At 54.5% G+C, this 461373-nt stretch carries 420 protein-coding genes, 3 tRNA genes, 1 other RNA gene, 5 pseudogenes and 1 other annotated feature (1 of these 430 cut by a window edge); of the genes and pseudogenes, 241 read left to right on the top strand and 188 right to left on the bottom strand.

The annotated features are described in order from the left end of the window. Positions 1–96 precede the first annotated feature (96 nt). The 9 genes from pyk to LJN55_RS09260 form a co-directional block, all read right to left on the bottom strand. On the bottom strand, positions 97–1539 hold the full coding sequence (gene pyk, locus LJN55_RS09220) for a pyruvate kinase (RefSeq protein ID WP_227536089.1): 1443 nt from the start codon (positions 1537–1539) through the stop codon (positions 97–99). Positions 1540–1604: 65 nt separating this feature from the next. After that, a complete protein-coding gene (locus tag LJN55_RS09225) occupies positions 1605–2759 on the bottom strand; it encodes a glycerate kinase family protein (RefSeq protein WP_227536090.1) in 1155 nt (384 codons plus the stop codon). A gap of 115 nt (positions 2760–2874) precedes the next feature. Continuing rightward, the gene (locus LJN55_RS09230) at positions 2875–3576 is read right to left on the bottom strand and encodes an ArsR/SmtB family transcription factor (protein WP_227536091.1); all 702 of its coding nucleotides are present in this window, start codon (positions 3574–3576) and stop codon (positions 2875–2877) included. A 2-nt stretch (positions 3577–3578) separates the two neighbouring features. After that, the gene (locus tag LJN55_RS09235; protein ID WP_159336992.1) at positions 3579–3971 is read right to left on the bottom strand and encodes an amino acid-binding protein; all 393 of its coding nucleotides are present in this window, start codon (positions 3969–3971) and stop codon (positions 3579–3581) included. Next, a complete protein-coding gene (locus tag LJN55_RS09240; protein ID WP_227536092.1) occupies positions 3964–4287 on the bottom strand; it encodes an antibiotic biosynthesis monooxygenase family protein in 324 nt (107 codons plus the stop codon). The genes LJN55_RS09235 and LJN55_RS09240 overlap by 8 nt, the downstream gene beginning before the upstream one ends. A 131-nt stretch (positions 4288–4418) precedes the next feature. Next, on the bottom strand, positions 4419–5207 hold the full coding sequence (locus LJN55_RS09245) for an inositol monophosphatase family protein (RefSeq protein ID WP_159336990.1): 789 nt from the start codon (positions 5205–5207) through the stop codon (positions 4419–4421). A gap of 22 nt (positions 5208–5229) precedes the next feature. Next, a complete protein-coding gene (locus LJN55_RS09250) occupies positions 5230–6291 on the bottom strand; it encodes an ABC transporter ATP-binding protein (RefSeq protein WP_159336989.1) in 1062 nt (353 codons plus the stop codon). Further along, positions 6288–8519 (bottom strand): ABC transporter permease, encoded by a 2232-nt coding sequence (locus tag LJN55_RS09255; RefSeq protein WP_159337144.1) that lies wholly within the window; start codon positions 8517–8519, stop codon positions 6288–6290. Before LJN55_RS09255 ends, LJN55_RS09250 begins: the two co-directional genes overlap by 4 nt. Positions 8520–8580: 61 nt before the next feature. Continuing rightward, positions 8581–9609, bottom strand: a complete 1029-nt coding sequence (locus tag LJN55_RS09260; protein ID WP_159336988.1) for an ABC transporter substrate-binding protein — start codon at positions 9607–9609, stop codon at positions 8581–8583. 232 nt (positions 9610–9841) lie between these two features. Between LJN55_RS09260 and LJN55_RS09265 the strand changes: the two genes are divergently transcribed. The 10 genes from LJN55_RS09265 to LJN55_RS09310 all read left to right on the top strand — a co-directional run bounded on the left by LJN55_RS09265 (position 9842) and on the right by LJN55_RS09310 (position 21669). Further along, on the top strand, positions 9842–10882 hold the full coding sequence (locus LJN55_RS09265) for a LacI family DNA-binding transcriptional regulator (RefSeq protein ID WP_227536093.1): 1041 nt from the start codon (positions 9842–9844) through the stop codon (positions 10880–10882). Between the two features lie 282 nt (positions 10883–11164). After that, positions 11165–11773: a TetR/AcrR family transcriptional regulator gene (locus LJN55_RS09270; protein ID WP_227536094.1), complete on the top strand. Its 609-nt coding sequence runs from the start codon at positions 11165–11167 to the stop codon at positions 11771–11773. 204 nt (positions 11774–11977) lie between these two features. Beyond that, positions 11978–12199, top strand: coding sequence for a hypothetical protein (locus tag LJN55_RS09275; protein ID WP_133843153.1), 222 nt, complete (start codon positions 11978–11980; stop codon positions 12197–12199). Positions 12200–12498: 299 nt separating this feature from the next. After that, the gene (locus tag LJN55_RS09280; RefSeq protein ID WP_159336985.1) at positions 12499–14106 is read left to right on the top strand and encodes an AMP-binding protein; all 1608 of its coding nucleotides are present in this window, start codon (positions 12499–12501) and stop codon (positions 14104–14106) included. 36 nt (positions 14107–14142) lie between these two features. Beyond that, positions 14143–14865, top strand: a complete 723-nt coding sequence (locus LJN55_RS09285) for a thioesterase II family protein (protein WP_227536095.1) — start codon at positions 14143–14145, stop codon at positions 14863–14865. Positions 14866–14886: 21 nt separating this feature from the next. Beyond that, complete coding sequence (locus tag LJN55_RS09290; protein WP_133843159.1) at positions 14887–15915, top strand: pyridoxal-phosphate dependent enzyme; 1029 nt, start codon at positions 14887–14889, stop codon at positions 15913–15915. Between the two features lie 28 nt (positions 15916–15943). Beyond that, entirely contained in the window at positions 15944–16498 is a 555-nt protein-coding gene (locus LJN55_RS09295) for an allene oxide cyclase barrel-like domain-containing protein (RefSeq protein WP_227536096.1), read from the top strand. Positions 16499–16539: 41 nt separating this feature from the next. Beyond that, on the top strand, positions 16540–17715 hold the full coding sequence (locus LJN55_RS09300) for an NAD(P)/FAD-dependent oxidoreductase (RefSeq protein ID WP_227536097.1): 1176 nt from the start codon (positions 16540–16542) through the stop codon (positions 17713–17715). A 14-nt stretch (positions 17716–17729) separates the two neighbouring features. Beyond that, the gene (locus tag LJN55_RS09305) at positions 17730–20621 is read left to right on the top strand and encodes a type I polyketide synthase (protein ID WP_227536098.1); all 2892 of its coding nucleotides are present in this window, start codon (positions 17730–17732) and stop codon (positions 20619–20621) included. Between the two features lie 13 nt (positions 20622–20634). Continuing rightward, a complete protein-coding gene (locus LJN55_RS09310; protein WP_133843167.1) occupies positions 20635–21669 on the top strand; it encodes a Glu/Leu/Phe/Val dehydrogenase dimerization domain-containing protein in 1035 nt (344 codons plus the stop codon). Between the two features lie 34 nt (positions 21670–21703). On the opposite strand, the gene LJN55_RS09315 is transcribed toward LJN55_RS09310, so the two are convergent. Next, a complete protein-coding gene (locus LJN55_RS09315) occupies positions 21704–23947 on the bottom strand; it encodes a TonB-dependent siderophore receptor (RefSeq protein WP_227536099.1) in 2244 nt (747 codons plus the stop codon). A gap of 208 nt (positions 23948–24155) precedes the next feature. Here LJN55_RS09315 and LJN55_RS09320 point away from each other — a divergent pair, with 208 nt between their 5' ends. The 4 genes from LJN55_RS09320 to LJN55_RS09335 all read left to right on the top strand — a co-directional run bounded on the left by LJN55_RS09320 (position 24156) and on the right by LJN55_RS09335 (position 29398). Further along, the gene (locus tag LJN55_RS09320; RefSeq protein ID WP_227536100.1) at positions 24156–25358 is read left to right on the top strand and encodes an ABC transporter substrate-binding protein; all 1203 of its coding nucleotides are present in this window, start codon (positions 24156–24158) and stop codon (positions 25356–25358) included. Continuing rightward, positions 25355–26677, top strand: a complete 1323-nt coding sequence (locus LJN55_RS09325; protein ID WP_227536101.1) for an LLM class flavin-dependent oxidoreductase — start codon at positions 25355–25357, stop codon at positions 26675–26677. The genes LJN55_RS09320 and LJN55_RS09325 overlap by 4 nt, the downstream gene beginning before the upstream one ends. Before the next feature lie 112 nt (positions 26678–26789). After that, positions 26790–28286 carry an MFS transporter gene (locus tag LJN55_RS09330; RefSeq protein WP_227536102.1) on the top strand — a complete coding sequence of 499 codons (1497 nt, stop codon included), beginning with the start codon at positions 26790–26792 and terminating at the stop codon, positions 28284–28286. 98 nt (positions 28287–28384) lie between these two features. Then, positions 28385–29398: a zinc-dependent alcohol dehydrogenase family protein gene (locus tag LJN55_RS09335; protein WP_227536103.1), complete on the top strand. Its 1014-nt coding sequence runs from the start codon at positions 28385–28387 to the stop codon at positions 29396–29398. 96 nt (positions 29399–29494) lie between these two features. Here LJN55_RS09335 and LJN55_RS09340 read toward each other — a convergent pair whose 3' ends face one another. Then, positions 29495–29986 (bottom strand): hypothetical protein, encoded by a 492-nt coding sequence (locus LJN55_RS09340; protein WP_227536104.1) that lies wholly within the window; start codon positions 29984–29986, stop codon positions 29495–29497. 375 nt (positions 29987–30361) lie between these two features. Between LJN55_RS09340 and LJN55_RS09345 the strand changes: the two are divergent. Further along, a pseudogene (locus LJN55_RS09345) lies at positions 30362–30889 on the top strand (nitrilase-related carbon-nitrogen hydrolase); the annotation flags it as partial. A 22-nt stretch (positions 30890–30911) separates the two neighbouring features. Here the strand turns inward: LJN55_RS09345 and LJN55_RS09350 are convergent. Then, positions 30912–31787: a LysR family transcriptional regulator gene (locus tag LJN55_RS09350; RefSeq protein ID WP_227536105.1), complete on the bottom strand. Its 876-nt coding sequence runs from the start codon at positions 31785–31787 to the stop codon at positions 30912–30914. Between the two features lie 102 nt (positions 31788–31889). Here LJN55_RS09350 and LJN55_RS09355 point away from each other — a divergent pair, with 102 nt between their 5' ends. Both LJN55_RS09355 and LJN55_RS09360 read left to right on the top strand, forming a co-directional pair. Beyond that, on the top strand, positions 31890–32825 hold the full coding sequence (locus tag LJN55_RS09355; protein WP_227536106.1) for an NADP-dependent oxidoreductase: 936 nt from the start codon (positions 31890–31892) through the stop codon (positions 32823–32825). 32 nt (positions 32826–32857) lie between these two features. Then, positions 32858–33727: an SDR family oxidoreductase gene (locus tag LJN55_RS09360; protein WP_227536107.1), complete on the top strand. Its 870-nt coding sequence runs from the start codon at positions 32858–32860 to the stop codon at positions 33725–33727. A 70-nt stretch (positions 33728–33797) separates the two neighbouring features. Here the strand turns inward: LJN55_RS09360 and pdxR are convergent, their stop codons facing one another. Beyond that, positions 33798–35285, bottom strand: coding sequence for a MocR-like pyridoxine biosynthesis transcription factor PdxR (gene pdxR, locus LJN55_RS09365; RefSeq protein WP_227536108.1), 1488 nt, complete (start codon positions 35283–35285; stop codon positions 33798–33800). A gap of 107 nt (positions 35286–35392) precedes the next feature. On the opposite strand from pdxR, the gene LJN55_RS09370 reads away from it, so the two are divergent. After that, positions 35393–35851 carry a GNAT family N-acetyltransferase gene (locus LJN55_RS09370; protein WP_200640212.1) on the top strand — a complete coding sequence of 153 codons (459 nt, stop codon included), beginning with the start codon at positions 35393–35395 and terminating at the stop codon, positions 35849–35851. A gap of 369 nt (positions 35852–36220) precedes the next feature. Further along, positions 36221–37009 carry an alpha/beta hydrolase gene (locus LJN55_RS09375; protein ID WP_159336972.1) on the top strand — a complete coding sequence of 263 codons (789 nt, stop codon included), beginning with the start codon at positions 36221–36223 and terminating at the stop codon, positions 37007–37009. A 43-nt stretch (positions 37010–37052) separates the two neighbouring features. Here LJN55_RS09375 and LJN55_RS09380 read toward each other — a convergent pair whose 3' ends face one another. After that, entirely contained in the window at positions 37053–38045 is a 993-nt protein-coding gene (locus LJN55_RS09380; protein ID WP_227536109.1) for a threonine ammonia-lyase, read from the bottom strand. A 51-nt stretch (positions 38046–38096) separates the two neighbouring features. Here LJN55_RS09380 and LJN55_RS09385 point away from each other — a divergent pair, with 51 nt between their 5' ends. Together LJN55_RS09385 and LJN55_RS09390 are read left to right on the top strand one after the other, a co-directional pair. Further along, positions 38097–38438, top strand: a complete 342-nt coding sequence (locus tag LJN55_RS09385; protein WP_133843191.1) for an ArsR/SmtB family transcription factor — start codon at positions 38097–38099, stop codon at positions 38436–38438. Between the two features lie 87 nt (positions 38439–38525). Further along, positions 38526–39182, top strand: a complete 657-nt coding sequence (locus LJN55_RS09390) for a dTMP kinase (RefSeq protein ID WP_200640202.1) — start codon at positions 38526–38528, stop codon at positions 39180–39182. A gap of 8 nt (positions 39183–39190) precedes the next feature. Here LJN55_RS09390 and LJN55_RS09395 read toward each other — a convergent pair whose 3' ends face one another. Further along, complete coding sequence (locus LJN55_RS09395; RefSeq protein ID WP_227536110.1) at positions 39191–40567, bottom strand: MFS transporter; 1377 nt, start codon at positions 40565–40567, stop codon at positions 39191–39193. Between the two features lie 126 nt (positions 40568–40693). On the opposite strand from LJN55_RS09395, the gene LJN55_RS09400 reads away from it, so the two are divergent. Beyond that, positions 40694–41395 carry an ArsR/SmtB family transcription factor gene (locus LJN55_RS09400; protein ID WP_227536111.1) on the top strand — a complete coding sequence of 234 codons (702 nt, stop codon included), beginning with the start codon at positions 40694–40696 and terminating at the stop codon, positions 41393–41395. On the opposite strand, the gene LJN55_RS09405 is transcribed toward LJN55_RS09400, so the two are convergent. From LJN55_RS09405 to LJN55_RS09420, 4 genes are all read right to left on the bottom strand, one after another. Continuing rightward, positions 41381–42277 (bottom strand): SMP-30/gluconolactonase/LRE family protein, encoded by an 897-nt coding sequence (locus LJN55_RS09405; protein ID WP_227536112.1) that lies wholly within the window; start codon positions 42275–42277, stop codon positions 41381–41383. The genes LJN55_RS09400 and LJN55_RS09405 overlap by 15 nt on opposite strands. Continuing rightward, positions 42270–43151, bottom strand: coding sequence for an SDR family NAD(P)-dependent oxidoreductase (locus LJN55_RS09410; protein WP_227536113.1), 882 nt, complete (start codon positions 43149–43151; stop codon positions 42270–42272). Before LJN55_RS09410 ends, LJN55_RS09405 begins: the two co-directional genes overlap by 8 nt. Positions 43152–43245: 94 nt before the next feature. Then, on the bottom strand, positions 43246–44157 hold the full coding sequence (locus tag LJN55_RS09415) for a LysR substrate-binding domain-containing protein (protein ID WP_227536114.1): 912 nt from the start codon (positions 44155–44157) through the stop codon (positions 43246–43248). 268 nt (positions 44158–44425) lie between these two features. Further along, the gene (locus tag LJN55_RS09420) at positions 44426–45421 is read right to left on the bottom strand and encodes a LacI family DNA-binding transcriptional regulator (RefSeq protein WP_133843201.1); all 996 of its coding nucleotides are present in this window, start codon (positions 45419–45421) and stop codon (positions 44426–44428) included. Positions 45422–45664: 243 nt separating this feature from the next. On the opposite strand from LJN55_RS09420, the gene LJN55_RS09425 reads away from it, so the two are divergent. The 4 genes from LJN55_RS09425 to LJN55_RS09440 all read left to right on the top strand — a co-directional run bounded on the left by LJN55_RS09425 (position 45665) and on the right by LJN55_RS09440 (position 50852). Next, positions 45665–46906 carry an MFS transporter gene (locus tag LJN55_RS09425; RefSeq protein WP_133843203.1) on the top strand — a complete coding sequence of 414 codons (1242 nt, stop codon included), beginning with the start codon at positions 45665–45667 and terminating at the stop codon, positions 46904–46906. Between the two features lie 18 nt (positions 46907–46924). Beyond that, positions 46925–48358 carry a glycoside hydrolase family 32 protein gene (locus LJN55_RS09430; RefSeq protein WP_227536115.1) on the top strand — a complete coding sequence of 478 codons (1434 nt, stop codon included), beginning with the start codon at positions 46925–46927 and terminating at the stop codon, positions 48356–48358. Between the two features lie 121 nt (positions 48359–48479). Further along, on the top strand, positions 48480–49823 hold the full coding sequence (locus tag LJN55_RS09435; RefSeq protein WP_227536116.1) for a carbohydrate porin: 1344 nt from the start codon (positions 48480–48482) through the stop codon (positions 49821–49823). A 27-nt stretch (positions 49824–49850) separates the two neighbouring features. Beyond that, on the top strand, positions 49851–50852 hold the full coding sequence (locus LJN55_RS09440) for an aminoimidazole riboside kinase (protein WP_227536117.1): 1002 nt from the start codon (positions 49851–49853) through the stop codon (positions 50850–50852). 169 nt (positions 50853–51021) lie between these two features. Here LJN55_RS09440 and LJN55_RS09445 read toward each other — a convergent pair whose 3' ends face one another. Both LJN55_RS09445 and LJN55_RS09450 read right to left on the bottom strand, forming a co-directional pair. Next, a complete protein-coding gene (locus LJN55_RS09445) occupies positions 51022–51696 on the bottom strand; it encodes a hypothetical protein (RefSeq protein WP_407647792.1) in 675 nt (224 codons plus the stop codon). Between the two features lie 1140 nt (positions 51697–52836). Then, positions 52837–52912: transfer RNA gene (locus LJN55_RS09450), tRNA-Asn, on the bottom strand. 511 nt (positions 52913–53423) lie between these two features. On the opposite strand from LJN55_RS09450, the gene LJN55_RS09455 reads away from it, so the two are divergent. From LJN55_RS09455 to LJN55_RS09465, 3 genes are read left to right on the top strand one after another with little or no spacing between them, the layout of a single operon-like run. After that, positions 53424–54347: a sugar ABC transporter substrate-binding protein gene (locus LJN55_RS09455; RefSeq protein WP_159336954.1), complete on the top strand. Its 924-nt coding sequence runs from the start codon at positions 53424–53426 to the stop codon at positions 54345–54347. 33 nt (positions 54348–54380) lie between these two features. Then, positions 54381–55865 (top strand): sugar ABC transporter ATP-binding protein, encoded by a 1485-nt coding sequence (locus tag LJN55_RS09460; RefSeq protein ID WP_133843232.1) that lies wholly within the window; start codon positions 54381–54383, stop codon positions 55863–55865. A gap of 19 nt (positions 55866–55884) precedes the next feature. After that, positions 55885–56916 (top strand): ABC transporter permease, encoded by a 1032-nt coding sequence (locus LJN55_RS09465; RefSeq protein WP_167864487.1) that lies wholly within the window; start codon positions 55885–55887, stop codon positions 56914–56916. A 57-nt stretch (positions 56917–56973) separates the two neighbouring features. Here the strand turns inward: LJN55_RS09465 and LJN55_RS09470 are convergent, their stop codons facing one another. The 4 genes from LJN55_RS09470 to LJN55_RS09485 form a co-directional block, all read right to left on the bottom strand. Next, positions 56974–59451, bottom strand: a complete 2478-nt coding sequence (locus LJN55_RS09470) for a T6SS phospholipase effector Tle1-like catalytic domain-containing protein (RefSeq protein WP_227536118.1) — start codon at positions 59449–59451, stop codon at positions 56974–56976. After that, positions 59439–59975: a DUF3304 domain-containing protein gene (locus LJN55_RS09475; RefSeq protein ID WP_227536119.1), complete on the bottom strand. Its 537-nt coding sequence runs from the start codon at positions 59973–59975 to the stop codon at positions 59439–59441. Before LJN55_RS09475 ends, LJN55_RS09470 begins: the two co-directional genes overlap by 13 nt. Before the next feature lie 111 nt (positions 59976–60086). Continuing rightward, positions 60087–60683 (bottom strand): DUF3304 domain-containing protein, encoded by a 597-nt coding sequence (locus LJN55_RS09480; RefSeq protein ID WP_227536120.1) that lies wholly within the window; start codon positions 60681–60683, stop codon positions 60087–60089. Further along, positions 60680–61447 (bottom strand): DUF4123 domain-containing protein, encoded by a 768-nt coding sequence (locus LJN55_RS09485; protein ID WP_227536121.1) that lies wholly within the window; start codon positions 61445–61447, stop codon positions 60680–60682. The genes LJN55_RS09480 and LJN55_RS09485 overlap by 4 nt, the downstream gene beginning before the upstream one ends. A gap of 578 nt (positions 61448–62025) precedes the next feature. Between LJN55_RS09485 and nac the strand changes: the two genes are divergently transcribed. The 26 genes from nac (at position 62026) to LJN55_RS09615 (ending at position 91400) form a co-directional block, all read left to right on the top strand. Then, a complete protein-coding gene (gene nac / locus LJN55_RS09490; RefSeq protein ID WP_159336953.1) occupies positions 62026–62943 on the top strand; it encodes a nitrogen assimilation transcriptional regulator NAC in 918 nt (305 codons plus the stop codon). 158 nt (positions 62944–63101) lie between these two features. Continuing rightward, positions 63102–64058, top strand: coding sequence for an HTH-type transcriptional regulator Cbl (gene cbl, locus LJN55_RS09495; protein ID WP_133843238.1), 957 nt, complete (start codon positions 63102–63104; stop codon positions 64056–64058). Between the two features lie 105 nt (positions 64059–64163). Further along, complete coding sequence (locus LJN55_RS09500; RefSeq protein WP_227536122.1) at positions 64164–65390, top strand: MFS transporter; 1227 nt, start codon at positions 64164–64166, stop codon at positions 65388–65390. A gap of 124 nt (positions 65391–65514) precedes the next feature. Continuing rightward, entirely contained in the window at positions 65515–66342 is an 828-nt protein-coding gene (locus tag LJN55_RS09505) for a YPO3983 family protein (protein WP_227536123.1), read from the top strand. Between the two features lie 30 nt (positions 66343–66372). Beyond that, positions 66373–66867, top strand: a complete 495-nt coding sequence (locus tag LJN55_RS09510) for a DUF943 family protein (RefSeq protein ID WP_227536124.1) — start codon at positions 66373–66375, stop codon at positions 66865–66867. Positions 66868–66937: 70 nt separating this feature from the next. Next, positions 66938–67396 (top strand): DUF943 family protein, encoded by a 459-nt coding sequence (locus tag LJN55_RS09515; RefSeq protein ID WP_227536125.1) that lies wholly within the window; start codon positions 66938–66940, stop codon positions 67394–67396. 114 nt (positions 67397–67510) lie between these two features. Continuing rightward, positions 67511–68005 (top strand): DUF943 family protein, encoded by a 495-nt coding sequence (locus LJN55_RS09520; RefSeq protein ID WP_227536126.1) that lies wholly within the window; start codon positions 67511–67513, stop codon positions 68003–68005. 799 nt (positions 68006–68804) lie between these two features. Next, positions 68805–70262: an NAD-dependent succinate-semialdehyde dehydrogenase gene (locus LJN55_RS09525; RefSeq protein ID WP_227536127.1), complete on the top strand. Its 1458-nt coding sequence runs from the start codon at positions 68805–68807 to the stop codon at positions 70260–70262. Between the two features lie 416 nt (positions 70263–70678). Continuing rightward, complete coding sequence (locus tag LJN55_RS09530) at positions 70679–72148, top strand: aldehyde dehydrogenase family protein (RefSeq protein ID WP_133843256.1); 1470 nt, start codon at positions 70679–70681, stop codon at positions 72146–72148. Between the two features lie 43 nt (positions 72149–72191). Next, on the top strand, positions 72192–72860 hold the full coding sequence (locus tag LJN55_RS09535; RefSeq protein WP_227536128.1) for a haloacid dehalogenase type II: 669 nt from the start codon (positions 72192–72194) through the stop codon (positions 72858–72860). Positions 72861–72879: 19 nt separating this feature from the next. After that, positions 72880–74157: an NAD(P)/FAD-dependent oxidoreductase gene (locus tag LJN55_RS09540; RefSeq protein ID WP_227536129.1), complete on the top strand. Its 1278-nt coding sequence runs from the start codon at positions 72880–72882 to the stop codon at positions 74155–74157. A gap of 57 nt (positions 74158–74214) precedes the next feature. Further along, on the top strand, positions 74215–75819 hold the full coding sequence (locus tag LJN55_RS09545) for an ABC transporter substrate-binding protein (RefSeq protein ID WP_159337291.1): 1605 nt from the start codon (positions 74215–74217) through the stop codon (positions 75817–75819). Positions 75820–75848: 29 nt separating this feature from the next. Further along, positions 75849–76802, top strand: coding sequence for an ABC transporter permease (locus tag LJN55_RS09550; protein ID WP_133843264.1), 954 nt, complete (start codon positions 75849–75851; stop codon positions 76800–76802). Continuing rightward, a complete protein-coding gene (locus tag LJN55_RS09555) occupies positions 76802–77656 on the top strand; it encodes an ABC transporter permease (protein ID WP_133843266.1) in 855 nt (284 codons plus the stop codon). Before LJN55_RS09550 ends, LJN55_RS09555 begins: the two co-directional genes overlap by 1 nt. Further along, positions 77653–79317 carry an ABC transporter ATP-binding protein gene (locus tag LJN55_RS09560; RefSeq protein WP_133843268.1) on the top strand — a complete coding sequence of 555 codons (1665 nt, stop codon included), beginning with the start codon at positions 77653–77655 and terminating at the stop codon, positions 79315–79317. The genes LJN55_RS09555 and LJN55_RS09560 overlap by 4 nt, the downstream gene beginning before the upstream one ends. Before the next feature lie 128 nt (positions 79318–79445). Continuing rightward, complete coding sequence (locus LJN55_RS09565; protein WP_159337290.1) at positions 79446–80777, top strand: NAD(P)/FAD-dependent oxidoreductase; 1332 nt, start codon at positions 79446–79448, stop codon at positions 80775–80777. A 9-nt stretch (positions 80778–80786) separates the two neighbouring features. Continuing rightward, complete coding sequence (locus LJN55_RS09570; RefSeq protein ID WP_227536130.1) at positions 80787–81635, top strand: GNAT family N-acetyltransferase; 849 nt, start codon at positions 80787–80789, stop codon at positions 81633–81635. After that, positions 81635–82561, top strand: a complete 927-nt coding sequence (locus LJN55_RS09575) for a 2-hydroxyacid dehydrogenase (protein ID WP_133843273.1) — start codon at positions 81635–81637, stop codon at positions 82559–82561. Before LJN55_RS09570 ends, LJN55_RS09575 begins: the two co-directional genes overlap by 1 nt. A 1-nt stretch (position 82562) precedes the next feature. Continuing rightward, positions 82563–83696 (top strand): M20 aminoacylase family protein, encoded by a 1134-nt coding sequence (locus LJN55_RS09580; protein ID WP_133843275.1) that lies wholly within the window; start codon positions 82563–82565, stop codon positions 83694–83696. A 138-nt stretch (positions 83697–83834) separates the two neighbouring features. Beyond that, on the top strand, positions 83835–85151 hold the full coding sequence (gabT, locus tag LJN55_RS09585) for a 4-aminobutyrate--2-oxoglutarate transaminase (protein WP_227536131.1): 1317 nt from the start codon (positions 83835–83837) through the stop codon (positions 85149–85151). A gap of 138 nt (positions 85152–85289) precedes the next feature. Continuing rightward, positions 85290–85796, top strand: coding sequence for an Lrp/AsnC family transcriptional regulator (locus LJN55_RS09590; RefSeq protein WP_105594848.1), 507 nt, complete (start codon positions 85290–85292; stop codon positions 85794–85796). A 425-nt stretch (positions 85797–86221) separates the two neighbouring features. Further along, positions 86222–86692 (top strand): GNAT family N-acetyltransferase, encoded by a 471-nt coding sequence (locus tag LJN55_RS09595; RefSeq protein ID WP_171149686.1) that lies wholly within the window; start codon positions 86222–86224, stop codon positions 86690–86692. Further along, complete coding sequence (locus tag LJN55_RS09600) at positions 86689–88749, top strand: hydantoinase/oxoprolinase family protein (protein ID WP_227536132.1); 2061 nt, start codon at positions 86689–86691, stop codon at positions 88747–88749. Before LJN55_RS09595 ends, LJN55_RS09600 begins: the two co-directional genes overlap by 4 nt. Beyond that, positions 88739–90718 (top strand): hydantoinase B/oxoprolinase family protein, encoded by a 1980-nt coding sequence (locus LJN55_RS09605; protein WP_227536133.1) that lies wholly within the window; start codon positions 88739–88741, stop codon positions 90716–90718. Before LJN55_RS09600 ends, LJN55_RS09605 begins: the two co-directional genes overlap by 11 nt. A gap of 158 nt (positions 90719–90876) precedes the next feature. Continuing rightward, positions 90877–91068, top strand: coding sequence for a hypothetical protein (locus LJN55_RS09610; protein WP_227536134.1), 192 nt, complete (start codon positions 90877–90879; stop codon positions 91066–91068). Then, complete coding sequence (locus LJN55_RS09615) at positions 91068–91400, top strand: hypothetical protein (RefSeq protein ID WP_227536135.1); 333 nt, start codon at positions 91068–91070, stop codon at positions 91398–91400. Before LJN55_RS09610 ends, LJN55_RS09615 begins: the two co-directional genes overlap by 1 nt. Before the next feature lie 2 nt (positions 91401–91402). On the opposite strand, the gene LJN55_RS09620 is transcribed toward LJN55_RS09615, so the two are convergent. From LJN55_RS09620 to rluE, 9 genes are all read right to left on the bottom strand, one after another. After that, entirely contained in the window at positions 91403–92062 is a 660-nt protein-coding gene (locus LJN55_RS09620; RefSeq protein WP_227536136.1) for an O-methyltransferase, read from the bottom strand. A 106-nt stretch (positions 92063–92168) separates the two neighbouring features. Then, positions 92169–93296 carry a ribosomal protein uL16 3-hydroxylase gene (locus LJN55_RS09625; protein ID WP_159337285.1) on the bottom strand — a complete coding sequence of 376 codons (1128 nt, stop codon included), beginning with the start codon at positions 93294–93296 and terminating at the stop codon, positions 92169–92171. A 78-nt stretch (positions 93297–93374) separates the two neighbouring features. After that, positions 93375–94835 carry a two-component system sensor histidine kinase PhoQ gene (gene phoQ, locus LJN55_RS09630; protein WP_133843289.1) on the bottom strand — a complete coding sequence of 487 codons (1461 nt, stop codon included), beginning with the start codon at positions 94833–94835 and terminating at the stop codon, positions 93375–93377. Between the two features lie 2 nt (positions 94836–94837). Next, positions 94838–95506, bottom strand: coding sequence for a two-component system response regulator PhoP (phoP, locus tag LJN55_RS09635; RefSeq protein ID WP_133843291.1), 669 nt, complete (start codon positions 95504–95506; stop codon positions 94838–94840). 181 nt (positions 95507–95687) lie between these two features. Next, positions 95688–97058: an adenylosuccinate lyase gene (gene purB / locus LJN55_RS09640; RefSeq protein ID WP_133843292.1), complete on the bottom strand. Its 1371-nt coding sequence runs from the start codon at positions 97056–97058 to the stop codon at positions 95688–95690. A 28-nt stretch (positions 97059–97086) separates the two neighbouring features. Continuing rightward, on the bottom strand, positions 97087–97731 hold the full coding sequence (gene hflD / locus LJN55_RS09645; RefSeq protein ID WP_133843293.1) for a high frequency lysogenization protein HflD: 645 nt from the start codon (positions 97729–97731) through the stop codon (positions 97087–97089). A gap of 83 nt (positions 97732–97814) precedes the next feature. Next, complete coding sequence (gene mnmA, locus LJN55_RS09650) at positions 97815–98933, bottom strand: tRNA 2-thiouridine(34) synthase MnmA (protein WP_133843294.1); 1119 nt, start codon at positions 98931–98933, stop codon at positions 97815–97817. 60 nt (positions 98934–98993) lie between these two features. After that, positions 98994–99467, bottom strand: a complete 474-nt coding sequence (locus LJN55_RS09655; RefSeq protein ID WP_227536137.1) for an NUDIX domain-containing protein — start codon at positions 99465–99467, stop codon at positions 98994–98996. Between the two features lie 48 nt (positions 99468–99515). Then, positions 99516–100172: a 23S rRNA pseudouridine(2457) synthase RluE gene (gene rluE / locus LJN55_RS09660; protein WP_227536138.1), complete on the bottom strand. Its 657-nt coding sequence runs from the start codon at positions 100170–100172 to the stop codon at positions 99516–99518. 103 nt (positions 100173–100275) lie between these two features. Between rluE and icd the strand changes: the two genes are divergently transcribed. Beyond that, positions 100276–101526, top strand: coding sequence for an NADP-dependent isocitrate dehydrogenase (gene icd, locus LJN55_RS09665; protein WP_133843297.1), 1251 nt, complete (start codon positions 100276–100278; stop codon positions 101524–101526). A gap of 65 nt (positions 101527–101591) precedes the next feature. On the opposite strand, the gene LJN55_RS09670 is transcribed toward icd, so the two are convergent. Both LJN55_RS09670 and LJN55_RS09675 read right to left on the bottom strand, forming a co-directional pair. Next, entirely contained in the window at positions 101592–101918 is a 327-nt protein-coding gene (locus LJN55_RS09670; RefSeq protein WP_227536139.1) for a hypothetical protein, read from the bottom strand. A 100-nt stretch (positions 101919–102018) separates the two neighbouring features. Further along, entirely contained in the window at positions 102019–102165 is a 147-nt protein-coding gene (locus LJN55_RS09675) for a hypothetical protein (protein ID WP_227536140.1), read from the bottom strand. Between the two features lie 173 nt (positions 102166–102338). On the opposite strand from LJN55_RS09675, the pseudogene LJN55_RS09680 reads away from it, so the two are divergent. Next, positions 102339–102551 (top strand): annotated as a pseudogene (locus LJN55_RS09680) (hypothetical protein); the annotation flags it as partial. 54 nt (positions 102552–102605) lie between these two features. On the opposite strand, the gene LJN55_RS09685 reads toward LJN55_RS09680, so the two are convergent. Beyond that, positions 102606–102932: a contact-dependent growth inhibition system immunity protein gene (locus LJN55_RS09685; RefSeq protein WP_227536141.1), complete on the bottom strand. Its 327-nt coding sequence runs from the start codon at positions 102930–102932 to the stop codon at positions 102606–102608. Between the two features lie 2 nt (positions 102933–102934). Beyond that, on the bottom strand, positions 102935–103756 hold the full coding sequence (locus tag LJN55_RS09690; RefSeq protein ID WP_227536142.1) for an RNase A-like domain-containing protein: 822 nt from the start codon (positions 103754–103756) through the stop codon (positions 102935–102937). A gap of 177 nt (positions 103757–103933) precedes the next feature. Here LJN55_RS09690 and LJN55_RS09695 point away from each other — a divergent pair, with 177 nt between their 5' ends. Then, the gene (locus LJN55_RS09695) at positions 103934–104245 is read left to right on the top strand and encodes a hypothetical protein (protein WP_227536143.1); all 312 of its coding nucleotides are present in this window, start codon (positions 103934–103936) and stop codon (positions 104243–104245) included. 68 nt (positions 104246–104313) lie between these two features. Here LJN55_RS09695 and LJN55_RS09700 read toward each other — a convergent pair whose 3' ends face one another. Then, positions 104314–104523, bottom strand: coding sequence for a hypothetical protein (locus tag LJN55_RS09700; protein ID WP_227536144.1), 210 nt, complete (start codon positions 104521–104523; stop codon positions 104314–104316). Positions 104524–104699: 176 nt separating this feature from the next. Between LJN55_RS09700 and LJN55_RS24035 the strand changes: the two genes are divergently transcribed. The 7 genes from LJN55_RS24035 (at position 104700) to LJN55_RS09735 (ending at position 109380) form a co-directional block, all read left to right on the top strand. Then, entirely contained in the window at positions 104700–104840 is a 141-nt protein-coding gene (locus tag LJN55_RS24035) for a hypothetical protein (RefSeq protein ID WP_407647807.1), read from the top strand. A 292-nt stretch (positions 104841–105132) separates the two neighbouring features. Then, positions 105133–106671: a cryptochrome/photolyase family protein gene (locus LJN55_RS09710; protein WP_227536146.1), complete on the top strand. Its 1539-nt coding sequence runs from the start codon at positions 105133–105135 to the stop codon at positions 106669–106671. Next, complete coding sequence (locus tag LJN55_RS09715; RefSeq protein ID WP_227536147.1) at positions 106668–106808, top strand: DUF2256 domain-containing protein; 141 nt, start codon at positions 106668–106670, stop codon at positions 106806–106808. The genes LJN55_RS09710 and LJN55_RS09715 overlap by 4 nt, the downstream gene beginning before the upstream one ends. 143 nt (positions 106809–106951) lie before the next feature. Further along, the gene (gene umuD / locus LJN55_RS09720) at positions 106952–107371 is read left to right on the top strand and encodes a translesion error-prone DNA polymerase V autoproteolytic subunit (RefSeq protein ID WP_133843318.1); all 420 of its coding nucleotides are present in this window, start codon (positions 106952–106954) and stop codon (positions 107369–107371) included. A gap of 2 nt (positions 107372–107373) precedes the next feature. After that, positions 107374–108636, top strand: a complete 1263-nt coding sequence (gene umuC, locus LJN55_RS09725; protein WP_227536148.1) for a translesion error-prone DNA polymerase V subunit UmuC — start codon at positions 107374–107376, stop codon at positions 108634–108636. 181 nt (positions 108637–108817) lie between these two features. Next, positions 108818–109096: a type II toxin-antitoxin system RelE/ParE family toxin gene (locus tag LJN55_RS09730; RefSeq protein WP_133843348.1), complete on the top strand. Its 279-nt coding sequence runs from the start codon at positions 108818–108820 to the stop codon at positions 109094–109096. Continuing rightward, on the top strand, positions 109096–109380 hold the full coding sequence (locus LJN55_RS09735; protein WP_159337278.1) for a HigA family addiction module antitoxin: 285 nt from the start codon (positions 109096–109098) through the stop codon (positions 109378–109380). Before LJN55_RS09730 ends, LJN55_RS09735 begins: the two co-directional genes overlap by 1 nt. Before the next feature lie 34 nt (positions 109381–109414). Here LJN55_RS09735 and LJN55_RS09740 read toward each other — a convergent pair whose 3' ends face one another. Further along, positions 109415–109561: a hypothetical protein gene (locus LJN55_RS09740; protein WP_159337277.1), complete on the bottom strand. Its 147-nt coding sequence runs from the start codon at positions 109559–109561 to the stop codon at positions 109415–109417. A gap of 273 nt (positions 109562–109834) precedes the next feature. On the opposite strand from LJN55_RS09740, the gene LJN55_RS09745 reads away from it, so the two are divergent. The 4 genes from LJN55_RS09745 (at position 109835) to LJN55_RS09760 (ending at position 112921) form a co-directional block, all read left to right on the top strand. Continuing rightward, a complete protein-coding gene (locus tag LJN55_RS09745; RefSeq protein ID WP_133843352.1) occupies positions 109835–110215 on the top strand; it encodes a putative holin in 381 nt (126 codons plus the stop codon). Further along, positions 110202–110489, top strand: a complete 288-nt coding sequence (locus LJN55_RS09750; RefSeq protein ID WP_227536149.1) for a phage holin family protein — start codon at positions 110202–110204, stop codon at positions 110487–110489. Before LJN55_RS09745 ends, LJN55_RS09750 begins: the two co-directional genes overlap by 14 nt. Positions 110490–110668: 179 nt before the next feature. Further along, positions 110669–112420, top strand: a complete 1752-nt coding sequence (locus LJN55_RS09755; RefSeq protein WP_227536150.1) for a glycosyl hydrolase family 28-related protein — start codon at positions 110669–110671, stop codon at positions 112418–112420. 300 nt (positions 112421–112720) lie between these two features. Further along, positions 112721–112921: a hypothetical protein gene (locus tag LJN55_RS09760; protein WP_133843358.1), complete on the top strand. Its 201-nt coding sequence runs from the start codon at positions 112721–112723 to the stop codon at positions 112919–112921. A gap of 11 nt (positions 112922–112932) precedes the next feature. Here the strand turns inward: LJN55_RS09760 and LJN55_RS09765 are convergent, their stop codons facing one another. Both LJN55_RS09765 and LJN55_RS09770 read right to left on the bottom strand, forming a co-directional pair. After that, on the bottom strand, positions 112933–113181 hold the full coding sequence (locus LJN55_RS09765; protein WP_133843360.1) for a hypothetical protein: 249 nt from the start codon (positions 113179–113181) through the stop codon (positions 112933–112935). A gap of 266 nt (positions 113182–113447) precedes the next feature. Continuing rightward, the gene (locus LJN55_RS09770) at positions 113448–113693 is read right to left on the bottom strand and encodes a DinI-like family protein (RefSeq protein ID WP_133843362.1); all 246 of its coding nucleotides are present in this window, start codon (positions 113691–113693) and stop codon (positions 113448–113450) included. Between the two features lie 154 nt (positions 113694–113847). Here LJN55_RS09770 and LJN55_RS09775 point away from each other — a divergent pair, with 154 nt between their 5' ends. Beyond that, positions 113848–114072 (top strand): YgdI/YgdR family lipoprotein, encoded by a 225-nt coding sequence (locus LJN55_RS09775; RefSeq protein WP_227536151.1) that lies wholly within the window; start codon positions 113848–113850, stop codon positions 114070–114072. 54 nt (positions 114073–114126) lie between these two features. Here the strand turns inward: LJN55_RS09775 and LJN55_RS09780 are convergent, their stop codons facing one another. Beyond that, positions 114127–114801: an MBL fold metallo-hydrolase gene (locus tag LJN55_RS09780; RefSeq protein ID WP_133843366.1), complete on the bottom strand. Its 675-nt coding sequence runs from the start codon at positions 114799–114801 to the stop codon at positions 114127–114129. 20 nt (positions 114802–114821) lie between these two features. Next, the gene (gene ldcA, locus LJN55_RS09785) at positions 114822–115745 is read right to left on the bottom strand and encodes a muramoyltetrapeptide carboxypeptidase (RefSeq protein WP_227536152.1); all 924 of its coding nucleotides are present in this window, start codon (positions 115743–115745) and stop codon (positions 114822–114824) included. A 196-nt stretch (positions 115746–115941) separates the two neighbouring features. On the opposite strand from ldcA, the gene emtA reads away from it, so the two are divergent. Further along, complete coding sequence (gene emtA, locus LJN55_RS09790; RefSeq protein ID WP_159337275.1) at positions 115942–116577, top strand: membrane-bound lytic murein transglycosylase EmtA; 636 nt, start codon at positions 115942–115944, stop codon at positions 116575–116577. 1 nt (position 116578) lies between these two features. Here emtA and LJN55_RS09795 read toward each other — a convergent pair whose 3' ends face one another. Next, on the bottom strand, positions 116579–117319 hold the full coding sequence (locus LJN55_RS09795) for a flagellar brake protein (RefSeq protein ID WP_133843371.1): 741 nt from the start codon (positions 117317–117319) through the stop codon (positions 116579–116581). Positions 117320–117519: 200 nt separating this feature from the next. Between LJN55_RS09795 and LJN55_RS09800 the strand changes: the two genes are divergently transcribed. Further along, a complete protein-coding gene (locus LJN55_RS09800) occupies positions 117520–117768 on the top strand; it encodes a GlsB/YeaQ/YmgE family stress response membrane protein (RefSeq protein ID WP_133843372.1) in 249 nt (82 codons plus the stop codon). A 54-nt stretch (positions 117769–117822) separates the two neighbouring features. On the opposite strand, the gene LJN55_RS09805 is transcribed toward LJN55_RS09800, so the two are convergent. From LJN55_RS09805 to LJN55_RS09825, 5 genes are all read right to left on the bottom strand, one after another. Beyond that, the gene (locus tag LJN55_RS09805; RefSeq protein WP_227536153.1) at positions 117823–119952 is read right to left on the bottom strand and encodes a TonB-dependent siderophore receptor; all 2130 of its coding nucleotides are present in this window, start codon (positions 119950–119952) and stop codon (positions 117823–117825) included. Between the two features lie 260 nt (positions 119953–120212). Then, entirely contained in the window at positions 120213–121895 is a 1683-nt protein-coding gene (gene treA, locus LJN55_RS09810; protein ID WP_227536154.1) for an alpha,alpha-trehalase TreA, read from the bottom strand. Positions 121896–122104: 209 nt separating this feature from the next. Further along, complete coding sequence (gene argC / locus LJN55_RS09815; protein ID WP_227536155.1) at positions 122105–123034, bottom strand: N-acetyl-gamma-glutamyl-phosphate reductase; 930 nt, start codon at positions 123032–123034, stop codon at positions 122105–122107. An 828-nt stretch (positions 123035–123862) separates the two neighbouring features. Continuing rightward, on the bottom strand, positions 123863–124582 hold the full coding sequence (locus tag LJN55_RS09820) for a DUF3142 domain-containing protein (protein ID WP_227536156.1): 720 nt from the start codon (positions 124580–124582) through the stop codon (positions 123863–123865). Continuing rightward, positions 124552–126705 carry a tetratricopeptide repeat protein gene (locus tag LJN55_RS09825; RefSeq protein WP_407647793.1) on the bottom strand — a complete coding sequence of 718 codons (2154 nt, stop codon included), beginning with the start codon at positions 126703–126705 and terminating at the stop codon, positions 124552–124554. The genes LJN55_RS09820 and LJN55_RS09825 overlap by 31 nt, the downstream gene beginning before the upstream one ends. 312 nt (positions 126706–127017) lie before the next feature. On the opposite strand from LJN55_RS09825, the gene LJN55_RS09830 reads away from it, so the two are divergent. The 6 genes from LJN55_RS09830 to LJN55_RS09855 are packed head-to-tail and all read left to right on the top strand — an operon-like array spanning position 127018 to position 139082. Continuing rightward, positions 127018–132624 (top strand): Ig-like domain-containing protein, encoded by a 5607-nt coding sequence (locus tag LJN55_RS09830; protein ID WP_227536157.1) that lies wholly within the window; start codon positions 127018–127020, stop codon positions 132622–132624. 32 nt (positions 132625–132656) lie between these two features. Continuing rightward, positions 132657–134153, top strand: coding sequence for a TolC family protein (locus LJN55_RS09835; RefSeq protein WP_320443527.1), 1497 nt, complete (start codon positions 132657–132659; stop codon positions 134151–134153). 16 nt (positions 134154–134169) lie between these two features. After that, positions 134170–134961, top strand: a complete 792-nt coding sequence (locus tag LJN55_RS09840) for an efflux RND transporter periplasmic adaptor subunit (RefSeq protein ID WP_227536159.1) — start codon at positions 134170–134172, stop codon at positions 134959–134961. Beyond that, the gene (locus tag LJN55_RS09845) at positions 134958–136277 is read left to right on the top strand and encodes an efflux RND transporter periplasmic adaptor subunit (RefSeq protein WP_227536160.1); all 1320 of its coding nucleotides are present in this window, start codon (positions 134958–134960) and stop codon (positions 136275–136277) included. Before LJN55_RS09840 ends, LJN55_RS09845 begins: the two co-directional genes overlap by 4 nt. Before the next feature lie 3 nt (positions 136278–136280). Further along, positions 136281–138383 carry an HlyD family efflux transporter periplasmic adaptor subunit gene (locus tag LJN55_RS09850; RefSeq protein ID WP_320443521.1) on the top strand — a complete coding sequence of 701 codons (2103 nt, stop codon included), beginning with the start codon at positions 136281–136283 and terminating at the stop codon, positions 138381–138383. A 33-nt stretch (positions 138384–138416) separates the two neighbouring features. Beyond that, complete coding sequence (locus LJN55_RS09855; RefSeq protein WP_227536161.1) at positions 138417–139082, top strand: phage tail protein; 666 nt, start codon at positions 138417–138419, stop codon at positions 139080–139082. Positions 139083–139239: 157 nt separating this feature from the next. On the opposite strand, the gene LJN55_RS09860 is transcribed toward LJN55_RS09855, so the two are convergent. From LJN55_RS09860 to LJN55_RS09870, 3 genes are all read right to left on the bottom strand, one after another. Further along, entirely contained in the window at positions 139240–140817 is a 1578-nt protein-coding gene (locus LJN55_RS09860; protein WP_171148670.1) for a methyl-accepting chemotaxis protein, read from the bottom strand. 212 nt (positions 140818–141029) lie between these two features. After that, positions 141030–142676, bottom strand: coding sequence for a class I fumarate hydratase FumA (gene fumA, locus LJN55_RS09865; protein ID WP_133843392.1), 1647 nt, complete (start codon positions 142674–142676; stop codon positions 141030–141032). Between the two features lie 180 nt (positions 142677–142856). Beyond that, positions 142857–144368 carry a DASS family sodium-coupled anion symporter gene (locus LJN55_RS09870; protein ID WP_227536162.1) on the bottom strand — a complete coding sequence of 504 codons (1512 nt, stop codon included), beginning with the start codon at positions 144366–144368 and terminating at the stop codon, positions 142857–142859. Between the two features lie 593 nt (positions 144369–144961). On the opposite strand from LJN55_RS09870, the gene LJN55_RS09875 reads away from it, so the two are divergent. Together LJN55_RS09875 and LJN55_RS09880 are read left to right on the top strand one after the other, a co-directional pair. Beyond that, complete coding sequence (locus tag LJN55_RS09875; protein WP_227536163.1) at positions 144962–147739, top strand: flavocytochrome c; 2778 nt, start codon at positions 144962–144964, stop codon at positions 147737–147739. A gap of 501 nt (positions 147740–148240) precedes the next feature. Further along, positions 148241–149203 (top strand): FAD:protein FMN transferase, encoded by a 963-nt coding sequence (locus LJN55_RS09880; RefSeq protein ID WP_227536164.1) that lies wholly within the window; start codon positions 148241–148243, stop codon positions 149201–149203. Here the strand turns inward: LJN55_RS09880 and dcuR are convergent. The 4 genes from dcuR to LJN55_RS09900 all read right to left on the bottom strand — a co-directional run bounded on the left by dcuR (position 149184) and on the right by LJN55_RS09900 (position 152200). After that, complete coding sequence (gene dcuR, locus LJN55_RS09885) at positions 149184–149903, bottom strand: two-component system response regulator DcuR (RefSeq protein ID WP_133843399.1); 720 nt, start codon at positions 149901–149903, stop codon at positions 149184–149186. The genes LJN55_RS09880 and dcuR overlap by 20 nt on opposite strands. Continuing rightward, positions 149900–151540, bottom strand: coding sequence for a sensor histidine kinase (locus LJN55_RS09890; protein ID WP_227536165.1), 1641 nt, complete (start codon positions 151538–151540; stop codon positions 149900–149902). The genes dcuR and LJN55_RS09890 overlap by 4 nt, the downstream gene beginning before the upstream one ends. A 183-nt stretch (positions 151541–151723) precedes the next feature. Continuing rightward, entirely contained in the window at positions 151724–151954 is a 231-nt protein-coding gene (locus LJN55_RS09895) for a YgdI/YgdR family lipoprotein (RefSeq protein ID WP_133843402.1), read from the bottom strand. Positions 151955–151969: 15 nt separating this feature from the next. After that, entirely contained in the window at positions 151970–152200 is a 231-nt protein-coding gene (locus LJN55_RS09900) for a YgdI/YgdR family lipoprotein (protein ID WP_133843404.1), read from the bottom strand. 341 nt (positions 152201–152541) lie between these two features. Between LJN55_RS09900 and LJN55_RS09905 the strand changes: the two genes are divergently transcribed. Further along, positions 152542–152745 (top strand): hypothetical protein, encoded by a 204-nt coding sequence (locus LJN55_RS09905; protein WP_212816041.1) that lies wholly within the window; start codon positions 152542–152544, stop codon positions 152743–152745. A 24-nt stretch (positions 152746–152769) separates the two neighbouring features. Here LJN55_RS09905 and LJN55_RS09910 read toward each other — a convergent pair whose 3' ends face one another. The 4 genes from LJN55_RS09910 to LJN55_RS09925 all read right to left on the bottom strand — a co-directional run bounded on the left by LJN55_RS09910 (position 152770) and on the right by LJN55_RS09925 (position 154768). After that, positions 152770–153018: a biofilm/acid-resistance regulator YmgB/AriR gene (locus LJN55_RS09910; RefSeq protein ID WP_167864566.1), complete on the bottom strand. Its 249-nt coding sequence runs from the start codon at positions 153016–153018 to the stop codon at positions 152770–152772. A gap of 46 nt (positions 153019–153064) precedes the next feature. Then, entirely contained in the window at positions 153065–153364 is a 300-nt protein-coding gene (locus LJN55_RS09915; protein ID WP_133843409.1) for a hypothetical protein, read from the bottom strand. 174 nt (positions 153365–153538) lie between these two features. Further along, the gene (ycgZ, locus tag LJN55_RS09920; protein WP_133843411.1) at positions 153539–153784 is read right to left on the bottom strand and encodes a regulatory protein YcgZ; all 246 of its coding nucleotides are present in this window, start codon (positions 153782–153784) and stop codon (positions 153539–153541) included. Positions 153785–154066: 282 nt separating this feature from the next. Further along, a complete protein-coding gene (locus tag LJN55_RS09925; RefSeq protein WP_227536166.1) occupies positions 154067–154768 on the bottom strand; it encodes a dTMP kinase in 702 nt (233 codons plus the stop codon). 182 nt (positions 154769–154950) lie between these two features. Here LJN55_RS09925 and LJN55_RS09930 point away from each other — a divergent pair, with 182 nt between their 5' ends. The 7 genes from LJN55_RS09930 (at position 154951) to lptG (ending at position 161530) form a co-directional block, all read left to right on the top strand. After that, positions 154951–155688: a nucleoside/nucleotide kinase family protein gene (locus tag LJN55_RS09930; protein WP_227536167.1), complete on the top strand. Its 738-nt coding sequence runs from the start codon at positions 154951–154953 to the stop codon at positions 155686–155688. Positions 155689–155699: 11 nt separating this feature from the next. Then, entirely contained in the window at positions 155700–156458 is a 759-nt protein-coding gene (locus LJN55_RS09935) for a nucleoside/nucleotide kinase family protein (protein WP_407647808.1), read from the top strand. Between the two features lie 47 nt (positions 156459–156505). Then, positions 156506–157843 carry a lipopolysaccharide biosynthesis protein gene (locus LJN55_RS09940; protein ID WP_227536169.1) on the top strand — a complete coding sequence of 446 codons (1338 nt, stop codon included), beginning with the start codon at positions 156506–156508 and terminating at the stop codon, positions 157841–157843. Next, positions 157840–158676 (top strand): hypothetical protein, encoded by an 837-nt coding sequence (locus tag LJN55_RS09945; RefSeq protein ID WP_227536170.1) that lies wholly within the window; start codon positions 157840–157842, stop codon positions 158674–158676. Before LJN55_RS09940 ends, LJN55_RS09945 begins: the two co-directional genes overlap by 4 nt. Before the next feature lie 54 nt (positions 158677–158730). Beyond that, on the top strand, positions 158731–159315 hold the full coding sequence (locus tag LJN55_RS09950) for a YtfJ family protein (protein WP_227536171.1): 585 nt from the start codon (positions 158731–158733) through the stop codon (positions 159313–159315). A gap of 68 nt (positions 159316–159383) precedes the next feature. Continuing rightward, the gene (gene lptF / locus LJN55_RS09955) at positions 159384–160454 is read left to right on the top strand and encodes an LPS export ABC transporter permease LptF (RefSeq protein ID WP_133843440.1); all 1071 of its coding nucleotides are present in this window, start codon (positions 159384–159386) and stop codon (positions 160452–160454) included. Continuing rightward, a complete protein-coding gene (lptG, locus tag LJN55_RS09960) occupies positions 160451–161530 on the top strand; it encodes an LPS export ABC transporter permease LptG (RefSeq protein ID WP_212814445.1) in 1080 nt (359 codons plus the stop codon). Before lptF ends, lptG begins: the two co-directional genes overlap by 4 nt. An 18-nt stretch (positions 161531–161548) precedes the next feature. On the opposite strand, the gene spt is transcribed toward lptG, so the two are convergent. Genes spt through LJN55_RS09980 form a run of 4 tightly spaced genes read right to left on the bottom strand, consistent with a single transcriptional unit; the run spans position 161549 to position 165663 of the window. Then, positions 161549–162721, bottom strand: coding sequence for a serine palmitoyltransferase (gene spt / locus LJN55_RS09965; RefSeq protein WP_227536172.1), 1173 nt, complete (start codon positions 162719–162721; stop codon positions 161549–161551). Continuing rightward, positions 162708–162968 (bottom strand): acyl carrier protein, encoded by a 261-nt coding sequence (locus LJN55_RS09970; protein WP_133843445.1) that lies wholly within the window; start codon positions 162966–162968, stop codon positions 162708–162710. Before LJN55_RS09970 ends, spt begins: the two co-directional genes overlap by 14 nt. A 29-nt stretch (positions 162969–162997) precedes the next feature. Beyond that, a complete protein-coding gene (locus LJN55_RS09975) occupies positions 162998–163909 on the bottom strand; it encodes an NAD-dependent epimerase/dehydratase family protein (RefSeq protein ID WP_212816050.1) in 912 nt (303 codons plus the stop codon). 5 nt (positions 163910–163914) lie between these two features. Further along, positions 163915–165663, bottom strand: a complete 1749-nt coding sequence (locus LJN55_RS09980; protein WP_227536173.1) for a fatty acyl-AMP ligase — start codon at positions 165661–165663, stop codon at positions 163915–163917. A gap of 454 nt (positions 165664–166117) precedes the next feature. Between LJN55_RS09980 and LJN55_RS09985 the strand changes: the two genes are divergently transcribed. Together LJN55_RS09985 and LJN55_RS09990 are read left to right on the top strand one after the other, a co-directional pair. Beyond that, positions 166118–167251: a GNAT family N-acetyltransferase gene (locus LJN55_RS09985; RefSeq protein ID WP_227536174.1), complete on the top strand. Its 1134-nt coding sequence runs from the start codon at positions 166118–166120 to the stop codon at positions 167249–167251. Between the two features lie 480 nt (positions 167252–167731). After that, positions 167732–168961 (top strand): sensor domain-containing diguanylate cyclase, encoded by a 1230-nt coding sequence (locus LJN55_RS09990; RefSeq protein WP_227536175.1) that lies wholly within the window; start codon positions 167732–167734, stop codon positions 168959–168961. Positions 168962–169072: 111 nt separating this feature from the next. On the opposite strand, the gene ychF is transcribed toward LJN55_RS09990, so the two are convergent. Continuing rightward, a complete protein-coding gene (ychF, locus tag LJN55_RS09995) occupies positions 169073–170164 on the bottom strand; it encodes a redox-regulated ATPase YchF (RefSeq protein WP_227536176.1) in 1092 nt (363 codons plus the stop codon). Between the two features lie 351 nt (positions 170165–170515). On the opposite strand from ychF, the gene LJN55_RS10000 reads away from it, so the two are divergent. Beyond that, on the top strand, positions 170516–171997 hold the full coding sequence (locus tag LJN55_RS10000) for a SulP family inorganic anion transporter (RefSeq protein ID WP_159337253.1): 1482 nt from the start codon (positions 170516–170518) through the stop codon (positions 171995–171997). Positions 171998–172134: 137 nt separating this feature from the next. Continuing rightward, complete coding sequence (locus LJN55_RS10005; protein WP_227536177.1) at positions 172135–172815, top strand: EAL domain-containing protein; 681 nt, start codon at positions 172135–172137, stop codon at positions 172813–172815. A gap of 48 nt (positions 172816–172863) precedes the next feature. On the opposite strand, the gene pth is transcribed toward LJN55_RS10005, so the two are convergent. Next, entirely contained in the window at positions 172864–173451 is a 588-nt protein-coding gene (gene pth / locus LJN55_RS10010; protein ID WP_200642999.1) for an aminoacyl-tRNA hydrolase, read from the bottom strand. 273 nt (positions 173452–173724) lie between these two features. Here pth and ychH point away from each other — a divergent pair, with 273 nt between their 5' ends. Beyond that, the gene (ychH, locus tag LJN55_RS10015; RefSeq protein WP_159337251.1) at positions 173725–174009 is read left to right on the top strand and encodes a stress-induced protein YchH; all 285 of its coding nucleotides are present in this window, start codon (positions 173725–173727) and stop codon (positions 174007–174009) included. A gap of 36 nt (positions 174010–174045) precedes the next feature. Here ychH and LJN55_RS10020 read toward each other — a convergent pair whose 3' ends face one another. Beyond that, positions 174046–175218, bottom strand: coding sequence for a GGDEF domain-containing protein (locus LJN55_RS10020; protein ID WP_227536178.1), 1173 nt, complete (start codon positions 175216–175218; stop codon positions 174046–174048). Positions 175219–175318: 100 nt separating this feature from the next. Further along, the gene (locus tag LJN55_RS10025) at positions 175319–176776 is read right to left on the bottom strand and encodes an MFS transporter (RefSeq protein ID WP_227536179.1); all 1458 of its coding nucleotides are present in this window, start codon (positions 176774–176776) and stop codon (positions 175319–175321) included. A 110-nt stretch (positions 176777–176886) separates the two neighbouring features. Here LJN55_RS10025 and LJN55_RS10030 point away from each other — a divergent pair, with 110 nt between their 5' ends. Then, entirely contained in the window at positions 176887–177777 is an 891-nt protein-coding gene (locus tag LJN55_RS10030) for a LysR family transcriptional regulator (RefSeq protein WP_133845483.1), read from the top strand. 121 nt (positions 177778–177898) lie between these two features. Here LJN55_RS10030 and prs read toward each other — a convergent pair whose 3' ends face one another. The 3 genes from prs to lolB form a co-directional block, all read right to left on the bottom strand. Next, positions 177899–178846: a ribose-phosphate diphosphokinase gene (gene prs, locus LJN55_RS10035; RefSeq protein ID WP_085939527.1), complete on the bottom strand. Its 948-nt coding sequence runs from the start codon at positions 178844–178846 to the stop codon at positions 177899–177901. 263 nt (positions 178847–179109) lie between these two features. Continuing rightward, the gene (ispE, locus tag LJN55_RS10040; RefSeq protein ID WP_227536180.1) at positions 179110–179967 is read right to left on the bottom strand and encodes a 4-(cytidine 5'-diphospho)-2-C-methyl-D-erythritol kinase; all 858 of its coding nucleotides are present in this window, start codon (positions 179965–179967) and stop codon (positions 179110–179112) included. Continuing rightward, a complete protein-coding gene (gene lolB / locus LJN55_RS10045) occupies positions 179964–180590 on the bottom strand; it encodes a lipoprotein insertase outer membrane protein LolB (RefSeq protein ID WP_133845422.1) in 627 nt (208 codons plus the stop codon). The genes ispE and lolB overlap by 4 nt, the downstream gene beginning before the upstream one ends. Before the next feature lie 212 nt (positions 180591–180802). Here lolB and hemA point away from each other — a divergent pair, with 212 nt between their 5' ends. The 7 genes from hemA to LJN55_RS10080 all read left to right on the top strand — a co-directional run bounded on the left by hemA (position 180803) and on the right by LJN55_RS10080 (position 186644). Beyond that, the gene (hemA, locus tag LJN55_RS10050; protein ID WP_227536371.1) at positions 180803–182059 is read left to right on the top strand and encodes a glutamyl-tRNA reductase; all 1257 of its coding nucleotides are present in this window, start codon (positions 180803–180805) and stop codon (positions 182057–182059) included. Positions 182060–182098: 39 nt separating this feature from the next. Continuing rightward, a complete protein-coding gene (gene prfA / locus LJN55_RS10055) occupies positions 182099–183181 on the top strand; it encodes a peptide chain release factor 1 (RefSeq protein ID WP_227536181.1) in 1083 nt (360 codons plus the stop codon). Next, on the top strand, positions 183181–184014 hold the full coding sequence (gene prmC, locus LJN55_RS10060; RefSeq protein ID WP_227536182.1) for a peptide chain release factor N(5)-glutamine methyltransferase: 834 nt from the start codon (positions 183181–183183) through the stop codon (positions 184012–184014). The genes prfA and prmC overlap by 1 nt, the downstream gene beginning before the upstream one ends. 12 nt (positions 184015–184026) lie before the next feature. Continuing rightward, positions 184027–184425: a SirB2 family protein gene (locus LJN55_RS10065; RefSeq protein ID WP_227536183.1), complete on the top strand. Its 399-nt coding sequence runs from the start codon at positions 184027–184029 to the stop codon at positions 184423–184425. Beyond that, positions 184422–185231, top strand: coding sequence for an invasion regulator SirB1 (gene sirB1, locus LJN55_RS10070; RefSeq protein ID WP_227536184.1), 810 nt, complete (start codon positions 184422–184424; stop codon positions 185229–185231). Before LJN55_RS10065 ends, sirB1 begins: the two co-directional genes overlap by 4 nt. A 28-nt stretch (positions 185232–185259) precedes the next feature. After that, positions 185260–186114, top strand: a complete 855-nt coding sequence (kdsA, locus tag LJN55_RS10075; RefSeq protein ID WP_133845412.1) for a 3-deoxy-8-phosphooctulonate synthase — start codon at positions 185260–185262, stop codon at positions 186112–186114. A gap of 122 nt (positions 186115–186236) precedes the next feature. Further along, positions 186237–186644, top strand: a complete 408-nt coding sequence (locus tag LJN55_RS10080; protein ID WP_159337244.1) for an META domain-containing protein — start codon at positions 186237–186239, stop codon at positions 186642–186644. Positions 186645–186785: 141 nt separating this feature from the next. Here the strand turns inward: LJN55_RS10080 and chaA are convergent, their stop codons facing one another. Continuing rightward, on the bottom strand, positions 186786–187877 hold the full coding sequence (chaA, locus tag LJN55_RS10085) for a sodium-potassium/proton antiporter ChaA (RefSeq protein ID WP_133845408.1): 1092 nt from the start codon (positions 187875–187877) through the stop codon (positions 186786–186788). A gap of 393 nt (positions 187878–188270) precedes the next feature. Here chaA and chaB point away from each other — a divergent pair, with 393 nt between their 5' ends. Next, a complete protein-coding gene (gene chaB / locus LJN55_RS10090) occupies positions 188271–188498 on the top strand; it encodes a putative cation transport regulator ChaB (protein ID WP_159337243.1) in 228 nt (75 codons plus the stop codon). A gap of 42 nt (positions 188499–188540) precedes the next feature. Here the strand turns inward: chaB and LJN55_RS10095 are convergent, their stop codons facing one another. The 5 genes from LJN55_RS10095 to LJN55_RS10115 form a co-directional block, all read right to left on the bottom strand. Continuing rightward, positions 188541–189560, bottom strand: a complete 1020-nt coding sequence (locus LJN55_RS10095; protein ID WP_227536185.1) for a substrate-binding domain-containing protein — start codon at positions 189558–189560, stop codon at positions 188541–188543. 28 nt (positions 189561–189588) lie between these two features. Then, on the bottom strand, positions 189589–190998 hold the full coding sequence (locus LJN55_RS10100) for a sucrose-6-phosphate hydrolase (RefSeq protein WP_227536186.1): 1410 nt from the start codon (positions 190996–190998) through the stop codon (positions 189589–189591). Beyond that, positions 190995–192368 (bottom strand): sucrose-specific PTS transporter subunit IIBC, encoded by a 1374-nt coding sequence (locus LJN55_RS10105; RefSeq protein WP_133845479.1) that lies wholly within the window; start codon positions 192366–192368, stop codon positions 190995–190997. Before LJN55_RS10105 ends, LJN55_RS10100 begins: the two co-directional genes overlap by 4 nt. Positions 192369–192400: 32 nt before the next feature. Then, on the bottom strand, positions 192401–193930 hold the full coding sequence (locus tag LJN55_RS10110; protein WP_167864582.1) for a carbohydrate porin: 1530 nt from the start codon (positions 193928–193930) through the stop codon (positions 192401–192403). 734 nt (positions 193931–194664) lie between these two features. Continuing rightward, positions 194665–195585, bottom strand: a complete 921-nt coding sequence (locus LJN55_RS10115) for an aminoimidazole riboside kinase (protein ID WP_227536187.1) — start codon at positions 195583–195585, stop codon at positions 194665–194667. A 289-nt stretch (positions 195586–195874) separates the two neighbouring features. Here LJN55_RS10115 and LJN55_RS10120 point away from each other — a divergent pair, with 289 nt between their 5' ends. Next, the gene (locus tag LJN55_RS10120; protein ID WP_133845397.1) at positions 195875–196552 is read left to right on the top strand and encodes a gamma-glutamylcyclotransferase; all 678 of its coding nucleotides are present in this window, start codon (positions 195875–195877) and stop codon (positions 196550–196552) included. A 68-nt stretch (positions 196553–196620) separates the two neighbouring features. Here LJN55_RS10120 and LJN55_RS10125 read toward each other — a convergent pair whose 3' ends face one another. The 8 genes from LJN55_RS10125 to LJN55_RS10160 form a co-directional block, all read right to left on the bottom strand. Next, entirely contained in the window at positions 196621–198042 is a 1422-nt protein-coding gene (locus LJN55_RS10125) for a serine/threonine protein kinase (protein ID WP_212816066.1), read from the bottom strand. Between the two features lie 34 nt (positions 198043–198076). Further along, positions 198077–199027: a hypothetical protein gene (locus LJN55_RS10130; RefSeq protein ID WP_159337239.1), complete on the bottom strand. Its 951-nt coding sequence runs from the start codon at positions 199025–199027 to the stop codon at positions 198077–198079. Between the two features lie 14 nt (positions 199028–199041). Next, complete coding sequence (locus LJN55_RS10135; RefSeq protein WP_227536188.1) at positions 199042–199818, bottom strand: PP2C family protein-serine/threonine phosphatase; 777 nt, start codon at positions 199816–199818, stop codon at positions 199042–199044. Next, on the bottom strand, positions 199815–200987 hold the full coding sequence (gene tagH, locus LJN55_RS10140) for a type VI secretion system-associated FHA domain protein TagH (protein WP_227536189.1): 1173 nt from the start codon (positions 200985–200987) through the stop codon (positions 199815–199817). Before tagH ends, LJN55_RS10135 begins: the two co-directional genes overlap by 4 nt. 38 nt (positions 200988–201025) lie before the next feature. Next, a complete protein-coding gene (gene tagF, locus LJN55_RS10145) occupies positions 201026–201724 on the bottom strand; it encodes a type VI secretion system-associated protein TagF (RefSeq protein ID WP_159337236.1) in 699 nt (232 codons plus the stop codon). Between the two features lie 13 nt (positions 201725–201737). Next, positions 201738–203762 (bottom strand): type VI secretion system membrane subunit TssM, encoded by a 2025-nt coding sequence (gene tssM / locus LJN55_RS10150; RefSeq protein ID WP_227536190.1) that lies wholly within the window; start codon positions 203760–203762, stop codon positions 201738–201740. After that, positions 203762–204982 carry a type IVB secretion system protein IcmH/DotU gene (icmH, locus tag LJN55_RS10155; protein ID WP_227536191.1) on the bottom strand — a complete coding sequence of 407 codons (1221 nt, stop codon included), beginning with the start codon at positions 204980–204982 and terminating at the stop codon, positions 203762–203764. The genes tssM and icmH overlap by 1 nt, the downstream gene beginning before the upstream one ends. 116 nt (positions 204983–205098) lie before the next feature. Next, complete coding sequence (locus LJN55_RS10160) at positions 205099–205611, bottom strand: SH3 domain-containing protein (RefSeq protein WP_133845380.1); 513 nt, start codon at positions 205609–205611, stop codon at positions 205099–205101. A gap of 473 nt (positions 205612–206084) precedes the next feature. Here LJN55_RS10160 and LJN55_RS10165 point away from each other — a divergent pair, with 473 nt between their 5' ends. The 3 genes and pseudogenes from LJN55_RS10165 (at position 206085) to cobA (ending at position 211395) form a co-directional block, all read left to right on the top strand. Then, the gene (locus tag LJN55_RS10165; protein ID WP_227536192.1) at positions 206085–207374 is read left to right on the top strand and encodes a nitrate- and nitrite sensing domain-containing protein; all 1290 of its coding nucleotides are present in this window, start codon (positions 206085–206087) and stop codon (positions 207372–207374) included. Between the two features lie 359 nt (positions 207375–207733). Then, positions 207734–210544, top strand: a pseudogene (nirB, locus tag LJN55_RS10170) (nitrite reductase large subunit NirB); the annotation flags it as partial. 8 nt (positions 210545–210552) lie between these two features. Then, complete coding sequence (gene cobA, locus LJN55_RS10175; RefSeq protein ID WP_159337234.1) at positions 210553–211395, top strand: uroporphyrinogen-III C-methyltransferase; 843 nt, start codon at positions 210553–210555, stop codon at positions 211393–211395. Here cobA and LJN55_RS10180 read toward each other — a convergent pair. Further along, the gene (locus LJN55_RS10180; protein ID WP_159337233.1) at positions 211338–212129 is read right to left on the bottom strand and encodes a DeoR/GlpR family DNA-binding transcription regulator; all 792 of its coding nucleotides are present in this window, start codon (positions 212127–212129) and stop codon (positions 211338–211340) included. The genes cobA and LJN55_RS10180 overlap by 58 nt on opposite strands. Positions 212130–212508: 379 nt before the next feature. Here LJN55_RS10180 and LJN55_RS10185 point away from each other — a divergent pair, with 379 nt between their 5' ends. From LJN55_RS10185 to LJN55_RS10240, 12 genes are all read left to right on the top strand, one after another. After that, on the top strand, positions 212509–213312 hold the full coding sequence (locus tag LJN55_RS10185) for a transketolase (protein WP_133845475.1): 804 nt from the start codon (positions 212509–212511) through the stop codon (positions 213310–213312). A 2-nt stretch (positions 213313–213314) separates the two neighbouring features. After that, positions 213315–214229, top strand: coding sequence for a transketolase family protein (locus LJN55_RS10190; RefSeq protein WP_133845372.1), 915 nt, complete (start codon positions 213315–213317; stop codon positions 214227–214229). A 13-nt stretch (positions 214230–214242) separates the two neighbouring features. Continuing rightward, on the top strand, positions 214243–215040 hold the full coding sequence (locus LJN55_RS10195) for a GolD/DthD family dehydrogenase (protein ID WP_227536193.1): 798 nt from the start codon (positions 214243–214245) through the stop codon (positions 215038–215040). Between the two features lie 148 nt (positions 215041–215188). Then, positions 215189–216124 carry a D-ribose ABC transporter substrate-binding protein gene (locus LJN55_RS10200; RefSeq protein WP_133845369.1) on the top strand — a complete coding sequence of 312 codons (936 nt, stop codon included), beginning with the start codon at positions 215189–215191 and terminating at the stop codon, positions 216122–216124. A 56-nt stretch (positions 216125–216180) separates the two neighbouring features. Further along, on the top strand, positions 216181–216792 hold the full coding sequence (locus tag LJN55_RS10205) for a DUF2291 family protein (RefSeq protein ID WP_227536194.1): 612 nt from the start codon (positions 216181–216183) through the stop codon (positions 216790–216792). Positions 216793–216802: 10 nt separating this feature from the next. Next, positions 216803–218353, top strand: coding sequence for a sugar ABC transporter ATP-binding protein (locus LJN55_RS10210; protein WP_374760127.1), 1551 nt, complete (start codon positions 216803–216805; stop codon positions 218351–218353). 20 nt (positions 218354–218373) lie between these two features. After that, on the top strand, positions 218374–219441 hold the full coding sequence (locus LJN55_RS10215) for an ABC transporter permease (RefSeq protein WP_133845363.1): 1068 nt from the start codon (positions 218374–218376) through the stop codon (positions 219439–219441). Further along, entirely contained in the window at positions 219434–220939 is a 1506-nt protein-coding gene (locus LJN55_RS10220; RefSeq protein ID WP_159337230.1) for an FGGY family carbohydrate kinase, read from the top strand. The genes LJN55_RS10215 and LJN55_RS10220 overlap by 8 nt, the downstream gene beginning before the upstream one ends. A 394-nt stretch (positions 220940–221333) precedes the next feature. After that, positions 221334–222131, top strand: a complete 798-nt coding sequence (locus LJN55_RS10225; RefSeq protein ID WP_133845358.1) for an SDR family oxidoreductase — start codon at positions 221334–221336, stop codon at positions 222129–222131. 181 nt (positions 222132–222312) lie between these two features. Beyond that, positions 222313–223215: a lipid A hydroxylase LpxO gene (lpxO, locus tag LJN55_RS10230; protein ID WP_167864586.1), complete on the top strand. Its 903-nt coding sequence runs from the start codon at positions 222313–222315 to the stop codon at positions 223213–223215. Between the two features lie 128 nt (positions 223216–223343). Further along, positions 223344–224786, top strand: a complete 1443-nt coding sequence (locus LJN55_RS10235; protein ID WP_227536195.1) for a YchO/YchP family invasin — start codon at positions 223344–223346, stop codon at positions 224784–224786. Positions 224787–224932: 146 nt separating this feature from the next. Next, entirely contained in the window at positions 224933–225838 is a 906-nt protein-coding gene (locus LJN55_RS10240; RefSeq protein WP_133845352.1) for a bestrophin family protein, read from the top strand. A 202-nt stretch (positions 225839–226040) separates the two neighbouring features. On the opposite strand, the gene LJN55_RS10245 is transcribed toward LJN55_RS10240, so the two are convergent. Beyond that, positions 226041–227108 (bottom strand): porin, encoded by a 1068-nt coding sequence (locus LJN55_RS10245; protein WP_320443522.1) that lies wholly within the window; start codon positions 227106–227108, stop codon positions 226041–226043. A gap of 869 nt (positions 227109–227977) precedes the next feature. On the opposite strand from LJN55_RS10245, the gene LJN55_RS10250 reads away from it, so the two are divergent. The 6 genes from LJN55_RS10250 (at position 227978) to spy (ending at position 234927) form a co-directional block, all read left to right on the top strand. After that, positions 227978–229198, top strand: coding sequence for an aspartate aminotransferase family protein (locus tag LJN55_RS10250; protein WP_133845473.1), 1221 nt, complete (start codon positions 227978–227980; stop codon positions 229196–229198). Then, entirely contained in the window at positions 229195–230229 is a 1035-nt protein-coding gene (gene astA / locus LJN55_RS10255; RefSeq protein ID WP_133845348.1) for an arginine N-succinyltransferase, read from the top strand. The genes LJN55_RS10250 and astA overlap by 4 nt, the downstream gene beginning before the upstream one ends. Continuing rightward, positions 230226–231695 (top strand): succinylglutamate-semialdehyde dehydrogenase, encoded by a 1470-nt coding sequence (gene astD / locus LJN55_RS10260; protein ID WP_227536196.1) that lies wholly within the window; start codon positions 230226–230228, stop codon positions 231693–231695. The genes astA and astD overlap by 4 nt, the downstream gene beginning before the upstream one ends. Beyond that, on the top strand, positions 231692–233020 hold the full coding sequence (astB, locus tag LJN55_RS10265) for an N-succinylarginine dihydrolase (protein WP_227536197.1): 1329 nt from the start codon (positions 231692–231694) through the stop codon (positions 233018–233020). The genes astD and astB overlap by 4 nt, the downstream gene beginning before the upstream one ends. 72 nt (positions 233021–233092) lie before the next feature. Then, positions 233093–234097, top strand: coding sequence for a succinylglutamate desuccinylase (astE, locus tag LJN55_RS10270; protein ID WP_227536198.1), 1005 nt, complete (start codon positions 233093–233095; stop codon positions 234095–234097). Positions 234098–234438: 341 nt separating this feature from the next. Then, positions 234439–234927, top strand: coding sequence for an ATP-independent periplasmic protein-refolding chaperone Spy (spy, locus tag LJN55_RS10275; RefSeq protein ID WP_227536199.1), 489 nt, complete (start codon positions 234439–234441; stop codon positions 234925–234927). Positions 234928–235005: 78 nt separating this feature from the next. On the opposite strand, the gene cho is transcribed toward spy, so the two are convergent. The 4 genes from cho to LJN55_RS10295 form a co-directional block, all read right to left on the bottom strand. Further along, the gene (gene cho, locus LJN55_RS10280) at positions 235006–235872 is read right to left on the bottom strand and encodes an excinuclease Cho (RefSeq protein WP_133845338.1); all 867 of its coding nucleotides are present in this window, start codon (positions 235870–235872) and stop codon (positions 235006–235008) included. A 92-nt stretch (positions 235873–235964) separates the two neighbouring features. After that, entirely contained in the window at positions 235965–236792 is an 828-nt protein-coding gene (nadE, locus tag LJN55_RS10285) for an ammonia-dependent NAD(+) synthetase (protein ID WP_200643044.1), read from the bottom strand. Positions 236793–236907: 115 nt separating this feature from the next. Then, positions 236908–238098, bottom strand: a complete 1191-nt coding sequence (locus LJN55_RS10290) for a multidrug effflux MFS transporter (protein WP_227536200.1) — start codon at positions 238096–238098, stop codon at positions 236908–236910. Then, positions 238095–238679: a TetR/AcrR family transcriptional regulator gene (locus LJN55_RS10295; protein ID WP_227536201.1), complete on the bottom strand. Its 585-nt coding sequence runs from the start codon at positions 238677–238679 to the stop codon at positions 238095–238097. Before LJN55_RS10295 ends, LJN55_RS10290 begins: the two co-directional genes overlap by 4 nt. Before the next feature lie 201 nt (positions 238680–238880). Here LJN55_RS10295 and osmE point away from each other — a divergent pair, with 201 nt between their 5' ends. Then, positions 238881–239216 carry an osmotically-inducible lipoprotein OsmE gene (gene osmE, locus LJN55_RS10300; protein ID WP_133845331.1) on the top strand — a complete coding sequence of 112 codons (336 nt, stop codon included), beginning with the start codon at positions 238881–238883 and terminating at the stop codon, positions 239214–239216. Positions 239217–239282: 66 nt separating this feature from the next. Here osmE and katE read toward each other — a convergent pair. The 5 genes and pseudogenes from katE to hxpB all read right to left on the bottom strand — a co-directional run. Then, positions 239283–241364, bottom strand: a pseudogene (gene katE, locus LJN55_RS10305) (catalase HPII); the annotation flags it as partial. Between the two features lie 193 nt (positions 241365–241557). Then, positions 241558–242955: an L-cystine transporter gene (locus LJN55_RS10310; protein ID WP_133845327.1), complete on the bottom strand. Its 1398-nt coding sequence runs from the start codon at positions 242953–242955 to the stop codon at positions 241558–241560. A gap of 165 nt (positions 242956–243120) precedes the next feature. Continuing rightward, on the bottom strand, positions 243121–243711 hold the full coding sequence (locus tag LJN55_RS10315) for a metal-dependent hydrolase (RefSeq protein WP_227536202.1): 591 nt from the start codon (positions 243709–243711) through the stop codon (positions 243121–243123). Positions 243712–243860: 149 nt separating this feature from the next. Beyond that, the gene (gene kduD / locus LJN55_RS10320; RefSeq protein ID WP_133845323.1) at positions 243861–244622 is read right to left on the bottom strand and encodes a 2-dehydro-3-deoxy-D-gluconate 5-dehydrogenase KduD; all 762 of its coding nucleotides are present in this window, start codon (positions 244620–244622) and stop codon (positions 243861–243863) included. Between the two features lie 189 nt (positions 244623–244811). Beyond that, a complete protein-coding gene (hxpB, locus tag LJN55_RS10325) occupies positions 244812–245483 on the bottom strand; it encodes a hexitol phosphatase HxpB (protein WP_227536203.1) in 672 nt (223 codons plus the stop codon). A gap of 170 nt (positions 245484–245653) precedes the next feature. Between hxpB and LJN55_RS10330 the strand changes: the two genes are divergently transcribed. Beyond that, positions 245654–246193 carry a YniB family protein gene (locus LJN55_RS10330; protein WP_133845319.1) on the top strand — a complete coding sequence of 180 codons (540 nt, stop codon included), beginning with the start codon at positions 245654–245656 and terminating at the stop codon, positions 246191–246193. 33 nt (positions 246194–246226) lie between these two features. On the opposite strand, the gene LJN55_RS10335 is transcribed toward LJN55_RS10330, so the two are convergent. Beyond that, positions 246227–247120 (bottom strand): fructosamine kinase family protein, encoded by an 894-nt coding sequence (locus LJN55_RS10335; RefSeq protein WP_133845317.1) that lies wholly within the window; start codon positions 247118–247120, stop codon positions 246227–246229. Positions 247121–247219: 99 nt separating this feature from the next. Further along, positions 247220–247510 (bottom strand): type V toxin-antitoxin system endoribonuclease antitoxin GhoS, encoded by a 291-nt coding sequence (gene ghoS / locus LJN55_RS10340; RefSeq protein ID WP_133845471.1) that lies wholly within the window; start codon positions 247508–247510, stop codon positions 247220–247222. A 451-nt stretch (positions 247511–247961) separates the two neighbouring features. Between ghoS and LJN55_RS10345 the strand changes: the two genes are divergently transcribed. From LJN55_RS10345 to LJN55_RS10415, 15 genes are all read left to right on the top strand, one after another. Then, entirely contained in the window at positions 247962–248717 is a 756-nt protein-coding gene (locus LJN55_RS10345) for a DUF481 domain-containing protein (RefSeq protein ID WP_133845315.1), read from the top strand. A 334-nt stretch (positions 248718–249051) separates the two neighbouring features. Next, complete coding sequence (gene thrS / locus LJN55_RS10350; protein WP_133845313.1) at positions 249052–250980, top strand: threonine--tRNA ligase; 1929 nt, start codon at positions 249052–249054, stop codon at positions 250978–250980. Positions 250981–250983: 3 nt separating this feature from the next. Beyond that, positions 250984–251535: a translation initiation factor IF-3 gene (gene infC, locus LJN55_RS10355; protein WP_072277407.1), complete on the top strand. Its 552-nt coding sequence runs from the start codon at positions 250984–250986 to the stop codon at positions 251533–251535. A gap of 92 nt (positions 251536–251627) precedes the next feature. Beyond that, the gene (gene rpmI, locus LJN55_RS10360; protein ID WP_005968897.1) at positions 251628–251825 is read left to right on the top strand and encodes a 50S ribosomal protein L35; all 198 of its coding nucleotides are present in this window, start codon (positions 251628–251630) and stop codon (positions 251823–251825) included. Between the two features lie 41 nt (positions 251826–251866). Then, positions 251867–252223 (top strand): 50S ribosomal protein L20, encoded by a 357-nt coding sequence (gene rplT, locus LJN55_RS10365; RefSeq protein ID WP_004157375.1) that lies wholly within the window; start codon positions 251867–251869, stop codon positions 252221–252223. A gap of 109 nt (positions 252224–252332) precedes the next feature. Continuing rightward, positions 252333–252458: a sequence feature (Phe leader region), on the top strand. Continuing rightward, positions 252339–252383, top strand: a complete 45-nt coding sequence (pheM, locus tag LJN55_RS10370) for a pheST operon leader peptide PheM (RefSeq protein ID WP_133845469.1) — start codon at positions 252339–252341, stop codon at positions 252381–252383. (Overlaps the previous feature by 45 nt.) Positions 252459–252542: 84 nt before the next feature. Further along, entirely contained in the window at positions 252543–253526 is a 984-nt protein-coding gene (gene pheS, locus LJN55_RS10375) for a phenylalanine--tRNA ligase subunit alpha (RefSeq protein WP_133845311.1), read from the top strand. Positions 253527–253541: 15 nt separating this feature from the next. Beyond that, positions 253542–255929, top strand: coding sequence for a phenylalanine--tRNA ligase subunit beta (pheT, locus tag LJN55_RS10380; protein WP_133845309.1), 2388 nt, complete (start codon positions 253542–253544; stop codon positions 255927–255929). 4 nt (positions 255930–255933) lie between these two features. Next, the gene (ihfA, locus tag LJN55_RS10385) at positions 255934–256233 is read left to right on the top strand and encodes an integration host factor subunit alpha (RefSeq protein WP_017802142.1); all 300 of its coding nucleotides are present in this window, start codon (positions 255934–255936) and stop codon (positions 256231–256233) included. A gap of 196 nt (positions 256234–256429) precedes the next feature. After that, positions 256430–257410, top strand: coding sequence for a vitamin B12 ABC transporter permease BtuC (btuC, locus tag LJN55_RS10390; protein WP_133845307.1), 981 nt, complete (start codon positions 256430–256432; stop codon positions 257408–257410). Between the two features lie 45 nt (positions 257411–257455). After that, positions 257456–257998 carry a glutathione peroxidase gene (locus LJN55_RS10395; protein ID WP_227536204.1) on the top strand — a complete coding sequence of 181 codons (543 nt, stop codon included), beginning with the start codon at positions 257456–257458 and terminating at the stop codon, positions 257996–257998. Between the two features lie 3 nt (positions 257999–258001). Then, entirely contained in the window at positions 258002–258742 is a 741-nt protein-coding gene (btuD, locus tag LJN55_RS10400) for a vitamin B12 ABC transporter ATP-binding protein BtuD (protein ID WP_171148623.1), read from the top strand. A gap of 72 nt (positions 258743–258814) precedes the next feature. Then, on the top strand, positions 258815–259273 hold the full coding sequence (locus LJN55_RS10405; protein ID WP_133845302.1) for an NlpC/P60 family protein: 459 nt from the start codon (positions 258815–258817) through the stop codon (positions 259271–259273). Positions 259274–259638: 365 nt separating this feature from the next. Beyond that, positions 259639–260382 carry an EAL domain-containing protein gene (locus LJN55_RS10410; RefSeq protein ID WP_133845301.1) on the top strand — a complete coding sequence of 248 codons (744 nt, stop codon included), beginning with the start codon at positions 259639–259641 and terminating at the stop codon, positions 260380–260382. Between the two features lie 90 nt (positions 260383–260472). Further along, entirely contained in the window at positions 260473–261912 is a 1440-nt protein-coding gene (locus LJN55_RS10415; protein WP_227536205.1) for a protein adenylyltransferase SelO, read from the top strand. Here LJN55_RS10415 and LJN55_RS10420 read toward each other — a convergent pair. From LJN55_RS10420 to ppsR, 6 genes are all read right to left on the bottom strand, one after another. Then, on the bottom strand, positions 261909–262685 hold the full coding sequence (locus tag LJN55_RS10420) for a heme ABC transporter ATP-binding protein (RefSeq protein WP_227536206.1): 777 nt from the start codon (positions 262683–262685) through the stop codon (positions 261909–261911). The two genes, LJN55_RS10415 and LJN55_RS10420, sit on opposite strands and share 4 nt — an antisense overlap. Beyond that, complete coding sequence (locus LJN55_RS10425) at positions 262678–263679, bottom strand: FecCD family ABC transporter permease (protein ID WP_200643064.1); 1002 nt, start codon at positions 263677–263679, stop codon at positions 262678–262680. Before LJN55_RS10425 ends, LJN55_RS10420 begins: the two co-directional genes overlap by 8 nt. Next, on the bottom strand, positions 263676–264497 hold the full coding sequence (locus tag LJN55_RS10430) for a heme/hemin ABC transporter substrate-binding protein (RefSeq protein ID WP_227536207.1): 822 nt from the start codon (positions 264495–264497) through the stop codon (positions 263676–263678). Before LJN55_RS10430 ends, LJN55_RS10425 begins: the two co-directional genes overlap by 4 nt. Continuing rightward, entirely contained in the window at positions 264494–265525 is a 1032-nt protein-coding gene (locus LJN55_RS10435) for a hemin-degrading factor (RefSeq protein WP_133845296.1), read from the bottom strand. The genes LJN55_RS10430 and LJN55_RS10435 overlap by 4 nt, the downstream gene beginning before the upstream one ends. Before the next feature lie 248 nt (positions 265526–265773). After that, positions 265774–266820, bottom strand: a complete 1047-nt coding sequence (locus LJN55_RS10440) for a 3-deoxy-7-phosphoheptulonate synthase (protein WP_227536208.1) — start codon at positions 266818–266820, stop codon at positions 265774–265776. 147 nt (positions 266821–266967) lie between these two features. Further along, the gene (gene ppsR, locus LJN55_RS10445) at positions 266968–267801 is read right to left on the bottom strand and encodes a posphoenolpyruvate synthetase regulatory kinase/phosphorylase PpsR (RefSeq protein ID WP_167864599.1); all 834 of its coding nucleotides are present in this window, start codon (positions 267799–267801) and stop codon (positions 266968–266970) included. 473 nt (positions 267802–268274) lie between these two features. Between ppsR and ppsA the strand changes: the two genes are divergently transcribed. Beyond that, positions 268275–270653: a phosphoenolpyruvate synthase gene (gene ppsA, locus LJN55_RS10450; RefSeq protein WP_133845291.1), complete on the top strand. Its 2379-nt coding sequence runs from the start codon at positions 268275–268277 to the stop codon at positions 270651–270653. A gap of 136 nt (positions 270654–270789) precedes the next feature. Here ppsA and rprA read toward each other — a convergent pair. Together rprA and ydiK are read right to left on the bottom strand one after the other, a co-directional pair. Next, an RNA gene (rprA, locus tag LJN55_RS10455) (antisense sRNA RprA) lies at positions 270790–270893 on the bottom strand. Between the two features lie 264 nt (positions 270894–271157). Next, positions 271158–272282 (bottom strand): AI-2E family transporter YdiK, encoded by a 1125-nt coding sequence (ydiK, locus tag LJN55_RS10460; protein WP_133845288.1) that lies wholly within the window; start codon positions 272280–272282, stop codon positions 271158–271160. A 241-nt stretch (positions 272283–272523) separates the two neighbouring features. Here ydiK and ydiJ point away from each other — a divergent pair, with 241 nt between their 5' ends. Next, on the top strand, positions 272524–275580 hold the full coding sequence (ydiJ, locus tag LJN55_RS10465; protein ID WP_227536209.1) for a D-2-hydroxyglutarate dehydrogenase YdiJ: 3057 nt from the start codon (positions 272524–272526) through the stop codon (positions 275578–275580). Further along, the gene (locus LJN55_RS10470; RefSeq protein WP_133845285.1) at positions 275580–275993 is read left to right on the top strand and encodes a hotdog fold thioesterase; all 414 of its coding nucleotides are present in this window, start codon (positions 275580–275582) and stop codon (positions 275991–275993) included. Before ydiJ ends, LJN55_RS10470 begins: the two co-directional genes overlap by 1 nt. Before the next feature lie 63 nt (positions 275994–276056). On the opposite strand, the gene LJN55_RS10475 is transcribed toward LJN55_RS10470, so the two are convergent. Then, the gene (locus LJN55_RS10475) at positions 276057–276461 is read right to left on the bottom strand and encodes a hypothetical protein (protein WP_133845283.1); all 405 of its coding nucleotides are present in this window, start codon (positions 276459–276461) and stop codon (positions 276057–276059) included. A gap of 391 nt (positions 276462–276852) precedes the next feature. On the opposite strand from LJN55_RS10475, the gene sufA reads away from it, so the two are divergent. From sufA to LJN55_RS10510, 7 genes are all read left to right on the top strand, one after another. Continuing rightward, complete coding sequence (gene sufA / locus LJN55_RS10480; protein ID WP_133845281.1) at positions 276853–277227, top strand: Fe-S cluster assembly scaffold SufA; 375 nt, start codon at positions 276853–276855, stop codon at positions 277225–277227. Between the two features lie 5 nt (positions 277228–277232). After that, positions 277233–278726 carry a Fe-S cluster assembly protein SufB gene (sufB, locus tag LJN55_RS10485; RefSeq protein ID WP_133845279.1) on the top strand — a complete coding sequence of 498 codons (1494 nt, stop codon included), beginning with the start codon at positions 277233–277235 and terminating at the stop codon, positions 278724–278726. Between the two features lie 50 nt (positions 278727–278776). Next, on the top strand, positions 278777–279523 hold the full coding sequence (gene sufC / locus LJN55_RS10490; RefSeq protein WP_133845278.1) for a Fe-S cluster assembly ATPase SufC: 747 nt from the start codon (positions 278777–278779) through the stop codon (positions 279521–279523). Continuing rightward, the gene (gene sufD / locus LJN55_RS10495) at positions 279498–280778 is read left to right on the top strand and encodes a Fe-S cluster assembly protein SufD (protein WP_133845276.1); all 1281 of its coding nucleotides are present in this window, start codon (positions 279498–279500) and stop codon (positions 280776–280778) included. Before sufC ends, sufD begins: the two co-directional genes overlap by 26 nt. Further along, positions 280775–281995 (top strand): cysteine desulfurase SufS, encoded by a 1221-nt coding sequence (gene sufS / locus LJN55_RS10500; protein WP_133845274.1) that lies wholly within the window; start codon positions 280775–280777, stop codon positions 281993–281995. The genes sufD and sufS overlap by 4 nt, the downstream gene beginning before the upstream one ends. Positions 281996–282062: 67 nt before the next feature. Further along, positions 282063–282485 (top strand): cysteine desulfuration protein SufE, encoded by a 423-nt coding sequence (gene sufE / locus LJN55_RS10505; protein WP_133845272.1) that lies wholly within the window; start codon positions 282063–282065, stop codon positions 282483–282485. 139 nt (positions 282486–282624) lie between these two features. After that, the gene (locus LJN55_RS10510; protein ID WP_320443523.1) at positions 282625–283656 is read left to right on the top strand and encodes a L,D-transpeptidase family protein; all 1032 of its coding nucleotides are present in this window, start codon (positions 282625–282627) and stop codon (positions 283654–283656) included. Positions 283657–283762: 106 nt separating this feature from the next. Here LJN55_RS10510 and LJN55_RS10515 read toward each other — a convergent pair whose 3' ends face one another. The 5 genes from LJN55_RS10515 to LJN55_RS10535 form a co-directional block, all read right to left on the bottom strand. Beyond that, entirely contained in the window at positions 283763–283999 is a 237-nt protein-coding gene (locus LJN55_RS10515; RefSeq protein WP_034895178.1) for a major outer membrane lipoprotein, read from the bottom strand. Positions 284000–284303: 304 nt separating this feature from the next. After that, complete coding sequence (gene pykF / locus LJN55_RS10520; protein ID WP_159337214.1) at positions 284304–285716, bottom strand: pyruvate kinase PykF; 1413 nt, start codon at positions 285714–285716, stop codon at positions 284304–284306. A 461-nt stretch (positions 285717–286177) separates the two neighbouring features. After that, positions 286178–286254: transfer RNA gene (locus LJN55_RS10525), tRNA-Val, on the bottom strand. A 159-nt stretch (positions 286255–286413) separates the two neighbouring features. After that, a tRNA-Val gene (locus tag LJN55_RS10530) sits at positions 286414–286490 on the bottom strand. A 146-nt stretch (positions 286491–286636) separates the two neighbouring features. Next, positions 286637–288010: an MATE family efflux transporter gene (locus LJN55_RS10535; RefSeq protein WP_133845266.1), complete on the bottom strand. Its 1374-nt coding sequence runs from the start codon at positions 288008–288010 to the stop codon at positions 286637–286639. Between the two features lie 284 nt (positions 288011–288294). Between LJN55_RS10535 and LJN55_RS10540 the strand changes: the two genes are divergently transcribed. Then, complete coding sequence (locus tag LJN55_RS10540) at positions 288295–288960, top strand: riboflavin synthase subunit alpha (RefSeq protein WP_133845265.1); 666 nt, start codon at positions 288295–288297, stop codon at positions 288958–288960. Positions 288961–289010: 50 nt separating this feature from the next. Here the strand turns inward: LJN55_RS10540 and cfa are convergent, their stop codons facing one another. Continuing rightward, positions 289011–290159, bottom strand: coding sequence for a cyclopropane fatty acyl phospholipid synthase (cfa, locus tag LJN55_RS10545; RefSeq protein WP_227536210.1), 1149 nt, complete (start codon positions 290157–290159; stop codon positions 289011–289013). 312 nt (positions 290160–290471) lie between these two features. Continuing rightward, positions 290472–291683 (bottom strand): purine nucleoside transporter PunC, encoded by a 1212-nt coding sequence (gene punC / locus LJN55_RS10550; protein ID WP_133845261.1) that lies wholly within the window; start codon positions 291681–291683, stop codon positions 290472–290474. A 113-nt stretch (positions 291684–291796) separates the two neighbouring features. On the opposite strand from punC, the gene punR reads away from it, so the two are divergent. Further along, entirely contained in the window at positions 291797–292729 is a 933-nt protein-coding gene (punR, locus tag LJN55_RS10555) for a DNA-binding transcriptional activator PunR (protein ID WP_133845259.1), read from the top strand. Here the strand turns inward: punR and purR are convergent. Continuing rightward, the gene (gene purR / locus LJN55_RS10560) at positions 292726–293751 is read right to left on the bottom strand and encodes an HTH-type transcriptional repressor PurR (RefSeq protein ID WP_133845257.1); all 1026 of its coding nucleotides are present in this window, start codon (positions 293749–293751) and stop codon (positions 292726–292728) included. The genes punR and purR overlap by 4 nt on opposite strands. A gap of 294 nt (positions 293752–294045) precedes the next feature. Here purR and cydH point away from each other — a divergent pair, with 294 nt between their 5' ends. Beyond that, the gene (gene cydH, locus LJN55_RS10565; RefSeq protein WP_133845256.1) at positions 294046–294135 is read left to right on the top strand and encodes a cytochrome bd-I oxidase subunit CydH; all 90 of its coding nucleotides are present in this window, start codon (positions 294046–294048) and stop codon (positions 294133–294135) included. Positions 294136–294177: 42 nt separating this feature from the next. On the opposite strand, the gene LJN55_RS10570 is transcribed toward cydH, so the two are convergent. Continuing rightward, positions 294178–295050: a C40 family peptidase gene (locus tag LJN55_RS10570; RefSeq protein WP_133845254.1), complete on the bottom strand. Its 873-nt coding sequence runs from the start codon at positions 295048–295050 to the stop codon at positions 294178–294180. A 385-nt stretch (positions 295051–295435) separates the two neighbouring features. On the opposite strand from LJN55_RS10570, the gene LJN55_RS10575 reads away from it, so the two are divergent. After that, positions 295436–295774: a Grx4 family monothiol glutaredoxin gene (locus tag LJN55_RS10575; protein ID WP_133845252.1), complete on the top strand. Its 339-nt coding sequence runs from the start codon at positions 295436–295438 to the stop codon at positions 295772–295774. A 76-nt stretch (positions 295775–295850) separates the two neighbouring features. Here LJN55_RS10575 and rnt read toward each other — a convergent pair whose 3' ends face one another. From rnt to LJN55_RS10605, 6 genes are all read right to left on the bottom strand, one after another. Then, complete coding sequence (gene rnt, locus LJN55_RS10580) at positions 295851–296519, bottom strand: ribonuclease T (protein ID WP_133845250.1); 669 nt, start codon at positions 296517–296519, stop codon at positions 295851–295853. Between the two features lie 96 nt (positions 296520–296615). Next, positions 296616–297023, bottom strand: coding sequence for a lactoylglutathione lyase (gene gloA, locus LJN55_RS10585; RefSeq protein ID WP_133845248.1), 408 nt, complete (start codon positions 297021–297023; stop codon positions 296616–296618). Positions 297024–297110: 87 nt separating this feature from the next. Beyond that, positions 297111–298211, bottom strand: a complete 1101-nt coding sequence (nemA, locus tag LJN55_RS10590) for an alkene reductase (RefSeq protein ID WP_133845246.1) — start codon at positions 298209–298211, stop codon at positions 297111–297113. 44 nt (positions 298212–298255) lie between these two features. After that, the gene (locus LJN55_RS10595; protein WP_227536211.1) at positions 298256–298846 is read right to left on the bottom strand and encodes a TetR/AcrR family transcriptional regulator; all 591 of its coding nucleotides are present in this window, start codon (positions 298844–298846) and stop codon (positions 298256–298258) included. A gap of 38 nt (positions 298847–298884) precedes the next feature. Further along, positions 298885–300522, bottom strand: coding sequence for a phosphoethanolamine transferase EptA (gene eptA / locus LJN55_RS10600; RefSeq protein WP_227536212.1), 1638 nt, complete (start codon positions 300520–300522; stop codon positions 298885–298887). Between the two features lie 107 nt (positions 300523–300629). Then, the gene (locus LJN55_RS10605) at positions 300630–301274 is read right to left on the bottom strand and encodes an NAD(P)-dependent oxidoreductase (RefSeq protein ID WP_133845240.1); all 645 of its coding nucleotides are present in this window, start codon (positions 301272–301274) and stop codon (positions 300630–300632) included. A gap of 101 nt (positions 301275–301375) precedes the next feature. Between LJN55_RS10605 and LJN55_RS10610 the strand changes: the two genes are divergently transcribed. From LJN55_RS10610 to LJN55_RS10620, 3 genes are all read left to right on the top strand, one after another. After that, a complete protein-coding gene (locus LJN55_RS10610) occupies positions 301376–302290 on the top strand; it encodes a LysR substrate-binding domain-containing protein (RefSeq protein WP_227536213.1) in 915 nt (304 codons plus the stop codon). A gap of 42 nt (positions 302291–302332) precedes the next feature. Then, on the top strand, positions 302333–302572 hold the full coding sequence (locus LJN55_RS10615) for a DUF1289 domain-containing protein (protein ID WP_227536214.1): 240 nt from the start codon (positions 302333–302335) through the stop codon (positions 302570–302572). An 87-nt stretch (positions 302573–302659) separates the two neighbouring features. Further along, positions 302660–303556, top strand: coding sequence for an aldo/keto reductase (locus LJN55_RS10620; RefSeq protein ID WP_227536215.1), 897 nt, complete (start codon positions 302660–302662; stop codon positions 303554–303556). Positions 303557–303594: 38 nt separating this feature from the next. Here LJN55_RS10620 and LJN55_RS10625 read toward each other — a convergent pair whose 3' ends face one another. Genes LJN55_RS10625 through LJN55_RS10635 form a run of 3 tightly spaced genes read right to left on the bottom strand, consistent with a single transcriptional unit; the run spans position 303595 to position 306693 of the window. After that, positions 303595–305601, bottom strand: a complete 2007-nt coding sequence (locus tag LJN55_RS10625) for an FUSC family protein (protein WP_227536216.1) — start codon at positions 305599–305601, stop codon at positions 303595–303597. Next, positions 305598–306455, bottom strand: a complete 858-nt coding sequence (locus LJN55_RS10630; protein WP_227536217.1) for an efflux RND transporter periplasmic adaptor subunit — start codon at positions 306453–306455, stop codon at positions 305598–305600. Before LJN55_RS10630 ends, LJN55_RS10625 begins: the two co-directional genes overlap by 4 nt. A gap of 4 nt (positions 306456–306459) precedes the next feature. After that, entirely contained in the window at positions 306460–306693 is a 234-nt protein-coding gene (locus LJN55_RS10635) for a DUF1656 domain-containing protein (protein ID WP_133845465.1), read from the bottom strand. Positions 306694–306845: 152 nt separating this feature from the next. Between LJN55_RS10635 and slyA the strand changes: the two genes are divergently transcribed. Next, positions 306846–307283, top strand: a complete 438-nt coding sequence (slyA, locus tag LJN55_RS10640; protein WP_133845230.1) for a transcriptional regulator SlyA — start codon at positions 306846–306848, stop codon at positions 307281–307283. Between the two features lie 46 nt (positions 307284–307329). On the opposite strand, the gene slyB is transcribed toward slyA, so the two are convergent. Beyond that, positions 307330–307797 carry an outer membrane lipoprotein SlyB gene (gene slyB / locus LJN55_RS10645; protein ID WP_133845463.1) on the bottom strand — a complete coding sequence of 156 codons (468 nt, stop codon included), beginning with the start codon at positions 307795–307797 and terminating at the stop codon, positions 307330–307332. Positions 307798–308071: 274 nt separating this feature from the next. On the opposite strand from slyB, the gene anmK reads away from it, so the two are divergent. From anmK to pdxY, 5 genes are all read left to right on the top strand, one after another. Continuing rightward, a complete protein-coding gene (anmK, locus tag LJN55_RS10650) occupies positions 308072–309190 on the top strand; it encodes an anhydro-N-acetylmuramic acid kinase (protein ID WP_171148577.1) in 1119 nt (372 codons plus the stop codon). A gap of 63 nt (positions 309191–309253) precedes the next feature. Further along, entirely contained in the window at positions 309254–309580 is a 327-nt protein-coding gene (locus LJN55_RS10655; protein ID WP_133845226.1) for an MliC family protein, read from the top strand. 64 nt (positions 309581–309644) lie between these two features. Next, complete coding sequence (gene pdxH / locus LJN55_RS10660; protein ID WP_212814258.1) at positions 309645–310301, top strand: pyridoxamine 5'-phosphate oxidase; 657 nt, start codon at positions 309645–309647, stop codon at positions 310299–310301. Positions 310302–310435: 134 nt separating this feature from the next. After that, on the top strand, positions 310436–311710 hold the full coding sequence (gene tyrS, locus LJN55_RS10665) for a tyrosine--tRNA ligase (RefSeq protein ID WP_227536218.1): 1275 nt from the start codon (positions 310436–310438) through the stop codon (positions 311708–311710). Between the two features lie 71 nt (positions 311711–311781). Further along, the gene (gene pdxY / locus LJN55_RS10670; RefSeq protein ID WP_133845220.1) at positions 311782–312642 is read left to right on the top strand and encodes a pyridoxal kinase PdxY; all 861 of its coding nucleotides are present in this window, start codon (positions 311782–311784) and stop codon (positions 312640–312642) included. A gap of 46 nt (positions 312643–312688) precedes the next feature. On the opposite strand, the gene gstA is transcribed toward pdxY, so the two are convergent. Next, positions 312689–313294, bottom strand: a complete 606-nt coding sequence (gene gstA, locus LJN55_RS10675) for a glutathione transferase GstA (RefSeq protein WP_133845218.1) — start codon at positions 313292–313294, stop codon at positions 312689–312691. Between the two features lie 100 nt (positions 313295–313394). Then, the gene (locus tag LJN55_RS10680; RefSeq protein ID WP_133845216.1) at positions 313395–314312 is read right to left on the bottom strand and encodes a LysR family transcriptional regulator; all 918 of its coding nucleotides are present in this window, start codon (positions 314310–314312) and stop codon (positions 313395–313397) included. A gap of 93 nt (positions 314313–314405) precedes the next feature. Between LJN55_RS10680 and LJN55_RS10685 the strand changes: the two genes are divergently transcribed. After that, the gene (locus LJN55_RS10685) at positions 314406–315023 is read left to right on the top strand and encodes a glutathione S-transferase family protein (RefSeq protein ID WP_227536219.1); all 618 of its coding nucleotides are present in this window, start codon (positions 314406–314408) and stop codon (positions 315021–315023) included. 2 nt (positions 315024–315025) lie between these two features. After that, a complete protein-coding gene (locus LJN55_RS10690; RefSeq protein WP_227536220.1) occupies positions 315026–315913 on the top strand; it encodes a pyridoxamine 5'-phosphate oxidase family protein in 888 nt (295 codons plus the stop codon). Positions 315914–315959: 46 nt separating this feature from the next. Here the strand turns inward: LJN55_RS10690 and dtpA are convergent, their stop codons facing one another. Next, a complete protein-coding gene (dtpA, locus tag LJN55_RS10695; RefSeq protein WP_227536221.1) occupies positions 315960–317453 on the bottom strand; it encodes a dipeptide/tripeptide permease DtpA in 1494 nt (497 codons plus the stop codon). A gap of 554 nt (positions 317454–318007) precedes the next feature. Here dtpA and betI point away from each other — a divergent pair. Genes betI through betA form a run of 3 tightly spaced genes read left to right on the top strand, consistent with a single transcriptional unit; the run spans position 318008 to position 321778 of the window. Next, entirely contained in the window at positions 318008–318607 is a 600-nt protein-coding gene (gene betI / locus LJN55_RS10700; RefSeq protein WP_133845208.1) for a transcriptional regulator BetI, read from the top strand. Positions 318608–318627: 20 nt separating this feature from the next. Then, positions 318628–320085, top strand: coding sequence for a betaine-aldehyde dehydrogenase (gene betB / locus LJN55_RS10705; protein WP_133845461.1), 1458 nt, complete (start codon positions 318628–318630; stop codon positions 320083–320085). Between the two features lie 46 nt (positions 320086–320131). Beyond that, the gene (betA, locus tag LJN55_RS10710) at positions 320132–321778 is read left to right on the top strand and encodes a choline dehydrogenase (protein WP_133845206.1); all 1647 of its coding nucleotides are present in this window, start codon (positions 320132–320134) and stop codon (positions 321776–321778) included. A gap of 88 nt (positions 321779–321866) precedes the next feature. On the opposite strand, the gene LJN55_RS10715 is transcribed toward betA, so the two are convergent. The 10 genes from LJN55_RS10715 to ydgT form a co-directional block, all read right to left on the bottom strand. Continuing rightward, positions 321867–322502 (bottom strand): carbonic anhydrase, encoded by a 636-nt coding sequence (locus LJN55_RS10715; protein ID WP_133845205.1) that lies wholly within the window; start codon positions 322500–322502, stop codon positions 321867–321869. Positions 322503–322613: 111 nt separating this feature from the next. Beyond that, entirely contained in the window at positions 322614–323246 is a 633-nt protein-coding gene (gene nth, locus LJN55_RS10720; protein ID WP_133845203.1) for an endonuclease III, read from the bottom strand. Continuing rightward, entirely contained in the window at positions 323243–323947 is a 705-nt protein-coding gene (locus LJN55_RS10725; RefSeq protein WP_227536222.1) for an electron transport complex subunit E, read from the bottom strand. Before LJN55_RS10725 ends, nth begins: the two co-directional genes overlap by 4 nt. Next, a complete protein-coding gene (gene rsxG, locus LJN55_RS10730; RefSeq protein ID WP_133845199.1) occupies positions 323940–324572 on the bottom strand; it encodes an electron transport complex subunit RsxG in 633 nt (210 codons plus the stop codon). Before rsxG ends, LJN55_RS10725 begins: the two co-directional genes overlap by 8 nt. Beyond that, on the bottom strand, positions 324572–325633 hold the full coding sequence (gene rsxD, locus LJN55_RS10735; protein WP_133845197.1) for an electron transport complex subunit RsxD: 1062 nt from the start codon (positions 325631–325633) through the stop codon (positions 324572–324574). Before rsxD ends, rsxG begins: the two co-directional genes overlap by 1 nt. Continuing rightward, on the bottom strand, positions 325634–327847 hold the full coding sequence (gene rsxC / locus LJN55_RS10740; protein WP_227536223.1) for an electron transport complex subunit RsxC: 2214 nt from the start codon (positions 327845–327847) through the stop codon (positions 325634–325636). Next, on the bottom strand, positions 327840–328415 hold the full coding sequence (gene rsxB, locus LJN55_RS10745) for an electron transport complex subunit RsxB (RefSeq protein ID WP_133845193.1): 576 nt from the start codon (positions 328413–328415) through the stop codon (positions 327840–327842). Before rsxB ends, rsxC begins: the two co-directional genes overlap by 8 nt. Next, on the bottom strand, positions 328415–328996 hold the full coding sequence (gene rsxA, locus LJN55_RS10750) for an electron transport complex subunit RsxA (RefSeq protein WP_227536224.1): 582 nt from the start codon (positions 328994–328996) through the stop codon (positions 328415–328417). Before rsxA ends, rsxB begins: the two co-directional genes overlap by 1 nt. A gap of 126 nt (positions 328997–329122) precedes the next feature. Next, positions 329123–329563, bottom strand: a complete 441-nt coding sequence (locus LJN55_RS10755) for a DUF2569 domain-containing protein (RefSeq protein WP_227536225.1) — start codon at positions 329561–329563, stop codon at positions 329123–329125. 120 nt (positions 329564–329683) lie between these two features. After that, positions 329684–329899, bottom strand: a complete 216-nt coding sequence (gene ydgT / locus LJN55_RS10760) for a transcription modulator YdgT (RefSeq protein ID WP_133845187.1) — start codon at positions 329897–329899, stop codon at positions 329684–329686. A gap of 490 nt (positions 329900–330389) precedes the next feature. On the opposite strand from ydgT, the gene ytfQ reads away from it, so the two are divergent. The 6 genes from ytfQ to LJN55_RS10790 all read left to right on the top strand — a co-directional run bounded on the left by ytfQ (position 330390) and on the right by LJN55_RS10790 (position 336247). Next, entirely contained in the window at positions 330390–331346 is a 957-nt protein-coding gene (gene ytfQ, locus LJN55_RS10765) for a galactofuranose ABC transporter, galactofuranose-binding protein YtfQ (protein WP_133845185.1), read from the top strand. Between the two features lie 50 nt (positions 331347–331396). Then, the gene (gene ytfR / locus LJN55_RS10770; protein ID WP_133845183.1) at positions 331397–332920 is read left to right on the top strand and encodes a galactofuranose ABC transporter, ATP-binding protein YtfR; all 1524 of its coding nucleotides are present in this window, start codon (positions 331397–331399) and stop codon (positions 332918–332920) included. Beyond that, positions 332913–333932, top strand: a complete 1020-nt coding sequence (ytfT, locus tag LJN55_RS10775) for a galactofuranose ABC transporter, ATP-binding protein YtfT (protein ID WP_133845181.1) — start codon at positions 332913–332915, stop codon at positions 333930–333932. Before ytfR ends, ytfT begins: the two co-directional genes overlap by 8 nt. After that, positions 333925–334908, top strand: a complete 984-nt coding sequence (yjfF, locus tag LJN55_RS10780; protein WP_227536226.1) for a galactofuranose ABC transporter, permease protein YjfF — start codon at positions 333925–333927, stop codon at positions 334906–334908. The genes ytfT and yjfF overlap by 8 nt, the downstream gene beginning before the upstream one ends. 308 nt (positions 334909–335216) lie before the next feature. Beyond that, a complete protein-coding gene (locus tag LJN55_RS10785; protein ID WP_227536227.1) occupies positions 335217–335837 on the top strand; it encodes a peptidoglycan recognition protein family protein in 621 nt (206 codons plus the stop codon). Beyond that, positions 335831–336247, top strand: coding sequence for a hypothetical protein (locus tag LJN55_RS10790; RefSeq protein WP_227536228.1), 417 nt, complete (start codon positions 335831–335833; stop codon positions 336245–336247). Before LJN55_RS10785 ends, LJN55_RS10790 begins: the two co-directional genes overlap by 7 nt. Before the next feature lie 152 nt (positions 336248–336399). Here the strand turns inward: LJN55_RS10790 and LJN55_RS10795 are convergent, their stop codons facing one another. The 4 genes from LJN55_RS10795 to LJN55_RS10810 all read right to left on the bottom strand — a co-directional run bounded on the left by LJN55_RS10795 (position 336400) and on the right by LJN55_RS10810 (position 342268). Then, positions 336400–337584: an amidohydrolase gene (locus tag LJN55_RS10795; protein WP_374760118.1), complete on the bottom strand. Its 1185-nt coding sequence runs from the start codon at positions 337582–337584 to the stop codon at positions 336400–336402. Positions 337585–337607: 23 nt separating this feature from the next. Next, entirely contained in the window at positions 337608–338819 is a 1212-nt protein-coding gene (locus tag LJN55_RS10800; protein ID WP_227536375.1) for a hypothetical protein, read from the bottom strand. 246 nt (positions 338820–339065) lie between these two features. Beyond that, positions 339066–340571, bottom strand: a complete 1506-nt coding sequence (gene araA / locus LJN55_RS10805; protein ID WP_227536229.1) for an L-arabinose isomerase — start codon at positions 340569–340571, stop codon at positions 339066–339068. Positions 340572–340582: 11 nt separating this feature from the next. Further along, on the bottom strand, positions 340583–342268 hold the full coding sequence (locus LJN55_RS10810) for a ribulokinase (RefSeq protein ID WP_227536230.1): 1686 nt from the start codon (positions 342266–342268) through the stop codon (positions 340583–340585). A 372-nt stretch (positions 342269–342640) separates the two neighbouring features. On the opposite strand from LJN55_RS10810, the gene LJN55_RS10815 reads away from it, so the two are divergent. The 5 genes from LJN55_RS10815 (at position 342641) to LJN55_RS10835 (ending at position 348455) form a co-directional block, all read left to right on the top strand. Beyond that, positions 342641–343624 (top strand): arabinose ABC transporter substrate-binding protein, encoded by a 984-nt coding sequence (locus LJN55_RS10815; protein ID WP_133845170.1) that lies wholly within the window; start codon positions 342641–342643, stop codon positions 343622–343624. 264 nt (positions 343625–343888) lie between these two features. Next, a complete protein-coding gene (gene araG, locus LJN55_RS10820; RefSeq protein ID WP_227536231.1) occupies positions 343889–345412 on the top strand; it encodes an L-arabinose ABC transporter ATP-binding protein AraG in 1524 nt (507 codons plus the stop codon). Positions 345413–345429: 17 nt separating this feature from the next. Further along, positions 345430–346410 (top strand): L-arabinose ABC transporter permease AraH, encoded by a 981-nt coding sequence (araH, locus tag LJN55_RS10825; protein ID WP_133845166.1) that lies wholly within the window; start codon positions 345430–345432, stop codon positions 346408–346410. Positions 346411–346421: 11 nt separating this feature from the next. Next, on the top strand, positions 346422–347342 hold the full coding sequence (gene araC / locus LJN55_RS10830) for an arabinose operon transcriptional regulator AraC (protein WP_133845164.1): 921 nt from the start codon (positions 346422–346424) through the stop codon (positions 347340–347342). A gap of 72 nt (positions 347343–347414) precedes the next feature. Then, positions 347415–348455: an oxidoreductase gene (locus LJN55_RS10835; protein ID WP_212814266.1), complete on the top strand. Its 1041-nt coding sequence runs from the start codon at positions 347415–347417 to the stop codon at positions 348453–348455. A 52-nt stretch (positions 348456–348507) separates the two neighbouring features. Here LJN55_RS10835 and add read toward each other — a convergent pair whose 3' ends face one another. Then, positions 348508–349506, bottom strand: a complete 999-nt coding sequence (add, locus tag LJN55_RS10840; protein WP_200642144.1) for an adenosine deaminase — start codon at positions 349504–349506, stop codon at positions 348508–348510. Between the two features lie 172 nt (positions 349507–349678). Here add and LJN55_RS10845 point away from each other — a divergent pair, with 172 nt between their 5' ends. After that, complete coding sequence (locus tag LJN55_RS10845; protein WP_227536232.1) at positions 349679–351019, top strand: hypothetical protein; 1341 nt, start codon at positions 349679–349681, stop codon at positions 351017–351019. A 40-nt stretch (positions 351020–351059) separates the two neighbouring features. Here LJN55_RS10845 and LJN55_RS10850 read toward each other — a convergent pair whose 3' ends face one another. Both LJN55_RS10850 and manA read right to left on the bottom strand, forming a co-directional pair. After that, on the bottom strand, positions 351060–352562 hold the full coding sequence (locus LJN55_RS10850) for a YdgA family protein (protein ID WP_227536233.1): 1503 nt from the start codon (positions 352560–352562) through the stop codon (positions 351060–351062). A gap of 137 nt (positions 352563–352699) precedes the next feature. Further along, the gene (gene manA / locus LJN55_RS10855) at positions 352700–353884 is read right to left on the bottom strand and encodes a mannose-6-phosphate isomerase (RefSeq protein ID WP_227536376.1); all 1185 of its coding nucleotides are present in this window, start codon (positions 353882–353884) and stop codon (positions 352700–352702) included. A 199-nt stretch (positions 353885–354083) separates the two neighbouring features. Between manA and fumC the strand changes: the two genes are divergently transcribed. After that, complete coding sequence (gene fumC, locus LJN55_RS10860; RefSeq protein WP_159337192.1) at positions 354084–355481, top strand: class II fumarate hydratase; 1398 nt, start codon at positions 354084–354086, stop codon at positions 355479–355481. A 39-nt stretch (positions 355482–355520) separates the two neighbouring features. Here the strand turns inward: fumC and tus are convergent, their stop codons facing one another. Then, on the bottom strand, positions 355521–356456 hold the full coding sequence (tus, locus tag LJN55_RS10865) for a DNA replication terminus site-binding protein (RefSeq protein WP_227536234.1): 936 nt from the start codon (positions 356454–356456) through the stop codon (positions 355521–355523). Between the two features lie 181 nt (positions 356457–356637). Next, a complete protein-coding gene (locus LJN55_RS10870) occupies positions 356638–357846 on the bottom strand; it encodes an MFS transporter (RefSeq protein ID WP_227536377.1) in 1209 nt (402 codons plus the stop codon). A 162-nt stretch (positions 357847–358008) separates the two neighbouring features. On the opposite strand from LJN55_RS10870, the gene LJN55_RS10875 reads away from it, so the two are divergent. The 3 genes from LJN55_RS10875 to bioD all read left to right on the top strand — a co-directional run bounded on the left by LJN55_RS10875 (position 358009) and on the right by bioD (position 361082). Next, positions 358009–358896, top strand: coding sequence for a LysR family transcriptional regulator (locus tag LJN55_RS10875; RefSeq protein ID WP_227536235.1), 888 nt, complete (start codon positions 358009–358011; stop codon positions 358894–358896). A 180-nt stretch (positions 358897–359076) separates the two neighbouring features. After that, positions 359077–360294 carry a sugar metabolism global transcriptional regulator Mlc gene (mlc, locus tag LJN55_RS10880; protein WP_227536236.1) on the top strand — a complete coding sequence of 406 codons (1218 nt, stop codon included), beginning with the start codon at positions 359077–359079 and terminating at the stop codon, positions 360292–360294. 122 nt (positions 360295–360416) lie between these two features. After that, positions 360417–361082 (top strand): dethiobiotin synthase, encoded by a 666-nt coding sequence (gene bioD / locus LJN55_RS10885; protein WP_200642135.1) that lies wholly within the window; start codon positions 360417–360419, stop codon positions 361080–361082. 61 nt (positions 361083–361143) lie between these two features. Here the strand turns inward: bioD and osmV are convergent, their stop codons facing one another. From osmV to LJN55_RS10905, 4 genes are read right to left on the bottom strand one after another with little or no spacing between them, the layout of a single operon-like run. After that, positions 361144–362283 (bottom strand): osmoprotectant ABC transporter ATP-binding protein OsmV, encoded by a 1140-nt coding sequence (osmV, locus tag LJN55_RS10890; RefSeq protein ID WP_200642134.1) that lies wholly within the window; start codon positions 362281–362283, stop codon positions 361144–361146. Then, positions 362283–362930 carry an osmoprotectant ABC transporter permease OsmW gene (gene osmW, locus LJN55_RS10895; RefSeq protein WP_227536237.1) on the bottom strand — a complete coding sequence of 216 codons (648 nt, stop codon included), beginning with the start codon at positions 362928–362930 and terminating at the stop codon, positions 362283–362285. Before osmW ends, osmV begins: the two co-directional genes overlap by 1 nt. Before the next feature lie 9 nt (positions 362931–362939). Beyond that, the gene (locus LJN55_RS10900; RefSeq protein ID WP_167864623.1) at positions 362940–363863 is read right to left on the bottom strand and encodes a glycine betaine ABC transporter substrate-binding protein; all 924 of its coding nucleotides are present in this window, start codon (positions 363861–363863) and stop codon (positions 362940–362942) included. A 17-nt stretch (positions 363864–363880) separates the two neighbouring features. Continuing rightward, positions 363881–364594 (bottom strand): ABC transporter permease, encoded by a 714-nt coding sequence (locus tag LJN55_RS10905; protein WP_133845130.1) that lies wholly within the window; start codon positions 364592–364594, stop codon positions 363881–363883. Positions 364595–364906: 312 nt separating this feature from the next. Between LJN55_RS10905 and LJN55_RS10910 the strand changes: the two genes are divergently transcribed. Further along, positions 364907–366364, top strand: coding sequence for an MDR family MFS transporter (locus tag LJN55_RS10910; protein ID WP_227536238.1), 1458 nt, complete (start codon positions 364907–364909; stop codon positions 366362–366364). Between the two features lie 41 nt (positions 366365–366405). Here LJN55_RS10910 and LJN55_RS10915 read toward each other — a convergent pair whose 3' ends face one another. Both LJN55_RS10915 and LJN55_RS10920 read right to left on the bottom strand, forming a co-directional pair. Continuing rightward, positions 366406–366705 (bottom strand): DUF1161 domain-containing protein, encoded by a 300-nt coding sequence (locus LJN55_RS10915; protein ID WP_407647794.1) that lies wholly within the window; start codon positions 366703–366705, stop codon positions 366406–366408. A 50-nt stretch (positions 366706–366755) separates the two neighbouring features. Then, positions 366756–367103, bottom strand: coding sequence for a DUF1283 family protein (locus LJN55_RS10920; RefSeq protein ID WP_133845451.1), 348 nt, complete (start codon positions 367101–367103; stop codon positions 366756–366758). A 132-nt stretch (positions 367104–367235) separates the two neighbouring features. On the opposite strand from LJN55_RS10920, the gene LJN55_RS10925 reads away from it, so the two are divergent. After that, positions 367236–367562 (top strand): YnfA family protein, encoded by a 327-nt coding sequence (locus tag LJN55_RS10925; protein ID WP_171148566.1) that lies wholly within the window; start codon positions 367236–367238, stop codon positions 367560–367562. 22 nt (positions 367563–367584) lie between these two features. On the opposite strand, the gene ydfG is transcribed toward LJN55_RS10925, so the two are convergent. The 3 genes and pseudogenes from ydfG to LJN55_RS10940 all read right to left on the bottom strand — a co-directional run. Continuing rightward, complete coding sequence (ydfG, locus tag LJN55_RS10930; protein WP_133845124.1) at positions 367585–368331, bottom strand: bifunctional NADP-dependent 3-hydroxy acid dehydrogenase/3-hydroxypropionate dehydrogenase YdfG; 747 nt, start codon at positions 368329–368331, stop codon at positions 367585–367587. Between the two features lie 161 nt (positions 368332–368492). Next, positions 368493–368921: a hypothetical protein gene (locus tag LJN55_RS10935; RefSeq protein ID WP_227536239.1), complete on the bottom strand. Its 429-nt coding sequence runs from the start codon at positions 368919–368921 to the stop codon at positions 368493–368495. Between the two features lie 103 nt (positions 368922–369024). Then, positions 369025–369141, bottom strand: a pseudogene (locus tag LJN55_RS10940) (type VI secretion system tube protein Hcp); the annotation flags it as partial. A gap of 593 nt (positions 369142–369734) precedes the next feature. Between LJN55_RS10940 and guaD the strand changes: the two are divergent. The 5 genes from guaD (at position 369735) to dcp (ending at position 377833) form a co-directional block, all read left to right on the top strand. Beyond that, the gene (guaD, locus tag LJN55_RS10945; protein WP_227536240.1) at positions 369735–371066 is read left to right on the top strand and encodes a guanine deaminase; all 1332 of its coding nucleotides are present in this window, start codon (positions 369735–369737) and stop codon (positions 371064–371066) included. Then, positions 371063–372505 (top strand): xanthine dehydrogenase small subunit, encoded by a 1443-nt coding sequence (gene xdhA / locus LJN55_RS10950; RefSeq protein WP_227536241.1) that lies wholly within the window; start codon positions 371063–371065, stop codon positions 372503–372505. The genes guaD and xdhA overlap by 4 nt, the downstream gene beginning before the upstream one ends. Next, a complete protein-coding gene (xdhB, locus tag LJN55_RS10955) occupies positions 372495–374858 on the top strand; it encodes a xanthine dehydrogenase molybdopterin binding subunit (RefSeq protein WP_227536242.1) in 2364 nt (787 codons plus the stop codon). Before xdhA ends, xdhB begins: the two co-directional genes overlap by 11 nt. Further along, on the top strand, positions 374851–375624 hold the full coding sequence (gene xdhC, locus LJN55_RS10960; protein ID WP_133845111.1) for a xanthine dehydrogenase accessory protein XdhC: 774 nt from the start codon (positions 374851–374853) through the stop codon (positions 375622–375624). The genes xdhB and xdhC overlap by 8 nt, the downstream gene beginning before the upstream one ends. A 64-nt stretch (positions 375625–375688) precedes the next feature. After that, on the top strand, positions 375689–377833 hold the full coding sequence (dcp, locus tag LJN55_RS10965) for a peptidyl-dipeptidase Dcp (protein WP_227536243.1): 2145 nt from the start codon (positions 375689–375691) through the stop codon (positions 377831–377833). 44 nt (positions 377834–377877) lie between these two features. On the opposite strand, the gene LJN55_RS10970 is transcribed toward dcp, so the two are convergent. The 3 genes from LJN55_RS10970 to bglF form a co-directional block, all read right to left on the bottom strand. Next, the gene (locus LJN55_RS10970) at positions 377878–378861 is read right to left on the bottom strand and encodes a nucleoside hydrolase (protein ID WP_227536244.1); all 984 of its coding nucleotides are present in this window, start codon (positions 378859–378861) and stop codon (positions 377878–377880) included. Positions 378862–378959: 98 nt separating this feature from the next. After that, complete coding sequence (locus LJN55_RS10975) at positions 378960–380354, bottom strand: glycoside hydrolase family 1 protein (RefSeq protein WP_133845105.1); 1395 nt, start codon at positions 380352–380354, stop codon at positions 378960–378962. A 20-nt stretch (positions 380355–380374) separates the two neighbouring features. Continuing rightward, positions 380375–382261 carry a PTS beta-glucoside transporter subunit IIABC gene (gene bglF / locus LJN55_RS10980; protein WP_159337179.1) on the bottom strand — a complete coding sequence of 629 codons (1887 nt, stop codon included), beginning with the start codon at positions 382259–382261 and terminating at the stop codon, positions 380375–380377. 416 nt (positions 382262–382677) lie between these two features. Here bglF and zntB point away from each other — a divergent pair, with 416 nt between their 5' ends. The 5 genes from zntB to dbpA all read left to right on the top strand — a co-directional run bounded on the left by zntB (position 382678) and on the right by dbpA (position 387247). Then, positions 382678–383661: a zinc transporter ZntB gene (zntB, locus tag LJN55_RS10985; RefSeq protein WP_133845101.1), complete on the top strand. Its 984-nt coding sequence runs from the start codon at positions 382678–382680 to the stop codon at positions 383659–383661. 261 nt (positions 383662–383922) lie between these two features. After that, entirely contained in the window at positions 383923–384099 is a 177-nt protein-coding gene (locus LJN55_RS10990) for a hypothetical protein (RefSeq protein ID WP_159337177.1), read from the top strand. A gap of 116 nt (positions 384100–384215) precedes the next feature. Then, positions 384216–385109 carry a tRNA 2-thiocytidine(32) synthetase TtcA gene (gene ttcA / locus LJN55_RS10995; protein WP_133845099.1) on the top strand — a complete coding sequence of 298 codons (894 nt, stop codon included), beginning with the start codon at positions 384216–384218 and terminating at the stop codon, positions 385107–385109. Positions 385110–385221: 112 nt separating this feature from the next. Then, on the top strand, positions 385222–385347 hold the full coding sequence (locus tag LJN55_RS23910; RefSeq protein ID WP_259149943.1) for a hypothetical protein: 126 nt from the start codon (positions 385222–385224) through the stop codon (positions 385345–385347). Between the two features lie 520 nt (positions 385348–385867). Further along, positions 385868–387247, top strand: coding sequence for an ATP-dependent RNA helicase DbpA (gene dbpA, locus LJN55_RS11000; RefSeq protein WP_133845097.1), 1380 nt, complete (start codon positions 385868–385870; stop codon positions 387245–387247). A gap of 61 nt (positions 387248–387308) precedes the next feature. On the opposite strand, the gene LJN55_RS11005 is transcribed toward dbpA, so the two are convergent. Beyond that, entirely contained in the window at positions 387309–387596 is a 288-nt protein-coding gene (locus LJN55_RS11005) for a putative quinol monooxygenase (protein ID WP_133845095.1), read from the bottom strand. A 280-nt stretch (positions 387597–387876) separates the two neighbouring features. Between LJN55_RS11005 and LJN55_RS11010 the strand changes: the two genes are divergently transcribed. The 3 genes from LJN55_RS11010 to yciH all read left to right on the top strand — a co-directional run bounded on the left by LJN55_RS11010 (position 387877) and on the right by yciH (position 389471). After that, positions 387877–388149, top strand: coding sequence for a putative hemolysin (locus tag LJN55_RS11010; protein WP_133845093.1), 273 nt, complete (start codon positions 387877–387879; stop codon positions 388147–388149). A 276-nt stretch (positions 388150–388425) separates the two neighbouring features. Further along, complete coding sequence (gene pyrF / locus LJN55_RS11015; protein ID WP_133845091.1) at positions 388426–389142, top strand: orotidine-5'-phosphate decarboxylase; 717 nt, start codon at positions 388426–388428, stop codon at positions 389140–389142. Between the two features lie 2 nt (positions 389143–389144). Further along, positions 389145–389471, top strand: a complete 327-nt coding sequence (gene yciH / locus LJN55_RS11020; protein WP_133845089.1) for a stress response translation initiation inhibitor YciH — start codon at positions 389145–389147, stop codon at positions 389469–389471. Between the two features lie 47 nt (positions 389472–389518). Here yciH and osmB read toward each other — a convergent pair whose 3' ends face one another. Next, positions 389519–389737 (bottom strand): osmotically-inducible lipoprotein OsmB, encoded by a 219-nt coding sequence (osmB, locus tag LJN55_RS11025; RefSeq protein ID WP_133845087.1) that lies wholly within the window; start codon positions 389735–389737, stop codon positions 389519–389521. A gap of 408 nt (positions 389738–390145) precedes the next feature. On the opposite strand from osmB, the gene araD reads away from it, so the two are divergent. Both araD and LJN55_RS11035 read left to right on the top strand, forming a co-directional pair. After that, positions 390146–390844, top strand: coding sequence for an L-ribulose-5-phosphate 4-epimerase (gene araD, locus LJN55_RS11030; RefSeq protein WP_159337175.1), 699 nt, complete (start codon positions 390146–390148; stop codon positions 390842–390844). A 276-nt stretch (positions 390845–391120) separates the two neighbouring features. Then, positions 391121–391990 (top strand): crotonase/enoyl-CoA hydratase family protein, encoded by an 870-nt coding sequence (locus LJN55_RS11035; RefSeq protein ID WP_133845083.1) that lies wholly within the window; start codon positions 391121–391123, stop codon positions 391988–391990. Between the two features lie 10 nt (positions 391991–392000). Here LJN55_RS11035 and pdeR read toward each other — a convergent pair whose 3' ends face one another. The 4 genes from pdeR to LJN55_RS11055 form a co-directional block, all read right to left on the bottom strand. After that, positions 392001–393992, bottom strand: coding sequence for a cyclic di-GMP phosphodiesterase (gene pdeR / locus LJN55_RS11040; protein ID WP_227536245.1), 1992 nt, complete (start codon positions 393990–393992; stop codon positions 392001–392003). Positions 393993–394245: 253 nt separating this feature from the next. After that, positions 394246–396312 carry a carbon starvation CstA family protein gene (locus LJN55_RS11045; protein WP_227536246.1) on the bottom strand — a complete coding sequence of 689 codons (2067 nt, stop codon included), beginning with the start codon at positions 396310–396312 and terminating at the stop codon, positions 394246–394248. 181 nt (positions 396313–396493) lie between these two features. After that, entirely contained in the window at positions 396494–398437 is a 1944-nt protein-coding gene (locus LJN55_RS11050) for an exoribonuclease II (RefSeq protein WP_227536247.1), read from the bottom strand. 123 nt (positions 398438–398560) lie between these two features. Beyond that, positions 398561–400867: an FdhF/YdeP family oxidoreductase gene (locus tag LJN55_RS11055; RefSeq protein WP_227536248.1), complete on the bottom strand. Its 2307-nt coding sequence runs from the start codon at positions 400865–400867 to the stop codon at positions 398561–398563. A gap of 240 nt (positions 400868–401107) precedes the next feature. Here LJN55_RS11055 and LJN55_RS11060 point away from each other — a divergent pair, with 240 nt between their 5' ends. The 3 genes from LJN55_RS11060 to LJN55_RS11070 all read left to right on the top strand — a co-directional run bounded on the left by LJN55_RS11060 (position 401108) and on the right by LJN55_RS11070 (position 404513). After that, the gene (locus LJN55_RS11060; RefSeq protein ID WP_227536249.1) at positions 401108–402697 is read left to right on the top strand and encodes a PTS transporter subunit EIIC; all 1590 of its coding nucleotides are present in this window, start codon (positions 401108–401110) and stop codon (positions 402695–402697) included. A gap of 184 nt (positions 402698–402881) precedes the next feature. After that, on the top strand, positions 402882–403604 hold the full coding sequence (locus tag LJN55_RS11065) for a YnfC family lipoprotein (RefSeq protein WP_227536250.1): 723 nt from the start codon (positions 402882–402884) through the stop codon (positions 403602–403604). Positions 403605–403616: 12 nt separating this feature from the next. Beyond that, positions 403617–404513: a LysR family transcriptional regulator gene (locus LJN55_RS11070; RefSeq protein ID WP_133845068.1), complete on the top strand. Its 897-nt coding sequence runs from the start codon at positions 403617–403619 to the stop codon at positions 404511–404513. Between the two features lie 2 nt (positions 404514–404515). On the opposite strand, the gene LJN55_RS11075 is transcribed toward LJN55_RS11070, so the two are convergent. The 9 genes from LJN55_RS11075 to pspF all read right to left on the bottom strand — a co-directional run bounded on the left by LJN55_RS11075 (position 404516) and on the right by pspF (position 414199). Further along, positions 404516–405664 (bottom strand): CMD domain-containing protein, encoded by a 1149-nt coding sequence (locus tag LJN55_RS11075; RefSeq protein ID WP_133845066.1) that lies wholly within the window; start codon positions 405662–405664, stop codon positions 404516–404518. Between the two features lie 284 nt (positions 405665–405948). Then, entirely contained in the window at positions 405949–406755 is an 807-nt protein-coding gene (sapF, locus tag LJN55_RS11080) for a putrescine export ABC transporter ATP-binding protein SapF (RefSeq protein WP_133845064.1), read from the bottom strand. Beyond that, entirely contained in the window at positions 406755–407747 is a 993-nt protein-coding gene (gene sapD, locus LJN55_RS11085; protein WP_133845062.1) for a putrescine export ABC transporter ATP-binding protein SapD, read from the bottom strand. Before sapD ends, sapF begins: the two co-directional genes overlap by 1 nt. After that, complete coding sequence (sapC, locus tag LJN55_RS11090) at positions 407747–408637, bottom strand: putrescine export ABC transporter permease SapC (RefSeq protein ID WP_133845060.1); 891 nt, start codon at positions 408635–408637, stop codon at positions 407747–407749. Before sapC ends, sapD begins: the two co-directional genes overlap by 1 nt. Positions 408638–409052: 415 nt before the next feature. Further along, positions 409053–409511, bottom strand: coding sequence for a putative T6SS immunity periplasmic lipoprotein (locus LJN55_RS11095; protein WP_227536251.1), 459 nt, complete (start codon positions 409509–409511; stop codon positions 409053–409055). Then, positions 409508–410032 (bottom strand): type IV secretion protein Rhs, encoded by a 525-nt coding sequence (locus LJN55_RS11100; protein WP_227536252.1) that lies wholly within the window; start codon positions 410030–410032, stop codon positions 409508–409510. Before LJN55_RS11100 ends, LJN55_RS11095 begins: the two co-directional genes overlap by 4 nt. A 274-nt stretch (positions 410033–410306) precedes the next feature. Continuing rightward, positions 410307–411272, bottom strand: coding sequence for a putrescine export ABC transporter permease SapB (sapB, locus tag LJN55_RS11105; protein ID WP_159337165.1), 966 nt, complete (start codon positions 411270–411272; stop codon positions 410307–410309). Next, positions 411269–412897: an ABC transporter substrate-binding protein SapA gene (sapA, locus tag LJN55_RS11110; protein WP_227536253.1), complete on the bottom strand. Its 1629-nt coding sequence runs from the start codon at positions 412895–412897 to the stop codon at positions 411269–411271. Before sapA ends, sapB begins: the two co-directional genes overlap by 4 nt. Positions 412898–413203: 306 nt before the next feature. Beyond that, a complete protein-coding gene (pspF, locus tag LJN55_RS11115; RefSeq protein ID WP_133845038.1) occupies positions 413204–414199 on the bottom strand; it encodes a phage shock protein operon transcriptional activator in 996 nt (331 codons plus the stop codon). Positions 414200–414359: 160 nt separating this feature from the next. Here pspF and pspA point away from each other — a divergent pair, with 160 nt between their 5' ends. The 7 genes from pspA to tyrR all read left to right on the top strand — a co-directional run bounded on the left by pspA (position 414360) and on the right by tyrR (position 420195). Next, positions 414360–415025 carry a phage shock protein PspA gene (pspA, locus tag LJN55_RS11120; RefSeq protein ID WP_227536254.1) on the top strand — a complete coding sequence of 222 codons (666 nt, stop codon included), beginning with the start codon at positions 414360–414362 and terminating at the stop codon, positions 415023–415025. A gap of 56 nt (positions 415026–415081) precedes the next feature. After that, positions 415082–415309 (top strand): envelope stress response membrane protein PspB, encoded by a 228-nt coding sequence (pspB, locus tag LJN55_RS11125; RefSeq protein WP_133845034.1) that lies wholly within the window; start codon positions 415082–415084, stop codon positions 415307–415309. Further along, the gene (gene pspC, locus LJN55_RS11130) at positions 415306–415653 is read left to right on the top strand and encodes an envelope stress response membrane protein PspC (RefSeq protein WP_227536255.1); all 348 of its coding nucleotides are present in this window, start codon (positions 415306–415308) and stop codon (positions 415651–415653) included. The genes pspB and pspC overlap by 4 nt, the downstream gene beginning before the upstream one ends. Positions 415654–415682: 29 nt before the next feature. Next, positions 415683–415895: a phage shock protein PspD gene (pspD, locus tag LJN55_RS11135; protein ID WP_227536256.1), complete on the top strand. Its 213-nt coding sequence runs from the start codon at positions 415683–415685 to the stop codon at positions 415893–415895. Positions 415896–416078: 183 nt separating this feature from the next. Then, entirely contained in the window at positions 416079–417476 is a 1398-nt protein-coding gene (locus LJN55_RS11140; RefSeq protein ID WP_133845028.1) for a YcjX family GTP-binding protein, read from the top strand. After that, positions 417473–418528 carry a YcjF family protein gene (locus LJN55_RS11145; protein WP_227536257.1) on the top strand — a complete coding sequence of 352 codons (1056 nt, stop codon included), beginning with the start codon at positions 417473–417475 and terminating at the stop codon, positions 418526–418528. The genes LJN55_RS11140 and LJN55_RS11145 overlap by 4 nt, the downstream gene beginning before the upstream one ends. 101 nt (positions 418529–418629) lie before the next feature. After that, positions 418630–420195, top strand: a complete 1566-nt coding sequence (gene tyrR / locus LJN55_RS11150; protein ID WP_133845024.1) for a transcriptional regulator TyrR — start codon at positions 418630–418632, stop codon at positions 420193–420195. A 3-nt stretch (positions 420196–420198) separates the two neighbouring features. Here the strand turns inward: tyrR and LJN55_RS11155 are convergent, their stop codons facing one another. Then, entirely contained in the window at positions 420199–421026 is an 828-nt protein-coding gene (locus tag LJN55_RS11155) for a LysR substrate-binding domain-containing protein (protein WP_227536258.1), read from the bottom strand. Between the two features lie 97 nt (positions 421027–421123). On the opposite strand from LJN55_RS11155, the gene LJN55_RS11160 reads away from it, so the two are divergent. Then, on the top strand, positions 421124–421861 hold the full coding sequence (locus tag LJN55_RS11160) for an SDR family NAD(P)-dependent oxidoreductase (RefSeq protein ID WP_227536259.1): 738 nt from the start codon (positions 421124–421126) through the stop codon (positions 421859–421861). Positions 421862–421983: 122 nt separating this feature from the next. On the opposite strand, the gene tpx is transcribed toward LJN55_RS11160, so the two are convergent. Then, positions 421984–422487, bottom strand: coding sequence for a thiol peroxidase (gene tpx, locus LJN55_RS11165; protein WP_227536260.1), 504 nt, complete (start codon positions 422485–422487; stop codon positions 421984–421986). Positions 422488–422606: 119 nt separating this feature from the next. On the opposite strand from tpx, the gene ycjG reads away from it, so the two are divergent. Continuing rightward, entirely contained in the window at positions 422607–423590 is a 984-nt protein-coding gene (ycjG, locus tag LJN55_RS11170) for an L-Ala-D/L-Glu epimerase (RefSeq protein ID WP_227536261.1), read from the top strand. On the opposite strand, the gene mpaA is transcribed toward ycjG, so the two are convergent. Continuing rightward, a complete protein-coding gene (gene mpaA, locus LJN55_RS11175; protein WP_133845014.1) occupies positions 423570–424277 on the bottom strand; it encodes a murein tripeptide amidase MpaA in 708 nt (235 codons plus the stop codon). The genes ycjG and mpaA overlap by 21 nt on opposite strands. Before the next feature lie 152 nt (positions 424278–424429). Between mpaA and LJN55_RS11180 the strand changes: the two genes are divergently transcribed. The 3 genes from LJN55_RS11180 (at position 424430) to licT (ending at position 428027) form a co-directional block, all read left to right on the top strand. Beyond that, on the top strand, positions 424430–426046 hold the full coding sequence (locus tag LJN55_RS11180) for an ABC transporter substrate-binding protein (RefSeq protein ID WP_227536262.1): 1617 nt from the start codon (positions 424430–424432) through the stop codon (positions 426044–426046). 621 nt (positions 426047–426667) lie between these two features. Continuing rightward, positions 426668–426991, top strand: a complete 324-nt coding sequence (locus LJN55_RS11185) for a hypothetical protein (RefSeq protein ID WP_227536379.1) — start codon at positions 426668–426670, stop codon at positions 426989–426991. A gap of 172 nt (positions 426992–427163) precedes the next feature. Next, on the top strand, positions 427164–428027 hold the full coding sequence (gene licT, locus LJN55_RS11190; RefSeq protein ID WP_133845010.1) for a BglG family transcription antiterminator LicT: 864 nt from the start codon (positions 427164–427166) through the stop codon (positions 428025–428027). 64 nt (positions 428028–428091) lie between these two features. Here licT and LJN55_RS11195 read toward each other — a convergent pair whose 3' ends face one another. Then, positions 428092–429276, bottom strand: a complete 1185-nt coding sequence (locus LJN55_RS11195; protein WP_133845009.1) for a sugar transporter — start codon at positions 429274–429276, stop codon at positions 428092–428094. Between the two features lie 276 nt (positions 429277–429552). Here LJN55_RS11195 and glsB point away from each other — a divergent pair, with 276 nt between their 5' ends. After that, positions 429553–430476 (top strand): glutaminase B, encoded by a 924-nt coding sequence (glsB, locus tag LJN55_RS11200; RefSeq protein WP_227536263.1) that lies wholly within the window; start codon positions 429553–429555, stop codon positions 430474–430476. Positions 430477–430630: 154 nt separating this feature from the next. Further along, positions 430631–430807, top strand: coding sequence for a hypothetical protein (locus LJN55_RS11205; protein WP_159337159.1), 177 nt, complete (start codon positions 430631–430633; stop codon positions 430805–430807). A 94-nt stretch (positions 430808–430901) separates the two neighbouring features. Here the strand turns inward: LJN55_RS11205 and LJN55_RS11210 are convergent, their stop codons facing one another. Further along, on the bottom strand, positions 430902–432320 hold the full coding sequence (locus LJN55_RS11210; RefSeq protein WP_227536264.1) for an MFS transporter: 1419 nt from the start codon (positions 432318–432320) through the stop codon (positions 430902–430904). Between the two features lie 116 nt (positions 432321–432436). On the opposite strand from LJN55_RS11210, the gene LJN55_RS11215 reads away from it, so the two are divergent. From LJN55_RS11215 to LJN55_RS11265, 11 genes are all read left to right on the top strand, one after another. After that, complete coding sequence (locus LJN55_RS11215; protein WP_227536265.1) at positions 432437–433291, top strand: helix-turn-helix transcriptional regulator; 855 nt, start codon at positions 432437–432439, stop codon at positions 433289–433291. A gap of 62 nt (positions 433292–433353) precedes the next feature. Then, positions 433354–434229 (top strand): NAD(P)-dependent oxidoreductase, encoded by an 876-nt coding sequence (locus tag LJN55_RS11220; protein ID WP_227536266.1) that lies wholly within the window; start codon positions 433354–433356, stop codon positions 434227–434229. Positions 434230–434435: 206 nt separating this feature from the next. Further along, positions 434436–434891 carry an RrF2 family transcriptional regulator gene (locus LJN55_RS11225; RefSeq protein WP_133845000.1) on the top strand — a complete coding sequence of 152 codons (456 nt, stop codon included), beginning with the start codon at positions 434436–434438 and terminating at the stop codon, positions 434889–434891. Positions 434892–435131: 240 nt separating this feature from the next. After that, positions 435132–435476, top strand: coding sequence for a helix-turn-helix domain-containing protein (locus LJN55_RS11230; protein WP_133844997.1), 345 nt, complete (start codon positions 435132–435134; stop codon positions 435474–435476). Between the two features lie 336 nt (positions 435477–435812). After that, entirely contained in the window at positions 435813–436844 is a 1032-nt protein-coding gene (locus LJN55_RS11235; RefSeq protein WP_227536267.1) for an isopenicillin N synthase family dioxygenase, read from the top strand. A 14-nt stretch (positions 436845–436858) separates the two neighbouring features. Further along, entirely contained in the window at positions 436859–437665 is an 807-nt protein-coding gene (locus tag LJN55_RS11240) for a MetQ/NlpA family ABC transporter substrate-binding protein (RefSeq protein WP_133844993.1), read from the top strand. A gap of 1 nt (position 437666) precedes the next feature. Then, entirely contained in the window at positions 437667–438464 is a 798-nt protein-coding gene (locus LJN55_RS11245; RefSeq protein ID WP_227536268.1) for a methionine ABC transporter ATP-binding protein, read from the top strand. 17 nt (positions 438465–438481) lie between these two features. Further along, on the top strand, positions 438482–439114 hold the full coding sequence (locus LJN55_RS11250; protein ID WP_167864770.1) for a methionine ABC transporter permease: 633 nt from the start codon (positions 438482–438484) through the stop codon (positions 439112–439114). A gap of 74 nt (positions 439115–439188) precedes the next feature. Then, positions 439189–440208, top strand: coding sequence for an AI-2E family transporter (locus LJN55_RS11255; protein WP_133844989.1), 1020 nt, complete (start codon positions 439189–439191; stop codon positions 440206–440208). A 71-nt stretch (positions 440209–440279) separates the two neighbouring features. Next, positions 440280–441236, top strand: coding sequence for an AEC family transporter (locus LJN55_RS11260; protein ID WP_212814306.1), 957 nt, complete (start codon positions 440280–440282; stop codon positions 441234–441236). 569 nt (positions 441237–441805) lie between these two features. Then, positions 441806–442267 (top strand): fimbrial protein, encoded by a 462-nt coding sequence (locus LJN55_RS11265; RefSeq protein ID WP_227536269.1) that lies wholly within the window; start codon positions 441806–441808, stop codon positions 442265–442267. Between the two features lie 873 nt (positions 442268–443140). Here LJN55_RS11265 and LJN55_RS11270 read toward each other — a convergent pair. Next, positions 443141–443299: a hypothetical protein gene (locus LJN55_RS11270; protein ID WP_227536270.1), complete on the bottom strand. Its 159-nt coding sequence runs from the start codon at positions 443297–443299 to the stop codon at positions 443141–443143. 208 nt (positions 443300–443507) lie between these two features. Between LJN55_RS11270 and LJN55_RS11275 the strand changes: the two genes are divergently transcribed. The 3 genes from LJN55_RS11275 (at position 443508) to LJN55_RS11285 (ending at position 445265) form a co-directional block, all read left to right on the top strand. Further along, positions 443508–444425: a sugar ABC transporter substrate-binding protein gene (locus LJN55_RS11275; RefSeq protein WP_133846497.1), complete on the top strand. Its 918-nt coding sequence runs from the start codon at positions 443508–443510 to the stop codon at positions 444423–444425. Positions 444426–444508: 83 nt separating this feature from the next. Next, a complete protein-coding gene (locus tag LJN55_RS11280) occupies positions 444509–444979 on the top strand; it encodes a ribonuclease domain-containing protein (protein WP_159338176.1) in 471 nt (156 codons plus the stop codon). Position 444980: 1 nt separating this feature from the next. Next, positions 444981–445265: a barstar family protein gene (locus LJN55_RS11285; protein WP_133846499.1), complete on the top strand. Its 285-nt coding sequence runs from the start codon at positions 444981–444983 to the stop codon at positions 445263–445265. Here the strand turns inward: LJN55_RS11285 and LJN55_RS11290 are convergent. The 3 genes from LJN55_RS11290 to LJN55_RS11300 are packed head-to-tail and all read right to left on the bottom strand — an operon-like array spanning position 445262 to position 452084. Further along, positions 445262–447652, bottom strand: coding sequence for a virulence factor SrfC family protein (locus LJN55_RS11290; protein WP_227536271.1), 2391 nt, complete (start codon positions 447650–447652; stop codon positions 445262–445264). The genes LJN55_RS11285 and LJN55_RS11290 overlap by 4 nt on opposite strands. After that, complete coding sequence (locus LJN55_RS11295) at positions 447649–450633, bottom strand: virulence factor SrfB (RefSeq protein ID WP_227536272.1); 2985 nt, start codon at positions 450631–450633, stop codon at positions 447649–447651. Before LJN55_RS11295 ends, LJN55_RS11290 begins: the two co-directional genes overlap by 4 nt. Then, a complete protein-coding gene (locus tag LJN55_RS11300; RefSeq protein ID WP_227536273.1) occupies positions 450633–452084 on the bottom strand; it encodes an SrfA family protein in 1452 nt (483 codons plus the stop codon). The genes LJN55_RS11295 and LJN55_RS11300 overlap by 1 nt, the downstream gene beginning before the upstream one ends. A gap of 295 nt (positions 452085–452379) precedes the next feature. On the opposite strand from LJN55_RS11300, the gene LJN55_RS11305 reads away from it, so the two are divergent. Both LJN55_RS11305 and LJN55_RS11310 read left to right on the top strand, forming a co-directional pair. Next, the gene (locus LJN55_RS11305; RefSeq protein WP_227536274.1) at positions 452380–453129 is read left to right on the top strand and encodes a hypothetical protein; all 750 of its coding nucleotides are present in this window, start codon (positions 452380–452382) and stop codon (positions 453127–453129) included. Between the two features lie 85 nt (positions 453130–453214). Beyond that, positions 453215–453664 carry a hypothetical protein gene (locus tag LJN55_RS11310; RefSeq protein WP_320443524.1) on the top strand — a complete coding sequence of 150 codons (450 nt, stop codon included), beginning with the start codon at positions 453215–453217 and terminating at the stop codon, positions 453662–453664. Between the two features lie 89 nt (positions 453665–453753). Here the strand turns inward: LJN55_RS11310 and LJN55_RS11315 are convergent, their stop codons facing one another. Next, positions 453754–454380: a Vat family streptogramin A O-acetyltransferase gene (locus LJN55_RS11315; protein ID WP_227536275.1), complete on the bottom strand. Its 627-nt coding sequence runs from the start codon at positions 454378–454380 to the stop codon at positions 453754–453756. 105 nt (positions 454381–454485) lie between these two features. Here LJN55_RS11315 and LJN55_RS11320 point away from each other — a divergent pair, with 105 nt between their 5' ends. The 3 genes from LJN55_RS11320 (at position 454486) to LJN55_RS11330 (ending at position 456162) form a co-directional block, all read left to right on the top strand. Next, the gene (locus tag LJN55_RS11320) at positions 454486–455100 is read left to right on the top strand and encodes a class I SAM-dependent methyltransferase (protein ID WP_227536276.1); all 615 of its coding nucleotides are present in this window, start codon (positions 454486–454488) and stop codon (positions 455098–455100) included. A gap of 102 nt (positions 455101–455202) precedes the next feature. Then, the gene (locus LJN55_RS11325; RefSeq protein WP_227536277.1) at positions 455203–455637 is read left to right on the top strand and encodes a hypothetical protein; all 435 of its coding nucleotides are present in this window, start codon (positions 455203–455205) and stop codon (positions 455635–455637) included. Positions 455638–455772: 135 nt separating this feature from the next. Then, complete coding sequence (locus LJN55_RS11330) at positions 455773–456162, top strand: hypothetical protein (RefSeq protein WP_227536278.1); 390 nt, start codon at positions 455773–455775, stop codon at positions 456160–456162. A 103-nt stretch (positions 456163–456265) separates the two neighbouring features. Here LJN55_RS11330 and mqo read toward each other — a convergent pair whose 3' ends face one another. Continuing rightward, positions 456266–457921, bottom strand: a complete 1656-nt coding sequence (gene mqo, locus LJN55_RS11335) for a malate dehydrogenase (quinone) (RefSeq protein ID WP_133846508.1) — start codon at positions 457919–457921, stop codon at positions 456266–456268. Between the two features lie 347 nt (positions 457922–458268). Further along, positions 458269–459129 carry an aldo/keto reductase family oxidoreductase gene (locus LJN55_RS11340; protein ID WP_227536279.1) on the bottom strand — a complete coding sequence of 287 codons (861 nt, stop codon included), beginning with the start codon at positions 459127–459129 and terminating at the stop codon, positions 458269–458271. A gap of 85 nt (positions 459130–459214) precedes the next feature. Here LJN55_RS11340 and LJN55_RS11345 point away from each other — a divergent pair, with 85 nt between their 5' ends. From LJN55_RS11345 to LJN55_RS11355, 3 genes are all read left to right on the top strand, one after another. Further along, positions 459215–459850 carry a TetR/AcrR family transcriptional regulator gene (locus tag LJN55_RS11345; RefSeq protein WP_227536280.1) on the top strand — a complete coding sequence of 212 codons (636 nt, stop codon included), beginning with the start codon at positions 459215–459217 and terminating at the stop codon, positions 459848–459850. Positions 459851–460099: 249 nt separating this feature from the next. Next, positions 460100–460660: a hypothetical protein gene (locus tag LJN55_RS11350; RefSeq protein WP_227536281.1), complete on the top strand. Its 561-nt coding sequence runs from the start codon at positions 460100–460102 to the stop codon at positions 460658–460660. 49 nt (positions 460661–460709) lie between these two features. After that, positions 460710–461373, top strand: a protein-coding gene (locus tag LJN55_RS11355) for an IS3-like element ISRaq1 family transposase (protein ID WP_227536282.1) whose coding sequence is annotated in 2 segments (ribosomal slippage) — positions 460710–460968 and positions 460968–461373 — 1122 coding nt in all (it continues 457 nt past the right edge of the window). Because the reading frame shifts where the segments join, the coding sequence is not laid out codon by codon here.

Here is a 461373-nt window from a genome sequence, read left to right on the forward strand (position 1 = left end):
CTGCCGTTCCCCGTCAGTCATTATCAAGCTGGTCGGCCACCTTCGGCAGCGTGCCTGCGCGGCGCTGCGGCACAGAGGCCGCAGAGAGAAGGGGACTTAGTCGACGATCGAAATACGGCAGGTGTTGGCGCTGCCAATCTGGCCAACGCTGTCTCCCTGTGTGACGATCACCAGATCCCCCGAGGCCAGGTAACCCTGTTCACGCAGAATAGCGATAGCATCCTGCGCCGACTGCACGCCTTCGGCATGACCGTTAAACAGCACCGGCGTGACACCACGATACAACGTTGTCAGATTGAGCGTGGACTGATGGCGGGAGAGGGCGAAGATCGGCAGACGCGAGGTGATGCGCGACATCATACGTGCCGTGCGCCCGGATTCGGTCATGGCAATAACGGCTTTCACCCCGGTCAGATGGTTTGCCGCGTACATGGCAGACATCGCCGTCATCTCTTCAATATTACTGAACTCAACGTCCAGGCGGTGTTTAGAGGTGTTCGTGCCCGGCACCCGTTCCGCACCCAGGCAGATATTATGCATGGCAGTGATGGCTTCTACCGGGAAGCTGCCCGCGGCGGTTTCAGCCGACAGCATGACGGCATCGGTGCCGTCGAGCACGGCGTTGGCGACGTCCATCACCTCTGCGCGGGTTGGCATCGGGTTGGTGATCATCGATTCCATCATCTGGGTGGCGGTAATCACCACACGGTTGAGCTGTCGTGAACGTGCAATCAGGCGTTTTTGCACCCCGACCAGCGCCGCATCACCGATCTCGACGCCAAGATCGCCGCGCGCCACCATAATCACATCGGAGGCGAGGATCATATCGTCCATGCTTTCCTGTGTTGCCACCACTTCGGCACGCTCTACTTTTGCCACAATCAGCGCCTTACAGCCGGCTTCACGCGCCAGACGGCGGGTGAAACGCAGGTCTTCACCACTGCGCGGGAAGGAGACGGCAAGGTAGTCGACGTTCATTTTGGCGGCGGTGAGAATATCGGCTTTGTCTTTCTCGGTCAGTGCATCGGCGGAGAGGCCGCCTCCCAGCTTATTCACCCCTTTATTGTTTGACAGTACGCCGCCCACGGTGATCACGGTATAAATCGTCGCGCCCGCTACGCGCAGCACGCGCAGTTGAATGCGGCCATCGTCCAGCAGCAAAATATCGCCGGGCACCACATCATCGGGCAGGGATTTATAGTCGATACCCACGCGCTGGTTGTCGCCCTGGCCTTTGTCCAGCAGGGCATCGAGGATAAATTCATCGCCGACCGTCAGCAGGGCTTTACCTTCTTTAAACGTCGAAACACGGATTTTTGGCCCCTGCAGATCGCCTAAAATCGCCACCTGGCGGCCGAGACGGCTGGCGACATCACGCACGCGCTGGGCGCGGGCAATATGGTCTTCGGCGGTACCATGAGAAAAGTTCAGCCTGACGACGTTAGCGCCCGCTTTGATGATTTTTTCGAGGTTATTATCCCGGTCTGTTGCCGGGCCTAACGTGGCAACAATCTTGGTGCGTCTCAATACTTCAGACATGATCACGTCCTTGGTTAAATGTCACCCGTTGTTCTCCTGACGCGTTAACGCCAGTGAATCGGGTATTAATGAGAAACTGCCGCTGTTTTTTTAATCAGTCGGCCAATGTTTTCGCAGGTGCGCTCCATATTGGTGGTCCCTTCCTGCAACAGCGATTCTATTGCCGCTGCGTGCGGGATAATGCCAAAAATAGCATCAATGCCAGCGTCATACAGCGCGCCGACATCATCGCCAATACTGCCAGCAACTGCAATGACCGGAACCTGATGTTGTCTGGCGGTCTGTGCTACGCCGAAAGGCGTTTTACCAAAACGTGTCTGGAAGTCGATGCGGCCTTCCCCGGTAAAGCAGTAATCGGCCCCGGCCAACTTCGCGCTCAGACCACTGTACTCAACCACGATTTCAATACCTTTACGCAGCGTGCTGTGGGTGAAGGCCATCAGCCCGGCACCCAGCCCTCCTGCGGCTCCGGCTCCTGGCGTTGCTGCCACTTCGTGGCCGAGTTGCTGCGAGATAACGTCAGCATAATGAGCGAGGTGATGGTCGAGGGTGGCGACCATTTCCGGGGTTGCCCCCTTTTGCGGACCAAATACCTCCGATGCGCCCTGCGGACCGCATAGCGGGTTGGTGACATCACAGGCCACCTGAATATCTACCTCTGCCAGTCGGCTGTCCAGCCCGGAAATATCAATGCGGTGCAAATCACCCAGCGCGCCGCCACCGGGGGCTAAACGTTTGCCCTGTTTATCAAAGAAGCGCACGCCCAGCGCTTCGGCCATTCCGGCCCCGCCGTCATTGGTGGCACTGCCGCCGATACCCAGGATGATCTTCCTGATGCCTTTATCCAGGCAGGCGCGGATCAGTTCCCCGGTGCCCCGGGTGGTGGTCAGCAAAGGATTTTTAGTGTGCGGGTTAACGTAATGGATGCCGCTGGCCGAGGCCATTTCAATCACCGCCATGTCGCCACTGCCCATAATGCCGTAGCAGCCCTCTACTGGGGTACCCAGCGGGCCGGTCACCTGTAGCGTGAATAACTCCCCCCCCGTGGCATCAATCAGTGACTGCGTCGTGCCTTCGCCGCCGTCCGCCATCGGAACGTGAATATAGTTGGCGTCGGGAAATACACGCTTGAGCCCGGCCTCCATCGCGAGGCAAACCTGCTTCGCCGTCATACTCTCTTTGAAGGAGTCGGGTGCTAATACAAACGTCTTGTTCATCATGGGTTGCCTTATGTCATGGTGGCCAGGGTCATCCTGGTGGGGGCATTTCTTATAATAGACAAAAGGGTTCAGCTACAGGAGCAAGAGAGGGTTATCACAGGTCAGGGTGGAGGAATTACAGGGCCAGCTTGAAATGTCTGTTCAGCATCATCCTGCCTTTTGGGGTAATCGTGACCATCCGGTAACCCGGAGTCCGTACCAGCCAGTCCTCCGCTTCGCCGTGCTGCAATAAAGCGGCACCGATATAGCCACCAAGATGAAATCGTCGTTCACTCCAGTCCAGGCAGGCGCAGCAGTGTTTCCGCCGGGTACCGGCATCGGGTTCAATGCCGAGTTCAATCAGGTGCTGTCTGCCGGTATCGGTCAGCGCAGCGCCATCAGTCGTTATCCACTGTGCATCGCGCATTGCGTCATAGATCTGTACCGCGACTTCCCCCGCCAGATGGTCGTAGCAGGTGCGGGCATAACGCATATCGGCGGGCGTGCTCGGTTCTGGTGCCGCAACACGCCGCCATGAGACCCCCATCATGGTTTCGATCAGCTGCGCAATATCGCCACCGGCCAGCCGATAGTAACGGTGCCGCCCCTGGGACAGGCAGGAAATCAGACGGCTTTGCACCAGACGTGCCAGATGGGCACTGGCGGTGGAACAGGCGACATCCGCCACGGCACTCAGCTCTGTCGCCGTCCAGGCGCGCCCGTCCATTAAGGCGCAGAGTATTTTAACCCGTGAGGTATCCGCCAGGGCCGCCGCGACGGCGACCATGGAAATCTCCAGCACATCCTCATTGTCGGCGGCTATCATCTGTTTTTGCATGGTTACTCAGGCACCACGGCCCATTGTTGGGTGACGCGTTCGGCGGCAGCGGGGTTATCCGTCACCAGAATTAACTGATTAGCATGATCGCTGTACTGCGTCAGGATAGAAATTCCGGCGTCTGCCAGTGCGGTTGCTATCTCGCCCAGTTCGCCCGGGCGCGCCTGCTTCAGCTTGCGGATCAGCGGCTGGCAGACATTCTGAACCTGAAACCCTTCAGCCTCAAGTACAGCCCGCGCCCGCTGGCCTTCCACCACCAGAAAGTGTGCATGACTGTGTTCGCCTGCGCTAAAGACACCACCGCCTTCCAGGCCGATACCCTGGCGGCCTAACAGGCTCGCCAGCGCGGCCAGCGCACCGGGAACATTGGGTAACAGGATATGGATATCAAACATGGTGTTGTCCTTTATTTTCTGATGAGTAATCCCGCAGTACCCCGGCAATGCGGATGCGGTAGAAGGAAAACAGGTGGCGGCGTCCTTCAGCCTGGGCGGCCTGGTGGTGGGCGTTCTGTTTCCAGGCCAGCACGGCGTCTTCGTCGCGCCACCATGAAAGCGATAAAATCTTGCCGTCGTCGGCCAGGCTACGAAAACGTTCAATGGCAATAAAGCCATCAATATCGGCCAGCAGGGGGTTCAGTTCAGCGGCAAGTTGCAGGTAACGCGCTTGCCCGTCAGGGGTAATCTCAGCTTCAAAAAGAACGGCGATCATCAGTACACTCTCATTGCAGGGGGAGAGGCCACTTTACTGATCTAAAAAAAGAACACTTCGCTGGAGAACGAAATATCGAGGGGAACTTGCGCAGTGCTATCCGGCGTCATGAAAGCACTGCGCAGAAGGGGCTACAGTTGGGCAATCCTCAGCAAATCGTCTTTGGCGCCTGGTGCCACGGCCAGCACCGGGGCACCGCGCAGCAGGTGCTCACCCGCGGTGTTAAACGTGTGCGTCCAGCCGCCGGCCTCATTGACCAGGCAGTAACCCGCCAGGCAATCCCACGCGTGCATATGAGGTTCGTAATAGCCCACCAGACGCCCGGCGGCAACGTATGCCAGCATCATGGCCCCCGACCCGTTGCGGAAGAAGTTGCCGCCTGCGGCGGTGATCCCGGCGGCAATCTCACCCACGCGTTCCGGGGTGACATAGCTGTTGGCACCGAAGCCGGTGACGTGGTTCTGCATGGTGCGTGCCGGATCAACCTGCAACGGTTTGCCATTCAGCGTTGCGCCCTGGCCGCGTGCAGACACAAAGCACTCCTGCTGGCACGGTGCCATGATCACGCCAATGACCGGCTGCCCTTCGTGGATCACGGCAATCGATACGCACCAGTTCGGCATACCGTTAACAAACGGACTGGTGCCGTCAATCGGGTCCACCACCCAGGTGAAACCTGAGCTGCCCGCCTGTAAACCGAACTCTTCACCGAGAAAACCGTCATCGGGGAATGCCTGAGCAATCTGCCCGTTAATCAGCATTTCCACTTCGCGGTCGGCGATCGAGACCACGTCCTGCGCATCTCGCTTGGTTTCAATCACCAGCGTTTCACGGCGATGAAAATAATCGAGCGCTTTGGCACCGGCTTCTCGTGCTACCTGTTCCGCCAGTCTCAGCCGGCGGGAAATGTCTTCACTCATGTTCAGTCCTTATTAATGGGGATCACTGGGCAATCAGCGCCAGCCCCTGAGGTTTGAAATCCACGAATACGCGGCTGCCCGGTGCCAGCTGGGTTTCCATCTGCACATCGACAATAAACAGCGCACCCAGCGCCGTCTGCACTTCATATTCGATGTGGTCCCCCAGCCAGGTGCTGTGGGTGACTTCACCGTTCAGTGCGCCTGCCGGTTCAGTGCGCAGCGTAATAAACTGCGGTCGCACCGAGAGCTGCGCGGCACCGGGGCGGGCGTAAGCGCCGGGTACGCGATACTCGCGATTGCCCAGTGCGATCACCGCCTGGCTGTCTTCCACCCGGCGGATATCGCAGGGCAGGATATTGGCCTCGCCCATAAAGTCGGCGATAAATACCGACGCCGGTGACTGATACAGCTCCTGCGGTGCACCCTGTTGGGCAATATGCCCTTCTTTCATGACAATAATCTTATCGGAGACGGCAAGCGCCTCTTCCTGATCGTGTGTCACGTATACGGCCGTAAAGCCCAGCCGCTGTTGCAGATCGCGGATTTCAGTGCGCACGCGGCGGCGCAGGCGTTCATCGAGGTTGGAGAGCGGTTCATCCAGCAGCAACACCTGCGGTTCCAGCACCAGCGCACGTGCTACGGCAATACGCTGCTGCTGGCCGCCGGACAGCTCCGCAGGAAGGCGCTGGCCCATACTCTCCAGGCCGACCAGCTTCATCCCTTCACGCGCGCGGTCCTGGGCTTCTTTTTTCGACATTCCGCCGGAGAGCAGGCCGTACATCACGTTATCCAGTGCGCTCATATGCGGGAACAGCGCGTAGGACTGAAACACCATCGCCACATCACGCTCGTTAGCGGGCAGATGCGTCACATCGTTACCGCCAATCAGAATACGCCCGGAGGTCGGGTGTTCCAGTCCCGCCAGCAGGCGCAGGGTGGTGGTTTTGCCACAGCCGCTGGGGCCGAGCAGGGTTACCAGCGTGCCCGGTTCAACCGTCAGCGATAAGTTGGGCAGGGCGTTGAAATCGGCAAACTGTTTGGTGACGTTCTCAAACACCACCGAGCCGGAACGAATGGTCGTCATACGGCACTCTCCTGATGTAATGCCGGTGGTGGAGCCACCGGTGCTGTGGCAATGCGGGTAGCGCGGCGCAGGCGGCGTTCACCGACCAGCAGCTGGAAGGTGAGGATCACCGCCAGCATCACCACAATAAGGACGGAGGAGTAAGCGATAGCGACGCCGTATTCCCCGTTTTCGACCAGTCCGACGATATAAGAGGTGGCCATGTTGTACTGGGCGCTGACAAGGAAAATGACGGCGCTGATGGAGGTGATCGCCCGCACAAAGGCGTAGACCAGTGCGGCACTGATCGCCGGTTTCAGCAGTGGCAGGATCACTTTGCGCAGCGTGCGGAAACTGCTGGCCCCTAATGTTAACGAGGCTTCATCCAGGCTGCGGTCGAGCTGGCTCATGGCGGCAATCCCCCCGCGAACGCCGACCGGCATATTGCGGAAAACAAAGCAGGCGACAAGGATCAGCGCTGTACCCGTGATCTCCAGCGGTGGCAGGTTGTACGCCATAATATAGCTGACACCAATGACGGTGCCGGGAATGGCAAAACTGAGCATCAGCATAAATTCAAAGGTCGAACGCCCGGCAAACTTCTGCCGTACGATCAGCCAGGCGGTCAGCAGGCCGACAATGGCCGTCAGCGGAGCCGCAATCAGCGCAATTTCCATGGTGGTCCAGAACGAATTCCAGGCCACGCCGGTCCACACCATCTGCCCCTCGTTCCAGTGGAAGCCGAACGCACGGGCGTAGTGCGCCAGCGTCAGGCTGCTGTCCAGGCCCCACGACTGTACAAATCCGCCAATCAGGATCATGCCGTAGATCACCAGCGTGAACAGGCCCCACGGGATCACCAGTGCGTAAACGCCATAACGCAGGCCACGAGGCAGACCGCAGTGCTGACCGGAGTCGCCTTTGCCGGTGACGGTGGCGAAGTTTTTACCCGACAGCCACAGTCGCTGGAGAATAAAGGCGCTGAGGGTAAAGCACAGCAGGATGATCGCCAGCACCGCTGCCCGGCTCGGGTCGTTTTGCGCCCCGACCACCGAGAAGAAGATCTCGGTCGAGAGCACGCCGTGGCTGCCACCCAGCACCATCGGGTTGCCGAAGTCCGCCATACTTTCGATAAAGCTGATCAGGAACGCATTCGCCAGGCCCGGTGCCATCAGCGGCAGCGAGACGTAGCGGAAGGTGCGCCAGCGGTTAGCGCGCAGCGTTTGCGAGGCTTCTTCCAGTGACGGACTGACGCCTTCAACCACACCAATCAGCACCAGGAAGGCAATCGGCGTGAAAGAGAGAACCTGGGCTATCCAGATCCCGGTCAGACCATACAGCCAGCGGCCTGGCTCAATACCAAACACCGTTGCGAGCAGTTCTGTCACGACGCCTGCCCGGCCAAACAGCAGCATCAGCGCCAGGCCAATAACAAACGGCGGCGTGATGATCGGCAGCACGGTCAGCATGCGCAGCGCTTTCTTAAACGGCAGCGGCGTGCGGGTCGCCGCCAGCGCAAAGGCCAGACCCAGCAGGGTAGAGCCGGAGGCGGTCATCAGCGCCAGCCACAGGGTACGCCATGCCGTGCCGCAGCCCCCGCTGCCGTTCAGGCAGCCGAGGCTCCAGATGGCCGGGTCCTGAATATTGGCGATCATGCCATCCGGCTTAAAGGAACCGTCCACATCCTGTACGGAGGCGACAAACATGCTGAGCACCGGATACAGCACGAAGGTGGTCACCAGGGCTACCAGCAGCACAATTGCCGCCACCACAAAGGCATCACCGCGCAGCACGCCGCGTTCTGCCAGCGCAAAGGAGAACAGCAGCAGGAAGGTGGTGAGTAGCAGGATCGCCCCTGCGCCAAAAGCAGGCTGGCCGTCGCTGAGTGCGCCGAACAGCTGTTCACTCCACTGCCAGTTCCAGCCTGTGTAACCAATCGCATGGCCTTCAAACAGCAAAAACAGGACGCCAAAGGTACTGGCCCCCATCAGGAGCCAGGAGCGGCGGTTGCCCACGGGCAGTAAGCGCGCCAGAGCGCAGATCAGGAGCATCAGCACGGCAATCGTCAGCCAGGGACGCTGGAACTGGGCAATCTGCCAAAGGGCCGGGGCCGTCTCGCGATCCTGCCAGAGTGTTGTCAGCCAGCCGAAGTCGAAAAATCCGGCTTCCAGGCTGTACCAGGGCAGCAGCAGGATGGCAAGTGCGCCCAGCACGAAAGCCCCGTCCAGGCGGCGGTTTTGAGCATTCATCATAACCTCGATCGTTTATGATCCGGCCTCCCGCGTGGGCGGGAGGGGAAGGGAGGAAGAATTACTGGGCGCTGGCGCCGATCTCTTTATCCCAACGGCTGAGCAACGCTTTGCGTTTGGCCGAGTCACCGTAGGTTTTGAAGTCGTAGTCGATCAGTTTGATATTCTCGAAGCGCGGCGCGTATTCCGATATCGCCGCATTTTTATTTGACGGGAGCTGGAAGGATTTGGCGTCTTTCATGTGGGACTGTGCATCTGCACTGAGCGCCCAGTCGTACCACACTTTGGCGGCGGCAAGGTTACGCGCCCCTTTCACAATCGACATTGAGCCGATTTCATAGCCGGTGCCTTCGCAGGGGGCGACGGCTTTCACCGGGAAACCATCCACCTGCATGGCCACCGCATCATGCATAAAGACAATACCGATGGTGGTTTCACCGCGTGCTGCTGCTTTTACCGGGGCAGAGCCGGATTTGGTGTACTGGGAGATATTGGCGTTGAGCTTTTTCAGGTAATCGAAGGCTTTCTCTTCCCCCATGATCTGCACCAGGGTGGCAAGGGTATTGTAGGCAGTGCCGGAGGAGTTCGGGTTTGCCATCTGGATCTCTCCTTTCCATGACGGGTCCAGCAGATCGGCCCAGCAGGCTGGCGCTTTCAGTTTTTTCTCTTCCACCAGCTTGGTGTTGTAACCCCAGCCCAGCGCACCGGCATAGACGCCGACGGTGCGGAACTGCGCGCTCTCCGCCTGCTTACGTGCCCAGTCCTGCTGCTGGTCGAGTAGCGGTGACTTGTAGGCCTGGGTCAGGCCTTCGTCGGCGGCCTGCATATGCGGATCGCCCGTCCCGGCCCACCAGATATCGGTGCGTGGGTTGCGGGCCTCGGTGCGGATGCGTGCATAGGCTTCGCCCGCAGAGAGGCGCACCATGCTGACCTTGATATCCGGGTGTTGTTTCTCAAACAGGTTGGTCATTTGCTCACAAACAACCACATCGGCGGAGCAGATCATATTCAGCTTTTCAGCGGCCTGAGCCGGAAGGGCTGAGAGCGCAGAGCCAGCGGCGATGACCGCCATCAGAGTAATACGATGCATGGTGTTCTCCTTCAGTGTGTAGGGTAGGCGATACGTTGTCGCCAGGTTTTTTGTGCATACGTTTTGCACGTGTGTGCAATTAATTAATGCACAAAATTTATGCTGTCAATTGCGCTGGTACGCATTTCAGTTGCCATGTCACAAAAATGAAACAATTACGCTACAAAAATAATTGCACAGCCGTGCAAAGTGCGACAGACTCATTCGCAACACAAAGCGGGCGGGTGTGATAATGGCGATGGAAAAGGCAGTGGTCAGTGCGAAAGATGTGGCAGAGAGGGCGGGCGTGTCGCGTTCAGCGGTGTCGCGCACCTTCACGACGGGGGCCAGTGTCTCCGCTGCCACGCGGAAAAGGGTCATGCAGGCCGCAGAAGAACTGGGCTATCACGTTAATCACCTGGCACGCGGGCTGGTGCGTAACCGCAGCGGCCTCGTCTGCCTGATTGTTTCTGAACTGGCCACACCGTACCGTGCCAGCCTCGTGCGGCTGGTGACGCAGCATCTGCAGGAAGCCGGGAAAATTGCCATGCTGATCAATACCGACCGCTCGGATGACAGTGTGTCGCAGGCGCTGCAACAGGCGATCAACTACCGTGCTGATGCTTCTTTTGTGCTCTCGGGGATGCCGGAAAGCGCCATTGCGCGTCAGTGTCATAAACACGGTCAGCGGCTGGTACTGATTAACCGCAACGATGTGCTGCCGGGATCATTGAGTATTAATCTGGATAACGAAGATGCCGCCAGCCGTGTGGTGATGGCGTTTGCGCGGGCGGGTTGCCAGCATGTGGCATTTGCTAACTCCCTTGCCGGAACGCCGAGCCTGATGGCGCGTGAACGTGGGTTTCTTCAGGCGGCGGAAGCGGCCGGGCTAAAAGCCAGCGTGGAGCGTTTCGGCACCACCTCTTATGAGAGCGGGCAGATCCTGGCACACCGACTGCTGACCCGCCGCGATCGCCCCGACGCGGTATTCTGTGTGACTGACCTGCTGGCCTGCGGCTTTATGGATGAAGCGCGGCACCGTTTTTCCTTGCGCATCCCGCAGGACCTCTGCGTCGCGGGTTACGATGATATTCCCCAGGCGGCGTGGTCGTCTTATCATCTCACCACCTTCACCCAACCCGTTGATCGCTTTGCCCGTGACGCGGTCGAGTGGCTGGTGAATGAGGAGCAACGTGAAGATAACCAGCCTGCGGCGCTGGACGAGGAGATGCCTGGCGAAACACGGATGTACCATGCTGATTTTATCTGGCGCGGGACGATCCGCGGGGGATGAAAATAGCGCTGTGCTTTATTTTAATGTATTAATTATTGACCCGTATTAATGATATTCAATATTTTATTTATCTATGATATTAAACTTTGTGCTTTCTCTGGCTAATTCAATTCTCCAGGCGGAATTATAATTTTGTGCAGAGGGTTATTGTTTTATTAATACCCTTGTCAGCACTTTTGTGAGTAAAATGAAAAGGTTTCTTTATAACCCAACAACCCCTCGCCAATCAGGTCAATATTGTCTACTATCTTACTCAAGTCCTGACTTGATAAAATGGTTAAAATGGAAATAAAGAAAACAGATCCTAAGCCACGTACGAAACCGGCGGAAGTCCGTCTTGATGAACTGATGGATGCTGCACAGCAGTTGTTCATCACTAAAGGGTTTGAAGCCACCACCATCAGCGACATCGTGCGCGATGCGCAAGTGGCAAAAGGGACCTTCTACCACTACTTCCCGTCAAAAAATGAGATGCTTTCCGCACTGCGTGAGCGCTTTACCCGGCATTTTATCGAAGAGATCCAGCTGGCCGTGGATGCCTGTCCCGCTGAAGACAGTGTTGCGCGTCTGCGTGCCTGGTGTGATGCCGGTATCACCGCCTATTTTGACGGCATGGCGCTGCATGATGCGTTGTATCACGATCATCATTATCACACGCGCGGTAATCAGGATCGTGATGCGGTACTGGATCAAATCCTGACAATCCTCAATCACGGCAGCACTTTTGGTGCCTGGCAGCTTGAGAACCCACGTCTGACCGCTATCCTGATGTACCACGGCATGCATGGTGCGGTGGATGATGCGGTAGTCACTGATGAAAACGATAAAACGCAGTTGGGCCATCAACTTGCCTGCGAGTTTCTGCGCTTACTCGGCTACCACCAGCCATAATTCTCTGAAGGGGGCGTCGCGACTACGTCTCCTTCCGGCCTCTGTTCTCCCTTCCTCGTTCTTCTTCTGAATACCCTCATAAACATAAGTTTTATTAATTGTTTGTTTTACATCCATACAAACTTCTGTGGTAAAAAAGCTGTTGACCGACTGGCGGTCAATGCTAATAATAATCACTTTCATTAATCATTAGGTGAAACTGTTATGGATTTTAACAACATAATCTCCCTGCTCAATGAGATTGGCATTCCGGCAGATGTGCTGGATGAGGCAGACGGAAGCTGGCAATTAAGGCGCGATCTGGCGCTATCTTCTGCCGAAACGGTGGCTCTGCAGGCACGATTACAGCAGCAAACCGGCAGGCAGTTTTCGTTATGGGGAAGCAATGACTACACCCTTGATGAAATTATTGCACTGGGTAACTAAAGCGAGAGGGGCAGTAGGGATTTATCTGATTCGTTATCGCAACAGAAGCGAAGGTGCTTAGGTTGCGAGAAAAATACATATAAAATTAATCTATTTTTAATTGACTGACGGTCAGTCGTGGTGTGTGGTGTGGCCCATAACTAATAAATACCAGTAAGTAAATTTTTCTCTTCCATGTGAGTAAGCACGAGTAACAGCATCTTCGTTAAGCCAGGTCCGAAGAAGGGGGTAACCCTGCATGATTGCGGTTGACCGTATTTTCAAAGCAGACAAATAGTGTGCGCATGATGGAGTTAAACATGGTTAAGTCTGGTGGTTCATTGAATCAAAACCTGCTGGCGGCGCTGCACGAAAACCGCCGACGCCGGGCATTGTTCGAGCAGGACATGATAATCACTCACGGTGAGTTAGCCGACCGCGTGGCCTCTTGTAGCTATCGCCTGCAGCAACGGGGTGTGCAGAAGGGAGATCGCGTGGCGATGCAACTGCGTAATACGCATCAGGCCGTGATATTAATGCTCGCTACGCTGATGATCGGCGCGATCCCCGTTCCTGTCCTTCCCTCTTATCGTGAAAAAGAGTTGCGTCATATTTTGCAAATGACCACGCCTAAAGTGCTGGCTGTGCAACGCAGTACTCGTCGTTATAACCCTCTGGCAGTATTACAAAATCTGCAGCAGGAGGGGCTTAATGTCGATCTGGTGCTGGTGGAGGAGGGCGCTAACTGCCACCAGGACTCACGTTATCTTAATTTGCAGGATTTCTGCGCGTTGCTGGCGCCCGTTCCCGTGCAAAAGCTGGCGACGATGGCCGATGACGATATCGCCATGATGTTGCTCTCCAGCGGCACGACCGGTCTTCCGAAGGCTATCGCCCGTAAAAACGCCGGCTATAGCTATATGATTGCCTGCGGGTGCGACGTTTTTGGCCTGACTGAGCGCTCCGTTTATTTCGCGGTAATGCCGGTTTCTCACGGATTCGTGATCAATTGCCCGGGGATGCTGGGCACGCTGTTGCGGGGTGGCGCCGTCGCACTGGCCGATGTGCCCTCTGCGGCGCAGGCACTGGATTTCATCGCCTACTGTGGCGTCACACATACCACGCTGGTTCCGGCGCTGCTCTCGCAGTGGGCGGAGGTTCAGCGCGAAAGTCCCCGCTTTATCGACTCGCTGTGGCATGTGCAGGTCGGCGGCGCACGCGTGACACCGGAGCTGGCCGCATCCGCCTCTGACACCCTCGGCATTACCCTCCAGCAATGCTATGGCATGAGCGAAGGGCTGCTCTGTTTTAACGCTCTCGATGATGATGACAGCCTTCGTTTCCACTCGCAGGGACGCCCGCTGTGTCCTGAAGATGAGGTGCGCATCGTTGATGAACAGGGGGAAGACGTTCCGCCGGGACATTCGGGCGAATTAATTACCCGCGGCCCTTACACCATCACCCGTTATTACCAGAATCCGCTGGCCGACAGCCTGGCGTTTACCGCTGACGGGTTTTATCGCACCGGCGACCTCGCACACGTTGATCGACAGGGCAATGTCTTTATCGATGGAAGGGTTAACGACGCGATTAACCGTGGCGGGGAGAAGTTCTCACCGAATGAAATTGAAGAGCTGGCGCTTCATCATCCGGCGATCCGGCAGGCCGCCTGTGTGGGCATGGCGGATGCGTTGTATGGCGAAGTTCCCTGCCTGTTTGTCACCACCGACGATAGCGAATTGACCCTGGGGGCGGTGCGCCGTTTTTTTGAACAGCAGGGGCTCGCCACCTTCAAGGCCCCGGAAAGACTGATCCTGATTGATTCCATCCCGATGAAAGGCATTGGCAAAATTGACCGCCTGGCCTTGAGGGCGTTACTGGCGCAGCAAGAGGCGCCTCTTCCTGGCACGATGACAGAGCGAACGTAGACGATGAAAACCACCCTCAGTCATAACAGAACAGTCATGCGCTTCAGCACCGGTAACGTTGCACCCGTACAGCAGCAACTTGTGGTCTTTCCTCATGCTGGCGGCAGTGCCGCGTTTTACCAGCAGTGGCGTGAGCGACTCCCGGCAGAATGTGACCTGCTGGTGGTGCAATATCCGGGGCGGGAAGAGCGCCAGGCAGACCTTCCCTGGTCGGGTGCACAGCAGGCGATCGCGGCCTGTAGCCACGGGCTGCGGGAATTACTGGGCGTGGCACCGGTGATATTTTTTGGTCACAGCATGGGCGCGTTGCTGGCATTGCAGGTGGCCACCGCGCTATGGGATTCACGCTTTGCCTGCCAGCGGGTGGTGCTCTCCGCACAGCGTGTGCCGTCGGAACTGGTGATGCTGCAACAGCCGGGCGCGCGCGAGCGACTGCTCGACACCATCCTCACCTACAGCGAACAGAGCGGCATCATGCGTCTTGACGAACTGACGCGCCCGAGGGTCGCCGCTTTAATTTTGCAGGATCTGATGTTGCTCGGGCAGTTGGCCGACCTGCCGGTCGCCGATATCCCGTTACTGATTGCCGGTGGGGAAGAGGATCCGCTGGTGGAACGGTCGGCGCTGGAAGCCTGGTCGACAACGGTGACGGAAAGTCAGCTTAAGCGCTGGCCGGGCGGACACTTTTACTTCCAGGACAATCTGGATGCCTTTTTACACCAGCTGTTGCCGTCATGCGCAGCGGCTCAACTCAACTGATAGTCAGATAAGGAAGATGTGATGAACTTTGAGCTGTTTAATCCTCAACACGCTGCGCCAGACACAGAAAAGGCTTTTACGCTGTTCCCGGCATTGAAAAAGTTTTATGCCTCGCTCGGCAAAACGCCGCTGATCCCGGTGCCAGGCCCTCAGGGGCACGCGACGATTCTGGCGAAATATGAATTCAACAACCCTTTTGGTTCGGTAAAAGACCGGACCGCCTTCGGGCTGTTTTGTGATGCCATCAATCAACATGACTTTGCGCGTGGCGAACTGAAACTGCTGGATTCGTCCGGCGGCAATATGGCGAAGGCGCTGGCAAAACTGGGCAACATGTGTGGCATTGCCGTGCAGGTAGTGATCCCCGACTCCTCACCCGAGCAGCTGGTGGCAACGCTGAAGGGCGATAATGCGCAGGTGACGCTGGTGGATCGCAGTCAGTTTTTACTCGGCGTGATTGCCCGTAGCCAGCAAATTGCCCGCGATGATCCCAGCTGGACGCTACTCTCACAGCACCTCAATCTGGTGAATACCGCCGTGCATCAGCATCAGACCGGGGCTGAGATCCTCCATCAGTTGAACGGCACACGTGCCGATGGCTGGGTATCGGCAGTGGGAACCGGTGGCACCTTATCCGGCGTATATGCAGCACTGAGCCGCGATAATCCCCAGATTATTGCCTGGGGATCCACGCCTGCAGAGTTACCTTATGGCACGCTGAATGCCCCTAACGGTGAGGCAAAGTTTGCCGGGGCAGGCGGCCTGGGGTTTGGCTTCCGCCAGCCGTTTATTACCCAGCTGATGCCAAAAAATCTGCCGTTTAATGAAGTGACCTATCGCGAAGCACTGACGGCTATGTATGAATTCTGGCAGTTGACCGGCGTGAAAATTGGCGCATCCTCCGCCGCCAACTGGAAGACCGCGTGGAAACTGGCGCAGACGCTTGACCGCGGTCAGCAGGTGGTGACCCTGTTCGCTGACGCCGGAAGTGATGTGGAAAGAGAGAAAGGAGAAGCCTGGTTTAAACAGTCAGATATCGTGGTGGCATAACCTCATTTTTAATTAAAGGGTCAAAAACATGGAAATTATTCAGGGCAATAATAATGTATTGTCAGAGCTGATTGCGCTCGCAAACTGGGTTCGCGCTGAAATTGAACAGGGTTCTTCGGTAACCGAAGTTGAGCATTCTCTGGCAGTAAATAAAGGCTACGCGAATGCTACGGTTATTTCCGTCGTGGAAATGGCAAATATTCATTTTAATTCAAAAACCAACAGTGGGCCGACGGTGGGTGACGCGAATTCGCACGTCGACCATTTTATTGATGAGCGAGGTGAACCCGCAGGAACCATGACCGGCAGCGGGTGGAAAATTGCGGCGCTGGCCGATAACAGCGTGGTCTCTTATTATCATGAGACCGCCGAAACCCCTCAGGGACGTATTGAAACTTCAGGTATCTGGAACTCCAGTGCCATCTGGGCATCGCAGTGGCAGTCATTGCTGGCCGTAGGCGTAAGTGGCGATGTGATGGGGAAAGTGGGGGTACGTCAGCTTTATCAGGAAGTGCCCAGAGAGAAATATCGTACGTTACTGGTGCTGGTGCCACTCGATCAAATTAAAACACTGACCCAATAATTTTATATTCAAGAACAGATAAACACTCTTAAGGGGTAGGTATGCACACGTCTGAAGAATGGGATGTTGTTATTATCGGTGCGGGTCCGATTGGTTTATCCACGGCCTGGAATTACGCCAGAGAAAATAAACAGCATAAGGTGTTAGTGTTAGATAAATATGGTCTGATGACGCAACTTGCCGGCACAAGTGGTGAAGAACGCCACTGGCGTTTGCAATATTCAGAAATTGATATTTTCCGCTTAACGCTGGAAGCCGATAAATTATGGCAGGCGCTGGAAAAAAACGCTGACCGGAAACTGATCCATCGTACCGGCAGTCTGTGGTTTGGCGATGCGGATGTCTGGACCAATGAAGGACAGATCACCCAGACAATGAAATCGATGGATGAGATGGGGTTGCCCTATGAGCGTCTGAGCATCCGCGCCATTGAGCAGCGTTTCGGCTTCACCCATTTTGACGCTAACTATGAAGGTTTTTTACAGCGCGACGGCGGCGTTATTGATGTTAAGGGCACGCTCTCCACGCTGTATGCGTTGGCCAGCGAACTGAATGTCAGCTTTGCTTTCGGCCAGGAAGTGGTGGCACTCGAGCCGGACAGCACGGGCGTCACTGTGATTGGCGCAGAACAGCGTTTCCGGGCGCGTAAGGTGCTGGTGGCCAGTGGTCCGGGAAGTAAAAAACTGGTGGGGCAACTGGATATCGATCTGGCACTGTCGACCTATGAGATGGCCTGTATCAGTATGCTGCGCAGCGAGCGCACCACGGCGAATGACCCATTCTGGTTCGCTTTTCAGCAGCCGGTTGCCAGTGACAGTAATCTGTTTTACGGCTTTCCCCCCAATCCCTGGTCGGTTAACGGTTTTGACCGCCTCGGCACCGATTTTGAAGTCGACCCGCTCAGTGACACGCATGGCCCGAGCTATCGTGCCAACCCGCTGCACGTCGAACGTGCACTGGAGTTCGCCCAGCGGCACATGCCGTTCCTCGCCCCCGACCGTGAACATTACGCCAGCAGTTGCCTGGCCGTGCTACCCACCGATCCCCAGCGGCAGTTCTACCTGGATAGCGCCCGTGGTCGCTGCCACGGCGGCGAGAACGTGGTGGTGTCTGCGGGGGGATGGGCATTCAAATTTACGCCACTGATGGGGCAGATCTGCGCGGACTTGTTAAGTGATAAATCGCCCCGCTGGGATATCAGCGCATTACGTTTTTGACTGAGGAGAGCAGTATGCAACAGCAACACTGCACGCATCAGAAGATTGCGCTGGTGGGGATGGCCTGCCGTTTTCCCGGCGCCAGTGATATCGAAACATGGTGGCACCACCTGGTCAACGGCGTTGAATCTCTGGTCACGCTGGAGGACGGGCCGCAAGACGATCCGACCTGGGTGGGGGTTGCTGCGCCGCTGGCGCAGGATATCGCGCGCTTTGATGCCGGATTTTTTGGTCTCAGTGCGCGTGAAGCCGCGCTGATGGATCCGCAGCACCGTCTGTTCCTTGAGTGTGCCTGGCACGCACTGGAAGATGCCGGCATTGTGCCTGGCGCACTGCCTGATGCTGCTCTGTTTGCGGGCTGCAGCAGTTCAGACTATTTACGGCAGAACAGCGGCGCGCAGCGTTTTGCCAGCCTGGCACCCTCGGCATTCGAGCAGCAGATCACCAACGATAAAGATTATCTCAGCACGCGTGTGGCCTGGCACCTGGGCATAGGGGGGCCTGTCGTGAATGTTCAGGCCGCCTGTGCCACGTCTCTGGTCGCTGTCTGTGAGGCGGTCTATGCCCTGCGCAGCGGGCGTTGCAATCTGGCGCTGGCCGGAGCCTGCACGTTGCGCATTCCTCAACTCGAAGGCTATTTCAGCCAGCAGGGCATGATCTTCGCCACGGATGGGCATTGTCGGCCATTTTCGGCGGATGCCAGCGGGACAGTGTTTGGCAGCGGTGTGGGCGTGGTGGTGATGAAACGTCTGGAGGACGCGCTGGCCGCCGGGGACGAGGTGATCGCCGTGATAGACGGCGTGGCGATGAACAATGACGGGGCTGAAAAAGTCAGTTTTACCACCACCAGCCTTGCGGGGCAGCAACGCCTGTTGCGCCTGGCCTTGCAGGATGCGCAGCGGCACCCGGAGGATTTTCGTGCGATAGAAGCCCACGGCACGGGCACGCTGGCGGGTGACCCGATCGAGTTTTCCGCGCTTAACAGCGTGTTCAGGGAATTTACCGGGCGTGAAGGTTTCTGCGCGCTGGGGGCGGTAAAGGCCAATGTCGGGCATCTGGAAACGGCGGCTGGGATGGCGGGACTGATCAAAGCTGCTTTGCAAATCAAACACGGCTGGTTAACACCGCAAATCAATTTCACCCGTGCCAATCCGGCCTTCGACCTGCGCCACAGTCCATTTCGCGTGCTGACACGTGCAGAACGCTGGCAGGCTGACGATCCCCGCCGTGCAATTGGTGTCAGTGCCTTTGGTATCGGTGGCAGCAACGCGCACGTGGTGTTAAGCCGACCTGAGGTTGCCGCAGCCGCATCTGACACCCGGTCTTCTTCGCTGGCTGACAGCGTGGTGCCGATCTCTGCCCGTTCTGAACAGGCCTGGCATCAGCTGGCAAAGCAGTATCGTCAGCGTGCGACGGGTGAGCCGTTATCCGCGCTGGCCTGGAGTGCGCAGACCCGCAGGCAGGCCATGCGCTTTCGCGGCACGCTGGGGCCAGATGAAGAGGGAAAACTGGTGGTGAAAGAGGGCGTGACCGACAGCGGTAAGGGGCGACTGAGCGTGATATTCCAGTTTCCAGGGCAGGGCAGCCAGTTTATCGGTATGGCGCGAGAGCTGATGGCCAATGACAGCACCTTTCAGCGTCTGATGGAGGAGAAGATCGCTCTGCTGCGTGATCAACTGGCGCTGGATATTGCTCTGCTGTTTAGCCCGCAGGGCAACAGCGCGATGCTGAACAATACGGCACTGACCCAGCCGACACTGGTGGCCGTGGAAATATCTCTCGCCGAACTGCTGATGCATTACGGCGTGGTCCCCGACCGGGTGATCGGCCACAGCGTCGGGGAGATCGCTGCGGCCTGGGCTGCGGGCGCCTTCTCCGTTGAGCAGGCGCTGAACTTTGCTGCACAGCGCGGCAGATTGATGGCCTCACTGGAAGGGGGGGCGATGCTGGCGGTGGAACTCAGCGACAGTGGCTGCCAGCCCTGGCTGGGACGCGGTGTTGCGCTGGCGGCGGTCAATGGCGAAAACAGCTGTGTACTGTCGGGCAATGTGGCCGCGTTGGCCGACTGCGAGCAACGCCTGCGAAGGGAAGGCATTCGCTGTAAAGCCCTCAGTGTTTCCCACGCTTTCCATTCGGCGATGATGGAACCGATCCTCAACGACTTGCGTCACGTTGTGCCCCCCGTCACTGTGCCGCACCAGGGCGTGCGCTACTACTCCGCGCTGCTGGCGCAGGAGGTCGGTGACTTGCGTCAGTTGGATGCCGACTACTGGTGTCGCCATGCCCGCGAGGCGGTGCGTTATCACCAGGCGCTGCAACAGATCCCCGAACGTGGGCGAACGCTGTTTATCGAAGTGGGGCCAGGATCGACGCTGACCGCCCTGGTCGCGCAGTTACGACAGCAGGGTGGGAAAACCTCCACGGTGCGCACACTGCGTCGCCGCGATGATGCACTCAGCGAATGTGCTCTGTGGGTACAGGCGCTGCAAAAAATCTGGCGTGCCGGGGTGGATATCTGCTGGTCACGACTGTGGACGTCATCGCCCGGCCACGTGGCATTGCCGCTGTATCCTTTTGAGCCGCATTTTTGGTGGATGGGTGACCGCGAGTTGCCCGCCAGTCCGCAGCCCGCTGGCGCCGGTGAGGAGGCAGAAGAACATGATGCGCTAATGGCTCGTATCCGCCTGCTGTGGCTGGAAATTACCGGGGCGCTACCCGCGTCGGGATATCAGGATTTTTATGATTCCGGTGGGCAATCACTGATGGCACTGCGCCTGATGGCGCGGCTGGAACAGGAATTTAGCGTGGCCATCAGTATGGCCGATTTTTTACAGCAGCCAACCCCGTTGGGGATTCGCCACTGTTTGCTGAAGTCTGGCGTTGTTGAGCAAAATCTCACTCATTAACAGGATGAAAATCATGTGCGCATTGAATGCAACACTGAACGATAAACAGTATCAGATTGAAACCGTGCAGTTTGACAGCGAGACGTCCTTTACTCTGGCCTGCTCACCACAAATCAAACTCCTTCCCGCCAACGGCGGCATTCGCTGGCGTCAATATGGCTCGCGTCAGCAGCAGGAGAGTGAGGCTGTGATGCTGGCACAAAGTATGTCACTCAAGCATGGTTTGTATAACACCGGTTTCAGCGGCGGCAAAATTGTGGTCAACAGCCCGCATCTGCCCGCCCAGCAGCCGGAGGTGATGGCGGCGATTGGCGAGCTGCTGAATCGCTATAATGGCACCATGTTTACCGGCTGTGACATTAACACCAGTAACCAGGATATGGATTATCTGCGGCGTTTTACCCCCTGGATCCTCAATGCGATGGACAGCCCACAGATAGATACGTCGATTGCCACCGGCTACGGCGTCTGGAGCTCGATTCATAAAGTGATCATGCTGCGTCTGTCTCATGTTGCGCATCCGCTGGTGGCGATCCACGGTATGGGTAAAGTGGGTTCTGAAGTGGCCAGGCAGTGCCTGCAACAGGGGTGCGAGGTGGTGGGGTATGACATTAATCCACGCGCCGTTTTCCCTGAAGGCGTGCGCCGGGTTAACGAAGCGCAGCTATTCGAGTTGCGCAGTCATATCCTGTGTATCGCGTCACTGTCCGGCATTTTAACCCAGGATAACGTCACGCAGTTAGCCTGCGGATGGGTGGTCAGCAGCGCCAATTCACCGTTTAACAGCCAACTGGCGGAAGATGTGCTGATTGCACGCGGGATTCATTATCTGCCCGACTATGTCAGCAATGCGGGGGCGGTGATTTGTGACAGTATCGAAATGGCCTTTACCGAGCGCTACAACCAGATGAGCCAGGATCAGGTGAATGCCTATGTTTATTCGGTGATTGGGGCGAAAACGGAAGAGTTATTACGGCGTGCAACGCTGCTGGATTGTGAAGTGGGCAGGTTATTGCAGCCGGTAAAATCCGCGCTGATGGTGGCCTGATACACGGGGGATGGCACATGCCATCCCCTTTTTTTTACCAGCGATAATCCACGCTGGCCGTGACGCTGCGATCCTGACCGACGAAGCAATACATCGCCGAGGTGCAGCTGGCCACATACTGCTGGTTTGTCAGATTGCTGACATTCACGGCCAGCGTGGTGCCTTTTAGCTGTGGCGTTAACTGCCCTAAATCATAGCTTACCGCCATATCCACCAGCGTGGTGGCCGGGACTTTGAAGGTATTGGCGGGGTCGCCGTAGCTGGTGCCGAGATAACGCACGCCGCTGCCCAGCTGTAAGCCCGCCAGCTCTCCCGCATCAAATCGATAGTCAAGCCAGGCGGCCGCGCTGTTGGCCGGCACCTGCGTCAGGGTGTTCCCCTGATTTTTCGTATCCCTGGTCAACGTATTATCCAGCCAGGTGTAGCTGGCGATCAGGTTCAGGTTGTGCACAATTTCAGTGGTCGCCTGTAAATCAAGCCCGCGCGTGCGCGCCTCACCGGCCTGGGTATTGAAACCCAGATGCTCGGCATCGCTGGTTTTCACATTGGACTGGGTCAGCTGGAAGAGGGCGGCACTGAGTAATGTTTTCGACCCTGGCGGGTGGTACTTAATGCCGATTTCGCTCTGCTTCGTTTCCACGGGCAGGAAGGTTTTGCCATCATAGCCGCTGCCCAGCAGCGGGTCGAATGAGGTCGCGTAGCTGATGTAAGGTGCCAGCCCGATATCGAACTGATAGCTCAACCCGGCGCGCCCACTCCACTGGGTATCTTCCTGGCGGCTTTTCACCGTTACCGGAGAGTAGCTGTTGGTTTCATGGTCAGTATTCGACCAGTCATGGCGGCCACTCAGCGTCAGGCGCCAGCGGTTCCAGGCCATCTGATCCTGCACATAGACGCCGGTACGGTTAAATGTCTGTTTCTCTTTCCAGGGGGCGGCCCGGCTGGCGGTGAAATCAGGATTGAGATCCGGTCGGTAGTCAGAACTGTACGGGTCAATCAGCACCGGACCGACACTGTACAGCTCATTCTTCAGACTACCGGTGGAAAAATCGATGCCGGCCAGCAGCGTATGACGGGTGGGGCCAGCGTCCACATCGCCACTGATATGGTTATCCATCGAGAACGTGCTGACTCTGGCCGGGGTCAGCTCATCGTAAGCTTTGAGCCAGGGGCGATCGTTGACGAGCTGATACCCATAAACCACGCCGCGCTGAATATCTGAATGGACATTCATATAACGCGCATTGCTGTTGAAGCTCCAGCCATTATCAAACTGATATTCAAATAGCGAGGTCAGTGAATCCTGACGGCGGGTGGAGTGGGAAAAATGGCCATCAGTGTAGTTTTTATGCCGGTCAATTTGCTGATAAGGGCTGTTATTCAGCCCCAGGACGGCCGCAGGCAAACTGTTGTAGTCGGGAAGATCCGGTTCCCAGGAATACGTTGCCAGCACGGTCCAGCTGGCATTATCACTCGGGCGCCAGGTCAGGGAAGGGGCGAGATAGAGGCGGCGGTGGCGGCTATCTTCAATTTGCCCCTGGCTGTCCAGGCCACTGGCGGTAAAACGATACAACAGGCTGTTATCGTCATTGACGGCGCCGGTAGAATCAATGCCGAACTGCTTACGGTTGAAGCTGCCGTATTGCAGGCTGACCTCGTGTGAAGCGATATCCTGGGGCTTGCGGCTGACCTGATTGACAATGCCGCCGCCCGTCCCCTGGCCGTAGAGGGTCGATGCGGGGCCGCGCAGCACTTCGATCCGCTCCAGGGACCAGGGATCGACCTGCGGCAGCCAGCTGCCCGGGTTGCTGATGATGCGTAAACCATCCAGATAGTAATCGGCATCGACGCCGCGAATCCGGGTCATATCCAGATAATCACCAAAGCCACCATATCGTTCACTGGTGGCGCCAGCCGTGTAGCGCAATGCGGCACTGCTGGATGACGGGCGCGTCACGTCCATCTGCGAACGGGTGATCACCGAGACGGACTGGGGCGTTTCCAGGATAGAGGTGCGGGTTTTGCTGGCAACGGCCGATTCTTCCGCCACATAGCCGTTTTCCTCTCCCTCAGTTTGCACCGGCACACTGGCACTTACCGTCATCGGGGATTGTTCTGTGGTCGCATCCTCTTTTTTCTCACCCGACGGACTTTCTGCGGCGTTAGCGGGCGCAGTGAGGCAAAGAGAAAGCATCAATAACAGGGAAAAGCCGCTTAACACCAACGGCGGACAGGGTAGAGAGCGAATGTGCGCAGCAGCAGATTGTTTCGTCAGCATGTACGTCCTTATGATCCTGGTAGAAGTTCAGAGTGGAGTGGTCTGTGCACACAGAGCTCATTTCAAGTTATTGAAATAAAATGTTTTAAGCGTATTTTTCACAATTCATAAATGCGAATGATAATTATAATGACTGCATATTATACATTGACCGTCAGTCGGTCAATGTTATGATTCTTTCTCTCTCCGCCAACAGAATAATGTCCTCATGATGCAAAAACCGTCCTCCACTCATCGCCGTGAACGTGTCAGTGATGCCGCCTCTGGCGGCACCTCGCGACGTTCACTGCTCACTGGCCTGCTGGCCGCGGGGGTTCTGATGACCACGCGGGCACTGGCAGCAAAACCCGCCACGCAGTCTGTGACTGATATCGCCGGGCGCTCAGTGCGGATTCACACGCCGGTCAGCCGTATTCTGCTGGGTGACGGCACCCTGGCGTATGCACTGGCGCTGCTGCGCCCCGACGATCCCTTTCAGGGCGTGGTGGCCTGGGGAGATAACTTCCGCGCCGCCGACCTCGATAGTTATCGGGCGTATCAGCGGCAGTTTCCCCATATCGACCAGATCCCGCGCTTTTCCGGTAAGACGGTTGATGCGATTGGCGGAGAGCAGGCGATTGCGCTGAAGCCCGATATTGTGGTGCTGAACCTGAGCTCGGCAGGTGCAGCAACTGCCTCCGGTTTACTGCGCCTGCTGGAGCAGGCGGGGATCCCGGTGGTGTTCGTCGATTTTCGGACCAGGATGTTCGCCAACACCGGGCGCAGCATGCAGATTTTGGGGGAGTTGTTCGGCAGAGTGGCAAGGGCAGCCGACTTTTTACGCTTTCGTCAGCAGCAGATCGACCGGGTGATACAGCCGCTGAAACTGTTAACCACACGCCCCCTGGTGATGGTTGAACGCGCAGCAGGACTCTATGACGACTGTTGCCTGACCTACGGTGACGGTAACTTTGGTGAACTGGTGGCAGTGGCCGGGGGGCGTAACCTGGGCACGCAATTACTGCCTGGCACCTTTGGTGCTCTCAGCCCGGAGAAGGTGATCCACGCCGACCCCGATGTGGTGCTGGTCACCGGCGCGAACTGGTCACTGTATTCCCCCGGCGGTGACTGGGTGAATCTGGGGCCAGGGGCCGATGCGCAGGAAGGGCATGCGCGCCTGCAACGCCTGATGCAGCGTCCGGCGTACCGCACGCTGCGTGCCGTCAGGGAACAGCAGGTGTATGCCATCTGGCACCCGTTTTATGACAATCCTTACTATTTTATCGCCCTGCAGCGCGTGGCGAAGTGGCTACATCCTGAGCTGTTTGCCTCGCTTGACCCGGAAGCTACTTTCCGTGAGTTACATGAACGTTTTCTTCCCGTGCCTTATCAATCCGGTTACTGGTTAAGCCTCAAGGAGACCGTCGTATGACCCGAACACCTCAACTTATTCTGCTGGCGATGCCCAGCATTCATGCCGGTGCATGGCGTTATCCCGGCGCCATCCCCGAGTTTCACAGCAGCTTTAAACATATGAAACGGTTTGCCCGGACGCTGGAGCAGGGGCGGTTTGACGGCCTGTTTTTGCCCGACACGCTGGCGCTGCGCCAGGTATCGACCGAGGCCCTGGCGCGGGGGCACAGTACGGTGACGTTGGATCCGCTGACGCTGCTCCCTGCGCTGGCGGCGGTTACACAGCATATCGGGCTGATTGCCACCGCCAGCACCACCTACAATGAGCCTTATATGCTCGCCCGGCGGCTGGCCACACTGGATCACATCAGCGAAGGCCGGGCCGGATGGAATCTGGTGACCTCCAGTAATCCCAACGAGGCCGGTAATTTTGGTGTCGCTGAACATATGGAGCACGGCCTGCGTTATGCGCGCGCGCGCGAGTTTTCGGCGGTGATGAACGGGCTGTGGGACAGCTGGGAGCAGGATGCATTTTGCCGTGATGCCGCCAGCGGCGTGTTTTTTGATGCGGCAAAGATGCATACGCTCAATCACGAGGGGGAGTATTTTTCCGTACGTGGGCCGTTAAATGTTGATCGTCCTCCGCAGGGGCGACCGGTGATTGTGCAGGCCGGGGCGTCTGAAGCCGGCAGGCAGGTGGCAGCGGAAACGGCAGAAGTCATCTTCACCTACCAGACGGATCTCGTCTCTGCCCGTCAGTTTTACCAGGATATGCAGTCCCGGGCGCAGGCTGCTGGCCGTCGTGATGCACTGAAAATCATCCCGGCGGCGTTCGTGGTGCTGGGGGAAACGCCACAAGAGGCGCAGGCGAAAAGAGCACTGCTCGACAGTCTGGTCGACGAGCAGAGCAGCCTTGCCACCTTATCCGTGGCGCTTGGGCATGATATTTCGCCGTACGATAAACATGGCCCGCTGCCCGCGATGCCGGAAAGTAATGCCAGCAAAAGCGGGCGCGAGCGTGTGGTTCAACTGGCGCGGCGTGAGGGTCTCAGCATCCTGGCGCTGGCGCGTCGCATTTGTGGTTATCAGGGGCTGGAAATGGTGGGAACGGCAACCCAGGTGGCCGATACCCTGCAACACTGGCTGGAGAGCGGGGCGGCCGATGGATTTAACGTGATGTTCTCTCATTTTCCCGGCGGGGTAGAGGAGTTTGTCACCCAGGTGATTCCGGTGTTACAGCGCCGGGGGCTGTTGAGAGAGCAGTACACCGCGACCACCTTCCGGGGACATTTGGGGCTGAAAACACCGGAACGGGAGGATGCACAGCCGGGGGGATGAAGGGCGGAATAATGATGGCTGGCAGATTGTCCATTGTGTTGAATTTTGATTGACCGTCGGTCAGTCAATTGCTAGGGTTGGGTAAAATCAGCCAATCACGTTAGGGATTATCATGCGTCTTAGCCGTCATCATGCCGCGCTTGCTGCGGCTTACCTTGGCACTTTTCTTGCCTCGCTGGATATCAGCATTGTGAATGTCGCTTTGCCCACTATGCAGAGTGCGCTGGATACGGACATTGCCGGGTTGCAGTGGGTGGTCAATGCCTACGCCGTTTGCCTGTCTGCTTTTATGCTTTCTGCCGGTCCGCTGGCCGATCGTTACGGTCATAAACGTGCCTGGGTGAGCGGCGTCGTGCTGTTTACCGGCGGGTCTCTGCTGTGTGGTGTGGCACCCAGCCTCGGCATGCTGCTGACGGGGCGGGCCATTCAGGGCGTGTCCGCCGCGCTGCTGATTTCAGGGGCGATGCCCATCCTGACCCACGCGTTTCCTGATGCCCGCCAGCGCGCGCATGCCATCGGCGGGTGGTCGGCGTTTAGCGCGCTGGCGCTGATCCTCGGGCCGCTGCTGGGGGGCGTTCTGCTCCAGTGGCTGGGCTGGCAAAGTATCTTTCTGGTCAATATCCCACTGTGCCTGGTGGCGATTGCAGCAGGGCTGTGGGGGATACCGGAGCGTAAATATCCTGACCACGCGGCGCTGGATACGGCGGGCCAGTTACTGGGGATTGTCGCGTTAGGAACGCTGGCCTGGGGAATGATTGAGGCAGGGCAATACGGCTTTACCGGCAGACTTCCACTGGCGATTCTGGCCTGTGCCCTGGTGAGTTTTATGCTTTTCGCGCTGGTGGAAAAACGGACGTTGCGCCCGCTGCTGCCGCTGGCACTGCTGCGCGAGCAGGGATTTGTCAGCGTGAATCTGGCGTCGTTTATTCTCGGTTTTTCTTACTACAGCTGTCTGTTCTTTTTCTCGATTTTCCTACAACAAATTCAGGGCTGGGCACCCGCAGAAGCAGGCTGGCGCATGATGCCGTTATTTGTCGTCACCGGCCTGGTGTCACTGTTGTTTGGCCGCATGAGTGCGCGGCTGCCGATGCGTGGATTAATGGTCACGGGTTACGGGCTGGCGGGCCTGTCGATGATCGCTATGGTGCTGCTGGATGCGAACTCCGCTTACTGGCAGGTGGGGGCGTTGTTTACGCTGCTGGGGGCCGGGGCCGGGCTGGCGGTTCCGGGCACGGGCATGCTGGTGATGGCGATGGCGCCGCCTGAGCAGGCCGGGTCAGTTTCCGCCATGATGAATGCGCTGCGCCAGGCGGGGATGACCATCGGCATTGCGTTACTGGGAACGTTAATGAGCGCACAGGCAATACGCACGCTGACGGCCTCCCTCGATGTCAGCGGTATTAGCGATGCTGCGCAGATTGCCCACCTGGCGGTGACGCGGCATCTGCCCACCTCGGTCGTCGCTGATTTTAGCGCACGCTACACAGCAGCGATGGAAAGTGGTTTTCATCTCGCCATGCTGTGCGCCGGAGGTGCCTGCTTTGTCGCCGTGGCATTGCTGCTACGCTTACAGTGGGTAAAAGAGGCGCAGGGCATTAACGCCGCGTAACAGCGCGAAGTGCTTATCTGGCGAATCCGCATCGGGTGTATACCTGACGGCACTGAGTCGATGGCATGTGCCAGAAATGTACAAACCAGGAGAAGATCATGAAAGCAGTCACGGTTACCAGCCCATTTAATCTGGACAGTGTTCAGCTCACCGAGGTGAAGGACCCCGGCCAACCCGCTAAAGGGGAAATCAGGGTCGCCATCAAAGCCAGCTCGCTTAACTTCCATGACCTGATGGTGGCCACCGGCGCTATGCCGGTGGAAGATAGCCGTATTCTGCTGTCGGACGGTGCCGGAATTGTTGAGGCGGTAGGCGAAGGCGTAACGGAGTTCCGCGCGGGTGATGCCGTGGTTTCCACCTTCTTTCCGCAGTGGGCAGCAGGGAAAGCCACCCCGGCGGTGGGCGGTTTTGCGCATACGCCAGGCGATGGCGTTGATGGCCTGGCCAGCGAAGTGGTGGTGCGTCCGGTCAATGCCTTTACTCCCGCTCCTGCGGGCTGGTCGCACACCGAGGCGGCCACCATCACGACCTCCGGCCTGACCGCGTGGCGAGCGCTGGTGGTCAACGGTCGCTTAAAGGCGGGTGAGACCGTGCTGGTACAAGGCACCGGCGGTGTGTCGATTGCTGCGTTACAGCTGGCCAAAGCTATGGGGGCCAGAGTGATTGCCACTTCGTCCTCTGATGAAAAACTGGCGATGGTGCGCAAACTGGGCGCCGATGACACCATTAACTACCGCACCACCCCGGAGTGGGGGGATAAAGTGTTGGAACTCACTCACGGCCTGGGCGTTGACCATATTGTTGAGGTCGGCGGCCCTGCCACGATTAATGAGTCCCTTAAGGCGGTGAAAGTCGGTGGGCATATTGCCGTCATCGGTGTGTTGTCCGGTACGGATGCGTCATTGTCGATTTTCAGCATCCTGGCGAAACAGGTGCGTATTGAGGGGCTGATTGTCGGCAGCCGTCAGGACCAGATTGATTATGTGAAGGCGCTGGAACTGATGGCGCAGAAACCGGTGATCGACAAGGTCTTCAGCTATGAGCGTTTGGGTGAGGCATTTGCCCACCTGCAAAGCGGTCAACACGTTGGCAAGGTGTGCGTGAGCTGGTAGGGAAATAGCTTTGCGCTGTTAAAGCCCGCTCAGAAGAAACGGAGCGGGCTGAGTCTCAGGCTTTACATTACAGGCATAACGCCATTGTAACGGATGTTATGGCACCTCTGGCGGTGTTGTTTCATCAGGCTGTGGTGTGACGGATGAGGTAGCCTCAATAATCTCTTTATTGAACGCGCGGTCGTAAAACTCTCCGATACTCAGCTGATAGCAGGTGATGGAGATAAATACACCCAGTCCAAACGCCACCCCTGTTTTTGCGCCTTCCCAGCCGATAAACCAGGTTCCCAACCCAAGAAAAATCAGAAAAGGGCACAGCAGTAAGGCATCCAGAGGCGTGATCTTTTTATAACGATAGTTCAACCACAGATAGCGTGCCGCGGTTCTTCCCCCCATGGCGTAGGCGCCGAAGAACATTCCCGCCACAAAGCGATAGGGAAGACTTCCGGCGGCAAAGACTTTTGCCGTCAGCAGCGCCACCAGAAAAAAGCCCAAAATATACATCGCGATAAAACACACCGATCCACGACGGCTGTTCACTGCGTCAACTTTTTGAACCAGCCACCGGCGGTCCTCTACATTTGCCATATCTGTTCCCTGTCATCCTGTTGAACTGATAAGATTGCTTTATGATACAGGGCGAATGCAAGGGAAAAAGCACGGTCGTTCTCCCGCATAATTATCCCCTTTACGGCTGGAATCATCATTCATAAGCACAACCTGATACCCTTCGCTCTGAACGGATTTAGAGATGACTAAACTCTTTATGTTAATAATAATGGTGGCCACGGTGACAGGGTGCGTACACTTAGAGCCAAAAGACTGCCAGAAAAATAGCGCCCTGAACGCTTGTACCTACAACCGCTCAGGGAAGCTATCTGATAAAGACATATTTGGTGTACAGGCTTCGGGGATTAAAAAAGCCCTGGATGCTGCCCTGGCGGAGCCCCATGCCTGGGAGAGGAAAAGATGCAATGCATACCTTCTCTGGCATTGATCCGTTCGCTGGCCGTCAAGAATCAGATGCTGATTGGTGCCGGGCTGATCGAACGTGCCGACGATGACCGCCTGTATAACGCCTACGTTGCCTGTCTGCCCGACGGTTCACTGCATACACATCGCAAACTTCATGCTTTTAGAGGCCCGAATGGTCGCGGCTGGCTGATGCGCTGGCTGCCTGCGCGCGCTCATGACAACGGGGTGTTTATCTTATTCAGTAACGGCGTTGGTGCGGATGAAGACGAAGTCCGTACCGGCAATGCCATGATGATTGACCCTTACGGCAGCATTATTGAGGAAACCTGGGCGGCGGGCGATGCCATGGTCAGCGCCGAACTCGATTTAACCCTGCTGGCGATGAGCACGGGCCGCCGCTGGATCCACGGTCGCCGTCCTGAGCTATACCAGATACTGACGGAACTGCAGGGGTATGAACGTGATGCAAGAACGGCCAGGTTTTCGGTCGATGTGCCGCAGAGAAATAACCGGTGAGGTGAGCGCATCCGGTGCGGTGTTATCCCGTCATCACCAGCGCAATTTTAGGGTAGCGTTCGCAGATAAAATCGACGAATGCCCTGACCTTTGGCGCCGTTAAACGCCGCGAGGTATGCAGCACCCACAGCGCCACCTTGACATCTGACACCGTTCCCCACTGCACCAGGTCGCCGCGGGCAAGGGCGTTGCCGACAATAGACTGAGGAATAATCGCGGCACCGCCACCGGCGATGGCGGCGTCGCGGATCATCAGAAAAGAGGAAAACCTCAGGCGGGGGAGAGGTTCAATCACCAGGCGGCCATCGTCCAGTTTCCACAGCGATGGCTGTGCGTTGCCAAATACGATGGCGGGAACCTGAGTGACCAGGCCCGGCTGGGGCAGGGTAACGAAGGGCGCGGCAACCACAATCTGGCGGTCTTCAGCAAAGCATCGCCCCGTCAGGCTGCTGTCGGGGCGCGGGTTAATACGAATGGCCACATCATAATGTTCCTCCACCAGATCCACCATGCGGTCTTCTGCCACCACTTCAAGGGTGATTTCCGGATACGCGGCGCAAAACTCGGCAGCTATTCTCCCCATGGTGAGCTGCGAGAACAACACGGGCGATGCCACGCGCAGGTGCCCGCGTGGAACAGAGATCCCTTCCCGCACCGACGTCATGGCCTCCACCACCTCGTTCATTGACCCCGATGTTCTGGCCATCAGCATATCGCCCGCCTCAGTGAGTCTCAGCCCTCTGGGGCTGCGCTCGATAAGGCGTACGCCAAGCTGTTGTTCAAGATCCGCGATATGACGCGATAACGTGGCTTTAGACCTGCCGCTGGCCCGGCTGGCCTTCCCCAGCCCGCCGTGGGTGGCGACAAGCGCAAAATCAACCAAAGCATTGAGGTCCATACTGTTCCATTTTTGAAACGACATGTCTCTAATTTAGAGTCTGCTCTCTGTCTGCGCAACGGTTTATCGTTCATTCATCCTAACAGACCAGAGGAACAGAACATGAGCATGACGCAACGAGCCGTTGTCATCGGAGAGTACGGCGGGGCTGATGCCGCCAAAGTGGCTGAGATAGCGCTGCCCGACGTGGGAGAGCGTCAGGTACGGGTGCGGGTTCATGCCGCCGGTATTAATGGCCTCGACTGGAAGGTGAGAGAAGGGTACGTCCGCGATGCGTTTCCCTTATCGCTGCCCGCCGTTCTCGGCATTGAGCTGGCAGGTATTGTTGAGGCCGTGGGCCCGGGCTGTACGCGTTTTCGTATCGGTGACCGTGTGATGGGGTCGCTGGGGCGAATCGGGGCGTATGCGGATTTCGTCGTCATCAGTGAGGCAAATCTGGCCCATACACCGGCAGGACTGGACGATATCCACGCAGCTGCCATCCCCGTTGCCGCCGTCGCTGCATGGCAAAGCCTTAACTATGCTGGCCCGATCTCCGCCGGGCAACGCATTCTGATCCACGGCGCTGCCGGAGGGCTGGGGGGCTACGCCGTGCAGTTTGCTAAACAGGCCGGGGCAGAGGTGTTTGCCACCGTGGCGGCGGCAGGCATGGAATACGTGCGCAGCCTCGGGGCCGACCACATTATCGACTATCAGTCGCAACCGTTTGAATCGCTTGCCCGCAATATTGACCTTGTCCTCGACTATGTTGGTGGCGGCGTGCTGGATCGCTCATGGCCGGTGCTGTCGGGGCAGGGCGTTATCATCAGCACGGCTTCGCCCGACATTGTTGCCCGCACACCTGCCGGGCGCCGTGGGCTGTGGTTTATGAACACGCCGGACGGCACGCAGCTGGAAACGCTGGCCGCCAGCATTGCCAGCGGAGCATTGAAGTCACACGTCAGCGAGATCGTCGGCTTTAACGACATCCCGCAGGCCATTGAACGTCACCGCACGGCGCCGCGTATCGGCAAAGTGGTGGCCGATTTTCTGCGCTAACCGGCGCTATCTGACGCATTCTGGAGATAAATATGACCATTCTTGTTATTGGTGCCACGGGCACGCTGGGTTCGTTGATTTGTCAGCGTCTTGCTGATGCGGGCGCAGACACCAAGGCGCTGGTGCGCCAGCCGGGTAAGCACGTTTTTCCGGCCGGTGTGACTGAAGTCGCGGGTGACATGACCGATGTCGCGGCAATGCGCGCCGCTTTAGCCTCGGTGCGTACCCTGTTCCTGCTGAATGCGGTGACACCCGATGAAGTTACCCAGGCCCTTATCACCCTGAATCTTGCCCGTGAGGCGGGTATCGAACGCGTGGTGTATCTGTCGGTGATCCATGCGGAAAAGTACACCAACGTACCGCACTTTACCGGTAAATATACGGTTGAACGTATGATCGAAAGCCTGAATATCCCGGCGACTATTCTGCGTCCGGCCTATTTCATGCAGAACGAAGCCTCGGTGCAAAAGGTCATTGAAGAGTATGGGGTGTATCCGATGCCGATCGGTTCGACGGGTGTTTCCATGATCGATGTGCGGGATATTGCCGATATCGCGGTAGTGGAACTGTTGCGGCGTGACAGGGCACCCGAAGCACTGGAGAGCAACACCCTGGCGCTGGTGGGCCCGGACGTTCTGACCGGTGAGCGTGTCGCCGCCGTCTGGAGCGCAGCGCTGGGGCGTGAAGTTGGCTACGGCGGTGATGACGTGGTCGCTTTTGAGCAGCAGATGACCGCCTGGAGCCCCGGTTGGCTGGCCTATGATATGAGCCTGATGATGGCGGGCATTCAGCAGTACGGGATGCAGGCGGCAGAAGGAACGGTGGAGCGTTTGCAGACGCTGCTGGGACGTCCGCTACGGACCTACGAGCATTTGGTTAATGAGTCTACCGGCACGCGCTGAACGGGATATGCAGGGAGATAACGGGGAGACTCGTTATCTCTGCACAGAGGCAACAGGCTGTTTATCAGTTTCAATCTCTTTTATTTTCAGCAAGTTGTTGAGCCAGTTTCTTGATGCCTTCAACGATCTCTGACGGTGGATGCGCGGCAAAACCGAACAAAATCGCCTGCTTCGCTGGCCTGGTCTGGCAGTAGCGTGAAAGCGGCTGTGCGCCTAAACCCGCTTGACGGCAGTGCTCAATGATGACGGATTCTTCAAGGTTATCCGCTAACCAGCAGACAAGATGAATACCTGAATCCGACGGTTCCACACAGACGACTTCCGGCAGATATAATTTGATGGCCTCAATCATCACCTGCTGGCGTTCATGACAGGCTTTTCTCACCCGCCTGACGTGACGGGCGTAATGGCCTTCAGAAATGAAAGCGGCAAGGATCGTTTGTTCTAAATACGAGGTGCGTGTATCGGCGTAATATTTGGCAATGTTAAAAGACGCCACTAAATGTTCTGGAACCACCAGGAAACCTAAATGAAATCCCGGGAACATCATTTTGGAGAAGGTTCCTGCATAGATCACGCGCTGATGTTTATCTAACCCCTGAAGGGCTTGTATTGGCTGGCCGGTGTACCTGAACTCACTGTTATAATCATCTTCGAATATCCACATGTTATTTTCAGCGGCCCACTCCAGTAGCGCCAGCCTGCGGGATAAACTTAATGTTCCGCCCAGCGGAAACTGGTGAGAGGGAGAGGTAAAAATCAATTTGGCCTGGGGCCAGTGCCTGATGCCATACGCAACGTCCATGCCATTGTTATCACTGATGACAGGACGGAGGGTGGCCCCCATGGCGGTAAACGCCCCTAACGCACCATCATAGCCCGGCTCATCCAGCCAGACTTCATCCCCTTTTTGCAATAGTACCTGTGCGGCCAGATTCATGGTTTGCTGTGTACCATTAACAATCAGTATCTGCTGCTCGGTGCAATGCAGGCCGCGCGTGGTGCAGACATATTTACTGATAGCCTGCCGTAAGGGTTTAAACCCATGGAGTTCATTCAGTTTTCCATCCTGGTGGCGGAACTGACGCCAGGTGCGCCCTAACAGGCGACCCCAAAGTTCATAAGGGAATAAATCTCTGCAGCCGACGCCAATATTAAACGTCAGATTTTGCCCCGAGCAGGGCTGCGTTTCATCCCATATGTTTCTCATGACCTGCATATGCGGATTAATGTCGGGGCTCCCCTTATCAAGGCTCGCCGGTAAATAAGAGGCTTGCGGCTGACTGTGCATCACCTCATCAGGAATGATCGATGCCACATAGGTTCCCGATCCTTGTTTAGCGATCAGGTAGCCCTCATCAGTCAGGCGTTCTAAGCCTGCGAGAACAGAGTTTCTTGATATGGACATCATTTCAGAAAATGTCCGGCTGGAGGGGAGTTTTTTCCCTGTTTGAAGCTGACCATTCAGGATCAGTTCTTTGATCACCGAATAGAACTGTTCTTTAATTTTCCCGTTTTTTAACAATATGCTGGGAAAGCTGGCCGCGTTCTTTTTCATCGCCAAAGTGGACCCATAAAAAATCAACAAAGTGTGCCTTATACAATACCACTGTCAGCGTTACTCTTTCATCACCTGATACGTTTCATTTTAAAAAAGTGATTGATATGAATGATGAAAATTTAGAAATTTCCGTGGTACCCGTTCAAGAGGCCGATTACTCAGCATGGCTACCTTACTGGTTGAGCTATCAGCAATTCTATGGCGTGGAGCTGCCAGAAGAGACGACATTAGCAACATGGGGGCGCTTTTTTGATGCTGATGAACCGATGTATTGCGCTGTCGCAAAAGAGGGGGAGACCCTCCTCGGATTTGTTCACTATGTTTTTCACCGCTCAACATGGTCGGTCAGTGATTTCTGTTATTTAGAAGATCTGTTTGTGGCCCCCACTAGTCGGGGTAAACAGACAGGAAAACATCTGATTGACTATGTGCAAGGGCAGGCCCGCGAGCGCCAGTGTGGGCGCTTATACTGGCATACCCAGGAAAAGAACGTAACGGCACAGAGGCTTTATGACTGGGTGGCCGAGAAACCGGGGGTTATCGAGTACAGAATGCCTCTCTAAACATGCGTGAGTAAGGAGCTAATGGCTGCCAGCTCTCCCTGCCTGGCAGCCTGCTCCAGCCTGACTCAGGGGCTGCGTCATAGGAAGTCGTTGCGCGGCGCGGTTGGAGTGCCATTCTTCTGCGACGGCAATCACGGGAAAAGAAAGCGAGGTTTCGATCATAAGACCTCATGCAGACGTCCGAAATTATGTTAAATGCAGTGTTGGACTGTGCTTCGCCATTTGCACCCTGCGGTGATATGTCGGATGGTAACGCTCTCAATGATGTGACGAGTATTCTTCTGGTTTACGCAGTGCAGGGGCACCCATGTTCCTGACACTGATACCGCTGTGAGTGGTGTTCCTTCACTTTACGACAGGATGTTATGCATGCCTATTTTACATACAAAACATGGCGATATCGATTATCAGGATGTTGGCAGCGGCGATACGACGCTGTTTCTGATGCCGGGTTGGTGCCAGCCGAAGACCGTCTTCAATGAATTCTCAGCGCTGGCCGCCGCTTCTTTTCGGGTTGTTACTCCAGACTGGCGGGGCCATGGGAAATCTTCCACTGATGGTCAGGATTTTGACGGGGCAGCGTTATTCTCTGACGCCCTGGCACTCATTGAACATCTCGGGTTGAAGCGCGTTGTCCCGGTTTCCGTCGCCCACGCCAGTTGGATCGCCGTGGACTTAGCGGAAAGTTTAACTGAACGCGTGCCTGCTATGATATTCCTGGACTGGATCATGAATCAGCCGTCGACGGAGTTTTTCAGTGCCATCACAGAGATGCAGCAAGAAAATCGCTGGGAATATGCACGGGATCAGCTGTTTGAATTTTGGTTAGCAGGGAGCGACTCACCCACCATGATCCATCATCTCAACACCGAGATGGCGGAGTCCAGCTATCAGCTCTGGCGCCTGGCAGGGCAGGTGATTGCCGATGCCTATCATCAATACGGCTCGCCGCTCCAACGCCTGGAAACGCTCAAAAACCCACCGAAGTGTACACACCTCTATTCCCTTGACCGGGACGACGAGTACCTTGCCTTTCAACAGCGTTTCGCTGAAGAGCATGATTTTTTTGAAGTGAAACGACTGGAGAATGCCAGAACACACCTGGCCGTGCTTGAAAGGCCGGGAGATGTACTGGCGTGGATTTTAAAATCACTCTGAACCGCTCATCGTTCAATCGACTACGGCTGAGGATGTCGTTTCTTCAGCGTGTGGCCTCATTCACTAATCCGAGATAGCGGGAGCCAGATATGTTTCTACCGCTGACCACGCAGACAGCGTTACGCCCGCTCAGTTCTTTTGCATAACGAAGGACTGCCGCAACTGCGGGCACTCCTGAAGGCTCCACAACATGGCGATGCAGATTAAGCATTAACGCCATCGCTGCTTTAATTTCGGCTTCTGAGACGAGAAGAACACGGTCGACACGGTCGCGTATCAGTGGCCAGGTCATCGTTTCGGGCTCTATGTAGCCACTGATGCCTTCGGCGATTGATGACGTTATTTCCACAGGAATCGTCTCGCCAGCGTCTTTCCAGCGCGCAAATGTCGGGCTCGCTTCGCTTTGTATTGCCCACACTTCGGCAGCAGGGTTAATGGCTTTGATGGCCGTCGCAATACCTGAGGCCAGCCCGCCGCCGCCAATGTTCACGAGAATAACGTCAGCATCTGCCCTGTCTTCCATAATTTCCAGACCGACGGTGCCGCCCCCGGCAATCATCTGCTCATTATTGTAGGCGGAGACGAACGTCGCGCCGGACTGTTGCGCTGCGGCAATAGCGGCTTGCCTTGCGTCTTCAATACTGTCAAAAAAGGTCACCTGAGCACCATAATTTTTCATCGCCGAGACCTTCATCGGGTCTGCTGAATGCGGTAAGTATATGGATACGGGTATGCCTGTTACATGCCCCGCACAGGCAAGTCCTAAGCCATGGTTCCCCGCCGTCGGGGCGATGACGCCGGTGCTTCGCTGTTCTGCATCAAGACTGGCAAGAACGTTTGCGGCGCCTCTCAGCTTAAAGCTACCGGTATGCTGGAGATTTTCCATTTTGAGTCTGACCTCCGCCCCGACAAGGGCAGACAGTTCCTGCGAAGGCTCCAGCGGTGTCCTGCATACTGTTGCCTTAATTCGCCGGGAAGCGGCATAAATATCTTTCAGCGTGACACTGCCCATTGGCCTTTGTGCGGGGTTTGTCATAGTATTCTCCTGAAGTTATATAAGAAAATGACTATATAGGTAATTGGCTATATGAACAACTCAAAGACGTTAATGGCCGATATTTTTCGCGCCCTGGGTAATGAGCACCGGCTCGTGATTGTTGAATGGCTGTCCGATCCAAGGTCACATTTTCCCGAGCAGCAGGACGGCGACCTGGTTGAGGACGGTGTGTGTGTCGGGTTTATCACCGAAAAAATTGGTCTGAGTCAGCCCACAGTGACAGGCCATCTACAAAATCTGGCTAAAGCCGGAATTGTGACCTCGAAACGTATCAAGAACTGGGTATTCTATAAACTTGATCGTCAACGGATGGATGAAGCAACGGCAATGTTGTCGGAATATGGAAAACGGGCAACGCGTCCACATGAGTAGCGCGCAGATCAAAACATACGAAGGACGTAAGATGCTTTTGCCTGATTTGAGCTTTACAAAAACTGTCTATCAAGCGTCATTTGAACAATGAGTCGTCCTCTGTTTGTCACGCTGGATGGGCCCAAGGGCGCCGGTAAAACCACACTGTTGGAGGCCATCACCAAAGTCCTCAGGGCTGACAACAAGAAGGTGATCCGACTTTGCGAGAAAAAAAGCGATCCCTACAGGCGGGAAACCATGGTTCTCGTTAACAGGCTCGCCAGACAACCCACCCTGGCGTTGGAATGGGAGGTGTGTGAGCGCCTGGCCGCCAGCCGCGCCTGGATTTCCCGGCACGTGCTGGCTAAACAGCCACCGGACAGCATTATCTTGATGGACCGCTGGTACCCGTCGGATGCCGCGTTTCGCCGCATGATTCCCTTCGCAGAGATTTTACAGCTTAACCTTGAACGAAATGTGCGAACGCCAGACCTGCATGTCGGTGTGGTGACTACGCCTGAGATTTCATGGGCAAGGGCTGCGGCCCGATCGCGTGGGCTAAGCAGTACGGTGATTCATAAGCTGGAAGAACATGTTGCCTGTAGCCAGGCGTTCGAGCGAGAAATTGCCGATAACGGCTGGGTTTTATGCCGTAATGAAGGAACAATCGAAGACGCCACGATGCAGGTGATTTCTGAGATCTACCGCGTGCCTGGGTGCGCCACAGGGATTCAGATCACATCGCCGGGGAAGGTCGTTCCCTGAGCCCGTTTTCACAGCGTGTTTTTTTTACAGGCTGAATTCCTGCTCAGCAGGGTGGAGCATAACAGGCCGGCGAGCAGTGAGAAGGCGATGCCGACGCAGAGGGCGATGTCAATATCCTCTGCGAGCGGTTTGACCGCGTTAAGCAATCCCCCAAAGATTGCGACTCCCAGCGCGGAACCCGTTTGTCGGCTTGCGTTGAGCACGCCGGCGGCAATTCCAGCGTGCTCTTTGCCTGTCGAGCCCATGACAACTGCCGTGGCGACCGGTGTAATGATGCCAGCGGCAAGGCCGAGTGCAGGAAAGCAAAGTGCGATCTGCCAATAGGGTGTATTTTCTCTTACTATCATTAACCCTGCGAATCCGGCGGCGTAGAGCCCGCAGCATCCTGTTATCAGCCAGAATGGGCCAAGCAGGCGGTTAAGTTTTCCGGCGCTAAAACTGCCCAACGTGACCAGCAAGGTCAAGGGAAGGAAGGCGAGACCCACGTCTAGCGATGACCAGCCGCGCACGGCCCCGAAGTACAGGCTGAGCAGGAAGAACACCCCGTAAAACACTAATCCTGAAATCAGCGAGACGCTAACCGAGGCAGAAAAATCAGCAAGGCGAAAGAGTGTCATCGGCAGCATCGGCTGGTTGATTGTGCACTCGGTAAAGATGAAAACCCCCCAGGCAATGACCGCCACCAGTATTCCTCCGCAAATCCACGGGTCACGCCATCCACGATGGACACCTTCAATCAGCACGGCAATAGACGATCCCAGTGCGATAATCGCCAGTAACTGCCCTGCAAAATCCATCTGCCTCTCGCGAACAGTGATTTTTATCGCAGGAATACGCGTTGCCAGTACAGCCCCGAGTACGGCAATGGGGACATTGACCAGGAAGAGACTTCGCCAGCCTGATAAATGGATCAGCAAACCGCCCAATAACGGACCGGCCGCCATGGCAATTCCACCGCATCCGGCCCAGATACCGATGGCTCTGGCACGATCCCGAGACTGAGGGAACGCACTGTTGATCAACGCCAGAGAGGAGGGGACCAGCAAGGCCGCACCGACCCCCTGCAATATCCTCGAGAAGATCAGGGTGGGCAGTGTGGATGAAAAACCACATCCCGCTGAAGCCAGTGCAAAGAGCAGCAGACCGGTGAGATAAACGTTTTTTGCCCCCAGTTTGTCGCCTAAAGCACCACCGCTGACCAGCAGACTGGCGAAAGTCACGGTATAGGCACTGACGACCCATTGCAGGCCGGTAATGGTCGAGTGCAGCGTGGCGGCCAGCGGTGCAAGTGCAACGTTCACAATCGAGGTATCAAGTATCACGATGATATAGCTGATACTGGTCGCCGCTAACAACCATTTTTGAGCCGAAGGGGTGTTGTTCATGAGTCGAGGTGATTGTCCATAAATGAGATTTATTGACTATACCCCGCACGCGCTAAATAATGATTCGAGCTGTATCGAAGTGTTAATCATCTGAGGAACACTGACTTCACTTTTACGGGCGCAACAATGAACCAATTTCACATCTCTGTCGTGGCCCATCTCATCGCCGAGCCGGTGCGTTCGATAATGCTCATTAACCTCTCTGGAGGCGAAGCACTTTCTGCCAGCGCTCTGGCAGAAGCCGCCAACATCACAGCACAAACCGCCAGTTTTCATCTCGCAAAACTGCGTGATGGCGGGCTTGTCACCGTCGAGTCTGTTGGGCGCTATCGTTATTACCGCCTGGCCGGGCCACATATTTCCCAGCTCTTAGAAAGTCTGGCCTCGGTCGGGCCTGTCACTTCGCAGTGGCAAACTACGCCCAATAGTGCAGCGAAAGCGCTGCGTTTTGCGCGTTGTTGTTACGATCATTTAGCCGGGCAAATCGGCGTGCTGATTACGCAAAGGATGCTCATCCAGGGGCTGATTACCATGCAAGAAGGCCAACACGCGGTGCTCACTGTTCAGGGGCATCGCTGGTTTGAACAGCAAGGCGTGGAAATCAGTGCGGAACGCGCAGGTAATAACCGTTTGTGCCTTGACTGGACCGAGCGGAAATATCACCTCGCAGGCCCTCTTGGCTCCGCGATGCTGGAGGCATTTACTGCGTGGGAATGGCTGAGCCGCTCGAATCAATCAAGAGCGTTGAACGTCACCGCGTCGGGATGGGAAGCCTTAGCGCAACACTTTGGTATTCGCCATCAGCAAGGATTGCTACGGCATGAATAGTGGTCTTTCTTTGAACAGATGCCTTCGGCTGCCCGATATTCTGGGATGAATCGTATACACATCCCCGGCACTTGGGGACGTCAGTAACTCCGAAGGCGTCATAGCAAAGCGTGCGGTGGTAATGAATAATGTTTTGAGATCCTCTCCACCAAAGCAGCAACTGGTAGGACGCGGAACGGGCATGATGACACGATCGCTCAGACACCCGTTGCTGTCGTAGCGCAGCAGGCATCCCCCGTTGAACTGACATACCCACAGCCCTCCCTCCTTATCCAGAGCGATACCGTCAGGACGGCCGAGTTCGGCGGGTGTCTCAACAAATAACCTGATATCGCCTGGCAAGCCCTCTGCCGAACAGGTGGCCTGAAAAATTGCACATGCTACCGAATCAACGAAAAACAGAGTACGGCCATCTTCCGACCAGGCCACCCCGTTGGGCAGCGTTACCCCCGGCAGGATTAACCGGGCATTCAGTGCACTGTCGAAGCGGTACAGCGCACCGCTATTGCCATCCGGGCGCTCGTTCATCAGTCCGGTAATAAAACGTCCCTGTGGATCGCAGGCACCATCGTTGAAACGATAGCTCGTGCCTTCATGGATAATGGGAGAGCCGTGGCGCACTGCACCGGTCTCCAGATTGAGCATGGCAACGCGGGCATCTTCAGTGAAAATCAGATTCCCTCTGTCAGTGAGCGCCAGGGCGCCAATGCGTGCAGCGGACTCATAAACACGGTCGACCTTTCCTTCTGGCCGCAGCACGTTGATCCGCCCTTCAACGATATCCACGAAGTACAAAAGCCCCTTCTGAGCATCCCAGACCGGACTTTCGCCTAACGTGGCGCCGACATGAGCAATGTTGCACAGATCATAATCGTTATGCATATTCACACTCTTTGATCTGCTGCCACTGGCGGGCGACGTCAGCCACATTCTCACATTCGACACGCGCCAGGTCAGTGGGATAAACAACGCCGGGGTTCTCACAAAAGCGGGTTGCGGTGAAATGACCGTTGCTTGCGCGAAGGATGTAGCCTGTGTCATGGCACAGCGGACTGGCCAGATACACGACGCCCGGTGCGACCCACTCCGGTTTGAGGTTCTCGGGTGACGGCATGCTTCCCCACATGCGTGTTTTGGCAACAGGGGAGATAGCATTGACAAGAATCCCATGCTGCTCGCCTTCCAGGCTCAGTGCATTCATGATGCCCACCTGAGCCATCTTACCGGCAGCGTAAGCCACGAGGCCGGGCTGCGCATATTGCTGGAACAGGGCGCGATCAGAGGTGTTGAGCACGATCCGTGGTGATGAAGAGTGCTTAAGGTATGGCCAGGCATATTTGCTCAGCCAAATCGGCGCACGAACGTTGATGCCGATGGCACGTTCAAGGAAATCATCACTCTGGTCTTCGATACGTTGATAGTCCACCCAGCCTGCGTTGTGAATCAGGATGTCCAGCTTACCGAAGTGGGTGATAGCCAGCTCCACGAGCTCCCTGCAGCCATCCTCATTATCCAGGCGTCCGTTGTGTGTGATCAATTGTCCGTTGTCAGCGCGCAGGGTACGGCCAGCTTCCGCAATCACATCCATACTGGCGCCTTCACCGGCCCGGTTGGTGCCGAGGTCGCTGATAACAACGCGCGCACCATGGTCTAACAGTGACTGCGCGTAGGCACGTCCCAGGCCCTGTCCTGCGCCGGTGATGATGGCTACCGCATCCTTTAACAGCGCATCGGTAAGCGGGTTCTTCTGTCCCATGTTGAATCTCCGTGAATTTGAGTGTCACGATGATGGGACGCCACGCGTAGCCAGTAAAATATATTATTTGTAGTCTAATAAGACCTAAATAGTCTTAATCAAAGCCTGGCGGCATTGCATTGCGTATTTCTTCGATGAGTTTGTCCCGGATGAGAGAAGGTGAGTGCTCATTCCATCCCATTAACAGTTCAACGTGCTGGAGTTCGGCCGGCGCATCGACCTCAAGTGGCCGGAATATCACGTCCTTCCGTGGCTCCTGCGCCAGTGAGGCGGGTAACAGCGCGACGCCGAAGCCGCTGGCAACCAGTGCAACGAGTGTCTGCAATTGCCGGGCCTGCTGTGCAATGTGAGGTGTGAATCCAGCCGCTTCGCAAAGCTGCACAAGCTGGTCATGAAAACCCTGGCCCAGGTGGCGGGGGGCTGAAACGAAGTGGTCACATTGAAGTGCTGTCAGTGGGATGCTCTCGCAGCCTGCAAGGCGGTGTTCAGCAGGCAAAGCGATCATGACAGGTTCGCGCAATATGGCGTTGAAACGCAGGCCAGGTGAGGTTCTGCCTGGCGGCCGCATAAATCCCAGGTCGGCGCGTCCTTGCTCAAGGGCATCAACCTGTTCTTGCGTCGTGGCCTCATTCATCGTGAAAGAGACGGCAGGGAAGGCAGTACGAAAGTTCCTGAGGGCGTGTAGCAGGGGGCCATAATGTGTAATGTTGATAAAGGTGAGGGTGAGATGGCCTTCAATCCCCTGTGACACACGGCGGCTTTTATCAACGCCTTCGTCAAGAATACGCAATACCTCTCTGGCAGATTCGAGAAAGTCTTCTCCTGCAGGCGTCAGCGACACGCTGCGATTGGTGCGTTCAAACAGCGAAACGCCCATTTCCTGCTCCAGCCTGCGGATCGCCTGGCTCAGGGGGGGCTGCGCCATATGGAGTCGCTGCGCGGCGCGGTTGAAGTGTAATTCTTCTGCAACGGCAATGAACTGGACAAGAAGCCGGGTTTCGATCATGAGACCTCATGAATACGTCTGAAGTTATATTAAATACAGTGTTGGACTGTGCTTCATCATTTGCACCCTGCAGTAATATGTCGGATGGTAGCTCTCAATCGTGTGACGAATATTCTTCTGATTGACGCAGCACAGACGCTTCAATCTTCCTGACACTGATACCGATGTTATTTATGTTCCTTCACTTTACGAATGGGTGGCATGTGAGGAAGTATCGGTGAGCTAAGCCGATTGCGTTGGACGAGCAAGGCAGATTTACGTTGTTTTTTTACACCGATTCACGAAGTAGCAACGGGCTTTCAACGGCCACCGTTTTCTGATGAGACTCACCGTTAATAATATGCAGCGCACTAAGACGACCGATCTCGTAATGGGGTAATTGCACCGTTGACAGTGATGGTAAGAATAGATCGCCAATACCGACCATATTATCGTAGCCAAGCACCGCGACATCTTGGGGTATTCTTAACCCCTGTGACAGCAGAGTCTGATAGACCATAAATGCGATACGATCATTTCCACACACAATTGAATCAAATTGAGGTATGCCTTGATGGATATGCGCTAAAACCCTGTTGGGAATATCGCGATAATGTTCATCCCCATATCCCATGTAATAGTGGTCGAGTGTATCAGGCGCTATACCTGCTTCCCTGCATGCCTGTTCCAGACCTTTGCGACGTCTGATGGTAGCGACTTGATTTTCAGGTAAATGTAAGCAGAGCGGGCGACGATAGCCTGCAGAAAAAAGTGCACGCACCGCAGCATACTGCCCACGTTCATCATCCGGAATATAACTCGCAACCTGTTGATGCAGGCTTTCGCAGTTGGCCAGTACGCAGGGGAGGTTTAACAACTTCCCGGGTAGCGGCACCTGCCGTAATCCCATTGTTGTATAGATAATGCCATCCGGCCGATGTGAGAGAAGCAGATCGACGATATTTTCCGGGCTGTCATCGGAAAACATGTTCACCACAAAGCTGTTCCAGCCATGTGCGCGTGCCGTTTCTTCAATAGAGAGTGTGATTTCCACTGAAAAGGGGGTGGTGACGGTATCCAGTGCTAACACCCCGATGGTTTTTGGAATCGCGTGAGCACCGCGTATTTTTTTTGCCGATAAATCGGGCACGTAATTCATCGCATCGATAGCGGACTGTACGCGAGACAATGTCTCCGGCTTCAGGCGTTCCGGGGAGTTTAATGCCCTGGAAACAGTCATCAGCGAGACGTTTGCCAGTTTTGCCACATCTTTCAGGGATGCCATTGTTTTGCTCCAGCCTTATCACTCTGCCACAGGTTATATAACTAACTTACTGATGTAAAAGGATCATACGTGATTATGGACTGCGGGTATCGATTGCAGCGAATAAGAAAAGTTGATCATGATCTCATATTCTCAATGTTAACGTTAACTTTTGTGATTAACATCTAGAATTGCCGTAAAACGGCATGCATTTGATTTTATGTTAACGTTATCATTTGTGCTCCAACTCCGCATGAGATTGCCATGATGAAAACCCATCATTCTCAAAGTTATCTGATACTCAGCGCTTTATTATTCTTTTTCTTTGTGACCTGGTCCTCTACTGGCTCACTGCTCTCTATCTGGCTGCATCAGGAAGTCGGTCTGAAAGCAGGGGACACCGGAATCATCTTTTCAGTGATGTCGTTTTCCACCCTGTTTGTGCAAATTTGTTATGGTTTTATTCAGGATAAGCTCGGTTTGCGCAAGAACCTGCTCTGGTTTATCACGGCATTGTTGATCTTTTCCGGCCCGGCTTATCTGCTTTTTGGTCATCTTCTGAAAGTGAATGTCTTTCTTGGCAGTTTTTTTGGTGGTGTCTATATCGGTCTGACATTCAATGGCGGTATTGGTGTTCTGGAATCCTACACCGAGCGTGTCGCACGCCAGAGCCAGTTTGAATTCGGAAAAGCAAGAATGTGGGGGTCGCTGGGCTGGGCGGTGGCAACGTTTTTCGCCGGGCTGCTGTTTAATATAAACCCGAAGTTAAACTTCGTGGTCGCCAGCTGTTCTGGTCTGATCTTCTTTATGCTTTTGATGCGGTTGCGCGTCTCTTCGGCACCACATGCGATGCAGGAGGCCGTATCAGGCGGAAAAGTTACGCTGGAAGATGCGGTTCGTCTGCTGACCCTGCCGCGCTTCTGGGCTCTGGTGTTCTTTGTGGTCGGGACCTGTATTTACGGCGTCTACGATCAGCAGTTCCCGGTCTATTTTTCCTCACAGTTCCCGACGCAACATGAAGGAAATGCCATGTACGGATATCTGAATTCATTTCAGGTGTTCCTTGAGGCTGCTGGCATGTTCTGTGCTCCATGGCTGGTCAATCGTATCGGCGCCAAAAATGGTCTGATTTTCGCCGGAATAGTGATGGCGATGCGCATGATCGCTTCCGGGTTAGTGGAAGGTCCACTGCTTATCTCCATCACTAAGCTGTTACATGCCGTTGAGCTACCGGTACTGTTAATCTCAATCTTCAAGTACAACAGTCTTAACTTCGATAAACGACTCTCCTCCACGCTCTATCTGGTGGGCTTTGCTTGTACGAGTTCAGTGATCGCCACCGTGCTGTCACCCCTCGCAGGCTACAGCTACGAAAAATATGGATTTGCCCAGTCCTATCTGGTTATGGGGCTGATGGTGTTCTGTATCACCTTTATTTCCATCTTCTTGTTGCGCTCCGGTAAACCCACCCGGGATCCGCAAATACCGCAACTTTCTACTATTTGAATGAAAAGAGTGAAGACTATGACGTACTCAATTGCTAACGCTGAACATGAACTTGAGGCTAAACGCGAGAGGCTAAACCTGCGCTGGTACCCGCGTTATCACCTGGCCGCAAGGGCTGGCTGGATTAATGATCCTAATGGCCTGGTGTGGTTTGATGGTTGGTATCACGCTTTTTACCAGCACCATCCGTATTCCACTCAGTGGGGGCCGATGCACTGGGGACATGCGCGGAGCAAAGATTTGCTTCACTGGGAGCATTTACCTGTTGCGCTGTCCCCGGAAGGGCCGGAAGACAAAGACGGGTGTTTTTCGGGTTCGGCGGTGGTTGATGGCGATACCCTGTCGCTGATTTACACCGGACACAAATTTCACGGCGATGTCGGCAATGAAGAGAACCTTTATCAGGTGCAGTGCATGGCCACCAGCACCGATGGTATTCACTTTAAGCGTGAGGGGATCATTATCGATACCCCGCCGGACTTGCATCATTTCCGCGACCCTAAGGTATGGCGCGAAGGGGATAGCTGGTACATGGTCGTCGGTGCGCGCGTTGGCGATACCGGGCAAGTCCGGTTGTATCGCTCAGCCGATCTGCGTCAGTGGCAGGATGAAGGGATCCTGGATGAGGCAGAAAACGGAATGGGCTTTATGTGGGAGTGCCCTGATTTCTTTACCCTTAATGGCAAACGTGTCCTGATGTTTTCCCCGCAGGGGATCGCCGCGCAGGCTTTTGAGAACCGCAACCTGTTCCAGAGCGGCTATCTGGTGGGTGACTGGCAGCCTGGAGAGCCGTTTGTCCGCGCAGGAGAGTTTGCCGAAATGGACAACGGACATGACTTCTATGCCCCACAGAGCTTCCTGACGCCGGATGGCCGCCGCATCATCATTGGCTGGCTGGATATGTGGGAGTCGCCGCTGCCGGAGCAACAGGACGGCTGGGCCGGGATGCTGTCTCTGCCGCGTGAGCTGAGCCTTGATGACAACAATCGCCTGCAAATGCGGCCCGCGAAAGAGGTCGACGCGCTGCGTCAGGCCTGGTTCCCCTGGCCTGTCAGTACCTTGAAAAATCAGCAGATCATTATGGCGGAAAAAGGGGAAGCCATGGAAGTTGTGCTTCACTGGGATTGCGCAAACAGTGACGCGGAACAGTATGGACTGAGTCTGGGTGAAGGCCTGCGTGTTTATGTTGATACACAGATGCAGCGTCTGGTGCTTGAGCGCCGCTATCCGCAGTACGGATTATGTGGCACGCGTAGTGTACCGTTGGTGCCCGGCGCTCCTCTGGCTTTACGTATGTTTATTGATAGTTCTTCGGTCGAGGTATTCGTTAATGACGGTGAGGCGTGCCTCAGCAGCCGAATATATCCTGATGCCGATCGCCGCGAATTAAGTTTATTTGCCTGGCATGGAACGGCGACATTATCAGATGCCGGAGCCTGGCAGCTGGGATAACCCATAGTGAGTGTCGAAAATAACCTGTCCTGGAGGATGGGCGGGTTATTACTGTATTTATCTCTGGGCTGTATTTACACCAAAATGATGCATTACTATAAATAATAAGAAGGTCTTTCCGATGAATAAAATCTGGCTCGGATGTATTTTGACGTCTGTACTCTCCTCAGCAGCGAATGCACAGGATGCGCTTTCACTCGAACAACGGCTGGAACAAATGGAGCAGCGACTGAAAGTCACGGAACAACGCGCTGCGACTGCGGAGGCAGAAATTCGCGTCCTTAAGCAGGAGAAGCAAGTATCCCCTGTGGTCAATAATGTTCCCGCCACTCCTGCTCTTCAGCTCACTGGCAATAGTGATATAAAATTTTATGGTGATGTTGAATTTAATATGGATGGTGCCAGCCGTACCGGTAGCCTGACGTCGGTAAAAACCAGTAGTAATAAAAACTGGGCCCCCGGAGATAAAGAACGCTGGGATATTAATGGTCGCATTCTCCTTGGGTTTGATGGTCTGCGAAATGGAATTAATGGAAAATATGCTGGATTTAGTGTTCAGCCACTGGCTGATATCAACGGAAAAATGAATCTCGATGATGCGGCATTTTTCTTTGGTCAGCAGAATGACTGGAAAATTAAAATAGGTCGCTTCGAGGCCTGGGATATGTTCCCGCTAAACCAGGATACGTTCATTGAGTATTCCGGTAACACCGCTAACGATCTCTACAGTGACGGCTACGGTTATATCTACATGATGAAAGAGGGGCGCGGGCGTAGCAGCAGCGGTGGCAATTTCCTGCTCAGTAAAACCCTCGACAACTGGTATTTCGAACTCAACACGCTAATAGAAGATGGCAGTTCGCTATTTGTCGACAATAACTATCACGGCAACACGTTAGATAACCGAAAAAATGTGGTTTATGCCCGCCCGGTCGTGGCCTGGCAATCCGGCGAGTGGTCGGTCGCCGCCGCTGTCGAAAGCAACCTGGTGAACAATGCTTATGGATATCAAAATACGCAGGGTGTTTGGGTCGATCAGTCAAGCCGGACAGGATATGGCATGACCATGAGCTGGAACACACTCAAAACTGATGCAGAAAACGGCGCAGTCGTTAACCTGAGCACCGCATATCTCGATGCCGCTGACGAAAAAGATTTTAGCGCAGGAATTAATGCCTTTTGGCATCGCGTGGAACTTGGTTACATCTATGCGCACAACAATATCGACAAGTTCAATATGGCCGGCCTGGCCAGTGACTGTGACAGCGACTGCGCGATCCTTGCACCGGGAAAATATGACATTCATACCATCCATTCTTCATGGCAGCTGCCTGACATCATGGATATGCCTAACTTCAATATTTATCTCGGGGCCTATGCCTCATGGCTTGAATCACCGGCTGTTAAAACCGGCAATACCGATAACCGCTATGGCGCACGGGTGCGTTTTAAATATCTTTTCTAACTCTATTCATTGCGCTAAGGAGGTCAAATGAAAATCTGGACATTGGGTGACGCGGTAGTCGATTTGATGCCTGAGGGGATGATGCAGTATACGGCGTGTGCGGGCGGCGCTCCGGTCAATGTAGCCGTTGGTGCTGCACAGTTGGGATGTGATTGTGGATTTATTGGCAGGGTAGGTGATGACCCTTTCGGTCATTTTCTTCAGGACACGCTTGCTGAGAAGAATGTTGATACACAGCATATGCAATTTGATGCCGAACATCGTACCAGCACAGTGGTGGTTTCCCTCGGTGAAAACAGCGATCGCAGTTTTACTTTTTTGGTCAATCCCTCGGCAGATCAGTTTTTGTCTTCCACGAATCTGCCGGATTTCGGCAACGACATTTTGCATTTTTGTTCGCTGGCGTTGGTGGCTGTGGATTGTCGCGAAACCCTGGTGCGGGCAGTGGATCAGATTAAACAGCGCGGAGGGATGTTAAGTTTTGATCTTAATCTACGTGAACAAATGTGGCCGGACCCCATGATCATGTCTGATACCGTGCGTCATTTTGCACGCGAGGCGGATATTCTCAAGCTTTCAGAAGAGGAGTTGTACTGGCTGGCTGGGACAAACCATCATGAGAACGCGCTGAGTTTATTAATGGAATACCCTTCATGCCTGAAAGTGGTTACCAGGGGGGTAAACGGTGCAGACGTATTGTGGCAGGGCAAGTTTGTTCGCGTAAGTGCATTCGAGGTGGAAAGCCTGGACACAACGGGAGCGGGGGATGCCTTCATGGCAGGGTTGCTGGCAAGCATCGCACAGGGAAATCCACTGGATGATTTAATACAACTCGAGAAAGCTATCACACAAGCCAGCGCCTGCGGAGCGCTGGCGACGACGCAAAAGGGCGCATTGACAGCATTACCCGATAAACAGGGTGTTAAGCAGTTTATTGATACTGAAAATATGCTCTCATTTCATGTGCATACACCCCAACTCCAGGGATTAAAAACAGCTAACTCTGACGGATTACGTGCTGTGCGGTAAACGAGATTTTCTTTTCACTTATCGCATCATCGCTTTACGAGCACTGATGCGATATTTGAGATACCAGAAACGTTAACTGCCGGGATTAACTAACGGGTACAGGCGGTGTTGATTGAAAATTATTTGTGGCCGTGCACAAACAAGTAATCGTAGTAAACGGTATTTTTTGCTACTTGGGTATATACCCCTCATCCAGCATTTTATCAACTTCACTAACTTCACTAACTTCATTTAATTTCACACGTCCAATTTTTTCATCTCTTTGATTGTTAATCTCATAATCTTTCCGGCGGTTTTCTGTGATGAGATTTGTTCTTTCACATTTAGCCAGCGTGATTTGTTGAGACTTTATTATTTCCAGCGGAGGAGTCGTAACAACTCTCTTATCTGATTCCAGATACAATGCGAAATCGGCATACCATAATATCTCTCTCGCAAGTACCCATCGGTAATGGTTGTAGATAGAACTGCTTTTTATTAAGTCATAATCTGTGTATTCGTTTTGTTTCTGTGCCCCTATACGCTTTCTTTCAGAAAAATTTAACACTTCTGATTTGGTTGAAAGGAGTCTTATTTTTGGGTTACCACCCAGAGGGGGGAGCACGCCTGTTCTGGGTGAGGGGTTAAAGGCCCATGCCTCGGTGACATCAGCAGCAGTGTCTTTATGATTCGTTACATGAGCGGCCAGTGCCCCACCAAGGGAATTCCCAACAACAACAACAACAACTTTTGGACCAAACTTACTGCGGTTTTTATCCCTGTACTTCACAGCGTACTTAATGTATTCCCGAGCAGATTTATTCTGGACCTGATAAACTCCAAAATTCTGGAATAGATAATCCATAAATAATTGATCTGACCCTCGAAAGGCGATTATAAGCTCATTCTCTCCCGTAAATGGGTTGCTATATGTAAAAGAGTCCGCAGCAAAACCATTGAATTTTTTCTTAGAGAGTTCATCTATCTTCGTAAGGTAGATAGGTGTTTTGAAATTAAACTGCGCATCCGCATTTTTTTTTGCAAACTCAGTGTAGCGGCCAGCGCATAGACATATCCCTCTTTGGATAATTCTAGTAGTTTTTTTGTATCCTTACTAATAGTCTGATATTCATCAACCATGTCAAGGTATCGCCGATCGCACCAAACAACACCTTGTATTTTTCCTCCATATTTAGGAAATATTTGCAATGATGGGTTACTGCAACCTGATAATAATCCAATGCAAAGTGTAATACCTAGGCCGCTAATAATTATATTTCGCATCTCTACCCCCATTGGCTTCATAGTCATCATACGAAGACATTAGCTACCAAGGTAATTATTAATCTAGCAATGTGATTTTTGTTCTGATAAATCATAATGACTCACTGATAGAACTTAGAAAAGCCACATAAGAAAATTTAGTGATTAATTTAACGTCGGGCTACATCTCTTATAAGACAAATTTATAATTATTAGGAGTATCCTTACTACTCATTCACCTTTCTGAAATTTCGCAGTGACTATTCATTCGCTATCAAACCTGATTGAGTACCAAAACCACTTATAGCCAGTGTCTTGATCTCCACTGATTAACTCACGGCAATGCTAGTAATATTCGTGGCGACTCAGTTGCGAACTTCCACTTCCCACTCATAGCAGAAAGTCAGACTTAAGTGTGTTCTACCTCAGAACACTGCCATATCAGGTCTGAACTGATACAGTTAGATTCAGGTTCTTAACGCCATCCCAAACCCATTTCACCGCCGCGAACCAAGGTGCGCTAGCCCGGTTATGCCGGTCAGATGTTTTATCCTGCGTGTCTTCCGTTCCGAATCAACTTCCGGTTAATCGTTTCCCAACACAATCCGTCCCGCAAGAGTAAATGACACGTATCCAAAGCACATCGTTATTTGATGGATAAAATCTGAGCCTGTCAGAGATTCAACAATCACACAAACAGCAAAAAGCCCGCTCAGGTTTCCCTGAGCGGGCTTCTCTAATTTGGCTCCTCTGACTGGACTCGAACCAGTGACATACGGATTAACAGTCCGCCGTTCTACCGACTGAACTACAGAGGAATCGTGTGAACGGGGCGCATGTTAACGGCGTGTCCGGGAAATGTCAAAGGCCTATTCCACTCTGTCGGTGCGTTTGCTGGCAAAAGCAGCAGCGTGAGGGTTTTTTATCTTGATTGGACAATCTTCAATCTCTGCGCCAGATCTCACTTTGTAGCGTTTAGCTGGCCGATGTTAGAGGTGTGTCAAATTTTTGTTATTTGCTGATTTTAAAACATGCGTTTCGATGCTTTCATAGTGAAAGTTTCAATTAGAGTTATTATGAAACAAAAAAACTGCTCTGCGGTAACGTAGACGGGGATGAAAGAAAAAGAAACAGTGGGTTGTACATAACGTGTTGTTGTAAAGAGTAAAAGTAGGTCCCGATACGCAGTAATAAGAAAGATAGTTTTACCCGAGATAGTCACCCCCTACACTTTAATAAAGCCGTCGGTGAGGGTGTGTGAATGTAAAAGAAATTTTTCATTCGCAGAATCCGTAACCTTCGCAAGCTAACGATAATAAGGGCCTGGACATGAACGTGAAAAAAACAATTTTAGCGTCACTGTTAGTCTGCATGTTACCTGTTACCAGCTTTGCCAAAGACCTGCAAGTTGGCGTCTCTATGGCATTGTTTGATGACAACTTTTTAACGATTGTCCGTAACTCAATCACTAATGAAATGAAAACGGAAGGCGTGAAAGGCCAGATCGAAGACGCCAAAGGTGACGTCGCACAGCAGCTGCAACAGGTTCAAAACTTTATCGGTCAGGGCGTTGACGCGATTATCGTTAACCCGGTGGATACCAACGCCGTTAAACCTATCGTTGATCTGACCACCAAAGCCGGCATCCCGCTGGTGTTTGTCAACCGTAAACCGGCTACCACGCTGACAGGCAAAATGGCGTTCGTGGGTTCTGACTCCGAGCTGGCGGGTCGCTTGCAGATGGAAGCACTGGCAAAACGTATGGATTATAAAGGCAACGTCGCCATCCTGCTGGGTGACCTGGCAAACGAAGCAACGCGTGAGCGCACCAAAGGTGTGAAAGCGGTGGTGGCGAAATACCCTGGCCTGAAAGTGGTTCAGGAACAAACTGCGAAATTTACCCGTAACGATGCCGTTGACGTCACCAGTAACTGGCTGACCGCCGGTGATGATATCCAGGCCATCGCCTCTAACAACGACGAAATGGCTATCGGTGCCCTTCAGGCATTAGGTAAAAACGAGCAGAAAATCCTGGTGGCTGGCGTGGATGGTACCCCGGATGCATTGCAGATGATTAAGAACGGCAAGATGGTTGCCACCGTATTCCAGGATGCCAAAGGGCAGGGTTCCGGCGCAGTTCAGACCGCAGTGAAACTGGTGAAAGGTGAGCAGGTTCAGAAGATCGTGGATATCCCGTTCCAGCTGATCACCAAAGATAACTATGAAAGCTTCACCAGCAAGAATCTGAAATAACTTTCGCTGAACTCGTAGTACGGAGGTAGTTAAATGACCGCATATGCGCTTGAAGCCGAAGGCATCAGCAAATTCTTCCCGGGTGTGAAGGCGTTAAGCAACGTCTCATTCCGTATCAAGCCGGGAACGGTGCATGCTCTGATGGGTGAGAATGGCGCAGGTAAATCCACTTTAATGAAGTGCCTCATCGGGATTTATCGTCCCGATGAGGGGCAGATTCGTATTAAAGGGCAACCTGTGCAGTTTACCGACACGCTGGATGCACTGCGTTCGGGAATTTCCATGATTCACCAGGAGCTTAATCTGGTACCGCATATGACGGTCGCCGAAAATATCTGGCTGGGTCGCGAGCCGATGAAATTCGGCTTCGTTGACCACGGTAAGCTCAACCGTTTAACCAAAGATCTGCTGGTTAAGCTGAATATTCGTCTGCGTCCCGATCAGATGGTGGGCGATCTCAGTATCGCCTCCCAGCAGATGGTGGAGATCGCCAAAGCGGTTTCCTGGAACTCAGACATCGTGATTATGGATGAACCGACCTCAGCCCTGACGGAAACCGAAGTGGCGCATCTGTTTACCATCATTCGCGACCTGCGTGAGCAGGGCAAAGCCATCATCTATATCAGCCATAAAATGGATGAGATCTTTGCGATTACCGATGAAGTCAGCGTATTCCGTGACGGCACCTGGGTGGCGAGCAATGAGACATCGAGCTATACGCGACAGTCGCTGATCACCCAGATGGTGGGGCGTGAACTGACCCAGTTGTTCCCAAAAACAGACAGCAATATTGGCGAAGATGTTCTGACGGTACGCAGCCTGACGCGTAAGGATGTGTTCCACGATGTGAGCTTTAGCGTACGTCGCGGGGAGATCCTTGGGGTGGCGGGTCTGGTGGGTGCCGGACGCAGTGAAGTGATGGAAAGTCTGTTTGGTATGACATCAATAGACAGTGGAGAGATCCTGATTGATGGTGTGCCGACCAAAATTGATTCACCGGCCAGTGCGATTGATAAAGGGCTGGCGTTCCTGACCGAAGACCGTAAAAAGTCAGGCCTGTTCCTGGTGCTGTCGGTGATGGAAAACATGAGTATCGTCAAAATGACTGACTACAGCGCCAAAGGCGGCTTCGTCAATCATGCCAATATGGCGAAAGACTGTCTGGAACAGATCAAACGTCTGAATATCAAGACGCCAACCATGGACCAGATCATAAACAACCTCAGTGGCGGTAATCAGCAAAAGGTATTAATTGCCCGCTGGCTGCTGGCACAACCGAAGATCCTGATTCTTGACGAACCTACCCGTGGTATCGACGTCGGCGCAAAAGCGGAAATCTACCGTTTGATCAGCGAACTGGCGAGCCGTGGCGTTGCCATCATCATGGTGTCCTCTGAACTGCCGGAAATTATTGGCATGAGTGACCGCGTGATGGTGATGCACGGAGGACGTATTACCGGCATCCTCAATAAAGAAGAAGCCGACCAGGAAACCATATTGTCGTTGGCGTCCGAGTAAGGGCGTGAGGTAAACAAACATGAGTGATGTGAAAATGACAACGCAACAGTCAGCTGAGACACCGTCGTTCTTTAGTAATCTGAAAGGCAAACTGCCTAAAGATACCGGTATTTTTGTGGTGATGGTCGGCATCGCGCTGATATTTGAGGCCTTCGGCTGGTATGTTCGCGATCAGTCATTCCTGATGAACCCGAACCGCCTGGTGCTGATTGTTCTTCAGGTCGCGATTATCGGTATCATTGCGGTCGGGGTGACTCAGGTCATTATTACCACGGGGATTGACCTGTCGTCCGGTTCGGTGATTGCATTGACGGCGGTGGTTGCCGCCAGTCTGGCGCAAACCTCTGAAAGCCTGTCACCGATGTTCCCCTCGCTGGTGGATATGCCTGCCGCGCTGCCGATTAGCGCCGGGATCGGGGTCGGTTTGCTGTGCGGTATCGTCAACGGCGTGCTGATCACTAAAACTGGTATTCCGCCGTTTATCGCCACGCTGGGGATGATGGTATCGGCGCGTGGTCTGGCACAGTATTACACTCAGGGTAACCCCATCAGCTTCCTGTCCGATGGCTTTACGTCGATTGGTCAGGGTGCAATGCCGGTGATTATCTTCCTGGTGGTGGCGGTGATCTTCCATATCGCGCTGAAACATACCCGCTACGGTAAGTATGTTTACGCCATCGGCGGCAACATGGTGTCGGCGAAAGTCTCCGGTATCAACGTTAATAAATACCTGATCATCGTTTACACCATCGCAGGCGGCCTGTCTGGCCTGGCGGGTGTGGTGCTGGCGGCGCGTGTGAGTAGCGGCCAGTCAAGTATGGGCCTGGGCTACGAGCTGGATGCCATTGCCGCGGCGGTGATCGGCGGTTCCAGCCTGATGGGTGGGGTAGGGCGTATTACCGGCACGCTGATTGGTGCGGTGATCCTCGGCCTGATCAAGAGCGGCTTCACCTTCGTGGGTGTTGATGCCTACATTCAGGACATCATCAAAGGGATGATTATTGTCGCTGCGGTATCGATTGATATGTACCGCAACCGTAGTAAGCGTTAATTTTTATCTGATAACGCCCTGATTTAATACGTGCCTGCACCGCAGGCACGTATTCATTTACTCTCCTGTGATTGCAGCGACTTCCGTCACGCCTGTTTTTATCTTCCCGGCCCAGCCGGAGAGGATCGCTGCTTTTATCCGCGCCATCTCTTTCTCCGCTGCCTCTTCTTTTAGCTGCGCAACGATGTCCCCTGGTTCGGTCGTAAAGGCCCGCAGCTGCTCGCCTCCCGGCAGTTCGGGCAGTGGAAGCCGGGTGATCGGGTCCAGCACCTCGACCTGTAGCGAATGCACTGCGCCCGTGGCCGCCAGCCCGGCCAGTTTTCCCGCCAGGCTTTTTTGTCTGAAGCTCAGTATTACGCCCGTGGCCAGCGTGGCAAATCCCACCAGGTTTCCGGCGATCACCAGCGGCGAGAGGGATTTATTACAGACGTCGGCAAAATAGATCATGCGATAGCGAAAATAGCCCGCCCACATTTCACGCGTACCCAGCGTCGAGTGCATAAACCAGGCACGCGAGTCGTGGACCTGGTCGTCAAACAACGCTCTCACCCGCCCGGATGGCTGGTCCGCGTTACTTGCTTCCCCGGCATCGGGGAAGAGGTTTTTTTCCAGCGCTTCACCCTCGTTTTTTATCCGGCGAAACTCCTGCGGTTCGTCGTCGGTATTCAGGATAAAAATCATCGGTTGCAGCACGGTATCCAGCACCACCTCGACGAGGTTATCCGGGATGCGGTAACCGTCGTGGTAATCCTTACCAAACTCCTTCGCGGCTTCGAACAGCTGGGTGCGGGCCATATCCGGGTCAAAATCTTTTATGCCCGGCGCCAGCATCAGCTCATCCATCATGTCGGCGGGCTGGTTCACACGCTGATCCTGGCGATCCCTCAGTACCTTTTCCTGCTTTTCATCGCGTTTCATTTCAGCCGCTTTACGTGCGGCAGGCAGGGCTTCGCTATCCGTGGCGCGCTGGTAGAACGGTGTTTTCAGCATCGTTCCTCTGGCATAGCGGTTAATACGCCAGGCGGTAATCCATGCAATCTGATGATCAATAACGCTTTCCAGACTGCTGCCGGCGCGGGGCGGGTCGTATTTTGCAGCGTCTTCAGCGGTAATATTTGCCGGGGTGGGCAGGTTGAGGGTGAGTTCGCGCCAGGCGTTAAAGCGGGTGACAAGTGGAGCATCTATTACAAACTCACTTTGCAAATCTGGAGACATTGCTCGCCAAAATTGCCGGTGTTTGGTCTGCGGTAACATTTTAGGCGGTATTTTTAACGGAGCTCCAATTTCAAAAGCCGAAGCATACATATCATGCAAAGCTATTTGCGACATTAATAAGCTGTCATCCTCAGCATTTGCCTTTCCCTGGTCTCCCGGCGGATAGCCGCCACCAATATCGGAGTGCATCCCCGGATAAACCACCTCGGTGGCATAAGGGGGATACGTGCCGTCAGCCCGGCGTACCGAGTCCAGCGGGAAGCACAGCCGCTGCTCATGGCCGGAAACCAGATGGATGCATTTTTTAATCAACCCGCCGTAGATTTTATCATCCGGCAACTCCATGGTGCCGCCGGCCCAGGCCATATGGCCTGAGGCAAGCGGTGCCACGTGTGCCACTCCGACCGAGGCCACGGTATCCAGCAGCCCGAGAAACTCGATGCTGAGTGGCAGTTGCAATGCGCCAATTTGCAGGCACTGCGGCGGTTTTTCGCCTTCCTTCACCGGCGGTGGCAGCAGCTCACTCAGCCAGCGCACAAAGGTGCGCGCCTCCGCCGCGCCGCGAGAGAACCCATAGATATACAGTTTGATGTCCAGCACTTTGGGCTTGCCTGGCTCCGGCTGGGTGATCAACGGTTTCAGCTGAGGAGAGAGTTCTTGCAGCAGGCGGTTAAATTCTTCATAGCGGTTATGGCTGCCGCCCACCCACAGCCGGCTCCAGCGGGTGCCCATTTTGCCAATCGACTTGCGGCTGGCACCTTCTGAAAGTTTTATGCTGTTATTGACCCGGTCTTTGCTCACGCGCATCAGCACATCAATAATGCGCAGCAGCGCCCAGTTAATACGCTCCTCGCCCATCGCCGCCCCCACCAGCCCATCGAGGGAGTACTCAAGGTCGTTCACTTCCGGGAACGGGGTGCCGACGCCGGGGATGTAAAACTTAAAATACTGACCGCCGCTGTCACTGGCCGCATCCAGCGGCACCTGACGGGTATCAGGCACACCGCCGGCCGTGCCGTCGCCGATAGCGGCGCGAAACAGGCGGGCAATACTGGTCGGGTGTTTTGGGTCGGACAGGACAAAATCATTGTTGAGGTTATTGCCGGTGCCGTCGAAAAACAGGCTGATATGCAGCGTTTTACAGCAGGGCGGTTCCACGCGCCGCCCTGCGGCCAGGCACAGCGCCTGGTGGTAATTTCGCTCGCTGCTTTTCTGCTGGTGGTAGTGTTTCCCGACCAGCAGTGACTCAGTGGGCAAGCGCCCCTGCGCCGGGAACGGCGGCGGGTTCCATGCCAAATCGGCTTTGTTTATCTCGGACATACAGTGGGCTCCTTCATCCTGATGGGCTCTTTAATCGGGTAGGCCGGGCTGCCGTAGGTGTAGCAGCTGGTGGTCACCTTAACGTCATCGCAGGGCAGAAAATGCACCGTGATACCGCAGGTGTCCTGGTCGTTGTAGTCAGGGACGGGCACGGTTTTGCTGTGCTGCCTTTTTTGCGCATCAATACCTTTCTTCCAGGCAAGATATTTTTTTCTGTCCTGATATCCAGGAAAATCCATTGAATATCCCACCCCGGTTTCCCAGTCAATGCGCACGGTCATCCCCGGCTTCCACTGCGCCGGTACGCCGTAGCAGCAGCCCCCGCCGCCGCCCTGGAACGGGCCAATAATGTCGATGCCCGACTGACCGTTCACGCTGAAGTGGTTAATCGCCCATTTGGTGTGGTTGATGGCGTCAATGGTGCCACCACCCCCGCTGCGGCCCTGGGCTTCCGCGGCAGGCTGCGTGCAGCCGGATAACAGCAGCAGCCCCGCCAGCAGCGGGCTTAATAACGAGAGTGTCATCTGACGTTCCTTGTTGGAAAGTAAACTAACGGTGTTGTCTGGCCCGCGTTACAGGCACAGGCAAGCGCCCCTGCGCCGGGAACGGCGGCGGATTCCATGCTTCGGCTTTGTTTATCTCGGACATACAGTGGGCTCCTTCATTCTGATGGGCTCTTTAATCGGGTAGGCCGGGCTGCCGTAGGTGTAACAGCTGGTGGTCACCTTAACGTCATCGCAGGGCAGAAAATGCACCGTGATACCGCAGGTGTCCTGGTCGTTGTAGTCGGGGAGAGGTACGGTCTTGCTGTGCTGGCGCTTTAATTCATTGATTTTTTTGTTCCAAACTTTTCTTAGTTGGTTATATTTTGATACTTCCGTAGTCCATTCTTTATTATTCTGTTTTCGCTGGATTGGTCGCACTGGCGCAGGTATTTCAGGGACATCACTTGCATAGGCTACCCCGGTTTCCCAGTCGATGCGCGCCGTCATCCCCGGCTTCCACTGCGCTGGTACGCCGTAGCAGCAGCCTCCGCCGCCGCCCTGGAACGGGCCGATAATGTCGATGCCCGACTGACCGTTCACGCTGAAGTGGTTAATCGCCCATTTGGTGTGGTTGATGGCGTCAATGGTGCCACCACCGCCGCTGCGGCCCTGGGCTTCCGCGACAGGCTGCGAACAGCCGGTTAAGCACCAGATTATGCCCAACAAAGCACAGTATCTGAGGGTCATAATATTGACTCATCTGCTGCACTCCACTTCATCATCACCCAGGCTTCACGTTGATCATCCATCAGCAAACCCTTCTTTGTCGCCTCCAGCATTCCCTCATAGCAGGTTAAAAAAAGCGTCTGTTGTGATGAAAAAATGCCCGCTGGCGGGGCCTGATGCTCCAGTAACGCAACGACATCGCAGATGGACATCAGAGATTCACACTGACTATCGCTGAGATTGATCTTCAGGCTTGGCTCTTTCTGTTCCGGTGGAACGCCGTCACCATTCAGGATCTGTGGCTCGCCGTCCCGATCCTGCCAGCTCCAGAACAGCGCCGGGCGCAGCAACGTTTGTTGCTGTTCTTCGCTGAGGATATGGGAAAAAAGCAGAGGAAAAATGCGTGTGTCGTAAAAACGTAAAATACCGGCGCGGCCTTCCTGCTGTGCATCAATACATTGTGTCAGCCAGCCTGCCAGTGTGGCAAAAGGCCAGTGGGAGCAGAGGATAAGCAACGGTGCCTGCGCGGCGGCATGCTGGCTAAAATCATGCAGAAAAAGCATATGCTGAGCATCATTAAGATTAATGCGTGCCATCAGCGGGGCAACATCAACGAGCGATGCTTCAGGCAGACCAGTGAAGAGTGATTGCCACTCGATTGACAGCGATTTCAGCGCCGGTATCACGCTGAAATCAAACCCCGACTGGTCTATAAGAATATCAACATAGTCTGTCGCAGCTTCACGGCAGGTGAGGGCAACACGCTCGATCCAATGTTGAGTCATGGCTGCACCCCCAGCGGAAATCCGCAAGGAGAATGGCGATTGACGGGGGGATTAGGGAGGGAAAGATCATCAGTAACACTCATATTGACTCCTGTTAAAACGAGTGCAGAAAGCAGGCATTACGCACACTTTCCTTGTGTGTACCAGGCGTGACTATATAGTAGCCAGTCAATAATGAGCAACCGCGGGGTTTCAGTATTGTGATCTGATTTATAGGGGGATTTTTCTTAGAATTTGCGTTAACGCGTTGAAAGGCGCGGGATATCTGAGGCACGGAGCTGGTGTAAAACTTTATCAAAGATAAGATGATTCACTGTCTGCACATCCTCAACGCATTTCCTGCACCATCCGCGTGCAACCCCGCAAAGGGACCTGACCTGCCAGACATCCCACCTACGCATCATCCCAGTACCCGTAATCAGATTCTCTTATTTTACCGCCTGTTAGCCCATATCCCGGACGCCTTGTCACTATTAGGAAAATTCTGGCACGCCCCTTGCAATTACCCTCGGGTCAGAATGAAAACTTATTACAGACGCCAGCATTACTGGCACTCGGGGAACCGTGACGGAGGCAAAATGAACTTAAGACGACTGAAGTATTTCGTAAAAATCGTCGACATCGGCAGCCTGACTCAGGCGGCAGAAGTCCTGCATATTGCACAGCCAGCTCTCAGCCAGCAGGTGGCAACACTGGAAAACGAACTTGACCAGCAGTTGCTGATCCGCACCAAACGCGGCGTTACGCCGACCGACGCGGGTAAGATCCTCTATGCCCACGCCCGCACTATTCTGCGTCAGTGTGAACAGGCACAGACGGCGGTGATCAACGCCGGGCAGGCACTGGCAGGGCAGGTTTCCATCGGCCTGGCGCCGGGGACCGCCGCCTCTTCGCTGACCATGCCTTTGCTGCAAACCGTACGCGAACAATTTCCGGATGTGCTGGTATATCTGCATGAGAACAGCGGCGCGTCATTAAACGAAAAAGTGATGAGTGGGCAACTGGATATGGCGGTGTTGTATGACCGTTCACCGGCCGCGGGCATCACCAGCATTCCCCTGATGAAAGAAGAACTGTATCTGGTGGGTGCCAGCGCCTGTCCTGGGCAGACTATCGACCTGACCGATGTGGCAGAGATGAATCTGTTCCTGCCGCGTGATTACAGCGCCGTACGTAAACGTGTGGACGAAGCATTCTCTCTGCGTCGCCTCAGCGCACGCATCATCGGTGAAATTGAATCGATTGCTACGCTGACCGCCGCCGTGTCCAGCGGCATGGGAGCGACCGTGCTGCCAGAGTCTGCCGCGCGGGCGTTGGTGAGTTCAACCAATGCCTGGATGGCGCGCATAACCAGCCCTGCGCTGAACCTGCCGCTGTCCTTAAACGTCTCTGCTACGTTGCCAATGTCACCGTCCGCGCTGGCGGTCAAAAACATTCTGTTGTCGCTGCTGAATAATCCAGTGACAGAAGATCGCGAACTGATGCTGGTCAGTTAAATGCCTTTGTGCCGGGCGCGCCATCGCGCGCCTCACTTCCTGCCGCTTCGCCTCCCTTATCGCTAAAAAGCATATAAAACCTCTTTTTATTATTTGTTGCTATCAATGTGCATCCTTAACATGAAGGAAACCAACAGATAACAGAGGGAGGAGCGCGCGTGAATTTTCAGCAACTTAAAATCATTAAGGAAGCAGCACGCTGCGAGTTTAATCTTACCGAAGTGGCGAATGCGCTGTTTACCTCCCAGTCTGGGGTCAGCCGCCATATACGGGATTTGGAAGATGAACTTGGGGTCGAGATTTTTATCCGCCGGGGTAAACGCCTGCTGGGGATGACCGAACCGGGCAAAGCGCTGCTGACCATTGCAGAACGTATTCTTGATGAAGCGGGTAAAGTGCGTCGCCTGGCCGATGTGTTCACCAACGAATCCAGCGGCGTGCTGACGATAGCCACCACCCATACTCAGGCGCGCTACAGCCTGCCGAAAGTGATTAAAGCGTTCCGTTCGCTCTATCCCAATGTGCGTCTGGAACTCAATCAGGGATCACCGCAGGAGATTGTCTCCATGCTGGTGGCGGGCGAGGCCGATATCGGCATCGCCAGTGAGCAGGTGGTTAACAATCCGGCGCTGGCTGCCTTCCCGTGGTTCAGCTGGCACCATGCGCTGCTGGTGCCCAAAGGGCACGAGCTGGAGCAGCAGCAACCGCTGACGCTGGCGGCGCTGAGCCGTTATCCGCTGATCACCTATCGCCAGGGGATTACCGGGCGTTCGAAAGTCGACCGTGCGTTCCACGCCGCCAGTCTGAAGCCCGATATCGTACTGAGTGCGCAGGACTCGGACGTGGTAAAAACCTACGTTGAGCTGGGCCTCGGTGTGGGTGTACTGGCCGATCAGGCCTGCCAGCTGGATGAGCATTCGCCGTTGACGCGGCTCGAAGCGCGCCATTTGTTCGAGTCTAATACCGTCTGGCTGGGGCTGAAACGCGGGCAGTTGCAGCGTAATTTTGTCTGGCAGTTCCTGGAGCTCTGTAATGCGAACCTGTCGCTGGAAGAGATCAAACGCCAGGCATTGTCGCTGAACGAAGAAGAACCGGTGATCGACTTCCAGATCTGATTCTGACATGGCGTTGGGTGCAGCTATATACTGACACCCCTGCGTCTTCCGCCTTATCGGCTGACGGCCTAAGCTCCGGGTACATTCTATCCGCGAGCTTAAGCCATGACCTCATCTCTTCCCCGTTCTTCCTCCGGCCCGCTTTATGCGCTGGCCTTCAGTATGTTGATCTCCTCGATGGGCAGCAGTATTGCGAACGTCGGTCTGCCCACGCTGGCGGCGGCGTTTGCTGCCTCTTTTTCACAAATACAGTGGGTGGTGCTGGCGTATCTGCTGGCGGTGACGGCTTCCGTGCTGGCGATGGGGTGGCTGGGCGATCGTTTTGGTCGCCAGCGGCTGCTGGGCTACGGCGTGCTGCTGTTCAGTGTGGCATCGCTGGGCTGTGGGTTGGCAACGCATATCGGCTGGCTGATTGCTGCCCGCATTCTGCAAGGCCTGGGCGGCGCGATGATGATGGCGAATACGCTGGCGCTGGCGATCCAGGTGTTGCCCGCTGAACGCACCGGGCGGGCAATGGGGCTGCTGGGGACCGTCTCTGCCATCGGCACGGCGCTGGGGCCGGCGCTGGGTGGCCTGCTGATTGCGGGTTTCGGCTGGCAGGCGCTGTTTGTGATTAACCTGCCGCTTGGGCTGATCGCATGGGGAATGGTGCAGCATTTCCTGCCGTCTTCTGGCGCGCCGGATGCCGCCATGCCCCGTGGATCGCTGCTGTCGCTGCTGCGTCAGGCGGCGCTGGTACGCGGCCTGCTGCTGAGTATGGCGGTTGCCATGGTGATGATGACGACCTTTGTCGTCGGGCCCTTCTATCTGAGCCATGGATTGCAGCTTTCCCCGCGCCAGACCGGGCTGGTGATGGCGGTGGGGCCGCTGGTGGCCGCTCTCAGCGGTGTACCGGCCGGGCGTCTGGTGGATCGTCTTGGGGCGCAGTCCACGACGTTAATCGGTTTAGCCGCGGTGGCGGGGGGCTGCCTGTTACTGGCTTTGTTGCCGCCCGGCGCCGGTATTGCGGGTTATGTGGCGGGCCTGATGCTGCTGACGGCGGGTTATGCGCTGTTTCAGGCGGCGAATAATACGGCCTTACTGAAAGGGGCCGACCCGGCACGGCGCGGTCTGGTTTCCGGGTTGATGAATCTGGGCCGGAACCTGGGGTTTATTGCCGGTGCGGCATTAATGGCGGCGGTGTATGCCGCAGCCACACGGTACGGTGATTTTGCTCCTCATCTTGCATCATCCCACGGGATGCGACTGACGTTCGGGCTGGCGGGCGGAATGGTGTTGATCGCCCAGCTTGTCTTGTACGGGCACGGCCTGCGCCATCCTCAACGGCAGTAAGAATTCCGACTGGTGTAAAATCTGATTTATTGCGCAGCATGAAAATTCAGGGAAAAACCAGGCTATATTAGGCGCTTCTCTATTCCCCTACATGATGAAGGGGTAAAGCAAAAGGAGTTGCTCTGTGTCAGAACAATCGTTTGATCCCAATACGCTGTTTAAGCAGCCTGCCATTTCTCTTCCCTGTCGTCTGTTTACATCCGCAAACCGCATGGATGAATACAGTGCCGATGATATGCGCTATGGCGACGTGTCAGAATCTCGTCTGAAAACCGATTTCAAGCTAAGGGACGTTTCCGCAAGGGTAAATCCTTACACGGGTGAGAGGATTACCGCATCGCGTTTCACTCTCTTTAATCAGTGGGCATCACAACCGCTTTCAGTGAAAGAACGATCGGATATTTTATTTGATGAGTTTCGCGAGTTATCGAGGGTGTTTTCATTTATTGGTCCTTATCGCGGCCTGATCGAGAAGTTAATTACTCATATGCAGACAGGTAATGGCAAGGTATTTAGTAGCCACTTGTTAGATAGTGCGTATAAGGAGCAGATAGTAAGCGACTCATCGAGAGAGAGCTCACTTTTGATTATTAAGGACACTTTGTCGAATTATATCAACTGGGAGGTTGGGCGTTATGATAGTAAAAATAAATCCTGGTTTTCCACAAAGATGGCTAAGATGGTTTTACCAAAATTCAATAAGTGGGTGGATAGAATCAACTCACTCACTATCAGTGTTCATGATGTGTGGGCAACCAGTATTACGTTAAAGTCTCTTGTGATCGAAGGTGATAACTACTCTGCTACAATACATTATCGGTCTCAGGACCATTTTGGACTGGATTCCAAAGATGTTTTAAATCCGGTTTACAGGCAGTTTAGAATTTTTCGTATCTGGTTTTTACTGCAACATTATGATAAGTATTCATTTAAGCCTTTATTACAGAGATGAACGCTACCATCACTATTACAGGTAATCGCTATGATTAATTCAAAAATAAAGACGAGCCGGCAACGTTTTGAAAAAATAGTGCCGGCTACTGTCATTTTGGTTGCCGCTCTTATCATACTGTATTTTTTCCTCAGGCCAGTAAAAATTGTCAGTACTGTCCGCGAATGGAATGAGGGTTATTTTTTTGTGGATAACTTTCCCATGACGGCTAAAGCGAGAATTGCATGGTGGGAAGAGAATAAAGAAGTATTAAAGAAAAAATATAACATGCCGTTTATTGGCAGTGATAAGCGGTGGATGGTGTTAATTGGTGAGGCAGGCGAGGGTTTTCAATTTCGGCCGAAAACAGACAAAGCCGATGATTATCTTTGTTTTGACAGTCTGAAGCCTGGCGCCAATTGTGCCGAAAAAAAGTGGCTATTATGGATATCACACTATAACCAAACCGATACCAGCTTCCTTACGGGTGATAGCAAATATATTCAGCGTGGCGATAACGCTAAAATTAAGCGTGTTGCTGATTAAATTTATCGCTGTTAACCGATCGATAGCAAGTATATGTCGATCGGTCGATTACTGTTATCTATGGTCTGGGATGATGAAAAAATATTATCTATTGCTGGTTTTAATCGCGGGTGTATATGTGTTTTCCTGGTTTCAACGCCCGGTCAATATTGTCAGTTTTGTACGGGAAGGAAATCGTATTTACCTTTTTGTGGAGCATTTCCCCATGATGGATAAAGGGAGAGTTGCATGGTGGCAGGATAATAAAGCGTTTTTGATAGAAAAGTATAATGTGCCTTTTATTGGCAGTAAATACCCGTGGTCGGTATTAATTGGTGAGGTTGGCGATGGTTTTCAATTTCTGCAGCACAGGGCCAGTGATAACGATCTTATTTGTTTTGACAGCCTGAAACCTGCTGCTAATTGTATCGAGAAAAAATGGCTGTTATGGATATCACACTATAACGAAACCGATACCAGCTACCATACGGATGACGAAAGATATATCCAGCGTGGCGTTAATGCTGAAATTAGACGTGTTAAGAGATAAAGCGGTCTTGTCTGGATAGCAGAAAGCAGCTATTCGGTTGATATTATAACTGGCCTGATATGACGATTTTCATCGTTGGGCCATTTTCGTGCATCCTGTCAGAAGGAAACAGATATGGGCATAGTAGAGAAAATGGGGAAAAATCAGCGAGTAATAAAATCGGTTTTAGTGATCTCGTTGCTTATCATTTTCTTTCTCCTGTTGTTCCTGTTTCTCAGGCCAGTGAAAATTGTCAGTTTCGTACGGGAAGGAAATCGTATTTACCTTTTTGTGGAGCATTTCCCCATGATGGATAAAGGGAGAGTTGCATGGTGGTTGGATAATAAAGCGTTGTTGATAGAAAAGTATAACGTGCCATTTATTGGCGGTAAATACTACTGGTCGGTATTGATTGGTGAGGCAGGCGATGGTTTTCAGTTTCTGCAGCACAGGGCCAGCGATAACGACCTTATTTGTTTTGACAGTCTGAAGCCTGGCGCCAATTGTGCCGAAAAAAAATGGCTGTTATGGATATCACACTACAACCAAACCGATACCAGTTACACGACGGATGATAGTGAATATATTCAGCGTGGCGAGAATGCTGAAATTAAGCGTGTTGCTGATTAATCGATAATGCTGAGATTAATCCGTAGTGGCGGACTCTCTTTTTCGGTCGTCCTGTAAGGGGCTTAACGACCAGGTCAACGTCAAGGGCGTTTCGCTTTCCCGCTGCGCGGGCTGAGCGACCCAGGGTGGGCAGTCGCCCCCACCCTGGGGACCCGGGCTTTGCGGCAGGCGCTGCGTCCACTGCGTGGATGCCTTCGCAAGCGTCGTTCACCGACGCACCGGTCGTGACGGCACATCCCTGTGCCGGCTCTCCCTCTCACCGCCGTCCTGGCGGTTCGTCCTGGTTCTCTGCGCTTCCTCAGCGCTGCTGAATGCCGCCTCAACGTCAAAATCCAGGTCAAAACCTAAAAATTCTGATTCGAATCAATCCGCATAGATTGTCACGTGGTGGTGGTTTTAAAACCGACAGCGAGCAGACGTTCTGCGGGGATGGGGCCAGTTTGAGGTAAGCCGGACGTCACGCGACAGGACGTCGCGTGCCGAGGCCCGCAGGGATGCGGTCGTTGCCGATCCGGCGTGCTCAAACTGGCCCCGGACCTGAAGCCAGACTGCCAGCTATTCATTTTTGTGGGGATCCTTCAGTGATCGCCTCCTGGATCAGACCTGGACGCCGTTGAGGTTTTAAAACCGAGCGCATCAGCAGTGACGGAAGATCATAAAATCAGCCCCCAATACCTCAACGGCATAAAATTTCGTTTCCCGCAGCAAAACACGCGCCACCACGCATCGGCCCAAACGATAACGCAGCATTGCCTGCGCCTCCTCCGCTAAAGTGAAATGAACTTATTAAGGAGACGCTATGCTCGCACAACGTTTACAGGATGCCACTCTGCTGCGCCAGCAGGCTTATTTCAACGGACAGTGGCAGGACGCATTTAATGGTGAAACCCTGCCGGTGATCAATCCCTCCACTGGCGATGTGCTCTGTACCATTCCGTCACTGGGTGCTGAGGAAACCGAACAGGCGATTGCCTTTGCCGATGCGGCCCGCAAAAGCTGGGCGAAAACACCGAATGCGCAGCGTGCACTGTTGCTGGAAAAGTGGCATCAGCTGATCCTCGACAACGCCGACGACCTGGCGATTATCATGACTGCCGAGCAGGGCAAACCGCTGGCGGAAGCCAGAGGGGAAGTGCTGTACGGTGCAGGGTTCGTTAAATGGTTTGCCGAAGAAGCCCGCCGCATCTACGGCGACACCATCCCGGCACCGAGCGATGACCGCCGTATCCTCGTGCTGAAACAACCCGTCGGCGTGGCGGCGGCGATTACGCCATGGAATTTCCCTATTGCCATGATCACCCGCAAAGTGGCCCCGGCGCTGGCCGCAGGCTGCCCGATCATTGTTAAACCCTCAGAGCTGACGCCGCTCTCTGCGCTCGCCCTGGTGGAACTGGCCCAGCGAGCAGGCATTCCCGCAGGCGTATTGCAGATTGTCACCGGGCTGCCGAAAGCCATCGGTGAAACCCTGACGGGCAGCCGCACGGTACGTAAGATCTCCTTCACCGGCTCAACCCGTATTGGTCAGTTGCTGATGCAGCAGAGCGCCGACAGCATTAAACGTCTCAGCCTGGAGCTGGGGGGCAATGCCCCGCTGATCGTCTTTGATGATGCGGATCTGGATATCGCCATCAGCGGCGTAATGATGAGTAAATTCCGCAATGCCGGGCAGACCTGCGTCTGCGCCAACCGTATCCTGGTGCAGCGCAATATCTACCCGCGTTTTGCCGAGCGTCTGCTGGCCGAGGTGGCGAAACTGAAAGTCGCCGACGGATTCACAGAAGGCAGCACCATCGGGCCGCTGATCAACCAGGCTGCGGTGACTAAGGTGAACAGCCATATTGAAGATGCCCTCAGCCACGGTGCAGAACTGCTGGCGGGTGGCATCAGCAACGGGAACGGCACGTTTGTGATGCCAACGGTACTGGGTGACGTCACCAGCGCCATGCGTATTGCCCATGAAGAGACCTTTGGCCCGGTCGCACCGCTGTTTATCTTCGATACTGAAGAGGAAGCGATTGCGATGGCGAATGACACCCCCTTCGGTCTGGGGGCTTATTTCTTCACCGAAGATATTCGCCGTGCCTGGCGCGTAGGAGAGGCGCTGGAGTTTGGCATGGTTGGATTTAATACCGGATCGGTTTCGCTGGAAGTGGCGCCGTTTGGTGGGATTAAATTATCGGGTGTTGGCCGCGAAGGTTCACGCTACGGCATCGAAGAATATTTGGAATCTAAAGCCTTCCATTTCGGCAGCCTGTAACTTACCCGTCATACTTCAAGCCGCAGATGCGTTGGCTGCATTCATTCACCCCAGTCACTTAGTTATCTAAGCGCCTGGGGATTCATCTTTAAAAAGTCCCGCTACCCATAAAGGTGCGGGCCTTTTTTTATCTGTAATACCTGCACTTAACGGAAAACTGACACATTCACCGCTCTTATTTGGTGCAAGTTTAGTACCGAATTCACCGCAGTGGTGCATCTTTTTTGTGATGAAAATCATCTATTTAATTACTCGGTTTATCTGGAAAAAAACACCCTTCATTACGGCAGAAAATTTTTTTGCACCCGCTTTTACGCATTATTATTTTTTTGCGTGAGTGGCATACTTTCTGCATTGCTTAATACAAATGAAATAACTAAGACCAAAAAATTCTGGTCTCCATTAAGGGTCTATTCATGCTCAGTTTCGATCCCGACAAAATAGCGTTACCGGCAGGACACTTCATTAATGGTCAGCATCTGACCGGTAAAGGTGAGGCATTAACCGTTAACCGTCCTTCTGATGGTCTACGTGCCGCAGAACTGTTTGAGGCCGATGCCGCGCTGGTCGATGACGCCGTGAGCAACGCTGATCGTGCGGTGCGCGACAGTGGCTGGGCATCCTGCCCACCACGCCAGCGCGGCGCGGTGCTGAAGCGCTGGGCCGATCTGATTGCCGCTGACCCGTTGCTGGCACAGTTAGAGTCTCTCGGCTCCACCCGCCCGATTCATGACGTGGTGAACCACGAAATTCCCTTTACTGCTGAAGCGATCCGCTTTTATGCCGAGTGCGCCGACAAATACAGCGGCGATGTGCTGCCGACCCGTGATGCCAGCCTGGGCATGCTGGTGCCGGAACCTTACGGCGTGATCGGTGCGATTACCCCCTGGAACTTCCCGCTGTCGATGGCCTCCTGGAAATGTGGCCCGGCGCTGGCAGCAGGAAATGCCGTGGTGCTGAAGCCTTCAGAACTGACCCCGTTTTCAACCGTACGTATGGCCGAACTGGCCATCAAGGCGGGTCTGCCTGCGGGCGTACTGAACATCATCCAGGGCGGCGGGGCGGTGACGGGCAGTTCGCTGGTGGCTCATCCGCTGGTGCGTAAAGTCTCCTTCACCGGGTCAACCGCTACCGGGGCACGCATTATGAGCGATGCCGCGTTTAACGGTATGAAACCGGTCACGCTGGAACTGGGTGGCAAAAGCCCGCAGCTGGTGTTTGACGACTGTGGGGATATTGATGAAGTGGCCGGACGTATCCTGCGCGGCTTCACCGCCAACGGTGGGCAGGCCTGCGTGGCGGGCACCCGTCTGATTGTCCAGCGCGGCATCCACGATGCGCTGATTAGCAAACTGATTGAGCTGTGCCAGGGCTTCCGCGCTGGTGTGACCTGGAACGACACCAGCCGCTATGCGCCGATGATTGACCGCCGTCAGGCGGAAAAAGTGGCCTCTGTGGTGAGCAGCGCTCGTCAGCAGGGGGCTGAAGTGCTGGTCGGCGGCGAGCGCTTTGCGGATACCGGTGAAGGCTACTTCTGGCAGCCCACGCTGCTGGCCGTCAGCGGCAACGATAACCCGGCGGTACAGGAAGAGATCTTTGGCCCGGTACTGACGGTGCAGATCTTCGACGACGAAGCCGAAGGCCTGGCACTTGCCTCCCATCCGACCTACGGCCTGTGCGCCGGGGTGCATACCAAAAATATCGACCGCGCCCTGCGCGCGATGCGCGGTATTGCCGCCGGTACCGTATGGATCAACCGTTATGGCCGCTCCGGCGACTTCATTATTCCTACCGGGGGCTTCCATGGCTCCGGCATCGGCAAGGATCTGGGCCGTCAGGCTTTTGAGGCCTGCCAGCGCTATAAAAGCGTGCTGATCGATTTCTGAAACCTGTTTTCATCCCTAAACCGAACTCTGTAGAGGTAGCATAATGGCCGTGTTTAAACCGAAATACATCACCTTCGATTGCTATGGCACGCTGATCAACTTCGATATGGCCGGTGCCGCCGCTGCCATCTTCGCCGACCGCATCAGCCCAGAGCGCATGCAGGCTTTCACCGATGACTTCTCCTGTTACCGCATGGATGAAGTGCTGGGTGCCTTTAAGCTTTACCCGCTGGTGGTGGCCAATGCGCTGTACCGCACCTGTAACAAATGGGGCGTGGAGTGTACGGATCAGGACTGCGCCGACGTGATGACCGCCTGTGCCACCTGGAGCCCGCATCCAGATGTGCCTGCCGGGCTGGCCATTGTAGCGAAAGAGTTCCCGCTGGTGCTGCTGACTAACTCCACCGACGCGCTGATCAAGAACCATATTCCGCGCCTGGGCGCGCCGATCCATATGACCATCACCGCCGAAGAAGTCGGTGCCTATAAGCCGCAGATGAAAGGCTTTGAGTACATGCTCAACAAGCTGAACTGTGGGCCGGAAGAGATCCTGCACGTTTCCAGCAGCCTGCGTTATGACCTGATGACCGCCTACGACCTCGGCATCAAAAACAAAGTGTTTGTTAATCGCGGTCACGGCCCGGGCAACCCGGCCTATGAGTACAGCGAAATCACAGATATTGGTGGTCTTCCGGGCGTCGTCGGGCTGTAAGCCTCAGAGGAGCAGGGCAATGAAACTGGAATCATTCTGGCAGGCAACGGCACCCGCTTTCACCGGTGCGGCAACGGGCGACCTGCCAGCCACTGCCGATGTGGTGGTGATTGGCGGCGGCTTTACCGGCATCTCAGCAGCACTCAACCTCGCCCGCAGTGGCGTGAAAGTGGTGGTACTGGAAGCGGGTGAAGTAATGAGCCAGGCCTCCGGCCGTAACGGCGGCCACTGTAATACCGGCGTCGCGCAGAACTTCTCAGCCCTGGTGGAGAGCCAGGGCGTGGAGCAGGCCACCCGCTATTACCGCGCTTTTGCCGATGCGGTGGACTATGTACAAAGCGTGGTGGCGAGTGAGCAGATCGATTGTGATTTCCGCCGTTGCGGCAAGCTGAAGCTGGCAAGCAAAGCGTCGCACCTGCCGTCACTGGTCGCCGCGTGCGAAATGATGAAACGCCACGTTGACCCGGATGTGGAAATCCTGAGTGCTGACGAGGTGAAGCGCGAAATCGATTCGCCGCAATTCCATGGTGCGCTGTTACAGCGCCACGGCGGCCAGATGCATATGGGCAAGTTTGGCGTCGGCCTGGCGGAAGCTGCCGCCCGTGCCGGAGCAGCGATTTACCCGCACAGTGCGGTCACCGGCCTGACGCGTCTGAGCGGCTACAGCCACCGCGTGAGTACCGCTAAGGGCGATATTATCGCGGACAAAGTGCTGATGGCGACCGGTTGTTCGAACATTGGCCCGTTTGACTGGTTCCAGCGCCGCATTATCCCCGTGGGCAGCTTTGTCGTGGTCACCGAGCCTCTGGAGGAAAGCCTGCTTAACCGTTTACTGCCGGGTGATCGCACCTACGTCACCTCGCTTAACCTGGGCAATTACATGCGTACCACCGCCGACCGTCGTCTGGTGTTTGGTGGACGCGCCCGCTTTGCCATCAGCAGCCCGACATCGGATGCAAAAAGTGGCGACGTGCTGAAAGCCGGAATGCAGAAGATGTTCCCGGCGCTGGGCAATGTGGCGATTGATTACTGCTGGGGGGGGCTGGTGGATATGACCGCCGACCGTCTGCCGCATGCGGGCGAACAGGACGGGGTGTTTTACTCGCTGGGCTACAGCGGGCACGGCACTCAGATGTCAGTGTGGATGGGCCGCGTGATGGCCGATCTGATAGCAGAGAAAAGCAACGAAAATCCGTGGCAGCGCAACAGCTGGCCAGCGGTACCCGGTTACTTCGGCAAGCCCTGGTTCCTGCCGGTAGCAGGACTGTATTACAAAGTTAAAGACAAAATGTCCTAAATAAAAACATATCCGTTCAGGGTAAACGTTATTAACAACGATTTTGAGGGTGTGCAAATGAGTAAATTTCGCAAAGAATTTAGCCGTGTTAACCCGAATTTGACCCAGGCGATTACGGATGTCGCAATATCCCGACGCGGCATGATGAAGCTGCTGTCAGCAGGCGCGGTGATGAGCACCGGTCTGATTGGTTTTCCGGAATTCAGCTTTGCCGCTGAAGCCCCGGTGAAGGGCGGTAAACTGCGTGCGGCTGTCGCCAACGCCTCCGCCAGCGATACGCTTGACCCGGCGAAAGGCAGCAACAGCGGCGACTACTGCCGTCAGTTTATGTTTTATAGCGGTCTGACCGAACTGGATAAAGAACTGAAAGCGCAGCCTGCGCTGGCGGAATCCATTACCAGCAGTGATGGCCTGAACTGGAACGTGAAGCTGCGTACGGGTGTCACCTTCCATGACGGTAAAACGCTGACTGCCACCGACGTGGTTTACTCCCTCAGCCGCCATAAAGATCCGGCGGTGGCATCAACGGTGATCACCCTCGCCAGCCAGATGAAAGAGATTAAGGCCGTCAGCCCGTCTGAAGTGCAGATCACGCTTGAGCAGCCAAACTTCGACCTGCCGTCGATTCTGGCGACCAGCTCCTTCCTGATTGTGCAGGACGGCACCAAAGACTTCAGCAAAGGAATGGGGACCGGGCCGTTTGTTCTCACCTCGTTCCAGCCGGGTGTACGTACCGTCGGCACAAAAAACAAAAACTACTACAAACCGGGCCTGCCTCACCTCGACGAAGTGGAGCTGATGGGAGTGACCGATCCGGCAGCACGTGTCAACGCACTGATGTCGGGCGACCTGCATATCGTCTCTACGCTGGGCGCAAATGATGTGAAACGCCTGCGTCAGAACGGTAAGTTCAACATTCTGGAAAGTAAGTCAGGTATGTACAGTGACCTGATTATCCGTACTGACCGTACCCCGGGCAGCAATCCTGACTTCGTGCTGGCAATGAAGTATCTGCAACCGCGTGAAATGATTGTGAAAACCGTGCTGCAGGGCTTTGGCGATGTGGGTAACGACACCCCGGTTCCGCCCTGGCATCCGATGTTCAACAAGGATCTGCCGCAGCGTCCGCTGGATCTCGACAAAGCCAAATTCCACCTCAAAAAGGCCAATATGGTCGGTGCGAAAATCGAGATCATCACTACCCCGAATATCGAAGGGGCAGTGGAAGGCGGCCAGCTGTTACAGCAGATCGCGCGTTCAGCCGGACTGAATGTGGCCGTACGCCGTGTGCCGTATGACGGTTACTGGTCAGCCCACTGGATGAAAGATCCTATCGGTTACGGCTCGGTCAACCCGCGCCCAACGCTGGATATGCTGTTCTCCCAGTTCTACTTCTCCTCCGCCCCGTGGAACGAGTCTGGCTGGAAAAATGCACAGTTCGACCAGTTGGTTACCGCCGCTCGTGGCGAAAGCGACCAGGGCAAACGCAAGCAGATGTATGGCGACATGCAGAAACTGGTGTACGACAACTGCGGCACGCTGATCCCGGCCTTCATCAGTTCGATGGACGGCTGTAGCAACAAAGTGAAAGGGGTTGAAGCGATGCCGTCAGGCATGATGATGGGCTATCGCTTCCACGAGTATGCCTGGCTGACGTCGTAAATCTTTCATCTTTCACCAGGAGAATGGCGATGAACAGGTACATTTTCACACTGATATTCCGGCGCATAGGGTCGGGTTTACTTACGCTTCTCATTGTTTCGGCGCTGGTGTTCTTTATCACCAGCATGCTGCCGGGCGATGCGGCGCAGATGATCCTTGGCCAGTCCGCGACGCCTGAAACGGTCGCGGCACTGCGCCAGCAGCTTGGACTGGATCAACCGCTGATCATGCGTTACTTCAGCTGGCTGGCCGGCATGTTTCAGGGCGACTTTGGCACCTCCTTCGCCAGTAATCTTCCGGTGACGCAACTGGTGGCGCAACGTATTCCGGCCACCTTCCAGCTCGCCGTCACCACGACCCTGGTGTCGGTGCCGCTGGCGCTGTTTATCGGTATCACCGCCGCCATGAAGCGCGGGTCGTTCCTTGACCGCGCGCTGGTGGTCAGCACCATGGCCGTGGTGGCCGTACCCGAGTTTCTGGTGGCTACCGTGGCGGTGATTATCTTTGCCGTCAAACTGCACTGGGTGCCCGCCATGTCGCTGGGTTCCACCCATCAGGATTTCCTCGGTTTCCTGCGCACCTTCGCTCTGCCTGTGATGACACTGTGCTGCGTGGTGGTGGCGCAGATGGCAAGGATGACGCGTGCCGCTATCGTCAACCAGATGGACAGCCCGTATCTGGAAATGACGCTGCTGAAAGGTGTTTCACCGCTGCGCGCCATGCTACGCCATGCGCTGCCGAATGCGGTGGGGCCGATTGCTAATGCCATCTCACTCAGCCTCTCTTACCTGTTTGGCGGGGTGATTATTATCGAAAGTATCTTCAGCTATCCGGGGCTGGCCAGCCAGATGGTGGATGCGGTCAGTAACCGCGACCTGCCGGTGGTGCAGCTCTGCGTGATGTTCTTCGCCGTCTGCTATCTGGTGCTGTTACTGGCCGCTGACATTCTGACTATTGCGTTCAATCCTAAGTGGAGGGGCTGATGAACACATTGACGCTGCCGTGGCGCTTCTTTCAATCTCTCACTATCAGCGGCCGAATCGGCCTGCTGATCACCCTGTTCTGGATCTTTATGGCGGTGTTTGGCACCGCGCTGGCGCCGCACAATCTGGAAGATATCGGCGGCGGTCCGCTGTTCGGTGACTTCAGCCGTGAGTTCTGGTTCGGCACCGATTATCTGGGCCGTGACATCTTCAGCCGTATTCTGTTTGGTGCCCGCTATTCGATTGGCCTGGCGCTGACCGCCGCACTGCTGGCCAGCCTGGTCGGTACGCTGCTGGCGCTGCTGGCGGCCGTGGCCGGGCGCTGGCTGGAGGAGGTGCTGGGGCGCATCAACGATGCCATGCTGGTGCTGCCGGGGAAAATCCTTGCGCTGATGATTGTCGCCGTATTTGGCTCATCGCTGCCGATGTTGATTATTACCGCGGTGTTTACCTACTGGCCGGGGGCATATCGCATCGCCTATGCGATGGCATCGAGCCTGCGTTCGATGGACTATGTTCAGGCATCCCGTCTGCGCGGTGAAAGCCGTCTGTATGTGGCTATCCATGACATTCTGCCGAATATGCTGCACCCGATGCTGACTGACTTCGGTCTGCGTTTTGTCTACATCGTTCTGCTGCTTAGCGGCCTGAGTTTCCTCGGTTTGGGCGTACAACCGCCGTATGCCGACTGGGGCACGCTGGTGCGCGAAAACCTGCAAGGGCTGTTTGATGGTTCGCCTGCGGTCCTGATGCCGGCGGTGGCGATCGCCAGTCTGACCATCGGCGCCAACCTGTTTATCGACAGCCTGCAATCGATGCGCTCATTAACTGTTGTTGCTAAGGGGACCGCATGAATATTACACCACATGCCTCAACGCCCATGGTGTCTGTCGACAATCTGCGTGTGACCGCCCAGGCCGATGATGGCCACGAGATTTCCCTGGTAGCGGATATCCATTTCACCGTGCAGAAAGGCGAAGTGCTGGCCCTGATTGGTGAATCAGGCTCGGGTAAAACCACGATTGCACTGGCGCTGATGGGCTATGCCCGACACGGCTGTAAGATCGCCGGAGGTACCGTGCACGTGGCGGGCACCGACGTGACCTCGCTAACGCCCGGCCAGCTGTGTCAGTTCCGTGGCAACAAAGTCGCGTACATCGCACAAAGTGCTGCTGCCTCGTTTAACCCGGCGATGAAAATCATGGACCAGGTGGTGGAGCCGGTGGTCATCCACGGGGTGATGAGCCGCGCTGATGCCGAAACCAAAGCTATCGAACTGTTCCGTGAGCTGGCACTGCCGAACCCGGAAACCATCGGTGACCGCTATCCGCATCAGGTCTCCGGCGGCCAGTTACAGCGCCTGATGACGGCGATGGCGCTGATCAGCGACCCGGAAGTGGTGATCCTTGATGAACCGACCACGGCACTGGATGTGACCACGCAAGTGGAAGTGCTGAAAGCCTTCCGCCGCGTGGTGCGCCAGCGTGGTACTACCGCTATCTACGTCAGCCACGATCTGGCGGTGGTAGCGCAGATGGCCGACAAAATTCTGGTGCTGTTGAAAGGGGCCATTGCCGAATACGGCACCACTGAGCAGTTGCTGCGCGCACCTCAGGCGGAATACAGCCATTTGCTGCTGGAAGCCGCGAAGCAGAAGCCGCGTCCCAGCCCGTGGGAAGCGCAGGATGAGAGCGTGCAACCGCTGTTGCAGGTGCGCGATCTCTCTGCCGGTTATGGCCCACTGGACAGCAACGGCCAGCCGAAGATTAAGATCCTCGAAGACATTAATTTCAAACTGTACCGCGGCCAGGCAATCGGCATTATCGGTGAGTCCGGGTCGGGTAAAACCACCCTGGCACACGCTATCGCCGGGATGAACAAACCCAGCGGCGGCCATATTCTGTTTAACGGCCACTACATCGCCGGAGATATGCATAAGCGCCCGGAGAACGAGCTGCGCCGCATTCAGTATGTGTTCCAGATGGCGGACACCGCGCTTAACCCGGCGCACAGCATTGAAACGATCCTCAAGCGCCCGCTGAAGCTGTTCCACGGGCTGCGCGGTGCGGCGCTGGAAAGACGGATGCTGCAGCTGCTCGACCTGGTGCGCCTGCCGCGCAGCGTGCTGTGGCGTAAACCCTGGTCGCTCTCGGGCGGGCAGAAGCAGCGTGTGAACCTGGCACGTGCGCTGGCAGCAGAGCCGGATCTGATTCTCTGTGATGAGGTGACCTCGGCGCTGGATACCGTGGTGGCCGCTGCGGTGCTGGATTTGATCACCGAGTTACGGCGTGAGCTGGGCCTGTCGGTGCTGTTTATCAGCCATGATCTGCACGCGGTACGTTCGGTGTGTGATGAGATTATCGTGGTGAAAAATGGCCGTATGGTCACCCAGGTGGCGCGTGCCGACTACGACAAACCGTCGACCGAGCTGTACTATGAGCGCCTGAAACGCGCGGTGCCAGAGCTGCGTCAGGGCTGGCTTGACGAGCACGAAGAGAGTGATATCGCCTTGTGATGTTATACCGTGTCAGGCATGCCTGACCCCTACGTTCACCGGGGATGCCCGGCGACAATATCAATGCCCGTAGGGGTGAGGCACGCCTCACCCACAGATGAAGACACTATTTTCAGGTAAGGAATAACATGCCCGCACCGATTCGATACGTACAGGACAGCCCTCATTTTCCGCCCGCAGCGGATGTGGTGGTGATCGGCGCCGGCATTGCCGGAGCGGCCGCCGCCTATGAGCTGGCCAAAAAAGGCGTCAGCGTAGTGCTGATTGAAAAGGGTCTGGTCGGCGGCGAACAGTCGAGCCGTAACTGGGGCTGGTGCCGCCAGCAGAACCGCGACGAGCGCGAACTGCCCTTAATTCAGTATGCGCTGCAACGCTGGGAAGAACTGGGTGTGGAAACCGGTGAAGAGCTGGGCTTTCGTCGCAGCGGGCTGGTGTACGCCACCAAAAATCAGGAGGACATTAATGCCTGGGAAGCCTGGAACACCATGGCGAAAGGGTATGGCTTCCACAGCGAAATTCTGACCGCTGAACGCGCCAGAGCGATGACGCCGGGCAGTTCCAGCGCCTGGCTGGGTGGTGTTTCTTCACCGACTGACGGCCACGCTGAACCTTCACTTGCGGCACCCGGTCTGGCGATTGCGGCTCAGCGCCTGGGCGCAATGGTCTTTCAGCAGTGCGCGGTGCGCGGGCTGGATATCTCGGCGGGACGCGTCAGCGGTGTGCTGACTGAACGCGGCTTAATTAAAACCAGCAGCGTGATCTGCGCCGGTGGGGCCTGGACATCGATGTTCTGCCGCCGCCACGGCATCGATCTGCCGCTGGGTAATGTGATTGGTACGGCATTCCGTACCGCACCTATCGAACAGAAAATTGCTTTGCCGCTGTATACCCCGGGCTTCGCCTGCCGTCCGCAGCTTGATGGCAGCTATACCGTTTCCGTCTCAGGCCGCGGGCGTCTTGAACCCGGTTTTCAGGGGCTGCGCTATGCACGCCAGTTCTACCCGACCTTTAAAGCGCGGCGCAAAAACCTGACCATTAATCTTGGCCTTGGCCCGTTCCTCAACGGCCCGGAATCGCTGGCACGCTGGCAGATGGATGGCATCTCGCCGTTCGAAAAAGTGCGCATTCTTGACCCGGCACCGGATATGGCGATGGTGCAGGAAGGGCTGAGTGCGATGCGCAAAGAGTTCCCGTCTATGGAAAACGTGCGTCTGGAGCAGGCCTGGGGCGGGATGATCGACAGCACCGCCGATGCGGTACCGGTGATCTCCCCGGTGGGTAAACTGCCGGGTCTGATTCTCTCGGCGGGTTACAGCGCCCACGGTTTCGGCATTGGCCCCGGTGCCGGTCGCCTGGCGGCCGATCTCGCCACCAAAGATACCCCGATTGTTGACCCGACGCCGTTCCGCTATGAGCGTCTGATCGACGGTTCCGGCCTTGATGCGCCGGGCATGATGTAAGGAGCTGAAATGACTATTGAATTCGTTGCGATGAATGAAAATCATCTGGATGCGGCATTTGCCCTGACGCAGCAGATGAAGTGGCCACACCGCCGCGCTGACTGGCAGCAGGCTCTTCTGCTGGGGGAAGGCCTGGTGGCGCAGGAAAATGGTGAGGTGATTGGCACCGCGCTGCGCTGGCGCTGGGGGCGTGACTACGCCACCCTCGGACTGGTGATTGTCGATGGCGCACAGCAGGGGCGCGGCATTGGTAAACAGCTGATGCAGCAGACGCTGGTGGCGCTTGAGGGCAGCAATGTGCGTCTGCACGCCACGGAGGCGGGGCAGCCGCTGTATGAAAAACTGGGCTTTGTCGCCACCGGACATGTCGAGCAGCATCAGTGCCGCGAACTGCCTGCCATCAAGGCAATTGCCTGTGGCCCGCAGCAGCGCTTACGTGTTGCCGGGGGACAGGATGCAGCGCTGCTGACGGCGCTGGATCGTCAGGCGCTGGGACAGCATCGCCCCCTGTTGATCGCCAACCTGATCGACAGCGCGGAGCGTTTCCTGGTGCTGGAAGAGAATGGCACGGCGGCGGGTTTTGCCTGCCTGCGTCGTTTTGGTCATGGCTATGCTATCGGCCCGGTGATCGCACGCACGCTGTCGAATGCGAAGTTACTGGTCAGCCAGCTGTTAAGCGGTGTCAGTGGGGAGTTTGTGCGTATTGATACCGACCGTTCAGCGGGGCTGGGCCCGTGGCTGAATGACATGGGGATGGTGGAAGTGGATGCACCGACCACCATGTACAAAGGCGTGCCGTGGCAGCCAGAAGCGGGCGGGATGCAGGCGTATGGGCTGATGAGCCAGGCGCTGGCCTGATGAACATTGTCTATAAGTCAGAACCCGAACGCGGGAATAAATGGGCCGCCCTGGTAGCAAAACTGGCCCCCGCCGCCAGCTTCCGCCTGTGGCCGGATATCGGTAACCCGGAAGACGTTGAATACCTGGTCGCCTGGGTGCCGCCGGACAATATTATGCAGCAGTTTCCGAATCTGAAAGTGCTGTTTTCCGTGGGAGCAGGGGCCGATCAGTTCGACTATGCCAGTCTGCCGCCTGAGTTGCCGGTGGTGCGGATGATTGAACCCGGCCTCACCAGCGGGATGGTGGAATACGTGACTTTTGCCGTGCTGGGCCTGCATCGTGATATGCCGCGCTACCTGCAACAGCAGCGCGATGGCCTCTGGCAGGTGCACAGTGTGCATACCGCAGCCAGCCGGCGTATTGGCGTGATGGGCCTGGGCACGCTGGGCGAGGCGGTACTGAAGCCGCTGGTGGCGATGGGCTTTGACTGTGGTGGCTGGAGCCGTACGCCGCGCGATCTGCCGGGTGTACGCTGCTGGGCCGGTAACGAACAGTTGACTGAATTCCTGGCGCGCACGGACATTCTGATCTGCCTGCTGCCGCTGACGGCCAGCACGGAAGGGATGCTGAATGCCGATCTGTTCAGCCAGCTGCCCGCTGGTGCCGCGCTGGTGCAGGTTGGGCGCGGTGCGCAGCTTAATCACGAGGATTTAGTCAGTGCGCTCGACAGCCAGCAGATGAGTGCCGCCGTGGTGGATGTCACCGCGCCGGAGCCGCTGCCCGCCGGGCATGCCTTCTGGCAGCATCCGGCGATCTGGCTGACGCCCCATATTGCCAGCCAGACGCAGCCAGAAAGTGCAGTGAAGGCACTGCTGGAGAATATTCGCCGCTATGAACGCGGAGAATCCATGATCGGCGTGGTCGATCGCGACAAAGGATATTGATATGGATAGGGCGCATTTAGTCGCACTGCGGCGAGATCTGCATCAGCATCCCGAACTGGGTTATCACGAGCACCGTACCAGCGGCCTGGTGGCTGACTTTCTCACTGCGTTGGGATTGGAAGTCCATCGCGGTATCGGGAAAACCGGCGTGGTGGGGGTGCTGAAACGCGGCACCAGCACGCGGGCAATCGGTCTGCGTGCTGACATGGATGCGCTGCCGATGGAAGATAACGGAAGCCAGCCGTGGAAAAGCCAGCAGCCCGGCAGATGCCATGCCTGTGGCCATGACGGACATACCGTGATGCTGCTGGGGGCCGCCGAACAGCTGGCTGCCGACCCGGATTTTGACGGGACGGTGAATTTTATCTTCCAGCCTGCGGAAGAGGGGCTGGCCGGGGCGCAGGCGATGATCGACGACGGCCTGTTTACCCGCTTCCCCTGTGATGCAGTTTACGCCATTCACAACTGGCCACAGCTCCCGCTGGGCACCGTGCAGACGCGGCCGGGGCCGATTATGGCGGCGGGCGATGCGTTCAGCATCACGGTCGAAGGTGGCGGCGGCCATGCCGCACAGCCACAGCTGACGCCGGATACCCTGCTGGCGACCAGTGAGCTGGTGGTGGCGCTGCACACTATCATCAGCCGCGATCTTGACCCCTGCGATCCGGCGGTGTTGACGGTGACGCGTATTAACGGCGGCTTCTCACACAATATGATCCCGGCACAGGCAACCCTGACCGGTACTGTACGCACCTTCGACAGCGCGGTGCAGGACCGCATTGAACAGCGAATGCGCGAACTGGCGCAGCATGTGACGGCAGCGCACGGGCTGACGGCCAGCGTAACCTATGACCGTTACTATCCGGCCACCCTCAATAGCGAATATGAAGCAGGTGTTGCACTGAATGCCGCACGCCGTGCCGGGCTTGAGCACGGCACCGCACCGAAACCGGCGATGACCTCGGAAGATTTCTCCTTCATGTTGCAGGCAAAACCGGGCGCTTATGTCTGGCTGGGCTCTGCGGAAAGCCGCCCGCTGCATCACTCTGAATACGACTTTAACGATGCGCTGATCCCGTACGGCATCCGCTGGTTTTGTGCGGTGGTGCAGGAAACGCTGGCGGTAAAAATTTAATCCAACGTTTAGGACGAATTACGAAAGTTAATGCTGCCGCCGCCCGTTGAACGGCAGCTTTCCCTTACGGCTTATTGCGATACTTGACCCATGCCCGCTAAGGGCAACTATTCATCTTCACGTCAATGAGGCAAATAAATGCACAATTTACTGGCTGAACAGCAGACATTCTCTGATAACGCCCTGTTTCTGGACGCTCGTGCAGAAAATGTTCCCCGTGGCGTAGTGACCGCACACCCGATCGTTATTGCCAAAGGCAAAGGTTCTGAAGTCTGGGATGTGGAAGGGAATCGTTATTTAGATTTCGTCGGCGGGATTGGCGTATTAAACGTTGGCCACAGTCATCCGGCGGTGATCAATGCCGTGACCGAGCAGCTGCAGCTGGTGACCCACGCCTGTTTCCAGGTGGCGGCCTACCCGGGCTATATCGAGCTGGCAAAACGCCTGAATAAGCTGGTGGGAGCGGGCGAAGAATTTAAAAGTGTCTTTTTCACCAGCGGCGCGGAAGCCGTAGAAAATGCGGTGAAGATTGCGCGCGCACATACTAACCGTCCTGGTATTATTGCTTTCGATGGTGCGTTCCACGGACGTACCTTATTAGGTGTGACCTTAACCGGCATGAGCCAGCCTTATAAGCAGAACTTCGGCCCGTTCCCGGGGGATATTTACCGTGTGCCCTTCCCGAATGCGTTCCACGATATTTCTGAAGAAGATTGCTTAAAAGCGCTGGATACCCTGTTTGCGGTGCAGATCCTGCCTGAGCGTGTGGCGGCGATCATTATCGAGCCGGTGCAGGGCGATGGTGGCTTCCTGACGGCGTCTCCGGCGTTTATGCAGGCACTGCGCGACATCACTGAACGTCACGGCATTCTGCTGATCTGCGATGAAGTGCAGACCGGCTTTGGCCGTACCGGCAAGATGTTTGGCTTCCAGCACACCGGCATTGTGCCGGACCTGGTCACCGTGGCGAAAAGCCTCGGCGGCGGCCTGCCGATATCTGGCGTGGTGGGGAAAGCGGCCATTATGGATGCACCAACCCCGGGCGGGCTGGGCGGCACCTATGGCGGTAACGCGCTGGGCTGCGCGGCTGCGCTGGCGGTGCTCGATCTGTTTGAGCAGGGTAATCTGCTGGAGCGTTCTAACCAGCTCGGTGTGCAGTTGAATGCACGTCTGCAACAGCTGGCCGACAAATACGCCTGTATTGGTGAAGTGCGCGGCATTGGTTTTATGCAGGCGGTGGAGATTATCGACTTCGAAACCAAACAGCCGGATGCGGCATTGACGCAGAAAATCCTCGATTGCGCCTGCCAGGAAGGATTGTTACTGATTAAATGTGGTCTGCATCGCAATACCGTGCGTTTCCTGGCACCGCTGGTCACCAGTGATTCCCAGCTGGAAGAGGCGCTGCATATTTTTGATATCGCACTGGCGCGTGCAACGGGGCGTTTAGGCTAATCATAAAGATGCTTCCTCATTGATATTATTGCAGTTATTGATGATAACGCTCGAAGGGTATAGCGCGGTAAAACACTGGCGTAAGTTGTTGAAAGCGTGTTATACCATTTGAGTGATGTAAAACAATGAAGGGGTTCTATGAACGGCTTAATGAAACTGGACCGTATCGATATTAATATTCTGGTGCAGCTACAGAAAGATGGCCGTATCAGCAATGTGAACCTTGCCGATGCCGTTGGGCTTTCGCCCAGCCCCTGCCTCCAACGCGTAAAGCGCCTTGAAACCGCGGGTTTTATTACCGGTTACGAGGCGCACATCAATCTGACGAAAATCACCGACTCGGTCACTGTTTTCACTGAAGTGACGCTTTCCGGCCATCGCCGCGAAGATTTTATGAAGTTTGAGAACGCCATCCGCGAGGTGGATGAACTGATGGAATGCCACCTGATTACCGGTGGTTATGACTATCTGCTGCGCTTTATTACCCGCAGTATTGAGCATTATCAGGAAGTGATTGAGGGACTGCTGGATGCCAAAGTGGGCATCGACAAATACTTCAGTTATATCGTGATTAAATCGCCGATTATGAAAAGCAGTGTGCCTCTGCGCTCGCTGATTACGCGCCATACCCAGGTTGAGTTTTAACCACGGGGCGGGCATGCCCGCCCCCTACAGCGACTTACTCCCATAGGGGCATCGCATGCCCATCCGCCTTAAGCGACTCACTCCCACAGGGGCGGGCATGCCCGCCCCCTACAGCGACTTACTCCCATAGGGGCATCGCATGCCCATCCGCCTTAAGCGACTCACTCCCACAGGGGCGAGCATGTCCGTCTCCTACAGCGACTGACACCCACAGTGACATCGCATGCCCGCCTCCTACAGCGACTTACTCCCGTAGGGGCGTGGCATGCCGCGCCCGGGGGAAGTTGACCTCACCCGGCAGAATATTTCCCCACTTCCCATCAATTCCCCACAAAACGCCGTCTTACCCGCTATGAACCAAAAAACTCCTGCCGCTAAAGGCCTTACACTCTTTTTATCCGCTAAAAAAAGAGTCAGGAATTCTTATGCTGAAGCCGCTTGTGCCCGCCATTGCCGAATGGCAGCGCGATGACTATCTGTTAAGCAGTGACCCGCAAAAACTCGATATTGACTGGGTTCATCGTCAGATCGCCGAAAAGAGTTACTGGGCGCAGGGGCAGACGCGGGAGATGACCGAACGCTCTCTCGCGGCTTCCCTGGCATTCGGTATTTATCATCAGCAGCAGCAGGTGGGCTTTGGGAGGTTGATCACCGACTACAGCCGCTTTGCCTACCTCAGCGATGTGATGATTGATGATGCGCATCGCGGCAAAGGCCTTGGCGGCTGGTTTGCCGCGACCATCCTGACCCACCCGGAATTACACACGATAAAACGCTGGATGCTGGCCACCGACGATGCCCACGAGGTCTATCGCCGTGCAGGATGGCAGTCAGTAGAAAAGCCACAACGATTGATGGAATTTGTTCCCACCCCACCAGAGGAAAACACCCCATGAGTTACCGCGTTGGCGTCGATATTGGCGGATCGTTTACGGATTTTGCGCTGCTGGACGAGCGTGATAATAGCATCCGTACCCTGAAAGTGCTGTCCCGCCCTGACAGTCCGGGCTGCGAAATCACGACCGGGCTGGCGGCGTTTACGCAGCGCGACGGCATTGATCCGACAGAGATTACCTATTTTACTCACGGCACCACCGTTGGCGTGAACGCGGTGATCCAGCGTAAAGGGGTCAAGCTGGCGCTGTTCGCCACGGAGGGGTTCTGCGATGTTCTGGAACTGGCCCGGCTTAAAATTCCCCATATTCACGATCTGTTCTCGCGCCGGCCGACGCCGTTAATCTCCCGTGACCGGGTCTTTGCGATTACCGAACGTACTGACCGTGATGGCAAAGTGCTACAGCCTGTTGACCGCCAGAGCGTGGTCAATGCGGTTGACGCTGCCCGCGCCGCAGGCTGTGAGGGTATCGTGGTTTCGCTGCTGCACAGCTATCGCAACGGCAGCAATGAAGCATTGGTGCGTGAGATGGTTGCCGAACTGGCTCCCGAACTGCTGACCTCCTGTTCGGCAGAGATCTGGCCGATTATCCGCGAATATGAACGCACCATTACCGCCGTGATTAACGCCTATGTGCAGCCGAAAGTGATCCACTATCTGGACTCTTTCGAGCGGGCGTTAAAAGAGATGGGGGTACCGGTGCCGCCGCGTATTACCAAATCCAACGGTGGGGTAATGGGGCTGGCGCAGGCCAAAGCCGAATGCGTACAGATGGTGCTGTCCGGCACTGCCTCCGGGGTGATGGGGGCCAGCTATATTGCGGAAAGCTGCGGCTTCGACCGACTGTTGAGCCTGGATATCGGCGGTACCAGCGCCGATGTGGCGGTGATTATCAATGGCCGCCCGGAATACGGCAGTGGTGAAATCATCGGGGACTTCCCCATCTATATTCCCTCTGTTTCTGTCACCTCGGTCGGTCAAGGCGGGGGATCCATTGCCTGGATTGACAGCCTCGGCGTGTTGCAGGTTGGCCCTGACAGCGCCGGTTCCCTGCCTGGCCCGGTGTGCTTCCGTCGTGGCGGCACGGAAGCCACCGCCACGGATGCCTTTGCTGCCTGTGGTCTGATTGGTCACGGCGATCTGGGTTATAACGCGGTGCAGGTGGATGTGGCCGGGGCGCGTGCAGCGGTCGGTAAACTGGCAGAACCGCTGGGGATCAGCATTGAAGAGACGGCAGAAAATATTATTGCGCTGGCGATCTCCAGTATGTACAGCGACACCAGCGGACTGATCTCACGCTTTGGCCTCGACCCGCGCGAGTTCTATTTCCTCGCCTTCGGCGGTGCCGGGCCGATGATGGGCTGCTTCCTGGCGCGTGAGCTGAAACTAAAAGGCGTGGTGGTGCCGCCAACGCCGGGCGTATTGTCTGCGCTCGGTGGGCTGGTCGCCGACATCAAAAACGACTTTATCCGCACGCTGTACTGCGATCTGACGGCGGCGGTCAGCGACCGCCTGCAACAGAATGCCCAACAGCTTCGCACCGAAGCCGAAGGCTGGCTGGCGCGTGAATATGGTGCAGATTTGCCATACGAACTCAGCTTCTCGGCCGATATGCGTTACCGCGGCCAGTCTTTTGAGATCGATGTGGTGCTGCAACCGTCATGGTTGCTGGAGGGCGATCTGGCGGCGATCCGCAGTGCCTTCGATGCGCATCATACCCGGTTGTTTGGTCATCATGATGCAGAGGCCGCGGTGCAGTTGATCAACCTGCGGCTGGTGCTGTCATCGCCCACCCCGAAACCACGGCTGACAACGCTGGCGGCGGCTGAGGGGCCGGTGCCGGTCGTGCGCCAGGTTGAAGCCTGGATTGACGGACGCTGGTGGCAGGTGGATGTGGTGTCACGCGGTGCGCTGTTCGCCGGGCACCAGCTCACCGGCCCGGTGATCATTGCACAGGATGACTGCACCACCTGTGTTCCCCCGCAAATGCAGGTCGATGTTGACCACTATGGCAACCTGATTATTACCCCGCAAACCGGAGCGCATCATGGCAATTGATGGTCGTAACCTGCAAATTCTCGCCAACTACTGCGCGGCGGCGGCCGATGCGATGGCGTTTACCCTGATGCGCACCGCGCATTCGACGTTTGTTAAAGAGACGGAAGATTTCTCCTGTCAGATTGTCAGCCGTGACGGCCTGGCATTTGCATCACCGCGCAGCTTTGGCGCCCCCTGGTACAGCGGTATTGATTATGGCCCGGTGCTGGAGCTGATTGATGGCTACCAGGAAGGGGATATCTGCATCACCAATGATTCCTACGCGGGCAATGTCGCCACGCATTCGCCGGATATTCATATCTGGAAGCCGGTATTTCATGAAGGAGAAATTACCTGTTTTGTGGTGGGGCATATTCACAACACTGACGTGGGCGGTGCGGTACCGGCTTCCCTGTCGCGTTCGCTGACGGAAATCGTGCAGGAAGGCATCCGCATCCCGCCGCTGAAAATCATCAACGGTGGCGTGCTGAACCATGAAGTGGCACGCATTATGCGGCTTAACGTGCGTGCGCCGGATCAGAACTGGGGCGACTTTAATGCCCAGATCGCGTCCGTGAATATTGGTGAACGTAAGGTACAGGAGATCATTGCCCGCTTTGGTATTGATGATTTCCTCACCGGGATTGACGGTATTCTTGATTATGCCGAACAACAGGCACGCGGCATTATCAGCACTATTCCGGACGGTGACTACTTCTATGCCGATTACGCGGATGAAGATGGCGAAGGCGGCTATCCGTGCCGCATTGCCGTGACACTGCGTGTTAAAGGCGACAGCCTGGAGCTGGATTATACCGGCAGCGATCCGCAATTGATGTCCTCGCTGAATATGCCAACCGGCGGGCGCGAACGTCACCCGCTGGCTCTGGTTGGCGTGACCTATGTCCTCTCGACGCTGGATCGTTCGCTACTGCTCAATGCCGGTACGCTGCGGCCAACGCGGGCAATCCTGCCGCCGGGCACTATCATGAACTGTGAAGCCCCGGCCGCTGTCGGCATGCGCTCTCTGACCTGCGCCATGTCTCAGATTGCCACCGTCGGTGCTTTCTCGCTGGCGATGCCGGAGCGCCTGCCGGCGAACTCACCGGGCGGTAACTCGATTATCAATATTCGTACCGTGGATGGGCTGAATCGCAGTGTGGTTGCCTCGCTCGGCCCGGTCGGCGGCGGTGCGGGCGGTACACCGAAACATGATGGCCCGGACGGTTCCGGTGGTCTGTCAGCCTTCCTGAAAAACACACCGATTGAGATCAATGAAGCCGAGGTCCCGGTGCGTTTTCTGCGTTATGGTCTGGCGGCAGACAGCGCAGGGGCCGGAGAGTATCGCGGTGGGCTGGCGACGGAAATGGCCTTTGAGGTATTTGCACCGAACACCACCATTACGGCGCGTAACCGCAACCGCTCCGTCTTCTCTTCTGCGGGGGCGGCCGGTGGGCGGGCCGGAAGTACCTCATGGTTCCGTACTGAACATGCGGATGGCCGGGTGACGGAACACGGAAATACCGATGTGATCCACTGTGGTCCTGGCGATGTGGTGGCCATCAAAGGCCCGGGCGCGGGTGGCTACGGACTGGCGAAACACCGCCGGGTGCAGGCTGTTCTGCAGGATGTGCAGTGTGGTTTCCTGACGGAGCAGGCGGCGCGTGAGCAGTACGGTGTGGCGTTGCAGTGCGGTGAGATCGACGAGATCGGTACAGCCCGTCTGCGTGCCGTTATGCCGGAGGGGAACGGCGAACACTTTGATGTGGGCGAAGCCCGGCGCACCTTTGAAGCGGTCTGGACCCCGGAACGTTATCAACTGCTGACCGCATTTCTGGCGCAGCAACCGGTCGTGTGGCGTCACTTCCTTAAGCACCAGGTTTTTGCGGCGGTGAAAGCGGGTGAGGGCAATGAGCTGACGCTGGATGAACAGATGTCGCAGTTGTTTGCGGAGCTTAAGCTGCGGTTCCCGGCGCTGGGCGCGGTGTAATGATTTCCCCACACAAATTCTGCGAGACGTCCCGAATAACGGGATTTGTGTGGGGATTGTTTTGTATTTTGCGATTTTTTTAATTTCTTTTCTGCGATAATATTTTCGTGTCATACAGGAGATGTTTTTTATTACGGAAATAAGTAAGAGAGGTCAATATGGATTTTAGCCTTAAGACGTTAATGCATGCGGGGATCGGCGGATCGGGGTTAGGTTTTGGGTCGACAGGGTTTGTTCCTTTATTATTTCCGTCAATGCCTTTCACTGATTTCATGATGTACTTCGGGGCGATCGCGGGAGCCGTTGTTTTTATCGCGCTGTATCTTTTTTTTGTCTGGCAGGACCAGTAATGCAGGCATCCTGGTACTTCCCACATGATAATCAACAGCTGATGCATTTCTACTTTGTCATTTGCTCCGTTTATTTGTTGATTCATTTGGTTTTGGATTGGCGGTCAGAAAAAACGCCGCCATTTTCACTGAGCAATATTAAATATAAACTGCATCAGGTTTTCTCCGGTATAACATTAGCATCAAGCGCTTTTTTCGTGGTGATCATTGTAGACCTGTCGAATCCGCTTCGTTATTCCGATGCGTTAATTGTACCGCTGACCTATGCTGCCTTATCCGGGATGATGATTTCGCTGGCCAATATCGTCCCGGAACCGTGTGAACCGGGATAAGATTACTTCACCAGCGCCAGCGAGAACCCATCCCAGCCTTTGGCACCCACAGTCTGAATGGCGGTGGCATCCAGGCGTGGATCGTTGCCCATCTGTGAAAGAAAATCACGTACTCCCTGGATGTTCCAGTCGCTGGTATCCCCATCGGCAACCCGTCCGTTACGCACGACGTTATCACCAATAATCAGGGTGCCTGAACGTGAGTACTGTATTGCCCACTCCAGATAGGCCGGATTATTGCGTTTGTCGGCATCAATAAAGATCATATCAAAAGGCGCTGCGTCAGCCAGTGTGGGCAGAGTATCCAGTGCGGCACCCACGCGGATCGTGACCTTGCTCTCCAGCCCGGCACGTCGAATATTCTGCGCGGCAATCTCTGCGTGATGCGCTTCATACTCCAGGGTGATCACTTTTCCGTCATCCGGCAGCGCCCGCGCCAGCCACAGTGTGCTGTAGCCGCCCAGCGTCCCGATTTCCAGAATGCGTTTTGCGCCGACCATTTTCGCCAACAGATTAAGCAGTTTTCCCTGATTCGGGGCCACATCAATGGCAGGTAACCCGGCGGCCTGGTTGTTTTCCAGCGCGGCCAGCAGCGCCGCATCCTGTGGCACCAGTTGTTCCACCAGATATTGGTCGACCTGTGTCCAGCGTGGCTGATTCATGGGGTTTCCTTTCACATAATTGACGGGATCATTGTCGCTGGGGCAGCCTGGAAGGTGTCGGCCTGAAGGGAACGGGGCGACTTTTTCTGGCCGCCCCGTGCAGGGATTACTCTTCGTCAGCAAAATACCAGTAGCCGCTGTTGACCAGCGCGGCCAGCTGGGCGAGGAAGGACGGGTCGTCCAGCGCATCGCCGAACTGATCCTGCCCCAGCGTTAAATCGTTCGCCAGTGCCGTCAGAGCTGCACGGTGCGGCGATTCCACCTGCTCACCGTTAATAAATACGGCCTGACCAATCGAGACCACGCGCAGGCCGCCAAGGCGTGACAGCCTGTCACCCTGTTGCAGTGCATCGTAGATCTCATCCGGTTGATAAGGCGGTTCCGGCGGGGCGACATCCAGTTCGTGGCGCGACTGCGAAACAAACTCACCGAACCACTGGTTAAAGTGCTCAGGCTGGTTGATGACGTCCATCATCATGGCGCGAATACCATCGAGTTCGTCAGGCAGGATCTCTGCATTATGTTCGCGTGGCTGCACATCCGGATCGCTGAAGCGACGGCTGCCCAGCTCACGTGCCAGCACGTAATCAGCAAAGCCGCTGATCAGTTCACGTCCGCTTGGCGCACGGAAACCGACTGAATAGTTAATCGCGTTTTCCAGTGAGTAGCCTTCGTGCGGGAATCCTGGCGGGATGTAGAGAATATCACCCGGCTCCATCTCTTCATCGATAATCGCATCAAAGGGTTCCACCTGGAGCAAATCCGGGTGCGGGCAATGCTGTTTCAGTTCTGTTTTTTCACCCACACGCCAGCGACGACGGCCGGTTCCCTGAATGATAAACACATCATACTGGTCGAAGTGAGGGCCAACGCCACCGCCCGGCACCGAGAAGGAGATCATCAGGTCGTCAACGCGCCAGTCGGGGATCATCCGGAAGGGATGCATCAGGGCGGCAGAAGGTTCATGCCAGTGGTCTACAGCCTGTACCAGCAGTGACCAGTTATTTTCGCCAAGATGATCAAAGCTCTCAAACGGGCCGTGGCTGACTTCCCATTTCCCCTCCTGGTGACTGACCAGACGGCTGTCGACTTCATTCTCCATCGCCAGGCCCGCCAGTTCATCGGGTGAAATAGGATCTACGAAGTTTTTGAAACCGCGCTTGAGGACTACCGGGCGTTTCTGCCAGTAGCGCTGAATAAAATCGGGCCAGTTGAGATCGAGCTGATAATCCATGATGGTTTCCTGAAACGCGTAAGTGGAAAGATTATAACAGCGCACGGCCACTGTGTAATGTCATGGCCGGGGGGAAAATTACTCGTGCTTATGCAGCATTTCCTGGCGCTGGAATTCGACTTCCATACGCGCGCCGCCAAGCTCGCTGGTGCTGGCACGAATATCCCCCGCGTACTGTTCGAGGATATCGCGTGCCAGTGACAGACCCAGCCCCTGGCCGGGGCGCAGTGTATCGGCACGCTGACCGCGAATAAACACCAGATCACGCTTGTTCTCCGGAATGCCAGGACCGTCATCCTCAACGATGAGCAGCAGTGTTTTTTCCGTCTGTTGCACGCTGACCTCAACGAACTCAAGGCAGTATTTGCAGGCGTTATCCAGTACGTTACCCATCACTTCCATAAAATCGTTCTGCTCACCGACGAAAATCACCTCCGGTGAAATATCCAGCGTCAGAACAACGCCTTTTCGCTGATAGACTTTATTCAGTGCCGAGCACAGCCCGTCGAGCAGGGCCGGAACCGAATGCACATCGCGCTTCAGTGCATGGTGATCGGCCTGCATGCTGGCGCGATGCAGGTAATAGCCAATCTGCTGGGAAATACGGCTGATCTGCTCCAGCATGATGGGCTCGGCCTGCTCGATGGAGAGATTGCGTTCACCGCGCAGCGAACGCAGCGTGGTTTGCAGCACCGCAAGCGGGGTTTTCAGGCTGTGCGTCAGATCGCTCAGCGTTGTGCGGTAACGGGTGTAGCGCTGGCGTTCGTTATCCAGCAGCAGGTTCAGATTTCGCACCAGCCCTTTTAGCTCCTGGGGCGGGGCGGGATCAAGCGTGTCGCGATTGCCGCCCTCCAGCTCACGGACCTGGGCTGCCAGCGCGCCAATCGGACGCAGACTCCAGTGTGCAGCCAGCCACAGCAACGGGATAATCAGCAGCAGATTGGCCAGCAAGACATAGCTGAACCACGACCACACCACATCAGAGTGTTGTAGCTCTTGCGGAATGGAGTCGACCACCACGATGGTCAGCGCCGGCAGGTTGGGCGTGGCATCATAACGGTTCACCGCCACCGAGTGGGTGAAGGTATCGTTGCCATCATCGTCATAGGCGCTGAGTTTACTTTGTGCATCCCGATCGTTGCCCAGCACTTCGCGGCTGGTGTGATTATTGGTGTCGATCTCATAAAAGTCCGACTTATTCAGCCATTCGCGGCGGATCTTGCTGCGAATATCGGGGACATCACGCTGTTGCCACAGCAGTTTGCCGTTATTGTCGTAAATAAACACCAGCGCAGGAAAATTGAGCGTCATGCGCTCAGGCTGCACGATAGTCAGCTTATTGTCCTGCCACTGGGAGAGAGTGAAAAACAGATTACTTTCGCTGCGCAGCACGCGGTAGGTGTTTTTATCGAAGCTCACCACATAGCCGATGACCGCCACCATGCCGTAGGAGAGCGACATGGTTAACACGACCGCTGCGGTAGCGAGTAAGAAACGGACCCGCAGCGAAAGCGGTTTTTTGCGGCGCCAGTTAAACATGCTCAGAGATCGAAGCGGTAGCCCTGACCGCGCACCGTAGTGATGACGTCCTGAGCGTGCTCTGCCAGGATTTTTTTGCGTAAGCGGCCCATCAGCACATCAATCGTGTGACTCTCGCGCAATTCGGCATCGGGGTAGAGTTGCAGCATCAGTGAGTCTTTACTGACCACTTTGCCTGCATTACGGATCAGCGTTTCAATAATGGTGTACTCGAAGGCGGTCAGTTTGATCTGTTGCTCATTGATCGTCAGCTCACGGCGTGAGAGATCCACCTGGAAAGGGTGCAGGGTGATAATTTGCGAGGCTAACCCGCTGTTGCGGCGCATCAACGCCTGCATCCGGGCTACGACCTCTTCAATATGAAAGGGCTTGGTCACGTAATCATCGGCACCGGCTTCCAGTGCTTCAACTTTAGCCTGCCAGCCGTCACGCGCGGTGAGGACCAGAATCGGCTGACGGACTTCCTGGCTGCGCCAGCGGCGGATCAGCGCCATGCCGTCTTCATCCGGCAGCCCGAGATCGACCAGGGTAATATCCGGTGTGTGTTCATTGAGGAAATAGTCGGCTTCTTTCGCGTCTTCGGCGGCATCAACCTGGTGGCCCATCTCACGCAACTGCACCGCCAGATGATGACGCAGCAGCGGATTATCTTCCACAACTAACACTCGCATAACCGAATCCTTAATAAGATCAAATAACCAGAATTAACAACATAGCCCCAGGAGACCTGAAGGTGCAATAGCCCGAACGGTGGCTCGTTTTTTTTGGGGGCACAACAGGCGTTAAGTATAGGGGAGATCAGATAAACAAGAGGTTAACACGGGCCGACTGAGTCGGCCCGGTGGGGCGAGATTATTTCAGGTCGTCAACCATCTGGATGGCGCGGCCGATATAGTTGGCCGGGGTCATCTGTTTCAGGCGAGTTTTCTCGTCTTCCGGCAGATCCAGTCCGTCGATGAAGGTTTTCATGCCTTCAGCGTCAACACGTTTACCGCGGGTCAGTTCTTTCAACTTCTCGTAAGGTTTTTCGATGCCGTAACGGCGCATGACTGTCTGGATCGGTTCAGCCAGCACTTCCCAGTTGTGATCCAGCTCGTCCAGCAGACGCGCGCGGTTCACTTCCAGTTTGGAGATGCCTTTCAGCGTTGCCTGATAAGCGATCAGCGCATAACCCACGCCCACGCCGAGGTTACGCAGTACCGTGGAGTCGGTCAGGTCGCGCTGCCAGCGTGATACCGGCAGTTTACTGGCCAGGTGCTGCATCATGGCGTTAGCCAGGCCCAGGTTGCCTTCGGAGTTTTCGAAGTCAATCGGGTTCACCTTGTGCGGCATGGTGGAAGAACCGATTTCACCCGCAATGGTTTTCTGCTTGAAGTGGTTCAGTGCGATGTAACCCCAGACATCACGATCGAAGTCGATCAGAATGGTGTTAAAGCGCGCCATGCAGTCAAACAGCTCGGCAATGTAGTCGTGCGGCTCGATCTGCGTGGTGTACGGGTTCCATGTCACGCCCAGTGACGTCACGAAGGTTTCACTGAATTCATGCCAGTCCACTTCCGGGTACGCCGCGATGTGGGCGTTGTAGTTGCCCACGGCACCGTTGATTTTACCCAGGATTTCAATGCGTTCTAACTGGCGCAGCTGACGCTCAAAGCGATAGGCAACGTTCGCCATCTCTTTACCCAGCGTTGACGGCGTTGCAGGCTGGCCGTGGGTGCGCGACAGCAATGGGATATCACGGTACTGCACCGCCAGGTCCTTCACGGCGACGATGATTTTGTTCCAGTAAGGCACAATCACCTCACGGCGTGCGGTTTCCAGCATCAGCGCGTGTGACAGGTTATTGATATCTTCTGAAGTACAGGCGAAGTGAATAAATTCAGATACCGCGTGCAGGGCAGGGACGGATTCCACTTTCTCTTTCAGAAAGTATTCCACTGCTTTCACATCGTGATTGGTGGTGCGCTCAATGGTTTTGATGCGCGCAGCGTCTTCTTCGCTGAAACTGCTGACAATAGCATCAAGGTAAGCGTTTGCGTCGGCATCAAATGCAGGAACTTCCTTGATCGCAGCGCAGGTTGCCAGTTTCTGTAACCAGCGAACTTCAACCTCAACGCGGAATTTCAGCAGGCCATATTCGCTGAAAATACCACGCAGTGGGCTGACTTTGTCGCCATAACGGCCATCTACAGGTGAGACGGCGGTCAGAGAGGATAATTCCATTGTTGCTGCTCCAGGATCGGTTAAAAAATCAGGTTGGGGTCCCGTTAAGGCGGGCCAGAATCGCTTTTGCCTCATTGACTAAGCGGTTACGGGAAAACATCAGCTGCAGACGGCCACCGCCGACCTGCTGCCACAACACCGCTGCACGGATACCCGCCAGCAATGTTGCACGAACTTTGCTCTGTACCTGACTATTCTGCAGGACAGCCGGTGAACCGGTGACCTGGATGCGCGGGCCGAGCGGGCTGATTACATCGACATAAATCCCTGCCATCGCGCTTAACAGGGTATCGGATTCCAGATCGTAGTGCGCCAGTTGGCGATCGAGCTGGGCAATACGGCTGGACAACTCATTCAGTGCCGTTTTGCTGGCGTTCAGTTTACGCTCCAGCACCATCATACTCAGCGTGTAACGCGTCAGTTCGGCGCCCAGACCCTGGCGGCTGTTGCTGTTCAGCACGGCCAACAGGGTTTCCAGGCCAAACTGCAGGTTTGCTTCGTCGTTACCGAACACCGCCAGTGTGGATGACGGGTTCAGGTCCAGCAGGCTCTTCAGCGATGTTTTTAACGCATCGGGCGGGCACTGTCCCTGGTGCGCCAGTTGCTGCACCAGGTGAGCGGACTGGCAGACGCCAGCCAGTGCCAGAGTAATATCATAGTAATTCTTCGCCACGGTAACTCCTGTATACGCCAGACTTCAGGCTGCTGGTACGTTGGCTGCTGTTCTGCGGCCCGACTGTTGATGTGTTAACCCGCTTATGCGTTAACCAGCGGCTGACGCTGCTCGATGATGCCGCCACCCAGGCAGACTTCATCGATATAGAAAACCGCCGACTGCCCAGGCGTCACGGCTGCCACCGGCTGGTCAAAACGTACTTCAATACGTTCAGCATCCAGCGGGGTGACAGTGCAGGGGATATCTTCCTGACGATAACGGGTTTTCACCATGCAGCGCAGCGGTGCGGTCAGCGTTTCGCGATCCACCCAATGCAACTGCTGAGCAATCAGGCCCGTGGACATCAGACGCGGATGGTCGTGGCCCTGAGCAACCACCAGTACATTGTTCGCTACGTCTTTATCGACCACGTACCAGGGCTCTTCGTTACCGTCTTTGGTACCGCCGATTCCCAGCCCTTTACGCTGGCCCAGCGTGTGGTACATCAGACCCTGATGCTGCCCGACGGTGTCGCCGTCAACGGACACAATCGGCCCCGGCTGAGCGGGCAGATAACGGCCCAGGAACTCGGTAAATTTGCGCTCACCAATAAAGCAGATGCCGGTGGAGTCTTTTTTCTTCGCGGTGATCAAATCAAGCTGTTCTGCAATACGGCGGACTTCGGGTTTCTCTAATTCGCCCACCGGGAACAGGCTTTGTGCAATCTGTTCATGACCGAGGGTGTAGAGGAAGTAGCTCTGATCTTTATTGCCATCCAGACCGCGCAGCAGGCGGCTTTTACCGTCCACATCCTGGCGACGCACGTAGTGACCGGTGGCGATGTAGTCGGCCCCCAGATCTTCGGCGGCAAATTCCAGGAAGGCTTTAAATTTGATCTCTTTATTGCAGAGAATATCAGGATTGGGCGTACGGCCCGCTTTGTATTCCGCCAGGAAGTGTTCAAACACATTGTCCCAGTATTCGGCGGCAAAATTAACCGTATGCAGATAGATACCGAGTTTGTCACAGACTGCCTGCGCATCGGCTAAATCTTCCGCTGCGGTGCAATACTCCTCACCATCATCCTCCTCCCAGTTTTTCATAAACAGGCCTTCAACCTGATAACCCTGTTGCTGGAGCAACCAGGCGGAAACGGAGGAGTCAACGCCGCCGGACATCCCGACGATCACTTTTTTCTGGCTGTTAGAACTGTTCAACATTGCTTGTCCGACTTTAAGGAGCCGTTAAAGGCGACTCTGATAAAATTGCGCGGCATTCTATCACGCGTCGGCGACCTGCGCACTCTCGCTAAACGGCCACTGGAAGGCACTGAGGATCTCCAGCGGATAGCGCGGCCCGATCTGATAAATGTGCAGGCTTTCTGCGACCAGCGGTGAGCGCAGTTTTTTTGACGTCATGATCTCCTGCGGCGGCAGCCACCAGCAGCGATCAATATCGCGGTCCTGTGGGTAGGTGTCGATCGCTTCAGGCAGATCCAGGGCGAACAGGAATCGCAGGAACGGGGTGTTATCCGGGGCAATCCACTGGTGCAGACGTAAAAAGGCCTGGGGGATCGCATCAATGCCGGTCTCTTCCGACAGTTCACGCACCGCTGCCTGAAGCAGCGTTTCATCCGCTTCCAGATGGCCCGCAGGCTGGTTCCAAGTTGTGCGTCCACGCACACGTTCTTCTACTACCAGAAACTGTCCTTCAGCCTGTACCACCGTGGCTACGGTGACGTGCGGTTTAAACATAATGTCCTCCATTCGGTTAAGACGCGCAGCGTGCCACGCGTTAAAAAGTCAGATTTCGTTGCTGATATCACGCCATTCGCCTGGCGCCAGACCCTGTAACTGTAACGCACCCATGGAGAAACGGATCAGCCGCAGGGTGGGAAAGCCGATATGCGCCGTCATTCGACGTACCTGACGGTTACGCCCTTCAAACAGGGTGATTTTCAGCCAGCAGGTCGGAATCGCTTTGCGCTCACGAATCGGAGGTTGACGATCCCACAACCAGTCGGGGGCGGCCACTTTTTCTACCCCGGCGGGCAGGGTGGGGCCATCTTTCAGATTTACGCCAGTGCGTAACGGTTGCAGGTCACTCTCCTGCGGATCGCCCTCGACCTGTACAAAATAGATTTTTCCGGTGCGTTTACCGGGCTGGGTCAGCGTGGCCTGGAGTGCGCCGTCATTGGTCAGCACCATCAGCCCTTCGCTGTCACGGTCAAGGCGCCCGGCAGCATAAATACCCGGCTGGGAAACATAATCTTTTAGCGTGCGGCGCCCGGCTTCATCGCTGAACTGGGGCAACACATCAAAGGGCTTATTAAACAGCACCACGCAACGTGGGCCTTTAACGGCTGGTTTGGCGGCGCGGCGCGGGCCGGAACGCCCAGGGTGATGATTCGTCAAGGAAGATTTTCGCATGGTCTTTGCACTGAGTAACAATGAGTGCATTATACCGCAATCCCGAGATGATTGGCGCGGAGTCAATATTCAAGTAGTATTGACGCGCATCTTACAAGTCATTAACAAAAAAAAGCGCTCGAAGGAGAGGTTAATGGAAAGCAAAGTAGTTGTTCCGGCGGAAGGTCAGAAAATCACCCTGGATCAGGGAAAACTCAACGTACCTAACAATCCAATCATCCCGTTCATCGAAGGTGATGGCATTGGCGTTGACGTGTCTCCAGTGATGATCAAAGTTGTTGATGCCGCTGTGCAGAAAGCTTACAACGGTGAGCGTAAAATTTCCTGGATGGAAATTTACACCGGTGAGAAATCGGTAGAGCTTTACGGCCAGGATGTCTGGTTACCAGAAGAAACCCTCGACCTGATTAAAGAATATCGCGTTGCCATCAAAGGCCCACTGACCACCCCGGTCGGCGGCGGTATTCGTTCCCTGAACGTTGCCCTGCGTCAGCAGCTTGATCTGTACATCTGCCTGCGTCCTGTCCGTTACTACACCGGCACACCAAGCCCGGTGAAACGCCCGGAAGACACCGATATGGTGATTTTCCGTGAGAACTCCGAAGATATCTATGCGGGTATCGAGTGGAAAGCGGGTACGCCGGAAGCAGATAAAGTCATCAAGTTCCTGCGTGATGAAATGGGCGTGAAGAAAATTCGCTTCCCTGAGCAGTGCGGTATCGGCGTTAAGCCATGTTCAGAAGCGGGCACCCAGCGTCTGGTGCGTGCAGCCATCGAATACGCAATCACTAACGACCGTGATTCTGTAACGCTGGTTCACAAAGGCAACATCATGAAATTCACCGAAGGCGCTTTCAAAGACTGGGGTTACCAGTTGGCGAAAGAAGAATTCGGCGGTGAGCTGATCGATGGTGGTCCGTGGATGACGGTGAAGAACCCGAACACCGGCAAAGAGATCGTCATTAAAGACGTGATCGCCGATGCCTTCCTGCAGCAGATCCTGCTGCGTCCGGCTGAGTATGACGTAATTGCCTGTATGAACCTGAACGGTGACTACATCTCTGACGCCCTGGCGGCGCAGGTGGGCGGTATCGGTATTGCTCCGGGTGCTAACATCGGTGACGAATGTGCACTGTTTGAAGCCACCCACGGTACTGCACCTAAGTATGCTGGCCAGGATAAAGTAAACCCAGGTTCTATCATCCTGTCTGCAGAAATGATGCTGCGTCATATGGAATGGTTCGAAGCCGCTGACCTGATTGTTAAAGGCATGGAAGGCGCAATCGCTGCCAAAACCGTGACCTATGACTTCGAACGTCAGATGGACGGCGCTAAGTTGCTGAAAGCTTCAGAGTTTGGCGACGCGATGATTAAACACATGTAATCAGCCCTGCTGATGCTGTGCTGACGGGAACCTTAGGGTTCCCGTTTTTTATTTTCAGTTTCGAATTATTTAGCGTGATATTCTTCACGTTTTTGCTTCAGAGAGGCAGATAGCCACGCCAGGAAATCAAGTAGCGTTGGGGTGTAATAATGGGTGTCACCGGCCAAATATCGCGTCAGCTTGTTCAGAGCGACAGCGGCAGATTCATTGTCCGGATAAGTTTGGCAGAAATCATCAATATTACGGATCAGGTTATCCAGATAGTTTTCACCATCTTCAATATAGATTTTGAAAGCAGAATCGACAATGTCGGGATAATTTTCGCCATATTCATCGCTATCCTGCCCGAAGAAAACGATGAAAAAGTTACTGATGCTGGTGAAATCTTTCATATTTAAAGTACCGGAAACGAAGTGGTGATGTAATAAGGCTTATTGTTATATTGTTTCTTCTTCATAACAACCTCAATTTTGGTGGTTTTAACTGCTTTGCTTATTGCCTGTTCGGCAATCTCCAGAGAAATGAAAGAGCTGGCGCGTTTATTTCTCTGCCCCAGATACGCTCAGTAAGCACTGACTCATCAGCCATGACGGCTGCCAACTGGACCGGGGTCATGGCAATACTAAAACCGTTTTCCATAACGTTTCCTTGTTATCACATCATCCAGAACTGAGGGTAAAGGAGTGGGTGCAACGGGTAAATATTATCCAGTGCACTCGCGTCTTTTTCGTAAAAACACTCAATTTTGTATAGCATCGGCAAGTGATGACTTAATCGTGGATATCTTATATGTGATCGCTTTACGAGGATGAATGATTGTCAGGACATGGCACGGCTACGTGCCTCTCAAACACGTGGAAGGATTTAGCGCTCACTTGCAGAGAAAGCTGGGGTAGAGCATGCAAAAGGGACGCCGGGTAACAAAGGCGCAGCTGTCCGCCGTGAAACGCAGGGGGGACTGGGAGCATTTTTTCCTGGCGACGTGGTGGGAGGGTTTGGATGCCGTGAAGGTGTTTGCCGGAGACGTTCAGGAAGGTAACACGGTGACAGTGGCCCACATGGATGTGGGCCGTAGAGTATTATCTGGCGTTATACTCATCACGCTTTTGTTTTAGAGTGGACGAAAGCCACTCCAGAAATTCAAGAAGTGTTGGTGTGTAACATCTCGTATTGCCCGCAGACCCTCCGGTAAGTTCATTCAGGGCAACAGCAGCGGACTCATTGTCCGGGTGATTTTTACGAAAGTCATCAATGTTGGTGATTAGGTTATTGAGATAATTACCACCATCTTCCACATAAATCTTAAAAGCAGAATCTACAATCTCTGGATAACTTTCACCATATTCATCACTGTCCTGTCCAAAAAAAATGATGAAAAAGTTACTAATGCTGGTGAATTTTTTCATATTTAAAGTACCGGATAAGCTGTGGTGATGTAATAAGGTTTGTTGTTGAATCTTTTTTTCTTCATAACAACCTCAATTCTGGTGGCTTTAACTGCCTCAGTTGAATCATATTTAACAATGATCCCTACATTTTTCTTAACGTTATACTTAAAAATAAGGTGAGATTCATTATCAGTGCTATTACTATTTGCCCATTGCCGAATTTCAGCCCGATTGGCTTTAACGGCTTTGCTTATGGCCTGTTCGGCAATATGCAGAGAAATGAAAGAGCTGGCAGCGTTTCCTTCTTTGAATGAACCTGACTGTATACCCCTCTTAACCTTTTCCAGTAATTCACGCTCAGATTTGCCCACATGCTTTCTCAAAGTATGCCCACCGCCCGAAAAACCTTTCACGGCCTCATGTCTCATCAAATTAACCTGTCCCATTCTGACCGATGCCACACGAGCCGCACCCGCTACTGAGAACGGGAGTATCACATCCACGGCGATACCGATCTGGTCAGCCGTAGACTTATCTGCGCCCAGCTCACTTGCGATACCCGCCGTAGCGCGAGCGGTCATTGAGGCCGTTGGTTTGCCGGAATACACCTGCCAGGCCGAAGCACTCATCCCATCCAGACTGTGCGCCCCCACAATAATGCATCCCGCTTTCGTCACTCCGGTAGGTTCCGGGACCAGGCAAAGGGCAGTGGCACCGGCCAGCTCCAGCACACTACCGAGAAACCCGATACTGCCCCAGATACGCTCAGTAAGCACTGACTCATCAGCCATGACGGCTGCCAACTGGACCGGGGTCATGGCAATACTAAAACCGTTTTCCATAACGTTTCCTTGTTATTACATCATCCAGAACTGAGGATAAAGGAGTAGGATTAACGGGTAAATATTATCCAGGGCACCTGCGTCTTTTTCGTAAAAACACTCAATTTTGCATAGCATCGGCAAGTGATGGCTTAATAGTGGATATCTTATGTGTGATCGCTTTACGAGGATGGATCAATGATTGTCAGGACATGGCACGGCTGCGTGCCTCTCAAACACGCTGAAGGGTTTAGCGCTCATTTGCAGAAGACTGGGGTGGAGCATGCAACAGGGACGCCGGGTAACAAAGGCGCAGCTGTCCGCCGCGAAACGCAGGGTGACTGGGAGCATTTCTTCCTGGCGACGTGGTGGGAGGATCTGAATGCCGTGAAGGCATTTGCCGGAGAGCATTATCAGATTGCCGTCACTTACCCGGATGATGAGGTGTTTGAACTGTTGTCTGACCCTTACGTTTTTCAGCATGAGGTTCAGTCGGTCTCCACCTTGTGATGTCAGGCGAAGCGCTCAGAGCAAAACGGCATCCTGAGTGATTTGCCCCTGAACACCCGATACTGCGATCAGTCAGGACGAATACCGTCACCGCGGCCCACGGATTTTTCACAGTCAGCTTTTAGTCTGCCGTATGCATCGGGCGCCAGCGGGGCGGTCATCATGGTGCGCCAGGTACGGCATTCAGGCGTTTCACTGCGCTGTTGCTTCGGCTGATGTGGTGAACAGGCGGTTGTAAGAACCGTGATGGCTATCAGTAAGGCGGTTTTGTGGATCATACTCTCTCCCTGGTACGGCAGAATCTATCGCGGGAATGCCATCACTTCCCGCTCCGGTTCTGTAAGAATAGGTAAAAAATTCCCATAAGCTCTGTTTAACCATTAGCGCACTATGTTAGTTTTATCTTCCACACGGCTACAAGAGGAAAATGGTCATGACCTACTTCCAGTATGCAATGGAGCGGATTAAGCTGATTACCACCGAAGTGGAATGCCCTGATTGTCACCGACCTGGCCGACAGTCGATCACCACGCAATCAAAAGCCTCACCGATGAAATGCCCGCATTGCGAGACGAGATTCACCCTTCAGCAGTAACCGTTACTGATTTTGTCACAGACCGCCTGATGGGCGGTTTTTGCTTTTTCGCCGTCCCGTTTTGCCTCATACACTATTGTCGGATCAGGTTCAGCGCCGCGCTCCGGGGTAACGTTTTTTCCTCGATAAAAATAGCGGCCTGTTACCCGGTTTAAAGGACAGCCACTGGGTTTGTGCCAGTGACGGTTTTCTTCAACGGCAAATGCTATGCTAATCGTGCTTATCTGCTGTTAAACGCCGACAGGCCCGGTTTAACGCATTCTTACATATCATTTTCGCAGGTCGCAATGTCATGAATAAGCTGCACCGGTTGTGCCTGGTTCTGGGCGATCAGCTATCGTTTGATCTGGCTTCATTACAGGGGCTGGATGCGGAGCGCGATACGGTTTTACTGGTTGAGGTCATGGAGGAGGCCAGCTATGTTCCTCATCATCCGCAAAAAATCATATTGATCTTCAGCGCCATGCGCCATTTTGCCCAGGCGTTACAGCAACGTGGCATCCGGGTTGAGTATGTCACTCTCGATGACCCGAAAAACAGCGGATCAATACCCGGTGAACTCAAGCGCTGGCAGTCGCTGGTGGCGCCGGACGAAGTGCATCTGACCGAGTGCGGAGACTGGCGACTGGAAGAGTCGATAAAGGCGTGTAGCTTCCCGATTCACTGGCATAGCGATACCCGATTTCTGTGCACGCGCAGTGAGTTCTCTTCCTGGGCTGCAGGTAAAAAACAGCTGCGCATGGAGTTTTTTTATCGTGAGATGCGTCGTAAGAGTGGGCTGCTGCTGAACGGCGACGGCAGTCCTGTCGGTGGGGCATGGAATTTTGATGCTGAAAACCGCAAAGCGCTGCCCAAAAACGTCACCGCACCGTACCCGGCACGTTTCAGTGCAGACGCCATTACCCGTGACGTCATGGCACTGGTGGGCGAACATTTTAGCCATCATTACGGTTCAGCCACCTCTTTCGATTATCCGGTGACTCATGAAGATGCCCGCGCTCTGTGGGATTATTTTCTCGATTACGGTCTTGCAGCCTTTGGCGACTATCAGGATGCGATGGCCAGCGATGAGCCTTTTTTGTTCCATGCTCGCATCAGTGCGGCGCTCAATATTGGTCTGCTTGATATGCGCCAGTTATGTGCTGATGTGGCATCTGCCTATCAGGCAGGCCATGTTGCACTCAATGCTGCCGAAGGATTTATCCGTCAGTTGATTGGATGGCGTGAGTATGTACGCGGCGTCTATTGGCTGAAAATGCCCGAATACGCCAGCGGTAATCGATTTGCTAATCGCCGGGTGCTGCCAGAGTTCTACTGGACGGGTGAAACACAGATGAACTGCATGCGGCAAACCATCGGGCAAAGCCTGGAACATGCCTATGCCCACCATATTCAGCGCCTGATGGTAACCGGCAATTTTGCGCTGCTAGCGGGTATTGCACCAGAGGAGGTATGTCAGTGGTATCTGGCGATTTATATGGATGCATTTGACTGGGTTGAACTCCCCAATACGCTGGGTATGGTGATGCATGCCGACGGGGGATATCTGGGATCTAAACCCTACTGCGCCAGCGGACAGTATATTAATCGTATGTCTGATTACTGCCGTAGCTGCGCATATAAAGTCAGTGAAAGCACCACCGACAATGCCTGCCCGTTCAACGCCCTCTACTGGCATTTTTTGATGCGCCATAGCGATATTCTACGGGATAATCCGCGTATGAACCTGACGTATAAAAACCTTGAGCGTATGACCGATGTCCGGCAACAGGCGCTCTGGCAACACGGTGAGGAGCTTCTGGCCCGCCTGGATGCCGGTGAGGCGTTGTGAAAAAAAAGAGTGAGCTCCCGGTTAAAATCTGTGCCGTCTGCGGGCGGCCTTTCAGCTGGCGCAGAAAATGGGCGAACTGCTGGGAAGAGGTGCGCTACTGCTCAGAACGTTGCAGGCGACAACGGGTGCCGCGTTAAATGTCGCGGTGATGGTGAAGACGCATCGACAACTAAATTCCCCGCCACTTCAGGTGCTTTCCAGAATCTCATCGCAAGGCGCTTGATCGCAGCACAGATTCAGCGATACTGTATATAAATACAGTATTATTGAGATTCCCCTTATGCAGTTCATCCGCCCGACCGACAGTTATCACGCCCTGCACCTGCCTTTATTCCTTGAGCGCGTTCCGTGTGGCTTTCCCAGCCCGGCGCAGGACTATGTTGAAGATCGCCTCGATCTCAACAAGTTTGCCATTAAGCACCCCAGCGCCACCTACTTTATCAAAGTCAGCGGGGACTCGATGCGTGGGGCAGGGATCGGGGACGGTGACCTGTTGATCGTCGATCGTTCACTGACCGCCGTGCATGGCGATATTGTGGTGGCGGCTGTGGCCGGAGAGTTTACGGTCAAAGAGTTGCGTACCCGGCCCACACTGCAACTGGTTCCCCATAACAGCGAGTATTCCGCGATCGTCTTTTTGAGTGAGGAAGAGCTGGAGATTTTCGGCGTGGTGACCTTTACCCTTAAAGCACACAAATAACCATGTATGCGCTGGTGGATGTGAACAGTTTCTACACTTCCTGCGAAACGGTTTTCCGCCCGGACCTGCGCGGGCAGCCCGTGGTCGTGGTATCCAATAACGACGGGTGCGTGATCTCCCGCTCGGCGGAAGCCAAAGCGCTGGGGATCAAAATGGGTGCGCCTTATTTTAAGCTGAAACAAGAGCTGCAGCGCCAGCATGTGCATGTGTTCAGCTCTAACTATGCGCTCTATGCTGACCTCAGTGAGCGGGTGATGATGTTACTGACGGAGATGTCTCCGGGCATTGAAATTTACTCGATTGATGAAGCCTTTATTAATGTTGCCGGGGTGGAAAATTGCATGCCGCTGGAAACCTTTGGGCACCAGATGCGCAGTCGCGTATTGAAAGAAACGGGGCTGACGGTGGGCGTGGGAATTGGGCCGACGAAAACGCTGGCAAAACTCGCCAATTATGCGGCGAAAAAGTGGCGCAGGGCTGGCGGCGTGGTTGACCTGTCGAATGTTGAGCGCCAGCGTAAGTTACTGGCGCTGGTGCCGGTAGAAGAGGTATGGGGCGTTGGTCGGCGGATCAGTAAAAAGCTCAATGGGATGGGCATAGAGAATGCGCTGCAACTGGCGGAATCGTCCCTGTGGGTGATCCGCAAAAATTTCAATGTGGTGCTGGAAAGAACCGCGCGTGAACTGCGCGGTGAGCCGTGTCTCGGGGTGGAAGAGTTTGCCCCCACCAAGCAACAGATTATGTGCAGCCGCTCGTTTGGCCACCGTATTACCGACTATGAAGAGATGCACCAGGCCATCTGTGCCTATGCCGAACGCGCCGCCCAAAAATTGCGGCAGGAAAAACAGTTCTGTCGTTTTATCAGCGTTTTTCTGCGCACCAGCCCGCATGCGGAAGGGGAGGTTTTCTATGGCAACCAGGCTTCCGGCACGTTGTTGATACCTTCTAACGATACGCGTGACATTCTCCGTGTGGCAACGGAGGCCCTCGATCGTATCTGGATTGAAGGGCATCGCTATATGAAAGCTGGGGTGATGTTGGGGGATTTCTTCAGCCGGGGCGAGGCTCAGCTCAACTTGTTTGATGAGTATCAGCCGAAGCCCAATAGTGAAGCACTGATGCAGGTGCTGGATGAGTTGAACCAGTCGGGCAAGGGAAAGGTATGGTTTGCCGGGCAGGGCATCGAAAAATCCTGGGCGATGAAGCGGGAAATGTTATCTCCCGCGTATACCACCCGCTATGCCGATTTCCCGGTGGCGAAATAGCCTGATCGTATCTATCTCATTTATATCAACCATAACAAACTACATCTATCACGACATCACAGCCCTCGCTCTGCCAGGTCGCCGCTGTTTCCACGCGCTGTCGAAAGGTGATGCCTTTTGACTGTTGCACGAGGTGGAACACCTGCTATGATGTTCCACATCACGGAACAAGGACTGCGCCATGATTAAAAGCTTTAAGCATAAGGGACTAAAAAAATTCTTTCTAAAAGATGATAGTAGCGGTATCGAACAAAAGCTGGTGGGTCGAATAAGGAACCGCCTGACCGTGATTGATGCGGCAGAAAAAATCGGAGCGATCGATATGCCTGGTTACGACCTGCATCCGCTCAAAGGTGATCGGCAGGAAATGTGGTCAGTTAGCGTATCGGGTAACTGGCGTATCACGTTTACGTTTATTGATGGCGATGCTGAGATTCTTAACCTGGAGGATTACCACTGATGAAAATGGCTAACCCTGCTCACCCTGGCGAGATCATTGCAGAAGCACTGGATGATATGCGCGTTAGCGTCCGCCAGTTCGCCCGGGCAATGGAAATTGCACCCTCAACGGCCAGCCGGTTGTTGTCAGGATATACGGCGGTAACACCTGAGATGGCGTTGCGTCTCGCTATCGTTGTCGGGAGTACGGCGGAAACCTGGATGAAAATACAGACAAATTACAGCCTGCATCAGGCACGGCAAACGCTGGACACCCGTCATCTGCATCGACTATCGGCAGCCTGAAAAACACAGAACAGCCCGCCTGCAAAGGGCCGGGCTAATGTCTGCTTCTGAGATGCATTCGCTCTTCAAACTGATGCCATAACGCCAGCAGAACGCCCGGCAGGCAAATACCGATAATCACTAAAAAACCAATTAATGGCCCACCGATCAGCAGCAGAGAAAAGAGTAGTGCAGCGTTCATGTTGTTCCTTCGTTATCAGGCTATCGCTGAGATTTTATGCTGTCCCAGCCATGCACAGCATGTTTTGATTACGATCATGATTGATGATTTTGGTTATCGGCGGCACTAAAAAAAACATAAAAAATAACATCCCCGACTCACGCGTACGCAAAAACCGATGTAACTTTATAAAAACACAGTTACCGACATGACAGCGCTAACTGTTTATCAACCCGGCATTTGCCGGGTTTTTTTATCCCTTAATCGGTAAGAGGGCACAGCAAAGGGGGCAACATGGCAGCAATGATATTCGCAGTGAGCCTGGGGGCTGCAGTCACCAAAGGTGCTGGTGTGGCCGGATTTATCGGCGCCACCGACTACGGTGTTCTGTTTGGCGCTTTTGCCGGTGCCGTTTTCTATGTTGTGACGGCAGCAGAACTCCAGGTTATCCGTCGGGCAGCCTATTTTATGGTGTCCTGGATCGTGGGTATTTATGGCGCAGGACTGGTCGGGGCGAAGATGGCGCTACTACTGGGGTACAGCGATAAACCGCTGGATGGCCTGGGGGCGGTGTTGCTGTCGGCGCTGGCGATTAAAACGTTAACGTTTTTCAGCCAGCAGGACCCGTCAAAGTGGCTGGCGCGCTGGAGAGGAGGACCTCATGGTAACAAATGATCCTATGGTCATCACCAACGTGGTGGTGTGCTCAGCAATCGTGCTGCGCCTGATGTTCTTCTATAAAGCCGGGGCCCGGCATCAGCGGTGGGCATCGTGGCTGGCCTATATGATCATTCTGGCTTACGCCTCTGTGCCTTTTCGTTTTCTCTTCGACGTCTATGCCCATACGCACTGGGCGGCGATTGTCATCAATGTCATTTTTTGCGCGGCGGTTTGGCGTGCAAAAGGCAACGTTGCACTGATTTTTCAGGTGCTGCGCCCACGGCGATGAAAGCCAAGCTAATGGACTGAAGATCACCAACATCAACCCGACAATCTACTGAGGAGGTATTCCCGACATCCCGACGTCAGTCACCTTTCCGTGCCGCTTCCCGGCATCGATGACCACTCCTTTCTTCTTGCCCACAGGGCATTCCTGACAGGCTTTCCTGTCTTTATCCGGAGGTTTATATGATTGAAGTTAACTGCTTTGCCGATCTGCGTACCACCGCACCCGCGAAGGCTGGCGATATTGCCATGCTGAAACGTTATTACGATAAAGACTCGACCTTTCACGGTGGCGGCGATTTTGTCGGCTTCCTCGGCACATCGCCATTGAGTGATGACGGGGGCAGTGTGGCCAAAGGTAACGGCTTTTTCTGGAAGCGTATTATTAATGATACCGAACAGGTGAACCTGTACCACTTTGGTGCCCGCGGGGATGGAGTTACCGACGACAGCGATGCTTTCCTGCGTATGTTCAAGTGGTCGCAGGGATACGATACCAATGCGAAAAACATTGGTGTTCGCTTTCCGGCCGGTAAGTTTTTGATCAACCCGATTGATCTGACGGCCAGTGAGATTGCCTGCTTCGCCCTGTACGGTGATGACAGTCCATACGGTGTGACACCGCGTACGGTGATCGTGTCGGATAAGTCGATTAACCCGGTGCTCAAAGTGAATGCTCGTCGCACGGTGATCCGTGGCATTAGCTGGAATGGTCAGGCCAGCGCCGATACCACCGTCAATACCGGGGCGATCACGCCTGATATGTTGTCGAACGTACAGCCCTTCTTTGAAAACTTCACCATTGAAGGGCAGTTCGTTAACATCCGTTGTTTCCGCGTGCAGAATAACGGCGGTACGGCGGTGAAACTGCTGGATACGCTCGACAGTCGTTTTGACCAGATCTATTCGCAGACGACCTATGCCCGCGTCTTCGATATCGGCTGGTCGAACTCACCCCGGGGCGTCTGGGACCATTCCACGGCGGTCGAGTTGACCAACGCCAACTTCCAGAGTGGTTATGGTGATGCCACGCTGATGATGCCGAGAATGACCCAGGGGATTATTCGTAACGTATGGATAGAACATACCCGTTTCCCTGGTGATCTGACCAACGGACAGTGGATTGTTGATGCCCTCAGCGTCGAGAACTGCGACAACCCGCTGTATATGAGTAACAGCCGGGCGCTGGTCCGCCAGCTTAACCTTCAGGCGGGGGCGAAAGTGAACCTCGATAACGCCCCGGGCCGCTGGCTTTCCGGCTATGAGAACGGCTGGCGTCGGGATGAAAACTACGGCACGGTGATGACCGGTTCGATGAAGGCGGGCTGGTACAGCGGCTATAAACTGACGAACACCACCACCAGTGATAAATGGTTCAAGGTGGGCAAATTTATCTTTCCGAAGGTCAATCAGCAGTGGACGATCGAACTGCTGGGCAAAATGTCGACGGCCAATCCTTCCGGCGTCGCGGGTAATCCCACGCAGGCGGTGTCCAGCGGGATGACCTGGTTGAACTTTCAGCGCTGCGCCACTGCCGTATGGGGCGATATGTTCCATCGCGGGCAGCCGGCAGTGTTGGATGTGAAGTACAAACGTAGTTATGAAAATATCGTTGAAGTGTGGGTCAAACTGAAGGCGGGGAGTGGTGACGCGATGTTTAATTTACGCTCAACCGGCCCGACGCGTTTTGAGGCGGGCGAGTGTTCCTTGTTTACGCCGGACCTGACGGAAGCGCTGGATGAAACGGAGATCGGTACGGTCACGCCGAATGCCCGTCTCAGTTTACATAACGGGCTGGCGGGCTTTGGTGCAAATGAAAACGGGGTCGCCACGATGGCCACCAGTGTCGCCTCCGCCCCTGCCAGCAGCGTGCCGACAGGGTATGTGACACTCAATATCAATGGTGTTGACCGCAAACTGCCGTACTACAGCTGATAAAAAAGTAAATACATTAACCGCCCTTAGTTGGGCGGTTTTTTATTTATCATGATCAATTGTCCGAATCAGACTCTTTTCCTGATAAACCTTAGTGAAACAAGTGATAAATTTCCCTCTGCGAGTCAGTTTTTCCGCGCTTTCAGGCTGGCATTAATCTGAATTAAGGCAAGGAAACGCCTTTTTTAAGCGATAAACGCTTGAAAAGCAGGCAATGGCTGATTTAAATCCAGCGGCGGGGTTGTGATGACGTCACCAGGCTACGTAAAATAGGTCCAAAAGGTAAATCAGGAGAAGATCGTGTCTGAAACTGCATCTGGCGAACATCAATTTGAACGGCTTGAAGAAGCTAAAAATATCGCCCTCGGCTGGCGTATTGTGGGGCAGATGCCACCACAGACCCTTGAAGAAGCCATTCAGATGCTGCGCGACAGCTCAGATTTTGCCGCGAAAGTGTGCGATTTGCTGACAGAAGAGCTGGCTGCGAATAAGCGACGCTAAGGCGCATCGTTTTAATCAGATGACAGCCGCGCTGTTTCACCGCGATGTCGAAAGCGGGACCACTCGTCCCAGCAGTTTTCCGGGTTTATATCACTGAAGTTCTGTGACGGATCGAGCGCAAAGGCGATACGATCGGGAATAGACACACACATGGCGGTATCGCGCAGTGCTTCTACCTCTTCGCGCGTCAGGCTCGCCCCTTTCTGTCGTTCCGCATCGCTCAGTAATCCCATCAGTGAGGGAATATAAATTGTGGCCATAGCATGCCCCATTGGTCTCTTATTGTGATGGTTAATTTTTCGGCATCGCAGAGGGGAACTTTAGTGACAGGGCTTGCACAGGAGGGTCACGGGTTAAAAAGACTGATGTTTTAGGCAAAAAAAAGCCCGCTAAGAGCTTTAATGCGGGCCAACACCAGGGAAATCGATTAAAATAAATAATAGGATGAATCTGAATGAATGCAAATGAAAAGCATCTTTATTACGCATTAAATTCAAAAAATTTGGCATGTCACCGCACATATACATCAAAATTCTTCTGATACCATCCACTGATCGGCTTCATCGAACATCTCTTCAACGATGCGTAATAGCGTGGATTTATCGCTTTTACTGGCGTCGCTCTTCACACCGTTAGCCTGCATGGGTTTTACCTTGACCTGTGCGTCAGGAAACACTCTCTTGACCCGCTTTTCCAGCTCATTAAGAATAAGTTGTTCGGCATTGGCCAGACCGGCTACGTTGCGCTTGTCATAAATCAATTCAACAAACATTTTTGCTCCTTGTGCATTTTTGCTGGATAAAAATACAGGTATCTTATGCCGGGTTCAAACACTATTTCCGCTCTGGCAGGAAGAAAGGCAGCAAACCGCAAAACAGGGCTTCCAGCGGGACTAGAATAGGGCACCGGTTAAAAAGGAGAGCAGCATGAACAAGATGATGGCAAGTGCGATGGTGTTAATGATGATGGGAGTGTTGGCAGGGTGTGCCAGCGACCACATCTTGCATATGCGGGATGGCAGTACGGTCGTGGTTGAGGGTAAACCGCACCTGGATAACGCCACTAAAATGCTGGTCTATACCGACGCAACCGGGCGCACCCAGGCCGTGAACCTGGACGAAGTGCAGGGGATGTCCCGGCTGAAAAACTGATCGTCATCCTTATCTGCCAACCGATGCTGAGCGGAAAGAAGAGCAGAATACCCGCTAATGTCCGCCAATCGGCAGTACCGAGTGGCGCAGATCCAGCACATTATTTTCCGCTTCATCCAGCAGCGCCAGCCACTGGCGCACATCGACTTCCTTCCATGCCAGATGCCCGGCAGTGGTGCCCATCAGGACCACATCCGGGCGTAACGCGCGATAAAACTCCAGCGTCTGCCGCAGTTCACTCTCATTACTTTCATCGACCAGCACGGTGACCCAACGATCATGGGATAGCGTGACAGTGTCACCGACGAATAAATACGTTTTACCATGAGGAGAAGCATACAGATAGCTGGTGCTGCCCGGCGTATGCCCCGGGGTGGGCACCACATGAAAACTACCGCAGTGGACCTCCGCTGCATTGAACGTGGCATCGGCTTCGGCAAAGTGGCTGACCTGGCCTAATGCACGCGCATGACAGTAGAGTGCGGAGTTGAAACGTTGCTGTAAGCGCCGCGTACCCGGACTGGCTTCGTGCCAGTGCGTCAGATAGTGGCGAATAATGCCCCCCTGATCCGCAATCACCTGGTGGTCCTCCGGGTGTTCAACCCGTGATATCAGCAGGTTGCCACGCACATGTTGCAGTAAGAAACCATGCATCATCAATACGGGTTCATCGTCACTGGCAGGAAATTCCGGGGTGGATACCCAGAGATCTTCATATAACTGTTTCATCTTTTTTGCGCTCCCAACGATCAGCGCAGCACAGGATGTCCTGATACCTGTAACGAAGCGGCGGTATTCTCCACCGTCAGCATTCCCTGGGCGCCAAGGGGCAAGGTGACGGTGTCCGCGCTGTGGCCGAACGCTAACCCGGTAATTACCGGAATACCCGTCAGATCGCGTATCAGGTTCCAGGCACTGGTGAAATCGTAGCCATTGTCGTAATCCGTAGAAGTGGTTCCGCTAAAACTGCCGATAATAATGGCATTCTGGCGGGAAAGAATACCGCTCTGATGCAGTTGCAACAGCATGCGTTCGATACGGAAAGGATGTTCATTCACATCCTCGATCACCAAAATGCCGTCCTGAATATCCGGCATCCACGGTGTGCCGATCAGTGAAGCGATCATCGCCAGGTTGCCGCCCCAAACTGTACCGGTTGCCTGAACGCGTGGTGAGACTGTCGTCCACTCCAGAGTTAATTTAGGCGAAGTTAGCGCGCGCCAGAAGTGTTCAACGGTAAAATCAGACAAAACCTCAGCGCCGAAATTGCCCGCCAGCATTGGCGCGCTGAAGCTTTGCATCCCACTTTGCGCCAATAACGCCAGCTGAATGGCAGTAAAATCGCTGTGGCCGCAGAGGGCGAGCGGGGCACCGGCCAGCCGCTCACGCAGTGCCGCGTAGTGAATATGCGGTAACAGTCGGCTGGCACCATAACCTCCGCGTACTGCCAGAACGATATCCGGCAAGGGATTAAGCTGTACCAGGCCGTTGATATCGGCCAGACGCTGGCTGTCATTACCGGCAAAACGTTGCTCGCGGCGGGCAATAATACCGCTGTTATCAACCCGGTGGCCATCAGCCTGCAAACGTGTCACACCGCGCGCTGCGGCCGCAGGATTGTGGCAGTAGCCGGAAGGGGCAACCAAATGGATCGTACGTGGGATTGTCGACATAACGCTCACTTTGATGATTTTTTATGCGCCAGCAGTGAATTATTTCGAACCGGGCGCTGTCCAATTGATTCGATGATGACGAATAGCCGCTATGAAGTCACCAGCATGCCGCACAATTTAAGAGTTACGGTAATTTCCTAATGGCCGGCAACCCGTATGATAGTCGCGAAGCTCGGGCTCAGAGGATAATAAAAACGTGAGAAAAAGCGTGAAAATGGCGGCGATGATCGCTGCATTATTGCTGGCAGGTTGTGCCAGTGAACCCCAGAGAAAAATTGTTCGTCAGCCGGATACTCCCTTAACTCAGGCCCCTCCTTCGCAGGTGGCCAGTGCCTGGTCGATGATGACCGAGCAGGCAGCACAGCGGAATGGTGTGGATCAAAAGCTGGTGGAAGCGATTATTAGCGTAGAATCGGGCGGCAACCCCACGGTCGTCAGCAAGTCGAATGCCGTTGGATTGATGCAGATAAAAGCCTCTACGGCAGGGCGGGAAGTGTATCGTTCACAGGGCCGACGTGGGCAACCAACGAAGTCGGAACTGCGTGACCCGGTGAAAAATATCGATATTGGTACTGCGTACCTGCGTATTCTGCAAGAGCAGCAGCTGGCGGGGATTCGTGATCCGAAAACCCTGCGCTATGCCACTATCGTCTCCTACGCTAACGGTGCAGGTGCTTTACTGCGAACCTTCTCTCGTGACCGCGATCGTGCTATTGCGATGATTAACGCCATGACCCCGGAAGCGTTTTACCAGCATGTGCAGGATAAACATCCTGCGGCCCAGGCGCCACGTTATCTGTGGAAAGTCACCACCGCCTATCGCACAATCTGAATCACTCCTGGAAGCGGTTGGCTTTATCACGCGCCAGCCGTTCCAGCGAGAAAATCACCTGTTGCAGCTCACGTTCCTGCCCGGCATTCAGCGACAGGAAGCGGAAGCTGAGGCGTGGTGTTACGATTGTCTCGCTTTTACTGCCCACCACGCTGCGTTTACCAATGGTAATCAGCTGTGCATCCACTTCAAAACGGCCATATTCCCCCATCTCCACGCGCAGCTTTTTAATGCTGTCGCCGATTTGTAGCGTCTCCGGCAGGGCATTATCGGACAACACGCCAACGCCGCCCAGTGAGAGGTCTTGCAAACGCAGGCGACCTTCACCTGATCCATCAGGCCAGGGGATATAGCAGTAAAACACCGGGTTGAGCGGTGCCGTTACGCGGAAAAATTCGCGGCGCTGGATCATCCAGAGCAATTCAGGCAGCTCGGCAGAAAATGCCGGTAATCCTTCGTGCTCGTCCTCGCCAAGGGCCACCAGGGCAAACTCAACTTTGGCACCGCGTGTTTCTGCGGTGATATGCAGATTCCGGGCCTCTTTCGCCAGCTGATTGTCGTAATCATTACTGCCGAAATCGAGCAACATGTTCTCTTTATCCGCGTACAGTAGTCGTGTGATGAACTGACCGCGAGCGTGCGACACCATCACGGGTGTTTGACTGTCCAGCAGATCGCGCAGGACGGCCAGAACTGCCAGCGGCCCACGTTTCAGGTATTGTTCTTTGTCGTCCTCTTTCACATCCGGCTCCAGTCGAATAGCAAATCATGCGCGTTAGCGACCCTGTAACGGTTATCGGCAACCCCTTCAAGGGCTTTACAATTATTTTACGCGATAGACAAAGAAAGTTTAGATTTAAATCACAGGCTTAGAAACCTCGCCTATACTTAGTGCGTTTTATTAGGCGAAGCGTTAAATCATAAGATTATAAGGAGTGACTAATGGGTATTATTTCATGGATCATCTTTGGTCTGATCGCCGGTATTATCGCCAAATGGATTATGCCGGGTAAAGATGGCGGTGGTTTCATCATTACCGTGGTTCTTGGGGTGGTGGGGGCCGTTGTGGGTGGCTGGATCAGCACCTTCTTTGGTTTCGGCAGGGTAGATGGTTTTAACTTCGGCAGCTTTATTGTCGCGGTGATTGGTGCGATCGTGGTGCTGTGGATTTACCGTAAGGTACGCAGTTAACACAACGGTTTAGAAACAAGGGAGGCTGAGGCCTCCCTTTTTACTGTCTGGCTTTTAGAAATCGTAACCCACGGTGGCGATCACGCTGCGTTCAGCCCCCACGTAACAGTTGGTGGTGCTGTAACAGGCGGCGATATAGTCACGACCGAACAGGTTATTGGCATTGACCTGCACATAAGCCCCTTTAATGCTGCTGTTCCAGTCGCCCAGATTGGCACGTACAGAGGCGTCGACCAGCGTGACGGAGGGGACCCGCGAGGTATTGTCGTCATTGGCCCACTGTTTACCGATGTAACGCACCCCGGCACCGGCACTGATGCCGTAGTCAAACTGATAGTGTGCCCAGGCAGAGGCCATCTGATTGGGTGTCAGCAGTGGCGTGTGGCCATCATTGCCGTCCTGCAACTCTTTATAACGTACGTGGTTCAGCGTATATCCGGCGATGGTACTCAGGCGCGGGGTCAGCTGATTACGTGCTTCCAGCTCAAGTCCCTGAGAGTGCACTTTCCCGGCGGGAATGTAGGTGGCGCTGGCAATATCGTTAGAATCACGTGCCGCGACATCTTTCTGCGTCAGGTCATACACGGCAGCGGTGTACAGATCGCTGGTGCCCGGTGGCTGGTATTTCAAACCGGCCTCATACTGCTCAGACGTGGAAGGTTTCAGCAGGTTGCCATCTTTGCCAGGAAGAATGGATGGCGTGACCGCCTGGCTGTAGCTGACGTAAGGCGACAGGCCGTTTTCAAAGGCATACAACAGCGATGCGCGTCCGCTGATGTGATCATCCTGCAGACGATGTTTAACATCGGTGGTGTGATTATCCTGCTCTGACACCATGCGATCATAGCGGCCGGACAGCGTGGCATGCCAGCGATTCCATTCCAGCTCATCCTGCAAATAGACGCCGGACTGATAGTAGCGGCGAGTGGTGTTGTCCTGAGCGGTGACGGCTACACTGTGAGAGGCAGTGGCACCGGTGAAGGGATCGAGTGGGCTGGCACTCCCGTATCCGCTCCAGACATCGTTTTTATACTGATGGTATTCTGCACCCACCACCAGCTTATGCGTCACGTCGCCAGTGGCGAAATCCGCTTCCAGCTGATTGTCCGTTGACCAGGCATCCAGTGAACCGCGTGAGCCACTGTAGCCACGTGCTATCTGGTCACTATCACCGATCCAGCCGTTCTGATACACCTGATCCAGGGCAACGCTGCTGTGCGTGTAGCTGGCATCAGAGCGCACTGCCCATGTCTCATTGAAGCGGTGCGAGAAGGCGTAGCTGTAAACCTGTTCACGCCGTTTGTACTGGTCAACGCTGCTTTCGCCTTCGTTGAAGCCATCCTTTAACCATTTGCCATTATGCTGAGTCAGGTTACCGGAGAGCGGTGTGGAGCCGTGATAACCACCAGAGGGATCTTTTTGCAGGTAGGCACGCAGCAACAGGGAGGTGTCTTCTGACGGCTGCCACAGCAATGACGGCGAAATCGTGTAACGTTCTTCACGTGTATTGTCATACTGCGTATCGCTGGTGCGCGTCATGCCGATCAGGCGGAAGGCCCACTGGTCATTAATCGCATTGGTATAATCAAAGGCGGCCCCTTTGGTATTTTGTGTTCCACCGGTCAGACGGAAATGCCCTTCAGAGACAAACTGCGGGCGTTTCGAGGTCATGTTCACCAGCCCGCCGGGAACGGTCTGACCATACAGCGCAGAGGAGGGACCTTTGATGATATCAAGGCGCTCAAGGAACCAGGGATCGACCTGCATAATATTATGGCTGCCGCCGTCGCTCATCAGGCGCATACCATCGAGGAACAGATTATCGACATCGCCGCCGTGGAAGCCACGCAGGGCAACGGTGTCAAAACGGGTGGCACCCCCACTGAAGTTAGAAAACACCCCTGGCGTATAATTCAGCGCCTGGCCAACGGTATTGGCGGCCTGATCGTCAATCTGCTGGCGGGTGACGACAGACACCGACTGACCGGTGGTGATCAGCGGCTGATCGGTTTTGCTGGCGCCGGTAGACGTGGTTGCGGTATAGCCACGCGTTGGTGAATCGGCGGTCTCCGCGGGCGCTGCCGTCACCACCATCTGGCTGTCAGCAGCGAAAGTCATGCCAGGGGCGGTCATCGCAATGGCGCAGCACAGCACCGATCGCTTCAGGTTAAAAACCAGAGTCATCTTCTTTCCTTGTAGGGTGGATCGAGGGAACTGAAAGCCGATCAGATCCCTCGGGAAAAGGCATTCTTACATAAAAGTAACAAAATATGAGAATAACAATGAGAATTGTTATTGTTATCGTTGATTTTTTCAAGCGTAAATTTTATTTCAGTATCGGAAGGTGTCTGGTGGGCTGCGGAGTCTGGCAGCGTGAGGTGAGGGGGGCCGGGAACGATAAAAAAAGGCGGCACAAAGGCCGCCCGGTCAGGGGTTAATGCAGGTTAAGGTGCTGGTTTAGCCGTGCTGATATCCCCCACATTATTACAGGTCACGCCTTTAGGGCAGTAAAGATCCATTAATTTCAGCGTTACGCCATTGGTCCAGCCAAAGCCATCCTGCAACGGATATTCGCCGCCACCGCCGCCACCCAGTCCTTTACCTTCGACAACGTATTTCTCGACCAGCTTGTGTTCTTTATCGTAGGTGGCCTGCACGTTTTGCAGGAAGCGCATACCGATCTCTTTCGCCAGGTCCTGCTTACCATAGTGATTCAGCCCCTCAACGGCGGCCCACTGCAACGGTGCCCAGCCGTTAGGCGCATCCCACTGCTGGCCGTTGTTGACGGTGGTGGTCACCAGGCCACCTTCTTTCAGCAACTGCGCTTTCACGGCGCTGGCCGTACGGTTAGCGTGATCGTCCGTCGCGGCCTGCACATAGAGCGGGAACAGCGTGGCGGCGGTTAACTGCGGACGGACCTGCGCTTTCTGCCAGTCATAGTCGGCATACCAGCCCTGTTTCTCATCCCACAGATAGCGGTTGATCGCGTCACGACGCTGTGTGGCACGCTCGGCCAGACGCTTGCTTGCACCTTCATTTTTCGCCACCTGGTAAGCGTGGGCGAGGGTATTCTCCAGGTGGAACATCAGGGCATTCAGGTCCACCGGGACAATGCGGGTGGTATGAATGGTAGCCAGATCACCCGGTTTATCGAACCAGCGAGAACTGAAGTCCCAGCCCGATGCGGCCCCGGCTCGCAGGTCGCGATACAGCCCGGCTTTATCGCGCGAAGGGGCTTTCCCGGCGGTGGCGATATCGTCCATCCAGGATTCGGTACGCGGCACATCGCGGGCATCCCAGTAGCGGTTCAGTACGGTGCCGTCTTTAAGCTTAACGACGCGTTTGCTGGCCGAACCGGCGGCTAAGGTGCTGCTGTCAGCATCGGCCATCCAGTAGTTGTACTCTTTTTCCAACTGCGGCAGATATTTGCTGTAGACCGCTTCACCCTCATGTTTTGCCAGCAGATCAACCATCATACTGAAGAACGGGGGCTGCGAGCGGCTGAGATAGTAGCTGCGGTTACCGTTGGGGATATGGCCGTATTTATCCAGCTCAGAGGCAAAGTTATCGACCATATCCTGCACCCGATCCCAGTGACCGCTTTCCGCCAGCCCCAGCATGGTGAAGTAGCTGTCCCAGTAATACACTTCGCGGAAGCGCCCACCCGGGACGACATAAGGCTTCGGCAGCGGCAGCAGCGAATCCCACTGATTGGCCTGGCTGGCGGAGCGCGTCAGCACCGGCCACAGGCCGTTGATATGTTCACGCAGACTCTGGCCAGCGGGCGGGACATATTTGTCCCCCTCTGCGGGCAGGATAAAATTCGTGGCAACAAATCGCTTCAAATCGAAATTGCGCTGCATTTTCTGCATTTGCCAGTCGGTAAGAATGGCCGTCGGATCCTGTTTGGGCACGGCATCAGCAAAAGTTTTCTGGTCGGGGAAAATTTTTGCCGCCTGCACCGCGTGGAACAACGGCCCGAGGCGGATGTCCGGTGGCTGCGGGTTACTGCTCAGCATGCGCTGATTATCTTCCGCCTGAAGCGTGAAGCTGGCGGTCAGCGCGGCGGTGAGCAGCAGGGGGGTAAACAGGCGTGTATTCCATTGACGTTGTTCGACTCTTCTCATTAGCCATTCTCCATGTCCAGACCATGCATGATCTGTAAGTAGTTGAGCAGATTAAAACTTTAGTCGAATTTAACGAAAGGGTAAGGGATCGAAGGGGCAAAGTGTGAGTCAGGTAGGGATTTTAACACCACAATGCGCTGAATGTGGTCGAAAAAATACAGCGGGAATGGCAGGAAACACGGGGACTGGCAGGCCCCCGTGAGGCGATATTACAGATTCACGCAGGTCTCTTCCGGCAGGCCAAGCATCAGATTCAGGTTCTGTACCGCGGCACCCGAGGCGCCTTTGCCGAGGTTATCCAGGCGAGCAACCAGAATGCTCTGGCGCTGCTGTGCATGGCTGAAGACAAACAGTTCCATATTATTGGTATTATTCAGCGCTTCCGGCAGCAGGTAAGGGGCGGTATCGGCATCCAGGCTGTTCAGTGCATTCACGTGAATAAACCGCTGGCCGTGATAGAAGTCAGCCAGCGCCTGCTGTAACGTTTCGCCATCCACATCATTCAGCGGAATAAACACCAGCATACCCTGCGCATAGTCACCGACGGACGGCTGGAAGATCGGCTTGCTGCTCAACCCACTCCACGCCTGAATCTCTTTCAGGTGTTTATGATCAAAGCCCAGGCCGTAGGCGGCAAACCCGGTGCCTGCCTGCTGGTATTTTTCGATCATCGCTTTGCCGCCGCCGCTGTAGCCGGATACGGCGTTAATCGCCAGCGGTTGATCGGCTTTCAGCAGGCCGCTTTGGGTCAGCGGTGCGAGCAGGGCGATAGCGCCGGTAGCGTAACAGCCCGGATTGGACACATGGCTGGCAGCACGAATTTTCTCGCGCTGGTCGGCCGCCAGTTCTGGCAGACCATACACCCAGCCCGCTTCTACGCGGTGCGCAGAACTGGCATCCAGCACGCGTGCACCCACCTCATCGGCCAGTGCCACGGCTTCACGTGCAGCAGCATCGGGCAGGCAAAGGATGCTGACATCCGCCTGTTTCATCAGCGCCTGGCGGGCAGCGGCATCTTTACGCTGCGCCTCATCAATGCTGAGCATTTCAATCTGAGGGTGACGGGCCAACCGCTGCTGGATCTGTAACCCGGTGGTGCCTGCCTGACCGTCGATAAACACGCGATATTTCTGACTCATTACCGTCTCTGCCCTGACTTCGTAAAAAAAAGAGTGGTGAGAGTATGCGAGATTTAGGGCGAAGGGACAATAAAAAATGACTGAATATCTGTTTTATTTGCATAATAAGTCATTATTGTTCGAGTGGACAGATCAACATCCTAAGGTCAACGTCTTAAGTTCAACGTCTTAAGGTCAAGGGCGTTTCGCTTTCCCGCTGCGCGGGCGAAGCGACAAGGGGCGGCCAGTCGCCGCCGCCCCTTGACCCCGGGCTTGCGGCAGGCGCTGCGCCCGTTTCACGGGTGCCTTCGTCAGTTCCGTTCACCGACGGACCACTCGTGACGGCACTTCCCTGTGCCGGCCCGAGCTTTCACCGCCGTCCTGGCGGTTCATCCTGGTTCACATCACTTCCTCAGCGCCGCTTAATTGCCGCCTCAACATCAAAACCAAAAACCTACAAGATTAAATAAAACCAACAAATACCAAAAATGGCTCTTTGGTATTTGGTTTATTTTTAGTCCGTCTTTGATTGTTCTTTTGACCTGGCCGTTGACCTTTTGAGCGGCAATTAAGCCTCGCCGAAGGAGGGCGGATTTCCAGGACGAGCCGACAGGACGTCGGCGAGAGGGTGAGCCGGGACAGGGATGTCCCGTCACGCCCGTTCCGGCAGGAAAACCGACCGACTGAGGGAACCCGCGTCAAGCGGGCGATGCGCCTGCCGCAGCCCGGATTCCTAAGGGCGGGGCGACTGCCGCCCTTAGGTCGCTCAGCCCACGAAGTGGGAAAGCGAAACGCCCTTGACCTTAAGACTTTGACCTTAAGACCTTGACCTTCAGACCTTTAAGCCGATCAGCGATTCAACATAAACACCACGCTGCCGCGATACCACGGCGAAGCCAGCAGGTGCTGCTCATCCTGCTTATCCCAGCGGCCGTTCTGCACCAGCCCCAGCCGGAAGGGAATGCGCAGCTCCGTCAGCGCCGGGAAGTAATCGGCGTAACGGTCCACCGTCTGGCGTCCCTGATAGCTCTGGATCACCAGCTCATCCACCGGCAGCGCGTTCAGCGTCGCCACGTTACCGGTTTTGGCCCAGTCCAGCAGCCCGGTGACGCCAAGGGCATACTCCGCAGGCAGCACCGTTCTCAAGCGTTGCAAAAACGCGCTGTACTGATCCAGGCGGTGGGTCGCGGCATCAAAATCAATCTGTATGCCGATCACCTGATTACCCGCCTGCGACCAGCGCTGTGCCAGCCGCACCATCCGTTCCAGCATCTCATCCGGCACCGCCAGCGTCTCCATACGCACCGTGACCCAGATATGCGGAAACGTTAAGCGGCTCACCGGCAGGCCCATACGAATAAACACCGCCTGACCCTGCTGTGTCACCACTTCACCCTGATGCAGATACACGGTGTGAGCGGCTTTCAGCTCGGGTCCGGGGCGTACCCCCGACCAGAGCCAGAACGCCTGGTAATCGCTGGCATTAACCTGCTGTGCAGCACGAACCGGAAGGCCGCACAGGGCGGCCAGCAGGAGGCTTACCAGTAATACTTGAGCTTGTTTGCCCACGTGCTTCCCGGATACTGTTTTTTCAACTGAGTGAACCAGCGCTGGCGCTGTGTTTTATCGACCTCTTTGCCGCCGCAGTCGTTATAGCCTGACGGTGCGTAACACATGACGGCGCGGTACAACGCGTAGCTTTTATCTTCCGGTTCGGTTTTGCTGTTGCCGATCACCTGCTGATAATAGTGCTGGCGATCCGGCTGACCCGTGCGTTTCTCGGTCGTCACCGCGTTATCCAGCGTACCGTTACCGCCTCTGTCGGGCCAGGTGGTGACCGAAACGTTCGTGGTGCGGAAGAACTCGCTGAGGCAGTTCAGCGCATGGCTGTTGTCGGCGTGCTGGTTCAGTTGGGTGACCACCGTTTCCAGCGTCGGGCAGGCGTAGCCTTTTTCAGTCTTTTCGCCCGTCCAGTCAAAGGCACTGAGCTGCACATCGGCAAATGCGTCAGTCACCACGGGCTGCGTAATATGCTGGCTCAGTTTGCGGTCCTGCAACCATTCGCTGTAGCGCGCCTCGGTCAAATCGCTGACCAGCAGGGTGTGCAAAGCAATGGTGCGTTCTTCATCGTTTGGCCCTTTGCTGGCCTGCTGACGTAGCAACTCTGGCGTCGCGCGAGTCTTCAGCACCAGCGAACGGTAGCGCAGGTTCGTCACCCGGCTGTCTGCGGCAAAAATCTGTGCCACTTCATTGCCGGAAACCAGCGCGGCAGCCAGTCGGGCCTGAACAAACTGCTGCTGTTCCGGGTCCTTACTCAGCGTTAACAGATGCTTCCAGTGGTCGCGAGCGGCGGGCCATTGTTGCTGCGCCATCAGCGCATCGCCATACAGCACCTGCTCGCTGAATGCGACAATGTTGCGGGCGGGCAGTTCGGTGATGGGTTTGATGTTAGCGATCACCGCAGGATAATCCCCGATGCGGAACGACTGCATGACCGTCAGATAGTGCCAAAGCGGTAGCTTGCGTGCCTGGTCAAATGACGGCATCAGCGCATCAAGATACGCCTGGTCCACACAGGGCAGGCGCGGATTACACTCTTTGCTGCGCATCAGACGTAATGTCTGGGTAAAGGTCAGCAGCGGGGCGTTAGTGGCGCTGATAAACATCGCATCGCCGCTTTGATCTTTGCTTTGCAGCTTCAGATCGTTTTCTGCGATCAGCGCAACAATCTCATCATTATTCGTGGCCGCTTCCAGCGCCTCCTCATAGTGATCTGCCAGCAGGTCCCAATCCTCCCGATACCAGTCGATACGACGTAGCATGCTGTAGGCGGAGTGCGCATATTGCCCTTTGGGCCAGGCGGTCAGATAGGCCAGTGCTGCGGTACGCGCCTCAGTGGCAGCATTTTTGTCGACCTTTTTGACATCGAAATCACCGTATTCACCGTTGGCATTCTCGCTGCTCTGGTTGAGTGCCGTGCGCATCAGCATATAACTGGCGGTTTCGGCCACCCACGGCTGTTTTGCCGTTTGCAGCGCCGTGAAGGTCTGCGCGGCAGCCGGATAGTCGCCCTGATAGAAGTCGCTGGCGGCCAGCAGATAATCACGGAAGGCGCGTGCCGATGATCCTTCAGGATAATCCAATGCCCCCGTCTGCTGGCGGTATTCAGCGCTATCAGACAGTGACATACGGGCAGTGCCCAGTGCCTGGCGCTGTTCTGCGCTTAGCGAGGTATCCGCCAGCAGTGCCCCGAAGAAAAGCGAAACGGTAGTCAGCGTATAAGAGACAAAACGATTTTCCTCTTCGCCGGGGGCCATCGGGGTAACTTTAAGAATGCTGTCGTTCAGACCCAGCGCGGCAATCTGATTTTGCAGTGTTGCAGACAGGGTATCTTCGGTAGCAGCAGGGCTGGCAGCGGCAGGAGCGGCATCATCATGGTAGCCGAAATAGAACGAGCGGCTGCGCGTCATATCTTGCGGTACGGGCTGCGACGTCAGGGTGACAGCTTTGGTTTCGCTGACCAGGCGTAGCAGGTTGTCACGGGTGTCGTTGGTCACGTCCAGCACGGGAGGGCTGACAATAAAACAGTCTTTACTGCCCCACATACAGGCCTCGATATCTGAAGAGGCAAACGTCTGGAAACTGGCGGTTAATGATGCCAGCACGGTCAGGGCAATCCTTGATTTACGCATAATCCTTTTCCGGCAGATGATGAAGCGTTGATAAGCTGGCGAATTCTAAGCTGAAAACGGGCTTTTCATCAATGTGATAACCCCGCCACTGTAAACTTTTGTTAATTTATTGAAATTTTTGCACACAAAAACATTTCGAAAATAACACTTTTATTAATTAATGTTTTTTGATAAAAGTCTGTTTAGTTAGTGTTATTAATAGGACTTTTCTTAATGTCGGTCATGCCAGAAAGCTTCTGAAATAGCGCTCAGCCCAAAAGTGTTCAAATTTATAGCCCATTGCCAGCGGCTGTGTGGCTCAGGAGTCTCATCATGGCATGGCAAAACTGGTTCACTGGCGCGAAGCTCTCTGCGGCCAAAAAAGCAACAGATAATAAAGCATTCATAAATAATTCATCCGATCGCATCCTGCCTTCCGCCTGGCTGCTGGAACCGCGCATGCTATTCGATGGGGCGATAGCCGCCACGGTCGCGGATACTGCCGCCAGCACGCCTGCGGCAGATGCCCACGCCACGGCTATTGCAGACAGTCAGGCAGAGAGCAGTGACAGCAGCCACACCCAGGCCACAGCGGACAACAGCAGCGACACGGCAACGGCTAACGATCAGAGCCAGACCAGCGATACCCCGAGCGATGCCGTGGCGACCAGTGCCAGCTACACGCGCCACGAAGTGGTGTTTATCGATACCTCCCTCAAAGATTATCAGACGCTGGTGGATGGCATTCAGCCGGGCGTCGAGATCGTGTTGATTGATGGCAGCAAAGATGGCTTGCAGCAGATCGCCGACTGGGCCTCGACCCACAGCGGTTATGATGCGATTCACATTTTCTCGCACGGTTCGGAAGGCACGCTTAACCTTGGCAGTACGGTTCTGACCGACACCTCGATTAAATCCGCAGATGTGCAGGCGGCGCTGGCAATTATCGGCCAGTCGCTGACGGCGGAGGGCGACCTGCTGCTGTACGGCTGTGATGTCGGTGCTGGCAGTGCAGGCGATGCACTGCTGACCGATTTAGCCACGGCGACGGGCGCGGATGTGGCCGCCTCGGTAGATGCGACAGGCAGCAGCCTGATTGGCGGCGACTGGGTGCTGGAAAAAACCGTGGGGGATATTGACACCGCAGCACTGCATGTTGATGGCTATCAGGGTGTGATGACGGTACTCAATTTCAATGAGTCTCAGAATGACATTGCCAGCGGGAATAACGTCAGTGTTGTGCGCGTGGTTGATGGGCAAAACATCACGTTTACTTCCGGCGGTTATATGGGGCTGGATGGGTCATTTGGGGCGTTGGCACTCTATTCCTACGACGGTACGTCCGGGACACGACTGGTGATCAGTGCACCGACGGGCTACACCTTCGACCTCAGCGGATTAAGCGCGGGGGGATACTCGGGAATGCTGCATTTTGAGCTCACCTACGCGAACGGCACCACCAGTGTATTTGATGTGTCGATGAGCAGCTCTACGGTGGGCGCTATCAGCAGTTTACCGGCCATTAACGATGTGACTCAGGTGGTGATTTCGTCCGACGACTTTTCCGTACAGCAGGATATCAATATTGTCGATGTGAAACAGATCGGCCCGACGGTCAGCTCCGTTAGCTCAACCACGGCAGACGGTGCTTACAAAGCCGGGAGTACGGTGCTGGTCAGCGTCGATTTCTCCACAGCGGTGACCGTCAGCGGTGGGATACCCACACTCCTGCTGGAAACCGGGGCAATCGATCGTCTGGCGACCTATGTCGGCGGATCGGGCACCTCAACGCTGGTGTTCAGCTATGTGGTGCAGAGCGGCGATCAAAGTGCCGATCTTAACTATGTCAGCAGCAGTTCACTGGTGTTGAATGGTGCGACCATCATCGACAGCAGCAACGGGAAGAATGCCTCGGTGACGCTGCCGGACACCGGGGCGTTGACTTCGCTGGGTGGAGCGAAAAATATCGTCATTGATACCCAACTGCCGACGGCCATCATCTCGCTCAGCGATACGGCGTTGAAGGTGGGGGATACCTCACTGGTCACCATCACCTTTAGCGAAGTGGTCAGCGACTTTACCAATGCGGATCTGACGGTTTCCGGCGGCACATTGAGTGACGTGTCCTCAGCCGATGGCGGCAAAACCTGGACGGCGACCTTTACGCCATCCAACGGCACCACCAGCAGCGGGAATCAGATTACCCTGGGGATGAGTGGGGTGCAGGATGCAGCAGGTAACAGCGGCAGTGGCACTGTTATTTCTGCCAGCTACGCCATTGATACCGTGCGCCCGACGGCCAATATTGTGGTGGCAGATAACGCGCTGTCTGTCGGGGAAACCTCGCTGGTGACCATCACCTTTAGTGAAGCGGTAAGCGGGTTTACCAATGTCGATCTGACCATCCCTAACGGCACGTTAACCCCCGTCAGTTCGGTAGACGGGGGCATCACCTGGACCGCCACCTTTACCCCGAGTGCGAATATTACAGACACGACCAACCTGATCACGCTAGATAATACCGGCGTGACAGATCTGGCAGGCAATACTGGCAGCGGTACAACAGATTCGAACAATTACAGTATTGATACCCAGCGGCCAACGGCGACGATTGTGGTGGCAGATAATGCCCTCAAAGTGGGCGAAACCTCGCTGGTGACTATCACATTTTCAGAAGCTGTCACAGGTTTCAGCAATGGAGATCTGACCGTCGCTAACGGTACTCTGAGCGACGTCAGTTCAGCCGATGGGGGCAAGACCTGGACGGCAACCTTTACGCCGACCAGTAACCTGGCCGATGCCACTAACCTGATCACACTGGATAATACCGGAGTGACAGATGCCGCAGGAAATGTGGGCACGGGCACCACCGACTCTAACAACTACGCTATTGACACCGCGCGTCCGACGGCATCGATTGTGGTGGCGGAAACGGCATTACGCGTAGGTGCAACCTCGCTGGTGACCATCACCTTCTCTGAGCCTGTAACGGACTTCAGCAACGAAGATTTGACCGTGGTGAACGGGACCCTGAGCAACGTCAGTTCAGTCGATGGCGGAATCACCTGGACAGCAACCTTCGCACCCACGACGAATATCACCGACAGCACTAATCTGATCACGCTGAATAATGCTGGTGTGACGGACCTGGCGGGCAACGCAGGTACGGGCACCACGGATTCCAATAACTACGCCATCGATACCCAACGGCCTACGGCGAGCATCGTGTTCGCTAATAACAGTCTGAGCGTAGGTGACACCTCGCTGGTGACCATTACCTTCTCAGAAGCGGTGACGGGCTTTACCAATGCTGACCTTGCGGTTCCCAACGGGAGCTTGACCCCGGTCAGTTCCTCCGACGGCGGTATCACCTGGGCGGCAACCTACACTCCTGCTAGTCAGGTTCAGGACGCCACTAATATCATCACGCTGCAGAACACCGGAGTGAGCGATCTGGCGGGGAATACGGGGTCTGGCGCCACCAATTCGAATAACTTCAGCATTAATACCCTGCAACCGACCGCCACCATTGTGGTCGCGGATACTGCGCTGAGCATTGGTGAAACGTCACTGGTCACCATCACTTTCTCGGAGCCGGTAACCGGTTTCAGCAATGCGGATTTGATCTCTTCTAACGGCACCCTGAGCGAGGTCAGTTCATCTGACGGCGGCATTACCTGGACGGCAACCTTCACGCCGACCAGTGACATTACCAATTCTGGCAGTGTGATCCGGCTGGATAACAGCGGGGTGCAGAATGCCTCAGGCAACGCAGGTAGCGGTTTTTCCTACTCCAACAACTACACCATTGACACCCAGCGTCCGACGGCAACCATCGTGGTGGCGAATAATGCGCTCGGCATAGGGCAAACCTCGCTGGTGACGATTACCTTCTCGGAAGCGGTGACCGGTTTTACTAATGGGGATTTGACCATTGAGAACGGCACCCTGAGCGAGGTCAGTACCGCTGACGGCGGCATCACCTGGACGGCAACGTTTACCCCCGCAGCGGGCATCACTGACACGACCAACCTGATCACGCTGGATAACACCGGAATTACGGATCTTGTCGGTAATGCGGGAAGCGGCATTACCGATTCGAATAATTACAGCGTTGATTCTCAGCGCCCGACCGGCACCATTGTGATGTCAGACAGCACGTTGACCCCGGGCGAAACCGCACTGGTGACGATTACCTTCTCGGAAGCCGTGAAAAACTTTGATAACGACGATCTGTCGGTGTCTAACGGTACCCTTAGCGCCGTCAGCTCATCCGATGGCGGCATCACCTGGACCGCGACCTTTACCCCTAATCAGGGTGTCACCGATGCCACGAATCTCATTGTGATGAATAACACCGGGATAATGGATCTGGCGGGGAATACCGGCACGGGCACCACCAGCTCAGCCAATTATACGGTGAGCACCGAGCGGCCCGTCGCGACGATTGTCATTTCCGATCCTTCACTGATCGCGGGGGAAACCACGCAGGTGACTATCACCTTCTCGCAAGCCGTGACCGGCTTTGACAATCGCGATTTAACGGTCGCTAACGGTACGCTGACGGACGTTGCGTCATTCGATGGCGGCATCACCTGGACGGCGACCTTTACCCCAGCGAGTAACATCACCGATACCAGCAATGTGATCACGCTGGATAACAGCGGCGTGCAGAATGCGGCAGGCAACGCAGGCAGCGGCACCACTGACTCGAATAACTACGCCATTGATACCCAGCGACCGACGGCCACTATCGTAGTGGACAATTCGCTGATGGGCATTGGCTCATCGTCATCGGTGACCATCACCTTCTCCGAAGCAGTCAGCGGTTTTGATTTATCGGATCTCTCGGTCGCTAACGGCACCCTCAGCAACCTCAGTTCATCTGACGGCGGCATCACCTGGACGGCCACCCTCACACCGCAGGCGGGCGTGACGGACAGTACCAACTTGATTGTGCTGGATACCGCCGGAGTGCAGGACAACGCGGGCAACCAGGGTAGCAGTATCGCGATCTCCAATAATTATGCGCTGGATGCCGCACCTCCTGTTGGCACCATAACCCTGAGTGATGCCCAACTGACCGTCGGGGAAACCGCTAAGGTGACCATCAGCTTCGGTGAAGCGGTGACAGGCTTCAGTAATGCCAATCTGACCGTCACCAACGGCACGCTGAGTGCCGTCAGTTCATCTGATGGCGGCATCACCTGGACCGCGATCTTTACCCCTGCGGCGGGCATTGTCGCGGCGGGAAATATGATCACGCTGGATAACAGCGGCATCACCGATCTGGCGAGAAATACCGGCAGCGGCAACAGCAGTTCACCGGCCTTCAGCATCGACAGCCGTCCGGTGGTTGCCACTAATACCGTTAACGGTAATCCGCAGTTTATGTTAACCGACGGCAAACCCGGCACGGTCAGCCTTGCCGGTGGCGACGGCCCGCACAGCCAGATTGCGTTGATTGCGCTGCCAGAAGTGCCCGTATCACTGCTGGGCGGCAGTGAGTCTATCTTCGGCGCAGCCCCAGGTTTCAGCACCACGCCATCGGCGGCCATCGTATTCAGCCAGCCAGGGCAGGGCGGCGGAGCGGCTGCGCCTTCTACGCTGGCGGCGGTCTTCAGTCAGAACGACGTTAATCACTACGAACCGGGCATTACTCGCAGCCAGGTCGTCGACCTTAATCAACCGATGGGCGGCCGATCGACGCTGGCCGGGCTGTTTGGCGAGATCTCACTGCCGGGCAGCACCGCGCTGGAAGTCTTCTCCGGCAGCAGCTGGCAGAGCGTATCGGATAACAACATCACAGGCGCGATTGCCCCGACTTCGGTGTTTGGTGCACCGGTGTTCAGCCAGCAATTGCAATGGCTGGATGAGGATCAGTCTCAACAGGTGGCCTCACTCGAAGTCGCGCTTAAAAACAATAAATCAGCAGTTTAAAAATAACGCAGGTCTGGGGTAAGGAATTGATGATGCATAAGTATGGAAAAATCTTCACCGTCAGCATGATTGCATTACTGGTGAGCGGCTGTGCGGTTTCCACGCAGCCGATCGATAAGCAAGCCAGCCAACAGCGTGCCGATGCGGACCTCAGCGCGATGTTCAGCCACCAGGACCCGGTTACCGCACCGATCACCCTGCATGATGCGATGGCACGCGCACTAAAATATAACCTTGAAGCACGGCTCAAAGTGATGGAGCAGGCGCTGTCACAGTCGCAGGTAGACCTCTCACGCTTCGACCTGCTGCCAAAAATGGCGGCGCAAGCCGGATACGTCACCCGCGATAACTACAGCGCGTCCAGCAGCCGCAGCGTGGAGTCCGGTAACCAATCTCTGGAGCCGTCCACCTCGCAGGATCGCACCCGCCGCGTCGCGGATCTCACCATGGTGTGGAACATTCTCGACTTCGGCGTCAGCTACGTCACTGCACACCAGCAGTCGGATAAACGCTGGATTGCCGAAGAGCGCCGCCGCAAAGTCACGCACACCATTGTGCAGGATGTGCAGTCAGCGTACTGGCGTGCCGTGGCCGCCGAGCGTTTGTTAGGGCGCATTGATGCCTTAATCGGCCGCGTGAATATGGCGCGTGAAAACAGTCAGAAGATGTCGACGCAAAAAGTGGGCGACCTGATTGAAGCTTACAGCTACCAGCGCGCACTGCTGGACGCCACCCGCCAGCTGGAAGAGCAGCGCCGTGCGCTGTCGCTGGCAAAAACCGAGCTGGCGACTCTGATGAACCTGCCGCTGGGCAGCAGCTATACGCTGGCGCTGCCAGACCGCGAACAGCTGGTGGAACCAGAGCTTAAGGTGCCGATGGGCGAGCTGGAAAAAGCCGCGCTGGTTAACCGCCCGGAACTGCGCGAGCAGGATTATCAGGTGCGTATCAGCGCTGCCGAAACCCGTAAATCGCTGCTGCGTATGCTACCGGGAATCGAACTCTCCCTTGGCGGCAACTACGACAGCAACTCCTTCCTGGTCAATCAAAGCTGGGTTGATGCTGGCGCGAAAGTCACCTGGAACCTGTTTAATCTGATCTCCGGCCCGGCGGCTTATGACGTGGCGAAAGCCGGGGAGAGCGTGTCAGAACTGCGCCGTCAGGCGATGTCGATGGCGGTGCTGGCCCAGCTGTACGTGGCGCGTGCTAACTACAATGAAGCGCTGCGCCAGTACCATACTGGTAAAGAGTTGCAGGTGCTCGACAGCGAAATCCTTGCGCAACTAAACAACCGTTACAAAGCGGGCAGCATTGGTGAACTGCAACTGATCCAGGGCGAACTGAACGCGGTGAATACCTCGCTGCGTAACGACCTCGCCTATGCAGAACTGCGCAACGCCTACGGGCAGGTGTTTGTCACCGTCGGCCTTGACCCCTTGCCGGAAGCGCAAAAACTGACGGATATTTCGTCGGTTGGCCAGGCGCTGGATCGCACCGAAAAACGCTGGGCAGCCGGCAATATTTCATTGTAGGACGCAGGGTGATCTGTTGAACAACCATATTCGAAGTTCTCTACTGATGGTGGCCGCGCTGTGCGCGGCCTCACTGAATAGCTATGCCGCAGGTGAACTCCAGCTTGACCCGTTGCCTGCCGCAGGGGCAAAAGCCCCTGAAGAGGGCAGAGAAGCGCGTGGCGTGCTGCGCGCCGTCGACCAGGCGATGCTCTCCAGCGAGTTGAACGCCAAAATCATTGAGATGCCCTTCCGCGAAGGGGAAGCCTTTAAAAAGGGCGATCTGCTGGTGCGCTTTGACTGCTCAGCCTATCAGGCGCAGCAGTCAGCCTCGCAGGCGGCGATGCGTGCCGCGCAGCAGGAGTTAAGCCAGAACCGCCAACTGGCAGAGATGAAATCCGTGGGCCGTAACGCGGTGGCGCTGTCTGAAGCGCGGCTGGCACAGGCGGCGGCGGAAAGTCAGGTGTATCAGATCCAGACCAGCCGTTGCCGCATTGTGGCACCGTTTGCCGGGCAGGTGGTGTCGCGCAAGGCGCAGGTGTCGGAATATCTGGCACAGGGCGCACCACTGTTGGAAATCGTCGATAACCGCCATCTGGAAATCAACCTGCTGGTGCCGTCACGCTGGCTATCCAGCCTGAAGCCGAAACAGACCTTCACCTTTACCCCGGATGAAACCGGCACCCCGTTACAGGCTGAAGTGGTGCGCGTCGGCGCGCGCATTGATGAAAGCAGCCAGACGCTGGTACTGATTGGCCGCGTGACGCAGACAGACAACGGTTTGATTGCCGGCATGAGCGGCAGTGCGCACTTCGCGGAGCTGAAGTGAGCGGCAGCGGATCACCGGCACCGGAGCGGGTATTTGCCGAGTTCTTCCTGCTGGAACGTAAAGCCCGGGCGGCAAAAACCAGCGAAACCCTCGCCTGGTCAATGGTCAATGACGGCCTGAAACTGTTTGGTTTTCGTCATGTAGCGCTGATTATCAATGGCCGCGTGCGGGCGGTGACCGGCGTGTCCGTTCCCGATCCTCATGCCCCGTTTATCGCCTTTATTGAACGCGCTGCGAAGCAGCTGATTGCCGGAGAACATGCCTCCGAAGCTGCCACCATCAAAGCCGACTGGCTGGATGCGCAGTCGCAGCGCGACTGGCAGGCGTTATCCGCCGCCGAAGCGCTGTGGGTGCCGCTGAACGATCGCCAGGGTCAGTTGATTGGCGGGCTGTGGCTGGCGCGGGATACGCCGTGGCAGGAGAGCGAACGCCTGCTGGCGCTGCAACTGGCCGATGTCTACAGCCATGCCTGGCTGGCGCTGGAACCCCGCAAAGCCTGGCAACCCGGCTGGCCGAAATTCAAAGTACTGGCGGGGGTGATTGTGCTGGTGGGCGTGATGCTGATCCCCGTTCGGCAGTCGGTGCTGGCCCCGGCCGAAGTGGTCCCGCTGGGCGGACGGATCGTGACGGCACCCATTGACGGCGTGATCGCTGAATTCAGGGTAAAACCCAATCAGCCAGTGAAACAGAACGATCTGCTGGTGCGTTTTGATAATACGGTGCTGAAAGCCCAGGTCGACGTAGCCGAACGGGCGCTGGACGTGGCGGAAGCTGAGCGGCGCACCGGTGGCCAGCGCGCGTTTCAGGATGCCGATTCAAAATCCAAACTCGACCTGCTGTCTGCGCAGGTGGAACAGAAACGGGCGGAGCTGAACTATGCCCGCGATCTGCTGCAGCGCAGTGAAGTGCGTGCGGAACGTGACGGCATTGCGGTCTTCGCCGATGCGGATCGCCTGGTGGGAAAACCGGTGAGAACCGGGGAACGCCTGATGGAACTGGCTGACCCGCAGCAGGCAGAATTGAAAATTGAGCTGGATGTCGGGGATGTGATCCCGTTCCCGTCTGATGCGGGCGTGGCGCTGTTCCTCGACAGCGATCCGCTGCAACGCCATGACGCCCAGCTGACTAGCGTGGCCTATGAAGCGGCAATGACCGCCTCCGGGCTGCTGGCCTACCGGCTCGATGCGCGTTTCCTCAGCAAGACCCCGCGCATCGGACTGCGTGGTACGGCAAAAATCTACGGCGAATACGTTCCGCTGGCGGCCTATCTGTTCCGCCGCCCGCTGGCCGCACTCCGTAAAACGGTCGGGTTGTAAATCGTGACGGCGCTCCCGGCGTTACGCGACGATCTGCAACTCTCGGCGGCAGCGCCCGCGCTGGATGGCTCACCGCAGTGGACGCTGGCGGATACGCTGGCCGGGCGCTATTTCAAACTAAACGGCAGTGCGATCAGGCTGCTGCGCCACTGGGCGCTGGGAGATGACCAGCAGGTGCTGGCGGCCGCCAACCGCGAGCCGGGTATTCCGTTGCAGTCAGAAGAGCTGGACGACTTCCTGCGTTTTCTGCGCACCCACGATCTGGTGAGCGGCGGGGATGCTGAACAGCGTGCCAGCTACGATCTAAAGTCGGCGGCACGTCGCCAGAGCCTGTTTAAAAAAGTCCTGCATCAGTATCTGTTCTTTCGCATTCCGCTGTGGCGGCCCGATCCGTTCCTGAATCGAAGCTGGCCCTGGCTGGAGAAGCACGGCACAGGCCTGCTGCGCTATCTCTTTCCGCTGCTGTTAATGACGGGGCTGTTTCTGGTCAGCCGCGACTGGCCGCGCTATCAAAGTTCGTTTTCCCATCTGTTCACGCTGGGCGGGGCGATGGCCTTCGGCTGTACGCTGGTTGTGGCGAAATTCATCCATGAACTGGGGCACGCGTGGATGGCAAAGCGGGCAGGTTGCCGGGTACAAAGCATGGGGGTGGCATTTATCGTGATGTTCCCGATGTTTTATACCGATGTCAGCGATGCCTGGCGAGTGCGGGAACATCGGACTCGCCTGCTGATCGGTGCCGGAGGGATTCTGGCAGAGCTGCTGCTGGCGGTCGTGGCCCTGTTTGCCTGGTCGCTGCTGCCGGAAGGTCCGCTGCACACCGCCGCATTTCTGCTCTCCAGCGCCACCTGGGTGACCACCGTGATCATTAACATCAACCCGCTGATGCGTTTTGATGGCTACTTCATGTTAAGCGACCTCTGGCGCATCGATAACCTGCAAGGCCGTGCTTATGCGCTGTGCCGCTGGCATCTGCGTGAAGCGCTGTTCGGCTACGGTGAGGCCCCCCCGCAGCGTTGGTCACAGCGTATGCGTCGTCGGCTGCTGCTCTGGGGATATGCTTCCTGGCTGTGGCGCTTCTTTTTATTCATGGGGATTGCACTGACGGTCTACCACTACTTTTTCAAAGTGCTGGGGCTGTTTCTGATGATGGTGGAAATCGGCTGGTTTATTGTGCTGCCGGTGATACAGGAGATGGGGATGTGGTGGAAACAACGTCAACAGTCGCGCCGAAAAACGTGGATACGTAGCACGCTGCTGTTGGCCCTGGTCCTGACGGTGCTGTTTGTGCCGTGGCGCAGCGGGATTGAGATCCCGGCGCTGATGGAGGCCAGCCGGGTCAGCACACTCTATGCTCCGGCCCCGGCGCAGATTGTCACATTACACGTGCACGACAGTGAGCAGGTCAGTGCCGGGCAACTGCTGCTGGAGCTGGCCTCGCCCGACCTCAATGCCCGCTTAATTATCGTGCGACAGCGCGTGGCCATTTTGCAGCTTCAGATCCGCCGTCAGGCGGCCCGGCAGGACACGGTAGGCGACATGCTAGTCCTGCAACAGGAACTGGCGGCGTCGCTGGCAGAGCATCGCGGACTGACGGCCCAGCAGGAGCGCTTACAGGTACGCGCCCCGCAGTCGGGCGTGGTGCGCGATATTGCCAGCGATCTGACGCCGGGCCGCTGGCTGTCGCCGGAGGCTGTCCTGCTACGCATCGTTGGACAAGAACAGAGCCGGATTTATGGCTATCTGCGCGAAGATAATCTGCAACGGATTGCCCCCGGCAACGGTGGGCGGTTTATTGCTGATGACCCGGCACGGGCGGCGATCCCGGTGCGCCTGAAGGCAATCGATCCGACCGGCAGCCCGTTCCTGGAAGAGGAGAAACTGGCCTCTGACCGCGGGGGGCCGGTGGCGGTCAGACGCGATGAACAGAAAAGGGCGCGTGCAGTGCAGGCGTGGTATGGCGTCAGTATTGAACCGATCGACCAGTCCGTCGCACCGCAACAACCGGTGCGCGGTGTGGTGGTCATTAACGGTAAAGCGGAATCTCTGTTTACCAGTGTATGGCGACGCGTTGCCGCGCTGGGGCTGCGGGAAAGTGGTTTTTAAACCTGTTATCAACGGCATAAAAAGGAAGTGACGATGAAATTCTCAATGAAACTGGCGTTATCTCTCACAACATGCGGTCTGGCGCTGATGTCGGTCTCTCAATCGGCAAAGGCGACCTGTAGTGCAGAACCTTATACCGGGTCGATCTGTTATACCGCGGCAACCTATTGCCCTCAGGATTATCTGGATGCTGATGGACGTGACATGCAGATCAATAGCTATCAGGCATTGTATTCCCTGATAGGCGTTCAGTATGGCGGTAGCGGCAGCACCTTTAAACTGCCCGATCTGCGGGCAAGGCTGGCAATCGGCCAGGGGCCAAACTTACCTCAGGGGACACAACGAGGAGCAGATAGCGTGCAATTAACGGTGAATCAGATGCCGATCCATACGCATGCAGCGGTCCAGACCACGCCGCCAGTGACCACGGTGGTGGTTAATGCCAGCGGCAATGTTGGCACCTCGGCGACGCCAACGGCCACTGAGAGCCAGCTGTCAGCGTTGACCGGTCCTGCGGCGAAAGCGTATGTCGCGCCGGGCGGCACTCAGGTTGCGCTGAGCGGCACCAGTGCCACCACCACCGGTGGCGCCATTGGGGTGTCTAACAGCGGTTCGAGTCAGCCGTTCAGCATTATCCCGACAGAGACCACACTGCGGGCCTGCATCGCGGTTAACGGCTTGTATCCGCCAAGACCGTAAATCGTCACTGAGCGGGAAGACCCGATATGGATTATCCCGCTGATCATGGTGCTCTGGCTTTGCTGTAAGAAAAACGTTATGCCATCCGGCGTGGCGGAATAAGCCGATTTTCGGCCCATTATGCAGTTTCAGCATGCCGGGCCGCTCACGCCGTCTGTTACTCTTCCCGCAGTTTAAACACTCGCACCATCTCTAACAGCTGCTCAGCCTGCTGCTGCATTGCCTGCGCGGCGGCGGCCGATGCCTGAGAGAGCGTGGCGTTCTGCTGGGTGGCGGCATCCATATGCACCACGGCGATATTCACCTGATCGATGCCGCTGCTCTGCTCGCCGCTGGCCATCGAAATGGTTTCCACCAACTGGCTGACGCGCTGCACGCTGCTGACGATCTCTTCCATCGCGCTGCCCGCTACTTTCACCAGCGAGTTACCCTCATTGATGCGGGTGACAGAGCTGTCGATCAGTGTGCCGATCTCCTTCGCGGCGGTGGCAGAACGCTGTGCAAGGGCGCGCACTTCGGCGGCGACCACGGCGAAACCGCGTCCTTCGCTGCCTGCACGCGCCGCTTCAACGGCGGCATTCAGTGCCAGAATATTGGTCTGGAAGGCGATGCCGTCAATCACGCTGATAATATTGCTGATCTGAGTGGAGAACTGGTGGATATCGCTCATGGTGCGTACCACCTGTTCCACGACTTCACCGCCCTGGCTGGCGACGGCACAGGCTTCAATGGAGATATCGCTGGCGATACGCGAGTTCTCGGCATTGTTTTTGACCACTGACGTCAGCTCCTCCATTGAGGCCGCGGTCTGCACAATGGCGCTGGCCTGTGCTTCATTGCGCGTGGACAGTTCGCGGCTGCCAACGGCAATTTCGCTGGAGGCCGACGCAATGGTTTCGGTGCCGGAACGTACCCCGGACACAATACGCGTCAGGTTGCCGTTCATCTCCTGCAGGGCATGCATCAGTTCGGCGGTTTCATCGCGGCCGCTGACGATAATCGGCGTCTGCAAATCACCGGACGCCACCGCTCGTGCAATCGAGACAGCCTGCGCCAGCGGGCGGGTGATGCTGCGGATCAGCCAAAAGGTGATCATAAAGCCAGCCAGTAGCGTCAGACCCATTGCCAGCAGCAGCATCATGCGCGTTTGCTGATACAGATGCTGGTTACGCGCATTACTCTGCTCGCGGATCAGCACCGCCTGTTGCAGCGTGGCGGCAACCATTTCATCGATCATCCGCGTGGGCTCACGGTCAATTCCGGCGACCAGACCATCGACTTTGTGCGCGCTGTCGCTGTCCTGAATGCTGTACTGTTGCAGGGCTTTTAGATAGTGCTGCTCCAGCTCGGCGTGCAGCGTGCGGGTTTTCAGTACCTCGCTGTTGCTCATGCCAATCTCAGGGAGCAGTGTGCTCAGCTGGCCCAGCAGCACCTGGGTTTTCTGGCTTTGTTTAACAAAGGCATCACGATACTGATTGAATTTCGCTTCGCCCTGCGTGCCGCGCAGCAGGGTGTTCTTCCACTCCTGCACCTGAATTTTGAACTGCACCTGCGCATTGCGTGCGGTATCAATGCTCTCTGCTATGGTCTGCTCTGTAGCCATAATATGCTGATTCTGCGTTAACCCGTCGGCGTTAACCGTCAGACCGCGTATACCGATAAACAGGGTGGCCAGCAGCAAAATGGCCGCCAGCATGCCGAGGCGTTGCCCGATAGAGAGATGATTAAGTTTCATAGCGTCAGGATTTCCCGGTGAATAAAAAAGCAAAAAAGCTCACAGTCGCCAGAGATATCGACCTGGCGGGCAGCGACTTTAATCGGGAGAAGGGGGGATAACAGAGGATGTGAAGGCTAACTGACTCATCTGTAGAGAGAAGTCTGGTTTATGACGTTTTCGTGACAATTGCATTCCCCTCCTGAAGCGGAGGGGAATGCCGCCTCAGGCGGTTACTTCACGCATTTATCGCACTGATTCTGTTGGATCTGAGCGAAGAAGTCGTTGCCCTTATCATCGACCAAAATAAAGGCCGGGAAGTTTTCGACTTCGATTTTCCAGATGGCTTCCATACCCAGCTCAGGGTACTCAATGCACTCCAGACTTTTGATACTTTGCTGTGCCAGCACCGCCGCCGGGCCACCGATGCTGCCGAGGTAGAAACCGCCGTGTTTATGGCAGGCATCTGTCACCTGTTTGCTGCGGTTGCCTTTCGCCAGCATGATCATACTGCCGCCGTTGGCCTGAAGCAGGTCAACGTAGGAGTCCATGCGGCCTGCGGTGGTCGGGCCGAGGGAACCGGACGCATAACCTTCCGGGGTTTTCGCCGGCCCTGCGTAGTAGATCGGGTGATCCTTGATGTACTGTTGCAGATCTTCGCCATTATCAAGGCGCTCTTTCAGCTTGGCATGAGCAATATCACGGCCCACGATAATGGTGCCGCTCAGAGAGAGGCGTGTTGAAACCGGATACTCAGAAAGATGGGCCAGAATCTCTTTCATCGGACGGTTCAGGTCAACATGCACTACATCGCCTTCGCCCTGCTGGCGCAGTTCGACAGGGATATACTGGCCTGGGTTATCTTCCAGTTTTTCAATCCAGATGCCTTCGCGGTTGATCTTCGCTTTGATGTTACGGTCAGCGGAGCAGGAAACCGCCATCGCCAGCGGGCAGGATGCGCCGTGGCGCGGCAGACGGATGACGCGGATATCATGTGCGAAGTATTTACCGCCGAACTGTGCGCCCAGGCCCAGCTCTTGTGCGGCCAGCAGCAGTTCCTGCTCAAGTTGCACATCACGGAAGGCCTGGCCGTGTTCATTACCTTCGGTTGGCAGCTCGTCGTAGTAGTGTGTTGAGGCCAGTTTCACGGTTTTCAGCGTGCTGTCGGCGGACGTACCACCGACCACAAAGGCGATATGGTACGGCGGGCAGGCGGCCGTGCCGAGGCTGCGCATTTTCTCCGTCAGGTACTCTTTCAATTTACCCGGGGTGAGCAGCGCTTTGGTTTCCTGGTACAGGTAGGTTTTGTTGGCTGAACCGCCGCCTTTCGCCATACACAGGAATTTATACTCGTCACCGTCAACGCTATAGAGGTCGATTTGCGCAGGCAGGTTAGTACCGGTGTTGACCTCTTTGTACATATCCAGCGCGGCGTTCTGCGAATAGCGCAGGTTGTCTTCGGTGTAGGTGTTGTACACCCCCAACGCCAGGGCGGCTTCGTCACCGCCGCCCGTCCAGACGCGCTGGCCTTTTTTACCCATGATGATCGCGGTGCCGGTGTCCTGACAGGTTGGCAGGATCCCTTTGGCGGCGATTTCGGAGTTTCTCAGAAACTGCAAGGCAACGTACTTATCGTTCTCACTGGCTTCCGGGTCGGCCAGAATGGCGGCCACCTGGCGCTGGTGGGCCGGGCGTAGCATAAATGAGGCATCATGAAACGCCTGTTGCGCCAGTAACGTCAGAGCCTGAGGCTCTACTTTCAGGATTTCCTGCCCGTCGAATTCGGCCACGGAGACGTGATCGCGGGTTAACAGGTAGTATTCGGTATCCTCTTTTGCAAGAGGGAACGGGGTCTGATAATGGAAAGGTTTTTTCGACATTGTGCTCTCACTTAATGATGTGCTGCCCTCCTTCTCGGATGCGGAGGCTCGGCAACATTAATGGCGATATCTGTTTTATTGTTTTCCTGCCGACCCTGAGTCAGGTCGGCAGGTCAGGAATGGTATAACATTGTTGCAACAACTGCATGTCTGAGTGCGTGATTAACCGTTAAGCGCGCATCAGAACATCATCACCATCCACGGATAGCCAATCAGCATCAGGGCGCAGAGGAAGAAGGCCCCGAAGATGGTACCCAGACGCCAGTAGTCTTTGGTTGGCAGGTAACCACTGCCGTAGTAAATCGGGCTTGGACCTGTACCGTAAGGTGTGATGATGCCCATCAGACCAAGTGAGGTACACATCATCAGGCAGAATACCGGCATATTGATGCCCGGAATCGAGGCGGCAATGGTCAGCATGGCCGGTAACAGCGCGGTGGTATGCGCAGTGGTACTGGCGAACAGGTAGTGCAGCAGGAAGAAGGCGATCATCAGTACCACGGCGGAGACCTGCGGGTCGTAGCCTTGCAGCAGCGTCCCACCTTCTTTACCCAACCAGGCGATAAAGCCAACGCGTGCCAGGCCATCTGCCAGTGCCACCAGGGTGGCGAACCAGGCAAAGGTGTTCCAGGCCGGTTTGTTACTGGTAATGTCATTCCAGTTGAGTACGCCAGTCCACAGCATCAGCACGACGACCAGCAGGGCAGCCATAGCCGGTTCAATCCAGGCGGTGGCGAAGATCCACATCAGCAGGGCAGAGACCACAAACACCAGCAGCAGGATTTCGTTACGGGTCAGTTTGCCCAGTTTTTCCAGCTCACTGATGGCCCAGCGCGGCACTTCATCGTTGAACTTCACTTCCGGCGGATAGAGCCAGTAAGCCAGCAGCGGCATGGTCAACAGCAGTAACAGACCTAACGGCAGGAAGGCCAGGAACCACATTCCCCAGGAGATATCAAAGCCCACCACACTTTTCACCAGCGCCAGGGCCAGCAGGTTAGGGGCCAGCGCCGACAGGAACATCGAACTGGTGATACAGGCGGCGGTGATCGCTACCCACATCAGGTACGAACCAATCTTACGGGCGCTGGGGTCGTTAGGTTTTGAACCATACAGCGGCGGCAGGTTGGCAATAATCGGGTAGATTGTGCCCCCGCTGCGTGCGGTATTGGACGGGGTGAACGGGGCCAGCAGCAGGTCAGCGAAGGTAATGGCATAACCGAGGGTCAGACTGCGACGCCCCAGGTATTTCACCAGAATCAGCGCCAGGCGGCGGCCGAACTGTGTTTTGTCATAACCCGCGGCGAACATAAAGGCGCCAAAGATCAGCCACACCGTAGAGTTACCGAATCCGCTGACGGCCCATTTAAATGCCTGAGCGGCCGTTTTGAATTTCGGGTCGGCCAGTTCTGCCGGGCTGAACAGCACCCACTGACTGAACAGCGCGATGACCACCACGCCGGTAAGGCCGATCACCGCACCAGGCAGGGGTTCAAAAATCAACCCAACAATCACCCCCACAAAGATAGCGAAGAAGTACCATGCATGAGGTTCCAGCCCCTGAGGTACCGGCACCAGTAGCAGTAACACCGCAACCAGTACAGGCAGGAACAACATAAGCAGGCGTTTTTTTTGCTCCGCAGCGGCAGGAGGTGCCTTTGCGGTTTCACTGACCATAGATGTCTGTTTCATAGTTTTAGTCTGCAAGTTAATAAGAATTCGTTAAGTGTCCCGGTAGGTTATAACTGATTTTTTTACTTTCTTTTCTATTTATTTAGTTTTTCTACCGTGAATCTTGAAGTCGTTTTCGTCTTTTCCCAATGAAAAAGCATCTATTTATTGGGTTGATATAAATATAATGCGACATCCTTAAATATAGACTTTGATCTGGATCAATAAAAATTGCAGCACCCTTTTATTTTTAACAACTGGCTATCATTTATTAAGCGTTGTTTTCATTTAAGAGGCTTAATCTTCATCTTAGTGTACATTTTATTTCCAGTAAAGTCAGATTTGTTTTGGTAAGAATATGATTTTATTGATTATAATTTTTCTGTAAACGATAGGTTGATTTTTTGTGTTCATTAGTTAACAATTAATAAAACTATTTGTAGCATTTCGGGTAAATAAAAAGTATTCGTTTATTTAAAAGTTAAATAATTAAAGTTATCGATTATATAGCTAAAGAAATTGTTATATTAGCATCATGACGTCGGGCTATTAATATAAATAATAAAATAGCTGCCCGCTAAAGAATTCAAAACTTTTAATTTGGAGTACACCTAATGAATACGCTAACCCCTATTCTGAACCCGTTGACCCTGCCAAACGGGGCGGTTCTGAAGAACCGCCTGCTGATGGCACCGATGACCACCTGTACCGGTTTCTACGACGGCACCGTCACCAGTGAACTGGTTGAGTATTACCGCGATCGTGCCGGCAGCATAGGTACGGTGATTGTTGAGTGCTGCTTCATCGACCCGAAAGGCCCGGCCTTCCCGGGGGCCATTGCTATCGACAGCGATAACAAGATTTCGGGTCTGGCGAAAATTGCCAGCGCTATCAAGACCAAAGGGTCTAAAGCTATTCTGCAAATCTATCACGGCGGCCGTATGGTTGAGCCGGAACTGATTGGCGGACGTACGCCGGTCGCGCCAAGTGCTATAGCTGCACCGCGTGACGGTGCGACCACCCCGCAGGCGCTGACCGCCGAAGAAGTCGATGTGATGATCACCAAATTTGGTGATGCGGTTAACCGTGCAATTAAAGCCGGATTTGACGGCGTGGAAATCCACGGTGCCAACACCTATCTGATCCAGCAGTTCTATTCACCGAACTCCAACCAGCGTGATGACAAATGGGGCGGTAGCCGCGACAACCGCGCACGCTTCCCTCTGGAAGTGCTTGAAATAACGCATAAAATGGTGGAGCGCTTTGCGGATACGTCCTTCATCATTGGTTACCGCTTTTCACCGGAAGAAATTGAAGTCCCGGGCATCCGCTTTGATGACACGCTGTATCTGCTGGAAAAACTGGCTGCACGCGGTCTGGACTACGTGCACTTCTCTGTGGGGCAGCTGTTGCGCTCCTCGATTGTTGACCGCGAAGATCCGACGCCACTGATCACCAAATACCTGGCTGCACGTTCAGAAACCCTGGCAAAAGTGCCGGTGATTGGCGTGGGCGGCGTGATCAACAAAGCGGACGCTGAACAGGCGCTGGAATACGGTTTTGACCTGGTCGCGGTAGGTAAAGCCTGTATTGCTTACCCGGACTGGGCCGATCGCATTATTAAAAATGATCATCTTGAACTGTTTATCGACAGCACCCAGCGTGAAGTGCTGAACATTCCTGAACCGCTGTGGCGCTTCTCACTGGTTGACGCCATGATCCGCGACGTCAGCACCGGTGGCCGTAAATATAAAGCAGGGGTGTACCAGGAGAAAGTGGAAGCCGAAGCGCTGAAACTGAAAATCAGTGTCACCCTGGATACCGACCGTATTACCGATATTTCACTGGTGCCGGATGACACCCTTGACGTGGACTTCACCACCACCTTTGAGAGCCTGCGTACCCGTATGCTGGTGGCGAACAGCCCGCACGTGGATGCCGTGACGGGTGCCACTACACAGAGTGAGGCGCTGAAAAAAGCCGTCTCCCGTGCCATGGCCACCTCAAGCAAAGAGCATGTGATTGAAGAGGGGGGTAACCCGCAAGCCCCGCAGAACTACGATGTCGTCGTGGTCGGCAGCGGCGGTGGCGGCCTGGCAGCGGCCATTCAGGCCAGCGATGCGGGCGCGCATGTGGTGATCATCGAGAAAATGCCAACCATTGGCGGGAACACCATTAAAGCCTCGGTTGGGATGAACGCCGCGGAAACCCGCTTCCAGAAGCTGAAAGGCATCGAGGACAACAAAGAACTGTTCTATGAAGAAACGCTCAAAGGCGGCAAGTTTAAGAACAACCCGGAACTGCTGCGCGAGTTTGTTAACCTGGCACCCGAAGCTATTGAGTGGCTGGCGACTAACGGTATTGAGCTGAACGATATCACCATTACCGGCGGCATGAGCATTGACCGCACGCACCGTCCGGCTGACCGTTCTGCGGTCGGTGGCTTCCTGATTAGCGGCCTGGTGAAAAACATTAATCAGCGCGATATCGAAGTGCTGCTGGAAACCTCCGTGGCGGAAATTCTGCTGGAAAATGGCGCGGTGAGCGGCGTGAAAGTGGTCGATGAATATAACGACACCCGCATCCTGAATGCCAAAAGCGTGATTGTGGCGACCGGTGGCTTCAGCGCCAACCGTGAGATGGTGGTGAAATACCGTCCTGAGCTGGATGGCTTTGTCACCACTAACCACAAAGGGGCCACCGGTAGCGGCATCGCCATGCTGCAAAATATTGGTGCGGATACCGTCGATATGGGCGAAATCCAGATTCACCCGACCGTGGAACAAACCACCTCTTATCTGATTTCGGAAGCGATTCGCGGCGGCGGTGCCATTCTGGTCAGCCAGGCCGGCCAGCGCTTCTACAACGAAATGGAAACCCGCGACAAAGTCTCCGCCGAGATTATTGCGCTGCCAGAGAAGAGTGCGTGGATTATCTTTGATGACCAGGTGCGTGCGAATAACAAAGCCGCCGATGAGTACATCGCCAAAGGCTTTGTGATCAGTGCACCCACGCCGCACGAGCTGGCCGTAAAAATCAATATGGACCAGGAAACCCTGCAAACCACGCTGGGTCGCTACAACCAGTTCGTTGAACAGCAGAAGGATGAAGACTTCGGCCGTACCACCGCGCTGCGTCATCCGCTAAACAAGGGGCCGTACTTCGCTATCCGTATCGCTCCGGGCGTGCATCATACGATGGGCGGGGTGACCATTAATACCGATACTGCGGTGCTGGATGCGCAGAAACAGGTGATTAACGGCGCCTGGGCTGCGGGCGAAGTGGTCGGCGGTATTCACGGTGCTAACCGTATCGGCGGTAATGCGGTCGCCGATATTATCATCTTCGGGATTCTGGCAGGGCGTAACGCGGCGGCGTACGCGAAACGTTAAACCCCCGGGCCGGGCATGCCCGGCCCCTACCGGACGTCGTTGGGGCCGGATAATATACGGCCCGACAGAAAGCATCACATCGTAGGGGTAGGATAATATCCGGCCCGACAGAAAGCATCACATCGTAGGGGGAGGATAATATCCGACCCGACAGAAAGCATCACATCGTAGGGGTAGGATAATATCCGGCCCCGACAGAAAGCATCACATCGTAGGGGTAGGATAATATCCGGCCCGACAGAAAGCATCACATCGTAGGGGGAGGATAATATCCGGCCCCGACAGAAAGCATCACATCGTAGGGGTAGGATAATATCCGGCCCCGACAGAAAGCATCACATCGTAGGGGTAGGATAATATCCGGCCCCGACAGAAAGCATCACATCGTGGGGGTAGGATAATCCCCGGCCCCGACAGAAAGCATCACATCGTAGGGGAGGGGCATGCCCCTCCCATTGACTCCGGGCCGGGCATGCCCCCCGTTGACCAGAAGGAGAGCCAATGTCCGCAGGTTCCTACGCTTACTCCGCTGTTCTGATGGGATCGCCCATCCTCCTCAAACTGTTTGAACATGACGAGGCACTCGCAGGGCGGGTGTTTCGTCTGATCAAGCATCAGGAAAATCTGTTTACCGTTAACCGTGCACCCTCGGAAGTGATGGCGATCAATCACGCGGCGGGTCTGCATCCGGTCGTGGTCAGCGCGCCAGTCTACCAACTGATTAAACGCGCCAGCGAGGTCAGCACGCAGGCAGGAAGTAGTTTCAACTTCGCTATTGGTCCGCTGGTTAAACGCTGGAAGATTGGCTTTCAGGGGAATACGGTGCCGCCTGAGAGCGAGTTACAGGCGCTGCTGGCCCTGACTAATCCCCACCAGGTGATTCTCGACGATGCGGCACAGTCCGTGTTCCTGCAACAGGCAGGCATGGAGATCGACCTCGGTGCGATTGCGAAAGGTTACATTGCCGATGTGGTGCGTGATTATCTGCATCAACAGCAGGTCACGAACGCGTTGATCAATCTGGGGGGCAATGTGCAGACGCTGGGGCATCCGGCGCAGCAGGCATGGGGGATTGGCCTGAAAAAGCCTTTTTCCGGGCCTGATGCCCTGATTGGCGTCATCCACGTCACTCACCAGTCCGTGGTCACTTCCGGGGTGTATGAGCGGTATTTTGAGCTGGCAGGGCGTTGCTATCATCACATTCTTGACCCGCGTACCGGTTACCCGCTGGATAACGAGTTGCTGAGTGTGACGATTATTTCCGATGATTCCATCGACGGGGATATCTGGACCACATTGCTGTATGGACTTGGGGTAGAAAAAAGCCTCGTCTGCTTGCGAGAGATGCCGCAGATCGAGGCTATTTTTGTCACCCGGGACGGTCAGGTAATCTGTTCTTCACAGCATAAGTACCGCTTCACGCTACTGGACGACAGCTACCGGGTTACTGACAATACTGTTTAAGCAGGGCGGTATGCTCTGGCTGGAGGCGGTAACGATAAACCGGACGACCGGTGGCACCATAGTGGATGCTGGTGAACAGAATATTGCTGTGCGCCAGCCAGATGAGGTATTTACGGCAGGATACGCGCGAGATATTGACTGCCGCAGCGAGATCGTCCGTGGAAAATTCCTCATTCGGATGGGCGTCAATCCACAGGCACAGAGTGCGTAACGTCTGTGGCGTTAACCCCTTTGGCAGGCGTTTATTATCCTCAACTGCCGGATGATTACCGTGAATCAACTGATCGACATCCGCCTGTTCATAGAACTGATGATTATCCATCATGGTTTTTTTCTGTTTCCAGCCGGTCAGCGCTTCTTCAAAACGCGAGAACTGGAACGGCTTAATCAGATAGTCGACCACGCCATAATGCAGAGACTGTTTGATCGTAGCGGCATCGGCGGCGGAAGAGATCACAATCACATCCACCGGACGCTTTGCTTCGCGTAGCGCAGGCAGAAGATCCAGCCCGTTATCCTGCTGCATATACACATCCAGCAGGATCAGGTCGACCGCCAGTTCGCTGTTCAGCACCAGATCTTTCGCCTGCTGTAAGGTTGAGGCAACGGCGCAGCAGGCAAATCCTGGCAGTTGGGCGACATAGCAGCGGTTCAGTTCTGCGACCATCGCATCATCATCGACGACTAAAACATTGATCATGCGTTTTTACTCTCTCCATCCCAGGGCAGTTGTACAAAAAATTGCGTATAAACGCCAGGTTCGGACTCTACAATAATTTTCCCGCCAAGGCTTTCAGTTTGTTGTTTTACCAGAAACAGCCCGACGCCCCGTTCATCGCCTTTGGAAGAAAAACCCTTCTCAAAAATCGCCTCTAACTGGCTGGCCGCAATGCCGGGGCCGTCATCGCTGACTTCGCAGGCCATGAAACCCTTCTGGTAGTGCAGCAATACACTCACCTCGCCCTCAGCGCTGGGGCCAAGGGCATCCAGTGCATTATCAATCAGGTTACCCAGCACGGTGATCAGCGCGGCAACCTGCTGTTCGCTACCGCTGTCCGGCAGCATACAGTCATCGCTGATCAGCAGGTGGTTGCCTGTGTCCGAGGCGCGATTCATTTTACTTAACAGGAAACCGGCAATAACCGGTGACTTGATTTTTCCTAACAGAGAACCGATCTCTGTCTGATAATTATTAGCCGTTTTGAGAATATAATCCTCTACTTTGCCGTAACTTTTCATATGCAACAGACCGAGGATCACATGCAGTTTGTTCATAAATTCGTGGGAGCGTTCGCGCAGGGCATCCACATAGCTCACCATGCCATCCAGCCGCTGCATTAGCTGGCTGATTTCTGTTTTATCTCTGAAGGTACAAATGGCACCGATGATCACGCCGTTGCTGCGCACCGGCATGGTATTGCAGAGTAAGATGCGGCCTTTAAAATTGATCTCCTCATCGCGCAGTGGCACGCCGTTGTTCAGCACATCGCGCAGGTTGGATATCAGCGGGCCTGAGGCGGCCACCATTTCGCCGACGTCGATGTTCACCGCCTGCTGACGGTCGGTTTCACGCAGCAACTGCCGTGCGGCACGGTTAATCAGCGTCACCTGCATATGATCATCAACGGCGATCACCCCTTCTTTCATGGATTGCAGCATCGCCTGACGCTGTTCAAACAGTGTTGAAATCTCATACGGCTCCAGCCCGAACAGGATACGCTTCGCGGCCCTCACGAGCAGAAACGTGCCGATGGCACCGACCAGCATGCCGCACAGCGCGGCCCAGATGATATTCCAGCGGCTCTGGCTGATCTGTAAGGCCACTTCGCTTAACGAAATGCCGATAGCGACCACGCCAATCTGCTTATGCTGACTGTCGTAAACGGGGGTGAACAGCCGCAGTGCTTCCGCCAGCTTACCGTGGTTGATCGCCATGTTTTCGCGCCCTTGCAGGGCCGGAATAATGTCCTCACCGATGAAATGCTGGTTGATCAGTTCTGCTTTTGGGTGGGAATAACGAATGCCGTCCATATTGGTCACCACCACAAACAGCAGGTCGTTGCTTTCCTGCACAGCGCTGGCAATCGGCTGAATCACGCCGCTGTCAGGAGGAAGCAGCAGCGCGCGCTGGATCTCGGGAGAGTCCGCCAGGGTGCGTGCCACTGCCAGCGCCTTATCTTTGACGCTCTCCTGGGTCACATGGCTTATCTGGAAAAAATAGAACAGATGAACAATCAACAGCACCGTTGCAATCACGGCGCTGACCATCAGGCTGACGGACGTACTCAGTTTCATCGGACGCTTGCGCACAACAGGCGGCTGCAGCGGGTCGCTCATGGAGACTCCTGAAAGAAGGGAACCAGCGTTATTTCTGGCTAATATAGCGCGGGGCGCTATGAGGCATGATGATTTTACATCAGAAAATCAGCGGTCCGGGCGAGTTTTTCAGGTAGAGGAGGAGGGAGCAATAGCAGCAGGTAAAAAGCAGGCAGTAAAAAGCCCCGTGAGGGGCTGTAACGATTATTTCGGCAGCTCACTGAGCTCTTTAACGTCACCTTTATTAATCTGTTGTTCAGTGCCGTTAGCATCGGTGTAAGCAATCAGACCCGTTTTGGCGTCTTCTTTCGGTTTGCCGTCACTGATAATCGTTCTGCCATCGTTAGTATGAATGGCATAACTGCTGCGGGTGCAGCCAGACAGCGCGGTCACACAAAACAAAGCTGCGAGAGAAAGTGCCATGATCTTTTTCATCTGAACTCCTGTTATTTAGTTATCTAGTTCACTCATGTTTTTAATCTGCTCACGATTAATCTGTTCAGTCTTACCCGTTTCGGCATTCTTATAGGAGACCAGTCCGGTTTCATCATCGACCTGCGGTTTACCATCGGTGACGATCGTTTTACCGTCGGTGGTTTGAATGGACTGATTTGAAGCACAGCCAGCAAGCATGAACAGAGACGCTGCGATAAAGGTCGCTTTAAACAGTGTGACTTTCATTTGGGATTTCCTTATAGATATCTTTCTCATTCGAACGTTTTAATTATAGAAGGGTTTGGCGATTTTGCGCATTTACATTTAAAAATATGAGAAGAAACGGAATATTCTGAAAAGATTAAGTCAGGCTTGATTTTTATTGTTGTTATTGCCATTCAGTAGTTAGCGAAAGGGGTTGTGAATTTATCCTTCGTGAAAGTTAATAATAAATCGTTGAAAATCAATTTTTTAATCTTTTTTGTTATGGCGATGAGCATATTGTAGCGGGGTGTTTAGTGCAGCATGTGCATTATTTAAGGTGAAATGATAATATGTAAGTACATACAGCCAGACAAGGGGTGCATGTGCACGGTAATAATAAGGACTATCCAAAAGAAATTTATGCAGTTATTGGCAGGGCAGTCTCAGAACTGATTGCGGCCAACCAGCCTCTGGATAAAAAGAGCGTATTAATTATGCTCCAGGCTCACAGCACCAGAGCAAATGATGCCCACACTCAGGGCATCTATCGACAGGCATTTCGTTATCTGCTGGAAAGCTTCCATTGATAACCCTCATTAATAACAACGCAGTTACGCATCGTCAGGCGTCATGCCTACCACCACTTCCAGCACCTGACGATAGACATCCAGCTGGATTACATCGGTGGTGGTCTCCAGCTTCTCAATCAGTTTCAGGATCATGGCTTTATTGCTGACGTGCGTGCCCTCAGCGGAGAGCTCCTTAATCACAGCCCCCAGAACCTGCACTTCGTGTGAATACTTTTCACCGCCGCCCTGAAAGTAAGACAGGATTTCGGATTCAGGGGATATCTGCTGCATGTGCTCCATGCTGTTCGCCTTATCAATAAAGTTAAAGTGGAAACGCTCAGTGTTTTTTGGTGCCGTCAGCCGGGCCTTCACTGGTAAACAGGTGTGTGACATTGTCGCGATCGCGAATCTCTTGCGTATCGCTGTCACGAACAGGAGCCTGGTGATCCCGGACCTCCGCAATCGCCCGCCGGCAGGCGCGTTGCCGCGAGGTATCTTGCTCTGCGGCAGCCATCATTTGTAACTGGCGAACCAGGGCTGCACTGCTGATGGCGGCATCGGCTTTCAACAGAACCATCACCGCTTCACCCAAAATAATATCGGAGAGTAACTCTTCTTCGTCTTCGTTTCTGTACATACCAACTTCTCTGAATCAGTGATACGGGCATAGCGTACATGCCCGCAGGAACCTGCATCCCGTTAATGCCATGCCTGCTTAACGCTGGCGGCCAGGACGGTCAGATGGTCGGACTGAGTTGTAACCTAACGCGTACGTCAATGTCGTTAATCCGCAAACATACTGCTTTGAAACTCAGTCCCCGCGGCCAAACAACAGGCCGATCAGTTCTTGATAGTGCCGTTCCTGCTCCGGTCCTGATGCCAGTTCAAGGCGCGTCAGCAGCTTTGAACAAATAGCCTTCCGGTTAATTTGACGCCCTGAACGCAGGATCTCAACCACAATCTGGCCAAGCGTTTCCTGCTGAGAAGGCATCGTTACTTCGCTAAAATAACGGCTGATGTCATTTTCAATCTTCGGGTTGGAACCGTCCTGACGCATAACAATGTCCCTCAGTCGTAAATCAATATAGTCAAAATTTCCGCAATAAAGTTATACATCTATGATTAGTTTGTACAGAAATAGTGAATTTTCATTCGCTATTTGCTTGAGTAAAAAGTGCTAACACTTACATATCATAGAGTTATAAGTGGGTTTATGCAGAAATGATACATTTCTATATTGCAGGGAAAAGGGGGAATAGTCTGAATTTCAGGGTGGATCGCGAGGATCACCGTCATGACTGACGGTCACTACCGGGGGTGTATGACTTAAGACGTCTTGTTATTCGCTTAAAGGATAGCCGTGCGCTTCCATAAAATCAGATACGGCTTTTTCAGCAACAATAAGGACCTCTTCCAGTGATTGGTTTGCATCAATATCAACAATGTGGGCACCTTCGAAGGTCAGCAAAGGGGTAATGGCAATCTTTTTTGCCAGTGATTCAGCAAGATGGTCCGGTTTGCGAGCACAGGCGACATCCAAATCAACATTCAGCTTTATCACTAAGTCTGGTTTCTGTGTCGTCATCCAGTAAAACGCTTTACGTTCGAGAGTCGCCAGCCAGGAAACAAAGCGACTGCCGGGCGCATTAACCGGGAATACCGGGCCATCATAAGTTCCGGGGATTTGTACCTGGGGAAAACGGTCGGTTAATACCATCATTCCACGGCGACGAGATGCCAGCATATGCCGGAAACGCAACAAACGGCGCAGGACGAAACATATAATGACCAGGGACGGCAGCAAACCGGGAAGCGCTGTGGGGTTGACAGTATTATGGCGCTTAATCGACTTGCCCAGTGAATTCCCTAACAGAGGCAACTGGGTGAGTGCGCGGCCTACGTTTCCAGACTGTTTCCCAAGATGAATGTGTATTGCCGGGCCGTATTTTTTTACATAATGAATAAGATATTTACAGACAGTCGATTTTCCTGAACCATCACTGCCAATAACCGCAATCAGTGGGGGTAATGTGATTTTCATTCGATGACTCTTCTCCTTTATTTCTCCGTGAAAATACGCGTTTATTTCCAGCTCATCAAGTTTTCTTCATTTTAGAAAACACATGAAGTCACAAATGATATTTCTTATGGCACGCAGAGCAAATATTTTCGCAGATGAGATGACTTAATATTAATGCAACATTTATTAATATTGGGCTATTTGTGCGAAAACAGACAAATCGTTTAACTTATTCTACGCCATTGCGAGTTATTGCTATTATTGGGTGCGATGGTTCAGGTAAATCAACGTTGGCATCTCGTCTGGTCGCTTATCTCTCCCTATCAGAACCGACAGAGTTACTTTATCTCGGGCAGTCATCGGGGCGTATCGGGGAATGGATCAGCGGCCTTCCTCTGATTGGCGCGCCTTTAAGTCGTTACTTACGGGCAAAGGCCATCCAGGTGCATCAGCGTTCTTCCGCGCCACCGGGCGCGTTCACTGCGCTGGTGATCTATCTGCTTTCCTGTTGGCGGGCGTATAAATTCAAGCGAATGCTGGCCAGAAGTGAGCAAGGACGCGTGTTGGTGACGGATCGCTATCCTCAGGCAGAAGTCGCGGGTTTTCGTTTTGATGGTCCTCAGTTGGCTAAAACTGCGGGGGGAAACTGGTGGGTAAGCACACTCAGAAAACGTGAAAAAAAAATGTATCAATGGATGGCCTCCTATCCGCCCATGTTGTTAATCAGACTGAATATTGATGCAGATACGGCGCACTTACGTAAGCCCGATCACACATTGCAAGCGCTGCGCGAAAAGATTGAGGTCATCCCTCATCTTAATTTTAATGGTGCGGCTATCTGTGATTTAAATGCCCGTCATCCGAAAGATGACGTGTTTAGAGCATCGTTACGTGTGATTAATGCTTATATTCCACTATCGCACGATCAGGCCTGTGATTGAGATTATCATTGATGATAAGGCGGGAAAATAAAGTGAATGAACATAATCCCTCCCGTTCGCGTGTTATTCCTGGTCTTATCGCCGTGGTGGGATGTGACGGAACGGGAAAGTCGACACTGACTCTCGATTTGGTAAAGATGTTGAATCAATACCGCGTGACGGAACGCCGTTATTTGGGACTGGTATCCGGGGAAGATGGCGATAAAATTAAACGCGTGCCCTTTATTGGCATATGGCTTGAACGCTATCTGGCGACGCGCTCTTCAAAGAATCAAAACATGAGTACCCATTCCCCTGCTTTATGGGTTGCATTCATTATGTATTTATTCTCGTTACGTCGCAGGGCTAAATTGCGTCACGTTCTGCATCTGTCACAGCGCGGCGTATGGGTGATTAGCGACCGTTATCCGCAGGCCGAAATTTCAGGTTTTCACTATGATGGACCCGGCATTGGCGTGGAGCGCGTGACTGGCTGGTTTTTGACGCATTTAGCAAAACGCGAAAAACGGTTGTATCAGCAAATGGCGTTATATCGTCCTGCGTTAGTTATCCGTCTCGGCATTGATATCGATACCGCTTTTTCGCGCAAGCCGGATCATGATTACGATGAGCTAAGGGATAAGATCGCCGTCATGGAAAGGATTCATTACAACGATGCGACCATCGTTGAGCTGGACGCAAGAGCACCCTATAGCGACGTTCTGGATAAGGCATTGAATGCCGTATTGTCTGTCGCTGAGATCTCTTCGGCTAGAAAACCGATGCTGTGAATGTCGCGTTTTCTCTGGTTGAAATGGAATTTGGCAGGTGTTAACCGATGAAGCATGGGTTCTCAGATGGTGTTTTTCGTACGATTATTCGTAACGCCGCGTATTTAGGTTCCAGTCAGGTTGTCAGTGCCTTACTGGGACTACTGGCACTGTCTTGCGCGGGAAAAGGCCTGTCACCAGAGATGTTTGGGGTGCTTGTCGTCATTGAGTCCTATGCAAAAGCGATCAGCGATTTTGTAAAATTCCAGACGTGGCAATTGGTGGTGCAATATGGTACGCCGGCATTAGCCAGTAAGAACCTGGAAAAATTTCGTGATGTTATTTCCTTTTCTTTTGGATTAGATATCGCCAGCGGTGCCGTGGCCGTCATTGTGGGGATGTTACTGCTGCCATTACTTTCTCACTCATTGGGGCTTGATTCCGATAGTTTCTGGCTTGCCATGTTTTACTGCACGCTGATCCCCTCGCTGGTGGCAGCGACCCCGACGGGGATCTTGCGGGCCGTAAACCGTTTCGATCTGATTGCAATTCAGCAAGCCACACGGCCCTTTCTTCGTGCCGCGGGGAGTGTGATTTGTTACTTCGGTGATGTTGGTTTCGCGGGATTTATTATCACCTGGTATGCCTCCAATATGATCGGTGGTTCACTCTATTGGTGGTTTGCCTGGCGGGAGTTACGCCGCAGGGATATTCATCATGCATTACGACCAGGCTTATTTGGCACGGCACGTAAAATCAAAGGTGCATGGAATTTTGTGTGGATAACCAACATTGCTCACTCTGTTTGGGCTGCGCGGAATTCAGGTAGTGCGGTGTTAGTGGGGATTATGTTAGGACCTTCAGCGGCCGGGTTATTCAAGATTGCGATGACATTTTTTGCTGCTGCTGGATCGCCGGCTAAATTGCTGGAAAAAAGTTTTTATCCTGAAATTATGCGCCTGGACCCACGAACGAAAAGACCGTGGTTATTGGGCCTTAAGTCGGCTTGTTTAGCGGGGGGAGTTGGCATACTCGTTGCGCTGGTGGTGGTGGTGGTCGGTAAGCCGGTAATTTCTCTTTTATTCGGACAAAGCTACCTGATGGCATATGACTTAATCCGGGTGATGCTCTGCGCGATTATCGTTTCTATGATAGGTTTTCCCCAGGAGTCATTGCTATTTATGGCGGGAAAACAACGCGCGTTTTTAGTGGCTCAAACGGTAGCATCCGCTGCGTATATCATTCTCTTAATCGTATTTTCTCATTTATTCGGCGTGTCGGGTGCCGCGTTTGCCTATCTGGGCGGACAATGTCTGGACGTTATGTTGTCATTTATCCCTGTTTTATATACCTGGCGGCACCGCCATTTATTGATTTTTAGGGAACCAAAGGAGAGTCATCAATGACGAATGGATACGTAGGGAAGACATTTTCACCTGAAACCCTACAGCTGCTCTTTTCTGCAATCAATGAAGATGACCTTGTGGATGAAAATGTCAGTCTTCCCCAGCGGATCGATGTGCAATGCTCACAGGATAGCCTGCGTGAAAACTATGCTTTGTGCCTGCAGTATTGGGAAGAGGGAGTTGATCGTCATGAACTATTGCATTTAGTTCGTGAATTATTGAGGGGGGACACATTGTCTGATAATGCCAGGATGCAGTTTAAATACATTCGATCCCGCTATAAACATTTACGCTTCGCGCAGAGACTCTATAGTAAAAAACATCTATCCAGACTCTGGTTCAGTAAAACAACGGTCCTGCTCGGGAAACTTCAGGATGCATTTCGTAACAGTAATATAAGAGCGGTAAAATTTTATGCCGGAATACTGTGTTTTTATCTGAGTAAACCGATCTGGAACTGGGTTTACTTTTCCCTGCGTGATATGCCATTAGATTCGGCCAGTCATTTTATTGCCTACCGGAAAAAACAGATAAGAAAACTACAGGTTTTAATCGCTAAAACCGCGCTGACAGGGCGAGAGTTTCACGTTGTGCGTAAAATTGTCAGCCAGCAGGTATCTTATTATGACACGTTAAGATCTATCGACCCGGGCAATCAGGATTTCCATCAGATCTCACGCTTCTTAGCCGCTATTAATGGGGTGATGGGCGATAAGCATGATGAAATGGTCGCTGATAATTTGTCAGGGAGAAGACGCTACGACGAACTCGCTCAGCTGGATATTCATCTGCGCCAGCGTCTGGAGCTACTGCTCGCACGGTATCCATTATAAGAAGACAGTGCTCAGAGAGCGCTGAACAGGAACAGGCGCAAAAAAGGAAGCGCGATGAGATTATGCAGACTGATGTCTATGGCACTGCTGTTGTGGCCGTTGGCAGGATCGGCACATAACTTTATTATCGGTGAGCGGGTTGCTCCGATAGTTATCAGGGATCGGGGAGAGCTGTTATTGAATGACAATCGCTTACGTTATCAACCCTGGCAGAGTTCAGAGCTGGCAGGGAAAGTCCGTGTCGTTCAGTATATTGCCGGGCGTACTTCGGCGAAGAAGAAGAATTCATTGCTGATTAGTGCGATCAAGAATGCGAATTTCCCTGCCGATCGTTTTCAGCCGACAACCCTTGTTAACACCGACGACGAGATCCCGGGCACCCAATTTTTCGTGCGGAAAAAAATCGAGAAAAATAAAAAACGCTACCCCTGGGCGCAATTTATTATCGACAGCCACGGTATTGGCCGCAAATCTTGGCAACTTGAGGAAGAGAGTTCAACCATTTTAGTGCTGGATAATGCCGGACGTATTCAGTGGGCGAAAGAGGGGGCTTTGACGCCGGAGGAAGTCTGTCAGGTGCTCAAAAACGTGCTGAATCTGCTGGATGAGAAACCTCGTAACGCGGACTCACCAAAATAAAGTGTCTGTCCTGGTTAAGATTGCCCGTCAGGTTATCTGAGCCAGTGAATGTGGGATTTTCATCATCTATGGACGTGATCGAGCGTTATATTGTGACTCAGACCCAACGGTTAGTGCTGACCCTTGTCGGTTTTCTGATAGTTATCTTTGCCAGTTATTCAGCTCAGCGCTATCTGACCGAAGCCGCTAATGGCACATTATCGCTGGGGGTCGTGCTCGATATTGTCTTTTATAAAGTGCTTATTTCACTCGAAATGCTGATCCCGGTGGGGCTCTATGTTGCCGTTGGGGTCGCTCTGGGCCAACTCTACAATGACTCAGAGATCACCGCGATGCACGCTGCGGGGGCCAGCCCGATACGGATTTATAAAGCCGTGCTATGGCTTGCCATTCCTTTCGGAATAGGGGTCATGCTTCTCTCGTTGTACGCCAGACCCTGGGCTTACGGAGAGATTTATCAGTTAGAACAGCGCTCGCAGTCTGAAATGAACGTGAATCATCTGATAGCCAATAAATTTAATGTGAATGACGATGGGCGGATGGTGGTCGCTTCAACGGTTGACGCGGCGAACAACGTATTAACCGATGCGCTGATTTATACCTCATCCGATAACAAGAGCCATATATACCGGGCAAGGAAGGTCACAGTGCTGGGTACGCTGTCTTCATCGCCCTCTGTCCTGCTGCACACAGGAACGTCTTATGTGCTGGATCATCGGGGATGGGGGGACCAGGAAATGCGTTATCAGGATCAGCATCTGCACCTTAAAGCGATCCAGCCAACGACATTGATGAAGCGTAAGTCGGCATCAATCACGACATTATCGCGCTCGACCGCTCCGGCTGATATCGCCGAACGACAATGGCGAGAAAGCCGTGGGCTCAATACGATATTGATGACGTTATTGGCGATTTCGTTAAGCCGTATCAAGCCACGGCAGGGGCGTTTTACCACATTACTGCCCTTAACCCTCGTATTTACCCTTATTTTTTATGGCGGCAATCTGTGCCGCACACTGGTAGCCAATAGCGCCTTTCCTGTTATTCCGGGCGTCTGGTTTTTGTCCTTACTGATGCTGGCTGGCGTCGTGATACTGATGGCGCGTGACTTTTCGTTATGGCAAAAATTTTTGCGATGACACTCTTCAGCCGTTATTTACTGCGTCATGTCTTCACCGGATTTGCGGCTGCAGCAGGATTGCTCATTCCGCTTTTTACTACGTTTAACCTGATTAGTGAGCTGGATGATGTCACACCGGGTGGATACCACTGGACTCAGGCCATTTTGGTGGTGTTGATGACTCTGCCCAGAAGCCTGATTGATATGGGGCCATTTATTGCGCTGCTCGGTGGGATCGTAGGATTAGGACTGCTTTCTAAAAACCTGGAGTTAACGGCGATGCGAACGGTGGGTTTTTCCATCTTTAACATCGCCATGGCAATGGTGTGTGCCGGATTGATTTTAACCCTGGCTCTCAGCACAGTTGATGAATGGGGGGCCTCGCCCTTACAGCAACGCGCAATTCAACTGAAAAGCAGCGCTATTTCCCTGGAGGCGAATAGCGATAATACCCAAAACAGGCTGTGGGCCAGGCGCAATGATGAGTTTGCTACGGTAAAAAACCTGGATAAACATCATCAACCGCTGGGCGTTGAAATATTTTCCTACCAGAAAGATCTCTCGCTGCAATCCTACATTTATGCCGAACACGCCACCATTCTGGATAATGGAATATGGATTCTGCATGATGTTTATCAAAAGAAATGGCGGAACGGAAAAGAAGAGGTTAGCAGGCTGGATACGCTGCCCTGGGCCTCTCTTTTTTCTCATATCAGCCTGACTGAACTGACTATGCCCGCTAACAGCTTCTCCATCAGACAGCTCTGTCGTTATATTCGCTACCTGCAAGATACGCATCAGCCCAGTCAGGAATTTGCTATTGCCCTGTGGCAGAAACTGGGAAGGCCTATTTTAACGCTTGCCATGATTTTACTGGCGATCCCCTTCACCTTTAGCCTCCCTCGCTCGCCAGGCTTGGGAAGCCGTTTAGCCACCGGTGTTATTGTGGGGCTACTGGCCTGGATCACCGATCAAATCATCATCAACTTAGGGATATTACTCTCACTGAATGCACCGCTAACGACAGTGGCACCGCCTGTATTACTGTTGATCCTCGCCCTGTTGCTGGTATATCGCTTTGATCAACGGCATTAGCCGCAGGGCAAGGGCGTACTAGCGCTTTAGATCGGCGAATGCCTGAATGATGGTATCGATTTGTGCTTTACTGTGGGCCGCGCTGACACTGCAGCGCAGTAGCGTTTGACCCGCAGGAGTGGCGGGGGGTAATACCAGGTTGACATAGACATGCTTTTCTATCAGATCGCGCCAGAAACGCAGACCTTCTTCTTTCGACTCCATCACCACCGGGACCACCGGGCTGATGTTGGGGCCAAGCGTGTAACCCCGTTTTTTCAGTCCCTGATAGAGCCGACGCGCATTATCCCAGAGTGTTTCACGCAGCTCCGGATGCTGTGAAATGGTCCTTAAAGAGGAGCGAACAGAGGCTATCGTGGAGGGCGAGGGGGAGGCGGTGAAGATGTAAGGGCGACTGCTGTAGCGCAGTGCCTCCATGGCCAGCGGACCGACGGCAAAGCCACCAACGGAAGCCAGACTTTTGCTGAATGTGCCGGTAATGATATCAACATCCTGCTCAACGCCGAGTGCTTCAGCCAGACCCCGGCCCGTGTGACCCATCACGCCAAAGGAGTGCGCTTCATCGACGATCAGATACCCCCCAAGACGGCGTTTAACATCAGCAATGTCAACCAACGGAGCCACATCACCCAACATGCTGTAAATGCCTTCAACAATAATGATGGCTTCGCGCGCGCGCGCGCCAAGACGCAGCATGCGGCGTTCCAGATCCCGGGCATCATTGTGACGGAACCGAATGATGTCCGCGCCTCCCAGGGTGCACGCATCATAGATGCTGGCGTGGCAGTCTGCATCCAGTAACACAACGGCATCGTGATCGGCAAGGGTGCTGATAACACCTAAATTAGCGGTATAACCAGTAGAGAAGACAATGGCCGTCGGCCGGTTAAAAAAAGTGGCCAAATCGTGTTCTAAAGCCAGATGCATTCCGTAACTCCCATTCGCCATACGTGAGCCGGTGGTGCCTGTTCCCTGAGCGGCTAATGCTGCCTGACCGCTCGCGATCGCCTGAGGATTAAATGTCAGGCCCAGATAGTTATTGGTCCCCGCCAGAATAATCTTTTGATGGCCAATGCGTCCTTCCGTCGCTGAATAGATTTCATCAATACAGGTGCCGAAAGGACATAACCCGGATGCCTGGACGTGTTCCCGATAGTTTATATTGGGTGCAAATTTGTCATAAAGGCCCATACGTTTTCTCCAGGTGAGGAAGTAAAGCATCCCGCAGCTGTTCGGGTGTTCTGACATCCAGCAAAATATTTATCGGAATGGGAATATCAAATCTGTCTTCTAACATCATTAACAGATCCATGACCTTGATGGACTCCAGGCCCAGTTCATCAATGAGATTGCTGTCAGGATGTATCTCCACGTCACTGGCGACCATATTCTGCAAACATTGAATAATATAATTCATTACAGCATCATGATTTATCATAGAAATTTAAATTCCTTCTTATCTGATGATTAAAAGAGTCCTTCACGCAGGGCATGAATCAAACTTATCATCGGGCTCCAGTGAATATGTCGGGACAAACTGAGATGACTTGCAGACCAATCCGGATGGGTTAATTCATGAATTTTGCTGCGCGTCAGCATCGGTTCTTTTCCAGAAAGTCTGCTCGACACCTGGCTGATATCAGCCATAAGGTTGAGCACAGGGAAAGGAACTGTGATTAAGCGCACTCTTCCATTACGCACGTTCTCACCAATCTGTTGTAATCGCTGCCAGCTATAGGAATTACCATCACAGAGCTCATAGGGAAGAGTCGGCTGTGGTTCGGCGACTAGCCATTGCCCAACGGCCTCTGCTAAATCGCTGACATGGATGAAAGACAGCCGGGCATCTGATACTCCCATCCGGGGAAGTACGCCACGCAAAAGCCAGGTGAACAGCGGTTTGAGTTCTTTGTCGCCGGGGCCGTACACCGCCGTTGGGCGAAATATTCCGAGGGTCATATCCGCCGCGCGGGCAGTTAACTGCTGTTCTGCAACATATTTGGAATGGGCATACCATGACAAACCAGGGTGGCGGGCAGCCAGAGAAGACATAAATAAGAAACGCTTAATGTGGCCACTTTTTTTAGCCGCCTGTAGCAGTTGCAGACTGCCGGTGACATTACAGTGAGTAAAGATCGCTTCTTTGTGCCCACGAACCTGGCCCGCACAATGCACCACGCTCTCAGCACCGTAAACTAATTCAGAGAGCGCATCGGGGTTATCCAGATCGCCTGTTATCCACGTCAGATTGTTCACTGATGTTTTATCAGCTTTGCTGCGGGTGAGCGCCCGCACGGCAAAACCCCGCGCCAGCAAATTCTCAGCAATATGCCTGCCGATAAAGCCTGTCATGCCGGTGAGGGCGATCGTAACGGGCATGGCGGTCAACCTGCCAGCTTTGCATGCGTGTTGATGGCGTCATTCCGCGCGTTAAGATAGCGTTTCTTCGCCTCCGCACGGGCCGGTTTACCTGAAGAGGTGCGCGGGAGACTATGCGGTGGCAGCAGTTCAATCCCGACAGTAACGCCAAATTCGCTGTGAATATGCGATGTTAACGTATGGATGATTTGCGCCCGACGCTCTTCGGAACTGACCCTGCACTGGATTTGCAAAATGATCCGGGCATTCTGATCGTGAGCGGTAACGAAGGCTATTGCATCACCGGAATGAATTTCTGGCTCCAGCTCGGCAATATATTCAATATCCTGAGGCCATATATTACGGCCCCGGATAATCATCAGATCTTTCTTCCGCCCGGTGACAAACAGGCAACCATTGAGCAAATAGCCTAAATCACCCGTATCCATCCATCCTTTAGACTGGATCTCCTGTTGCGATGTGGCATCCTGAAAGTAGCCGCTCATTAAACTGGGGCCTGAAATAAAAATATTTCCGACTTCACGCTCAGATAACGGAATGCCCGTGTCGCTACGAATCTCGATGCGGTGATGCGGCAGGGCTTTGCCACAATTAACAAAGGCCGAGGTTGATTGAGTGTGCGGGCCTGGTGGCACTGCTTTATTCTGATATTCAAGAATGCTACGGTCAACCTTGTCAATCAGCAGGCCTGAGTTCTCTTCCACGAAGCAGACTGCCAGTGTATTTTCCGCCAATCCATAACAAGGCATAAAAGCCTTGCTATTAAAATTAACTTGACTGAAGTGTTGAGCAAACAGAGTCAGTTGCTCAGCGGAAATAGGTTCAGCGCCGACACCCGCGATACGCCAACTGGCGAGGTCAATTCCGGCTAATTCTTTATCATTACATCGGCGTAAGCACAAGTCATAGCCGAAGGGGGGCGCGACAGAAATACTGCAACGATTTTTCGTGATTAATTTTAACCACTGCATCGGACGCATGGCGAAGTCCCGAGTGCGTAAATAATCGACGGATAGCTGGGTTGCTACTGGCGTCAACAGGAAGCCCACCAGCCCCATATCGTGATAAAACGGTAGCCAGGAAATACAACGGTCGCCCACCCGTGCGTTGATACCGTGACGGCTTATCACCTGCAGATTAGACATAGCCGCGCGGTGGGTAATCATCACACCACGTGGAAAGCGCGTACTGCCCGATGTGTACTGGAGATAGGCAATATCATTGGGTGATGGCAGGGGTAATTCGACCTCTTTCTCCGGCAACTCCTGAAAGTCAGTATTGCTAAGAATATGAATGGTCATCGCATCCGTGCAGGCCGGGCTAATCAGGGGCAACCACTCTTCATTACTGATAATAGCAACAGGCTGACAGTTGATTAATAGCGCGTGGAGTTTCGTAATATAAGAATGACGCTGACCCATTCCCGTTGGGACCGCCAGCGGTACGGCAACCAGCCCTGCATACTGGCAGGCAAAGAAAGCTTCGACAAAGCCTACCTCCGTCTCAGCAATCAGTGCCACGCGGTCGCCCCGATTAAGATTGAGTGATAACAGGCGTCGCGCTCCTGCAATAGCACGCTGTTTTAGTGAACGATATTCCAGTACAGCTAAGAGCTGATTTCGTCGGTCGTAAAAATTCATTCCGGTATTTCCCTGGGCTGCGTAATTTAATGCTTCCACCAGACTGGGGAAATCAGCATGGCGCAGGGGAAGAGAATGGATTGAACTAGTTTCAGACAGATATAATGGATCCATAGATTAACAATCACCCTAAAAGAGTAGCCGCGAAAAATATTGTTTTTTGTAAAAATCAATATATGTATTCATGCGCTAGTGATTTTGAATTAAATTTTGTGTTGAATTGTAATTTCAGTATCTATTAGCATTGAAAGCCTCGATTTTTATTAAGATGTCGATTTTGTCATGTGGTTAGTTGCAGCTATTTTGATGGGCTCCCCCCGGGAGGGGTAATGTTCTCATGTCATTGCTCAGCCGTTATTATGACGACAAGCTTCGATGAAGTGTATGCTTTGTTTAATGTTGACGGTGGGAAGCGCATTAACAGGTAAAAATAGCAATATCTCTTCAAGTGATAATTTTTCATGCCTTAATTAAATTTAAATGCGCGGGTAAATAGCAGTGAAACGCAAGTTTAATGATTTTTTTTCAGGTTACTATTGTTTCTTTTATAGTAAAGCTTAAGGGTTTTATGATTTGCATCGAAAAAGTGAAGAATAAGGATGAACGTAAGGTATTCATCACTTTCCCCTCGTTACTCTATCGTGATGATCCTCACTGGATAGCCCCCTTATATAGTGAACGCGCAGAGCATCTTTCTAAGAAAAACCCCGCAGCAGAACATATTGAATGGCAGGCGTGGGTGGCTAAGAAAGAGGGCAGAGTGGTTGGGCGTATCACCGCGCAGGTCGATACCTTACATCGCGAGCGTTATGGGGCTGACACCGGGCATTTTGGCATGATTGAGGCCATTGACGATCCTGGGGTGTTTAGCGCGCTGTTTAGCGCGGCAGAGAGGTGGCTGAAGTCGAAGGGCGCACGGAAAATCACCGGGCCTTTTGGACTGAATATTAATCAGGAGAGTGGGTTGCTTATCGAGGGTTTTGATACACCGCCTTCGACCATGATGCCGCACGGTAAGCCTTATTATGCGAAGGCGCTGGAGCAGCAGGGTTACGCGAAAGGCATAGACTTAACGGCCTGGTGGATGCGCCGTACCGATCTGCACTTTTCCCCGTCATTAACCCGCCTGATGGACCAGGTGCGCAAAAAGGTCACCATCCGCCGTCTCAACCGTAGTCAGTTTGGTGAAGAGATGCAGATCATGCGGCAGATCTTTAACTCCGGCTGGCAAAACAACTGGGGCTTTGTTCCTTTTACGCAGCATGAGTTTGCCGTGATGGGCGACCAGCTTAAGTTTTTGGTCCCTGACGACCTGATCTACATCGCTGAAATCGATGCCAGGCCCTGCGCTTTTATTGTCGGCTTGCCCAATGTTAATGAGGCCATCGCGGATTTAAACGGACGCTTATTGCCATTTGGTTGGGCAAAATTGTTATGGCGCCTGAAAGTGAGCGGCGTTCGCACCGCGCGCGTGCCGTTGATGGGAGTGCGCCAGGAGTATCAGTTTAGCCGGACAGGACCGGTGATTGCGCTGCTGCTGATTGAGGCGTTACGCGATCCTTTTGCCAGGCGCAGGATCGAGGCATTAGAGATGTCGTGGATTCTGGAAACTAACCGTAGTATGTGTTCGATGCTGGAGCGGGTAGGTGCGGTGCCGTATAAGCGTTATCGGCTGTATGAGAAGGTGTTGAGTGATGTGTAGAGGAGAAGCGATAAGAACGGGTCTCATCCCCGCACAGAGGGGGGGCCTGGGCTTCTAAAATCGCCGTGACCGATCGCTTTACAGGGGGGGCTCTTAGACCCGGGTAGTGAGCTCAGAGTCAACGTTCTTCAGGCTGGGGTTGTCATTGATAAGCGTGAGGCTGGTCAACATTACGTAGATTAAACGCTACAGTTACAGATGATACAGGCGATGTGTCATGCGGGTTGATTAAAGCTTGCGGGTTCATTGGCCGATAAACACGGAGTCGCTATACTTTTCTTGAGTTGCGTCATCGATGATTTTTCGAACCTCTCTGGGGGTTAAATGGCACCATTGAGAATGTTGCTTAACAGGCTGCAGCGATTGCCAGCGTGAGTGACTGAGATTCTCGTTACCAGACTCCCTTCCGAAACACCTTTTGGGTTTTAGACGCAGTATTAAATGTTTTCAGCATCATCAGCAAATAACGGAACCACCAGCATGAACATCGCGATCAAACCTACACTCTCCGCCGTTTGGTCCACGGATGCACAAGGCATCTGTATTGCCAGTCAGGAAAGTCCTGCAGGCATGATGCCCGTTCTTAAAGGCATAACGCTAAGTGAATGGCTCCGGTTCGCGCAGGCTGATGAGGATGGCAAGATTGCGCTGCAACTGACCGCAGCATTAGAAGGTATGACACCTTTTCATATCGAAGTGCCGATAAACTGTCTGGATGGGACGATGCGACATGTGATTGTTTCAGGCCTGCCGGGCGCTTCACGTCTGCAGTACAGCGGTTTCGTTCTGGATATTACCGGACAGCGTAAAGCGCTTGAGGACGCGCTGCGTACGGCGGCAGAATACCGTCTGTTGATTGAAAACAGCACGGATCTGATCGCTCATTGTGATGCGGATGGCCGATATGTTTCGATCTCGCCCTCCTACAGCGAAATGATTGGCTGGTCAGCCGATGAAATGGTAGGCCAGCGGGTGGTGGACTTCCTGCATCCTGACGACCGCGCACCTGCAACAGATACCTTGGTAAACATCTTCAACGGTGGCGAACAGCCGGACGTCGTCGAGGTGCGCAAACTCCATCGCAATGGTCACTACATTGCGCTGGGTACTAAGGCCTGCGGCGTCAGCGATCCTTCCACTGGCAAAAACATCGGGGCAGTGCTGGTTTCGCGCGATATCACTCGTGATAAAGAAAAGATGCTGATGCTGGAGCAACAGGCATCGCGCGATCCGTTAACCGGATTGCCCAACAGAGCCTGGATTAACGACAAGGTGCGCTGCATGCTTGAGCAGGTTGAAGACCTGTCATACACCACTGTGCTGTTTATCGATCTGAATGGGTTCAAGGCAGTCAATGATTCGATGGGGCACGCGGCAGGGGATACGTTGCTGCAGCAGGTAAGTGAAAGGCTACAGGGTTGCATGCGCCCGGGCGACTCGGTAGCACGCATGGGAGGAGATGAGTTCGTGGTAACCGCCAGATGCGGCGATCGTGAGGCGGCGTCCGCCATTGCCCAGCGTATTATTGACGGACTGAAAACGCCATTTACTGTCAATAATGTGGAAGTCAAAATCGGGGCTGCTATTGGAATCAGCCTCGCACGTTTCGGGACGACATCGGCCAGGGTGTTATTTGAAAATGCGGATTTAGCGATGTACCAGGCGAAAGCACGACGTGATGACTCCTATCAGTTTTTCGAACCTGGCTGAGTTATTCTCTGAGACGCCGGGAAATAAAAAATCCACGCAATGGCGTGGATTTTAGCGTTTTTTGTGACATTCATGAGGTTCTGTAAAACCTCATGAGGCAACAGAAACTAATCAGACGTTGAACAGGAAGTTCATCACATCGCCATCTTTCACGATGTAGTCTTTCCCTTCTGAACGCATTTTACCGGCTTCTTTCGCCCCTTGCTCACCCTTGTAGGTGATGAAGTCATCAAAGGCGATGGTCTGAGCACGGATAAAGCCTTTCTCGAAGTCGGTGTGGATTTTACCGGCAGCCTGCGGAGCCGTTGCGCCCACCGGGATAGTCCATGCACGCACTTCTTTCACGCCCGCGGTGAAGTAGGTTTGCAGGTTCAGCAGGGCATAACCGGCGCGGATCACACGGTTCAGACCCGGCTCTTCAATACCCAGCTCGGCCATAAACTCTTCGCGGTCACCATCTTCCAGCTCAGCAATGTCGGACTCTACGGCAGCACACACTGGCACAACAACAGAGCCTTCTTTCTCAGCAATCGCACGCACGATATCGAGGTACGGGTTATTTTCAAAACCGTCTTCGTTCACGTTAGCAATGTACATGGTGGGCTTCAGGGTCAGGAAGCTCAGGTAGCGAATGGCGGCTTTATCATCGTCGTTCAGATCCAGCGTACGCAGCATCCCGGCTTTTTCCAGATGCGGCAGGCACTTCTCCAGTGCAATCTGTTCTGCTTTCGCGTCTTTATCGCCACCTTTGGCTTTCTTCTGCACGCGCTGCAACGCACGCTCACAGGTGTCCAGGTCGGACAGCGCCAGCTCGGTATTAATGGTGTCGATGTCGTCAGCCGGATCCACTTTATTATTCACGTGGATAATATTGTCGTTCTCGAAGCAGCGCACCACGTGGCCGATAGCTTCAGTTTCACGGATGTTGGTCAGGAACTGGTTACCCAGGCCTTCACCTTTGGACGCGCCTTTTACCAGACCGGCGATATCAACGAATTCCATCGTGGTTGGCAGAATGCGCTGTGGCTTGACGATCTCAGCCAGCTGGTCCAGACGTGAATCAGGCATCGGCACGACGCCGGTATTTGGCTCAATGGTACAGAACGGGAAGTTCGCAGCTTCGATGCCCGCTTTGGTTAACGCATTGAACAGCGTGGATTTCCCGACGTTAGGCAGGCCCACAATACCGCATTTGAATCCCATGTTGAATCACCTTAATAGCTTGATAATCAACGCACTTTTACCTGCGCTGATAGTGTCACAGACGGTTGTCTTAAAAGTTTCCGCGCATTATACACGTAATTACCGCCCGGAGGCGGGTGATTTCTCAGGCACGGATGAAGTTATCTCTTGAGATCGGACTCACATTTTTTCATACTGACGTGTCTTTACAGAAACCGGAGAACCACGCAGATGCATCGCTTCCTGCTTACGCCACCTTAAGAGCCCCCCGCCAGTGCAACGCCTGTTGCCGCCACTCGTCACTCTGACGAGCCAGCTGTGCCCGAACGCCGGGGTGCAGAAAAACGATCACATTAAAATAATGGAAATACCATGTTTAACCTGAGCAATTTCAGGGCGAGTGACGTCAAAAATGACGTACTGGCCGGTGCTGTGGTGTCTGTCGCGCTGATCCCCGAAGCGACCGCATTTTCTCTGCTGGCGGGCCTGTCACCGACCATCGGCTTACATACCGCTTTTATTCTCGGGCTGGTGACGGCCTTTTTCGGCGGTAAACCGGGGATGATCTCGGGTGCAGCCGGGTCGATTATTGTGGTGCTGATCAGCCTGATTACTCAGCACGGCTACGAATATGTTCTGCTGGCGACCATTCTCGCCGGGCTGATTCAGCTGTCGATTGGCGTCTTGCGGCTGGGCAAGTTTATCCGTCTGGTGCCACAACCGGCGATCTACGGCTTTGTGAACGGGCTGGCGATTGTCATCATGCTGGCGCAGTTCCCGATGATCAAAGGGCAGGGGCCGGTGATGTATGCCCTGGTGGCGCTGGCGATGCTGATCGTCTGGTGGTTCCCAAAACTGACAAAAGCGATCCCCGGCTCGCTGGCCGCCTTAATTGCCATCAGTGCACTGGCAATTGGTCTGGGGCTGGACACCAAACGCGTGGGCGATCTGGCGGATATTTCCGGCACGCTACCCTCGTTCCATCTGCCCACCGCGCCTCTGAGCTGGGAAACCCTGAAAATCGTGCTGCCTTACGCCGTGGTGATTGCACTGGTCGGGCTGATTGAGTCGTTGTTAACGCTGGCCGTGCTGGATGAAATGGGCAGTAAGAAGGGCGCGGGAAATCAGGAATGCGTAGCCCAGGGGATTGGTAACACGATCTGCGGCTTCTTTGGCAGCTTTGCCGGGTGTGCGATGATCGGCCAGTCGATTATCAACTTTACCTCAGGTGGGCGCGGGCGCATTTCAAATCTGGTCGGGGCGGTGCTGCTGATCCTGTTTGTCGTGAGTCTGTCACAATATATTGCCTTACTGCCGGTTGCAGCGCTGGCCGGGATCATGTTTGTCGTCTGCATCAACACCTTTGAGTGGAGCTCGCTGCGTCGTCTGAAGCGGATGCCGAAAGCGGATGCGGTGATCATGGTGGCGGTGACGCTGGTGACCATTTTTACCGATCTGGCGATGGCGGTGATTTGCGGGGTGATTATCTCGGCGCTGGTTTTCGCCTGGCAGCACGCACGCATCAGTATTCTGGCGCAGTCTGAGGAAGAAGGGCAGAAAACCTATCAACTGGAAGGGCCACTGTTCTTTGGCTCAACGGCCAGTTTCCAGGAGCTTTTCCACCCGGAGCAGGACCCGGATCATGTGGTGATTGATTTTGCTCGCACTCGGGTCATGGATTCCAGCGGCGTGGAGGCGATCGATAAATTAACGGCACGCTATCTGGAAGCGGGAAAAAGCCTGCGTCTGCGTCATCTTAGTGAGGATTGTATCAGTTTACTGCAACAGGCCGGGCCGTTTTGCAGCCATGAACTTGATGATCCCGATTATAAAGTTGCTAGCAATGATGTCTGAACCATAAAGCTGGCGCTGGTCCTGCCGATAACCTAAAAATCGTCGTTCTGCGACGGCGAATACAGAATTTACTTCTATAGTTTATCTGTGCGGCGATTGTATTCACTGGCAGGATGCCCGTTAACTGGCCCGACGGCATGAAAAACGATTTTTTTTGTACTCCTGTTCATACGCTTACCGGTGAGTTGATCGCTATCGATCTGAGCTACCGGCCGCAGCCCCAGGCCGTCACCGGCCTGTCAGGGGCTGTTCTTCCGTCTCTGTCGCCACAGGAGCGGTTGTTAAATCAGTTGCTGATCGTTGAAGAGTATGCGGACTATTTTCGTCAGCACGGCTTGCTGTGTAGTGTCGCCATTGATTTTCAACTGGCGCGTGCCGTCACCGAGTCATCGTTTATTCAGCAAATCCTCAGCCAGCTGCCTTTTGTGCGGCTGAAACTGTCGGAAGATTTTCCCAATCTGCATGATGGCATGAATAATCCGCTGTTGCGGACCTTGATTGAGCAACTGAATATTATCTGGCTTGATGACCTGGGCGCAGGCGATGCCAATCTCAACGCACTGCAGTCGAACATGTTTGAAGCGGTGAAACTTGATCGGCAGTTTTATCTCGAAAACGTCGATAAACCGTTTTTTACCGTACTGATTAACCATATTCGTCAGTACACCAATCGGGTGATTGTTGAAGGCGTGGCCGGAGATGGGCAACTGGAGACATTGCGTAACAGCAAAATCTGGGGCGTGCAGGGTTATTTCAGCCCGGCACTGACACTGGAAAATCTGGATCACAGTGACGGTCTGCGCTGTGAAAATTTGTAGCCTCGCTGTGGCTTATACCCCAGCGATGGCTCAATCAAAGGCAACGCGTCAGACGGCTTTGTAGCTGTGCAAACGGTTCATGGCCTTCAGTTTGTCTTCTTTTAACCATACCTCAGTACAACGCGCGGCTTCATCGATAGCGTTATCAATCAGAGCCTGTTCCGCTGCCTGGGGTTTACCCAGCACAAATCCCACCACTTTGTTACGGTCACCCGGATGACCAATGCCAATACGCAGACGATGGAAGTCCAGGTTGTTACCCAGCTTGCTAATAATATCTTTCAATCCGTTATGCCCCCCGTGACCGCCGCCCTGTTTAAACTTTGCCACGCCAGGAAGCAGGTCGAGTTCGTCATGCGCCACGAGAATTTCTTCAGGTGCGATGCGATAAAACGTGGCCATAGCCGCTACGGCTTTCCCACTGAGGTTCATAAACGTGGTGGGAACCAGCAGGCGCACGTCTTCGCCGCCAATATTGAGGCGCGCGGTATACCCGTAAAATTTGCTCTCTTCTTTTAACGACTGATTATGGCGTTCAGCCAGCAAGTCAACATACCAGGCACCGGCATTGTGGCGTGTGGCGGCGTATTCAGCGCCGGGGTTGGCAAGGCCAACTATCAGTTTGATGCTGCTCACGAGTAGATTTTCCTGAAACGTGCGGGGTGAAAACGGCTAGTTTACTGAAGCGGTTGCGATAACTCAAAGATCTGCGCGCATTGTGATGAAAATCACAATGGTTGAGCAGAGTGATAATACGTTTTCTATATAAAAACAGTCTGTTAGTCGTAAAGTTTTGTCAAAATATAAGCGATAAATGTGATCGCAGACTCATCAGAGCAGTTAAAGATTGCCTAGACTGATCGCATCTGGCAACGGAGTTTGCCTTTTTACACTGACTGGAGGTGCGCAATGAAACGTAAACATACACATGTACTGGGTAACACCCTGATGGTGCTGGGCCTGGTGGTGATGATTGGCGGGGTAGGTTACTCAGTGGTGAATCAAATACCGCAGTTCCACTTACCGCAGTTTATGGTGCATGGTGCACTCGGCAGTATCTTTATCGGTGCGTTGCTGTGGCTGGCGGGGGCGAGAATCAGCGGGCGTGAGAAAATTGCCGATCGCTATTACTGGGTGCGTCACTGCGGTGAAAAACGCTGCCGTCACGGTTCCAGTCAGCAGCACAATCGTTAATCCTGAATCGGAAACACACCCGGTGTGTTTCCGGATTTAACTGGCGAAAACACGCCTGACATCCTCATGATTTACGCCCCCAAAGGTTTTGACCTGGTTTCTGCCTGCGGCCTTCGCCTGATATAACGCATCATCTGCCGCCGCCATCAAGCTGTCGATAGCATCACGGTCTGGCTGGCAGCTTGCCACGCCAATGCTGACGCTATAGCTCACGTTCTCGGGGCAAGATCGCTCCACTACTTTGCGGATACGTTCGGCTACCTCCACACATTCCCCCTCTGCGCACATGACAACGGCGGCAAATTCTTCCCCGCCGAGACGCGCAAAATAGCTGTCAGCGGGTAACTGGTGCGCCACCTGTTGGCAAAAATCGGTCAGCACCCGGTCACCCTGCGAATGACCATAGCGATCGTTAATCGATTTAAAGTGGTCGAGGTCAAACAGCATCACCGATAAGGGCTGCTGGCTGCAACTCCAGCTGGCGGTCAGTTGAGCCGTTTTTTCAAACAGTGCGCGGCGATTCCAGACTCCGGTTAACGGGTCGAGCAGTGACGCCTGGCGGTAGATAATCTGCGTACGTTCATTCACCATCGCCATCATGGTAAAGCTCAGGCCAATCACCACCAGGATCGACTCCAGAATGACATACACCGAGAAGGTTGAGCCACCGATGGCTCCATGTACCGGGTTAGGGATCCCGCCGTCCAGTAACACCCGCAGGATATTAAAGCCAAGGTGGATACCCAGCAGCAGCTGGGCGGGCCACCAGGTTATCGGAAGCAGGGTGCGTGAACGATGCAGTTCATACAGCATCGCCGAGGTATAGATAATACACAGCAGGCTGCTGGCCAGAATCCGCATGGGTAGCGAGGTGTAGAAAGAGGGGAACAGGCAGAGTACCGCCCATACCACCATCCCGGGCAGCCACAGCCAGCCACCTCGCGCCCCGCGCAGCGCACGGAATGCATTCAGTTGCAGGCCATAGGCGCACATGATCAGCAGATTTCCCACCACTATCGGCAGAAAGATAAAGCCTGAGCTACGCAGGCTGCTGAGGCCGACAGCGACAATGCTCAACAACAAAGAGAGACAGTTAAACCCCAGTACTCTGCTGTACTGCGCTCCGCGCCACGCGAACACCATGATAATGCTGAGAAAAGCCAGCACATAGAGTTCACAGACAAACAGCGTATAAACATCGAGTACCATTTTAGGATTATTCCTGGATAAGCTATCAGAGCAAAATATCACTAATGAATACTTACCAACAGGGGGGCTGAACCGTTACAGTAAAAAAATTAATGTGAACTCAGGAAAGTGGCCTGGACGCAGGCACCAGACAGCGCCAGATGGCCACGGCACAAAGCAATGTCACGACCATCAGGACCAGCAGTAACTGGTGAAAAGCGGTCTCTGCCAGCGGCAGAAGATCCGGGCTGCTGACATGATAACTGGCCAACTGATGTGCTTTCTCGATCGATTTACCCTGCTGTGACAGTTGGCTAACCAGCAACTGGCTGAACAACGTACTGACGCTCGCCAGTGCCACCCCTTCACCTGCCACGCGAACAGTACTAAAGATACCGGTTGCCATCCCGGCGCGCTGCGGTGGCACCACGCTCACCGATAAATTATCCATCAATCCCCAGGGCAGACCGCTGCCGCTACCGATCATCACCATCGCCAGCAGGGTCACTGCCAGTGAGCTGTGTGGTGTTACCAGGCTGAGCAGGCCAATACCCGCTGCGGCAAGCACTAAACCCGCACAGCTCACGCTGCCAGGATGAAAGCGGCGCGTCAGCGCAACGGCAAGAGAAGGTACCACTAGCATCGGCAGCGAGATCGCCAGCATCAGCAAGCCGGTGGTCAGGGCGTCATAACCGTAGAAGCCCATAAAGCGCAGAGGCAGCAGCACCAGCAGTACCACAAAGCAGTAGCAGGTGGCGACGGGCAGCAGCTGTACGCCGATAAACCGGCCGTAGCGGAACAGGCTCAGGTCAAGCATCGGGTGTGCGCTGCGGCGTTCTATCCAGACAAACAGCAGCGCCACGACCAGCGAAGCCAGCAGCAATCCTGTTGCCAGCGGACCCGCACCGCTGTCAGCCACCTGTAACATTCCCCAGGTAAACAGAGTGAGCGTGGTGCTGAAGCTGATAATCCCCGGCCAGTCCAGCGCACTGGCGTCCGGGTTGCGTGATTCTGGCAGGGTACGCATACCGATAACGAGCGCCAGCACGCCAAAAAGCGCGCAGCAAAGAAAGACGCTGTGCCAGCCGGCGATGGACATCAGCATACCGGCAATCACCGGGCCAGCCGCCAGACCTACGCCAAAGCTGGTGCCCAGCAGACTGAATGCCCGCGCGCGTTCGGCCCCGTCAAAGGCATTCGCCAGCGCGGCACCGCCGCCAGCCAGCGCCGCCGCTGCCGCTGCGCCCTGTAGAGCACGTACCACGTCCAGCCAGACGATGGAGGGCACCCAGCCGGTCAGCAACGACAGCACAGTAAAAACGCTGACGCCGCTGATAAACAGGCGTTTACGGCCATAACGGTCGGCCAGTGCACCTGCCGCCATCAGCAGACTGCCAAAGCTGAGCAGGAACGCGTTGGTGATCCAGCTCAGTGCCAGCGCCGATCCGCCTGTTTGCAGGGCAATGGCCGGGGTGGCGATCACCCCGGCAGAAAAACTCAGGGGCAACATCAGTGCAGCGCTGCACACCGCCAGAATGCTCCAGCGGCTGCTTTGTGCCGTCAGTGTCAGGGAACTCATGGGTAACTCTCCGCTTTCTTCCAGTGAAGAAGCAGGATAAATTGGCGTTACCGGGTGATAAACAGGCCGAATGGCCGCAGATAAAGGACATAAAGTCGCGAATGAGCAGCGTGGAAAGTTTGAGTGGGCTCAATGCATTTGTGAAAGCCGCCCAGCTTGGCAGCTTTGTCGCGGCCGCAGAGCGGCTGAGCGTCTCGGCATCGGCCATCGGGAAAAGCGTTGCACGGCTGGAGGCCAGCCTCGGGGTGAGTCTGTTTAATCGCAGCACACGGAGCCTGAGCCTGACAGAAGAAGGCCTGCTGTTTTTTGAACGCAGCCAGCGCATTGTGATGGAGCTGGAAGAGGCGGAGCAGGAGCTGTCAAGGCTGATGGCGGCCCCGCGCGGGCGGCTGCGTCTGAGTTTTCCCGCGATTGGTTATCGTTTGCTCCTGCCGCTGTTGCCGGGTTTCACCGCCCGTTATCCGGAAATTGAGCTGGATCTCGACTTTAACGATCGGCTGGTGGATGTTATCGGGGAAGGGTATGACGCGGTTCTGCGCAGTGGCGAGTTTGCCGATTCACGGCTGAAGGCGCGACGGCTGGGCGGTTTTCGCTTTCGTCTGGTGGGCGCAACAGACTATTTCGCACGATACGGCGTACCGCAGGGGCCGGAAGACCTGGCGCAACATGCCTGCCTGCTGTATCGCTTTTCCGGCAACAGTCAGCTTCAGCCCTGGCAGTTTGACGGTGCTGACGATCGCACACTCTCGCTGGCCGGGCCGCTGGTGTTTAATAATCTTGAGGCGCAGATCTCGGCCGCGCGCCGGGGGCTGGGGCTGATCTACGTACCGGATTTTGCAGTGACGGAATACCTGGAGAGCGGGGAGCTGCAAAGCGTGCTGGATGAACACATCAGCGCAGGAGGGCAGTTTTCGCTGCTCTGGCCGGGGAACCGGCATCTGCTGCCCAAATTGCGGGTACTGATTGACTATCTGGCAGAGCATATTGCATTGAGCAAATAAAAAAGGGACAGGCGTTAACCTGTCCCTCTTATGCAGCATGGCCTGACGGGGCCGACCGGAAACAAAAGGTCAGCCCCTACACCTGTTAACTGTAGGGGCTGCCCGCCAGGTCACGCCACGATCAATGCTCAAACATCGCAGAAATAGACTCTTCGTTGCTGATGCGACGGATCGCTTCAGCCAGCATGCCTGACAGCGTCAGGGTACGCACGTTTGGCAGGGCTTTGATCTCTTCTGGCAGCGGAATGGTATCGCACACTACGACTTCATCAATCACCGAGTTACGCAGGTTTTCGACCGCGTTACCGGAGAAGATAGGGTGAGTCGCATAGGCGAATACGCGTTTAGCGCCACGTTCTTTCAGCGCTTCAGCGGCTTTACACAGCGTGCCACCGGTATCGATCATATCGTCAACCAGCACACAGTCACGGCCAGCAACATCACCGATGATGTGCATCACCTGAGAGACGTTGGCGCGTGGACGGCGTTTGTCGATGATGGCCATATCGGTATCGTTCAGCAGTTTAGCAATAGCACGTGCACGAACCACACCACCGATGTCCGGAGAAACCACAATCGGGTTCACCAGGCCAATCTGCAGCATATCTTCGAGCAGGATCGGGCTACCAAATACGTTATCAACCGGGACGTCAAAGAAACCCTGAATCTGTTCAGCATGCAGATCCACAGTCAAAACGCGGTCAACACCAACGCTGGAGAGAAAATCGGCAACCACTTTGGCAGTAATAGGGACACGGGCGGAGCGCACGCGGCGGTCCTGACGTGCATAACCAAAGTAAGGAATAACCGCAGTAATACGACCCGCGGAAGCACGACGCAGGGCATCTACCATCACAACCAGTTCCATCAGGTTGTCATTGGTGGGGGCACAGGTGGACTGGATGATGAAAATATCACCACCGCGTACATTTTCGTTAATTTGTACGCTCACTTCACCATCACTGAAACGACCGACGGCGGCGTCGCCCAGGCTGGTGTAAAGGCGGTTGGCAATACGTTGTGCTAGTTCCGGGGTGGCGTTACCAGCAAAAAGCTTCATATCAGGCACGAGAAGAACCTCAGGCTTTGCGTCCAGAGAATGAAATACCATAAATCGCACTGGGCGGTATACGACTTATGTTTTCATACGGGTGTCTTAACCCTGTGTTCTTGACGCCGTAGCGGCGTTGGCTGCATGTATTCATCCCGGTGACTTACTCAAGTAAGCTCCCGGGGACTCATCCACTTGCCGCCTTGCCACAGCGCCAATAGCTTGGGTTATATCAGAGCAGTGGTGCAGCGTCTGGAACAGGTGACACTGTCACATCAACTCTATTGCTCTGAAAGGGTGCGGTGCAGTGGCGAAACGTTAACGCCTCGCGCAACAAACCCCTGCAACCCTTTCGGAGCCAGCTCAAGCACCTGTCTTGCGGCGTACTCGGTGTCAAATTCTGCAAACACACAAGCACCCGTTCCAGTCAGGCGCGACGGCGCGTATTCTAGCAGCCAGGAAACGAGCTGTTCAACCTCGCGAAAACGATTTCTTACTGCTGCCTCACAATCATTGCGGAATTCGGCTGCTAATAAGGCGCTGATTTCCCTTTTTGGCGTGTTTCTGGTCAATTCAGGATCGTTAAATACCACGGGTGTCGCAACGCTGACACCAGGATGCATCACCAGATACCATTTTTCTGGTGGCGAAACCGGTGTCAGTTGTTCACCCACCCCCTCAGCGAAGGCAGAAAATCCGCGCACAAAGACAGGCACGTCGGCACCGAGTTGCAGGCCAAGCTCGGCCAGTTGTTCAAAACTGAAGCCGGTTTGCCATAAATGATTGAGTGCCACCAGTACGGTGGCGGCGTTGGAGGAGCCTCCGCCCAGTCCACCGCCCATGGGTAACCGCTTCTCTACCGCCAGGGTCGCCCCTGCGCTGTCGGGCAGCACGCCCTGATCGAGCGCCCGTTCGCGCAGCAGTTGCGCGGCACGGACGATCAGGTTCTGTTCATCAGGCACGCCATCGACGGGTGTCAGCAGACGCAATTCACCCTGACTGTTGGTTTCAATCTTCAGCGTGTCACCATAATCCAGAAACTGAAACAGCGTCTGGAGGTCATGGTAGCCGTCAGCGCGGCGGCCGGTGATGTAGAGAAACAGATTCAGTTTTGCCGGGGCAGGCCATGTTGTGATCATTTTACAGTCCAGCTATCCATCTTCAGCTTAATACGCTGGTCGCCTTCACGCAGTTCGAGGTTCGACGGTAGCGGTGGATTCTGTTTACTGTCGTAGCCCTGATAGGTCACTTTCCACTGTTTACCGTCCTGGCTGTAGTTCACTTCACGCAGACGATACTGGTCATCCAGGGTGAAATCGGTGGCATCACCCGGCAAGCCAAGGATCCACTGGCGCAGGTTATCCAGAGGAATACTCATGCCCGTGAGCTGAGAAATCATTTTAGCCGCATCGTTGCTGACATAGCGCTTGCCTTTATTGTCAACGATCTGTGCAACTTGTCCTTGCTGGTCAAGCTGCAGCTCTGTGCTGCCCAGGGGATTGGTCAACAGCAGGCGATAGCGATCCGCTGCGGTCTGTTGCCAGTTGTAGCGGGCATAGACTTTTTGCCGATCGGAAAGGTAGGCAAAGGCGCCACGCGTCTGGTACTGAGTGATTTTTTCCACCGCCTGCTGATGGTCACGCCATTGCGGGGACGTCGGGCTTTGGCCCGGAGTTTGCGCTGGTTCGTTAAGAACACACCCGGTTAGCAGCAGGGCGGCAAGGGGAAGAAGCCGCAGCAGGCGGCGATTCGACGATAACATGTTCAGGTCAGCTCCTAAGACTCAGTTCGCAATCAACCGCCCACGCTAACCAGCTAAAACGGCGGCGTCAATGCTCAAATTGTCTCATTTGACCCGCAAGAGGTATATCTTGTTACAGGGATAGGCGAAGCATGGCTTTTATTGATCTCGCTCATCTTGTAGAATGCGCCACACAAAACCCTGACAACTGTGGGATTAACCCAACCTGCACCATGACGTTACTGGCTCTCGGCATCAATCACAAAACGGCACCTGTGTCTCTGCGCGAACGCGTGACGTTCTCGCCGGATCAGCTGGAACAGGCGCTCACTAGCCTGTTGGCGCAGCCGCTGGTTCAGGGCGGCGTTGTGCTGTCTACCTGTAACCGTACCGAGTTGTATCTGAGCGTCGAACAGCAGGAAAACCTGCAGGAACAGCTGGTGACCTGGCTCTGTGATTACCACAAGCTCAGCGTCGATGACGTGCGTAAAAGCCTCTACTGGCATCATGATAACGATGCCGTCAGCCACCTGATGCGCGTCGCCAGCGGGCTGGATTCCCTGGTGCTGGGCGAACCTCAAATTCTTGGTCAGGTCAAAAAGGCGTTTGCCGATTCCCAGCGCGGCCACTCGCTTTCCAGCGAACTGGAGCGCATGTTCCAGAAATCGTTCTCCGTAGCCAAACGCGTGCGTACCGAAACCGAAATCGGTGCCAGTGCCGTCTCCGTGGCATTTGCTGCCTGCACGCTGGCACGCCAGATCTTCGAGTCCCTCTCCACGGTTAACGTGCTGCTGGTGGGCGCGGGTGAAACCATTGAACTGGCTGCCCGCCATCTGCATCAGCATAAGGTGAAGAAGTTGATGATCGCCAACCGTACCCGCGAACGTGCACAAGCGCTGGCGGATGAGGTCGGGGCTGAAGTCATCAGCCTGCCGGAAATCGATTCCCGTCTGGCGGAAGCCGACATCATTATCAGTTCTACAGCCAGCCCGCTGCCGATTATCGGTAAGGGGATGGTGGAGCGTGCGCTTAAACAGCGCCGTAATCAGCCTATGCTGCTGGTGGATATTGCCGTACCGCGTGACGTGGAGCCGGAAGTGGGTAAATTGCCCAATGCCTATCTCTATAGCGTTGATGACCTGCAGGCGATTATTGAAAGCAATATGGCCCAGCGCCAGGCGGCGGCCGTGCAGGCTGAAACCATCGTGGTGCAGGAAAGCAGCGAGTTTATGTCCTGGCTACGGGCCCAGAGCGCCGTTGAGACTATCCGCGATTACCGCTCACAGGCGGAACAGGTGCGTGCTGAACTGGAAGCGCGTGCCATAGCGGCCCTGCAACAGGGAGGCAACGCTGAAGAGGTGTTGCGCGACCTGGCCCATAAGCTGACCAACCGTTTGATCCACGCTCCTACCAAATCTCTTCAGCAGGCCGCACGCGACGGCGATGGCGAACGCCTGCAAATTTTACGCGACAGCCTCGGGCTGGATTAGCGTTTCAAGCCTCTTTTCTTACAAGGTAAAAGACTACGAATGAAGCCTTCTATTGTTGCTAAACTGGAAGCCTTGCAGGAGCGCCACGAAGAAGTGGAGGCGATGCTGGGCGATGCCGGAGTGATTGCCGATCAGGAACGTTTTCGTGCACTCTCCCGCGAATATGCCCAGCTTACCGACGTCAGCCAGTGTTTCCGTCAGTGGCAGCAGACCCAGGAAGATATCGAAACCGCTGAAATGATGCTCAGTGACCTGGAAATGCGTGAGATGGCTCAGGAAGAGCTGAAAGAAGCCCGTGCCGCCAGTGAAGTGCTGGAGCAACAGTTACAGGTCCTGCTGTTGCCGAAAGATCCGGATGACGAACGTAACTGCTATCTGGAAGTGCGTGCCGGCACCGGTGGCGACGAAGCCGCCATTTTCGCCGGCGATCTGTTCCGTATGTACAGCCGTTATGCGGAGTCAAAACGCTGGAAAGTGGAAGTGATGAGCGCTAACGAAGGCGAACATGGCGGTTATAAAGAGATCATCGCCAAAGTGATCGGCGATGGCGCCTATGGCCGCCTGAAGTTCGAATCTGGCGGCCACCGCGTGCAACGTGTGCCGGAGACGGAGTCACAGGGGCGCATCCACACCTCAGCCTGTACGGTTGCGGTGATGCCCGAACTGCCGGAAGCCGAACTGCCGGATATCAATCCGTCTGATTTAAAAATCGATACGTTCCGCTCCTCCGGGGCTGGTGGTCAGCACGTTAACACCACCGATTCCGCTATCCGTATTACCCACTTGCCCACCGGTATCGTGGTCGAGTGCCAGGACGAACGTTCACAGCATAAAAACAAAGCGAAAGCGTTGGGCGTGCTGGGTTCGCGTATCCGTGCTGCCGAAATGGCACGTCGTCAACAGGAAGAGTCCTCCACCCGCCGTAACTTGCTTGGCACTGGCGACCGCTCTGACCGTAACCGTACCTATAACTTCCCGCAGGGCCGCATTACTGACCACCGTATCAACCTGACCATTTACCGTCTGGATGACGCAATGGAAGGGAAGCTGGATGCGCTGATTGAACCTGTGGTTCAGGAGTACCAGGCGGATCAGCTGGCCGCACTCGCCGGGCAGGATTAATGCAGATCCGTGTCTGGCTGCGTAACGCGGTCGCTCAGTTGCCGGACAGTGACAGCCCGAAACGCGATGCTGAAATTTTGCTGGGGAAAGTGCTCGGTAAATCCCGCGCCTGGCTGATCGCCTTCGACGATGCCACGCTGGATGACGCGCAGCTTGCGCAGCTGGATGCGCTGCTGGTACGCCGTGCCGCTGGGGAGCCAGTGGCATACCTGACAGGGGAGCGTGAGTTCTGGTCTCTGTCGCTGACGGTATCGCCCGACACGTTGATCCCCCGCCCGGATAGCGAGGTGCTGGTAGAGCAAGCGCTCGCGCGTCTGCCTGCTGAGCCTTGCGAGGTGTTGGATCTCGGTACCGGCACCGGGGCGATTGCCCTGGCGCTGGCCAGCGAACGCACCGATTGCCAGGTTACGGGCGTGGATCGTATTCCTGCCGCAGTGGCGCTGGCGCAGCACAATGCCAGCAAGCTGGCGCTGTCAAATACCCGGTTTTTGCAAAGCCACTGGTTTTCTGCCCTCGAAGGACAACAGTTTGCACTGATTGTCAGTAATCCCCCCTATATTGATGCCGATGACCACCATCTTTCGCAGGGCGACGTCCGTTTTGAACCCACCAGTGCGCTGGTGGCAGGCGATCACGGCCTGGCCGATATCCGGATCATTGCCGCAGAAGCAGGGTGCTATTTACAGGATAGCGGCTGGTTATTACTGGAACACGGCTGGCAGCAGGGCGAAGACGTCAGGAAAATTTTGCGCGAGAACAGCTTCCATGCAGTGGAAACCTGTCAGGATTATGGCGGCAACGACCGCGTAACCGTCGGGCAAAGAAAAGGATAATAAGGAATTTATATGGCCGCCTGGTACTTCCCGCTAAAACATTTTCATCTGTTAACCGTGGCGATCACCGCACTGATGTTTGTGCTGCGCTTCTACTGGTTCCAGACCCATTCTTCGATGCTGCAACGCCGCTGGGTGCGCATCGTGCCCCATTTAAATGACACGCTTCTGTTACTGTCGGGCGGGTTACTGGTCGCCATAACGCATTTTTACCCGTTCAGCCCACAAGGTGCCTGGCTGACTGAGAAGCTGTTTGGCGTTATTATCTATATCGCGCTGGGTTTTATTGCCCTCGGACGCCGTCCGCGCGCGCAAAAAATACGCTGGATAGCGTTTATGGTGGCGTTAATCGCCCTTGTGGTCATCGTGAAACTTGCCACAACTAAAATGCCACTGCTGGGGTTTGTATGACGTCTATCGCTGATTTTGATTTTACCGCCGGAACGTTGAGTGACGCGGTGATTACGGCATCGCTGGCTGTCCGCCGCGACTTTCCGGCTGAAGATGTCAGCGCGCGTTTAGCTGCGCTGGTTGCCGAAGCGCGTGCTGAAATTCCGTCAGAACTTGCCGCTGATTTACAGCTTGAGCAATTGATCACCCTGTTCTGGGGCCGCTGGGGTTTTGGCGGCGCGAGCGGTGTTTATCGGTTGTCTGACACGTTGTGGCTGGACAATGTATTGCGTACCCGTCAGGGCACCGCCGTGTCGCTGGGGGTCATTTTTCTGCACATTGCGGATCAGCTCGACCTGCCGATGATGCCCGTGATTTTTCCGACACAGCTGATTCTACGCGCAGACTGGATCGATGAAGATATGTGGCTCATCAATCCCTTTGATGGTGAAACGCTGGATGAACACCAGCTGGAAGTGTGGCTTCAGGGCAATATCGGGCCAGGGACCGAGCTGTATGATGACGATCTGCAGGAAGCCGAGCCGCTGATGGTATTGCGCAAGATGCTCGACACCCTGAAGTCCGCGCTGATGGATGAGAAGCAGATGGAGATGGCGCTGCACGTCAGCCAGGTGCTGGTGCAGATGGCCCCGGAAGACCCGTATGAAATCCGCGATCGCGGTCTGATTTTTGCCCAGCTAGAGTGCGAACATGTGGCCCTCAATGATTTAACCTATTTTGTTGAGCAGTGCCCGGAAGACCCCATCAGCGAGATGATTAAAGTCCAGATCCACTCAATTGAACAGAAACAGATTACCCTTCACTAACTGAAGTGAACTCTATAAAGGCGAAGACATGAAACAAAAAGTGGTTAACATTGGTGATATCAAGGTCGCTAACGATCTGCCGTTCGTCCTGTTTGGTGGTATGAACGTGCTGGAGTCGCGTGATTTGGCGATGCGCATTTGTGAGCACTACGTCACTGTGACCCAGAAACTGGGCATTCCTTATGTGTTCAAAGCCTCATTTGATAAAGCTAACCGCTCTTCCATTCATTCGTATCGTGGCCCGGGCCTGGAAGAAGGCATGAAAATCTTCCAGGAAATCAAACAGGCTTTCGGCGTGAAAATTATCACCGACGTCCATGAAGCCAGCCAGGCGCAGGCCGTGGCCGATGTGGTGGATGTGATTCAGTTACCGGCCTTCCTCGCACGTCAGACCGACCTGGTTGAAGCGATGGCGAAAACCGGTGCGGTGATCAACGTGAAGAAACCTCAGTTCGTCAGCCCAGGCCAGATGGGCAACATCGTTGATAAATTCGCTGAAGGCGGTAACGACAAAGTGATCCTGTGCGATCGCGGTGCTAACTTCGGTTATGACAACCTGGTGGTCGACATGCTGGGCTTCAATGTGATGAAGCAGGTCTCTAACGGTAGCCCGGTGATCTTCGACGTGACCCACGCATTGCAGTGCCGTGACCCGATGGGCAGTGCGTCCAGTGGTCGTCGCGCGCAGGTATCTGAGCTGGCACGTGCGGGTATGGCAGTGGGCATTGCTGGTCTGTTTATTGAAGCCCACCCGGACCCGGCAAACGCTAAGTGCGACGGCCCGTCTGCACTGCCGCTGGATAAACTGGAGCCTTTCCTGGTTCAGATGAAAGCGATTGATGATTTGGTGAAAAGCTTCGCTGAACTCGATACCAGCAACTAAGTTTGTTTGATCCTCAAAACGAGCCAGAAAACTGGCTCGTTTTCTCTGCGAAGTATTCTTCAACCCGCCTGAATCTACAGTGTTTTTGACCTACAATGGAAAGTACATAAAAAGGAGTTCCTATGAAAAAAACGTTTGTTTTGCTATTGGGTGCGATTGCGCTCAATGGTTGCAGCCAGACCCCACACTCTGATGCCGGACAGTTAGCAAACCGTCTGTTTGCGCTCAGTGCTGTTGATGGTCAGAGCGTAAAATCTCATGAAGGGATGAAACCGGGGATCGGGTTTAATGACAGTCTCCGGGTCAGCGGTGTGATGTGTAATCGTTTCTTCGGGCAGGGGCATCTGGAGCAGGGGCGACTGACTGTACCCATGCTGGCCTCGACGAAAATGATGTGCAGCGACCCACAGCTCAATCAGTGGGAACAGACGTTATCGGTGGTGCTGACGAAAGGGGCAGAGGTGAAATTGACTGAGCAAACGCTGACGCTGACGGGAAGTGGTCATACGCTGGAGTATACCGCGCAGTAACGCGGACCTGACCCGTGTTGCACATCATCAGCACGGGTCGACCGTAAAAAAGGTCGACCCCTACAGGAATGACAGACCGTCTGCTCACTCACCGCTTTTCTGTTCCGGTCGGCCAGCACAGCACGATCTACCCGCGCAAATTTACAGCATTATCGTCATCAGATAGGCAATGAACAACGCCAGATGGGCGGCGCCATTCAACACATTCGTGCGTCCGGTCGAAAACGAAATCTGACACAGCAACAGCGCGGCAATCATCACCACCATCTGCGGTGGTTCAAGACCAAAGATCAGCTGCTGCCCTGTCAGGGTCGCTATCAGCGTCACCGCAGGCACTGTCAGTGAAATTGTCGCCAGCACGGACCCGAAGAACAGGTTCATTGCGCGCTGCACCTGGTTTGCCAGCACCGCTTTAATCGCCCCCAATCCTTCCGGTGAGAGGATCAGTAACGCCACCAGGAAGCCGGTGAACTGTTCCGGTGCTTTCACCTCGGTCAGCAATGACTCCAGCGTATTCGCATTCATCTTAGTGACGGCAATCACCGCGACCAGATGCACCAGCAACCAGACGGTGTGCCAGGTGCTGGAATGCGCCGATGGCTTGCCATGATGCGGATCATCGCCTTCATCTTCATGCTCATAAACAAACAGACTCTGATGTGTTTTGGTCTGAATCAGCAGGAATACCCAGTACATCGCGGCTGAAATCCCGGAAACCAGCAGCGCCTGTCCAATGGAAAAGTTACCGCCGGGCAGGGCATTCGGAAACACCAGTACAATAATGCCAAGCGGAAAAATCGCGATAAGATACTGTTTGACCCCGGCCAGATTCACATACTGCGTGGCGAATTTACGCCCCCCCAGCAACAGGGCAAAGCCCACCAGGCCACAGGTCACAATCATAATGATGGAGTAGAGGGTATCGCGCATCAGTGCCGGGGCAGCGTCGCCGGTCGCCATCAGCGCGGATATCAGACTCACTTCAAGAATAACAACGGAAAGGCTCAGGATCAGCGAGCCGTAAGGTTCGCCCAGACGATGTGCCAGTACGTCCGCATGACGTACCACGCTGAAGGCGCTGCTGAGGATGGCAACAAGGGCTATCAGGTTAATGCCGATGACCAGTGGCAGGGAATCTGTTGTGCCCCAGAACCACAAAATAATCAGAGCGATGACAGGGAAGGTAAGGGAATACTCGGTGTGGCGGGTTTTACTGCTCTCGTGCGCACTCATAGGCAAACGCTCCTTATCTGTATCCTGTTGGCCTGAAATTGGCGACGATCGCCACAGGCCTATTAAACATAGTCTGACAATATGAAAGACAAGTGGCGAAAGTATAACCTTTTTTTGCACTGGCCTTTAAGATATTTACGCGGTTTTACGGTTTGACTTAATAATTATCTCGTAGCGTGTATTTATTGCTGTTTAGATTCTATCTCAATGAAAGTACATTGAGTTTATTATCTCCATAAAATTTTTAAGGGCATTAAGGTGGCGTTATTTGATGTGATCATAGGGTAAATAATGCATTTTGTAGCGATATCTTCTTAATGAGCCGTAAAGACCCTGCTGGAAAAATATTCTGCTTGTACCAGGCTTATCAGAGGCCCTGAAAGGAGATAAAACATGCCCTATAATAATCGCAGTGCGTTACCCGACAGTGTCAGACATGTTCTGCCTGCGCATGCCCAGGATATCTATCTGGAAGCCTTCAACAGCGCCTGGGAGCAGTATAAAGATAAAGAGGACAGGCGCGGCGATGACTCACGTGAAGAGGTGGCGCATAAAGTCGCGTGGGCGGCTGTGAAGCACCAGTATCAGAAGGGCGATGACGACAAGTGGCATAAGAAATGACCAGGCGTTGCAGCGGTGAGGTGAACGCCCGGATGCTGTGGCTCAGCCTGCGGCGATTGCCCGCCGCCATTTCAGGCGCGCCGGCAGCCAGCGCTGGGTGACCTCTGGCGTCTGCTCGTCAATCAGCTGCGTCACCATCTCAAAGCAGTTCCAGGCCAGCAGCCGCTCATCCTGGGCAACGGTATCAATACGTACCGATAACGCATCATACAGATAGTGGTCGTCGAAGCTGCTCAGGTGCATCGGCGTGTTCAGCAAGTCATGCTGGCTGAGGTAGCGCAGTACGCCTTCCTGAAGCCCGCAGGCGGCACAGAACAGCGCCTGAGGCACACGTCCCAGCCGTGAATAGAGTTCTGCAAATAACTCATAGCCAGAGCTGGCATGATAATGACCGTGCATAATCCATTCCGGTTTCACCTCGACTCCCGCACGCTCCAGCCCGAGACGGAACCCGGCCAGGCGATCGCGGGTGGGAGAAATGCGCGGCTGGCCACCAAAGAAATAAATCTCGTCATACCCTTCGCGTGCGACCGCTTCCATCAGCGTGGCGGTGGGGCCGGTCGCATCGGTGATCACCAGCGGCAGCGTGGACTCGCCCAGATGACGGTCAAAAAGCACCACTGGCAGCTGCTGGTTAATTTTCTGGTACTCGGTATCGTTTAGCTGACTTGAGGCGACAATCAGGGCGTCGACCTGGCGCTGGATCAGGTTATTGACCGCCAGCGTTTCCTGGCTGGCATTTTCTGCCGTGCAGGCGATCAGCAGCTGTAAACCTGCATCACGGCACAGCATCTCGAGTTCGTGAGAGAAACGGGCAAACCCCTGGTTGGTCATTTCCGGTACGACCAGCCCGATGGTGTTGCTGCGGGCAGAGTTGAGGGCGCGTGCGTGGATACTTGGCTGATAATGCTGCTGACGGGCGATCTCCAGCACGCGTTCACGTGTCGTTTCGGCCACGCGCAGCTCTTTCCCACGGCCATTGAGGACCAGACTGGCGGTAGATTTAGAAACGCCCGCCAGCCGGGCAATATCGTTAATCGTGATACGTTTGTTTTTAGTCACAGTGGCTTACGTGTGAGGGCTCATCGGCTTATTCTATCATGCATTGCTGCAAGCTCCAGTGACGCAGCCCGATCTCTCCCGTGCCGCTAAAATGCAACTCAGGGTTTGCGGACGGGAAATAGCGTGACGACATGACGGCTTCCCCCTCGTTAATGAAGATTTCTACGCTGGAGCGATCGCACATCAAGCGCAGCGTACGCACCTCACCCCGCCAGTGACGTTCTTCGGATTCACCGCTGCGCAGATTGTTGCGCCGCAGCGTCACGCCCTGAGCATGGATCGCCAGGTGTAATTCCCCCGCGAAATCAAGTTCACAGGCGCCGCTAACGGTCAGCGACAGCTCGGCGCTGTTAACGGGCAGGGCAGGCAGCGTTTGCGCGCTGCCCGTACACTGGGTCTCTTCACCGCGCAGCTGTTGCAGTTCACGGGCGGGCTGCTGATACAACCGGTCACCTTGTAGCGTCAGCTCACGCGGACAGGTCATGATATGCATCCAGCCATTTGCCTGTGTGGGCTGGAAGAACTCATCGCCGTCAGGGATCCCCATCCAGCCAATCAGCAGACGGCGACCGTCGTCGCTGAGGCAGGTTTGCGGTGCGTAAAACTCAAACCCCAGGTCAAGCTCGTGGAACTCATCATGACGGAACTGATGGGTGTTGTAGTCGAAGGAACCGCAGAAATAGCCACTCTGGAAGGTATTACGCCAGCGCCACTCTTCAGACGGCAGCCCCTGCGGGCAAACCACCAGCACGCTGCGGCCATCCAGTTCAAACAGGTCAGGGCACTCCCACATATAGCCGAACTCGCCCAGCCCGTTCACGTGGCTTCCGGCAATTTCACCCAGCGATGTCCACTGATGCAGATCGGGGGAACGGAACAGCAGAACCTTGCCCTGCAACGCCAGATCCTGTGCACCCAGCACCATGTACCACAGGCCGTCGTGCTGCCAGACTTTCGGGTCACGGACGTGGCCAGTGTAGCCTTCCGGTAAGGCCAGCACCGGGCCATGCTTATGGAATTCACCCTGTTCGTCACGCGTGGCCAGGCACTGCCAGGCGGTGCGGCTGCCATCGTCAAACTTGACGTTTCCGGTGTAGAGCAGCGTCATCACCCCCTGGTTATCGACCGCGCTGCCGGAGTAACAGCCGTGGCTTTCATAGGATTCGGAAGGCGCCAGCGCCAGCGGTTCATGCCGCCAGTTGACCAAATCCGCCGAACTCCACTGGCCCCAGAACTTGGCGCCATGCGCGCAGGCCAGTGGGTTCCACTGATAGCACAGTACGTAACGCTGATTGAAGTGGATAAATCCGTTCGGGTCGTTCATTAACCCGACCGGCGGGGCAAGATGCCACGCCGGTCGATGATGATCGGCTGCCGCACGCTGCTGGCCGGAGAGGACCGCCCGCAATGCCTGTTTGAGCAGGTGGGCTTCACTCATGCTTTCACCTCAAATTTGATTTTCAACAGCAGTGACAGGACAAACGCCGTGCCGAAGGCGATAACCATGCCGATGAGATAATTGAGCATTGAACTGGCCTGCACAATCGCCATGCCAGGCAGTGCGGTTAGCCCTACGGCGGTCATATTCACGTGCATCGTCACAACCCAGGCACCGCCGAGCGCGCCACCCACCAGTCCGGCGATAAACGGCTTAATATAGCGCAGGTTCACCCCGAAAATGGCGGCTTCGGTAATGCCCAGCATCGCCGAAAAGGCGGAGGGCAGTACGATACTGCGCACTTTGATATCACGGGTTTTAAACCACACCGCCAGGCAGGCCCCTCCCTGCGCCACGTTCGCCATGGACCAGATCGGTAACAGGAAATTGACGCCAATCGACGGGTTGCCGAGTAATCCGGCCTCGATGGCATGGAAACTGTGGTGGATGCCGGTGATGACAATCACCGAATAAAGACCACCAAACAGCAATCCGGCCAGCCAGCCCGCATGGGCGATCAGCGTACTGAGAACCAGTGAAATGCCATCCCCCAGCATACGTCCTGCCGGGCCAATGATCAGCAGGGCGATAAAGCCGGAGATAATCACGGTCAGGAACGGTGTGAGGATTATATCCAGCGCATCCGGGATCACCCGGCGCAGACGCTTTTCGCAGTGGCTCATAAACCACACGGCCAGCAGCACCGGGAATACCGTTCCCTGATAGCCGATCATCGCAATCTCCAGCCCAAAGAAATTCATGGTATGGAAACCGCTGGCAACGCCCCAGGCATTGGTCAGTGCCGGGTGCGTGAGGATGCCACCCAGCGTGGCACCCAGATAGGGGTTGCCGCCAAACTCACGGGCGGCGGTAAAGCCGATCAGGATGGGCAGAATGATAAAGGCTGCCGAGCTGCACATATCCAGCATGATAAACAGCGCGCTACCGGCATCTACCCAGCCGTAGGTTTTCACCATCCCCAGCAGACCCATCAGCAGGCCTGAAGCGACGATCGCCGGAATAATCGGCACAAAAATATTCGATAATACCCGGGCAATCCGCTGGAACGGATTCAGCTTCTGTGCCGCGATATCGGCCGCTTCGCTCTTGCTGGACTCGTTAATCCCGGCTTCCTTCACAAAAGCGGCGTGGACTTTGTTAACGATGCCGCTGCCGAAGATCACCTGCATCTGTCCGGCGTTGCGGAAGCAGCCTTTCACCCCTTCCAGCGCCTCAATGGCGTCTTTCTGCACTAACTCATCATCGACCATCACCAGCCGCAGACGCGTGGCGCAGTGCGCAGCGCTGGCTATATTTTCCCGACCACCGAGTAACGGCAGCAGTTCCCGGGCAATTTTTTCAAAATCCATCATGTCACCTTCTATTTATTGTGATGAGGTCATCAGAACCAGGTTTCCATCTGCACACCGAAGTTCCATTCGCCGCCTGCGCTGAAGCCGCTGCTGCCGAATGAATCGTCGCTGGCATAGCGATCAAGCGAGCTGTTCCAGTCCATCCAGCTGGCGAAGAGGCGGATCTCCGGACGGGTAAAGAAATCACCGATATCAGCCACTTTAAAGGTGGGGGCAACGGTGAGTTTCCAGAAACTGCCGGATACTGCCTGACGATCTTTATAGCCTTGCGGATCGAGGTCCATATACTGATAGCTGCCTTCGTAAGCGAGGGCAAAGTTTTGGTTAATCTCCTGGATCAAACGCGCATTGAGCGTGGCCCAGCGATAGTGGTCACCGGCGGCATAACGATCGCTGCTGGTTTGCGCCAGCACGGCCGGGGCAAAACTCCATGTTTTATTCAGCGGCGTGACGCCGTAGCTGGCGAGGCGCCAGGTTTCTGCCTGCTGGGTCAGATTGCCGTCAGAGCCGATGCCTTTCACTTCGGCCCCGAGCCCGCGACCATACAGCAGGGCGGTTTTCGCCGATCCTTCGCGCAGGCCCCAGAAACTGTCGTTGTGCAGTGCCAGCATAGCGTGAACACCGCTGTCACCGGCATTGTCATTCTCGCGGCTCGGATTCAGGCGCTCATCGTTATCTTTTGCCCGCAGCCCGCTTACCATCAGCTGGAATGGACCGGCAAAGTTATTGCTGGTGACAATGTAGTTCTGAATGGTGTTATCAATCGCTTCAATATCGCCGAAATTACGCCCGTACAGCGAGAAGTTACTCTTCAGGCCATCTGCCCACTGGACGTCATAGATCCCGCCCCCGGTGCCGGCAAGGAACACCACATCCGAGTCAAGCCAGTGAATATCGAAGTTATCGCGGTCAAAGCGTTTACCCGCCCACAGCGTGCTCTGGTCAAACACACCGGTGAATTCCGGTAAATTGCCCAGTTCAACAAACGCCTGACGAATGTTCAGTTCGCTGGTACTGCCTGTCCAGTCGTTATAATCCCGCTGACCGTCGGCCAGCATCGCTTTGAAGCGGGTGGTGGCACCGTTGGCAAGCTGCTGCTTGTGTTCAAAGTTCAGCTCAACGTAGGTGTTGTTTTCGTTACCCAGTCGCCCAACGGCACCGCCAGTGTCCCCGGCGGGCGTCAGATAGGGGCCACTTTGCGTTCCCGCTGCGGAATCATTCATGATCAGACCGGAACGTGCATAGCCGTGGAATTCGAAACCGTCAGCGAAATTGCTGGTGCTGGTGGTCGCGGCGGTGGTGGCCGGAGCGGGGGCGCTGGCCGCCACAGGCAGGGCGGCGGGCTGTTTCTGTTGCTGTGTTTCCAGGCGGACGATTTTTTTCTCTGCTGTCTCGGCACGATTTTCCGCGATCGTGGCACGATCTTCGGCTTTTTGCAGACGCTGCTCCATTGCCATCAGTCGCTCTTCCAGGCTGGTCAACGTGGGTGCGGCGAAGCTGAATGTCGGTACGGCTAAAGCGAGGCCAATGGCGGTCGCCAGAATACGAGGTTTGATCATTTGCACGGTTCCCAGTGTGATTGTTTTGTTTTTTTGCTAAACCGGTTCGATGCAGAGAGTAAGCGAAGCGGATTATGTATTTCAATCACATTGGCTAACCCGGTTTAGGAAGTGTGATCGGGTTGGCAGTTTAGCGTGTGTTGGGGGGCTTGCGGCAGGCGCATCGCCCGCTAAAGCGGGTTCTCTCAGTCGGTCGGTTTTCCTGCCGGAACGGGCGTGACGGGACATCCCTGTCCCGGCACACCCTCTCGCCGACGTCCTGTCGGCTCGTCCTGGAAATCCGCTCTCCTTCGGCGAGGCTTAATTGCCGCTCAAAAGGTCAACGGCCAGGTCAAAAGAACAATCAAAGACAAGTCAGACAGACCAGACACAAAAAGCCTTTCTGGGTTTTTGGTCATTTTTTTAAAAAAAAATTTGGGTTTTAGGGTTTGACCTGGGGTTTGATGTTGAGGCGGCAATTAAGCTGCGCTGAGGAAGTGATGTGAACCAGGATGAACCGCCAGGACGGCGGTGAAAGCTCGGGCCGGCACAGGGAAGTGCCGTCACGAGCGGTCCGTCGGTGAACGGAACTTGCGAAGGCACCCGCTGGAAGCGGGCGCGGCGCCTGCCGCAAGCCCGGGGTCAAGGGGCGGCGGCGACTGGCCGCCCCTTGTCGCTCAGCCCGCGCAGCGGGAAAGCGAAACGCCCTTGACCTTAAGACCTTGACCTTAAGACCTTGCCTTTCAGGTTGCCCGCTAAAATTTCATAAGATCACCAGCATAAGGCAGGGCGGTCATCGCCCCTTTGGCGGTCGTCGCCGCCGCACCACTGCGCTGTGCCTGTTGAATGGCATCATCAAGCCGCTCAGGTACCAGCGGATGCGCTTCGGTCGCCAGCGCAGCCAACAGCCCGGCGACAAACGCGTCGCCCGCACCGGTGGTATCCACCACCTCAACACGCGGGGCAGCCACGTGTTGAACAGACCCGGCCTGCCACAGGTACACACCCTGGCTGCCGCAGGTCACCAGCAGCAGTGAAGGTTGATACTGTAGAGTGAAGCGATCGATGCCAGCCGCCATGTCGCGACACGTCGTCAGTGCGCAAAGCTCATCTTCTGACAGCTTGATAATATCGGCCAGCGCGAAGGCATCGGCCAGTACAGCGGCCATTTCCACAGGGTCTGACCATAAATCATCGCGTAGATTCGGATCGAAACTGACCCATCCTCCAGCCATTTTTATCGCGCGCATCGCCTGCATCGCCGCGCTGCGTGAGGGTTCTGCACTCAGGGCGATGGAGCATAAATGCAGCCCTTCACCGGCATGGAAAGGAGGCAAACGGTCGGCACTGAGAAACAGGTCAGCCGCAGGACGCACCATAAACGTAAACTGGCGTTCTCCCTCAGCATCCAGACTGACCAGTACCGTCGAGGTACGCTGACCCGGGGCGCGGTACATCCAGTCGATATTCACGTTTTCATGGTGCAGGGTCTGTTGCAGGAATTCACCAAAGGGGTCATCGCCAACGCAGCCGATAAAGGCGCTGTGGCCGCCAAGGCGGGCAATACCCACGGCCACATTGGCAGGGGCACCGCCGGGGCACTTCAGCAAATGTGTTTCCCCCTCGGGCAGGAGGTCTACTACCGCATCGCCCAGTACCCAAATTTTCTTGCTCATTGTCATTATCCTGAAGTGGTTATCTGACGAAAAGCTAAACTGGTTTAGCAAAAAAATCAAAATTCTTTTATCGTTTTGACGAGGGTTGGGTGAGAGAAGGCGTAAAGATTTTCCTCTGGCTGCCGATCACCTTAAGTGAAACTTTTTTCTTTTGTGATCGCCTTCAAACTTGATTGCGTACGCGGAAATGCATAAGGTCGTTAGTAGCATTCAGATGTTGCTGAAAACGAGACAATTCACGGAAGCAGTCAGGACAGCGTGGACGTCAAGCCAGGGTGTTGGAGGTGCAATGTTAACAAGAGATTTCCTGTTACAGGCCGATTGTAAAACGGCTTTTGGCGATATCGAAGAGTCATTGTTGTGGACCAGTGAACAACGGGCTGCTTCGCTGGCGGCGGCGCTTGCCTGTCGCCCCGATCATAGCCCGGTATGGATTTTTGGCTACGGCTCCCTGATGTGGAACCCGGTATTTGAAGCGGATGAAGTCGCTGCCGGTACGCTGAAAGGCTGGCACCGGGCGTTCTGTCTGCGGCTGACCGCCGGGCGCGGCACCGCCAGCCAGCCAGGACGTATGCTGGCGCTGAAAGAGGGCGGACAAACCACCGGACTGGCATTCTGCCTGCCCGAGGAAAAGCTGCACGAAGAGCTGGAACTGCTGTGGAAGCGTGAGATGATCACCGGCTGTTATCTGCCGACCTGGTGTGACATGGCGCTGGATGACGGGCGCACGGTAACCGCACTGGTGTTTGTGATGGACCCGCGTCACGCTCTGTATGAGCCGGACTCCTGCCCGAAAACCATCGCGCCTTTGATCGCACAAGCGAAAGGGCCATTGGGTACTAACGCGCAGTATCTGTTTTCGCTGGAAACAGAGCTGAAGCAGCGGGGGATGCATGACGACTGTCTGACAGATCTGGTGCAGCGTGTGCGTGAATTACAGCAGTGCCACAATGGATTGGTGGGATAACCGCATCGCGATGGCCCACACGGAATAACGTCAAACGTGTATCCCGTGTGGGCATCGATCTCGCAGAACTAGCGGCCCGGGTTAATTAACCAGGTGCCTGCATGATCAATCTTCAGCTGCTGACTGTGAACACCGGTTGATGTACGCACTTCCAGATGATAATCCCCCGCCGCCAGGTTCAAGGACGCGTAACCGCTGTTGTTAGGCTTGACCTCCATCACGCTGCCGTTCAGCAGCAGAGAGTCGTTACCGCTCAGTTTCAGGTAGACGGTTGCCATTGCCGGCGCGCTGGCGGCAGGTGTTTGCACGGCGGCGGTAACGCTGCCGGTGGTATTGCTGGCGGCAGCAGAATGCTCGGGTGCCACATTATCGCCACGATTCAGTCCCCACACCAGGGCCGCTACCGCGATGACCGCCAGGCCGCTGAGTAACATCAACGGCCGCGACAGGCGTTTAGCCACGCGCGGGGCCATAACCGGCTCCATGGTGCCCGCAGCAGGATTAACCGCCAGCGCAACGGGTTCGGGGTCGGGTAACTGTGGCGGTTCTTCTTGCGGCACCACCACGTTACTCACCAGTTCACCCATTTCACTCACCGGAGAATCGAGCAGGGCGGCCAGGTCATCAATGGACTGCGGACGCTGTTGCGGGTCCATCTGTAACGCCTGGTCAATCGCATTGAGCAGCGACAGGGAGTAGCCTTCCGGGCGTAATGTGCTGAGCGGCTGGTAGTGATCTTCGATGCAGCGCACCACGCTGACCGGCGGCGGATTGCCCGTAATCAGCGTATGCAGCACGGCGCCCAGCGCATAGATATCGGTCCAGGGACCCTGATCGCTGTCGCCTTCTTCGCTGTACTGTTCAATCGGCGCATAACCCGGTTTCAGCATAATCTCCGTTTCATCGGAAAGGTTACCGATCTCTTTGCGCGCCGAACCGAAGTCGAGCAAGACCGGCAGTTGATTTTCCTGAATCTGAATATTATCCAGCGAGATATCACGGTGCAGATAACCAGCACGGTGGAGGGTATTGATGGCACCGAACAGCGGCGGGAGCAGCTGGCGTATCCATGCCTCGTTAATGCTTTCCGGGCTGCCCTGTTGCCACTCTTTCAGCGTCATCCCACTGTAAAACAGCGTCCCCATATACGCGGTGCCGTTCTCTTCCCAGAAACGCAGGACGTGCAGCAGTCCCGGGTGATTAAACCGTGCCAGCAGACGTGCTTCCTGGATAAAACTGTTCAGTCCGGCGTTAAATAAGCGCTGGTAGCGTTCGCCGCGCAGCTGGATGGCGAGATCATCGTTGCGGCTGGCCAGTGACACCGGCAGATACTCTTTGATCGCAATCGTCCGTTCCAGCAGGTGATCCCAGGCGCGATACACAATGCCGAAACCGCCGCCACCGATCACTTCCTTGATTTCAAACTCATTAAAACGGTAGCCCGCCGGGAGGGCGTTCGGGACATTTTTTTGTTGTTCGTTTGCCGACATAGTGAAACGCTCCTGGCGTCCTGATAAACGGGGTTTAGTTAACGGTGCGCCAGGCGCCAATCGCCGGGTCGGCCAGGTCGGCGTGCAGGTCATCCACCAACAGCACATTCACTTTCACACCTGCGTCGATGATGCCTGACCAGGTTTTGCGTACGGCATCCACCGTTGCTTTCAATGCAGCCCCATCGCTGGCCTGCGCTTTGTCCATTTTCACCAGTAGCGCACCATCAAATGACCACACATGCAGGTTATTATTAAAGGGCAGCACCAGCCAGCTGTTAGGGGCATCGCGCCGTGCCAGCACCAGGCGCTGGTTATTCACTGCCACCACATCCAGGGAGTCTGGCTTCGGATGCAGATGCGTCAGCGGATAGCCCTGATAGAAACTGACGGCCAGCGGTTCGCGCGAGTTACCCTGAGCCAGCGTCAGTGTACTCGAGCCTTCCAGCCAGCCTTCGGTAGAGCAATTCATCGTTTTATCGTCAGGGATAAACAGCGACTGGCCGTTATCATCCCACCAGGTGCGGAAATGGCAGCCGCCGGGAAGATCGAAATGCTGCAACGGCTCGGCGTTAGCCGGCTGCGAGAGATCGAGTGGCGAGGCATTACTGGCCGTTGCCGTCGCGGTGGCATCCGCGGTGACAATAGGGCGCCAGCTCTGCTCTTTTGCCGCCGTGCCGGTCGCCAAAACCGTGCCTTTACCATTGGTCATCTGCCAGGGCAGTTCCAGCAGTTTGCCACATTGATTTTGCAGTAAATTTCCCACGCGCGGTAAGAAGCTGGTCAGCACGCCCGATTCGGTACTTTTACCGGAAACGATGCGCAGGTTAAGCGTCTCCTGGCACCATGCCGCAGGCGTGTTGCTGGTCACATTATCGATAAACACTTCCAGCTCAAGGCTGGGGGAATAGACCACTCGATAGTCTGCCGCCTGGGCCGTGGTGGCGAACAACAGAGTCAATGTAGCTGGCAACCAAAATTTCATAGCATTCCTTGGTGTTAATCGCGTGGCGGGAGAAAACGGGCAGAATCCGCCATGGAAAAGAGTAATGTGGTCTCTTGAGGTGAACCCACCCATACCGCCACGGCGCTCAGATTATCTGTTTTTGCGCTACGGTCGATGGCTTTTTGCATCAGCGCCAGCCACTCGGCAGGGGAATTAACCATACGAAGCGCCTGCTCCATCTCGGCGGGCGTCAGGTTACTCCAGAAACCATCCGTGCAAATTAAAAATGCGTCACCATCTTCCAGCGCCATCACTTCGCTGTAACCATGCGGACTCGCGGTATCAGCACCCAGGGCGTTATACAGTAAATTACTGTTAATTCCCGTATTTTCGTAACCTGCATCCTGCAACTGCTGTACCAGACTGTGGTCGCGGGTGACGCTATGGACGACCCCGCGACGGAAGAGATAGACCCTGCTGTCCCCGGCATGTACCCACCAGGCGTGCAGGGCATCACGGTCAATAAACAGCGCAGCCAGCGTGGTGCTCATCTGGTGAAAATTCGGATTAATCTCCTGCACATGGCGAATAGCTTGCTCGGTATTGTCTATCAGCGTAGCCGTATGCTCGGGGTGCAGGGGCGCTTCGCCGTCCAGCTGACCAAGCAGGGTATCGCGGGCAATCTGCGCGGCCAGTTCGCCACCCGCACTTCCTGCCACACCATCGCAGACCATAAAGCAGGCACTGTGTTGCCCCAGCAGGGCGCCAGTGGTGTCTTGATTGCTTTCACGCTGGCCGATCTGGCTGGTGGCAAAATAATTGATATTCATGCATCTTCCGGGGGAGTTTGCGAATCTTTATATTGATTAACTTCCACATCGTAAGCGTGCAGGAATGCTTCACCAAACAGGGTGTGGAAGTCATCCTCAATTTCCCCCGCGGTCTGCTGATAGTGGCGCATAAAATAGTCCCAAAGTGCCGCTTTCTTCGTGCTGCTCAGCGCCAGACGTGGCACCACGCCATCGCGACGGGCCAAATCTTCCAGCCGCTGTGGATTAAAGGATTGCAACATTGCGGCAATAATGGCGCGAATACCGGCGATCATCCCCAACTGGTGGGCCTGTAAATCGACCAGCGCATCGCGTACTGCCTGCTCCGGTGGCATAAAGCCTGGCATCTGGCTCTGGTAAATCTGCATCAATACGGTTTTACCGGAGGGGAGGATCTTAAAGGGATTATTCGCCTCATTAAGGATCATGGTCATCTCAGCCTTGACCCCGCGTTTGAGGATCGAGCGTGACGAGAGCAACGCAACCGTTCCCTGTGAGAACAGGCTCAGCATACGCCCGGTGGTACGCATCTGGTCTTCAGTTAGTGGGGTTTTCTCCAGCGTGGTATCCAGCCCCATACCGTCCAGCAGGGCGGCCAGCAGACGCTGTTCACGCGAGCCCTCAGCACTGCTGTCATGAGCGCCAGCGGGCGCATCGTGACTGACCGGATCGATGCCCAGCCGGGCCACCGTCTGGCGCGCCGATCGCAGCCCAAGCGCCTCGGCAGTGAGGCTTTCCATCTGCGGCACGATAAGGCCATCAGCGGTGTGATGCATTCTTAAGGGATCGTCATTGCTGCCATCATCGTCAGCAAACAGCGACAGCGGATCAATATGTTGCTCTGTGGGGACCGTAACGCGCTGCGGGTCGCTGACATCAATCTGATAAGGGCCAATGGCTAAGGTATCGCCGTGATCAAGCATCACCTGGCTGCCGCGCATCAGTTCGCTGCCGTTGTGGATCACCGCGATCACACTGCCCTGGTTGGTCAGACGGCAGTCGCCGTTTGCCGCCACATGCACCAGCGCCTGTAAACGAGAGATTGCCCGGTCAGGGTCGGGCAGCACCAGATCGTTATCAACGCTGCGGCCAATCGTGCCGCCTGGTGGCAAAAAATCACAGGCGGTTACCGGAACATCGGCCTGATTCTGCAAAATGGTCAATCGCATGCGTTTTTCCTGCAATGAGGCACGAAGGCCTGATCACTCTATTCAAACATCGGCGGATAGAGCCCGTGACGGCCCGACAGCGATCCGGCTGCCGGATGAAATAACTGCGAAAACAGCTGAGCGGTCAAATTACCGCTGTGCTTATGGCTGGCAAGCGGATAGCCATCGCTCTGATTAGTCCACCAGTAACTCGTGTACTGTAAGGGGTCAAAGCGCGTGGCGACTTCCCGCCAGGCCAGCGTACACGGCAGATCCTGATAGCCAATCACATCCATAATATCGGAGCGCCCGGTGTCCGGTAACGACAGCGGTGGGATGCCCCGCAGCGCCTGTTCCAGCCAGTCGGCGGAGTGCATCTGTTGTATGGCCTGATTCATCGTGGCGCCCAGCTCCTGGAACCATTCCCCGGAGATGGACAGCTGAGCCGGGTGCCAGGCTTTTACCGGCACGCTCTGAATCACCAGCAACGGCCATGCGCGCCCGACTCTGTCGCGCGACGGCATCATGCAGCCGATCTGCACGCGTTGTACGCCCAAGGTGGCGGGCAGCGCGAAATTCCATATCGGCGCGCGGCTGAACGGGTCAGTCGTTCCGTCATGATGGTGATGCCAGTGCGCCAGCCCAAGCTGAAACCAGTGCGACCAACTGTCAATCAGTGCCTGCGGCATCCGGCGCAGTAAAAAGTCGCCTGCCGTTGGAAGCTTGCCATACCATCCCAGGTCATTTTTTACTGCCATGACGACGACCTTCTCAGTGAGCTGCGGTGAGTTGTCTGACCATCAGCGCGTTATCACGCATATAAGGCGAACTCAGTATCTGACGATCCAGTAACTGACTTAAATGCCAGTCCAGCTGCTGGATTTGCTGTGTCGTGACGCTGGACGGCAGGCTGCGTTGCAGATTCTGCATCACCCAGCCGCGCAGGAACTCGCCGTCATAGCTGCGCGGCTGGTACAGCATCTGATAAGCGCGCAGGGCATTGCGGCTGAACTCAGCATCTTTGCCGTCATCATTGCGTAGGGTTTGTGCGATGGTCTGCGCCACACGCGGCAGCAACAATGCTCTCAAAGCCCCCTGATACAGGCCCCAGGTCGCCTCGCTGATCTGGTCCCCCCGGTACAGTCCGCCACGCAGGCTGAGCGGAGGAGCATTCAGTGAAAACTGGCTGCTTTCGGGTAATGCCACCAGACGGTTTAAGAAGGGTAGCAGATCCAGGATGTTGCCGTGATTATTGCTGGTCAATTGCACCGCTTCCCGCGTCACGGCAGGTAAGCGTGTGGACACCTGTTCCAGATAGTGCTGATTCTTATAATAGCTGGTGATCCACAAGGCTGACGCCGCCACTAACGCCACGCCGAGCACCGCATAGCCTGCCCGGTGTAGCAGACGGTTGCGCTGTTCCCAGGAGCGATCGCTGCCCGCCAGGCGGCGCTCTTTAAACACTACATCACGCAGCAGGCCGTGAATAAAGTAGCTCTGTCCCTTATTCGCCGGGATCGGAGCGCTGCGATTCACACTGTCCCAGCTGGCAATCGACTGCCCCTGAGGTTGTGGCAGTTGCAGCTTGCGTGACAGTTCGCCCATCACCCGGTCAAACGGCAAGCCTTCTTGTGTCCCGCTGGTAAAGAACAAACCGCGTGCAGCCCAGGGTGTTTCGCTGTTTTCCGGCGAGAAAACAATATCCAGATATTCAGCCAGAAGGGGACGCAGGGCGCTGAACTCCTGAGGAAACTGGAAACACTCAGCACGCAGGGTAAGGTCGCTTTCCTGTGCCATTTTGTCGCTGAGATCGGCCATCAGCCGGGATAAAAGGCACTGAAACTGCTGTTCAAATTGAGCGTGAAGTCGGCGATCGCCCAGGCCTGGCTCCCAGGGGAAAGTGAAGCCCCAAATCTGTTCACGTTGCTGCTTATCCAGCCGGGCGAAGTAACGCATAAAACCTTTGAGCAGGTCGGTTTTGGTCACCATGATATACACCGGGAAGGGGATACCGGTTTGCTGGTGTAATTCTGCCATGCGCTGGCGCAGCGCCGTGGCCTGCGCATGGCGTGCCTCTGCTGAGTCGCTCAACAGCTCCGCCACGCTGATGGTCATGATCACGCCATTGATGGGCTGGCGCGGGCGATAGCGCTTTAACAGGGTGATAAAGGTTTGCCATTCGCTGGCATCGCGTGCGCGCTGGTTCTCTTGCAGGGTATAACGCCCGGCAGTATCCAGCAGTACGGCCTCGCCGGTAAACCACCAGTCGCAGTGGCGGGTGCCGCCGATACCGCGCAGCGCGCTTTTCCCCATCGCATCACTGAGCGGGAAGTCGAGGCCGGAATTAATCAGTGCTGTGGTTTTACCGGCACCAGGCGCACCGACGATCAGATACCAGGGAAGCTGATAGAGATACTGCGCGCTGAAACGCTGTAGCCAGCCTTTACGTTTGCCAAACTGGGTTTTTTTTAACAGCATCGCCGCTTCACTGAAGCGGTTATTGAGCATTTCACCCGTAGCCTGTAATTCCGCGTGGTCGATATTGCTGAGTTGCAGGCGTGTCAGCAACTTGCTGTTGAACCAGGCGCGGTAAAGCTGAGGGATAAGCTGAAAGAGTATCCACAAAAAGTAGCACAGACCGATTAACAGCTGGCGATTTAATGGGCTGTCCAGCGACTGGAAACGGGTAAAAGGCAGCAGCGGTCCCACCATCCAGATCAGGGCAGACAGCGCGGTAACACCGACCAGCCCCCATAACAGGCGGCTGGAGAGCAGTGAAAAGAAAGTGTTCAGCATTAATTTTTCCCCGGAGTGTGGCTGTCGTCTGACTCAGGGGCAGCGAACAGGGTGATTTCAACGCGGCGGTTCTGCGCGCGATTTTCGTTACTGTCGTTCGGTAACAGTGCACCGCTATCACCCCGGCCCTGTGCGCGCACGTTGATGCCTGGCTGGGCGATCAACTGCGCCATCATGCTGCTGATGGCGCGCGCCTGGGTGGCAGAGTATTCATAATTTGAGGGAAAACGGCTGGACAGTATCCGCTCGTCATCCGTATAGACGCTGACCAGAATGGTCCCTTTGGCGGACTCCATCGCGGTGGCCACGCGGGCAATCAGCGCACGACCTTCAGGAGACAGCACCGTCGTGGATGGCGCGAATAAGCGATCGGCCGGCAGGATGACTTTACTGCCGTTGGCGCTGTCGGTGACATCAACCTTACGTTCGGCAATCAGATCGCTCAGACGCAGGCGTAAATCGAGCAGGGCCTGCGGAGCTGCACCGCGCTGTCCTGCGACCACTTTTGGCAGCGGCGTTTGCCAGATCTGCCGCAGTAGCGGTTCTGCTGCATTGCCCAGACGCCAGTTGAGACTGGAAAAAATCAGGCAGCCAACAAACGTGGCAAGAGAGATACAGACCCACAGCGGCACAGGTGGGCGCCACAGCGTATTTTGCCCGGCGGCGACGACCGTTTGCAGAGGCGGCGGTTCCTGTTGTCCACGCGTTTCCTGGATAAGCTGTGCGAGGCGGGTACGTACGGCATCCCGTTGCAGGCGGCCGTTATCCATGCTGCGATAGCGACCCTCATAACCCAGCAGTAAACAGAAATGGATCACTTCCAGTAGCCAGAGATGCTGGGTGGGATTCTGGGAAATGCGTGCGAGCAGCTGAAAGACTTTTTCGCCGCCCCAGCTTTCATTATGGAACGTGACCAGCAAACCATTGCCGGACCAGACGCCACGGCTGCCCCAGGGGGTTTGTGCTGCGGCTTCGTCCAGCACCGCGCAAAGTGTATAGCGGGCACCAATAATCATTTCAAACGGCATGCCAGTCTGTTTGCAGCGTGTTTCGAACTGGCGTATTTCATCGATCAGCTGATGGCGTAAACCGGCCGGATCGTCATGGGTGGCCGCCAGACGAATTTGTACAATGGCATTGAGCAGCGGAGAGGCCGCTGTTACCAGGGGATTGTCTGGGCTGACCGGTGTAGCTGGGTCAACGGGAAATTCCGACGTCATCAGGATGTGTTAATCTCGGCTGTGTGCCAGCAGGCAAATAGGGTCAACTTCACCGTAGAGTGAATAAAACGCTTTTGCTGCCATCCGTGGCAACGGTGAGGCCTTATCCGGCGCGCTTACTCCAGAATCCAGGTCGCCGTATTATTGTTGCGGCAGGCTTTGCTCTTACCGCCAACATCGACGCACACTTTCTTGCTGTTTTTACGCGGGCGCGGGCGGTCACTGCGCAGTGTGGCATCGTACATATCGCTCTTCACCCCAGCTTTCAGCGGCACGTAGCCAATCAGCTGTTGCTCATCAACGTCAGCAATGGCGAACCAGCGGTTCTCCACTTCACCCAGCACCAGGAACGGCTTACCGTTTTCCAGATAGCGCACCACTTTGCCACTATAGTCGGGACGGGTCATGACAGACGCATTATACAGGGCGCGATAATTCTCATTCACTGGAGTGAAGGATGCGGGGGCTTTCACCGCATAGCGATGCGTTAACGTTACGCCATCAACAACGCTGCTGACGACGGTGTCATCAGTGACAGGCGGTGGAGGCGCTTTGCATCCCGCTAAAGTGAGCACGGCCAGCAGGGTAAACGCGATGCTAATTTTCACATTGGTCCTCGTGAATATCATCTATAAATCGGGTTCTTTACAGACGCGACAGGGCGGCATTAAACGACGCCATATCGTGTTATTAAAAGTCAATTACTCTGTACGTTCCAGGAAAAAATCTCACAGGTTTACATAAAGATAATTCTCATGTCAGTTTACCTGACGCTTTTGGGAATGGAAACCATTGCAGGAGCCTGTTGAACATGTTATCGGCCTGCTATAAGCGTGACAGAGTTTGCCTGAAAGGTGACAAAACGGCAATTTGATTAGCGTCAATAATCGGTATTCCGCTCTGCGCTATGGTGGTTGCTTAGAAACCACACGCTGGCTGACTATCACGTAATTGAATGAATAAATATGACTTATTGATTCCGTATCACTCCAGTAAACAGGCACTATGCCTTTTTTCAGTGAAATGCCAGTCAGATTCGTCGCGCCATCCCGGCACGGTAATTGCTTAGCCAGACCTTTTGAATGCTAGCGGAGTTAAGTCGATGACAGATCATTATCCTTCTGCGCTGGCGTATCTTCTGGCATCACGGCAGCGGGAAATCGCCAGCCTGCGCTCCCTTTTACAGAGCGGAAGGCTGACAACGGAAGTCAGTCAGTTGATTCATGAGATTCAGCGCGAACGGGGAGCAAGCAATCTGTGGATTTGTTCTCAGGGGCAGTTGTTCAGTGACGAGCTATCGCAGTGCGGATGCCGGGTCACTCGCAGCCAGCAAGAGGTGATGCTCCTGCTACCGGCCGTGCCGGATGACAGTCAGGAGGGGCCCGCATCCAGCCGTCTCTACAGCCGTATTGCCACCGCCTTGCAGGCACTGGGGGAGCTGAGCACGCTGCGGAAGCAGGTGCGGACATTGCAGTTGACCCAGGCCGTTGTCATGGAGCAGTTCAACCATATTATCCGCCAGTTGCTGAACCTGGTGTTTGAAATGGTGGATACCGCTTCGGACCCCGGTGTTTCGCGCGTGTTAATTGCCATGTTCAGCTTTATGCAGGGTAAAGAACTGGCCGGGCAGGAACGGTCTATCGGCGCGGCAGGGTTTGCTTCCGGGCAATTTACCCCGGCAATCAGTCAACAGATTGTAGCGTTGATTGATGCCCAGGAGCGCTGTTTTAGCCATTTTACCGGATTCGCAGACGAAGAGAGCCTGCAACGCTGGCAGCAGGTGGCGCAGAGTGAAAATAATATCGAGCGGTTAAGGCGTATTGCCTGCACGACTGCACGAACTGATGAGCAGGGCGCGGCAATGGCGCTGCGCTGGCATCAGTCTTTGAGCCAGCGGATCGATGGGCTGAAAACGGTGGAAGATTGTCTTGCTCGCGCCCTGATGCAGCGCTGCCGCCAGAGTATTGCTGCGGCTGAAGCTCAGCGGGATATCACCCCGATCGACCTGCAACAACAGATGCAAAAAAGTGCCCGTGAGCCGGCCTGGAGCGTCTTCATCGCTGGAAATGACGGACGGGTACCTGTTTCGTCAGGCAGGCAGGAGCCCGGTGGGCTGACACCTCAACTGGGACGGTCATTACTGGCGCTGATCCAGCAGCAGTCACAGCGGCTTCAGGATCAGGATAATGAGCTGGCCGCCATGCGAGCCAGTATTGAGGATCGTAAGCAGATCGACCGCGCCAAAGTGTTACTGATGCAGCACCACGGCTACAGTGAAGAGCAAGCCTGGCAGGCGCTACGTAAAATGGCGATGAATCAGAACAAGCGCATGGCGGATATTGCCAGCGCACTGCTGGCGGTGGCTTCTGCATTTGCGTCTCAGGACAACTAAGCGTGTGCACAAAGATTGTGCACCTTTTGCTTCACCGCAGCGCACAACGACGTGCCTGGCGGCGGAAGCCGCGCTTAACGTGCGTAGTCGAAAGCTAAAGTACTGATCGCACAGCGGCATATAAACAGCTGTACCGGACCCGGTTCTGGCACAGTGTTTGCAAGTTATCTTGCAGTTGTTAAGACAAAATAACATGCATTTGTTCCACCAATGGCGGTGCAACGAGTGCTTTGGATAAAGGCGTCCAACCGCATGCATTACGCATGTCGGTGGACGCCTTTTTTTATGGTTTTTTTCAGGGCAAGGCAATGATGAGCAAAGAACAGAGCAACGTACCCGTGGTGAATACAGCGGTTGAGGCAGCAGATAAACCCACGCTGGTGGTGATTGGGCATGGCATGGTCGGCCAGCACTTCCTTGAGCAGATGGTCAGCCGACAGCTACAGCAGCAGTTCCATATTGTCGTGTATGGCGAAGAGCGCCATGTCGCTTATGACCGCGTGCATTTATCGGAATACTTTGCCGGGAAAGGGCACGCGGAACTCTCTCTGGTCCCCCCCGGATTTATTGAACAAAGCGGCATTGAACTGCGAACCGGGCGGCAGGTGGTCTCTATCGATTGCCAGCGGCGCCAGGTGCACGAAGCAGATGGTCGTGTTCAGGCGTACGACCAGCTCGTGCTGGCCAGCGGCTCCAGCCCATTTGTGCCACCGATCCCCGGCAGCGAACACGCGTCCTGTTTTGTTTACCGGACGCTGGACGACCTGGATTCCCTCGCCGCGAAGGCCACCGGGTCGACGCGTGGTGTGGTGATTGGCGGGGGCTTGCTGGGGCTGGAGGCGGCCAATGCACTGCAAAAACTGGGTCTGGAAACCGCGGTGGTCGAGCTTTCCTCGCGGCTGATGGCGGTGCAGTTGGATGAGGGGGGCGCTGCGATGCTGCGCCGGAAAATCGAAGCGCTGGGGGTTGCTGTTCATACCGGTAAGCAGAGCCAGAGCATTGACGCTCAGGAAGATGGCACGCTGCGGCTGAATTTTGCCGATGGCAGTGCCCTTGAGACCGATCTGATACTGTTTTCGGCCGGTATCCGCCCACGCGATCACCTGGCCGCTGCGGCAGGCCTGATGCTGGGCGAACGCGGTGGCGTGGTCATAGACGATTGCTGCCGGACGTCAGACCCAGCCGTCTGGGCCATCGGTGAGTGTGCTGTATGGCAGGGGCATCTCTATGGCCTGGTGGCTCCCGGCTATCAGATGGCGCGCGTGCTGGCGGCAACGCTGGCAGGAGAAGCCGCGGCATTTAGCGGGGCGGATATGAGTACTAAACTCAAGCTGCTGGGAGTCGAGGTGGCATCAATGGGGGATGCTCACGGAGAAACGGCGGGCAGCCAGAGCTATTACTGGACCAATGAACCCCGGGAAATCTATAAAAAGATTGTCGTTTCGGCTGACGGTAAAACGCTGCTGGGCGGCGTGCTGGTCGGTGACAGCAGCGAGTACAGCCTGCTGCTACAAATGATGCTGAACGGCATGGCGCTGCCTGATGCCCCTGAAAGTCTGATCCTGCCGCAGAGTGCCGGGGCTCCGTCGAAAGCGCTTGGCGTGGCGGCTCTGCCGGACAGCGCGCAGGTCTGCTCCTGTCATAACGTGACCAAAGGGGATATCTGCGCCGCGGTCAAAGCAGGATGCAGCGATATGGCATCGCTGAAAGCCAGCACCAAAGCGGCCACGGGCTGCGGCGGCTGTGCCGCGCTGGTCAAACAGGTCATGGAATACCAGTTGGCGGATCTGGGCGTAGAAGTGAAGAAAGATATCTGCGAGCACTTCCCGTGGTCACGTCAGGAGCTGTACTCACTGATTCGCATGGGCAATATCAAAAGCTTTGAAGAGTTGCTGGCGAAGCAGGGACGCGGCAACGGCTGTGAAATCTGTAAACCGCTGGTGGGATCGATGCTGGCCTCCTGCTGGAATGACTATCTGCTGACGCCCGCTTTGTTACCCCTGCAGGATACCAACGACCGTTATTTTGCCAATATCCAGAAGGACGGGACTTATTCGGTTGTACCCCGGATGCCGGCCGGTGAGGTCAGCGCAGAGGGGCTGATCGCCATCGGTGAAATTGCGCAAAAATACAATTTGTACTGCAAAGTCACCGGGGGCCAGCGTATCGATCTGTTTGGTGCCCGGCTGGAGCAGTTACCGGTTATCTGGCAGGCGCTGGTGGACGCAGGTTTTGAAACCGGGCATGCGTACGGCAAATCGCTGCGCACCGTGAAGTCCTGTGTCGGATCGACCTGGTGCCGCTACGGCGTGCAGGATTCAACCAGTTTCGCGACCCGGCTGGAAAACCGTTACAAGGGGCTGCGAACCCCCCATAAGTTTAAAATGGCCGTATCGGGGTGCACGCGCGAATGCGCAGAGGCCCAGAGTAAGGACATTGGCGTTATTGCCACCGACAAAGGCTGGAATCTGTACGTCTGCGGCAATGGCGGGATGAAGCCGCGTCATGCCGACCTGTTTGCCAGCGACCTGGATGCAGAAACACTGGTGCGCTATGTCGACCGTCTGCTGATGTTCTATATCCGTACTGCCGATCGTCTGCAACGAACCAGCGTATGGATGGATAACCTTGAAGGGGGGCTGGAGTATCTGCGTCAGGTGGTGATGGATGATGTGCTCGGGATTGCTGCCGAACTGGAGCAGGAGATGCAGCGCGTCGTTGACCGCTATCAGTGTGAATGGCAGACCACGCTGGCCAGCCCCGATCGTCTGGCGCTGTTCCGTCGCTCGGTAAATGACGTGCAGCCCACATCGCTGTGGAATAAGGTCTGCACCCTTAAGGAGATCCCCCCGCAGGCCGGGATCGGCGCGCACCTCGGCTCACAGGCGATAGCCCTGTTCCGGCTTGATGATACGGTTTACGCACTGGATGACCATGAACCAGGAACGGAAGCCAATGTGCTGTCGCGCGGGCTTTTGGGCGACAGTCAGGGTGAACCGCTGGTGATTTCGCCGTTATACAAACAGCGATTCCGACTGAAAGACGGACAGAGCCTGGACAACCCGGCGCTTTACCAGCGCTGCTGGCCAGTGAAAATTGAACAGGGGCTGGTCTGGGTTGCCAGCACGCCGCTGGTTCAGACTCCGGGCGACACCGCCCTGACAGTATGAGGCCGAAAATGACTGTAAAAATACCTGCTCTTGATCGTTTGCTGGCCGGGGGCTTCCCCCCCGGCCAGCAGGGAGATGTCTGGCTGGTGGGGGCCGGGCCGGGAGCCGTGGACCTGTTGACGGTGCGCGCGCTGCGTCTTATCGAAAAGGCTGAGGTGGTGGTCTGCGATCGGCTGGTCGGGCCGGATATTCTGGCACTGATCCCCCCAACGGCACTGAATATTGACGTGGGAAAAACGCCGGGTTTTCATGGCATGAAGCAGTCACAGATCAACCAATTGCTGGTGGATCTGGCCCGTGCCGGGCGGCAGGTGATCCGTCTTAAAGGCGGCGATCCCTTTATTTTCGGCCGGGGAGGGGAAGAGATGCAGTGGCTGCAACAGGCGGGAGTGACCTGCCATATTGTGCCCGGCATTACCGCCGCTACCGGCTGTGCGGCCGCCACTGGCATCCCGCTGACGCACCGCGACATGGCCCAGTCGGTGCGCTTTATCACCGGTCATGGACGTGACGGCAAACCCCAGCTTGACTGGGAAAGTTTACGTGATGCCCGCCAGACGCTGGTGTTTTATATGGGATTAACATGGTGTGAGGCATTAAGTGAGCAGATGATCCGGCACGGACGCGATGCGCATACGCCGGTAGCGATTATCGAGCGGGGCACACGTCACGATCAGCGCACCCACATTACCCGCCTTGACCGGCTGGCGCAGACGGTAGCGGAACGGCAGCCACAGTCACCGGGCCTGTTGATTGTCGGTGACGTGGTGCGTTTATACCGAACTGACGCCGATCAGGGCGCCACCAGCACCTTCACCCCCAGTGCTTCAAAGGCGTCAATAGACGCCTGAGTAATGCCGCTGTCGGTGATCAGATACTGGATTTTGCTCCATTCGCAGGGCAACGCAAACATCGACACCTTGTCGATTTTACTGGAGTCAGCCACCACGTAAACGGTGTTCGCAGAGTGGATCATGGCGCTTTTCACCTTGATATCCGTCTCGCTGGGAAAACTCAGACCGAGGCGGGGAGAAATGCAGGCCGTGGCGAGAAACAGCTTCTCCGCCAGCACGTTTTCAAAAAAACTGGCGGCCTTTTCACCTGACGTCGACAGGGTGGGGAACTTAAAGGTGCCGCCGGTCAGCAGGATATTAATCCCCGGCTCACCGCCCAGCTTCAGGGCAATATTCACGGCGTTGGTCACCACCGACAGGCGCCGGATGTGATTCATATGATTGGCGATCGCCGTCGTCGTGGTGCCCGAATCGAAAATGACCGTATCGCCGTTTTCGATATGCTGTGCCGCCAGACGCCCAATGGCATCTTTTGCGTCGAGATGGGTTTGCCGTTCCAGCAGCAATGCGCCGGTATTTTGCTTACCTGTAATCAATGTTGCACCGCCGTGATAACGCTGCACATACCCCTCTTTTTGCAGCATACGCAGGTCGGTACGGATAGTGGCTTCGGTCAGTCCGAAAGTCTCCGTCAGCATTTTTACCGTGACGGTGCCATCCTCACGGATCATCTCCAGGATCTTTTCCCGCCGTTGCTGCATATCAGCCAGTTGTTCATTTTTGCTTTTCAAGTCAATCACTCCCTTTGCCTGAATGCGGGTTGCCTGCCCCGTCAGCCGGGCTGTTGCGATAAATAGTAACCCTCGTCCGCATCAATTGCGAGATCTGCAAAAGTGACTTTCAATTTTCGAATGAAAGTCAAAAATTGCCATTCAATTGATTTAACTGATATTTAACATTGTCTTCATCGCAATACCCGCCGCGAATTCTCGCTATATTGCTGTTTTATAATGCATTAATGTTATTTTTGGCTTTTGTTTGAAATATGATCCACCCCACAATATGATTACAAACGATAGCGTATATTTTTATTCGAAAACGAAATTGCCGCTGTTGACTGTCATATCAACACGCTATCCGGCCCGCGGCGTCATAGATGAAGAGGTAATGATGGACTTTCAGGCAATCAAACAGACTGCGCGTCAGGCCCGGCGCTATGTACTGCAAATGAATCATCGGGCAGGCAAAGGTCATACCGGTGCCGACCTTTCTGAGGTGGATATCATCTGTACCTTATTTATGGCGGTGATGGATCGCAGCCGTCCGCGTCCCGATCAGGACCGTTTCATCCTCTCCAAAGGTCACGGGGCAGGCGGGTTGTATTGCAGCGCGGCTGCTATGGGCCTGATTGACCCGGCGATCCTCGACCAGTTTATGGGGGACGATACGCTGCTGGCGGGCCATCCCATCCATCAGAAGCTGCCAGAGCTGGTGGAAATTAACTCGGGTGGTTTAGGCCACGGGTTATCGATTGGTGTGGGTCTGGCGCTGGGCAACAAACTCTCTGGTCGTGCTGACCGTCGTGCTTTTGTCCTGCTCGGAGATGGTGAACTGGCGGAAGGTTCTAACTGGGAAGCAGCGATGTCGGCCAGTAAATTCAAACTGGAAAACCTGGTGGCGATTGTTGACCGTAACCGTTTGCAACTGGCCGGGAAAACCGAAGATATCATGCCGCTGGAGCCGCTGGCCGACAAATGGCTGGCATTCGGTTTCGAAGTCCTGGAGTGCAACGGGCACGATCCTGCCGCCATTGCCGCCGCCGCTAACCAACCCGGCATCGGTAAACCCCGCGTTATTTTAGCCAATACCGAAAAAGGGCACGGTATCTCGTTTATGGCCAACGTCCCGGCCTGGCATCACGCCGTACCTAATGATGAGCAACTGGCCCTTGGGCTGGCCGAGCTGGAGGATTAACCATGCAAGACTTACGTGACGCCGTGATTGCCACGCTGGTGGAAGCCCAGAATGAGGGAGCAGACCTCAGTGTCATGGTGGCCGACTCCACCTCAACATCAAAAATTGCCCCGTTTGAAAAAGCCTTCCCGGATCGGGTCATCAACGTGGGTATCGCTGAACAGAATATGGTGGGAATGGCGGCGGGAGTGGCACTGAGTGGCCGTACGGTATTCACCGCTAACGCTGCACCGTTTCTGTTTGCCCGCTCGAATGAGCAATTGAAAAATGATGTTTGTTACTCAGAAACTAACGTCAAGATGCTCGGCCTGAATGCCGGTTTTGCTTACGGTCCGTTGGGTGCCACGCACCACTGTACTAACGACATTGCTATCGCCCGTTCGATGGGCAACCTGCAAATTTTCGCGCCAGCAGATGCCATTCAGGCCAGCGCGATTGCCCGCCATGCCATCAGCCATAAAGGGCCGGTTTATATCCGTATGGACAGCGATAAAGTGCCGCTGCTGCATGATGCCGATTACCAGTTTGTGCCGGGTAAACCAGAGGTGTTACAGCAGGGTAAAGACACCGTGGTGTTCTGCCTGGGGACGCTGGCTCATGAAGCGCTGGCCGCAAAAGATGACAGCATCACCATCGTCTCACTGCCTTCTCTGTGGCCGCTGGACGAAGCGGCGGTCATCAAGCTGATTACCGCACACCGTCAGGTGATCACCATGGAAGAACATGTGTTGAGTGGCGGTCTGAGCAGCATTATCGGTGAGCTGCTGCATCAGCACAGCCTGCGCCAGCGCTTTATTCCGCTGGGTATCCCGCCGTATGAATTTACCCATAGCAGCAGTCGTGTTGCCCTGCGTCGCCAGTTCCGCATCGATGCTGAAGGCCTGCGCGCCACGTTAGAAAATCTTGTTGCCGCTTAAGGAGAGTCTGGAAATGAGTAACGAATATGACGTCAATCTGCGCTACGGCGTAGATATCAACGGGGATCTCAGTGGCAAGGTGGCCGTGGTCACCGGGGGGCTGGGGGGGATTGCGATGGCCAGCAATCAGATGCTGCTGGAGAAAGGCGCGAAGCTGGCACTGCTCTATCCGGCGTTTGAACAGAGCAAAGTGGCGGATATTGCCGGACAGTTCGCAGCCGATCGCGTCCAGTTTGTTCAGTGCGATGTCACTGACCCGGACTCTGTGGAGCAGGCAATAGCACAGGTTGAAGCGCACTATGGCCAGATCGATATTCTGGTGAACTGTGCGGGCTACGTGATGTTGCAGCCGGTACTGGAAACGGAATTTTCCGAGTGGCAGAAGCAGGTGGCAGTCAATCTGACCGGGCCATTCCTCTGTTCTCAGGCGGTGGCAAAACGCATGGTGAAAGCGGGTAAAGGCGGAAAGATCATCAATATTGCCTCGCAGGCGGCATCCATCGCTATCGATAACCATGTGGCCTATACCTCGGCGAAAGCCGGGCTGTTGGGGATGACCAAAGTGATGGCGAAAGAGTTTGCGCCCCACAAAATTAACGTGAATACCCTGTCGCCGACCGTGGTGCTGACGCCAATGGGCGAGAAAGCCTGGCGTGGGGAGAAAGGGGAGGCGATGAAGCAACTGATCCCAATGGGACGTTTTGCCTACACGGACGAAATTGCCGCCGCCGTGCTGTTTTTTGCCAGCAACGGTAGCGACATGATCACAGGCGCAGACCTGATGATCGATGGCGGTTTCACTATTTGGTAATACCGATTACTGCGCCAACACCAGAGAATTCGAGATGTTATCCCGACTGTCGGTCGTTGCAGCAAGGCGGTAAGTAAACGCAACTGCGGCATCCGATACCAAGGTTAAAAAGCTGTACCTACACATAACAACATAAGAGAACATCAAAATGAAAATGCGTTTAACTCTGTTAGCTCTAGCGACCGCCTGCTCCTTCTCTCATGCCGTTACTGCCGCAGAGAAAGGCACCATCATGATCCTCGTTAACTCGCTGGATAACCCGTACTACGCTTCTGAGGCCAAAGGGGCCAACCTGAAGGCACAGGAACTGGGTTACAAAACCACCGTGCTGTCCCACGGTGAAGATGTGAAAAAACAAAGCGAACTGATTGATGCCGCCATCGGTAAAAAAGTGCAGGGCATTATCCTCGATAACGCTGACTCCACAGCCAGCGTTGCCGCCATCAAAAAAGCCAAAGATGCCGGTATTCCTGTGGTGTTGATTAACCGTGAAATCCCGGTTGATGACGTCGCGCTGGAGCAGATCACCCACAACAACTTCCAGGCGGGTTCCGATGTGGCGAACGTTTTCGTTGAGAAGATGGGCGAGAAAGGCACCTATGCCGAACTGACCTGTAACCTGGCCGACAACAACTGCGTCACCCGTTCGAAATCCTTCCACCAGGTACTGGATCAGTACCCGGATATGAAAAGTGTGGCGAAGCAGGATGCGAAAGGCACCCTGATCGACGGTAAGCGCATTATGGACAGCATTCTCCAGGCGCACCCGGATGTAAAAGGGGTGATCTGTGGTAACGGTCCGGTGGCGCTGGGGGCCATTGCTGCCCTGAAAGCGGCCGGTCGTAGTGATGTGATTGTGGTGGGTATTGATGGCAGCAACGACGAACGTGATGCGGTCAAAGCCGGCACGCTGAAAGCCACCGTGATGTTGCAGGCGCAGGCGATCGCCGCGCAGGGCGTCACCGATATCGACAATTTCCTGCAGAAAGGCACCAAACCCGAGAAACAGCGCGTGATGTTCCGCGGCATCCTGATCAACCAGGACAACGCAGACAAAGTGCAGGACTTCAATTTCAAATCCTGAGTTAACGCTTCATAAGATGTGACTGCGCCCCCTGTGGGGGCGCAAAGGAGAGAATTATGTCCAGGCGAGTCTGGCTGGCAATGGCCACTTTAGCCCTCGGGGGCTGCCGTATTGTGTCACAGCAGGAGCTGGCCGATTTAAAAAATCCGCCCAACCCCGCGATGGCAAATGTCACCGCCACGTATCAGCAAAAAATCGTGCCACAAATTGTCAGCGAGGCAAAACCGCTCGACGAACTGATGAAGTCGCTGGCCACAGCAAAAGATTTTGATGCGGCCTGTAAACAGTGGGGATACCGCAGTCAGGATGAGAACCCGTGTGTGTTCAGCATCAAAATTCAGGGCACGGTTACTGAGGTGAACACCACCTCACGCAGTGGAAAAATGACCATTAAAGACGTCAGCGGCCAGCAGGTCGTGGTGCAGATTGGCCCGATCATTCGCGGTACCGCGCTGCGCGACGCTTATAAGGGGGCCAGCTATCAGGACTTCAACGATCAGGTGCTGTTTGGTGATTATGGTAAGGCGATCAATAACCTGGCGTCAGATGAGGTGAAAAAGCTGCAACCGAAAGTCGGTGAAAGCGTTGAGGTTGATGGGGTCTTCAGCAGTTGGGATGTGCCGCAAACACCACCGGATGTCACCCCGGCTCACGTGGTACGCAAGTAGAGGGCTCATGATGGCTGAATATCAAATCGACCCGCTGTTATCGCCGGATCAGCTGCCCGAAGTGGTGATTGAAACGCGTGATGTGTCGCGTATCTATCCTGGCGTGACCGCGCTGGACCAGGTGAACTACCGCGTGTATCGCAACAAGGTCAATGTATTAATCGGTGAGAACGGTGCCGGAAAATCCACCATGATGAAAATGCTGGCCGGAGTGGAAGTGCCGTCCTCCGGGCAGATTTTTCTCGACGGAGAACCCGTGTCGCTGCACTCGACCCAGCAGGCTGAGAAGCACGGGATCAGTATCATTTTTCAGGAACTGAATCTGTTCCCGAATATGAATGTGATGGACAACATCTTTATCGGTAATGAGTTTTTCCAGCGCGGCCGGATTAACGAAAAATATCAGTACCAGCTGGCGAAAGCCCTGCTGGAACGGCTGGAGCTGGATGTGGACCCTTATGCGCCGCTCGGTGAGCTGGGCATCGGTCACCAGCAGCTGGTGGAAATTGCGCGTGCACTGTCGAAAGACACCCGGGTACTGATTATGGATGAACCGACCTCGGCGCTCAGCCAGTCGGAAGTCAAAGTCCTGTTTAACGTGATTGCGGCGCTGAAGCGGCGTGGCGTCACCATTATCTATATCTCGCACCGTCTGGAAGAGCTGATGGAGATCGGCGATCACATCACCATCTTCCGTGACGGGCGTTTTATCAGCGAACGTGATGTGCGCGATGCCAGCGTGCCGTGGATCATCGCCCAGATGGTAGGCGATAAGAAAAAGCAGTTCGACTATGCCGCCGCAACGCAGGGAGAGGTGGTGCTGGACGTCAGCGGACTCACCGCGCTGCGTCAGGATGGTGGCTACAAGCTGAACGATGTGACGTTCTCACTGCGGAAAGGTGAAGTGGTGGGCATTTACGGCCTGCTGGGCGCCGGGCGTACCGAGCTGTTTAAAGGTCTGATAGGACTGATGGGCTGCCAGAGCGGCCGCGTGGTGTTGAACGGCGAAGTACTGGACAAGCGTGATTTTCAGTACCGATTGAAAAAGGGCATCGCGCTGGTGCCGGAAGACCGTAAAGGCGAGGGGATGATCGGCATGATGTCGATCAAAACCAATATGACCTTGAGCGATCTCAGTCTGCGCGGCTTTCGTCGGGCGCTGGGGCTGTTGCGTCCGCAGCAGGAGAGCGAAAAGGTGAACGACATGGTGCAACGCCTGGCGATCAAGGTCAGCGATACCGATCTGCCCATCACCTCTCTGAGCGGCGGTAATCAGCAAAAAGTGGTGCTGGGCAAGGCACTGATGACCGGCCCGGAAGTGGTGCTGCTGGATGAACCGACGCGGGGGATTGATGTCGGTGCCAAAACCGATGTGTATCAACTGATCGGCAAAATGGCCCAGGAGGGGCTGGCCGTGATGTTTTCGTCCTCGGAACTGGATGAGGTGATGGCGCTGGCCGACCGCATTTTGGTGATGGCGGATGGGCGTATTACCGCTGACCTGCTGCGTGCTGATGCCACGCGCGAAACGTTAATCACTGCGTCGACACCGCACGAATAAGCGGGCTTGAGGAAGAAAAAATGAATCAAAAATATCTGCTGTATATGTACCTGCTGAAAGCCAGAACGTTTATTGCCTTGCTGATTGTGGTGGGCTTTTTCAGTGTGATGGTGCCGAACTTCCTGACCCTGTCCAATGTGCTGATTATGACGCAGCACGTGGCGATCACCGGCCTGCTGGCGATTGGCATGACGCTGGTGATTCTGACGGGCGGGATTGACCTCTCCGTTGGGGCGGTGGCGGGCATTTGTGGAATGGTGGCCGGGGCGCTGCTGACCAGCGGTGTCCCTCTCTGGGGCGGACAGGTGTTGTTTCTTAACGTCCCGGAAGTGATCCTCGCGGTGGCGTTGTTCGGGGTGGTGCTGGGGTTGATCAACGGTACGGTGATCACCCGTCTTGGCGTCGCGCCCTTTATCTGTACGCTCGGCATGATGTATATCGCCCGCGGCGCGGCGCTGCTGTTTAACGACGGCAGCACCTACGCCAACCTGGTTGGCGTGCCGCAGTTGGGCAATACCGGGTTTTCACTGCTTGGTTCGGGCAGCTTCCTTGGCGTCTACTTTCCGATCTGGCTGATGATCGGTTTCCTGCTGATTGGGCTGTATATCACGCGTAAAACCCCGCTGGGCCGCTATATCTATGCGGCGGGTGGCAATGAATCTGCCGCCCGTCTGGCCGGTGTGCCGATTATCAAAGTGAAAGTCTTTGTCTACGCCTTTTCCGGTCTGTGTGCCGCGCTGGTCGGGCTGGTGGTGGCGTCGCAGCTGCAAACTGCGCATCCGATGACCGGGAATATGTTTGAGATGGATGCCATTGGGGCCACGGTGCTTGGTGGTACGGCACTGGCCGGGGGACGCGGACGTGTGTCCGGATCGATCATCGGTGCCTTTGTGATTGTCTTCCTGGCAGATGGCATGGTGATGATGGGCGTCAGCGATTTCTGGCAGATGGTGATCAAAGGGCTGGTGATTGTCACCGCCGTTGTCATCGACCAGTTCCAGCAGAAGCTGCAAAGCAAAGTGGTGTTGATGCGTCGCCATGAAAAAAAGCAGGCGGCCGCGCCGCTCTCTGAGGTCAGCCATGGCTAGAGAACTGATTGTTGCGCTGGATGAAGGGACCAGCAATGTGAAAGCGGTGGCGATTGATGCTCGCGGTGAAGTGGTGGCAAAAGCGTCCCGCCCGCTCACGGTTGCCACGCCGCAGCCGGGCTGGGTTGAACAGGATGGGCTCACGCTGCTTAACGCATCGCTGACGGTGCTGCGCGAAGTGCTCAACACCGTGGGCGAAAATCGGGTGGCGGCACTGGCCATCAGCAATCAGCGCGAGACGGCCATCGGCTGGGAGCGCCACAGTGGTCGCCCTATTGGGCCTGCGCTGACCTGGCAGTGTTCACGCTCAGGTGTCTTCTGCGATCGGCTCAAACGCGATAATCAGGAGGGGCTGATCCGTGCCATTACCGGGTTACCGGTGGCACCGCTGTTTTCAGCATCGAAAATGCGCTGGCTGCTGGATAACACGCCGGAGGGGCATTCGCGTGCCGACAGCGGCGAGATTTGCCTCGGTACCATCGATGCCTGGCTGCTATGGAACCTGAGCGGCGGGCAGCAGTTCCGCTGCGATACCTCGAATGCATCACGTACCCAGCTGTTAAATCTGCACAGCGGCGGCTGGGATGAATCGATGCTGGCGCTGTTTGGCATCCCGCGTGCCGCGCTGCCGGAAATTTGCCCCTCAGGTAGCCTGTTTGGCGTGACCCTCGGTCTGGCCGGTATTCCCGATGGGCTGCCCATCATGGCCATGGTCGGGGATTCCCATGCCGCATTGTACGGTCACGGACTGGGGGCACCGGGCGGGGTGAAAGCCACCTATGGCACCGGATCGTCGGTGATGGCACCTCTGGGCCAGGCGGATACCAGTATCACCTCGCTGGCAACCACCGTGGCCTGGCATGATGGCCAGCGGCTGGTTTACGGTCTTGAAGGCAATATTCCTCATACCGGGGACGGCGTGGCGTGGATGGCGCAGGCGACCGGACTGACCGATGGTAAAGGTCTGGTGCTGAGCCGCGCGCTACATGAGCTGCCCGCCAGTATCGATTCGACTCTCGGCGTCTATTTTGTTCCGGCGCTGACCGGAACCGGCGCTCCCTGGTGGGATGACCAGGCGCGCGGCGTGATTTGTGGGCTCAGCCGGGGCGTAACGCCAGCACATTTGATCCGTGCGTCACTGGAAGCGATTGCCTACCAGATTGCCGATGTGATTGAGGCCATGCGCCTTCACCCGGGATTCCGTCTGGAGACACTGATGGTGGATGGTGGCCCCACACAAAATCCGTGGCTGATGCAGTTTCAGGCTGATCTGTTGGGTTGCCCGGTGGCCCGCAGCAGTACGCCAGAGCTGTCGGCGCTCGGTGCCGGGCTACTGGCACGACGGACGCTCGGCCAGCTTAATGACGAACAACTGCTGGCGCTGATACCAGAACATGATCTCTGGCAGCCCGATCCGGGCCGCCATGAACGTTGCCAACAGAGCTGGCTGGGCTGGCAGGATGCGGTGAAACGTACCCTGTGGCAGCCGTCGCGTTAACTGCCGTGCAGTGTGGTTTGGTCGGGCGAGGCATGCCTCGCCCCTACAACACAGAAGGCTGTTACGGCCAGGCACCGAATTCCGTAGGGGTCAGGCATGCCTGCCCGCTCCTACAACACCGAATGGCGTCACAGCTTTGTATCGAATTCCGTAGGGGTCAGGCATGCCTGCCCGCCCCTACAACACAGAATGGCGTCACAGCTTTGTACCGAATTCCGTAGGGGTCAGGCACGCCTGCCCGCCCCTACAACACAAAATGGCGTCACAGCTTTGTACCGAATTCCGTAGGGGTCAGGCACGCCTGACCCGCCCCTACAACACAGAATGGCTTCACAGCTTTGTACCGAATTCCGTAGGGGTCAGGCATGCCTGACCCGTCATAAAGGAGCAACAGATGAAACGTAATTTCAGTAATAAAACCGTGGTGATCACGGGAGCATGTCGCGGTATTGGGGCGGGTATTGCCGAACGTTTTGCCAGAGACGGTGCAAACCTGGTGATGGTCTCCAACGCCGAGCGCGTGTTTGAAACCGCTGATCGGATAAAAGCCGCCTGGGGCAGTGAGATTCTGGCATTGCAGGTGGATGTCACCGATGAAGAGCAGGTGCAGGGGTTGTATCGCCAGGCTGCGGAACGTTTCGGGACGATTGACGTGTCGATCCAGAACGCCGGAGTGATCACCATCGACACGTTCGACAAAATGCCCAAAGCTGACTTCGATAAAATCCTTGCGGTGAATACCACGGGCGTCTGGCTTTGCTGCCGCGAAGCCGCGAAGTATATGGTGAAACAGCAGTCCGGTAGCCTGATCAATACATCGTCAGGGCAGGGGCGTCAGGGCTTTATCTATACGCCGCATTATGCCGCCAGCAAGATGGGAGTGATCGGGATTACGCAGAGCCTGTCACAGGAGCTGGCACCGTGGAATATCACCGTCAACGCGTTTTGTCCCGGCATTATCGAAAGCGAAATGTGGGATTACAATGACCGCGTATGGGGTGAAATCCTTAGTACCGACAGTAAAAAATATGGCAAAGGCGAGCTGATGGCGGAATGGGTGCAGGGTATTCCGTTAAAACGCGCGGGGCAGCCGGACGATGTTGCCGGGCTGGTGGCTTTCCTCGCCTCTGATGATGCACGCTATATTACCGGGCAGACGATCAACGTCGACGGTGGTCTGATTATGTCCTGATGCGTTGCGGTGGCCGATTTTGTTCCATTCGTGCCACCGTCATTCTGCTCCGCCGAAAAGTCTTTATACTCTCTCCGGTCATGCACTACTCGGCGAAAAGTCGTCTTCGCCTGCCTGACACATGCTGACATTTATCTACGGGATCACAGGATGATCCCGGTCACCTGACGAGTAGAGCAACATGAAATACTTCATTTTATTGATGTGGATAATTACCGTACTGTATGTGCACTGGAGAGGGAAGGTTCGTTACGGTTTCTGGCGTCAGCTGGCTGACCATTCTACCTTTGTCGCTCCCCTTAACTGTTTTATGTATCTGTTTTCCCGCATTCCCACCACGCCCTTTCTTTCACCTCATCACTTCCCCGAGCTTGCTGAGCTGCGTGACAACTGGCAGTCGATTCGTGACGAAGGCGAGGCGCTGCTGGCGTCAGAGCAGATTAAAGCCTCGGACCGCTATAACGATGCCGGGTTTAACTCGTTTTTTAGAACCGGTTGGAAACGCTTTTATCTGAAATGGTATGACGAGGCACATCCCTCTGCGATGTCTCTCTGCCCGCGTACCACCGCGCTGTTGCGCGGTATTCCATCGATCAAAGCCGCCATGTTTGCCTCACTCCCGGACGGCAGCCGCCTGCCGCGCCACCGCGATCCGTATGCCGGATCGCTGCGCTACCACCTTGGCTTGATCACCCCGAATGATGACCGCTGCTTTATTGAAGTGGATGGTGAACGTTACAGCTGGCGTGACGGCGAGGGTGTGGTGTTTGATGAAACCTATATTCACTATGCTGAGAATCACAGCGGGCAGCCTCGATTGATCCTGTTTTGCGATATTGAGCGGCCGATGATCTGGCGCTGGACGCAGGCAGTGAATCACTGGCTTGGCCGTCATCTGGTGGGGGCGGCTGCGGCCCCCAATAATAACGGTGACCGTACCGGGGGCATTAACCGGGTGTTCAAATACCTCTATGCGGTGCGCAAGGTCGGGAAACGCCTGAAGGCGTGGAATAAGCCGATATATTATGTGATCAAATGGCTGCTGTTCGGTGGTATCGCTGTCTTGATCTGGCGAGCACTGTAAGTTTTTGGGCGGTCCTTCGCGCGGGCCGCCCGATTTTCGCGTTGGGAAGGGATTCTGTGCTAAGGTTAGTTGTATGATTTTGTGAACAAACTCACACTCGCGCAGATAAAAAATATTGCTTTGAGCTTATGATTCTATTTAGTCGTTATTTGTCCCACGTTTCCAGCCTGATGTTTTCCCTTGCCGTGATCGGCCTGCCGATCACGGCGGCACGTGCTTTTGATGATTCCACACGCGTACCCGATGCTCCCTTTGATGATCCCGGTCGTTTCCGGCAGATGCAGCAACAGCTGCCGGGTATGGGTATCACCGATCATGATAACGGGCTGGCACAGAAAATCGCTGAGGCGGCAAAAAGCATCGGTGAAGCCAGCATGAACAACGACAGTGATAAATCGCTGCGTGAGGAAGCCGGTCAGTGGGCGTTTAATCAGTTCCGTACTGCCGCCAGCGAGCGTGCCGCCAGTGAAGGTGAACTGCTTCTGTCACCTTATGGCCGCGCCAGCGTGTCGCTGGCCGTAGATGATGCCGGGAGTTTTAATGGCACCTCCGCTCAGTTGATGACGCCGTGGCAGGACAATTATCAGTATCTGACTTTCAGCCAGTTAGGGGTGGAGCAAACGGAATATGGCACTGTAGGCAACGCCGGGCTGGGCCAGCGTTGGATCGCCGGGAGCTGGCGTGTGGGGTATAACGCGTTCGTTGACGATGTGCTCACTACCCACCAGCAGCGCGGTTCTCTGGGGGCAGAAGCCTGGGGAGAGTATCTGCGTTTTTCCGCCAATTATTATCATCCGCTATCGGGCTGGCGCAATCGCAACAGCACGACGCAGATGCGGATGGCGCGCGGTTATGACATCACTACACAGGGCTATCTGCCCTTTTACCGCCAGTTAGGGGTTAGCCTGAGTTACGAGCAGTATCTCGGCAATCATATCGATCTGTTTAACAGTGGCAATGCAACGGCAAACCCGACGGCGGTTTCCCTGGGCGTTAATTACACGCCAGTGCCGCTGTTTACCCTCTCTGCCAGCCATAAAGAAGGCGATGGCGGAGAGTCACAGGACCAGTTTGCGTTGAAGATGAATTACCGCATTGGTGTGGCGCTGAGCCAGCAGCTTTCGGCCAGCAATGTCGCGGCGGCGAAGTCGTTAAGCGGGAGCCGTTACGATCAGGTTAACCGCAATAATTCCCCGGTGATGGAGTTCCGCCAGCGTAAAACGCTGTCAGTCTTCCTCGCCACGCCACCGTGGCAGGTGCAGCCGGGTGAAACACTGGCGCTGAAATTACAGGTCCGTAACAGCAATGCGATTAAAGCGGTGAGCTGGCAGGGGGATACGCAGGCATTGAGCCTGACGCCTCCGGCAGATAATGCCAGCCCTAACGGCTGGAGTATTATCGCTCCGGCCTGGGACAGCAGCGAAGGGGCCAGCAATGAATATCATCTGTCGGTCACGCTGGAAGACAGTAAGCAGCAGCGCGTGACCTCTAACTGGATCACGCTAAAACTGGCGCAACCTGTCACGTTACAGCCTGCGGATACCGGGAGTTTCGACCTGATGTCCCCCTGAATACAGGGGATTCTGCTATCCGCTGAAAACGTGATTTTTGTCAATACGCTGCCTCGAAATATATGTGACTAAAGTCACAAAAAACCACTTCTCAGGCGCGAGGATTTTCTGCACAATCTGCGAAAAATCTCACTCGCCTGCACATCATGATCATCCGTCCTAATAGTCACTGGTTTATCCGCCTGTTCGCCTGGCACGGTTCGGTTTTACCCGGAATCTGGTTCCGCTTAACGCTTAATCTGCTGATGTCCCTGATCGCTATTTTCTGTCTCGACTGGTATGAAACGCTGGGTATCAAGCTGACGCTGGCACCATTCAGCCTGCTTGGGGTTTCCATTGCGGTATTTTTGGGTTTTCGTAACAGCGTCTGCTTTGGCCGCTTTATTGAAGCACGTATGTTCTGGGGCAATCTGCTGATTGCCTGCCGCACGTTACAACGTCTGGCACTGGCGATTTCGCCCGCTGATGCGCCGCGTGTCACATCGTTGTTGCTGGCGTTTTCTTACAGCCTCAAGCATCAGTTGCGCCACAGTGATGCCCGTGAGGATCTGCGTCGTTACCTTGGGGATGAAGCGGATGAAGTGCTGAAACGTCGTTCGCCGACCAATTTCATTGAGCTGCAACTGTCGCAGTGGCTGGCCGACCAGCGCCGCCGCGGTAACCTGTCCGACATTCTCTATATGCACATGGACAGCAATATTAATCAGCTGTCACAGGTGCTGGGCGGATGTGAGCGTCTGGCGAGTATGCCCGTGCCGTTTGCCTATGGTTTGCTGCTGCACAGAACGGTATATCTGTTCTGTACGCTGTTGCCGTTTGCGCTGGTGCCGGATTTACACTACATGACACCGTTGGTGTCGGTGTTTATTGCTTATACCTTCCTGTCGCTGGATACGCTGGCGGAAGAGCTGGAGATGCCGTTTGGTTTTGCCAACAACCATCTGCCGCTGGATGCGATGTGTACCAATATTGAGATTAATCTTCGGGAAATGAATCTGGAAGAGGAGTTGCCGGATACGCCACGGCCGGACTGTCGTTATCGGTTGACGTGAGGGATTTGCTGGCGGGTGGGTCGGTCGGCTTCAGGTATGGGGTCAGTTTGAGCACGGCGGATCGGCAAAAACGCCTCCGTGCGTGTCTCGGCTCGCGGCATCCCTGCCGCGTGACGTCCGGCTTAATCAAACTGCCCTCATCCCCGCAAGAGCGTGCCCGCTGTCAGTGTTAAACCCTGCCTGTTTTGGTCAGGTTTCCCCATCAGAATTGATAGTTCAGACCCACACCCGCCACATCATCATCCGCCAGCGCTAACGGATTGTTCTCCTTCAGCAGGTTGAATTTGTACTCGGCATACACCAGGAAGTTTTTGTTGAAGTAGTAGTTCGCACCCGCAGAGGCATATTTGATGATATCGGCATCACCCACGTTCTCAATGTCTTTACCGCGTGAGTTGACATAGGCGAGAGAAGGGCGGAAGCCATTCAGGAACTGATACTGTGCGATGGCTTCAAAATTCACCGCTTTGTTAGCAAAGCCACCTGTAATTGGCGTGGCGTTGTGCGTGTTACCGTACATCGCGGCCAGGTAAATTTGGTTGGCATCATATTTGATTGCCGTTGCCCAGTGCTCTGCGCGATCACCTTTACCGAAGGTGGCATTGTTTTGTGTTCCGGTACGGCCCAGATTGGCATAGCTGCCGACAACGCCGAAACCAGAATCGGCCGTCCAGCTGACCGATGTGGCATAACCATCGCCATTTGAACGACGCACGGCGTTGCCATCGGGGCGTTCATTTTTACCCTGATACTGCACCGCAACGTTCAGACCGTCGACCAGACCGAAGAAATTCGTATTACGCCAGGTCGCGACACCGGTAGCACGGGTTGAGAGGAACACATCGGCATAACCGGAATCACCGCCGAATTTAGGCAGCATATCGGTCCAGGCCAGCGCATCGTACACCAGGCCATAGTTCCGACCGTAGTCGAATGAACCCCATTTACCGTACTTCAGGCCGGCGAAACCAAGGCGGGTTTTATCGCCGCTTAATGCATCCGACCCTTCAGATTTATTCAACTGGAAGTTGTACTGCCATTGCCCATAACCCGTTAACTCATCGCTGATCTTCGTTTCACCTTTGAAACCGAAGCGCGCATAAGACACGTCACCATCGTTATTGATGTCATCCGAGAACAGGTGCCCGACGTTGATCTTGCCGTTCAGGTCCAGTTTATTGCCATCTTTATTGTAGATTTCGGCAGCCTGGGCCGCAGTGGAAGCCAGTAATGCAGATACCGTTAAAGCCAGAAAATAATGCTTCATCATTAAATAATCCCTGTTCTTAAAATTTATAATGTTTTGTCAAATCGTGCGGAATGGAAAATTACACAGATAAGTGTGTCATAAAAACCAAATATTGGTAACAAAATGTAATATCAGCTTTTAGCCCAGATAAATGAAAACCAGTGCAATGCATTTTCATTTTTACTTCTGTCTGTATTTTATACGGACACTCTCGCCCTGTGTATGATTTATTTAATTTATTTTATTTTAAATCAATAGTTTACAGTTATTTTAACTATAGAGTTTCTTTATGTATGGATAATTTTATCTTATATTAAAAATGGCATTGGCTTATTTTTTGAACGTTTGTTTTTCATGTTTTTTCCATAGTTTAATTACAGGAATTCATTTTCATTAACATGAAATGTCTATATGTAAATAAAGACTATTATCCGCTGTGAAATAACTTTCAACCATAATAATAAAAGAGGGGATTATCAGCAGGGGAATGAAAATCCACTCAACCGCTTCTTTTACTGTTATGCACCCTCACTGCGCGCCATTTTGGTGCGGTTGACGTCTTTTGGGGCGTTAACTGACTCTTTTTAAAACCAAATCCCGGCATTGATCACACATTCGATATTTTATTTTACCACTGCATAATTCTGCTTTTTATTGTGCTGTAAAGGCAGGTTGTTCAGATTGTTATTCACTTTCTATGCATTAATAATGAATAAGATAATGATGTAACTCATTGATATTTGGTGGTTGAGAACGGTTTATGCATTTTTTTCTCTGGATGGCACGCGGCGTGCAATCTACAGTAGAGCTGCAATGAATCATCTCATTAACATTTTTTAAACTTTTAATTCACCCTGCCTGAGGCGGGGAATGTGCAAAACGAGGCCGATATGCAACCGTCAGTGACCCGTGAAAACTTCGATCAATGGATTGTTCCCACCTATGCCCCGGCCAGCTTTGTTCCGGTAAAAGCAGAAGGTTCGACGCTGTGGGATCAGGAAGGGAAGTCATATATCGACTTTGCCGGCGGTATTGCGGTCAATGCCCTCGGCCATGCGCATCCCGACTTGCAGCTTGCGTTACAGCAGCAGGCAGCACTGTTGTGGCATACCGGGAATGGTTACACCAATGAACCCATTCTGCGGCTGGCCAAACAGCTTATTGATGCCACGTTTGCCGACAGGGCGTTCTTTTGTAACTCCGGTGCGGAAGCGAATGAAGCGGCACTGAAGCTGGCGCGTAAGGTGGCGATGGATCATGGCCACTCGCAGAAAAGCGGTATTGTGGCATTTAACAATGCGTTTCATGGGCGCACGCTGTTTACGGTTTCCGCGGGGGGCCAGCCGGCCTACTCGAAAGATTTTGCACCGCTGCCGCAGGGCATTCAGCACGCGGTGTACAACGATCTGGCATCGGCTGCTGCGTTGATTAACGACCAGACCTGTGCAGTGATTGTCGAGCCGATTCAGGGTGAGGGCGGTGTGGTTCCCGCCGAGCCGGCCTTCCTGCGTGGTCTGCGCGAACTGTGTGATAAACACGGTGCGCTGCTGATTTTCGATGAAGTCCAGACCGGGGTGGGCCGAACCGGATCGCTGTATGCCTATATGCATTATGGCGTCACACCGGATGTGCTGAGCACCGCGAAAGCACTGGGTGGCGGCTTCCCGATTGGCGCGATGCTGACGACGGAAACCCTGGCTGAGCACCTGAATGTGGGCAGTCATGGCACCACCTACGGCGGCAATCCATTGGCAGGCGCAGTGGGTGGCAAGGTGATGGAACTGATCAATCGCCCGGAAGTGCTGGCAGGCGTGGCAGAACGCCATCGGTGGTTTGTTGACGGACTGAATGCCATCAACCAGCGCTTGCAGCTGTTCAGTGAAATCCGCGGACTGGGGCTGTTAATTGGCTGTGTGCTTAATCAGGACTATAGCGGCAAGGCGAAACTGATTAATCAGGCTGCCGCCCGTGAAGGGTTGATGGTGTTAATCGCGGGTGCCAGCGTGGTGCGTTTTGCTCCGTCGCTGATCATCACCCGGCAGGAAGTTGAGGAGGGGCTGGCGCGCTTTGAACGTGCCTGCCTCGCCGTCACTGAAGGAGCCCGTGCATGATGTATATTCGTCCCGTTGAACGAGACGATCTGGCGCAGTTAATGTACCTCGCCGGGAAAACCGGCGGGGGGTTGACCTCGCTGCCTGCTGACAGTGACACGCTATCAGCACGTATCGATCGTTCACTTTTAACCTGGCAGGGAAAACTGCCGCGTGCAGAACAGGGATACGTATTTGTACTGGCAGACAGTGAGAGCAAAAAGGCCGTGGGTATCTGCGCCATTGAAGTGGCGGTGGGTCTGCAGGACCCGTGGTACAACTTTCGCGTCGGTACTCAGGTGCACGCCTCGAAAGAGCTGAATGTTTACAATATGTTGCCCACGCTGTCGTTAAGCAACGACCACACGGGCAGCAGCGAACTGTGCACACTGTTTCTTGACCCGGATTACCGAAACGGGAAAAACGGCTATCTGCTATCAAAATCACGCTTTCTGTTTATGGCCGGATTCCGCCAGCACTTTATGCAAAAAGTGGTGGCCGAAATGCGGGGTGTGATTGATGAACAAGGGCAATCGCCCTTCTGGGACAGCGTGGGCAGTCGCTTCTTCTCGATGTCATTTTCCGATGCTGACTATCTGTGCGGCACCGGGCAAAAAGCCTTTATTGCCGAGCTGATGCCGAAGCATCCGCTGTATATCGATTACCTGTCAGATGAGGCAAAGTCCGTGATTGGGCAGGTCCATCCGCATACTGCGCCTGCGCGTGCCGTGCTGGAAGCCGAAGGTTTTCACTTCCAGAATTACGTCGATATTTTCGACGGCGGCCCGACGCTGGAGTGCGACATTGATCGCGTCCGCGCGATCCGAAAAAGCCGTTTGCAGACGGCTTTGTTCAGTGAGGAGCAAGATGACGCGCTGCCGCTGTGCCTGGTGTCCAATGAAAACTATCAACAGTTCCGTGTGATGTTGCTGCCTGCCGATCCGCAGGGTGACACCATCCGTATTACGGCCGCTCAGGCCGACATTTTAGGGTGCCAGCCGGGTGATAACCTGCGGGTGGTTACCCTTAGTCGTGAGGAGAAAAAAGCATGACGCACTGTATTAATGGTCAGTGGCTGACCGGTGGTGGTGATAACGTCAGTAAAATCGATCCGGTCAGCGGTGAACTGTTATGGCAGGGTAAAGCCGCAACGGCCGCACAGGTGACCTCGGCCTGTGAAGCGGCACGTGCCGCTTTTCCGGCCTGGGCACGCCGCCCGTTCTCTGAGCGCCAGGCCATCGCGGAGAAATTTGCCGTGTTACTGGAAAAAAACAAAGTTGAACTGAGTGAAACCATCTCGCGTGAAACCGGAAAACCGCGCTGGGAAACGCAGACAGAAGTGCAGGCGATGATCAATAAAGTGGCGATTTCGCTGCGCGCCTGGCATGCCCGCACCGGTGAACAGGCGGAAGGCGAAAGTTCGCTGCGCCACCGTCCGCACGGGGTGATGGCGGTCTTTGGCCCGTATAACTTCCCGGGTCATCTGCCCAATGGTCATATCGTTCCCGCCTTGCTGGCGGGCAACTGCGTGGTATTCAAACCCAGCGAGCTGACACCGATGACGGCTGAGCTGACGGGAAAATTATGGCTGAGTGCCGGGCTGCCGGGCGGCGTGTTTAATCTGGTGCAGGGCGGCCGAGAGACCGGACAGGCGCTGGCGCAGGAACCTCAAGTGGACGGTGTCCTGTTTACCGGCAGCGCTGCAACCGGTTATCAGCTGCACCGCCAGCTGGCCGGACAGCCGGAAAAAATGCTGGCGCTGGAGATGGGCGGCAATAACCCGTTGATCGTTGAAGATCCCGATGATATCGATGCCGCTGTGCATATTGCCATTCAGTCGACCTTTATCAGTGCCGGACAGCGCTGTACCTGCGCACGTCGTCTGCTGGTGAAACGTGGCGCCGCCGGGGATGCGTTTCTCGACCGTCTGGTGGCGGTGGCGGCAAAAATTCGTACCGGTCGCTGGAACGATGAGCCTCAGCCTTTTATGGGCAGTGTGATCTCAATCCCGGCGGCAGAGAAGATCTTCAGCGAGTGGCAGGCACGTATTGATGCGGGGGGCAGGGTGTTGCTGCCGATGCAGTGGCCGGATCGCAGCAGTGCCATTCTGACACCGGGAATTATTGATGTGACCGGGCTGCAAAATTTGCCGGATGAAGAAGTCTTTGGTCCGCTGCTGGCGGTGATTCGCTATGACGATTTTGACCGCGCAATCCGACTCGCTAATCACACCCGCTACGGGCTGGCATGCGGGTTGATTTCGCCCCAGCGCGACAAATTTGAACGCCTGCTGATCGAAGCACGCGCAGGGATTGTGAACTGGAACAAACCGCTGACCGGGGCGGCGAGTACCGCACCGTTTGGCGGAGTGGGTGCCTCAGGTAACCATCGTGCCAGCGCCTGGTATGCTGCGGATTACTGCGCATGGCCGATGGCGTCACTGGAATCGCCTGACTTAACGCTGCCCGCCAGCCTGTCACCGGGTCTGGATTTTAGTGCACAGGGAGAAACGCCATGAGCGCCCGTGAAGTGAATTTCGATGGTTTACCGGGTCTGACGCATCATTACGCGGGACTGTCGTTTGGTAATGAGGCCTCAACGCGTTATCAGCACCAGGTCTCCAACCCGAAGTTGGCGGCGTTGCAGGGGTTGATGAAGATGAAAGCCCTGGCCGATATGGGCTTTGCCCAGGGCGTGATCCCACCGCATGAGCGCCCCAATATTGCGGCGTTGCGCCAGATTGGCTTCAGCGGCAGCGATGAACAGGTGCTGGCGCAGGCGGCCAAACAGAATCCGGCCCTGCTGTCTGCCGCCAGTTCCGCCTCAGCGATGTGGGTGGCTAATGCTGCCACGGTTTCGCCATCAGCCGACAGCGCCGATGGTCGCGTGCACATCACCGTGGCGAACCTGAATAATAAATTCCACCGCGCCATGGAAGCGCCAACGACAGGCGCGCTGCTGCGGGCTATCTTCCGCGATCCTGAGCACTTCAGCGTGCACGATGCTTTACCTCAGGTGGCAATGTTCGGTGACGAAGGGGCGGCAAACCATAACCGCTTTAGCCGGGGTTATGGTGAGGCCGGTGTGCAGATGTTTGTCTATGGTCGTGCCGAGCTGAACGGTGGCGAGGCTCCAACGCGCTACCCGGCGCGTCAGACGCGTGAAGCCAGCGAAGCGGTAAGCCGCCTGCATCAGCTTGATGCGGCGCGCACGGTGTTTGCCCAGCAGAATCCGGCGGTGATCGATCAGGGCGTGTTTCATAACGACGTGATTGCGGTCAGCAACCAGCAGGCGCTGTTTTGCCATCAGCAGGCGTTCTTACACCAGCCGCAGCTGCTGGCTGAACTGGCCGAAAAAATACCAGGATTTATCGCGATTGAAGTGCCTGACGAGCGCGTCAGTGTGGCGGATGCGGTGGCAACCTATCTGTTTAACAGCCAGCTGTTAAGTAAGGACGATGGCAAGATGTTACTGGTGCTGCCTGATGAAGCACGGCGTCATGCCGGCGTCTGGTCATATCTGACGGAGCTGGCGGCCAGCGGCGGCGTGATTGATGAACTGAAGGTGTTCGACCTGCGTGAAAGTATGTGCAACGGCGGCGGCCCGGCCTGTTTGCGACTGCGTGTGGTGCTGAATGCACAGCAGCAGGCGGCAGTTAATCCGGCGGTCATGATGAACGATCGGTTATTCGCGACCCTCAATGCCTGGGTGGAGCGTCACTACCGCGATCGGCTGTCGCAGGCTGACCTTGCCGACCCTCATTTGCTGCGCGAAGGACGCGAAGCACTCGAAGAGCTGACGAAGCTGCTAAACTTAGGCAATGTGTACCGTTTTCAGCAGTAAAGCGATGATCGCAGGGCCGGAGATCTTCTCCGGCCTGTCAGGGCTGAACGGCGATTATTCTAAGGAGTATCGATGCAGGATTTCCTCACATTAACCCTCAACGGGCACAGCCCTGCGCATTCGGAAGGGCAGAATGCGCATCTGAGCTGGCGCTGGATTGACGTGGGTATTCTTGAACTGACGCCGAATGAGACGGTGTCGATGGCGCTGGTGGTCTCCGCGGGCATTCATGGTAATGAAACGGCCCCCGTAGAAATCCTCGAGCAGCTTCTCGAGCCGCTGTTGCGCGGTGAGCAGCCGCTGTTAACCCGCTTGCTGGTGATTTACGGCAATCCGGCTGCGCTGCGCCAGAATAAGCGTTATCTGCACGGCGACATGAACCGCATGTTTGGCGGCCGCTGGCAGCAGTATGAGGATTGCCCCGAAGCGCGTCGTGCCTGGCGGCTGGAGCAGGCAATGGAAAACTTCTGGCAGGCGGGTGAATATGAAGAGGTGCGCTGGCATATCGACATGCACACGGCAATCCGTGGTTCGTATCACACCCGTTTCGGTGTGATGCCGCTGCGTGAGACGCCGTGGCCTGAAACCTTTATGGACTGGCTGGCCGCTGCCGGACTCGATGCACTGGTGTTTCACCGGGCACCGGGCGGGACGTTTACGCATTACAGTAATCAGCATTTCCAGGCTGCCAGCTGTACGCTGGAACTGGGTAAAGCGTTACCCTTCGGTGAGAACGATCTGAGCCAGTTTGCGGCTTCTGCGCAGGCGCTGCACGCATTGATCAGCGGCGGCACATTACCTGAGGTGGCAGAGCCGCCACGCCGCTATCGCGTTTCACAGCAAATTACCCGGCTTTCCGAAAAATTTGTATTACATATGAGTCCTGAGACGCTGAACTTCACCGCTTTCCCGCAGGGGGCGCTGTTGGCGGAAGATGGCGATAAGCGCTATTACGTCCAGCAGGCGCAGGAATTTGTTCTGTTCCCGAACCCTGCTGTCGCCACGGGCTTACGTGCCGGGCTGATGCTGGTGGAAGACAGTGCGCATAACGAGGCGCTGGGATCGACGTTACCCTAAGGGAATGCGATAGAATGCGGCCGGACCACGGTCGCACTTTTATTGCGCTCTGCTGGTGTGGTTCATTGCACAGTAACAGGTAAAGACGCTAACTTTTTCCTTCCGCTATTCTGCCTTCCGTATTACACTTCTCCATAATCTCTGCATAAATCCCCGTAAATTCATACTCTTTTGCAATTCCTCACCGAATCCTTCGCATTGTCTCCATGATTGGCGATAGATTGTCTTTTATGCTTTCACGGCTTTACTCTGCCTCTGAGTACTTGACGTTCAGCGTCGTAAACTTGCTTTCGACATCACGACAACTGAATTGCCACAGACTGAAATATAAGGACAATATTATGCGTAAATTATCTTCTTTCGTTGTAGCCGCTACACTGGCCTTGGGTACTGCTGGTATCGTTCATGCCGCAGCGGATACCTTAACCCCCCCGCCAGCGGGCGCTGAAAAACCGATGATGCATAAGCCACCACGCCATGGCGGTATGCATGAAATGTTCAAGGGGCTGAATTTGACGGATGCGCAGAAACAACAGATGCGCACCATTATGAAAGAGTCGCACAAAGAGATGAAGCGTCCTTCCCTGGAAGAGCGTCGTGCGATGCACAGCATTATCGCAGCAGACAGCTTCGACCGGACTAAAGCGGAAGCCCAGGCAACGGAGATGTCGGCGAACGGCAAAGCGCGCGCACTGTCGATGCTGGAAACGCAGAACAAACTGTATAACGTGCTGACTCCTGAGCAGAAAAAACAGTTTAATCAGAATTTTGAGAAACGTCTGACAGAAAAACCACAGCATGAAGGTAAAATGCTTCCTGCAGACGACTAAACCTCGCTGACATAGATTGGAGACCGCCGACGTTGCCCACCTTGCCTGAATGGCGGTGGTCAGCGTCGGCGGTTTTGTTTACAGGGGCAGGGGGATCACGGGCAGTTTGCCCGAGAGCAGCGGTTTGCAAAGGATTTTGTAGCCATCGCTGTCAAATCCTGGCGGCGTTTTGCACAGTGCGACGGCGTCTTCCAGTTCGCTGACCGACCCCAGATACAGCCAGTTATTGATCACATGTATCTGCTTTTGCATCTCTCCCTCTTCAATCACCGCCACTGCGCCAGGCCATGGCCAGCACTGAAGCCGTACGGCTTCCAGCGCGGCCAGTAAACGCTGCTGATGTTCCTCGGGTGGCTCTTTACCGCAGCAGGCACCTGCACAGCGCTTCAGGGCAAAACGAAAGCAGGCTCGTCCTTTGCTTAACGGCTCCAGACCCAGCAGGCCGTAACAGAGCTGTTGTTCATCGGCGATCTTCTGCAGCGTAGCCAGCGCAGCGCGGCGATGTGCATACAGACCAAACAGATTCGATGTATGGGAAAAATCGACCTCTTTGGCATAGACTACGTCGGGCCGACCCTCACGGATTTGCAGTGCGCAGAGCTGGCGGTTTTTGCGCAGGCGCTTATTAAACAGCGGTTGCTGTAGCTTGATCATCTGTGCTTCCAGCAACAGAGCGCCCATCTCTCCGGCGGTAGGAATAAAACTGATGCGCCTGGCCTGATACAGCATTCTTGCCTCGGCTGGGGTGCGCAGGTGCGACAGCACGCGGCTGCGGATATTGACACTTTTGCCGATATAGAGCGGCAGTCTGTCGCTTTCGCCGTGGAAGGTATACACACCGGGCAGGGCGGGGAGACTGGAAAGCCACGGACGGAGTTGCTCGGGGTATTGGTAGAGGGTTTCTGCCTCGAAAACAGGGCGACGGCTGGCTATTTTTTTTGTCACTCACGACTCCACTTACTGGTTACTTGTACAGTGTAGCAGTGAATGCAGGGATGAAAAAGCAGCGGGGTGGCAGGATGCCGCCCCGCTGAGGGTTATTTCTTCCAGAAATCGTCGAAGACGGTAATCGGTGGGCGACGTTTATGCTCCGTTTTCAGATACCAGCTTTCAATGGTTTTCGCCGCGCTGGCATCGATCGTTTCGCCTTGAAGATAACGATCGATCATCTCATAGGTCACGCCCAGCGCGACTTCATCCTGCAAACCTGGACGGTCATCTTCCAGGTCGGCCGTAGGCTGTTTCAGATAGAGATGTTCCGGGCAACCCAGCGCTTTCAATAGCTGTTTTCCCTGGCCTTTGTTGAGACGGAAAATCGGGTTAATGTCCGTACCGCCATCGCCATACTTGGTGAAAAATCCAGTGACCGCTTCGGCAGCATGATCGGTACCGACCACCACACCTGCTGTCATACCCGCGATGCTGTACTGAGCTTTCATACGCTCACGGGCTTTCTCATTACCACGAATAAAATCAGACAGCGTAATACCTGCCTCGCGCAGTGCCTGCTCGCTGGCCTGCACCGCCGCCTTGATGTTAACTGTCAGTACGCGGTCGGGCTGGATAAACGTAATCGCATCCTGGCAATCTTGCTCGTCAGCCTGAATGCCGTGCGGCAGACGTACGGCGATAAACTGGTAAGCCGTATCGCCGGTTTCGTCACGCAGTTCGTTGATGGCGGTCTGGCACAGTTTTCCGGTTAACGTAGAGTCCTGACCGCCGCTGATCCCCAGCACGAGCGTTTTCAGGAACGGATAGGTTTTCAGATACGACTTGAGAAACTCTACGCTGGTGCGAACTTCTTCACGGGCATCAATAGTGGGTTTGACGCCCAGCGCCTTGATAATGTCCTGTTGCAAAGCCATTGACCTCTCCTCAGATTCAGCGCCGACAGACGGCGGCCAGATGCATTTTTGTCTGTTAAAGCTAACCTGCATGGCGCGAAACAACAAATACTTATTCGCGCCACACGCTGATATATCAGGCGTTTTTCGGTTTCACTGCCAGCAGGGTAAACATCAATATGGCCAGCATATAGCAACCGAATATGGTGGCGGTCATGGTCAGTACCGATGTGCCGCCAATGCCAGTTAACGGCACGCTGATGCCGCCCAGGGTAAACATGGTGACGCCAATCACCGCTGAGGCGCTGCCCGCCCGGTGACCCTGGCTTTGCATCGCCAGCGATGACGCGGTGACGGAAATGACCCCGTTACTGGCCACGCTAAAGAACAGCGCAACCAGCACCAGCGGCAGAGCCGCGCCGCTTAAACCTGCCAGCAGCAAACTACTGGATGAGATAAACGCCAGTGTCAGACCACCTTTCAGCACCCGGTATTCACCCCAAAGCGGGCAGAGACGGGCACTGACCTGTGATGCAATTATCAGGCCGACACCGTTCGCAGCAAAACATAAACTGAAGGCCTGCGGCGACAGTTGGTAGATTTGTTGCAACACGAAAGGGGAGGCGCCGATGTAAGCGAACATGCCGGACATCATAAAGCCCTGAGTCAGGCAGAATCCCATAAACGGACGATGAGTGACCACCTGACCTAAGGCGGCCCACGCAGAGAAGATACTGCCCTGGCTACGTCGTTCCGGGGGCAGAGTTTCATGCAGCTTGATACGTGCCAGAATAAACAGCAGCAGTGCGATGAGTGCGATGACCATAAACAGGCCCCGCCAGTCGAGGAAGGCCATCAGTGCGCCACCCATCACCGGGGCGGCAATCGGGGCCAGTCCGTTCACCAGCATCAACAGGGCGAAGAAGCGGGTTAACTCGTGCCCGCTATACATATCGCGAGCGATAGCACGTGACAGAACCGCGCCGCCGGCGCCGGACAATCCTTCAAACAGGCGTGCCAGCAGAAGCTGGTGGATATCCTGCGCCAGCGCACAGCCGATCGATGCCACCAGCAGCAATACCAGTGACAGCAGCAAAGGACGAATGCGGCCATATTTATCACTCAAGGGGCCAAAAAACAGCTGCCCAAGACCGAGGCCAAGCAACCCGGCGGTCAGGCTCAACTGGGCAGTGGCCGTTGGGGTGTTCAGGTCCGTGGCCAACTCTGGCAGAGCGGGCAGATAGAGGTCGATGCAAAGCGGGCCCAGGGCCGCCAGCAGTCCGAGCGTGATGGCATAGCCAAGACGTTTGGGGTGTACAGGTGTCATGATTCCTCTGATTTAAAAAGAAGGTCGTTAATGTGTTGATATAAGGTGTAGAGGCGCTCGGGTGAGGCTTTTTGCGGTGTCAGCCGACGATAAGAGGTGCCTTCAACCATCACGGCGAGGATCTCGACGCTGGCCCGAACCCGTTCGGCACTGAATTCGGGATGCAGGCGGGAAACTTTCTGACAGGCATGGCTGAACATGCGCTCATCAGCATCAGCTATCATTTGTGCCACGCGCGGGTTACGGGTGGCTTCGGCAGCCACTTCCACCATCAGCGCTTCATCATCTTCATCCTGAGCTTCACGCCATGCCAGCATCCTTGCCAGATGAATATTGCTGCTGGTGGCGAGCATCTCCTGCACACGGGAGTCAATAATTCGCTTCACGATTTCCTGGATAATCGCATCTTTATTGGTGAAATAACGATAAATCTGGCCGACACTCAACTGCGCTTCAGTGGCCAGTTGCGCCATACTGGCGGCATGAAAACCATGCTGACGGAAACAGCGACGGGCGGCGATAATGATTTCATCCTGGCGCAGACGATGGCGGGCATCACGGGCTTCTGTTTGTAGGCTCACTGGTGCTCCACTGTCAGGTAAAACGGTCCTGTAAACGCGGATGACGCAGATCAGGATAGTCAGTGCGAATGTTCATTCTCAATCTGTAGATTATAAGCACCCTACGGAGGTAACTGATAATAATTTGACGCCAAAAAGTTGAAAAATCTGTATTTCTATTCCAGGCTTAACGTTACACGGATAAGACACGAGGAAGAATAAATGCGTAAAATGACGGGATTGATAGGTGCCGCAGTAGCACTGGCTGTGTTATCTGGTTGTACAGCTTACGACCGCGCTGAAAGCTATGCGACGAAACCAGTCGTACAGGATGTGAAAAAAGGTATGACGCGTCAGCAGGTTCGTGATATTGCCGGCCCACCATCAACCGAAATTACGATGGTACATGCGCGTGGTACGTGCCAGACCTATGTGTTGGGTGAACGTGACGGCAAGCAGCAAACCTACTTCGTTAGCTACGCTGACACCGGTCGCGTAATGAACTACGGCTTCCAGAGCTGTAAAGAGTACGATACCGATCCTCAGGTTAATCAGTAGCAGATTGTCTGAATAAAAAGAGGCCACTTCGGTGGCCTTTTTTTATACGGCGTTTTCTTCTGTCGTTTATGCTGGAACACTTAATGCTTTCTGGCTGCGTGACCAGATGCGGTGCATCGCCAGTGCTGCTACAAAATCGCTCATTAATTTACCTTCCGCTTTGCTTTCCGTAATAATGCCTTCCTCCTGTTCGTCGTCAGTCAGACCAAAGTGCGCCGCAAAGCGCCGTGCATCTCCACTCAGACCGATCACTTTCAGGTGTTTATAAGCCTCCAGAAGGAAATAGCACGCATCGCCGCGCAGCAGCAGCGCATCGATATTGCCATCCGGAACGATGACAGCATCAAAAGCGAGTGAGGGCAACGCGCTAAAGGTGCCATCCACGGGAAGTGAGGAACCATCGCTGGCGGTTACCTCGCCCATGTGCGCCGCCAGCAGTTTTGCATGTACGCCATGTTGTTTAAGTGCCAGAAAAATAGCCAGCGTATCAGCAGCATCAACGCCATCGCTGACAAGCAGAGCAACCTGCCGGCCTTTGATATTGCCGCTGGGAACAGCATAAAGGCTCAGGCTGGCATCTTTTTTCAGACCATTAATGTCCTTAGGAGGGGCGGTCTGCATCTGCTCATCGGACAGCGTCACACCCAGATGTTCAGCCACACCGGTGGCGAGAGAGATATCAATATGCGTCAGCTGATCCACCACGCGTTCGCGGATAGCACTACGGCTCACCTTACTTAATTCAAAGGAGAAGGCTTCAATAATGTGCTGCTGTTCTACGGGCATCTGGCTGAGCCAGAACAGCCGTGGCTGAGAGTAATGCTCATCAAATGTGGGGCTGCGCTCACGGACTTTATGACCTTCAATGCGTTCCTGGTAGCTTTCGAATCCACCCCGCTGAGCCGCAGGAGGGGTTTCCCTCGGCCAGTTGTCATTAATCGAGTTAGGTTCGTAGTTGGCCGGGTTGGTATCGATATCCATGCGATGCATACCCTGACGCTGAAAGTTGTGATAAGGACACACCGGGCGATTGATGGGAATTTCGTGGAAGTTAGGCCCACCAAGACGACTGATTTGCGTATCGGTGTAAGAAAAAAGGCGTCCCTGAAGCAACGGGTCATTGGTGAAGTCCATGCCAGGAACGATATGGCCTGGATGGAAGGCGACCTGTTCAGTTTCGGCGAAGAAGTTATCCGGGTTACGGTTCAGTACCATCTTGCCAATCAGCTCTACGGGGACCAGTTCTTCAGGGATCAGCTTGGTGGCATCCAGCAGATCAAAATCAAACGCAAACTCATCGCTCTCTTCTACCAGCTGTACGCCCAGTTCGTACTCAGGGAAATCACCGGCCTCAATAGAGTCCCACAGATCACGACGATGGAAATCCGGATCGCGGCCGCTGAGTTTCTGGGATTCATCCCATAGCAGTGACGCTTTACCTGCCACCGGTTTCCAGTGAAAACGCACAAAGGTGGCGTGACCTGCGGCATTGATAAAGCGGAAGGTGTGAATACCAAAACCTTCCATAGTGCGATAGCTGCGCGGGATGCCACGGTCGGACATTGCCCACATAACATTGTGCAGGGTCTCGGGCTGAAGCGAGACATAATCCCAGAAACTGTCATGAGCGCTACCGCCTTGCGGCATTTCATTATGCGGTTCGGGCTTCACTGCATGGACAAAGTCAGGGAATTTGTGCGCATCCTGAATGAAGAAAACCGGGGTATTGTTACCCACTAAGTCGAAGACACCTTCATCGGTATAAAACTTGGTGGCGAAACCGCGAATATCGCGCACGGTATCGGCGGAACCCGCACCGCCCTGAACCGTTGAGAAACGGACAAAAACGGGGGTAACAGTATCAGGTGAGGTCAGAAAACTGGCTTTAGTGATATCACTCATATCACGGTAGGGCTGGAAATAACCATGTGCAGCCGAACCGCGCGCATGAACAACCCTTTCCGGAATTCGCTCATGGTCAAAATGGGTGATTTTTTCGCGCAGAATGAAGTCTTCGAGCAGGGTTGGACCTCGAGTCCCTGCGCGCAGTGAATTCTGGTCATCCGCGATCCGCGTGCCCTGATTGGTGGTCAGGGGCTGATTTTTTCCGCTCTTGCGAAAGGGGTCAAGTGCATCAACTTTAGTGTTGGCAGGTGAGGAAAGGTGGCCGCTATCCGGGCGTTCGTTTTTTTTTGACATAATACACTGCTCCAGTGACGGGCTTTCGGGTACCAGTAACTATAGAACAGTGAGCGATATACGCCTGCAAAATGGAGGGATAAGTCAAATTGATGGCAGGAAATAAAAAAGGGCCGGCAGGATACCGGCCCGTAAACGGCAATTAACGGTGAGCTAATTCGGCTTCGTTATCCGCATCGGTATTCAAAATCTTCTTATCCGTTTGCTTCAGCCACTGACTGGTCAGTGTTCCGGCAGTCATGGAGCCGTTAACGTTCAGCGCAGTACGCCCCATATCGATCAGCGGTTCGATGGAGATCAGCAAAGCGACCAGGGTGACAGGCAGGCCCATCGCCGGCAGTACGATCAGAGCAGCAAAGGTGGCACCGCCGCCAACGCCTGCCACACCCGCAGAGCTAAGGGTGACAATGCCGATCAGCGTGGCAATCCACATCGGTTCGAACGGGTTGATGCCAACGGTTGGCGCAACCATCACGGCCAGCATGGTCGGATAGAGACCGGCACAGCCGTTCTGACCGATAGTGGCACCGAATGAGGCGGCAAAGCTGGCGATGGATTCAGGAATACCCAGACGGCGGGTTTGAGCCTCAACGCTCAGCGGGATAGTGGCGGCACTGGAACGGCTGGTGAAGGCAAAGGTAATCACTGGCCACACTTTGCGGAAGAAGCGCAGTGGATTTACACCGTTAACCGACAGCAGCAGGGCGTGCACGGCGAACATAATCGCCAGGCCAAGATAGGATGCCAGCACGAAGCTACCCAGTTTAATAATGTCGCTGAGGTTGGATGTGGCGACGACTTTGGTCATCAGCGCCAGCACGCCGTACGGCGTCAGCTTCATAATCAGGCGGACCAGCTTCATCACCCACGCTTGCAGCGTATCGATGGCTTTCAGAACACGCTGACCTTTTTCGGCATCATCCTTCAGCAGTTGCAGCGCGGCAACACCGAGGAAGGCCGCGAAGATCACCACACTGATAATTGACGTCGGATTGGCACCGGTCAGATCGGCAAACGGATTCTTCGGAACAAAAGAGAGCAACAGCTGCGGCGCACTGAGGTCAGCAACTTTGCCGACGTAATTATTTTGGATCGCAGCCAGACGCGCACTTTCCTGCACACCCTGCACCAGTCCACTGGCATTCAGGCCAAACAGCCAGGTAACAAAGATCCCGACTGCCGCTGAAATCGCGGTAGTGAACAGCAGAACACCAATCGTCAGCAGGCTGATTTTACCCAGTGATGACGCGTTGTGCAGACGGGCAACTGCGCTGAGGATAGAGGCAAATACCAGCGGCATAACAATCATTTGTAACAGCTGAACATAGCCGTTACCGACGAGGTTAAACCAGCTGACCGACTCTTTAATGATCGGGCTGTTTTCGCCGTAGATCGCGTGAAGGGCCAGCCCGAACAGTACCCCGATCACCAGACCGAACAGCACTTTCTTTGACAGGCTCCAACCTGTGCGACCGGTTTTTGCTACCAGCAGCAGCAGGGCGACAAACGCCACAAGGTTAATGATTAGCGGAAAGTTCATTCCCATTTTCTCCCAATAAATACGGACTACAATGTCGCCATGCTGGTGACAATTAATTTTTGACGCGCAGAAAGTAAAAACAGTGGCGGAATGGTATCAGCTACTTATGGTGCAGCCTTATATCCAGATGGAATTATTTATAACTTTCCGGTGTTATTTGAACACTTAATCAACCCTTCGTTTATTAATTAATCGCTCAATGTGATATTGCGCGGAGCTGACCACCTGGTTTGTCCAGCTGGATGCACCAAAAGGTAGCGAGCTGGGGGGGAACCAGATGGCATAGCCGACTAAAACCAGGCACAGGGCGCGCTCCAGCTGATTGCCTTTTTGGCTGTTCAGCACGGGCAAACGAAAGCGCCAGCGACAGGGCCAGAGCAGCGGCACGCCAGCGGGTGTCAGCATGTCGGCGACGATGTGGCTCAGATAACCCAGCACCATCCCCTGAAAAGCATCCGCTGGAATCAGCCAGGCGTCCGGGAGCTTTAACTGCAACAGGGCAACGCCCCCGACGACTGCCAGCAGGCTGTGGGTGAACCCCCGGTGGCCAAACGCACGGGCGATAGGATGCGATAGCCACCTCAGGCGCTGGCCCAGAAACGACTTCGGATGGTCGATATCGGGCAACAGGCAGGTCAGCAACGTAGCGGGGATAATGTGCCACCAGTCTGCGCTGGCCAGAACGGGAGTGAGTTCGGCACGTTTCGCAAAAATTGCACTGGCGATGGCAAAAATAAGATGGCCTTCGGCCGTCATGGGAGTACCTGGCTGCATAACTGTCAATGCATCCAGTATAGGGAATATATACAGTAGAATAAATATGTGACGCTGTAACGAAAGATAAATAATTTGGCATTAATCGTGCGGTGAACAAAGCGTGAGCGGCTTTTGTTCACCGCAGCGCATTAACGTGCCAGCCAGCCACCGTCTACCGCCAGCGTATAGCCATTGACGTAGTCAGCGGCCGCAGAGGCGAGAAATACCACCGGGCCCATCATATCGTCACTTTGACCCCAGCGTCCGGCAGGGATGCGATCCAGAATTTGCTGATTCCTGTCTTCATCGTCACGTAGCTGTTCCGTGTTATTGGTGGCCATATAACCGGGGGCGATGGCATTGACGTTGATGCCATACTGCGCCCATTCATTGGCCATCAGGCGCGTGAGCCCCATCACGGCGCTTTTTGACGCCGTGTAGGACGGCACCCGGATCCCCCCCTGATAAGAGAGCATTGAAGCGATATTGATGATTTTACCCCCACGCCCCTGGCGAACAAACTGGCGGGCTACCGCCTGTGAGAGGAAAAACAATGTCTTGCTGTTAACGTTCATTACGTCATCCCAGTCACGTTCGCTGAAGTCGAGCGCGTCTGCCCGGCGAATAATCCCGGCATTGTTGACCAAAATATCTAACTGTGGGCAGGCGGTCAGCGCCTGATCCATCACGCTCTCAAGGCAATGGCTGTCGGAAAGGTCTGCCGTGATGCTGACAAACCGTCGCCCGGTGGCCATGACTTTTTGTGCAGTCTCGCTGGCAGAGGAGCGATTAACACCAATAATATCGCATCCTGCCTGGGCCAGCCCAAGCGCCATTCCCTGACCAAGACCGGTGTTACAGCCGGTAATCATGGCCACTTTGCCTTCAAGATTAAATGTGTTCAGGATCATCGTGGCTCCTTATAGATAAGTGGGCACGCGCCATGGCAGAGATGACATAACGGATATGCGCGAGCCGGTTAACGGAGCATAGGCAGAAGCGGGGATGAATTCAACAAAAATGAAACGATGTTTTATTTATTTTAACGGCAATGGGTGATAATAAAAAACCAGGCGGACGCGTTGCCGCCTGGTACTGACTCAGCGTCCGTGCAGATGCTGTGCTGTAAGCTCTTCAAGGCTGGCGAGTTTTACGTCAGCCAGTGACCAGCGCAGATCGGCGGCATGAGCGGCATCCGGGACGATGATAGAGCGCATACGTCCTGCTTTGGTGGCGATCATGCCGTTAAATGAGTCTTCCAGCGTCACGCAGTTGAGCGGATCCACGCCCAGGCGGGCGGCCGCATCCAGATAGACCTGCGGGTGGGGTTTACTGTAAGGCAGCGCCTCTGCCGAGGCCAGGACCTCAAAGTACTGGCGCAGGTTGAACATCTCCAGCACACGTTCCAGCATAAATAGCGGTGAGGCAGACGCGAGGCCGATCTTCAGTCCCTCGGACTGACAGAGCTGTAATGCCTGTTCAACGCCGGGCAGGAGCGGCCGGGTTTCTTCGACCAGACTCAGTGCCCGTGCGATGACTCGCTGGGTGACTTCGGCCTGGGAGGGGCCTTTCCACGGCAGGTTTTCATACCACATGCGTACCACCTGATCGATACGCAGACCCAGCGCATCCGGCATTTCACCGCGACGGCTGAGGTCAACATCAAGGGTGGTTAAGATATCCAGCTCGGCTTGTTGCCACAGGGGCTCGGAATCAATCAGCAGACCATCCATATCAAAAATGGCGGCGAGTACAGGGCGGTGATAAGACATGCTACGGCTCCATTTAACAGTTTATGGCAGCTTAGCACGAAGTGTTGATGAAAAAATTATCATCGCGGCAGGCTGTCTGTGTAAACCTGGCATTAACTCTGCATTTTGCAGGCACTTTTATGTCACTACAGGTAAACTGACAGGCAGACAACAGATGGACTGGAGAAAGCATGACATATCAACAGGCTGGCAGGGTTGCGATTATAAAGCGCATCGCGGGCTGGATTATTTTTATTCCCGCGTTGTTATCGACGCTGATTTCACTGCTGGGTTTTCTGGAAAAGAGTCGTGAGCAGCGCGAAGGTATCAATGCGGTGATGCAGGATTTCGCCCATGTGATGATTGATATGATCCGCTTCAATACCGGTTTTCTCTCCGGCTTCTGGGCACATTCGCCCATACCGGACTTTAATCAGGGGACGAATGTCCTGTTCTGGATAATTTATGTGCTGATTTTTGTTGGTCTGGCGTTACAGGCCTCGGGAGCACGTATGTGGCGGCAGACGCGTTTTCTGCGTGAGAGTCTGGAAGATCAGATGATCCTGGAGAAAGCGCGCGGCACAGAAGGGCAAAGCCGGGAACAGCTGGAAGCAAAAATTGTGGTGCCACGGCACACGATTTTCCTGCAAATCTTCCCGCTCTACATCCTGCCGGTGATCATCATAGTGGCCGGATATTTTGTGTTGAAACTGGCTGGCTTCATCTACTAAGCCAGCCCTCATACCCACGTTTGCGTTCTGCCATCAGGCAGGGCGCGCGTGGCGTTTTACCCGCTCATCGGTATCCAGCAATGCGCTTGTGGCCCGTTGCGCCTCTCCCAGCCAGCGTCCGCCAAAGACATTGGCGCGGTTAAGCAGGTAATAGAGCTGATAGACAGGCTGCCGTTGCAGGAAGTCGCCAGGCAGCGGCCAGACTGACTGGTAACCATCATAAACCTGCACCGGAACATCCGGGAACCAGGACAGCATCGCCAGATCGCATTCACGATCCCCCCAGTAGCAGGCGGGATCAAATATCCACGGTCCGCTGTCACTTCCGGCACAGTTGGCCGGCCACAGGTCGCCATGCAGCAGGGACGGCTGAGGGTGATGTGATTCCAGAATCGCTTGTGCACAATGGACAATCAGTTCGCTGTCACCATACTGAATGCCTTTCTCTGCGGCGAGCTGAAGCTGCCAGCCGATGCGCTGTTCGGCAAAGAATACCGACCAGCGGCGCAACCAGCTGTTCGGCTGCAGGGAGGTGGTGATGTTATTGTCGAAGTCGAGGCCAAACTGCGGTTGTTCACTCCACTGATGAAGGTGCGCCAGCTGCTGACCCAGTTGAAAAGCACCATGGGCATCAAGCGGCCTGACCGGGATGTACTCAAGCAGTAAAAAGCTGGTATCGCGATCGCTACCCACCCCGTATACCGCCGGTACGCGCACTGTCTGACTGCGTGCCAGCAGTTGTAACTGATCGGCTTCCCATGTGAACAGGTCCTGCATGTCACGCTGGTTACATTTAACGAAGATTTCATGCTCACCATAGCGCAGATACCAGGTGGGATGAACATCACCACCGGGCAGCTCGCTGCGTTCGGTGATCTCTGCCGGCCCCAACTGCTCACTCAACAGACGACGAATGGCTGACCACATAGGACACTCCTCTTTTTCGCTGTGATTGCACTATGATAACGCTTAAAGAATAACCAAAATCTGCGCTTGCGCACGTTAAGCGCCCGTCTTTACAAAAACTTAGTCGGTGTTACTGCGGAAGTCTTCCCAGTGCTGAACGTCAAGTTGCGGTACTTCTCCCAGTACCTGTTCACCGATCCCCACCGCTTGCTGGTGGATATCCTCTTCTGACAAAGCGGTAATGATGCCGAAACTGTTGGTGCCAAGTTCGTGTGGATGACCATCGTCATCTTTCAACGTGGTAGAAAATCCACTACTAATCAGCGCACTACTGAGTTCCAGCACATCTGACAAACCTTTTTCATCGTAATGAAAAGTCACAACATACTGATGGATCCCCTGATTACTCATCATTCACCTCATTGTAAAAAAACATGTTTTCAGCGTAGCCCATCCTGAAGGGGGCGCAGTAAAATCAGCATATCGTAGGGGGGATGTGGCGCATTAACACATTTGTGCGTGTTGCAAATCAGAGCAGGGGGCCTGAGAAAGAGGTGAAGAAGAAAGCAGCCCGTTGACTGGGGGGATTTTACATTTAGTCACATTACTGACGGTTTTCGGTGAAAAAATGCCCGTTACTAAAGATATTTCTTATTTACAGCCAGGTGTTTTCTCACCAAATACCCTCTATAATGCGCCGCGTTAATGGGAATGTTCTCAATAACGGTGCTGTTTTGTCATGATGCTTTGTAAAAAGAGCGAATTAACAAATTGTTACGAATATTACCGTAAAATGCGTTGATCGTCCTTCAAAACGCTTCAGACTCACTCTTTTAAAAACTGTCGTACGGGTCACATTTAAATGAAAGCGCTTAATAAGCTGTCTGTAGTTCTGCTGCTCTCCGGGGGAGCACTGTGTCAACAAGCCCTGGCGGATAATAACGTCTTCACGGTTATGGATGACCCTTCCACGGCGAAAAAAGATTTTGAAGGCAACGCCGCTGCGGGTTATCTGGCGCAGTCTGGCAACACCACCAGCTCCTCTGCAACGGCAAACACCAACCTGACCTGGTATACGCCAAGCTTTGCATACAGTCTGTGGGGCAACGCCAGTAATACCTCTTCCAATGATGAGCGCTCTTCAGAGACTTATCAGGTGGGTGGCCGTACGCGTTACAACATGAACAGTGCCGATTACCTGTTCGGCCAGGCAAGCTGGTTAAGTGACCGTTTCAATGGCTACGATGGTCGTTCCATCCTGGCGGCAGGTTATGGTCGTCAGCTGCTGAATGGCCCGGTGCACTCACTGCGTGTGGAAGCCGGTCCTGGTGTGCGTTATGACGATTACCATCAAGGTGGCCATGAAACTCAGGCGCTGGCTTACGGTGCATTTAGCTACCAGTGGCAGTTAACCGATACCACCAAGTTCATTCAGGGTGTTTCCGTTCTGGGTAGCGACGATACTACCGTCAACTCAGAAACCGGTCTTCAGGTGGCGATTAATGAACATTTCGCCCTGAAAATGGCTTACAACGTGACCTGGAACCAGAATCCTCCAGAGTCTGCGCCTGATCATACTGATACCAAAACAACGATCATGCTTTCCTACGCGATGTAATCCTCAGACGAGCCGCTGCCTGCGGCTCATTTTTCTCCTGCCTCGAATCCTCCTGCTTCGTTTCTGAACGGTTTCTCTCTGATCCTAAAGCCATTTGATGACGTATCCGTTCATTGCTTAAGACACGCCCCCGTGCAATTGACCTCTATGAAGTGTAAGATGTTCCTCCTTCTGAAGTTTCTGATAAACAGACACTTTTGAATATGTGTACCAGGCCTGTACCAAATCGGCAAATGTGAGTCGGTTTCAAGTGCAAAGTGCTTGTTGTATAACGTAAATTTTAATTTTGCATGTAATCTTACGTGTGGGTTACCACTGCAATTAAGGATGTTTCATGCCTGTTATTACTCTTCCTGATGGAAGCCAGCGTTCGTTTGACCACGCCGTAAGCGTGATGGATATTGCTCTGGACATCGGTCCTGGCCTGGCGAAAGCCTGTATTGCCGGACGTGTCAATGGCGAACTGGTTGATGCGGTTGACCCGATCACCGAAGACGCACAAGTTGCCATCATCACGGCGAAAGACGATGCGGGTCTGGAAATTATTCGTCACTCCTGCGCCCACCTTTTAGGGCACGCGATCAAGCAACTGTGGCCAGATACGAAAATGGCTATCGGTCCTGTTATCGACAACGGTTTTTACTATGATGTTGATCTCGACCGTACGCTGACCCAGGAAGACATTGAGCTGCTGGAAAAGCGTATGCACCAGTTAGCTGAGACGAATTACGACGTCATCAAGAAGAAAGTCAGCTGGCAGGAAGCGCGTGATGCCTTCGCTGCACGTGGTGAGACTTATAAAACCACCATCCTTGATGAAAATATCAGCCACGACGATCGTCCTGGTCTGTATCATCACGAAGAATATGTGGATATGTGCCGTGGCCCGCACGTACCCAATATGCGTTTTTGTCATCACTTTAAGCTGCAGAAAATTTCTGGTGCTTACTGGCGTGGTGACAGCAATAACAAAATGCTGCAACGTATCTACGGCACTGCATGGGGCGATAAGAAGCAATTAGCCGCCTATCTGCAACGTCTGGAAGAAGCAGCAAAACGCGACCACCGTAAAATCGGTAAACAGCTCGACCTGTATCATATGCAGGAAGAGGCACCAGGTATGGTGTTCTGGCACAACGATGGCTGGACAATTTTCCGTGAACTGGAAGTGTTTGTTCGTACCAAGCTGAAAGAGTATGAGTACCAGGAAGTGAAAGGTCCGTTTATGATGGACCGTGTGCTGTGGGAGAAAACCGGGCACTGGGAAAACTACAAAGAGGCGATGTTTACCACCTCTTCTGAGAACCGTGAATACTGCATTAAGCCAATGAACTGCCCAGGGCACGTGCAGATTTTCAATCAGGGTCTAAAATCATACCGCGACCTGCCGTTACGTATGGCTGAGTTTGGCAGTTGCCACCGTAATGAGCCGTCAGGTGCGTTGCACGGTCTGATGCGTGTGCGTGGTTTTACCCAGGATGATGCCCACATCTTCTGTACCGAAGAACAGGTACGTGATGAGGTCAACGGCTGTATTAAGATGGTGTACGACATGTACAGCACCTTCGGCTTTGAAAAGATCGTGGTAAAACTGTCTACCCGTCCTGAAAAACGTATCGGTAGTGATGATCTCTGGGACCGTTCAGAGGCCGACCTGGCCGCTGCGCTGAAAGAGAACAATATACCGTTCGACTATCAGCCGGGTGAGGGCGCATTCTACGGCCCTAAAATTGAATTTACCCTGTATGATTGCCTCGACCGTGCATGGCAGTGCGGTACCGTTCAGCTCGACTTCTCTCTGCCGAGCCGTCTGAGTGCCTCTTATATCGGTGAAAGTAATGAACGTCAGGTGCCAGTGATGATTCACCGTGCAATCCTGGGGTCCATGGAGCGCTTTATCGGGATTTTAACCGAAGAATATGCCGGTTTCTTCCCGACCTGGTTAGCTCCTGTACAAGTTGTGGTGATGAATATCACCGATGGTCAGTCCGAATATGTTGCAGAATTGACTCGAAAACTGCAAAATGCGGGCATTCGTGCAAAAGCGGACTTGAGAAACGAGAAGATTGGCTTTAAAATCCGTGAACATACTTTACGACGTGTCCCTTATATGTTGGTCTGTGGTGATAAAGAGGTGGAAGCTGGCAAAGTTGCCGTTCGCACCCGCCGCGGTAAAGACCTGGGAAGCATGGACGTAAACGAAGTGATCGCTAAGCTGCAGGGTGAAATCCGCAGCCGCAATCTTCATCAATTGGAGGAATAAAGTATTAAAGGCGGAAAACGAGTTCAACCGGCGCGTCCTAATCGCATAAATAGAGAAATTCGCGCCACTGAGGTTCGTCTGACTGGCGTCGATGGCGAACAGATTGGTATTGTCAGTCTGAATGAAGCTTTGGAAAAAGCTGAAGAAGCGGGCGTGGATCTGGTAGAGATCAGCCCCAACGCCGAGCCGCCCGTTTGTCGTATAATGGATTACGGCAAGTTCCTTTACGAAAAAAGCAAATCTTCTAAAGAACAGAAGAAAAAGCAAAAGATTATCCAGGTTAAGGAAATTAAATTCCGCCCTGGTACCGATGATGGCGACTATCAGGTAAAACTACGCAACCTGATTCGCTTTCTGGAAGATGGCGATAAAGCCAAGATCACGCTGCGTTTCCGCGGTCGTGAGATGGCGCACCAGCAGATCGGTATGGAAGTGCTTAACCGCGTCCGTAAAGATCTGTGTGAAGATATTGATCTGGCAGTTGTCGAATCATTCCCTACAAGGATTGAAGGTCGTCAGATGATTATGGTGCTCGCTCCCAAGAAGAAACAGTAGGCCCTAAAGTAATCTTGCTGCGTGTTTCGGCACGCGGCGTGATTCGCCTGTCTGGTTCATTTTATTAACAATGCGAAGTGGATATTTTTTAAATGCCAAAGATTAAAACTGTACGTGGCGCGGCCAAGCGCTTCAAGAAGACCGCCGGTGGCGGCTTCAAGCGTAAACACGCTAACCTGCGTCATATTCTGACTAAAAAATCTACTAAGCGTAAACGCCACCTGCGTCCTAAAGGTATGGTGTCTAAAGGCGATCTGGGTCTGGTTATTGCCTGCCTGCCGTACGCATAAGTATCAATTTTTTTTAACAGAATATTAAACAGGAGAGCTAAATGGCTCGTGTAAAACGTGGTGTAGTTGCTCGCGCACGTCACAAGAAAATCTTAAAACAAGCTAAAGGCTACTACGGTGCACGTTCACGTGTATACCGTGTTGCTTTCCAGGCTGTTATCAAAGCTGGTCAGTATGCTTACCGTGACCGTCGTCAGCGGAAGCGCCAGTTCCGTCAGCTGTGGATTGCGCGTATTAACGCTGCTGCCCGCACTAACGGTATCTCTTACAGCCGCTTCATCAATGGCCTGAAAAAGGCTTCGATCGAAATCGACCGTAAGATTCTGGCTGACATCGCAGTATTCGACAAAGCAGTATTTGCTGCTCTGGTAGAAAAAGCGAAATCAGCTCTGGCGTAAGCCAGATTGAAGAGGGAGCTCGTCTCCCTCTTTTTTATTATCTGAAATGATTGACTTTTTTCCCCTCCGGCCTTTCAATAGAGCGGTCCGAAACTGCATTTAAGGTCAGCTAACCATGAATACTGCTATTTTCCGTTTCTTTTTTTACTTTAGCGCCTGATCATCGGGGGCTTTAGCGCAAAGAAAAGAAACGAAAAATCGCGCTGAAAGCCTCCCTCGTGGAGGCTTTTTTCGTTTTAGCGCACGTGAAATAACGACCGGGCGGCTATTCGTCCTGAAAAAAACAGATCAGCCAGCGTGGCTGGAAGAAGAGGAAAGCATGTCACATCTCGCAGACCTGGTGGCGAGCGCGAAAGCCGCCATCAACGATGCTCAGGATGTCGCCGCGTTAGATAACGTTCGCGTCGAATACCTGGGTAAAAAAGGGCATCTCACGCTCCAGATGACCTCCTTGCGTGAACTGCCTGCGGAAGATCGCCCGGCAGCGGGTGCGGTAATCAATGAAGCAAAACAACAGGTGCAGGAAGCGCTGAACGCGCAGAAAAACGCACTGGAATCTGCAGTGATGAACGCCCGTCTGGCGCAGGAAACCATTGATGTTTCTCTGCCGGGCCGTCGCATTGAAAACGGTGGGTTGCATCCGGTCACGCGCACCATTGACCGCATTGAAACCTTCTTTGGCGAACTGGGCTTCTCTGTCGAGACGGGCCCGGAAATTGAAGATGACTATCATAATTTCGATGCGCTGAATATTCCGGGCCACCACCCGGCGCGCGCCGATCACGATACCTTCTGGTTCGATGCCACCCGCCTGCTGCGTACTCAAACGTCAGGCGTGCAGATCCGCACGATGAAAAACCAGCAGCCGCCAATCCGCATTATTGCGCCAGGTCGCGTGTATCGTAACGATTACGATCAGACTCATACCCCCATGTTCCACCAGATGGAAGGCTTGATTGTTGATAAAAATATCAGCTTTACCAATCTGAAGGGCACCCTGCACGATTTCCTGAACAACTTCTTTGAAGAAGATTTGCAGGTTCGTTTCCGTCCGTCCTACTTCCCGTTCACTGAGCCTTCTGCTGAAGTGGATGTGATGGGTAAAAACGGCAAATGGCTGGAAGTGCTGGGTTGCGGCATGGTGCACCCTAACGTGCTGCGCAATGTGGGTATTGATCCGGAAGTGTACTCAGGTTTCGCCTTTGGTATGGGAATGGAGCGTCTGACCATGCTGCGTTACGGTGTGACCGATCTGCGTGCCTTCTTCGAAAATGATTTACGTTTCCTCAAACAGTTTAAATAAGGGCGGGTAAAACCAATGAAATTCAGTGAACTCTGGTTACGTGAATGGGTCAACCCGGCCATTGACAGTGCAGCCCTGTCCGATCAAATCACCATGGCCGGCCTTGAAGTGGACGGTGTCGATGCGGTTGCCGGTGCTTTCCATGGCGTGGTAGTAGGTGAAGTCGTTGAGTGCGGTCAGCATCCTAACGCCGACAAACTGCGCGTGACCAAAATCAATGTGGGCGGCGAACGCCTGCTGGATATCGTCTGCGGTGCACCCAACTGCCGCCAGGGGCTGAAAGTGGCCGTGGCAACCGTGGGTGCGGTACTGCCGGGCGATTTCAAAATCAAAGCCGCAAAACTGCGCGGTGAGCCGTCAGAAGGCATGCTGTGCTCTTTCTCCGAGCTGGGTATTTCCGACGACCACAACGGCATCATTGAACTGCCGCTGGATGCGACTATCGGCACAGATATCCGCGATTATCTCAAGCTGGATGACAACACCATTGAGATCAGCGTGACGCCTAACCGTGCCGACTGCCTGGGCATTATCGGCGTGGCGCGCGATGTGGCCGTGCTTAACAAGCTGCCACTGACGGCGCCGGAGATGGCCCCCGTCGCCGCGACCGTGCAGGATACTTTCCCGATCCGTGTGGAGGCGAGCGAAGCCTGTCCGCGTTACCTTGGCCGCGTAGTGAAAGGCATCAATGTGAAAGCTGCTACGCCGCTGTGGATGAAGGAAAAACTGCGCCGCTGTGGAATTCGCTCAATCGATCCGGTTGTCGACATCACCAACTATGTTTTACTGGAGTTGGGCCAGCCGATGCACGCCTTCGACCTCGATCGCCTTGAGGGCGGTATCGTGGTGCGTATGGCAGAAGAGGGTGAAACCCTGGTTCTGCTGGATGGTAACGAAGCTAAATTGAGCAGCGATACGCTGGTGATTGCGGATCAGAAGAAAGCGCTGGCGATGGCCGGTATTTTTGGTGGCGAACATTCCGGTGTGAATGAAGAAACCCAGAACGTGCTGTTTGAATGTGCCTTCTTCAGCCCGCTGTCGATCACCGGTCGTGCACGCCGTCATGGTCTGCATACGGATGCTTCGCATCGCTACGAGCGCGGTGTTGACCCGGCATTGCAGCACACGGCGATTGAGCGTGCGACTCGCCTGCTGTTGGATATCTGCGGTGGTGAAGCGGGCCCGGTCATCGATGTGACCCACGAAGCAACCTTGCCTGTGCGTGCCACCATTACGCTGCGTCGTGAAAAACTGGACCGTCTGATTGGTCATGTGATTGCCGATGCTGAGGTGGGCGATATTCTGCGCCGTCTGGGCTGCACGGTGACAGAAGGCCAGGGTGAGTGGCAGGCAGTGGCACCAAGCTGGCGTTTTGACATCGCCATTGAAGAAGACCTGGTAGAGGAAGTCGCCCGTGTTTACGGCTACGACAATATTCCTGACGTGCCTGTACAGGCCGGTCTGGTGATGACGAAGCATCGTGAAGCGAATCTTTCGCTGAAGCGTGTTAAAGCATTGCTGGTCGACAAAGGCTATCAGGAAGCGATTACCTACAGCTTCGTTGACCCGAAAATTCAGGCGTTACTGCACCCGGGCGAAGAAAATCTGGTGCTGCCAAGCCCCATCTCCGTTGAGATGTCAGCAATGCGTCTATCGCTGTGGAGTGGCCTGCTGGGTGCGGTGGTGTATAACCAGAACCGTCAACAGTCTCGCGTGCGTCTTTTCGAGAGCGGGTTGCGCTTTGTGCCTGATACACAGGCAAACCTCGGTATCCGTCAGGACGTTATGCTGGCTGGCGTGATCAGTGGTCATCGCAACGAAGAGCACTGGGATCTGGCGCGTAACCCGGTAGACTTCTATGATTTAAAAGGTGATTTAGAGTCCCTGCTGGAATTGACCGGCAAACTCGATGAGATTCAGTTTGTGGCCGCCACTAACCCGGCGCTTCATCCGGGACAGAGCGCCGCGATTTATTTACGTGGCGAACACATCGGATTTATTGGTGTGGTGCATCCGGAACTTGAACGTAAACTGGATCTTAACGGCCGTACCGTGGTGTTTGAACTGTTGTGGGATAAGGTCGCAGACCGCGTCCTGCCTGATGCCAGCGGCATTTCGCGCTTCCCGGCGAACCGTCGTGACATCGCTGTCGTTGTCGCTGAAAACGTGCCAGCAGCAGATATTATCACCGAGTGTAAGAAAGTTGGCGTAAATCAGGTAGTTGGCGTAAACTTGTTTGACGTGTACCGTGGTAAGGGCGTAAATGATGGTTTTAAGAGCCTCGCTATCAGCCTGATTTTGCAAGATACCAGCCGGACACTCGAAGAAGAGGAGATTGCCGCTACCGTTGCAAAATGCGTAGAGGCACTGAAAGAGCGATTCCAAGCATCCTTGAGGGATTGAACCTATGGCGCTTACAAAAGCTGAAATGTCTGAATACCTGTTTGAGAAGCTTGGTCTTAGCAAACGGGATGCCAAAGAGCTGGTTGAACTGTTTTTCGAAGAAGTGCGTCGTGCTTTGGAGAATGGTGAGCAGGTCAAACTGTCTGGATTTGGCAATTTCGACCTTCGCGACAAAAATCAACGTCCGGGACGTAACCCCAAAACGGGTGAAGATATTCCCATTACGGCTCGCCGGGTTGTGACGTTTCGACCTGGTCAGAAACTGAAAAGCCGGGTTGAGAACGCTTCACCGAAAGAAGACTGATTTCTGCTATTCAAAAGGCCGCGCAAGCGGCCTTTTCATTATGAGAGCAGACCGAAAGGCGGCGATCACCCTAAGCCGAGACCACCAAAGCAAAACCAGCATCATTAATCCACTCAGAGCCAGCGTTGCTGGCTCTTTCTTTTTGCCGATTTCCCTCTACAATTAACCCTCTGTTTTCTTTTAAAAAACGTCGGTTATGACTCTGCTTTCCCAACAGATATCCGCTGCTCACCGTCGTTCCGGCTTCTGGCTGTGCGGGCTGGGGATATTTTGTCTGTCGCTGCTGCTGCTGAGTCTGTGCGCGGGTGAGCGCTGGATCTCGCCTGCCGAATGGTCAACCTCCGACGCACAACTCTTTGTCTGGCAACTCCGCCTACCGCGTTCGCTGGCGGTGATGCTGGTCGGTGCCTCGCTGGCGGTCGCAGGTGCGGCAATGCAGGCACTGTTCAGTAATCCACTGGCCGAACCTGGCCTGCTGGGCGTATCCGGCGGCGCAGGCGTAGGGCTGGTGATGTGCATCCTCTCCGGTGTCGGTAGTCCCTGGTTGATGAGTCTCAGCGCCATTCTTGGGGCGCTACTGGTCACCGTGATTCTGCTGCGTTTTGCCCGTCAGCATCTCTCCAGTAGCCGTCTGCTGCTGGCCGGGGTCGCGCTGGGGATTATTTGCAGCGCGCTAATGACCTGGGCGGTCTATTTTAGCAGCAGCATGGATTTACGTCAGTTAATGTACTGGATGATGGGGGGCTTTAGCGGCATTGACTGGCGCTATGGCTGGCTGATGCTGGCATTGATCCCCGTGCTATTGTGGTTGAGCAGTCGGGTTCGTGTGCTTAACCTGCTGGCGCTGGGTGAGATCTCTGCGCAGCAGCTGGGTCTGCCACTGGTGCTGTGGCGTAATCTGCTGGTACTGGCGGTTGGCTGGCTGGTGGGTGTCAGCGTTGCTCTGGCAGGGGCTATCGGCTTCATCGGCCTGGTGATACCGCATATCCTGCGGCTGAACGGACTGAGCGATCATCGTATTCTTTTGCCGTGCTGTGCGCTGGCTGGCGCAGGTGTATTGCTGGCTGCTGACATTATTGCCCGCGTGGCGTTGACCTCCGCTGAACTGCCGATCGGGGTGGTGACGGCGACATTGGGCGCACCGGTGTTTATCTGGCTATTATTGAGCAACCGCTGACAGTCTGAAGGCTGTCGTGTTCTTACGTTAAAACAGGAAAAGACGATGAGTATTTTCGAAACAGAACTGGTCACGCTGGATGGTGATAAGACGACATTAGCGCAATGGCAGGGCGATGTTCTATTGGTGGTTAACGTGGCTTCTAAATGTGGGCTCACCCCACAGTATGAGCAGCTGGAGACGCTGCAAAAAGAGTTACATGAACAGGGGCTGACAGTACTGGGCTTCCCATGTAATGCATTCCTTGAGCAGGAGCCAGGCACAGACGCTGAGATTAAAACCTTTTGCAGCACCACCTACGGTGTAACGTTCCCGATGTTCAGCAAAATTGAGGTAAACGGCCCGCAGCGCCATCCGTTGTACGCCCAGCTGGTGGCCGCACAGCCTGAAGCCACTGCGCCGGAGGGGAGTGGTTTCCTCGAGCGTATGACCAGCAAAGGGCGTGCGCCGAAGGTGCCGGGAGACGTTTTATGGAACTTTGAAAAGTTCCTGGTGGGCCGTGACGGTAAGGTGTTACAACGCTTCTCGCCGGATACGGCACCGAATGATCCGCAACTGATCGCCCGCATCCACCAGGCGCTGGCGTAACCGATGCTGCTGGAATTAACAGGTGTCGCGCTAACCGGGCGCCTGTTTCCGTTCAGTGCGCAGGTAAAGGCCGGGCAGGTTATTCATCTGGTCGGTCCCAATGGTGCAGGAAAAAGCTCGCTGCTGATGGCGATAGCCGGGCTGCTGTCGGCTCGCGGTAACGTGCTGTTTGCCGGACGTGCGCTGGCTGACTGGCACGGCATGGCGTTGGCCCGCCAGCGCGCTTATCTCGCCCAGCAGCAGTCTCCTCTGGGGCAGATGCCCGTCTGGCATTATCTGCTAATGCATACGCAGCAGCAGGGAGACGTGCATCATGCAATGCTACTCACGCTGGCCCAGGCCTTACAGCTGAGTGATAAGTTGTCCCGGCCTCTTACGCAACTTTCTGGCGGCGAGTGGCAACGTGTGCGACTGGCGGCGGTACTCTTGCAGGTCAGTCACCCGGATGGCAAGTTGCTGCTGTTAGATGAGCCCCTGACGGGGCTGGATATTGCCCAGCAGGCCGCGTTTGACCGCTTGATCCCGGCGCTAACGCAGCAGGGGGTCAGTGTGATCATGAGCAGCCATGATATGAATCACTCCCTGCGATATGCGGATTGTGTCTGGCTGATGCGGCCAGGGCAGTGTGCATTACAGGGTAATCCGCAGGACGTGCTGACTCCGGAACATCTCAGCGCGCTTTATCAGGTCTCATTCCGGATGCTGGATATAGAAGGGCAGGCGATGCTGACAACGCTCAGTTGAGCAGGGTGTCGCTGTTGCCTGTTTCGGGTATTACCGTTAGATTACAGACTGTTGCTATTGAGAGGCATTGTTATGCGTTACTGGCTTCTGCTTATTGTTGTTGTTCTGGCGGGTTGTAGCAGTCGTGCCCCGGCACCTGACGGGCGTCTCTCCGATTCCATTACCGTTATTGCCCAGCTTAATGACCAGCTCGGTCAGTGGCGCGGTGCGCCTTATCGCTATGGAGGGATGAGCCGCAGTGGCGTCGACTGCTCTGGTTTTGTTTATCTGACCTTCCGCGATCGCTTTAATTTGCAGTTACCACGCACCACCTCCGCGCAGACCGATATCGGTACCCGCATTGATAAGGCCCAGCTTTTACCGGGCGACCTGGTGTTCTTCAAAACTGGCAGCGGAGAAAATGGCCTGCATGTCGGCATTTACGACACTGATAATCAGTTTATCCATGCGTCGACCAGTCAGGGCGTCACCCGTTCTTCACTGGATAATGTTTACTGGCGAAAAGTATTCTGGCAGGCGCGGCGTATTTAATCGCCAGATTAAGACGTGGCCTGCTGTTTTAATTAGCGTTTAATTTATGTCCGCATAAATAGGGTTTGCGGAATTTAAAATACCACTTCAACTCAAATTTACCTTAAGTCAATTTTTCGCTGGTGCCGAAATACGCATTCGTAAAGATAGCGTTACCGGAAACGACGACGCTTATTTTTACGCATCAGGAAAGTGATATCAGTAAGCATCGTTTATGTCAGTTTTGTGTTAGCTTAAGGATATGGATTACAAGCAAAAGCACACTGCAATTGAATTTCCGCAGGGTGACAGTCTGTTGACACTGTTGCTTGTCCTATTTTGTTGATATAGGATGCGGTGAGTGCCGCTTAATAATGGCGATTAAGATGAACATCTTTTTGGAAGCTGATTATAAAACTTACACAGCATTCTGCCCGGTTTACAGCCCAGGCGGGCTGTTGACGTCTGTTGAGATGTTAACCCACTTTACTCATGCCAGTGCCAATGTGGCCATGCCTCAGGAGATTCTTACGCCGCTATTAAATGACCGGCAGCGTGTCCTGTTGTTGCAGGAACAAATTAACGTTATTGAAAAACATTACGATTTTTTTAGCGACAACGACCTGAAAGTAGCGATTAATATTGATAAACCGCTGGCTGAGACCATCCTCGAGAGTGAGTTTATTCTGAAAAAAATGTGTCAGCTGGATTGCCTGGAACTGGAAGTCAGCGAAAGCTTTCCTGATTTAACGTTGGGGCGAAATAATAATTTTCTGAAAGCGCTGAGTGAAAAATTTAACTTAAGTCTGAATAATTACGGTGCCGGTAAAGCGACCTCAAAAGCTGTTTTTGACGATTTGTTTTATCGTATTAAGCTGGATAAAGGATTTATTCAACACAATATTAAACGCTTATCTTTTCACCCGTTTATCAACGCTATCCTTGATCACGTCAAACCCCACTGTCAGGAGATTGTTGTGCAGGGCGTGGATGATATCACCGGGTTACAGACTGTTCGTGACTATGCCTTCGATGGTATTCAGAGCGCGCTATTCCCGCCGGTCGGTGAAGAGGCGTTAATTCATCTGACGGAACCCCCTTATCAGCTGCGGGAACGCATACTGCAATAACCCTGAAAACTCTCCGTGTTTTCCAGCACCGTGGCGCTTTACACTAGCAGTATTATCGGGAATGTTCCCGGTGGCACTGATGGAGGCGCCATGCAATTCAATAATACCTGGTATCAGGAGCTGAGTGGTTTTTACACGGCTCTTGAACCGACGCCGTTAAAAAATCCTCGTCTGCTCTACCACAGTGCGCCACTGGCGCAGGAACTGGGTCTGGATAGCCGCCTGTTTGACGCAAAAAATGTCGACCTGTGGAGTGGTGAAACACTGATGGACGGCATGCAGCCTCTGGCGCAGGTTTATAGCGGTCACCAGTTTGGCGTCTGGGCGGGGCAGTTGGGTGACGGGCGCGGTCTGCTGCTGGGCGAACAGCAACTGCCTGACGGGCGCAAGTTCGACTGGCATCTGAAAGGGGCAGGGTTAACGCCCTATTCACGCATGGGGGATGGCCGCGCGGTGCTGCGTTCCACTCTGCGAGAGTTTCTCGCTTCTGAGGCAATGCATGCCCTCGGGATCCCCACATCGCGTGCGTTGACGGTAGTCACCAGCGATGAGCCGGTCTACCGTGAAAGTGCCGAACCGGGTGCGATGCTGCTGCGCGTGGCCGAGAGCCACCTGCGTTTTGGCCATTTTGAACATTTCTACTATCAGGGGCAGCAGGAAAATGTCACCCGACTGGCGGATTATGCGATCCTTCATCACTGGCCGCAGTGGCAGCAGGAGCCGGATAAGTACCTGCTGTGGTTTAGCGATGTGGTGAGGCGCACGGCACGCCTGATTGCAGGCTGGCAGAGCGTGGGGTTTGCTCACGGTGTGATGAATACCGACAACATGTCGATCCTTGGACTGACGCTGGATTATGGCCCTTACGGTTTCCTTGATGACTATCAGCCTGGGTTTATCTGCAACCATTCTGATCACCAGGGGCGTTACAGTTTCGAGAATCAGCCGATGATCGGACTGTGGAACCTGAATCGCCTGGCGCACGCGCTGTCAGGGTTGATGAGCACTGAACAGCTGAAGCAGGCGCTGGCGCTGTATGAAACCGAGCTGATGCGCTGCTGGGGCGAAAAAATGCGTGCCAAACTGGGGCTGATGACGGCCGGTAAAGACGACAACAATATTCTGACCGGACTGCTGTCACTGATGACGAAGGAGAGCAGTGATTACACACGGACTTTCCGTCAACTGAGTGCAGTGGAACAGCAACAGTCGCGTTCACCGCTGCGGGATGAGTTTATTGACCGTGAGGCGTTTGATAGCTGGTACAACGTGTATCGTCAGCGTCTGTTGCAGGATGAGCAGAGTGATGAACAGCGCCAGCAAGCCATGAAACAGGCTAACCCGGCGCTGGTGCTGCGTAATTATCTGGCACAACAGGCAATTGAGCAGGCAGAACAGGATGATGTCAGCGTGCTGGCGCGTCTTCATCATGCACTGCTGCAGCCGTTTGATGATGCGCCAGAGTTTGCTGACCTGACGCGTCGTCCGCCTGACTGGGGTAAGAAGCTGGAAGTGAGCTGCTCCAGCTAGCGGCGCAGCGCCACCTGAGGCACACCCTCGATAAGATGAGGGTGGACCATCACATCGGCGTGATACCAGTGCGTCAATGTGGCCTCATCCAGTACCTGTGCCGGGCTGCCCTCCGCCACCAGTTTCCCCCCGGCCAGTAGCATCACACGATCTGACCACAAAGAAGCGAGGTTGAGATCGTGCAGAACACAACAAACACTCAGGGGATACTGTTTCGTCAGTTGTGACAGCAATCGCAACAGATGCTGCTGGTGGTAGAGATCCAGCGCCGACGTCGGTTCATCGAGGAACAACCAACCCTGTGGGCCATCCGGACGCCACAGCTGTGCCAGCGCACGGGCAAGCTGCACCCGCTGCTGTTCACCGCCGGAAAGTTGCAAATAGTCGCGTTCTGCCAGTCCGTCACAGCCCGTCAGGGCCATCACTTCCTTCACCACCTGCTGAGCAGATCCAGGCCAGGGCGCGCGGCCCATCGCCACCACCTCCACCACACTGAGCGGAAATGCCATGCTGCTTTGCTGGCGCATCACGGCGCGCTGCTGCGAAAGCCGTGCAGCAGACCACTCGGCCAGCGGCTGGTTATTCAATACACAGCTGCCGCGCTGCGGTGTGAGAAACCCGGTGAGCAGCCTCAGCAACGTGGATTTACCCGCGCCGTTCGGGCCAATCAGGGACACCAGCTCGCCGGGGCGCAGGGTCAGTGAAATATCGTCAATCAGCCAGCGTGTATCCAGCTGATAGCTCAACCCACTGGCAATCAGGGCATCAGCCATTGAGACCTCCACGACGACGCAGGATCAGCCACAGGAACCAGGGGCCGCCAATCAGGCTGGTCAGCAGCCCGACCGGCATCTCTGCCGGGGCCACGACTGTGCGTGCCAGGGTATCGGCCAGCAGCAACAGGATGGCACCGCTTAACAGTGAAGAGGGCAGCAGCCAGCGGTGATCGCCACCGAGGCAGAAGCGCATCAGATGCGGTACCACCAGACCAATAAAACCGATCACGCCACTGACCGCGACAGCAGACGCCACCAGAAACGCACTAAGCACCAGTAAATAGCGCTGGGTACGTGGCACATCAACGCCCAGATAATGCGCCTCTTCTTCGCCGAGTTGCAGCAGGTTGAGACGAGTAGCCAGGCGTTGTACCAGAACCATGCAGGGCAGCACCACAGAAGCGCACACCAGCACCGTTGGCCATTGTGCCTGACCGAGGCTGCCCATACCCCATAATGACAGCTGGCGCAGTTGCTGATCGTTGCTGATCCAGGACAACACACCGACCGCCGCACCACAAAGCGCATTAATTGCAATCCCGACCAGCAGCAGACGGCTCAGGCCAGTCAAACCCTGGCGGCTGAGCAGGAAGATCACCAGCGTCACGGCCAGGCTGCCAATAAAGGCAGCGAACAACGGCTGGTACAAATTCAACACGCCGGGCAGGGAGAGGGAGAGCACGATGGAGATCGCTACGGCCAGCGCCGCACCGCTGCTGATCCCGAGCAGACCCGGGTCCGCCAGCGGATTGCGGAACAACCCCTGCATCACACAGCCGGAGAGGGCCAGCGCACCGCCCACCATCACCGCCAGCAATACGCGGGGCAGACGAATAGTGAACCAGATCTGCCACAGGCGGCTGTCTGTACCTGCATCCCACAGCATCGGCAGCGACAAATGCATCGCACCGATGTTGGCGGCGCTGACACCCAGTACCAGCAATAACAACGTTAAAGCAGCAAGCCAGCTGCGAGATCGCGCTGACCTCACTTCAGCGTTTCTGCGATCTGACGAAGTTTCAGGATCGCGGCTGGCGTATCAATGCCAAAGCCCAGCAGCGCCATGTCATCCACCACCAGCAGCTGATGATTTTTCCCCGCCGGAGTCAATGCAATACCGGGCAGTTTCCACAGATTATCTTCGCCGCCCAGTGTACGGATGCCGTCCCGGGTGGCCACAATCAGCTGGGGTGCACTGGCGATCACACCTTCCTGGGATAGCGGTTGATAACGCTGAATGCCGGACATGGCATTTTGCAGACCGGCTGCACGGATGGCGGCATCGGCGGAGGTATCGCGTCCGGCCCCCATCGCTCCCATGCCCTGATGTGCCAGAATAAACAGCACGTTGACCGGCAGTGGATTTGTCGGCACGCTGGCCAGCTGCTTGCGGACTTTTTCCTGTAACGCCTTGCCAGCTTCCTCACGGTGCAGGGTAGTGGCAATGGTCTGGATCTTTTCATTGATGGCTGAAATGTCTGTCTTTCCGGTCACATCCACCACTTTCACGCCATTTTGCTCAACCTGTTGCAGCGCCAGCGCCGGTTTTGCCAGCTCACTGGCGATGACCAGCGTCGGCTTCAGGGCCAGAATGCCCTCGGCGTTTAACTGGCGCATATAGCCTACGTCAGGCAGTTTTTTGACCACTTCAGGGTGCAGGCTGGTGCTGTCACGCGCCACCAGTTCCTGCTGCGCATCCAGCGCATAGATGATTTGGGTGACATCGCCACCGATACTGACGATGCGCTCAGCGGCAGCGGCGTGGAAGGCCAGCGACAGAGCAATCAGAGCGAACAAGCGTGATTTCATACGGTTGCACCTTCCGTGCTGAGTGCGGCTAACTGCTCACGCCACTGCGTTTGTTCTGGCTGGCCTTCGCTGCGTTGACCGTACAGTTGGGCAATCTGCGTGCCGTCGGCAGCAAACAGTTCCAGGCTGGTGACAATGCCGTCAGCGGTGGGCTTACGTGTGATCCAGCTCTCCGCAATCAGCTGATCCTGCAAATGCAGGGTGAAAGCCGGGTTGAAGATGTTCAGCCAGCCGTGCATGGGCATCAGCTTTTCAATCTGACCCGTAAAGATCTGCACACAGGCGCGGTTACCGACGAAAATCATAATTTCGTTGCCATCCTGACGCACTGTTTCCAGCAGCGTGGCCAGTGACTGATTGCTGACCTGCTGCGCCAGATCGTCGCTGACGGCGTGGAAGGCCTGCTGGCGTGAGGCGTTATGCTTTTTCAGCAGACGGAAGAACTGATGCACATCGGTCATCGCCCGCCATTCCGTTTCCAACGTGGCACCGTCGATCTCGTCGGCAAAGGCGGCAGGCGTAGCCGGGCTCACACTGAGTGAGGTGACGGGTTCTGCACGGTAGTCTGCGATCAGCTGCTGCCAGGCTTCAGAGTGAGTGTTCTCAGTGGCATAAACTTTCAGTACCGCATCACCGTGCTGATCGAAGAACTGAATGCTCTGACGTTCGCCGTGACCGGTCATCTCCTGCAGGTGAAAAACACTGGCCCACTGATTAACAAACACCCGCAGATCCAGTGCTCGTGGATTCAGCACGATGCCGGCATGTTCATTGATATGAATATTGCTGAAAACGCCCAAATGCTCGTGTACGGCGTATTCGTTGCGGGTAATACATTTGGTTTCACCCACGGCTTCCAGCGCGTGCAACAGTTCTCGCATCGCAGGGCGTAACGGTTGTGCCTGATGGCCGACACGCGCTGCGGTCAGTTCCGCTTCACTGATCCCCATCAACGCGGCCAGATCGCGCGCATATTTCTTAGGATGCTGTTCTTTTAATTCGCTGTATTGTTGATAGTGCGCAGTCATTGCTGTTGTCCTCACGGAGCCGCTAATAGGGAAGGGTATTCATTATCAGAATGATAATCATTATCAATGAAAGAAGGCCGCGTGCAAGCAGAAATTAACCTTCAGGTAACAGTTTGCATAAAGAAGGGCATATACCCGTCATACTTCAAGCTGCTTCAGCGTTGGATTCCTTCCATTGCCGCCTTGAAGCCGCTCGAATTATTTAGGGTATAAAAGAAAGCAGGCCCGTTAAGGGCCTGCCAAAGGTGTCAGAAGCGGCTATCGACGGCATCCGCCAGCTGTGCTAAGACGCTGGCTGTATCGTCCCATCCGAGGCAGGGGTCGGTAATTGACTGGCCATAAACCAGCGGGGTTTCTGCTGTCACTTTCTGCGTGCCTTCCTGCAGGAAGCTTTCGATCATCACACCCGCAATGGCGCGCGAGCCGTCGCGGATCTGCTGCGTTACGCTGGTGGACACCTCTTTCTGTAGGCGATGCTGCTTCAGGCAGTTCCCATGGCTGAAGTCGATCACCAGGTGCTCCGGCAGGTGGAATTCCCGCAGGTGTGCGACCGCAGCGGCAATATCCGCCGGGTGGAAGTTTGGTGCTTTGCCGCCGCGCATAATGATATGCCCGGAAGGGTTGCCGCTGGTCTGATAGATGGTCATTTGGCCGCGTTTATCCGGCGACAGGAACATATGGCTGACGCGGGCAGCACGAATAGCATCCACGGCGATGCGCGTATTGCCATCGGTGCCGTTTTTGAAACCCACCGGGCAGGAGAGTGCCGAAGCCATTTCGCGGTGGATCTGGCTCTCCGTGGTGCGCGCACCGATGGCACCCCAACTGATCAGGTCGGCAATAAACTGTCCGATCACCATATCCAGAAATTCAGTCGCCGTCGGCATTCCCAGCGTGTTGATATCCAGCAGCAGTTTACGTGCCACTGCCAGCCCATGATTGATGCGGAAACTGCCATCGAGATCCGGGTCAGAAATTAATCCCTTCCAGCCGACCACCGTGCGCGGTTTTTCAAAATAGGCGCGCATCACGATCTCCAGGCGGGATTGGTATTTATCACGCAGCACGTTCAGACGTTCCGCGTATTCCAGGGCGGCAACCGGGTCATGCAGCGAGCAGGGACCGACCACGACCAGCAGGCGTGGATCTTCACCGGAGAGAATACGGGCGATGCGTTTACGTGACGCTGTCACGTTTTCGATAATGGCAGACGTGATCGGCAGCTGCGCCTGCAGTTCTGCAGGCGTCACTAAGCTGTCGATGCGCGCGGTCCGCAGTTCATCTGTTTTGTTCATGGGGATCTCTAAAATTTTGTCTTCACAACGGCAGGAATACCGGGAAGTAATGGCGTTCACCTTAAACCAAACCGCGATGATTTCAACCGTAAAACAGCAGGGGAATTGCATTTCCGGCTCGCTGCGAGCAAGCCGGAAACGCAAAAATCAGTACATACGGCGCGTAAGACCCATGATATCGAGGATTTTGGTGGCGATCTCTTCCACCGAATAATTCGTACTGTTGAGGTAGCGAATCTGATGGGTACGGAACAGCGCTTCAACTTCGCCCACTTCCAGCCTGCACTGGCGCATTGACGCATAACGGGTGTTTTCTGCCCGCTCCTGGCGGATGGCGGCCAGGCGTTCCGGGTCAATGGTTAACCCGAACAATTTATTCTGGAAGGGTTTCAATGCCGGGGGCAGTTTCAGGTTATCCATATCATCCGCGATAAACGGATAGTTAGCCGCGCGAATGCCGAACTGCATGGCGAGATAAAGGCTGGTAGGGGTTTTACCACAGCGCGAAACGCCCAGCAGGATCACCTGCGCGTCTTCGAGACCGCGCAGTGAGATACCATCGTCATGGGCCAGCGTGTAATCAATCGCGGCAATACGCGCATCATATTTACCGAGGTTGTTGGCGGTCAGACCATGCGTACGGTTCGCCACAGGCGCAGGGTCAACGCCTAACTCTTGCTGGAGCGGGGCGACCAGCGACTGGACAATGTCCTGGCAGAAGCCATCGCTTTGCAAAATGATCTCGCGGATCTCCGCGGAGATCACCGAAATGAACACCAGCGGACGCACACCGCTTTGCTGGTACAGCGCATTTATCTGCGCTTTCACCGCTTGAGCGCGCTGCACGTTTTCCACAAAGGGTAGGGTGACACTCTGCGTTGCCACCGGGAACTGTGACAGGACCGCATGACCTAATACTTCAGCCGTGATGGCGGTGCCATCTGAAATATAAAAAACACTACGTTCGGCGTTCACGTCCATTTTATCTCCGCTGGCGGGTATGCAGTGCAGACTAAATTAATCTGCCCTGTTAAAGCAAATCGTGATTCAGTCTTCAAAACAAAATAAAAAAACCATTAACTAATGATTTGAACTTTTTATTTTTATAAAATCAGAGAAATCGCACTTTTATCATAAAATGAAATGATGTTTCTGTTCACTATTCATCTTTATCGCCCTTTCAATTAAAAACATTCTAATATGGAATCCTTTTTTGTTGCGCAAGTGGCGATGCGATTTTATTTTGTGATTATTTTCAATTTGCTGATTTGTAAGATAAATTATTATTTTATTTGTTGCGCGACGCTGTTTTATTACGCGGAGAAATCTTAAAAATAAAAAAATCATCTGCTTGAACGATTCAACACTTTATCAATCCGGCTTAACTGTGCGAGTCTCAAGAAGCATTACTGTACTCCTCATATTTTTAATTAAATCTTACAAGGATTGCTTCAATGTCCAATAAAGGCCAATTGCCGCTAGTGCTCTGGTATAACCAGCTTGGCATGAACGATGTGGATCGGGTGGGAGGCAAAAATGCCTCTCTGGGTGAAATGATTACTAACTTGTCATCGTTGGGTGTATCAGTGCCGAACGGATTTGCGACAACCTCGGAAGCGTTCAACCTGTTCCTCGACCAAAGCGGCGTCAATCAGCGTATCTATGATCTGCTGGATAAGACCGATATTGATGATGTTGATGAGTTGGCGAAGGCGGGTAAACAGATCCGTCAGTGGGTGGTAGAAACGCCGTTTACGCCAGAGCTGGAACAGGCGATACACGAGGCGTACAACCAGTTGTCAGCCGATGATGCTGATGCATCGTTTGCGGTGCGTTCTTCCGCCACCGCAGAGGATATGCCGGATGCCTCCTTTGCCGGGCAGCAGGAAACCTTCCTCAATGTGCAGGGCTATGATGCGGTGCTCATTGCCGTTAAGCATGTCTATGCCTCCCTGTTTAACGATCGTGCGATCTCGTACCGTGTGCATCAGGGATACGATCACCGTGGTGTGGCACTCTCCGCCGGGGTGCAGCGCATGGTGCGTTCTGATCTCGCCTCTGCCGGCGTGATGTTTACTATTGATACCGAGTCGGGCTTCGATCAGGTGGTATTTATTACTTCTGCGCTGGGCCTGGGTGAGATGGTGGTGCAGGGTGCGGTTAACCCGGATGAGTTTTACGTGCATAAACCGACGCTGGCCGCAGGTCGCCCGTCCATTGTGCGCCGTAATATGGGTTCGAAGAAAATCCGCATGGTCTACGCAGATTCGCAGGAGCATGGCGAGCAGGTAAGGATCGAGGACGTGCCAGAAGCAGAGCGTGACCGTTTCTCCCTGACGGATAAAGAAGTGGAAGCACTGGCGGCGCAGGCCGTGCAGATTGAGAAACACTACCAGCGTCCGATGGACATTGAGTGGGCGAAGGATGGCCATACCGGCAAACTGTTTATCGTACAGGCTCGTCCGGAAACCGTCCGTTCTAACGGTTCAGTGATGGAGCGTTACACACTTCAGGGCAACGGTAAGGTGGTGGTTGAAGGCCGCGCCATCGGTCACCGTATCGGTGCCGGTGAAGTGAAAGTCATTCACGACATCAGTGAAATGAACCGCATTGAAAAAGGTGACGTACTGGTGACCGACATGACCGACCCTGACTGGGAACCGATCATGAAAAAGGCGTCTGCCATTGTCACCAATCGCGGTGGGCGTACCTGTCATGCGGCGATCATTGCCCGTGAATTGGGGATCCCGGCGGTTGTCGGGTGCGGTAATGCCACCGATATCCTGAAAGACGGTCATAAAGTGACGGTGTCATGTGCGGAAGGCGACACCGGCTATGTCTATGATGAACTGCTCGACTTCGAGGTCAAAAGTTCGCAGGTTGATGAAATGCCATCGCTGCCGCTGAAAATCATGATGAACGTGGGTAATCCCGATCGTGCATTTGATTTTGCCTGCCTGCCGAATGAAGGGGTGGGACTCGCGCGCCTGGAGTTTATTATCAACCGAATGATCGGTGTACATCCTAAGGCACTGCTGGAGTTTGACCAGCAGACGCCGGAGTTGCAGAAGCAGATCCGCACCATGATGAAAGGGTTTGACGACCCGATTGAGTTTTATATTGGCCGCCTGACCGAAGGGATTGCCACTCTGGGGGCGGCATTTGCGCCAAAACGCGTGATTGTGCGTCTTTCAGACTTCAAGACTAACGAATATGCCAATCTGGTCGGTGGCGAACGTTATGAACCTGAAGAAGAGAACCCAATGCTCGGCTTCCGTGGCGCCGGTCGCTATGTGGCGGATAGCTTCCGTGACTGCTTTGCACTGGAGTGCGCGGCGGTCAAACGTGTACGCAACGATATGGGGCTGACCAACGTAGAGATCATGGTGCCGTTTGTGCGCACCGTAGCCCAGGCGAAAGCCGTGGTGGAGGAACTGGAACGCCAGGGACTGAAGCGGGGTGAGAACGGGCTTAAGATCATCATGATGTGTGAGATCCCGTCCAATGCGCTGCTGGCTGACGAGTTCCTGCAATACTTTGACGGCTTCTCGATTGGCTCAAATGATATGACCCAACTGGCGCTGGGGCTGGACCGCGACTCCGGTGTGGTATCCGAGCTGTTTGACGAGCGTAATGATGCCGTAAAAGCGCTGTTGTCGATGGCAATCCGCGCCGCGAAGAAGCAGGGGAAATATGTCGGTATCTGCGGGCAGGGACCTTCAGACCACGAAGATTTTGCCGCCTGGCTGATGGAAGAGGGCATTGACAGTTTGTCACTGAACCCGGATACCGTGGTTCAGACGTGGCTGAGCCTGGCTGAGTTGAAGAAGTAAACGCGGGTGGTTGCGGGTCGGGCATGCCCGACCCCTACGATTAACCAGATATCCTTAGAGGCGTGGCATACCGCGTCCGGGATCGATGCAAGGGATAACCGCGCTGCGGTTATCCTTTTTTTATGCCGAATTTCAGACAAAAAAAAGCCCATCACAGGGGATGGGCAAAGACTACACACAGCAATTCTTTACTCAGGGAAATAACATTGTTCAGAAACCAGTGGGGTGATTTCAAACTTGATATCCATACTATGCAACCGCGTTTATGGCGTCTTTAAGAATCATCTTATTAGTTTAAAACTCATAATATTTCCCGGTGCAGGTGGCGGTTTTTAACGCAAATTGATGTGCAAAATATCAGCAATTTGGTGATGCAAGGGCTGGAAAGCGTGAAAAGTGGGATTTAGTGATAAATTCCATTAATGAAAATCAGGATTTATGATGCGGAAATATTCCATGCGCTAATGTTTGCAGTCAGCGAACTGACTGCAAACGAAGGGGCGATTATGCTTTTGGCTGGTGCGCTTCTGCTTCAATTTCGGCGAGTTCTTCAACCACTGCCAGCGGGTCTTCTTCCGGTGCCGGTGACTCATGTACCCAGACAGAAACCAGGCGGTAAGAGACGGCCAACACGACCGGGCCAATGAACAGACCAATCATACCAAAGGCAATCAGGCCACCAATCACGCCTGACAGAATCAGGATCATCGGTAAGTCAGCACCCATACGAATCAGCATGGGCCGCAGCACGTTGTCCAGAGTACCCACCACACAGCTCCAGACCAGCAGGACTGTGCCCCAGGTGGTGTCTCCGCTCCAGTAAAGCCAGATGATAGCGGGTACCAGCACAATCAACGGACCGAGCTGAACCAGGCAAGAGAGAATCATCAGTACCGTCAGTATGGTGGCATAAGGAATACCGGAGATTGCCAGTCCAATTCCTCCCAGAACACCCTGAACTAACGCGGTGACGACAACGCCGAGGGCGACCGCTCGAATAGCCTGACCAGCCAACAAGACGGCAGCATCCCCACGACGAGACGCCAGACGGAAGGCGAAATGACGGATACCGTGCCCCACCTGCTCACCGCGCCAGAACAGCAGCACGGCAAAGAGCAACATCAGACCGAGATGCATCATAAAGCGGCCAAAGTGGCCCGCCTGAGCAAAGAAGAACCCGGTAGTGCGGCCAATATAAGGCTGTACCTGCGTAATCAATGCTGACCCGCCGCCGGCTAGCAGATTGTGATAAGCCGAATAGAGCTTTCTGCCAACGAGAGGAATGCTGCGCAGCCAGTGCAGATCCGGCATTTGCAGATGGCCCGAACTGAGCCACGAAAGTAGCGGAGGGACGTTTTCAATCAGGCTGTTAACCAGTACGGCAACAGGAATAATAAAAACCAGAATCAACAACAGCGTCATGACCAGCACCGCCAGCCCGCGGCGACCCCACAGCAAACCCTGAATTTTGATCATTAATGGCCAGGTGGCAATCACCACCATGCTGGCCCAGGCAAACCCCAGAATAAACGGCTGAACCACCCAAAAACACGCGACAATCGTCAGGCTGATAAACAGCAGTGAAAACACGATTTGCGGTAAGTCCCAACCTTTTTGCGCGTTCTTCATCGATTAACAGTGACCTCAAGTAAAATGCGATTTGTCTCTTAAAATCAGCGCAGGCGCATCGGTTACGCTAACCCTGACGTTTAAATCATGATGTATGAAACGATTTAGCGACAGAAACAACAGGTTATTCTTTTGCTTCGTTTTTTGAAATAACGGCAGGTCATAAAAAAATGTGATAAAACGGATAACTGCGCTATTTGAGCAACGCAAACGATTCACATAACTTTTTGGTCACCCGATAATGATCCCACAGATTTCCCAGGCACCGGGTCTTGTTCCGTTGGTGCTGAGTTTTTTGGATGCCTTAAAACAGGATGGTTTTACTGGCGACACAGCGACAAGCTATGCCGACCGTTTGATTATGTCCACCGACAACAGTATCTATCAACTGTTGCCCGATGCGGTTATTTTTCCCCGATCCACGGCTGATGTGGCACTGATTGCACGCCTTGCGGCAGACAGTCGCTTCGATTCCCTGACCTTTGCGCCACGCGGTGGCGGCACCGGCACCAACGGGCAGTCACTCAATCAGGGTATTGTGGTGGATATGTCGCGCCATATGAAGCGCATTCTGGATATCAATGTCGAAGAGGGGTGGGTAAAAGTTGAAGCGGGCGTCATAAAAGATCAGCTCAATGATTACCTGAAACCTTTTGGCTACTTTTTCTCCCCGGAACTGTCCACCAGTAACCGCGCCACACTTGGCGGCATGATTAACACGGATGCCTCAGGCCAGGGATCGCTGGTGTACGGCAAAACTTCCGATCATGTGCTGGGCCTGAAAGCGGTCCTGCTGGGGGGAGAGGTGCTGGATACGTATGCGATGCCCGTTAGCGAAGCGGAAATACGCGCGCAGGCACCCGGTGCGGAAGGCAATATCTATCGCGTGGTGCTGGACCGCTGCCGTAAGCAGCGTGACGTGATCATCGACAAATTCCCTAAACTTAACCGTTTTCTCACCGGTTACGATCTGCGTCATGTGTTGAGTGACGATCTGCAACAGCTGGATCTGACGCGCATTTTATGTGGCGCTGAAGGCACGCTGGCGTTTATCGCCGAAGCCACCCTGGATATCACTCCGATCCCAAAAGTGCGCCGGTTGGTTAACATTAAATACGACTCCTTTGACTCTGCGCTGCGCAATGCGCCATTTATGGTGGAGGCCAAAGCGCTGTCGGTCGAAACCGTTGATTCTAAGGTGCTGAACCTTGCCCGTGAAGACATTGTCTGGCACTCCGTCAGTGAACTGATTACGGATATTCCTGACAAAGAGATGCTTGGCCTGAATATGGTGGAGTTTGCTGGCAACGATAAATCCCTGATCGACAGCCAGGTGGAATCGCTGTGCCAGCGACTTGAAACGTTAATGTCACTGCGCGAGGGCGGGGTCATTGGCTATCAGCTCTGTGATGACGTTTCCGGTATTGAGCGTATCTACGGGATGCGCAAAAAAGCCGTGGGGCTGTTGGGAAATGCCAAAGGGCGTGCCAAGCCGATTCCGTTTGTTGAAGACACTTGCGTGCCGCCGCAGAACCTCGCTGACTATATTGTCGATTTCCGTGCAATGCTCGATGGGCATAACCTCAGTTATGGCATGTTTGGCCATGTGGATGCCGGGGTGCTGCACGTGCGCCCTGCGCTGGATATGTGCGACCCGCAGCAGGAGATGCTGATGAAACAGATCTCTGATGAAGTCGTGGCCCTGACAGCGCGTTATGGCGGCCTGCTGTGGGGGGAGCACGGGAAAGGATTCCGCGCGGAGTACAGTCCGGCGTTCTTTGGCGAGGTGCTGTATAACGAATTGCGCCGCATTAAAGCCGCCTTCGACCCTGCCAACCGTCTGAATCCGGGTAAAATCTGTGCACCGCTGGGCGTCGACGACCCGATGCTCAAAGTCGATGCAGTGAAACGTGGCACGTACGATCGCCAGATCCCGGTTAACGTTCGGACTGACTGGCGTGGCGCGATGGAGTGTAACGGCAACGGCTTATGCTTTAACTTTGATGTGAAAAGCCCGATGTGCCCGTCAATGAAGATCACCAGCAACCGCATGCATTCACCGAAAGGGCGTGCCACGCTGACGCGCGAATGGCTGCGTTTGCTGGCCGAGCAGGGCGTAGATCCACTGGTGCTTGAGCAGCAACTGCCGTCAAAAGGAATCAGTCTGCGCGGTATGATCCAGCGGACCCGCAACAGCTGGCAGGCCAAACGCGGGCAGTATGATTTTTCCCACGAGGTGAAAGACGCGATGTCAGGCTGCCTGGCCTGTAAAGCGTGTTCAACCCAATGTCCGATCAAAATCGATGTTCCTGGTTTCCGCTCACGCTTTTTACAGCTCTATCACACGCGCTACCTGCGTCCGGCCAGTGACTATCTGGTCGCAACGGTGGAGAGCTATGCGCCGCTGATGGCAAAAGCGCCAAAGACCTTTAACTTCTTTTTACGTCAGCCGTGGGTCAAATCGCTCAGCAAGCGCCATATCGGTATGGTCGACCTGCCGCTCTTATCGTCACCGACGCTGAAGCAGCAGCTGGCCGGTCATCGGGCATCGGGCACGACGCTGGAAGATCTCGAACAGATGAGTGCTGAACAGCGTGCGCGGACTGTGCTGGTGGTTCAGGACCCGTTTACCAGCTATTACGAAGCACAGCTGGTGGCCGACTTTGTGCAACTGATTGAAAAGTTGGGCTTCACTGCTGTGGTACTGCCGTTCTCGCCGAACGGCAAAGCGCAGCATATTAAGGGCTTCCTGCAACAGTTTGCGCGTACCGCACAGAAAACTGCTGATTTCCTCAATCGTGTGGCGCAGTTGAAGATGCCGCTGGTGGGTGTCGATCCGGCGCTGGTGCTCTGCTACCGCGATGAGTACAAGCAGGTACTGGGTGATAAACGGGGGGATTTCCATGTGCAGTTAGTCCATGAATGGCTGCATACTGCGCTGGCGACGCGTGATGCCCAGCCCGCAGCACAAGGTGAATCCTGGTATCTGTTTGGCCACTGCACCGAGGTCACTGCGCTGCCCGGCTCGATTAAACAGTGGGAAACGATCTTTGCCCGCTTTGGTGCCAGGCTGGAAAATGTCAGCGTGGGTTGCTGCGGCATGGCCGGGACTTACGGGCATGAAGCAAAAAACCTGGAAAACTCGCTCGGGATTTATGCGCTCTCCTGGCAAAATGCCCTGCAAAAACTGCCGCGTCAGCGCTGTCTGTCGACCGGCTATTCCTGCCGCAGTCAGGTGAAACGTATTGAAGGTAGCGGTATACGCCATCCTCTGCAGGCATTACTGGAGATCCTGTAATGGCAATCTGGCAGCGTGAAGCCACGCTTGAGCAGTTAAATCTGCGCAGTCAAAACACGATGGTGGACCATATTGGCATCCGTTTTACGGTGCTGGCGGAGGACCGAATTGAAGCGGTGATGCCGGTTGATCAGCGTACGCGCCAGCCGTTTGGTCTGCTGCACGGCGGAGCATCGGTGGTGCTGGCGGAGACACTAGGCTCAATGGCTGGGTATCTCTGCACCGAGGGTGAACAGCAGGTGGTTGGGCTGGAGATCAACGCCAATCATCTGCGGGCCGCACGGGAAGGCGAGGTCCGTGGTGTGTGCCGTTCTGTGCATCTCGGACGGCGTCATCAGGTGTGGCAAATAGAAATTTTCGACAACAATAATCGCTTGTGCTGTACGTCCCGCCTCACAACTGCTGTGATTTGACCGATAACCCCGCTTAATGCGGGGTTTTTCGCATCACTGGCACGCGGTATAATACTCTGAAGATTACATTATCCACGACGCGTGCTTAACGAATTCGCTTTGCAACACGGTCGCTTTATCCCATTCGCCATTCATTGCCAGCTGATGACAGAGGCGACTCAGGGAGTGGCGTGCCAGTTGCCAGGCTTGCATCCGAAACAGGCGTTCGCGGTCGGTGTTGCTCAGCTCAACAACCAGTCGTTGATGGAGTTTTCCCAGCGCGTGAAGATAGCTTTGATCGTCGCCATTCAGCTGGCAGAGTTCGGCCATGTCGAGGCAGGTATCATTGAACTTACGCAGTTGTTCAATGGAACAGTCGGGCCGGTTTAACTTAGCCTGCGCCATGTAAAAGTCGACGGTGATATCACGTACGGAAAACGTGTACTCATCAATTTTATGTTGCAGCCACGCACTCATCGACAGATTCATTACGGGTTCCAGTCGCGCTAATGATAATCATTATCATATTATAACTGCGATATTATTCAATCGTAACGTGGGAATTTTTATTGATATACCTCACCTGTCAGAAAAATCGGTGATAACGATAACCGCGTCACGGTGAATAACGAGAATGAGTTATAGAAAGTATTCGGTTTAGATAACAAAATATAAACATCTTATTTTCAAACGCTTATCTTTTGAGACGATGTGTCTTTCAGGCAAAGCGCAATCTTTTTTACAGGGTCTAAACTTAGTCAAGAGTTCCCTAAAAGCACCTTTTGTCCTTTATCCCTGCAAAACAAGAGGTTGAAGTGATTCTGGTAATCACTAACATAGGGGCACTAGCCCGAAGGGCTATCGTATCGCGAGGTAAATTATGCAATCAGCAAATCCTGCCACTTTTTCTCCGGATGAGTACATCTGGAAAGGGCTGACGCTTACTGACAGCGCAGCAAAGCAAATCATCAATCTGGCCGCAGGTGACCCTGAGATTAAGGGCCTGAAGCTGGGTGTCAAAACCTCTGGCTGTGCCGGATTTGGTTACACCATGGATATGGCGAAAGAATCGGCGGCGGATGATTTGGTGTTCAGCCATAACGGTGCGTTGTTATTCGTGCCCCTGCAGGCGATGCCCTATATCGACGGTACGGAAGTGGATTTCGTGCGCGAAGGCCTGAACCAGATTTTCAAATTTAATAACCCTAAAGCTCAACACGCCTGCGGCTGTGGTGAGAGCTTTGGCGTTGAGTGAACCCTATGTCTCGTAATACTGAAGCATCTGACGATGTACAGGTTTGGGAAGGCAGCCCTCAGAACTACAAAGAAGGCTTCTTTACCCAACTGCAAACCGAAGAGTTTGAACACGGCATCAATGAAGATGTGGTGCGCGCAATCTCGGCTAAACGTAACGAACCTGAGTGGATGCTGGAATTCCGCCTGAAGGCCTTCGCTGCATGGCTTGAAATGGAAGAGCCTCACTGGCTGAAAGCCAACTACAAAAAGCTGGATTATCAGGATTACAGCTACTATTCCGCGCCGTCCTGCGGCAACTGTGATGACAGCTGTGCCTCTGAGCCAGGTGCCACACAGGCTTCAGGAACCGATGCGCCCAACTACCTGACCCAGGAAGTGGAAGACGCCTTTAAACAGTTAGGCGTACCGGTACGTGAAGGCCAGGAAGTGGCCGTAGATGCGATCTTTGACTCCGTCTCCGTATCGACCACCTATCGCGATAAGCTGGCGAAAGAGGGCATTATCTTCTGTTCGTTCGGTGAAGCCATCCACGAGCACCCGGAGCTGGTTCAACAGTATCTGGGCACCGTTGTTCCGGCAAATGACAACTTCTTTGCCGCGCTGAACTCAGCGGTGGCCTCTGACGGGACTTTCGTTTACATCCCGAAAGGGGTGCGCTGCCCGATGGAGCTGTCGACGTATTTCCGTATTAACGCGGCGAAAACCGGCCAGTTTGAACGCACCATTCTGATTGCCGATGAAGGCAGTTACGTGAGCTACATCGAAGGCTGTTCAGCGCCGGTCCGTGACACCTACCAGCTGCATGCGGCGGTGGTGGAAGTGATCATCCACAAAGATGCGGAAGTGAAATACTCCACGGTGCAAAACTGGTTCTCCGGTGGCGACTCCGAGGGCGGTATCCTGAACTTCGTCACCAAGCGTGCACTGTGTGAAGGGGCGAACAGTAAGATGTCCTGGACGCAGTCGGAAACCGGTTCTGCAATCACCTGGAAATACCCGAGTGTGATCCTGCGCGGTGATAACTCGATTGGTGAGTTCTTCTCTGTCGCGCTGACCAGCGGACGCCAGCAGGCTGATACCGGCACCAAGATGATCCACATTGGTAAAAACACCAAGTCAACCATCATCTCTAAAGGTATCTCTGCTGGCACCAGCCAGAATACCTATCGCGGCCTGGTGAAAATCATGCCAACCGCCACCAATGCGCGTAACTTTACCCAGTGTGACTCGATGCTGATTGGTGCGGAATGCGGTGCACACACTTTCCCGTATGTGGAAGTGCGTAATAACACCGCACAGTTAGAGCATGAGGCCACCACATCACGTATTGGTGAAGACCAGCTGTTCTACTGCCTGCAACGCGGGATCAGCGAAGACGATGCGATTTCTATGATTGTTAACGGTTTCTGCAAGGATGTCTTCTCAGAGCTGCCGCTGGAATTTGCAGTGGAAGCGCAGAAACTGTTGGCCATCAGCCTCGAACACAGCGTGGGCTAACCTACGCACAGCATTGATATGGTGCCGGAAAGCACTACGAAGGAAACCTTATGTTAAGCATTAAAGATTTACAGGTCAGCGTTGAAGACAAAGCTATCCTGCGTGGATTGAATCTTGAAATCAAACCGGGCGAAGTTCACGCCATCATGGGGCCAAACGGCTCAGGGAAAAGTACCCTTTCTGCCACTCTGGCAGGGCGTGAAGATTATGAAGTCACCGGCGGCTCCGTGGAGTTTAAAGGTAAAGACCTGCTGGAACTGGCCCCGGAAGATCGTGCCGGTGAAGGCATCTTTATGGCTTTCCAGTACCCGGTTGAGATCCCTGGCGTCAGTAACCAGTTCTTCCTGCAAACCTCGGTTAACGCGGTGCGCAAATACCGTGAACAGGAAGCGCTGGACCGTTTTGATTTCCAGGACTTCATTGAAGATAAGATTCAGCTGCTGAAAATGCCTGAGGATCTGTTGACCCGCTCCGTCAACGTTGGTTTCTCCGGCGGTGAAAAAAAGCGTAATGATATTCTGCAGATGGCGGCGCTTGAGCCGGATCTGTGCATCCTGGATGAGACGGACTCCGGTCTGGACATCGATGCCCTGAAAATCGTGGCAAACGGGGTTAACAACCTGCGTGATGGCAAACGTTCATTCATCATCGTCACGCACTACCAGCGTATTCTTGACTACATCCAGCCGGACTTCGTCCATGTGCTGTATCAGGGCAAAATTGTGAAATCAGGTGATTTCTCACTGGTTAAACAGTTGGAGGAGCAAGGCTATGGCTGGCTTACCGACCAAGAGTGATAACGCGCTGCAACAGTGGCATCACCTGTTTGAAACGCGTGGTGAAAGCCGTTCGTTGCAGGCTCAGCAACACTGGCAGCAGCTGCTGCGCTTAGGCCTGCCTACGCGTAAGCAGGAAAATTGGAAATACACGCCGCTGGACCAGCTGCTGGGCCATCAGTTTGTGCTGCCTCAGCCTGCTGAACTAAATACAGACGCTATCGACGACGTGGCACTGGCGATTGATGCTGTGCGCCTGGTATTTGTTGATGGACGTTTTGCACCGGCCCTGAGTGACAGTGAGTATGACCTGTTCGCCATTCAGGTGACTCAGGCCGCGGAACGTCGCGAGTTGAGTGCGCCAATTCAGCCCGAAGTATTCCTGCATCTGACAGAAAGCCTGGCAGAGGAAGTGACGACCATTCAGTTGGCACGTGGTAAAGCAGCAGCACGTCCCCTTTACCTGCTTCACATCAGCAGCGGCAGTGCGGCAGGCGAGATGAACACCTCTCACTATCGTCACCATCTGGTGCTGGAAGAAGCGTCGGAAGCGACGGTGATTGAGCATTACGTCACGCTTAACGCCTCAACGCACTTTACCGGTGCGCGTTTCACCGCCGATGTGGGCAATAACGCGCAGCTGACGCACTACAACCTCTGCTTCGAAGATCAGAGCAGTTATCACTTCTCACATAACGACCTGATGCTGGGCCGTGATGTGCGCGTGCAGAGCCACAGCTTCCTGCTGGGGGCGGGTCTGACCCGTCACAACACCAGCAGCAAACTGGAAGGCGAGGGCAGCGACCTGGTGATCAACAGCCTGATGCTGCCGCTGGACAAAGAAGTGTGTGACAGCCGCACCTATCTTGAGCACAACAAAGGCCATTGCCAGAGCCGTCAGCTGCATAAAACCATTGTGCGTGACCGTGCCCGTGCGGTGTTTAATGGTCATATTAAAGTGGCCAAGTATGCGCTGAAAACTGACGGTCAGATGAGTAACAACAACCTGTTACTGGGACGTCTGGCAGAAGTGGATACCAAACCGCAGCTGGAAATCTACGCTGATGACGTGAAATGCGGTCATGGTGCGACGATCGGTCGTATTGACGAAGAGCAGATGTTCTATCTGCGTTCTCGTGGGATCGACGAAGCCGCCGCACAGCGCATGATTATCTATGCGTTTGCCGCTGAATTAACCGAAGCCATTTCTGATGAAACGCTGAAAGAAGCCGTGATGCAGCGCATCGCGCAGCGTTTCCCTGGAGGCCTGCAATGAGTTTTGACCTGGCCCGCGTTCGGGCGGAGTTTCCGCTGCTGGCGCGCGAGGTCAACGGGCAACCGCTGGCCTATCTCGACAGTGCGGCCAGTGCGCAAAAGCCGCAGGCAGTCATTGACGCAGAAAGCCGCTTTTATGAACATGGCTATGCCGCCGTGCACCGGGGTATTCACACGCTGAGTGCGGAAGCCACCACGGAAATGGAAAATGTGCGCACTCAGGCCGCACAGTTCCTCAATGCGGCTTCAGCGGAAGAGATCGTCTTCGTTAAAGGCACCACAGAAGCGATCAATCTGGTCGCTAACAGCTGGGGCGGCAGCCAGTTGCAGCCGGGCGACAACATCATCATTACGGAGATGGAGCACCACGCGAATATCGTGCCGTGGCAGATGGTGGCACAGCGCACCGGCGCTGAAGTGCGCTTTATCCCACTGACTGCTAACGGTGAGCTGGATATCGCTCAGTTACCTGTATTGATGGACAGCCGTACCCGCCTGCTGGCGGTGACGCAGGTCTCTAACGTGCTGGGAACTGAAAATCCGGTGAAAGCGCTGGTCGCGCAGGCGAAAGCCGCAGGCGTGGTTACGTTGATCGACGGTGCGCAGGCCGTGATGCATCACCAGGTCGACGTCCAGGATCTGGACTGCGATTTTTATGTTTTCTCCGGGCACAAACTTTATGGCCCGACCGGCATTGGCATCCTGTATGGCCGTAAGGCACTGCTGGATCAGATGCCGCCGTGGGAAGGGGGCGGGGCGATGATTGCTACCGTCAGCCTGACCAAAGGCACCACCTTTGCTGCGGCTCCATGGCGCTTCGAAGCGGGGTCACCGAATACCGGGGCGATTATCGGTCTGGGCGCTGCCATCAAGTGGGTCAGCGATCTCGGGCTGGATGTGATTGCCGAACGTGAACAGCAACTGATGCGCTATGCACTGGATAAACTGGCCGCAGTGCCGGATCTGGTGATTTATGGCCCGCAGCAGCGCGCTGGCGTGATTGCGTTCAACCTGGGTAAGCACCATGCTTTTGATGTTGGCAGCTTCCTGGACCAGTATGGCATCGCGATACGTACCGGTCATCACTGTGCCATGCCGTTAATGCAGCATTACGAGGTACCTGCCATGTGTCGTGCCTCGTTTGTTCTGTATAATAGCGAAGAAGAAGTGGACCGACTGGCCGCCGGTTTAACACGTATTCACCGTTTGCTGGGTTAAGTTTCAACCCGCACCGACCCGCAGGGGCGAGGCATGCCTCGCCCTTTCGTTTTTAAGTGAGGAAGCAATGGCAACTCTGCCAGATAAAGACAAGCTGGTACGTAACTTCAATCGTTGCGCTAACCAGGAAGAGAAGTATCTGTACATCATTGAGCTGGGTGCGCGCCTGTCGGGCGAGGCGGAAACCCTTCAGCAGCCGGAAAACATCATTCCGGGCTGTCAGAGTCAGGTGTGGATTGTCGTCGACACCGATGAAACAGGCTGTGTTCGCCTGCAGGGCGACAGCGATGCCGCGCTGGTGAAAGGGTTGATTGCCATTGTCTTCGCGCTGTACCAAAAGATGACGCCGCAGGAAATCGTTGATTTCGATGTCCGCCCATGGTTTGCCGACCTTTCACTGACGCAACAATTAACGCCGTCCCGTTCTCAGGGACTGGAAGCAATGATTCGTGCCATTCGTAAGAAAGCGCTGATTCTTACTCAGCCTTGAATTGCTACACTTCTCGGTAAGCACCCCGCCAGGCTACAGTGGGGTGTTTACACATCCCGATCCCGGTTACGGGGGGATTTATCGTCCGCCATAAGCGAGTCAGGTTGTGTATCTATCCATTCATAACCGAGAAATGCGCATGAAACTTTTTTACCGCTTTGCCGGGATCTCTGTTCTTACTTTTCTTGCCGGGATGCACGCCGTTAGCGCAACCGAGTATCCGCTTCCTCCCGACAACAGCCGCCTGATTGGTGAGAACACCACTTTTGTCGTGCCCAATGACGGGCAGCCGCTGGAGTCGGTGGCAGCCAAATACAAAGTGGGCCTGCTGGGCCTGCTGGAAGCCAATCCCGGTACCGACCCCTGGTTGCCCAAAGCGGGTTCACAGCTGACCATTCCAACGCAGATGCTACTTCCTGATACGAAACGTGAAGGGATCGTTGTCAACGTGGCTGAACTGCGCCTCTACTACTATCCCAAAGATGAAAACAAAGTGATCGTCTATCCCATCGGTATTGGTCAACTGGGGGCGAATACCCCGGCAATGGTCACCAGCATCAGCCAGAAAATCCCCAATCCAACCTGGACACCCACTCCTAATATTCGTAAGCGCTACGCGGCTGAAGGTAAGACGCTGCCGGTAACCGTACCCGCAGGGCCGGATAACCCAATGGGGCTGTTTGCGCTGCGTCTGGCTTACGGTAAGCAGCACTATCTGATCCACGGTACTAACGCTGATTTTGGTATTGGCATGCGCGTCAGTTCAGGGTGCATCCGTTTGCGTCCGGACGATATCGAAGCACTGTTTAACAGCGTTCCTAAAGGCACGCGCGTGCAGATCATCAATCAGCCCGTGAAATACGCGGTTGAACCGGACGGTAAGCGTTATCTGGAAGTGCATCAGCCGTTGTCGCATAGCGAAAAGGACGACCCACAAACCATGCCGATTGCACTGACGGTGGCTGCTAAGAAGTTCATCAACAGTGATGCCAGCGATCGGGTAGTCATCAAAGCGGCGATTGAACGCAGAGCAGGGATGCCAGTGCTGGTCAACGAGGGGGAGAAAGTCGATGGTAACCGTGAGTTGCCTGTTAACGAGGATAAACAGGATCCTGCTGCTTCGGAGGGCAAATCTGCACCAGTAACTAGTATTGGTGCTGGTGGGGCTTAAAATCGTTTACAGGGCGTTTTAGACGGGGTTGGACGCATGGTGGAAGACTCCGGATAACAGGCAAAAAAAATGGCGCACAATGTGCGCCATTTCATTACCAGAACTCTTACTTACGGTAAGAGTGAGCCTGGTTGTCCAGACGCTGGTTAGCACGAGCTGCGTCATCTTTAGCAGCCTGAACGTCAGAACGGATTGCGTTCACGTCGTTGCTCAGCTGGTCAACTTTAGCGTTCAGAGTCTGCACGTCGGTAGACAGCTGATCGATTTTAGCGTTGCTTGAGCAACCAGCCAGCATAGTTGAAGCCAGGATTACCGCGCCCAGTACCAGTTTAGTACGATTCATTATTAATACCCTCTAGATTAAGTTAATCTCCATGTAGCGTTACAAGTATTACACAAAGTATTTTCTAATGAGAATAATTTTTTGATGAGAAAGTGCTTAAACTTGATCGTTCGCTCAAAGAAGCATCTTATTTCTGATATTTTACAAAAAACGAAGCGAAAACAGGCGATTTTAATCGGAGGGAACGTCGTTTCTTCGGTAATTAAATCGTTAATTTCGATTGGACGCTTTGTGAAACGTCTTACGCAAGTTGTAAAAAAAGCGCCACTGAGGGCGCTTTTTAAATGCAAGGCGTAATTTTTAATTACAGAACGTGCACTGATGCAGTATTGGTCGTTCCACTTGGTACCAATGCACCAGAAACCATGACCACTACATCGCCTTTCTGCGCGTAGCCGCTGGCTTCTGCCGCTTCTTTACCCAGACGGTAGAAATCGTCAGTTGAGGCGATTTCTTTCACCACGGAAGTGATGATGCCTTTACTGAGCAACAGCTGACGTGAAGTCTGCTCGTTTGTCGTCAGGGCGAGGATCGTTGCATTCGGGAAGTATTTACGAATGGACTTCGCAGACTTGCCGCCTTCAGTGGCAACCACAATCAGTGGCGATTCCAGTTTCTCAGCCGTTTCTACCGCTCCACGACAGACTGCTTCAGTGATGCGCATTTTGCGGTTGTCGTGCTGGGAGTCGATGCGGCTTTTCATCACGCGGTCGGTACGTTCGCAGATGGTGGCCATAATGGTGACAGACTCCAGCGGGTATTTCCCTTTGGCGCTTTCACCAGACAGCATCACAGCATCAGTGCCGTCGAGAATGGCGTTGGCAACGTCACCGGCTTCCGCACGGGTAGGGCGCGGGTTTTTGATCATCGAATCGAGCATCTGAGTGGCGGTGATCACCACTTTACGTGCACGGTTACACTTCTTGATCATCATCTTCTGAGCGAAGATCACTTCTTCAACCGGGATCTCAACGCCGAGATCACCGCGAGCGACCATGATACCGTCAGAGGCATCAAGGATTTCGTCGAAGTTGTTCAGGCCTTCCTGGTTTTCAATTTTAGAGATGATCTGGATATGCTCGCCGCCGTGCGCTTTCAGATGCTCACGGATTTCGATCACGTCTGAACGCTTACGAATGAATGAGGCAGCAACGAAGTCGACGCCTTGCTCACAGCCAAAGATCAGGTCCAGCTTGTCTTTCTCAGCCAGCGCAGGCAGCTGAATGGACACACCCGGCAGGTTAACGCCTTTGTTCTCACCCAGGTCACCGTTGTTCAGCACTTTACATACCACGGTGCTTTCAGTGACTTCGATAACTTCCATACCGATCAAACCGTCATCCACCAGTACGGTGTTACCGATTTTCAGGTCAGAAGCGAAACCAGCGTAAGTCACCGCGACGGTATCGGCGTTACCGATGATGGTCTGGTCGGTGGTGAAGGTGAAGGTCTGGCCCGCTTTCAGGGAGGCATCGTTACCGCCTTCCAGCTTCATCGTACGGATTTCAGGACCTTTAGTGTCCAGCAGAATGGCAGCCTGGTGACCGCTTTTGCTCATGACGGAGCGCAGGTTAGTAATACGCTGGCCATGTTCTTCATAATTCCCGTGGGAAAAGTTCAGACGCATCACGTTCATACCGGCATCAAGCAGGTTAGTCAGCATCTCTTCAGATTCGGTTTTTGGGCCGATAGTACATACGATTTTAGTCTTTTTCATGACGATTTATCTATTAAGTTGTGATGGATGATTAAAGATGGATCCCGGCGGTGTTTCCCCCGGAGGAAAAAAATTTGCGTTATGAAAACGTCGATACTGAGTAAGGATAGGTGACAGAATTAAAGCATGCAGGGTAAGTTGAGACGTGGTTTCGGCGCAGGCGCAGCAGGACGTTGCGCAACAGGTACTCGTTATAAATTGAGGGGCAACCATACGCTGAAACCATTCAAGTGAAACAACGTTCCGTATTATAGTCGCTAAGTGTTCGAAAACCAATTAAAAAGCGTGAAATAGCATGCAGGAATGATGCGCATCAAATTCGTTGCGCAAACCAGCACGAAGTAAGGTTAATCTGAAAGTCTGGTTGAGGGCAAAAAAAGGGGATGTGGTACGTTTCGTGGAACAGGGCAAAGCCTTTTGAGTAGGGTAACACGGGTAGGGTGATGCTTCGGAAAGGAATTTGGTGCGTCTGAATGGACTCGAACCATCGACCCCCACCATGTCAAGGTGGTGCTCTAACCAACTGAGCTACAGACGCATAATTTGCTTCGTCTTTCATACTACTGCTTTGTTGGCTGCTTTCGTTCACCCCAGTCACATACTGATGTATGCTCCTGCGGATTCACTCAATTGCCGCCGCGCATTAGCACGAAATACTCGCCACTTGTTATTCGCTCATCTTTCTTTGGAAGAAAGATGGTGCGTCTGAATGGACTCGAACCATCGACCCCCACCATGTCAAGGTGGTGCTCTAACCAACTGAGCTACAGACGCAAATTGTTGTCGTGGTGACAACGGGGACGAATATTAACGACACCCCGAACGCCTGGCAAGGAGAAAAAAGGATTTTTGCGTCTGATTGCTGCGCAACTGTGCGAAGCGCAGCAATTTTAATCATTTTCCCCGGGTTTATCAGAAAATTAACGCGCTGCACGCGTGAGAATCATCTCCGCAGGCTGACGTTGCAGACGGCGCATCCGCCAAATCATCATGACGGCAGAGGAGGTCAGTCCAATGATAAAGCCGGTCCAGAATCCTGAAGGGCCCATTGCCGGGACCACCCAGTCGGTCATCGCCAGCACGTAACCGCTCGGCAGGCCGAGGATCCAATAGGCGACGAAGGTAATAAAGAAGATTGAACGGGTGTCTTTATAGCCACGCAGGATGCCGCTGCCGATCACCTGAATGGAGTCAGAGAATTGATACACCGCCGCCAGGAACATCAGCTGTGCTGCCAGCGTAATCACCTCAGGGTTATCGGTATACAGCAGGGCGATCTCTTCGCGGAACGTCACGGTGAACAGCGCGGTGAGACAAGCCATACAGATGCCCACGCCCTGTGCTGTCCATGCGGCGACCTTTGCCTGCTCAACCGAACCCTGACCCAGCCGGAAGCCTACGCGGATGGTGGTAGCGACCCCCAACGACAAAGGCAGGACGAACATCAGTGAACTGAAGTTCAGGGCGATCTGATGGCCCGCGACTTTGACGATCCCCATCGGAGACACCAGCAGGGCCACGACAGCGAACAATGTCACTTCAAAGAATAGCGCCAGCGCAACCGGCAGACCAAGCCCGGTCAGACGGCGTAATGCTTTCCAGTCTGGCGGACTGAAACGTCCCTCAACACGGATATCGCGCATTGATTTGGCTCGATTCACCCAGGCCTTCATCGCGATAAACATCACCCAGTAGACCGATGCGGTTGCCACGCCGCAGCCAATACCGCCCAGTGCAGGCATGCCAAAGTGACCGTAGATAAAGACGTAGTTAACCGGGATATTCACCAGCAGCCCGAGGAACCCCATGACCATGCCGGGTTTCGTTTTGGATAAACCTTCACACTGATTACGGGCGACCTGGAAAAACAGATAACCGGGAGCGCCCCACAGCAAGGCGTGCAGGTATCCCACGGCCTTTCTGGATAATTCCGGGTCAACATTGTGCATGGCGCCAATCAGGTATCCGGCGTTATACAACACCACCATAATCAGCACAGAGACCATCGCTGCCAGCCAGTAGGCCTGGCGAACCTGATGCGCAATGCGCTCACGTCGGCCAGAACCATTAAGCTGAGCCACCACCGGCGTCAGCGCCAGGATCAAACCGTGACCAAAAAGAATGGAAGGTAACCAGATTGAGGTTCCTACTGCAACGGCGGCCATATCCGTGGCGCTAACGGCACCGGCCATCACTGTATCAACAAAGCCCATGGAGGTTTGCGCAACCTGCGCAAGGATCACCGGGATAGCAAGGGCTAATAACTGACGCGCCTCTAAGAGGTACTTCTGCACACATACACCTTTTTAATTTTTCCGCTATGTTTCGCGACGTTTTACTGCGACGTGAAATCCATTGGGGAGTTGAATGATGAAAGACACTGCTGAAGAAATAAACGGCATTTGCGATGATGCCAGCAGGGCAGGCGTTCCATTCTAGTGTCAGCGGTGGAAATAGCCAATCTTCTGATAAAAGAATCGCTCTTTATGTCACGCAATTAAACGGGACTTTATTTGGTTTTGTGGCGATGCCAGGGCAAACTAACTGGAGCGAAAACACATTGATTGAGGCAACAGCTATGTTTACCGGTATTGTGCAGGGCACCGCGGAGGTGCTGGACATTGACGAAAAACCTAATTTTCGTACCCATGTGATCAGAATGCCGGAGGCATTATTGCCCGGGCTGGAACTGGGTGCGTCCGTTTCCCATAATGGTTGTTGCCTGACGGTGACCGAAGTCGATGGCGACCGCGTTAGCTTTGATCTGGTAAAAGAAACGCTGCGTATTACCAATCTGGGCGATCTGAAAGTCGGTGATACCGTTAACGTTGAGCGTGCAGCAAAATTCAGTGATGAAATTGGCGGTCATTTGATGTCAGGTCATATTATGACCACGGCAGAGATCAGCAAAATACTCACCTCGGAAAACAATCGCGAAATCTGGTTTAAACCGCAGGATGCCAGTCAGATGAAATATATCCTGCATAAAGGATTTGTTGGCATTGACGGTATCAGCCTGACGGTAGGAGAGGTGACGCGCACAAAATTCTGTGTTCATCTGATCCCCGAGACACTGATGCGCACTACCTTAGGCAGCAAACGTCTGGGGCATCGTGTGAATATTGAGATCGACCCGCATACGCAGGCGATTGTGGAAACCGTTGAGCGTGTTCTGGCTCAGCGTGAAGCGGCATTACTGGCTGCCGCAGTCAGCGAACAACAGGCTGAGAGCCCGGAAGCGTAAGGCGATAAAAAAGGGCGACATGACGTCGCCCCTGCTAAACAGAGTATGTCCTAACGCGCAACGCGCAGTCCACCTTGTTTGCCATGGGTAAATACCACCTGCCAGAGCTGAATATCCCTTGCCCGAAACGCCCCCGCACAAGCATTCAGATAGTAAGTGAACATCCTTTTAAAACGCTCGCCATATTTATCCGACAGTTGAGGCCAGGCGCTAAGAAAACGCTGATACCAGTGCATTAACGTCACATCATAATCAGCGCCAATATTGTGCCAGTCTTCCATCACGAACCAGGGTTCGCTGGCGGCGGCAATATGACGCACAGAGGGCAGGCAACCGTTAGGGAAAATGTATTTGTCGATCCACGGGTCAACATCATTATTGGTTTTGTTAGCACCAATGGTATGCAGCAGGAAAATACCTTCCGGTTTCAGATTACGATTCACCACATCAAAATAGGTAGCGTAATTTTTCGGCCCGACATGTTCAAACATTCCGACAGAAACAATACGGTCGAACTGCTCAGACAGGTCGCGATAATCCTGAAGCAAAATCGTCACATTCAGCCCTTCGCAGCGCTGTTGCGCCAGCTTTTGTTGTTCGGCGGAAATGGTAACACCCACAACATTTACGCTAAAGTGACGCGCGGCATATTCGGCCAGACCTCCCCAGCCACAGCCAATATCCAGTAAAGACATGCCCGGTTCCAGCTGAAGTTTTTCACAGATCATCTGCAATTTGGCTTCCTGAGCGTCTTCCAGCGTACGGGCTTCTTTCCAGTAACCGCAGGAATATTGCATATAAGGATCGAGCATGTGGGTGAAGAGATCGTTACCCAGATCATAATGCTCTTTGCCAACAATCCACGCGCGTTTGCGCGTTTGCAGATTCGTGAGTCGGGAGGCCACAACACGCAAGGTGTCGCGGAAATGGTGAGGGAGTTGCTGATCTAATTTTGACTGCAAAACACGCTGGAAAAAGATATCCAGGCGTTCGCATTCCCACCAGCCATCCATATAGCTTTCACCTAACCCCAGCGATCCTTCCTGCAGAATGCGTTTAAAAAAAACGGGGTTGGTAATCTGGATATCCCAGGGACGGGAACCATTGATTTCAATATTGGCCTGACTCAACATTTCCTGGACGATTCGATACCACGGGTTGTCGTCAAGGCTCACTTCTTCTATACACGATGAACTCATAGCTTCTCCATCACCCTGTGTGATTAAAACCTGAGAAAAAGAATTGTCTGTTTCTACAGGCCTGTGAGAGCACTCACGGCGAATGCCGCAGTCTGATATCCGACGTTAAAAAAGAGGTTTGATGTGAAACTGACAGAGGTCGTAACGTAGTCACTCGGAACAACTCCATGACAACCCTGTCAGGAACCAACAGTGGACGACGACAAACGCCATCGCCCACTCAAAAATGGTGTTAAGTTGTTATTTTATATTGCGCTGAAAAGTATATGCCCACGAAAGGTAATATTCAATTCATTATTGTTAGGGCGCTAACTAAGTGTTTTTACAGGATTCCACCTGGCCCGGCGCCGTCAGGTGGGGCTGTTTTTGCTCCGCCAGTCGCTGGACGATATAGCCAACGACAGCCAGAACAATCGTGCCAGCCATCACCAGCGTAGTGGTCTGTAACGGGGATTCAATCCATGTTGACACCGCCAGACTGGCGAAAAAACAGAGGCCGAGCTGCAACATATTCTGCAAGGCGGCGGCTTTACCGGTCGCCTGGGGGAAGGGCAGTAACGCACTGGACACCACAATCGGGTAAATCGCACCGTTTGCCATCGCCATTCCACAAAACGGCAGTAGCAATGCAAACAAGGAAGGCTGCGGCTGCAGTGAAACAAAATAGATCGCGAGAATGCTGACGCTGTAGAAGGCCAGCAGCCATGGCAACAATTGGCGCCCGGCAAAGTGGTTCAACAGGGCGCGGCAGCTAAACCCGCCCACAAGAAATGCCACAGTTTGCGGAACATAGCTGAGGCCAATATCTGCAGGGGACAAACCAAGGTTACCCAGAATGAAAGGGGACCCGGTGAGCCAGGCAAAGAAGCTGGCAGAGCACGCGGCATAAATCGCCACGTTGCCACTGTAAATAGGAGACTTCAGCAATGTGAGGAAGCCAGGAGTGCGAGGCTTAACGACGCCGTGATCGTCCACCGGGCGTGACGGCAAGCGCAATGTAGGGATCAGTAGTGCGAGGCTGAGCAGTAGCAAGACAACGAAAATCGAACGCCATGAAAAGTGTTGCAGTAGCCAGGCACCCAACAGGGGAGCCAGCGCAGGCGAGAGGGCCACCAGAGGCATAATGGTGGCAAAGACACGGTTGGCCCGCGGACCACTGTAGCGATCGACCACCAGGGCCTGCCAGCTCACCGCCGCAGCACACACCCCCACGGCCTGAACAAAGCGAACGATCAGCAACCAGAAAGCCGACTCTACCCACAGCATTGCCGCACAACCAACGGCGAACAAACTCAACCCCATCATCAATACAGGTTTTCGGCCGATGCGGTCTGACAGCGGGCCCCAGACTAGCTGTGCGCAGGCAAACCCGGCGAGGAAGATACTTAAACTGGCGCTAATGGCACCGGCTTCCGTCTGCAAGTCATGTTGCATCACGCCAAACGCGGGTAGGTACATATCGGTAGCAAGAAAGCCCAGCATGCTGAGCAGCGCAAGGTAAATCATAAATCCTTTGGAACGCATGGTTTTTAACTCTTATTAGACAATTTTTTTACGCGTGCAGTGTAATCGCGTGCTGACCCGTCTGTGAAACGCTAATATTCGTGGGTTGCGATGAAAAATATTGAAGGCAAATCATGTGGTCTGAACATTCTCTTGAAGTGGTAGATGCGGTGGCGAGGACGGGCAGCTTTACCGCTGCTGCGGCGGAATTGCATCGCGTCCCCTCCGCAGTAAGTTATACCGTGCGCCAGCTGGAAGCCTGGCTGGCCGTGAGTCTGTTTGAGCGTCGTCATCGTGATGTGGAGTTGACGGACGCCGGACGGGTTTTCATTGAAGAAGGTCGTGCTGTTATCAAAAAAATGCTCGCCACTCGCACACGCTGTCAACAGGTGGCTAACGGCTGGCGGGGACAAATCAATATCGCGGTCGACAGAATTGTGCGCCCGGCACGCACCCGGCAGCTGGTCGTGGATTTCTACCGGCATTTTCCGGATATGGAACTGCATATCATGCCGGAAGTGTTCAACGGTGTGTGGGATGCGCTGGCTGACGGTCGCGTCGATGTTGCGATCGGTGCGACTCAGGCGATCCCGGTACGAGGACGTTTTGCTTTTCGTGATATGGGAAGTCTTAACTGGCGCTGCGTGGTGAAAACGTCACATCCTCTGCTGAGCCATGAGGGACCGTTAAGCGAGACGTTAATCCGTGAGTGGCCATCGCTGGTGCTGGAAGATACCTCACGTGCCTTGCCGAAACGCACCACGTGGACATTAGATAATCAACGACGGCTGGTGGTGCCTGACTGGGAAAGTGCGTTTGACTGCCTGCGAGCCGGGCTGTGTGTTGGGATGGTACCCGGTCATTTTGCCCAGCCCTGGCTGCAACAAGGCGTGTTAGGAGAAGTGACGCTGACGTCCCCGTTTCCCGACAGTCCCTGTTATCTCAGCTGGTCGGAACAAAGCGCCTCACCGGCGCTAAGTTGGTTACTGGACTATCTGGGGAGCACAGAAACCCTGAATGCAGAGTGGTTAAGCGAACATCCTGGCCAGTGGCAGGTGAGTGATTAACGGCGGTAGTCGCGGAAAGGACCATCGGCAACGGAACGACGCTCGATCAGTGAAGGGTGAACTTCAATGGTTTGCGGATCTTCGCGCTTGCTGGTAATACGGTCCAGCAACATATCAAAAGCGGTTTCGCCCAGACGCTCTTTTGGCTGGTGGACGGTGGTCAGTGCGGGCGTAAAGTAGCGGGCGTTGCGCACGTTATCATAACCGATCACTGAAATATCCTGCGGTACGCGTAGCCCCATTTCATCTGCTGCGCAAATCGCGCCCATGGCCATAATATCACCGCCACAGAAAATGGCCGTTGGGCGCTGCTTCTGCGACAAAATTTGCTGCATGGCGCGATAGCCAGATTCAGGTTCAAAATCGCCCTGCACCAGCCATTCATCGCGCAAAGTGATGCCCGCTTCTGCCAGTGCCTTCAGGAATCCGGCATGGCGGCCACCGCCTGTATTACGCTCAAGCTGGCCTGGGATCGCGCCGATATCGCGGTGCCCGCGTTCGATCAGGTAGCGCCCCGCCAGGTAACCACCCTCAAAAGCATTATCAAGCACGGTATCAGTGAAATCACCGCGTGATTCGCCCCAATCCATGACGACCATCGGAATATTACGGTTATCTTCCAGCATAGAAATCAACGTGTCAGGATATTCTGAACACATCACCAGCAGCCCATCGACGCGTTTTTGCGCCATCATTGACAGATAGGCCTGTTGCTTTTGCAGGTCGTTGTGCGCATTGCCCAAAATCAGCGTATAGCCTTTGGCAAAGCAGCGGTTTTCTATTGCTTCAATGATCTCTGCAAAATAGGGCGCTTCACTGGATGTTGCCAGAAGGCCAATGGTTTTGGTGTGGTTGACCTTCAGACTGCGGGCTACGGCGCTGGGGGAATAATGCAATTCTTTGATTGCAACCCATACCGCTTCGCGCGTCTCTTCGGCTACAAAGCGCGTTTTGTTAATCACGTGAGACACAGTGGTGGTTGAAACACCGGCGCGCTTTGCCACATCCTTAATTGTTGCCATGAAAATCGTACTCCTGGTGTTATCGTAACATCTTGATAACTAATTGGTTAAACGTTTGCCTGGGTACAGCCATTCCTTCCCGACCAGAATTATTTTGGGTGCTGTCTCAAAGGGTCGGGAAGGGGTAAAATCGTCCGTAGAGTGACATGCAGTGCTGACTTTTACACGTTGCCAACGGTGTTGCGCAACGGAATAAAGAATTCTAACAAGGCTGCGCACAGAAAACGAGATTTTTACGGGTAACTGTGGGAAAATCTGTTGGCTTACTAATAACAAGGTTATTGAGGAGAGAGAATGAACACTGATATGAAAATGACGGCGCTGACCGTTGTGGGTTCACTGCTGATGATTATTGCGTTTAGTTTTACGGCGGTAATGCATTAATTCTTGCACGGGAGGAGGAAACTCTTCCCGAACCCACACGCATTATCGAATCGTTTTAGGCGTCATCATACGGCGCGCACCGATGTAATGTTCCTGCCAGTAATCTTCGCTCAACGCACTGACCTGAATATCTTTACCTGTCCGTGGAGACTGAATAAATTTCCCTCCACCCAGATAGACGCCAACATGATCTGCTGTGCCACGTCCGTTAATACGGAAGAAGACCAGATCACCTTTCTCTAACTGATCGCGCTTAATCGAAGCCGCATCACGCAGATGGTACATTTCATTAGCCGTGCGTGGGATCTTGAACTTCACCAGGTCTTTATAGGCATACCACACCAGACCACTGCAGTCGAAACCGGTTTTCGGAGAGGTGCCGCCCCATTGATAAGGTTTACCGAGCTGGCCCATCAGCTTGTTCATCGCCGTCTCACGTGCTTTCTGGTAGCGAGCGCGATGCGCTTTGCTGAGTTTGAGCGGGGCGTTCAGAGCATCGTTATCATCGTCAGTGGCTTTGCTGCCTGCGCGTTGACGACCATAATGTTTTTTATCTGCTTTTTTGCTGGCCGCGAGTTTTTTACTCAGTGTTTTCTTCTCCACCTTCGCATTACGCACCGGGGCCACGCTGGTTTTTTTCTTTTCTTTCTCTTTCAGTTTTTTTGCCAGCAGAAGCCGTGCTGATTTAGAGGGTTCTTTTTTAGCGGTTTCTTTGGCTTTCTTACTGACAGGTTCTTTGACTTTTTTGGTCGAAGTGGCTTTTACCGGGCGGCGCTTACGGCGGTCATCTACACGTGCAGTATTGCTTTCGGCTTTTTGCTGTTTTGCATTAATAGGGGCATGTGGCGATGCGTGCGCCATGTTGAAGAACAGCTGAGTGAAAGCCAGTATGAAGAGCGTGATGAGTAAACGCATCGTTCCCATTAACAGTTTGTGCGCTACAAAAAAGCAGCAACGCGGTAAAAAAAGAGATTTCTGCGGTATGCAGAAGGTTAGGCCAATTCTAATCTAACTTCTTAACAAAGGGTAAGGTCTTTTTTGTTTCAATAATACAGATCAAGAAAATGATGTAATATTGAGCACAATCAGGTGGTTAACCCAGCAATAAAACCAGTGTTAGTCATAACAGGTGCAGCAGTGATGATAAGAAAATGTTATTTTGTTTCCCTGTTTTGTCTATTAGTCACATTTTTACCTCTCTCGCATGTGAAAATGTCATTTTCATCGCCAGGGCAGAATCGCTACAATAAGCAGGCTGCGCCCAGCCTACACACGATGTATCGTATTGAGGAAGATATTTATGAGTACTGTTGAAAAAATTCAACGTCAGATCTCTGAAAACCCTATTCTGTTGTACATGAAAGGGTCCCCTAAACTGCCAAGCTGCGGTTTCTCTGCTCAGGCTGTTCAGGCGTTATCTGCTTGTGGCGAGCGCTTCGCGTACGTTGATATTCTGCTGAACCCGGACATCCGTGCAGAAATGCCAAAATATGCCAACTGGCCAACGTTCCCACAGCTGTGGGTAGACGGTGAGCTGGTGGGTGGCTGCGATATCATCATCGAGATGTATCAGCGCGGCGAGCTGCAGCAGTTGATTAAAGAAACTGCGCAGAAATATCCGTCTGACGCCGCAGAGTAACGCAGGCTTATTGGCAGCATAAAAAAAACCGGGCCCTGAGAGGTCCGGTTTTTTTTCGAGTTTACAGCACGTTGCTTTATTCTTCGCTGTCGTCACTTTCTGCATCAACCGGCAGTGGCCAGCCTCCCAGACGTTTCCAGCGGTTGACCAGTTCGCAGAACAGATCGGCCGTTTGCAGGGTATCGTACAGTGCGGAGTGTGCCTGGGCGTTATCAAAAGGCATTCCAGCTGCGGTACAGGCCTTCGCCAGAACGGTTTGCCCCAGTACAAGCCCGCTGAGTGCCGCGGTGTCAAAGGTGACGAATGGGTGGAAAGGATTACGCTTCAGGCTGGCGCGTTCGGCAGCCGCATTCATGAAGTTCAGATCGAATGTGGCGTTGTGCGCCACCATAATCGCCCGGCTACAGCCGCTCTCCTTAATTCCCTTGCGCACCAGTTTGAAAATGGCATGCAACGCTTCATGTTCACTGACCGCACCGCGCAGCGGATTCTCCGGGTCGATACCGTTAAATGCCAGCGCTTCAGGTTGCAGAACTGAACCGACAAAAGGCTCTACGTGGAAATGGATCGTCTCATCTTTCTCCAGCCAGCCATCGTCATTCATCTTTAGCGTCACCGCTGCGATTTCCAGTAATGCGTTAGTTTTGGCATCAAAACCGGCGGTTTCAACATCAATAACGACTGGATAAAAACCGCGAAAACGGCTGCTAAGGGTATTCAGTTCATTCGATTCAGACATCGGCATCTCACAGGAGAAAAAAAGGCAGCGCGCATTATGGCAAATTTTGTCGGGGGATGCAGCAGGGAGGGGAAGCGGGTGCCTAAAAGGCACCCGAAATACTTAGTGGCCGAGGCCATTACCCGCTTGTTTGTTCTCGATCAGCTCAATTTTATAGCCATCCGGGTCTTCAACAAACGCGATCACGGTGGTGCCACCTTTTACCGGACCGGCTTCACGGGTCACGTTCCCGCCATCGTTGCGGATACGATCGCAGGTCGCGGCCACATCATCCACGCCCAGTGCGATATGTCCGTAAGCATTGCCCAGGTCGTATTTATCCACGCCCCAGTTGTAGGTCAGCTCAATGACAGCACCTTCGCTCTCTTCGGTGTAGCCGACAAACGCGAGGGTGTATTTATATTCGGTATTTTCACTGGTGCGCAGCAGGCGCATGCCCAGCACTTTAGTATAAAAATCAACAGAGCGTTGCAGATCGCCAACGCGCAGCATGGTGTGAAGTAAACGCATAACATCCTCTTTTATCGGCGTCATCGATGGATGACGTAAAAAAACCAGTATAACGATTATGCCATCGGGTGCGAACCCTTGTGGAAATTAACCGAGGAACGGATAGTCTGTATAGCCTTCGGCACCGCCGCCATAAAAAGTTTCTGGCTTAGGTTCGTTCAGCGGAGCATCGTTTTGCAGACGCGCGACCAGGTCCGGGTTGGCAATATAGCTGCGGCCAAACGCAACAGCATCAATCAGGCCTTGCCCGATAAGGGCTTCGGCTTTTTCTGCCGTGTAACCGCCCGCGCCGACAATGACGCCAGGATAAACAGCACGGATGGCCTGACGGAATTCACGGGTGTAAGGCTTGCCACCGGCCCAGTCAGGTTCAGAGATGTGCAGGTAGGCCAGTTGGCGTTTTGCCAGCTCAGCAATAAAGTACAGGGCGGCTTCTTCCTGATCTTCGCCGTTATCCAGACCGTTGAAAGGCCCCAGCGGAGAAATACGGATACCGATGCGATCGGCACTCCAGCCTGCAATGGCGGCATCCACGACTTCCAGCGCAAAGCGGGTACGATTTTCGATACTGCCACCGTACTGGTCGTCACGCTGGTTGGATGCCGGAGAAAGGAACTGGTGAATCAGGTAGCCATGAGCGGCATGCAGTTCAACCAGATCAAAATCGGCCTCACGTGCATTAATTACGGCCTGACGGAAGTCACCAACGATGCCTGCAACTTCTGCCGTGGCTAATGCGCGCGGTGTGGAAGTGGCCTCGCGTACCGGTTTCCCCTCCGCATCACGCAGGGATGTGCGGGTTTCGGCATTAATAGCAGAAGCAGAAACGGGATCCTTACCTTCAGGTTGCAGGCTGGCATGAGAAATACGCCCGGTGTGCCAGAGCTGCACGGCGCTGTGGCCGCCATCCTGATGAATCCCGGCGTTAATCGCTTTCCAGGCACTCATCTGCTCTGATGAATGTAATCCCGGTGCACCGGCATAACCTTTCGCCTGGAAGCTGATCTGTGTCGCTTCAGTAATAATCAACCCGGCAGTTGCGCGCTGGCGATAATATTCACCCATCAGTGGGGTAGGGATATCGCCGGGCTCAATGCTACGCAGGCGCGTCAGCGGTGCCATAAAAATGCGGTTAGGCACGGTGATGGCACCGGTTTTCAACGGGGTAAACAGCGTGTTCAGTTTCATAACTTACTCCTGGTAGACCGGTCGACTAGTGTGGGTTGTTTTTTTTAAGCTATACGCAATATGCGCGTCATTTCCTGCCATGCATTGAGTAACGGTGCATTATCACGGCAGATTTTACTTTGCAGACTGGCGCCCAGCCACAGCGTGTACAGGGTTTGTGCACAGGCTGCACTGTTCACGTCAGCATGCAGTGTTTGCTGTTGTTGTGCTCTTTCCAGTGATGCCTTCAGGGTATCCATCAACGCGGTTGATCCCGCATGTAACGCACTGCGCATAGCTTCAGACAGATCGCAGACTTCGGCGGATAATTTCACCGACAGGCATCCCGCAAAACTGCTTTCTTCACAGTAAGAGAGTGACTGATGATAATAGTCGAGCACGCGCTGGCGGGAATCATCCTGATGATCATTCAGAGAATCTTGCAGACGCTGATGATAGCGGGCGAAGTAGCGTTCCAGCATGGCAACGCCGAACACTTCTTTAGAGGCAAAGTAGTAATAGAACGACCCTTTTGGCACTTCTGCCTGTTTCAGCAGCTCGATCAGGCCCATACCGTTGAAGCCGCGCTGAAGGCAGAGCAGTTCACCGGTATCGAGCAGATGTTCACGTGTGTCAAAGCGGGTCGTTTTATTCATCGCAGCAGAGTACTAGACCGAACGGTCGGTTTCAACCCTTAGCTGCTTTTACGACACGATCGGATCATATCCAGAGAAGGTTGATACTCCCGGGTTTGCACATTCATCATACCCAACAGGGTATGGAAGATGTTGTCTTGAGAGACATCATCGGTCTGCGCCTGTCGTTGCAGGCATTGCTGATCAATGCCAAATGCGGTGGCGTAGTCCGGTGACATCCAGAGTAAAAACGGAATATGTGTCTGCTGGCTCGGTGCAAACACGTAGGGGGTGCCGTGCAGATACATCCCATGTTCCCCCAGAGACTCCCCGTGGTCGGAGAGATAGACCATCGCCACGTTGTATTTATCACTGTACGACTTCAGCAGATTAATCGTGCTGTCCAGCATGCTGTCAGTATAGAGAATGGAGTTGTCGTAAGTATTGACCAGCGCCTGAGGGTCGCAGTCCTGAATCTGATTACTGTCACAGGTTGGTGTGAACTGTCGCAGGGCATCCGGGTAACGCAGATAGTACGCCGGGCCATGGCTGCCCATCTGATGCAGGACAATCACCGTGTCATCCTTCACGCTGTCAATATAGTTACTGAGGCGATGCAGCAGCACGTCATCAAGGCAGTAATCATTTTTGCATAATGCACTGACCTTCCATTTGGTCATATCAGTATGAGGTACGCGATCGCAGGCACCTTTACAGCCACCGTCATTTTCTCGCCAGAGTACGTTAACACCGGCATGCGCCATGACATCCAGCAACCCTTCCTGATGGTGTGCACGACCCGCGTCATACTGCTGGCGCGGCATATTAGAAAACATGCAGGGCACGGAGATGGCGGTTTCGGTGCCGCAGGACGTAGCGTTGCGATAGTAGATGACCTTGTCACGTTTCAGTTTTGGGTTAGTTTCCCTCGTATAGCCCCCGAGTGAGAAGTTTTCAGCCCGCGCGGTTTCACCCAACACAAAAATCACCAGTGTTTTTTTCTGCTCACCGGCTAACTGTGGGCCTTTACGGGCATCCTGGCCTATTTTAATCAGCGCCTGATCACCCGCAAACCAGCGGTTGTCAGTGTAGTGTCCAATACTGCTGACCACATTGGCTGGCGTGATCATTTTCACCAGACCTTTATTATTACGGATCATCGAGGCGTAATCTTTGTAGAACAGCGCTGCCACCAAAAGTACCACAAGAATGGCACTCAGAGACGTCACTGCGCGCCAGACGATAGCCATCCACCACGGGCGGTTGTTTTCGATTCGGGTCAGCAACATGATCGCCGCAGGGAGTACGCCCAGTAGCAGCAGCCAGAGGAGATATTTCACGCTGAACAGCGAGGTCGCTTCCTGCAGATCCGTTTCAAACACGTTCTGGATCATGTTGGTATCGATCACCGTACCAAAACTGTACATAAAGTAGTTGGCGGCGGCACTGGCAACGATCAGTATCACCAATAAAGGCTTACGTAGCCACGGCAGGGCGGCGACGTTGAAGATCACTAAAAAGGCGCAGAACAGCACCAGAGGAAGCGTAGCCGCATAAAGATAGTCGTGCAGTCCTTGATAGGGAATAATTTCCCATGCCCGAAGCAGGAAGATACTGTTGAGTATCAGCGCGAAAAACAGTGCAGCGCAAACGTTAAAGGTAATTTCATTACAACGTAACTTGTTCAGGCGTTTCATGGTCGTCCAGTAACAGAATAATCTGAAACAAGAGTAACCGCGAAAGCTTAGATAAACCTTAACTTTGTTTAAACATAGGGATAGCCCGCCAGAAGCGGGCCAAAATATTAGTAAGCAACGGTAAATTGCTGGCGAATATGCTGCGGATGTTCGATTTCGTCCAGGATGGCTACGGCCAGGTCAGCAACGCTGACAGACGCGGGTTTGTCTCCATCCATCAGTAATGAGGTGGTGCCCAGACGGAACTGCCCGGTGCGCGGGCCGGGTTCGAGAAACGCAGCAGGGGAAAGGTAAGTCCACTCCAGCGCCTGTTCTTCAGCCTGAAGCTGATTACGCAATGCACGTGCACCCAGCGCGCCGGGTTTGATATTAGCCGGGAAGGCTTCCGTATCCACCAACTCTACGCCCGGAGCCACTTCCAGGCTGCCAGCGCCACCCACTACCAGTATGCGCTTCACGCCGCTGCTTTTTACGGCTTGCAGGATTTGCTGGCTGCCGCGGGTAAATTTTTCAAACAGATCGCTCTCCGCCCAACCCGGATTATAGGCGCTGATGACGGCATCCTGACCTTTCAGAACGCCACTCAACCAGGCGCTGTCATGAATATCACCTGTGACCACAGTCAACTGAGGATCTGAAGGCAGATTTTTTCCTGAGCGAGAGAGGGCCGTCACCTGATGGCCTCGTGCCAGGGCTTCTTTTACAACATCAGGGCCGACAAAACCCGTTGCGCCAATAATGGTAATTTTCATTTATTCATTCCTCTGTAAGTGTGGATTCAACTTTACGGCTTAACAGATAGGATGATAAGTGGCATATTTTAGCTTTTATAATGAAGTGATACTTACGAATAATGGAAAAACTCAATCGTATGGCCGTGTTTGCAACGGTTGTCAGCGAAGGGTCTCTGGCAGCCGCTGCACGTCGTCTGGGCATGTCACCTTCAGCGGTTAGCCAGCATCTGCGGGCACTTGAGCAGGCGGTAGGGGTGCCCTTACTGCATCGTTCAACCCGAAAGCTCACACTTTCTGAGGCGGGGGCGGCATTCTATCCGGGCTGCGAGGCCATGCTTCATCATGCGCTGGAAGCGGAAAAACGTCTCGCGGAAATGCGCGATACGTTGAGCGGAGAGTTGCGCATCAGCGCAACGGTAGGGATCGGCGGCCAGCCGCTGTGCAGTGCGTTATCACCCTTGTTACAACAGAATCCGGGGCTGAAGCTACGTATTATTGCCACCGATAACGTGCTGGATATGATTGAGCATCGGATTGATATTGCTTTACGCTTTAGCCGTCAACTCAGTGATGCCAATATTATTGCCCATCCGCTGGCAGAATGGCCGATGGTTATCTGTGCAGCACCCGCCTATCTCAGCCGTTATGGCGTGCCGGAAACGCCGCAGGCGCTCTCAGCCCATCGCTGGATACACGGTCATCGTACGCACCGTCATATTGATTTCCATCACGCAAGAGAAGGGGCGCTGACGTTGCGTCTGGCTGAAGGGCAGGTGGTCAGCGACAGTATGAACGTGATGCGCGCTTTTACCGTTGCGGGGATGGGATTGTCATTGCAGCCTTTGCAGGAGATCCAGGAAGAGCTGCACAGCGGGCAACTCATGGTGCTGTTGCCTGAGTGGCGCGCCAGCCCTCTGAAGCTGACGGCACTGACGCTGGAACGCGTTTTACCGGAGAAAAGTCAGCAGGCGTTACGTGCGTTGCGTGACTATTTTAGTAAAAATCACCGGGTCACACTTGCAGACATGGGATGAGCCGTCTTCAATGAAGACAGAGTGAACTTACCAGGAGTGGCGGTGGCAGAACAATTAGAGTTTTTCCCGGTACCCAGTCCCTGTCGCGGGATCTGTCAGGTTAACGAACGCGGTTACTGCCGTGGCTGCCTGCGTAGCCGTGAAGAACGGTTCAACTGGATGACGTATAACGATGCACAGAAACGTGACGTTTTGCGTTTGTGTCGCCTGCGTTTCCAGCGCCAGCGTCGTGGGGAGAATCCAGACGTTCCGGACCCGCCCGAGCAGCCCACGTTGTTTTGACGCGGAGTTTGATCCGCCCCTGTTGTCGCGATGACCTGATGGCGTATTATCCGGGTCAGCTATTTCATCAACGGGAGTAAGAATAAGATGCTACAACGCGTACAGATCGCCCCACAGGGACCGTCATTTTCACCACTGGTGATGGGATACTGGCGGTTGATGGAGTGGGGAATGACCTCTCAGCAGCTGGTGCAGTTTATTGAGCAACATCTGGAATGTGGTATCAGTACGGTTGACCACGCCGATATTTATGGCGGCTACCAGTGTGAAGCCGAGTTTGGCAAAGCGCTGCGCCTGCAACCGTCTTTGCGTCAACGTCTGGAGTTGGTGACCAAATGCGGGATTGCCACAACGGCAAACCCAGACAACACCCTGGGCCACTATATTACAGATGCAGCGCACATCATGACGAGTGCTGAAAATTCCCTGCGTTATTTCAATACAGACTACCTTGATCTGTTATTGATCCATCGTCCCGATCCCCTCATGGACGCAGATGACGTTGCCAGCGCGTTTCAGCAGCTTCATCAAAGCGGAAAAGTAAAACATTTCGGTGTTTCTAACTTTACCCCTGCACAATACTCGCTGTTACAGTCAAGACTGCCGTTTACACTGGTCACCAACCAGGTTGAAATTTCCCCCGTGCATCAGCCGCTGTTATTAGAGGGTACGCTGGATCAGTGCCAGCAGATGCGGGTCAGGCCGATGGCATGGTCATGTCTTGCGGGCGGAACAATGTTCACAGCCCCTGAGTATCAGCCGCTGCGTGATGAACTGTTGTTGATCCAGCAAGAGACCGGTGCAGAGAATATTGAGCAACTGATCTATGCCTGGATTCTTCAATTACCTTCTAAGCCACTGCCGATTATTGGAAGTGGTAAAATTGAACGAGTCAGCGCGGCAGCGAGAGCGGTTAACGTGACGCTGACTCGTCAGCAGTGGTTCCGAATTCGTAAAGCCGCACTGGGTTTTGATGTGCCGTAATCCGCTATCAACAGTGGTAGCGCCATTGTCTGACGACATCACGTTGATGTCGTTTGCAACCGTGAGAGTGAGCAGTATAAACGCCAGATGATCCCGGCCAGATCGATGCCTTGATTTTCATGAGTATCACGCAGTATATCGATGCGTTGCTGTAGTGTGTTCAACGTATCGTTCAGGGAGATATGGTGTATCCCGCGTTCACTGATAATAGATTGCAAATCGTGTAGCACGGCGTCGCGTATACTCGCTAACGCTGAAGAGGGTGTTTTCCAGTTGCGCAGATTCCAGGCAATATGCGAACAGTTGAGCAAGACTACGCCCCAGCGCATCAGCCACAAATGAGCCTGGTCATCGCGGCTATTTTTAAGTTGGTTGATGCGGTGATAAACCAGCGATTCGAAACTCTTCTGACTTCGGCGAGGATGTCTTCCCAACTGGTCGACAAACTCACCGCGCAAAGCGCGAATATGACGCCTGCTGCGGTGTTTATCAGAACTGGGACGCAAAATACAGAAAGCCAGCCAGACCAGGGCCACGCCACAGACTTTTGCCAGATTATCATTAACAAAACCCGAAAAATCATAGGTGGGTGGATTAGTGACTGACAGGAAGGACCCCATAAAAACAACCAGTTGCCCCCAAAGGGCAGCCCGTTTTTTCTCCTGTAATTTAATCAGTTGCATGGTGATCAGCAGAGGGAAGAGTACGATAAGAAACTGCCACAGTACGGTCACCTGAATCATGAAAGCAAACTTCATGACAAAGCTGAAGAGTGACAGCATCACCAGTGTTTTGATCAATAATGTGGCGCTGCTGACCGGGGATGCAGAAGATGAATAAAGTACGCAACTGATAGCGGCCAGCGTCAGTGCTGAGTCACCGGCATCCCACTGCGTTGTAATCCAGAAACTGGTTCCGAAAAAAATCACACAAAAGGTTCGTAGGGCATTCCAACTGGCTTCAGCCCCATCTGCCTCGCGTGCCAGTGATGGCACAACCGGAGGAGCGAGATGCGTATGGTTATCTGCATGTTCGAACTGGCGTAGCCAGCGTGCGATATTCAGATACAGCCAGCAGAAGTAACGTAGCTGCTCCCAGAAGGCCCGGTGCCGATAATCCGTCGTGTCCTTTGGGGCTGCGCGATAGAGTATCTTCGCCAGGTAGTACTTATCTTTTTCACCCTTAGCCATGGCTTCCAGTAGCTGGTGCAGTGTTACAAACAGGTTTTCTGGTGGATTGTCCCAGTTCAGCAGCATCCGGCGCAGGCTGGAGATAATGCTGGTCAGGCGCAACTGCTGGTGCAAAACATAGTTCAGCACATTGTTTTGACGGCGAAAGCGGTAATGACTCCAGAATGCCTGAATGCGCAGCAGATTCATTGTCAGGATTTCGCCAATCACGTTCTCGTGGGCCTGACGTACCGTGCTGGTGTCCTCTTTCTTCAACATCACCATTGCATGGTCGAGCAGTTTGCTGTGCATCTCGTTCAGGGAATGGATTAACGTCTCTCCATCCGAGGTGCTGGGCAGGATCATCATCATCAGTGCGCCGCACAGTATCCCGGAAATGACCTCACAAACGCGGGCCTGGGCAATGGCCCATATACTGTCGATCTCAACCTCATTGACACAGGTAAAGGCGATGATGGCGGCCGTGTATCCCGCCAGCGAAAAGGCGTAGGCCACATTATTCTGATAATGGTTTGATACCCAGGTGCATAGCGCCAGCCAGCTTGCAATGGACACGGCAAAAAGCCATGGCTCGTCCAGTGTATGACCGGCGATCATCAGGGCTGCCGTCGCGCCCAGCATACTCCCTACAATGCGCCCCAGGCTTTTACTGATGACGCCACCAACAGTAGGAAAACTCACCACCGCAGCAGAGGTCATCGCCCAGTAAGGTTCATCCAACTGAAGGCCGTAAGCGATACTCAACGCCAGACACATAGCGATGGTATTGCGCAAGGCGTAGCGCCATTGTCCGGCGGTGGCTTTGATCCACGGCAACTGCTGCCATTGCAGCCAGCTCAGATTAAGCCGACTCATTGCTGGACAGAAATTGTGCAGGTGGTCCCGGCAACCAGTGTGACGGAGGGCGGAAGATGAGTCAGGCGGATACGCACCGGTACGCGCTGGGCCAGCCGGACCCACGGAACGTTCGGCTTGATATCCGGCACCAGGCCGCTGTCAGATTCAACACTTTGGTCGTAGATCGCCCGACCAATGCTTTGTACCATGCCGGTGAGTGGCTGATCGTTACTGTACAGGGTGATATTCGCCCTGGCGCCTGTGTGGATATGGCGCAGTTTGGTCTCTTCAAAATAACCCATCACGTAAAACGAATGGCTATCTACCAGCACAAACAGTGGCGAGCCGGTGCTGGCGTAGTTACCTATCCGGGTTTCCAGATTGTTGATCCAGCCATCGGTAGGGGCAAAAACCACAGTTTGCGACAGGTTCCAGCGTGCACGGTCCAATTCAGCCTGAGCAGCCTTAGCGTCTGCATCCATTGCCTTAACGGTGAGATTAGCGACATCAAGCGTTTCTTCTGAAATTACATTACGCCCAAGATTTTGACGACGATGAGCTTCATGCTGTGCTTTGACTAGGTCCGACTGTGCTTTTGCCAGTTGGGCTTCTGCATTCAGTACGGCAATACGATAGGGCTGATCATCAAGGGTAAACAAGCGGGTTCCTTTGCTCACAAACTGATTATCTTCTACATCGAGCCCCACAATGCGCCCTGAGACTTGCGGCGTAATACTGACCAGTTCGGCTCTGACTTTGCCATCTCGTGTCCAGGGTGACTGCATATAGTAATTCCACATCCACCAGCCGGCACAGAGTGCCGCCGCGAAAAAAAACACGGTGGAAAAGTATCTTAAATAATTTAGTTTCATTACGTTACCCGACGATTAACAACCCCAGAGAGGCGGCTATGCAGAGAGTAAACAAGGAGAGATCCAATAAAGTGGGGTGCCAGATCTCGCCTGAGTACATCCAGTCACGCAGTAACGGATGAAGGAGCAGCCATAAGAAAAAACCGAGCAGAACGACTTTGAACAGGGGCGGAAAAAAAAGTGAGTCGCCGAGCACCAGCTCGGTGATGGGGCTGGCAGCCGTTAATATTGATGTCATCACACACAAAATCCCTATGACCAGTGAATTACCGATGAGGATAACTGAATGCGTCCATCTGATTATGATGGATTTGTGTTTTGCCTTGTAAACTCGCAGAATAGTCTAAAATCATGCTTGATAGCTAGCAAGCTAATTATAAGAGGTAGAAATTGAATACAACTCTGGGAACCGACTTGTCAAGATTGGTACGTATCTGGCGCTCATTAATTGATCAGCGATTGAAACCGTTGCAGCTGACACAAACCCATTGGGTGACGTTACACAACATCCACCAGCTACCGCCTGAACAGTCGCAAATTCAGCTGGCAAAAGCCATTGGTATTGAGCAACCTTCTTTGGTACGCACCCTCGACCAGCTGGAAGAGAAAGGGTTAATCACGCGCAGCACCTGTGCGAATGACCGCCGTGCTAAGCGTATCAGCCTCACTGCGCAGGCAGAACCGATTATTACTCAGGTTGAGCATGTGATTGATGCGACTCGTGATGACATCCTGGCCGGAATTTCTCAGCCGGAGATCGACAAAATGGTGACGCTGATTGCCAGACTGGAAAAGAATATTCTTGAGCTTCAGGGACGAGATGAATAAAAAAAACCGGCATAAGGAGCCGGTTTTTTTATGCGCTACTGTGTCATTAGCGTGGGGAAACAGTGATCTGGCTACCGTTTGACGCCATTGCTACGCGCTGACCTACAGAGTAGCGGCTTACAGCCTGTTTCTGGACCACCATGATGGTGTTGCCATCATCTTTGCGGATTTCCAGCTCAACGCCCTGGCTTTTATTCAGCGAGCCCTGAACACCCTGGCCTGCAACACCACCAGCGACGGCACCAGCTGCGGTTGCCAGACTACGACCCGCACCACCACCAACTGTGTTACCAAGGAAACCGCCCAGTACTGCACCACCAATGGCACCGATAACGTTGCTGTCATCGCCACCCTGAATTTGCACCGGACGAACAGAGACCAGCGTACCGTAACTCACGGTCTGAATCTGTTTAGCTTCAGAGGCGCTGTAAACATCACCGGAAAGAGTATTGTCATTTACACAGCCAGCCAGCGTTATCCCGGCAAGCGCCACGATTAATAAACGCATCGTCATCATTAAAACTCCTATGTGTAGCAGGTGCTGCGGATCATCGGGCAGCGGTCAATAACACTATTATAAGGTACAAGCCGCGCCTTTCTCACAATTAGTTTGTAAAAGCACCGCAGAAAGATAACCTGGAGTGCTTAAACGTGGATTCAATCACGACAAGAAAATACGACGTCGTTAACAACGTGAATAAAAGATCACTAAATCATAGAATTGACGCGCTAATTTTGCCAGGCTGGCGCAATGACACTCATACCCGCAGACGGGATAAGGCGAAGGCATGAAATCAGGTCGGTTTATTGGCGTTATGTCTGGCACCAGCCTGGACGGCGTTGATGTGGTGATGGCGGTGATTGATGAACATATGGTGGCACAGCAGGCCAGCTATAGTCACCCGATCCCACAAACGCTGCGCCAGCAGATCCTGGCGATCTGCCAGGGGCAATCATTAACGCTGTCGCAGTTAGGGCAACTGGATACCCGCTTAGGACGGTTGTTTGCGGATGCGGTACTGGCGTTACTCAAGCAGCAGGGATTGTCAGCGGATGATATTACCGCCATTGGTTGTCACGGCCAGACCGTGTGGCATGAGCCGCAGGGCGATGCCCCAAATACCTTACAAATTGGCGATAATAATCAAATCGCAGCAGCAACGGGTATCACCGTAGTGGGCGATTTTCGCAGGCGCGATATGGCGCTGGGCGGGCAGGGCGCACCGTTGGTGCCGGCTTTCCACCATGCGGTACTGATGCACCCCACTGAGCGCCGCATGGTGCTGAACATCGGAGGCATTGCGAATTTGTCTTTGCTGCTACCCGGGCAAACATTGCGTGGGTTTGATACCGGGCCTGGCAATATGCTGCTGGATGCCTGGATCTGGCGGCAGCAGGGCAAACCCTATGATAAAGAGGGGGCATGGGGGGCCGGCGGTCACGTGGCCTGGCCACTGCTGCAACAGATGCTCAGTGACCCCTATTTTGCACTGAGTGCACCGAAAAGCACCGGACGTGAATATTTCAATCTGAGCTGGCTGGAACAGCAGCTGTCATCCTTCCCGGGTCTGCCCGCACAGGATGTGCAGGCAACGTTGGTGGAACTGACGGCAACCACTATCGCACAACAGGTCTTACTCAGCGGGGGGTGTGACAGGCTGCTGGTCTGCGGCGGTGGGGGCCACAATCCCCTGTTGATGTCCCGTCTGGCGGCGCAGCTGGCCGGGACGGAAGTGACGAGTACCGACCAGGCTGGCATCAGTGGCGATGATATGGAAGCACTGGCTTTCGCCTGGCTGGCCTGGTGTACCTTGAGTGGGTTACCCGGCAATTTACCGTCGGTGACCGGTGCGCGTGAGGCCAGCGTGATCGGGGCAATATTCCCGGCAAATCGTCCTTTTCGCTGATTGCATCACCTGAAAAGACGTTTTAGCCTAAGTGAACCTCCCGTAGCTCACAAGGAATAAACAATGAAAAAGGGGTATATCGCCGTCGCCGGCATGCTGGTGGCGCTGTCAGGATGCAGCTATTTTCAGACCGACTCTCATACGCCGGTCAACACATTGCATTATACCTGCGGCACGCTGCCGTTAACGGTCAAACTGGATAACAGTAAAAGCGAAGTTAGCCTGATCCTCGACGGTCAACCGCTGGTGCTGAAGCAGCAGCCTGCGGCGTCCGGAACCCGCTACAGCGATGAGCATTACGTTTTCTGGTCGAAGGGCGACAGCGCATTCATTGAGCGCAATGACAAAATCATTATCGATGACTGTCAGCTTCAGCAACCAGCCAGTTAACCCATTGAACTATTGTAGGGTGCGGCGCACAATGCGGTATCCCTACTTATCAGAAGCCAGAGCGATGACTGACAGCGACCATCTGCAACAAATTGCCCATCTGCGGCGTGAATACACCCGTGGCGGCCTGCGCCGCAAGGATCTCCCCGCTAATCCGTTGACCTTGTTTGAACACTGGCTTAACCAGGCGGTTGAAGCACAGTTGCCGGATCCCACGGCCATGAGTGTGGCCACGGTGGATGACCAAGGACAACCCTATCAGCGTATCGTCCTGTTGAAGCATTTTGATGAGCGCGGCATGGTGTTTTACACCAACCTGGGCAGCCGCAAAGCGCAGCAGCTTGAAACTAACCCGCGCATCAGCCTGCTGTTTCCCTGGCATATGCTGGAACGTCAGGTCATGGTGCTGGGGAGTGTTGAGCGTTTATCTACGCTAGAAGTCTTGAAATACTTCCACAGCCGCCCGCGAGACAGTCAGCTGGGGGCCTGGGTGTCGAAGCAATCCAGCCGCATCTCTGCCCGTGGCATTCTCGAAGGCAAGTTCCTTGAACTGAAGCAGAAGTTCCAGCAGGGTGAAATTCCGCTGCCGAGTTTCTGGGGCGGTTATCGGGTTAACATTGACTCAATGGAGTTTTGGCAGGGCGGCGCTCACCGTCTGCATGACCGTTTTTTCTACCAGCGTGAAGATGACGCATGGAAAATCGACCGCCTGGCACCCTAAAACACGAAATAATGCCGTCAATGGGTGGATCGCAGCGGTCCGGCCCATTATTCTATATCCCTTATTTTCTCTCCGCGTTTCAGCGGAAAGCTGTGTACCAGCTTAGGTGCAGACTTTTTCACATGGAGTCTTAGATGGCCAGCAGTAACCTGATCAAACAATTGCAAGAGCGGGGCCTTGTCGCCCAGGTAACGGATGAAGAGGCGTTAGCAGAACGACTGGCGCAGGGGCCAATCGCACTCTATTGTGGCTTCGACCCGACTGCCGACAGCTTGCACTTGGGGCATCTGGTGCCGTTGCTCTGCCTGAAACGTTTTCAGGATGCCGGACATAAGCCAGTGGCTTTAGTCGGTGGCGCAACTGGCCTGATCGGCGACCCGAGCTTTAAAGCAGCCGAGCGTAAGCTGAACACCAGTGATACCGTGAATGAATGGGTCGATAAAATCCGCCATCAGGTTGCCCCTTTCCTTGATTTCAACTGCGGCGACAACAGCGCGATTGCAGCCAACAACTATGACTGGTTTGGCGGCATGAATGTGCTGACCTTCCTGCGTGATATTGGCAAGCACTTCTCTGTTAACCAGATGATTAACAAGGAAGCCGTCAAGCAACGTCTGAATCGTGATGACCAGGGGATCTCCTTTACTGAGTTTTCTTACAACCTGCTGCAGGGTTACGACTTCGCCTGTCTGAACGAGCGCCACGGCGTGGCGTTGCAGATTGGTGGGTCTGACCAGTGGGGGAACATCACCTCCGGTATCGACCTGACGCGTCGTCTGCACCAGAACCAGGTATTTGGTTTGACCGTTCCGCTGATCACTAAATCTGACGGCACCAAATTCGGTAAAACCGAAGGTGGCGCTGTGTGGCTGGACGCGAAAAAAACCAGCCCTTACAAGTTCTATCAGTTCTGGATCAACACCGCTGACGCAGACGTATATCGTTTCCTGAAGTTCTTCACTTTCCTGAGTATTGACGAGATCAACGCACTGGAAGATGAAGACAAAAACAGCGGTAAAGCACCCCGTGCCCAGTATGTTCTGGCCGAACTGGTGACCAAACTGGTACACGGTGAGGACGGTTTGGTGGCTGCACAGCGCATTACCCAAAGCCTGTTCTCCGGGTCGCTGAGCGAACTCACGGAACAGGATCTGGCACAGCTGGCACAGGATGGCATGCCGGGTGTTGAGTTGGAAAACGGGCAGGATCTGCAACAGGCATTGGTCAATACCGAGCTGGCCCCGTCACGTGGTCAGGCTCGTAAACTGATTGAGGCGAAATCCATCAGCATCAACGGTGCACTGCAAACGGAGGCAGAGTATGCCTTCGTAGAGGCCGACCGCCTGTACGGAAAATACACCCTGCTGCGCCGTGGTAAAAAGAACTACAGCTTAATCAGCTGGAAATAATAAGCAGGTTCGTTACGTACTGAAGCCGGCCATGCCGGCTTTTTTTAGGCAAGAAGGGTCAGAGTCGCGCGATGAAAAATATTCTCTCCATCCAGTCCCATACTGTTTTTGGTCACGCCGGAAACAGTGCAGCAGAATTTCCTATGCGCCGCCTGGGCGCAAACGTTTGGCCACTGAATACCGTTCAGTTTTCCAACCATACTCAGTATGGTCACTGGGCCGGAACGGTCATGCCGGCCAGCCATCTGACCGAGATTGCCCGGGGTATTGGTGATATTGATCGTCTGAAAACCTGCCATGCGGTGTTAAGTGGTTATCTCGGCTCCGCCGAGCAGGGAGAGGCTATTCTTGAGATTGTACGGATGGTCAAAGCGGCAAACCCGGAAGCCTGGTATTTCTGTGATCCGGTGATGGGCCATCCGGAAAAGGGCTGCATTGTGGCACCGGGTGTGGCTGAGTTCCATGCGAATGCCTCCCTACCCGCCAGTGATATTATCGCGCCCAATCTGCTGGAGCTGGAAATGTTAAGCGGGCGTCAGGTGGCCGATGTGGAGCAGGCTGTTGCGGCAGCACGTGAGCTGATTGCTAAAGGGCCAAAAGTGGTGCTGATTAAGCACCTTGCGCGGGCCGGTTACCGTAGCGATCGCTTCGAAATGCTGCTGGTGACGGCAGATGAAGCCTGGCATATTGCTCGTCCGCTGATTGACTTTGGCGTGCGCCAGCCGGTAGGGGTGGGTGACCTGACCAGCGGATTATTGCTGGTGGACCTTCTGCACGGGCTATCGCTGCAACAGGCGCTGGAACATGTGACGGCCGCTGTGTATGAAGTGATGCTGAAAACCCATCAGATGGGTGAGTATGAGCTACAGCTGGTTGCTGCACAGCAGGCGATTGCTGAACCGCAGCAGCATTTTGCGGCAGAGAAACTCTGACCCGCTATCGCGATACCGGGCAGGCCTTTTAGGCCTGCCGTCGTCATTAGTTCAACCCTTCAGCTTTCAGCGCAGCGATCACGTCAGGGCGCGCAGCCACCCGTTCAAACCAGTCGTTTAACGCATCCAGTCCACTCAGGTTCAGCTTCAACGCATGAGCCCAGCGGGTCACGGTAAACAGATAAGCATCTGCCACGGTGAAACGCAGCCCCATCAGCCACTGCTTCTCTTTTAATTCGGCATTCACGTACTGGAATTTCTGCTCCAGCAATTCTCTGGACAGTACCTTAAACTCGTCCGGAGTGGTGGGGCGAAACAGCGGGCTGAACCCTTTATGCAGTTCAGTGGCAATATAATTGAGCCATTCGAGCGTATGGTAGCGTGTCAGGCTGCCGGGTGGGGCCAGCAGTTGGCGGTCAGGTTTGAGGTCGGCAAGATATTGCACAATCGCCACGCCTTCAGTCAGCACCGACCCGTCATCCAGTTGCAGCGCCGGAACCTGGCCTTTCGGATTGATTCGCAGATAGTCTTCGCCCTGTTCCGTCTTCTTCGTTTTGGTATCCACGGTGACCAGCGTGAAATCAAGGCCGGATTCGCGCAGCACAATATGGGGTGACAGTGAACAGGCCCCGGGTTTACAGAACAGCTTCATTGCTCGCTCCTTTCATTGAATGATGACGATCTCCTCAGCTTACTGCCGAAGAACATAAAAGTCAGTGTCAACGCGCGGACAATGGCGCATTTTTTGCGGGTTAATTAACCACTGGCAAACGCTGCTGCCCCAGACTGCTCAGTTCAGGCAGAGATGTCCGGGCAAGATCCCAGAATGCGCGCACTTTTGCCGGCATATATTTTACGTTCTGCGCGACCAGTTGCACCGGAACGGCCGGAGGGCGGAAGTCCGGCAGAATTTCGATCAGTGTGCCCCGCAGCAGATCATCATGCACCTGATAAGAGAGCAGGCGGGCAATACCTTTCCCGGCGCGGGCAGCAATCAGCTGAGTTTCGACCTCATTGACAGTCAGTCTTGGCGTAATGCGTACTCGCTCCTGCTGCACCTCAGGGCCGAAGCGCCATTCTCTTTGCGCGGTGAGTGCCGCACTGGCGATGAGGTGATGATCGATCAGCATGGCGGGCGTCAGCGGTGTGCCGTGCAGGGTGAGGTAGTCAGGGCTGGCAACCAGCATCCTTTGCACCTGACCCACCTCCGTCGCCACCAGTGAGGAGTCCCGCAACTGGCCGATGCGTACCGCCATATCCAGCCCCTGTTCGATGAGGTCCTGATAACGGTCACTGAGCATCAGGTCAATCTGGATATCGGGGTAGCGATCGAGAAATGTCAGCACCAGCGGTGCAATATGCTGGCGGCCGAACTGAACCGGTGCGGTCAGACGGACCCTGCCACTCAGCTGATTGCGGGTGGTGGCGTTCAGTGCTTGCTGATAATCCTCCAGCACGCCTTTTGCACGTTCAAAAAGCGCCAGTCCGGCGGGCGTGGGCGACAGACGCCGGGTAGTTCGTTCAATCAGGTTCACGGCAAAACGGCTTTCCAGCGCTGTCAGGGCACGCGTAATCGCCGGAGGTGACCGCCGCAGAGTGCGTGCCGCTGCGGCAAGGCTCCCCTGTTGCACCACGGCGACAAACACCGCCAGTTCATCCAGTTTATCCATGATTATTCCACTTTGCGAAATTATGAATTGCTATTTTTGCCTGTTTACCTCGTTTTCCGCAAGAGTAAGCTGAGTAAAAAACAGGAGATCATCATGAGTTCATTAACGTTATATGGCACCGGACTTTCCGGCCACGTTCACCGCGTCAGCGTGTTGTTAAGCATACTGGGTCTTTCCGCCAGCTGGGTTGAAGCTGATGCCGAGGTCAGACAAAGTGCCGGATATCGGGCGCTCAATCCTCTCGGGCAGGTGCCCGTTTTAGTGGATGGTGACACGGTGATCAGCGACAGTAATGCCATTCTTATCTGGCTGGTGAAGCGCTACGCACCCGACAGTGGTTGGTTGCCGGCTGATTTGCTGGAGGAGGTGGAGGTGCACCAGTGGCTGGCAAAAGCCGCCGGAGAAATCCGTTATGGTGTGGCGTCTGCGCGTCTGATTAAGCAGTTCAACGCGCCGGAAAACTACGCTTCAGCGGTATATGTGGCAAAGAAATTTTTACCTCAACTGGAGGCACATCTTAGCGATCGTCAGTGGCTAGTGGGAAAACGTGCCACCCTTGCTGATCTGGCCTGTTATGCCTACGTGGCCTGTGCGCCTGAAGGGGGCATTGGTCTGCATGCCTATCCCCACATTCAGGCCTGGTTGCAGCAGACGGCCGCACTGCCGGGTTTTATCACGCTGCCACCTCTGCCTTTACCGGCGGAAGCGTAACGATGTTCCATCCAGGGGAGTTGCAGGCGCAGAAAAAAGCAGGCTATCAGCAGGTGAAAGCCGCCCTTTATCCATCGATGCCTGAACAGCATCGTCTGTTTTATCAGGACCTGCAGACTTTCTATATAACCGTACAGGATGGCAGCGGTTACCCGTTTGCAGCCCTGGTTCAGGGGGCTCCTGGGTTTATTGCTACGCCAGATGAGAGCCATTTTTCCCTGCTGCGCAGTGCCATCGAGGCGGTACCTTATCTGCCTGCATTGAAGCCCGGAATGGCGTTCGGTGGCCTTGGCATCGACTTCGCCAGCCGTCGCCGTAATCGGGTCAACGCAGTGGTAGAGGGTTTCAGTGACAATCGGCTACAGCTGCATGTACAGGAAAGTTTTGGCAACTGTCCGCAGTATATCCAGCGACGAACACTGCCCGCGCAGGATAAGCGACGATCGCTGCATATCGAACCCCTCTACACGCTGGATGCCGATGCGCGCTATCTGATTTCTGCTGCGGATACTTTCTTTGTGGCCAGCCATGCACCGCGCAGTCAGGGAATGGGAGGGGCGGATATCTCGCATCGGGGAGGGTTACCCGGGTTTATCACCCTCAGGCAGGGAAAGCTTTTTATCCCGGATTATTCAGGTAATCGTTATATGAACACGCTGGGAAACCTGCTGCTGGATCCCCGCTGTGCTTTGCTGATCATGGACTTCCATCAGGGTGCAGCACTGCATATTCAGGGAAGGGTTGAGATCCTGTGGCAATCACCGGGGGAAGGGCGAGTGGAACGTTACTGGACGGTTGAACCGGAACGCATCCTGCGCCTCAGGCAGTTATTACCCGCTGCCGGAACGGACGTGGAATATGCCGTGTCCACACTGGCAGCTGAAAGATAAAAAAAGGGCGACATCACTGTCGCCCTCATCATCATACTGTTAGTAATCAGTCATTCGCGTTCTGCGGAGCGGGGGTCCCGTCCTGAGTCATACGGTTCAGCAGGGGAGCTGTGAACATCATCAGTACAGCGATCACCCCAGTGACGATGCCGATTTTCAGGAACACATCACCATAAACGTGCAGCGACAGCAGCGGATCGGTAATGTTTTCTGGCACCGCCATCAGGTTGGCCACTTTACCGGCCACCATGGCAGCACCTGCGGTGGTCAGGAACCAGGAACCCATGATAAAGCCCATCAAACGCTGTGGAACCAACTGTGCCACCATCGCCAGGCCCAGACCAGAGATCATCAGTTCCCCAACGCTTTGCAGCGCGTAGCTGAGGATCAGCCAGTTGACGGAAACAATACCCAACTCGTTAGCCAGAGAGGCACCCAGCGGCAACACCAGGAAGGCTGCGGAGCACAGCACCATGCCCAGCGCAAACTTATGTGGCATCGGCAGGCGGTCGCCCATCTTGTTATAGATAGCGGCCAGCAACGGACTGAACACCATAATCCAGAAAGGATTCAGTGCCTGGAACTGCTCTGGCTGGAAAGTGATGCCCAGAATGCTGTGCTCGACGTTACGAATAGCGAAGAAGTTCAGCGAGGTGGGCATCTGCATATACAGCACGAAGAAGACGATAGCCTGTACCATCAGCACAAAAGCGACAATCATCTTGCGGCGCGCATGGCCTTTCAGCGCGAAGGTTTCTTTGGCAAACACCAGCACGATACCGATAGCGATCACGCCAAGTACCAGGCGGGCAATACCCTGGTTATGCAGCAACCAGGTTGCCAGGGTGATCATGACGACAATACCAACCAGCGTCATCAGCAATTTGCGGATGTTCAGCGGGGCAAAATCTGCTTTCGAACCGTGATTTTTCACCCATTTACGGAAGAACATAAAGTTCACCAGGGTGATCAGCATGCCGACAAATGACAGAGCAAATGCCGTACTCCAGCCAAACTCCGCCGCCAGCCACGGCGTGGCGAGCATAGAGAAGAAGGACCCGATATTGATCGCCATGTAATACATGGTGAACGCACCGTCGAGGCGCGGATCGTCTTTCTCATAACAGGTAGACAACAGAGAAGACGGGTTAGCTTTAAACAGGCCATTACCCACGGCGATGGTCGCCATGCCGATATACACCAGACTAATGTCGTGACCTGACCAGGCCACCAGCGCGTAGCCCAGCGCCAGCACCAGCGTGCCGAGCACGATAACGCGCTTGGTTCCCAGCACCTTATCCCCGAGCCATCCGCCAACGGCGACCAGTCCATACACCAGGGCGCTGAACGAAGCGAACAGGGTAATAGACTGCGCTTCTGACATCCCCAGCATTTTCACCAGGTAGACAGCCATAATCCCTTGCAGGCCGTAGTAACCGAAACGCTCCCATAACTCGATGGAGAAAATCAGATAAAACGATCGGGGTTGCTTGAACGCGTTGAGGCTTGCTACCTCAGGTTTCTTGTTTGCAGTTGACACTAGTACCTCTGAATGCTTGACCTGTTTCGTGACAGGAAATAAGTCGGCGTAACGCGGGACGTGCGCTCACCGTATAGTTATAAGATGGAAAAACGCCAAATAATTTCGCCGATTGCAGGCCTTGAGGCAAGCGTTATTTCAATATCGCTGACTGATGAAATAACAGTCTTAAATGAGCGCCTTTACAGTTTGATTGTTTTATTGTGCCGATTATTATGATTTATGCAGATTATTATGCCAGTGGTTGTTGCGTGTTCGTCCGATGGGCAGACAATAATTCTTATGGGGGCTTTACCGGTTATAACGCCTTTAATAAATCAATTTGTGAGGTTAAATGACTGCTTTATAGGGTTTTATTAGTGATGATCGGTTGTTGTATTGCGGCTGTGTGGAGTGAATAACAGGTAAAGCCTCATTTTGTGATTTTAATCACAGAAGGTGTGATAATTTTTGTTGCAAAGCAACTGATAAGTTCCAAATGTTTTTTATTAATTGAACGTTCAATATAAAAAGTCTACAATTAAGCTCATTCAATAGTTAAAACCGATGAAGCAATGCCAAAAATTGGAATGAAGGCGATTCGTCAGGCGCAGTTGATTAATGCGACGCTGACGGTAATTGACCGGGTCGGACTGGCAGATGCCAGTCTGGCATTAATAGCGAAAGAAGCCGGGGTTTCTACCGGGATTGTCAGCCACTATTTTGGCGACAAAAACGGTCTGCTCGACGCCTGTATGCGCCAGATCCTCTCTGACCTCTATGTAGCATTAGAGCACCATCGTCAGAAGGCGGCACCGGACCCTGCTGCGCAGATCCGCGCTATTATCGATGGCAATTTTGACGTTACACAGATTGCTGCGCCAGTGCTGAAAACCTGGCTGGTGTTTTGGGCTGACAGCCTGCATCAGCCAAATCTGCACCGCCTGCAACGCATGAACGATCGTCGCCTTTATTCCAATCTGACGGCGCATTTCCGCCGTGTTTTGCCTGAGGAACAGGCCCGTGCCGCAGGTGCATGTCTTGCGGCGCTGATTGATGGGGTGTGGCTGCGCATGACGCTGGCACCTCAGCCGATGGAACAGGGCCTGGATCAGGCCCGCATGCTTTGTTATCAAAATCTTGCGCTGTGGCTGAACAGCGCACCCACCCCCTGACAGGAGGAGACATGGCCGATATGAAACGCCGCGGTTTATACATCAACGGACGCGAAGTGCCTGGCAATGGCGAACTGTTCACCACCGTTAACCCTGCCAACGGCAATGTCCTGGCTGAAATAACCGCCGCCAGCCAGCAGGATATTGATGACGCTGTTGCTTCTGCACAAGCCGGCCAGCGTATCTGGCGTAGCTATACTCCGGTTGAACGCAGCCGCGTTCTGCTGAAGGCCGTTGCCCTGTTGCGCGAACGCAATCAGGAACTGGCCGAGCTGGAAACGGCCGATACCGGCAAACCGATCGGTGAAACCTCAGCCGTGGATATCGTCACCGGCGCGGATGTGCTGGAGTATTACGCCGGGCTGGCCGTCGCCGTCGAAGGCGAATCCATTCCGCTGCGTGACACCGCGCTGGTCTATACCCGCCGCGAGCCGCTGGGCGTCTGTGCTGGCATTGGTGCCTGGAACTATCCGATTCAGATTGCCCTGTGGAAAAGCGCACCTGCGCTGGCAACGGGCAACGCGATGATCTTCAAGCCGAGTGAAGTCACGCCTCTCAGCGTACTCGAACTGGCCAAAATCTTTACCGAAGCCGGGCTGCCGGATGGCGTGTTCAACGTCGTTCAGGGCGCTGCTGCCGTGGGTCAGGGGTTGAGTCAGCACACCGGGATTGCCAAAGTGTCCTTTACGGGTGAAGTGAACACCGGTAAACGCGTAATGGCCGATGCCGCACTGGCTAACCTGAAGTCTGTCACTATGGAGCTGGGCGGGAAGTCACCGCTGGTGGTGTTTGAGGACGCCGATCTGGAGCGTGCGGTCGACGGCGCGATGATGGCAAACTTCTACAGCAGCGGCCAGGTATGCACCAACGGAACGCGCGTGTTTGTCCAGCGTTCGCTGTTGCCTGCCTTTGAAAAACGTCTGCAAGAGAAAATGGCCGGGATCCACTGCGGTGACCCGACCGACCCGGCGGTCAACTTTGGCCCGCTGGTGAGTGAAGGACATTGCCAGAAAGTGGTCTCGTATCTGGAGATCGGTAAACAAGAAGGGGCGCGTCTGCTGGCTGGCGGTTCACGTATTACCGAAGGTCCACTGGCGAAAGGGTGTTACGTGCAGCCAACGGTCTTTACCGACTGCACCGACGACATGCGTATCGTGCGTGAAGAGATCTTTGGCCCGGTTATGAGCATCCTGGTGTTTGACGATGAAGACGAAGTCATCAAGCGCGCCAATGATACCGAGTACGGTCTGGCGGCCGGGGTGTTTACCACTTCACTGAATCGCGCACATCGGGTGATCCATCAGCTGGAAGCCGGTATCTGCTGGGTAAACAGCTGGGGCGAGTCACCTGCACCGATGCCTGTTGGCGGCTATAAGCAGTCGGGCGTAGGGCGTGAAAATGGTCTGGAAACGCTGCATCACTACACCAGAACCAAATCTATTCTGATCGAGATGGGTGAGTATCCATCCGCGTTCTGATTTTTCGCCGCGGCGTGCGCGTCGCGGCAATATTTCCGGAGGTTTAATGCAGAAATTTGACTATATCATTATTGGTGCGGGTTCAGCAGGCAACGTGCTGGCAACCCGTTTGACTGAGGATGCTGACGTATCGGTACTGTTACTGGAAGCAGGCGGCAAAGATCACCGCTGGGACTTCCGTACCCAAATGCCAGCCGCTTTGGCTTATCCACTGCAGGGTAAACGCTACAACTGGGCATTTGAAACCGATCCTGAACCTCATATGGATAACCGCCGTATGGAGTGCGGACGCGGCAAAGGCCTTGGCGGTTCTTCACTGATCAACGGTATGTGTTACATCCGTGGTAACGCGATGGACTACGACAACTGGGCGAGCAAACCCGGTCTGGAAAACTGGTCCTATCTGAACTGCCTGCCGTATTTCCGTCGTGCGGAAAAGCGCGATATCGGAGAAAACGACTGGCACGGTGGTGACGGTTATCTCAGCGTCACCACGCCGAAAAAAGGCAATAATCCGCTCTATCGCGCCTTTATTGATGCCGCCCAGCAGGCAGGACATCATGAAACCGACGATCTTAACGGATATCGCCAGGACGGTTTTGGCCCAATGGACCGCACCGTGACCGCCAAAGGCCGTCGTTCCAGCACCGCGCGCGGCTATCTGGATGTGGCCAAAACGCGTCAGAACCTGACCATTGTTACCCATGCGCAGACCGACCGTATTCTGTTCAGCGGCAAAACCGCCACGGGTGTCACCTGGCTGCGTAACGGTAAACAAGAGCAGGCGGAAGCCCGCCGTGAAGTGCTGCTGTGTGCCGGGGCGATCAACTCGCCGCAGATCCTGCAACGTTCGGGCGTTGGGCCGGAAGAGTGGCTGCGTGAGCTGGATATCGAGGTGGTTCATGCACTCCCAGGCGTCGGGCGCAACTTACAGGATCACCTGGAAGTTTACATGCAGTACGGCTGTAAAAAACCGGTCAGCCTGTATCCTGCCTTGCAGTGGTGGAATCAGCCCGCTATCGGTGCTGAGTGGCTGTTCAACGGCACGGGTGTAGGTGCCAGCAACCAGTTTGAAGCGGGCGGGTTTATCCGCAGTGACGATCAGCCAGACTGGCCCGATCTGCAATACCATTTCCTTCCGGTAGCGATTAACTACAACGGCAGCAGCCCGGTGAAACAGCATGGTTTCCAGGCTCACGTCGGCCCGATGCGCTCTATGAGCCGTGGCCGTATCAAGCTGACATCCAAACACCCGTATGCTGCGCCATCGATCTTCTTCAACTATATGTCGGAAGAGCGTGACTGGGTGGAGTTCCGTAACGCAGTGCGTCTGACGCGCGAGATTATGCGTCAGCCAGCGCTGGCCGAATATTGCGGTGAAGAGTTGCAGCCCGGGATCAACGTGCAGAGCGATGAGGAGATCGACGCCTTTATCCGTGAGCATGCGGAAACCGCCTATCACCCCTGTGGTAGCTGCGCGATGGGTACCGATGCGATGGCCGTGGTGGATGCAGAAGGGCGCGTGCACGGCATGAACAGCCTGCGTGTGGTCGATGCGTCGATTATGCCGCAGATTGTCACGGGCAACCTGAATGCCCCAACGGTGATGATTGCGGAGAAAATATCTGACGCCATTCGTGGCAAAGCGCCATTACCGCTGTCAGAAGCGGATTACTATCAGTTAAGCCGTTAATACGATGTGGGCTGACCGAAACAGAAGGTCAGCCCCGACGTTTGCTGTAGGGCGACTTTTCGTTTCGGTCGCCCCGTAACCAAAATCGTTACTCGAAGTAAACCTCAGGGTTTTCCGACAACAGAACAAACTCCTTCGTGTCTTTCTCCAGTGCGCGAATAGCACCACTTTCAATGTCATACACCCAGCCGTGCAGCCGCAGCGCATTGTTGCGCAGTCCTACGGCGACCGAGGGGTGAGTTTTAATATTATTTAATTGCGCAATGACATTTTCCTGCACCATCGCATTCACTTTGTCTTCTTCAGTGGCATAGGTCTTTTTCTCGACCACGGCTTTCGCCGCATCAGAATAGTGCAGCCAGTGCGCTACGGCAGGCATCGGATCAAGGCACTGACAGGTGGCAATCGCCTTCATTGCACCGCAGTTGGAGTGGCCGCAAATCACGATATCCGTCACACCCAGCGCCACCACGGCATATTCGATAGTGGCAGACACGCCGCCAGGCTCAGGCCCGAATGACGGCACGATGTTACCTGCGTTACGAATCACGAAGAGTTGTCCCGGGTCCTGCTGGGTGACCAGTTCCGGCACCAGGCGGCTGTCGGAGCAGGAGATAAACAGCGCTTTGGGATTCTGGCTTGAAGCAAGGCTGCGGAAAAGTTCTTTTTGCTCGGGGAAAATGTCTTTCTGGAAGTTGAGGAAACCTTCAATGATATGTTGCATAGCACTCTCTCTATCCTGGATTATGGCCGCGAACCACGTCAGGGAACGGGCCGATAATAGTCATAAAATGATATTGTTATGAGGGTCAGAAGGCATTTTTAAGACGTCTGGTCATTCTACTTTAGCATCAAATTCACAAAGATCTTCAATCAGGCAGGAGCCGCAGCGCGGTTTACGCGCAATGCAGGTGTAGCGGCCATGCAAGATCAGCCAGTGGTGGCAGTCGACCATAAACGCTTTCGGCACCACCTTCAGCAGCTTCTCTTCCACCTGTTCCACGTTTTTGCCAGGTGCAAAACGGGTGCGATTACAGACGCGGAAAATATGCGTGTCGACGGCGATAGTCGGCCAGCCAAAGGCGGTATTTAATACGACGTTGGCCGTCTTACGCCCAACGCCGGGTAACGCTTCCAGTGCCTCACGACTCTCCGGCACTTCACCGCCATGCTGTTCCAGCAGAATCCGGCAGGTCTTTATCACGTTCTCAGCCTTGCTGTTAAACAGGCCGATGGTCTTGATGTACTCTTTCACCCCATCGACACCCAGCGCCAGAATGGCGGCAGGCGTATTAGCAACCGGGTAGAGTTTTGCCGTGGCTTTATTCACGCTGACATCGGTAGCCTGCGCAGACAGCAGAACCGAAATCAGCAGTTCAAAAGGAGAGGTGAACATCAGTTCCGTGGTGGGATGCGGGTTGTTATCCCGCAGCCGGGTCAAAATTTCCTGACGCTTTTCCTTATTCACAGCACACCTGTTGTTTTTCCATCCGGCAACGCCTGCGCTTCTCTTTCAGCCTTCAGGGCGGCACGTTGTTTCATTTTATTATCAATCAGATACTTAGCGGCCAGCAGCATGCCCAGACCGATAAAAGCACCCGGCGGCAGCATCGCCAGCAGCATCGGGGAATCAAAGTGGACAACCTCAATGCGCATCACTTTCGCCCAGGGGCCGAGCAGTTGATCCGCACCGTTAAAGAGGGTGCCGTTACCGATGATTTCGCGAATCGAACCCAGCACCACCATCACGCTGGTGGCCCCCAGGCCGATGGCCATGCCATCCAGGGCCGAGAGCGGAATACTGCTTTTCGATGCCACCGCTTCCGCACGCCCAACGACAATGCAGTTGGTGACGATCAGCGGGATAAAGATCCCCAGCGACTGATAAAGGCCGTAAGCATAGGCATTGATCAACATCTGCACGCAGCTCACTACCGCAGCGATAATCATCACGTAAATAGGAATACGGATCTCAGAGGGTACCCAGCGGCGCGAAAGCGAAATTGCGCTATTGGTGCAGGTCAGTACCAGCGTGGTTGCCAGCCCGAGGCCGAGCGCATTGGTCGCCGTCGAGGTCACGGCCAGCAGCGGGCACAGGCCCAGCAACTGAACCAGCGCTGAGTTATTCTTCCACAGCCCGCCGACCAGCAGGGTTTTGGTTTCACTCATTGGACTCTCCACAAGGTGGCAGCGAAGAAAGCTGCTCCGGTAAGGTTTCAATATACAACGTTGTGCGCTTAACCGCATTCACCACGGCGCGTGGGGTAATGGTGGCACCCGTAAACTGGTCAAACTCACCCCCGTCTTTTTTCACTGCGAACTGGCTGTCATCGGCGCCTTTTACCTGTTTGCCGTTGAAGCTGTTGATCCAGTCGGAAATGCGCAGCTCAATTTTATCGCCCAGACCCGGCGTTTCGTGGTGTTCGACCACGCGTGTGCCGTAAACCGTGCCGGTAAAACTGGCGCCAACAATCATCTGAATATTACCCGAATAGCCATCGGGAGCGGTGGTTTCAACGGCTACGGCAACCGGTTTATCGCCTTTACGCGCCAGATAAAGATGGTGCGGACTGGCATTACCCAGGGCCGGATTACTGACGATATAGCACTCCTGCTGAATGTGGTTATCATACAACTCCGGCGGCACCACCTGGTCCAGCAATACTTTCTGCTGTAACGCAGTCTGATGAGCAATCGTCGGTTTGGTGACTGTGTTGACCACCGCCGTCAGCCCGGTAGTGATAGCGGCAAACACGGCCAGCGTGACACCGTTTTTACGAATGGCATCCAGCATTATTTATCCTTCCGATGGCCGTAAACGCGCGGCTGCGTGTAGTAATCGATCAACGGTACGCAGATGTTGGCCAGCAGCACGGCAAAGGCCACGCCATCCGGGTAACCCCCGAAACTGCGGATCAGCCATACCAGCAGGCCAATTAATGCGCCATAGATCAGCCGGCCTTTGTTCGTGGTTGAGGCGGTGACCGGGTCAGTGGCAATAAAGAACGCGCCAAGCATGGTCGCACCGGACAACAGATGAATGACGGGAGACACCAGACTGTGCGGAGAAATTAACCAGCCCAGGGTGGCACAAAACGCCAGCGAGATCAGCATCCCTGCCGGGATATGCCAGCGGATGCTGCGGGTGCAAAGCAGGAAAACACCGCCCAGCAGATAACCGACGTTCACCCATTGCCAGCCCAGCCCGGCCAGTACGCCGCTGTAAATCGGCTGCGCCAGCAGCTGTTCTGCGCTGTGCCCGGCGCGCAGTCCGGTCTTGAAGGTATCCAGTGGCGTTGCCTGGCTGACCCCGTCAATCCCCACCTGCAACTGCTGCATGGTGTGACCATCCAGCGTATGGAAATGGAAGATCATGCTCAGGGTGTCACCGAGGGTCGGTGTCATTCCCTGTAAACCGTCCGGCGGCAACCAACTGGTCATCTGCACCGGGAAGGAGATCAGCAGCACCACATATCCGACCATCGCCGGGTTAAACGGGTTCTGCCCAAGACCACCGTAAAGCTGCTTGGAAATCACCACGGCAAACAGCGTACCGATCACAATCACCCACCAGGGCGCCAGCGAAGGAATGCTGATGCCCAACAGCAGGGCAGTGAGCAGCGCAGAATTATCTTTCAGTGTGTCTGCCAGCGGCAGTTTGCGCAGGCGCAGTATGGCGGCTTCAGCACCGATGGCAGCGATGGCAGCAATCAGGACCTGAATCAGGTTACCCCAGCCAAAATAGTACCACTGTGCCACCATGCCAGGCACGGCGGCAATCAGCACCAGCAGCATAATGGTGCTGGTGCTGCGGCGGTTGTGGGTGTAAGGCGAACTTGCAATACGAAAAGCCATTTAATCCTCTTGCGTTGAAGGCTGCTGCGTTTTACGCGCTTTCACGCGCGCAATGGCCGCTGCCACCGCCGCTTTACGTGCATCATCTGAAGCGGCAGGCGCTTCACTCTCTTCTGTTTTCACTGACTCTTCTGCAGTCTGCGCGGCTTTCTTCGCCTTTGCGCGGGCAATGGCGGCCTCAATAGCCGCTTTGCGCGCATCCACCACCGGTTCAGCCGACGGCGATTCGGCTTCAGCGGGGTCTGCTGCACTGGCAGTGGCCTGCGCGGCTTTTTTCGCTTTTGCGCGGGCAATGGCGGCTTCAATAGCCGCTTTGCGCGCATCCACCACCGGTTCAGCCGACGGTGATTCGGCTTCAGCGGGTTGTGCTGCGCTGGCGGTGGCCTGCGCGGCTTTCTTCGCTTTTGCCCGGGCAATGGCGGCTTCCACTGCTGCTTTGCGCGCATCCACCACCGGTTCAGCCGACGGCGATTCGGCTTCGGCAGGTGCTGCTGCGCTGGCAGTGGCCTGAGCGGCTTTCTTCGCTTTTGCCCGTGCAATGGCAGCTTCTACTGACGCTTTACGCGGATCGTCAGTCTGGCGGGTAACGGGTTCGCTGCTGGCCTGTTCTTCCACCTGGCGGGCATGGGCTTCCGCCTGACGCGCTTCCCGCTGCGCCTGTTTTGCTGCCTGATTTGCAGCATCCTGGCCGGATGTTTCAGCCTGCTTCGCTTTGACTCGCTCGCGTGCCGCGCTGATCGCATCGGCGTCACTGGCGGCTACGCTGCGTTTTGCCTGTTGATGTTTGGCATCGCGCGCGGCTTTTTCACGTTCAAGGCGAAGCTGGCGTGCTTCAAAACGGCTCTTCGCCAGCGCATTACGTTCGGCCTCCTGGTCAATAGCCAGGATCTCCGCTTTCTCCTGACGGTAATACTGTACCAACGGGATATTACTCGGGCAGACGTAAGCGCAGGCACCGCACTCAATACAGTCAGCAATATTATGTTCACGCGCTTTATCGTGATCGCCGCCCCGGCTGTACCAGTAAAGCTGCTGCGGTAACAGGGCTGCCGGGCAGGCATCGGCACAGGCGCTGCAACGGATGCAGCCCTGTTCCGGTTCGTTCTGGCCCATTTCGCTGGCGGCGGGCGCGAGAATACAGTTGGTGATCTTCACCACGGGCACATCCAGCGTTGGCAGGGTAAAGCCCATCAATGGGCCGCCCATCACCACCATCTGCTGAGCACCCGGCATAAAATCAGCCTGTTGCAACAGATGGCTGATGGGGGTGCCGAGACGCGCCCAGACATTGCCCGGCTTTGCCACGGACTCACCGGTCAGGGTGACCACGCGTTCGGTCAGTGCTTCACCGTCGACAATGGCGCGCTTAACGGCAAAAGCGGTACCGACGTTTTGCATCAGTACGCCGATATCGGTTGAACGACCACCGTGCGGCACTTCCTTCCCGGTCAGAATTTTTGTGAGCTGCTTGGCACCGCCTGAGGGGTACATGGTCGGGATCACCCGGATATGCAAATCCGTGGCGCTGCCTAACGCCTGCTTAAGCGCGGCAATCGCCTCGGGTTTATTATCCTCGATGCCGATTAAGACCTGCTCTGCCTGCAGGATCCACGCGAGGATGCGGCTGCCTTCCAGCACGTCATCGGCACAGTCCTGCATCAGACGGTCATCGGCGGTGATATAAGGCTCGCACTCGGCGGCGTTGATGATCAGCGTGTTTACACCCCGCAGGCCACCTTTCAGTTTTGTCGCCGTAGGGAAACCCGCGCCGCCAAGACCGGCAACGCCAGCCTGATGGACTTTCTCTACCAGGATACTGCGTTCCACGCTGCGATAATCGCTCAGGGTTTGCTTATCCACCCAGCGGTCTTCACCATCGGGGGTAATAAACAGGCACATTTCAGCCAGCGCTGACGGATGGGCCGTCATATGTGGCGCAATCTTCGTGACAGTACCCGACGTCGGCGCGTGGATCGGTAACATGCGGCCGTTGCCGAAGGTCAGCGGTTGCCCGCGCAGGACTTTATCGCCCGGACGCACGCCAATCTCGCCTTCATGGCCAATATGCTGCTTCAGGGGCAGAATAAATTGCGCAGGTAACGGCAGGTGACGCAGCGGCACGCCATTAGACTGGGTTTTCATCTCCGGTGGATGAATGCCACCTTCGAAATCCCAGAGCCGATCTTTTTTAAAGAAATTAAGCAGGTTAAACATGACTTTCTACAGGAATAACCCGGATTGGGATGGTGTTGAGATCCCATTTCCAGTTAGCAGTGGTAGTCGCAACCGGACGCATCTCAATGCAGTCGGTCGGGCAGGGGGCAACGCACAGATCGCAGCCGGTACAGACGTCGCTTAACACGGTGTGCATCGCGCGCGTGGCACCGACAATGGCATCAACCGGGCAGGCCTGAATACATTTGGTACAACCGATACAGTTGGCTTCGTCAATCCAGGCCACTTTGCGTTCCGGCTCCGTGGGCATTTCATCGCCCAACGGTTGAGGATCAACATTAAGCAGCGCCGCCAGCTTAAGCATGGTCTGCTCGCCGCCGGGAGCACATTTATTGATCATCTCACCGTTATTGCCCACGGCGTCCGCGTAGGGACGGCAGCCAGGGTAACCGCACTGGCCGCACTGGCTTTGTGGCAGAATCGCATCGATCTGCTCAACAATCGGATCTTCTTCCACTTTGAAACGGCGCGAGGCATACCCCAGCAGTCCACCGAAAACCAGACTGAGCGCACTTAACACGGCAATCGCTATCCAAATCGCACTCATCAGAACTTGACCAACCCGCTGAAGCCCATAAATGCCAGCGCCATCAGTCCGGCGGTGATCAGTGCAATGGAAGAGCCTTTAAACGGTGCCGGGACATCGGCCAGTACCAGGCGCTCGCGGATACCGGCGAACAGCACCATCACCAGAGAGAAGCCCAGTGAAACACTGAAACCGTAAAGCGCGGCCTGAAGGAAAGTATGATTAAGATTAACGCTTAACAGCGGTACGCCAAGCACGGCACAGTTAGTGGTGATCAGCGGCAGGAAAATGCCTAACAGGCGATAAAGGTCAGGACTGGTCTTACGCACCACCATCTCGGTGAACTGCACCACCACGGCGATCACCAGGATATACGCCATGGTACGCAGATAGACGAGGTCCAGCGGCAGCAGGATCAGATGGTTCACCAGCCAGGCGCAAATGGAGGCCAGTGTGATGACGAATGTCGTGGCGAGTCCCATGCCAATTGCCGTTTCCAGTTTTTTGGAAACGCCCATAAAGGGACAGAGGCCGAGAAACTTCACTAAAACGAAGTTATTCACCAGCACTGTGCCAATAAAAAGAAGCAGGTATTCGGTCATTGATACGCCTGAAAATATAGAGAAAGCCGCTTATTATCAGGCATTGCGTGCCTGACCACAACCGCTCCGGGTCTGTGGGTTTTTAATAGCGCACTCAGGATTAAATTTATGACGCTTTTTTCGACATCAGGGTGCGATAAAGGTGTTTTTAACCCGCTGAGAACGCTTGAAATAGGGCACAAACACGCTGGCCGCCAGCAGAGCGAGCAGCAGGCTGTTCACCACCACGCTGTCTTCCACCGGAGCAAAGAGAAAGGCTTTAAGCGCCAGCAGCACATTGAGCAACAGCCAGATAATGTAATGGCGCGGCAGGCGTGGAGAACGCTTGCAGAACATCCAGATAATCCAGGCACTGTAGCTCAGCATCAGTATTGTGGTCAGCAGGAAGGCCCCCCACTGCAACAGCGCAGACGATGGCAGGTTGGATAACGCACCGCGAAAGGCTGGGCCAATCAGTCCGGCCCCATACATTATCAACACCAGAATCATGTTCATGACTAATAACACCAGCCACGCCAACGGCACAAAAAGCCAGCCACCGAGGCGCGGTTTAGAATTAACAGGCACAGATTGTCCTTATTCAGCCAGAGACGACAAAGCGCGCATTGCACAGAGCCCTACGCATGATGAGGAGGATTATACGGAATATCGCGCTTCAGGTCATCAGGACGATAATCAACTGCCGGACTACACCACGTAGTGCCAGACCGTTTTCGGGACGCAGCCGAGGTCGAACAGGCGTCCGCCGGAGGCCAGCTCCGCCCGACGATGGTCGGCGGCGCGGTACATCTGAATAATATCGCTGTCATCGGTCAGGGAGTAATTCAAATGGTCAAAGAGTTTTTCCAGCGTCTCCAGAGAATTAACTTTGCGAAATTTTAACAAATAGTCTTGAACGGTCATTGCGGTCAGCCAGCGACAGAATAATGAGTCGCTGATTATATGTTGCAGAGAAAAAGATTCCACGTTGTTTCGGCTTTGGAATATAAAAATCAGAAAATTCAGCATTCCTTCTAAGCCATACGCAATACGGCACCGGCGGGCAGCTGGTTTTACGCGACAGATTAAACTGTGCAGCAGCTCACAAATCTGCTGTTTGATCGGGGATGAACGGGAGGGGAGTACGGGTGACAGAACTTCACGCGGTATTGTAATCGCTTCCAAATGCTTCTGGCGCAACCGCTTATGTTTATTACAGTTATTTAACCTTCTTTTGGCGCCCTGTGCGCGTTTTTTCCATATCGATTAGCACAGAAACAGATCGGTCTTGTCGCGTAAGCTATTTGATTTGTTGAATTTTGTGAGCATTGTCGTAAATGTTTTCCGATGAATAGTCCAGGCTTTAGTGGCTCTTAACCCTATACGATAAAATCCCATCAGAGGAAAAATGATCATGTGGAAGCGTTTACTCTTAACCACTCTCATCAGTGCCAGCCTGTCTGCACCGGCGCTGGCCGAATCCATGACCGTTGGATTCTCACAGGTTGGCTCTGAATCGGGCTGGCGCGCAGCAGAAACCAGCGTGGCAAAAAGTGAGGCTCAGAAACGCGGCATTACGCTGAAAATCGCGGACGGCCAGCAAAAACAAGAGAATCAAATCAAAGCTGTACGCTCCTTTATCGCTCAGGGCGTTGACGCAATCTTTATTGCGCCCGTCGTTCAGACAGGCTGGGAGCCGGTGCTCTCGGAAGCCAAAGACGCCAAAATTCCGGTCTTCCTGCTCGATCGTGCCATCGTCGTCAAAGATAAATCGCTCTATCAGGCCGTCGTCACCGCCGATAACGTTTACGAAGGTAAGTTGATCGGTGACTGGCTGGTCAAACATCAGGCAGGCAAACCCTGTAACGTCGTGGAGCTGCAAGGCACGGTGGGTGCCAGCGTGGCCATTGACCGTAAAAAAGGCTTTGCTGAAGCCATTGCTAACACACCCAATATTAAAGTGATCCGCTCGCAGTCCGGCGACTTTACCCGTAGCAAAGGGAAAGAGGTCATGGAAAGTTTTATTAAGGCAGAAAACAACGGCAAGAATATCTGCATGGTTTACGCCCATAACGATGATATGGCGATTGGTGCCATTCAGGCTATTAAAGAAGCCGGACTTAAACCGGGTAAAGATATTTTAACCGGATCGATTGATGGCGTGCCGGATATTTATAAAGCGATGCTGGCAGGTGAGGCAAATGCCAACGTGGAGCTGACGCCAAATATGGCGGGGCCGGCGTTTGATGCGCTGGAAAAACTGAAAAAAGACGGCACCATGCCGCCAAAAATTATCAAAACTGAAACGAAACTTTTCCTGCCAGCCGATGCTCAGGCACAGCTGGACACCAAAAAAGGGATGGGTTACTGATCCCCTCACCGCCCCTTTCGGGGCGGTTTACTCATGGCCTGAGGCACAACATGACCATCGACACCCCTCTGCCCGCATTGCTGAATATCAGCAACGTCAGCAAATCTTTTCCCGGCGTCCGGGCGCTGGATAATGTCTCGTTTGACCTTCGCCCTGGCGAAATCATGGCGCTACTGGGGGAGAACGGTGCAGGAAAGTCCACGTTGATCAAGGTACTGACTGGCGTCTATCAGCGCGATGCCGGGACCATCATGCTCGGCGGGCAGGCGATAAATCCCCGCAACACGGCAGAAGCCCAGCAGCTGGGAATTGGCACCGTCTACCAGGAAGTGAACCTGCTGCCAAATATGTCAGTCGCTGACAATCTGTTTATCGGCCGCGAGCCGAAACGCTTTGGTCTGATTGACCGTAAGACATTAAATCAGCGGGCGGTGAAGCTGATGGCCGACTACGGTTTTGAGCTGGATGTGACACGTCCCCTTGGACAGTACTCGGTGGCGATGCAGCAAATTATCGCCATCTGCCGCGCGGTGGATCTCTCGGCAAAAGTGCTGATCCTCGACGAGCCGACTGCCAGTCTGGATGCCAGTGAAGTCACCATGCTGTTCACACTGATGACGCAACTCAAAGAGAAAGGCATGAGCCTGATCTTTGTCACCCACTTCCTTGACCAGGTTTACCGCATTACCGACCGCATTACCGTGCTGCGTAACGGGCAGTTTATCGCCACACGCGATACCCGAACGCTGCCGCAAATCGAGCTGATCAAGCTGATGCTGGGGCGCGATCTGCTGGAAACCGCCTTACAGCGGGCTGGCAGCACGCTGAAAAGCAATCAGCCCGTGGTGGAATTTAAAGACTATGGCAAAAAAGGGACGATTGAACCCTTCAGCCTGAGCGTGCGTCCCGGGGAGGCCGTTGGGCTGGCTGGCCTGCTGGGGTCAGGACGGACGGAAACCGCTGAACTGTTGTTCGGCATTAAACGTGCTGACAGCGGCCGCGCTTTCATCAAAGGAAAACCGCAAACAATCCGTTCACCGGCCCAGGCATCGAAGCTTGGCATGGGCTTCTGTCCGGAAGATCGTAAAACCGACGGCATTATTGGTGCAGCATCGGTACGCGAAAATATCATCCTGGCGTTGCAGGCCCAGCGCGGCTGGCTGCGACCGATCCCCAAACGTGAGCAGCAACAGGTGGCTGACCGCTTTATCAAAAGCCTGGGGATCCGTACCCCGGACGCAGAGCAGCCGGTGGAATTGCTCTCCGGCGGTAACCAGCAGAAGGTTTTGCTGTCCCGCTGGCTGGTCACAAAGCCGCAGTTTCTGATTCTGGACGAACCCACGCGTGGCATTGATGTGGGTGCCCACGCAGAGATTATCCGCCTGATTGAGACGCTCTGTGCCGACGGACTGGCGCTGCTGGTGATTTCGTCAGAGCTGGAGGAGCTGGTGGGATACGCTGACCGCGTGGTGATCCTGCGCGACCGCCAGCAGGTAGCAGAAATACCACTGGAACAACTGTCCGTTGCGGCCATTGTTAACGCGATTGCCGCAGGAGGGGAGCAACATGCCTGAATCGCATCTGATGGCGGGGAAACCACCGATGTTAAAACGAAAACTACCGCCGGGATTACCGCAGATTGGCGCACTGCTGCTGGTGCTGATTATTGACAGTCTGGTGGCGAACAACTTTTTTGCTGTCCATCTGCAGGACGGACGACTGTTCGGTAGCCCGATTGATATTCTCAACCGCGCCGCCCCCGTCGCGATCCTGGCTATCGGTATGACGCTGGTGATCGCCACCGGGGGCATCGATCTGTCGGTGGGTGCCGTGATGGCGATTGCAGGCGCAACGGCGGCCACGCTGACCGTGGCCGGGCACAGTATTCCGGTGATTATTCTGGTCACGCTGGGCAGCGGCATTCTGTGTGGATTATGGAATGGGGTGCTGGTGGCGTTGCTGAAGATCCAACCGTTTGTGGCCACATTAATCCTGATGGTGGCGGGGCGCGGTATCGCGCAGCTGATCACCCAGGGGCAAATTGTCACCTTCGACAGTGATGCGCTGGCGCGGCTCGGCAGCGGGACACTGCTGCTGTTGCCCGTTCCGGTGTGGATCACGCTGACCCTCGCACTGCTGGTGTGGTTGCTGACGCGAAAAACAGCGCTGGGGATGTTTATTGAAGCGGTGGGGATCAACCTGCGTGCGGCGCGCAATGCGGGCGTCAACGGCTGGCTGGTGGTGATGAGCACCTATATTCTCAGCGGGCTGTGTGCCGCGGTGGCCGGGCTGATTGTGGCGGCGGATATTCGCGGTGCCGATGCCAACAACGCCGGATTGTGGCTGGAGCTGGACGCGATTCTGGCGGTGGTGATTGGTGGTGCATCTCTGATGGGCGGGCGATTTAATCTTCTGTTGTCGCTGATTGGCGCGCTGATCATTCAGGCCATGAACACCGGTATTCTGCTTTCCGGTTTCCCGCCAGAACTGAATCAGGTGGTGAAAGCGGTGGTGGTGATGCTGGTCCTGTTGCTGCAATCCCCGCGCTTTATTCAACTGTTTAAACGAGGGCACCGCCGTGATTAAACGTCATCTGCCATTAATGATCACCCTGCTGGTGTTTGTGGCGGGGTATCTGTTCTGTCTGAGCCAGTTTCCGGGGTTTGCTTCAACAAGGGTGATCGCCAATATCCTCACGGACAACGCCTTCCTCGGTATTATTGCCGTTGGCATGACCTTTGTGATCCTCTCTGGCGGTATTGACCTGTCGGTGGGCGCGGTGATCGCCTTTACCGGGGTGTTCCTTGCCCGTTTGATTGGTGATTTCCATGTCGACCCGTGGCTGGCCTTTGCGCTGGTGATGTCGCTAGGGACGGCATTCGGTGCCTTTATGGGCTGGCTCATTGATGCCCTGAAAATCCCGGCGTTTATTATCACGCTGGCCGGGATGTTTTTCCTGCGCGGCTGTAGCTATCTGGTGGCCGAAAGTTCATTACCGATCGATCACCCACTGTATGCCACGCTCTCATCCATGGCGTGGAAGATCCCGGGAGGCGGGCGCCTGAGCTTGCTGGCGGTGATTATGCTGGTGGTGGTGGCGTTCGGTATTCTGCTGGCGCACCGCAGCCGTTTTGGTAATCAGGTCTACGCCATTGGCGGCAACGCCACCTCTGCAAAGCTGATGGGGATTTCCACCCGCAGCACCACGGTGCGTATCTATATGCTGTCATCGGGTCTGGCGACGCTGGCAGGGATTGTGTTCTCCATTTATACCTCGGCGGGGTATGCGCTGGCGGGCATGGGCGTGGAGCTGGACGCCATCGCCTCGGTGGTGATCGGCGGCACGCTGCTGTCGGGGGGTGTCGGCACGGTACTGGGGACGCTGTTTGGCGTGCTGATCCAGGGGCTGATTCAGACCTGGATTAACTTCGACGGCACATTGAGTTCATGGTGGACGAAGATTGCCATCGGCGTGCTGCTGTTTGCGTTTATTGCGCTGCAACGGCTGCTGACGGTGATGTGGGATCGGCAGCAGAATGCGCCGGTGAAGCGATTAAGTTAAGTTCACAACTCATAACCTCAAGGGCGGGCCTTCTTATGCGGTCCGCCAGTCGCCGCCGCCCTTTGCGGCAGGCGCTGCGTCCACTGCGAGGATGCCTTCGCAAGCGCGGTTCACTTCACGTAGGGCAGACCCTTTTTTCCGGTTTGCCCGTGATGTTGAGCTGTGGGCTGACCCGGTTTTACGGGGAGATCATCTAAACCGGGACAGATAAGGTGGACAAACAACGAGAATCATCAGGCTATCTTGTTCGCCAGTGCCTGGTTATATAACATACAAAGGGTGTTTATTAATCAAAACAAGGATGAACCATGCTTTATATCGATGCCGATGGCTATATCGACGCCGCAAGAATCACAAAAAGGATTTTCCCCGCGCTTCATCATGGTGAGATGATCCATGTTAATGGTATTGTCGTTCATCAAACTAATGCCCCTACGCTGCAAAGTACTTTCAATAGCTACCAGCACGCGAATGCCAATGGCGCTCATTTCATCATTGATAAAGATGGCAGCATCTATCAAACGGCTTCGCTTTTCAGGATAACTTATCATGTCGGGCTAATGCGTTCTCGCTGCCTGATAACACATCGGTGTGAGCCTGCTGAATTAAAGAAAGCCGCTCTCTTAGAAAATGCGTGGCGAACAAAGGAGATATCCGATAGAGAGAAGGCAAAGACCTGGCCTGACCGTTTTCCGGCGAACACGGATTCAATTGGCATAGAAATTGTCGGAGCGGCTTATAAAAAAGATCATTCTGATAAAAACGCTAAAGAATACATTTATGAAGCCGTCACTGAGCAGCAAAACCAATCACTGAAATGGTTGATTAGCGAACTAAAAGATACGTTTGGCATAAGAAAAAATGAAATCTTTCGGCACCCGGATATTGCCCGAAAAAACGAAACAGAAGCGAGTTCAGCCAAATGGTAAGCTGCCGCGCCCACTTAAAAACCTGCGTGTTGTTGATCCTGCTTATTACCCCTTACTGCCAGGCCAGAACGGTCACGTCCGTTCATATCACGGCGACAGGACAGACGTTGAAGAATGTCAACAATATTAATGAGATTAATGCCTGTAAAAAATTCATGCCAACAGAAGAACAGGTCATGAACTACTTCAGCCATGCTTATCCTGTTGAATCAGATTTAATTGTTAATTCCCGATATTCATCGTGCTATGCCGAGGGGGATTTAAAATTTAGTGATGGTTTCTTTGGAACATGGCGGTTGTACTCAAGTGGCGGAGCGACGTTTGTATTTAATCGTGGGGACACTGTTACCTTCTTTTATGAACACAACAAATGGTTCGACCCGAATGCAGGTACTTATGATGAGAAATAACGAAATAGTTACAGTACGGTTGGACTATCCACTGGTATTGTCACGGTTATTTTAAAATCAATAGCGAGCACTATTATTTGGGGAGACCTCAGTGCTCGAGCCCGAAATATGTCTTGCCAGTTATCTGGCAAGACAGTGTCTACGTGATGAGGTTAAAAATCATCCTGTTGCAGGTAGCACCAGGCGTACTGCGCATAAAGTTCGGCCCCGGTCACCATCACATCTTCATCGATATTAAAACGGCCGTGGTGGTGCGCCCAGTCGGTGCCTTTCTCGGCATTGCCACAGCCGAGCAGGGCAAAACAGCCGGGGATATTTTCCATAAAGAAGCTGAAATCCTCACCACCGGTGGTCGGTTTCTCGTCAAACAGCACCCCGGCCCCAAACGCATCGCTGATCACGGACTGTGCCAGTAGCGCACTGCGTGCCTCGTTAATCACCGGCAGTGTGCCGTAGGTGTACTCAACCTGCGCTGTTGCACCATAGATTGCCGCCGTATGCTGCGCATAACGCTCAATCGCCGCTTTAAGACGTTCACGGGTGTCGACGTCAAAGCAGCGCACCGTGCCATCCAGAACCGCATTTTCGGCGATAACGTTAAAACGTGTGCCCACTTCCATACGCCCGATGGTCACCACGGCGGACGCCAGCGCGGACGTTTCCCGCGCCACAATGGCCTGCAGATTCATCACAAACGATGAGGCCACCACCGCCGCGTCAATACAGGCTTCCGGCATCGAACCGTGGCCACCGCGCCCTTTAAACGTGACTTTCAGCAGGTCGGCGGAGGCAAAGGATGAACCGACGTTGCAGGACACTTTACCAGAGGCAGTCGTCGTCCAGATATGCATGCCAAAAACGTTATCAACGCCGTCCACCGCGCCCTGTTTCACCATGGCACGCGCACCCTGGGCGATCTCTTCTGCAGGCTGGAAAATCAGTCTTACATTACCGCGCAAACGGGAGCGATGCTCCTGTAAAGCTCTGGCTGCCGTCAGCAGCATTGCAGTGTGGGCATCATGTCCGCAGGCGTGCATTTTACCGTCGGTCAGGGATTTATAGCTGAGTGAGTCGCTGAGCTCCTGCACTGGCAGCGCATCCATGTCAGCGCGCAGAGCGACAGTTTTACCCGGTTTACCCCCACGGATCTCGGCAATGATCCCGGTCGGTTGCGTGCGGCGATAGTCGATGCCCATTTCATCCAGCAGAGCGGCCACCGTATTGGTGGTGCGTACTTCTTCCCATGGCAGTTCCGGGTGGGCATGCAGGTCGCGGCGCAGGGCGATCATCGCGTCAACATGTGCATGGACGGATTTTTTAATATCATGATTAATCACTGTTTAGCTTCCTTGTTGGTTTTTTATGCAGGAATAATATATGCCACCATGACACCGGCCATCACCACGGACACCATGGTCACGGAGATAAATCCACCGACCAGCATCGGGGCCAGCATGTGCTGCATCAGCACCTCGCGCTCATTTTCATCGCGGGTCAGGGCGGTAATGGCTTCATGGGTAATAATATAGTCTGCCGGGAAACCGTACATTGAGGTCAGGGCGATGGCGAAGGCCATCTCGGTGCTGACGCCCAGCAGCTTACCCACCACCCAGCAGACGATAAACATGCCGATAACCGCAGTGGCGATCAGCACCAGCATGGGCAACAGCAGGCGCAATAACATCTCCGGCGTCGCGCGGTTCAGCGTATCAAAGATAAACAGCATCAGCCCCATCACCGCAAAGCCAAAACCGTTGGCTTTCTGTAATGGCTGCTTCTCTAAAAAGCCTAGCGTGGTCGCCACCACGCCAAACAGCAGGCACAGGACAAACGGGCTGACGGAGATGACTGGCGCCAGCCAGCCAGACACCCGATACGCCAGATAGCCGACGGCCGCCAGGCGCAGGAATTTAAAGTAGCTGGTGTTGTAATGGACAGGAAAGCGTTTAAACAGGCGTGGCATGACATCAGATGACTGGTGCGCTGTCACCGCAGGCGTCTCTGCCGTCACGAATGCCTGAGGCCACGCCCCGCTGCGGTACAGGCTCAGCACTCGCTTGCCCTCGCGTTGCAGCATAATGGCGGTTAGCGGATAACCGGCAAAGCCCTGCATCACGTAGATCAGAATGGCGAATACCGACAAATCGACCAGACCCGCACTGGCCGCGCCTTTCGACATAATAATTGCCGAAACGATACCGCCAACCAGTGGCGGGATAGTGACGATAGCCGTATTAAAATCGAACAGTAGCAGGCAGACGCCAAAGACTGTGACAAAAATACCGGCGATACCGGCCAGAGAAATAACAATCGTCTTCCACTGACGGATCAACTCCGGCACGGACAGCAGCGTGCCCATATTGGTGATCAGCAGATACATCAGCATCACCGCTACCACCGGCGTGATCCCGGCAACGCTGACAATATCTTTGGGGAAAAAAGTCCAGTAACCGATCAAAAACAGTACCGCGCAGACAAAGACGGAAGGCACCCACGCTTTCGTTCTGACTGAAACCAGATCACCGAGATATAGAATAGAAATAATCAGTAAAAGAGCGAGCATTTGCGATATGAACCACTTCCATTTGAATAATTATCAGAATAATTCCTCTGACCGAGGCGCGAATGACGATATGATTAAAACTCAATGAAATCATGGAGTTTCCGGCTTCTAGGTTTCATAGTAAGCGGAATGCAGCCGTGCTGACCAGCAGAGATTGAAATAAAGTGAAAGGTGGTGGAAACAGGAAGGCACGACGGTGGGACGGGAGGGGCGGACCTCTTGCGGTCCGCCTGATATCTCACTGAACCCGTGGGATTAACGCTGATTCAAACGGTAGTACGCTTCATTCCAGCGCAGGGCATCGCGGAACCCGTGCAGCGTTGTCTCCTCATCAATCACCAGCACCTCAATTCCGTGCAGTTCAGCATAGAGGCGCATATCTTCCACCGTCAGCGCCTGGCTGAACACCGTATGGTGTGCACCGCCGCCGAGGATCCAGGCTTCAGACGCTGTCGCCAGCGAAGGCTGCGCACGCCACAGTGCACGGGCCACCGGAAGCTTAGGCAGGGCCTGCGGCTGTTCAATCGCATCCACCACATTCACCAGCAGGCGGAAACGGTCGCCCATATCAATCACACTGGCGTTCACCGCGCGCCCGGCAGGGGCAGAGAAGATCAAGCGGGCCGGATCGGCTTTGCCACCAATACCCAGCGGCTGCACATCCAGCAGCGGTTTGGCTTCGCGTGCAATGGTCGGGCAGACTTCAAGCATATGGGAACCCAGCACCAGATCGTTACCCGGTGCGAAGTGATAGGTGTAATCCTCCATAAACGAGGTGCCGCCCGGTAAATCCCCTGCCATCACCTTGAACACATGCAGCAGTGCAGCGGTTTTCCAGTCACCTTCACCGGCAAAACCATAGCCTTGCTGCATCAGGCGCTGAACCGCCAGACCTGGCAACTGCGTCATGCCATGCAGGGTCTGGAAATTCGTGGTAAACGCACGGCAGCCTTCATCGTCCAGGAAGCGCTTGATCCCCAGCTCAATACGGGCAGCATCCAGCACATTCTGGCGCTTATTACCGTTTACCGCTGCCGCCGCGCTGAACTCATAGCTGCTTTCATACTCGTCGATTAGTGTGTTCACATCGCCGTCGCTGACCTTGTTGATCACGTCCACCAGATCGCCGACGCCCCAGCCATTGACCGCATAGCCGAACTGGATCTGTGCCGCGACTTTATCGCCTTCGGTCACCGCGACTTCACGCATATTGTCGCCAAAGCGCGCCACTTTGAGCTGCTGGCTGGCGAGCAGGGCGGCGGCACCGCGCATCCATTGGCCGATACGCTGCTGGGAACGCTCGTCCTGCCAGTGTCCGGTCACCACCTGATGCGGCAGGCGCATACGCGCGCCAATAAAGCCGAACTCACGCCCGCCGTGTGCGGTCTGGTTCAGGTTCATAAAGTCCATATCCATCGTGTCCCACGGGATTTCCGCATTGAATTGGGTATGGAACTGCAACAACGGTTTATTCAGGATCGACAGGCCGCCAATCCACATTTTTGCCGGAGAGAAAGTATGCAGCCAGGTGATAATGCCCAGGCAGCTTTGATCGTGATTAGCCTCGCGGCACAGCGACAGCGCTTCATCAGGGGTTTTCACCAGCGGTTTAAGGACCAGCGGGAAGGGCAGTTTACCCGCCCGGTTTAAGCCATCCACTACCTGCTGTCCGTGCTGCTCCACCTGGCGCAGGGTTTCCGCACCGTACAGATGCTGTGTACCAATCACAAACCATACGCTACGGGCGTTTAACTGTGTCATAAAACGATTCCTTAACTGACTGATGAAGGTTGTGGGGCAAACTGCGGTTCCGCCAGTTCACACCATTCAAGATAACGTTGGTAAAGCTGCTGGAAGCGGGCAACGCGCATCGGGTCCGGTTGCAGGGTTTGTTCCAGCGGGCTGGCCATCTGCGCCTGTGCTGCGGGGATATCCGCATACACGCCAGCGGCCACCGCAGCAAAAATCGCTGCACCAAGGGCACAGCACTCATCGGAGGCGACAATATCCAGTGGACGGTTCATCACATCGCAACACACCTGCATGATGGTTGGTGATTTGCGGGCAATCCCACCCAGCGCGAGGATTTGCTGTACCGGAATATCCTGCTGTTCGAAACACTCCATAATGGCGCGCGCGCCAAATGCGGTCGCCGCAATAAACCCGCCAAACAGCGTCGGGGCATCGGTGCCCAGATTCAGATCGGTGATCACGCCTTTCAGGCGCTGGTTGGCAAAAGGGGTACGACGGCCGTTAAACCAGTCGAGTACCACCGGAAGATGGTCGAGCTGTGGGTCAACCGCCCAGGCGGCGGTCAGCTGTTCCAGCAGGCTGTGCTGGATCGCTTCCAGCTGCGGCTGCAGGTCGGGGTGCAGCGTGGCCGCCTGCACTAACGGCCAGCTCAGCAGGCGGCCAAACCAGGCATACATATCGCCAAAGGCTGACTGTCCGGCCTCCAGGCCAATCATGCCCGGTACCACGCTGCCGTCCACCTGGCCGCAGATGCCTTTAATCGCCCGGTCAGCCACGCGATCCGCATCGGCAATCAGAATGTCGCAGGTGGAAGTACCTATGACTTTCACCAGGGTATAAGGCTGTGCGCCTGCGCCCACCGCGCCCATATGGCAGTCAAATGCCCCGCCGGACAGCACGACATGGTCTGGCAGACCAAGACGTTCGGCCCATTCGGCGCTCAGCTTGCCGACAGGCACATCGGCGGTCCAGGTCTCGGTGAACATCGGGTGATCGAGATCGGCCGTGAGCAACGGATCGAGAGCATTAAGGAATTTCGCTTCCGGCAGTCCCTGCCATAAAGGGTGCCAGAGGGATTTATGACCAGCAGCACAGCGGCCACGCTTCAGGTCGGCAGGGGCGGTAGTGCCGCTGAGCAGGGCGGGCACCCAGTCGCACAGTTCCACCCAGGAAACGGCGGCCTCACGAACCGCCGCATCGTTGCGGCTGATGTGCAGGATCTTGGCCCAGAACCATTCGGACGAATAGATACCGCCGATAAAGCGCGAGTAATCCTGATAGTCACCGCTGTGGCAGAGTCGGGTAATGGCTTCAGCTTCTTCAATCGCGGTGTGATCTTTCCATAGCACGAACATTGCATTGGGGTTGTCGGCAAACTCCGGGCGCAGTGCCAGCACACGGCCTTCACGATCGACAGGGGCGGGGGTGGAGCCGGTGGAATCCACACCAATACCCACCACGTTAAGGCGCTGCTCAGGGGTTAATTTAGTGACAACGTCACGAATGGCCTGTTCCAGGGCATCAATATAGTCCTGCGGATGGTGACGGAACTGATTGTTCGCCGGGTTGCAGAATCGCCCGGCCTTCCAGCGAGGATAGGCAACCACGTGCTTGTGCAGCTCACGACCACTGGCGCAATCGACCGCCAGCGCCCTGACCGAGTCGCTGCCGAAATCCAGACCGAGGGTAATCGCACCCTTATGCATAGTTGTTCTCCGTTATGTTCAGAAGAGGCTCTTTTACTGTTCCTCTATCCTGGAAACATCGCGGCGGAGTGGTTAGGTGCGGCTGGCTGCAAATATGCACTTTTCTGTCATGCAGGGTGGGAATGTGATGGGCTTCAAATGTTGCCTGTCGGTTAAATTGGCTGAATAGATGGACAAAACGACTGTAATTTCAGGGTGTGATAGCGCTCTACATATTTCCCTTTACTTGCGGGTAAAACTAGCGCACTACCGCCACTGTTAAGTTGTCAGTGCTCAGGTAAGGTCTTGTTTAAATGCTTTTAATTTTTTCAACAACCGATTGTTACCGTTTACACAATCCCGCCCTGAGCGGGCACTGAGCCGGAGAGCCTCATGCACAAATTCACTAAAGCGCTGGCCGCGATTGGCCTCGCAGCCGTTATGTCACAATCCGCTATGGCGGAAACCATGAAGCTGGGTTTCCTGGTGAAACAACCGGAAGAACCCTGGTTCCAGACTGAATGGAAATTTGCCGATAAGGCCGGTAAAGATCTCGGCTTCGAGGTGATCAAAATCGCTGTGCCGGATGGTGAAAAAACCCTGAATGCTATCGACAGTCTGGCGGCCAGCGGCGCGAAAGGGTTTGTTATCTGTACACCGGATCCTAAACTCGGCTCTGCCATTGTGGCCAAAGCACGCAGTTATGGCCTGAAAGTGATCGCGGTGGATGACCAGTTTGTGACCGCGAAAGGCAAACCGATGGACACCGTACCGCTGGTGATGATGGCTGCCACCAAAATTGGCGAACGTCAGGGTCAGGAACTGTACAAAGAGATGCAGAAACGCGGCTGGGATGTGAAAGACACCGCGGTGATGGCGATCACCGCCAATGAGCTGGACACCGCCCGCCGCCGTACCGGTGGCTCTATTGATGCCCTGAAAACAGCCGGATTCCCGGAAAAACAGATTTACCAGATCCCCACCAAATCTAACGATATTCCCGGCGCCTTTGATGCCGGTAACTCCCTGCTGGTTCAGCATCCTGAAGTGAAGAACTGGCTGATTGTTGGCATGAACGATAACACCGTACTGGGTGGCGTCCGTGCGACCGAAGGTCAGGGCTTTAAAGCGCCGAATGTGATTGGGATTGGCATTAACGGTGTGGATGCAGTGAGTGAACTGTCGAAAGGCCAGGCGACCGGATTCTATGGTTCGCTGCTGCCAAGCCCGGATGTCCACGGTTATCGCAGTATCCAGATGCTGCATGACTGGGTGACGAAAGATATCGAGCCTGCCAAATTTACCGAAGTGACCGATGTGGTGCTGATCACCCGCGACAACTTCAAAGCAGAACTGGCGAAAAAAGGCCTGATGTAATCCGTGGCAGCGGGTCGGGCATGCCCGACCCCTACATAACACATGACCGCTGGGGTAAGGGATGCCCGCCCCTGCAAAACACATGACCGCAGGGGTGAGGGATGCCCGCCCCTGCATAACACACGACCGCAGGGGTGAGGGATGCCCGCCCCTGCATAACACACGACCGCAGGGGTGAGGGATGCCCGCCCCTGCATAACACACGACCGTAGGGGCGAGGCATGCCTCGCCCGGATGCCTCCCCCCAAAAATGCAGGAGACACCATGACTTCGCAACCACCGTACCTCAGCTTTCACGGCATCAGCAAAACCTTCCCGGGCGTGAAGGCGCTACAGGACATCAGTTTTGACTGTTATGCAGGACAAGTGCATGCCCTGATGGGGGAAAACGGCGCCGGGAAATCAACGCTGCTCAAAATTCTCAGCGGAAGCTATCAGGCCAGCGGCGGTGAAATTCGCCTGCAGGGCCAGCCAGTTAATTTTCAAAACACCACCGATGCGCTCAATGCCGGGGTGGCGATTATTTATCAGGAACTCCATCTGGTGCCGGAAATGTCGGTGGCAGAAAATATCTTTTTAGGCCAGTTGCCACAACGTGCCGGGCTGGTCAATCGTTCCCGCCTGCGCTCAGAAGCCGCGCGTCAGCTCAAAATCCTCGGTATGGATATTGACCCGGATATGCCGCTGAAATACCTCTCTCTCGGGCAGTGGCAGATGGTGGAAATTGCCAAAGCGTTAACGCGTAATGCGCAGGTTATCGCCTTTGATGAGCCGACCAGCTCGCTCTCGGCGCGTGAAATTGATCAGCTGTTCCGCGTGATCCGCCAGCTGCGTGCCGACGGGCGCGTGGTGCTGTATGTCTCCCATCGCATGGAGGAGATTTTTGCCCTCAGCGATGCCATCACGGTGTTTAAAGATGGCCGCTACGTACGTACCTTTACCGATATGGCCACCACCGGAAACGACGAACTGGTGCAGGCGATGGTGGGGCGTGAAATTGGTGATATCTACGGTTACCGCCCACGCACGCAGGGCGATGTGAGACTGAAGCTGGACAATGTGCATGCCAAAGGCGTGCGCAGTCCGGTGTCGTTCAGCGTGCGTGCAGGGGAAATTGTCGGGCTGTTTGGCCTGGTGGGGGCCGGGCGCAGTGAGTTGATGAAAGGGCTGTTTGGTGCCACGCGTCTGACCAGCGGTGAACTGTGGCTGGATGGTAAAAAACTCCAGATTAATGAGCCGATTGAAGCCATTCGCGCCGGTATTATGCTCTGCCCGGAGGACCGCAAGGCCGATGGCATCATCCCGGTACATTCCGTGCGCGACAACATCAATATCAGCGCCAGGCGTAATAACCTCAAGGCAGGTTGTCTGATCAACAACAGCTGGGAAGCCAGTAATGCCGGAGTGCATATCCGCTCGCTCAATATCAAAACCCCGTCGGCAGACCAGCTGATTATGAATCTGTCCGGGGGCAATCAACAGAAGGCGATCCTCGGTCGATGGCTGTCCGAAGAGATGAAAGTCATCCTGCTGGATGAACCCACGCGCGGCATTGACGTCGGCGCGAAAAACGAAATTTATCAGCTGATTTACGCCCTGGCCGACCAGGGCATTGCGGTGCTGTTTGCCTCCAGTGACCTGCCCGAAGTGATGGGGCTGGCTGACCGTATTCTGGTGATGCGCGAAGGCGAAATCGCCGGAGAGCTGGACCATAACGACGCCACTGAAGCCCTGACGCTGAGTCTGGCGATGCCAAAAACCGCCAAACCTGCCACACACGTGGCCTGAATATGCAGGAGAAACCTATGTCAACGACTTCATCTGTTACACCCGCTGCCCCATCGCGCTTCAGTCTGAGCCGTGTGTGGGACAACTTCGGCATGCTGGTGGTGTTTGCCGCGCTGTTTATTGCCTGCATGGTGTTTGTGCCGAATTTTGGTTCCCTTATCAATATGAAAGGCTTAGGGCTGGCGATGTCGATGTCCGGCATGGTGGCCTGCGGTATGCTGTTCTGCCTGGCGTCCGGCGACTTTGACCTGTCGGTAGCCTCGGTGATTGCCTGTGCCGGTGTCGTCTGCGCGGTGGTCATCAACATGACCGAAAGCCTGTGGATCGGGGTGATTGCCGGGCTGTTACTCGGCGTGGCCTGCGGCTTTGTGAACGGTTTCGTGATTGCCAAACTGAAAATCAACGCCTTGATCACCACGCTTGCCACGATGCAGATCGTGCGCGGGCTGGCGTATATCTTCTCCGACGGTAAAGCCGTGGGTATCGAAGACGAGCGCTTCTTCGCCCTGGGTTATGCCAGCTGGCTGGGCGTGCCGGCCCCGGTATGGTTGACCATTATTACCCTGGTATTGTTTGCTTTCCTGCTGAACAAAACCACCTTTGGGCGCAACACGCTGGCGATTGGTGGCAATGAAGAAGCCGCCCGTCTGGCCGGTGTGCCGGTGGTACGCACCCGTATCATCATCTTTATTCTTTCCGGCCTGGTGTCGGCAGCGGCGGGAATTATTCTGGCATCGCGTATGACCAGCGGCCAGCCGATGACCTCGCTGGGTTATGAACTGATTGTTATCTCAGCCTGTGTGCTCGGCGGCGTCTCCCTGAAGGGCGGTATTGGGAAAATTTCTTATGTGGTGGCCGGGGTTTTGATCCTCGGAACGGTGGAAAATGCGATGAATTTACTCAATATATCGCCTTTCTCACAGTACGTGGTACGTGGTCTGATATTGTTAGCAGCGGTGATTTTCGACCGTTACAAACAAAAAGCGAAAGCGGTCTGACAGGAGGCGTTATGTATCATCGTCTGGCGCCCGTGGCGCAATCCAACCCGTTACTGCCCGGCTATCCGTTTAGCGCCTGGCTGGTGGCGGGGCTGACGCCCATTAATGCGATGGGGCCGCTCGATTTCTTTATCGACCGTCCCCACGGCATGAAAGGCTACATTCTCAACCTGACGATCAAAGGGCGCGGGCGGGTGTTTGACGGTGAAGCGGCCTTCGATTGTGAACCCGGTGACCTGCTGCTGTTTCAGCCTAAAACACCGCATTATTACGGGCGTCTGCCGGACAGCGATTGCTGGTATCACCGCTGGGTTTATTTTCGTCCGCGCGCCTACTGGAGCGACTGGCTGGAGTGGCAGGATGAGGCGCAGGGCGTGGGGCGACTGCGGCTGCCGGAGTCATTACGCGGTGAGTTTGACCGTCTGTTTGCCAATATCGAACATACCCATAACTCCGGGCGTCCGTTTGCAGAAGAGCTGGCAATGAACCTGCTGGAGCGTTTGCTGTTGCGGGCGGTACAGGAAGATCCGCGCAGCCAGCAGCAGGTGCGCGATGCGCGTGTGGTAGAAGCCTGCCAGTATGTGACCAACAACCTGGCCGCAGAGGTGAAAATCGAAGAGGTGGCCAAACATGTCTGTCTGTCACCGTCACGGCTGGCGCATCTGTTCCGTGAGCAAATGGGCGTGAATCTGCTGCGCTGGCGTGAAGACCAGCGGGTGATCCGGGCCAAACTGCTGTTGCAGACCACTCAGGAGCCGATAGCCAGCATTGGCCGTGAAGTGGGCTATGACGACCAGCTCTATTTCTCGCGCGTGTTCCGCAAGCGGGCGGGTGTCAGCCCCAGCGACTTCCGTCGCCGCAGCCTGGACGCCCATGATGCGCTGGTTGCTCAGGAAACCTGGCATTTACCCCGACGTGCCCAGGAGGCGTAATTCAGCCAAATCCTTCTTGTGGTTAGTGAGTTGATCGTCTTAAATCAACGGGTAACCACGAGAGGGATTAATATGAGTGACAAGATTCGAGTTGGCCTGGTCGGCTACGGCTTTGCCAGTAAAACCTTCCATGCACCGCTGATTGCCGGCACATCAGAAATGGAACTGGCCGCCATTTCCAGCAGTGATGCGACCAAAGTCCAGGCTGACTGGCCGTCGGTGCAGGTTGTGTCCGATCCCCAGACGCTGTTTGACGATCCCACCCTGCACCTGATCGTCATTCCTACCCCCAATGAAACCCACTTCCCGTTAGCCAAAGCCGCGCTCACCGCGGGTAAGCATGTGGTGGTGGATAAACCGTTTACCGTGACGTTGTCACAGGCGCGGGAGCTGGATGCGCTGGCGAAGGCCAAAGGCCTGTTGCTGTCGGTGTTCCATAACCGCCGCTGGGACAGTGATTTCCTGACGGTGAAAGCATTGCTGGCTGAAGGGACGCTGGGGGACGTGCGTTATTTCGAGTCACACTTTGACCGTTTCCGCCCTCAGGTACAGCAGCGCTGGCGTGAGCAGCAGGTGCCGGGCAGCGGTATCTGGTACGATTTGGGTCCACATCTTATCGACCAGGCATTACAGCTGTTCGGTTCCCCGGTGGCGATTAATGTTGATACCGCCGAGTTGCGTGCGGGTTCAGTGACGACCGACTATTTCCACGCCACGCTGATCTACCCACAGCGCCGCGTGGTGCTGCACGGCAGTTTACTGGTGGCCGCCGAATCTGCGCGTTATCTGGTGCATGGCACCAAAGGCAGCTATGTCAAATTTGGCCTCGATCCGCAGGAAGACAGCCTGAAGTCCGGTGCACGTCCGCCGCAGGAAGACTGGGGCTACGATATGCGTGACGGCGTACTGACGCTGGCGGATGGGGATGTGATGATAGAGAAAGCGCTGCTGACCATTCCCGGTAACTATCCGGCGTACTATGCAGCGATCCGTGATGCGGTGAACGGCACAGGTGAAAATCCGGTGAAAGCGGAAGAGGCGATTCAGGTGATGGAACTGATCGAGCTTGGCCTGCAATCGGCTGAGAAACGCCAGACGATGTCACTGAAATAGCAGACGGGCTGATGCCCCGGTAGGGGCGGGTCATGACCCGCCCTTGTTAGCGTTACGCTGCAACGCGAGCGCGAACCGCTGCTTTCTCAGCATCGCTGAGGAATGCAATCTTCAATCCGTTCTCCTGCGCCGTACGCATTTGTGCCTGGCTCAAACCGGCTGCCGGGGCTGCCACATGGTACTCGTGACCAATCTCAATCCCCTGGACTGCCGGGTCATCCGTATTGATCGTGGCCAGGATGCCGTGCTCCAGGAACGTTTTCAGCGGATGACGGGCGAGTGAAGCCACGGTGCTGGTCTGAATATTGGAGGTCAGGCAGGATTCCACACCAATGCTGTGTTTTACCATAAAGTCCATCAGTGCCGGGTCTTCCACCGCTTTCACGCCGTGACCAATACGTTCTGCCCCCAACTCACGAATCGCTTGCCAGATGCTTTCCGGCCCTGCGGCTTCTCCGGCGTGGACGGTAATGCGCAGTCCGGCATCACGGGCGCGCGTAAAATGGCTGAGGAACTGGCTGCCAGGGAAGCCAAGCTCATCTCCGGCAAGATCCAGTGCGGTAATGCTGTCACGGTGTGCCAGCAGGCCGTTCAGCTCATCCAGACAGGCTTCTTCACCAAAGGTACGGCTCATAATGCCAATCAGACGCACATCAATATTATTTGCGCTGCAACCCGCTTTAATCCCGTCGATAACGGCTTCAACCACACCCGCAATCGGCAGGTTGTGGGTCATTGCCATATAGCCCGGGGAGAAACGCAGTTCAGCATAATGAATACCGGCACGTGCCGCATCCTGCACGTTTTCCAGCGCCACACGGCGGCAGGCATCCAGAGAGCCCAGCACTTTTACGCCCCAGTCCAGCTTATTGAGGAAACTCACCAGGTCAGGCTCGGTTTCAATCACCTGCACATGCGGGCGCAGGGTTTCCAGCGTGCTGGCAGGCAGCGTCAGATTAAACTCACGGCCTAAATCGAGGATGGTTTGTGCGCGAATATTGCCGTCAAGGTGGCGGTGAATGTCGGTGAGGGGAAGCTGGGAATCGATCATATCGGCACTCTCTGTTTTTTTAATAAAGTGCGGAGCATTATAAAAACTTATTGCGCAACAGCGCCAGTTAATTGCGCATCAGGTTAAAGGTTTTAGTTTTTTTGCCGAAAATAGCATCAGAAGTACCACATTTACTGTGACGCTACGGCGTAAGGCCAAGGGACTGAACGCAATGACTGTTATTTCTTCTGTTGGAAACCTGTCAGTGAACACGTTGCCGGGCGCAACGAAACTGGCCACTACCGCTGCGGCGGTAGACACGTTACAAACGCCGCCCCTCTCCTCAACCACGGTGTCTCTCGGCCAGTCTGCGGCAGCGAGTCCCGTTTATTCTCTGCCACGTGTTTCAACAGCTGCGACGCAAACCGACAATCAGGGCACCCTGAGCGTCAAAACCGCCAGCGGCGCGGAGGTTGAACTGACCCAGGCCAGTGATGGATCGGGTATTGAGATTAAAGTAAACAAGGGGACCTTGAGTGAAGCTGAACGCAGCGCGCTTGAGAAGCTGTCGGACGGTTTTAAGAAGGCGATGGAAGGGCTGGCAGGTCAGCCACCGCGTCTTGACCTGAGTGGCTTGACCAAATTTAACAGTGCAGTACTGACGTCAGTTGATTTGCAGGCGAAGGTGACGGGCGAAAATAAGCTGACGCTGGCTTTTCATGCTGACACTAATACGCGTTCGGTAAAATCCACCGGCACCCTCGGCACCGTGGATATCAGCGTGGATATGAGTAAGCGGGCGATCCTGGGTAATGAGGGCCAGCAGCAGCGGGCGCTGAGTCAGTATCTGACGCAATTCGACCGGGCACAAAGCCGGGGTGAGGGCAACAGTACGCTGATGGCCATGTTCAAGGATGCCTTTACGGCGCTCAACAGTCACTACGACAGCAGTACGCCCGCCCAAAGTCGTCCGCAAACCCTTTATCTCTCCCTGACGCGGACGGACAAAAACATGCTGACCGGACTGGCAGATTTTACGGCTTCCGTCACACAAACCCCGCAGTCGCCAAATCCGATACGTCTGAGTGAGGCTGATACCTTCTCGTATCAGGTATCGCAAACCAGCACGCTTTCCGGCACCAGCGACCAGAATCGTAATATCACCCAGAAGCAGCAGTCACATCTGACCGCCAGCTTCCATAAAGCGCTGACCTCCGGGCTGCAACTCGCGCTGACCGCGGACAGAAACGCGCAGAATTATTTCTACACGCAGATTGATGATAAGGCGGAAAGCACCACAGAGGTGCAGTATCGCAAAGGGGCGCTGGTGTCAGCCACGCTTGACCAGTTGGCGAGTACCTCAACGCGAGAACAAAAGTATGTAAGAGGGGAGCTGATGTCCGATACGACAACCCCTGAGCAGAAATCAACATCCACCGATCTGCTCGGGAAGTTGCAGTCAGCCTGGAAAGCGGAGAATCCACGGGCATCCTTTGCGGATTATCTGCGCCAGCATACACTGCCAGATTTTGGGGAAGACGTGCTGTTAAATTCAGATCCTGCCAGTCTATAAAGCCAACGGGCCGCTGTTGCGGCCCGTTGGTTAACACATCTTACTGCGGCATACCTTCCGGTACCGCTCCGCCACCCAGCATATAGCGGGAGAGGAACTGTTCCAGTGGCATCTTCTCACCGTTCATGGTGATCTGACCGGCGCCATATTGCAGGCTGATGGTGATGTTATTATCCTGCTGCGTGGTCAGTTTGAACATCTGACCCATCGCCGCCAGGCCTTTCACCTGCTGGTCAGCCAGTTTCACCGCATCTTCCTGCTTGTAGCCTTCACCCATGGCGACGTGAGTCATCATTTCGGTCGCCATTGGCATCGAAACAGCCAGTTTGGTATCCAGCGTTTTCAACACACTGTCCACTTGCTGACCCAGATTCTGCACAGGGGCAGTGGCAGTAGACGGATCTTTGAACTGTGCATTCAGGGTATAGGTGCTTTCCCCTTTGTCATTTTTCCAGCTAAATGGCGCAATGCTGATGGACGGATCGCCCTTCAACAGCAACGACAGGTTAGCCGTCAGCAGTTCACTGGCGCGCTGCTGATAAAGCTCAGGGTTTTCCTGCATCGCTGGATCGTTGGTCAGCGCCTGCACCTGGCGATTATAGTTTTCAGAGAAGGTCTTGACGGCTTTGCCATCGAAGCCATCCAGTTTAATCGTCAGCTTGCCCTGGCCAAAAGGCTGACCCTGCAATTTCAGGCTGTCTAAACTGTAGTCAATCAGGCCGGAAACGCGGTTGTTGGTGGAGTCAAAACTGGACTTACCGTTCAGTCCTTCAGCCACCATCGCTTCTTTACCTTCCACCGCCGCGCTCAGTTTTTTCAGATTGATGGTCTGATCGCCAATGCGCAGTCCTTCCGGGCTGAGATGGGTATTGGCATCAATTTTCAGGCCGTTGACGGTAAACAGCACCGGCATATCCAGCTCATTTTTGGTGGTCATCACCAGGCTGTCGATATCACCGCTAAAGTCGACCTTATCGCCTTTGTCATCGGCGCTCACCTTCAGGGTGCCGCCATTGAAGGCAAAGCGCTCACCGGTTTGCGCATTGCTGTAATCGGCCGGCAACAGGCGAATGTCTGAATCGGTGCTGCCGCCGTAGCCGATACGGGTTTCTGCCTGCACGATGGACTGACCTTTGGTGATTTCAAACAGCTTTTTCACCACCTCGGTATTCTCCAGTTCACTATGAACGGAGGCCATGCTCGGCATCAGGTTGAATTTTTTCAGCTGGGCCAGCGGGAAAGGGCCATGATCGATATTTTCACTGAAAATGATGCTCTGGCCTGGCTTCAGAATAGAGTTATCTTCGGTTTGTGAACTCGACTGTAAGACAAAGCGCGCATGGCTGCTGAATACGCCACGCTGGAAATCCTGGTAGCTCAACTTCAGCCGGCTTTCCGGTGCCGTGTTCTGGATTTGCGCGTTAGCCTGCTGAACCATCTGGTCCATGTTTTTTTCCAACTGCTTGCCAGTAAACCAGGCTCCCGCAGTCCAGGCCACGCCAAGAGCAATCACTACACCCACGGCAATCTTTGTTTTTTTCATCTGTAATATCGTCCTTTTCTGTTCACGAAGACGGGCGTACCCGTTCAGGTCCTGCAGGTAACCCTTTGGCGATAAAAAACGCCATAACGGCGTTTTTGATAATTCCTGGATAATCTTAGCAATTCTGGCCGCTGACGTCAGCCGCAATTCGGCAGATCGTTATAGACTCGCGCCACGCGGCCGGTACCGCTAAGCGTCAGAGGAGACTCGCTGGCGGTAATCCATGCTGACTCGCCTGCTGTTAACGACAACATCTGTTCATCCCATTTCAGCAGCGCGTCACCTTCAATACAAAAGAGGATCGCCGCGCTTTGCTGGCTAACGGTTAACGGATCGTCGGTCAGCGTGTGGATGGCAAAGGCGAAATCGTCCACCGGAATCGGGAAGTTAAGCGTTTTTCCCTGCTCCACGGGTGTGGTCAGCAGACTCTCTGCGGGACGGGAATCAAAGCGCAGATTGGCCAGCAACTCCGGGACATCGATGTATTTCGGCGTCAACCCGGCACGCAGCACATTATCTGAATTTGCCATCACCTCCAGCGCCACACCTTGCAGGTAGGCATGCGGTGTTTCGGCGAACAGAAACATCGCATCAGACGGCTGTAAGGTGATGACGTTCAGCAATAGCGGGGCAAACAGGCCGCTGTCATCAGGATAAACGTCAGCGATCTCAGCGATGGTCTGCCAGGGTTCAACAGACTGACTGGCAACGGTGGTGCGCAGGATATCCAGCGCGAGGGATTTCTCTTCATCCTGCATAGAGAGCAGGCTGGCAAACAGCGCAGCGAGAGACGTGGTATCTGGCGTATTTAGAAAATGGGCAATGGCCGGATGAGCGCCTGCGACCGGCTGTAGCAGCGAGACGATTTCAGACAGCGGACGGAAGCCGTTAATTGCTTTAAACGGCGTCAGCGCGTACACCAGCTCCGGTTTATGATTGGCATCTTTATAGTTTCGCGTGGCCGCATCCAGCGGAACGCCGCTGGCGTTTTCGCGTGCATAGCCAACTTCGGCCGCCGCTTTACTCGGATGCACCTGAATCGACAGCGGCTGTGCAGCGCACAGCACTTTAAATAAAAACGGCAACTCGCCAAAACGCTGCGCCACACCGGCACCTAACTGCGCAGGCGGGTCAGCATCGATCACATCGCGAAGCGAGCGAGATTTGCCATCGACGACGATGTGCGATGGGCTTTTCGGATGGGCGCCCATCCATAATTCGGCCATCGGCTGCTGCGACGGATTAGCGATCCCATACAGTTCAGTGAGCGCGGTTTTACTGCCCCATGCGTAATTTTGCAGCGAATTGATTAATTTTTGCATCATATCTCCCTGGTCATTCACTGGTTACTGGATGTATTAAAGCAGAAAAGCACCGCTGAAAGACAATCGGGATGCAATAAACGCGAATGAGTCGCATAATCGTAACCTGGTGTATGTCAGACTACCGCCGCGCTTTTTAACCGCAAAACGGCTAATCAGCGTCAATAATATTCATATGTTTGTGCTCAAGGAGACAGAAATGGCTGCGAACCGCGTTGAAAAAGATTCAATGGGACCGATTGATGTACCTGCCGACAAACTCTGGGGGGCGCAAACGCAGCGTTCTCTGGAACATTTCCGTATCTCCACGGAGAAAATGCCTGCTGAACTGGTGTATGCGCTGGCGCTGACCAAACGGGCGGCGGCAAAAGTGAACAATGACCTCGGTCTGTTACCGGATGACCGCGCAGGCGCGATCATCAAGGCGGCGGATGAAGTGCTGGCCGACAAGCATCAGGGTGAGTTCCCGCTGGCTATCTGGCAGACCGGCTCGGGTACACAGACCAATATGAATATGAACGAGGTGCTGGCGAACCGCGCCAGCGAGATCCTCGGTGGCGAACGCGGCATGTCACGCCTTGTGCATCCCAATGATGATGTGAACAAGAGCCAGAGTTCCAACGATGTCTTCCCAACCGCGATGCATGTGGCGGCGGTGGTGGCCGTGCAGGAACACCTGATCCCTGAGCTGAAAGTGCTGCAACAGACGCTGCATGAAAAAGCTGAAGCTTATAAAGACATTGTCAAAATTGGTCGTACTCACTTGCAGGATGCCACACCGCTGACGCTGGGCCAGGAGATCTCCGGGTGGGTGGCGATGTTAAGCCACAGCCTGAAGCATATTGAACAGAGCATTCCACATGTTGCCGAGCTGGCACTGGGTGGTACAGCGGTCGGTACCGGGCTGAATACTCACCCTGAATATGCCGTGCGCGTTGCCCAGGAGCTTGCTGAGCTGACTAAACAGCCTTTTGTCACCGCGCCGAACAAGTTCGAAGCCTTAGCCACCTGTGATTCGCTGGTTCATGCCCATGGTGCGCTAAAAGGCCTGGCGGCATCACTGATGAAAATCGCCAACGACGTGCGCTGGTTATCATCCGGCCCACGCTGTGGCATCGGTGAAATCGCTATCCCGGAAAACGAGCCGGGTAGCTCCATCATGCCGGGTAAAGTGAACCCGACGCAGTGTGAAGCCATGACCATGCTGTGTTGTCAGGTGATGGGCAATGATGTGGCAGTAAATATCGGTGGCGCATCCGGTAACTTCGAGCTGAACGTTTACCGTCCGATGGTGATCCATAACTTCCTGCAATCTGTTCGTCTGCTGGCGGATGGGATGGACAGCTTTAATCACCACTGCGCTATCGGTATTGAGCCAAACCGCGATCGTATTACTCAATTGCTGAATGAATCTCTGATGCTGGTTACCGCGCTGAATACGCATATTGGCTACGATAAAGCGGCTGAAATTGCCAAGAAAGCGCATAAAGAAGGGCTGACCTTGAAAGGGTCTGCGCTAAAGCTGGGTTATCTGACGGAAGAAGAGTTTGATGCCTGGGTACGTCCGGAAGAGATGGTCGGCAGTATGAAGGTATAAGCTGCTGCCAAAAGCCAGGTCTTAGACCTGGCTTTTTTTTTATGCCTGCACCAGACGATCGGTATAAAGATGTAAGCGCGGGATCAGTAAATAGAGCGGCTGAGCATCAGGTTTGTAACGATGGGTCACGTTAGCGGCATCATAATTCAGCAGCTCTCCCAGTTTTGGCACGCTATTGGCGTCCTGGCACAGTACCAGCAACGGAGAAGGGCAGGCCAGCTGGGTTTGTTTCCGATCGCTGCTGCTCCAGACGCGGGCAATCGGTTGTACTTTCACCGGGCGTTTAATTTTCAATGCCGCGCCTGCAGGCAGTGACTTTACCGCTTCAATTTCGCTCTGGACGCGTTCGGCCCATTGCTCACGTGTCCAGGGGGCCACGGCACGCCCGGCCTTCAGGCTTTTTTCCAGCGTTGCCAGCATCTCATCACGACTGATATTTTTAATAATATGCTTATTCGCCCAGCCAAAGCGCACGGAATCGGGCGCTTCAAGCAACGTCAGCGAACGGTAAGCGTTCAGGGTAATCAACCCGCGCAGATGGCGGTGGACAAACTCGAACCGCTCCTCGCTCGGCAGGCCCGATTCCACGGTAATAATCTGCTCCAGCCGTTGTTTCAGTTGATTGATTGAGGCGACCTGCTGGTGGAGCAGGGCAGACTGCGTATTATCGGCTTCCAGGCACACCGCACCAGGAAGACGCACCGCCGCCTTAGTGCTCAGTTTTTCTGACTGGTGCTGCATAAACAAACGCGCAAAATGCGTCAGGGAGCGCTGCAGGGCGGCCTGACCAGTCAACTGCTCAACCTTAACCTGCGTCAGCGGGTCGTGCTCCTTACCTTTTTCCACCTCTGGCAGTTCAAACACCCTGGCGGTCAGCAGACGCATACTGAGGATCTGCTGCTTTAATGCCTCCAGTTCTTGTTCGAGATCGGCCACACAGCGGTGAAGCTGCTCAACAGTATCGTAATGACGCATGACACCTCCATTAGTTACAACATACTAATGACTATAGCAGTCCAAAACAGAGATGAACATCAACAACGGTGTTTTTTGCGTCGCGCAGGGGAAAATGGTGCCATTGATCAGAGGGCGTCATTTTCTGTTGGGGCGGACCGTGTTTTTCGGTCCGCCTGTGACAACGCATTGTACTCGGAAGTTAGAGTTTTCGTCCGTGTAGACGGCTTCCTACCAGTAACGCCAGCACCAGCATGGCAGCAATAAACGCTGTAATTCCGTACCAGCCAAAATGATGCCAGAACACACCGCCGAGCGTACCGGCAACGCTTGACCCCAGATAATAACTGAACAGGTACAGCGATGATGCCTGGCCTTTAGCGCGGCGCGCACGATGGCCAATCCAGCCGCTGGCAACGGCATGTGCAGCAAAAAATCCGGCGGTAAACAACATCATACCTGGCAGAATAAACCAGATATTGCTGGCGAGAGTGATCAGAAGACCGCTCAGCATCAGTGCGGTGGAGAACAGCAGCACCGGTGCGCGTCCATATTTTGCCGTCATCGCACCGGCTTTAGGCGAACTCCATGACCCCGTGAGATAGACCACCGACAGCAGGCCGACAATCGCCTGATTCATTGAATAAGGCGGCGAAAGCAGACGGTAGCCGATGTAGTTAAACAGGGTGACAAAGGCCCCCATCAACAGAAAACCTTCGGCAAACAACAGCGGCAAACCGTTATCGCGCCAGTGCAGCCGGAAGTTAATCATCAGACTACGCGGTTTAAGCGAAGCAGGGCGGAAATGGCGCGAGGCAGGCAGAATTTTCCAGAACATCAGCGCAGCGGCCAGTGCACAGCAGCCGATGGCCATCACGGCAATGCGCCAGCTGCTGAAATCGGTGATCACACCGCTGAGTAAGCGGCCGCTCATACCGCCAATCGAGTTTCCGCTGATATACAACCCCATCGAAAACGCCACCATACTGGGATGGATTTCTTCACTCAGGTAGGTCATCCCCACGGCCGCAACGCCACTCAATGACAGACCCGTCAGCGCACGCATCAGTAAAATCCCGTGCCAGCTGGTCATGGTCGCGGACAGCAGGGTACAAATTGCGGCCAGCATCAGCGCGGTCACCATCACCGATTTACGCCCGATGGCATCAGATAACGGACCGGTTACCAGCAGCCCAAGCGCCAGCATCCCGGTGGAAATCGACAGGGAAATACTGCTGGTCGCCGGGGAAACGCCAAACTCCTGCGACAGAACCGGAAGGATCGGCTGTACGCAATAGAGCAGGGCAAACGTCGCCAGCCCGGCTGAAAATAGCGCCAGCGTGACGCGCATAAATTGAGGAGTACCACGTTTGATATAGAGATTTTTATCGACAGCAGGTGAGTCGGTAATGGCAAGAGATGCACGGTCAGCAGAATACGGCGGTCTGACGGCATGGGATGAGCGGTTCACAACAGATCCTTAGAGATATTCAGGGAGTTCACGTTGTAAAGGGTAAGAAAGTCAGATTATGATGTCTAATATATTAATAATCTCGAATGATACTTTTAACATATGAATATCGAACTACGTCACCTGCGTTACTTTATTGCCGTGGCAGAAGAGCTGCATTTTGGTCGTGCGGCACTGCGCCTGAATATTTCCCAACCGCCGCTCAGCCAGCAAATTCAGATCCTCGAGCATGAAATAGGCGCACGCCTTTTCGCCCGTACCAACCGCAGCGTCCAGCTGACGGCGGCCGGGCAGCAGTTCCTGCAGGATGCCCGTCTGGTGCTGCAACAGGTGGATCAGGCTGCCGATAAAGCTGCGCGCCTGCATCGCGGTGACGAAGGCGAAATACGTATTGGTTTTACGTCATCTGCCCCGTTTATCACCGTCGTATCAGACGCTTTGTTCACCTTTCGTCAGCGCTTCCCGGCGGTCCATATCCAGATGCAGGAGATTAATACACGGCAGCAACTGGCGCCGATCGGGGACGGGCGGCTTGATTTAGGCGTGATGCGCAATACCCTGCTGCCGGAAACCCTCGATCATCAGCTGCTGCTTCGTGAACCCATGTATGCGCTGGTGCATCGTGCCCATCGCCTGGCGGGCAGGCCGCAGATTGCCCTGAGCGATCTGGCGCAGGAGCCTTTTGTCTTCTTTGACCCGCAGGTGGGAACGGCGCTGTACGGTGAAATTCTGGGTTTACTGGGCCGCTACAATATTCAGCCCAATATTGCTCAGGAGGTGGGGGAAGCAATGACGATTATCGGCCTGGTGTCTACCGGACTGGGCGTCTCTATTCTTCCGGCATCGTTCCGACGCGTCCGCCTGAGCGATGTGGTATGGATCCCGCTGGTGGAGCAGGACGCGCGTTCGGAAGTGTGGCTGGTGTGGTCGAAGCAGAGAGAGGTGCCGTCCGTCGTTGCCGCGATGATGACGTTGTTATTGCCGAAATGATCCGGCAATCGCGGAAAACATGAGCGTTCAGCGACGGTTTATGTGCGGCAAATCACATATCGAATCAAATATTTGACGCCATCTGATAAGTGTTTCACCATGAGCGAAATGCTTTATTTTGAAGCGTGAAAATAACAGACAGCAGCGCCTTTTAAGACAGGTGATAAGTGGGAGTGGGGTGTGATTGCGGATAGTCAGCCTGGTCATATTGACCAGATTAAACAGACTAATGCCGGAGCGGTGTACCGACTGATTGATCGGTTTGGTCCCATCTCGCGTATAGAGCTGTCCAAAAAAGCGCAACTGGCCCCGGCCAGCATCACGAAAATTGTGCGTGAAATGTTGGAAGCGCATCTGGTGCAGGAAACGGAATTTCAGGACCCAGGCAGTCGTGGTCGTCCGGCTGTCGGACTGGTGCTGGACACCCAGGCCTGGCACTTCCTGTCTGCCCGTATCGGTAATGGCGAAATCACCCTCGCGCTGCGCGATCTCAGCAGCAAAATGGTCGTTGAAGAGCAATTCCCCCTTCCCGCAGAGGCCGATTTGCCGTTGCTGACGCGTATCGTCCAGCAAGTCGACCAGTTCTTTATTCACCACCAGCACAAACTCGAGCGTCTGACGGCCATTGCCATCACACTGCCGGGCATCATGAACAGCCAGTCAGGTATTGTTCACCGCATGCCGTTTTACGAGGTTGATGATATGCCGCTGGGCCCGGTTCTTGCCGAGCGCACCGGATTGCCAGTGTATATTCAGCATGATATCTGCGCCTGGACGATGGCAGAATCGCTGTTTGGTGCTTCACGCGATGCCAGCGATGTGCTTCAGGTGGTGATTGATCACCATGTGGGCGCCGGGGTGATTACCGGTGGGCGCTTGCTGCACGGTGGTAGCAGTTCGCTGGTTGAAATCGGTCATACCCAGGTCGATCCCTGGGGAAAACGCTGCTATTGCGGGAATCATGGCTGTCTGGAAACCGTGGCCAGCATCGACAATATGCTTGAGCTGGCAGCGCAGCGCATGCAGGCGTCGATGAGCTCGGTACTGCATAATCAGCCGTTGACCATTGATGCACTGTGTGAGGCGGCGCTGGCGGGCGATCATATTGCCTGCGATGTCATTACCGGCGTTGGTAACAGCGTAGGGCGCATTCTCGCCATCATGGTCAATCTTTTCCATCCACAAAAAATCCTGATTGGTTCCCCGCTTAATCAGGCGCAACGGATTCTCTTCCCTGCCATCGTTAACTGTATTCGCCAGCAGGCATTACCGCGCTACAGTGCCGATCTTAAGGTAGTACCTACTGAGTTTGTGAATCTTGGCACCATGCCGGGTGCCGCACTGGTGAAGGATGCGCTCTACAACGGATCCTTATTAATCAAACTGCTACAAGGCTGATAAATTCACTAAACATTGCGCTAACGCAATCCCCGACATCCGGCACTACCCTACAATTTTCGTTCATTCATCATGTTCGAAAATTATCAATGAGGCCAGGCAGTGCCTGTCGGAGTCACCCCATGTTAAAACGTTTATTTGTCACCGGCACAGATACGGAAGTCGGTAAAACCGTGGTGTCGCGCGCGTTATTACAAAAGCTGGCAACGGGCAGTAAACAGGCCGTAGGATATAAACCCGTCGCGAAAAGTAGCCAGCAAACGGAAGAAGGGCCACGCAATAAAGATGCTCTGGTTCTACAGGCATCCTCCTCAGTGCCGTTGCCTTACCACGCCATTAATCCGGTCACCTTACTGGAAGATGAAATTAGCACCAGTTGCACACCCATCAGCTATGCCGCGCTCAGTCGCGGCCTGCAAGCGCTGGATCAACATGCGGACTATATCGTGGTGGAAGGGACGGGCGGCTGGCGAAGCCTGATGAATGATCTGCGCCCGTTGTCTGACTGGGCCGTGCAGGAGCAACTTCCGGTCGTACTGGTGGTTGGCATCAAACTGGGGTGCATCAGCCACGCATTGCTGACAGCGCAGGCGGTGATTAACGATGGACTGCCGCTGTTAGGCTGGGTGGCGAATCGCATCAATCCGGGATTGGCCCATTACGCGGAGATTATTGATGTGCTGCGCGACAAAATTCCGGCACCGCTGCTTGGCGAACTGCCGTATCTGCCACGTGCGGAAAGCCGCGATCTGGCGCACTATCTTGATCTGACGCCACTGGATCTTTAACCTTCGCACACGTGGCGGGCTGACCGGAACAGAGGGTCAGCCTCTACGCCTGGATTAATGGTCACCCCGGATTCAGCACCCGCCGCGTACGCCCTGAACTGAGGTAATCTGCAATATAATCCTGCGAAATCTCCCCGCTGTAACGACCCTCTTCATCGACAATCGGCATCCATACCATATTGTGTTCGTACAGTTTCGACAGCACCACGCGCAGGTTCTCTTCAGCCCGTCCCGTCACCGTAAAGTGGTGCAACAGGTCAGCACACTGACCGCTGGCACCACGCGCCTCACGGCGCTTCACAAAGCCCAGTGGTTTACCGTCCTCGTCCACCACGGTAATCGAGCGCAGATCGTTATCATCCATGATGCCGAATGCATCAGACAGCGGCGTGGATTTACGCACGGTGAGGGTCGGTTGCTGGTCGGTCACATCACCGGCCTGCACCAGAAGCAGACGTTTTAACGTGCGGTCCTGGCCGACAAAGGAGCCGACAAACTCATTGGCGGGTTTCGCCAGCAGCTCGTCCGGGCTGGCACACTGCACGATTTTACCCTGGCCAAACACGGCAATACGGTCACCCAGCTTCAGCGCCTCATCAATATCATGACTGACCAGCATCACGGTTTTTTTCAACTGACGCTGCATATCCAGAAACTCATTCTGAATCACTTCACGGTTGATCGGGTCGACCGCACCGAAGGGTTCATCCATCAGCAGCACCGGAGGATCCGCCGCCAGCGCACGGATAACGCCAATACGCTGCTGCTGTCCGCCGGACATCTCACGCGGATAACGATGCAGGAATTTCTTCGCATCCAGCGCCATCATGCTCATCAAATCGCTGGCGCGTTCTTTACAACGCTGCTTGTCCCAGCCCAGCATCCGCGGCACCACGGTAATGTTCTCTTCGATGGTCATATTCGGGAACAGACCAATCTGCTGAATGACATAGCCAATATTACGGCGTAACGTCACGGTATCCAGCCCGCTGGTGTCTTCTCCGTTGATCAGGATCTTACCGCTGCTGGCAGGGATCAAACGGTTAATCATTTTCAGCGTGGTGGTTTTGCCGCAGCCGGAAGGGCCGAGCAGCACGCACATTTCACCCTCCGGGACGTTCAGGCTGACATTGTCCACCGCATTCACGCTGGAGCCATTTTTTTGTTTGAAGGTTTTGGTGAGATTTTCCAGTTTTATCATTATCGGATCCCCTTAGGTGTCAGTGCGACCTGCAAACGGTGCAGCAGCCAGTCAAGAATGACGGCCAGTAAACAAATCATCAGTGCGCCAGCAACCAGCATGCGGACGTCACTTCCGCTAATACCATCCAGCAGCAGCAGGCCCAGACCGCCAGCACCAATCACGGCCGCGATAGCCATCACGCCAACATTCATCACAACGGCGGTACGAATACCGCCAAAAATCACCGGTAACGCCATCGGAATTTCTACCCAGCGCAGACGTTGCCAGAAGGTCATGCCAATACCTCGTCCCGCCTCGCGCAGCCCGCCGGGCAGATTCTCCAGCGCAGTGTGGGTGTTGCGCACAATCGGCAGCAGGGAGTAGAGAAACACTGCCGTGACGGCGGGCAGCACACCAATACCCTGACCGATCAGCGAAAACAGTGGGATCATCAGACCAAACAGGGCGATAGAGGGAATGGTCAGTACAATGGTGGCCAGACCGAGTACCGGGGTGGCCAGCCACTTAAAACGCACAATCAGAATACCGACGGGGACGCCAATTACGATAGCAAAACCCACCGCCAGCGCCACCAGCCACAGATGCTGGAAGGTGAGGCTCGCCAGGTAACCGCTGTTGTCCATGATGTAATGAATCGTTTCCACCAGGCCTCCTTAAAGCATGTTATGGGATGTCAGGAAATCATGTGCCACCTGTTGCGGCGACTGATGATCGATATCCACACGTTTGTTCATTTCAGTAATCGCCTCATCGGTGATTAACGGCGACAGCTTATTCAGTGCGGCATCCAGACCCGGATGGTCCTTCAGCGCTTTTGCCGTGACCACGGGCGTTACGGCGTAGCTGGGGAAAAATCCTTTATCATCTTTCAGTACTTTCAGGTCGAAGCCTTTTACGCGGCCATCGGTGGTGTAGACCAGCCCGGCATCGACAAAACCGTCGCGAATGGCGTTATACAGCAGCCCCGGATCCATCTGGCGGATCTGCGGACGATCCAGCGGCATGTTATAGGCTTTTTGCAGCGGTTTCAGACCATCGGAGCGCCCGGCGAACTCCAGATCCAGTCCCAGCATCCAGTTGTTATCCGGGTCGGTTTGACGCACGTGCTCGAGCTTCGCCACCATCTGTGAAATCGTCTCAATATGCTCAGCTTCGGCCCGTTTGGCCGACATGGCAAAAGCATAGGTATTGTTCATCGGTGCCGGGTTAAGCCAGACCAGACCCAGCTTCGCATCCAGTTTTTTCACCGTCTGCCAGGTCTCATCGGGTGACATCCGCTGCGTGATATGGTTGAAGATAATCAGTGAGGTCCCGGTGTATTCCCAGGTCATATCAACCTGCTTATTGATCATCGCATTACGACCAATTACCGTGGCGATATTGGTTTTGGGTTCGATCTCAAAGCCCTGTTTGCGCAGATACTGCGTGGTCAGCGCAGACAAAATATGCTGCTCGGTAAAGCTTTTGGTGGTCATCACAATCGGGGCTGCCGTTGCCATGCTGCTCAGTGTCATCGAGGCAGCAAGGGCGAGGGCGGCTGCACGCAGCCAGCGGGTCAGTACAGTAGCATCAGCCATCATCCGTTCCTTATTCTTCAGGCAGTGTGTGGGCTGAGGAGACGGCCAAGGCCGGCCAGCAACAGATCGAGGATCAGGGCAAACAGCGCGGTTGCCGCGGCGCCCAGGATCAACGTCGGGAAGTCATTGAGGTAAATACCGGGAAAAATCAGCTCGCCGTAGCTACTGGCCCCAATCAAAAACGCCAGTGGGGCGGTGCCAACGTTGATGGCCATTGCCACGCGGATGCCGGACAGCATCACCGGCATAGCGTTCGGAATTTCCACCTGACGCAGGCGCTGACCTTTGGTCATGCCGATGCCATTGGCAGCCTCAAGCAGGGAGTCCGGCACTGAACACAAGCCGGAATAGGTGTTGCGCACGATGGGCAGCAGTGAGGCCAGGAACAGCGCGATGATCGCCGGGCGATCGCCAATGCCGATCACCACCATTGCCAGCGCCAGTACCGCCAGCGGGGGTAACGTATTACCGACGTTAAAAATCTGCATCACATACTCGGCCCAGCGACGGGCGCCGGGACGGCTGAGAATGATCCCGCTGGGAATACCGATTAACAGGGCAAACAGCATAGACCAGAACACCAGCGTCATGTGTTGTTGCCCGAGGTAGATCAGATCGACGCGTTTCGCCTTAATGGTCTCAATCCCCAGCCCCCAGACCAGCAGGGCGATGATCGCAGCGACAAACAGCGTCGCCAGTAAGGCACGCCGTAACAGCGTGGAATGTGGCATATCAGTGTTCTCCCTGGGGGGCAAATAAGCATTAAAAGTGTTTATCTCGTGGGCGATTATCACTTTACCCGGTAAACTTGCTTTCAAAGCTATAGCAGCGTAACGGCAGATTTGCCAAATTTCTGCCCGAAAATCAGCAGGATACTTTTTCGGCAAAACAGGCGTCAGCCGTTGATAGCGCTGGGAAAATCGTCGATGAAAAAAATTCATCGATGTTAAGTGACACCGTCACAGACGGCATAGAGCACAATCCGAAAACTGTTGTGTGGAATATCATGCACACTTTCAGGACGTACGACAGAAAGGGGATATATGACGGAACAGACTGCGACACAAGTGACACACCGTCACTGGGTGCTTATCGCTTCAATGCTGGCGATGTTTATGGCCGCCATTGAAGTCACGATTGTGGCCACCGCCATGCCAACGATTATTGCCGAGCTGGGGGGCTTCTCTCAGTTTGGCTGGGTGTTTTCAATCTACCTGCTCACTCAGGCGGTCAGCGTGCCGATCTACGGTCGTCTGGCAGATCTCTGGGGCAGAAAGCGGATGTTTTTTATCGGCACCGGGCTGTTCCTCATCGGGTCGGTGTTATGTGGGTTCGCCACCAATATGGGCTGGTTGATCCTGTTCCGCGCCTTCCAGGGGCTGGGGGCCGGGGCGATTATGCCGCTGACCTCGACGATTATTGCCGATGTCTATCCGCCGAAAGAGCGCGCGGGCGTGCAGGGCTGGCTGTCGAGCGTGTGGGGCATCGCGGCGATTGTCGGGCCGCTGACCGGGGCCTGGCTGGTGCAGCACTTTAACTGGGCGTTGATCTTCTGGGTCAATGTCCCGATTGGCATTGTGTCGATGCTGTTGCTGGCGCGGTTTTTCCCTGAGTCGAAGGAACGTAGCCCGCATCGGCTCAATCTGGCAGGCAGCGCCTGGCTGATGCTGACCGTCAGTGCATTGCTGGTGGCCCTGCTGCAGGCAGAAGCACTTGGCACCCTGTTTGTTGTTGCACTACTGGTCCTGGCCGTGCTGGCGGGTACCGCGCTACTGCGGCATGAACGTCGGGCCAGCGAACCGCTGTTTCCACTGGCGATCTGGCGCAGTCGCACACTGCTGGCGGGTAACGCGGGAAATCTGCTGATTGGTGCGGCGATGATGGGGATCAGTGCGTTTCTGCCCACCTGGATCCAGGGCGTCAATGGCGGAACGCCACTTCAGGCGGGCAGCGCACTGGCGATGATGTCGATCGGCTGGCCGCTGGCCAGTACGCTCAGCGGGCGTCTGATGCAGCGTACCTCGTACCGGTTTACCGCGCTGCTGGGTTCCGCCTTGCTGATCGTCGGCACCGCATTGTTACTGACGCTGCACCGGGAAAGCCCGGTATGGCACGCCGGGCTATTTGCTTTTGTCATTGGCACCGGCATGGGCATGACCAGCACCACTTTCCTGATCGCGGTACAGAACACGGCAGACTTTGCCATCCGGGGCATTTGCACTGCCTCGATTATGTTCAGCCGTATGCTGGGATCGGCACTGGGAACAGCGTTAATGGGCGCGGTACTGAATTACAATTTACTGCTGCGTTTGCCTGGCGATAATGATCCGGTACAGCAGGTGATGTCACACGCTCAGCGACAGCAGATTGATGCCCCCAGTCTGGAGGTGATGTTGAGTGAAATTGCGCATTCGCTGCACTGGGTGTTTGCGGTATCGACGGTGATTGCGGTAATGAGCCTGGTGATTGCGCGCTTTGTGCCGGCAGAGAAGCCACACTAGCGGTAAGGCAGGGCGGCCCTGAAGGGTCGCCCTAAAGAAGACTACTGCGCAGGGGCATCCTGAGAGGTGCCTGCACTGGCGGGAACGCTGTTGTCACCGTCGTTACCCGTACGTTTGTAGACGATTTTCTGCGTGTCATTTTCGCAATGCCCGACAACCTGTCCGCCAGCCTGATCGGCCTGGTCGTTAGGGACAATATCGAGCGTAAAACCGGAAGCCGGCACGCCATTGTTAATGATTTTCTGATTAATATCGGCTTTGACCGTTTCGCACGATGCCTGAACGGCCAGCGGCATCGCGACAATCAGCCCGGTTAACATCCACTTAAACCCTTTCATCATTTCATCCTTATTTGTGTGAAAATCCCGCTAACTATAGCAGTTAAATCCACTTATGGCGCAACCGGACGGCCGGTGCGACGGTCGAGGCAACGCAGCGTATTGGGTTCCCAATAGGCATTCACATTCAGACTATGTTCGCAGCCGTCACGGGTATCAAACGCACGGTCAGTTTTATCAAACTCTTTCTCCACGCGGGTGTTCACCTTGTTACGCAGGCTACGGGTCGCATCCCACTGCTCTTTCTGTTCGCGTGCCTGCTCGGTCGTGAGGGCATTATCGCCTTCTGAAATAATCAGACGGTCAGTACGCGCCTGAGCGCTGTGCTGAACAGAAAACAACGCGGTCAGCAGCAGCAGTGGGACTGTGGCTTTTGTCAGCCGGCTTTTCAGGGTATTCATCATCGGTTCCTTTATGTAGGCAGCCACGGCAACGGCGACTGAACAGGTCATGTGGTGTAGTATATCACCAGCTTTCAGGCCCTCACCAGTCTGCCCGATACTGCCGTTTACCATCGAGAGAGAAAAGAAAACGTGCTGACCACGATACTGCTGTTTTTTGCCACGGCATTAGCCGAAATTATCGGTTGTTTTCTCCCCTGGTTGTGGCTGAAGAAAAATGCGTCTGCCTGGCTGTTACTGCCTGCGGGCGTCAGCCTGATGGTGTTCGTTTGGTTGCTCACGCTGCATCCGGCAGCCAGCGGGCGCGTTTATGCGGCTTACGGCGGGGTTTATGTGGTCACGGCGCTGTTGTGGTTGCGTATTGTCGATGGGGTAAAACTGAGCACCTATGACTGGGTGGGTGCCGCCGTGGCGTTCTGCGGAATGTTGATTATCGTAGCAGGATGGGGACGGGCCTGAAGGCAGGCCCGAACAGCGTTGATTACGCCTTGTGCACGCGCAGGCCCGCCTGGCTCTGACCCACCGGCATCATCTCCAGCGCGCTGATATTGACATGCTTCGGCAGGGTGGCAACCCACCAGACGGCTTCGGTCACATCTTCCGGCGTCAGCGGTTCAGTACCGTCGTACACGCTGCCCGCACGGGTGTCATCACCTTTGAAACGCACGTTGGAAAACTCGGTGCCGCCGACCAGACCGGGTTCGATATCGGTCACGCGTAACGCCGTGCCGTGCAGGTCGGTACGCAGGTTGAAGCTGAACTGGCGTACAAAGGCTTTGGTGGCACCGTAAACATTCCCACCGGGATAAGGCCAGCTTCCGGCGATTGAACCGATGTTGATAATGTGGCCAACATTACGTTCTACCATCGCGGGCAGCAGGGCGCGCGTCATGTACACCAGCCCTTTATTGTTGGTGTCGATCATATCTTCCCAGTCTTCCAGGCTGGCGCGCTGCGCAGGCTCAATACCGAGCGCCAGCCCGGCGTTGTTGACCAGAATATCAATGTTGCGCCACTCAGCAGGCAGGCTGGCGATGGCGGCATCAATGCCCGCGCGGTCGCGCACATCCAGTACCAGCGTATAAATACTCTCACCAAACTCCTGTTGTAGGGCGTCGAGACGCTCCTGACGGCGACCGGTCGCAATGACTTTATGGCCCTGGGCGATAAAGCGGCGGGTAATGCTTTGACCAAAACCGGCGGTGGCGCCGGTAACAAATACGATCATCTCACTGTTCCTCAACACATTTTGGATTTTTATCACCTTACCATCTGATGGCCGAGGTGATAAGAAGCGAATTGTTATGATGAATGAGAAAGAATGGATAACACCCCCGGGCAATAAAAACTGCACAAATTTTACGCACTCCTGGCTGCTTCTATGCATGATCAGAACTGTGGTGAGTTATCGACTTGCACCATCACCACATTAATTTTTGAAACTGAACTAACAGTGACAGTTTCAGCAGGATCACTGCCTTTCCAGCAATATCCCTCCACTGAACAGAAATTTTGCTTAATGTAGCCAAGAGATGCCAGATAAGCGTTAACCCTACTGGCATCAGCTGTATTGTAAAACGTAACCGAATAGACAAGTGATCCGGGACCCGCCACGTTATAAAAATCAAACTCATAGCGGTCAGATATTCTTGGTATTTTTTTCAGGATGTCCGGGGTGTAAAATTCATATTCCCGCTTATCTTGTTCAGTGTAGTGTGCACTACCCGCCAGCTCTATTTTTATCGTTGGCCAGCAGTAAAAAAACACGCCTGCTATCACAACGATAATGAACAGTGTTGTTTTAAGTGAGCTTTTCATACAATTAAATCCTTTCTCTTGCCATCTTGTATGAAAGAGCCATCCATGGTTGCAATAGCAACGTTTCCTGATTTCCAGTCATTGTAGGGTTTTATGGCCTGCATGAAGATGGTTGCGTAGCACCCCAGCTGAATGATTCTATCTGTATCCATCCCTGATGGCGGGCATCTCTTGATTCACCTGTGACACCATCAATTTTTAAGAAAATGTCCTTACTCATATCGTTCTCCCTTAGTTATATATTATGTGGACCTTACCTTAAAAAGGGAACTATGGGAAGCGGGCGTAAATGTTGGATTGAATATTAAAAGTGCAACGGAAAGTGCTAAAATAAAACCACTAGTTTCTGAATAAAAGTACTTTTTTCTTATTATTTTTTAAAATTGTTTTTTTTAATATCAGGTTGATATAATAATTTCTACCCATGTAATTATATAGATATTTTTTGTCATCCTTTTGGTGTTATTTGTCCAGGCCGGTATATCTCTGTGTTTCTATAAAAATTGTCACAAGGCATATTGCACCGTCAGCGCGCAACGGCGGGAGATTCTGCGTTAGCGCGGTGCAACGCCATCAGGATGATGAGGTAAAACCGGATAAAAGCTGGGTAAGCAATCGGTTGCTTTTCAGGCAACCGATTGCGTGGGCATTTTCCGAAAAAGAGAAGATAACGCGCAATTAAAATATATAACTAATTGTTTTTTAATGTTAATTAACAGGGGTTCTTTCATGGCATAACTCTTGCATTATTGCTTTCATCTGCCAGCCCGCCATGACGCACCATGAGCAGGCCGCTTAATGAAAGGAATTGTTATGTCTCAGAATGCAACCCAGGCTATCCGCGCCAGTTTTTTTGATATCACCCACACGGTGGACCATCCGCAGCAGTTGCCGGAGGCCGCTCGCTATATTGCCGACGGGCTGCTCTTGCTCAACCAGGGCGTTATCGTCGGGTTGTCAGACTGGGAAGAGGGGCAGCACCGGCTGACGCCGGAGGTGGATCTGCTGGACTGCCGTGGTCGGTTAATTGTTCCGGGTTTTATCGATACGCATATCCACTACCCGCAAACCGAAATGATCGGCGCATTTGGTGAACAGCTGCTGGAGTGGTTAAATCAGTACACGTTCCCGGTTGAAAGCCAGTATCACTGTCCGCAGCATGCGGCACGCATGTCGGCATTTTTCCTGCAACAGCTGCTGAGTAACGGCACCACCACAGCGCTGGTGTTTGGCACCGTCCATCCACAGTCGGTGGATGCGCTGTTTACCGCGGCATCTGCCCTCGAAATGCGGCTGATTGCGGGCAAAGTGATGATGGACCGTAATGGTCCGGATGCGCTGATGGAGACGCCGGAGCAGAGCTACCAACAGACCCGTGAACTGATTGAGCGCTGGCATAATAAAGGGCGCCTGAGCTATGCCCTGACACCGCGCTTTGCCCCGACCTCATCGCCCGAACTGCTGGCGAAAGTGCAGCAGCTGCGTCATGAGTTCCCGGATACCTGGGTACACACGCACCTCAGCGAAAACCCGCAGGAGATCGCCTGGGTAAAAACACTTTTCCCGCAGCATAACGGCTACCTGGATGTGTATCACCAGTATCAGTTGACCGGGAAGCGCAGTCTGTTTGCGCACTGCCTGCATCTGGACCGACACGAATGGGACTGCCTCCACCACACCGATTCTGCCGTCGCATTCTGCCCGACCTCCAATCTGTTTCTGGGCAGCGGCCTGTTTGACCTGAAAACCTGCTGGCATAAAGGGGTGAAGATGGGTATTGGTACGGATGTCGGCGCGGGCACGACCTTTAACATGCTGCAAACAATGGGAGAAGCTTACAAAGTGGGGCAGCTCCAGCGCTATACACTTTCAGCCTGTGAAGCCTTCTACCATGCCACGCTGGGCGGGGCGAAAGCGCTGGATCTCGATGATCGTATTGGCAACTTTATGCCCGGAAAAGAGGCCGATTTTGTGATCCTCGACCCGGCAGTCTCCCCCCTGCAACAGATGCGCCACGCCAACAGCCGTGATATCTGGGAGAAACTGTTTGTACTGATGACGCTGGGTGACGATCGCAATATCGCCGCCACCTGGGTCAATGGTCGCTGCGTCTGGCAGCGTGAAGAGAAGGAGCAGGCCGCATGATCCAGTTTTTAGTTAACCAGCGCCTGGTCAGCGAGCAGGACCTTGACCCCAATACCACGATCCTGAACTACCTGCGCCAGAACCAGCGGCGTTGCGGCACCAAAGAGGGGTGTGCCTCCGGGGATTGCGGTGCCTGCACCGTCACGCTGGGCCATGTGGATCAAGGGAAAATGCGCTATCAGACGGTGAACAGCTGTCTGACGTTTGTCAGCCATTTACAGGGAAAACAGCTGATCAGCGTGGAAGATCTGCGCCAGCCGGAGGGCCTGCATGGCGTACAGCAGGCGATGGTGGACTGCCACGCTTCACAGTGTGGTTTCTGCACGCCGGGCTTTGTGATGTCGATTTTCACCCTGCAAAAAAACGGCGGCGGTCATCACCAGCAGATTGAACAGGCGCTGGCCGGCAATCTTTGCCGCTGCACTGGCTACCGTCCGATTGTCGATGCCGCCCGCCAGGCCTGCGCGCTGGCACAGCAGGACAGCTTTGATCGGCAGGAAGCGGCGACTGTGGCGCAGTTGCTGACGCTGCAAACCCCGGAGATGCAGGAAATTAACCACCGGGGCAACCGCTGCCTGCTGCCGAAAACAGTGAAGCAGCTGTCCGATGCGCTGCTAGCCCATCCGCAGGCGAAACTGCTGGCCGGGGGAACTGACCTGGCGCTGCAGGTGACCCAGCGCGGCGAAGCGTTACCGCTGTTGGTCGCCCTTGATCAGATCGATGAGCTGAAGCACTGCACGCTCAGTGACGATGAGATGGTGCTGGGCGCCGGGACGTCCCTGAGCGACTGCTGGCAATGGCTGGAGGAGGGTATCCCCGCGCTGACGCAGATTCTGGCGCGTTTTGCCTCGCAGCAGATCCGCAACCTCGGCACGCTGGGGGGGAATATTGGCAACGCCTCGCCGATTGGCGATATGCCGCCTATGCTGCTGGCGCTGGATGCATCGCTGATTTTGCAACAGGGCGACAGCCAGCGCCGTCTGCCGTTAGACGACTTCTTCCTCAGTTACCGTAAAACGGCGCTGCGTGAGGGCGAATTTATCCGCGCTGTGGTGATACCACGGGCCATGATCGCGCAGCATTTCCGCGCCTGGAAAGTGTCTAAACGGCGGGAGGATGATATTTCCGCTGTGTTTGCCGCCTTCACGCTGGCGACGGATGACGCGGGCCGCATCAGCAGCGTGCGCATCGCGTTTGGCGGGATGGCCGAAATACCACGCCGTGCCCATCACTGTGAGCAACAACTGTTGGGACAAATGCTGACGACGACCGCGGTAGAAAGCGCCTGTCGTGCACTGGAACAGGATTTTCAGCCGCTGAGCGATTTTCGTGCCAGCGCTGCGTATCGCCTGCAACTGGCGAAAAACCTGCTGCGGCGTTATCACGCCACGCTGAGTGGTGAACTGACCGTGACGGAGGTATCAGACTATGTCTTATAAACCCCCGGCGTTAAGCCCGGACGCGCTGGCCCGCCAGTTTCAACAGCACAATGCGGGGGGCGTGGGTAAAAGCACGCGACATGACAGCGCGGCGATGCACGTCGCCGGAGAAGCCCTCTACATTGACGACCGTCTGGAAATGCCGGGCATGTTGCATCTCTCACCGCGCCTGAGCGAACATGCCCATGCGCGTATTCTCAGCATCGACGTTGAACCGTGCTACCGCGTACTCGGCGTGGTGCAGGTGCTGACCTGGGAAAACGTTCCCGGTGAGCTGGATATTGGTCCGCTGGAGCCGGGCGATCCGCTGATGGCGAAAGCGATCGTGGAATACGTCGGGCAGATGGTGTTGGTGGTGGCCGCAGAAAGTGAGGAGGCGGCGCGTCAGGCGGCCGCGCTGGCGGTGATTGAATATCAGCCGCTGACCCCGTTGCTGGACGTGAAGCAGGCGCTGGAGCAGGGCAGTTTTGTCCAGCAGCCGCATGTTCACCAGCGCGGGGATGCTGATGCAGCGCTGGAGAAGGCACCCCATCGCCTGAAGGGCGAGTTTCATATTGGCGGCCAGGAGCATTTCTATCTGGAAACCCAGGTGGCGCTGGTGGTGCCGGGCGAAGATCGCGCGTTGCAGGTTTACTCCTCTACCCAGAACCCCACCGAAGTGCAGAAGCTGGTGGCATCGGTGATGGGGCTGACGATGAATAAAGTGACCATCGATATGCGCCGCATGGGAGGCGGTTTCGGCGGTAAAGAAACGCAGGCGGCAGGCGTCGCCTGCCTCTGTGCACTGGCGGCACGTCTGACCGGAAGGCCTGCTAAAATGCGTCTGTCGCGGCGTGACGATATGCTGACGACCGGAAAACGGCATCCGTTTTTCGTGCGCTATGACGTGGGTGTGGAGGCTGACGGGCGTTTCAGCGGGGTGAAGATCGACCTGGCGGGGAACTGTGGCTACTCGCTGGATCTGTCTGGTTCGATCGTCGATCGCGCCATGTTCCACGCCGACAACGCCTACTATCTCGGTGATGCGCTGATCACCGGCTACCGCTGCCGCACGAACACCGCGTCCAATACCGCCTATCGCGGTTTTGGCGGCCCGCAGGGCATGGTGGCGATTGAGCAGATCATGGATCATATCGCCCGTGAGCTGGGCCTTGACCCGCTGGAGGTGCGCAAACGTAACTACTACGGCAAACAGACGCGCAACGTCACCCACTATTATCAGACGGTCGAGGATAATCTGCTTGATGAGATCACCGCACAGCTGGAACAGAGCGCGGACTATGCCGCACGCCGTGCGCAGATCACCGCCTTTAATGCTGCCAGCCCGGTGATGAAACGCGGCCTGGCCCTGACACCCGTGAAGTTTGGCATCTCCTTTACTTCCAGCTTTCTCAACCAGGCGGGAGCACTGATCCTGATTTACACCGATGGTACGGTACAGTTGAATCATGGCGGCACCGAAATGGGCCAGGGGCTGAACACCAAAGTGGCGCAGATTGTCGCTGAGGTGCTGCAAATCGATATTAACAGCATTCAGATCACCGCTACCGATACCGGGAAAGTGCCTAACACCTCGCCCACGGCGGCCTCCAGTGGCACAGATCTTAACGGTAAGGCGGCGCAGAATGCGGCTGAAATACTTCGTGAAAGACTGGTCAGCATGCTGTGTAAGCTGCATGACTGTCGCGCAGAACAGGTAACGTTCAGCAACGGCATTGTTCACGTCGGCGATAAATACTTTACCTTTGCCGATGTCGCCCAACTGGCATGGCTGAATCAGGTTCCGCTTTCGGCCACCGGCTACTACCGTGTGCCGGGCATCCACTACAACCGCCTGGCCGGGCGGGGGCAGCCGTTTTATTACTTTGCCTATGGTGCGGCCTGTGCCGAAGTGCTGATTGACAGCCTGACCGGGGAATACCGCCTGCTGCGTGCCGATATTCTGCATGACGTGGGGGCTTCGCTGAACCCGGCCATTGATATCGGTCAGGTAGAGGGCGGTTTCGTACAGGGTATGGGCTGGCTGACCAGCGAAGAGCTGGTGTGGAACGACAAAGGTCATCTGCTGACCGATGGCCCGGCCAGCTACAAAATTCCTGCGATTGGCGACGTGCCGCACGATCTGCGGGTGACGCTGGTCGAAAATCGCAAAAATCCGCAGGACACCGTGTTCCATTCTAAAGCGGTGGGAGAACCGCCGTTTATGCTGGGGATCGCCGTCTGGTGCGCCTTGCAGGATGCGGTGTCCAGCGTGGGCGGTTACCGCCAGCATCCGCTGCTGGATGCACCCGCCACGCCAGAGCGCGTGTTCTGGGGCGCGGAGAAACAGCGTTCAGGAGGTGAAGATGCGTAGCGATGACTGGATTACTGTTCTGGCAAACCTGCGCGATCGTGCAGAGCCCTGTGTGCTGCTGACGGTACTGGATGATAAAGGGTCTGTCCCACGCGATCGCGGCAGTAAAATGGTGGTGACCGCCGATAAAACCTGGCTGACCATCGGCGGCGGCCATCTTGAGTTTCAGTCGGTTGCCATTGCACGCGAGATGCTGCTTGCCGGGCAGACGCAGGCGCGCTACGAGCAGTTTAACCTCGGGGCGCGTCTTGGGCAGTGCTGTGGCGGCATCAGCAGCGTGCTGTTCGAACCGCTGATCCAGGCGCAGCCGCAGATAGCGGTCTTCGGTGCCGGGCATGTTGGTCAGGCACTGGTGACGTTACTGGCAACGTTACCCTGTCACGTTCACTGGGTGGATGAACGGGCGGAACAGTTTACCCAGGTGCCACCCGGCGTCACCGTTTGCTGCCTTGAAGACCCGACAGAGCAGGTAAAACGTATGCCTGCGGGCAGCTACTACGTGGTGATGACCCATCATCATCCACGCGATCTTGAACTCTGTGAAGCGATCCTCCGCCGTGATGATGTCGCTTATTTCGGCATGATCGGCTCAGACACCAAACGCCAGCGCTTTGACTATCGGCTGGAGGGCAAAGGCTTCAGCCGTGACCAGCTCAATCGTCTGCGCTGCCCGATTGGCTTGCCGGATGTGAAAGGTAAACTCCCTGCGGAAATCGCGGTGGCCGTGGCGGCGGAGATTATTGCCTGCTATCAACGACGGGAATGATTTTGCGCCACGGCGCGCGGGCGATTATGCTGGAGGTTCAGCCAAAGGGAATGGGAGCAAGGAAATGAGGATCGCACCGTTAGTCTGGGCCATTAGTCTGGCACTGACCGCCAGCGCACAGAGCGCACTGGCGGCAGAGCCGCAAAAGGAGAGTCGTCACATGTCGTCGCAGCACAACAACCCCTTCAGTCAGGCCAGTTCACTGCCTTTCCAGGCACCGCCTTTTGACCGTATCACTATCGATGACTACCGTCCGGCGCTGATAGCGGCGGTAGCGGAAAAGCGCGATGAGATTGCACGCATTGCAGATAATCCCGCCACGCCGACGTTTGAAAATACCTTCCAGGCACTGGAACAGAGTGGGCAACGCCTGCGACGCGTCAACAATGTGTTCAGCGCCATGACCTCGGGAAACACCAGCGATGAACTTCAGGCACTGGATGAGGAGATGTCACCGACGCTGGCCGCACTGGATGATGATATCAAGCTGAACGGTAAGCTGTTTGCCCGGCTGGATGCGGTTTACCAGCAGCGGCAGCAACTGGCGCTGGACCCGGAGTCACTGCGCCTGGTCGAGGTCATCTGGCAGGCGTATGTGCTGGCGGGCGCACGCCTGACGGAGAGCGACAAAACGGCGCTGAAAGCTCTGAATCAGGAGTCAGCCACACTCAGTACGCGCTTTACCAACCGTCTGCTGGCCGCCACCAAAGCGGGAGGCGTGGTATTTGACGATGCGCAGGCACTGGCAGGACTGAGTGATGCAGAAAAGGCGGCGGCGGCGGAAGCAGCAGGGGCGCGCGGATTAAACCATCAGTGGCTGCTGGCTCTGCACAACACCACACAGCAGCCCGATCTGCAAACCCTGACGGATCGCGCTACCCGTGAGACGCTTTTCACCGCCAGCTGGACGCGCACCGAAAAAGGCGATGCCAATGATACCCGCGAGGTGATCGTGCGTCTGGCGCAGGTGCGCGCACAGCAGGCAAAACTGCTGGGTTTTGACAGCTACGCTGCCTGGAAATTACAGGATCAGATGGCGAAAACCCCGCATGCGGCTTTTGACTTTATGCGTCAAATTGTGCCGGCCGCCACTGCGCGGGCGCAGCGTGAAGCGGACGATATTCAGGCAGTCATTGACCAGCAGAAAGGCGGCTTTACTCTGGCCCCCTGGGACTGGCAGTTCTATGCCGGGCAGGTCCGTCGTGCGAAATACGACCTCGATGAAACGCAGATTAAACCGTATTTTGAACTGAACAACGTGCTGGAAAATGGCGTATTTTATGCGGCCACCCAGCTGTACGGCATCACCTTTAAACCGCGCCCGGATATCCCGGTTTATCACCCGGATGTGAAAGTCTATGAAGTGCTGGATAAAGACGGCAGTTCGCTGGCGCTGTTCTACGCCGACTGGTTCAAACGCGACAACAAGGGCGGTGGCGCATGGATGGGCAATTTTGTTGAGCAGTCGACGCTGTTAGGGACAAAACCGGTGATTTACAACGTGGCTAACTACAGCAAGCCCGTAGTCGGGCAGCCTGCGCTGTTGTCATGGGATGATGTGATCACCATGTTCCACGAGTTCGGCCATGCGCTGCACGGCATGTTTGCTGAACAGCGCTACCCGAGCCTCTCCGGTACCGAAACGCCACGAGATTTTGTCGAGTTCCCGTCGCAGTTTAACGAGCACTGGGCCAGCAACACTCAGGTTTTTAACCACTTTGCCCGTCATTACCAGAGCGGGGAGCCGATGCCTGCGGCATTGCGTGAAAAGATGCTGCGCGCCAGCACCTTTAATAAAGGTTATGACATGAGTGAACTGCTGGCTGCCGCGCTGCTGGACCTGCACTGGCACAGCCTGAGTAACGGGCAGCCCTTGCAACAGGCCGATCGCTTTGAACAGGCGGCGCTGGAGAAAGAACATATCCATCTGGCTGCCGTACCGCCGCGCTACCGTTCCAGTTATTTCCAGCATATCTGGGGCAATGGTTATGCCGCCGGCTATTACGCCTATCTGTGGACCGAAATGCTGGCCGATGATGGATTTGCCTGGTTTGAAGAGCACGGCGGGCTGACGCGGGAAAATGGTCAGCGTTTTCGCGATAATGTGCTGTCGCGCGGTAACAGTGAAGACCTCAAGCAGCTCTATCATGACTGGCGGGGACAGGAACCGGCCATTGAACCGATGCTGCATCACCGTGGGTTGAAATAACGTTATCTAAAACGGGCAGGCCGGTAAAGGCCTGCCCCTGACGCTTACTGACCGTAGGCCAGCTGTAATTTGGCGTAAAAATCTTCCAGCACAAAGCGCGCATCAATTGCGTTATAGACACGAATTTCGCGATGGCTTTCATCGATACTGTATGTCAGATCATCATTCAGCTTCGGTGCTTTCACCATCGTATAGTGATACTCGTGATCGTCCAGCAGCAGGGCAATCGCCGGGTTGTCGCCCAGCACCCAGACCTCACTTTTTGGCCAGGGAATGCCTTTCAGATTAGCCGATGCCCAGTCGTTAAATTCCAGCATCTGCTGCCAGAGATACTCCCCGGTTTTCCCCTGCGGTTTGACTTTCACGGCCAGCTCGGCCAGTGACACACGCATCGACATATAAACGTTGTGCGGTACCTGCCACAGCGCGGCTTTTGATGCGAACAGAATGCGTCCGGCCTGCGGGTCGTTATACAGGTTGTATTCCCAGCCGCCTTTTGGATACGGATTGCCGCCAATCCATACCACGGTTAAGCGACTGGCAATCTCAGGCCGCGCCTGCAAGGCCAGCGCCACATCGGTGGCCGGGCCGAGCACCAGCACAAACAGCGGGCGTGTGTCGTTGCTCAACGCTTCCCGAATAATGCCCTCAGCACCTTCACTTAGCGGCTGGGTCTGTTGATTGATTTCATGCTGTGCACCGTGCCAGACCGGGGTGGAGGCTTGCATCAGCGAGGTCAGATGCTGCAACTCCTGATAGCTTTTCGGTTCGGTCGGGTCAAATTTCTTCATCATTTTTGCCGTGCGTTGGTAGTGGGCAGCAATCAGCCCGCGCACATCAAAGGTCGGTGTCAGCAGGGCGTGTGCCACGGCAAAGTCATCATCCGCTTCATTTTTGGCGTCGCTGCTGATAATCACCCGTACCTGTTTCGCCACATCGGGTTTGAAAGGCAGTGGATGCCCGGGCGTGGTGGCCAGCAGCGGGGCAGAAAACGACAATGCCAGCACCATCAATAACGGTTTGAACATGATCTCTCCAGAGGATGTCACATAAAACAACGCCCTGCGCGATAGCGCGCATCGTCACAGGGCGTGGAGTAAAGGGCAGCCAGGCTGCCCGGGGGGGATTACTTCAGTGATTCGCCGTGCGTTTTAATCACGTTCTGATACCAGAAGAAACTCTTCTTACGGCTGCGGGCGAGGGTGCCGTTGCCCTGATCGTCACGATCAACGTAGATGAAGCCGTAACGTTTGGAGAACTCCGCTTTTGACGCACTCACCAGGTCAATCGGGCCCCAGCAGGTGTAACCGAGCACTTCAACGCCATCGTCAATCGCTTCACGCACCTGCACAAGGTGGTCGTTCAGGTAGGCGATACGATAGTCATCATTAATGGATCCGTCGGCTTCCACGGTATCGCGTGCACCCAGACCGTTTTCCACAATAAACAGCGGCTTCTGATAACGATCGTACAGCTCGTTCATCAGATAACGCAGCCCTTCAGGGTCGATCTGCCAGCCCCACTCAGAGCTTGCCAGATGCGGGTTAGGCACCATATTGAGAATATTGGCGCGGGCTTTGTTGTTTTGCTCTTCGTTGGTGGTCACGCACCCGGTCATGTAATAGCTGAACGAGATAAAATCGATAGGTTCGCGCAGATCCTGCTTGTCCTGTTCGGTGATCTCAAGTGTGATGCCATTCTCTTTAAAGTAGCGCGTCATGTAGGCCGGGTAGTATCCACGCGTCTGCACATCACCAAAGAACAGCCAGTCGCGGTTCTGCTTCTGGGTTTCAAGCAGGTCAGCAGGCAGCGGGCTGAGGGGGTACAGCATGGCACCCAGCAGCATATTGCCGATTTTGGCATCCGGGATGATCTGGTGGCAGGCTTTCACCGCACGAGCACTGCCGACCAGTTGATGGTGGATGGCCTGATACACGGCCTGCTTATCACTCTCTTCCGGCAGGCCTACGCCAGTGAAAGGCGCATGCAATGACATATTAATTTCGTTGAAAGTCAGCCAGTGCTTGACCTTATCTTTATAGCGAGCGAACACCGTTTCGGCATAGTTCACGAAGCAGTCGATGGTTTTACGGTTGCCCCAGCCGCCATACTTTTTAATTAAACCGTAAGGCATTTCATAATGGGAAAGGGTGACCAGCGGGGCGATATTGTATTTCGCCATCTCGTCGAACAGACGATCGTAGAACGCCAGGCCTGCTTCGTTCGGCTGTGTTTCATCCCCTTCCGGGAAGATGCGCGTCCAGGCAATTGAGGTACGCAGAACCGTAAAGCCCATTTCGGCAAACAGCTTAATGTCTTCCGGGTAGCGGTGATAGAAATCAATGGCCACATCCTTGATACCAAAATCACCTTCCTGACGTTCCACACGCTCACCAAAAATGCCGTGTGGCTGTAAATCCGAGGTGGAAATGCCTTTACCCTCGGTCTGCCATGCGCCTTCGACCTGGTTTGCGGCGACGGCGCCGCCCCAGAGGAAATGTTGTGGGAAACGTTGTGTCATGTTGATCTCCTTATGAAAGATTATTTAATCAGCGTCAGCAGTGGCTCACCTGCGGCCACCTCGCGTTGCTGGCTGGCAGCCAGCACGTCGATATAGTCATCGCTGTTACTGATTAGCACCGGAGTGGTGAGGTCATATCCCGCCGCACGAATCGCCGGGATATCGAATTCCAGCAGCAGGTCACCGACACGTACTTTGTCGTCCTGGCTGACATGAGCAGTAAAATGCAGTCCATCAAGTTTTACGGTATCAATGCCCACGTGGATCAGCACTTCTGAACCGTCTTCTGCTTCCAGGCCAATAGCGTGGCGGGTGCGGAACAGCGAGGCAACGGTGCCGTTAACCGGCGAGACTACCCGGCCAACACTGGGCTGAATACCGATGCCTTTGCCCAGCAGACCGCTGGCAAAGGTCTCATCCGGCACCTGGTCCAGCGCAACGACAGCACCGCTCATTGGGCTGACCAGCGTCTCTTTATGCAGCAGGTCAGGATTGACGACCGCCATCGGGGCAGCGGGTGCCGCTTCTTCTTTTGCTGCTGCTTTCACCGCAGGCAGACCGAACAGCGAAGTGGTTATGGCGGCAAAAATAAAGGCAATCAACGCCCCGGCAATCGCGGCAACCACGCTGGCATCAAAGCCAGTTTTTGGTACCACCTGGCTGAAGGTAAACACTGACGGTAAACCAAAGGAGTAGCTGGTGGTGTGATAGAAACCGAGCACCGCAGCACCCAATGCACCGCCAATACAACCGAAGATAAACGGACGGCGGTTCGGCAGCGTGACGCCGTAGACCGCAGGCTCAGTGATACCAAACAGGCTGGCACTGAAGGCCGACGCAGCAATCCCTTTGAGTTTTACGTCACGGGTACGCAGCAGCACGCCCAGCGTTGCCCCGGCCTGGCCGAGAACGGCAGGCATCAGCAGCGGGAGCAGGGTGTCCGCGCCATGTACCGCGAGGTTGTTCAGCATGATAGGGACAAGGCCCCAGTGCAGACCGAAGATCACGCAGACCTGCCAGAATGCGCCCATAAAGGCACCTGCAAAGGTCGGGCTGAAGCTGTAGGCATGAAGGTAGCCCGCTGCCAGCAGTTCACTGACCCAGGTGGCGACCGGGCCAATCAGCATAAAGGTGACCGGAACCACAATGGCCAGACAGATCAGCGGGGTGGTGAAGTTACGAACCGCGCCCGGCAGGCGGTTGTGCACCGCGCGCTCAATCAGGCAGGAGAACCAGGCCGCGAAGATAATCGGGATCACGGATGAGCTGTAGTTAATCAGGATCATCGGAATGCCGAAGAAGTGCAGCGGCGGGCTACCCGCCTGTGAAGCCGTAAAGGCCGCCATCATCATCGGGTGGACCAACGCCGCACCGATAATCATTGTCGTAAAGGCGTTACCGCCAAATTTTTTGCCCGCACTGAAGCCCAGCAAAATCGGCAGGAAGTAGAAGACGGCATCACCGGCCGCAGAGAGCGTAATGTAGGTGCCGGTGGTTTCCGTGGTCAGGCCGCAGGCCAGCGCCAGAGAGAGCAATCCCTTAAGAATACCGGAGGCGGCCATGATGCCGACAAACGGGGTGAAAATACCGGAAACAATGTCAATAAAGCGGGCAAACAACGAACCTTTATCCTCGTCCGCGTTATTGCTGCTGTCGTCTGCCAATCCCGCTGTGGTGAGCAGGTCCTGATAGACCTCGCTGACGTGGTTACCAATCACCACCTGATACTGACCCCCGCTTTCCACCACCATAATCACGCCAGCGTTGGCCTTCAGCGTTGCGGTGTCGGCTTTACGGCTGTCTTTAAGTTTGAAACGCAGACGCGTAGCGCAATGCATCACCGAATTGATGTTCTCTTTGCCGCCTACACCTTGCAGGATCTCTTCTGATAAAACCTGGTACTTCATCTTATGCTCCTGGTTTCGACATCTGTAACCTTCATATTTCACGGTGCAGGTGTGTGGGCTGCCTTCCTGCACCTTGAATTATGTTGGGTCTATGTTTTCGGGCCGTTGCTGAATTCAGGCCAAAAAAAAACCTAAACTGCTTCAACATCGCCGAATGGGCGTGAAAAGCAGTTTAGGTTTTGCCTGAAAATCAGTAGCAATCCTGTTTTTGTTGCAGCGATATTTCCTTACTCGCTGAGGGTTAGCAATAGGCAGGGGATAGAATAAGTGGTTTTCGTGACCGGGATCGACTTTTATCCCGCGCTTTGTTTGCAGATTGTCACGATTATTAACGTTCAGGAAGTGGGTCAGATTAGGCAACCGCTTCAGCACAGGCTAGACTGTATCGCATTGATTATGTTGAGGGCGACGCAAACGTGGATGTTATTGCTGGTAAATCATTGCAGGTGTCTGACGCGATTATTTCCTGTCAGTTAGATGGAAAGGGCGGGTTAATCCCGATCGACGACAGCGATGTGCTGACGTGTGACAAGCCGTGCTGGCTGCACCTGAATTATACCCACCGTGAGAGCGCAGACTGGCTGGTGTCGACCCCGCTGCTGCCTGACGCGGTTCGTGATGCGCTGGGCGGCGACAGTATGCGTCCACGCGTTAACCGGCTGGGTGATGGCACCATGATCACCCTGCGTAGCATCAATCTCAACAGCGAATCACGCCCGGAACAACTGGTAGTGATCCGCGTTTTTATCAACGAGAAGCTGATTGTTTCAACCCGGCAGCGCAAAGTCTTTGCCATCGATGAAGTACTGACCGACCTGAAAAATGGCAATGGCCCGGTGGACGGTGGCAGCTGGCTGGTGGATGTCTGCGATGCGCTTACCGATCACACCAGCGAGTTTATTGAAGAGTTGCACGATAAGATCATCGACCTGGAAGATGCGGTGGTTGATCAACAGGTGCCGCCACGCGGTGAGCTGGCATTGATTCGTAAGCAACTGATTATCATGCGGCGCTACATGGCACCGCAGCGCGATGTCTTTTCACGTATTGCCAGTGAACGTCTTCCCTGGATGAGCGATGACGATCGTCGTCGTATGCAGGATATTTCTGACCGCTTAGGGCGGGGGCTGGACGACCTTGATGCCAGCGTGGCACGTACTGGCGTGCTGGCGGATGAGATCAGCACGGTGATGGCAGAAGCGATGAACCGCCGCACTTATACCATGTCGCTGCTGGCAATGGTTTTCCTGCCGACGACCTTCCTGACGGGATTGTTTGGCGTCAATCTGGGTGGGATACCGGGGGGGGAATGGCATTATGGTTTTGCGACCTTCTGCCTGCTGTTGACGCTTCTGGTTATCGGGGTTGCCTGGTGGTTACGGAAACGTAAATGGTTGTGATAAATGATAATTATTGCGGAAGAGACGCAATAAACGGCCCGAAAGCTGATCGACATCAATAAATCCCCCCGTGGTTCAGGGCAAACTCTTTCCCGCAGGTGAATGCAACGTCAAGCGATGGGCGTTGCGCTCCATATTGTCTTACTTCCTTTTTTGAATTAATGCATAGCACATTTGATTCGTACGACGCCGGCTATCCGCCGGCTTTTTTTTTGCGCGTTTGCCAGCGCGGTCAGATGTCCTACGCTTAAGGTTCATGCAATGTTTGAGGAGGAAGGTATGCCTGTTGACCGTATTATGGCGATTCGCTCATCTGAACCACTCAGCGACCCGGCGCCCGTTCCTGGTCCCATTCCCACACCACAGCCGTTACCCGATCCACCGCCGATTGACCCCGACCCGATTATTGATCCGCCACCGCATGTGCATCTTCAATAAAATCTCTGGTCAGGAAAAATTGATGGCAGGGCCCTGGGAAACTTCCGTATAATATCCCTTTAAAGAGTCAGCTGATATACATCGCTATAAAGCTCCCAGGGCCCAGAGAAGTATTTATGAATCAAGTGGATGTAAGAAAAGAAACCCTGGAGATTAATAAACTCCAGAAACGCCTCAGAAGAAATGTTGGCACTGCCATTACCGATTACAACATGATTGAAGACAACGATGTGGTAATGGTCTGCATGAGCGGGGGCAAAGATTCATTCGCCATGCTGGATATTCTTCTCGGCCTGCAAAAGGTGGCACCGATCAAATTTGAGATTATTGCCGTCAATCTGGACCAGAAGCAGCCAGGGTTTCCTGAACACATTCTGCCCGCCTATCTCGATAGCTTAAATATCCCTTATTACATTGTGGATAAAGACACTTATTCAGTGGTTAAAGAGAAAGTCCCGGAAGGAAAAACGACCTGTGGCTTATGTTCGCGCCTGCGTCGCGGCACGCTTTATTCCTTTGCCGAGAAGATTGGCGCAACGAAAATCGCGCTGGGCCACCATATGGATGACATCGTTGAGACGTTGTTCCTTAATATGTTCCATGGTGCAAAAATGAAGGCGATGCCCCCTAAGCTGCGTTCTGATGACGGGCGTAACGTGGTTATCAGGCCGTTGACGTACTGCCGGGAAAAAGATCTGATCGCCTGGGCAGAATATAAAGCATTCCCGATCATCCCCTGTAATCTGTGCGGTTCGCAGGAAAATCTCCAGCGTCAGGCCATCAAGGCGATGCTGATGGAGTGGGATAAAAAGACGCCGGGCCGTGTCGACAGCGTTTTCAAGTCCATCCAGAATATCAGTCCAAGCCAGTTAGCGGACAAGAACCTGTTCGATTTTGAGGCGTTACCTCTGGATCGTAGCGGTGACAGAGCGGAATATGCCTTTACCGAGGCCACCGTTTCGTCAACCAACATTGATAAATCGCTCTATATTGACGTTGCCAATCTCTGATTCTGACACAGGCAACACCTGCCTGCGCCGATGCCCCTGACATGACTTAGGAAGAGTGAAAGATGGGGCGTCATCAACTACGCTTAGTGTAAACAAGCGAGAGGAGGGCGTAATGTCGAAAGAAAAACCAAAACCCGATCAACATCCGGCCAAAGATAATCCTAACGAGCATGGTGAGATCCCACGTACACGCGACGACAGTGATGATGACAAAAAAGATCCTTATCAAGATCAATAGCCTGGTTCGACTGTCGCCCCGTTATCAGGGGCGGCAGATAGCCTCACATCACTAAGAATAATCTGGATTTCCTAAAGCCCCTTAAGTTTTCGCTTTTCCCGCCGTTAATTCCTTCAGTATTTACATCAAATTTTTATTGCTCATTTTCCCCCCTGTTTTGCTCAGGGCCGGTTCCTGGCGCGGGTATCCTCATAATAAACAGGCGACACCCGGGGCCTGGCTTGACTATAATGACCACCGAGAATTTCGGATTAATCCCACCTTTTACCCGTGTGGTGGCGTTAAGATCGAAAGTAAGGAGAAGGAATATCTATGAAATGGACCCGGAGAAATACCTGGATTGCGATGGTGGCGGCCTGCCTGATTTTCTGGCTGTTAATCGCGTTGGTTTTATCTTAGTCAGACGACACAACACACAGCGCTGCGTGGCATGATCGCCAGCGCTTTTCTCCCCGCCCCCGGTGGTTTTCTGCTACACTCTGCGCCAATAATCCTGTCCGTTTTACCAGAGAACTCTTCCGTGACTGCTTTTTCTACCCTGACACAACTCCCTGCCAGCCAGATCGAAAACCTGAATGAACTCGGCTACCTTGACATGACGCCGGTTCAGGCGGAATCGCTGCCTGCTATTCTTGAAGGGCGGGATGTTCGCGCTCAGGCAAAAACGGGCAGTGGCAAAACAGCTGCTTTTGGTCTGGGTGTGATGCATCGCGTGGATGCCAGCCAGTACGTTACCCAGGCGCTTGTGCTGTGCCCAACGCGCGAGCTGGCAGACCAGGTTGCCAAAGAACTGCGCCGTCTGGCGCGTTTCACCGCCAACATTAAAATTCTCACCCTGTGTGGCGGGCAACCGCTGAGCGCACAGCGTGATTCACTGGTGCATGCGCCGCAAATCGTGGTGGGCACGCCGGGCCGTATTCTTGATCATCTGAAACGCGAAACCCTGAAGCTGGACGGGATCAATACGCTGGTGCTGGATGAAGCAGACCGTATGCTGGAGATGGGTTTCCGCGAAGACATCGACAGTATTATTCGCCACTGTCCACCAACACGTCAGACGCTGCTGTTCTCGGCCACCTGGCCGCAGGGCATCGCTCAGATCAGCCAAAGTATTCAGCGTGACCCGCTGACGGTGGAAACGGGCGATGTGTCCGATCTGCCGAAGATTGAACAGACATTCTACGAAGCTGGTCCACGTGAGAAACTGACGGCGCTGATTGGCCTGCTCAGCGAGCGCCAGCCGTCATCCTGCGTGGTGTTCTGCAACACCAAACGTGAATGCGATGACATTGCCTATGCGCTGACAGCCGGTAACATCAGTGCGCTGGCATTGCATGGTGATCTTGAGCAGCGTGACCGTGACCAGGTGCTGATTCGTTTCGCGAACGGCAGCTGCCGTGTGCTGGTGGCGACCGATGTTGCCGCCCGTGGTCTGGATATCAAATCGCTGGCGATGGTGGTTAACTATCAGCTGTCGTTTGATCCTGAAGTCCATGTTCACCGCATCGGCCGTACGGCCCGAGCCGGAGAGGAGGGCTGTGCTGTCAGCTTCGTGGCGCAGGATGAGATGATCCGTGCGCATGCGCTGGAAGATTATCTGCAACAGAAACTGGCCTGGCGCAATGTGTCCGAGCTGAAATCTGTTGCCGCGAAGCCATTACCGGCAGAGATGGTAACCGTGAGTCTGGACGGCGGGCGTAAAGCAAAGATCCGCCCGGGCGATATTCTCGGGGCATTGACGGGTGACGGTGGACTGACCGGCGATCAGGTCGGGAAAATTGATATTGGTCCAACGCAGGCGTACGTTGCTATCCGCCAGACGCAGGCGCGTCAGGTGATGGGGCAACTGAAAGACGTGAAGATCAAAGGGAAGTCGTGCCGGGCACGTTTAGTGAAATAACGATTCTCATCTCTGATGTAGGGGCTGGCCTTCTGTTTCGGTCAGCCCGCTAAAACACCCTTTAGATCTTCGTAATCACCGGGGGTTCTGCCAGCAGACCTTCAACGCCCGCCAGCAGCGCTTTAAAGTGGGGCTGTGTTTCATGCAGTTCGATAGCCGCCGCGCTTTTCCAGGTTTCGTGGAACAGGAACAGATCGCTGTTCTCGACGCTGCGATACAGATCGTAATGTACGTTTCCTTCCTCAAGACGGCTCGGCGCCACACAGCGGTTCAGCACTTCATACAGCGCATTGCCTTTCCCTGTCGCAGCAGCAAAAGTAGCAACGATCAAAATCGGTGTATCAGACATCTGTCTCTCCTTTAGAAACGTCAAACGACGGCGTTGATAACGGAATGCCATCCCGCCGCCAGAATTTAACAGCCTGTAAGCCTGGCATGATTACCCCCATTTGACATGATCTTTTCAGGCTGCATTGCATTTCGCCCGACTCGACAATAAATTAAGACGTTGCGCTATTGATATTTCCAGTGGAATGATTTTGTAAGAATCCGTGACAGCTATCGACCTGATGCGCAACGTAGCTTATGCTGGCAAACGCATTCCAGCCTACATCCCGGAGCCTGACCTCATGAAAGCAGCGACATTTTTGCTGGCGGCAGCCACGTTATTCCTGTCAGCCTGTAGTAGCGACAGTGATAATGAGCCACCGCAACAGGCCACGGCAGCCCATGTCCCGGCCCGGGTAGTGATGGCCGACATGGCTGAAAGCGCCTGTTCCAACGCGGGAGGCACGCTGGCGTTATCGCGTCAGCTGGACGGCAGCTCAGTAGGTATGTGCCAGATGGCCAATGGCCGTCGCTGTGGTGAAAGTGCGTTGATGAATGGAAGCTGTGCACGCTAAGTCAGCCGTGTGTTTCCACTACCCTCGTCAGTTTACATGCATGCAGTTGATGAACCCGAGAGTCAGGGTTTAGCGGCCTGAAACTGACGATGTTGTTTTTTTACCCCTGTAACTTCTGACCTTGCACCGCCTCCTGGCCCCATCTTGCCGTAACGCCCCCTCTGCCGATCACAATAATTCCTCATAGCTTAACTGTGCATTTGCCCGCGTCGCAGGTAGAATGCATGCCGTTTATCGTTTGCGCCATGCGGTGCTCCACTCAAAGAGGGTAAATCCATGCTTTCACCTCAGGTTACCGGTTCACCGATTGTGGTGGCGTTAGATTATGCGGACCGCAATCGCGCTCTGGCGTTTATCGATCAGATTGAACCGGGCAGTTGTCGCCTTAAAGTCGGCAAAGAGATGTTTACCCTGTTTGGCCCACAGTGGGTGCGCGATCTGCAACAGCGCGGATTTGACGTTTTCCTCGACCTGAAATTCCATGATATCCCTAATACAACTGCCCATGCGGTGGCGGCGGCGGCTGACCTCGGCGTATGGATGGTGAATGTCCATGCCAGCGGCGGTGCGCGGATGATGAGCGCTGCGCGTGAAGCGTTGCTGCCATTTGGTAACGATGCGCCTCTGCTGATTGCGGTCACGGTGCTGACCAGCATGGATGCCGATGATTTACGCGGCCTGGGGATTGAACTCTCCCCGGCAGAGCAGGCCGAGCGTCTGGCACGTCTGACACATCAGTGTGGTCTGGACGGAGTGGTCTGTTCCGCGCAGGAAGCCCGTCATTTCAAGCAGGCGATAGGCCAGGACTTCCGTCTGGTGACACCGGGGATTCGCCCGGCAGGCAGCGATGTTGGCGATCAGCGCCGCATCATGACGCCACAGGAAGCGAAGCAAGCCGGGGTGGATTATATGGTGATCGGGCGTCCGATTACCCAATCAGCCGATCCGGCGGCAACGCTGCGTGACATCCTTCGTTCCCTGCAAGAGGCATAATCATGGCCGATGACAACAGCCGCCTGGTGTATTCCACGGAAACCGGGCGCATTGATGAGCCCAAAACGACTGTGCAGCGTCCGAAAGGTGATGGCATTGTTCGCATTCAGCGGCAGACCAGCGGGCGTAAAGGCAAAGGGGTTTGTCTGATTAGCGGTATCGATCTGGATGATGCCGGACTGAACAAGCTGACGGCCGAACTGAAGAAAAAATGTGGCTGCGGCGGGGCGTTAAAAGACGGGGTGATTGAGATTCAGGGCGATAAACGCGATCTGTTAAAAACCCTGCTCGAAGCGAAAGGCTTTAAGGTCAAACTGGCCGGAGGCTGACCAATAACAGGGGCCTGAACAACGTCAGGCCCCCAACAAGCTGCTTTTTATTTGTCGATCTGATGTCCGATGATCCCGCCAACTGCGGCGCCACCCACGGTGCCTAAACCACTTCCATTTGTCAGAATAGAACCGCCAATTGCGCCAGCACCTGCGCCGATGGCCGTGTTTCGATCGCGTTTAGACCAGTTTGAGCAAGCGCTCAGAGAAAGAACTAAGGTTGCGGCCAGCACGGCGGCGGTGATGCGTTTTGCAGTGATAGACATAATGACTCTCCTTAAAGAACAGCGACGAGATACCTCTACAGTATAGAGGACGCTCTGTAATCCCGACCCGATTCCATCGTTTTTTCAAGTGACTTCTGTCACTGAACAGGCAAAAAGCAGTATAAAAAATCGCCTTCAGGATTTAGGGCTGAATCCGGGGTCGGCAACGGTACATCTGGATGGTTAGACATCTTACTATCACCCAGGTTAATTTCTGTGAACTATTTTGAATTATTACCGGATATTTTAACAGGTAAAAACTCTTAATTTCCCTTGTGTCTTAAGCGAGTGTGATCACTCAAAACCACGGGAACAGTCGGATTCTGCCGTTGATACAGCAGATGCCTCCATACCCCGATCATCAAGTGGCGCTGACAATAAATCAGCAGCCATAACGGGGACAACAACATGCTGGAACAACTGAAGCAGCAAGTACTGGAAGCAAATCTGGCGTTACCGCGCTACGGACTGGTGACGTTCACCTGGGGAAACGTCAGTGCTATCGATCGCCAGCAGGGGCTGATGGTGATAAAGCCTTCAGGTGTCAGTTATGACGACATGAAGCGGGACGACATGGTCGTCGTGGCGCTGGCGTCCGGGGAAGTGATAGAAGGGGACAAACGTCCTTCATCGGATACGGACACTCACCGTGCACTCTATCTTGCCTGGCCTGATATTGGCGGCATCGTCCATACTCACTCGCGCCATGCCACCATCTGGGCGCAGGCAGGAAAAGATATTCCCGCCTGGGGCACAACGCACGCGGATGATTTCTATGGTGCCATTCCCTGCACGCGCCAGATGCGCGATGAGGAGATCCTTGAACGCTACGAGTGGCAAACCGGGCAGGTAATCATTGAAACGCTGCAACAGCGCAATATTGACCCACTGGCGATCCCAGCCGTGCTGGTGAACTCGCACGGGCCGTTTGCGTGGGGCCGCAGCGCGGAGGATGCGGTCCACAGTGCCGTTGTACTGGAAGAAGTGGCTTACATGGGCATTTTCAGTCAGCAATTGACGCCGCAGCTGCCGGCAGTGCAGCAGGTATTACTGGATAAACACTATCTGCGAAAACATGGCAAAAATGCCTATTACGGGCAGAAATAGCCGCTAACATCATCAGCTGGCGTCGGGTTATAACGGCGCCAAATTAAGATTATCCTTATCTATTGTTCGACCACGCTTGAGTATTTCATCCTTATCCTGCCGCAAGTCTCTCCTGTTATCCCGTCAATTCAGCGGTTCTGATTGCATTTCGTCGTGCACATATGGCGTGAGGAATTTCTTTATTTTATCTTAAAAATCAAACACCCATTTAGCATGATGACACTCTGGATTAGGCTGGAGCTGCGAAGAACGCATAATGAAACAGAGGATAATGCTATGACCGTTATAAATCAGACTACTTGCCGCTTGTTCAACGAAGCTGGACAAATGACGCAGCTCTCTGCCTACTATGAAGAAGAACGTCGCACCATGTGGATGATGCTGCGCGCCCAACCTCGCCCAAGTTTTAATCATCAGCTGATCGAGGAGATCATGAACCTCAGCTACGCTGCTCAGCGTTCCGGTTTGAAGATTGATTTTTGGGTCACGGGTTCGCTGGTACCGACCATGTTTAATGCCGGCGGCGATCTGCGTTTCTTTGTCGAAACGATTAAAAATGGCCGCCGCGAAGCCCTGCGTGCCTATGCCCGTGCCTGCGTGGACTGCATTCATGCGGCGGCGCGTGGCTTCGACACGGGTGCTGTTACCATCGCGATGGTGGAAGGGAGCGCGCTGGGCGGTGGATTTGAAGCCGCGCTGGCGCATCACTTCATCCTGGCACAAAATACCGCCCGTATGGGGTTCCCGGAAATTGCCTTTAACCTGTTCCCTGGCATGGGCGGTTACTCACTGGTGGCACGCCGTTCCGGGATGAAACTGGCCGAAGAGTTGATCTGTGAAGGGGAGTCGCATACTGCAGAATGGTTTGAAACGCGCGGCCTGGTGGATCGCCTGTTCCAGCCGGGAGAGGGCTATCGCTGCACGCGTACGTTTATTGATACGCTGCAACCGAAGCTGAACGGTGTCAGAGCGATGCTGAAAGCCCGTCAGCGGGTGCTTCAGCTGACGCGTGCAGAACTGATGGATATTACGGAAGACTGGGTTGATTTTGCCTTTACTATGGAGCCGAAAGATATCGCCTATATGGAGCGTTTAGTCCAGTTGCAAAACCGCCACAGTGCGCAGTCATTGCTGAAAGCGGGCTAATTTATCGTTCTCAGGAAGCCGTAATGGCATGATGCCGCGTAAGCCAGTGCTCGAGTTCTTCAGCGGGCATTGGCTTCGCATACAGGAACCCCTGACGGGTATCCACACCGTTCGCCATCACAAACTCCGCTTCTTCTTCCGTCTCAATCCCTTCCGCGATCACCTGCAAGTTCAGCGCCTTAGCAACGGCAACAATCGCCCTGACCAGTGACTGAGAGACTACCTGCTGGTTTACGCCACGGATAAAGCTCTGGTCGAGCTTAATCGCATCAATCGGCACGCGTGCCAGCTGTGACAACGATGAATAACCCGTACCGAAATCATCCAGATGTACGGCTGCACCCAGTTTCTGAAACTGTTTCATTAATGCCAGCGCCTGCTCCTCATTCTCAATCAGGCAGCTTTCGGTCAGCTCAATATCAATCGGGCAGACCTCCAGTCCGGCTTGATCCAGGGCGAGTTTCAGGTCGGTATAGATACTTTGGTCAATCAGCTGGCGCGGCGACACATTCACCGCCACCCGCAGGTCAATGCCCTGTTTGCGCCAGCGTATAATTTGCTCCAGCGCGCTCAATATCACCCAGCGTCCCAGCGGGATGATCAATCCTGACTCTTCGGCATAGGCAATAAAACTGTCCGGCGGTACCAGCCCACGCTCTGGGGACATCCAGCGTACCAGCGCTTCCACACTGGTGACCGTGCCATCGGCATTCACTTTCGGCTGATAGTGGAGCACCAACTGATGATGTTCCAGCGCCTTGCGCAGGTTGGTGTCGAGCCAGAGATATTCAAACACCCGTTGATTCATTTCGGCTGAGAAAATGCAGAATTTACCGCGCCCGTTCTCTTTCGCTGTGTACATCGCCGTATCAGCATTGCGGATCAGGCTTTCACGATCTTCGCCATGCTGCGGAGCAAGGGCAATGCCCACGGAGCATCCGGAGTAAACCTCAATCAGCCCGATACGGAACGGCTGCTTCAGGCGCTCAAGAATACGCGACGACATCGCTTCTAATGCGGCCTGGCTGGTGTCTTCGGCCAGCACAATAAACTCATCGCCACCCAGGCGCGCCAGCGTCTGATCTTTATCAAGGCAGCTCAAAATCGCCAGAGAAACCGCCTGTAACAGCTGGTCGCCGAACATGTGCCCGTAGGCATCATTCACTTTTTTGAAATTGTCGAGATCAAGGTAGACCACGCCAATCTGCTGGTTAGCACGTTTTTCCAGTGCTTCAGTGATTTCGTGATTGATGGCATTGCGATTCGGCAGGCCGGTAATGGTATCGGTATTGGCCAGCACGCGCAGACGCTCCTGGGCTCGGCGCTCTTCGGTAATATCCGTGCCGGAGCAAATCAGGTAGATCTCATTTTTTCCGCTGCCGCTATGGACGAATTTATTGCGGAACAGGAACAAACGCTGACCTTTCTTCGTCTTGATCCAACGCTCGACTTCATAGGAGCTGCCTTCACGGAAAAACATGCTGATATTACGCCGTGAGGCCGCCGCTTCCTGGCGTGACATAAACAGCTGAAACACATTACGGCCGATCACTTCTTGTTCTTTGAGGCCGGTGTACTCTTCACTCAGGCGGTTAAAGCGCTGGATATGACCTTGCTGATCGACGATGACAATGACGGAATTGGCTTCAGATACCACCTGTTCTGCAAATGACAGACCCAGCACCAGATCGCGCGCGACCGAGGAAGTGTCTCCCCATGCTGACGCGGTCCCCGCCCAGGCAATCTGGGAGACTTTCCTGCCGACCAGATGCATGGACAGTGCATTACCGTACAACGTGATGGTGAGATTCACGCTGGTGGTGATCACCGTCATGCTGCGCAACAGGCTGGCTTGCGGGGGAGTGAGCGGGACGGCAATGTTGGTTTCGCCCCCTTCGTCTTCGGCAAAATGCAGCGCATCGCTGTCGGAGGATAAACGCCAATGAGGGCTGCTGGTGCCAAAATATGCATACAGTAGCGTCTGCCCTTGTTCATCGGTCATTTTTATCTCCCTTGGTGCTACTTTGCAGGTGGTATCTTCTTATTTTAGCAACAGTATTCGGCAAGCAGCAGAATCACAAGCTACGAAGACAATATATTTTTTTGCTGAGAATTGATATGCAGCATAAAATCCCCCGACATGGCGGTCGGGGGGGCAGATTAGCAGGATAATTTGACTAAGGTGACCCTTTTGTCGGGAAAATATCCTTCAAGATAGTTGCGTTTAAAACCCTTTACTGTCAGCCGCTTACTCATCAGATATTGACTTTTTCATCGCGCAGTACGACCGGACTTTCACGAACGGTAGGTAGATCGCTGTGCAATGCGCGTCGGATGGCAAAGCATGCCGCCACCAGCATAGTGATGGCCACCAGCATAAAGAAGGCACACAGCCCGGCATTGATCTGGTTACTGATCACGATAGTCTGCATATCCGCCACGGTTTTCGCCGGGGCAATAACGATCCCCTGGTCGATACCCTTGCTGAACTTTTTCGCCTGGGCCAGGAACCCAATGGCGGGTTTTTCATGGAAAATCTTCTGCCATCCTGCCGTCATTGAGGTAATAAATAACCAGACGGTGGGCACAATCGTGACCCAGGCGTAACGTTGCTTCTTCATTTTAAACAGCACCACGGTGCCGAGGATCAGCGCCATGGACGCCAGCATCTGGTTACCGATACCAAACAGCGGCCAGAGCGTATTAATGCCGCCAAGCGGATCGATGACGCCCTGATAGACGAAGAACCCCCAGCCTGCAACGGCCACCGCGGTGCCGATAATATTGCCTACCCAGGAACGATTATTCGCCAGCGAAGGCACCACCGTACCTGCCAGGTCCTGCACCATAAAACGACAGGCGCGCGTACCGGCATCGACGGCGGTCAGGATAAACAGCGCTTCAAACAGGATGGCAAAGTGATACCAGAAGGCCATCATCGCCCGACTGTTAAAGACCTCGGTAATGATATGCGCCATGCCCACCGCAAAGGTGGGTGCGCCACCTGCGCGCGACAGCACTGACATCTCTCCGACATCACGGGCGATGGCGGTTAACACCTCCGGTGTAACAACAAACCCCCAGCTGTTGATCGCCTGACTGGCACTTTCGACGGTGGTGCCAATCAGCGCCGCCGGGGCGTTCATCGCAAAGTAGACACCGGGGTCGATCACGGAGGCACAGATCAACGCCATGATGGCGACGAAAGACTCCATCAGCATGGCGCCGTAGCCGATCATGCGGATGTGGCTTTCTCGCTCCACCAGCTTCGGCGTGGTGCCGCTGGAGACCAGCGCATGGAACCCAGAGATTGCCCCACAGGCGATAGTGATAAACAGGAACGGGAACAGTCCCCCTGAGAACACCGGGCCGCTACCATCGATGAATTTGGTCACTGCCGGCATTTTCATCTCCGGCATGGCAAAAACGATGCCAACGGCCAGACCGACAATCACGCCGATTTTCAGGAAGGTGGACAGATAGTCACGCGGTGCCAGCAGCAGCCAGACGGGAAGCACAGAGGCAACAAACCCGTAAATCACCAGTACCAGAGTCAGCGTGGTGCCTTTTAGCGTAAAGAAAGGCCCCCAGTATGGATGCAGAGCGATATCCCCGCCGTAGATAATCGCGGCCATCATCAGCACAAAGCCAATCAGCGACACTTCAGCGATTTTTCCTGGCCGCAGGAAGCGCATATACACGCCCATAAACAGCGCGATAGGCAAGGTGGCCGCCAGCGTAAACAGACCCCAGGGGCTGTTGGTCAACGCCTTGACCACCACCAGCGCCAGCGCCGAGAGAATAATAATCATCACCCCCAGTGCGCCCAGCATGGTGATCACCCCGGCGAAGGCGCCCAGTTCCTGTTTCGCCATTTCACCCAGTGAACGGCCATCACGGCGGGTGGAAATAAACAGGATCAGGAAGTCCTGCACGGCACCCGCCAGCATCACCCCAATCAGGATCCACAGCGTGCCGGGCAGAAAGCCCATTTGTGCCGCCAGCACCGGGCCGACGAGTGGGCCAGCCCCGGCAATGGCAGCGAAGTGGTGGCCGAACAGCACCCATTTGTTGGTGGGAACATAATCCAGACCGTCATTGTGACGCTCAGCGGGCGTCATGCGACGGTCATCCAGTTCGAAAATACGACGGGCAATAAACAGGCTGTAAAAGCGATAAGCAATGCTGTAACAGGCGACGGCGGCCACCACCAGCCATAGCGCGTTCACGGGTTCGCCCCGGTTAAGCGCCAGCATGGCGAAAGCCACAGCACCTGCTAACGCCACCAGTAACCAGATCAATCCGGCTTTGACGTTCTTCATCACGTAACTCCTTGTCAGATCCATTAAGAAGAGGGACAAGTTAACCGTAATGTAAAAAAGTGTTAATGACAGGCGGTAAGTAAAGAAGTGTGAGGCGCAGGCGATTTTTTCGTTTCAGAAGGGGAAGGGCAATAACAGAGGAAAATACGGGATAGCCAACAGGCTATCCCGTTGAAGACAATCAGACAACCGGACGGGCAACGACGCTGCGGGTTTCCATACGCACTTCGGCGATGGTCACGTCAATCAGGTCGGTGACGCGGTAAGCCACATCGCCTTTGATCTGCACGGTGCCATTCTCGTTGCTGCACACCAGCTCATCACGCACCGCGTGGATGAACGGGGCAGGGATAAAGGCAACCGCACCATTTTCCTGAAGACGTACACGCATACCGCCACGGGAAACATCGATCACTTCCGCGCTGAAACGCTGGTCAGTACCGACCGATTTCTGCAGGAAACGCGAGTACAACCAGTCTCCGACATCGCGCTCTGCCATACGGTTCTGACGGCGGCGTTCGCCCATCTTCACCGTGACGTCATCCGCAGGGCGGCTGGCCGCTTCCCCTTTGATGATCGCTTTCAGCAGGCGGTGGTTCACCATATCGCCATACTTACGGATCGGAGAGGTCCAGGTTGCGTAGGCATCCAGACCAAGGCCGAAGTGTGGGCCTGGTGTGGTGCTGACTTCAGCAAATGACTGGAAGCGACGAATACGGCTGTCGAGGAACTGAGTCGGCAGTGTATCCAGCTCGCGGCGCAGCGTGCGGAAACCTTCCAGCGTGGCAATGGCTGCGGGATCTGCCGTCACACCGTGGTTCGCCAGAACGGCGGCAGCCTGCTCGGCATTCACGTCGTCGAAACCAAGGTGCACGTTGTAGATCCCGAAGCCCAGCTTATCGCGCAGCACGGCAGCCGCGCAGATGTTGGCCAGGATCATCGATTCTTCAACGATGCGGTTAGCAATGCGACGATGCTCGGCAATGATATCCAGCACTTCGCCTTTCTCGCCTAACAGGAAGCGGAAGTCAGGGCGGTCTTTGAACACCAGCGCATGTGTCTGACGCCATTCGCTGCGCGCCTGGCACAGACGGTGCAGCAGACTAATCTGTTGTGCAATGGCGTCGCTTTCCGGCTGCCATTCACTGGTACCGTTAGTTTCCAGCCAGTCAGAGACATTGTCGTACGCCAGCTTGGATTTAGATTCAATCCAGGCCGCGAAGAATTGAATGTCATCTCCCGGTGTGCCGTCAGCGGCGATAGTCACGCGGCAGGCCAGCACAGGACGTCGCTCATTCGGACGCAGCGAACAGATGTCATCAGACAGCTCGCGCGGCAGCATCGGAATGTTAAAACCAGGCAGGTAGTTAGTGAACGAGCGCTCAGCGGCAACCGCATCGAGTTTGCTCCCCGCGGGCACATAGGCCGTGGGATCGGCAATCGCAATGGTCAGTTTCAGCGCGCCATCGGCGGCATCTTCCACATACAGCGCATCGTCCATATCTTCGGTGCTGGCGCTGTCGATGGTCACGAAGGTTAGGGCAGTGAGGTCTTCACGCTCCAGTTGCTCGTCCAGCATCTCTTCCGGCGTTGCCACATCCGGTGCTTCACGCTCCAGATTATGGCGAGACAGCGTCACCCACCACGGTGCCAGATGGTCATCCGCAGTGGTAATAAATTCGGTCAGTTCGGCATAGAAACTGCGATCGCCTTTGAGCGGATGACGGCGCATCTCAGCCACTGCCCAGTCACCGGCCTGGAAGTCATGCTTCACATTACGGTCAGGGCGGCACTGAATGGCGTCTCTCAGCAGCGGATGATCAGGCACAATCGACAGGCGATCGTCTTTCTTCTGAACACGGCCAACAAAACGGGTCAGGAAAGGTTCAATCAGCGTTTCAGGGTCGGCAACTTCACGATCCTTGTCGGTCTGAATCACGGCGCTAACGCGGTCACCATGCATGACTTTTTTCATAAACGGTGGCGGAATAAAGTAGCTTTTCTGTGCATCGACTTCCAGGAAGCCGAAACCTTTTTCCGTGCCTTTTACCACACCCTCAACACGCGGCGTTTGGGAGTGGAGTTTCTCTTTTAGCTGCGCGAGCAGCGGGTTATCCTGGAACATAATTTCAACGTTTTCGTGGCCTAAGAGCGGCAGACAGTTTTACGCGATTAACCGCTCCACGGCAAGTAAAAAGCCTTTTCTGACGTGGTGGTGGGCGGCCATTTTTGCGGCCGCCCGGGTCTGTCAGGCGATACGTCTTCCGGCCACAACAAGTGACAGACTGATCTTCACCGGCACAGACTTCGAGGTGGGCGTTCCGCTGCCGTCACCAAAACTGGAAAGCGGCACCAGCGGATTGGTTTCGGGATAATAGGCGGCCAGATTCCCACGCGGAATGGCATAGGGCACCAGCTTAAACCCGCTGACTTTACGGGTAATACCATCATTCCACAGCGTTTCGATATCGACGTTATCTCCGGCGGCGTAGCCCATGTTGTCCATGTCTTCCGGGTTGATAAACAGCACTTCACGCTGGCCGTAAACGCCACGATAACGGTCATCCAGCCCGTAAATGGTGGTGTTGTACTGGTCATGAGAACGCAGCGTTTGCAGCGTGAACGGCACTTCAACATCGAGCGCCGGGAACAGCGAGGTCGGCAGGGAGGCCGCGCTGAACTGAGCTTTTTCATGCAGCGTATTAAAACGCAGTTCAGCCGCCGCGTTGCCTAAATAGAATCCGCCTTTCAGATCGCATTTGGCATTGAAATCGCTGAAACCGGGCAGCGTTGCCGCAATATGATCACGAATGATATTGTAATCGTCCGCCATTCCGAGCCAGTCCACTTTCTCGCTGCCCAGTACTGCATGAGCAATGTTAGCCACGATCCAGGTTTCAGAACGCTGGGTATCGGCTATCGGTTTACCCACACCTTCTGACGCATGCACCATGCTGAAGGAGTCTTCGACGGTAATAAACTGCGGGCCACTGGCCTGAATATCCTGCTCGGTACGGCCAATCGTCGGCAGGATCAGGGCATCAATCGCGCCAGGGCACAGATGGCTGCGGTTGAGCTTGGTGCTGATCTGCACCGTCAGACCGCAGCGTTTCAGGGCTTCTTCGGTACGCGGGCTGTCCGGAGCGGCCGCAGCCAGGTTGCCCCCGAGGGCAATCAACACCTTGATTTCATCACGCAGCATCGCTTCCAGCGCCTGTACCGTGTTGTGCCCGACGTTGCGCGGTGGCTCGAAGTCAAAATGCTGCCCCAGACTATCGAGAAACGCCTGAGACGGCTTTTCATCGATGCCCATCGTACGGTTACCCTGCACATTACTGTGGCCACGTACCGGGCAAAGGCCTGCGCCTTTTTTACCTAACTGCCCGAACAACAGTTGCAGGTTGACGATCTCGCGCACGGTATCGACAGAATGTTTGTGCTGGGTGATACCCATCGCCCACGTACAAATCACGCGTTCGGCGCTTTGGTAAATCGCTGCCGCTTCACGGATCTGCTGTTCGCTGAGACCGGACTGACTGACAATCTGTGACCACTCCGTGGCATCCACGGCGGCAAGATAAGCCTCCAGACCTTCCGTTTTGGCATTGATAAACATCTCATCGAACAGGCCTTTCTCACCCGCCGCGATCAATGCACGATGGTTCTCAGCCAGCACTTTGACCATGCCGCGCACGGCGGCCATATCCCCGCCGAGGTTCGGCTGGTAATAGGTTGAGCTGATTTTACCTGCCATGCTGGTGACCACTTCCAGCGGTTTTTGCGGATCGGCAAAACGTTCCAGCCCGCGTTCGCGCAGCGTGTTGAACGTGACGATTTTAGCACCGTGGTCGGCCGCGTGACGCAGGCTGTGCAGCATGCGCGGATGGTTGGTACCCGGGTTCTGCCCGAAGACAAAGATGGCGTCCGCATGGTCAAAATCGTCCAGACGGATGGTGCCTTTCCCCACGCCAATGCTGCGCTTCAGCCCGACACCACTGGCTTCATGGCACATGTTCGAGCAGTCAGGAAAGTTGTTACTGCCGTTCATGCGGCCGAACAGTTGATACAACCAGGAGGCTTCATTACTGGCGCGTCCTGAGGTGTAAAGCTCCATACGGTCGGGATGATCCATCGCCTTAATATGGCGGGCGATCAGGGCAAATGCCGCGTCCCAGCTAATCGGTTCATAGTGGTCAGTGGCGCGGTTATAGCGCAGCGGCTCGGTCAGACGTCCCTGGTATTCGAGGAAGTAATCGCTCTGGTGATACAGGGCTGCAACACTGTACTGGGCAAAGAAGTCAGCGCCGATATGGCGGGGGGTGGCTTCCCAGGTCACGGCTTTGGCGCCGTTCTCGCAGAAGCTGAAGGTGCTTTTGTTGTCATCACCCCAGGCACAACCCGGGCAGTCGAAGCCCTTTGCCTTATTCATACGCATCAAATTGCGCATGTTTTTTAACACTTGTTTGCTGTCGAAGACGAAACGGGTGGTGGCTTCCAGTGAACCCCAGCCGCCCGCAGCGGCCTGGTATGGCTTAATCGCTTCTTTAAATTTCATAATGTCGCAGGCTTATGTTGAATAGTTGTTAAAAAATTATTGCTTCTTTTTGGCGATTTTGCGATCCGAGCGAAGAATTGTCTAATTGATTGCAGAGATGGTGCGATAGGTCGTGTTTATCGCGATAAGTCTGGAAATGTGACGTTGGTCAAAGATTGTCCGTTGAATATCCCCATTAAGGCAGCATCCCCCGACATGCAACGCATACTTAGCCCGTGATAATGACAGCGGGAGAGACGGATGAAAGCGTTTGCCAGTAAAATCCATGCCTTCGGTAAAGCTCTGATGATGCCGATTTCGGTGATTGCCGCCGCCGGTATTTTCTTAGGCGTTGCGGCCGCGTTGCAGAACCCGGTGATCACCGGGGATGCCTTTGCCAGCTTGCAAATACCGCAGCTGATCATTGGGTTTATCCGCAAAGTGGCGGGGGCGCTGTTTGCTAACCTGCCGCTGTTCTTTGCTGTAGCCAGCGCCATTGGCCTGGCGAAAGCAGAAAAACCCACGGCGGCCTTTGCCTCGGTGATTGGTTTTATCGCCATGCACGTCGGCATCAGCGCCACCCTGGCAGCGCGGGGGCTGACGGCCGCCACCACTACCGCAGCGGCCTTGCAGCAGCAGGGGATGGATCAAACTACGGCGATGATGACCTCCGCGGAATTTATTCCCATGCTGGGCATCTTCACTTACAACATGAGCGTGCTGGGTGGGGTGATTGCCGGGCTGGTGACGGTAATGATTCATAACCGCTTTTACACCACCGAGCTACCGACGGCGATCAGCTTTTTTGGCGGGCGACGCTTTGTCCCGATTGTCACTGTGCTGGTGCTGCCGCTGGTCGGCGTCTTGCTGGCGCTCATCTGGCCGACAATCGGTGCCGGGATTGCCTGGGTCGGCGAACTGATTGGTGAGAGCGGACAGTACGGTGCGTTTCTCTACGGCACCAGCGAACGGTTGCTGATCCCCACCGGGTTGCACCATATCCTCAATGAAACGGTGCGTTTTACGCCGATTGGCGGCATTGCCACGGTCGACGGGCAGACCATTGTCGGTGCACTGAATATCTTTAATACCTCGCTGACGCACCCGGGTTCCGTACCGGATACCACGGTGCAGGACGCTACACGTTTTCTGGCGCAGGGAAAAATTCCGGTGATGATGTTCGGCCTGCCCGCCGCCGCGCTGGCGATGTATCACTGTGCGCGTCCCGAGCATAAGCAGCGGGTGAAAGCGCTGGTGCTGGCCGGGGCGCTGACCTCCTTTACCACCGGAATTACGGAGCCGCTGGAGTTTTGCTTCATCTTTGTTTCCCCGGTGCTTTACCTATTTCATGCCTTGCTGAGCGGCCTCTCCTTTATGCTGATGTCATTGCTGCATCTGATGATTGGCAATGTGCAGGGGGGCGCTATCGATCTGGTGGTCTTCGGCATTCTGGGGGGCAGTAAAACCGCCTGGTGGTGGAGCGTGGCGCTGGGGCTGATCTATATCCCGATCTACTATTACGGTTTTCGCTTCGTCATTCTGCGGATGCGCGTGGAAACACCGGGGCGAGAGTCAGAAGAGGCACCTCAGGCCGCTAAGGTGACGGGGGATGAACGCACCCGCATTATTATCAGCGGGCTGGGCGGTGAGGCCAATATAGAGGATGTTGATTGCTGCTTTACCCGCCTGCGGGTGAGGGTTAAACAGATGAATGAGGTGGTCGATCATACCTTGATGAGCACCGGTGCCAATGGCATCAACCGCGTCAGCGACCACGATGTTCAGGTGATTTATGGGCCGCAGGTAGAAAAAATTGCCAATGAAGTGAAAAGTGCGTTGGGTCTGGCCTGAATGGCCCGGTATGATAGCGCCTGAATAAAGGCGCTAAGTTGCCGATAAAACTCAATATACCCTAAATAATTCGCATTGCAGGACAAAAACGTTACTCGTTTTTGAACAGCACTTGTGCTGGCCCCAAAGGGGCGCGCCCAACGCATCTGCAATGCGAATTGTGACGGGTAAGGACCCACGTTGCATGGACAAGATTAAAACGACGATAGCCTTGCTGTTGCCGGTGCTGCTTCTTGCGGGCTGTAAAAAAGAAGAAGATGAAGGCATTTCATTAAAAATCAAAAACCTGTCTTTCCTTTATCAGTTTGAGGCTATTCCCGGAAAGATAAAAAGCACCCATCAGACCATTTTTGATGCCAACGGCGAGAAACGTTACGACGGGGTATTTAATTTTGATAAGGACGGCTGCGTCACGGATTTTGATGTCACCAACCTCGACGTCGGTAATATCAGCGTGCGTCGGGAAAAAAACCAGCTGGTCGGCGAAGAGAATGGAAAACCCGTTGTCCTGACGTTGGATAGCAAATGCAACGTGCAGTCCAAAACCAGCGGCAACTTCACCATCGATATTCGTTACAACGATAGCGGGCTTATTTCCGGGCTTTCTTCTACACAGTCTGACTATCGCGTTGAACTGACGTATGACTCTCTGGGGCGTCTGGTTGCTCAGCATGCGTTTAGCGGCGATCGCCCGATCTCGGAAGGGGTGCAGAAATATGCCTCGGATGCCGGTGATAAACCCTCCGATGCCGTGACCATCAGCAAAACTGCTGAAGGCACCAGGGAAACCACTACTCGTTGCGATTATCAGCAGGGCGTGCCCGTGACCTGTCGCTTCACCCTCAAAACCACGCCGGGCGACAAGGTGGTTGAACGCCATGCGCAGCTGGCCACGACGTTTTACTAAAGCGTAAATATTATGGATATCAAACAGCTCATCTATCTGTGTAATCTAGAGCGCGAGCGCCACTTTGGTCGCGCCGCCGAGGCCAGCTTTGTCAGCCAGCCTACGCTGTCGATGCGCCTGAAAAACCTGGAACGTGAGCTGGGACTGTCGCTGATTAACCGCAGCAATAACTTTGATGGTTTTACACCGGAAGGGGAACGCGTGCTGTCCTGGGCGCGGGAAATTGTCTCGGTGTATCAGGGGCTCAAGCTGGAGGTGGAGTCACTCAAACACGGCGTTAATGGAACGCTGCGTATTGGTGTGGTGCCGCAGTGCAGTATTTCCCTGCCAGTGATGCTGAAGGCGATCGGCGATCGTTACCCGCAGCTCGACTATCGTGTGGCCGTACTCAGTGCCGACCAGCTGCTGGATGCGCTGAACAGTCATACCGTGGATGTAGGAATTGGCTTCTTTGAGCTGGCTACACTGCGTGAGCTGCATTTCCAGGCGGAAACCCTGGACGATAACGGCATTGAGCTGCTTTATCATCCGCAGCATTTTCCTCAGTTACAGGGCGATGAGCCGCTGATACTGAAAGAAGTGGCCGCGCTACCGCTCTGCCTCGCTGAACAGACGCGCTATTTCCGCCGCTATATTGACGGGCACTTTCGTGATGCGGGGCTGACCCTGCGTGTGGTGCTGGAAACCACATCCGTCTTTCAACTGCTACAGGGTGTTCAGGTCGGGCTGGGATGTATGGTGTCGCCGGTCGGGCATCTGATTGACGGCATGACCAGCGGGTTGCAACGCCGCCGGGTGGCGATGCCGCCTATGTCCCGACAGGGGGCTGTGGTCATTGCTGAACCAGGGCGTGCTACGCCGCTGGCCCAGCATTTCTTTGATGAAGTCCGGCGCTGGTTAAAGGACTAGCGTTATTCGCCGTTAATGCCCAATCCCTGCATCAGCCGGTTACCCCAGCTGGCTGCCGCCACACTCAAAATGATATCGAATATCTGCGCACTGTTCAGACCCGCGTCTTTCAGCGGCTGAATATGGGCGGCATTCACTCTTTCTGGTGAACGTGTCAGCTGTGCTGCCAGTGAAATCACCGCCTGTTGCAGGGTATCCGCTACGCTCACAGCCTGTTCCACGCTCTCCTGTAATGCCGTCCGCCATTCGCTGCCTGCGGCATAACGTTCAAAACAGCTCACGCTGCCGTTGATACGTGAAGTGACTGCCGCAGCCAGCGAGGAATCGTTGCTGCTGCGTGCCGCCTCCAGCTGGTTGATCAGACGGCCCCAGCCATACAGTGCTTTGCCATCATGGGCAAACAGCCATGCGCCTGTTTCAAGTTCGGCCAGTGGCTGGCAGAAGGTGAGCGCTTCCAGCTGTTCCGGCGCTGCGTAGCGTAACTCCAGCGGCGGCAGCGCAGGGCGCCAGAGGAGGGAATTCAGGAAGTTTTCGCTGGCGGCATCCGGTGGAATGGTCACGCCGGGCATCCAGCGTACGGGCAGCGCCATCAGGGCATGAACCCCGGCGACAACGCGTGCCTGATAACTCACAAAACCGATAATCTGACCGAGCGTGATAATATCCGGCGCGCTCAGGCCGACATCGTCAAGCCGCTGCACGGAGAGGGCATCAATCAGTGTTGGCTGGCTGGCAAGCTGGCGTGCATATTCGGTGATTTGTGTCAGGCGATGATTGCTCTCACGTGATGAGTCTGGCCCCGGAAGCGGATTGAGGCGTGCAGCATAGTGATTGCAAAGACGTTGCACCCCGGTCACCTGCGCCACCGTCAGCGCACTGCTGAGGCGATCGTACAGTGTCAGCGTATGGCTCAGGGTTGTGGTGAGTTCCGATGGGAACAACAGTTGATAGAGATCGCGCGAAGCCAGCAGTGCGGGTTGCACCTGCTGTAATAAGGTGTTCAGTTCTCCTTCTGCCTGCTGCGCCAGACCCAGCAAAAAACGGTCTTCAATAGTGGCAGCTTCAGGCATCAGCGGTGCACGCTGGGCGGGCAGGCTGGTCTGGGTTTCATGATACCAGTGGTTGTTGCCGGTAAAGCGGCGCTGTTCCATGATCATTCCTTTTCGGGTTCAAAGGCTCGCCGGGAGGGCGCCAGGAAAAGGCACCATGACCAGCGGGCCTGAATGTCATGGGTATCCTGGCGTAAGCCGCAACACGATAGAAATAATGATCTGTACTATCAAATAGCTGAATGGCATATACCTATCTGGGTGACCGGAACTGTAGGGGCCGATCATTTTTCCGATCGGCCCGTGTTGATGATGTGCACTGTTCTGGCTGACCGGAACAGAAGGTCAGCCACTACACGTGAGGGAACAATATTTCGTGATAATACTCAGCGGTCTCTGCGCCAGGCATCAGCCGTCAGGGCTTCACCAAAATGGCTGGAGATAAGACGCTTCGTCAGGTCATGCAGCGGGCAGGCCAGCACATCGGCCGTGCTGCCGCGTTCGACAACTTCACCCTGGTGCATGACCAGCACCTTGTCGCTGATATGTTTCATCATTCCCAGATGCTGAGTGACGTAAATATAGGCGATCCCGTGTTTATCCTGCAGTTCCAGCATCAGGTTAATCAACTGAGACCGCATCGACATATCCAGCGCCGCCAGCGCCTCATCGGCAACAATCACTTTTGGCTGTAAGATCAGGGCGCGTGCCAGACCGATACGTTGCTTCTGACCGGGGGCAAGCATATGGGGGTAGTAGGAGGCGTGATCGCGCAGTAACCCGACCTGGCGCAGCGTGGCGATAATGCGTTTCTCCCGCTCGGCGGAATTCAGCTCAGTATTCAAACGCAGTGGAAAATCGAGGATCTGGCTGATGCGCTGACGCGGGTTCAGCGAGGTTGACGGGTCCTGGAAAATCATACGAATGCGCTGGCTGCGGTAACCGTAATCACCGTACTCCAGCGCATGGTCGTCAATCACGATCTCTCCGGCCGTCGGTGCGATCATGCCACTGAGCATTTTTGCCAGTGTCGACTTTCCTGAACCGTTCTCACCAATTATCGCCAGCGTCTGACGTTCCTGTAACGTGAAGCTGATCTCTTTGACCGCCTCGACGTGCTGACGTCTGAACAGACCGGTGCGGTAGCGATAGGTTTTACTCAGATTGCGCACTTCCAGCAGTGTATCAACCATTACTGACTCTCCATATTCAGCGGGAAGTGGCAGGCAAAAAGATGGCTTTTGCTGCCTGAAAGGCGCGGCGTTGCCATACAGTCTTTTTGCGCGTAAGGACAGCGTGGGCCAAGGCGGCAACCAATCGGCAGGTGTTCCAGCGAAGGAATGGTGCCTGGCAGCGTATTCAAACGACTCTTGTGCGGCAGAGAACGACCAAAATCCGGCATGGCGCGGATCAGGGCCTGAGTGTAGGGGTGGTGCGGCGCCGTAATCAACTCTTCGCTGACGGCGGTTTCAACGGTCTGTCCGCAGTACATGACGTTAATCCGATCCGCCCAGTGGCTGAGCATTTGCAGGTCATGACTGATCAGCAGAATAGTGGTGTTGTTATTCTGGTTCAGACGCGACAGCAGGCGGAAAATCTGCGCCTGCGTGGTCGGTTCCATGGCGTTGGTCGGTTCATCGGCAATCAACAGGCGCGGCTGATTGGCCAGCGCAATGGCAATCATCACTTTCTGGCATTCGCCATCTGTCAGCTCGTAAGGGAAGCTGCTCATGATGTCTTTATGATCTTTGATCCCCACGCGGTGCAGCAGCTCAATGGCACGGCGGTGGCGCCAGCCGAAGCGCTGATACCAGCGGCCTTTCCATGTCCAGCCGGGGATCGCCTGTTTTAACTGGGTGCCGATACTCTCAGATGGGTCAAGGCACGACTGCGGCTCCTGAAAAATCATCGACACATTATGGCCGACGATCTTACGCCGTTCACGCGGCGAGAGGTGCAGCAGATCGATATCATTAAAGCGCATACGGTCGGCGGTGACGCGCCAGTTGTCGTTAGTGACGCCACAAATCGCTTTGGCAATCAGACTCTTCCCCGAACCTGACTCACCCACAAGGCCGCGAACCTCGCCTTCCGTCAGCGTAATACTTACCCGATCCACGGCTTTGACCGGGCCATCGGCCGTCATAAATTCAATGGTCAGGTTACGAATATCGAGTAGCGGCATTATTCAACTCCCGCATCGATGGCACGGCGTACACCGTCACCCAGCAGGTTAACGATCAATACGCTCAACATAATGGCTGCACCGGGTAACATCACGGTCCAGGGCGCAACATAAATCAGTTCCAGCGAATCGCCCAGCATGGCGCCCCATTCTGGAGACGGCAACTGTGCGCCAAGATCGAGGAAGCCGAGAGCGGCAATATCGAGAATGGCCATCGACAGGGCGCGGGTAAACTCCGTCACCAGCAACGCCAGAATATTGGGCAGAATGGCGTACCACAGAATATCCAGACTGCTGGCCCCATCAAGGCGCGATGCCACCACATACTCTTTTTCCAGTTCGTCATGCACCGCACTGTAAATAGCGCGCACCAGACGCGGCAGGATGGCGAGGTACACCGCCAGCATGGCATGTTCCAGCCGCGGCCCGAGAAACGCGACGACGATTATCGCCAGCAGCAGAGAGGGGATCGACAGGAGTGTATCGAGCACATGATTAAGCGCCGCAGAGCGCAACCCGTGGGTCAGACCGGCCAGCACACCGAGCACCATGGCGCAGACGGAAGCCACCAGGGTGACGACAATCGCCGAGCCAACGGTGGGAGCAGCACCGCTCAGCAGGCGGCTTAACAGATCGCGGCCCAGGTCGTCGGTGCCGAGGAAGAAGGAGACATCGCCGTAATGCGACCAGGACGGCGGCAGCAACTGATAGCCGAGAAATTGCTGATCAAGCCCGTAGGGGGCGATCAGGCCGCCGAAAATGCACAGCAGCAGCACGGCGATAAACGCATAGAAGCCGATCATCGCCGTGGTGTCACGGTAAAACAGCCCCCAGGTATGACGAAGGGGGCTGGGCGGTCGCTTCTCAGCGTAAATATTATCGGTGGGCATGAGTTTTCACTTCAATTCTTCTGGGTGTGTTGTCGTCTGCTATGGTTTTTTGATTCATATCATAACCTTAGTCTGCATCATCCCTTGATCGTCTCGTCATGTCAGTTTTTTTATCTCAGGTGACCGACAATTTTTACGCTGCAGGCTGAAAAGCACAGCCAGTCACGATCAGCATAGGCGATTATCCTTCGATATCACTGTCGCAAGCAAGGGAACACCGGCAGCAATTTCGCGTCTTCGGTGGCTTCTCGTGATTTGGGTTGGGGGCGAACTTTTTTTCGGTCGACCTGTGCCGTTCACTCGACCGCTGCCGAGGGTATGCATCACTGAGCAGCAATCAAATTATGATTGATCTTCATAACCTGTTGAGTGTGATTGTTGAGATGAAAATGGCCCCGAAACAGGGCCCGGTTTTTTACTCTTTTTCGCGCATATAGTCAGCAGTAGGTACTGAGTATTCTCCTGGAGTGAAAGGCTGCGGTTCACCATCGACCATTCTGAATTCAGACACAATATAGCGACGTATCATCATTGTTTTCGTGGGTGACATTAGAGCAATGACAACGTTTATCTCACCGTATGCTGGGAATTGATAGTAATTCCTTGGGATGCAAAAATTATTTTTAGAAATGGTTAAGGCGGGTAGCTGCCTGTTGAAACCAGACATCTCGGGTGCATCTCTATTTCTGATTGCGAGGTAGTCCACATAATAATTCTCAGTATTTTTAATCTGGAAGCATAACCCATTATTCACTCTGAATGCCTCGCCGACCTCATATTGAGGTAGCTGTTCCCCTAATAACCCACACCCAGTAAGCAAAGGGAAAAACAGGGTGGTAAATAGTGATTTTTTTATTGTCATTAACGGATTCATGGGAATGCCCTTAACGTATATTTATACTGCTGCATTAACTCCTCAAAAGATAAGTCATCACAGTTAGTACATAATCTATTCATTCTCCAGTTAGTATGCCCGTTGAATTGTGTAAGGAGATAATAATCTGCAATGATTGATGCCTGCTGTTCCATACGATAGGTACTCAGTGGCCAGCTATCTAGAGCATATTTATAGGGCGCAGCCCAGCTTATCAGCCCCCTTAATTTAACATTCATACCGTGCTGAAACTGCCATACGTGAGACAGTTCATGAATGAAGGTGTGCTGATACAAAAAGTGAGCCTTTGAAAAATCAGAACTGTAATACTCTCGAAGGTACATCTCACCATTGGGTGACATTGATGCTCTTTTAAGTTGCAAACCAAAAGGCAGATAACTGCCTTTATGGATCCACACTTTAGGATAATTAATCGTGTCACGAAAAATCTCTCGCGCCATTTTAATCTCGCCCGGCGTCATCAGGCGCAGACTGCCATCCTTAGTTCCCTTATCAAACATAACTTATCCTTAATTCATCCGTGTTCAGTACCCAGCAAGCATAGCAAAACCATTTTTTGATAAAAAGTTTGTGGCGTGTAATTTGCCTGGCGCGTCACATTGCTGTCCGGCGACAGAGGCGGATGGCGTAGAAATAACAACGAAACTAACTACAAAGAGGTATATTCCGCTGCATCTGAAATGCAGTGGAATATTTAGATGGGATGGTTAAGTGTATTTAAATTCCTGTCATCGGGATATTATTAATTATTGAACCAATAAAATCCCATGTCCATTAACGCAGCGCATACCACTCTTTATGCTTCAGCGGATTGGTCATGGCGCCTAAAATATCGGAAAGCACGTTAACGGCAATCACCAGGCTGCCCACTACCATCACGCCTGCGGAAATAGCGGCATAGTCCTGTTGGCGAATGGCATTAATCAGCCAGCGCCCCAGTCCAGGCCAGCTGAATACCACTTCGGTGATCATCGCCAGCGTCAGCATGGTCGAAAATTGCAGACCCAGGCGCGGGATCACGGGTGGCAGGGCGTTATGCAGGACGTGGCGGCGAATAATGGTAAACAGTGACAACCCACGCGTGGCCGCTGCTTTCACGTAATTCTGCTCCATCACTTCACGGGTGCTGAGACGCAGCAGACGGATCACCTCCGTAGTGGGGGCAACGGCCAGCGCCGTCACTGGCAACACCATATGTTTCAGTGCGCTGATAATCATTTCATGGCGCCACGGTGAATCGGTAATCCAGGCGTCGATCAGGGCGAATCCGCTAACATGCTTTACCGGATAGAGCAGATCAAAACGACCGGACACCGGGAACCAACCGAGATTCAGTGAGAAAAACAGCGTTAACAGCAGTGCAAGCCAGAATACAGGTAATGAAAATCCGAGCAGCGCCACGGCGCTGATCGCTTTGTCCTGCCATTTGTTACGCATCACGCCTGCGGCAATCCCCAGCGGTATCCCCACCATCAGCGCCACGCTAAATGCCATAAAGCAGAGTTCCAGCGTGGCAGGGAAAACCTCGCGCAGTTGCAGATTGATCGACTGGCCGTTAATGCTGGAAACGCCAAAATCGAGCTGCAAAATCCCTTTAAACCAGAACAGCCAGGCATCCAGTAAAGACGCACCCTGCAACGGCGCGTGTGGCGTAAAGTAGCTCAGGCTGAAGCCGAGCAGCGTCAACATAAACAGCGTTACGGCAAACAGCACCAGACGGCGCAGCGTATAAATAATCACGGTGACTTCTCCTCGCCGCCATCGCGGTAAACACCGGCAAATGAGGCATTGCCAAACGGACTGAGTACCAGCCCTTTAATATCGTAGCGATAGGCCTGCAAACGCAGAGAGTAGGCCAGCGGCAGAACCGGCAGCTCCTGAGACAACATCGCCTGGGCGCGGTCATAATAATCGATGCGGTTTGCCAGTTGCTGCGACAGCAGCGCCTTGTGCAGCAATTCATCAAAGCCAGAGTGGCACCAGTGCGCATAGTTAGTCTGGGAAGCAATTGCCGCACAGCTCAGCAACGGACGGAAGAAACTGTCCGGGTCATTACTGTCCGTTGCCCAGCCGGTCAGCGTCAGGTCGTGGTTCATCTCCATAAGTCTGGCTTCCTGGAAACGGCCTTCAACCTGCACGATGGTCACGCGAACGCCAACCTGGGCGAGATCTGCCTGAATCAACTCGGCAGTCTTCATCGGGCTGGGATTCCAGGACTGTGATGCCGAGGGTACCCACAGATTGAGGTGGAGATCGTCAATGCCCAGTGCCTTAAGCTGATCGCGGGATTTTTGGGGATCGTAAGGGGTCACGCGCGCATCGGTATCATAAGCCCAGGAAGCACGCGGCAGAATCGAAGCAGCGGTTTCTGCGGTACCGTAATAAATCGACTCCATCAAACGTTCGTTATTGATCGCCAGCGCCAGTGCCTGGCGTACCTCTGGGCGATCGAGCGGGGCTTTGCGCGTATTGAATGCCAGATAGGCAATATTCATTCCCGGCCGCAGCGTCAGTCGGAGGCGTGGATCATCGCGCAGGATAGAAAGCTGGCTGGCGGCAGGGTAGGCCAGCACATCGCATTCGCCGGTGAGCAGTTTGGACAACCGCCCGGTACCGCCCGCACTCATATCAATCACCACCTGTGACATGCGCGGCTTGCCCTTCCAGTAGGCGTCGTTACGTTGCAGGCGTACATACTGCCCGGCGTGATAATCGTTCAACATAAAGGGTCCGGTGCCGACCGGTTCACGGTCCAGCTGCTCCTGACGGTCCACTTTGGTGAGTTGGTCTGCGTACTCGGCCGACAGAACTGGCGCGTAGTGTGTTGCGAGATGCCAGAGGAATGAGGCGTCCGGGCTGTTAAGACGGATTTCGACGGTGTTTTTATCGATCTTTTTCACGCTCTGCACGGCGTCAGAGAACCGGAGGCTGTCAAAATAGGGATAGCTGCCGCCGTTGACGTTATGCCACGGATGCTGGCGATTAAACACCCGCTCAAAGCTGAACACCACATCATCAGCGTTCATGGTACGGGTTGGCGTGAACCATGCAGTATGCTGGAAGGGCACTTTTTGGCGCAGATGGAAACGGTAGGTCGCGCCGTCGTCCAGCACTTCCCAGCTTTCAGCCAGCTCCGGCATCAGCCGATAGGTGTAAGGATCAACATCGAGCAGGCGATCGTAAAGCTGGGCGGCGAGGGTATCCACCACCAGCCCACTACTGGCCATCTGCGGATTAAACGTATTCATTACGCCATTGACGCAATACACGAAGCCACTCTGGCGAATATCACCAGGCGTGGATGACCATACAGGGGTACTCAGCGCGCTAAGGCTGAGAAGCAAAATCGAGAATAATTTGCGCATAACTCTTCTGAAAATTCAGGCAATAAACAGAGTGTACCGCACTCGGAGGCTGCACCCAAAGTTTGCGAGGGCGAGGGGAAGAAAAATGCCCACAAGCCGTTAAGGGGTGTTAATAATAAGCCTGAACTTGTTATGGAAATGAGAAAGGTTCTCAACAAAGTGCTTTACAGATCGGCTTGAGAATGATTATTATTCCCCTGCGCTTCAACGGTGGCTCTACCGTGGAAGAGCACGACATTGCTCACATTGCTTCCAGTATTTTTAGCCCGCCTTGAGCGGGCTTTTTTTTGCCTGATTTCCCGGGCCTCAATCTTCACTGACACTGATATCATGCTTCTTTAACATGGCGCGCAGCTGATGATAGGTCACGCCCAGCAGCTCGGCAGCCCGGCGTTGATTAAAGCGAGCCTGAGTCAGCGCTTTTTCTACCAGCATTTTTTCCTGTTGATACTGCCAGTGACGTAAATCAAGCGGCAGGGCGGGCAGCGCATCATCACCCTGTGGTTCTGTCGTGACGGCAGGTTCCACACGCTGGAAGGGGTTAAGAATTATGTTGTCGAGCGGATCCTCGATGCTGGCATGGCGATAGACCGATCGCTCCACCACGTTTTTCAGCTCACGTACGTTACCCGGCCAGCCATAGCCCAGCAGGCGTTGCTCCGCTGCCGGGGTAAAACCCGGAAACAGCGCCAGGCCCAATTCGCGGCACATCTGGATGGCAAAGTGCTGTGCCATCACCAGGATGTCGCTACGGCGTTCGCGCAGCGGAGGCAGCTGCACCACATCAAACGCCAGCCTGTCGAGAAGATCGGCGCGGAATTTTCCCTCACGGGCCAGCAGCGGCAGATCGTCATTGGTGGCGCACACCAGCCGCACGCTGACCTGCAACGGCTGACTACCGCCAACGCGTTCCAGTTGGCCGTATTCAATGACACGCAGTAATTTCTCCTGCACCAGCATCGGCGCCGTTGCCAGTTCATCAAGAAACAACGTGCCGCCATCGGCACGTTCAAAGCGCCCCAGATGGCGCTTTTGCGCGCCGGTAAAGGCGCCTGCTTCATGGCCGAACAGTTCTGAGTCCAGCAGGTTTTCATTCAGTGCGGCGCAGTTCAGCGAAATAAACGGCCCCTGCCAGCGGTCAGAGAGGTAGTGCAGACGGCTGGCAATCAACTCTTTACCTGTGCCGCGTTCGCCGATGACCAGCACGGGCTTATTTAGCGGTGCCAGACGGGAAACCTGCTCCAGCACATCAATAAAGTTATTCGACTCGCCAAGCAGGGTATCAGGATTTTCACTCATCATTAATTTCACCAGGTGTTAGTGATAAAAACCACTTTAGTCGCTGCATGTCATCCTGTAAAGCGATGCACTCATTGAAAATCAATAAGATAAAAACTGGCACGCCTTTTGAATAGTATTATGCAGCAAGAACAACAGACACTAACTCAAGAGGATTTTGATTATGGGTATTTTTTCCCGCTTTGCCGACATCGTGAATGCCAATATCAACTCGCTGCTGGAGAAAGCGGAAGATCCGCAGAAGCTGGTGCGCCTGATGATTCAGGAGATGGAAGATACGCTGGTTGAAGTTCGCTCCACCTCAGCCCGCGCGCTGGCAGAGAAGAAACAGCTGCTGCGCCGTATTGATCAGGCTGAAAGCCAGCAGGCAGAATGGCAGGAGAAAGCCGAACTGGCCCTGCGTAAAGATAAAGACGATCTCGCCCGCGCTGCGCTGATGGAAAAACAGAAACTCACCGACCTGACCGCCTCATTGCAGCAGGAGGCCAGCCAGGTTGAAGAGAGCCTGACCCGCATGAAAGGGGAAATTGGTGAACTGGAAAGCAAACTGAGCGAAACCCGCGCCCGCCAGCAGGCGCTGACGTTACGCCATCAGGCGGCCTCTTCTTCGCGTGATGTTCGCCGTCAGCTCGACAGTGGTAAAATTGATGAAGCGATGGCGCGTTTTGAATCGTTCGAACGCCGCATCGACCACATGGAAGCTGAAGCCGAAAGCCACAGTTTCGGTAAAAAGAAAACGCTGAACCAGGAGTTTGCTGAGTTACAGGCTGACGATGAAATCAGCCAGCAGCTGGCCGCGTTGAAAGCGAAAATGAATCGCAGTGAGTAACGGAACTGGCCACGGCAGTGGCCAGAACAGTTAAGCTTAACCTTCAAGGAACGTGAATGAGTGTCTTCATTATTGCCTTACCCCTGACGTTGTTTCTGCTGTTCGTCGCGCCGATCTGGCTCTGGCTGCATTACACAAAACGCCAGAACGGTGGGGCGGAACTGTCGCAGAACGAACTGCAACGGCTTCAGCAGCTGACCCAGGACGCACGCAAAATGCGTGAGCGTATTCAGGCGCTGGAAGCCATCCTCGATGCCGAGCATCCTCAATGGAGGCAGCCATGAGTCAGAAGAAACTGTACTGCATCCCTGAGCAGGGGAAGCTTAAAGGTGTCTGCGCAGGCATTGCCGACTATTTGGGTGTTCCGGTCTTACTGGTGCGTGTGATTGTTATCATGTCGCTGTTTTTCGGTTTGTTTTTACTCACCATCGTGGGCTATCTGCTGCTGGCCGCGATACTGCCGGATATGCCGCCGAGTGAGCAGGGCCGCGACAAACCACTCAGCGCACATCAGCTGCTGGATGAGCTGAGCGACGAGTTGAACGGTGGCGAGCGTGAGCTGCGCGAGGTGGAGCGTTATGTCACCTCGGAAACCTTTAGCGTGCGCAGCCGTTTCAGTCAGCTGTAATCTTCCGGTCCTTTTTCAGGAGTCATATTATGCGTCACTGGCAGCCCCATCCGCGCCTGAAAAAGGCCGGGAAATTTATTCTCATCAGCGCCATCACTTACGGTCCGGCCGGATTAAGCGGCTGGGCGGTGAAATCGGTGGCTCGCAGGCCGCTGAAGATCCTGCTGGCCTGGGCACTGGAACCGTTACTAAAACGCGTGATGCGCCGGGCCACCGCGCGCTGGGTGAAGCCCTCACCCTGAGTCAATATACCCGTCATACTTCAAGTTGCATGTGCGTTGGCTTCACTCAGTCACCCGAATCACATACTCGAGTAAGCTCATCGGGCCGCTTTCATGCAGCTCGAATTATTTTGGGTATAAAGCAGCAATGGCATGAGGATGTTACGATAAGGAACACACAACAATAAGGTGCCAACGCCACAGATGAAACGACTACAACATGAATTGCTGTCGCTGGTGAATCGCGGCGCGGATCGCCATCTGCGCCTGGCGGTCACCGGATTAAGCCGCAGCGGAAAAACCGCTTTTATTACCTCGCTGGTGAATCAACTTCTTAACGTCAATTCCGGTGCTCGTCTGCCGATGTTCTCGGCCGTGCGCGAACAGCGTCTGCTGGGCGTGAAACGCGTCCCACAGCGCGATCTCGGTATCCCGCGTTTTACTTACGATGAAGGCGTGGCTCAACTCTATGGCACACCGGCGGCCTGGCCAACGCCAACCCGTGGCGTCAGTGAAATTCGCCTGGCGCTGCGCTACCGTTCGCAGGCATCACTGCTTCGCCACTTTAAAGAGACCTCCACGCTTTATCTGGAGATCGTCGACTACCCTGGCGAATGGCTGTTAGACCTGCCGATGCTGGAACAGGATTACCTGAGCTGGTCGCGTCAGATGACGGGCCTGTTACAGGGTGACCGCGCCGAATGGGCGCTGCAGTGGCGCCAGCTATGTGAAGGGCTGGACCCGCTGGCCCCGGCAGATGAAAACCGCCTGGCCGATATTGCCGCCGCCTGGACCGAATACCTACAGCGCTGTAAACAGGAAGGCCTGCACTTTATCCAGCCAGGCCGCTTTGTGCTGCCCGGTGACATGGCCGGCGCACCCGCCCTGCAATTTTTCCCCTGGCCCGAGGTGGCAGAAGGGGGAGAAACGCGCCTGGCGCAGGCCGATGCGGGCAGTAATATCGGCACGTTGCGCGCCCGCTATCAGTATTATTGCCAGCACGTGGTGAAGGGGTTTTATAAAAATCACTTCCTGCGTTTCGATCGTCAGATCGTGCTGGTGGACTGTTTGCAACCGCTCAACAGCGGGCCGCAGGCGTTTAACGATATGCGCCTGGCGTTGACCCAACTGATGCAAAGCTTCTCCTATGGCCAGCGCACGCTGTTTCGCCGTCTGTTTTCTCCGGTTATCGACAAACTGCAGTTTGCCGCCACCAAATCCGACCATGTCACCGCCGATCAACATGCCAATCTGGTGTCGCTGCTCCAGCAACTGGTGCAGGATGCCTGGCAGAACGCGGCGTTTGAAGGCATCAAGATGGACTGCATCGGGCTGGCCTCCGTGCAGGCCACCCAAAGTGGCCGTGTTGATCACCAGGGAGAAAGCATTCCGGCACTGCGTGGGCACCGTCTGTCCGACAACACCCCGCTGACGGTTTACCCCGGTGAAGTGCCACCTCGCCTGCCGGGACAGGCATTCTGGCAGGATCAGGGGTTCCATTTTGAACAGTTCCGCCCGCAGGATCTGGATGTTGACCGGCCTTTGCCACATATCCGGATGGATGCTGCACTAGAGTTTTTACTGGGAGATAAACTGCGATGAACGCACCCATTAAACCAAGAATTGATTTTGCCCAGCCGCTCAGTGACGAACCGGCGCCTGTTTTACGCCAGCAGCAGGCGTTTGCTGAGCAGCAGGATAACTTCGTGGCTACGGAGCCAGAGCTGGATGTTGAACCGGAAGGTGCCGGTGAGCTGGCGGTGGAAGCCGCACTGCGGCCTAAACGCAGCCTGTGGCGCAAAATGGTGATGGCGGGTCTGGGTCTGTTTGGTGTCAGCGTGGTTGCTCAGGGCGTACAGTGGGCACACCAGGCATGGATAATCCAGGACTGGATCGGCCTCGGCGGCAGCGTGGCGGGCGGGTTGATTATCGCGGCAGGGGCCGGATCGTTGATCGGCGAATGGCGCCGTCTTTACCGCCTGCGTGAAAGGGCGGAAGAACGTGACGTGGCGCGTGAACTGCTGGCCAGCCACGGCAGCGGTCAGGGCCGCGCGTTCTGCGAGAAGCTGGCGCAGCAGGCGGGGCTGGAGTCTGGTCACCCGGCCCTGCAACGCTGGCAGGCTTCGTTGCATGAAACGCAAAACGATCGTGAAGTGGTTGCACTGTATGCCCAACTGGTGCAGCCGGTGCTGGATCGGCAGGCACGGCGTGAAATCAGCCGTTATGCCGCTGAATCGACGTTGATGATTGCCGTCAGCCCGCTGGCGTTGGTGGATATGGCCTTTATCGCCTGGCGCAATCTGCGTCTGGTGAACCGCATTGCTGCGCTGTATGGCATTGAGCTGGGTTATTTCAGTCGGCTGCGGCTGTTCCGCCTGGTGCTGTTGAACATCGCTTTTGCCGGTGCGTCGGAGCTGATCCGCGAAGTGGGCATGGACTGGATGTCACAAGATCTTGCCGCCCGACTTTCCACCCGCGCCGCACAGGGGATTGGAGCCGGGCTGCTGACCGCCCGCCTCGGGATTAAAGCGATGGAGCTGTGCCGCCCGCTGCCGTGGCTGGAAGGGGATAAACCCCGCCTTGGTGATTTCCGCCGTGAGCTGATAGGGCAGTTAAAAGAGAGCGTGCAGCGCAGCGGGAAGGACAATCCATAAACAGACTGTCAACTTTTCATGACAGAACACTTCTGGCCTGACGAGGGATAGCGTATTATCCATCAATACGCTCCGCACTGTGATAATAAAGGTTAAAACGCATGCGTCTTGAAGTTTTTTGCCAGGATCGAATCGGTCTGACCCGTGAACTGCTGGATCTGCTGGTTGAACGCAGCATCGATCTACGCGGTATCGAAATTGCCGCCATTGGCCGCATCTATCTTAACTTTTCCACCGTCAGCTTTGAGCAGTTCAGCCAGCTGATGGCGGAAATCCGCCGCATTCCCGGCGTCACTGACGTGCGTACCGTCTCCTATTTGCCCTCAGAGCGTGAACATCGCGCACTGAGCGCGCTGCTGGTCGCCCTGCCTGATCCGGTGTTCTCCATTGACCTGAAAAGCAAAGTGGAACTGGCGAACCCGGCGGCCCAGGCCCTGTTTTCCCTTAATGAAGAGAAGATGCGCAATTACAGTGCCGGATCGTTGATCGCCGGTTTCAATTTCCAGCACTGGCTGGAGAGCGAACGCATTGAGGCTGAAGCGCATCACGTTGTGCTGCAGGGGCGCGACTTCCTGATGGAGATCACACCGATCTATGCACAGGACGAAGATACGGCGGCCCCGAACCCGGTCGGCGGCGTGGTACTGCTGAAATCCACAGCGCGTATGGGCCAGCAGCTGCAGAATCTTATCGTGAATGATGATAGTGAGTTCCAGCACATTGTTGCCGTCAGCAGCAAAATGCGCCAGGTGGTGGATCAGGCACGAAAACTGGCAATGCTCGATGCACCCCTGTTGATTGTGGGCGATACCGGTACCGGAAAAGATATGCTGGCCCGCGCCTGCCATCTGCGCAGTGCGCGCGGGAAAAAACCTTTCCTGGCGTTGAACTGTGCCTCGCTGCCGGATGATGTTGCCGAAAGTGAGCTGTTCGGACATGCGGCTGGCGCTTACCCCAATGCGCTGGAAGGGAAAAAAGGGTTCTTTGAACAGGCCAGCGGTGGCTCCGTGCTACTGGATGAAATCGGGGAAATGTCACCTCGCATGCAGACCAAACTGCTGCGTTTCCTCAATGATGGCACTTTCCGCCGTGTCGGCGAAGAGCACGAAGTTCATGTGAATGTGCGGGTGATCTGCGCCACGCAGAAAAACCTGATGGAGCTGGTGCAGCGCGGTGAGTTCCGCGAGGATCTGTTCTACCGTCTGAATGTACTGACGCTTAACCTGCCGCCGTTGCGCGATCGTCCACAGGACATCCTGCCGCTGACCGAAATGTTTGTCGCACGCTTTGCAGATGAGCAGGGCGTACCACGGCCAAAACTCTCCGCACAGCTGAATGCCTTCCTGACCCGTTACACCTGGCCGGGCAACGTGCGCCAGTTGAAAAATGCGCTGTATCGCGCACTGACTCAACTGGACGGCTATGAGCTGCGTCCACAGGATATTGTGTTGCCTGAATATGCGATGGAGATGCCGCTGGGGGATGATGCAATTGAAGGGTCGCTGGACGATATCACCAGCCGCTTTGAGCGCTCAGTATTAACCCGGCTTTATCTCTCTTATCCCAGCACGCGCAAACTGGCAAAACGCCTGGGTGTCTCGCACACCGCGATTGCCAATAAGTTGCGTGAATATGGTTTGAGCCAGAAAAAGAGCGATCCTGAATAAGGGTTACCGCGTTTCGCGCAGGTAATCAATCAGTGCTCTGAGCGGCGTGGGCACCACCGTATTGCCGGGATAATAGAGTGAATAGCCGGTAAACGGGGGTGTCCAGTCACTGAGGAGCGGCACCAGCTCACCGTCTGCTATCGCCACGTCCACCAGGGTGCCGAACAGATAGCTGATGCCCGCCCCTTGTTTCACGGCGGCAACCAGTAATTCCGGCTCATTGACTCTCAAGGGGGCTGCGATATCCACCTCCAGCCTTTTTCCGTTCTTCTCAAACTCCCATCGCCACGCTGTATGATCCGACGGGCGAAAGTAAGAGAGACAGCGGTGCTGATGCAGATCTGCCGGATGCTGTGGGCATCCGTTTTGTGCCAGATACTGAGGGGAGGCCACCACGTGCATCTGCACATTGCCTCCCAGTGGAACAGCAATCATATCCTGATGCAGTTTTTCCCCCAGCCGTATCCCCGCGTCATACCCTGCGCTGACAATATCAATCAATCCCTCTTCTGACACAATCTCCACCTCAATCTCTGGATAACGGGCCATAAATCCGGCCACTTGAGGGGCCAGCAGATGCAGCGCTGCCAGCCTTGGAGCATTGATGCGCAACGTGCCTCTGGGAATGCGGCTGTGGCTGGCAAGGTCGGCTACTGCCGCATCCAGCTCGGCCAGCAGCGGATGCAACCGGGCAATCAGCGCTGCACCGGCTTCCGTCGCAGCCACGCTCCGCGTGGTCCGGTTCAACAGGCGAGCGGCAGCACGGGCAAAATTGCCGCATTCCGCAATAGCCATCAGCGCCCGCAACTCCATAAATTCACTGCCACGCATTCTGTCTTTCCTGCTTAATACTCCATGAAGATTAAACAGTATTATTTAATAACCCGCTCAGTGCCAGACTCTCCTCTCTTAACACGAGGAGTAAACCATGAGTTTTAAGCAGCAACGCATCCTGATTACCGGCGGAAGCAGTGGTATTGGTCTGGCAGGCGCACAGCAATTAGCACGTGAAGGGGCTGAACTGATCGTTACCGGTCGTAACCCACAACACCTGGCAGAGGCAGCCAGGTTATTACCGGGGGAAACCCGGGTACTGCGTTCGGACAATAGTGAGCCTGACGATTTGACGGCATTAGTTGAGTGCGTGAAACAGACGGGGCCGCTGGATGGGCTGTGGCTGAACGCGGGTTATGCCGCTGTGGCACCCTGCGATCGGCAAGATAAGACGTTCTTTGATGCGATGATGTCGGCGAATGTGCGTGGCCCGGTATTACAACTGGCCGCGCTGTCCACTTTCCTGAAACCGGGGGCAGCCGTTGTTGTGACAGCCTCGTCTTCAGCCTATGAAGGTGCGGCGGCGACCAGTATCTATGCCGCCACTAAAGCGGCGCTGATAGCCTTAACGCGCTGCTGGGCAACGGAACTGGCGGCACATCAGATTCGGGTTAATTGTCTGGTGCCTGGCCCGATAAGCAGCGAGCTACGCAGCTTCCTGCCGGCGGATCAACGTGAGGAATTTGAACAGGGTGTGCTGGCTCAGGTGCCGTTAGCGAGGATAGGACGAGCAGAAGAAGCGGCGGCGGTCGCGCTGTTTTTGCTGTCAAGCGCTGCGAGTTATGTGACCGGGAGTCAGTACTGCGTGGACGGGGGATTGCTGATGCGATAGAGCAGGCCACAAGGACCAACAAACTGCGTGAATATGGCTTGAGCCAGAAGAAGAGCGATCCGTCGTAGGGGCGAGGCACGCCTCGCCCTGGGTCGGGCATGCCCGACCCCTACGAAAAAATATTACTTCAACGCTGCCAGTGCGGCATCGTAGTCTGGCTCAGTGGTGATCTCATTCACCAGTTGGCTGTAGATGACGTTATCTTTTTCATCCAGAACCACAACCGCGCGCGCAGTCAGTCCGGCCAGTGGGCCGTCAACGATTGCCACGCCGTAGTCCTTTTTGAAGTCGCCGCCACGCAGGGTGGAGAGGGTGACCACATTGCTCAGGCCATCGGAGCCGCAGAAACGTGACTGGGCAAACGGCAGGTCTGCTGAAATACACAACACAACGGTGTTATCAACATCACCCGCCAGCTGATTAAATTTACGCACGGACATGGCACACACGCCGGTATCAATGCTTGGGAAGATGTTAAGCACTTTGCGTTTGCCCGCATACTGGGACAGGGAGACATCGGAGAGATCTTTGGCCACCAGGGTGAACGACTTTGCTGGCTGGCCCGGCGCTGGCAGTTGCCCGTCAACGGAAACCGGATTGCCCTGGAAATGTACGGTCTGAGACATAATCTATCCTTTTAATGTTAATGGTGTTTAACCTGCTTCAGTGTATGCCATGCTGAAGCAGTGAGACAGTATAAATGCGACACAATGTGCTGGCATCAACTCAGATTAAGGATTGAAGCATGAGATCAGTGAAGACTTACCCGGAAAGCTGGCCGTTACATTCGCCGTTTGTGATCGCACGCGGTGCCCGCAATGAAGCGGGTGTGGTGGTGGTTGAACTGGAAGAAAATGGCATTAAATCCATCGGTGAATGCACGCCTTATGCACGATACGGCGAGAGTGAAGCCTCGGTGCTGGCGCAGATTACCGCGTTGTTGCCTGCGTTGCAGCAGGGGTTGACCCGGGCAGAGCTTCAGCAGCAGCTGCCTGCGGGGGCCGCGCGCAATGCGATCGACAGTGCCCTGTGGGATCTGGAGGTGGCGCGTGGCGGGCAAAGCCTGTGGCAATTAACAGTAAGCCATGCACCTGCGCAAATCACGATGGCGCAAACCGTGAGCATCGATGTACCCGAAATGATGGCCAGCAGTGCTTTGGCGCTATGGGAGAACGGGGCCAGATTACTGAAAATTAAACTCGACGATCATCTGATTACCGAACGTCTGGTGGCGATCCGCAGTGCCGTGCCGCAAGCCACGTTGATTGTCGATGCTAACGAATCCTGGCACAGCGAGGGGCTGGCGGCCCGCTGCCAGTTGCTGGCTGATCTCGGCATCGCCATGCTGGAACAGCCACTGCCTGCGGCTGATGATGCGGCGCTGGAGAACTTTATTCACCCCTTGCCGATCTGCGCGGACGAGAGCTGTCACACCGCAGAAAGCCTGCCTGCGCTGCACGGACGCTATGACATGGTGAACATCAAACTGGACAAAACCGGGGGCCTGACGGCCGCGCTGGAACTGGCGCAGGCCGCGCAGGCACAGGGATTTGCCATTATGCTCGGCTGCATGCTGTGCACCTCACGCGCCATTCGTGCCGCGTTGCCGCTGGTGCCGCAGGCGCGTTTTGTCGACCTGGATGGCCCCACCTGGCTGGCGGTGGACGCCGAGCCTGCTCTGCCGTTTAGCTGCGGACGCATTGAGCTGTCACGGTTGCCAGTAGAGTAAATCGACCAGCGCCCCCAGATAGCGTTCGGTCGCTTCATCGGCCGCAATCGGTGGGAATTCGGCGGTGATGCAGGGCAGGTTGATATCGGCGCACCAGCTGCCAAACGAGCCTGGCGTGGCATACCCGACGCTGGTGACCAGCGGCAGGCCCGTTTTTGCCGCCAGCCAGTGCCCCAGGGGGCTGCTGTGCGGATCTTCAATACAGGCCAGCGGTTCATGGAAGGTGACAATCCAGGCCGGGGAGAGCTGGTGAATCAGCTGGCAAAGCGCCTTCGTTTCCGGTTCGGAAGCGGCATGCTCACCAGTGGACAACAGCACATCGCGCTCCTCTGCGACACTGTTCCAGCGGTAAACCGTGTCGCCATGCTGCCAGTTGGCAGCAGGAAAGTTTCGGTTAAGATCCACGCCATTGGCGTTGGCGCGCAGCCCGAGCTGGCAACCGTCCGGGTTTACCGCGAGCACCACATGATGCCGACGATGGCTATCCTGCAACGTGCGCATGGCGCAGGAGAGAGTGACCACCGCAGCGGTTTCATCACCATGCGTACCGGCAAGGATCAGCCCGCTGTCATCGTCCGCCAGCGGGGCCGGGAACCAGAGCAGCGGTGCGCCCAGCACGGACTGTCCATAGTGTTGCGTGGGGGCATCCAGACGACCACGCAGAGGCCGGGGGTGAAGTAATGACATTGTCCTGCTCCTGAGAGAAAGTTCTGCGCTAAGCCTGGCACATCACCCGCTGCGGTTCATCATAAAAACACTGTTTCGCAGCGTGCAATTTGCGTTAGAGTGCCAGCAGTACAAAAACACCCGCCGTTTCGCTGACAGGTAAGGATATCTCTATGAGGACATCATCATCTTTTGCGCTGGCTGCTTTAGCGCTATGTATCAGCTCAACTTTGCACGCTGCCGACGTTCCGGCAGGGACTCAACTGGCCGCACGACAGGAAATTGTCCGTCATATTAAAGATGAACCGGCCTCGCTGGACCCGGTGAAAGCGGTCGGCTTACCTGAAATTCCGGTGATCCGCGATCTGTTTGAGGGGCTGACCAATCAGGATGCCAGCGGGAAAATCATTCCCGGCGTGGCGACGGCCTGGCAGACCAATGATAATAAAACCTGGATTTTCACGCTAAGAAAAGATGCCCGCTGGTCAAATGGTGACACTGTCACAGCGGCGGATTTTGTTTACAGCTGGCAGCGCCTGGTTGATCCAAAAAACACCTCAACCTTCGCCTGGTTTGCTGAGCTGGCCGGGATTGAAAATGCGGGTGCGATTGTTAAAGGTGAGATGAGCCCGGATAAACTGGGCGTCAGTGCCATTGATGCCACCCATCTGAAAGTCACACTCGATAAACCGGTACCTTATTTTGTCAGCCTGACGGCCAACTTCAGCCTGTTCCCGGTGCCGCAAAAGGTGATTGCACAATATGGCGATCAGTGGACGCGTGCGGGCAATCTGGTCGGTAACGGGGCGTATCAGCTAAACAACCGGGTGGTGAATGAGAAGGTCGAGCTGGTGCGTAATCCGCACTACTGGGATGATGCACATTCGGTGCTTACCAAGGTCACCTTTGTACCGATCAGTGAAGAGTCCAGCGCGACCAAACGTTACCGCGCCGGGGATATCGATATTACCGAGTCCTTCCCGAAAGAGCTTTACGGGCTGCTGAAGAAAGAGATCCCTGCAGAGGTCTACACACCTGACCAGCTCGGCACCTATTATTATGCATTCAACACCCAGAAGGGCCCGACGGCCGATGTTCGCGTGCGTCAGGCGCTCTCCTGGTCCATCGACCGTAAAGTCATTGCGGAGAAAGTGCTGGGCACGGGCGAAAAACCCGCCTGGCATTTTACGCCGGATGTCACGGCAGGTTTTACCCCGAAAGCCAGCTTTATGCAGCAGCACAGTCAGGCAGAACTTAACGCGCAGGCCAAAGCACTGCTCGCGGCGGCAGGTTATGGTCCCACGCATCCGCTCAATTTGACGCTGTTGTATAACACCTCGGAAACACACAAGAAGATCGCCATTGCCGTGGCCTCCATGTGGAAGAAAAACCTTGGGGTCAATGTGAAGCTGCAAAACCAGGAGTGGAAGACTTACATTGATAACCGTAACAGCGGGAATTTCGATGTTATCCGCGCTTCCTGGGTGGGGGATTACAACGAGCCTTCGACGTTCCTCAGCCTGCTGACCTCAACGCATAGCGGTAATATCGCCCGCTTTAAAAGCAGCGAATATGATGCGGTGCTGGCGCAGGCCAGTCGTCAGACCAATGACAAAGCGCGTAACGACGACTACAACCGTGCTGAACAGATGATCGCCGGGCAGGCTCCGATTGCGCCGATCTATCAGTACACCAATGGTCGGTTGATTAAGCCTTATGTGAAGGGGTATCCCATCACCAATCCGGAAGATGTTGCTTACAGTCGTACAATGTATATTTTGAAGCACTGATGGCGAGGCGCACGGCTTAAGGTCTACGTTTACGTCCAGGTCAAAGGCGTTTCGCTTTCCCGCTACGCGGGCGAAGCGACAAGGGGCGGCCAGTCGCCGCCTCAACATCAAAACCCAGGTCAAAATCTAAGAAATTAAAACACCAACAAAAGCCAAGAATGGTTCGTTGGCGTTTGGTTTATTTTTAGTCCGTCTTTGATTGTTCTTTTGAGGTGGATGTTGACCTTTGAGCGGCAATTAAGCCTCGCCGAAGGAGAGCGGATTTCCAGGACGAGCCGACAGGACGTCGGCGAGAGGGTGAGCCGGGACAGGGATGTCCCGTCACGCCCGATCCGGCGGGAAAGCCGATCGACTGAGGGAACCCGCGTCAAGCGGGCGATGCGCCTGCCGCAAGCCCGGGTTCCCAGGGCGGCGGCGACTGGCCGCCCTGGGTCGCTCAGCCCGCGTAGCGGGAAAGCGAAACGCCCTTGACGTTGACGTTGACCCGGCCCCGGACCTAACCCTGGCCACGCCCCTAACACAACCAATACCCACGAAAAGCAGCAGTTAACGCTGCTGCTTCCGCTATTGAATCGCGCACGTTATGTGCACAATGATGCCATTCTGTCCGAAACGGTAATGATGATGAAACTGACCCCTCTGATGGTACTCTCTCTGCTACTCAGTGGCTGCGCTTTGAAGCAATATCCTGATTCTCCCCCGGTCAGTGCCGTGCAGGCCGATCAGCTGGATTGCCAGGGCGTACAGCAGCAACTTGCTGAACAACAAAAGGTCCAGCAGGATATCGATAAAACAGGGGAGTTTGACGCGTTGACGGTGGTCGGTGCCGCCATGGACTTCGGTATTGGCAACGGTATTGCGAAACATCAGGCGCAGAAGCAGGCGACAGAGCGCGAAGAACAGTTACAACAGCTGGCCGCAGCGAAGTGTTCACGCGCCAGTTAAGACACAAATCGTAACAAACCGGGAGATCTGTCACAGATTGGCAGCCTGGTACTTGAGACGCGCGTATAATCCCTTATCGTGTTCATCACTGGATTGTTACTGCATTTATGCAGGCAAAACCTGACCGCTGGAGCATATCTGGCTGTCAGGTTTTTTTGTTTCAGGCAGGGAAATGAAAATAGCAAAAGTTCTGAATAATAATGTAGTCATCGTTCATGACGAACAGGGTAATGAACAGGTGGTGATGGGGCGCGGGCTGGCGTTTAAAAAACGCAGTGGCGACGAGCTGGACCCAACGCTGGTCGAAAAAACCTTTGCCCTGAAAAGTCGGGAGCTGACCGGGCGCCTGAGCGAACTCTTGTCCGAAATTCCGCTGGAAGTGGTGATTGCCAGCGAATGCATTATCGCGCTGGCACGCGAGCAGTTGTCCTGCGCGTTGCACGAAAGCCTGGCGATTGCACTGACCGATCACGTCAATTTTGCGCTGACCCGTCATCAGCAGAATTTGCCGATCCGCAATGTGTTGCAGTGGGAAATTCGCAGTCTTTATCCGAAAGAGTATGCGGTCGGGCTGGCGGCACTGGATATTATAGAAAAGCGCTTAAAGGCGCGCTTACCTGAAGATGAGGCGGGGTTTATTGCCCTGCACCTGGTCAATGCCCAGCTGGGCAGCGAGATGCCTGCGGTGATGCATATCACCAAATTTATGCAGGAAATCCTGCATATTGTTAAGTATCAGCTGCAGCTGGATTACCAGACCGACTCGCTGAGTTACAACCGTTTTGTGACCCACCTGAAATTCTTTTCTCAGCGTATGCTGGGGAAACGCGGCGTCTATAGCGACGATGAATCGCTGCATGACGTGGTGCGCGACCGTTATCCTGATGCGTATAAGTGCGTGGAGAAAATTGACCGTCATGTGATGAAAAATTACGAATATACGCTGGGCAGTGAGGAGCGGATGTTTTTAACGATTCACATCGAGCGGGTCAGAAAAGAGACGCTGGCGTTGGGGGAGAGCCAGGACGAGGCATGATGTTTTTCGTTTAAGCGTGTGCAGTCAGGAGCGGGCATGAACACCCGATCCTGACCGCCACCGGTCAACCGTTGAGGCGCAACTGCGGATAACGCTTCATGCTGATGGCACACCACAACAGCGAAAGCATCCCGATGGCACCGCCGACGTAGCCGACACTTGCCATATTCAGGTGGAGACTCACCTGATTTCCCAGTAGCGCACCCGCACCGATACCAATATTGTAGATCCCGGACAGCAGCGACATCGCCACATCGGTCGCATCCGGTGCCAGGGCCAGCACGCGCACCTGCACGGCCAGACCAATCACCATCATCGCCATGCCCCAGACAATACACAGCGTGGAAATCGCCAGCGTGTGGGTGGCAGACACATACAGTGACAGCATCGACAGCGTAATTAATGCAATCGCGCCGAGCAAAAAGGTTGCCGGATATTTATTGCCGTAAATGCTGAACAGAATACTTCCCACAATGCCCGCTGCGCCGAAAATTAACAGCAGGAACGTGGTGAAACCGCCGCTCAGTGACGCCACACTCTGAATAAACGGCTCAATATAACTGTACGCGGTGTAGTGCGCCGTTACTGTTACTGCAATCAGAAGATACAGTGCGACCAGCGCCGGGCGGCGAAACAGCATAGGAACGCTTTTCAACGATCCGGTATGTTCACTTGGCAGCTTCGGTAACAGTTTGACCAGCAGCAGCATAGTCACCAGCGCCACCACACCAATCACAGCAAACGTGATGCGCCAGCCCAGCAACTGGCCGATCATACGGCCAATCGGCAAGCCCAGAACCATTGCCAGCGCGGTGCCCGTGGCCAGCATACTCAGTGCCTGGGTCTTTTTCCCCGGAGGGGCCACACGGATCGCCAGTGAAGCGGTAATCGACCAGAAAATCGCATGTGAAAAGGCAATACCAATGCGGGAGGCCACCAGGGTGGTGAAATCCCACGCCACCGAGGAGAGAGCATGGCTGGCAATAAACAGCACAAAGATCACAATCAACAACAGGCGACGCTCGACATTACGCGTTAGCAACATCATTGGCAGTGACATCAGCGCCACCACCCACGCGTAAATCGTGAGCATCAGGCCGACCTGCGCCGTCTGCATGGAAAAACTGCTACCGATATCTGACAGCAGCCCCACCGGAACAAACTCCGTGGTATTGAAAATAAACGCAGCAATAGCGAGCATGACCACGCGTAGCCATGCGGTCTTACGGGAAACAGTAGTTGATTGCATTGAAGTTAGCGATGTGTTGAAGGAATGTTAACCCGAAAGAACAGGTCAAAGAATAACGTGGGGATATTGTCTTTTATTTATTCGCCAGATGAAATAAAAAAATCAATAAAATTGTAAATCAGAATTTTTATATAAGCCGGGGTGATGACGAGCGCTTATTTCTCTGTGTAAAAGTGTCTGAACGTTTATCTGCATCAATGTTTGACGCCACTGCGGCCAGGCCGCAGAATCGCGCAGTAATTCAACCCATCAGGCAGCAGCAGAGGAAAGGTATACGTGAGCGTTCTGGATAATGCATTGTTGACGGACATCCTGCAGCAGGTCCGGCCATTGATTGGTCAGGGAAAGGTGGCTGACTACATTCCGGCTCTGGCCGAGGTGCCTGCTGACCGTCTGGGTATTGCGGTCTGTATGCTTGACGGCACCGTCTATCAGGCGGGCGATGCGCAGGAGCGTTTCTCCATCCAGTCGATCTCCAAAGTGCTGTCACTGACGCTGGCGCTGACGCGCTATCAGGACAGTGAAATCTGGCAGCGGGTCGGCAAAGAACCCTCCGGCCAGCCGTTCAACTCGCTGTTGCAGCTGGAATTGGAGCAGGGCAAACCGCGAAATCCGTTTATCAATGCCGGCGCGCTGGTTGTGTGTGACATGCTGGAAACCCGCCTTACCGCGCCGCGTCAGCGTATGCTGGAGGTAGTCAGAAGCCTGACCCAGGAACCGGACATTGCCTATGATCGCCATGTGGCGCGTTCGGAGTATGACCATTCCGAGCGCAATGCCGCTATTGCCTGGCTGATGAAGTCTTTCGGTAATTTCGATAATGATGTACCGAAGGTACTGCAAACCTATTTTCATTACTGCTCAATGACGCTGAGCTGCGTCGAACTGGCGCGCTGCTTCCTTTATCTTGCTAACCATGGCAAAGGTCTGGGGCAGGAGGAACCGTTGCTGACGCCGAAACAGACGCGACAGATCAATGCGTTAATGGTCACCAGTGGTATGTACGATGGCGCGGGCGAATTCGCCTGGCGCGTTGGCATGCCGGGTAAATCGGGCGTCGGTGGAGGTATTGTTGCGGTGGTGCCGGGGGAAATGAGCATCGCCGTCTGGTCGCCGGAGCTGGATGGTTCAGGCAACTCGCTGGCCGGAACAGCCGCGCTGGAGCTGCTGGCGGAGCGTATTGGCCGGTCGATATTTTGATGCCGGAGCAGGTCTACTTCAACAGCGATTAATCACATGGCGTAATCAATGATTGATCGTGGTCAACGACCGGTTTAGCATGAATTGCTAATATTTTGCGCAGCGAAATAACACAACGCTCCACACAGCAATCCATGAACCTGAGAGGATAGGTATGACTATTCAGGCACGGCAGTTAACGCTTAATCATCAATTGCGCCAGTTTGGCGCGCTGGTCAAACTGGCTATGATCCGTTCCACGCCACAGAGTGTCGAAGTCTGGACCATGAGCGGCAATCGTCTGCGTTTCAGACCGACTCAACAGGTTGAGGCCCAGTTCGTCGCATGTTAACCCCCCCTTTGTGAAGATCGCCCGACACCGCTGTAACGGTGGGGTCGGGCTCCTGACCCTCATTCGATTTGTCCGTGTTAATAGCGCTGCTGCGTCAGCCTGGCTGTGTTGCCATTCTGCGCCGTGACATCAACGTCCGCACCACCAGTAACAGCATAATCAGCCATTCTGCTGCCAGCGCAGTCAGCACCGCATGCTGGTAATTACCCTTAATGTGCAGCGCCTGACTGAACACGGTTCCCAGTAGCATCGGGCCCAGACCGAACGCAGCCTGCTGCACTGTCGACAGCATTGCGCTGCCTGCACCTGCATGATCTTTTGAAACCTCAGCCAGACCAATACGGAAAAAACAGCTGACGATAAACGATTGCCCAAAGCCAACCAGTATCGTCGCCGGGATCAGGCTTACCACCCCGATCTGTGGCCAGTCGGTGTTGAACGTCACCATCAGCGCAAGCAGTCCTGTCATCTGCACCAGGCAGCCGATCAGCAGCGTGTTGACTTTGCCCAGCCGCTCAACAATCCGCGTCGACAGTAATGAACCGATAAAGTAGGCCACGCCCAGGGCAATAAAGGCATTACCTGACTGGAAGGCGTTCAGACCCAGTCCCGATTGCAGCGTCAGTGCCACCACAAACATGAAGCCGCTCCAGCAGGAGAAAAACAGCACGGCAATCGATAAGCCGAAACGCACGCTGTACAACCGCATCAGCGCTGGCGGCAGCAGTGGGGCGCCGCCCTGTTGTTCAATGCGCTCTTCTACCTGCCACAGGCGTTTCAGGAGCAGGGGGAAAGCAGCGAGCAGGGCAATACAGGGCCACGACCAGTGCAGCAGCGGGCCTAACGCCAGGGCGACCAGCAGGCAGCCAATACTTCCGGCCAGATACAGCGTTCCAGCCCAGTCGATGGCTACGCGCTGCGGCTTTTTCGTTTCAGGAATGGTGCGGGGTGCCATCAGTAAAACCAGCAGGCAGATGGGAATATTAATCAGAAACACACTGCGCCAGCCGTAACCGCCGGGATTGGCGTTAATCAGAAAACCACCCAAAACCTGACCAATGATAAAGGCCATGCCGCCAATGCCGCCGTATAAACCGAGCGCCCGTGAATGTTCGCGTCCGTGCAACGTGACATGCAGGGTCGCTAAGATCTGCGGCACGATCAGCGCTGCACCAATCCCCTGTAGAGCGCGTGCCAGTAATAATGTCCACACATCCGGAGTGATGCCGCACAGCAGGGAAGCGATGGCAAACACCACGACGCCGATGCAGAAGATGCGGCGGCGGCCAAAGTTATCGCCGAGCCGGCTTCCCATCGCCAGACTGACGGCAAAGGCGATGCCGTAGATCGCGACGATCAGCTCCAGTTGGATAGGGCTGGCGTGCAGCGTGGTGGACATGGCGTCGAGCGCCACATTGACAATAGAAAAATCAATCATCGGTAACAACTGACCCGCTAACAGCACTATCAAACCGCTGTGGCCGAGAGTGGTGGAATCAAAACCGCTTTTCATGATGCGTAACCCTTGTGTTAATCAGTATCCGGGCATAGCATCAGTGAAATATTAAACGGGTACCAGTGCTTGATTATCATAGTACCCGCACTACCTGTCTGAGTGGAGTGCCCCCTATGAGTGAGATCCCGCTGTCGCTGAGCAGCAGTGAAAAAAACCGTCAGCTGCTGGCCACATTTTTACGCAGTCGTCGTGAAAGCATTGATCCGGCGCGACTGGGAATGCCGCATCATCGCTCACGTCGCACCCCAGGATTACGCCGTGAAGAGGTGGCTCAGCTGGCGGACGTGGGCGTGACCTGGTACACCTGGCTTGAGCAGGGGCGTGAAATAAAACCCTCGCCGAAAACCCTGGCCGCGATTGCCACGGCGTTACAGTGTAACGAAGTCGAAACGCAGCATCTTTACCGGCTGGCCGGGCATCCCATGCCCGCCACTGCCGCAGCGAAAACCTGTGCCAAAGTCTCGGCGCATGGTCAAATCCTCCTCGACAGCCTTAACCCACTACCGGCCATTATCCAGACGCCGCGCTTCGATATTCTGGGTTATAACCCGGCATGGTGCCGCCTGATGAATGTCGACCTGGAGAGCATCGTGCCAGAAGACCGCAACTGTATTCTGCTGGCATTCACCCATCCGCAATGGCGGCAGGCGGTTGCCGATCAGGAACAGCTGATGCCGCATATGGTGGCGCTGTTTCGTACTCAAATGGGAGAACACCTCGACGACCCGCGTTGGCAGGAATTACTGGAACGCCTGTTGTCCGAATCCGAGGAATTTCGCGGCATGTGGCAGCGTTACGAGATCCGCGCCATCGACAACCATGTAAAGCGCTTTTACCATCCGGATGTGGGCATTATCACGCTGCGGCAGAATAACTGGTGGTCTGCACCGCGCAACGGCGACCGTTTGTTAGTCTATATTCCCAACGATGAACAGAGCGCGGCAGCACTCAAAAAAATCACCGATTGACTCTCTCAAGACTCAGGTATTCCTGAGTCAATCATGAAACAGGACAAGGACAGGAAGTGACTATGAATCAACACCCTTCGGTCGCGGTGCTCGGACTGGGCGCTATGGGCCACGCTTTTGCGGCTAATCTGCTGAAAAAATCATTTCACGTTTCTGGCTGGAACCGCACGCGCGCACGTGGTGAGGATCTGACGGCAGACGGGCTGGTGCTCTGTGATACCCCGGAACAGGCGGTGGCGGATGCGCAGGTGATCATCGTGATGCTTTCGGATGGCGCCACCACGCTGGCGACTTGTGCGCAGATCTTGCCGCTGCTGAAACCGGGTGCGGTACTGTGCCAGATGGGCACCATCGGCGTTGACGCCACACAACAGCTGATTGACAGCATTCACCAACAGCGCCCGGATGTGGTGCTGCTGGATGCCCCGGTATCCGGGACCAAGTCCCCCGCAGAGCAGGCACAGATACTGGTGCTGGCCAGCGGCGATCGTCAGCGTGCTGCCGCCATTGAACCGGTGTTTGCGGCGATTTCCAAAGGCGCGAAATGGCTGGGTGAAGCGGGTGCGGGATCAAAAATGAAACTGGTGGCAAACGCCTGGCTGGTTTCCGTGATGCAGGGCGTGGCGGAGAGTACTCAGCTGGCTCAGCAGTTTGGCTTCACCCCGGATGATTTCTGGCAGGTACTGGAGGGCGGCCCGCTGGCGGCACCCTATGTGAAAGGCAAGCTGTCAATGATTGCCGCGGGTGAATATCCGGCACAGATGCAGCTCACCTGGGCGCTGAAGGACGCAAGGCTGGCGCTGGAGGCGGCGGGCGATCGACCGATGCCTGGGCTGCAAACCATTGCCACCCAGTGGCAGGGTGCCGTCGATGCCGGCTATGGCGATAAAGATCTGTCTGTTGTCTATCGTTACCTGCACGAGCAGCATAAAAAGTAATCTGACAGGCGGGCAGGGCGCCGTGTATAAATCCCTGCAAATCATCATGATATGGTCAATAGCCCATAGTGCTTAGCCGGGTGCTTCATAAATGTGTCAAAGTTTGTTATATTAATAAACTGATATGTTTTATAGTTGACTGATTTTTAATGCTTTTATTGCAGTGATTCGTTTCCAGATGAACAGAAAAAAGCAAGGATCACATCATGCTTGATATTCGCTTTCCCACCGCATTACAAATGGTGTTATGTATCGCCAAGGCGGATGGCGAGGGGCAACGTTGCACCAGTAAAATTCTCGCCGATGGTTTAGATGCCAACCCGAGTTTTGTGCGCAAAATGATGGTGCCGCTGACGCGTGACGGCATTATTATCTCGACGCTTGGCCGCTGCGGGACGATCCGTCTTGGACGCCCGGCTGATCGCATCACGCTGTGCGAAATTTATACGTCAGTAATTGAAGATAAACCGTTGATGGCAGGGCGCCCGGACGTTCCGGCGCTGTGCGTGGTCAGCGCAAATGCCTGCTGGTATTTCAAAGAACTGGCAAGAGAAGCCGAGCAGGCGTCTCTCGATGTCCTGGCCAAACGCACGGTCGCTGATGCGCTGCGTGACATCATGCAGCGCGACTGCATCAATCCGGATCAGCGCTGCGCCTCCTGAGCATCGTCTCAAGCCCCTGTACTCACCGCGTGCGGGGGACTTGTCTTTCTTAACTTATTTCTGAAAATCCACAATTGACGATCCCCGATCGCGTTAACGATCGCACTTAATGCAACAATAAAACTTGCATTAAAGGGATGGCTGCCTTACCGTAATTAAATGCATTCGTGATAGTTGCTCTTTAGCATTCACCACCAACATTCATTTATAAATAGTGACCAATAAATCAGGGGATTTCCGATGAGCCATGATGATTTTATTAACGATCTCGTCAAGTGGATCGATACACACATTGAAGGGAAAATGGATTTAGACACCGTTTCTGCCCGTGCCGGTTACTCAAAATGGCACCTGCAACGTATGTTTAAACAGCACACCGGCCATGCGCTGGGTGAATATATTCGTGAACGCCGCCTGAAAAAATCCGCTGAACGTCTCGCAAGGGGCGGTGAGCCGATTCTGGACGTGGCCATCAGTTTTGGTTTTGATTCTCAGCAGTCATTTAACCGCAGCTTCAAACGTCAGTTCGGTCAGTCACCGGGCGCATGGCGTCGTCAGGTTCAGATTGCAGCCCACGCAGCCTGATAGCAGCATCCCCCTGACAGGTGAGCGGACAACAGTTTGTCCGCTCACATGAGTCACTTTCGCGTAAGCTGCCCAGCCTTGTGCCCACTGCAAATACCGCCCAGTCCCGATTTCCCCCCCCTCATTTCTGCCGCCACCTTCAGATGATCGTTGCTGACGAAAATAACAATCACGCATTCAGCATTGCAGATTGATGTTATCCATCTATGTATAAACCATTGCCAATATTGATATTTTACCGCCAGCTCAAAACACGGAATATTGTTCTTATAAGACAGCAATAAGGAGAAGGGCAGCGCCCTTCGCCGCGCGTCCTGAACCCGTTACGGAGCAACCATGACCCAGATCACCTCACTACCGATCCTCGACTTCTCACAGCTGGATGGCGATGCCGAACAGCAGCAGGCGTTTTTACAAAAACTCAACCGCTCCGCGCGCGATGTCGGTTTTTTCTACCTGATCAATCATGGCGTTGATGCAGCACTGTCGGCGAAGGTGCAGCAGTTGTCTCGTCAGTTTTTCGCCCTGTCGGACGACGACAAGCAGCAGGTATCGATGATCCACTCCCCGCATTTTCGCGGCTATAACCGCGCGGGATCGGAACTGACGCGCAGCCAGCCAGACTGGCGTGAACAGTTTGATATCGGTGCTGAACGCCCGGCGCTGGTGCTGCAATCGGCTGAAGCAGGCTGGAAGCGCCTGCAGGGACCGAACCTGTGGCCGGAAGCCTTGCCGGAACTGAAGCCCACGCTGCTGCACTGGCAGCAGGAGATGACCGCCATGTCTCAGCGACTGCTGCGCGCTTTCGCTCAGGCACTTGAGCTGGCCCCGGATGCCTTCGACCCGCTATACGGCGAAAAACCTAACGAACATATCAAGTTGATCCGCTACCCCGGCCAGACGGCAGAAACCACCAGTCAGGGCGTGGGCGCACACAAAGATTCTGGCTTCCTCAGCTTTCTGTTGCAGGACCAGCAGCGCGGTTTACAGGTGGAAGTGGAGCCGGATCGTTGGGTGGATGCTCTGCCTTTGCAGGGGGCTTTTGTGGTCAATATCGGCGAACTGCTTGAGCTGGCCAGCAACGGCTATCTGCGCGCTACCGTCCACCGCGTGGAATCCCCGCCCAACGGGCAGGACCGTCTGTCGATTGCCTTTTTCCTTGGCGCACAGCTGGATGCCGTGGTGCCTGTTTTCACGCTGCCGGAAGAGATTGCCCGCCTGGCACAAGGCCCGGCGAGCGATCCGCTCAACCCGCTGCTGCGTGACGTCGGCTGGAACTATCTGAAAGGCCGGTTGCGCTCCCATCCGGATGTCGCAGCCCGCTGGTATCAGGAATTACAACAACAACAACCTCAACACACCGCTTAATGAAAGGAACTGCAATGATCAAACATGCTCCATTTTCTCTGGCAGGGATCGCGTTATCCATGACACTGGCTTTTTCAGCTCAGGCGGCGGAGGCGCTACGCATCGCGGCTGATGCCGTGCCGCACGCTGAAATTCTTAACTATGTGAAGAAAATTGACCCGTCACTCGATCTCAAAATTATTGAACTGACCAGCGGCGTCAACGCCAACGAACTGCTGGCGCATGGCGATGTCGATGCCAACTATTTCCAGCACGTGCCGTATCTGCGCGATCAGGAAAAAGCGCTGGGGCAGACCTTTACCGTGGCCGCCACGGTGCACATTGAGCCGCTCGGCATCTATTCACATAAAGTGAAAAACCTGAAAGACGTGCCGAACAAAGGGACGGTGGCGGTTCCGAACAACGTCACCAACCTGAGCCGTGCACTTTACCTGCTGCAAAGCGAGGGGCTGATCACCCTGAAACCGGGCTTCAACGATCCGGCAAAAAACCAGGCAACGCCGAAAGATATCGCGACTAACCCGAAAAACCTGAAAATTCTTGAAGTGGAGTCGCCACAGATCCCACGTTCGCTGGATGATGTCGATCTGGCGATCATCAACGGCAACTATGCGCTGGAAGCAGGGCTGAACCCGGCAAAAGACGCACTGGGCCTGGAAAGCGCCAAAAATAACCCATATGCCAATATCCTGGTCACCACACCCAAACTGGCTAATGATCCGCGCATCAAACAGCTGGCGAAAGATCTGGAGTCGAAGCAGGTCGCTGAGTTTATTCAGCAGACTTATAAAGGCTCTGTGATCCCGGTCGCAGGGAAATAATATGATTGATATCGAGAATGTCACCCGGCGCTACAGCCCAGACCAGCGCCCGGCGCTTGATAATGTCTCGCTGACCATCCCCGATGGTTCGATATTTGGCATTCTCGGCCGCAGCGGGGCGGGGAAAAGTACCCTGATCCGCTGTCTTAATCTGCTTGAACGCCCCGACGCCGGTCGGGTACTGGTCGATGGACAGGACATTACCCGCCTGAGCCAGGCCGCCTTGCGCCAGCAGCGGCAGCGCAGTGGGATGATTTTTCAGCATTTCAATCTGCTGCACTCGCGCAGCGTGGCGGGTAATGTGGCTGTACCGCTGGAAATTGCCGGGGTGAAAGCCTCACAGCGGCGGGTACGCGTGGCAGAGCTGCTGGATTTAGTCGGGTTGAGTGATAAAGCGAACGCCTTTCCTACTCAGCTTTCCGGTGGTCAGCAGCAGCGGGTCGGTATTGCGCGGGCGCTGGCTGCACAGCCGGGATATCTGCTCTGCGATGAAGCAACAAGCGCCCTCGACGTGGAGACCACGGCATCGGTGCTGGCGCTGTTACAGCAGATTAATCAGCAGTTTGGTCTGACCATCGTGATGATCACCCATCAGCTGGAGGTAGTGAAAGCGATTTGCGATCGTGCTGCGCTGCTGGAGGGCGGTAAGATCGTTGAGAGCGGGGCGCTGAGCACGCTCCTGCGTCAGCCGGACTCAGTACTGCGTAAAGCATTGCTGCACGATCCGCAGGCAGAACAACGTTTCCTGCAACGTCATGGCATCCACGGAGGTGACCTGTGCGCGGTAGCCTGGACCTGAATGAGCTGTGGGAACTGATGTCGGCGGCCACGCTGGAAACCCTGTATATGGTGGCGCTGGCCGGGCTGTTTACGTTTCTGATCGGCCTGCCGCTGGGTGTGCTGCTGAAGGTCGGGCGTCACGACGGTATTCTGCCGCTGCCGCGCCTGAATGCGCTGCTGGGTGCGGTGGTTAACGTCGGTCGTTCTCTGCCGTTTGTGGTGCTGCTGATTGCGCTGATCCCGCTGACGCGCATCATTGTCGGGACCACGCTGGGCAGCAGTGCGGCTGTCGTGCCGATCACCATTGGTGCCATCCCGTTTTTTGCCCGCATCGTCGAAAACGCGCTGGATGAGGTCAATAAAGGACGGATTGAAGCCATCGTGTCAATGGGCGGTAGCGGCTGGCATGTGGTCAGCAAAGTCCTGTTGCCGGAAGCGTTACCCGCACTGCTTGCAGGCATGACGCTGACGCTGGTGATGCTGATTGGTTTCTCTTCGATGGCAGGCGTGATTGGCGGCGGCGGGTTAGGGGACCTGGCTATCCGCTACGGTTACCAGCGTTTTAATCAGCCAGTGATGATTGGCACCGTGGTCGTTTTGATCCTGCTGGTGCAGGCCGTACAGATGGTGGGCGATCGCCTGGTGCGACAGCTGGCTCATCGCCGTTAATTCAGCAAAATCTGGCGCCCGCATAGTATACTGTCTGAATTCGCTTCATTTTTTTCCTTCAGACAGGATTGGTCATGGAAATACGGAACGTTAATCGGGCGCAATTATGCCAGGTCACCAGCTACGGCCTGATTTTTATTGCGCTGTTCGCCATCTTCCCGCTGCGTTTGTTGCCCTGTTTTCTTGCCGGCTTTATCGTCTATGAAACCATTCTGGCCCTGACGCCCTTAGTGGAACGTCTGGTGAAGGGGCCGATTGCCCGCTGGATCAGCATTATGTTTCTTAGCGTGGTGATTATTCTTTCGCTGGTCACCGGCATCACCAAGCTGATCGGCTTCCTATTGCATGACTTCCAGAACCCTGCCGCCTTCCACGCCACGGCCAGCAAACTGCTGGAGGATGCCCAGCACACGCTGTCGCCCGTGATTACGCGCTATCTGCCTTCGGACATCGATGAACTGCAGAACCAGGTAGTGACCTGGCTGCGTGAACATCTGGTGGTGGTGCAGACCTTTGGCCGCAGTGCGGCACATACCTTTGCCACCATGCTGATTGGCATGCTGTTGGGCGCGATCATCTCACTGCGCACCAGCAGCGGAATCCGCCCTGAAGCGCCGCTGAAGCAGGCGATGCTGGACCGCTTAACCACCCTGGCGGCGGCGTTTCACAATGTGGTGTTTGCACAGATTAAAGTGTCGCTGGTCAATACCATCCTGACCTGCGGTTTCCTGTTCGGCGTGTTGCCGATGTTTGGCCTGCATTTCCCGTTTGCTAAAACCGTCGTGGTGCTGACCTTTATCGCCGGGCTGCTGCCGATTATCGGTAATCTGATTTCCAATACGGTGATTGTGCTGATCGGTCTTTCTATCTCGCTGGAAGCCGCGCTGATTGCCCTGATTTACCTCGTGCTGATCCACAAGCTGGAATACTTTATCAACGCGCGGATTTTTGGCAGCCGCATCAGCGCCAAAACCTGGGAGATCCTGTTAGCGATGCTGGTGTTTGAATCGGCCTTTGGCCTGGCCGGCGTGGTGGCCGCCCCGGTCTATTACGCCTACCTGAAAGCGGAGCTGCGTGCCAGCAGACTGATTTAGGGCCTGGCCTGTCAGGCTATTTTACTTGCGCTATGCTGGCCGGGAAATTTCCCGGCCCTGACGGATAATCCATGTCGTTATTGACCACGCTGCTTCATCAGATCTTTATTTCCATGCCGCTGTTTGTGCTGATCGCTCTGGGATGGCTGCTGGTGCGCTGGCGTCAGTGGCCGGAGAGTATCACCAGCGCCATTAACCGGCTGGTGTTCCGCGTGGCGCTGCCTGCCATGCTGTTTCGCCTGATGTGCGACTTCAGTGATGGGCCGTCGGTGGATGCCCGCCTGCTGATTGCCTTTTTCGGCGGCTGTCTGCTGGTGTTTATCATTGGCCGGATTGTGGCATCTAAGGTGTTTAAGCTTGATGGCGTGGCCGGTTCGGTGTTTGCCCTCGGCGGGATTTTCTCCAATAATGTGCTGCTGGGCCTGCCCATTGCCCGCGTGATGCTGGGTGACGAGGCGATCCCCTCCGTTGCGCTGGTGCTGGTGTTTAACGGCTTAATTCTCTGGACGCTGGCCACCGTTTCGGTGGAGTGGTTCAGGCATGGGGCGCTTAACCTGAAGGGCTTCGGCAATACCGCGCTCAGCGTACTGAAAAATCCTCTGATTATCGGCATCCTTTCCGGCACCTTGTTCAGCCTGACCGGGCTGCCATTGCCTGTCTTCGTTGATCAGCCCGTGACCATGCTGGGGCAGATCGCCGTGCCGTTGGCGCTGGTGGCACTGGGCATGAGTCTGGCGAGTTACCGGATTAAAGAAGGGCTGGCCATCAGCTATGCGCTGAGCGCCATTAAGCTGATCGTGCAACCCCTGGTCGTGTGGGGCCTGGCCTGGATGATTGGGCTGCCGCCGATGGAAAGTAAAGTGGTGGTACTGCTGGCCTCCATGGCCGTGGGCGTGAACGTGTATTTAATGTCGCAGCAGTTTAACGCGCTGACGGGGCCTGCGGCGACGAGCATGCTTTTGACCACGATTTTCTCTGCGCTAACCACACCGTTGTTTATGTTGGTTATGGGTGTGGTTTATGGGTGAGTTAGTGCCCGCCAGGCAGCGGCATGCTGTTACTCGATCTCTTTTTCCTTTAAGTAAATGGCAAGCCAGGAAACGAATTCAAAAGGAGAAGGGCGTAAAAAAGAGACATCACCGATATCTCCCTGGGTGAGATTATTAAGATACAACCTGGCTGTTTCATTATCTGAGAACTCACGGATGAATTCAGAGGCTTCGTTCTGAAGATCTGATTTCAATCCGGTAACCAATTCAGTTGCAGCGTCAACGATCTCAGGATAGTTTTCTCCGTAGGCATCCGCATCGTTGCCCAGGAATGATGTCCTGACCCTGGCCTTTCCTTTTACAGGTAATGCACATCTTCTTGCAGCTAGTCGCTTAAATCGTTCCTATGGTTCAGCATATCCCGAGCTCTGCCAGGCAGTATATCGGAGAATCTCTACCTTCACCAAGAAAGTGCCATCCCTTACACAACAACACTCTGTCGCACAATTACTCACCACGTGGTGATATAGTGGCAAGGCGTCATCAGCGCTGAGTGATAACCAGGTAAATACAATTACTTTTATTAACAGTGTATTAAAGGAGTTCTTATGTCTAACGGAATGGTTAATTTCAAAGCAAAAGTTATCAGTGGGTCAATGACCCTTCCACTCTTGCGTCGAGCTATTGAGTCGGCCGAACCGGGGCGACCAGATATTAATGTGGATATGGGGCAGGTGAGTGAAAGCCTTTTCACTATGGTGAATGAAACGGCCTCCGGCGTGATATTTGAAATACGGTTTAATAACCCGGATGCGCAAAAAGTGAGTATTACTTTCAACGGCGTTGCCTCCGACGTCATCGATGGGGTTATCGGTACAACCAATCCCACGGTGGGGGTTCAGTTGCAAGACGATGACGGCAATATTGTGCCAATAAACGAAACACGCGGCTATCCAGTCTACCCAGGCCCAAACGTGATCAGGTTCACATCCAGCCTGATTGCCACACACGTCCCTGTGATGGCAGGCCCTCTTGTCGCCAATGCCGTCTTCACCCTGGCGTACATCTGATAGTGAGTTAGCTAAACGTCAGCCCCGGCATCGTCCGGGGCTGAGTTGTTACTGTGGAGGCGCAAACCCTTCTCTGATGTATTCCTGCAGTTCGGCCCCGAAGTACCAGGCAACCAAACCCATTCCAATCACGACGATCGTGATAATTTTCTTGTTCATGGCGACGACATCCTGTGTTGAGAGGGGCCTACCTGAGGTATCCCATAAAATATGACAGGCATAAACCTGTACAGGCTAAGTTCTTTCGGTTTGCCAGTGGCACACACCATCAACACGGAGCGATCGGAAAAAACGATCGACCTCTACGATAAATCGTATTGTCGTGGCGGTTTTAAAATCCACAGCGAGCAACTGCTCTGCGGGGATGGGGCCAGTTTGAGGTAAGCCGGACGTCACGCGACAGGACGTCGCGTGCCGAGGCCCGCATGGATGCGGCAGTTGCCGTTCCGGCGTGCTCAAACTGGCCTCAGACCTGAAAGCAGACTGTCAGCCACAAATGACCGGGGATCCTTAACGCGTTATCCTGCCATGTGTGGTGCAGATGCTGAAGTGTTAAACAGGCTCTCATGCTGTAATTTTATTTTATGCTGCTATACGTACAAATAACCTGCAATTAGAAGCATAAACATGCTGAATATTCAGTGTCGTGTCTCGCGTTCTCCGAGGGGAGTAATTTCGGATCTGGGATAATATGCTGTTCGGCCTGGTGTGAATCGGTCATGCAGAGTAACCACTCCCGATCGTCAGGCATAAAAAACCCGGCTTTCGCCGGGCGGTATAATCTGCACCATTAACGGAACCAGCAATGATCCCAGGGTAAGAATAGCCTTAGGTCAAAAAAGCGCCAGTAATAATGAGAAATATAATTTTTTCTTAACCCACCACTATGCCAACCACGAGATTGACCAGTCCCGCCAGCAGCATCGTCCCGGCAGGGATCAGATAGTTTTTGTCTTTTTTACGCAAGAAAAGAGCGATAAAGAACAGGCCGATAGCCAGTAGTGGCAGGGCAGTGAGGATAAATGTCGACATGCTGACTCCTTAGCAAAACATCTTTCAGTCCAGTGAGAATAGAAAGCACTATAACCCAAACGCTGCCACTAAACGCTAAAGCGTGACCGATGTTATGGTTTCGTTAAATTTTGATTGCTGACAAACCATTTATTTCATTATCATCTAAATACGGTTATTGCATTTCATTTAACCCGTGCGAACATCTTGCTGCCTCTGGAGAATAATAATGAAACATATGAAAAAACTGCTGCTGGTTGCGGCGTTGAGCTGCTCCACTTCTGCACTGGCTGAAACCATTGGTGTTTCAATGGCCTACTTCGACCAGAACTTCCTGACCATTATTCGCCAGGCCATCGACAAAGAAGCGAAGGCACGCGGGATCACCGTACAGTTTGAAGATGCGCGCGGCGACGTGGGGCGTCAGACCGATCAGGTTCAGAGTTTTATCAGTGCCGGTGTGGATGCGATTATCGTTGACCCGGTTAACTCGGCGGGCACCCCGGCGATGACCAAACTGGTCAGCCAGGCCAAAGTGCCGCTGGTGTATGTTAACCGCACGCCGGGTGATAAAACGCTGCCGCCGGGCGTGGTGTTTGTTGGTTCTGATGAGAAACAGTCAGGCACCTTGCAGATGGAAGAGCTGGCGCGTCTGGCTAACTATCAGGGCAAAGTGGGCGTGATGATCGGTAACCTCAGCGATGCAGGTGCGCTGCAACGTACCAAAGACGTTGAACAGGTGGTAGCCAAGTACCCGAAAATGAAAGTGGTGCAGAAGCAGAGCGCTAACTACTCGCGCAGCGAAGGGATGGACCTGATGCTGAGCTGGATCACCAACGGTGAAGAGATCGATATTGTGGCCGCCAACAATGATGAAATGGCGATTGGTGCCATTATGGCACTGCAACAGTCCGGTAAAAAAGACAGCAAAGTGCTGGTGGGCGGGATTGATGCCACGCCGGACGGCCTGAAAGCGATGTCCTCCGGTAAAATGCAGGTCACGGTATTCCAGGATGCGGTAGGCCAGGGCAAAGCCTCTGTGGATGTGGCCCAGCGCATGATCAAAGGCGAAAAACTCGATTCCTATCACTGGATCCCGTTTGAGCTGGTCACCCCGGAAAATATGAAAAAGTACGAAGAGAAGTAATTTTTTCTGCCAGCGGCCCTGAGAACAAGGCCGCTGTGCATTTTTCCCCTCGCTCCGCATCGTCGTTTTGCTAAACTGCTCAAATGAATAAAAAACTCATTATTGCCGCTATCTTGGCGATCGTCGCCAGCTACGCCGGTCTGCGTCAACAGGGCGAGTCGCGTGCGCCTGCCACCCGCCATGAGCAACCCGTATCCCGCCAGCAGAACGGCAGCAACGACATCAGCGCGCTGACGCAGCAACAGCGCGTGGCGGACTATCTGCATCAGCACCAGCGGCTGCCGGACTATTACATCCGCAAAGGGGATGCGCGGCGTCAGGGCTGGGATCCGTCCAAAGGCAATCTGTGTGACGTGCTGCCTGGCCGGGCAATCGGGGGCGATCGCTTCAGTAATCGTGAAGGGGGCTTGCCGGAGAAAAACGGACGGCACTGGTTCGAGGCTGACGTTAACTATCAGTGCGGGCGGCGTGGAACGGATCGCATGCTCTATTCCAGCGATGGCCTGATCTATGTGACCCGCGACCATTACCGTCACTTTGAGCAGGTGAACTGAGATGCAGATGGCGACGTTCGATTTACAGCAGGTGCGCGACAGCGACGATTTCTACCGTCAGTTTGCGCTGAAATTTGACCTGAGCTACTTCGGGAACAATCTCGATGCGCTGTGGGATATGTTAACGGCGGGGATTGAACTGCCGGTGCGCATCACCCTGCGACATCTCGATCGGCATCCGCAGCGGGCGGCGCTGGAGCGCATTCTGGCGGTGATGCAGGAGGCAGAGCAGGAAACCGGCGGGGCATTCAGTGTGCGTGTCAGCCGAATGCCCGCCGGAGATTAGCGGCGGATAACCTTCAAAATTTGCGCCAGTTTCTCGCGCTGTTCCAGACTGATTTCGCGCGAAGCGGCATAACCGGCATTCTGCACAATCATCTCATTTAACCCCACCAGCCAGTCGTAAATATAAAACGCTGCATGGTTGTTGGGCTTCAGTGCCAGGCGCGTCAGGCGCTGACCAGGCCCGAGGTTGACGGTCTGCGCTTCCGGTTTGGCAAAAATCTTCTGCCCCCGGTTGATGCGGCTTTCCGGGCGCTGCGCTTCCGGCAACTGCTGGAACCCGAGCCAGGCGACAAAATCACCCAGCACGCTGAGCGCCCTGGAGACCTGGCGGTCGGCAATCTGCTCTGGAGGCAGCCCTTGCGCATCGCTGTCGGCCAGCACGCGCATCAGGGAACCTTCTAATTCCTGGCGCACGCTGGCGGTGATCAGCTCTTCGGTCAGCATCTCCAGCGTGGGCTTACTCACGCCTAACAACTCGAGCAGTGGGCCGTTGTCCGGCAGCAGGCGCAGCTGATTCACCCAGTGGCGATACACGCTCTGCGCAAACTCCGCTTCCTGATCGACGGCGGGCACGCTGTGATAGCTGGTCTGTACCGCAGTGAGCGGTTCGTCGCTGAGCAGGTCGATGGTCATTCCGATGCCAAAAGGATCGTCTTCGTTGATACTGTACTCATCGGCAGCGGTGCGTTCGGTACGCAACTGACGTTGCAGGAAAAGATGGCGCAGCGTATCGCGTACCGGCACCAGGCGCTCCAGCAGTTCACCGTGCACCCCGGTACGGGTTTGCAGGGCTTTCAGCAGGGATTCCGCAATACGCAGACGCTCCGCCGGATCTTCCCCTTCAGCTGCCTGATACCAGCGACCAAGCAGATTTTCACTCAGTTCGCGCTGGATCTCGGCACGCTGTGTGGCAATACGCGCCAGTTTGCTGTCGGTGCGCACTTCATTGACCAGATAGCCCGCCATACGCTGCACGCCTTTCTCATCCATCGCCAGCATGGCGCCCCAGGCATCACCCGGGTTGCCAACAAAGCGCTGCACGGCGGCATCATGATTGTGGCCGTGAGTAATGCGCTGATCGAACGGGGTCATCGCCCAGATCAACCCCGGCTTACGACCGGTTCGCTGCGCGGTGGTCTCGCCCTGGGTCTGTTTTACCCAGAAGTCGAGCAGGCGGCCAATATGGCGGGTTTCATTACGGTGAGCCGAGGCGCTGCACACCAGCAGATGGGTCACATCCTGCTCAATGGCTGCACGCTGTAACAGGAACGGGCGACGAGCCTGTAAAAACTCCAGCGCCAGTTCGTGATGCTCGTCGTCAGGCAACACGGTTAATTCGATAAAGCCCGGGAAATCGAGCAGGTCGACTTCGGTAAACAGCTCTTCACGCGGCGCGCTATAGAGCGGCAGCAGCACTTCACGGCTGAGCAGCGTCAGTTCGGCCAGCGCCACGCTGACCGGGGCGAGTGCGCGACCGTTATGGCGCGGCACCACCTGCAACGTCAGGTCGGCTGTGGCATTAAACTGGCTGACCCCGGAGCTGTTTAACAGACTGTAAGAGGGTTCATCCAGCACGCTTAACGGTGCCAGCACCTGCGGCACGCAGGAGAGGTGATGCAGCACGTGGGCCAGCTGGCGATACAGCGCCGTCAGCTGACGATCTTCGCCCCACAACAGGGAGAACAGTCTGGCGCGGTCGTCAACACCCAGCTGCGGTGCGAGTTCAACGGCCTGCGGCCAGAAATGGCTGTCCAGCGCGCTGCTGCGCGCCAGGCTGATGGTCAGTGCATCCCACAACGCCACCATCTGATGGCGGTTAATGCCTGCAACCGGTTCCGGCTGGCGATACATCGCCACGTTTTGCACGCGTTCGCCCAGCTGGGATTCATCCAGTGGCGTGACAGTGTCACTGCCACGTTGCGCGTATTGCAGTGCCAGCACCGCCACCAAATCACATTCGGTCAACAGGGAGAGCTGTACCGGCCAGTTGCTGTCGCTGCTCTGCTGCTGGCCGCTGAAGCGCTGCACCAGATTCGCTGTATGCTGCGGTGGATTGAGCTGGCTGGCGTAATCCACCACGCTGTTACCCAGTGCACATTCCAGGCGGCCTTTCTCGCTGGATGCCAGTGCACCAATCAAATAGGACTTGCCCGCCTGGGCCAGGCCAAACAGCCCAATGGCACAGTTCAGCGGGGTATTCCGCGCCAGTACGCTGGCATGGTTATGCTGACGCAGCAGTTTGATCGCCAGACGATCCGCTTCCATATTCAGGCGAGGCGCCTGCGAACGGTTCACATCAAGCCAGGCCAGCGCCTGCTCAATGCTCTGGGTCAGGGCATCACGTTTTTTATTCGCCTGGGCGGTCAGGATTTTATTCAGAGATTTCATTTCTTGTAGACGCTCCCGCTGTCAATCCAGTAATGCGCCATACCTGAAGCGCTGCTGGCCAGCGTATTCAGACGCAGGCGCAGATGCTCCAGCGGCACCTGGCTGCCATCATCCAGAGTGGCATCGGCAATATCAAACCGTTCCGGGCCAAATTCACCAAACGGACGGCTGACCGCCAGCTTGATACGTAACACTTTATCGCCCGCAACGCTGCGCGCCAGCTGAGAATCCACAATGGTCAATGTATAGAGCGGCGAAGCAGGCCAGCGGTCGTTATCCAACTGACGGAAGCCAAGCGTGATGGCCCCGCGCACCTGGAAGCGGCTGCGGACATCCAGCGTGAAGTTGTGCTGATCCAGATCGATATCACTGTACCAGACGTTTTCGGCCGTCAGTGCGCCGGTGCCGTCGAGCATGCCAAGATAGCGGATTGTTGAGTACGGCTGGAAATCACCGGCTTTAAACCAGAAGTTAGCCAGTCGCAGATCGAGCGACAGCAGGCATAGCATCGCCCCCACCGCCGCCGTTGATTTCGGGTTCTCGATCTTTCCCTGTTTGTTGAACGGATACCAGTCATTGGTGTGGTAACCATCCAGCGACAGAATACGGCTGACCGGCAGCGGTTGCAGATGGCGGAACAGCGCCTGCACACCGGGGAAGCGCGAAGGGCGCCCGGTCAGCAGCAGCACGTCACAATCATACACGGCCACCACTTCCGACATGGAACGCAGGCTGTGCGTGATGTTCATACGCGGGGAGAGGAACTCCGCGTGCAGCTTACTGAGGCGCACAATCAGCGGCACCGCGAGAATATCGAAACCTTTGGCTTCGCCCGGCAGCTCGCGCTGGATCTCGCGGTTAATATAGTCGAGTAATTTTTCCGTTGGTGCCTGTGCCAGCAGTTCGCCGAAGCGGGCATCAATTTCAGCCGTCAGATCGAGCGGGTCGAAAGTCTCATAGGCTTCGAGGATCGCCTGGCCCAGCGGAATAAACAGTTGTAATGTCACCTGCTGACGCAGCGTGGAGTGCCCGTCAAGACGGCCTTCGTGGCCAAACAGACGCGTCATCACCGCTTCCGGATTGACCATGCCTGCCTGCTTAAATGCCCCCTGCAAGGCAGGCAGCACGTACAGTTGGATCACATCCAGCAGAATATCGTCACCCGCCAGCTTGAAGCCTTCACGGAACAGCAGGCGCGGCATGATTTTGACGTTGTTGCCCACGCCGTCGTCCAGGCGGTACTGAGTGATCGCGAGGTCGGTGGTGCCGCCGCCGATATCAATGGAGGCAATGCGCAGCGTTTTGCCTGCCGGTTCATCGGCGGCGCGCGCGCGGTCCGGGCGCGCCATGCTGGCGAAGAAGGCTTCGGCACGGCCGCCAAAGTTCACCTGGGTTTCGTTATACAGGTACACCATCTGCCCACAGGTGGCTTCATCCCATTCCATCTGCACATCCGGCACCGGCACGCTGCTTTTGGCTTTGTCTGCGGCGCTGGTGAAATCATCATCCATCGGGTGCCAGCCCATCGCTTTCCACACCAGTGCAATGGCTTCCAGCATCCGGCGGCGGAAGATCTCACGTTCCGGCTTTGGCATCGCCGAAGGCAGGGTGAGGATAATATTGCGCAGCTGGCGCGGGGCGCTGCTGTGCAGCATCTTCTGGCGTTGCAGCGGGCTGTTCATCTGCAACAGCGCCTGCGCCAGCAGTTCAGAAAGCATCAGGCTCATCACCGAACTGCGGCTGTAGTGCGGCGCGAACACCGGCAGGCGTTCCTCCAGCGGAATGCTGTAGAGCGGCTGGCCCTCGTCATTGATCAGATAGGTCAGCGGCAGTGCCGTCGCCAGCGGTTCCTGCAACACATTGCCGGGCGTGCGGCTGAAGCGCCAGCCCGGCGTATAGCTCTCTTCATCCCACAGATAACGACGCGGGCTGGAGAGACCGGTGGCGCCTTCAGTGCCAAGGCGCTGTAACGCCAGCTGCCCGGCTTCACGGCCGACGCGGGTAATGGAAGGCCAGATAAAGGCATCATCACGGCCACTTTCCAATGAGAAGTTCTGCTTACCAAAACTGGCCTGGGCGAACTCCACCCGGCTTTCAAACAGCTCGTTATACAGCTGATGCGGCTCGCTGAGGTTACGCATCTGCAATTCGTAGGTGTGCTTCAGCCCCTGATGATCGTCAACATGATCTTCCACCATGATGCCGCAGGTGTGTGAGTTGCCGACGTCGAGGATCAAATCAACGGCAATGGCGGGTTCCTGAAGGGTGGCCGCGCTGATTTTCAGCTCCGGCACGGAGAGTTGCTGACCGAGCAGATGCAGAATATTCAGATAGTGTGCCTGGTACTCGAACTCACGCAGTGATGCTTTGATGTTCACCTGCGGGCGCTGTTCCAGCGTGGCGGCTGCCTGAGTAAAGGCCTCGCGCAGCCAGCCGTCAATCCAGGTGTGATCGAGAAACTCACCCAGTTCATCGCTGCGATGGGCCAGCGCAAAACTGACGCCGTTCTTCACATCGTTAACGTTCAGCGCCAGCGATTCATCCTCTCCATCGGCCCAGACTTTGGTATCGAACGCCAGCACCACGCGGTGAGTATTACCATTGGCGTCCGGCGTATCCAGTGCCACGATGCGCACGCGTGCCCAGTTATCCGGCCCACCAATAAAGGTGCGAGGAGGATTAAAACGGAAGAACGGCAACGGCAACCACTGGCCGTTAAGCAGCGTCAGCGACTGTGCCAGCGGGAAACTGAATTCGGGTTTCACCACTTCCGGTGGCGTGCCCGCTGCCTGTGGCAGCAGATATTTACCGGCCTGCGCGTGATAATTCAGGCGCAGCAGCGGGCCATTCGCGGTCTGACGGACAAATTTTCCCGGCCAGTCAGCGTTCAGATCCGGGTTTAACGCAAAGTCGAGGAACTGAATGCCGCTGTTCTGAACCAGCGTCATATTCGGTTTGAAGTCAGCAATTGTCGCCAGCATTATGATTTACTCTCACGCTTCATGGTCATTGGCAGCACGGTGTCGTCGTTATAGCGGCCACTGCATTCGGCAGCACCAGTCAGACCCTGTTTACACACCAGTTCCGGCATCTGATAGCGGGAACCGTCGGTGCAGCGTGCTTTGGTGCGGCTGTTAATCACCAGGTTACCGGAAGACATCAGCCCGGCAAACACATCCACCTTACAGGTGACGCCACTTCCCTGGGTAATGCGGGCAGTGCCTTTGCCGTTTTTCAGCTGATATTTCAGCATCGGTGGGGTGCCGGTCGGCAGGTTTTTCTGCACCAGCACACGCCAGTTGCCGTTGAGGAATTTCGTTGAACCAATCTTAACGGCATCCTGCGGCATCACCAGGTCATCTTTGCCTGCCGGACGCGCATCCGAGACCGCTTCAGGGGCCGGAGCAGGCTCTGTCGCTGCTACCGCCGGGGTAGCTGGAACAGGTGCAATCACTGCTGCGGCCAGCGGCAGTGTGGTGGTTTTCACCGGAACCACCGCCGCGGCGGTCGCGACAGGCTGAGGTTCAGGCTGTGGTGCGGGTTCAGCGGCCGTTTGTTTGGCGATGGGCGCATCATGCGGTTCTTCTGCCGGTTTGTCGCTGCGGTTTTTCAGCTGCACGCCAAAGGTGATCAGCAGAGCAACGGCGGGCAATACCCAGCTGTAACGCAGCCAGATTTTAGCTTTCGGTTTCGTGGTTGCAGCGGCAGGTGCCACTGGAGCAGACTCTGGCTCGGATTCCTCAACCGCTTCTGGCTCATCGATAATTTCCAGTGCTGGCATCGGCGGAACCACCACCGGAGGCGGCACCGGAACAGGCGCGGCCACAGCAGGCTCGGGCGCGATCAGCGGGGCAATCACCGGGGAGACTGTCGCGGCAATCGAAGTCGGCGTGACCAGCGGCGCAGCAGCAGGAGCCAGGCGCGACAGACCGAGGGACGGCACATCATCTTCTTCAATGCGCAGACAGTCGAAGACATCCTGACGTGATTTTTTATCCAGGCTGACAAAGCCCCAGAAGGTAATCACCGGTTTGCCACCGACAAGGTAAACGTAGTTTTGATCGGGGAATTGCAGGGCTTTGTTGAGCAGGGCGCCAAACAGTTTCTGGCTGGGTTTATCCGACTGCTGCGCACGTTCGCCGATGTCGGCAATCGTGGTCTGACAGGCCAGCAGTTGATTCAGTGCTGCGGTGCGCGCGCTGTTGCTGGCAGCGGCCCAGGAGGTGACTTTTCCCTCCACCGGGGAGTACCAGTCAAGGCGGTCTCCGGCATCGTTCGGCTGCGGGATAGCCAGGCAGTCGGCGACCTGCGATTGTTTTCTCAGGCGCAGGGTTTCGCGCAGTTGCAAAGCCGACAGATAAACGGGCTGCCCGTTCTCACCGAGGGCGAGGATGGCGTCGAGATTACCGCTGCGTAAGAAGATTTTTGCCACGCAAAGAGACCTTATAGTCAGAGTTCGGAAGTAAAAAGCGTGTGTAATCAGACTATTTTAGTTGTACGTGACTTAAATCAAATGCGCAAATAAGCAATAAAACAGGTGAGTACTTAGGGCATAACCCGGTGATCTGGTGAAGATTTCGCCAGTGCTGGTGACCAACGTCATCTGTCGACTGCTGACTGCATGTTCAGTTCTGATATACAGGTTATATTAGTTTCATTAATGACTTCTAATATTGAATCGCATAATATCGCATTTTTGGGATCTCGCCCGCGATGGAGTCGTAAACGTGTTAAATAAAATAGTGATTAGCAGCGTGCTGGTGCTGGCGGGTTGTTCGGTTTCAGCTGAAAAACCGCTACCGCCATTAAAATCGCAGGTCACGCCACAATCAACAACGCCTGCCACCCCCCAGTTAAAAGCACCGATTCGTAAGTCCGGGCCGAACGCGGTTTTCAAATCAACACGCTCACCTTATTCGATAGCAAGTTGTTTTATCGACTACTGGTCTCCACCCAAATCACCCCCAGGATTGATAATGGAGACTGAACGTATCGAGTTGAAAGATGAAAATGGCGTGACGCACAAATTTACCCGCGAAATAGTCGATGAAGTTGCCACTAAAGCCGCAGAAGAAGACTGGAAAACACACCGTGAAGACTATGCCTTTATGGAAAAAAGAGGCTTTAAGATAGAGAAAGAAAAATGGGGGTATTCTGTTCGTAAAACAAAGGCTGGCAGTAAAGCAGTGGATATTTTTAAGGAAAATGATTATTCAGTGGTGAACTACTATTTCCCTGACGTGTCACAATACCCTACCATCACACGTTATTCTATTGGTTATGGGGGAGTATCCAGGGAAGGTGTCAAACAAAAATATGATCCGCTCATCGATGATGGAATCAAGTATTGTGTTAAAGAATCATTGTATAAACCGCACAGTAGCACTGAAAAAAAACCTACAGATCAGCGTGGTGATAATGGGGCAGGCAGTGGTTTAATTGACTTTATGGTTAAAGTATTAGCTGTGGATTTATAATAAAAGTCTGGTGGTCAGGTTAAAATCGGGTAAAAAATTTTAACCTGATGGGTGATCATTTTTCAAACAGGCAAGGAGGCCAGGGATGAGAAAACGAAACAATAATTACCTTATGCATAAATCAGTTAAAGTGTTCAGTGGTATTATAATCGTGGTCGCTGCTGCACTTGCCTGTGCCTGGCCTTATATAAAAATGGAATTTTCCGGGAGCGCTCACTATAACGAACAGGATAAACGCGAATATCGATTTTACACACCGGATATTCTGAAAAACATCCCCCGCATCTCACCCCAGTATGATTTTGACTTTGCCAATATCACGGGGCCTGCATCGCACGTTTATGCCATCAGATTCTATGATACCGACAACGTCAGTAAGATTGATGCCTATCTGAATAGGATGGGATACAAGAAACAAGATAGTTGTCATATCGAAGCCGTGTGCTGGCGCAGTAATGATCCTCAAGAGGTTATCACTGTGAGTAAGCTGGAAAACCCTGAAGCGTTATTAGTTTCCGTTATTTATACTTTTTGAGTGGGAGAATGTTATGAATTCCACAGCATCCTCCCTGAGGATTGTTTCTTACTTCAAAATAATAAAACCGGTTGAACCCGGTCCATCCGTTATTGCCGTAAACGCGCAACATCACCGCCACTGATCGCCGCCAGATTATGCGTGATCTTCTCTGGTGACCAGTCCCACCAGGCGATTTTCTCCAGCTCGGCAATCACTTCATCGCTGAAACGCTGACGGATCACCTTCGCCGGGTTTCCTCCTACAATGCTGTAAGCAGGAACATCAGACACCACCACTGAACGTGATGAGATAATCGCGCCGTTACCGATGGTGACGCCGGGCATAATCAGGCAGTCATAACCCATCCACACGTCATTACCCACGCGGGTGTCGCCTTTATAGGGCAGGTCACCAGGCTCGGGCGCAGCACTTTCCCAGCCGTTGCCGAAGATAAAGAAAGGGAAGGTAGAGAGGCCGGAGGTCTTATGATTGGCGCCATTCATGATAAATTTCACCCCGCGCGCCAGGGCACAAAATTTACCCATAATCAGCTTATCGCCGATAAACGGGTAGTGATAAAGCACGTTACGCTCAAAGTTCTCTGCACCTTCCGGGTCGTCGTAATAGGTGTAATCACCAATCAGGATATTGGGATTGCTCACGCTATTTTTGATAAAGCAGACCTGCGGAAAGCCAGGCAAGGGGTGAAGAGTGGCGGGATCGGGTCCGTGCATAGATGCTCCTGAAATGAAATCCTGAGGGGCAGTATAGACCGCCGACGGATATTTTGTGATACCGTCACCGAGGCTTTTCCGCAGCGACTATGGCAAGAGGAACATATGGATCATGCTGATGCAGCAGACAACATTATCACTCTGTACGTAGACGGAGCAGAGGTCTGGGACCAGCACCGTAGCAGCGGTGGTCATTTTTTTGAACAACCCTGGCTGGATAAATTCCTCCGTCTGGTCCGGCCCGCCGGACACATTCTGGATATCGGCTGCGGGGCAGGAAAACCGATTGCTGAATACTTTCTGCAACAGCAATTTGCCGTCACCGGTATTGATGCCTCAGCGCCGATGATTGCACGCTGCCGTGAACGCTTTCCTGCCAGCCGCTGGCAGGTGGCCGATATGCGCACGCTACAACTGGATGTGACCTTTGACGGCTTACTGGCCTGGGACAGCTTCTTTCATCTCACGCGCGATCATCAGCGCCAGATGTTCAAACGCTTTGCCCGGCATGCCCGGTCCGGCGCTCCGCTGATGTTCACCAGTGGCCCCGATGATGGTGAAGCGATAGGGACCTTTCTCGACCAGCCGCTGTATCACGCCAGCCTGGCCCACGATGAGTTTCGCCAGTTACTGACTGAAAATGGTTTTCGCGTGGTGGAGCAGGTCACAGAAGATACAAGCTGTGGTGGCAGAACGATATGGCTGGCGCAGCAGATGTAAACTTCTCGTAAATTAAGAACAACCCTAATCAGTTACGGGTGTTTTTAGCCTGGCACGGGAGTATTATAGCCGTCTGAAATTACGCTGAGGATAGATCGCTTAATGTTTTCTCGTTCCACGCTCGCCGCGCTCACGGCCACCTTACTGCTGGCAGGTTGCAGCCACAAAACCACGCAGGCCCCGGCAACGGTAGATGTGTCTGCCGCCGAAGCGACACCTGCGGTTTCCGCGTTTGCTGCCGGCCCGACGCAGCTTAACGTGACCCACGTTATCTCCCGTGCTGACGATGGCTCCTCCGTCATCCTGACCATCGACGGCGTTGAAGCCGGTACGCTGACACGCGGAGAAAACAAAGAACTGTATGTTCCCGAAGGGAAGCATAAGGTTGGTGGCTATGTTCAGACACTGTTTGGCCTGGGCCGTGTGACCATTCAGTCGGTGGAAGTCACCACCAAAACGGATCAGGCAACGCATGTGTCCTATTCCGTCACAAAAAACAAACCCGCGTTTACCCTGACAGAAAAAGCCGCAGGCTGATGCTGTTCTTACCCTGTTCCACGCAAGGAACAGGGTAATCGCCCCCATTCTCAGACGATCCCTAACCCTGTACTGCCGATCTCTCCGCACTGAGCCGCTATAATGGTCAGTTCATTTGCCGATGGAGAGTCTTCCATGTTATATCGCCTTACCCTTACCACCCTCACTGCCGCACTGCTATTGACGGGTTGCGCGCGCCAGTCCGTTGAGGTTCCTGACGATCAGTATGCCCGCGGCCCCACGCAGATTAACGTGTCGCATATTGTGACTCAGACTGATGATGGTTCTGCGGTCGTCGTCACCGTGGATGGACGAGATGCGGGGGTTCTGGACAATGGCGAAGGGACGCTGCTGCATGTGCCGGAAGGCAAACATAAAGTGGGTGGCTACGTGCCGACGTTGCTGGGCCGCGTGACGATCCCTTCGGTGGATGTCACCACATCACACAATGAAGTGACGACGGTGGCCTATTCGGTCGCACGGGATAAAGCGGCGTTTAGTGAAGTCGCCCATTTACCAGGATAAAAAGCCTGGATAAAAAACCAGGATAAAAAACCTGGATAGGAATAAAGCAGGGAGAGCAGAACAGAAAGAAGATTGCCCCTGGAACAGGCCAGGGGCAGGGCGATTACAGCGCCATATCGTGTTGCGGGCTTTCGGCACGCTTCTCAGGCTGAGAAGGAGCGTCAGACGGCTTAGTATTGTTCATATCAATCACCGGTGGTTTCACCAGCTGCAGGGTCGCTGCGGTATCATCCCACACCTGCTGAGTCAGCGCGGTGTTGCCATTCAACTGCTGGCCATAGCTTGGAACGATAGTGCGGATCTTACTCTGCCACTCGGGTGAGTTGAACTGCTCAGGGAACAGCTTTTTCATCACGTTCAGAGTGATAGGTGCTGCGGTGGAAGCACCCGGAGAAGCACCCAACAGGGCCGCCAGGGTTTTCTGCTGATCGGTCACAATTTCAGTACCGAGTTTCAGCACGCCGCCTTTATCTTCATCTTTCTTGATGATCTGCACGCGCTGACCGGCCTGAATCAGTTTCCAGTCTTCTTTACGCGCATTCGGGTAGTACTCTTTCAGCGCTTCAAAGCGGTCGTTGTCATCCAGCATCACCTGACCAATCAGGTATTTCACCAGGTCGAAGTTATCCATACCCACGTGCGTCATTGGCATAAAGTTGCTGGTGGTGGTGGTGCTTAACAGATCAAACAGCGAGCCATTTTTCAGGAACTTGGTAGAGAAGGTCGCGAACGGCCCAAACAGTACCACGCGCTTACCGTCAAGGTAGCGGGCATCCAGATGCGGTACAGACATCGGTGGTGCGCCTACTGACGCCTGGCCGTAGACTTTTTCAGTATGCTGTTTGGTAATCTCAGGGTTTTCGCTCACGAGGAACGAACCACCCACCGGGAAGCCTGCATAGTTATCCGCTTCCGGGATGCCGGTTTTCTGCAGCAGCTTCAACGCACCGCCGCCTGCACCGATAAAGACGTATTTCGCATCAACGCTGTGCTCTTCACCACTTTTCACATCGGTGATGGTCACGTGCCAGGAGTTATCGGCATTACGTTTAAAATCGGTGGCTTCCGCTGAGGTTTCCAGCGTGAAGTTTTTATCTTTCTTCAGGCTGCCGATCAGCTGACGGGTGATTTCACCGTAGTTAACGTCAGTTCCGACCGGGGTCCAGGTGGCAGCGATTTTCTGATTAGGATCGCGGCCTTCAATGGTCAGGGGTGCCCACTGTTTAATTTGATTTGGATCGGTAGAGAATTTCATTCCCTGGAACAGCGTGGTCTGCTGTAACGCTTCATAGCGTTTGGTCAGGTAATTGACGTTGGTGTCACCCCAGACGAAACTCATATGTGGCGTGGAATTAATAAAGGAGTGCGGGTTATTCAAAATGCCGCGTTTCACCTGTGCGGTCCAGAACTGGCGGGAAATCATAAACTGTTCGTTAATTTCCAGCGCCTTTGACACATCAATGGAACCGTCTGGACGCTCTGGCGTATAGTTCAGCTCCATATTTGCCGAGTGACCCGTACCGGCATTGTTCCAGCCGTTAGAGGATTCAAGGGCCACGCCGTCCAGCTTCTCGACCATCAGCTGTTTCCAGCCCGGCTGAAGTTCCTGTAACCAGGTGCCTAAGGAGGCGCTCATGATACCGCCACCGATCAGCAGTACGTCGGTTTTCTGCGTGGCAGGCGTTTCAGCCCAGGTACTGGTGCAAACCAGTAAAGCTGACAGAGAAAGCAGGGGAATCGTTTTTTTGGAGTTAGACATTTTAAATAACGCATCAATATAGGTTAACAAATTGAGGTGATATTTTAGCGCAATTTAACGAAAAGTTAATAACTATTTATTATGTTTAAATCAAATCGCTAAATTAATTTAATTACTTAACGATTATTTTAATTACTCGTCAGGTTTATTTAGTTTTAAAACACAAAATAGAGGGTTATTAATTAGCTGAAATAACATGGGAAAAAGAATAATAAAGTGGGTGATTGCCGCCAGTACAATAAGAGCAAAAAATGAGGGGGAAGTCGACGGCAGCGAAGGTTAATTTGCCGTTTTTTCCCCTCATTGTCCCCATTGAGGTGTTGTTCCGGGCGGTACAGCATGAAATGTTAAGCGATGCGATTTAATGCATCCAGCACGTCGTGCGGCAATTCGAGCTGTGCGCTGGCCAGATTCTGTTCCAGATGAGCGAGTGATGAGGTGCCAGGGATCAGCAGGATATTGGGTGAGCGTTGCAGCAGCCACGCCAGCGCCACCTGAAGCGGGGTGGCCTCACAGGCAACGGCCGCCTCGCTCAGGGCGGCGCTCTGTAAGGGAGAGAACCCGCCGAGTGGGAAGAAAGGCACCCAGGCGATACCGTCTTGCGCCAGCTGGTCAATCAGTGCGTCATCCTGACGATGGGCGAGGTTATAGCTATTCTGCACGCAGACAATCGGCGTCATACTTCGCCCCTGGGCGATCTGGGCCGCCGTAACGTTACTCAGCCCGATATGACGAATCAGTCCTTGTTCTTTCAGTTCGACCAGCGCGGCCAGTGAAGCTTCAAAATCCCCTTCGGCAGGTTGGAACATATCAAACATCAGCCGCAGGTTAACCACATCCAGCACATCCCGCTTCAGATGACGCAAATTATCATGCACTGCACTTTTCAGTTCCGCAGCAGACATCGCCGGGTTCCATGAGCCGTCGCTGCCGCGCACTGCACCTACTTTGGTGACAATCGTCAGGTCATCCGCATAGGGAAACAGTGCTTCAGCGATCAGCTGATTGGTGATATGCGGCCCGTAAAAGTCACTGGTATCAATATGCGTAATCCCGCTTTCCACTGCTGCACGCAGCACGGCGATCGCGGCCTGGCGATCCCGCGGCGGCCCGAAGACATGAGGGCCGGCCAACTGCATCGCACCATAACCCATGCGGGTGACTACCCGGTCGCCCAATACGTAGGTTCCGGCATTTTTTATCGTCATTGTCAGGCTCCTGATCGATGTTGAAGAAAAAAGCGTAAGGTGTTCCAATAAAATACGAATAATTATTCAGGTTGTGAATTCGCATATGATGAACGACAACGCACGCGGGCTTGAGGCCCGAAAACAGCCGCGCCAGGCGCGATCGCAGGCCACCGTGGAGGTGATCCTCGAGGCGACTATTCAGGTTTTGCTGGCAGAAGGGCTGCCCCGGCTGACCACAATCCGCGTGGCGGAGCGTGCTGGCGTGTCGGTGGGAACGCTGTATCAGTATTTCCCACAAAAGCAGGCGCTGCTGTTTGCGCTGTTACAACGCCATCTGGAGAGGCTGGTAAGCATAATGGAAGTTGCCGCGTTATCCGTGCAGGGCCAGCCTCTGGCAGTGATGGTGAAACATATTGTCAGCGTGTTTATGCAGGTGAAAACCGAGAACCTGCACGAGTCGGCGGCACTGTATGCTGTCGCCAGCGAACTGGATACGCGTAGCTATGTGCGTAGCGTGGAAGCGCGCAATCGCCTGGCGCTGGAAACGATGCTCGACAGTGCCAGCGACAGGCGGTTTGCCGATACGCCGGGGGTGACGTTTGTGTTTATGGGCGCACTGATCGGGCCGATACGGCTGCTGCTGGAAGGCGACCCTGAGCAGCAGGATATGGAGCGTCTTGCAGACCAGCTCGAACTGTTATGCCTGAGCTATCTGGAGCACGTTTCGTTGCTGCGCTGAGCGTGGCTCAACTCTGGGCTGAGGTGAGGTGAGCTCTTCAGCCTCATCTGTATGAATGACGGCTTGATGCAGGTTTAGTGTATTTCCATCAGATTAACAGTGATCTTAGGATGGTTATCTTAATTTGGACAATTATGATTTAAACATAGCATAATATAATTGACTTCACTCGTCTCGGAAATTTACTATAGATAAAAAATTAGAATAAATTATAATGGTTTTTTATTCCTAAATAAAAGGATTTTATTGATGAGTGAAAGTGATTTTTCTTCCTGTAAATTTATGACGAAACCTCCTTCGTGGGGGATCATGGATATTCTTATATGGAAAATAGTACCAGACACATTCGGTGGTGGGGTTGGATATATTCAAAGGTTTAAGGACGCCTGGGTATCTCATAATAGCTTAAACATAAGAATGGCATCTTTAGAGTATAAATTACCAGCAGAGTTACTGGCAGGTGTGTGTTGGATAGAAGTTGCTGGTGATCCAAATTTCATAGATAAAGTTGCATTCGAGGTAAGGTCTTTTGATTGGAGTGGTCCAGAATTTATTGATAGAAACTTTACGGTAACAAACCCACCGGAAAAGACATCTTTCGGCTTTGTAAGCATACAGTTAAGAACAGCAGCAGCCACATTAGGGCTTGATGTAAGAAAAATGAATACATCTCAACTCAGAATGTTGGCAGATTGTATTGAAAGAGATAGTTATAATATTAGACTTGTGGCGCGACATCTTAGACAGTTGGCAGACTATGATCGTTTACCGTCAACATTAAGAGAAGATGACCTGCCCCCCGTTGATTAATACACCACTATGTTAGTAATGTCTTCATAAGCCACATGAGGACATCCCCATGAAGAAGCGTTTTTCCGACGAACAGATCATCAGTATCCTCCGCGAGGCTGAAGCCGGGGTTTCTGCCCGTGAGCTCTGCCGTAAGCACGCCATTTCCGACGCCACCTTTTACACCTGGCGTAAGAAGTATGGCGGTATGGAGGTGCCCGAGGTTAAGCGCCTGAAGTCGCTTGAGGAAGAGAACGCCAGGCTCAAGAAGCTGCTTGCCGAAGCCATGCTGGATAAGGAGGCGCTTCAGGCGGCTCTGGGGCGAAAGTACTGACGACAGACCAGAAGCGGGAAGCCGTGATGTTGATGTGTGATGCGACCGGTCTGTCGCAACGTCGTGCCTGCAGGCTTACAGGTTTGTCCCTGTCGACCTGCCGTTATGATGCTCAGCGTCCGGCTGCTGATGCACATTTATCAGGGCGTATTACTGAGCTGGCGCTTGAACGCAGACGTTTTGGTTATCGGCGTATCTGGCAGTTGCTGCGTAGGGAGGGCCTTCACGTCAATCACAAGCGGGTATACCGTATTTACCACCTTAATGGACTGAGCGTAAGACGCAGACGACGCCGTAAAGGGCTGGCGACCGAACGGTTTCCGCTTCTTCGCCCGGATGCGCCGAACCTTACATGGTCGATGGATTTCGTTATGGACGCACTGGCCAACGGTCGCAGGAT

It is taken from the genome of Erwinia rhapontici, assembly GCF_020683125.1.
Lineage (GTDB): Bacteria > Pseudomonadota > Gammaproteobacteria > Enterobacterales > Enterobacteriaceae > Erwinia > Erwinia rhapontici.

Bases quoted from the DNA above. Each gene is read 5' to 3' on its own strand.
- sufC (WP_133845278.1), top strand. From the start codon at position 278,777: ATGTTAAGCATTAAAGATTTACAGGTCAGCGTTGAAGACAAAGCTATC.
- add (WP_200642144.1), bottom strand. From the start codon at position 349,506: ATGATCGATTCCCAGCTTCCCCTCACCGACATTCACCGCCACCTTGAC.
- LJN55_RS09480 (WP_227536120.1), bottom strand. From the start codon at position 60,683: ATGACCCTCAGATACTGTGCTTTGTTGGGCATAATCTGGTGCTTAACC.
- LJN55_RS10120 (WP_133845397.1), top strand. From the start codon at position 195,875: ATGTTAACAAGAGATTTCCTGTTACAGGCCGATTGTAAAACGGCTTTT.
- LJN55_RS09235 (WP_159336992.1), bottom strand. From the start codon at position 3,971: ATGTTTGATATCCATATCCTGTTACCCAATGTTCCCGGTGCGCTGGCC.
- mnmA (WP_133843294.1), bottom strand. From the start codon at position 98,933: ATGTTGAACAGTTCTAACAGCCAGAAAAAAGTGATCGTCGGGATGTCC.
- LJN55_RS10335 (WP_133845317.1), bottom strand. From the start codon at position 247,120: ATGTGGTCAGCCATTCGTCGTCTGTTGAGTGAGCAGTTGGGGCCGGCA.
- LJN55_RS09410 (WP_227536113.1), bottom strand. From the start codon at position 43,151: ATGGGACAGAAGAACCCGCTTACCGATGCGCTGTTAAAGGATGCGGTA.
- LJN55_RS09855 (WP_227536161.1), top strand. From the start codon at position 138,417: ATGAAATTCTCAATGAAACTGGCGTTATCTCTCACAACATGCGGTCTG.
- icmH (WP_227536191.1), bottom strand. From the start codon at position 204,982: ATGACGTCGGAATTTCCCGTTGACCCAGCTACACCGGTCAGCCCAGAC.
- LJN55_RS10240 (WP_133845352.1), top strand. From the start codon at position 224,933: ATGATCATCCGTCCTAATAGTCACTGGTTTATCCGCCTGTTCGCCTGG.
- LJN55_RS09360 (WP_227536107.1), top strand. From the start codon at position 32,858: ATGACCATTCTTGTTATTGGTGCCACGGGCACGCTGGGTTCGTTGATT.
- LJN55_RS10135 (WP_227536188.1), bottom strand. From the start codon at position 199,818: ATGAATATCAATTATTTTGCCACCAGCCAGATCGGCCAGCGTGAAAGC.
- LJN55_RS10935 (WP_227536239.1), bottom strand. From the start codon at position 368,921: ATGAAAAGCTCACTTAAAACAACACTGTTCATTATCGTTGTGATAGCA.
- LJN55_RS09265 (WP_227536093.1), top strand. From the start codon at position 9,842: ATGGCGATGGAAAAGGCAGTGGTCAGTGCGAAAGATGTGGCAGAGAGG.
- LJN55_RS10680 (WP_133845216.1), bottom strand. From the start codon at position 314,312: ATGGATAAACTGGATGAACTGGCGGTGTTTGTCGCCGTGGTGCAACAG.
- LJN55_RS09540 (WP_227536129.1), top strand. From the start codon at position 72,880: ATGAAACTGGAATCATTCTGGCAGGCAACGGCACCCGCTTTCACCGGT.
- LJN55_RS09765 (WP_133843360.1), bottom strand. From the start codon at position 113,181: ATGGCCACAATTTATATTCCCTCACTGATGGGATTACTGAGCGATGCG.
- tus (WP_227536234.1), bottom strand. From the start codon at position 356,456: ATGCGTCATTACGATACTGTTGAGCAGCTTCACCGCTGTGTGGCCGAT.
- LJN55_RS09740 (WP_159337277.1), bottom strand. From the start codon at position 109,561: ATGAACGCTGCACTACTCTTTTCTCTGCTGCTGATCGGTGGGCCATTA.
- umuC (WP_227536148.1), top strand. From the start codon at position 107,374: ATGTATGCGCTGGTGGATGTGAACAGTTTCTACACTTCCTGCGAAACG.
- lolB (WP_133845422.1), bottom strand. From the start codon at position 180,590: ATGTTATCGTCGAATCGCCGCCTGCTGCGGCTTCTTCCCCTTGCCGCC.
- LJN55_RS10810 (WP_227536230.1), bottom strand. From the start codon at position 342,268: ATGCATAAGGGTGCGATTACCCTCGGTCTGGATTTCGGCAGCGACTCG.
- LJN55_RS10220 (WP_159337230.1), top strand. From the start codon at position 219,434: ATGGCTAGAGAACTGATTGTTGCGCTGGATGAAGGGACCAGCAATGTG.
- pheT (WP_133845309.1), top strand. From the start codon at position 253,542: ATGAAATTCAGTGAACTCTGGTTACGTGAATGGGTCAACCCGGCCATT.
- LJN55_RS10900 (WP_167864623.1), bottom strand. From the start codon at position 363,863: ATGGCTGATGCTACTGTACTGACCCGCTGGCTGCGTGCAGCCGCCCTC.
- btuD (WP_171148623.1), top strand. From the start codon at position 258,002: ATGCTGCTGGAATTAACAGGTGTCGCGCTAACCGGGCGCCTGTTTCCG.
- LJN55_RS11320 (WP_227536276.1), top strand. From the start codon at position 454,486: ATGGATCATGCTGATGCAGCAGACAACATTATCACTCTGTACGTAGAC.
- LJN55_RS10160 (WP_133845380.1), bottom strand. From the start codon at position 205,611: ATGATATTCACGAGGACCAATGTGAAAATTAGCATCGCGTTTACCCTG.
- astD (WP_227536196.1), top strand. From the start codon at position 230,226: ATGACGCACTGTATTAATGGTCAGTGGCTGACCGGTGGTGGTGATAAC.
- LJN55_RS09325 (WP_227536101.1), top strand. From the start codon at position 25,355: ATGACCCGAACACCTCAACTTATTCTGCTGGCGATGCCCAGCATTCAT.
- LJN55_RS10225 (WP_133845358.1), top strand. From the start codon at position 221,334: ATGAAACGTAATTTCAGTAATAAAACCGTGGTGATCACGGGAGCATGT.
- ydiK (WP_133845288.1), bottom strand. From the start codon at position 272,282: ATGAAGAACGCGCAAAAAGGTTGGGACTTACCGCAAATCGTGTTTTCA.
- LJN55_RS09895 (WP_133843402.1), bottom strand. From the start codon at position 151,954: ATGAAAAAGATCATGGCACTTTCTCTCGCAGCTTTGTTTTGTGTGACC.
- sapD (WP_133845062.1), bottom strand. From the start codon at position 407,747: ATGCCGCTACTCGATATTCGTAACCTGACCATTGAATTTATGACGGCC.
- LJN55_RS10475 (WP_133845283.1), bottom strand. From the start codon at position 276,461: ATGAATCTGTCGATGAGTGCGTGGCTGCAACATAAAATTGATGAGTAC.
- LJN55_RS10250 (WP_133845473.1), top strand. From the start codon at position 227,978: ATGCAACCGTCAGTGACCCGTGAAAACTTCGATCAATGGATTGTTCCC.
- pspF (WP_133845038.1), bottom strand. From the start codon at position 414,199: ATGATGAGTGAAAATCCTGATACCCTGCTTGGCGAGTCGAATAACTTT.
- lpxO (WP_167864586.1), top strand. From the start codon at position 222,313: ATGAAATACTTCATTTTATTGATGTGGATAATTACCGTACTGTATGTG.
- LJN55_RS10080 (WP_159337244.1), top strand. From the start codon at position 186,237: ATGAAAAAAACGTTTGTTTTGCTATTGGGTGCGATTGCGCTCAATGGT.
- LJN55_RS09910 (WP_167864566.1), bottom strand. From the start codon at position 153,018: ATGCAGCAGATATCCCCTGAATCCGAAATCCTGTCTTACTTTCAGGGC.
- LJN55_RS10835 (WP_212814266.1), top strand. From the start codon at position 347,415: ATGAGTGACAAGATTCGAGTTGGCCTGGTCGGCTACGGCTTTGCCAGT.
- LJN55_RS11240 (WP_133844993.1), top strand. From the start codon at position 436,859: ATGATCAAACATGCTCCATTTTCTCTGGCAGGGATCGCGTTATCCATG.
- tagF (WP_159337236.1), bottom strand. From the start codon at position 201,724: ATGGCAGTAAAAAATGACCTGGGATGGTATGGCAAGCTTCCAACGGCA.
- tpx (WP_227536260.1), bottom strand. From the start codon at position 422,487: ATGTCTCAGACCGTACATTTCCAGGGCAATCCGGTTTCCGTTGACGGG.
- LJN55_RS10510 (WP_320443523.1), top strand. From the start codon at position 282,625: ATGAAACTTTTTTACCGCTTTGCCGGGATCTCTGTTCTTACTTTTCTT.
- LJN55_RS09425 (WP_133843203.1), top strand. From the start codon at position 45,665: ATGATGAAAACCCATCATTCTCAAAGTTATCTGATACTCAGCGCTTTA.
- manA (WP_227536376.1), bottom strand. From the start codon at position 353,884: ATGCAAAAATTAATCAATTCGCTGCAAAATTACGCATGGGGCAGTAAA.
- chaA (WP_133845408.1), bottom strand. From the start codon at position 187,877: ATGAGTGCGCACGAGAGCAGTAAAACCCGCCACACCGAGTATTCCCTT.
- LJN55_RS10440 (WP_227536208.1), bottom strand. From the start codon at position 266,820: ATGAACAAAACAGATGAACTGCGGACCGCGCGCATCGACAGCTTAGTG.
- LJN55_RS09775 (WP_227536151.1), top strand. From the start codon at position 113,848: ATGAACAAGATGATGGCAAGTGCGATGGTGTTAATGATGATGGGAGTG.
- rsxA (WP_227536224.1), bottom strand. From the start codon at position 328,996: ATGACCGAATACCTGCTTCTTTTTATTGGCACAGTGCTGGTGAATAAC.
- dcp (WP_227536243.1), top strand. From the start codon at position 375,689: ATGAGGATCGCACCGTTAGTCTGGGCCATTAGTCTGGCACTGACCGCC.
- pdxH (WP_212814258.1), top strand. From the start codon at position 309,645: ATGACTGACAGCGACCATCTGCAACAAATTGCCCATCTGCGGCGTGAA.
- LJN55_RS09975 (WP_212816050.1), bottom strand. From the start codon at position 163,909: ATGCCCGTTACGATCGCCCTCACCGGCATGACAGGCTTTATCGGCAGG.
- astA (WP_133845348.1), top strand. From the start codon at position 229,195: ATGATGTATATTCGTCCCGTTGAACGAGACGATCTGGCGCAGTTAATG.
- argC (WP_227536155.1), bottom strand. From the start codon at position 123,034: ATGAGTCAGAAATATCGCGTGTTTATCGACGGTCAGGCAGGCACCACC.
- rplT (WP_004157375.1), top strand. From the start codon at position 251,867: ATGGCTCGTGTAAAACGTGGTGTAGTTGCTCGCGCACGTCACAAGAAA.
- LJN55_RS09305 (WP_227536098.1), top strand. From the start codon at position 17,730: ATGCAACAGCAACACTGCACGCATCAGAAGATTGCGCTGGTGGGGATG.
- LJN55_RS09330 (WP_227536102.1), top strand. From the start codon at position 26,790: ATGCGTCTTAGCCGTCATCATGCCGCGCTTGCTGCGGCTTACCTTGGC.
- LJN55_RS10190 (WP_133845372.1), top strand. From the start codon at position 213,315: ATGCAAGACTTACGTGACGCCGTGATTGCCACGCTGGTGGAAGCCCAG.
- ycjG (WP_227536261.1), top strand. From the start codon at position 422,607: ATGAGATCAGTGAAGACTTACCCGGAAAGCTGGCCGTTACATTCGCCG.
- LJN55_RS11255 (WP_133844989.1), top strand. From the start codon at position 439,189: ATGGAAATACGGAACGTTAATCGGGCGCAATTATGCCAGGTCACCAGC.
- LJN55_RS10785 (WP_227536227.1), top strand. From the start codon at position 335,217: ATGCTTTATATCGATGCCGATGGCTATATCGACGCCGCAAGAATCACA.
- LJN55_RS09870 (WP_227536162.1), bottom strand. From the start codon at position 144,368: ATGAAACAGACATCTATGGTCAGTGAAACCGCAAAGGCACCTCCTGCC.
- betA (WP_133845206.1), top strand. From the start codon at position 320,132: ATGCAGAAATTTGACTATATCATTATTGGTGCGGGTTCAGCAGGCAAC.
- LJN55_RS09935 (WP_407647808.1), top strand. From the start codon at position 155,700: ATGATAAGGCGGGAAAATAAAGTGAATGAACATAATCCCTCCCGTTCG.
- LJN55_RS09800 (WP_133843372.1), top strand. From the start codon at position 117,520: ATGGGTATTATTTCATGGATCATCTTTGGTCTGATCGCCGGTATTATC.
- sufA (WP_133845281.1), top strand. From the start codon at position 276,853: ATGCAATCAGCAAATCCTGCCACTTTTTCTCCGGATGAGTACATCTGG.
- LJN55_RS09470 (WP_227536118.1), bottom strand. From the start codon at position 59,451: ATGTCCGAGATAAACAAAGCCGATTTGGCATGGAACCCGCCGCCGTTC.
- rpmI (WP_005968897.1), top strand. From the start codon at position 251,628: ATGCCAAAGATTAAAACTGTACGTGGCGCGGCCAAGCGCTTCAAGAAG.
- rluE (WP_227536138.1), bottom strand. From the start codon at position 100,172: ATGCACTCATTGTTACTCAGTGCAAAGACCATGCGAAAATCTTCCTTG.
- LJN55_RS10245 (WP_320443522.1), bottom strand. From the start codon at position 227,108: ATGATGAAGCATTATTTTCTGGCTTTAACGGTATCTGCATTACTGGCT.
- LJN55_RS09830 (WP_227536157.1), top strand. From the start codon at position 127,018: ATGGCATGGCAAAACTGGTTCACTGGCGCGAAGCTCTCTGCGGCCAAA.
- LJN55_RS09745 (WP_133843352.1), top strand. From the start codon at position 109,835: ATGGCAGCAATGATATTCGCAGTGAGCCTGGGGGCTGCAGTCACCAAA.
- ispE (WP_227536180.1), bottom strand. From the start codon at position 179,967: ATGATCACAACATGGCCTGCCCCGGCAAAACTGAATCTGTTTCTCTAC.
- LJN55_RS09550 (WP_133843264.1), top strand. From the start codon at position 75,849: ATGAACAGGTACATTTTCACACTGATATTCCGGCGCATAGGGTCGGGT.
- sufE (WP_133845272.1), top strand. From the start codon at position 282,063: ATGGCAACTCTGCCAGATAAAGACAAGCTGGTACGTAACTTCAATCGT.
- tyrS (WP_227536218.1), top strand. From the start codon at position 310,436: ATGGCCAGCAGTAACCTGATCAAACAATTGCAAGAGCGGGGCCTTGTC.
- LJN55_RS10970 (WP_227536244.1), bottom strand. From the start codon at position 378,861: ATGTTCAAACCGTTATTGATGGTGCTGGCATTGTCGTTTTCTGCCCCG.
- LJN55_RS10850 (WP_227536233.1), bottom strand. From the start codon at position 352,562: ATGAAAAAAACAAAGATTGCCGTGGGTGTAGTGATTGCTCTTGGCGTG.
- LJN55_RS09805 (WP_227536153.1), bottom strand. From the start codon at position 119,952: ATGACTCTGGTTTTTAACCTGAAGCGATCGGTGCTGTGCTGCGCCATT.
- LJN55_RS09970 (WP_133843445.1), bottom strand. From the start codon at position 162,968: ATGATAAATCATGATGCTGTAATGAATTATATTATTCAATGTTTGCAG.
- LJN55_RS10625 (WP_227536216.1), bottom strand. From the start codon at position 305,601: ATGAGTCGGCTTAATCTGAGCTGGCTGCAATGGCAGCAGTTGCCGTGG.
- LJN55_RS09535 (WP_227536128.1), top strand. From the start codon at position 72,192: ATGGCCGTGTTTAAACCGAAATACATCACCTTCGATTGCTATGGCACG.
- LJN55_RS11100 (WP_227536252.1), bottom strand. From the start codon at position 410,032: ATGTTTGATAAGGGAACTAAGGATGGCAGTCTGCGCCTGATGACGCCG.
- LJN55_RS24035 (WP_407647807.1), top strand. From the start codon at position 104,700: ATGGAGCGGATTAAGCTGATTACCACCGAAGTGGAATGCCCTGATTGT.
- LJN55_RS09570 (WP_227536130.1), top strand. From the start codon at position 80,787: ATGACTATTGAATTCGTTGCGATGAATGAAAATCATCTGGATGCGGCA.
- LJN55_RS11310 (WP_320443524.1), top strand. From the start codon at position 453,215: ATGAGAAAACGAAACAATAATTACCTTATGCATAAATCAGTTAAAGTG.
- LJN55_RS11225 (WP_133845000.1), top strand. From the start codon at position 434,436: ATGCTTGATATTCGCTTTCCCACCGCATTACAAATGGTGTTATGTATC.
- LJN55_RS10165 (WP_227536192.1), top strand. From the start codon at position 206,085: ATGACAGATCATTATCCTTCTGCGCTGGCGTATCTTCTGGCATCACGG.
- kdsA (WP_133845412.1), top strand. From the start codon at position 185,260: ATGAAACAAAAAGTGGTTAACATTGGTGATATCAAGGTCGCTAACGAT.
- mqo (WP_133846508.1), bottom strand. From the start codon at position 457,921: ATGTCTAACTCCAAAAAAACGATTCCCCTGCTTTCTCTGTCAGCTTTA.
- ytfQ (WP_133845185.1), top strand. From the start codon at position 330,390: ATGTGGAAGCGTTTACTCTTAACCACTCTCATCAGTGCCAGCCTGTCT.
- LJN55_RS11315 (WP_227536275.1), bottom strand. From the start codon at position 454,380: ATGCACGGACCCGATCCCGCCACTCTTCACCCCTTGCCTGGCTTTCCG.
- LJN55_RS09525 (WP_227536127.1), top strand. From the start codon at position 68,805: ATGCTCGCACAACGTTTACAGGATGCCACTCTGCTGCGCCAGCAGGCT.
- LJN55_RS09735 (WP_159337278.1), top strand. From the start codon at position 109,096: ATGAAAATGGCTAACCCTGCTCACCCTGGCGAGATCATTGCAGAAGCA.
- LJN55_RS09380 (WP_227536109.1), bottom strand. From the start codon at position 38,045: ATGACAAACCCCGCACAAAGGCCAATGGGCAGTGTCACGCTGAAAGAT.
- LJN55_RS10065 (WP_227536183.1), top strand. From the start codon at position 184,027: ATGGCCGCCTGGTACTTCCCGCTAAAACATTTTCATCTGTTAACCGTG.
- LJN55_RS09255 (WP_159337144.1), bottom strand. From the start codon at position 8,519: ATGAATGCTCAAAACCGCCGCCTGGACGGGGCTTTCGTGCTGGGCGCA.
- LJN55_RS10605 (WP_133845240.1), bottom strand. From the start codon at position 301,274: ATGAAAATTACCATTATTGGCGCAACGGGTTTTGTCGGCCCTGATGTT.
- LJN55_RS10975 (WP_133845105.1), bottom strand. From the start codon at position 380,354: ATGACACAACGTTTCCCACAACATTTCCTCTGGGGCGGCGCCGTCGCC.
- LJN55_RS10790 (WP_227536228.1), top strand. From the start codon at position 335,831: ATGGTAAGCTGCCGCGCCCACTTAAAAACCTGCGTGTTGTTGATCCTG.
- LJN55_RS11270 (WP_227536270.1), bottom strand. From the start codon at position 443,299: ATGTCGACATTTATCCTCACTGCCCTGCCACTACTGGCTATCGGCCTG.
- LJN55_RS11285 (WP_133846499.1), top strand. From the start codon at position 444,981: ATGCAGATGGCGACGTTCGATTTACAGCAGGTGCGCGACAGCGACGAT.
- sufB (WP_133845279.1), top strand. From the start codon at position 277,233: ATGTCTCGTAATACTGAAGCATCTGACGATGTACAGGTTTGGGAAGGC.
- LJN55_RS11290 (WP_227536271.1), bottom strand. From the start codon at position 447,652: ATGAAATCTCTGAATAAAATCCTGACCGCCCAGGCGAATAAAAAACGT.
- araG (WP_227536231.1), top strand. From the start codon at position 343,889: ATGACTTCGCAACCACCGTACCTCAGCTTTCACGGCATCAGCAAAACC.
- LJN55_RS09880 (WP_227536164.1), top strand. From the start codon at position 148,241: ATGTCCGCAGGTTCCTACGCTTACTCCGCTGTTCTGATGGGATCGCCC.
- LJN55_RS09285 (WP_227536095.1), top strand. From the start codon at position 14,143: ATGCGCTTCAGCACCGGTAACGTTGCACCCGTACAGCAGCAACTTGTG.
- LJN55_RS09545 (WP_159337291.1), top strand. From the start codon at position 74,215: ATGAGTAAATTTCGCAAAGAATTTAGCCGTGTTAACCCGAATTTGACC.
- LJN55_RS10130 (WP_159337239.1), bottom strand. From the start codon at position 199,027: ATGAAATTTTGGTTGCCAGCTACATTGACTCTGTTGTTCGCCACCACG.
- LJN55_RS09435 (WP_227536116.1), top strand. From the start codon at position 48,480: ATGAATAAAATCTGGCTCGGATGTATTTTGACGTCTGTACTCTCCTCA.
- LJN55_RS11070 (WP_133845068.1), top strand. From the start codon at position 403,617: ATGGATATCAAACAGCTCATCTATCTGTGTAATCTAGAGCGCGAGCGC.
- LJN55_RS09245 (WP_159336990.1), bottom strand. From the start codon at position 5,207: ATGAGTGAAGACATTTCCCGCCGGCTGAGACTGGCGGAACAGGTAGCA.
- hemA (WP_227536371.1), top strand. From the start codon at position 180,803: ATGACGTTACTGGCTCTCGGCATCAATCACAAAACGGCACCTGTGTCT.
- LJN55_RS09260 (WP_159336988.1), bottom strand. From the start codon at position 9,609: ATGCATCGTATTACTCTGATGGCGGTCATCGCCGCTGGCTCTGCGCTC.
- LJN55_RS11325 (WP_227536277.1), top strand. From the start codon at position 455,203: ATGTTTTCTCGTTCCACGCTCGCCGCGCTCACGGCCACCTTACTGCTG.
- LJN55_RS09400 (WP_227536111.1), top strand. From the start codon at position 40,694: ATGAACCAATTTCACATCTCTGTCGTGGCCCATCTCATCGCCGAGCCG.
- thrS (WP_133845313.1), top strand. From the start codon at position 249,052: ATGCCTGTTATTACTCTTCCTGATGGAAGCCAGCGTTCGTTTGACCAC.
- araH (WP_133845166.1), top strand. From the start codon at position 345,430: ATGTCAACGACTTCATCTGTTACACCCGCTGCCCCATCGCGCTTCAGT.
- LJN55_RS11250 (WP_167864770.1), top strand. From the start codon at position 438,482: ATGTCGGCGGCCACGCTGGAAACCCTGTATATGGTGGCGCTGGCCGGG.
- prmC (WP_227536182.1), top strand. From the start codon at position 183,181: ATGCAGATCCGTGTCTGGCTGCGTAACGCGGTCGCTCAGTTGCCGGAC.
- LJN55_RS11260 (WP_212814306.1), top strand. From the start codon at position 440,280: ATGTCGTTATTGACCACGCTGCTTCATCAGATCTTTATTTCCATGCCG.
- ytfT (WP_133845181.1), top strand. From the start codon at position 332,913: ATGCCTGAATCGCATCTGATGGCGGGGAAACCACCGATGTTAAAACGA.
- LJN55_RS11060 (WP_227536249.1), top strand. From the start codon at position 401,108: ATGAAAGCGTTTGCCAGTAAAATCCATGCCTTCGGTAAAGCTCTGATG.
- LJN55_RS09530 (WP_133843256.1), top strand. From the start codon at position 70,679: ATGCTCAGTTTCGATCCCGACAAAATAGCGTTACCGGCAGGACACTTC.
- LJN55_RS11065 (WP_227536250.1), top strand. From the start codon at position 402,882: ATGGACAAGATTAAAACGACGATAGCCTTGCTGTTGCCGGTGCTGCTT.
- fumA (WP_133843392.1), bottom strand. From the start codon at position 142,676: ATGTCGAAAAAACCTTTCCATTATCAGACCCCGTTCCCTCTTGCAAAA.
- LJN55_RS10020 (WP_227536178.1), bottom strand. From the start codon at position 175,218: ATGGTACTCGATGTTTATACGCTGTTTGTCTGTGAACTCTATGTGCTG.
- astE (WP_227536198.1), top strand. From the start codon at position 233,093: ATGCAGGATTTCCTCACATTAACCCTCAACGGGCACAGCCCTGCGCAT.
- LJN55_RS10690 (WP_227536220.1), top strand. From the start codon at position 315,026: ATGTTCCATCCAGGGGAGTTGCAGGCGCAGAAAAAAGCAGGCTATCAG.
- sufS (WP_133845274.1), top strand. From the start codon at position 280,775: ATGAGTTTTGACCTGGCCCGCGTTCGGGCGGAGTTTCCGCTGCTGGCG.
- LJN55_RS09310 (WP_133843167.1), top strand. From the start codon at position 20,635: ATGTGCGCATTGAATGCAACACTGAACGATAAACAGTATCAGATTGAA.
- betI (WP_133845208.1), top strand. From the start codon at position 318,008: ATGCCAAAAATTGGAATGAAGGCGATTCGTCAGGCGCAGTTGATTAAT.
- kduD (WP_133845323.1), bottom strand. From the start codon at position 244,622: ATGATCCTGAACACATTTAATCTTGAAGGCAAAGTGGCCATGATTACC.
- anmK (WP_171148577.1), top strand. From the start codon at position 308,072: ATGAAATCAGGTCGGTTTATTGGCGTTATGTCTGGCACCAGCCTGGAC.
- LJN55_RS09860 (WP_171148670.1), bottom strand. From the start codon at position 140,817: ATGAAACTTAATCATCTCTCTATCGGGCAACGCCTCGGCATGCTGGCG.
- LJN55_RS10815 (WP_133845170.1), top strand. From the start codon at position 342,641: ATGCACAAATTCACTAAAGCGCTGGCCGCGATTGGCCTCGCAGCCGTT.
- fumC (WP_159337192.1), top strand. From the start codon at position 354,084: ATGGCTGCGAACCGCGTTGAAAAAGATTCAATGGGACCGATTGATGTA.
- LJN55_RS09670 (WP_227536139.1), bottom strand. From the start codon at position 101,918: ATGAAAGATTTCACCAGCATCAGTAACTTTTTCATCGTTTTCTTCGGG.
- cobA (WP_159337234.1), top strand. From the start codon at position 210,553: ATGACTGTAAAAATACCTGCTCTTGATCGTTTGCTGGCCGGGGGCTTC.
- araC (WP_133845164.1), top strand. From the start codon at position 346,422: ATGTATCATCGTCTGGCGCCCGTGGCGCAATCCAACCCGTTACTGCCC.
- LJN55_RS09240 (WP_227536092.1), bottom strand. From the start codon at position 4,287: ATGATCGCCGTTCTTTTTGAAGCTGAGATTACCCCTGACGGGCAAGCG.
- betB (WP_133845461.1), top strand. From the start codon at position 318,628: ATGAAACGCCGCGGTTTATACATCAACGGACGCGAAGTGCCTGGCAAT.
- LJN55_RS11075 (WP_133845066.1), bottom strand. From the start codon at position 405,664: ATGGAACAGCGCCGCTTTACCGGCAACAACCACTGGTATCATGAAACC.
- ychH (WP_159337251.1), top strand. From the start codon at position 173,725: ATGAAACGTAAACATACACATGTACTGGGTAACACCCTGATGGTGCTG.
- ihfA (WP_017802142.1), top strand. From the start codon at position 255,934: ATGGCGCTTACAAAAGCTGAAATGTCTGAATACCTGTTTGAGAAGCTT.
- LJN55_RS11330 (WP_227536278.1), top strand. From the start codon at position 455,773: ATGTTATATCGCCTTACCCTTACCACCCTCACTGCCGCACTGCTATTG.
- ppsR (WP_167864599.1), bottom strand. From the start codon at position 267,801: ATGGACGTGAACGCCGAACGTAGTGTTTTTTATATTTCAGATGGCACC.
- LJN55_RS10115 (WP_227536187.1), bottom strand. From the start codon at position 195,585: ATGAGCAAGAAAATTTGGGTACTGGGCGATGCGGTAGTAGACCTCCTG.
- LJN55_RS10430 (WP_227536207.1), bottom strand. From the start codon at position 264,497: ATGAAATCACGCTTGTTCGCTCTGATTGCTCTGTCGCTGGCCTTCCAC.
- LJN55_RS09395 (WP_227536110.1), bottom strand. From the start codon at position 40,567: ATGAACAACACCCCTTCGGCTCAAAAATGGTTGTTAGCGGCGACCAGT.
- LJN55_RS11265 (WP_227536269.1), top strand. From the start codon at position 441,806: ATGTCTAACGGAATGGTTAATTTCAAAGCAAAAGTTATCAGTGGGTCA.
- LJN55_RS09770 (WP_133843362.1), bottom strand. From the start codon at position 113,693: ATGTTTGTTGAATTGATTTATGACAAGCGCAACGTAGCCGGTCTGGCC.
- LJN55_RS09620 (WP_227536136.1), bottom strand. From the start codon at position 92,062: ATGAATCAGCCACGCTGGACACAGGTCGACCAATATCTGGTGGAACAA.
- xdhB (WP_227536242.1), top strand. From the start codon at position 372,495: ATGTCTTATAAACCCCCGGCGTTAAGCCCGGACGCGCTGGCCCGCCAG.
- LJN55_RS09915 (WP_133843409.1), bottom strand. From the start codon at position 153,364: ATGTACAGAAACGAAGACGAAGAAGAGTTACTCTCCGATATTATTTTG.
- LJN55_RS11155 (WP_227536258.1), bottom strand. From the start codon at position 421,026: ATGCGTGGCAGTGAATTTATGGAGTTGCGGGCGCTGATGGCTATTGCG.
- LJN55_RS09415 (WP_227536114.1), bottom strand. From the start codon at position 44,157: ATGATCGAAACCCGGCTTCTTGTCCAGTTCATTGCCGTTGCAGAAGAA.
- ycgZ (WP_133843411.1), bottom strand. From the start codon at position 153,784: ATGCGTCAGGACGGTTCCAACCCGAAGATTGAAAATGACATCAGCCGT.
- LJN55_RS09730 (WP_133843348.1), top strand. From the start codon at position 108,818: ATGATTAAAAGCTTTAAGCATAAGGGACTAAAAAAATTCTTTCTAAAA.
- lptF (WP_133843440.1), top strand. From the start codon at position 159,384: ATGGACGTGATCGAGCGTTATATTGTGACTCAGACCCAACGGTTAGTG.
- rnt (WP_133845250.1), bottom strand. From the start codon at position 296,519: ATGCCGATGTCTGAATCGAATGAACTGAATACCCTTAGCAGCCGTTTT.
- LJN55_RS11145 (WP_227536257.1), top strand. From the start codon at position 417,473: ATGAACGCACCCATTAAACCAAGAATTGATTTTGCCCAGCCGCTCAGT.
- sapC (WP_133845060.1), bottom strand. From the start codon at position 408,637: ATGCCCACCGATAATATTTACGCTGAGAAGCGACCGCCCAGCCCCCTT.
- guaD (WP_227536240.1), top strand. From the start codon at position 369,735: ATGTCTCAGAATGCAACCCAGGCTATCCGCGCCAGTTTTTTTGATATC.
- LJN55_RS09780 (WP_133843366.1), bottom strand. From the start codon at position 114,801: ATGAAACAGTTATATGAAGATCTCTGGGTATCCACCCCGGAATTTCCT.
- mpaA (WP_133845014.1), bottom strand. From the start codon at position 424,277: ATGTCATTACTTCACCCCCGGCCTCTGCGTGGTCGTCTGGATGCCCCC.
- ppsA (WP_133845291.1), top strand. From the start codon at position 268,275: ATGTCCAATAAAGGCCAATTGCCGCTAGTGCTCTGGTATAACCAGCTT.
- osmV (WP_200642134.1), bottom strand. From the start codon at position 362,283: ATGATAAAACTGGAAAATCTCACCAAAACCTTCAAACAAAAAAATGGC.
- sapA (WP_227536253.1), bottom strand. From the start codon at position 412,897: ATGCGCAAATTATTCTCGATTTTGCTTCTCAGCCTTAGCGCGCTGAGT.
- LJN55_RS10000 (WP_159337253.1), top strand. From the start codon at position 170,516: ATGTTTAACCTGAGCAATTTCAGGGCGAGTGACGTCAAAAATGACGTA.
- LJN55_RS09555 (WP_133843266.1), top strand. From the start codon at position 76,802: ATGAACACATTGACGCTGCCGTGGCGCTTCTTTCAATCTCTCACTATC.
- LJN55_RS11205 (WP_159337159.1), top strand. From the start codon at position 430,631: ATGACTATTCAGGCACGGCAGTTAACGCTTAATCATCAATTGCGCCAG.
- ghoS (WP_133845471.1), bottom strand. From the start codon at position 247,510: ATGAGTAATCAGGGGATCCATCAGTATGTTGTGACTTTTCATTACGAT.
- phoP (WP_133843291.1), bottom strand. From the start codon at position 95,506: ATGCGAGTGTTAGTTGTGGAAGATAATCCGCTGCTGCGTCATCATCTG.
- LJN55_RS10420 (WP_227536206.1), bottom strand. From the start codon at position 262,685: ATGGCTGATGCCCTGATTGCCAGTGGGTTGAGCTATCAGCTGGATACA.
- spy (WP_227536199.1), top strand. From the start codon at position 234,439: ATGCGTAAATTATCTTCTTTCGTTGTAGCCGCTACACTGGCCTTGGGT.
- LJN55_RS09950 (WP_227536171.1), top strand. From the start codon at position 158,731: ATGAGATTATGCAGACTGATGTCTATGGCACTGCTGTTGTGGCCGTTG.
- LJN55_RS09700 (WP_227536144.1), bottom strand. From the start codon at position 104,523: ATGATCCACAAAACCGCCTTACTGATAGCCATCACGGTTCTTACAACC.
- LJN55_RS11235 (WP_227536267.1), top strand. From the start codon at position 435,813: ATGACCCAGATCACCTCACTACCGATCCTCGACTTCTCACAGCTGGAT.
- punR (WP_133845259.1), top strand. From the start codon at position 291,797: ATGTGGTCTGAACATTCTCTTGAAGTGGTAGATGCGGTGGCGAGGACG.
- LJN55_RS09835 (WP_320443527.1), top strand. From the start codon at position 132,657: ATGCATAAGTATGGAAAAATCTTCACCGTCAGCATGATTGCATTACTG.
- LJN55_RS09350 (WP_227536105.1), bottom strand. From the start codon at position 31,787: ATGGACCTCAATGCTTTGGTTGATTTTGCGCTTGTCGCCACCCACGGC.
- eptA (WP_227536212.1), bottom strand. From the start codon at position 300,522: ATGAAACGCCTGAACAAGTTACGTTGTAATGAAATTACCTTTAACGTT.
- LJN55_RS09465 (WP_167864487.1), top strand. From the start codon at position 55,885: ATGAGTGATGTGAAAATGACAACGCAACAGTCAGCTGAGACACCGTCG.
- LJN55_RS11140 (WP_133845028.1), top strand. From the start codon at position 416,079: ATGAAACGACTACAACATGAATTGCTGTCGCTGGTGAATCGCGGCGCG.
- LJN55_RS10915 (WP_407647794.1), bottom strand. From the start codon at position 366,705: ATGATGAAAGGGTTTAAGTGGATGTTAACCGGGCTGATTGTCGCGATG.
- LJN55_RS10910 (WP_227536238.1), top strand. From the start codon at position 364,907: ATGACGGAACAGACTGCGACACAAGTGACACACCGTCACTGGGTGCTT.
- LJN55_RS11215 (WP_227536265.1), top strand. From the start codon at position 432,437: ATGAGTGAGATCCCGCTGTCGCTGAGCAGCAGTGAAAAAAACCGTCAG.
- LJN55_RS10715 (WP_133845205.1), bottom strand. From the start codon at position 322,502: ATGCAACATATCATTGAAGGTTTCCTCAACTTCCAGAAAGACATTTTC.
- phoQ (WP_133843289.1), bottom strand. From the start codon at position 94,835: ATGTTTAACTGGCGCCGCAAAAAACCGCTTTCGCTGCGGGTCCGTTTC.
- LJN55_RS09335 (WP_227536103.1), top strand. From the start codon at position 28,385: ATGAAAGCAGTCACGGTTACCAGCCCATTTAATCTGGACAGTGTTCAG.
- LJN55_RS10405 (WP_133845302.1), top strand. From the start codon at position 258,815: ATGCGTTACTGGCTTCTGCTTATTGTTGTTGTTCTGGCGGGTTGTAGC.
- LJN55_RS10635 (WP_133845465.1), bottom strand. From the start codon at position 306,693: ATGACATCAATATTAACGGCTGCCAGCCCCATCACCGAGCTGGTGCTC.
- LJN55_RS10345 (WP_133845315.1), top strand. From the start codon at position 247,962: ATGAAAGCGCTTAATAAGCTGTCTGTAGTTCTGCTGCTCTCCGGGGGA.
- pspB (WP_133845034.1), top strand. From the start codon at position 415,082: ATGAGTGTCTTCATTATTGCCTTACCCCTGACGTTGTTTCTGCTGTTC.
- gloA (WP_133845248.1), bottom strand. From the start codon at position 297,023: ATGCGTTTACTTCACACCATGCTGCGCGTTGGCGATCTGCAACGCTCT.
- LJN55_RS11035 (WP_133845083.1), top strand. From the start codon at position 391,121: ATGACCGTTATAAATCAGACTACTTGCCGCTTGTTCAACGAAGCTGGA.
- LJN55_RS09475 (WP_227536119.1), bottom strand. From the start codon at position 59,975: ATGACACTCTCGTTATTAAGCCCGCTGCTGGCGGGGCTGCTGCTGTTA.
- pdxR (WP_227536108.1), bottom strand. From the start codon at position 35,285: ATGAAAAAGAACGCGGCCAGCTTTCCCAGCATATTGTTAAAAAACGGG.
- LJN55_RS09615 (WP_227536135.1), top strand. From the start codon at position 91,068: ATGCAGGCATCCTGGTACTTCCCACATGATAATCAACAGCTGATGCAT.
- ttcA (WP_133845099.1), top strand. From the start codon at position 384,216: ATGAATCAAGTGGATGTAAGAAAAGAAACCCTGGAGATTAATAAACTC.
- LJN55_RS09385 (WP_133843191.1), top strand. From the start codon at position 38,097: ATGAACAACTCAAAGACGTTAATGGCCGATATTTTTCGCGCCCTGGGT.
- LJN55_RS10025 (WP_227536179.1), bottom strand. From the start codon at position 176,776: ATGAGTTCCCTGACACTGACGGCACAAAGCAGCCGCTGGAGCATTCTG.
- ldcA (WP_227536152.1), bottom strand. From the start codon at position 115,745: ATGTCGACAATCCCACGTACGATCCATTTGGTTGCCCCTTCCGGCTAC.
- LJN55_RS09580 (WP_133843275.1), top strand. From the start codon at position 82,563: ATGGATAGGGCGCATTTAGTCGCACTGCGGCGAGATCTGCATCAGCAT.
- LJN55_RS11350 (WP_227536281.1), top strand. From the start codon at position 460,100: ATGAGTGAAAGTGATTTTTCTTCCTGTAAATTTATGACGAAACCTCCT.
- LJN55_RS09420 (WP_133843201.1), bottom strand. From the start codon at position 45,421: ATGGCATCCCTGAAAGATGTGGCAAAACTGGCAAACGTCTCGCTGATG.
- LJN55_RS09230 (WP_227536091.1), bottom strand. From the start codon at position 3,576: ATGCAAAAACAGATGATAGCCGCCGACAATGAGGATGTGCTGGAGATT.
- pspD (WP_227536256.1), top strand. From the start codon at position 415,683: ATGCGTCACTGGCAGCCCCATCCGCGCCTGAAAAAGGCCGGGAAATTT.
- LJN55_RS09520 (WP_227536126.1), top strand. From the start codon at position 67,511: ATGGGCATAGTAGAGAAAATGGGGAAAAATCAGCGAGTAATAAAATCG.
- slyB (WP_133845463.1), bottom strand. From the start codon at position 307,797: ATGACGATGCGTTTATTAATCGTGGCGCTTGCCGGGATAACGCTGGCT.
- LJN55_RS10595 (WP_227536211.1), bottom strand. From the start codon at position 298,846: ATGAATAAAACGACCCGCTTTGACACACGTGAACATCTGCTCGATACC.
- LJN55_RS09430 (WP_227536115.1), top strand. From the start codon at position 46,925: ATGACGTACTCAATTGCTAACGCTGAACATGAACTTGAGGCTAAACGC.
- araD (WP_159337175.1), top strand. From the start codon at position 390,146: ATGCTGGAACAACTGAAGCAGCAAGTACTGGAAGCAAATCTGGCGTTA.
- LJN55_RS09875 (WP_227536163.1), top strand. From the start codon at position 144,962: ATGAATACGCTAACCCCTATTCTGAACCCGTTGACCCTGCCAAACGGG.
- LJN55_RS10110 (WP_167864582.1), bottom strand. From the start codon at position 193,930: ATGATCAAACCTCGTATTCTGGCGACCGCCATTGGCCTCGCTTTAGCC.
- LJN55_RS10435 (WP_133845296.1), bottom strand. From the start codon at position 265,525: ATGACTGCGCACTATCAACAATACAGCGAATTAAAAGAACAGCATCCT.
- LJN55_RS09600 (WP_227536132.1), top strand. From the start codon at position 86,689: ATGAGTTACCGCGTTGGCGTCGATATTGGCGGATCGTTTACGGATTTT.
- LJN55_RS11345 (WP_227536280.1), top strand. From the start codon at position 459,215: ATGATGAACGACAACGCACGCGGGCTTGAGGCCCGAAAACAGCCGCGC.
- hxpB (WP_227536203.1), bottom strand. From the start codon at position 245,483: ATGTCTTATCACCGCCCTGTACTCGCCGCCATTTTTGATATGGATGGT.
- LJN55_RS09370 (WP_200640212.1), top strand. From the start codon at position 35,393: ATGAATGATGAAAATTTAGAAATTTCCGTGGTACCCGTTCAAGAGGCC.
- LJN55_RS11280 (WP_159338176.1), top strand. From the start codon at position 444,509: ATGAATAAAAAACTCATTATTGCCGCTATCTTGGCGATCGTCGCCAGC.
- LJN55_RS11220 (WP_227536266.1), top strand. From the start codon at position 433,354: ATGAATCAACACCCTTCGGTCGCGGTGCTCGGACTGGGCGCTATGGGC.
- LJN55_RS10200 (WP_133845369.1), top strand. From the start codon at position 215,189: ATGAAAATGCGTTTAACTCTGTTAGCTCTAGCGACCGCCTGCTCCTTC.
- LJN55_RS09300 (WP_227536097.1), top strand. From the start codon at position 16,540: ATGCACACGTCTGAAGAATGGGATGTTGTTATTATCGGTGCGGGTCCG.
- LJN55_RS11195 (WP_133845009.1), bottom strand. From the start codon at position 429,276: ATGCAATCAACTACTGTTTCCCGTAAGACCGCATGGCTACGCGTGGTC.
- LJN55_RS09355 (WP_227536106.1), top strand. From the start codon at position 31,890: ATGAGCATGACGCAACGAGCCGTTGTCATCGGAGAGTACGGCGGGGCT.
- LJN55_RS10990 (WP_159337177.1), top strand. From the start codon at position 383,923: ATGTTTGAGGAGGAAGGTATGCCTGTTGACCGTATTATGGCGATTCGC.
- LJN55_RS10330 (WP_133845319.1), top strand. From the start codon at position 245,654: ATGACATATCAACAGGCTGGCAGGGTTGCGATTATAAAGCGCATCGCG.
- LJN55_RS10415 (WP_227536205.1), top strand. From the start codon at position 260,473: ATGCAATTCAATAATACCTGGTATCAGGAGCTGAGTGGTTTTTACACG.
- ydgT (WP_133845187.1), bottom strand. From the start codon at position 329,899: ATGACCGTTCAAGACTATTTGTTAAAATTTCGCAAAGTTAATTCTCTG.
- LJN55_RS11295 (WP_227536272.1), bottom strand. From the start codon at position 450,633: ATGCTGGCGACAATTGCTGACTTCAAACCGAATATGACGCTGGTTCAG.
- licT (WP_133845010.1), top strand. From the start codon at position 427,164: ATGAAAATAGCAAAAGTTCTGAATAATAATGTAGTCATCGTTCATGAC.
- ychF (WP_227536176.1), bottom strand. From the start codon at position 170,164: ATGGGATTCAAATGCGGTATTGTGGGCCTGCCTAACGTCGGGAAATCC.
- rsxC (WP_227536223.1), bottom strand. From the start codon at position 327,847: ATGTTTAACCTGCTTAATTTCTTTAAAAAAGATCGGCTCTGGGATTTC.
- LJN55_RS10540 (WP_133845265.1), top strand. From the start codon at position 288,295: ATGTTTACCGGTATTGTGCAGGGCACCGCGGAGGTGCTGGACATTGAC.
- LJN55_RS09560 (WP_133843268.1), top strand. From the start codon at position 77,653: ATGAATATTACACCACATGCCTCAACGCCCATGGTGTCTGTCGACAAT.
- LJN55_RS09985 (WP_227536174.1), top strand. From the start codon at position 166,118: ATGATTTGCATCGAAAAAGTGAAGAATAAGGATGAACGTAAGGTATTC.
- LJN55_RS11005 (WP_133845095.1), bottom strand. From the start codon at position 387,596: ATGTCTGATACACCGATTTTGATCGTTGCTACTTTTGCTGCTGCGACA.
- gabT (WP_227536131.1), top strand. From the start codon at position 83,835: ATGCACAATTTACTGGCTGAACAGCAGACATTCTCTGATAACGCCCTG.
- tssM (WP_227536190.1), bottom strand. From the start codon at position 203,762: ATGCTGAACACTTTCTTTTCACTGCTCTCCAGCCGCCTGTTATGGGGG.
- LJN55_RS09250 (WP_159336989.1), bottom strand. From the start codon at position 6,291: ATGACGACCATTCGTTCCGGCTCGGTGGTGTTTGAGAACGTCACCAAA.
- pspC (WP_227536255.1), top strand. From the start codon at position 415,306: ATGAGTCAGAAGAAACTGTACTGCATCCCTGAGCAGGGGAAGCTTAAA.
- LJN55_RS09980 (WP_227536173.1), bottom strand. From the start codon at position 165,663: ATGGATCCATTATATCTGTCTGAAACTAGTTCAATCCATTCTCTTCCC.
- astB (WP_227536197.1), top strand. From the start codon at position 231,692: ATGAGCGCCCGTGAAGTGAATTTCGATGGTTTACCGGGTCTGACGCAT.
- LJN55_RS09890 (WP_227536165.1), bottom strand. From the start codon at position 151,540: ATGAGCGACCCGCTGCAGCCGCCTGTTGTGCGCAAGCGTCCGATGAAA.
- cfa (WP_227536210.1), bottom strand. From the start codon at position 290,159: ATGAGTTCATCGTGTATAGAAGAAGTGAGCCTTGACGACAACCCGTGG.
- LJN55_RS09340 (WP_227536104.1), bottom strand. From the start codon at position 29,986: ATGGCAAATGTAGAGGACCGCCGGTGGCTGGTTCAAAAAGTTGACGCA.
- umuD (WP_133843318.1), top strand. From the start codon at position 106,952: ATGCAGTTCATCCGCCCGACCGACAGTTATCACGCCCTGCACCTGCCT.
- LJN55_RS10105 (WP_133845479.1), bottom strand. From the start codon at position 192,368: ATGGATTTTGAAAAAATTGCCCGGGAACTGCTGCCGTTACTCGGTGGT.
- LJN55_RS09565 (WP_159337290.1), top strand. From the start codon at position 79,446: ATGCCCGCACCGATTCGATACGTACAGGACAGCCCTCATTTTCCGCCC.
- osmE (WP_133845331.1), top strand. From the start codon at position 238,881: ATGCGTAAAATGACGGGATTGATAGGTGCCGCAGTAGCACTGGCTGTG.
- LJN55_RS09595 (WP_171149686.1), top strand. From the start codon at position 86,222: ATGCTGAAGCCGCTTGTGCCCGCCATTGCCGAATGGCAGCGCGATGAC.
- LJN55_RS09990 (WP_227536175.1), top strand. From the start codon at position 167,732: ATGAACATCGCGATCAAACCTACACTCTCCGCCGTTTGGTCCACGGAT.
- rsxD (WP_133845197.1), bottom strand. From the start codon at position 325,633: ATGGCTTTTCGTATTGCAAGTTCGCCTTACACCCACAACCGCCGCAGC.
- sirB1 (WP_227536184.1), top strand. From the start codon at position 184,422: ATGACGTCTATCGCTGATTTTGATTTTACCGCCGGAACGTTGAGTGAC.
- bglF (WP_159337179.1), bottom strand. From the start codon at position 382,261: ATGAAGTACCAGGTTTTATCAGAAGAGATCCTGCAAGGTGTAGGCGGC.
- LJN55_RS11010 (WP_133845093.1), top strand. From the start codon at position 387,877: ATGAAAGCAGCGACATTTTTGCTGGCGGCAGCCACGTTATTCCTGTCA.
- LJN55_RS09390 (WP_200640202.1), top strand. From the start codon at position 38,526: ATGAGTCGTCCTCTGTTTGTCACGCTGGATGGGCCCAAGGGCGCCGGT.
- LJN55_RS09315 (WP_227536099.1), bottom strand. From the start codon at position 23,947: ATGCTGACGAAACAATCTGCTGCTGCGCACATTCGCTCTCTACCCTGT.
- LJN55_RS09275 (WP_133843153.1), top strand. From the start codon at position 11,978: ATGGATTTTAACAACATAATCTCCCTGCTCAATGAGATTGGCATTCCG.
- LJN55_RS10310 (WP_133845327.1), bottom strand. From the start codon at position 242,955: ATGAACTTTCCGCTAATCATTAACCTTGTGGCGTTTGTCGCCCTGCTG.
- punC (WP_133845261.1), bottom strand. From the start codon at position 291,683: ATGCGTTCCAAAGGATTTATGATTTACCTTGCGCTGCTCAGCATGCTG.
- LJN55_RS09605 (WP_227536133.1), top strand. From the start codon at position 88,739: ATGGCAATTGATGGTCGTAACCTGCAAATTCTCGCCAACTACTGCGCG.
- nadE (WP_200643044.1), bottom strand. From the start codon at position 236,792: ATGGCTTTGCAACAGGACATTATCAAGGCGCTGGGCGTCAAACCCACT.
- ydiJ (WP_227536209.1), top strand. From the start codon at position 272,524: ATGATCCCACAGATTTCCCAGGCACCGGGTCTTGTTCCGTTGGTGCTG.
- LJN55_RS11245 (WP_227536268.1), top strand. From the start codon at position 437,667: ATGATTGATATCGAGAATGTCACCCGGCGCTACAGCCCAGACCAGCGC.
- LJN55_RS09270 (WP_227536094.1), top strand. From the start codon at position 11,165: ATGGAAATAAAGAAAACAGATCCTAAGCCACGTACGAAACCGGCGGAA.
- LJN55_RS10515 (WP_034895178.1), bottom strand. From the start codon at position 283,999: ATGAATCGTACTAAACTGGTACTGGGCGCGGTAATCCTGGCTTCAACT.
- prfA (WP_227536181.1), top strand. From the start codon at position 182,099: ATGAAGCCTTCTATTGTTGCTAAACTGGAAGCCTTGCAGGAGCGCCAC.
- dcuR (WP_133843399.1), bottom strand. From the start codon at position 149,903: ATGATCAATGTTTTAGTCGTCGATGATGATGCGATGGTCGCAGAACTG.
- LJN55_RS09940 (WP_227536169.1), top strand. From the start codon at position 156,506: ATGAAGCATGGGTTCTCAGATGGTGTTTTTCGTACGATTATTCGTAAC.
- spt (WP_227536172.1), bottom strand. From the start codon at position 162,721: ATGGGCCTTTATGACAAATTTGCACCCAATATAAACTATCGGGAACAC.
- LJN55_RS09280 (WP_159336985.1), top strand. From the start codon at position 12,499: ATGGTTAAGTCTGGTGGTTCATTGAATCAAAACCTGCTGGCGGCGCTG.
- LJN55_RS10685 (WP_227536219.1), top strand. From the start codon at position 314,406: ATGAGTTCATTAACGTTATATGGCACCGGACTTTCCGGCCACGTTCAC.
- LJN55_RS10845 (WP_227536232.1), top strand. From the start codon at position 349,679: ATGACTGTTATTTCTTCTGTTGGAAACCTGTCAGTGAACACGTTGCCG.
- purR (WP_133845257.1), bottom strand. From the start codon at position 293,751: ATGGCAACAATTAAGGATGTGGCAAAGCGCGCCGGTGTTTCAACCACC.
- LJN55_RS10570 (WP_133845254.1), bottom strand. From the start codon at position 295,050: ATGCGTTTACTCATCACGCTCTTCATACTGGCTTTCACTCAGCTGTTC.
- icd (WP_133843297.1), top strand. From the start codon at position 100,276: ATGGAAAGCAAAGTAGTTGTTCCGGCGGAAGGTCAGAAAATCACCCTG.
- LJN55_RS11055 (WP_227536248.1), bottom strand. From the start codon at position 400,867: ATGAAATTTAAAGAAGCGATTAAGCCATACCAGGCCGCTGCGGGCGGC.
- LJN55_RS09455 (WP_159336954.1), top strand. From the start codon at position 53,424: ATGAACGTGAAAAAAACAATTTTAGCGTCACTGTTAGTCTGCATGTTA.
- pdeR (WP_227536245.1), bottom strand. From the start codon at position 393,992: ATGACCGATGAACAAGGGCAGACGCTACTGTATGCATATTTTGGCACC.
- LJN55_RS10395 (WP_227536204.1), top strand. From the start codon at position 257,456: ATGAGTATTTTCGAAACAGAACTGGTCACGCTGGATGGTGATAAGACG.
- xdhA (WP_227536241.1), top strand. From the start codon at position 371,063: ATGATCCAGTTTTTAGTTAACCAGCGCCTGGTCAGCGAGCAGGACCTT.
- LJN55_RS09295 (WP_227536096.1), top strand. From the start codon at position 15,944: ATGGAAATTATTCAGGGCAATAATAATGTATTGTCAGAGCTGATTGCG.
- LJN55_RS10185 (WP_133845475.1), top strand. From the start codon at position 212,509: ATGGACTTTCAGGCAATCAAACAGACTGCGCGTCAGGCCCGGCGCTAT.
- LJN55_RS09575 (WP_133843273.1), top strand. From the start codon at position 81,635: ATGAACATTGTCTATAAGTCAGAACCCGAACGCGGGAATAAATGGGCC.
- LJN55_RS10005 (WP_227536177.1), top strand. From the start codon at position 172,135: ATGAAAAACGATTTTTTTTGTACTCCTGTTCATACGCTTACCGGTGAG.
- chaB (WP_159337243.1), top strand. From the start codon at position 188,271: ATGCCCTATAATAATCGCAGTGCGTTACCCGACAGTGTCAGACATGTT.
- LJN55_RS09460 (WP_133843232.1), top strand. From the start codon at position 54,381: ATGACCGCATATGCGCTTGAAGCCGAAGGCATCAGCAAATTCTTCCCG.
- LJN55_RS09655 (WP_227536137.1), bottom strand. From the start codon at position 99,467: ATGTTTAAACCGCACGTCACCGTAGCCACGGTGGTACAGGCTGAAGGA.
- rsxG (WP_133845199.1), bottom strand. From the start codon at position 324,572: ATGCTGGATGCCATTCGTAAAAACGGTGTCACGCTGGCCGTGTTTGCC.
- lptG (WP_212814445.1), top strand. From the start codon at position 160,451: ATGACACTCTTCAGCCGTTATTTACTGCGTCATGTCTTCACCGGATTT.
- sapF (WP_133845064.1), bottom strand. From the start codon at position 406,755: ATGGTTGATACACTGCTGGAAGTGCGCAATCTGAGTAAAACCTATCGC.
- LJN55_RS09925 (WP_227536166.1), bottom strand. From the start codon at position 154,768: ATGAAAATCACATTACCCCCACTGATTGCGGTTATTGGCAGTGATGGT.
- LJN55_RS09695 (WP_227536143.1), top strand. From the start codon at position 103,934: ATGATTGTCAGGACATGGCACGGCTGCGTGCCTCTCAAACACGCTGAA.
- osmB (WP_133845087.1), bottom strand. From the start codon at position 389,737: ATGTCTATCACTGCAAAACGCATCACCGCCGCCGTGCTGGCCGCAACC.
- LJN55_RS10410 (WP_133845301.1), top strand. From the start codon at position 259,639: ATGAACATCTTTTTGGAAGCTGATTATAAAACTTACACAGCATTCTGC.
- LJN55_RS09510 (WP_227536124.1), top strand. From the start codon at position 66,373: ATGATTAATTCAAAAATAAAGACGAGCCGGCAACGTTTTGAAAAAATA.
- LJN55_RS23910 (WP_259149943.1), top strand. From the start codon at position 385,222: ATGTCGAAAGAAAAACCAAAACCCGATCAACATCCGGCCAAAGATAAT.
- bioD (WP_200642135.1), top strand. From the start codon at position 360,417: ATGTTAAAACGTTTATTTGTCACCGGCACAGATACGGAAGTCGGTAAA.
- LJN55_RS10290 (WP_227536200.1), bottom strand. From the start codon at position 238,098: ATGACACCTGTACACCCCAAACGTCTTGGCTATGCCATCACGCTCGGA.
- nac (WP_159336953.1), top strand. From the start codon at position 62,026: ATGAACTTAAGACGACTGAAGTATTTCGTAAAAATCGTCGACATCGGC.
- LJN55_RS11050 (WP_227536247.1), bottom strand. From the start codon at position 398,437: ATGTTCCAGGATAACCCGCTGCTCGCGCAGCTAAAAGAGAAACTCCAC.
- LJN55_RS10195 (WP_227536193.1), top strand. From the start codon at position 214,243: ATGAGTAACGAATATGACGTCAATCTGCGCTACGGCGTAGATATCAAC.
- LJN55_RS09710 (WP_227536146.1), top strand. From the start codon at position 105,133: ATGAATAAGCTGCACCGGTTGTGCCTGGTTCTGGGCGATCAGCTATCG.
- LJN55_RS09405 (WP_227536112.1), bottom strand. From the start codon at position 42,277: ATGCATAACGATTATGATCTGTGCAACATTGCTCATGTCGGCGCCACG.
- LJN55_RS10205 (WP_227536194.1), top strand. From the start codon at position 216,181: ATGTCCAGGCGAGTCTGGCTGGCAATGGCCACTTTAGCCCTCGGGGGC.
- tyrR (WP_133845024.1), top strand. From the start codon at position 418,630: ATGCGTCTTGAAGTTTTTTGCCAGGATCGAATCGGTCTGACCCGTGAA.
- pheS (WP_133845311.1), top strand. From the start codon at position 252,543: ATGTCACATCTCGCAGACCTGGTGGCGAGCGCGAAAGCCGCCATCAAC.
- LJN55_RS10655 (WP_133845226.1), top strand. From the start codon at position 309,254: ATGAAAAAGGGGTATATCGCCGTCGCCGGCATGCTGGTGGCGCTGTCA.
- rsxB (WP_133845193.1), bottom strand. From the start codon at position 328,415: ATGAGTGCGATTTGGATAGCGATTGCCGTGTTAAGTGCGCTCAGTCTG.
- LJN55_RS09500 (WP_227536122.1), top strand. From the start codon at position 64,164: ATGACCTCATCTCTTCCCCGTTCTTCCTCCGGCCCGCTTTATGCGCTG.
- LJN55_RS09685 (WP_227536141.1), bottom strand. From the start codon at position 102,932: ATGAAAAAATTCACCAGCATTAGTAACTTTTTCATCATTTTTTTTGGA.
- ytfR (WP_133845183.1), top strand. From the start codon at position 331,397: ATGACCATCGACACCCCTCTGCCCGCATTGCTGAATATCAGCAACGTC.
- LJN55_RS10875 (WP_227536235.1), top strand. From the start codon at position 358,009: ATGAATATCGAACTACGTCACCTGCGTTACTTTATTGCCGTGGCAGAA.
- LJN55_RS10125 (WP_212816066.1), bottom strand. From the start codon at position 198,042: ATGTCGGCAAACGAACAACAAAAAAATGTCCCGAACGCCCTCCCGGCG.
- LJN55_RS11045 (WP_227536246.1), bottom strand. From the start codon at position 396,312: ATGAAGAACGTCAAAGCCGGATTGATCTGGTTACTGGTGGCGTTAGCA.
- LJN55_RS10315 (WP_227536202.1), bottom strand. From the start codon at position 243,711: ATGACGGCCGAAGGCCATCTTATTTTTGCCATCGCCAGTGCAATTTTT.
- sufD (WP_133845276.1), top strand. From the start codon at position 279,498: ATGGCTGGCTTACCGACCAAGAGTGATAACGCGCTGCAACAGTGGCAT.
- nemA (WP_133845246.1), bottom strand. From the start codon at position 298,211: ATGAAACTGAACACGCTGTTTACCCCGTTGAAAACCGGTGCCATCACC.
- LJN55_RS11185 (WP_227536379.1), top strand. From the start codon at position 426,668: ATGATGAAACTGACCCCTCTGATGGTACTCTCTCTGCTACTCAGTGGC.
- LJN55_RS09440 (WP_227536117.1), top strand. From the start codon at position 49,851: ATGAAAATCTGGACATTGGGTGACGCGGTAGTCGATTTGATGCCTGAG.
- LJN55_RS09610 (WP_227536134.1), top strand. From the start codon at position 90,877: ATGGATTTTAGCCTTAAGACGTTAATGCATGCGGGGATCGGCGGATCG.
- LJN55_RS11160 (WP_227536259.1), top strand. From the start codon at position 421,124: ATGAGTTTTAAGCAGCAACGCATCCTGATTACCGGCGGAAGCAGTGGT.
- LJN55_RS10575 (WP_133845252.1), top strand. From the start codon at position 295,436: ATGAGTACTGTTGAAAAAATTCAACGTCAGATCTCTGAAAACCCTATT.
- LJN55_RS10905 (WP_133845130.1), bottom strand. From the start codon at position 364,594: ATGCCACATTCCACGCTGTTACGGCGTGCCTTACTGGCGACGCTGTTT.
- LJN55_RS10630 (WP_227536217.1), bottom strand. From the start codon at position 306,455: ATGAAACTAAATTATTTAAGATACTTTTCCACCGTGTTTTTTTTCGCG.
- LJN55_RS09945 (WP_227536170.1), top strand. From the start codon at position 157,840: ATGACGAATGGATACGTAGGGAAGACATTTTCACCTGAAACCCTACAG.
- cydH (WP_133845256.1), top strand. From the start codon at position 294,046: ATGAACACTGATATGAAAATGACGGCGCTGACCGTTGTGGGTTCACTG.
- LJN55_RS09675 (WP_227536140.1), bottom strand. From the start codon at position 102,165: ATGGAAAACGGTTTTAGTATTGCCATGACCCCGGTCCAGTTGGCAGCC.
- LJN55_RS10620 (WP_227536215.1), top strand. From the start codon at position 302,660: ATGCTACAACGCGTACAGATCGCCCCACAGGGACCGTCATTTTCACCA.
- LJN55_RS10470 (WP_133845285.1), top strand. From the start codon at position 275,580: ATGGCAATCTGGCAGCGTGAAGCCACGCTTGAGCAGTTAAATCTGCGC.
- ydfG (WP_133845124.1), bottom strand. From the start codon at position 368,331: ATGATCGTATTTGTTACCGGCGCCACCGCCGGTTTTGGTCAAAGCATT.
- pyrF (WP_133845091.1), top strand. From the start codon at position 388,426: ATGCTTTCACCTCAGGTTACCGGTTCACCGATTGTGGTGGCGTTAGAT.
- LJN55_RS10100 (WP_227536186.1), bottom strand. From the start codon at position 190,998: ATGAGTGAAGCCCACCTGCTCAAACAGGCATTGCGGGCGGTCCTCTCC.
- purB (WP_133843292.1), bottom strand. From the start codon at position 97,058: ATGGAATTATCCTCTCTGACCGCCGTCTCACCTGTAGATGGCCGTTAT.
- LJN55_RS09590 (WP_105594848.1), top strand. From the start codon at position 85,290: ATGAACGGCTTAATGAAACTGGACCGTATCGATATTAATATTCTGGTG.
- treA (WP_227536154.1), bottom strand. From the start codon at position 121,895: ATGAGAAGAGTCGAACAACGTCAATGGAATACACGCCTGTTTACCCCC.
- araA (WP_227536229.1), bottom strand. From the start codon at position 340,571: ATGACACAGTTAAACGCCCGTAGCGTATGGTTTGTGATTGGTACACAG.
- LJN55_RS09750 (WP_227536149.1), top strand. From the start codon at position 110,202: ATGGTAACAAATGATCCTATGGTCATCACCAACGTGGTGGTGTGCTCA.
- LJN55_RS09375 (WP_159336972.1), top strand. From the start codon at position 36,221: ATGCCTATTTTACATACAAAACATGGCGATATCGATTATCAGGATGTT.
- LJN55_RS10725 (WP_227536222.1), bottom strand. From the start codon at position 323,947: ATGAGTGAAACCAAAACCCTGCTGGTCGGCGGGCTGTGGAAGAATAAC.
- LJN55_RS10215 (WP_133845363.1), top strand. From the start codon at position 218,374: ATGAATCAAAAATATCTGCTGTATATGTACCTGCTGAAAGCCAGAACG.
- LJN55_RS09825 (WP_407647793.1), bottom strand. From the start codon at position 126,705: ATGCGTAAATCAAGGATTGCCCTGACCGTGCTGGCATCATTAACCGCC.
- LJN55_RS09225 (WP_227536090.1), bottom strand. From the start codon at position 2,759: ATGATGAACAAGACGTTTGTATTAGCACCCGACTCCTTCAAAGAGAGT.
- LJN55_RS11180 (WP_227536262.1), top strand. From the start codon at position 424,430: ATGAGGACATCATCATCTTTTGCGCTGGCTGCTTTAGCGCTATGTATC.
- LJN55_RS11095 (WP_227536251.1), bottom strand. From the start codon at position 409,511: ATGAATCCGTTAATGACAATAAAAAAATCACTATTTACCACCCTGTTT.
- LJN55_RS11275 (WP_133846497.1), top strand. From the start codon at position 443,508: ATGAAACATATGAAAAAACTGCTGCTGGTTGCGGCGTTGAGCTGCTCC.
- btuC (WP_133845307.1), top strand. From the start codon at position 256,430: ATGACTCTGCTTTCCCAACAGATATCCGCTGCTCACCGTCGTTCCGGC.
- LJN55_RS11230 (WP_133844997.1), top strand. From the start codon at position 435,132: ATGAGCCATGATGATTTTATTAACGATCTCGTCAAGTGGATCGATACA.
- LJN55_RS09290 (WP_133843159.1), top strand. From the start codon at position 14,887: ATGAACTTTGAGCTGTTTAATCCTCAACACGCTGCGCCAGACACAGAA.
- pykF (WP_159337214.1), bottom strand. From the start codon at position 285,716: ATGAAAAAGACTAAAATCGTATGTACTATCGGCCCAAAAACCGAATCT.
- LJN55_RS09515 (WP_227536125.1), top strand. From the start codon at position 66,938: ATGATGAAAAAATATTATCTATTGCTGGTTTTAATCGCGGGTGTATAT.
- LJN55_RS11210 (WP_227536264.1), bottom strand. From the start codon at position 432,320: ATGAAAAGCGGTTTTGATTCCACCACTCTCGGCCACAGCGGTTTGATA.
- LJN55_RS09625 (WP_159337285.1), bottom strand. From the start codon at position 93,296: ATGGATTATCAGCTCGATCTCAACTGGCCCGATTTTATTCAGCGCTAC.
- LJN55_RS11340 (WP_227536279.1), bottom strand. From the start codon at position 459,129: ATGACGATAAAAAATGCCGGAACCTACGTATTGGGCGACCGGGTAGTC.
- LJN55_RS09485 (WP_227536121.1), bottom strand. From the start codon at position 61,447: ATGACTCAACATTGGATCGAGCGTGTTGCCCTCACCTGCCGTGAAGCT.
- LJN55_RS10610 (WP_227536213.1), top strand. From the start codon at position 301,376: ATGGAAAAACTCAATCGTATGGCCGTGTTTGCAACGGTTGTCAGCGAA.
- xdhC (WP_133845111.1), top strand. From the start codon at position 374,851: ATGCGTAGCGATGACTGGATTACTGTTCTGGCAAACCTGCGCGATCGT.
- pdxY (WP_133845220.1), top strand. From the start codon at position 311,782: ATGAAAAATATTCTCTCCATCCAGTCCCATACTGTTTTTGGTCACGCC.
- LJN55_RS09320 (WP_227536100.1), top strand. From the start codon at position 24,156: ATGATGCAAAAACCGTCCTCCACTCATCGCCGTGAACGTGTCAGTGAT.
- LJN55_RS09755 (WP_227536150.1), top strand. From the start codon at position 110,669: ATGATTGAAGTTAACTGCTTTGCCGATCTGCGTACCACCGCACCCGCG.
- LJN55_RS10235 (WP_227536195.1), top strand. From the start codon at position 223,344: ATGATTCTATTTAGTCGTTATTTGTCCCACGTTTCCAGCCTGATGTTT.
- LJN55_RS09690 (WP_227536142.1), bottom strand. From the start codon at position 103,756: ATGGAAAACGGTTTTAGTATTGCCATGACCCCGGTCCAGTTGGCAGCC.
- LJN55_RS09445 (WP_407647792.1), bottom strand. From the start codon at position 51,696: ATGGATTATCTATTCCAGAATTTTGGAGTTTATCAGGTCCAGAATAAA.
- LJN55_RS10920 (WP_133845451.1), bottom strand. From the start codon at position 367,103: ATGAATACCCTGAAAAGCCGGCTGACAAAAGCCACAGTCCCACTGCTG.
- yciH (WP_133845089.1), top strand. From the start codon at position 389,145: ATGGCCGATGACAACAGCCGCCTGGTGTATTCCACGGAAACCGGGCGC.
- pyk (WP_227536089.1), bottom strand. From the start codon at position 1,539: ATGTCTGAAGTATTGAGACGCACCAAGATTGTTGCCACGTTAGGCCCG.
- LJN55_RS09900 (WP_133843404.1), bottom strand. From the start codon at position 152,200: ATGAAAGTCACACTGTTTAAAGCGACCTTTATCGCAGCGTCTCTGTTC.
- LJN55_RS10210 (WP_374760127.1), top strand. From the start codon at position 216,803: ATGGCTGAATATCAAATCGACCCGCTGTTATCGCCGGATCAGCTGCCC.
- tagH (WP_227536189.1), bottom strand. From the start codon at position 200,987: ATGCGATTGACCATTTTGCAGAATCAGGCCGATGTTCCGGTAACCGCC.
- pspA (WP_227536254.1), top strand. From the start codon at position 414,360: ATGGGTATTTTTTCCCGCTTTGCCGACATCGTGAATGCCAATATCAAC.
- gstA (WP_133845218.1), bottom strand. From the start codon at position 313,294: ATGAAGCTGTTCTGTAAACCCGGGGCCTGTTCACTGTCACCCCATATT.